General features: G+C 68.7%; 300 protein-coding genes, 3 tRNA genes, 1 other RNA gene and 8 pseudogenes (1 of these 312 only partly in view). 158 read left to right on the forward strand and 154 right to left on the reverse strand.

Features of this window, described 5'->3' with window-relative positions; all coding sequences use genetic code 11:
- Positions 1 to 1765, forward strand: partial view of an alkyl/aryl-sulfatase gene (locus IEY60_RS11240; protein ID WP_189026772.1) — the 3' portion only. 131 nt of this gene lie to the left of the window's left edge; only the last 1765 of its 1896 coding nucleotides appear in the window; its start codon lies beyond the left edge, outside the window; it ends in the stop codon at positions 1763 to 1765.
- The gene (locus IEY60_RS11245; RefSeq protein ID WP_189026774.1) at positions 1765 to 2724 is read left to right on the forward strand and encodes a DUF389 domain-containing protein; all 960 of its coding nucleotides are present in this window, start codon (positions 1765 to 1767) and stop codon (positions 2722 to 2724) included. The genes IEY60_RS11240 and IEY60_RS11245 overlap by 1 nt, the downstream gene beginning before the upstream one ends.
- Before the next feature lie 11 nt (positions 2725 to 2735).
- On the opposite strand, the gene IEY60_RS11250 is transcribed toward IEY60_RS11245, so the two are convergent.
- On the reverse strand, positions 2736 to 3074 hold the full coding sequence (locus IEY60_RS11250) for an SHOCT domain-containing protein (RefSeq protein ID WP_189026776.1): 339 nt from the start codon (positions 3072 to 3074) through the stop codon (positions 2736 to 2738).
- A 12-nt stretch (positions 3075 to 3086) separates the two neighbouring features.
- Entirely contained in the window at positions 3087 to 3518 is a 432-nt protein-coding gene (locus tag IEY60_RS11255; RefSeq protein WP_189026778.1) for a DUF6325 family protein, read from the reverse strand.
- A gap of 122 nt (positions 3519 to 3640) precedes the next feature.
- Here IEY60_RS11255 and IEY60_RS11260 point away from each other — a divergent pair, with 122 nt between their 5' ends.
- Positions 3641 to 4267, forward strand: a complete 627-nt coding sequence (locus IEY60_RS11260; RefSeq protein ID WP_189026780.1) for an ABC-2 transporter permease — start codon at positions 3641 to 3643, stop codon at positions 4265 to 4267.
- Positions 4268 to 4270: 3 nt separating this feature from the next.
- On the opposite strand, the gene IEY60_RS11265 is transcribed toward IEY60_RS11260, so the two are convergent.
- Complete coding sequence (locus IEY60_RS11265) at positions 4271 to 4894, reverse strand: TetR/AcrR family transcriptional regulator (protein WP_189026782.1); 624 nt, start codon at positions 4892 to 4894, stop codon at positions 4271 to 4273.
- A gap of 116 nt (positions 4895 to 5010) precedes the next feature.
- Between IEY60_RS11265 and IEY60_RS11270 the strand changes: the two genes are divergently transcribed.
- The 6 genes from IEY60_RS11270 to IEY60_RS11295 all read left to right on the forward strand — a co-directional run bounded on the left by IEY60_RS11270 (position 5011) and on the right by IEY60_RS11295 (position 12443).
- Positions 5011 to 6381: a flavin-containing monooxygenase gene (locus tag IEY60_RS11270; RefSeq protein WP_189026784.1), complete on the forward strand. Its 1371-nt coding sequence runs from the start codon at positions 5011 to 5013 to the stop codon at positions 6379 to 6381.
- Positions 6381 to 7526: a serine hydrolase domain-containing protein gene (locus IEY60_RS11275; RefSeq protein WP_189026786.1), complete on the forward strand. Its 1146-nt coding sequence runs from the start codon at positions 6381 to 6383 to the stop codon at positions 7524 to 7526. The genes IEY60_RS11270 and IEY60_RS11275 overlap by 1 nt, the downstream gene beginning before the upstream one ends.
- 2 nt (positions 7527 to 7528) lie before the next feature.
- Positions 7529 to 8569: an NAD(P)-dependent alcohol dehydrogenase gene (locus IEY60_RS11280; protein ID WP_189027522.1), complete on the forward strand. Its 1041-nt coding sequence runs from the start codon at positions 7529 to 7531 to the stop codon at positions 8567 to 8569.
- An 11-nt stretch (positions 8570 to 8580) separates the two neighbouring features.
- On the forward strand, positions 8581 to 10227 hold the full coding sequence (casG, locus tag IEY60_RS11285; RefSeq protein ID WP_189026789.1) for a steroid-24-oyl-CoA synthetase: 1647 nt from the start codon (positions 8581 to 8583) through the stop codon (positions 10225 to 10227).
- 12 nt (positions 10228 to 10239) lie between these two features.
- Positions 10240 to 11979, forward strand: a complete 1740-nt coding sequence (locus tag IEY60_RS11290; RefSeq protein WP_189026791.1) for an N-acyl-D-amino-acid deacylase family protein — start codon at positions 10240 to 10242, stop codon at positions 11977 to 11979.
- A 125-nt stretch (positions 11980 to 12104) separates the two neighbouring features.
- The gene (locus IEY60_RS11295; protein ID WP_189026793.1) at positions 12105 to 12443 is read left to right on the forward strand and encodes a hypothetical protein; all 339 of its coding nucleotides are present in this window, start codon (positions 12105 to 12107) and stop codon (positions 12441 to 12443) included.
- 96 nt (positions 12444 to 12539) lie between these two features.
- On the opposite strand, the gene narI is transcribed toward IEY60_RS11295, so the two are convergent.
- From narI to IEY60_RS11315, 4 genes are read right to left on the reverse strand one after another with little or no spacing between them, the layout of a single operon-like run.
- Positions 12540 to 13295, reverse strand: a complete 756-nt coding sequence (gene narI, locus IEY60_RS11300; RefSeq protein ID WP_189026795.1) for a respiratory nitrate reductase subunit gamma — start codon at positions 13293 to 13295, stop codon at positions 12540 to 12542.
- Positions 13292 to 13972: a nitrate reductase molybdenum cofactor assembly chaperone gene (narJ, locus tag IEY60_RS11305; protein WP_189026797.1), complete on the reverse strand. Its 681-nt coding sequence runs from the start codon at positions 13970 to 13972 to the stop codon at positions 13292 to 13294. Before narJ ends, narI begins: the two co-directional genes overlap by 4 nt.
- Positions 13969 to 15663, reverse strand: a complete 1695-nt coding sequence (narH, locus tag IEY60_RS11310; protein WP_189027523.1) for a nitrate reductase subunit beta — start codon at positions 15661 to 15663, stop codon at positions 13969 to 13971. Before narH ends, narJ begins: the two co-directional genes overlap by 4 nt.
- Positions 15664 to 15673: 10 nt before the next feature.
- Complete coding sequence (locus IEY60_RS11315) at positions 15674 to 19399, reverse strand: nitrate reductase subunit alpha (RefSeq protein ID WP_189026799.1); 3726 nt, start codon at positions 19397 to 19399, stop codon at positions 15674 to 15676.
- Positions 19400 to 19937: 538 nt separating this feature from the next.
- On the opposite strand from IEY60_RS11315, the gene IEY60_RS11320 reads away from it, so the two are divergent.
- Positions 19938 to 20744, forward strand: a complete 807-nt coding sequence (locus IEY60_RS11320; protein ID WP_229739708.1) for a helix-turn-helix transcriptional regulator — start codon at positions 19938 to 19940, stop codon at positions 20742 to 20744.
- Here the strand turns inward: IEY60_RS11320 and IEY60_RS11325 are convergent.
- A complete protein-coding gene (locus tag IEY60_RS11325; protein ID WP_189026801.1) occupies positions 20741 to 21574 on the reverse strand; it encodes an alpha/beta fold hydrolase in 834 nt (277 codons plus the stop codon). The two genes, IEY60_RS11320 and IEY60_RS11325, sit on opposite strands and share 4 nt — an antisense overlap.
- A gap of 219 nt (positions 21575 to 21793) precedes the next feature.
- On the opposite strand from IEY60_RS11325, the gene IEY60_RS11330 reads away from it, so the two are divergent.
- Positions 21794 to 22693, forward strand: a complete 900-nt coding sequence (locus IEY60_RS11330; protein WP_189026803.1) for a hypothetical protein — start codon at positions 21794 to 21796, stop codon at positions 22691 to 22693.
- 9 nt (positions 22694 to 22702) lie between these two features.
- Here IEY60_RS11330 and IEY60_RS11335 read toward each other — a convergent pair whose 3' ends face one another.
- The 5 genes from IEY60_RS11335 to IEY60_RS11355 form a co-directional block, all read right to left on the reverse strand.
- Positions 22703 to 23824, reverse strand: coding sequence for a hypothetical protein (locus tag IEY60_RS11335; protein ID WP_189026805.1), 1122 nt, complete (start codon positions 23822 to 23824; stop codon positions 22703 to 22705).
- 46 nt (positions 23825 to 23870) lie between these two features.
- A complete protein-coding gene (mtnC, locus tag IEY60_RS11340) occupies positions 23871 to 24563 on the reverse strand; it encodes an acireductone synthase (protein ID WP_189026807.1) in 693 nt (230 codons plus the stop codon).
- Positions 24560 to 25135 (reverse strand): 1,2-dihydroxy-3-keto-5-methylthiopentene dioxygenase, encoded by a 576-nt coding sequence (locus IEY60_RS11345; RefSeq protein ID WP_189026809.1) that lies wholly within the window; start codon positions 25133 to 25135, stop codon positions 24560 to 24562. Before IEY60_RS11345 ends, mtnC begins: the two co-directional genes overlap by 4 nt.
- A gap of 2 nt (positions 25136 to 25137) precedes the next feature.
- Positions 25138 to 26868: an S-methyl-5-thioribose-1-phosphate isomerase gene (gene mtnA / locus IEY60_RS11350; protein WP_189026812.1), complete on the reverse strand. Its 1731-nt coding sequence runs from the start codon at positions 26866 to 26868 to the stop codon at positions 25138 to 25140.
- Positions 26869 to 27019: 151 nt separating this feature from the next.
- Complete coding sequence (locus IEY60_RS11355) at positions 27020 to 29449, reverse strand: arylsulfatase (RefSeq protein WP_189026814.1); 2430 nt, start codon at positions 29447 to 29449, stop codon at positions 27020 to 27022.
- A 274-nt stretch (positions 29450 to 29723) separates the two neighbouring features.
- Between IEY60_RS11355 and IEY60_RS11360 the strand changes: the two genes are divergently transcribed.
- From IEY60_RS11360 to IEY60_RS35640, 4 genes are read left to right on the forward strand one after another with little or no spacing between them, the layout of a single operon-like run.
- Positions 29724 to 31301 (forward strand): ABC transporter substrate-binding protein, encoded by a 1578-nt coding sequence (locus IEY60_RS11360; RefSeq protein ID WP_189026815.1) that lies wholly within the window; start codon positions 29724 to 29726, stop codon positions 31299 to 31301.
- On the forward strand, positions 31298 to 32257 hold the full coding sequence (locus tag IEY60_RS11365) for an ABC transporter permease (RefSeq protein WP_189026817.1): 960 nt from the start codon (positions 31298 to 31300) through the stop codon (positions 32255 to 32257). Before IEY60_RS11360 ends, IEY60_RS11365 begins: the two co-directional genes overlap by 4 nt.
- Positions 32254 to 33117: an ABC transporter permease gene (locus tag IEY60_RS11370; RefSeq protein WP_189026819.1), complete on the forward strand. Its 864-nt coding sequence runs from the start codon at positions 32254 to 32256 to the stop codon at positions 33115 to 33117. Before IEY60_RS11365 ends, IEY60_RS11370 begins: the two co-directional genes overlap by 4 nt.
- Positions 33114 to 35147: a dipeptide ABC transporter ATP-binding protein gene (locus tag IEY60_RS35640; protein ID WP_229739709.1), complete on the forward strand. Its 2034-nt coding sequence runs from the start codon at positions 33114 to 33116 to the stop codon at positions 35145 to 35147. Before IEY60_RS11370 ends, IEY60_RS35640 begins: the two co-directional genes overlap by 4 nt.
- 50 nt (positions 35148 to 35197) lie before the next feature.
- On the opposite strand, the gene IEY60_RS11385 is transcribed toward IEY60_RS35640, so the two are convergent.
- From IEY60_RS11385 to IEY60_RS11400, 4 genes are all read right to left on the reverse strand, one after another.
- The gene (locus tag IEY60_RS11385) at positions 35198 to 35356 is read right to left on the reverse strand and encodes a hypothetical protein (protein ID WP_189026821.1); all 159 of its coding nucleotides are present in this window, start codon (positions 35354 to 35356) and stop codon (positions 35198 to 35200) included.
- A 210-nt stretch (positions 35357 to 35566) separates the two neighbouring features.
- On the reverse strand, positions 35567 to 37309 hold the full coding sequence (locus IEY60_RS11390) for an NTP transferase domain-containing protein (RefSeq protein ID WP_189026823.1): 1743 nt from the start codon (positions 37307 to 37309) through the stop codon (positions 35567 to 35569).
- 71 nt (positions 37310 to 37380) lie between these two features.
- A complete protein-coding gene (locus IEY60_RS11395; RefSeq protein ID WP_189026825.1) occupies positions 37381 to 37671 on the reverse strand; it encodes an MGMT family protein in 291 nt (96 codons plus the stop codon).
- Positions 37672 to 37674: 3 nt separating this feature from the next.
- Positions 37675 to 38466, reverse strand: coding sequence for an alpha/beta fold hydrolase (locus tag IEY60_RS11400; protein ID WP_189026827.1), 792 nt, complete (start codon positions 38464 to 38466; stop codon positions 37675 to 37677).
- An 88-nt stretch (positions 38467 to 38554) separates the two neighbouring features.
- On the opposite strand from IEY60_RS11400, the gene IEY60_RS11405 reads away from it, so the two are divergent.
- The 4 genes from IEY60_RS11405 (at position 38555) to nudC (ending at position 48054) form a co-directional block, all read left to right on the forward strand.
- The gene (locus tag IEY60_RS11405; protein ID WP_373291707.1) at positions 38555 to 42289 is read left to right on the forward strand and encodes an ATP-dependent helicase; all 3735 of its coding nucleotides are present in this window, start codon (positions 38555 to 38557) and stop codon (positions 42287 to 42289) included.
- Positions 42286 to 45990 carry an ATP-dependent helicase gene (locus tag IEY60_RS11410; RefSeq protein ID WP_189026829.1) on the forward strand — a complete coding sequence of 1235 codons (3705 nt, stop codon included), beginning with the start codon at positions 42286 to 42288 and terminating at the stop codon, positions 45988 to 45990. The genes IEY60_RS11405 and IEY60_RS11410 overlap by 4 nt, the downstream gene beginning before the upstream one ends.
- Before the next feature lie 85 nt (positions 45991 to 46075).
- Positions 46076 to 47131: a potassium channel family protein gene (locus tag IEY60_RS11415; RefSeq protein WP_189026831.1), complete on the forward strand. Its 1056-nt coding sequence runs from the start codon at positions 46076 to 46078 to the stop codon at positions 47129 to 47131.
- Positions 47132 to 47163: 32 nt separating this feature from the next.
- A complete protein-coding gene (nudC, locus tag IEY60_RS11420; RefSeq protein ID WP_189026833.1) occupies positions 47164 to 48054 on the forward strand; it encodes an NAD(+) diphosphatase in 891 nt (296 codons plus the stop codon).
- 105 nt (positions 48055 to 48159) lie between these two features.
- Here nudC and IEY60_RS11425 read toward each other — a convergent pair whose 3' ends face one another.
- A complete protein-coding gene (locus tag IEY60_RS11425) occupies positions 48160 to 48390 on the reverse strand; it encodes a mycoredoxin (protein WP_189027531.1) in 231 nt (76 codons plus the stop codon).
- A 131-nt stretch (positions 48391 to 48521) separates the two neighbouring features.
- On the opposite strand from IEY60_RS11425, the gene IEY60_RS11430 reads away from it, so the two are divergent.
- The 3 genes from IEY60_RS11430 to IEY60_RS11440 all read left to right on the forward strand — a co-directional run bounded on the left by IEY60_RS11430 (position 48522) and on the right by IEY60_RS11440 (position 51547).
- On the forward strand, positions 48522 to 50678 hold the full coding sequence (locus IEY60_RS11430; RefSeq protein ID WP_189026835.1) for an ATP-dependent DNA helicase UvrD2: 2157 nt from the start codon (positions 48522 to 48524) through the stop codon (positions 50676 to 50678).
- A gap of 110 nt (positions 50679 to 50788) precedes the next feature.
- Positions 50789 to 51115 carry a hypothetical protein gene (locus IEY60_RS11435; RefSeq protein ID WP_189026837.1) on the forward strand — a complete coding sequence of 109 codons (327 nt, stop codon included), beginning with the start codon at positions 50789 to 50791 and terminating at the stop codon, positions 51113 to 51115.
- Between the two features lie 177 nt (positions 51116 to 51292).
- Positions 51293 to 51547, forward strand: a complete 255-nt coding sequence (locus tag IEY60_RS11440) for a WhiB family transcriptional regulator (protein ID WP_189027533.1) — start codon at positions 51293 to 51295, stop codon at positions 51545 to 51547.
- Between the two features lie 79 nt (positions 51548 to 51626).
- Here IEY60_RS11440 and IEY60_RS11445 read toward each other — a convergent pair whose 3' ends face one another.
- The 3 genes from IEY60_RS11445 to IEY60_RS11455 all read right to left on the reverse strand — a co-directional run bounded on the left by IEY60_RS11445 (position 51627) and on the right by IEY60_RS11455 (position 55533).
- A complete protein-coding gene (locus IEY60_RS11445; protein ID WP_373291689.1) occupies positions 51627 to 52976 on the reverse strand; it encodes an ABC1 kinase family protein in 1350 nt (449 codons plus the stop codon).
- A 59-nt stretch (positions 52977 to 53035) separates the two neighbouring features.
- Positions 53036 to 53908: a TOMM precursor leader peptide-binding protein gene (locus IEY60_RS11450; protein ID WP_189026841.1), complete on the reverse strand. Its 873-nt coding sequence runs from the start codon at positions 53906 to 53908 to the stop codon at positions 53036 to 53038.
- Positions 53909 to 54117: 209 nt separating this feature from the next.
- Positions 54118 to 55533, reverse strand: a complete 1416-nt coding sequence (locus tag IEY60_RS11455; protein WP_189026843.1) for a zinc-dependent metalloprotease — start codon at positions 55531 to 55533, stop codon at positions 54118 to 54120.
- A gap of 127 nt (positions 55534 to 55660) precedes the next feature.
- On the opposite strand from IEY60_RS11455, the gene IEY60_RS11460 reads away from it, so the two are divergent.
- A complete protein-coding gene (locus IEY60_RS11460) occupies positions 55661 to 56686 on the forward strand; it encodes a YlbL family protein (RefSeq protein WP_189026845.1) in 1026 nt (341 codons plus the stop codon).
- Here the strand turns inward: IEY60_RS11460 and IEY60_RS11465 are convergent, their stop codons facing one another.
- On the reverse strand, positions 56687 to 57265 hold the full coding sequence (locus IEY60_RS11465) for a PPA1309 family protein (protein WP_189026848.1): 579 nt from the start codon (positions 57263 to 57265) through the stop codon (positions 56687 to 56689).
- Positions 57266 to 57422: 157 nt separating this feature from the next.
- On the opposite strand from IEY60_RS11465, the gene IEY60_RS11470 reads away from it, so the two are divergent.
- Complete coding sequence (locus tag IEY60_RS11470) at positions 57423 to 60404, forward strand: UPF0182 family protein (RefSeq protein WP_189026850.1); 2982 nt, start codon at positions 57423 to 57425, stop codon at positions 60402 to 60404.
- Positions 60405 to 60471: 67 nt separating this feature from the next.
- Here the strand turns inward: IEY60_RS11470 and IEY60_RS11475 are convergent, their stop codons facing one another.
- Positions 60472 to 61020, reverse strand: coding sequence for a transglycosylase family protein (locus tag IEY60_RS11475; RefSeq protein WP_189026852.1), 549 nt, complete (start codon positions 61018 to 61020; stop codon positions 60472 to 60474).
- Between the two features lie 364 nt (positions 61021 to 61384).
- Between IEY60_RS11475 and IEY60_RS11480 the strand changes: the two genes are divergently transcribed.
- Positions 61385 to 61458: transfer RNA gene (locus tag IEY60_RS11480), tRNA-Met, on the forward strand.
- Between the two features lie 60 nt (positions 61459 to 61518).
- On the opposite strand, the gene IEY60_RS11485 is transcribed toward IEY60_RS11480, so the two are convergent.
- From IEY60_RS11485 to IEY60_RS11500, 4 genes are read right to left on the reverse strand one after another with little or no spacing between them, the layout of a single operon-like run.
- Positions 61519 to 61776 (reverse strand): HPr family phosphocarrier protein, encoded by a 258-nt coding sequence (locus IEY60_RS11485; RefSeq protein ID WP_189026855.1) that lies wholly within the window; start codon positions 61774 to 61776, stop codon positions 61519 to 61521.
- Between the two features lie 26 nt (positions 61777 to 61802).
- A complete protein-coding gene (locus IEY60_RS11490) occupies positions 61803 to 63971 on the reverse strand; it encodes a PTS fructose transporter subunit IIABC (RefSeq protein ID WP_189026857.1) in 2169 nt (722 codons plus the stop codon).
- 44 nt (positions 63972 to 64015) lie between these two features.
- Complete coding sequence (locus tag IEY60_RS11495; RefSeq protein WP_189026859.1) at positions 64016 to 65005, reverse strand: 1-phosphofructokinase family hexose kinase; 990 nt, start codon at positions 65003 to 65005, stop codon at positions 64016 to 64018.
- Positions 65002 to 65769, reverse strand: coding sequence for a DeoR/GlpR family DNA-binding transcription regulator (locus IEY60_RS11500; RefSeq protein WP_189027534.1), 768 nt, complete (start codon positions 65767 to 65769; stop codon positions 65002 to 65004). The genes IEY60_RS11495 and IEY60_RS11500 overlap by 4 nt, the downstream gene beginning before the upstream one ends.
- A gap of 263 nt (positions 65770 to 66032) precedes the next feature.
- Here IEY60_RS11500 and IEY60_RS11505 point away from each other — a divergent pair, with 263 nt between their 5' ends.
- Positions 66033 to 66845 carry an ACT domain-containing protein gene (locus tag IEY60_RS11505; protein WP_189027535.1) on the forward strand — a complete coding sequence of 271 codons (813 nt, stop codon included), beginning with the start codon at positions 66033 to 66035 and terminating at the stop codon, positions 66843 to 66845.
- Positions 66846 to 66848: 3 nt separating this feature from the next.
- Here the strand turns inward: IEY60_RS11505 and IEY60_RS11510 are convergent, their stop codons facing one another.
- Complete coding sequence (locus IEY60_RS11510; protein ID WP_189026861.1) at positions 66849 to 67064, reverse strand: hypothetical protein; 216 nt, start codon at positions 67062 to 67064, stop codon at positions 66849 to 66851.
- 121 nt (positions 67065 to 67185) lie between these two features.
- On the opposite strand from IEY60_RS11510, the gene IEY60_RS11515 reads away from it, so the two are divergent.
- Together IEY60_RS11515 and IEY60_RS11520 are read left to right on the forward strand one after the other, a co-directional pair.
- A complete protein-coding gene (locus IEY60_RS11515; RefSeq protein ID WP_189026863.1) occupies positions 67186 to 68361 on the forward strand; it encodes an alpha-hydroxy-acid oxidizing protein in 1176 nt (391 codons plus the stop codon).
- Between the two features lie 137 nt (positions 68362 to 68498).
- The gene (locus IEY60_RS11520; protein WP_189026866.1) at positions 68499 to 69260 is read left to right on the forward strand and encodes a DUF6319 family protein; all 762 of its coding nucleotides are present in this window, start codon (positions 68499 to 68501) and stop codon (positions 69258 to 69260) included.
- 181 nt (positions 69261 to 69441) lie between these two features.
- Here the strand turns inward: IEY60_RS11520 and IEY60_RS11525 are convergent, their stop codons facing one another.
- Positions 69442 to 70944 carry a GGDEF domain-containing protein gene (locus IEY60_RS11525; RefSeq protein ID WP_189026868.1) on the reverse strand — a complete coding sequence of 501 codons (1503 nt, stop codon included), beginning with the start codon at positions 70942 to 70944 and terminating at the stop codon, positions 69442 to 69444.
- A gap of 222 nt (positions 70945 to 71166) precedes the next feature.
- Here IEY60_RS11525 and galK point away from each other — a divergent pair, with 222 nt between their 5' ends.
- Positions 71167 to 72345, forward strand: a complete 1179-nt coding sequence (galK, locus tag IEY60_RS11530; protein WP_229739710.1) for a galactokinase — start codon at positions 71167 to 71169, stop codon at positions 72343 to 72345.
- Position 72346: 1 nt separating this feature from the next.
- On the opposite strand, the gene IEY60_RS11535 is transcribed toward galK, so the two are convergent.
- The gene (locus tag IEY60_RS11535; RefSeq protein WP_229739711.1) at positions 72347 to 73225 is read right to left on the reverse strand and encodes an alpha/beta fold hydrolase; all 879 of its coding nucleotides are present in this window, start codon (positions 73223 to 73225) and stop codon (positions 72347 to 72349) included.
- Between the two features lie 82 nt (positions 73226 to 73307).
- Here IEY60_RS11535 and IEY60_RS11540 point away from each other — a divergent pair, with 82 nt between their 5' ends.
- Complete coding sequence (locus IEY60_RS11540) at positions 73308 to 73865, forward strand: CGNR zinc finger domain-containing protein (protein ID WP_189026874.1); 558 nt, start codon at positions 73308 to 73310, stop codon at positions 73863 to 73865.
- 12 nt (positions 73866 to 73877) lie between these two features.
- Here IEY60_RS11540 and IEY60_RS11545 read toward each other — a convergent pair whose 3' ends face one another.
- The 11 genes from IEY60_RS11545 to IEY60_RS11595 all read right to left on the reverse strand — a co-directional run bounded on the left by IEY60_RS11545 (position 73878) and on the right by IEY60_RS11595 (position 85362).
- Positions 73878 to 75461: an alkaline phosphatase D family protein gene (locus tag IEY60_RS11545; RefSeq protein WP_189026877.1), complete on the reverse strand. Its 1584-nt coding sequence runs from the start codon at positions 75459 to 75461 to the stop codon at positions 73878 to 73880.
- A 93-nt stretch (positions 75462 to 75554) separates the two neighbouring features.
- A complete protein-coding gene (locus IEY60_RS11550; protein WP_189026879.1) occupies positions 75555 to 76262 on the reverse strand; it encodes a DUF8020 domain-containing protein in 708 nt (235 codons plus the stop codon).
- 113 nt (positions 76263 to 76375) lie between these two features.
- The gene (locus IEY60_RS11555; protein WP_189026881.1) at positions 76376 to 77845 is read right to left on the reverse strand and encodes a PepSY-associated TM helix domain-containing protein; all 1470 of its coding nucleotides are present in this window, start codon (positions 77843 to 77845) and stop codon (positions 76376 to 76378) included.
- A gap of 293 nt (positions 77846 to 78138) precedes the next feature.
- Complete coding sequence (locus tag IEY60_RS11560; protein WP_189026883.1) at positions 78139 to 78699, reverse strand: hypothetical protein; 561 nt, start codon at positions 78697 to 78699, stop codon at positions 78139 to 78141.
- 55 nt (positions 78700 to 78754) lie between these two features.
- Complete coding sequence (locus tag IEY60_RS11565; RefSeq protein ID WP_189026886.1) at positions 78755 to 80413, reverse strand: acyl-CoA synthetase; 1659 nt, start codon at positions 80411 to 80413, stop codon at positions 78755 to 78757.
- A 133-nt stretch (positions 80414 to 80546) separates the two neighbouring features.
- Positions 80547 to 82232, reverse strand: a complete 1686-nt coding sequence (locus IEY60_RS11570; RefSeq protein ID WP_373291690.1) for an acyl-CoA synthetase — start codon at positions 82230 to 82232, stop codon at positions 80547 to 80549.
- Between the two features lie 37 nt (positions 82233 to 82269).
- On the reverse strand, positions 82270 to 82761 hold the full coding sequence (locus tag IEY60_RS11575) for an ArsR/SmtB family transcription factor (protein ID WP_189026890.1): 492 nt from the start codon (positions 82759 to 82761) through the stop codon (positions 82270 to 82272).
- Positions 82762 to 82867: 106 nt separating this feature from the next.
- The gene (locus tag IEY60_RS11580; protein WP_189026892.1) at positions 82868 to 83503 is read right to left on the reverse strand and encodes a hypothetical protein; all 636 of its coding nucleotides are present in this window, start codon (positions 83501 to 83503) and stop codon (positions 82868 to 82870) included.
- Between the two features lie 120 nt (positions 83504 to 83623).
- Positions 83624 to 84001, reverse strand: a complete 378-nt coding sequence (locus IEY60_RS11585; protein ID WP_189026894.1) for a PIN domain-containing protein — start codon at positions 83999 to 84001, stop codon at positions 83624 to 83626.
- Complete coding sequence (locus IEY60_RS11590; RefSeq protein WP_189026896.1) at positions 83998 to 84312, reverse strand: type II toxin-antitoxin system Phd/YefM family antitoxin; 315 nt, start codon at positions 84310 to 84312, stop codon at positions 83998 to 84000. Before IEY60_RS11590 ends, IEY60_RS11585 begins: the two co-directional genes overlap by 4 nt.
- Positions 84313 to 84375: 63 nt before the next feature.
- A complete protein-coding gene (locus IEY60_RS11595) occupies positions 84376 to 85362 on the reverse strand; it encodes an AurF N-oxygenase family protein (RefSeq protein WP_189026898.1) in 987 nt (328 codons plus the stop codon).
- A 226-nt stretch (positions 85363 to 85588) separates the two neighbouring features.
- Here IEY60_RS11595 and IEY60_RS11600 point away from each other — a divergent pair, with 226 nt between their 5' ends.
- The gene (locus tag IEY60_RS11600; RefSeq protein WP_189026900.1) at positions 85589 to 86551 is read left to right on the forward strand and encodes a DUF5996 family protein; all 963 of its coding nucleotides are present in this window, start codon (positions 85589 to 85591) and stop codon (positions 86549 to 86551) included.
- A 19-nt stretch (positions 86552 to 86570) separates the two neighbouring features.
- Here the strand turns inward: IEY60_RS11600 and IEY60_RS11605 are convergent, their stop codons facing one another.
- The 3 genes from IEY60_RS11605 to IEY60_RS11615 all read right to left on the reverse strand — a co-directional run bounded on the left by IEY60_RS11605 (position 86571) and on the right by IEY60_RS11615 (position 89818).
- A complete protein-coding gene (locus IEY60_RS11605; protein WP_189026902.1) occupies positions 86571 to 87044 on the reverse strand; it encodes a hypothetical protein in 474 nt (157 codons plus the stop codon).
- Positions 87045 to 87174: 130 nt separating this feature from the next.
- Positions 87175 to 88392 (reverse strand): acyl-CoA dehydrogenase family protein, encoded by a 1218-nt coding sequence (locus IEY60_RS11610; RefSeq protein WP_189026904.1) that lies wholly within the window; start codon positions 88390 to 88392, stop codon positions 87175 to 87177.
- Between the two features lie 31 nt (positions 88393 to 88423).
- Complete coding sequence (locus tag IEY60_RS11615) at positions 88424 to 89818, reverse strand: acyl-CoA dehydrogenase family protein (RefSeq protein ID WP_189026906.1); 1395 nt, start codon at positions 89816 to 89818, stop codon at positions 88424 to 88426.
- 130 nt (positions 89819 to 89948) lie between these two features.
- On the opposite strand from IEY60_RS11615, the gene IEY60_RS11620 reads away from it, so the two are divergent.
- Positions 89949 to 91367: a glycosyltransferase family 39 protein gene (locus tag IEY60_RS11620; protein WP_189026909.1), complete on the forward strand. Its 1419-nt coding sequence runs from the start codon at positions 89949 to 89951 to the stop codon at positions 91365 to 91367.
- A 6-nt stretch (positions 91368 to 91373) separates the two neighbouring features.
- On the opposite strand, the gene IEY60_RS11625 is transcribed toward IEY60_RS11620, so the two are convergent.
- Positions 91374 to 92135 carry an alpha/beta fold hydrolase gene (locus IEY60_RS11625; RefSeq protein ID WP_189026911.1) on the reverse strand — a complete coding sequence of 254 codons (762 nt, stop codon included), beginning with the start codon at positions 92133 to 92135 and terminating at the stop codon, positions 91374 to 91376.
- A gap of 60 nt (positions 92136 to 92195) precedes the next feature.
- On the opposite strand from IEY60_RS11625, the gene IEY60_RS11630 reads away from it, so the two are divergent.
- The gene (locus IEY60_RS11630; protein ID WP_189026913.1) at positions 92196 to 92570 is read left to right on the forward strand and encodes a MerR family transcriptional regulator; all 375 of its coding nucleotides are present in this window, start codon (positions 92196 to 92198) and stop codon (positions 92568 to 92570) included.
- A 27-nt stretch (positions 92571 to 92597) separates the two neighbouring features.
- On the opposite strand, the gene ftsX is transcribed toward IEY60_RS11630, so the two are convergent.
- The 6 genes from ftsX to IEY60_RS11660 all read right to left on the reverse strand — a co-directional run bounded on the left by ftsX (position 92598) and on the right by IEY60_RS11660 (position 97437).
- Positions 92598 to 93500 (reverse strand): permease-like cell division protein FtsX, encoded by a 903-nt coding sequence (ftsX, locus tag IEY60_RS11635; protein ID WP_189026915.1) that lies wholly within the window; start codon positions 93498 to 93500, stop codon positions 92598 to 92600.
- Positions 93500 to 94189, reverse strand: a complete 690-nt coding sequence (ftsE, locus tag IEY60_RS11640; protein WP_189026917.1) for a cell division ATP-binding protein FtsE — start codon at positions 94187 to 94189, stop codon at positions 93500 to 93502. Before ftsE ends, ftsX begins: the two co-directional genes overlap by 1 nt.
- Positions 94190 to 94260: 71 nt before the next feature.
- Positions 94261 to 94410: an Rv3103c transmembrane domain-containing protein gene (locus IEY60_RS11645; protein ID WP_189026920.1), complete on the reverse strand. Its 150-nt coding sequence runs from the start codon at positions 94408 to 94410 to the stop codon at positions 94261 to 94263.
- Positions 94397 to 95254, reverse strand: coding sequence for a mechanosensitive ion channel family protein (locus IEY60_RS11650; RefSeq protein WP_189026922.1), 858 nt, complete (start codon positions 95252 to 95254; stop codon positions 94397 to 94399). The genes IEY60_RS11645 and IEY60_RS11650 overlap by 14 nt, the downstream gene beginning before the upstream one ends.
- 140 nt (positions 95255 to 95394) lie before the next feature.
- On the reverse strand, positions 95395 to 96513 hold the full coding sequence (gene prfB, locus IEY60_RS11655; RefSeq protein WP_189026924.1) for a peptide chain release factor 2: 1119 nt from the start codon (positions 96511 to 96513) through the stop codon (positions 95395 to 95397).
- Between the two features lie 66 nt (positions 96514 to 96579).
- Positions 96580 to 97437 carry a helix-turn-helix transcriptional regulator gene (locus IEY60_RS11660; RefSeq protein WP_189026926.1) on the reverse strand — a complete coding sequence of 286 codons (858 nt, stop codon included), beginning with the start codon at positions 97435 to 97437 and terminating at the stop codon, positions 96580 to 96582.
- A gap of 141 nt (positions 97438 to 97578) precedes the next feature.
- Here IEY60_RS11660 and IEY60_RS11665 point away from each other — a divergent pair, with 141 nt between their 5' ends.
- The 8 genes from IEY60_RS11665 to IEY60_RS11700 all read left to right on the forward strand — a co-directional run bounded on the left by IEY60_RS11665 (position 97579) and on the right by IEY60_RS11700 (position 104769).
- The gene (locus IEY60_RS11665; RefSeq protein ID WP_189026928.1) at positions 97579 to 98169 is read left to right on the forward strand and encodes an NADPH-dependent FMN reductase; all 591 of its coding nucleotides are present in this window, start codon (positions 97579 to 97581) and stop codon (positions 98167 to 98169) included.
- A gap of 168 nt (positions 98170 to 98337) precedes the next feature.
- The gene (gene hisN / locus IEY60_RS11670) at positions 98338 to 99123 is read left to right on the forward strand and encodes a histidinol-phosphatase (protein ID WP_189026930.1); all 786 of its coding nucleotides are present in this window, start codon (positions 98338 to 98340) and stop codon (positions 99121 to 99123) included.
- Positions 99124 to 99218: 95 nt separating this feature from the next.
- Positions 99219 to 101210, forward strand: a complete 1992-nt coding sequence (recQ, locus tag IEY60_RS11675; RefSeq protein WP_373291691.1) for a DNA helicase RecQ — start codon at positions 99219 to 99221, stop codon at positions 101208 to 101210.
- 62 nt (positions 101211 to 101272) lie between these two features.
- Positions 101273 to 101503 carry a WLR motif membrane protein gene (locus IEY60_RS11680; protein WP_189026932.1) on the forward strand — a complete coding sequence of 77 codons (231 nt, stop codon included), beginning with the start codon at positions 101273 to 101275 and terminating at the stop codon, positions 101501 to 101503.
- Between the two features lie 193 nt (positions 101504 to 101696).
- Positions 101697 to 102314, forward strand: coding sequence for a YdcF family protein (locus IEY60_RS11685; protein ID WP_189026934.1), 618 nt, complete (start codon positions 101697 to 101699; stop codon positions 102312 to 102314).
- A gap of 124 nt (positions 102315 to 102438) precedes the next feature.
- Complete coding sequence (locus tag IEY60_RS11690) at positions 102439 to 103380, forward strand: acyl-ACP desaturase (RefSeq protein WP_189026936.1); 942 nt, start codon at positions 102439 to 102441, stop codon at positions 103378 to 103380.
- 55 nt (positions 103381 to 103435) lie between these two features.
- The gene (gene smpB / locus IEY60_RS11695) at positions 103436 to 103909 is read left to right on the forward strand and encodes an SsrA-binding protein SmpB (RefSeq protein WP_110036321.1); all 474 of its coding nucleotides are present in this window, start codon (positions 103436 to 103438) and stop codon (positions 103907 to 103909) included.
- The gene (locus IEY60_RS11700; RefSeq protein ID WP_189026939.1) at positions 103906 to 104769 is read left to right on the forward strand and encodes a DMT family transporter; all 864 of its coding nucleotides are present in this window, start codon (positions 103906 to 103908) and stop codon (positions 104767 to 104769) included. Before smpB ends, IEY60_RS11700 begins: the two co-directional genes overlap by 4 nt.
- Positions 104770 to 104773: 4 nt before the next feature.
- On the opposite strand, the gene IEY60_RS11705 is transcribed toward IEY60_RS11700, so the two are convergent.
- A complete protein-coding gene (locus IEY60_RS11705; protein ID WP_229739712.1) occupies positions 104774 to 106072 on the reverse strand; it encodes an ABC transporter substrate-binding protein in 1299 nt (432 codons plus the stop codon).
- 225 nt (positions 106073 to 106297) lie between these two features.
- Between IEY60_RS11705 and ssrA the strand changes: the two genes are divergently transcribed.
- Positions 106298 to 106669, forward strand: a transfer-messenger RNA (tmRNA) gene (gene ssrA, locus IEY60_RS11710).
- A gap of 49 nt (positions 106670 to 106718) precedes the next feature.
- On the opposite strand, the gene IEY60_RS11715 is transcribed toward ssrA, so the two are convergent.
- Positions 106719 to 106931: a DUF5302 domain-containing protein gene (locus IEY60_RS11715; RefSeq protein WP_189026941.1), complete on the reverse strand. Its 213-nt coding sequence runs from the start codon at positions 106929 to 106931 to the stop codon at positions 106719 to 106721.
- 107 nt (positions 106932 to 107038) lie between these two features.
- Positions 107039 to 108193 carry a serine hydrolase domain-containing protein gene (locus IEY60_RS11720; protein WP_189026943.1) on the reverse strand — a complete coding sequence of 385 codons (1155 nt, stop codon included), beginning with the start codon at positions 108191 to 108193 and terminating at the stop codon, positions 107039 to 107041.
- Between the two features lie 139 nt (positions 108194 to 108332).
- Between IEY60_RS11720 and IEY60_RS11725 the strand changes: the two genes are divergently transcribed.
- Complete coding sequence (locus IEY60_RS11725) at positions 108333 to 108539, forward strand: hypothetical protein (RefSeq protein ID WP_229739713.1); 207 nt, start codon at positions 108333 to 108335, stop codon at positions 108537 to 108539.
- A gap of 5 nt (positions 108540 to 108544) precedes the next feature.
- Here IEY60_RS11725 and IEY60_RS11730 read toward each other — a convergent pair whose 3' ends face one another.
- Positions 108545 to 111301 carry a DEAD/DEAH box helicase gene (locus tag IEY60_RS11730; RefSeq protein WP_189026945.1) on the reverse strand — a complete coding sequence of 919 codons (2757 nt, stop codon included), beginning with the start codon at positions 111299 to 111301 and terminating at the stop codon, positions 108545 to 108547.
- 235 nt (positions 111302 to 111536) lie between these two features.
- On the opposite strand from IEY60_RS11730, the gene IEY60_RS11735 reads away from it, so the two are divergent.
- Positions 111537 to 112418, forward strand: coding sequence for a hypothetical protein (locus IEY60_RS11735; protein ID WP_189026947.1), 882 nt, complete (start codon positions 111537 to 111539; stop codon positions 112416 to 112418).
- On the opposite strand, the gene IEY60_RS11740 is transcribed toward IEY60_RS11735, so the two are convergent.
- The 3 genes from IEY60_RS11740 to IEY60_RS11750 form a co-directional block, all read right to left on the reverse strand.
- Entirely contained in the window at positions 112396 to 113235 is an 840-nt protein-coding gene (locus IEY60_RS11740; RefSeq protein ID WP_189026950.1) for a DUF1266 domain-containing protein, read from the reverse strand. The genes IEY60_RS11735 and IEY60_RS11740 overlap by 23 nt on opposite strands.
- A 95-nt stretch (positions 113236 to 113330) precedes the next feature.
- Complete coding sequence (locus tag IEY60_RS11745; RefSeq protein WP_189026952.1) at positions 113331 to 113663, reverse strand: YnfA family protein; 333 nt, start codon at positions 113661 to 113663, stop codon at positions 113331 to 113333.
- A gap of 16 nt (positions 113664 to 113679) precedes the next feature.
- Positions 113680 to 114135 carry a YiiD C-terminal domain-containing protein gene (locus IEY60_RS11750; protein ID WP_189026954.1) on the reverse strand — a complete coding sequence of 152 codons (456 nt, stop codon included), beginning with the start codon at positions 114133 to 114135 and terminating at the stop codon, positions 113680 to 113682.
- A gap of 112 nt (positions 114136 to 114247) precedes the next feature.
- Between IEY60_RS11750 and IEY60_RS11755 the strand changes: the two genes are divergently transcribed.
- Both IEY60_RS11755 and IEY60_RS11760 read left to right on the forward strand, forming a co-directional pair.
- The gene (locus IEY60_RS11755; RefSeq protein WP_189026956.1) at positions 114248 to 114943 is read left to right on the forward strand and encodes a DUF6597 domain-containing transcriptional factor; all 696 of its coding nucleotides are present in this window, start codon (positions 114248 to 114250) and stop codon (positions 114941 to 114943) included.
- A gap of 122 nt (positions 114944 to 115065) precedes the next feature.
- Complete coding sequence (locus tag IEY60_RS11760; protein ID WP_189026958.1) at positions 115066 to 115554, forward strand: NUDIX hydrolase; 489 nt, start codon at positions 115066 to 115068, stop codon at positions 115552 to 115554.
- Here the strand turns inward: IEY60_RS11760 and IEY60_RS11765 are convergent.
- The 4 genes from IEY60_RS11765 to IEY60_RS11780 form a co-directional block, all read right to left on the reverse strand.
- Positions 115530 to 115928 (reverse strand): VOC family protein, encoded by a 399-nt coding sequence (locus IEY60_RS11765; protein WP_189026960.1) that lies wholly within the window; start codon positions 115926 to 115928, stop codon positions 115530 to 115532. The genes IEY60_RS11760 and IEY60_RS11765 overlap by 25 nt on opposite strands.
- 64 nt (positions 115929 to 115992) lie before the next feature.
- Positions 115993 to 116406 (reverse strand): arsenate reductase ArsC, encoded by a 414-nt coding sequence (locus IEY60_RS11770; RefSeq protein WP_189026962.1) that lies wholly within the window; start codon positions 116404 to 116406, stop codon positions 115993 to 115995.
- Between the two features lie 132 nt (positions 116407 to 116538).
- Positions 116539 to 117840, reverse strand: a complete 1302-nt coding sequence (locus IEY60_RS11775; protein ID WP_189026964.1) for a D-arabinono-1,4-lactone oxidase — start codon at positions 117838 to 117840, stop codon at positions 116539 to 116541.
- 60 nt (positions 117841 to 117900) lie between these two features.
- Entirely contained in the window at positions 117901 to 118578 is a 678-nt protein-coding gene (locus tag IEY60_RS11780; RefSeq protein WP_189026967.1) for a TetR/AcrR family transcriptional regulator, read from the reverse strand.
- Between the two features lie 130 nt (positions 118579 to 118708).
- Here IEY60_RS11780 and IEY60_RS11785 point away from each other — a divergent pair, with 130 nt between their 5' ends.
- The 7 genes from IEY60_RS11785 (at position 118709) to IEY60_RS11815 (ending at position 125252) form a co-directional block, all read left to right on the forward strand.
- Positions 118709 to 120208: an MFS transporter gene (locus tag IEY60_RS11785; protein ID WP_189026969.1), complete on the forward strand. Its 1500-nt coding sequence runs from the start codon at positions 118709 to 118711 to the stop codon at positions 120206 to 120208.
- A gap of 110 nt (positions 120209 to 120318) precedes the next feature.
- Positions 120319 to 120741, forward strand: a complete 423-nt coding sequence (gene crcB / locus IEY60_RS11790; protein ID WP_189026972.1) for a fluoride efflux transporter CrcB — start codon at positions 120319 to 120321, stop codon at positions 120739 to 120741.
- 37 nt (positions 120742 to 120778) lie between these two features.
- Positions 120779 to 121168, forward strand: a complete 390-nt coding sequence (gene crcB, locus IEY60_RS11795; RefSeq protein ID WP_308426096.1) for a fluoride efflux transporter CrcB — start codon at positions 120779 to 120781, stop codon at positions 121166 to 121168.
- 47 nt (positions 121169 to 121215) lie between these two features.
- Positions 121216 to 122853, forward strand: a complete 1638-nt coding sequence (pgm, locus tag IEY60_RS11800) for a phosphoglucomutase (alpha-D-glucose-1,6-bisphosphate-dependent) (protein ID WP_189026974.1) — start codon at positions 121216 to 121218, stop codon at positions 122851 to 122853.
- Positions 122850 to 124184 (forward strand): MFS transporter, encoded by a 1335-nt coding sequence (locus IEY60_RS11805; protein WP_189026976.1) that lies wholly within the window; start codon positions 122850 to 122852, stop codon positions 124182 to 124184. The genes pgm and IEY60_RS11805 overlap by 4 nt, the downstream gene beginning before the upstream one ends.
- A 70-nt stretch (positions 124185 to 124254) precedes the next feature.
- On the forward strand, positions 124255 to 124995 hold the full coding sequence (locus IEY60_RS11810) for a DsbA family protein (protein WP_189026978.1): 741 nt from the start codon (positions 124255 to 124257) through the stop codon (positions 124993 to 124995).
- A 184-nt stretch (positions 124996 to 125179) separates the two neighbouring features.
- Positions 125180 to 125252, forward strand: a tRNA-Ala gene (locus IEY60_RS11815).
- 294 nt (positions 125253 to 125546) lie between these two features.
- Here the strand turns inward: IEY60_RS11815 and IEY60_RS11820 are convergent.
- The 6 genes from IEY60_RS11820 to IEY60_RS11845 form a co-directional block, all read right to left on the reverse strand.
- Positions 125547 to 126644 carry an MCE family protein gene (locus IEY60_RS11820; protein ID WP_373291708.1) on the reverse strand — a complete coding sequence of 366 codons (1098 nt, stop codon included), beginning with the start codon at positions 126642 to 126644 and terminating at the stop codon, positions 125547 to 125549.
- 380 nt (positions 126645 to 127024) lie between these two features.
- Positions 127025 to 127846: an SDR family NAD(P)-dependent oxidoreductase gene (locus tag IEY60_RS11825; RefSeq protein ID WP_189026980.1), complete on the reverse strand. Its 822-nt coding sequence runs from the start codon at positions 127844 to 127846 to the stop codon at positions 127025 to 127027.
- The gene (locus IEY60_RS11830; RefSeq protein ID WP_189026983.1) at positions 127843 to 129045 is read right to left on the reverse strand and encodes a cytochrome P450; all 1203 of its coding nucleotides are present in this window, start codon (positions 129043 to 129045) and stop codon (positions 127843 to 127845) included. Before IEY60_RS11830 ends, IEY60_RS11825 begins: the two co-directional genes overlap by 4 nt.
- On the reverse strand, positions 129035 to 130603 hold the full coding sequence (gene mhpA, locus IEY60_RS11835) for a bifunctional 3-(3-hydroxy-phenyl)propionate/3-hydroxycinnamic acid hydroxylase MhpA (RefSeq protein WP_189026985.1): 1569 nt from the start codon (positions 130601 to 130603) through the stop codon (positions 129035 to 129037). The genes IEY60_RS11830 and mhpA overlap by 11 nt, the downstream gene beginning before the upstream one ends.
- Positions 130593 to 131531, reverse strand: a complete 939-nt coding sequence (locus tag IEY60_RS11840; protein WP_189026987.1) for a fumarylacetoacetate hydrolase family protein — start codon at positions 131529 to 131531, stop codon at positions 130593 to 130595. The genes mhpA and IEY60_RS11840 overlap by 11 nt, the downstream gene beginning before the upstream one ends.
- Complete coding sequence (locus tag IEY60_RS11845; protein ID WP_189026989.1) at positions 131528 to 132664, reverse strand: VOC family protein; 1137 nt, start codon at positions 132662 to 132664, stop codon at positions 131528 to 131530. The genes IEY60_RS11840 and IEY60_RS11845 overlap by 4 nt, the downstream gene beginning before the upstream one ends.
- Before the next feature lie 149 nt (positions 132665 to 132813).
- On the opposite strand from IEY60_RS11845, the gene IEY60_RS11850 reads away from it, so the two are divergent.
- The 5 genes from IEY60_RS11850 to IEY60_RS11870 all read left to right on the forward strand — a co-directional run bounded on the left by IEY60_RS11850 (position 132814) and on the right by IEY60_RS11870 (position 137758).
- A complete protein-coding gene (locus tag IEY60_RS11850) occupies positions 132814 to 133461 on the forward strand; it encodes a TetR/AcrR family transcriptional regulator (protein ID WP_189026992.1) in 648 nt (215 codons plus the stop codon).
- A 548-nt stretch (positions 133462 to 134009) separates the two neighbouring features.
- Positions 134010 to 134441 (forward strand): DUF7144 family membrane protein, encoded by a 432-nt coding sequence (locus IEY60_RS11855; RefSeq protein WP_189026994.1) that lies wholly within the window; start codon positions 134010 to 134012, stop codon positions 134439 to 134441.
- A gap of 65 nt (positions 134442 to 134506) precedes the next feature.
- On the forward strand, positions 134507 to 135631 hold the full coding sequence (locus IEY60_RS11860; protein ID WP_189026996.1) for a glutamate--cysteine ligase: 1125 nt from the start codon (positions 134507 to 134509) through the stop codon (positions 135629 to 135631).
- A 37-nt stretch (positions 135632 to 135668) separates the two neighbouring features.
- The gene (locus IEY60_RS11865; protein ID WP_229739714.1) at positions 135669 to 135917 is read left to right on the forward strand and encodes a three-helix bundle dimerization domain-containing protein; all 249 of its coding nucleotides are present in this window, start codon (positions 135669 to 135671) and stop codon (positions 135915 to 135917) included.
- Positions 135918 to 136051: 134 nt separating this feature from the next.
- Positions 136052 to 137758, forward strand: coding sequence for a SulP family inorganic anion transporter (locus IEY60_RS11870; RefSeq protein WP_189026998.1), 1707 nt, complete (start codon positions 136052 to 136054; stop codon positions 137756 to 137758).
- Positions 137759 to 138166: 408 nt separating this feature from the next.
- Here IEY60_RS11870 and IEY60_RS11875 read toward each other — a convergent pair whose 3' ends face one another.
- The gene (locus IEY60_RS11875) at positions 138167 to 138550 is read right to left on the reverse strand and encodes a Zn-ribbon domain-containing OB-fold protein (protein ID WP_229739715.1); all 384 of its coding nucleotides are present in this window, start codon (positions 138548 to 138550) and stop codon (positions 138167 to 138169) included.
- A gap of 218 nt (positions 138551 to 138768) precedes the next feature.
- Between IEY60_RS11875 and IEY60_RS11880 the strand changes: the two genes are divergently transcribed.
- From IEY60_RS11880 to IEY60_RS11890, 3 genes are all read left to right on the forward strand, one after another.
- A complete protein-coding gene (locus tag IEY60_RS11880; RefSeq protein ID WP_189027003.1) occupies positions 138769 to 141075 on the forward strand; it encodes an ATP-binding protein in 2307 nt (768 codons plus the stop codon).
- 16 nt (positions 141076 to 141091) lie between these two features.
- The gene (locus IEY60_RS11885) at positions 141092 to 141409 is read left to right on the forward strand and encodes a Uma2 family endonuclease (protein WP_229739716.1); all 318 of its coding nucleotides are present in this window, start codon (positions 141092 to 141094) and stop codon (positions 141407 to 141409) included.
- Between the two features lie 83 nt (positions 141410 to 141492).
- The gene (locus tag IEY60_RS11890; RefSeq protein ID WP_189027005.1) at positions 141493 to 142185 is read left to right on the forward strand and encodes a YwaF family protein; all 693 of its coding nucleotides are present in this window, start codon (positions 141493 to 141495) and stop codon (positions 142183 to 142185) included.
- 26 nt (positions 142186 to 142211) lie between these two features.
- On the opposite strand, the gene IEY60_RS11895 is transcribed toward IEY60_RS11890, so the two are convergent.
- Positions 142212 to 142511, reverse strand: coding sequence for a DUF4352 domain-containing protein (locus IEY60_RS11895; RefSeq protein WP_229739717.1), 300 nt, complete (start codon positions 142509 to 142511; stop codon positions 142212 to 142214).
- On the opposite strand from IEY60_RS11895, the gene IEY60_RS11900 reads away from it, so the two are divergent.
- The 4 genes from IEY60_RS11900 (at position 142510) to IEY60_RS11915 (ending at position 145990) form a co-directional block, all read left to right on the forward strand.
- Complete coding sequence (locus IEY60_RS11900) at positions 142510 to 142773, forward strand: hypothetical protein (RefSeq protein ID WP_189027010.1); 264 nt, start codon at positions 142510 to 142512, stop codon at positions 142771 to 142773. The genes IEY60_RS11895 and IEY60_RS11900 overlap by 2 nt on opposite strands.
- A 76-nt stretch (positions 142774 to 142849) precedes the next feature.
- Positions 142850 to 144394 (forward strand): MFS transporter, encoded by a 1545-nt coding sequence (locus IEY60_RS11905; RefSeq protein ID WP_189027541.1) that lies wholly within the window; start codon positions 142850 to 142852, stop codon positions 144392 to 144394.
- A gap of 65 nt (positions 144395 to 144459) precedes the next feature.
- Positions 144460 to 145494, forward strand: coding sequence for a fatty acid desaturase family protein (locus IEY60_RS11910; RefSeq protein WP_229739718.1), 1035 nt, complete (start codon positions 144460 to 144462; stop codon positions 145492 to 145494).
- 112 nt (positions 145495 to 145606) lie between these two features.
- Positions 145607 to 145990 (forward strand): DUF1304 domain-containing protein, encoded by a 384-nt coding sequence (locus tag IEY60_RS11915; RefSeq protein WP_189027014.1) that lies wholly within the window; start codon positions 145607 to 145609, stop codon positions 145988 to 145990.
- 18 nt (positions 145991 to 146008) lie between these two features.
- Here the strand turns inward: IEY60_RS11915 and IEY60_RS11920 are convergent, their stop codons facing one another.
- Together IEY60_RS11920 and IEY60_RS11925 are read right to left on the reverse strand one after the other, a co-directional pair.
- Complete coding sequence (locus tag IEY60_RS11920) at positions 146009 to 147355, reverse strand: permease prefix domain 1-containing protein (RefSeq protein WP_189027543.1); 1347 nt, start codon at positions 147353 to 147355, stop codon at positions 146009 to 146011.
- Positions 147355 to 147717: a PadR family transcriptional regulator gene (locus tag IEY60_RS11925; RefSeq protein WP_189027016.1), complete on the reverse strand. Its 363-nt coding sequence runs from the start codon at positions 147715 to 147717 to the stop codon at positions 147355 to 147357. The genes IEY60_RS11920 and IEY60_RS11925 overlap by 1 nt, the downstream gene beginning before the upstream one ends.
- A gap of 69 nt (positions 147718 to 147786) precedes the next feature.
- On the opposite strand from IEY60_RS11925, the gene IEY60_RS11930 reads away from it, so the two are divergent.
- Complete coding sequence (locus IEY60_RS11930) at positions 147787 to 148530, forward strand: DUF429 domain-containing protein (RefSeq protein ID WP_189027018.1); 744 nt, start codon at positions 147787 to 147789, stop codon at positions 148528 to 148530.
- 165 nt (positions 148531 to 148695) lie between these two features.
- The gene (locus tag IEY60_RS11935; protein WP_189027020.1) at positions 148696 to 149394 is read left to right on the forward strand and encodes an LppP/LprE family lipoprotein; all 699 of its coding nucleotides are present in this window, start codon (positions 148696 to 148698) and stop codon (positions 149392 to 149394) included.
- A 42-nt stretch (positions 149395 to 149436) separates the two neighbouring features.
- Here the strand turns inward: IEY60_RS11935 and IEY60_RS11940 are convergent, their stop codons facing one another.
- A complete protein-coding gene (locus IEY60_RS11940) occupies positions 149437 to 150570 on the reverse strand; it encodes a metallophosphoesterase (RefSeq protein ID WP_229739719.1) in 1134 nt (377 codons plus the stop codon).
- A gap of 121 nt (positions 150571 to 150691) precedes the next feature.
- Here IEY60_RS11940 and IEY60_RS11945 point away from each other — a divergent pair, with 121 nt between their 5' ends.
- From IEY60_RS11945 to IEY60_RS11955, 3 genes are all read left to right on the forward strand, one after another.
- A complete protein-coding gene (locus tag IEY60_RS11945; RefSeq protein ID WP_189027022.1) occupies positions 150692 to 151591 on the forward strand; it encodes a CE1 family esterase in 900 nt (299 codons plus the stop codon).
- A gap of 94 nt (positions 151592 to 151685) precedes the next feature.
- Positions 151686 to 152726 carry a protein kinase domain-containing protein gene (locus IEY60_RS11950; RefSeq protein WP_189027025.1) on the forward strand — a complete coding sequence of 347 codons (1041 nt, stop codon included), beginning with the start codon at positions 151686 to 151688 and terminating at the stop codon, positions 152724 to 152726.
- A gap of 75 nt (positions 152727 to 152801) precedes the next feature.
- Complete coding sequence (locus tag IEY60_RS11955; protein WP_189027027.1) at positions 152802 to 153905, forward strand: alpha/beta hydrolase; 1104 nt, start codon at positions 152802 to 152804, stop codon at positions 153903 to 153905.
- A 159-nt stretch (positions 153906 to 154064) separates the two neighbouring features.
- On the opposite strand, the gene IEY60_RS36210 is transcribed toward IEY60_RS11955, so the two are convergent.
- The 3 genes from IEY60_RS36210 to IEY60_RS11970 are packed head-to-tail and all read right to left on the reverse strand — an operon-like array spanning position 154065 to position 159733.
- Positions 154065 to 157940: an arabinosyltransferase domain-containing protein gene (locus IEY60_RS36210; RefSeq protein WP_189027030.1), complete on the reverse strand. Its 3876-nt coding sequence runs from the start codon at positions 157938 to 157940 to the stop codon at positions 154065 to 154067.
- Between the two features lie 39 nt (positions 157941 to 157979).
- Complete coding sequence (locus IEY60_RS11965) at positions 157980 to 158870, reverse strand: serine hydrolase (RefSeq protein WP_189027032.1); 891 nt, start codon at positions 158868 to 158870, stop codon at positions 157980 to 157982.
- Complete coding sequence (locus tag IEY60_RS11970; RefSeq protein ID WP_189027034.1) at positions 158867 to 159733, reverse strand: LysR family transcriptional regulator; 867 nt, start codon at positions 159731 to 159733, stop codon at positions 158867 to 158869. The genes IEY60_RS11965 and IEY60_RS11970 overlap by 4 nt, the downstream gene beginning before the upstream one ends.
- On the opposite strand from IEY60_RS11970, the gene IEY60_RS11975 reads away from it, so the two are divergent.
- Together IEY60_RS11975 and bla are read left to right on the forward strand one after the other, a co-directional pair.
- A complete protein-coding gene (locus IEY60_RS11975; RefSeq protein ID WP_189027036.1) occupies positions 159716 to 159901 on the forward strand; it encodes a hypothetical protein in 186 nt (61 codons plus the stop codon). The genes IEY60_RS11970 and IEY60_RS11975 overlap by 18 nt on opposite strands.
- Before the next feature lie 11 nt (positions 159902 to 159912).
- Positions 159913 to 160815, forward strand: coding sequence for a class A beta-lactamase (gene bla / locus IEY60_RS11980; RefSeq protein ID WP_189027038.1), 903 nt, complete (start codon positions 159913 to 159915; stop codon positions 160813 to 160815).
- Here the strand turns inward: bla and IEY60_RS11985 are convergent.
- The gene (locus IEY60_RS11985; protein ID WP_189027039.1) at positions 160808 to 161416 is read right to left on the reverse strand and encodes a TetR/AcrR family transcriptional regulator; all 609 of its coding nucleotides are present in this window, start codon (positions 161414 to 161416) and stop codon (positions 160808 to 160810) included. The genes bla and IEY60_RS11985 overlap by 8 nt on opposite strands.
- Before the next feature lie 63 nt (positions 161417 to 161479).
- Between IEY60_RS11985 and IEY60_RS11990 the strand changes: the two genes are divergently transcribed.
- Positions 161480 to 161887 carry a RidA family protein gene (locus IEY60_RS11990; protein ID WP_189027042.1) on the forward strand — a complete coding sequence of 136 codons (408 nt, stop codon included), beginning with the start codon at positions 161480 to 161482 and terminating at the stop codon, positions 161885 to 161887.
- A 4-nt stretch (positions 161888 to 161891) separates the two neighbouring features.
- On the opposite strand, the gene IEY60_RS11995 is transcribed toward IEY60_RS11990, so the two are convergent.
- The gene (locus IEY60_RS11995; protein WP_189027044.1) at positions 161892 to 162806 is read right to left on the reverse strand and encodes an AraC family transcriptional regulator; all 915 of its coding nucleotides are present in this window, start codon (positions 162804 to 162806) and stop codon (positions 161892 to 161894) included.
- 116 nt (positions 162807 to 162922) lie between these two features.
- Here IEY60_RS11995 and IEY60_RS12000 point away from each other — a divergent pair, with 116 nt between their 5' ends.
- The 7 genes from IEY60_RS12000 to IEY60_RS12030 all read left to right on the forward strand — a co-directional run bounded on the left by IEY60_RS12000 (position 162923) and on the right by IEY60_RS12030 (position 169702).
- Positions 162923 to 164221 carry an SGNH/GDSL hydrolase family protein gene (locus IEY60_RS12000; protein WP_189027046.1) on the forward strand — a complete coding sequence of 433 codons (1299 nt, stop codon included), beginning with the start codon at positions 162923 to 162925 and terminating at the stop codon, positions 164219 to 164221.
- A 210-nt stretch (positions 164222 to 164431) separates the two neighbouring features.
- The gene (locus tag IEY60_RS12005; protein ID WP_229739720.1) at positions 164432 to 165886 is read left to right on the forward strand and encodes a sensor histidine kinase; all 1455 of its coding nucleotides are present in this window, start codon (positions 164432 to 164434) and stop codon (positions 165884 to 165886) included.
- Positions 165883 to 166293 (forward strand): roadblock/LC7 domain-containing protein, encoded by a 411-nt coding sequence (locus IEY60_RS12010; protein WP_189027048.1) that lies wholly within the window; start codon positions 165883 to 165885, stop codon positions 166291 to 166293. The genes IEY60_RS12005 and IEY60_RS12010 overlap by 4 nt, the downstream gene beginning before the upstream one ends.
- Complete coding sequence (locus IEY60_RS12015) at positions 166290 to 166634, forward strand: DUF742 domain-containing protein (protein WP_189027050.1); 345 nt, start codon at positions 166290 to 166292, stop codon at positions 166632 to 166634. The genes IEY60_RS12010 and IEY60_RS12015 overlap by 4 nt, the downstream gene beginning before the upstream one ends.
- Positions 166615 to 167226: a GTP-binding protein gene (locus IEY60_RS12020; RefSeq protein WP_189027053.1), complete on the forward strand. Its 612-nt coding sequence runs from the start codon at positions 166615 to 166617 to the stop codon at positions 167224 to 167226. Before IEY60_RS12015 ends, IEY60_RS12020 begins: the two co-directional genes overlap by 20 nt.
- Positions 167226 to 168485, forward strand: coding sequence for a cytochrome P450 (locus tag IEY60_RS12025; RefSeq protein ID WP_189027055.1), 1260 nt, complete (start codon positions 167226 to 167228; stop codon positions 168483 to 168485). Before IEY60_RS12020 ends, IEY60_RS12025 begins: the two co-directional genes overlap by 1 nt.
- A complete protein-coding gene (locus tag IEY60_RS12030; protein WP_189027057.1) occupies positions 168482 to 169702 on the forward strand; it encodes a cytochrome P450 family protein in 1221 nt (406 codons plus the stop codon). The genes IEY60_RS12025 and IEY60_RS12030 overlap by 4 nt, the downstream gene beginning before the upstream one ends.
- A 54-nt stretch (positions 169703 to 169756) precedes the next feature.
- On the opposite strand, the gene IEY60_RS12035 is transcribed toward IEY60_RS12030, so the two are convergent.
- The 3 genes from IEY60_RS12035 to IEY60_RS12045 all read right to left on the reverse strand — a co-directional run bounded on the left by IEY60_RS12035 (position 169757) and on the right by IEY60_RS12045 (position 171713).
- A complete protein-coding gene (locus IEY60_RS12035; RefSeq protein ID WP_189027059.1) occupies positions 169757 to 170902 on the reverse strand; it encodes an acyl-CoA dehydrogenase family protein in 1146 nt (381 codons plus the stop codon).
- Between the two features lie 17 nt (positions 170903 to 170919).
- A complete protein-coding gene (locus IEY60_RS12040; protein WP_229739721.1) occupies positions 170920 to 171546 on the reverse strand; it encodes a QsdR family transcriptional regulator in 627 nt (208 codons plus the stop codon).
- 94 nt (positions 171547 to 171640) lie between these two features.
- Positions 171641 to 171713, reverse strand: a tRNA-Glu gene (locus tag IEY60_RS12045).
- Between the two features lie 163 nt (positions 171714 to 171876).
- On the opposite strand from IEY60_RS12045, the gene IEY60_RS12050 reads away from it, so the two are divergent.
- The gene (locus IEY60_RS12050; RefSeq protein ID WP_189027061.1) at positions 171877 to 172527 is read left to right on the forward strand and encodes a TetR/AcrR family transcriptional regulator; all 651 of its coding nucleotides are present in this window, start codon (positions 171877 to 171879) and stop codon (positions 172525 to 172527) included.
- A 338-nt stretch (positions 172528 to 172865) separates the two neighbouring features.
- Positions 172866 to 173057: a hypothetical protein gene (locus IEY60_RS12055; protein WP_189027063.1), complete on the forward strand. Its 192-nt coding sequence runs from the start codon at positions 172866 to 172868 to the stop codon at positions 173055 to 173057.
- Here IEY60_RS12055 and IEY60_RS12060 read toward each other — a convergent pair.
- Positions 173047 to 174054 (reverse strand): AraC family transcriptional regulator, encoded by a 1008-nt coding sequence (locus tag IEY60_RS12060; RefSeq protein ID WP_189027065.1) that lies wholly within the window; start codon positions 174052 to 174054, stop codon positions 173047 to 173049. The genes IEY60_RS12055 and IEY60_RS12060 overlap by 11 nt on opposite strands.
- 345 nt (positions 174055 to 174399) lie before the next feature.
- On the opposite strand from IEY60_RS12060, the pseudogene IEY60_RS12065 reads away from it, so the two are divergent.
- The 4 genes and pseudogenes from IEY60_RS12065 (at position 174400) to IEY60_RS12080 (ending at position 178661) form a co-directional block, all read left to right on the forward strand.
- Positions 174400 to 175490, forward strand: a pseudogene (locus IEY60_RS12065) (phosphoribosyltransferase family protein).
- Positions 175491 to 175562: 72 nt separating this feature from the next.
- Positions 175563 to 175751 carry a hypothetical protein gene (locus tag IEY60_RS12070; RefSeq protein ID WP_189027067.1) on the forward strand — a complete coding sequence of 63 codons (189 nt, stop codon included), beginning with the start codon at positions 175563 to 175565 and terminating at the stop codon, positions 175749 to 175751.
- Positions 175748 to 178027 (forward strand): heavy metal translocating P-type ATPase, encoded by a 2280-nt coding sequence (locus IEY60_RS12075; RefSeq protein ID WP_189027069.1) that lies wholly within the window; start codon positions 175748 to 175750, stop codon positions 178025 to 178027. Before IEY60_RS12070 ends, IEY60_RS12075 begins: the two co-directional genes overlap by 4 nt.
- 178 nt (positions 178028 to 178205) lie before the next feature.
- A complete protein-coding gene (locus IEY60_RS12080) occupies positions 178206 to 178661 on the forward strand; it encodes an Hsp20/alpha crystallin family protein (protein ID WP_308426097.1) in 456 nt (151 codons plus the stop codon).
- A 268-nt stretch (positions 178662 to 178929) separates the two neighbouring features.
- On the opposite strand, the gene IEY60_RS12085 is transcribed toward IEY60_RS12080, so the two are convergent.
- From IEY60_RS12085 to IEY60_RS12100, 4 genes are all read right to left on the reverse strand, one after another.
- Entirely contained in the window at positions 178930 to 180318 is a 1389-nt protein-coding gene (locus IEY60_RS12085) for a wax ester/triacylglycerol synthase domain-containing protein (RefSeq protein WP_189027071.1), read from the reverse strand.
- Between the two features lie 26 nt (positions 180319 to 180344).
- Positions 180345 to 180878 carry a DUF2267 domain-containing protein gene (locus tag IEY60_RS12090; protein WP_189027074.1) on the reverse strand — a complete coding sequence of 178 codons (534 nt, stop codon included), beginning with the start codon at positions 180876 to 180878 and terminating at the stop codon, positions 180345 to 180347.
- A gap of 210 nt (positions 180879 to 181088) precedes the next feature.
- Positions 181089 to 182105, reverse strand: a complete 1017-nt coding sequence (locus IEY60_RS12095; protein ID WP_308426098.1) for a 1-phosphofructokinase family hexose kinase — start codon at positions 182103 to 182105, stop codon at positions 181089 to 181091.
- 96 nt (positions 182106 to 182201) lie between these two features.
- Positions 182202 to 183611 carry a wax ester/triacylglycerol synthase family O-acyltransferase gene (locus IEY60_RS12100; protein ID WP_189027076.1) on the reverse strand — a complete coding sequence of 470 codons (1410 nt, stop codon included), beginning with the start codon at positions 183609 to 183611 and terminating at the stop codon, positions 182202 to 182204.
- Between the two features lie 196 nt (positions 183612 to 183807).
- Here IEY60_RS12100 and IEY60_RS35655 point away from each other — a divergent pair, with 196 nt between their 5' ends.
- A complete protein-coding gene (locus IEY60_RS35655; protein WP_229739723.1) occupies positions 183808 to 184008 on the forward strand; it encodes a hypothetical protein in 201 nt (66 codons plus the stop codon).
- 127 nt (positions 184009 to 184135) lie between these two features.
- Positions 184136 to 184348, forward strand: a pseudogene (locus IEY60_RS35660) (erythromycin esterase family protein); the annotation flags it as partial.
- Between the two features lie 105 nt (positions 184349 to 184453).
- Here IEY60_RS35660 and IEY60_RS35665 read toward each other — a convergent pair.
- A complete protein-coding gene (locus IEY60_RS35665) occupies positions 184454 to 184801 on the reverse strand; it encodes a hypothetical protein (RefSeq protein ID WP_229739780.1) in 348 nt (115 codons plus the stop codon).
- Between IEY60_RS35665 and IEY60_RS12115 the strand changes: the two genes are divergently transcribed.
- Both IEY60_RS12115 and IEY60_RS35670 read left to right on the forward strand, forming a co-directional pair.
- Positions 184755 to 185882 carry an Acg family FMN-binding oxidoreductase gene (locus IEY60_RS12115; protein ID WP_229739777.1) on the forward strand — a complete coding sequence of 376 codons (1128 nt, stop codon included), beginning with the start codon at positions 184755 to 184757 and terminating at the stop codon, positions 185880 to 185882. The two genes, IEY60_RS35665 and IEY60_RS12115, sit on opposite strands and share 47 nt — an antisense overlap.
- A gap of 222 nt (positions 185883 to 186104) precedes the next feature.
- On the forward strand, positions 186105 to 186353 hold the full coding sequence (locus tag IEY60_RS35670) for a universal stress protein (RefSeq protein ID WP_268241470.1): 249 nt from the start codon (positions 186105 to 186107) through the stop codon (positions 186351 to 186353).
- On the opposite strand, the gene IEY60_RS12125 is transcribed toward IEY60_RS35670, so the two are convergent.
- On the reverse strand, positions 186297 to 186635 hold the full coding sequence (locus IEY60_RS12125; protein WP_189027078.1) for a transposase: 339 nt from the start codon (positions 186633 to 186635) through the stop codon (positions 186297 to 186299). The two genes, IEY60_RS35670 and IEY60_RS12125, sit on opposite strands and share 57 nt — an antisense overlap.
- A gap of 165 nt (positions 186636 to 186800) precedes the next feature.
- Here IEY60_RS12125 and otsB point away from each other — a divergent pair, with 165 nt between their 5' ends.
- Positions 186801 to 190778, forward strand: a complete 3978-nt coding sequence (gene otsB / locus IEY60_RS12130; protein WP_268241468.1) for a trehalose-phosphatase — start codon at positions 186801 to 186803, stop codon at positions 190776 to 190778.
- 50 nt (positions 190779 to 190828) lie between these two features.
- Here the strand turns inward: otsB and IEY60_RS12135 are convergent, their stop codons facing one another.
- The 7 genes from IEY60_RS12135 to IEY60_RS12165 form a co-directional block, all read right to left on the reverse strand.
- On the reverse strand, positions 190829 to 191356 hold the full coding sequence (locus tag IEY60_RS12135) for a flavodoxin domain-containing protein (protein WP_189027080.1): 528 nt from the start codon (positions 191354 to 191356) through the stop codon (positions 190829 to 190831).
- A 559-nt stretch (positions 191357 to 191915) separates the two neighbouring features.
- Positions 191916 to 192395, reverse strand: a complete 480-nt coding sequence (locus IEY60_RS12140; protein ID WP_189027082.1) for a hydrogenase maturation protease — start codon at positions 192393 to 192395, stop codon at positions 191916 to 191918.
- The gene (locus tag IEY60_RS12145; protein WP_189027083.1) at positions 192392 to 193681 is read right to left on the reverse strand and encodes a Ni/Fe hydrogenase subunit alpha; all 1290 of its coding nucleotides are present in this window, start codon (positions 193679 to 193681) and stop codon (positions 192392 to 192394) included. The genes IEY60_RS12140 and IEY60_RS12145 overlap by 4 nt, the downstream gene beginning before the upstream one ends.
- Positions 193674 to 194441: an NADH-quinone oxidoreductase subunit B family protein gene (locus IEY60_RS12150; protein WP_189027085.1), complete on the reverse strand. Its 768-nt coding sequence runs from the start codon at positions 194439 to 194441 to the stop codon at positions 193674 to 193676. The genes IEY60_RS12145 and IEY60_RS12150 overlap by 8 nt, the downstream gene beginning before the upstream one ends.
- Positions 194438 to 195292 (reverse strand): FAD/NAD(P)-binding protein, encoded by an 855-nt coding sequence (locus IEY60_RS12155; protein WP_189027087.1) that lies wholly within the window; start codon positions 195290 to 195292, stop codon positions 194438 to 194440. The genes IEY60_RS12150 and IEY60_RS12155 overlap by 4 nt, the downstream gene beginning before the upstream one ends.
- Positions 195289 to 195798 (reverse strand): Crp/Fnr family transcriptional regulator, encoded by a 510-nt coding sequence (locus IEY60_RS12160; protein WP_189027089.1) that lies wholly within the window; start codon positions 195796 to 195798, stop codon positions 195289 to 195291. The genes IEY60_RS12155 and IEY60_RS12160 overlap by 4 nt, the downstream gene beginning before the upstream one ends.
- Positions 195785 to 196912 (reverse strand): 4Fe-4S dicluster domain-containing protein, encoded by a 1128-nt coding sequence (locus IEY60_RS12165; protein WP_189027091.1) that lies wholly within the window; start codon positions 196910 to 196912, stop codon positions 195785 to 195787. Before IEY60_RS12165 ends, IEY60_RS12160 begins: the two co-directional genes overlap by 14 nt.
- 125 nt (positions 196913 to 197037) lie before the next feature.
- Between IEY60_RS12165 and IEY60_RS36465 the strand changes: the two genes are divergently transcribed.
- The 4 genes and pseudogenes from IEY60_RS36465 to IEY60_RS12185 all read left to right on the forward strand — a co-directional run bounded on the left by IEY60_RS36465 (position 197038) and on the right by IEY60_RS12185 (position 198619).
- Complete coding sequence (locus IEY60_RS36465; RefSeq protein WP_373291694.1) at positions 197038 to 197541, forward strand: CHAT domain-containing protein; 504 nt, start codon at positions 197038 to 197040, stop codon at positions 197539 to 197541.
- A pseudogene (locus IEY60_RS12180) lies at positions 197501 to 197794 on the forward strand (DDE-type integrase/transposase/recombinase); the annotation flags it as partial. The gene IEY60_RS36465 and the pseudogene IEY60_RS12180, both read left to right, overlap by 41 nt.
- Positions 197760 to 198242: a non-homologous end-joining DNA ligase LigD gene (gene ligD / locus IEY60_RS35675; RefSeq protein ID WP_373291695.1), complete on the forward strand. Its 483-nt coding sequence runs from the start codon at positions 197760 to 197762 to the stop codon at positions 198240 to 198242. The pseudogene IEY60_RS12180 and the gene ligD, both read left to right, overlap by 35 nt.
- On the forward strand, positions 198239 to 198619 hold the full coding sequence (locus tag IEY60_RS12185) for a hypothetical protein (protein ID WP_189027093.1): 381 nt from the start codon (positions 198239 to 198241) through the stop codon (positions 198617 to 198619). Before ligD ends, IEY60_RS12185 begins: the two co-directional genes overlap by 4 nt.
- A gap of 56 nt (positions 198620 to 198675) precedes the next feature.
- On the opposite strand, the gene IEY60_RS12190 is transcribed toward IEY60_RS12185, so the two are convergent.
- A complete protein-coding gene (locus IEY60_RS12190; protein ID WP_189027095.1) occupies positions 198676 to 199236 on the reverse strand; it encodes a GlcG/HbpS family heme-binding protein in 561 nt (186 codons plus the stop codon).
- A gap of 217 nt (positions 199237 to 199453) precedes the next feature.
- On the opposite strand from IEY60_RS12190, the gene IEY60_RS12195 reads away from it, so the two are divergent.
- On the forward strand, positions 199454 to 200623 hold the full coding sequence (locus tag IEY60_RS12195; RefSeq protein ID WP_189027097.1) for a sensor histidine kinase: 1170 nt from the start codon (positions 199454 to 199456) through the stop codon (positions 200621 to 200623).
- Positions 200624 to 200630: 7 nt separating this feature from the next.
- Here IEY60_RS12195 and IEY60_RS12200 read toward each other — a convergent pair whose 3' ends face one another.
- Entirely contained in the window at positions 200631 to 201278 is a 648-nt protein-coding gene (locus IEY60_RS12200; protein ID WP_189027100.1) for a GtrA domain-containing protein, read from the reverse strand.
- Between the two features lie 82 nt (positions 201279 to 201360).
- On the opposite strand from IEY60_RS12200, the gene IEY60_RS12205 reads away from it, so the two are divergent.
- Positions 201361 to 201993: a response regulator gene (locus IEY60_RS12205; protein WP_189027102.1), complete on the forward strand. Its 633-nt coding sequence runs from the start codon at positions 201361 to 201363 to the stop codon at positions 201991 to 201993.
- Positions 201994 to 202056: 63 nt separating this feature from the next.
- On the opposite strand, the gene IEY60_RS12210 is transcribed toward IEY60_RS12205, so the two are convergent.
- Entirely contained in the window at positions 202057 to 202560 is a 504-nt protein-coding gene (locus tag IEY60_RS12210; RefSeq protein WP_189027104.1) for a DM13 domain-containing protein, read from the reverse strand.
- 168 nt (positions 202561 to 202728) lie between these two features.
- Between IEY60_RS12210 and IEY60_RS12215 the strand changes: the two are divergent.
- Positions 202729 to 203431: pseudogene (locus IEY60_RS12215) on the forward strand (flavodoxin family protein).
- A 366-nt stretch (positions 203432 to 203797) separates the two neighbouring features.
- Positions 203798 to 204124, forward strand: a pseudogene (locus tag IEY60_RS12220) (transglycosylase family protein); the annotation flags it as partial.
- A gap of 91 nt (positions 204125 to 204215) precedes the next feature.
- Here IEY60_RS12220 and IEY60_RS12225 read toward each other — a convergent pair.
- Together IEY60_RS12225 and IEY60_RS12230 are read right to left on the reverse strand one after the other, a co-directional pair.
- Complete coding sequence (locus IEY60_RS12225) at positions 204216 to 204716, reverse strand: DoxX family protein (RefSeq protein ID WP_189027109.1); 501 nt, start codon at positions 204714 to 204716, stop codon at positions 204216 to 204218.
- Positions 204717 to 204822: 106 nt separating this feature from the next.
- Entirely contained in the window at positions 204823 to 206070 is a 1248-nt protein-coding gene (locus IEY60_RS12230) for a PucR family transcriptional regulator (RefSeq protein ID WP_189027111.1), read from the reverse strand.
- A 193-nt stretch (positions 206071 to 206263) separates the two neighbouring features.
- Between IEY60_RS12230 and IEY60_RS12235 the strand changes: the two genes are divergently transcribed.
- Together IEY60_RS12235 and IEY60_RS12240 are read left to right on the forward strand one after the other, a co-directional pair.
- Positions 206264 to 207424, forward strand: coding sequence for an esterase/lipase family protein (locus IEY60_RS12235; RefSeq protein ID WP_189027113.1), 1161 nt, complete (start codon positions 206264 to 206266; stop codon positions 207422 to 207424).
- Positions 207421 to 208713, forward strand: coding sequence for a lipase family protein (locus IEY60_RS12240; protein ID WP_189027116.1), 1293 nt, complete (start codon positions 207421 to 207423; stop codon positions 208711 to 208713). Before IEY60_RS12235 ends, IEY60_RS12240 begins: the two co-directional genes overlap by 4 nt.
- 505 nt (positions 208714 to 209218) lie before the next feature.
- Here IEY60_RS12240 and IEY60_RS12245 read toward each other — a convergent pair.
- Together IEY60_RS12245 and IEY60_RS12250 are read right to left on the reverse strand one after the other, a co-directional pair.
- Positions 209219 to 210193, reverse strand: a complete 975-nt coding sequence (locus tag IEY60_RS12245; protein ID WP_189027118.1) for a cation diffusion facilitator family transporter — start codon at positions 210191 to 210193, stop codon at positions 209219 to 209221.
- A gap of 83 nt (positions 210194 to 210276) precedes the next feature.
- Positions 210277 to 210600 carry an SUKH-4 family immunity protein gene (locus tag IEY60_RS12250; RefSeq protein ID WP_189027120.1) on the reverse strand — a complete coding sequence of 108 codons (324 nt, stop codon included), beginning with the start codon at positions 210598 to 210600 and terminating at the stop codon, positions 210277 to 210279.
- 218 nt (positions 210601 to 210818) lie between these two features.
- Between IEY60_RS12250 and IEY60_RS12255 the strand changes: the two genes are divergently transcribed.
- From IEY60_RS12255 to IEY60_RS12265, 3 genes are all read left to right on the forward strand, one after another.
- Entirely contained in the window at positions 210819 to 211355 is a 537-nt protein-coding gene (locus IEY60_RS12255; RefSeq protein WP_189027122.1) for a sigma-70 family RNA polymerase sigma factor, read from the forward strand.
- A 175-nt stretch (positions 211356 to 211530) separates the two neighbouring features.
- Complete coding sequence (locus IEY60_RS36470) at positions 211531 to 213726, forward strand: N-acetylmuramoyl-L-alanine amidase (protein ID WP_189027125.1); 2196 nt, start codon at positions 211531 to 211533, stop codon at positions 213724 to 213726.
- Positions 213727 to 213800: 74 nt separating this feature from the next.
- Entirely contained in the window at positions 213801 to 214826 is a 1026-nt protein-coding gene (locus IEY60_RS12265) for a CobW family GTP-binding protein (RefSeq protein WP_505827306.1), read from the forward strand.
- A 3-nt stretch (positions 214827 to 214829) separates the two neighbouring features.
- Here the strand turns inward: IEY60_RS12265 and IEY60_RS12270 are convergent, their stop codons facing one another.
- Genes IEY60_RS12270 through IEY60_RS12280 form a run of 3 tightly spaced genes read right to left on the reverse strand, consistent with a single transcriptional unit; the run spans position 214830 to position 217490 of the window.
- The gene (locus tag IEY60_RS12270; RefSeq protein WP_189027129.1) at positions 214830 to 215261 is read right to left on the reverse strand and encodes a molybdenum cofactor biosynthesis protein MoaE; all 432 of its coding nucleotides are present in this window, start codon (positions 215259 to 215261) and stop codon (positions 214830 to 214832) included.
- Complete coding sequence (gene moaCB, locus IEY60_RS12275) at positions 215254 to 216288, reverse strand: bifunctional molybdenum cofactor biosynthesis protein MoaC/MoaB (protein ID WP_189027132.1); 1035 nt, start codon at positions 216286 to 216288, stop codon at positions 215254 to 215256. Before moaCB ends, IEY60_RS12270 begins: the two co-directional genes overlap by 8 nt.
- Positions 216285 to 217490 carry a molybdopterin molybdotransferase MoeA gene (locus IEY60_RS12280; protein ID WP_189027134.1) on the reverse strand — a complete coding sequence of 402 codons (1206 nt, stop codon included), beginning with the start codon at positions 217488 to 217490 and terminating at the stop codon, positions 216285 to 216287. The genes moaCB and IEY60_RS12280 overlap by 4 nt, the downstream gene beginning before the upstream one ends.
- A 142-nt stretch (positions 217491 to 217632) precedes the next feature.
- Here IEY60_RS12280 and moaA point away from each other — a divergent pair, with 142 nt between their 5' ends.
- Genes moaA through IEY60_RS12295 form a run of 3 tightly spaced genes read left to right on the forward strand, consistent with a single transcriptional unit; the run spans position 217633 to position 219299 of the window.
- Positions 217633 to 218691 (forward strand): GTP 3',8-cyclase MoaA, encoded by a 1059-nt coding sequence (gene moaA / locus IEY60_RS12285; RefSeq protein WP_189027136.1) that lies wholly within the window; start codon positions 217633 to 217635, stop codon positions 218689 to 218691.
- The gene (locus tag IEY60_RS12290) at positions 218684 to 218926 is read left to right on the forward strand and encodes a MoaD/ThiS family protein (protein WP_189027138.1); all 243 of its coding nucleotides are present in this window, start codon (positions 218684 to 218686) and stop codon (positions 218924 to 218926) included. The genes moaA and IEY60_RS12290 overlap by 8 nt, the downstream gene beginning before the upstream one ends.
- Before the next feature lie 4 nt (positions 218927 to 218930).
- Positions 218931 to 219299 (forward strand): iron chaperone, encoded by a 369-nt coding sequence (locus IEY60_RS12295; RefSeq protein ID WP_189027140.1) that lies wholly within the window; start codon positions 218931 to 218933, stop codon positions 219297 to 219299.
- A gap of 7 nt (positions 219300 to 219306) precedes the next feature.
- Here IEY60_RS12295 and nadE read toward each other — a convergent pair whose 3' ends face one another.
- Together nadE and IEY60_RS12305 are read right to left on the reverse strand one after the other, a co-directional pair.
- On the reverse strand, positions 219307 to 220131 hold the full coding sequence (gene nadE, locus IEY60_RS12300) for an NAD(+) synthase (RefSeq protein ID WP_189027142.1): 825 nt from the start codon (positions 220129 to 220131) through the stop codon (positions 219307 to 219309).
- Positions 220132 to 220137: 6 nt separating this feature from the next.
- The gene (locus IEY60_RS12305) at positions 220138 to 220785 is read right to left on the reverse strand and encodes a TetR/AcrR family transcriptional regulator (RefSeq protein WP_229739725.1); all 648 of its coding nucleotides are present in this window, start codon (positions 220783 to 220785) and stop codon (positions 220138 to 220140) included.
- 96 nt (positions 220786 to 220881) lie between these two features.
- On the opposite strand from IEY60_RS12305, the gene IEY60_RS12310 reads away from it, so the two are divergent.
- The 5 genes from IEY60_RS12310 to IEY60_RS12330 all read left to right on the forward strand — a co-directional run bounded on the left by IEY60_RS12310 (position 220882) and on the right by IEY60_RS12330 (position 225523).
- Entirely contained in the window at positions 220882 to 221451 is a 570-nt protein-coding gene (locus tag IEY60_RS12310) for an NAD(P)H-dependent oxidoreductase (RefSeq protein WP_189027146.1), read from the forward strand.
- A 389-nt stretch (positions 221452 to 221840) separates the two neighbouring features.
- Complete coding sequence (gene nrdH, locus IEY60_RS12315; RefSeq protein WP_189027149.1) at positions 221841 to 222074, forward strand: glutaredoxin-like protein NrdH; 234 nt, start codon at positions 221841 to 221843, stop codon at positions 222072 to 222074.
- 23 nt (positions 222075 to 222097) lie between these two features.
- Positions 222098 to 222568, forward strand: coding sequence for a class Ib ribonucleoside-diphosphate reductase assembly flavoprotein NrdI (gene nrdI, locus IEY60_RS12320; RefSeq protein WP_189027151.1), 471 nt, complete (start codon positions 222098 to 222100; stop codon positions 222566 to 222568).
- A gap of 11 nt (positions 222569 to 222579) precedes the next feature.
- Complete coding sequence (gene nrdE, locus IEY60_RS12325; RefSeq protein WP_189027562.1) at positions 222580 to 224709, forward strand: class 1b ribonucleoside-diphosphate reductase subunit alpha; 2130 nt, start codon at positions 222580 to 222582, stop codon at positions 224707 to 224709.
- 31 nt (positions 224710 to 224740) lie between these two features.
- Positions 224741 to 225523 (forward strand): NUMOD3 domain-containing DNA-binding protein, encoded by a 783-nt coding sequence (locus IEY60_RS12330; RefSeq protein ID WP_229739726.1) that lies wholly within the window; start codon positions 224741 to 224743, stop codon positions 225521 to 225523.
- A 9-nt stretch (positions 225524 to 225532) separates the two neighbouring features.
- On the opposite strand, the gene IEY60_RS12335 is transcribed toward IEY60_RS12330, so the two are convergent.
- From IEY60_RS12335 to IEY60_RS12345, 3 genes are all read right to left on the reverse strand, one after another.
- Positions 225533 to 225985: an RDD family protein gene (locus tag IEY60_RS12335; RefSeq protein ID WP_189027153.1), complete on the reverse strand. Its 453-nt coding sequence runs from the start codon at positions 225983 to 225985 to the stop codon at positions 225533 to 225535.
- Positions 225986 to 226045: 60 nt separating this feature from the next.
- Positions 226046 to 227488 carry an endoglycoceramidase I gene (locus tag IEY60_RS12340; protein ID WP_189027566.1) on the reverse strand — a complete coding sequence of 481 codons (1443 nt, stop codon included), beginning with the start codon at positions 227486 to 227488 and terminating at the stop codon, positions 226046 to 226048.
- Between the two features lie 237 nt (positions 227489 to 227725).
- Positions 227726 to 228718 (reverse strand): LLM class F420-dependent oxidoreductase, encoded by a 993-nt coding sequence (locus tag IEY60_RS12345; protein ID WP_189027155.1) that lies wholly within the window; start codon positions 228716 to 228718, stop codon positions 227726 to 227728.
- Positions 228719 to 228865: 147 nt separating this feature from the next.
- Here IEY60_RS12345 and IEY60_RS12350 point away from each other — a divergent pair, with 147 nt between their 5' ends.
- Positions 228866 to 229399 (forward strand): hypothetical protein, encoded by a 534-nt coding sequence (locus IEY60_RS12350; RefSeq protein ID WP_229739727.1) that lies wholly within the window; start codon positions 228866 to 228868, stop codon positions 229397 to 229399.
- Here IEY60_RS12350 and IEY60_RS12355 read toward each other — a convergent pair.
- Entirely contained in the window at positions 229378 to 230064 is a 687-nt protein-coding gene (locus IEY60_RS12355; protein ID WP_189027157.1) for a DUF899 domain-containing protein, read from the reverse strand. The genes IEY60_RS12350 and IEY60_RS12355 overlap by 22 nt on opposite strands.
- 80 nt (positions 230065 to 230144) lie before the next feature.
- Between IEY60_RS12355 and IEY60_RS12360 the strand changes: the two genes are divergently transcribed.
- Both IEY60_RS12360 and mgtE read left to right on the forward strand, forming a co-directional pair.
- Positions 230145 to 230726, forward strand: a complete 582-nt coding sequence (locus IEY60_RS12360) for a TetR/AcrR family transcriptional regulator (protein WP_189027159.1) — start codon at positions 230145 to 230147, stop codon at positions 230724 to 230726.
- 355 nt (positions 230727 to 231081) lie between these two features.
- The gene (gene mgtE, locus IEY60_RS12365) at positions 231082 to 232542 is read left to right on the forward strand and encodes a magnesium transporter (protein ID WP_229739728.1); all 1461 of its coding nucleotides are present in this window, start codon (positions 231082 to 231084) and stop codon (positions 232540 to 232542) included.
- Positions 232543 to 232544: 2 nt separating this feature from the next.
- Here mgtE and IEY60_RS12370 read toward each other — a convergent pair whose 3' ends face one another.
- Positions 232545 to 233522, reverse strand: a complete 978-nt coding sequence (locus tag IEY60_RS12370) for a peptidase (RefSeq protein ID WP_189027161.1) — start codon at positions 233520 to 233522, stop codon at positions 232545 to 232547.
- Positions 233523 to 233649: 127 nt separating this feature from the next.
- Entirely contained in the window at positions 233650 to 234600 is a 951-nt protein-coding gene (locus IEY60_RS12375; protein WP_189027163.1) for a hypothetical protein, read from the reverse strand.
- 302 nt (positions 234601 to 234902) lie between these two features.
- Here IEY60_RS12375 and nrdF point away from each other — a divergent pair, with 302 nt between their 5' ends.
- Complete coding sequence (gene nrdF / locus IEY60_RS12380; protein ID WP_189027165.1) at positions 234903 to 235865, forward strand: class 1b ribonucleoside-diphosphate reductase subunit beta; 963 nt, start codon at positions 234903 to 234905, stop codon at positions 235863 to 235865.
- 53 nt (positions 235866 to 235918) lie between these two features.
- Here nrdF and IEY60_RS12385 read toward each other — a convergent pair whose 3' ends face one another.
- Positions 235919 to 236875: an AraC family transcriptional regulator gene (locus IEY60_RS12385; RefSeq protein ID WP_189027167.1), complete on the reverse strand. Its 957-nt coding sequence runs from the start codon at positions 236873 to 236875 to the stop codon at positions 235919 to 235921.
- Between the two features lie 82 nt (positions 236876 to 236957).
- Between IEY60_RS12385 and IEY60_RS12390 the strand changes: the two genes are divergently transcribed.
- Positions 236958 to 237647: an alpha/beta hydrolase gene (locus tag IEY60_RS12390; protein WP_189027169.1), complete on the forward strand. Its 690-nt coding sequence runs from the start codon at positions 236958 to 236960 to the stop codon at positions 237645 to 237647.
- 96 nt (positions 237648 to 237743) lie between these two features.
- Positions 237744 to 238901, forward strand: a complete 1158-nt coding sequence (locus IEY60_RS12395) for an epoxide hydrolase family protein (RefSeq protein ID WP_189027171.1) — start codon at positions 237744 to 237746, stop codon at positions 238899 to 238901.
- A gap of 1 nt (position 238902) precedes the next feature.
- On the opposite strand, the gene IEY60_RS12400 is transcribed toward IEY60_RS12395, so the two are convergent.
- Positions 238903 to 239310: a hypothetical protein gene (locus IEY60_RS12400; protein ID WP_189027173.1), complete on the reverse strand. Its 408-nt coding sequence runs from the start codon at positions 239308 to 239310 to the stop codon at positions 238903 to 238905.
- 155 nt (positions 239311 to 239465) lie between these two features.
- On the opposite strand from IEY60_RS12400, the gene IEY60_RS12405 reads away from it, so the two are divergent.
- Positions 239466 to 245570, forward strand: coding sequence for a non-ribosomal peptide synthetase (locus IEY60_RS12405; RefSeq protein WP_189027175.1), 6105 nt, complete (start codon positions 239466 to 239468; stop codon positions 245568 to 245570).
- A gap of 33 nt (positions 245571 to 245603) precedes the next feature.
- On the opposite strand, the gene IEY60_RS12410 is transcribed toward IEY60_RS12405, so the two are convergent.
- Both IEY60_RS12410 and IEY60_RS12415 read right to left on the reverse strand, forming a co-directional pair.
- On the reverse strand, positions 245604 to 247169 hold the full coding sequence (locus tag IEY60_RS12410) for an AMP-binding protein (RefSeq protein ID WP_189027177.1): 1566 nt from the start codon (positions 247167 to 247169) through the stop codon (positions 245604 to 245606).
- A 28-nt stretch (positions 247170 to 247197) separates the two neighbouring features.
- Positions 247198 to 248478: a lipase family protein gene (locus tag IEY60_RS12415; protein ID WP_189027179.1), complete on the reverse strand. Its 1281-nt coding sequence runs from the start codon at positions 248476 to 248478 to the stop codon at positions 247198 to 247200.
- 95 nt (positions 248479 to 248573) lie between these two features.
- Here IEY60_RS12415 and IEY60_RS12420 point away from each other — a divergent pair, with 95 nt between their 5' ends.
- Entirely contained in the window at positions 248574 to 249248 is a 675-nt protein-coding gene (locus tag IEY60_RS12420; RefSeq protein ID WP_229739729.1) for a TetR/AcrR family transcriptional regulator, read from the forward strand.
- A gap of 103 nt (positions 249249 to 249351) precedes the next feature.
- Here IEY60_RS12420 and IEY60_RS12425 read toward each other — a convergent pair whose 3' ends face one another.
- From IEY60_RS12425 to IEY60_RS12470, 10 genes and pseudogenes are all read right to left on the reverse strand, one after another.
- Positions 249352 to 250239: a dioxygenase family protein gene (locus tag IEY60_RS12425; RefSeq protein WP_189027181.1), complete on the reverse strand. Its 888-nt coding sequence runs from the start codon at positions 250237 to 250239 to the stop codon at positions 249352 to 249354.
- Positions 250240 to 250473: 234 nt separating this feature from the next.
- Positions 250474 to 250620, reverse strand: a pseudogene (locus IEY60_RS35685) (PIN domain-containing protein); the annotation flags it as partial.
- Between the two features lie 157 nt (positions 250621 to 250777).
- On the reverse strand, positions 250778 to 250996 hold the full coding sequence (locus IEY60_RS12435; RefSeq protein ID WP_189027183.1) for a type II toxin-antitoxin system VapB family antitoxin: 219 nt from the start codon (positions 250994 to 250996) through the stop codon (positions 250778 to 250780).
- A gap of 42 nt (positions 250997 to 251038) precedes the next feature.
- Complete coding sequence (locus tag IEY60_RS12440; protein ID WP_189027185.1) at positions 251039 to 252130, reverse strand: ABC transporter substrate-binding protein; 1092 nt, start codon at positions 252128 to 252130, stop codon at positions 251039 to 251041.
- A 49-nt stretch (positions 252131 to 252179) separates the two neighbouring features.
- Positions 252180 to 252968: an ABC transporter permease gene (locus IEY60_RS12445; RefSeq protein ID WP_189027188.1), complete on the reverse strand. Its 789-nt coding sequence runs from the start codon at positions 252966 to 252968 to the stop codon at positions 252180 to 252182.
- Entirely contained in the window at positions 252968 to 253786 is an 819-nt protein-coding gene (locus IEY60_RS12450; RefSeq protein WP_189027190.1) for an ABC transporter permease, read from the reverse strand. Before IEY60_RS12450 ends, IEY60_RS12445 begins: the two co-directional genes overlap by 1 nt.
- Entirely contained in the window at positions 253783 to 254796 is a 1014-nt protein-coding gene (locus tag IEY60_RS12455; protein ID WP_189027192.1) for an ATP-binding cassette domain-containing protein, read from the reverse strand. Before IEY60_RS12455 ends, IEY60_RS12450 begins: the two co-directional genes overlap by 4 nt.
- Positions 254793 to 267989 (reverse strand): non-ribosomal peptide synthetase, encoded by a 13197-nt coding sequence (locus tag IEY60_RS12460; protein ID WP_189027194.1) that lies wholly within the window; start codon positions 267987 to 267989, stop codon positions 254793 to 254795. Before IEY60_RS12460 ends, IEY60_RS12455 begins: the two co-directional genes overlap by 4 nt.
- A 114-nt stretch (positions 267990 to 268103) precedes the next feature.
- Positions 268104 to 268526 (reverse strand): hypothetical protein, encoded by a 423-nt coding sequence (locus IEY60_RS12465; protein WP_189027196.1) that lies wholly within the window; start codon positions 268524 to 268526, stop codon positions 268104 to 268106.
- 182 nt (positions 268527 to 268708) lie between these two features.
- On the reverse strand, positions 268709 to 269512 hold the full coding sequence (locus IEY60_RS12470; protein WP_189027198.1) for a VOC family protein: 804 nt from the start codon (positions 269510 to 269512) through the stop codon (positions 268709 to 268711).
- Between the two features lie 295 nt (positions 269513 to 269807).
- Between IEY60_RS12470 and ctaD the strand changes: the two genes are divergently transcribed.
- From ctaD to IEY60_RS12525, 11 genes are all read left to right on the forward strand, one after another.
- Positions 269808 to 271550, forward strand: a complete 1743-nt coding sequence (gene ctaD, locus IEY60_RS12475) for an aa3-type cytochrome oxidase subunit I (RefSeq protein WP_189027200.1) — start codon at positions 269808 to 269810, stop codon at positions 271548 to 271550.
- A 90-nt stretch (positions 271551 to 271640) separates the two neighbouring features.
- Positions 271641 to 272870 (forward strand): phosphoserine phosphatase SerB, encoded by a 1230-nt coding sequence (serB, locus tag IEY60_RS12480; protein ID WP_189027577.1) that lies wholly within the window; start codon positions 271641 to 271643, stop codon positions 272868 to 272870.
- Positions 272871 to 272951: 81 nt separating this feature from the next.
- A complete protein-coding gene (locus IEY60_RS12485; RefSeq protein WP_189027202.1) occupies positions 272952 to 273401 on the forward strand; it encodes a hypothetical protein in 450 nt (149 codons plus the stop codon).
- Between the two features lie 75 nt (positions 273402 to 273476).
- Entirely contained in the window at positions 273477 to 274259 is a 783-nt protein-coding gene (locus tag IEY60_RS12490; protein ID WP_189027204.1) for a peptidyl-tRNA hydrolase, read from the forward strand.
- A 137-nt stretch (positions 274260 to 274396) separates the two neighbouring features.
- Positions 274397 to 274555, forward strand: coding sequence for a hypothetical protein (locus tag IEY60_RS12495; RefSeq protein ID WP_189027206.1), 159 nt, complete (start codon positions 274397 to 274399; stop codon positions 274553 to 274555).
- An 18-nt stretch (positions 274556 to 274573) separates the two neighbouring features.
- A complete protein-coding gene (locus IEY60_RS12500; RefSeq protein WP_189027208.1) occupies positions 274574 to 275407 on the forward strand; it encodes an ABC transporter ATP-binding protein in 834 nt (277 codons plus the stop codon).
- Positions 275408 to 275588: 181 nt separating this feature from the next.
- Complete coding sequence (locus IEY60_RS12505; protein WP_189027210.1) at positions 275589 to 276395, forward strand: NUDIX hydrolase; 807 nt, start codon at positions 275589 to 275591, stop codon at positions 276393 to 276395.
- A 10-nt stretch (positions 276396 to 276405) separates the two neighbouring features.
- A complete protein-coding gene (locus IEY60_RS12510; protein WP_189027213.1) occupies positions 276406 to 277182 on the forward strand; it encodes an enoyl-CoA hydratase-related protein in 777 nt (258 codons plus the stop codon).
- An 87-nt stretch (positions 277183 to 277269) separates the two neighbouring features.
- The gene (locus IEY60_RS12515) at positions 277270 to 278247 is read left to right on the forward strand and encodes a class I SAM-dependent methyltransferase (protein ID WP_189027215.1); all 978 of its coding nucleotides are present in this window, start codon (positions 277270 to 277272) and stop codon (positions 278245 to 278247) included.
- Entirely contained in the window at positions 278248 to 279474 is a 1227-nt protein-coding gene (locus IEY60_RS12520; RefSeq protein ID WP_189027217.1) for a THUMP-like domain-containing protein, read from the forward strand.
- A 64-nt stretch (positions 279475 to 279538) separates the two neighbouring features.
- Positions 279539 to 279940 (forward strand): nuclear transport factor 2 family protein, encoded by a 402-nt coding sequence (locus IEY60_RS12525; protein WP_189027219.1) that lies wholly within the window; start codon positions 279539 to 279541, stop codon positions 279938 to 279940.
- A gap of 2 nt (positions 279941 to 279942) precedes the next feature.
- On the opposite strand, the gene IEY60_RS12530 is transcribed toward IEY60_RS12525, so the two are convergent.
- The gene (locus tag IEY60_RS12530; protein ID WP_189027221.1) at positions 279943 to 280482 is read right to left on the reverse strand and encodes a DUF1697 domain-containing protein; all 540 of its coding nucleotides are present in this window, start codon (positions 280480 to 280482) and stop codon (positions 279943 to 279945) included.
- 126 nt (positions 280483 to 280608) lie between these two features.
- Entirely contained in the window at positions 280609 to 280833 is a 225-nt protein-coding gene (locus IEY60_RS12535) for a hypothetical protein (protein WP_189027223.1), read from the reverse strand.
- A 453-nt stretch (positions 280834 to 281286) separates the two neighbouring features.
- On the opposite strand from IEY60_RS12535, the gene IEY60_RS12540 reads away from it, so the two are divergent.
- Positions 281287 to 281574 (forward strand): hypothetical protein, encoded by a 288-nt coding sequence (locus tag IEY60_RS12540; protein ID WP_189027226.1) that lies wholly within the window; start codon positions 281287 to 281289, stop codon positions 281572 to 281574.
- Here IEY60_RS12540 and IEY60_RS12545 read toward each other — a convergent pair.
- Together IEY60_RS12545 and IEY60_RS12550 are read right to left on the reverse strand one after the other, a co-directional pair.
- A pseudogene (locus tag IEY60_RS12545) lies at positions 281517 to 281666 on the reverse strand (acyltransferase); the annotation flags it as partial. The gene IEY60_RS12540 and the pseudogene IEY60_RS12545 sit on opposite strands and share 58 nt — an antisense overlap.
- A gap of 545 nt (positions 281667 to 282211) precedes the next feature.
- The gene (locus tag IEY60_RS12550; RefSeq protein ID WP_373291698.1) at positions 282212 to 282958 is read right to left on the reverse strand and encodes an acyltransferase; all 747 of its coding nucleotides are present in this window, start codon (positions 282956 to 282958) and stop codon (positions 282212 to 282214) included.
- 134 nt (positions 282959 to 283092) lie between these two features.
- Between IEY60_RS12550 and IEY60_RS12555 the strand changes: the two genes are divergently transcribed.
- The gene (locus IEY60_RS12555; RefSeq protein WP_229739730.1) at positions 283093 to 284385 is read left to right on the forward strand and encodes an outer membrane protein assembly factor BamB family protein; all 1293 of its coding nucleotides are present in this window, start codon (positions 283093 to 283095) and stop codon (positions 284383 to 284385) included.
- Between the two features lie 7 nt (positions 284386 to 284392).
- On the opposite strand, the gene IEY60_RS12560 is transcribed toward IEY60_RS12555, so the two are convergent.
- Entirely contained in the window at positions 284393 to 285337 is a 945-nt protein-coding gene (locus IEY60_RS12560; protein ID WP_229739731.1) for a polysaccharide deacetylase family protein, read from the reverse strand.
- Between the two features lie 259 nt (positions 285338 to 285596).
- Here IEY60_RS12560 and IEY60_RS12565 point away from each other — a divergent pair, with 259 nt between their 5' ends.
- On the forward strand, positions 285597 to 286847 hold the full coding sequence (locus tag IEY60_RS12565; RefSeq protein ID WP_229739732.1) for a putative glycoside hydrolase: 1251 nt from the start codon (positions 285597 to 285599) through the stop codon (positions 286845 to 286847).
- Between the two features lie 12 nt (positions 286848 to 286859).
- Here IEY60_RS12565 and IEY60_RS12570 read toward each other — a convergent pair whose 3' ends face one another.
- The 4 genes from IEY60_RS12570 to IEY60_RS12585 form a co-directional block, all read right to left on the reverse strand.
- A complete protein-coding gene (locus tag IEY60_RS12570) occupies positions 286860 to 287222 on the reverse strand; it encodes a SpoIIAA family protein (RefSeq protein ID WP_189027232.1) in 363 nt (120 codons plus the stop codon).
- A gap of 126 nt (positions 287223 to 287348) precedes the next feature.
- Positions 287349 to 288602: a glycosyltransferase family 4 protein gene (locus IEY60_RS12575; protein WP_189027234.1), complete on the reverse strand. Its 1254-nt coding sequence runs from the start codon at positions 288600 to 288602 to the stop codon at positions 287349 to 287351.
- The gene (locus tag IEY60_RS12580; protein ID WP_189027236.1) at positions 288599 to 290155 is read right to left on the reverse strand and encodes a 1,4-alpha-glucan branching protein domain-containing protein; all 1557 of its coding nucleotides are present in this window, start codon (positions 290153 to 290155) and stop codon (positions 288599 to 288601) included. The genes IEY60_RS12575 and IEY60_RS12580 overlap by 4 nt, the downstream gene beginning before the upstream one ends.
- Positions 290152 to 290955 carry a methyltransferase domain-containing protein gene (locus tag IEY60_RS12585; protein ID WP_189027238.1) on the reverse strand — a complete coding sequence of 268 codons (804 nt, stop codon included), beginning with the start codon at positions 290953 to 290955 and terminating at the stop codon, positions 290152 to 290154. Before IEY60_RS12585 ends, IEY60_RS12580 begins: the two co-directional genes overlap by 4 nt.
- Before the next feature lie 189 nt (positions 290956 to 291144).
- On the opposite strand from IEY60_RS12585, the gene IEY60_RS12590 reads away from it, so the two are divergent.
- From IEY60_RS12590 to IEY60_RS12600, 3 genes are all read left to right on the forward strand, one after another.
- Positions 291145 to 291930 (forward strand): electron transfer flavoprotein subunit beta/FixA family protein, encoded by a 786-nt coding sequence (locus IEY60_RS12590; protein ID WP_189027240.1) that lies wholly within the window; start codon positions 291145 to 291147, stop codon positions 291928 to 291930.
- A gap of 36 nt (positions 291931 to 291966) precedes the next feature.
- Positions 291967 to 292923 carry an electron transfer flavoprotein subunit alpha/FixB family protein gene (locus IEY60_RS12595; protein ID WP_189027243.1) on the forward strand — a complete coding sequence of 319 codons (957 nt, stop codon included), beginning with the start codon at positions 291967 to 291969 and terminating at the stop codon, positions 292921 to 292923.
- Between the two features lie 96 nt (positions 292924 to 293019).
- Positions 293020 to 293670: a Uma2 family endonuclease gene (locus IEY60_RS12600; protein WP_229739733.1), complete on the forward strand. Its 651-nt coding sequence runs from the start codon at positions 293020 to 293022 to the stop codon at positions 293668 to 293670.
- Positions 293671 to 293727: 57 nt separating this feature from the next.
- Here IEY60_RS12600 and IEY60_RS12605 read toward each other — a convergent pair whose 3' ends face one another.
- Complete coding sequence (locus IEY60_RS12605) at positions 293728 to 294192, reverse strand: GNAT family N-acetyltransferase (RefSeq protein ID WP_189027244.1); 465 nt, start codon at positions 294190 to 294192, stop codon at positions 293728 to 293730.
- A 64-nt stretch (positions 294193 to 294256) separates the two neighbouring features.
- On the opposite strand from IEY60_RS12605, the gene IEY60_RS12610 reads away from it, so the two are divergent.
- On the forward strand, positions 294257 to 295222 hold the full coding sequence (locus IEY60_RS12610) for an aminoglycoside phosphotransferase family protein (RefSeq protein ID WP_189027246.1): 966 nt from the start codon (positions 294257 to 294259) through the stop codon (positions 295220 to 295222).
- 122 nt (positions 295223 to 295344) lie between these two features.
- On the opposite strand, the gene IEY60_RS12615 is transcribed toward IEY60_RS12610, so the two are convergent.
- Entirely contained in the window at positions 295345 to 296199 is an 855-nt protein-coding gene (locus IEY60_RS12615; protein ID WP_189027249.1) for a LysR family transcriptional regulator, read from the reverse strand.
- Positions 296200 to 296332: 133 nt separating this feature from the next.
- Between IEY60_RS12615 and IEY60_RS12620 the strand changes: the two genes are divergently transcribed.
- The 5 genes from IEY60_RS12620 (at position 296333) to IEY60_RS12640 (ending at position 307002) form a co-directional block, all read left to right on the forward strand.
- Positions 296333 to 297601, forward strand: a complete 1269-nt coding sequence (locus IEY60_RS12620; protein WP_189027251.1) for an NAD(P)/FAD-dependent oxidoreductase — start codon at positions 296333 to 296335, stop codon at positions 297599 to 297601.
- Positions 297602 to 297860: 259 nt separating this feature from the next.
- Positions 297861 to 298679, forward strand: coding sequence for a GNAT family N-acetyltransferase (locus IEY60_RS12625; RefSeq protein ID WP_189027253.1), 819 nt, complete (start codon positions 297861 to 297863; stop codon positions 298677 to 298679).
- Between the two features lie 5 nt (positions 298680 to 298684).
- Positions 298685 to 299635 carry a lysophospholipid acyltransferase family protein gene (locus tag IEY60_RS12630; RefSeq protein WP_189027255.1) on the forward strand — a complete coding sequence of 317 codons (951 nt, stop codon included), beginning with the start codon at positions 298685 to 298687 and terminating at the stop codon, positions 299633 to 299635.
- Positions 299636 to 300075: 440 nt separating this feature from the next.
- Positions 300076 to 306186 carry a non-ribosomal peptide synthetase gene (locus IEY60_RS12635; RefSeq protein WP_189027257.1) on the forward strand — a complete coding sequence of 2037 codons (6111 nt, stop codon included), beginning with the start codon at positions 300076 to 300078 and terminating at the stop codon, positions 306184 to 306186.
- 126 nt (positions 306187 to 306312) lie between these two features.
- Positions 306313 to 307002: a hypothetical protein gene (locus IEY60_RS12640; RefSeq protein WP_189027259.1), complete on the forward strand. Its 690-nt coding sequence runs from the start codon at positions 306313 to 306315 to the stop codon at positions 307000 to 307002.
- A gap of 64 nt (positions 307003 to 307066) precedes the next feature.
- Here IEY60_RS12640 and IEY60_RS12645 read toward each other — a convergent pair whose 3' ends face one another.
- From IEY60_RS12645 to IEY60_RS12665, 5 genes are all read right to left on the reverse strand, one after another.
- Complete coding sequence (locus tag IEY60_RS12645) at positions 307067 to 307918, reverse strand: 3-hydroxybutyryl-CoA dehydrogenase (protein ID WP_189027261.1); 852 nt, start codon at positions 307916 to 307918, stop codon at positions 307067 to 307069.
- 165 nt (positions 307919 to 308083) lie between these two features.
- Entirely contained in the window at positions 308084 to 309577 is a 1494-nt protein-coding gene (locus IEY60_RS12650) for an APC family permease (RefSeq protein ID WP_189027263.1), read from the reverse strand.
- Between the two features lie 30 nt (positions 309578 to 309607).
- Positions 309608 to 310687, reverse strand: a complete 1080-nt coding sequence (locus IEY60_RS12655; protein ID WP_189027265.1) for a Glu/Leu/Phe/Val dehydrogenase dimerization domain-containing protein — start codon at positions 310685 to 310687, stop codon at positions 309608 to 309610.
- Between the two features lie 146 nt (positions 310688 to 310833).
- The gene (locus tag IEY60_RS12660; protein ID WP_189027267.1) at positions 310834 to 314307 is read right to left on the reverse strand and encodes an indolepyruvate ferredoxin oxidoreductase family protein; all 3474 of its coding nucleotides are present in this window, start codon (positions 314305 to 314307) and stop codon (positions 310834 to 310836) included.
- Between the two features lie 197 nt (positions 314308 to 314504).
- On the reverse strand, positions 314505 to 314990 hold the full coding sequence (locus IEY60_RS12665) for an Lrp/AsnC family transcriptional regulator (protein ID WP_189027269.1): 486 nt from the start codon (positions 314988 to 314990) through the stop codon (positions 314505 to 314507).
- A 121-nt stretch (positions 314991 to 315111) separates the two neighbouring features.
- Between IEY60_RS12665 and IEY60_RS12670 the strand changes: the two genes are divergently transcribed.
- Positions 315112 to 316212 carry a polyhydroxyalkanoate synthase family protein gene (locus tag IEY60_RS12670; RefSeq protein WP_229739734.1) on the forward strand — a complete coding sequence of 367 codons (1101 nt, stop codon included), beginning with the start codon at positions 315112 to 315114 and terminating at the stop codon, positions 316210 to 316212.
- Positions 316213 to 316269: 57 nt separating this feature from the next.
- On the opposite strand, the gene IEY60_RS12675 is transcribed toward IEY60_RS12670, so the two are convergent.
- The 5 genes and pseudogenes from IEY60_RS12675 to IEY60_RS36475 form a co-directional block, all read right to left on the reverse strand.
- Entirely contained in the window at positions 316270 to 316605 is a 336-nt protein-coding gene (locus tag IEY60_RS12675; RefSeq protein WP_189027271.1) for a BP74-related protein, read from the reverse strand.
- 167 nt (positions 316606 to 316772) lie between these two features.
- Positions 316773 to 317804, reverse strand: coding sequence for a TlpA family protein disulfide reductase (locus IEY60_RS12680; protein ID WP_189027273.1), 1032 nt, complete (start codon positions 317802 to 317804; stop codon positions 316773 to 316775).
- Positions 317805 to 317907: 103 nt separating this feature from the next.
- Complete coding sequence (locus IEY60_RS36710) at positions 317908 to 318357, reverse strand: imine reductase family protein (RefSeq protein WP_505827311.1); 450 nt, start codon at positions 318355 to 318357, stop codon at positions 317908 to 317910.
- Positions 318349 to 318810: pseudogene (locus tag IEY60_RS36715) on the reverse strand (NAD(P)-dependent oxidoreductase); the annotation flags it as partial. The gene IEY60_RS36710 and the pseudogene IEY60_RS36715, both read right to left, overlap by 9 nt.
- Before the next feature lie 10 nt (positions 318811 to 318820).
- Positions 318821 to 318997: an imine reductase family protein gene (locus IEY60_RS36475; protein WP_373291710.1), complete on the reverse strand. Its 177-nt coding sequence runs from the start codon at positions 318995 to 318997 to the stop codon at positions 318821 to 318823.
- A gap of 235 nt (positions 318998 to 319232) precedes the next feature.
- Between IEY60_RS36475 and IEY60_RS12690 the strand changes: the two genes are divergently transcribed.
- Entirely contained in the window at positions 319233 to 320138 is a 906-nt protein-coding gene (locus IEY60_RS12690) for a universal stress protein (protein WP_189027277.1), read from the forward strand.
- A 108-nt stretch (positions 320139 to 320246) separates the two neighbouring features.
- Here the strand turns inward: IEY60_RS12690 and IEY60_RS12695 are convergent, their stop codons facing one another.
- Together IEY60_RS12695 and IEY60_RS12700 are read right to left on the reverse strand one after the other, a co-directional pair.
- Positions 320247 to 321623: an NAD(P)/FAD-dependent oxidoreductase gene (locus tag IEY60_RS12695; RefSeq protein WP_189027279.1), complete on the reverse strand. Its 1377-nt coding sequence runs from the start codon at positions 321621 to 321623 to the stop codon at positions 320247 to 320249.
- Positions 321620 to 322324, reverse strand: a complete 705-nt coding sequence (locus IEY60_RS12700; protein WP_189027281.1) for a transporter — start codon at positions 322322 to 322324, stop codon at positions 321620 to 321622. Before IEY60_RS12700 ends, IEY60_RS12695 begins: the two co-directional genes overlap by 4 nt.
- A gap of 271 nt (positions 322325 to 322595) precedes the next feature.
- On the opposite strand from IEY60_RS12700, the gene IEY60_RS12705 reads away from it, so the two are divergent.
- The 11 genes from IEY60_RS12705 (at position 322596) to IEY60_RS12755 (ending at position 336683) form a co-directional block, all read left to right on the forward strand.
- Positions 322596 to 324107 carry a flavin-containing monooxygenase gene (locus tag IEY60_RS12705; protein WP_189027283.1) on the forward strand — a complete coding sequence of 504 codons (1512 nt, stop codon included), beginning with the start codon at positions 322596 to 322598 and terminating at the stop codon, positions 324105 to 324107.
- Positions 324100 to 325008 carry an alpha/beta fold hydrolase gene (locus IEY60_RS12710; protein WP_189027285.1) on the forward strand — a complete coding sequence of 303 codons (909 nt, stop codon included), beginning with the start codon at positions 324100 to 324102 and terminating at the stop codon, positions 325006 to 325008. Before IEY60_RS12705 ends, IEY60_RS12710 begins: the two co-directional genes overlap by 8 nt.
- The gene (locus IEY60_RS12715; protein WP_189027287.1) at positions 324996 to 326363 is read left to right on the forward strand and encodes a flavin monoamine oxidase family protein; all 1368 of its coding nucleotides are present in this window, start codon (positions 324996 to 324998) and stop codon (positions 326361 to 326363) included. Before IEY60_RS12710 ends, IEY60_RS12715 begins: the two co-directional genes overlap by 13 nt.
- Before the next feature lie 137 nt (positions 326364 to 326500).
- Positions 326501 to 327928 carry an APC family permease gene (locus IEY60_RS12720; protein WP_189027289.1) on the forward strand — a complete coding sequence of 476 codons (1428 nt, stop codon included), beginning with the start codon at positions 326501 to 326503 and terminating at the stop codon, positions 327926 to 327928.
- A gap of 53 nt (positions 327929 to 327981) precedes the next feature.
- A complete protein-coding gene (locus IEY60_RS12725) occupies positions 327982 to 328641 on the forward strand; it encodes a hypothetical protein (RefSeq protein WP_189027291.1) in 660 nt (219 codons plus the stop codon).
- Positions 328634 to 330007, forward strand: coding sequence for a glutamine synthetase family protein (locus IEY60_RS12730; protein ID WP_189027293.1), 1374 nt, complete (start codon positions 328634 to 328636; stop codon positions 330005 to 330007). Before IEY60_RS12725 ends, IEY60_RS12730 begins: the two co-directional genes overlap by 8 nt.
- A complete protein-coding gene (locus tag IEY60_RS12735) occupies positions 330004 to 330771 on the forward strand; it encodes a gamma-glutamyl-gamma-aminobutyrate hydrolase family protein (RefSeq protein ID WP_189027295.1) in 768 nt (255 codons plus the stop codon). The genes IEY60_RS12730 and IEY60_RS12735 overlap by 4 nt, the downstream gene beginning before the upstream one ends.
- A gap of 64 nt (positions 330772 to 330835) precedes the next feature.
- Positions 330836 to 333193: an AMP-binding protein gene (locus tag IEY60_RS12740; protein ID WP_189027585.1), complete on the forward strand. Its 2358-nt coding sequence runs from the start codon at positions 330836 to 330838 to the stop codon at positions 333191 to 333193.
- Positions 333190 to 334320 (forward strand): Zn-dependent alcohol dehydrogenase, encoded by a 1131-nt coding sequence (locus IEY60_RS12745; protein WP_189027297.1) that lies wholly within the window; start codon positions 333190 to 333192, stop codon positions 334318 to 334320. Before IEY60_RS12740 ends, IEY60_RS12745 begins: the two co-directional genes overlap by 4 nt.
- Positions 334317 to 335786 carry an aldehyde dehydrogenase family protein gene (locus IEY60_RS12750; protein ID WP_189027299.1) on the forward strand — a complete coding sequence of 490 codons (1470 nt, stop codon included), beginning with the start codon at positions 334317 to 334319 and terminating at the stop codon, positions 335784 to 335786. Before IEY60_RS12745 ends, IEY60_RS12750 begins: the two co-directional genes overlap by 4 nt.
- Positions 335787 to 335804: 18 nt before the next feature.
- A complete protein-coding gene (locus IEY60_RS12755) occupies positions 335805 to 336683 on the forward strand; it encodes an NAD(P)-binding domain-containing protein (RefSeq protein WP_189027301.1) in 879 nt (292 codons plus the stop codon).
- Between the two features lie 105 nt (positions 336684 to 336788).
- Here the strand turns inward: IEY60_RS12755 and IEY60_RS12760 are convergent, their stop codons facing one another.
- The 3 genes from IEY60_RS12760 to IEY60_RS36215 all read right to left on the reverse strand — a co-directional run bounded on the left by IEY60_RS12760 (position 336789) and on the right by IEY60_RS36215 (position 338938).
- Positions 336789 to 338009, reverse strand: a complete 1221-nt coding sequence (locus tag IEY60_RS12760) for a PucR family transcriptional regulator (RefSeq protein WP_229739735.1) — start codon at positions 338007 to 338009, stop codon at positions 336789 to 336791.
- A gap of 166 nt (positions 338010 to 338175) precedes the next feature.
- Positions 338176 to 338799, reverse strand: coding sequence for a TetR/AcrR family transcriptional regulator (locus IEY60_RS12765; RefSeq protein WP_229739736.1), 624 nt, complete (start codon positions 338797 to 338799; stop codon positions 338176 to 338178).
- A gap of 13 nt (positions 338800 to 338812) precedes the next feature.
- On the reverse strand, positions 338813 to 338938 hold the full coding sequence (locus IEY60_RS36215; RefSeq protein ID WP_268241469.1) for a hypothetical protein: 126 nt from the start codon (positions 338936 to 338938) through the stop codon (positions 338813 to 338815).
- 66 nt (positions 338939 to 339004) lie between these two features.
- Between IEY60_RS36215 and IEY60_RS12770 the strand changes: the two genes are divergently transcribed.
- Both IEY60_RS12770 and IEY60_RS12775 read left to right on the forward strand, forming a co-directional pair.
- The gene (locus IEY60_RS12770; RefSeq protein WP_189027305.1) at positions 339005 to 340831 is read left to right on the forward strand and encodes an acyl-CoA dehydrogenase; all 1827 of its coding nucleotides are present in this window, start codon (positions 339005 to 339007) and stop codon (positions 340829 to 340831) included.
- Between the two features lie 54 nt (positions 340832 to 340885).
- Positions 340886 to 342262, forward strand: coding sequence for a flavin monoamine oxidase family protein (locus IEY60_RS12775; protein ID WP_189027307.1), 1377 nt, complete (start codon positions 340886 to 340888; stop codon positions 342260 to 342262).
- A gap of 287 nt (positions 342263 to 342549) precedes the next feature.
- Here the strand turns inward: IEY60_RS12775 and IEY60_RS12780 are convergent.
- A partial coding sequence (locus tag IEY60_RS12780; protein ID WP_229739737.1) for a TetR/AcrR family transcriptional regulator occupies positions 342550 to 343196 on the reverse strand: 647 nt, incomplete at its 5' end.

Below are 343196 nucleotides of genomic sequence, written 5' to 3' on the forward strand. Positions count from 1 at the left end.
GGTGGTGCGCAATGCCGCGGGGGACGTGGTGTGGAGCAGCGACGCGTTCGCCTTCCTCGACGGCGAGTGCCCGCCCACGGTGCATCCGAGCCTGTGGCGGCAGTCGAAATTGTGCGCGATGCAAGGGTTGTACGAGGTCACCGACGGCATCTACCAGATCCGCGGACTCGACCTGTCGAACATGAGCCTGGTCGAGGGCGACACCGGCGTGCTCGTGATCGACCCGCTGATCTCGGTCGAGACGGCCGCGGCGGGGCTGGCGCTGTACCGCGAGCATCGCGGGGACCGCCCGGTGACCGCGGTGATCTACTCGCACTCCCACATCGACCACTTCGGTGGCGTCAAAGGCGTGACCACCCAAGACGATGTCGATGCCGGCCGATGCCCGATCATCGCGCCGGTGGGATTCGCCGAGCACGCGGTGGCGGAAAACGTGTACGCGGGCACCGCGATGGCCCGCCGGGCGGCCTACATGTACGGCGCGGCTCTGCCGACCGGACCGCTGGGTGCGGTCGGCGCGGGCCTCGGGCCGACGACCTCGACCGGTCAGCCGACGCTGATCATCCCGACGATCTCCGTCGAGCACACCGGCCAGACCGTGACCGTCGACGGGGTTGCCATCGAATTCCAGATGACGCCGGGCACGGAGGCGCCCTCGGAGATGAACTTCTACTTTCCGGGCCGGCGAGCACTGTGCATGGCCGAGAACGCCACCCACACCATGCACAATCTGCTCACCCTGCGCGGCGCGCTGGTGCGTGACCCGCACGTGTGGTCGAAATATCTCACCGAGGCGATCAATCGCTACGCGGGCCGCTCCGACGTCGTGTTCGCCTCGCACCACTGGCCGACGTGGGACACCGAGCGGCTCACCGAGTACCTCTCGATCCAGCGCGACCTGTACGGCTATCTGCACGACCAGACCCTGCGGGCACTCAACAAGGGCACCACCGGCATCGAGATCGCCGAGAACATCGAACTGCCGCCCGCCCTGGCGAACTCGTGGTCGACCCACGGCTACTACGGCTCGGTCAGCCACAATGTCAAAGCGATCTACCAGCGGTACATGGGCTGGTTCGACGGCAATCCGGCGAACCTGTGGCAGCACCCCCCGGTCGAATCCGCCCTCCGCCACCTGGATTTCATGGGTGGCGCCGACGAGGTCATCGCCAAGGCCCGTAAGTCCTACGCCGACGGCGACTTCCGCTGGGTCGCCCAGGTACTGAACTACGTGATCTTCGCCGAGCCGGACAACGCCGAGGCCAAGGCGTTGCAGGCCGACACGCTCGAACAGCTCGGCTACGGTTCCGAGAACGGCACCTGGCGCAACTTCTTCCTGATGGGTGCCTACGAGTTGCGCAACGGAAGTGTCGGTACCCCGACGGTGTCCTCCTCGTCGGATATCGGCGCGGCGCTGACGGTCGAGCAGCTCTTCGACGCGATCGCGTTGCGCGTCGACGGTCCCCGCGCCTGGTCGGCCACCATCGTCCTGGACTGGAAGCTCGAGGACACCGGCACCGTCCACCGCACCCAGCTCCGCAACGGCGTGCTCGTGCATTACGACATCGAGGGCGATGCCGGACCCGCCGACGCGACCTTCACCCTCACCGAAGCGGATCTGGACGCCGCCCTGATCGGCGGCGCGGATCTGGGCCGGCTGATCGCCGACGGCCGCGTCACGGTCGACGGCGACGCCACCAAACTGGCCGAACTGGTCGGCTACCTGGATGCCCCCGACCCCGACTTCGCCATAGTGACGCCCTGATGCTGGAATTCCTGGTCCCCGCTGATCAGCGCCGATCGTCGGACGAGCTCACCGACAAGCTGGATCTGTCCGTCGGTGCGGTCACCGCGAAACGGTCGGCGTTCTGGATCATGCTGGTGCTGTCGGCGGTCATCGCGATCTCCGGCGTCATCGGCGATTCCACCGCCACCGTGATCGGCGCGATGATCGTCGCGCCGCTGTCTATCCCGATCCTCGGGGTGGCACTCGGCGTGGTCACCGGGCGTGCGGCACTGGTCGGCCGCAGCCTGATCCTGGTGCTGGCGGGGATCGTCGTGGTCGTCGCGCTGGGGTTCGTGTTCGCGCAGCTGCTGCCGAATCCGGTCAACGTGCTGTCGAACGCCCAGGTCGTCGGGCGCACGTCGCCGAAGCTGACGGATCTGACCGCGGCCTTGGCCACCGGTCTGGTCGCGGCGGTCGCGATCACCCGCCGGGATGTCGGTGACGTGCTGCCCGGCGTCGCGATCGCGATCTCGCTGGTGCCGCCGCTGGGGGTGGTCGGGGTGTGCCTGGGGTCGCACGCGCCCTCGCTGGCGCTCGGCGCGTTCGTGCTGTTTGCCTCGAACGTCCTCGCCATGATCATCACCGCGACGACGGTGCTGCTCATCGCTGGTTACGCCGAGACGCCGAGCACCCGCCGCGGCCGGGCCTACCTGGTGCTCGGTGCGGCGTTGGTGCTGGTCGCGGTGCCGATGGTGCTCAATTCGCTGTCGACATTATGGGCCGGGCAGATCGCCGACGCGGCCCGCGAGTGGTTACGTGACGAGCCGGGCGCCCAGGTCACCGATGTGACGCTGCAGCACGATGTCGCGACGGTGTCGGTGCTGGGTCCCGAACAGCTGCCGCCGGTGTCGGAGTTGCAGCGGGTGGTGGATGAACTCGTGCCATGGGACCCGCGCGTCGTTGTCGTCCACACGGTCGGCGGCAGAGTCCAGCAGTGACCGACGACAGCTCAGCCGAGCAGTTGCTTCTTGGCTGCGGCGAATTCGGTATCGGATAGTGCGCCCGCCGAATGCAATTCGCTCAGTTGCCGCAACTTCCCGACCAGGTCGACCGGCGGGGCTGCCGCGGGTGCGGGCTGCGGCGGAGCATAGGCCGCCTGCTGTTGCGCGTAGGCCTGCTGCTGGGCGGCGGCCTGCTGATCGGCGTAGGCCTGCTGTTCGGCCGAGCGCCGGCGCGCACGATTGTTCATCGCGTTGGACGTGGCGGTGGCGGTGCCGGTGATGACCGCGGTCCGTGCCATCGTGCCGAGAAGTCCGGGCCGCCCGATGCGGCCCTGTCGTAGTGGCATGTCGCTTCCTTCCTAGGTCGTCGCCGCGGCGGACACCGCGGACTCGACGACATCGCGCGGTATCGGCACGTGCAACGCGACCTCGCCCTCGGCGGCGCGCACCGCCGAGGCCAGCCGCGTCGCCCAGGTCTGTTCGAAGACGAGGATCACCGCCGTGCTGCCCGGCACCATCGACGTGCGCACGACCTCCACATCGGCGTCGCTGACCAGGTCGATGTCGGCCGCGGTCAGGCCGGTGAGACCCACCTCGGCCAGATCGTCGTCGACCTCGGATTCGGTGACCGTCCCGGCGGCGTCCATCGTCAGCACGATCAGATCCAGCAGGGTCACCAGGCCCTTCCCGACGACCTCGGCGAGCGCGGCGGCGACCGTCTCGTCGACGGCGGTACCGGGAAAGGTGAGGACGAGGAAATCGACCGGTCCCAGAGCAGGTGTTGATCCCATGGCGCGATCGTGCGCCGATCCGGCCACGCACGCCTCACCCGATTCGGGTGAACCGGCGGCGCCCCCTGCGCCCTAGCGTGGAGTTCAGTGCTGCGCAGCTCGACTGTCGAAAGGAATGCCTCATGAACGGCATCGTGGTGGCGGTGGTCGGCGCACTGCTGTGCTTCTACGGGGTCAGGTCGGTGAACCTGGGCGTCCTGGCGATCGGGTTCGGCCTCGGCTGGCTGATCGCCGACCTGGTCAACGCCTCGTTCTGGTGGCTGGTGCTGATCGGGTTGATCGGCGCCATCTCGGCGTGGGTGGTGACCTCGCTGGTCTTCCGCTTCGCCTCGTACTTCATCGGCGGCCTGGCCGGCGCGATGATCGGCACGAAGCTGGCGACCGTCTTGCAGCCCGGCGACAAGAACATCGCGCTGAGCATGATCGTCGCGCTGGCGATGGGTGTGGCCGGTGCGTTCCTCGCCGAGAAGTTCCGCGCCCGCGCCCTGCTGTGGCTGACCTCCATCGGCGGCGCCAGCATGGTGCTCAGCGGCCTCGGCCGGATGAGCGATTCGCTGGCGTTCCTGCGCGAGCCGGACACGGGCTGGCAGCAGGTCACCTCGACCCTGGCTTGGATCGGCCTGTCGGCGCTCGGCTGGATCACCCAGCGTCACCTGTTCGCCGAGAAGCTCGGCATCGAGCACCTGGCCGGCGACGACGATCCGAAGATCGACCAGCGCAAACGCAACGGCGGCTGGCCCACGCGCTAGCGGCTACTCCGCGGGCGGGGTCTGCAACGCGGGGAACCAGACGTCGGTCAGGACCGCGGCGGCCTGCGCGGCTGTGACCTCGATGGTGCCCTGCATGGCCCACCGGGTGAAGAACCGTTCGAGTTGGGCGACGAGCAGTTCGATCCGCAGCCGCGCCTCGTCGCGGCGGTGCTCGGGCCAGCGGGCCAGGTAGGCGGGCATGCTGTCGGCCAGGGTCATGATGCCCTCGCGCGCCACCGCGCGGAATTCCGGTTCGACCGCGGTCGCCTCGTCCCACGCGGGCAGCATGTCCTTGTTGGTGAAGAACCAGTCGATGGCGCGGGTCATCCACTCCGCGAACGCCTCCCGGGAGCCGGTGGTCAGCACCCGGTCCAGGTCGGCGTAGAACTCGTGGACGCTGGTGAGCGTGCCCTCGTTGGCGATCGCCCGCAGCACCTCGCCCTTGCTGGTGAAGTGCAGGTAGAACGTCGCCCGGCTGCAGCCGACGGCGGCGGCGATGTCGTCGACGCGGACATCGGAATAGCCCTGGGTCTCGAACAGGGTGCGCGCGGTCTCGACGATCCTGGCCTTGGTGAGTCGCTTCTGCTCCTCGCGCAAGGATCCACGGCGGGCGGGTTCGGACGTCATTCGCTCATCCTAGACGATCAGCTCATTCACTAGACATGATGTCCAGCGAAGCGCTATCGTGTGTTCCACGTCACGCGGCATGGTCATCGGTGACCGAGGCTGCTCAGGAGTTGTGCATGGATACACGCGAATTGCCCAGGGTGTGCGTCATCGGCGCCGGACCTTCGGGTATCACCGCCGCCAAAAGGCTTGCCGAGTACGGCATTCCGTTCGATTGCTATGAGGCCTCCGACGAGGTGGGCGGCAACTGGTATTACAAGAACCCCAACGGGATGTCGGCCTGCTATCAGAGCCTGCACATCGACACCTCGAAGTACCGCCTGCAATTCGAGGACTTCCCCGCCCCCGAGGAGTGGCCGCACTTTCCGCACCATTCCCAGCTGCTGCAGTACTTCAAGGACTACGTCGACCACTTCGACCTGCGCGACCGGATCAAGTTCAACAGCCTGGTCACCGCGGCCGAGCGCGACGACGCCGGTCTGTGGCGGGTGACGACGGCGGCGGGCGACACCGAGGTCTACGACGCGCTGATCGTCTGCAACGGCCATCACTGGAATCCCCGATTCCCCGACTACCCGGGCGAATTCGACGGTGTGCTGATGCACAGCCACGCCTACAACGATCCGTTCGACCCGATCGATATGCGCGGCAAGCGGATCGTGGTGGTCGGCATGGGCAACTCGGGCCTCGATATCGCCTCCGAACTGTCCCAGCGCTTCCTGGCCTCGAAGCTGTTCGTCTCGGCCCGCCGCGGTGTGTGGGTGCTGCCCAAATATGTGAACGGCAAAGTGGGCGACCGCGCTTCGATGCCCGCGTGGATTCCCCCCAAGATCGCGCTGAAGCTCAAGCAGCGATTCGTCCGCAAGAACCGCGGCGAGATGCAGACCTACGGCCTGCCGGCCCCCGATCACGAGCCCTTCGAGGCGCATCCCTCGGCGAGCGAGGAGTTTCTGCACCGCGCCGGCTGCGGTGACGTGGAGTGCAAGCCCGCGATCACGCGATTGGATGGCAGCACAGTGCATTTCGCCGACGGCAGCAGCGAGCAGGTCGACGTGATCGTGTGCGCCACCGGCTACCACATCAGCTTCCCGTTCTTCACCGAGCCGGAGCTGGTGCCCGACGCGGCCAACCGGTTCCCGCTGTTCCAGATGATGGTCAAGCCCGGCGTGGACAACCTGTTCTATCTCGGGCTGGCCCAGCCGATGCCGACGCTGGTCAATTTCGCCGAGCAGCAGAGCAAGCTGGTCGCCGCCTACCTGACCGGCCGCTATCACCTGCCCCCGCGCGAGCAGATGGATCAGGTGCTCGACGAGCAGGAGGCCAAACGCGCCGGGCGCTATTACGATTCGCCGCGCCACACCATCCAGACCGAGTTCGAGCCGTACGTGCGCTCGATGACCAAGGAACTGGAACGGGGCGCGAAACGGGCCGCCGCCACGGGCAACAGCCTGCCGGTGCCCGCGCGCGCGACGGCGGGGGCGGTGTGATGAGCGGTACCTCCTCGGGCTTCTGTCTGGACGAATTCGCCGGTGTGCGTGCGGCATTCGACGACCAACTCGCCTCCGGCGCCGAAATCGGTGCGGCGCTGTGCGTCACCGTGGACGGCGATCCGGTGCTGGATCTGTGGGGTGGGTACGCCGATCCGGCGAAAACCACGCCGTGGGCCGCCGACACCCTGGTCAACGTCTTCTCGGTGACCAAGACGATGACGGCGCTGTGCGCCTTGCTGCTGGTCGACCGCGGCGACCTCGACGTCGACCAGCGCGTTGCCCACTACTGGCCCGAGTTCGCGGCCAACGGCAAGGCCGACATCCTGGTCAGGCAACTGCTCTCGCACACCTCGGGCGTCTCCGGCTGGGACAAGCCGATCGCGCTGTCCGACATCTACGACCACGAGGAAGCCGCGGCCCGGCTGGCGACCCAGGCGCCCTGGTGGGAGCCGGGTACCGCCTCGGGCTATCACGCCATCAACTACGGACACCTGATCGGTGAACTGGTGCGCCGCATCACCGGTCGCTCCCTCGGCCGGTTCTTCGCCGAGGAACTCGCGGGCCCGCTCGGCGCCGATTTCCACATCGGCACCGGACCCGAGCACGCCGACCGGATCGCGACCCTGGTCCCACCGGAACTGCCCGAGTTCGACCTGTCGACCCTCGACCAGGACAGCGTGCTCATCAAGACGCTCACCAGTCCCTGGCTCGAGGTCGCCGAGACCGCGACACCGGCCTGGCGCGAAGCCGAGATCGGCGGGACCAACGGCCACGGCAACGCGCGCTCGGTGGCCCGGATCCAGTCCCTGATCGCCAACGGCGGCGAACTCAGCGGCAGACGGTTCCTGTCACCCGCCACCATCGACCTGATCTTCCGCGAGCAGGCCGACGGCGTCGACCTGGCGCTGCTGACCCCGCTGCGGTTCGGCATCGGCTACGGCCTGCCCCGGCCACAGACCTTCCCGCACATCCCCGACGGCCGGGTCTGCTGGTGGGCGGGCTACGGCGGCTCGATGGTCGTCAACGACCTGGATCGCCGGATCACCTTCGCCTACACCATGAATCGGATGGCCACGGGCCTGATCGGCTCCGACCGCTGCGACCGGTACCTGAAGGCCACCTTCGACGGAGCGGCCCGATGAGCATGCGTGCGATGCAGCTGACCGCGCCGGGCACCCTGGAATTGCGGACGGTGCCCGTGCCCGACATCGGCCCGGACGATCTGCTGTTGCGGGTCGGCGCCGCCGGGATCTGCCACTCGGATTCGTTCGTGCTGAGCCTGCCGTTCCCGATGAGCGACAAGCCGCTCACCCTGGGCCACGAGATCGCGGGCACCATCGAGTCGGTCGGCCCGCGGGTGGCCGGGCGCAGCGTCGGCGAGCGCGGGATCGTGTACCTGTGCTGGTCGTGCGGCGAATGCCGGGAGTGCTTGCGCGGCAACGAGAATGTCTGTCTGGCCGCGGGGCGCACGGCGATGCCGCCGTGTCCCGGGCTCGGTCCCGACGGCGGCATGGCCGAATACGTCCGGATCCCCGCGCGCTCCTTCGTGCCCATCGGCGACATGGACTTCGCGCAGGCCGCGCCCCTGGCCGACGCGGCGCTCACCCCGATGCACGCCATCCGCGGCGCGTCGGATCAGCTGTGGCCGGGCGCCACCGCGGTCGCCATCGGCATCGGCGGCCTGGGACACGTCGCGGTACAGCTGCTGAAGGCGATGACGGAGACCAGGGTCATCGCCGTCGACGTGGACGCCGACAAGCTCGCCCTCGCCACCGCCTGCGGCGCCGATATCGCGCTGCAAGCCGGTGACGCCACCGCGGCCGCCATCCTCGAACTCACCGGCGGACGGGGCGCCGAGGCGGTGTTCGACTTCGTCGGCGCCGACGCCACCGCGAAACTCGCCGTCGAAGCCGTCGCCCCCAACGGCGCCTATCGGATGGTCGGACTGGCGGGCGGCGTGCCTGGCATCGACTCCGGTCCGGCGGGCGGACCCGGCCTGCCGTGGGGCGCCACGGTGCGGAAGTCATACGGCGGCACCAGAACCGACCTGCTCGACGCGGTGGCACTGGCCGCCGCGGGCAAGGTCCGCGCCGAGATCGAACGCTTCGACCTCGCCGACGCCCGCACCGCCTTCGACCGACTCGACTCCGGCGCGATCCGTGGCCGCGCCGTCCTGATCCCCTGATGGAGAACACCATGTCCGAAGCCGTAGACCCGCAGGAATTCGTGGCCAAGGTCGCCGCGGGGCTCACCGCGCCCGGCGCGCCGTTCGAACTGACCGTCGAACATGTTCTCGGCGTGCCGATCCCGGTGCTGGCCCAGCGTCGCCGCAACCTACGCGAACTCCTCGAACACTCGCTGAGCTGGGGCGAGCGCGACTATCTCGTCACCGAGGATCGCCGGATCTCCTTCGCCGAACACGCCGCGGCCGCCGGCGCACTGGCCACCGCGCTGGCCCGCCGGCACGGCGTCGGCAAGGGCGACCGCGTCGGCATCCTGGCCGCGAACGGCCCGGACTGGGTGATCGCGTTCTGGGCCGCGCAATGTCTCGGCGCCATCCCGGTCGGCTACAACGCCTGGTGGGCGCCGCCGGAGATCGCCTACGGGCTCGAGCACACCACGCCCACCGTGCTGATCGCGGACGCGAAAAGGGCCGCGCTGGTGCCCGCCACCGACATCCCGGTGCTCACCATGGAGACGGATCTGCCCGCCCTGATCACCGAGTTCGGCGGCGGCGACATCCCCGCGACGCCGGTCGAAGAAGACGACCCGGCCGTGATCCTCTACACCAGTGGCACCAGCGGCAGGCCCAAGGGCGTGGTGCATTCGCAGCGGAACATGGTGGCGGTCAGCGACTATCACCGTTTCACCGATGCCATGCTCGCCGCGTTCGCTGGCCAGCCGCCCAGCGATGGACCGAGCGATCGCCGGTACCTGGTCACCGCACCGCTGTTCCACATCGCCAGCCTGCACAACCTCGTCGTCCCGCGGCTGCTGACCGGCGCCGCCGCGGTGTTCCCGCACGGCGCGTTCGAGGTCGGCCGGGTGCTGAGCCTGGTCGAGCGCGAGCGGGTCACCAACTGGGCCGCGGTGCCGACCATGGCCGCCCGGCTGCTGGAACACGATGTCGCCCAGCATGATCTGTCCTCGCTGGCCGCGCTGTCCCTCAACTCCGCGCCGTCCTCGCCCGCGCTGCTGGCCAGTCTGCGCGAGAAGATCCCGTCCCTGCAGTTCGCCCTGACCACCAGCTACGGACTCACCGAGAGCGGCACCGCGGCGACGGTCGCCACTCCGCTGGACCTGCTCGCCGACGACGCCTCGGTCGGCAGGCCGATCTTCGGCGTGGCGGTGGAGATCCGCGATGCCGACGGCACCGCGGTGCCCGACGGCGAGGAAGGCGAGATCTGCATCCGCAGCCCCTACGTCATGCTCGGCTACTGGAACGACGAGGCGGCGACCAAGTCCGCCATCGACGACGAACGCTGGTTGCGCTCCGGCGATTTCGGCACGCTGCGTGACGGCAGGCTCACCGTGTCGGGTCGGCGCACCGACCTGATCCTGCGCGGCGGGGAGAACGTGTACCCCACCGAGATCGAGAACGTGCTGTGCGAGCACCCCGCGGTAGCCGAATGCGCGGTGTTCGGGGTCGCGCATCCCGAGCTCGGCCAGGAAGTGGCGGCCGTGGTGGTCGCCGAGCCGGGCGCGGTGGACCCCGAGGAACTGCGGGCCTTCGTCGCGGCGCGGCTCGCGTACTTCAAGGTGCCCGCCCAGTGGCGGATCACATCAGATGCCCTGCCGCGCAACGCGACAGGGAAGGTCACACGGCGCGATCTCGCGCTGTAGGGGGTTGAAGGAATGTTCGACAGCATCATCAAAGGCGGCCGCTGGTTCGACGGCACCGGCGGGCCCTCCGCGATTCGTCATCTCGGCATCAGGGACGGCAAGATCGCCGAGATCTCGGCGACACCGCTCGACGAGACCGGCTGCCCCCGGGTCGTCGATGCCACGGGCAAGTGGGTCGTGCCGGGCATGGTCGACATCCACACCCACTACGACGTCGAGGTACTGCTCGATCCGTCGCTGTCGGAATCGGTGCGCCACGGCGTGACGACCGTGCTGCTCGGTTCCTGTTCGCTGTCGACCGTGCATGTCGACGGGGAGATCGCCGGCGACCTGTTCGGTCGGGTCGAGGCGATTCCGCGCGCCCACGTCGTCCGCGCGGTCGAGGAGACCAAGAGCTGGCACTCCGCGGCCGAGTACGCCGCCGCGCTGGACGCGCTGCCGCTGGGTCCCAACGTGGCAGGCTTCATCGGGCACTCCGACATCAGGTCCGCGGTGATGGGCCTGGACCGGGCCACCCGCTCCGACGTCGAGCCGACGGCGGCCGAACTCGCCGCGATGGCGGCCAAACTCACCGAGGCGCTCGACGCCGGGTTCGTCGGCATGTCCTCGCAGCGGCTGCTGTTCGACAAGCTCGACGGTGAGCTGTGCCGGTCCCGCACCCTGCCGTCGACGTATTCGACCAGGGCCGAGCGCCGCACGCTCAACACGATCCTGCGCACGCGCGGTCGCGCGCTCCAGGGCGGACCCGACGTCAACCGGGCCGACACGATGATCGCGATGGCGGCGAGCAGCATCGGCCTGTGGCGCGAGCCGCTCAAGGTGAGTCTGCTCTCCGCGGCCGACATCAAGGCGATTCCCGGTGTGGCCAAGGTGTTTCCGCTGCTGGCCCGTGCCGTCAACGCTTTGCGGGGGAACTTCCGCTGGCAGCACCTGCCGGTGCCGTTCGAGGTCTACTCCGACGGCATCGATCTGCCGATCTTCGAGGAATTCGGTTCCGGCGCGGCGGCTCTGCACCTGGCGAATCACATCGACGAGCAGCGCCACCTGATGCAGGACGAGCAGTACCGGCGCGCGTTCCGCAAGGACTACGACCGCAAGTACGGCCCACGCGTGTGGCACCGCGACTTCTTCGACGCCGACATCGTCGCGTGCCCCGACCCCACCGTGATCGGCAAGACCTTCGGCCAGGTCGGCCTCGATCGGGGCGGTCTGCACCCGGTCGACGCCTTCCTCGACCTGGTCGTCGAACACGGCGCGAAACTGCGCTGGCGCACCACCATCTCCAATCATCGGCCGGAGGTACTCAACGTCCTCGCCGCCGATCCCGGCGTCCAGCTCGGCTTCTCCGATGCCGGTGCGCACCTGCGCAATATGGCCTTCTACAACTTCGGCCTGCGCCTGCTGCGGCGGGTCGCCGACGCCGAACGCGCCGGTGTCCCGTTCATGACGATCGAGCACGCGGTGCACCGGATCACCGGCGAACTCGCCGACTGGTACGGCATCGACGCCGGTCACCTGCGGGTCGGTGATCGTGCCGACGCCGTCGTCATCGACCCGGCCCACCTCGACGACACCCTCGACGCCTACGCGGAGAACCCCATTCCGGAGTTCGACAACCTGCCGCGCATGGTCAACCGCAACGACGAGACCGTCACGGCGGTGTTCGTGGGTGGTCGGTACGTGTTCGGTGCGGGAGTCAAGGATCCGGTGCTCGGGGCCGAGCGCACCGGCCGGTTCCTGCGCGCCGGGTAGCCGCCGCTGTCGCGTGTCAGGCGGGGGCGGTGGGCGGTTCGGGTACCTCGATCTGGGACAGTCGAGGCAAGTCCGGACGGCGTCGACCTGCTCCCGGAACGCGCACGTCAGCGAGAGGATTCGACATGTCGGACGCGAAACGGATCACCTGGGGCAAGCCGCGCCGGCCGAGTGACGCCGATCGTGACGCCCTGCGCGACGACCTGCTCGCCCAGGCCAGGGCGGTGCGCGGTGACGGCTGGGCCGACTACCGCACGCAGTGGCCCGCGGGCCAGGTCGCCGTGGTCGCCTACGTCCTCGGCGACGCCGAGGTACTCGCCGACCTCGAGGAAACCGAGGGGACCGTCCTGAGCCGCTACGCCGCTGACCTCTTCGGCTTCGTCGGAGGCCGCAAGGACAACGAATCCGGCCTGGTCAAGACCCAGGCCTGGTTCGACTCTGTCCGAAAGGCATTGGACCATTGATCACCAGGCCGTGACGGCGTTCGCCTTCTCGGCCGATGGCGACGGCGCCCACCGAGCCGGATCGGAGGGCGCCGTCGAGCCGGGATCGCGCGCGAACTACCAGCGGTCGGGGGTGACCGGTGCGTCCCACGCCTTGGCGAAGCGGGTCTTGTCCTTGGTGTCGACTTCCTTGCGCCGGTAGACGATGTACGGACGGGTCAGGTAGCCGATCGGCGCGCTGAACATGTGGACCAGGCGGGTGTACGGCCAGGCGAAGACCAGGGCAAGCACGACAAGGCCGTGCAGCTGGAAGGTCCACGGGACGCCGACCATGAGGCCGGGCTCGGGGTCGATCGAGAACAGGCTGCGGAACCAGGGGGAGACGGTGGTGCGGTAGTTGTAGGTGCCCCACAGCAGGTTGGAGCCCCAGGTGTTGAGCAGACCGGTGACCAGGGCCAGCGTGAGCAGCGTGTACATCATGACGTCGTTGCGGCTGGTGTTCTTGCGCACGGCGGGAATGACGAGGCGGCGGTAGCAGAGGATGGCCACACCGGCCACGACCATCAGGCCCGCGACGGAACCCGCGCCGACCGCGAGGATGTGATACGCGTGCTCGGAGATGCCGATCGCGGCGGTCCACGACTCGGGGATCAGCAGACCCATCACGTGGCCGCCGAACACGCCGAGCATGCCGAAGTGGAACAGTGGGCTGCCCAGTTGCAGCAGCTTGGACTCGTAGATCTGCGAGGAGCGGGTGGTCCAGCCGAACTGGTCGAAGCGGTAGCGCCAGACATGGCCGAGCACGAAGGAGGTGGCGGCGATGTAGGGCAGGATCAGCCACAGGCCTTCGGGGAGCGGGATGGTGGCGTTCATCGGCGGCCTTCCGTGGCGTCGAACAGCGAGGGGTCCATGGCGAAGGGTTCCAGCCCGACTTCCTCCTCGGGCGGGCCCTGCGCGGCGAGTTCGGCGATGCGGCGCCGATCGGCGGTGGTCACCGGCGGCAGCGTGGTCAGCACCGCGGCGAGCACGCCACTGTAGGGAGAGTTGTTGTCGCCCAGCGACAGTCGCAGCAGCTCCATGACCGGCACGTGCTCGCCGAGCAGGCGCTCGCCGCCGATCGGGTCGACGGTGGCGGCGAATTCCAGCAGCACCGGCAGGTGGTCGGGCAGCTCCTCGTCGCCGAGTTCCACACCGGCCTGGCGGTAGGCGTGCTTGAACCGCAGCAGCGCCATGCCGCGCTTGCGGGTGTCGCCGAAGGCGTAGAAGGTCAGGTGCAGGCTGGCGCGGCGGCGCATGTCGAAGGTCTCGACGTAGCTCTGGGCCACCTCGATCGACGGGGTGTCGCGCAGGTAGGCGAGCACCGCGTCGAAGTGCGCGCGCACCTCGGCGGGCAATTCCGCTGCGGCGGCCGAGATCTGGTCCAGCAGGGCGAGGGTCTTCTCGCCGGGATAGTCGAGCAGCAGCGCGGCCAGCCGCCAGACCACGCGACGGTCGCGCTCGGCCATGGCGGTGACCGGCTGCGGTCGCTTGCGGATCGAGAGCAGACTCATGGCGCCACACCGCTGACCGTGGTGTCGGCGACGGCAGCGCCGTTGCTGCCGTTGCCGTTACTCCCGGCGCCGGCGCCGTTGCCGTTCGCTGCGGGGGCAATCTTGTCGGTGCTCGGCACCAGCCCGGAGGTGCTGCGGCCGTCCCAGTTGAGCAGGTTGATCCGGCCCGACTTCTCCTCGGGCGCTGCCTGATTGGTGTCGGCCAGCGAGAACTTCTCCACGACCTGGTCGAACGCGGTCATGCCCGGTCCGCCGTCGGTGTCGAGGCTGCACCCGGTGGCCAGCGAATCCAGCTCGTGCGCACGGGAAGTCGCGCCGGAGGGGATCACGTAACGGTGCTCGTACTTGGCGATGGCGAGCAGCCGGTACATCGCCTCGATCTCCTCGGGCTCGAGCCCGATCGAGGGCGCGATACCGGGTTCGGGCTCCTCGCCGAGGTTGACCGACCGCATGAACGCGCGCATCCCGGCCAGCCGCTGCAACGAGGCACGCACGGGCCCGATCTCGCCCGCGGTGAACAGCTCGGCCAGGTATTCGATCGGGATGCGCAGCGCGTCGATGGCGCCGAACAGGTTGCCCGCGTCCTCGCCGTCGTGGCCGGTCTCGCTGAGCACGTCCACCACCGGCGACAGCGGCGGCACGTACCAGACCATCGGCATGGTGCGGTATTCCGGATGCAGCGGCAGCGCCAGCTGGTAGTCCACGATCAGCTTGTAGACCGGCGAATCCTGTGCCGCCTGAATCCATTCCGGCGAGATGCCCGCCTTCTCGGCCTCCGCGATCACCCGCGGGTCGTGCGGGTTGAGGAACACACCCAGCTGCGACGGGTAGAGGTCCTTGTCATCGGTGACCGACGCCGCCTCGAGCACCGCGTCGGCGTCGTAGAGCATCACGCCGATGTAGCGCAGCCGCCCGACACAGGTCTCCGAGCACACGGTCGGGATGCCGACCTCCACGCGCGGGTAGCAGAAGGTGCACTTCTCCGCCTTGCCCGTCTTGTGGTTGAAGTAGATCTTCTTGTACGGGCAGCCGGTGATGCACTGGCGCCAGCCACGGCACTTGTCCTGGTCGACCAGGACGATGCCGTCCTCCTCGCGCTTGTAGATCGCGCCCGACGGGCACGACGCGGCACACGACGGGTTGAGGCAGTGCTCGCAGATGCGCGGCAGGTAGAACATGAAGGTCTCTTCGAACTCCAGTTTCACCTTGTCCTCTAGCTTGCCGAGCAAGGGGTCCTTGCCGACCGCTTCGGGACCGGAACCGAGGTCGTCGTCCCAGTTGGCGCCCCAGGTGACCTTGGTGTCCTCGCCGGTGATCAGCGACTTGGGCCGCGCGACCGGGGTGGTGTCGGTGGGCGGGGAGGCCAGCAGGTTGTCGTAGTCGTAGCTCCACGGCTCGTAGTAGTCCTCGACCGTGGGCAGATCCGGGTTGGCGAAGATGTTCATCAGGCGCTTGAACCGCGAGCCCGACTTCAGCGACAGCTTGCCACGCTTGTTCAGCGTCCAGCCGCCCTTCCACTTCTCCTGATCCTGGTACTGGCGCGGATAACCCTGTCCGGGACGGGTTTCCACATTGTTGAACCAGACGTACTCGGTGCCACCGCGGTTGGTCCACGCCTGCTTGCAGGTGACGCTGCAGGTGTGGCAGCCGATGCACTTGTCCAGGTTCATGACCATGGCGAGCTGAGCCATTACGCGCATGTCAGTACTCCACGTTCTGGTTGCGTCGGCGAATTGTCGTGACCTCGTCACGCTGGTTTCCGGTGGGGCCGTGGTAGTTCAGGGCGAAGGACTGCTGGGCGTAGCCGCCGATCAGGTGCGACGGCTTGATCAGCACCCGGGTCAGCGCGTTGTGGATACCGCCGCGCTTGCCCTTGGATTCCTTGGTGGTCTGCTCGGTGCCCTCGATGCGCGGCACGTCCACGGCGCGGTCTTGCGCGTGGTACATGAAGACCGTGCCCTCCGGCATGCGGTGCGAGACGATCGCGCGGGCGACGACGATGCCGTTGCGGTTGACCGCCTCGATCCAATCGTTGTCGGCGACACCGATCTTGGCCGCGTCGCGGTCCGACATCCAGATCGTCTGCCCGCCGCGCGAGAGCGTCAGCATGTGCAGGTTGTCCTGGTAGGCGGAGTGGATCGACCACTTCGAGTGCGGGGTCAGGTAGCGCACGGTGACGCCGCTGCCGCTCACATTGCCGATGCTCGGCTCGGCGAACAGCGCGGTCATGTCCAGCGGTGGCCGGAAGATCGGCAGCTGCTCGCCGAGTTCGATCATCCAGTCGTGGTCGAGATAGAAGTGCTGGCGCCCGGTGAGGGTGTGCCACGGCTTGAGTCGCTCGACATTGATGGTGAACGGCGAGTACCGGCGGCCGCCGCTCTCGCTGCCCGACCATTCCGGCGAGGTGATCACCGGGACCGGACGCGCCTGGGTGTCGGCGAAGGTGATCTGCTTGCCCTCGGCCTCGGCTGCGAGGTCGGCCAGCTTGGTGCCGGTGCGGCGCTCGAGCTGGTGGAAGCCCTCGACCGCGAGGCGGCCGTTGGTGGTACCCGACAGCGCCAGGATGGTCTCGGCGGCGAAGGTGTCCTTGGCCAGCGACGGGCGTCCGGCCGCGACGCCGGAGACGACGGTGCCGTTCTTGCCCGCGAGGTACTCCACCTCTTTGTCCGGGTAGGTCGTGATGCCCTTGGTGGTCACGCCGAGGGTGTTCACCAGCGGGCCCAGCGCGGCGAGTTTCTCCGCGATCTTGGTGTAGTCGCGCTCGATCTCGACGATCTTGGGCATGGTCTTGCCCGGAATCGGCTCGCACTCACCGGCTTTCCAGTCCAGCACCTTGCCGCCCGCCTGCGCCAGCGCGTCGGGCGAGTCGTGCTGCAACGGCACCGCGACGATGTCCTTGCGGGTGCCCAGGTGCTTCTCGGCCAGCCAGGAGAAACCGCGCGCGATCCGGTGGAACGCGTCGAAGTCGGTCTTGGCCTCCCACGGCGGGGAGATGGCGGGGGAGAAGGCGTGCACGAACGGGTGCATGTCGGTGGAGGACAGGTCGTGCTTCTCGTACCAGGTGGCGGCGGGCAGCACGATGTCGGCGAACAGGGTGGTGCTGGTCATACGGAAGTCCAGCGCGAGCAGCAGATCCAGCTTGCCCTCGGCGCCTTCCTCCCGCCATTCCAGTTCCTGCGGGCGTACGCCGTTGGCGTCGGTGGTCTGCAGGTTGGAGCCGCAGCCGAGCAGGTGCTTCTGGAAGTACTCGTTGCCCTTACCGGAGGAACCGAGCAGGTTGGCCCGCCACACGGTGAGCACGCGGGGGAAGTTCTCCGGTGCGTCGGGGTCCTCGCAGGCGAACCGCAGGTCGCCGGACTTGAGCTGGGAGACAACGTGTTCGGCCGGAGTAGCGCCCGCCGCCGCGGCCTCGTCGGCCAGGTCGAGCGGGTTGCGGTTGAACGTCGGGTAGCTCGGCATCCAGCCGAGCCTGCTGGCCAGGGCGATATTGTCCGCGGCGGTGCGGCCCGCGAACTTGCCCTTGCCCAGCGGCGAGGCGAAGGAGTCGGAGGTGAACGGGTCGTAGCGCCACTGGTCGTTGGTCAGGTACCAGAACACGGTGCCCTGCATCTGACGCGGCGGGCGCTGCCAGTCCGAGGCCGACGCCAGCGTGGCCCAGCCGGTGACGGGACGGCACTTCTCCTGGCCGACGTAGTGGGCCCAGCCGCCGCCGTTCTTGCCCTGGCAGCCGGTGAGCAGCGTCAGGGTGAAGAAGGCGCGGTAGATCTGATCGGAGTGGAACCAGTGGTTGGTGCCCGCGCCCATCAGGATCATCGAGCGACCGCCGGAACGCTCGGCGTTGTCGGCGAATTCGCGGCCGATGCGCGCGGCCTGCACGGCGGGCACACCGGTGATGCGTTCCTGCCAGGCCGGGGTGTACGGCGAGTCGGCGTCGTCGTAGCCCGTGGCCCACTCGCCGGGCAGGCCGTCGCGACCCAGACCGTACTGCGCGAGCAGCAGGTCGAAGACGGTCGTGACCCGCTTGCCCGCAACGAGTTTCGTCGGGACGCCACGCAGGATCGTCTCGGCGGTGTCGGTGTCGAAGCGCGGCAGGGCGATCGTGGCGGGTTCGTCGGTGGAGTGGCCGAGCAGGGTGAGCAGCGGGTCGACGCCCTCGAGGTCGAGGTTCCACTTGCCCGCGTCGCCCTCGCCGAAGCGGTGGCCCAGCGAACCGTTGGGCACCACCGGGTTTCCGGCCTGATCCAGCAGCACCGGCTTGTGCTCGACGCCCTCACCGGTCTGCCCCAGATCGGCGGCGGTGAGGAACTTGCCCGGCAGGGCCGCTTCTTTTCCGCCGGAGCCCTGATCCGCCGCCTCGTCGAGACAGATCAGGTACGGCAGGTCGGTGAAGGACTTGATGTAGTCGAGGAACATCGGAGTCTGCTTCTCGAGGAAGAACTCCTTGAGCACGACGTGACCCATGGCCATCGCCAGCGCGGCATCGGTGCCGGGCCGCGCGGCCACCCACTCGTCGGCGAACTTGGTGTTGTCGGCGTAGTCGGGGGAGACGACGACGACCTTCTGGCCGCGGTAGCGCGCCTCGGTCATGTAGTGCGCGTCGGGCGTCCGCGTCACCGGGACGTTGGAGCCCCACATGATCAGATAGCCCGCGTCGAACCAGTCGGCCGACTCCGGCACGTCGGTCTGGTCGCCGAAGACCTGCGGCGATGCCACCGGCAGGTCGGCGTACCAGTCGTAGAAGGAGAGCATGTAGCCGCCGAGCAGCGACACGAAGCGCGCGCCGGTGGCATGGCTGACCATCGACATCGCCGGGATCGGCGAGAAGCCGGCCACGCGGTCGGGGCCGTACTGCTTGATCGTGTAGACGTGCGCGGCCGCGGCGATCTCGGCGGCCTCCCACCACTCGGCACGGACGAAACCGCCCTTGCCGCGCGCGGTCTTGTAGGCCTTGGCCTTGACCGGGTCCTCGACGATCGACTCCCAGGCCAGCACCGGGTCCTTGAGCTCGGCCTTGGCCTTGCGATACAGGTCGAGCAGGGTGCCACGCACGTACGGGTAACGCACCCGGGCGGGGGAGTAGGTGTACCAGGAGAACGACGCGCCACGCGGGCAGCCGCGGGGTTCGTACTCCGGCTTGTCCGAACCCACCGACGGGTAGTCGGTCTGCTGGGACTCCCAGGTGATCACGCCGTCCTTGACGTAGATCTTCCAGGAGCACGAACCGGTGCAGTTCACGCCGTGGGTGGAGCGCACCACCTTGTCGTGCGACCAGCGGTCCCGGTAGAACGCGTCGGCATCGCGCCCGCCGACTTTGTAGACCGACCGGCTGTCCGGCGATACCTCACCGCGCTGAAAGTATTTACCCAGGTTCAGCAACGTGTCGCCGATATCGGTGGGCGACGGACCATGAGTGCGCGAATTAACCACGACGCCCCCTTCGAGCTGTGCATTCGGGCTGTTAGATGGCAACTGTAAAGAGGCGCACTGCTGGGGCAAAACGAACTTTTCACATCCCCTCTCGGTGCCCGGTGAGCTGTGAGGTCGGCGCAATCTCGTGGTCATGGAACCCGCGCGCGGCCCGGCCCGCGAATCGGGGCCGACCAGGGTGAACAGGCTCCGAGCAGCCGCGACGGTGTCGGCGGGGAGCATGGCGCGGAGTATGCGGTGATGCTTCCGAAACCGCCGCTTCTCGGGCGGTTTACATTTGTTTACACACTTGCGAGGCCCGCTGAACAGGGCAGATGTGACCGCCCGCACAGTGTGGCCGAGGCGAACATGCCGGAATTCGACTCGGCCGGCGAGCCTGAACGCCGGGGTGGCGCCTCGCCGGCGCGCGGAGTTGCCGGTCGGTAACTACCCAATGGGCAACGCGCCAAGATAAAGAAACGGCAACTTTTCCGTTCGGCGATTGGTTCGAGGTTGAAACCTCATCCAGGATGAGGCGGTGCAGACAGGGAGGGTTGCGGTGCCACCGAAGACATCGTCCGACGGTCCGGCTGGTCCACCGAGGCCGCCGACGCTCGGCGGGTTGCTGCGGCGCCTGCGCGACGATCGGCGGATTTCCCGGGAAAAGCTGGCCTTCGCGGCCGGTGTCAGCTCGAGCTACATCACCCATCTGGAGAGCGGCGACCGGGACCGGCCGACGCAGGCCGTCGTCGAGGCGCTGGTGCGCTATCTCGACCGCATCGAGCCGGTGACCGATATCGAGCGCAGGCATCTGCTCGACCTTGCGGGTTTGTCCGCCGTGGGCAATCCGTCGGTCGAGGACCTGCGCGGCGAGATCAATGCCGAGATGCGCCGCACCCTGGCGCTGCAGGAGCCGAACCTGGCGGCCTATGTCGATACGCGCTGGAATGTGCTGGCGGGCAATGAGTCCTATCATCGCGCCTTCCCCGGCCTGGTCGAGGATGTGAACATCCTGCGCTGGTTCTTCGGCAATCCGCTCTCGCGCAAGGTCATGGTGGAGTGGGAGAAGGAATCGTCGCTGACCGTGCACTGGCTGCGCGGTCTGATCGGACAGCAGGGCGGCGGTGAATGGGCCGCGGAACTGCTCGACGAACTGGCGCAGTACCACGACTTCCGGCGGATCTGGGACGACGGCGACACCGTCTACGGCCGCGAGCACACCGCGATGCGGCTGTGCGATCTGGACACCGGCGAGTACTACACCATCGACGTCCAGCTGTTCCGGCTCGACTCCGTCGCCTACCCGGGCCGCATCCAGTACTACCTCGGCGTGCGCGGCCCCGACGGGTCCCCCGTCGCGGGCTAGATCCCGGCGACGGCGACCGGCGCCGCGAGGTCCGGCGTGCATGCGGTGACCAGCTCGATCAGTGCGGCGGCGACCTGCTCGGGATGGGTGAGAGCGCACCCGTGACCCGCACCGGCCACCGTGCGCACGCCGCGGGCTCCCGGCAATCCGGTCGCCAGCTGCGCGCATTTCTCGGCGGTACTGCTGTGGTCGTGCTCGCCGCGCAGCACGAGCGCGGGCGCGGTGATCTCGCCGAGGCGGTCGAGTACCGAATCGCGGTCGATCAGGCAGCGCGCCGCTGGATGGATCGTCGCGCGGTCGTGGGTGAGCCAGCGGGTGATCCACCATCGCCAGATATCCGGGCGGTCGCCGCCGATCAATTGGGGAGCGAGCTTTTCGGCCAGCGGGACCAATTCGCCGGCGCCGCACCATTCGCCGAAGAATTCCTCGTAGTAGGTTTCGTCGGCCCTGGTGCACGCGCCCGCCTCGGTATCGAGCAGAGCCAGTCCGGCGACCCGCTCCGGCGCGAGCAGCGCCATGCGCAGCGCGGCGTATCCGCCCTGGCTCATTCCGCCGACGACGGCCCGCTCGACGCCGACCGCGTCGAGCACGCGCAAACCGTCCTCGGCCAGATCCCAATAGTCGAAGCGCGGCTCACGGCCGTAGCCGGTCCGGCCGTGACCACGGGCATCCCAGGCGATGACGTTGATATCGTTGTGCGCCAATATCGTTCGAATCGGATCGAACATCGATTCGTCCATCAGAAAACCGTGGGCGAGTAGTACGGTGGGACCGCGGACGGTGCCGGTGCGGAAATGGATGTTCACCGAATCGGAGTGCACGTAGGGCATGCTCGAAAGATACAAGCGTGGACGCCGTTTCCGCGTGGTTGCCGGGCATTGTCGTTACCGCCCGTCCCGTGCACTGCCGGACCTGTGAATTCACTGGCGAGTGTATGTACCTCACGGGGGCGTGCTTATTCCGTCGAAACTATGGACACCCGTGTTCATCGGCTATTGGATCGTAGAGAACGACGTTCGGCTCGATCAGCATATTTCGGGGAGAATCTGATGAGGGTGACGGAGTACGGAAACGACGCACACATATGGCTCGCCGCTGCCGGCGACGGCCTCTCGGACACCTTCGCGGTGTGCGGCGCGGAAGGCAGGGCGATCTGGTACGGCCCCTTTCTCGACGCCGATGTCGATCATCCACACGGTGACCGCGCCGCCGCGGCCATGAGCGCGGCGGGACGTGCGATCTGGCTGGCAGGCCGCGCCCGCGAAGACGCGGGCGCAGGCAAGGCGACACTGCATCTGTCGGTCAGCGATGACGAGCTCGACGCCGTCACGCTGGCCTGCACCGCATCGATGGCCGGTCTGGCCCTCGATCTCGTTGTCACCGACGACAACCCGGCACTGGACTGGTGCCACGCCTTCGGCAGGCTCGACTGGACCCCGGGCCAGCTCGGCGATCTCGTCGACCCCACCGAATCGCACGGAACGCCGGCTCTCCGGTCGATCACCGGTGGCCTCGATCCGCAGACCGAACCACAGGAAAGGCCCGTCATGCATGACAACGCTCTGGACCCTTGGACGGAACTGCGCTCGGCACTGGAGGGCCTGCTGCTGCACGACGCGATCGGCATGGACGCCAAGATGCGCCACGCCGTCGCCGCCGTCGTCCACCTGACGGTCGATACCCCGCACGGACCGCCCGAGGACGCCGAGGAGTTCCTCGGCCGCTTCGACGCCTCCTGGCTGGTCGCGTCCTGGCTGGGCCACGACACCGAACTGTCCCTGATCGCGACCCTCGCCGCGGGCGAGATCCCGGCCCTGTCCTGGTGCGAACTGATGTTCACCACCACCCTCGCCCCCTGGTCCACCAGTCCGGTCGCCGCCCACGCCCGCCGGGTGTTCACCACCGTGCAGCGGGGCAAGCTGGGTGCGGTGCGCGCTCACGTCAGCTGAGTTCGCCGGTCACCGTTCGACGACGGTCAGCCCGCGCTCGCGCAATCCCGCGGTGATCGGCGGCGGAAAAAGTGCGCTCGGCAGCGCGATCGGCACCAGACCGTACATGAGGGCCGCGATGTCGCCGCGGATCGTGATCTTGCCGATCATGGTGTACGGCATCCGCATGACCCAGGCCGGTGTCGCGAGCAGAACGGTGTCGGTGCCGAAGTGCGCCGACAGGGTGGCGCCCGGAGAGGCCGCGCGCTCGTGGTTGCGTACGACCTTGGCGGGCGGCCTGTTCGCGAGGTGCCGGCACCACGCCAGAGCCAGGGCTCCGAAGGCCGGCGGGAAGGTCAGCCCGAGTGGGCCGTAGAGCAGCCCGCCGAGAACCGCGAACTCGACGGCGAGCACCGCGATAGCGGCGACCGCGATCAGCGCATTGCGACTGCGCCAGGGCTCGCGGCGCTGGGCCACGGCGAGCCGGACAGCGGTGTCGGGGCCGGCGACGACGGTGGTGTGCGGGTCTGCCGGTGTCGGCAACGGGGGTTGCGGCGGCGGATCGCTCGGCGCGGGCGTACGCCGCGGATCGATGAGGTCACGCAGTCGTGCGACCACGGAGTCGGGCCACAGCTCCCGGGGCATCGCCAGCCCGATTCCGTCGAAGCGCAAGGTCACGACCTCGCGGTTGACGGTGATCGAGGTGATCCGGTCGTGGTCGATCCGCGAGTGGCTGGTGCGGTCGGCGAGATCGAGGGCGTCGGAGCCCAATCGAAGCGACTGGGTCGGTGCGGGCATCGCGTTGTCGATCGCGCTGCGCAGCACCTTGCGTAGTTTGAGATAGGTGCTGACGTAGAGCCATGCGGTGAGCGCGACCGCGACCATCACGATGACCACGGCCGGGAGACGTAGCAGGACCAATGGGGCCACATAGACCGGCAGCAGGATGGCCAGCCAAAACAACGCGGGCTGGACGGCCGTCCGGAGGGCGCCGTGGTGAACCAGCTGATCGTTGGTGCCCGGCATCGTGGTGTAGGTGCTGTCCGGGTTCGTGATCACCGGTAGCGCGGGCGCCGGGTGCGTGAACGGCTCGGTGGTCGATCCGTCAGCGGGTACTCCCCGCTGGTCGAGGCTGTCCCCCTCGGTTGTCATTCCCGGAAGACTAATCAGTCGGCGGGCGTCCCGCAGAGCGTGGCTGTCAGGCTGCCGTGCCGACCTCGACCTCGGCGAACGAGCCGACCCAGCTGTGTGGTGCCCGTTGCGGATTGGGCTCGCCCTCGCGGTGCACGCCGACGACCTGCCACCCGGCTGCCACGGCGGCGTCGAGTTCATCGGGGTGGTCGGACAGGAACAGGATCTCCTGCGCAGGGAGGCCGATGCGGTCGGCGATGACGTCGTAGGACTCGGGTTCCCGCTTCGGGCCCGCGCTGACGAGGTCGAAGTGGTCGGTGATGAGGCCGGACAGGTCGCCCGCCTCGGCGAAAGCGAACCAATCGCGTTGGTTGCGTTCGGAACCCGAGGAGTAGACGTAGAGCGGGAGTCCGGCTTCGTGCCAGGCTCGTAGCGCGGGCACGACGTCGTCGAAGAACCGTCCGTGCAGGGCGCCCGCGCGGAAACCCTGGGCGCAGATCGCGCCCTGGGCGGCCTTGAGCGGCTCGGCTTTGACGTCGGAATGCAGCCAGCCGGTGAGGATTTCGGCGATCCGATCGGTGTCGGCGGTGGGTTCACCGGCCAGCTCACGGGTCTGCGCGATCACGGATTCGGCAGTGCCGGAGGCGTGCTCGGCCAGCCACGTGGGCAGGCGCTGCTCGGTGTAGCCGTAGAGATCGTTGCGGACCGAGTCGGTGGGGCTGGTGGTGCCCTCGATGTCGAGGACGACGGCGCGGGTCACGGGGCGGTGAGCAGTTCGTCCAGCGTGGGGAAGCCCGCGCTGATCTTGTCGCCGGTGAAGTCGCCGATCCAGCCGTCAGCCTCCTCGAAGAAGCGCAGGGCGATGAAGTCGGGGCGGGTGCCCATGTCGAACCAGTGCAGGGTGCCGGCGGGCACCGAGAGCAGGTCGCCCGCTTCGCAGACCGTCGCCAGCACGGCGTCGCCGATGTGCAGGTAGAAGCAGCCGCGACCGGCGGCGAAGAAGCGGACCTCGTCCTCGGCGTGGCGGTGCTCGTCGAGGAACTTGGCGCGCGCGCCCGCCGCGGTGGCCGGCCACTCCGGGTTGTCGTCGTCGGGGTGGATGCGGGCGACGTCGATGTGCTCGTAGCGGCCCGACGCGTTGAGTTCGGCGATCTGCGGGCCGTAGTGGGCGAGCAGGGTGTCGGAGTCGGTGCTCGCGGCGTCGGCGAGAACGTCCCAGCGGGAGAACGCGATGCCGTGCTTCGCCAGCTCGGCGCCGATCTCGGCGGTGTCGGTGGTGCGCACGCGGACGTCGGCGGCGTTGTCGGCGGCCATCACTTGCAGCAGGGTCATGATTATCCGATCTCGAGTGGCGTGGCGTCGGTGCGTCCGGTGCGGGCGATCAACTCGCACAGGGCTTCCAGGCATTCGGCGCGATCACGCGCCTGGGCAAGAGTGTCACCCCAGGTGGTGATGCCGTGCCCGGTGATGAACAGAATCGGTGGGGCGGTGGGGTTGTCGCGCAGGTAGGTCTCGATGTCGGCGCCGATGCGCGGGACATCCGGCCAGTTCGGGAACACCGGAACGTCCACCGTGGACGCGTCGCGCAGGCCGAAGCCCTTGAGCAGTTCGTATCCGGTGATCCGCAGGGTGGTCACCGCGTCACCGGGACGCGCCGCCGTAGTCGCCAGGGCTGTCGCGAACGGCGAGTGCACGTGGACGACCGCTCCCGCCGCGCGGGTGCGGTACACCGCGGTGTGAATGCTGGTCTCCGCGGACGGTTTACGGTTCTGCCCCGGCCGGGCGACCGTATCGGCCACTCCGACGAGCACCGTATCCCGTTCGGTCAGTTCACCTTTGGACAATCCGCTCGCGGTGACGAGTGCGTCATCGCCTGCCCGCACCGAGATATTGCCTGCGGTTCCCGGCATCCAGCCCCGGTCGTAGAGCTGCCGCGCCGTCGCCGCGATCGCCCGGCCCTGTTCAGCCAACGGCTGTCGATGATCGTCGATGTCGCCATGGCTGTCGAGCGGGGTCGCGACGGTGGCGCCGGTGGGCGCGATCGCTCGGCCCTGTGCGTCGAAGGTGTCCGAATTGCGGTAGACCACGCCGTTTTCCGTGACCACCGCGGTGACGAGGTCGGTCGGCGTCACGTCGAAGGCGGGGTTGAACACGGCGGTTCCGGCCGGCGCGCTCGCCACTCCGCCGAACCCGGTGACCTCGTCGGCGGCGCGCTGTTCGACCACGATCTGCGCGCCGGTCGCCATCGCGGTGTCGCGGGTGGACTCCGGAGCGACCACGATGAACGGGATGCCGTGGTGCCGGGCAGCCAGCGCGAGGGTGAAGGTGCCGATCTTGTTGGCGACGTCGCCGTTGGCGGTGATCCGGTCGGCGCCGACCAGCACCGCATCGACCTGGCCGGTGGCCATCGCCCACGCGGCGGCGGAGTCGATGGTCAGCCGGTGCGGGATGCCCGCCTCGGCCAGCTCCCACGCGGTGAGCCGGGCGCCCTGCAACAGCGGGCGGGTCTCGTCGACGATCACGTCCGCCACCGCACCGCGTTCGTGCAGCACCCGCAGCGCGCCGATCGCGGTGCCGACCGCGCTGGTGGCCAGGCGGCCGGTGTTGCAATGGGTGAGCAGTTGTAGTGGCCCTTCACCGCAGAGGCGTTGCACCAGGTCGGCGGCGTGGGTGGCGGCGGCGAGATTGACACGACCGTCCTCGGCCAGCATGTCGAGGGTCTCGGCCAGCACGGCGTCGGCCCCGTCGGCGATCCGGGCACGCACCCGATCGACCGCCCAGGCCAGATTGACGGCGGTCGGCCTGGCCGCGGCGATCCGGTCGGCCTCGGCCTCCACAGCGGCCACATCGACCACGCGGTCGCTCGTCTGTGCCCTGGTCGCGATGACCACACCGAACGCACCGGCGATCCCGATGGCCGGCGCGCCGCGGATGGCGAGGGTGGTGATCGCGTCGATGATCTCGTCGACGGTGCCAAGCCGCAGCTCGCGCACCTCGTGCGGCAGTCCACGCTGGTCGATGGTGACGAGCGCACCGTCGTCCCAGATCAGGGAACTGTCGTCCATTCGGGTGTCCTCACTGCGTGGCATTTTCCGGCTCGTAAACGGTATCCGACCTGGTCGGGGCTCGGCCTCCTGGGCCCGCGCTGAGCGCACAGTCTTCGCGCGATCGGTCGCGCAGGCGGCGAGGTATCCGCGGAGTGAACGCTCAGAGCCGTCATTCCGCGGCGTACTCGGCCTCGCGCTCCACCGCATCGATCGTGCGCTGCGGGACCTGGATCGGGCCGGGCGTGTAGGTGATCGCCCGTAGCGCCCCGGTGTAGCGGAACGGTCCGCGGCGTTCGCGCAGGTCCCACGAGACGGGACCGCGCGCGTCGATGCCGACGGAGATACCGGTCCACGGTGCCATGCCGACCAACTGCACCTGATCGGTGAGTTCGGCGACCTGGACTCCGTCGGACTCGACGACGAAATCCCACCGCAGATGCGGCCGGACCGTGGTGCGCACGGTGATCTCCCGTGCCCCGATCGGAAGCGGAGCCTGCGTCGAGGCGTAGCGGCCGTAGCTGTTGATGCCGAGCACCACGTCACCGTTCTCGATGTAGAGCAGGTACCCGCCGAGCGGGTCACCGTGGGCAACGAGCACGCCCTCGTCACCCGGCTGGTAGCCCGCGGCGGCTGCTGCGGCGGGCGTCGATGCATCGTCGCCAGTCGGCTGTGCGTCGGTTTGCGGAGATGTGGACCCGCCGACCGGCGTTGCCCGGAGTAGCCCGGCTGGTCGGCGGAGCCCTGTCAGATCAGCGGTGATGGTGAAGTCGCGATAGGCGATGAGCCGCTGGGAGCGGTAGCGCTCCAGCGTCGGGGTGCCGGGCAGCAACCGGACCGGTGCGCCGAACCGCGCCTCCTCGGGACGACGGCGGAACAAGTCGGCGCGCGTCAGCAGTGGGAAAACGGTATTGGCCCAGGCGGATTCGTCCCAAGCCGCAGCCAGCTCAGCGGCCTTCTCCGGGTACTGATCCGAGAGATCATGGAGCTCCGTCGGATCCGCACGCACATCGAACAGCTGCCAGTTCGGTGCATCGAGATCGGCTCCGGCCTCATACAGCGACAGCAGCTTCCACCCGTCGCGATAGAAGCCGCGATGACCGGTCATCTCCGAGTACTGCTCGGTGTGCCGGGTCGGCGCGGCCGGATCGCGCAGCAGCTCGGCCGCCGACACGCCGTCGAAGTCCTTGGCGGGCAGACCGTTCCGCACGGTCGGCCGCTCCAGTCCCGCCAGCTCGAGCAGGGTCGGAGCGAGATCGGTGATGTAGGCGTACTCGTGGCGGATCCCCGAATCGGCCTCGGTGCGCGGCAGACCTTTCGGCCACGAGACCACCAGCGGCACCCGGACACCGCCGGCGAAGGTCTGGCCCTTGTAGAACCGGAACGGCGTATTGGATGCCTGACCCCAGCCGCGCGGGTAGTGCACACCCAGCTTCGCGGTGCCGATCAGGTCCTCGTCGTGCGGGATGTCACCCACCCAGTCGGGGTCGTCGATATGGGCGAACTCGGCGAAGTAGGAGCGGGTGCCCTCCGGTCCGCCCTCGGCGGTGCCACCGTTGTCGGAGGTGAACACGATGATGGTGTTGTCGAGTTCGCCGAGTTCCTCGAGCAGGTCGACGATGCGGCCCAGGCTCTGGTCGATGCTGTCGACCATGCCCGCGTACACCTCCATGTACTTGGCAAAGCGGCGCTGCTCGTCGGCCGTCAGTGAATCCCATTCGGCCGCTTCGTAACCGGGCTCGGTATTGCGCGGCTTCTGCTCGGTGCCCGGCGGGAACAGCCCCTGCGCCAATTGCTCAGCGAACCGCTTCCTGCGCAGCTCATCCCAGCCCTCGGCATACCGGCCGCGATATTTGGCCTGGTCCTCGGCCTTGGCCTGCAGCGGCCCGTGCATCGCCACGTGCGCGAAATACAGGAAGAACGGTTTCGTCGCATCGTGCGCGCGCAGATCCTTGATGTAGGACAGCGCCTTGTCGGTGAGATCGTCGGTGAGGTAGTAGCCCGCCGGATACTCCTCGACATCGACCACCGAACTGTCCGAGACCAGCTGGTTCGGATAGTAGAAGGAGTTCAGACCCTCCAAAGATCCGTAGTAGCGGTCGAATCCGCGCTGCGTCGGCCAGGAATCCCGATGCGCCGACGGATTCATCGTGGCGTCGCGCACGAGGTGCCACTTGCCCACCGCGTAGGTGGCATAGCCGTTGCCGCGCAGAATCTCCGGCAGCGTCAGCACATCGTCGGCCAGCTCCAGCCGCAATCCGGGATAGCCGGGATCGGCATTGGCCACGAAGCCGAAACCCGCACGGTGGGAATTGATCCCGGTCAGCAGGGCCGCGCGCGACGGCGAGCACAACGGCGTCGTGTGATAGTTCGACAACCGCACACCCCCGGCCGCGAGCCGATCCAGCGTCGGTGTCTCGATCTCGGAACCGAACGGGCCGATATCGCTGTAACCCATGTCGTCGACGAGGACGACGACGATATTCGGCGCACCGGCGGGCGCGGTCGGCGCAGACGTCCAATCCGGTGTGGAATCGGCCGAGGTGCGACCGACCGAGCCGCCGAAGGATTCATAACCGCGAGCGTGGGGTGGAACAGGCATCCTGGCAGTAAAGGTGACATATCCGCTGGTCACCAGGGTTATGTGCAGGGTGCGTGGAATCGGTGACCCCCGCGGCGCAACTTGTTAGCGTCACTGCCGTGCCCACGAATCAGCCCTCCTGCTGCTGTTCGTGTCGCGTCCTGCGTGGCTGACGTACGTCTGCTGACGTGCGCGGCCGAACCCGAGCCGATGTGTCCCCTTCCCCACGGTGCGCCCTGTCCTGCGCGCCGATCGGCCCGCACCGCGGGTCGACGTGTCTTCGAGGAATCCCACGATGAGCTTTACCCCCGGCGGCCTCGACCGCCGTAACTTCCTGCGCGCCGGCGGTATCGCCGCGGCGGCCATCTTCGGCGGCGCGGCGCTGGCGGCCTGCACCTCGGCCGTGTCGGAGCAGAAGGCGGGCGGCGACGGTGCCACTCCGGTGCGTGGCGGCACCTTGAAGGTGGGCATTCGCGAGGACCTGGTTCCCGCCAATCTGCTCACCAACACCGCCGCGACGCCGGTGCTCATCGGCCTGGTCTACGAGTCGCTGATCCGCTATCCGAACGACAAGCTGGAACCGCAACCGCTGCTGGCGAAGTCGTGGCAGCTGGCCGCCGACGGCCGCTCGCTGAGCCTGGACCTGCGCGACGACGTCACCTTCCACAGCGGCCGCGCGTTCACCGCCAAGGATGTGGAATTCTCGATCCGCACCTACGCCGATGCCAAGTGGTCCGCGCAGCTGCGCAGCACCGCCGCGGCCGTCACCGGATTCGACATCATCTCGCCGACCCGGATCGTGCTGCGGCTCGCGAATCCGCTCAGCAATATCTTCGACCTGCTCGACACCGTCCCGATCCTGGACAGCGAAACCGCCGATCAGCTCGGCAGCGGCGAAAAGTACATCGGCACAGGGCCGTTCAAGTTCGTGCGGCGGGTGCCGAATTCACAGATCGTCTTCGAGAAGAATCCCACCTACTGGGTGCCCGAGCGGCCCTATCTCGACCGGGTCGAGGTGTCGATCATCCCGGATTCGCAGGCGCTGTTGAACGCGCTGAAGTCCGGGCAGATCAACGTCGCGAGGGAACTCGCCTACCGGGATACCGAAAACCTCGGCAAGACAGGCGGATTCCAGGTCCAGAATCTCGACGGCGCCGAATTGCAGGCGTATGTCGGCGTCAATGTCACCGAACCGTCGCTGGCCGATGTGCGAGTGCGGCAGGCGATCGCGTACGCGCTCGATCGCGAGCGGGTCGTCGCCGAGGTGTTCCGTGGCGCGGGCTACCCGCTCAATGTGCCGTGGCCGAAGAACTCGCCCGCCTTCGACGAGGCACGCAACACCCGCTACAGCCGTGACATCGGGAAGGCCAAGGCGCTGCTGGCCCAGACGACCAAGCCGTCGAAGCTGCCGCTGACCTTCTACACCGCGCACGAGGAGATCGCCCAGATCGTGCAGGCCAACCTCGCCGAGGTCGGCATCGAGGTGACGCTCGACCCGGTGGACTCCGCGACCTTCGTCAAGCTGCTCACCGGCCAGCAGTTCCGCGGCCTGTGGGTCACCGATCATTCGTGGGCACAGTTCGTGCCGTCGACGCTGACGGTGAGCGCGTACCCGTTCAACGCCCGCCGCAATGCCTCGCGCTACGAATCGCCCGCCTACACCGCGGCCGCCGACGCGGCATGGCAGCTGCCCCAGGGCACCGGCCCCGACTCGGTGCGCGCCTTCCATGCCGTCAGCGACCAGCTGCTCGAGGGCCTGTTCCTGATCGAGATCGGCGTGCGGTTCCAGCAGTACGCGAGCTCGAACAAGGTGCACGGCTTCGGCTGGACCAAGCGCCGCGAAACACTGCTCACCGACACCTTCCTGTCATGACCCGCTACCTGCTGCATCGACTGCCCTCGGCGCTGCTGGTGCTGTTCGGCGCCTCGGTGCTGATCTTCCTGCTGCTGCGTCTGGTGCCCGGCGACCCGGCGACCATCCTGGCGGGCAACGACGCGACGCCCCAGTCGGTCGAGGCGATCCGGCACCAGCTGGGGCTGGACCGGTCGATTCCGGTGCAGTACCTCAGCTGGCTCGGTGACCTGGTCACCCTCGACCTGGGCCGCTCGTACCTCATCGGCGGCCAGATCAGCGACCTGGTCGGGCGGGGCGCCACCAACACCCTGGTGCTCACGGTGACCGCGCTGCTGCTGGCGGTGGTGGTGAGTCTGGCCGTCTCGACCGCGTCGGTGCTGTGGCCGAGCGGGTGGCTGAACACCGTTGTCGCCGCGGCGAATACGGTCGCCGTCGCGCTGCCGACCTTCGTCGTCGGCCCGCTGCTCGTGCTGGTCTTCGCCGTGGCCATCCCGGTGCTGCCCGCCGGTGGCGTGCCGCCGGACGGATTCATCGCCAGGCCCGACATCGCCGTGCAGTATCTGTTGCTGCCCGCCATCTGCCTCGCCCTCCCGGTGGCGGCGGCACTCACCCGGTTCCTCACCGAGTCGTTGCGGACCGAACTCGCCAAACCTTATGTGCTGACAGCGCGTTCGCTCGGGGTCGCGCATCGCGAGATCGTCACCCGTGGTGCGCTGCGCAATGCCCTGCCGACCATGCTGACCGTGCTTGGCATCCAAACCGGGCAGCTGCTCGGTGGCGCGGTGCTGGTGGAGGCGGCGTTCGTCTGGCCAGGTATCGGCCAGCTCATCGAACAGGGCATCAGCCGCCGCGACTACCCGCTAGTACAGGTGCTGCTGCTGTTGTCGGTGGCGGTGTTCGTGGTGATCCAGTTGATCACCGATATCGCGCACGCCTGGCTGGATCCACGGATCCGGATCGGAGGACGATCATGACTTCGGTCGTCGAGAAACCCGTTGTTGCCGAAGATAACTCGGGCGCCGTGAGTCCGCTGCGGGCACTGCGCGGTGGGCAGGGTCTGGCTGGAGTCCTGCTTGTCGGCGTCGTCGCACTGGCCGGTGTACTGGCCGGAGTGCTGAGCGCCTACGACGCACTCGCCCAGATCCCCGGCGCCAACCTCCTCGGGCCGAATGCCGAGCACTGGCTCGGCACCGACCACCTCAATCGGGACGTGGCCGCGCGCGTGCTCGCAGGCATCCGCATCAACCTGCTGATCGTGCTGCTCGCGGTGCCCGTCGGCGCGGTGATCGGCTCGCTGGTCGGGCTGGCGGCGACCGTGCATCCGATCGCCGACGTGGCCGCTCAGCGCGTCTTCGACCTGATTCTGGCGTTCCCCTCGCTGATCTTCGCGATCGCGCTCGCCGCCGTCACCGGACCCGGCTGGCACGCGGTGGTGATCGTCATCATCGCCGCCGAGATCCCGATCTTCGGCCGCCAGATCCGCACCGCCGTCCTCGCGGTGCGCGAGCAGCCGTTCGTCGAAGCGTCCGAGGTGATCGGCGCGGGCACCTGGTGGATCTTGCGAAAGCATGTGCTGCCCAATGTGCTCGAGCCGCTGGGCGTGCAGTTCGCGCTGTCGCTGTCGGTGGCGGTGTTCATCGAAGGGGCGATGAGCTTCATCGGGATCGGGGTGCGGCCGCCGGAGCCGTCGCTCGGCTCGCTCATCGGTGAGTCGATCGCCAACCTCGACGCCAATCCGTGGATGGCGATCGGGCCGCTGACCGTCGTCGCCGCGCTGACCCTCGGATTCCTGTTGATCGCCCAGGCACTGGGCCGGGCAAGGAGAGTGGCATGAGCGCACAGGCTGATCGGCCGGGCACCGAGGACGTGGTGCTCGATATCGACGAGTTGATCGTCAGGTTCGGCGAGCGGACCGTCGTCGACCGGGTGAGTCTGCGGGTTCGCCGCGGTGAGGTGGTCGCTCTGGTCGGGGAATCCGGTTCGGGGAAGTCGCTCACCGCGCGCTCGGTGCTCGGCCTCCTGCCCGGCACCGCGCAGGCCACGGGATCTATCCGGCTCGCGGGCACGGAAGTCATCGATGCGACCGAACCGGTGCTGCGCGGACTGCGCGGCACCAAGGCTGCCATGGTGTTCCAGGAGCCGCAGACCGCGCTGAACCCGGTGCAGAAGATCGGCACCCAAATCGTGCAGGCGCTGCGCGCGCACGGCACGACCGACAAGGGCGCCGCCAGGGCCCGAGCGATCGAACTGCTCACCGCCGTCGACATCCCGGAGCCCGAGAAGCGGCTGGACTGGTATCCGCACCAGCTCTCCGGCGGGCAGAAGCAGCGCGTGGTCATCGCCTTGGCTCTGTCGGGCGACCCCGCGCTGCTCATCGCCGACGAACCCACCACCGCGCTCGATGTCACCGTCCAGGCCGAGATCCTCGACCTGCTGCGGTCACTGCAGCGTGAGCGGGGCACGGCCATCCTGTTCATCACCCACAACCTCGGTGTCGTCGCGGAGATCGCCGACCGGGTCGTGGTGATGCGGGCTGGACAGGTCGTGGAGCAGCAGACGGTATTCGGGTTGTTCGGTGCGCCGGGGGAGGAGTACACGCGGACTCTGCTGGCTGCGGTGCCGCGGCTGCCCGCGGTCTCCGCGCGCGGGGTCGGTCCGCACGTGAGTGCACATGGGGCTGGTGAGGCGGAGTCGACGCGGGATGCAGTGCAGCGTGCTGATGACGGTCCCGCAGCCATAGCCGGGGCGGACGATGACGGGCGCCATTCGGCTGATGGCGTGGCCAGTGCCAGTGCCAGTGCCAGTGCCGGTGCCGGTGCCGGTGCCACGGGCGGATCGGCAATCGCTGAGTCCGCTGGAACTGCGAACCTCGCCGACGCGGGCGGTGTTTCGGAGGACGCGATCGTGGAGGTGTCCGCGGACGAATCCGAGGTGACGGAACCGGCTGTCCGGCGGATCCTGCGTCGGGTGATCCTGCGCGGACCCGCAGTGGTCGCCGAGAAGGGCGGCGGCGCAGCCGAACCCGAGTATCGCGATGTGTTGCGTATCGACGACCTGTCGGTGGTGTATCCGGGAAGCCATGGCGCAGCGGCTTTCCCCGCGCTACAGGACGTCTCGCTCACCCTCGGCCCGCGCGAGGTGCTCGGCCTGGTGGGTGAATCCGGGTCCGGTAAGAGCACTCTGGGCCGCACCGCGCTCGGACTTGTGCCCGCGACATCGGGAACTGTCGAGCTGCAGGGTGTTTCACTAGCCCGATTGTCGTCGCGTGAGATACGTGGACTGCGCAAGAATGTCGCGCTGGTCCATCAGGACGTGAGCGCCTCGCTCGATCCGCGGCGCAGTGTCGCCGACTCGATCGGGGAACCGCTGCAGGTGCACCGGGCCGCCTCGGGGGCGCTTCTACGGGCCAAGGTCGGCGATCTGCTCGAATCTGTCCGGCTGCCACGGGATTACGCACAGCGGCGGCCGGGAGAGCTGTCCGGTGGGCAGCGTCAGCGGGTTGCCTTGGCGCGCGCACTGGCGCTGGCGCCGCGACTCCTGGTGGCCGACGAGCCCACCAGTGCGCTGGATGTGTCGGTGCAGGCGCAGGTGCTCGATCTCTTCGCCGACCTGCGCGCGGAATATGGTTTCGCCAGCCTGTTCATCAGCCACGATCTGGCCGTTGTGCACCAGGTCGCCGACCGGGTTGTGGTGCTGCGGCAGGGCCGGATCGTCGAAACCGGCGAGGTAGGTGCCGTGTTCGCCGCACCGGCCCAGGAGTACACCCGCCGCCTGCTCGATGCGGTGCCCGCTCCCGATCCTTCGACGGCTCGCCGTCAGCGGGACGAATCCGCGGCGAACGCGCTACAGCCAGTCGGGGCCTGACGTGGACGAGCCGCCGGAAGGGGAACCGGCGGCTCGTCGACACACGTAGATCAGTGATGGCCGGGGCGGCGCTGTTCACGCCGATCGTCCTGGCCTGCTCGCGTCATGCCTTGCGAGTCTTCGCCCATCTGCTCCTGCCGCTGTTGCTGCTGCTGCCGCGGCATCTGCTTGGGCATTTTCTTAGGCGCTTTCTTCGACTTGTCAGCCATCTCCACACGGTCCTTTCCGAGGGATAGTGTTTCGCCTAACGCGCCTACGATAACCAGCAGATATGCACTCCGGTAGGGGTGCGCGAAAAATCGTATTCCGACCAGGGAATTAACGGCGTGTCGATATCGGTCGTTAAATTCACGAACATTATTTGCCAACGCATGAATTGGGGTAAATTGCCCCGTCGTCGACAGATTCGGCAGAATTGCTCAATGCTGTAGAGGGAGGAACTCGACGATGGTGCCGTCGGTGGCATCGGGAGGGACGATGACCAGGCCGTCGCGGTCGATCAGGCCGGCGAGGTGGGCGGTGCGGACGGAGGTGTCGCCGGTGTAGCCGCCTTCGGGAGCGTGGCGGGCGGGGGTGATTCGCTGGATGGGGCCTGCGATGTCGGCGGCGTTGTGCAGGGGGCCGCGGAGGGAGCGGGGTGGGGGTGCTGCGGTGCGGCCCGCGACTATCGAAGGGGTGAGGGCCAGGAGGACAGCTATGGCGGCGAAGGGGTTGCCGGGGAGGCCGAGAATGGTTGGGCCGGTGGGGAGTTCGGCCACGACGGTGGAACCGCCTGGGCGCATGGACAATCGGGGGACCACGATGCGGGCCTCGGCGCGGGCGATCGCGGTGCGGAGCTGGTCGGCTGCGCCGCCGCCGGTGGCGCCGACGACGACCAGGAGGTCGAAACCCGCGGTGGCGGTGAGCATGTCGTCGAAGCCGTGGGCGGTGTCGCGCAGGTGCACGCGGTCGACGACGTGGACGCCGAGGCCGGCGAGGATGTCGGGGAGTACCGGGCCGATGGAGTCGCGGGTCTGGCCGGTTTGCAGGGGGCCGGTGCTGCGGATCTCGTCGCCGGTCATCACGACGCGGGCGCGGACAGGGCCGCGGACCAGGCCGGAGGTGACCTCTACCGAGGCGGCCGCGGAGCGGAGCGCGGTGGTGACTCGGGTGCCCGCGGGGGCGAGGAGGTCGCCGACCATCTGATCCTCGCCGCGTCGGCGGATGTCGCCGCGGAGCGGGGTGTCCGGCAGGCGGGTGAGTTCGTCGCCGGTGATCGCGGCGAACTCGTCGCGCAGGACCGAGGTGGTGCCGTCGGGGACGTGGGCGCCGGTGGCGATCCGGACGGCCTCGCCGGGCAGCAGGCCGACCGGTCGGGCGCCGCCGGCGAAACCGATGTCGCGGCGCAGCTGCCAGGGCCCGTCGTCGCCGCACACGGCGTAGCCGTCCATCGCGGACACGTCGAAGCGGGGTAGTGCGCCCGCGGTGACGATCGGTGCGGCGAGCGCGGCGCCGCCGACCTCGTCCAGATGGGCCTCGTAGGCGACCAGCGGGGTCAGGTCGGTGACGAGGCGCGCTCGGGCTTCGGTGAGGTCGAGCCGGGTCGTCGTGGCGGCCAGCGTCTCGCGGGCGCGGCGGACCTCTTCCTCGGTGTCGCAGTCGCCGGTGCCGGGCAGTTCGACCGAGGTCGTCTCGGTGGGCACGATCGCCTTCATCGGCTGGTTCACCAGCGAGTCGAGCCCGGCCAGCGCGGCCGCGAGGGCGGAGCGGCGCCAGACGCCGACGAGATACTGGGGACGTCCGGAACCGTCGATCGCGAAGACCGCGTCGGTGGTGGATTCGGCTGCCCGGCGCAGCAATTCGCGCACGGTGTCGGCGGTGAGGAACGGCATGTCCGCGGCGAGCACCACGATCCAGGGGGACGGATCGGGTCCGAGCGCGCTCAGGCCGGTGCCGATCGCCGCGACCGGACCCGAACCCGGCGGCACCTCACGGACCTGCTGAATCCGGGCAGCCAGCTCAGGCCGATGCGGCCCGACCACCACGATCTCGCCGCACTCGCGCACCGAGTCCAGCGCCGCGTCGAGCATCGACCGGCCGCCGATCACGATCGCGGGCTTGTCGACCCCGCCCATCCGGCTGGCTCGCCCGCCCGCGAGCACGATGGCGTCGGCGGCGGTCATCGGTTGATTCGGCGTTGGGGGATCGGCACGAATGTCATGCTAGCGGGGCATGACGTCGATGCTCGAGCGCGTCACAGCCTCGCCGTGCGGAGGTCCACCCTGCCGTCGGTGATCGGGACGCCTTCTTCGGCGAGAAGGCGAAGTTGGCGGGCGGCCAGATGGGGCGACGGGCGGCCGGAGGCGCCGATGACCCGATGCCAGGGGAGGTCGGCGGAATCGGTGCGCATGATCCAGCCGACGGTGCGGGGTGAGGACAGACCTGCCGCGTGGGCGATGTCGCCGTAGGTGGCGACGCGGCCGGGCGGGATCGCGGCGACCAGCGCGCGAACCCGTTCGACCTGTTCCTCCGTGGTGACCGCCATCGCCTACAGGGCTGCGGCGATCAGAGCGGCGGCTTCGGCGGGTCGGGCCTGGGCGACCATGTGATCGCAATCCCAGACCTCGACGGTGAGCCGGTCGCCGAGGTGAGCGGACAGCGCGGCAAGGAATTCGCCGGTGACGTACGGCGGCTGCACCTTGGCCGCCCGCACGAGCACGGTCGGCAGATCGGCGGGCGGCAGTACGAACGGGCGCGCCAGCTGACCCCAGTAGGAGGTGATCGCCGGCTGGAAGATCCGCCAGCCGACCCGGCCGCCTTCGGTGGGCACCAGGTGCTCGGCGAGCTCGCGCTCCAGGACCGCCGGGTCGACCTCGTCGGGACTCCAGGCGCTGTGCTGCTTGTCCGACCTGGCCTCGGCGATGTCGGTGTAGTCGGGGGAGGCCAGGTTGGCGAGCGCGACCTGTTCGATCAGCTTGGGATCGATACCGATCGCGGGATCGAGCAGGACCAGCGCGCGCACCAGGTCGGGATGGCGCCGGGCGAGGTGGATGCCTGCCGCGCCACCGAAGGAGTGTCCGGCGACGACGACCGGGCCGTCGGTCTCGGTGCGCAGCAGCGAGGCGAGGTCGTCGACGATCGTCTCGAAATCCCACGGTGGCAGCGAGCTGGATCGGCCGTGTCCGCGCAGGTCGGGGGCGATGATTCGGGCCTGGGGGAGGTGTTCGGTGGCGAGGGTTTCCCACCGGTTGCCGTGGCCGGTGAGACCGTGCAGGGCGAGGACGACGGGGGCGTCGGCGGGGCCGAAACGATGCACATGAAGCGAGGACACGACAGCCATTCTGGCCGGTCGCGCACCGTCGCGCAGCGTGTCTGCCCGGCAGGGGGGTGCTGGCGTGTCGTACTGGTCTGTTGCAATAGCCGACGTGGTGCGATCGGATAGCTCGGTGCGACTCGTGCGCCGGACGACGCCGGCGCCCCGGCCGCGGGCCTGGGGCGCCGCTGTTCGCGCGCTGTTCGCCGAGCAGGCCCAGCCCGCGCCGCCACGTCCCGGCTGGCTGCCATGGCAGGTCCTCGGCGGGCCCGGCACCGGGAAGACCGCCCTGCTCGTCGACCTGGTGACCGCGCGGATCACCGACGGCGCCGACCCCGCATCGATCCTGGTCCTGACCCACACCAAGCAGGCCGCCGCCGCGCTGCGTGACGCGATCACCGCCCAGCTCGGTCCGGGCGCCGGTGGCATTCCCGGCGCCAGCAGGGAACCGATGGTGCGGACGCTGCACTCCTACGCGTTCTCGGTGCTGCGCCGCCACGCCGACCTGCACGGCAACCCGCCGCCGCGGCTGCTCACCGGCGCCGAACAGGACGCCGTGCTGCGCGAGATGCTGCGCGGCGACCTCGCCGACATCGAGGCGGGCGCGCGCGGTCTGTGGCCACCGCGGCTGCAACCCGCGCTGGCGCTGGGCGGATTCGCCGAACAACTCCGCGACCTGATGCTGCGGGCCACCGAACGCGGGCTCGGCCCCGAAGATCTGATGGCGCTGGGGCGCGAGCACGACAACGACGCCTGGGTGGCGGCCGGCCGGTTCTTCCAGCGCTATGAAGAGGCGTCGATGCTGCGCTGGTCGGTCGGTGTCGCGGCGCCGGAGGCGACAGCGCCAGCCCTCGACGCCGCCGAGCTGGTCGGCGCCGCCCTCGACGCGCTGGCCGGTGACCGGAACCTGCTCGCCGCCGAACGTGACCGGACCCGCTATCTGCTAGTCGACGACGCCCAGCATCTCGACCCGCAGGCCGCGACCCTGGTGCGCGCCATCGGCAGTGGTAGCGCGAGCACGGTGATCACGGGTGACCCAGATCAGAGTGTGTTCACCTTCCGTGGCGCCGATTCGCGGTTCCTTGTCGACATCGACACGGTGCCGCAGCGGCGAATCATCTTGCGGCACAACCATCGCAGTGGTGCGCCGATCCGCCTCGCCACCGCTCGGATCGCGGCGCGGTTGCCGGGTAGTGCGCGTCATCGGGTGCTGCCAGGGCAGGAGACACAACCTGCCACGCCCGCCGACTTCGAAGGCGCGGAACCGGATTCGGCAAACAGTGGTGAAATGCCGGAGCTGTTCGCGCACGGCGGTCCGGATCTCGAGGACCAGAGCGGTGCGACCGAGGTCGGCGAGTCGAGCGTGCGGGTGCGCGTGCTGTCGACAGCGGCGAAGGAGGCCGCGCTCATTGCCGACCATCTGCGGCGGGCGCACCTGACCGACGGGATTCCGTGGTCGTCGATGGCGGTGATCGTGCGGTCGGTGCCGCTGTCGCTCGCGCCGTTGCGGCGGGCGTTGCTGGCGGCGGGGGTGCCGGTGCGCAGGCCCGCGGTGGCCGAGCCGCTCGCGCGCAGGCGCGGTGCGGCGTGGATGGTGCTGGCGCTGCGGGTATTGCTGGCGGGTGATCCGTCGCGGCCGGGGTCGCGGCGGGCGATCGATGCCATGTTCTCGCCGGAGGACGCGATGGATCTGCTGGCCGGGCCGCTCGGTGGCGCCGATCAGATCGCGCTGCGCCGGTTGCGCCGTGGTGTCAGACGCACGGTCCTCGACCTGGAACGCACCGGGGCGCTGGCCGCCGCCGACCCGTACGCCGACGCGGCCGACCAATTCCTGCTGTGGGGCGAGGCGCCGCCACCGCCGCCGGAAATGCCTGAGCCGGAACCGAATCCGATCGATGACGAATGGTCGCCGCCGGAGCCCGACCCCGAGGACCCGCTGCGCCCGGAACCCGAACCGGACTGGGACATCGCCGAACGCCTGCCCGACGACATCGACATCCTCGACGCCGAAACCCTGCCCGCCGCACCGCCGGTCGACAGGGGTCCGCCACGGCCGGAACCGGAACCGCCCGCCGTACCGCTGATCGACCAGTCCTCGGCGGAAGTGCTGCGCGACCTGATCGTCGGCATCGGCGAGGAACGTCTGCTCGACGGACTCACCGAGGTGGAAGCCGCGCCGCTGCAGCGAGTGCTGCGCGCCGTGCGCAAGGCCAGGGAGACCCAGGCCAGGGGACAGGGCCTCGAAGACGTGCTGTGGACACTGTGGACCAGCTCGCGGCTGGAACGACGCTGGTTCCGCCAGTCCCGCCGGGGTGGGGCCGCGGGCATGCAGGCCGACCGCGACCTCGACGCTGCCGTCGAATTGTTCGACGCCGCAGCCGCTTACGTCGACCGGCTGCCCAAGGCCAGCATCGAGGGCTTCGTCGAATACCTGCTGCACCAGCAGATTCCGCAGCAGGGCAGGCCGCTGACCGCCGAGGGTGAAGCGGTGTCGCTGCTCAGCGCGCACGCGGCGGCCGGGCGGGAATGGGATGTGGTCGCGGTCGCCGCTGTCCAGGAGGGCATCTGGCCCAACCCGCGCGCCAGGGGCACCCTGTTGCACACCGAGGACCTCGTCGACCTGGTCGCCGGTGTGGATCCCGGCGCGACGACGAGCCGGGCCGCGCCGATCCTCGCCGAGGAACGCAGGTTGCTGCTGGTCGCGTGCAGCAGGGCGCGGCGCTCGCTGCTGGTCACGGCCGTCGAATCCGCTGCCGGGGACCAGGATCTCGTGCCATCGCGGTTCCTCACCGAACTGCTCGGCGACGACGACACCGGCGAACCCGGCGCACTGCCCGTCGCCGATCCCGGTCGCGCGCTGGTGATGCACGCCCTCGTCGCCGAATTACGCGGCGTCGTCTGCGATCCCACCACCGCACCCGACCGGCGCGACCGGGCCGCCCATCAGCTCGCCCGGCTCGCCGACGCCGGTGTCCCCGGCACCGACCCCGGCGACTGGTACGGCACCGCCGAACTCAGTTCCGACCGGGAACTGTGGGACGACGACGATTCCCCGATCGGGCTGTCCCCGTCGACGGTCGAACTGCTGCGCACCTGCCCACTGCGCTGGGCACTGGAACGCCACGGCGGTACCGACGGCGACAACCCGCACGCCGTCAAAGGCAACCTCGTCCACACGCTGGTGCAGGCGCTGGCCGGAGAGGTTCCGGAGGCGCAGGTCCGGGCCGCGCTCGACCAGGCGTGGAAGACGGTCGACCCGGCCACCGGCTGGCATTCCCGGCAGGAACTGCGCCGCACCGAGGCGATGCTGGAGACCTTCCTCGCCTGGGTGCGCACCACCCGCGGCGAACTCACCCAGGCCGGGGTCGAGGTGCCGGTGGACTGCGTGCTGCCCGCGCGGGCGGACGACGAACGCGCCGTGCGGATCCGCGGCCGCATCGACCGGCTGGAACGGGATGCGCAGGGCCGGTTCGTGATCGTCGACGTGAAAACCGGCAAGACACCGGTCAGCGCCAAAGCTGTCGCCGACCATGCCCAGCTGGCCACCTACCAGGTCGCGGCCGCCCACGGCGCGCTCGACGAGGAAGAGGCCGATTCGCCCGTCGCCGATCCCGGTGGCGCGCGGCTGGTCTATGTCGCCAAGCCGCACAACAAGACCGGCGCCACCGAACGCGCCCAGACCGCCCTGGACGCCGAAGGTCTCGAGACCTGGCGCGACACGATCCACGACGCCGCCGCCGCCACGCGCGGGCCCGGATACCTGGCCGTGCGCAACGACGGGTGCAGGCACTGTCCCGTCGCGGGCAGCTGCCCGGTGCAGGACACCGGACGGCAGGTGACCGACGAGTGAGCGGCGTGCGCGTCACCCCGCAACGGCTGGCCGACGCGCTCGGCCTGCCGCCACCGACCGCCGAACAGGCGGCCGTCATCGCCGCGCCGCCGGGACCGACGCTGGTCGTGGCGGGCGCAGGCGCGGGCAAGACCGAGACGATGGCCGCGCGCGTGGTGTGGATGGTGGCCAATCAGCTGGTGGCACCCGACGAGGTACTCGGCCTCACCTTCACCCGAAAAGCCGCCCAGCAGTTGACCTCCCGCATCCGCACCCGGCTCGCGCGGCTGGCCGGTGCGCCGCTGGTGCGCGAGATCGACCCGACCGGTGCGCTGCGCACGCTGATCTCCGGCGCCGAACCCGAGATCAGCACCTATCACTCGTACGCGGGCAGACTGCTCACCGCGCACGGTCTGCTGCTGCCGGTCGAGCCGTCGGCCGCGCTGCTCACCCAGACCCAGCTGTGGCAGCTCGCGCACGAGGTCGTGCGGTCCTGGGACGGCGACCTCGACACCGACCGCACGCCGGTCTCGGTGACCGAGGCGGTCCTCGCGCTGTCCGGGCAACTCGCCGAGCATCTCGTGGAGCCGGAGCAGCTGGCCGAGGCGCATGCCGAGCTGGAGAAGCTGGTCTACACCCTGCCCGCCGGTCCGCGTCAGCGCGGCGGGCCGAGCAAGGCGCTGACCGCTGTCGTGGACGCGCAACGGGAGCGCGTGGAGCTGCTACCGCTGGTCCGCCAACTCGCCGAGGCCCTGAATCGCCGTGGCGCACTCGATTTCGGCTCGCAGATGTCCCTGGCAGCGCAACTGGCCGTCGACCATCCGGAGGTCGCCGCCGCCGAACGCGCCCGGTTCAAACTGGTCCTGCTCGACGAATACCAGGACACCGGCCACGCCCAGCGGGTGCTGCTGTCGGCCCTGTTCGGCAATGCCGAGGCCGTGCGACAAGACCGCCCCCGCCCGGTGCGCGTGCGTGGTCGTGCGCCTACCGCCCAGACGCCGGACGCCGACACGTTGTGGGGCCCAGCGGATCACCTGGACTCGGCGGAATCCGGCCAGCTCACCGGAGTTCGCGGCGACGACCGGGATGGCGGGCGCGCCCACGGTGCTGTCGACGGCGACTTCGGCCGCGCACACGAAGGCGGCATGGTGGGGCGCGGGGTCGGCGCGGTCTCGGACGAGCAGCCACATGGCAGCAAGGTCGGACCAGGCGCTGGGCAATTGGATGCAGGCACGAGCGAACCGGCGGAAGCTGCGTCGGGTGGTGACACCCTCGCCGTGACAGCGGTGGGTGACCCGATGCAGTCGATCTACGGCTGGCGTGGTGCCTCGGCAGCCAACCTCCCTCGCTTTGCGACCGATTTCCCCACGGCACCGGGTGTTCCCGCGCCGATCCTGCCGCTGCTGACCAGTTGGCGAAACCCGCCGGAGGCACTCGCGCTGGCGAACCTGGTCGCCGATCCGCTGCGACTGCGGGCCAAGGCCGCGGGTGGGGCGACGGTGGACGCGTTGCGGGCCAAACCGGAGGCGCATCCGGGGACTGTGGAGCTGGCGCTCACCGAAACCGTTGCCCAGGAACGAGACTGGATCGCCGAGCGGATCGCGCGGGAATGGGCGGCGGCACGGGAAGCCGAGCAGCCGCCGCCGACGTCGGCGGTGCTGATCCGGCGTAATGCGGATGCGGCACCGATCGCGGAGGCCTTGCGTGAACAAGGGCTCCCGGTCGAAATCGTCGGCCTCGGTGGACTACTGGCGACACCGGAGGTCGCCGATATCGTCGCGACCCTCCGGTTGATCGCCGAACCCGGCACCGGCAGCGCCGCGATCCGCATCCTCACCGGTGCGCGCTGGCGGCTCGGTGTCGCCGATCTGGCCGCACTGGCCCGGCGCGCGCGGATGCTGTCGATCGGCAGCCTGTCCGGCGACGCGTCCAACGCCATCACCGACGCGGCCGGACTGGCGACGGCACTGCGTGAGGTCGCACCGGAGCCCACCGAGCAGGCGGGACTGGCGGACGCCATCGCCGATCCCGGTGCGCCGGACCAGTATTCGGAAGCGGGGTTCGCCCGCATCATCGCCCTGGGCGAGGAGCTGGCCGCACTGCGCGAACGCAGCGGTCAGCCGCTGGTCGAACTCGTCGCCGACGTCGAACGCACCATCGGCGTCGGCGTGGAAACCCAGGCCAGACGCGCCATCGCCGGCGGTGGCGCCGGCCGCGAGCACCTCGACGCCTTCGCCGAGGTGGTCGCGGGTTACGCGGCCGACTCGCGGGCCTCGCTGAGTGGCCTGCTGGCCTTCTTCACCGCCGCCGAATCGGTCGAAAACGGTTTGGAGCCTGGTGAAGTGGAGGTCGCGCGCGATCGCGTGCAGGTGCTCACCGTGCATGCGGCCAAGGGCTTGGAGTGGGAGGTCGTCGCGGTACCGCATGTGAGCGCGTCGGTGTTCCCGTCGACGACCGCGCTGAGCACCTGGCTCGGCGCGCTCACCGAACTGCCCACCTCCCTGCGCGGCGACCGCGCCCAGCCCGACGCGTCCGAGGGCGTGCCGGTCCTCGACCTGAGCCGGGTGGGGGATCGGTCCGAACTCGAGCACGCCATCGCCGCGCACAAGGAGGCGCTCAAGAGCCGCCGGCTCGACGAGGAACGCAGGCTGTTCTACGTGGCTCTCACCAGAACCGAACGGGTGCTACTGGTCTCGGCCTACTACTGGCCCGAGACCGGCACCGCGCAGAAGGGCCCCTCGGAGTTCCTGCTCGAACTCAAGCAGGCCAACGAGGACCCGGACAGCGCGGCCTTCGGCGTCGCCACCATCGCCCGCTGGGACGACCAGCCGCCGCCCGACGCCGTCAACCCGTTCGCCGACAATCCGCCCACCGCCCAGTGGCCGCGCGACCCGCTCGGCGGTCGCCGCGACCCGATCGAACAGGGCGCCGCGCTCGTCCGCGAGGCCCTGGAACAGTTGCGTTCCCGCCCAGCCGATCCCGAGGCGGACGAGGAAGAAGACCCGGAGGGCTGGGCCACCGATGTCGACGCCCTGCTCGCCGAATTCACCGCCGCCGAACTCGCCGAACAACAGGTGGAGCTGCCCGGCCAGCTACCCGCCACCGCACTCGTCGAACTGCGCGCCGACCCCACCCGGCTGGCAGCTCGCCTGCGCCGCCCACTGCCGTATCCACCGAACCCGATGGCCCGGCGCGGCACCGCCTTTCACGCCTGGGTGCAGTCCTGGTTCGGCACCGAACAGCTGCTCGGCCTCGACGAACTGCCCGGCGCCGCCGACAGCACGACCGAAATGGGCCGCGCCGACCAGGAACTCGCCGCCATGCAGGCCGCGTTTCGCCGGTCGCCGTGGGCGCACCGCAACCCCATCGACGTCGAGGTGCCGTTCGAGACGAGCATCGCGGGCACCGTCATCCGTGGCCGGATGGACGCCGTGTTCGCCGAACCCGGCGGCCGCTGGGTGGTGGTCGACTGGAAGACCGGCGCCGAACCCGGCCCCGCCGACGAAGCCGCCGTCGCCGTGCAGCTGGCTGTCTACCGCCTCGCCTGGGCACGGCTCATGGCCGCCCGCACCGGTGCCACCGAGGACCAGATGCTCCAACGAGTCGGCGCGGCATTCCATTACGTCCGGTCCGGCCGCACCATCGCCCCCGCCGACCTCGCGGGTCCGCAGGAGCTCGAGCAGCTCATCCGCGACGCCGCTCCGGCCCCGGATGTCGAGTGAGCCCGGCGCGCGGGAACGCAGTAGGCTCCCGGTTTGTGCCGGAGCCTGACGAAATCGGTGACGGGCCGAGCGAAAGGAGGGGGCGATGCTAGGGAACAAGGTCGGCCCGATCGGGCTCAGCAGTAGCCCGGACTACGCGCTGGTCGGTTTGCTGCGGATCCCCGCGGCGCAGACCAGTCCGTGGTGGTCCCTCACCCGCCGCGTCCTGTTCGCGATCGCGCTGCTGTTCACCGCGGCGATCGTGGTGTACGTCGGCCGCGACGGCTACAACGACAACGCCGGCGGCGAGCTTTCGTTCCTCGACGCGCTGTATTACGCCACCGTCTCGCTGTCGACCACCGGTTACGGCGACATCTCCCCGTTCTCTCCGTCGGCGCGACTGATCAATACGGTCGTCATCACCCCCCTGCGCATCCTGTTCCTGATCGTGCTGGTCGGCACCACCCTCAGCGTGCTCACCGAACGGTCGCGGCAGGCGTTCAAGATTCAGCGATGGAGGCACACCGTGCGCAATCACACCGTCGTCGTCGGCTACGGCACCAAGGGACGCACCGCGATCGACGCCATGCTCGGCGACGGCGTGCAGCAGTCCGACATCGTGGTCGTCGACACCGATGCCGTGGCACTCGAGCAAGCCGCGAGCGCGGGCCTGGTCACCGTGCACGGCTCGGCCACAAAATCCGATGTGCTGCGCCTGACCGGCGTGCAGCGGGCCGCCTCCGTCATCGTCGCCACCAATCGCGACGACACGGCCACGCTGGTGACCCTCACCGCCCGCGAACTGAACAAGACGGCCAAGATCGTCGTCGCCATCCGCGAGGCCGAGAACACCCACCTGGTGCGCCAGTCCGGCGCCGACTCGGTGGTCGTGTCCTCGGAGACCGCGGGCAGGCTGCTCGGCATCGCCACCACGACGCCTACCGTGGTGGAGATGATGGAGGATCTGCTGACGCCCGAACAGGGGTTCGCGGTGGCCGAACGCGAGGTCGAACCGGGCGAGATCGGCGGGTCGCCGCGGCATCTCAGCGACATCGTGCTGGGCGTGGTGCGCGGCGGCAATCTGATCCGGGTGGGTGAACCCGAGGTCGACGCGCTCGACGCGGGCGACAAGCTGCTCTACATCCGCCGCAGCGGAAAGTAGGCCCGGGCCGGGGAACGACTAGGCTCGGCAGTGTGTCGTTCCGACTGAAAGATGTTCCGCTGCTGTCGCGTTCCACCATCGATCGAGCCGAGCACGTCCGGCTCGATCCCGACGCCCTGCGTGAAGGTTGGGGTAAGGCGAAGGTCCTGCGTGTCGATGTCCGCGGGCGGGTACGGGTCGAGAGCGCCGGTGTCGTCCTCGACGCGGCCGTCACGATCGCCGAGCAGCCGGGTCCCGGCGCGGTTTTCCTCGGCGTCGTCGACGGCAGCCACCTGTGGGCAGTGCGCGAGCCCGAACTCGACGGAACGTTGAAGGACCTGCGGGCGCTCGGTGCCGTCGACGACTTCACCGCCGACCTGCTCGCCACGGCCTACGCGCTGCTGAACTGGCACGATCGCGCCGGTTACCACGGCGGCGACGGCACGACGACCACGCTGGCGCGCGCGGGCTGGTCTCGGCTCACCGCGGACGGCGTGGAGGAATTCCCGCGGATCGACCCCGCCATCATCTGCCTGGTGCACGACGGTGGCGACCGTGTGCTGCTGGCCCGCCAGCACACCTGGCCCGCGACGATGTTCTCGCTGCTGGCGGGGTTCGTGGAGGCAGGCGAGTCGCTCGAGCACTGCGTCGAGCGCGAGGTCCGCGAGGAAGTGGGCGTCGACGTGCGCGAGATCCACTACCTCGGCAGTCAGCCCTGGCCGTTCCCGCGCTCGCTCATGGTCGGCTTCGCCGCGGTCGGCGATCCGGCGCAGGAACTGGTGTTCTCCGACGGTGAGATCGCCGAGGCGCACTGGTTCACCCGCGACGAGGTCAGGGCCGCACTCCAGATCGGCGACTGGTCGGCGAAGGAAACCGGCGCGCGGCTGCTGGTGCCCGGTTCGATCTCGATCGCCCGCACGATCATCGAGTCCTGGGCGGAATAGTTGGAGCGCTGGCGCGCTCGAGTTCGCGGCCCCTGGTGTCCCGACGGCCGCGAACCGCCGCTGCGCGGCGGACCCTCCTCGAGGTCGGGTCGTGGTGGCGGGGTCTCAGGCCAGTGCTGCGAGTGCCTGCTTGACCTGCGACAGCGACGGGTTGGTCGCGGTCGAGCCGTCGCGGAACTTGATCGTCGGGACGACGTGGTTGCCGTTGTTGACGCTGCCGACGAATTCGGCCGAAGCGGGGTCGTCCTCGATGTCGATCACCGTGTAGGTGATGCCCGCCTCGTCGAGCTGGGTCTTGAGGCGACGGCAGTAGCCGCACCAGGTGGTCGAGTACATCGTCAGATCAGTGGTTGCTTCAGTCACGGGATGTGCAACGTCGCGGGAGCGCGTGGTGTTCCGGGCCTGCGTCGGCGCGCCGTAATCCGAGGTACGGCGGCCATCGGGCCCGGTTGTCGGCGGGCGCTGTCATGATGGTGCCCGTGCCAGCACTCGATCTCACCGCCCTCGACCCGGAACAGGCCGCCGCGGTGCGGGCGCCACGAGGACCGGTGTGCGTGCTCGCCGGTGCGGGTACCGGCAAGACCAGGACGATCACCCACCGGATCGCGCACCTCATCGCGGGCGGACACGTGAAGGCCGACCAGGTGCTGGCCGTGACGTTCACCGCAAGGGCGGCGGGGGAGATGCGCAACCGGCTGCGCACGATGGGACTCGGTGGCGAGGCAGGGCAGGTCCAGGCCCGCACCTTCCACGCCGCGGCGCTGCGGCAGCTGCGGTACTTCTGGCCGCAGGTCGTCGGTGACGTGCCGTGGCGGTTGCTCGACAGCAAGTTCCCCGTGGTCTCCCAGGCCGCGCACCGGGCAGGGCTTGGCACGTCCACCGAACTGATCCGCGACCTGCTCAGCGAGATCGAATGGGCCAAGGCCTCGCTGATCGCGCCGGAGGACTACCCCGCCGCCGCGGCGCGGCACCACCGCGACGCGCCGGTCGAGGTCACCAGGGTCGCCCAGGTCTACGCGGGATACGAGTCGATGAAGACCTCCGCCGACGGCCTGTTGCTCGACTTCGACGACCTGCTGCTGCACACCGCGGCCGCGCTCGAGGACTATCCGGCCGTCGCCGACGAATTCCGCGGCCGCTATCGCAGCTTCGTCGTCGACGAGTACCAGGACGTCACCCCGCTGCAGCAGCGGGTACTCGACGCGTGGCTGGGCGAACGCGACGATCTCACCGTCGTCGGCGACGCCAACCAGACCATCTACTCCTTCACCGGCGCCACCCCGAACTACCTGCTCGATTTCTCCCGCCGCTTCCCCGACGCCACCGTCATCCGGCTCGAACGCGACTACCGGTCGACCCCGCAGGTGGTGTCGCTGGCCAACCGGGTGATCGGCGCCGCCCGCGGTCGCATCGCCGGGACCAGGCTCGCGCTGATCGGCCAGCGCCCCGACGGGCCAGAACCCGAGTTCGCCGAATATCCCGACGTGCCCGCGGAGGCCGCGGCCGTGGCGGGCCGGATCAAGAAGCTGATCGCCGCGGGCACCCCCGCCGCCGAGATCGCCGTGCTCTACCGGATCAACGCCCAGTCCGAGCCGTTCGAGCAGGCGCTGGGCGCCCGCGACATCCCGTTCCAGGTGCGCGGTGGCGAAGGGTTCTTCCAGCGGCAGGAGGTCCGCCAGGCGATTCAGGCGCTGCGCCAGACCGACGCCCGCGACGACCTGCCCGACGAGGCGCGCAGCGGCGCCGAACTGATCACCCTGGTCCGGGCCGCGCTCGCCCCGGTCGGCCTCACCGCCGAGGAACCCGCGGGCGCGCAGGCCAAGGAACGCTGGTCCTCGCTGCTGGCGCTGGTGCAGCTCACCGAGGAGCTGGTCGGCCACGACGAGGAGATCGACCTGACCGGGCTGCTGCGCGAACTCGCGACCCGCGCCGAGGCCAAGCATCCGCCGACCGTCGACGGCGTCACCCTGGCCTCGCTGCACGCGGCCAAAGGCCTGGAATGGGACGCCGTCTTCCTGGTCGGCGTCGCCGACGGCACCCTGCCCATCCAGCACGTCCTCGGTGACGACGGCAGTCCGTCCGATCAGGCGGCGCTGGAAGAGGAACGCAGGCTGCTCTATGTCGGCGTCACCCGGGCGCGCGAACATCTCGCCGTGTCCTGGGCGCTGGCCCGCACCGAAGGCGGCAGGCGGGTGCGCAGGCGGTCGCGGTTCCTCAACGGGCTGGTGCCCGACGAATCGCCCGCGTCGCGAATCGCCGCGACCGCGAACGGGCCGAAGGACGCCGACGGCAAGCGCCCGCTGTGCCGGGTCTGCGCGAAGCCGCTGATCGGCACCTACGCCACCATGCTCGGCCGGTGCCGTCGCTGCCCGGCCGAGCTCGACCCGCAGCTACTCGAGGCGCTGCAGGAATGGCGGGCGGAGAAGGCCGAGGTCTTGCGGGTGCGCGACTTCGTCGTCTTCACCGACACCACGCTCACCGCTATCGCCGAGCAGCTGCCCGCCGACGACGCGGCACTGGCGTCGATCGCGGGTATCGGCGCGAAGAAGATCGAACAGTACGGTGCCGACGTGCTCGCCATCGTCGCGTCGCGGATGCGGGCTACGACACAAAACCGCAGGTAGAAAATAGGTTGTTCGGTTCTCGATCATTGCCTATGGTGGAGAACACGCACCGAGGGTGACTTCGGCGCGAGTTTCTAATCAGCACACGAGTTCAGGAGGGAGGCAGTCAGATGAACAGCAACACCACGTTCGACGCGATGGGCAATCGTGTCCTGGTGAACGCATCCATGGTGTCGGCCTCCCGGGGGGTCCTCGCTCTGCAGGGGACCGGTCTGTCCGGCGTCGATACCACCGCTGTGCCGATGACTGTCGTTCATCAGCACACCCCGATTCGTCTCCAGGACAAGCCCAGCGTGGGTTGGCAGCCGACCGCCGTCGAGGCGCCGGCAGCACCGACCGCCGAATTCGGGTACGCACCCGCGTTCGGCGGCGCAATCCGCCTCCGTGTCCACCCAGCGACCGTGCTCAGGTCTCGACAGAGATGTCGAACTAGGTAGGGAACTCCTCCCACCACCTCCTGGCCACGGATCGCGAGAAGCGAAATCCGTGGCCTTTTTCATTCGGCTCCTCAGCCGTTGGCACCGGGTTCGCACACCGAACGAACAACCGCTGCAAACGAGCTGAAGGAGAACGACGTGTTCACCGCCCAGGACTGGCCGTCGGCCACTACTGACGTGACATGCCGAACCGTGGCGTCCCTGCCCTGCCGGGCCGGAAACCCTGACCTGTGGTTCGCGGAGAGCCCGAACGACCTCGAGCAGGCCAAGCAACTGTGCGCGTCCTGCCCGATCCGCAAGGGCTGCCTGACCGCGGCCATCGACCGCGCCGAGCCGTGGGGTGTCTGGGGCGGTGAGATCTTCGACCAGGGTGTCGTGATCGCCCGCAAGCGCCCGCGTGGCCGCCCGCGCAAGGTCGCGATCCCGGCATGAACCCCGGAATGGGGTTGTACCGCAAGCGAACCGCTCACCGAGTCCTGGTGAGCGGTTCGTTTTGCGTTGGCGGCGTGGACTAGGACGCGCGTTCGGCCCGGAAGCCGGGGACCCAGGTGCGGACCAGGTTCATGAAGCCGAGTTCGGCGTCGAGCTGGGCCAAGATGCCGACCGAGCCGCCGAGGACCCGGAAGATCATCAGGTACTCGGCCGGGAGTTGCAGTGCGCGTGCGGTTTTCATCTCGGGGCTGGTGAACTCCGAGGCCTTGCCCGCCACGCGCTGCATCCAGGCGCGGGTGAAGTGGAAGGTGTCGGTGCGGATCGGATCGCTGAACGGGCGCAGATACGCCTCGATCTCCTCGTGGGTGACGGTGCGGCCCGGGATCACCCAGCCGTACTCGTAGAGCAGCTCGGTGAGCGCGGCGTGGTCCTCGGCGACGGCCAGGGCGAGCATCCGGCCGAGGATCTCGGGGAAGCCGTCGGGCATCGGCGCGCAGGCGCCGAAGTCGAGGACCGCCAGCCTGCCGTCGGCCAGCACGAGGAAATTGCCCGGGTGCGGGTCGCTGTGCAGCAGGCCGGCCAGCTCGGGCGAGGAGAAGTGAAAGGTGCCCATCAGCTCGGCGATCCGATTGCGCTGTGCCCGTGTGCCTTCCGGATCGGCAGCGCCCGCCGCGATGAGCGCCGAGACCGGCGTGCCGTCGAGCCATTCGGTGACGATGACCTTCGGCGCGCCCGCCACCACACGCGGCACCACGATCTGCGGATGCCCCTCGAACGCGGCGGCGAAGCGGCGCTGGTTGGCGGCCTCGGTGCGGTAGTCGAGCTCTTCCTCGGTGCGCTCGGTGATCTCGGCCAGCAGCGGCTTCACATCGGCGCCGGGGATCACCGACGAGAGCAGCCCGGTCATCCGCGACAGGGTCTTCAGATCGGCGCGCAGGGCCTCGTCGGCGCCGGGGTACTGCACCTTCACCGCGACCGGTCGCCCGTCCGACCACACGGCCCGGTGGACCTGGCCGATGCTGGCCGAGGCGGCGGGGGTGTCGTCGAAGGACTGGAAGCGGTCGCGCCACTTGGTGCCCAGCTGCTGATCGAGCACCCGGTGCACGGTCTCGGCGGGCATCGGCGGGGCGGCGGCCTGCAGTTTGGTGAGCGCTTCGCGGTAGTGCTCGCCGAACTCCTCCGGGACGGCGGCCTCCATCACACTCAGCGCCTGCCCGAACTTCATCGCGCCGCCCTTGAGCTCACCGAGCACGGTGAACAACTGCTCGGCGGCCTTCTGGTTCAGTGTCGCGTTGATCTGCTGCTTGTCACCACCGACGAGCTTCTTGCCGAACCCGACGGCGGCTCGTCCGGCAATGCCGAGCGGTATCTTGGCCAACTTGGCATTGCGGCTGGAACTGCGGCGCACGATCTCGGACACGCTACCCATCATGGCCGAACTAGCCCGCGGTGTGCCATGGGAATGCTCACACCGGTCGGTGCCGGTGCTCATCGGCCCGTGCCCGATCCGGTGGCGGCGACGGTCCCGCACGCGCAGTCCGGGTGCGGTAGCCAGGGCCGTCGCTGCACCTCGTGGGTGTCCAGATCCAACTCGACGGTGGCGTCGAGGGTGCCGGGCCGTCGGCGTGGCGAGCACGCGACGATCGCCTCCAGTTCGCCCATGGCCAGCGCGGTCGTCGCCGCGATACCGGCGGGCGAGGCGTGCCCGGTGCGGCCGAGCAACTGCGCCGCCAGATGCGGCCAATCGGCATCGAATCCGGTGCGGGTCAGGTCGGCGCAGCGCAGGCAGCTGGTCTCGCCGGGCAGCACGAGCGGGCCGACCACGCCGACGCCGTCGCGGACCCGCACCTGCAGGTGCGGTATCCGGCGCAGCACCAGGTCCACCGACAGGCGGGGATCGACCATCAGCGCATCGGTGAGCACCACCAGATCACTGCCCGCCCCGATCACGGTGTCGGGTCGGTACTCCCGCGACCGGACGGGACGAAAACCCATGCGCCGCAATCCGATCGCCACCGCGTCGGAGAGCGGGCCGAGCCCGTGCACGGTGACGGCGCGGATCCGGCCCTGTTTGCGCTCGGGTTGCAGCAGCAGTCCGGCCCGCTCGATCGCGGCGAGCAGGGCGATGGTGCGGTCGGGCGCGATCCCGAATTCCCCTGCGCGCCAGATGATCTGTGGCTTCGATTGCAACCCGTCGAGCAGTCGCAGGAACGCGAGCACCGTGCCGGTGTCGAGTTCGGTGGTCTCGAGCAGCAGGGCGCGTTCGGGATCCCAGCCCAGTTGCACCGTGCCCGACGGGCGGACCAGCGTGGTCACCCTGGGGTGGAGCATCGGTCCGCGCAGTGGCGTCGTGGTCGTCATGTCCCGAGTATCGGCATCCGGCCACGGCACACGGTGTGCCGAAAGCCTGGTTATCCACAGGCTTTCGGCGTGTCGCGGTCGTGATTTCCGGCCTGTGGACAACTCGTGTCCGCAGGTCGGCGCGGGGTTTCCGGACGCGTCCTGGTCGCGGAGCCGTGTCGCGCCATCACGATCCGCTGATTTTTCGCAGACCGTGGTTGCGGTGCGGGTCAGGGACGGCCGGTGCCGGTGTCCGGGTCGGTATCGGGTTCGGACTTGCCGCGCTCGGCCTCGTCGCGCTCCCGCGCCTCGGTCTCGGCGAGCTGGGCCAGCGGGTCGTCGAAAGCGCCGGTGCCGCCGCCGATCACCGAGTCGATGAAGCCGGCGGGCGAGTCCAGATCGCTGGAATCGGGTAGCAGATCGGGGTGCGCCCACACACCGTCGCGGCGCTCCATGCCCGCGTCGGTGGTCAGCCGGCGCCACAGCGCCGAGGCCTCGCGGACCTTGCGCGGGCGCAGTTCCAGACCGACCAGGGTGGCGAAGGTCTGCTCGGCGGGTCCACCGCTCGCGCGACGGCGGCGCAGCGTCTCCGACAGCGCGCCCGCGCCCGGCAACCGCTCACCCACAGCGTCGGTGACCACCACGTCGACCCAGCCCTCGATCAGCGCGAGCAGGGTCTCGAGGCGCTCGAGCGCCTGCTTCTGCTCGGGGGTGGTCTGCGGTTCGAACGTGCCCTGGGACAGCAGTTCCTCGAGCTTGGACGGGTCGCTCAGCGACATCGGGTCGATGTTCTGGGCGGCTTCCTCCAACGAGGAGAAGTCCATCTTGATGCCGCGCGCGTAGCCCTCGACCGCGCCGAGCACCTGCTGACGCAGCCACGGCACATGCCCGAACAGCCGCTGGTGGGCAGCCTCCCTGGCCGCGAGGAACACCATGATCTCGCTCTCGGGCTGCTCGAGCCCTTCGCTGAACGCCGAGATCGCGGTCGGCAGCAGCGCCGCGGTACCGGCCGGGCCGAGCGGCAGACCGATATCGGTGGAGGTCAGCACCTCCTTGGCCAGCTGGCCCAGTGCCTGACCGAGCTGGGAACCGAACGCCAGCCCGCCCATCTGGCCGAGCATGCCGACCATCGGCCCGGCGAACTGCTTGGCCTCCTCCGGCAGCTGCGCGGTCCACATGCCCGAGATCTGCTCGGCCACCGGATCGCACAGGCGCTTCCAGGTGGGCAGGGTCTCTTCGATCCAGTCGTTGGCCGTCCACGCGACCGTCTTCGACGCGCCGGCGGGCAGCATGGTGGCGCCGTCGAGCCACAGCTCGGCCAGGTGCGCCGCGTCGGCCACCGCGGAGGTCGTCTTCGCCGCGATCGGCGCGACGCTCGCGCCGAGCTGCTGGCGGGCCAGTCGCTTGGCCACGTCGTAGTTGACCGGTCCCGACTGCGCGCCGCCCGGTCCCGTGGCCTGGCCCATGCCGCTGAGCATCTGTCCGAGCTGGGTCAGCATCTGACCCAGCTGCGACGGATCGAAGCCGCCGGCGCCCGCCGCCCCGAACCCGAACGGATCGCTTCCGCCGGGACCGTTCGCCTCGTCGCGACGCTTGCCCGAATCGTCGTCGTCACGGTTCGAGAAGCCGAAGGGGAGATCGCTCATACCTCTTACGTTACGCGGGACCCCTGGACCCACGGTGTTCGCGCATCGCGAAATCGGGCGAGCAGCGCGCACGGCAAAAGCGTGCCACTACCGTCGGTCACGGCGGGTGATCACTACTGTGGTCGGAGTGAATCGTCGGATCCTCACCCTGATCGTGGCCCTGGTACCCGTGCTCGTGCTCGGAGTCGTCGGCAGCGTGGTCACCGTGCCGTTCGTCGCGCTCGGCCCCGGCCCGACCTTCGACACCCTCGGTAAGGTCGACGGAAAGCAGGTGGTCGACGTCACCGGCGCGCCGCTGGATCCGACGAGCGGGCAGCTCAATATGACGACGGTGTCGGTGCGTGACGGGCTCAACCTGTTCGAGGCGTTCGGTTTCTGGGCCAGCGGTGAGCACGGCCTCGTCCCGCGCGCCGAGGTGTACCCGCCCGGGGTCCCGCGCGAAGAGGTCGACAAGTCCAATCAGCAGGAATTCAAGGATTCGGAGAGCAATGCCGAGGTCGCGGCGCTGCACTTCCTGAATATGCCGACGGTGGTGCTGGTGCGCGGGTTCGGCGACGAGGGCCCGGCCAAGGACGTGCTGCAGGTCGGCGACGAGCTGCTCAGCATCGACGGCATCCCGATCACCGCGCCCAAGGACGTGATCGACATCGTCGGCACCAAGGGCCCCGGCACCACGATCACGGTCGCCTACCGGCGTGGCGACGCCGAGCAGACCACGCCGATCACCCTCGCCGCGCGCCCCGACGACGCGTCGAAGGGCTATCTCGGCATCACCCCGGGGGAGGGTGGCCGCCCGCCGCTGCAGGTCGAGTTCAACCTCGCCGACATCGGCGGTCCGTCGGCGGGACTGATGTTCAGCCTGGCGCTGATCGACAAGCTCTCGCCCGGTGAGCTCAACGGCGGCCGGTTCGTCGCCGGCACCGGCACCATCGATCAGGAAGGCAAGGTCGGCCCGATCGGCGGCATCCAGTACAAGATGATCGCCGCGCGCGAGGCAGGCGCCGAGACGTTCCTCGTTCCCGCCGACAACTGCAACGAGGCCCGTCAGCGCGCGCCGGAGGGCCTGCGGCTGGTGAAGGTCGACACCCTCGACAGCGCGGTGACCTCGCTGGCCGCCATCGACGCGGGCCGCGAGGCCGTCAGCTGCGGCTGATCACTCCAGCGTGTGGTGCAGCGCCTCGACCAGGCCGGGCGCCAGGTTCGGGTAGGTGCGCAGGTCGAGATCGCCGAAGCCGTCGTCGTCCTCGGGGCGGATCTGCAGCAGGCACAGTGACGTGCCCTGACGCAGTACACCGGCGATGAGCCGCGCGTCACGCCTGCCCGGATGGGCGTGCGCGGCGGCGCGACCGGCCGCATCGGCGGCATCGTCGTCGGCGAGCAGTGGGACGAGCGCCTCGTCGAGGTCGCTCTCGGCGTCCGGCGGCAGCACCACGATCTCCTGGACCAGCACGCAGCCCTCGACGGCGGGCGGCCAGGTGGTGGTGGCGAGGAATTCGTCGAGCGCCATCGACCCGCCGGTGATGTCGTCGGGGAAGGCTTCCTGCGCGATCGGGGTGAGCTCGCTGCCGTCGTCGAGCTGATCCTCGAGGTCGGGTTCGGCGGCGACCAGGTCGGCGGTCGGCACCAACGCGAACATCTGCGGCGGGTTTCCCCAGCCCTCGGCGTCGGCGAACTCGACGACCTCGCGCACACAACGGGCGAGGACGGCTTCGGCGTGCTGGTCATCGGTCACCCGCCCATCCAATCATTTTCGGCCCAGACGCTTGCATGGTGTCCGATTTCCGTAGAGTGGGCGGCAACGGTCCGGTCACGGACCAACCGCAACATCGGACTGCGGTGTCTGCGCCGATCACCGGCGCACTCGCCGCCGGACCCTGGAGAGTGGCACCGTGGGCATGCGGCCCCCCACCGGCTTACCTTCGTTGTCCCGACGCAGCCGAGTGCTGCTGGTGACAGCAGTCGTCCTCGCGGCGCTGTTGCTGCTCGGGCCCCGCCTCACCGACGCCTACACCAACTGGTTGTGGTTCGGGGAGGTCGGCTATCGCAGTGTCTATCTGGGCGTGCTGGTGACGCGGCTGATCCTGTTCGCCGTTGTCGCGCTGTTCGTCGGCCTCGTCGTGTGGGGCGCGCTGCTGCTGGCCTACCGGTCGCGGCCGGTGTTCGTGCCGGTCGCCGGACCCAACGACCCGATCGCGCGCTATCGCACCACCGTGATGAGCAAGCTGAAGCTGTTCGGCATCGGTATCCCGGTGCTGCTCGGCCTGCTGTCCGGGCTCGTGGCGCAGTCGAATTGGGCGACAGTGCAGCTGTTCCTGCACGGCGGTGATTTCGGTCAGCAGGACCCGCAGTTCCACCTCGACGTCGGGTTCTACGCCTTCGATCTGCCGTTCTACCGGATGGTGCTGAACTGGCTGTTCGTCGCCGTGGTGATCGCGTTCTTCGCGAACCTGGTGACCCACTACGTGTTCGGCGGTCTGCGCCTGGCCGGACGGGAGGGCACGCTGACCAGGGCCGCGCGCGTGCAGCTGGCCGTGCTCGCCGGAATCTTCGTGCTGCTCAAGGCGATCGCGTACTGGTTCGACCGCTACGACCTGCTGTCGAGCACCCGCAAGGAACCGACGTTCGGCGGTCCGTCGTTCACCGACATCAACGCGGTGCTGCCCGCCAAGCTGATCCTGCTCTCGATCGCGGTGATCTGCGCGATCGCGTTCTTCGCCGGCATCGTGCTGCGCGATCTGCGGGTGCCCGCGATGGCCGCCGCGCTGCTGGTGCTCTCCTCGATCCTGGTCGGCGCGGTGTGGCCGATGGTGGTCGAGCAGTTCTCGGTGCGTCCGAACGCGGCCGACAAGGAGAGTCCGTACATCGAACGCAACATCATGGCTACGCGCCAGGCGTACGGCATCACCGACGACAAGATCGACTATCAGGAATACAAGGGCGAGAGCACCAAGAACCCGCTGGAGGTGCCCGCCGACGCGGTGACCATCGGCAACGCGCGCCTGCTCGACCCGAACATCCTTTCGCCCACGTTCACCCAGCTCAAGCAGCTGAAGAACTTCTACGGCTTCCCCGAGTCGCTCGACATCGACCGCTACACCCTCAACGGCGACATGCAGGACTACATCGTCGCCGCGCGTGAGCTGCATCCGGAAGCGCTGTCGGGCAACCAGAAGGACTGGATCAACCAGCACACCGTCTACACCCACGGCAACGGCTTCGTCGCCGCGCCCGCCAACCGGGTGAACAAGCCGCAGTCCGACGCGCAGAGCGCGGCAGGTGGCAGCGACTCCGGTTATCCGCTGTTCATGGTGAGCGACCTGTTCACCAAGATCGACGACCAGCAGATCAAGGTCGACCAGCCGCGCATCTACTACGGCGAGCTGATCGCCCAGTCCGATCCCGACTACGCCATCGTCGGCGCCACCGACGGCCAGGCGCCGCGCGAATACGACTCCGACCAGGCCTCCTACACCTACGACGGCAGCGGCGGCGTGCCGATCGGCAACTGGTTCAACCGGCTGGCCTTCGCGGCCAAGTACGCCGAGCGCAACATCCTGTTCTCCTCGGCGATCAGCGACGAGTCCAAGATCCTGTACAACCGCGGTCCGCGTGAGCGTGTGCAGAAGGTCGCGCCGTGGCTGACGACCGACGGCAACGCCTACCCGGCGGTCGTCGACGAGCGCATCGTCTGGATCGTCGACGCTTACACCACCCTGGACAAGTACCCCTACGCGCAGTCGACCTCGCTCGACGGCGCGGTCGAGGACAGCATCGACAAGAAGACCGGCCGGGTGATCCCGCGCAAGGAGGTCAGCTACATCCGTAACTCGGTGAAGGCGACCGTCGACGCCTACGACGGCACCGTCACCCTGTACGAGACCGACACCACCGACCCGGTGCTCAAGGCCTGGCGCGGAGTGTTCCCGAACGCGGTGAAGCCCGAGAGCGAGATCTCCCCGGAACTGCGCTCGCACTTCCGCTACCCCGAGGACCTGTTCAAGGTGCAGCGCGACATGCTGACCAAGTACCACGTGGACAACCCGCGTGAGTTCTTCACCAACAACGCGTTCTGGTCGGTGCCCAGCGATCCGACGATCGAGGGCGGGACGTTCAACCAGCCGCCGTACTACGTGCTGCTGGGCGATCCGAAGACCAACAAGCCGGTCTTCAGCCTGACCTCGGCGATGGTCGGCTACAACCGCCAGTTCCTGTCGGCCTACATCTCCGTGCGTTCGGACCCGGACAACTACGGCAAGTTCACCGTGTTGCAGTTGCCGACCGACTCCCAGACCCAGGGCCCACAGCAGACCCAGAACTCGATGACCACCGCAGACGCGGTGTCACGGGAGAAGACGCTGCTGTCGAACTCGAACAAGATCCGCTACGGCAATCTGCTGACGCTGCCGGTGGCCGAAGGCGGCATCCTGTATGTCGAGCCGTTCTACAACGAACGCAACACTGGTTCGTCGACGTTCCCACAGCTGCTGCGCGTGCTGGTGAGCTATCGCGACGCGGCGGGCAGCGTGAAGGTCGGCTACGCGGCGACGCTGGCCGAGGCGCTGAACCAGGTCCTGCCGGGTTCGGGCTCGCTGGCGACGCCGTTCGGCGGTGACCCGGCGCTGAAGCCGAAACCGGGTGCGACGCCACCGGTCGAGCAGGGCACCACGCCGCCGCAGGGTGGCACGACCCCGCCGCCCGGGACGACGACCCCGCCGGGGTCCACCGGCCAGGACGCCGCGGCCGCCGAGCTCAGCCGCAAGATCGAGGCGGTGCGCACGGCGATGCGGACGGGCAACTTCACCGACTTCGGTAAGGCGCTCGAGGAACTGGACGCCGCGGTGAAGGCGTATCAGGACGCCGGCGGCCGGTAGCCGTCCGGAACAGCAAGAAAGGCCCCGCCGGATGGCGGGGCCTTTCTCGTGCAGGGGGAACGGTGGATCAGCCGCCGATCGAGGCGATCAGCGGGGCGTTGGCGTTGAGCAGGTCCTGGTACTGACCCGCGACACCGTACTGGTCGGCCAGGGCCTTGCCCGCGGCCTTGGCCTGGTCGACGGCAACCTGGATGTCGGTCTTGGCCTCGGCGGGCAGCTCGACCGGCAGTTCGACGGCGGGCTCCTCGACCACGGCGGGCTCGGGCTCCGAGGCGCCGGCCTGCAGGTACCGGCCGCAGTGCGGCCACGCGCCGACACCCTGGCTGGCGAGCACGTTCTCCGCGACGCGGATCTGCTCTTCCTTGCTGGCGGTGTGCGCCGAACCCTGGCCGCCGTTGGCAGCCCAGGTGCTCTGCGAGAACTGCAGGCCACCGTAGTAGCCGTTGCCGGTGTTGATACCCCAGTTACCACCGCTCTCGCACTGGGCGACGCCGTCCCAGTTGTGGGACGCGGCGGAGGCGGTGCCGGTGGCGAGGCTGAACGGAACGGCAACCAGGGCGCCGGTGATGGCGGCGACGCCAAGGGCACGGGTGCGGAATTTCCGGGTCTCAGTCATGGGGGAGACGCTAACCAAGAAATCCATGACAATCACATCTTGATAACGGGACAATTGTGTGAATGAAACAGCTGTCTTTTCAGTGTTTACGCTGGATAGCGCTGGGGAATACCCGGATTCCGGCCAGTCTGTTATTGCACCGTTATGTGCCTGAGATCACGCCGAAATAGTGATCCCGGTCACCGGATTGCGGCGACTCGCGGCTGGGCTGGGTCGACGGCGGTCATTCGATGACGCTCGTCACATCTCGGGCTTCCGCGCCGCCGGGCGGGCTGCCGAAGATCGTGTCCCGCACCTCGAAAACCGCCGCTGACCTCACGATTTGGCATCCACGCTAACCCGTGTGTAATGTTGTATTCACCGACGCGGGGTGGAGCAGCTCGGTAGCTCGCTGGGCTCATAACCCAGAGGTCGCAGGTTCAAATCCTGTCCCCGCTACAAACGAAAGGCCCGGAACCACCAGGTTCCGGGCCTTTTGCGTTGTCCGAGTCGGAGGACTCAGGCGTCGAGGTCGCTGGCGACCATTTCGGCGATCTTGTCCAGGGTGGGCTGGTCGTCGCTGCTGATCACCACCTCGGCGCCCTGTGCTGCGCCGAGGGTCATGATCATCAGGGCCGAGCCCGCGTCCACCGGGTCGCCGCCGGTGAGAGCGATCGTGACGGGGACACCGGCCGCGCCGACCGCTTCGGCGATCAGGGCGGCGGGGCGGGCGTGCAGGCCGATCGAGGAGCCGACGGTGACGGTGGTGCTGGCCATGGGATTTCTCCTTGTGTGCGGATGGATTACGCGGTGGTGAGGACGGGGGATACGGGCTGCTTGCGGGTGAACTCCTTGGCGAGGGTGACGCAGACGGCGGCGACCACGGTGCCTGCCAGCAGCGACAGCACGAACCAGACGAGCTGCCCGATCGCGAAGAAGACGAAGATGCCGCCGTGCGGCGCGCTCAGGGTCACGTCGGTGGCCATCACCAGGCCGCCGGTGACCGCGCCGCCGACCATCATCGACGGCAGCACCCGCAGCGGGTCGGCCGCGGCGAACGGGATCGCGCCCTCGGAGATGAACGAGGCGCCCAGCAGCCAGGCGGCCTTGCCGTTCTCCCGCTCGGCCTCGGTGTAGAGGCGCGGGCGCAGGGTGGTCGACAGCGCCATCGCCAGCGGCGGCACCATGCCGGCGGCCATCACCGCGGCCATGATCCGCAGCGTCGCGTTGTCGGTCACCGACAGGCCGGCGGCGGCGAAGGCGTAGGCGGCCTTGTTGACGGGCCCACCGAGGTCGAAGCACATCATCACGCCCAGGATGACACCGAGCGCGATCGCCGAGGTGCCGGACAGGCCGTTGAGCCAGTCGGTGAGCCCGCTCGTGACGGCGGCGAGCGGCTTGCCGAGCAGCACGAACATCGCGACGCCGACGATCAGCGACGCCAGCAGCGGAATGACCACCACCGGCATCAGCCCGCGCGCCCACGTCGGCACCGGCAGTTTGCCGACCCACAGCGCCGCGAAACCGGCAACCAGACCGCCCACGAGACCGCCGAGGAATCCCGCGCCGACGAATACCGCGATGGCGCCGGCGGTGAACCCCGGTGCGAGACCGGGCCGGTCGGCGATCGCGAAGGCGATATAGCCCGCCAGCGCCGGAACCAGGAAACCGAACGCGAGCGAGCCGATCTGGAACAGCACCGCGCCGAAGTAGGTGGCCAGCCCGCCGTCGGGCAGGTCGGTGATCGAGTTGTTCAGCACGATGTCTTTCGCGCTGTCGGAGATCTCGTAGCCACCGAGCAGGAAGCTCAGCGCGATCAGCAGACCACCCGCGGCGACGAACGGGATCATGTAACTGACGCCGGTGAGCAGGATCTGCCGCAGGCGCGTGCCCCAGCCGATGCCCTTGGTCGCCGCCTGCGAGGGTGCGGGCGTTGCGCCTCCGACGGTGGCGGCGCCCGGGGTGGTGCTCGCCGTGACGGCCTCCGCGATCATCGTGTCGGGTTCGTTGATGGCACGTTTGACGCCGGATTCGACGACCGGCTTGCCCGCGAACCTGCCGCGATCCTTCACGCCCACATCGGTGGCGAAGATGACCGCGTCGGCGGCGGCGATGATGGCCGGGTCGAGTTTGTCGCCGCCGCTCGAGCCCTGGGTCTCCACGGCCACGTCGACACCGGCCCGTTCGCCCGCGGCGACCAGGGAGTCGGCGGCCATGTAGGTGTGGGCGATGCCGGTGGGACAAGCAGTGACTGCGACGACCTTCGGTCGCGCGCCGGAAGCCACCTCGTCCGCGGATCCGTGCTCAGCGGCAGCGGTCGCCGCCGCCTCGCCCGCTTCGGCAGCTGGCGCAACGGAAGCTGTTGCATCGCCTCCTGTTTCGGCTACCCCGACTGGTGTAGCTCCGGCTCCGGCCATCGCGTCGGTGGTAGCGGGACCAGCAGGAGTCCCGGCTGCCGCGCCCTCGGCGGTCGCCGACGAACCCGATGTTCCGGCCGCAGTTCCGGTAGTGGCAGGCGGCGGATTGATCACGCCATCGACCAGGCCCACCACCTCCGCCGGCGTCGATGCCGACCGCAGATCGGCGACGAAGGCCGGTCGCACGAGCGCGCGAGCCAGCGAGGACAACAGCTTCATGTGCTCGGCGCCCGCCCCTTCGGGCGCGGCGATCAGGAACACCAGGTCGGCGGGGCCGTCCGGGGCACCGAAGTCGACTTTGGGCGAAAGCCGGGCGAAGGCCAGGGACGCGCCGGCGACGGCCGACGCTCGGCAGTGCGGGATGGCGATGCCGCCGGGGAGGCCGGTGGCCGACTGTGCTTCCCGGTCCAGCGCTGCCCGGCTCACCACGGCGGCGTCGCTCGCGCGGCCCGCCGCGGCGAGGGTGCCCGCGAGCGTGGTGATCACCGCGTCCTTGTCGGCGCCGAGGTCGGCGTCGAGGGTGATCAGGTCGGTGGTGATGATCGAATCGGCCATCGTGGTGTCTTTCGGGAGTGGGGGTGGAGCAGGATCGGCGGTGCTCATGCCGGGGCCGGTCGGTCGGATGTCGTCCGGAGTGGCCGGGCGGTGACCGCGGCCAGCCCGATGTCCGCTGGTCCCGGCAATCCGGTGCCGGGCAGGGCGGTGGCCGCGCTGCCGTAGGCGACGGCGGTGCGGAGCCGGTCGGCAGGGTCGGCGCCGGCGAGGTCGGCGAGCAGGTAGCCGGCCAGGGCGGAGTCGCCCGCGCCGACGGTGCTGCGCGGCACGATCGGCGGTGCGGCGGCGAACCAGGCGTCCTCAGCGGTCACCAGCACGGCGCCCGCCGCGCCGAGGGTGGCCAGCACGGCGCCGACACCGCGGTCGATCAGAAGCGACGCGGCCGACGCGGCGGCGGCGGGGTCTTCGAGGTCGACCGGATCGAGGCCGGTCAGCTGGGCGAGCTCGTCGGAGTTGGGCTTGACGAGGTCGGGTGCGGCGCCGAGGGATTCGGTGAACAGCGCCAGCAGGGGAGCGTCGGAGGTGTCGACCGCGATGCGGGTGCGGCGGGCTCTGTTCGACGCGTGGAGCGGGGCCAAGGTGGCGACGAGCTGTGCGTACCAGTCGACCGGCACACCGGGCGGCAGCGAGCCGGACAGCACGATCCACTCGGCCTCGGCGGCCAGCTCGACGAGCAGGGCGGTCAGCTCGGCCAGCTCCCGCCCGGTCAGCGGCCGCCCCGGTTCGTTGATCTTGGTTGTCGTGCCGTCGGATTCGGCGATCGTCAGGTTGATCCGCGGCCCACCCGCCACCGGCACCGCGCGATATCCGATGCCGGAGGCGCGCAGCCCGTGCACGACGGGATCGTCGTCGGCGCCGGGCAGCACTGCCACGACCGGCGCACCGCCCGCCGCGACGACCCTGGCCACATTGACGCCCTTCCCGCCGGGATGCGAGGTGACGCCCGCGGCGCGATGCACCTGCCCGCGCCGCAACGGCTCGGTGAGGGTGACCGTCCGGTCCACACTCGGGTTCGCGGTCAGCGTGACGATCATGCGAGCACCACCTCGATCCCCGCGCCGACCAGCTCCGCGTGCGCGGTGGCCGGAATATCGGAATCGGTGACCAGGACATCGATGTCGTCGATACCGCCGAAGCGGACGAAATCCTCGCGGCCGACCTTGCCCGAGTCGGCGACCACGACGACCCGGTCGGCGGCGGCGATCATCGCCCGCTTCACCGCGGCCTCCTCCGGGTCCGGCGTGGACAGGCCGTGCCGCACGGTCAGCGCGTTCGTGCCGACGAAGGCGACGTCGACGCGCAGTTCACCGAGCAGCCGCAACGTCTCGGCGCCGACGGCGGCCTGGGTGACCCCGCGCACGCGTCCGCCGAGCAGATGCACCCGCACCCCGGCGAATCCGGTGAGCCGGGTGGCGATGGGCAGCGAGTTGGTGACGGCGACGAGATCGAGATCGGTCGGCAGCGCCGCGGCCACCCGTGAGGTGGTCGTGCCCGCGTCGAACAGCACGCTGCCGCCGGAGCCGGGCAGGAACTGCTGGGCGAGTTCGGCGATGCGGTCCTTTTCGGCGGCGCGCGTGCTGTCACGTTCGACGGTGCCCAGTTCGATCGTGGTCAGCGCGCCGGAGACGACCGCGCCGCCGTGCACGCGCCGGATCAGGCCGAGCCGGTCGAGCACCGCGAGATCGCGGCGCACGGTCTCGGTGGTGACGCCGTACTGGTCGGCCAGTTCGGCGACGGACACCCGCCCGCGATTCCCGATCACGGTCGCGATCGCCTGCTGCCGTTCCTCGGCGTACATGGTTTCCTCCGGCTCATGAGAATGTGTACTCATGTTGTTTTATGCCTGTTTGTGTGGCTTTGTCAATCATTTTTGGTGAGACGAGTCACAATCGTTGCCGCCGGCTATCGCGCCGCAATCGTGCCCGCGGTCACAGCGGAGCGCGGCGAGTGGCGGGTATCACGAGGGAAAGCGCTGCAGGTCAACGCATTTCGCGCAGGCTGTCACGCCGCTGTTACGCGCCACTGCGGTGATCGACACGTGCCCGGGTGACGCTGACCCGCATGTGGCGAATCGCGGTGCGACCCGGTGTCCTGGCCTGCGAGGTGTGCGGCCGCCTGCCGCATCCCCGCCGCACCCGGCTGGCGCTGGCCAAGCTCGCGGCGGTGTTCCCGGTGGAACTGGCGCTGCACGCGCTGGTGATCCACCTGCACCCGCCCTATCTGCTGACCGTCGCGTTACTGACGGTCACCACCACGATCCTGGTGATCTGGGTGGTCGAACCATCGGCGATGCGGATGCTCGGCGGCTGGCTGCACGGCCCGGAACTGCGGCATCGCGATCGGATCGACCAGGCGCAGGCGCTGTGGCGGATCAGGGTCAGGCTGGCGGACCGGCCGGGCGCGCTGGAGACGCTGGCCAAACACCTGGCGCACCGCGACGCCAACATCCTGACGGTGCATGTGCATCAACTGGAGGACGCGGTCCTGGACGAAGTGGTCGTCGCCGCGCCCGCCGAGGTCACCGCGCACACTCTCACCGCGGCGGTGGTGCAGGCGGGTGGATCGGGGGTGCGGGTATGGCCCGCCACGGTGCTGTCCCTGATCGACGGCCAGACCAAAGCGCTGGCGATCGCCGCGCGCATCGTGGGCGATCCGGACGAATTGCCGTTGGCCGTAGCCGAACTGCTCGGTGCCCGCTATCTGGCTCCGGGCACGCCCGAGGCGGGGGACGTCAGCGAGGGCACGCTGCTGGAAATCGAGGGCGACGAATGCCGCTGGGGTTTCGTGCGTCCCGACGAACCGTTCACGCCCGCCGAGATCGCCCGCGCCCACCGGCTGGCCGACCTGGCCGCGCTGACGGCGCGACGTCGCTGAGGGTCAGTCGAAGCCGAGGTCGCTGGTGAGCGGATCGCGTAGCGCGCCCTCGGCCGCGCGTAGTCGGTCGGTGACCGAGGTGAGCAGATCCATCGAATCCTGCGACAGGCCGCAGGCGAGGAGGGTGAGGTAGCGGATGGCCGCGCTGGTGAAGCGCTGAGCGAGGAGAACGTCCGGGTCGGCTGGTGCGGCCGCGGCCGAGTGTTCGACGAGGGTCACGACAGGGGCACTCACAATCTCGGAACGCGCTGCTGGTTCGCTGCTGTCTACTTACGAGTATGACGCACCTTACATCCCCCCTGCGGTTTGTGAACCACGGCTCGCATGCGAAAGTTCAGCGATGAGTCAGTTCGCCGACTATCAGAACGAGATCTACCTGGCCGCGCTCGGCGGGATCCAGCCCGAGTTCCCCATGGATTACGCGACGCTCGAGCGCAAGGCGACCGCCGCGCTACCCGATTCCCTGCTGAACTACATCGCCGGTGGCGCGGGCGACGAGCTCACCCAGCGTCGCAATGCCGAGGCGTTCGCCGACTGGGGTCTGGTGCCGCGGATGCTGGTCGGCGCGACCGAGCGCGACCTCACCGTCACCGCCTTCGGGCAGACCTTCGCCAGCCCGCTGTTCCTGGCACCGGTCGGGGTCATCGGCCTGGTCGGCGAGAACGGCCACGGTGACATCGCGGTGGCGCAGGCGTCGGCGAAAACCGGTGTGCCCGCGATGTTCTCGACGCTGATGGAGGACCCGCTCGAGGACGTGCGCCCGCACGCCGGTGACACGCCGTCGTTCTTCCAGCTGTACACGCCGAAGAACCGGGAGCTGGCCGAGAGCCTGGTCCATCGGGCCGAGGCGGCGGGTTACGCGGGCATCACCGTCACCCTCGACACCTGGGTCCCCGGCTGGCGCCCCCGCGACCTGGCGTCGGGCAACTTCCCGCAGCTGCGCGGTCACGTGCTGAAGAACTACACCAGCGACCCGGTGTTCCAGGCGATGGTCGGCTCCGACGATCCGAAGATGATTGTCCTGCACTGGATCTCGACCTTCGGCAACTCGCTGACCTGGGACGACCTGACCTGGCTCCGCTCGATCACCGACCTGCCGCTCATCCTCAAGGGCATCTCGCACCCCGAGGACGCGCGCAAGGCGATCGACTTCGGCGCCGACGGCATCTACTGCTCCAATCACGGTGGCCGCCAGGCCAACGGCGGCCTCAGCGCGCTGGAGACACTGCCCGCTGTCGCCGCCGCCTGTGACGACCGGGTGCCGGTGCTGTTCGACTCCGGTGTCCGCTCCGGCGCCGACGTGGTGAAGGCGCTGGGTCTGGGCGCGACCATGGTCGGCCTCGGCAGGCCGTACGTGTACGGGCTGGCGCTGGGCGGGGTGCGCGGACTGGTGCACCTGTTGCGCAGTTACGCCGCCGAGGCCGATCTGCTGATGGCGGTCAACGGGTACCCCGATGTCGCCGCGGTGCGCGCGAACATCCGGCCGACCACCCGCGGAAACGCGACGAGAGGCTGATGCCGGACGGTCCGGATACCCGTCACCGGACGGGTTTTCGGGCCGTGAAGGTGGCACGGCTGCGAACATGTCGGTGCCGTGCGGCATCATCTCCAGCACACCACGCTGTAGAACGCACCAACCTTCCGGAGTCCACGATGTCCTCGCCGAGCACCAAGTCCGCATCCCGCCGATCAGCCAAGCAGGTACTGTCCGAGGCCGAGCTCGCGCGCATCGCCGGCGAGCTGGCCGAAGGCAAACCGCCGATGGTGTGGTTCACCGCCGCCGCCGTCGGTGTCGCCGAGGGCAAGTCGGGCAAGGTCGTCGCACTCGGCGATCCGTCCGACGGCGACTTCCTGCAGGTAAAGCCCACCGGTTCCAAAGATGTGCTGTCGTTCGGACCGAGCGAGGTGACGCTGACCAAGCCGGCCCGCGCGACTACCGTAGCGCCGGGCGGATCCTCGCGGACCCGTCCGGAGAGCGTGCCCGAGCCGAGCAACCGAAAGGACACCACTGTGACCCAGCCGTCGACCCTGCCGAGCACGGCCCCGACGCCCCCCGCGCCGCGCCCGCTCGCGCCAGTGCCCGACGAGTCCGCCGCCGCCCCCAAGCCGGCGACGCCGCGCCCGGCGAAGGCACCCGCGGCGCGTAAGCCCAAGGCGCCCGAGGTGACCGTCACGCTGACCGGTTCCGCCGACGGCGAATGGATCGTCGATGTGGTCAACGGCAAGAAGCGCAGTGTGAAGGGGCTCGCGGTGAGCAGCGGTGCCGTCGCCCAGGCCGCCAAGATCCTGCACCCCGAGGTCGAGGAAGTCGTGGCCGGGATCCTGGAAGCGGCGCGCGGCGCGCAGCAGGCCAAGGTCGCCCAGCTGCAGGCCGAACTGGAGGCGGCCAAAAGGCTCCTCGCTGAGTTGAATTGAGCGCTGGCGCGCTCGAGGTCGCGGCCCCTCCTGTCCCGCCGGTCAGGCACCGTTGCTTGCTCCTTCGTCGCCTACGCAACGGCGCCTGACCGGCGGGACGGCCGCGACGGCCGACTGCGTCGGCCTGCCCCTCCTCGAGGTCGGGGCGTGCGGGGCCGGGTGGTCAGGTCCGTTCCCGTATCTAAACGGCTGTGCTGCTTCGGTTTCCCGCGTGGAGGATCGGGCGGTGCGCGGTGGCCTTGCGGAGGCCGTCGTGGAAGGCGAGTCCTAGCCGGTATTCCTTGGCGTGATACATCGCGGCATCGGCTTCGCGGATCAGGTCGTAGACCGTGGAATCGGTCGGGCGGGTGGTCAGGCAGGCGACGCCGATGCTGGCGGTGATGGGGATCTCGCCGCAGCTCAGGTCGAAGGGGCGGATGAACGCGCCGAGCAGCTGCTGGGCGAGGACGGCGGCTTCGGCGCGGGATCTGGCGGCGAGGACGACGAACTCGTCGCCGCCGTAGCGGGCGGTGACATCGGTGCGCCGGGTGGTGCGGCGGATGCGGGCGGCGGCCTCGGCGATCAGTTCGTCGCCGACGGCGTGCCCGTAGCTGTCGTTGACCATCTTGAAACCGTCGAGGTCGATGAACAACAGGCACAACGGTTTTCCGGCCCACTCCCGGCGGTGCCGGTGCGGTGCGCGTAACAGCGCGGCCCGGTTGAACAGACCGGTGAGCAGATCGTGGTCGGCCTGGTACTGGGCCCGCCGTTCGCTGCGCAGGCTGCGGGCGATGGCGCGTTCGCTGCGTACCAGCACCCCGACCAGCAGCAGGGTGAGCAGCAGACAGATCACCACGCGGTCGCCCGCCCCGAGATCGGCGCCGACGACGCTGACCAGCGAGGCGGCGACCAGGGCCACCGCGATCACCCCGGCGCGCCTGCGGGAGCGATGCGGGTGCACGTCGTCGGCCGCGTGGGTCGCGCCCATGGTCGGGTGCAGCGCGGCCAACCCGGCCAGCAGATACGCCCACTGCTGCGGCACCAGCGCGAACTCGCTGCCGACGATGACAGTGCCTGCCGCCGTGAGACTTTCGATCAGACCACCGACGAGCACCGCGATCATCGCCGCCTGCAGCAGCCGCAGCGAGGTCTCGGTGCGGACCACGGTGGCCAGTGAATGCGCGAGCACGGTCAGCAGCAGCGCGTCGATCACCGGATAGCTCGCGGCCAGCACGGTGTCGAAACCGGTGTGGTTGCGCAGGATCGGCGAGATCAGGAACGTCCACGACGCCAGCAGGGCACTGAGCCCGATCAGGGTCGAGTCGAGCCACAGGTCGCGGGCGCCGACCAGCCGACGCGGTTGCAGCCAGCCCACCGCGGCCAGTCCGAGGCACAGGTAGGCGGCCACGGTGCACACATCGTCGACCGGGTGCCAGGACGCGTGCACGCCGAGTTCCCGTATCGCGGTGCCTGCGGCGAACAGCGGAACCGAGGCGGCCAGCAGATACCACGGCAGCCGATGGGCGGGCCGGTGGCTGTAGAGGCCGATGCCGATCATCGCCAGACTGCCCGCGACGATGACGACGAGCAGCAGAAACGACAGCGACCGCGCCCCGAACAGGGGCGCGATCAGCGCGGCCCCCGCCGCGCCGACCAGGACCGCGCACCAGCGCAGGCTCCCGTGGTGTGTCTCGCTGATGGTCATCAACGCCCCCTCGATCGTTTTGCTGCGCACGTGACGAGCGCCGATCGAACGTGAGAGACGCTCAAAACCTTTACAACTCAGTCGATCATGACACGTTCGGTGGCCCGATGTCGCGCCCTTGACGGCATTGCCGGATACCGATTCGGCACCCGAGGTTCCGCACCGGCGAGCGGCGGTGTGTGCTGGGATCGCGGAGCGGACGAGCAGCGGGAAGGGACACGAGTGGACAGGTGGATCGCACCGGGCCGGGTCAACATCATCGGCGAGCACACCGACTACAACGACGGGTTCGTACTGCCCATCGCCTTGTCGCTCGGGGTCGTCTGCGCGGCCGAACGCGTCGACGACGGGCAGGTGCGGCTCACCTCGGCCCAGCGTCCGGACGAGGTTGTCGCCGTCCGCGTCGACGAGCTTGTGGCGCAGCGTGATCGGGTGCCGGGCTGGGCGCGCTATCCGCTCGGTGTCGTGCACGAGTTCGTCCGTGCCGGGCATCCGATCGCGGGGGTGCGCCTCGACGTCGACGGCGCGGTGCCGATCGGTGCGGGGCTGTCGTCCTCGGCGGCGCTGTGCTGCGCGGTGACGGTGGCGCTGCGCGATCTGTTCGCACCGGGCCTCACCGATCGCGTGCTCGTCGAGATCGCCCATGCCGCGGAGAACAACTTCGCCGGCGTGCCGACCGGTGTCCTCGACCAGTCGGCCTCGATCCTGTGCACCGCGGGCCACGCGCTGTTCCTCGACGTGCGCGCGTTCACCGCACCTGACGGCCCCGAACCCGGTGCCGCGGAGCAGATTCCGTTCGATCTGGCAGCGGCGGACCTCGCGCTGGTCGTCGCCGACACCGGCCATCCGCACGACCTGGCCGACGGTGGATACGCCGAGCGCAGGGCACAGTGCGAGGCGGCCGCCACCGCGCTGGGGGCACGCGCCTTGCGCGACGTCACCGAGGCCGACCTGGCCCGCCTCACCGACCCGCTGCTGCGGCGACGGGCAACCCACGTGGTCACCGAGAACGCCCGGGTACTCGCGGTCGTCGACCAGTTGCGGTCAGGTGCCGATCCGCGCGTGGTCGGCGCGCTGCTCACCGACTCGCACCGGTCGCTGCGGACCGCCTTCGAGGTCTCGGCGCCCGCCCTCGACCTCGCGGTCGACGCGGCCATCGACGCGGGCGCCCACGGCGCGCGGATGGTCGGCGGCGGTTTCGGCGGCAGCGTACTGGCGCTGGTCGACCGCGTGGGCGCCGACCGTGTCGCCGCGCGGATCGAGCAGCGGTTCGCGGCAACAGGTTTCGCGGCACCCCGGATCTTCACCGTCGAACCGGCCGCGGGGGCACGCAGACTGGAGGCAGTGCGGGTCTGCGCGAGGCCGGAGCCGACCCTGGGGGAATTCACCCCCGATCAGTGAATCACCGTGCGTGGACCGGCAGCCGGTCGAGGAAGGCGGCGATCAGCGGGGCGATCTCGCTCAGGTGGGTTTCCAGCGCGAAATGCCCGGTGTCGAACAGATGCAGTTCGGCGCCGGGCAGGTCGGCCAGGTATGCCTCGGCTCCCGGCGCGGGGAAGAACGGGTCGTTCGCGCCCCAGGTGATCAGGGTCGGGGGCGTGAATTCGCGCAGCCAGGACTGCCATTCGGGGTAGCGGGCCACGTTCGAGTGGTAGTCGAACGCGAGGGCGAGCTGGGCTTGCTTGCGGCCGGGCAGCTCGAGGTAGTGCTGGTCGAGGGTCCAGGAGTCGGGTGCGAGGAGGCCGGGATCGGCGACACCGGTTTCGTACTGGCCGCGGGTGCCCTCCAGGGTGAGGAGTTGCCGGATGGCCTGCTCGGCGCCGTCCTGGTCCGGTCGAAGGGCGATGAACTCGCGGGCGCCGTCGGACAGGCCTGCCTCGTAGGCGTTGCCGTTCTGGACGACGAGTGCGGTGATCCGTTCCGGATGCCGGACCGCCATCCGGAAACCGATCGGCGCGCCGAAATCGAAGACATAGAGGGCGAACTCGGTCAACCCCAGCCGGTCGGCGAACCCTTCGGTGATCTCGGCCAGCCGGTCGAAGGTGTACTCGAAATCGGCAGGGGCGACGGTATTTCCGAAGCCGGGGTAGTCGGGCGCGATGAGCCGGAACCGATCGCCGAGGGTGTCCATGAGGCGACGGAATTGGTGCGAGCTGGACGGGAAGCCGTGCAGCAGTAGCAGAGTCGGTGCGCCGGCCCGGAATGGCACCGATTCCCGGTAGAAGACATCGACGCCGTCGACCTCGATGCGCCGGTGCTGGATGGTGGGGAGCCGCGTCATCAGTTCACATGCCTTCTCTTGGAGATAATGCATTAGTTTTACTGCAATCTAATGCTTCATGCCAGTGAGTTACCATTAGTCTGTGAGTGCGCCCGAACCGCTGGTCGGTGAACAGCTGGCCATCGACCTCGTCAACACCCGCCCGGCCGACGCCGACCTGCTGCAGACTCCGGAACAGCTGGCGCGATGGTTGCGCCTGCAGGCGCACCGGCTCCCCGAGGATTTCGCCGAACCCACTTCGGCCGATCTGTGCGCGGTGCGCGAGGTTCGCGACCACATCGCCGCGGCACTGACCGCGTTGTTGCACAACCGGCGCCCACCGGCCGCCGCCTTGCGTCAGCTCAACGCGGCACAGTCCGCCGCACCCGCCATCCGGCACCTCGGCTGGGACGGTGCCCGCTGTGTGATGACGCCACGGCGCACCGGAACCACTGGCGCACGTCTGGCAGCCCTGCTCGCCGAGGCGGCGGTGGAGTTGCTCACCGATCCTGCGGTCGCCGGGCTGCGGCAATGCGCGGCCGAGGACTGCGTCCTGCTGTTCGTCCCCGCGCATCCGCGCAGGCGGTGGTGTTCGCCCGAGCGTTGCGGCAATCGCGCGCGCGTCGCACGCTACTACCAGCGGCACAAGCCGGTCGGTTAGCTCGGGGCCTGATCAATCCTGGAAAGCACCCGGAACACCGTTCTGCACCACGAAACTCGCCAGGGTGGTCACCGGGGCGCCGGGCCGGGTGACATACGGGACGACCCGGAAATCGTTGCGCCACAGCTGATGATCCAGCTCGACCCGCGCATAGCCGCGCTGGCGGTTGTAGAACTTCATGTCGGGGTTGGCCGCGAGCAGTGCCCGGCCTGCGTCGCTGATTTCGGCGCCGTCGCCGCCGGTGGTGATCGACGTGCCGGTGAATTCGGTGGCGACGACCGGTGATTCGGGGATGCTGTAGTCGCGGCGCAGGTCGGCGACGTAGTTCTCGTGCCGGTCGCCGGTGATCACGACCAGGTTGCCCGCCTCGCGATCGGCGGCCGCGCCGAGGACCGTATTGCGGTCGGCGACATAGCCGTCCCAGGCGTCGGTGCCGAGCAGGAGGGCGGGGCCGGGGTCGTAGTCGGACTGGGCCATGGCGACCTGGTTTCCGAGCACCTGCCAGCGTGCGGGGGAGGAGGCCAATCCATCTACCAGCCAATCACGTTGCGCCGCACCGAGGATCGTGCGGCCGGTGGCGAAGCGGTCCGCGCAGTCGGTGACCGCTTTGCCGTCACCACAGGCCAGCGCGGATCGGTACTGCCTGGTGTCGATCATGGTGAACTCGGCCAGGTCGCCGAAACGGTAGCGGCGGTGCAGGTGCATGGAAGGCCCGGCCGGCAGCTGGGCCAGGCGCATCGGCTGGTGCTCGTACATCGCCTGGAAGGCGGCCGCTTTGCGGCGCCGGTACAGGGGCGGAAGCCGGTACACGTCGAGGCCGAGGCCCGGATGCGGGCCCGCCCAGTTGTTGTCGAGTTCGTGGTCGTCGAGGGTGACCAGCCACGGGAACGCCGCGTGAGCCGCCTGCAATGGCGCCTCGGCCTTGGCCTGGGCGTAGCGCAGCCGGTAGCCGGCCAGGTTCACCGCTTCGCCCTCGAGCTGCGGTGGCATGGCCGCCGCGCCGCGCCGTGCGACCAGCCAGGAGGTCTCGTAGATGTAGTCGCCCAGATGCACGACCAGGTCGAGGTCTTCGGCACTCAGGTGCTCGTAGGCGGTGTAGTACCCCTGGCTCCACGATTGGCAGGACGCGAACGCGAACCGCATCCGGCTGGTCGGGCTGCCCGGCGCGGGCGCGGTGCGGGTCCGTCCGGTGGGGGAGATCTCCGAACCGGCCCGGAACCGGTAGTAGTACCACCGGCCCGGTGCCAGCCCGGTGACCTCGGGGTGCACGCTGTGGCCGAGCGCGCGGGTCGCCACCGCCGAGCCCGTGGCCACGACCTTGGCGAACCGTTCGTCCTCGGCGACCTCGTAGTCGACGGTCACCGCGGCGAGCGGCATCCCGCCGTAGCCGTCCGGGGCGAGCGGATCCGGTGCGAGTCGGGTCCAGAGCACCACACCGTCCGGCGTCGGTTCCCCGGAGGCGACGCCGAGGGAGAACAGCTCGCCGAGCCGCCGTGGTGCCGGGAACCTGGCACTGCTCACCGCCGACACCCCGACCAGGGCCGCGACCGAACCGGTCACGCCGTAGCGCAGGAGTTGCCGACGGGAGACCACCATGTGCCGAACATCCTCTCGCCACCCATCGAATACGGGTTCACTTCGATTCTGTCCGGTTCGGCACCCTGCGCGCGAGGAATACCGCGGGATCGGCTACTTGGCGGGCGGCGTGAACGGCGCGTTGATCGTGGTGAAGTACTGGATCGCCGCACCCACCGCGACCGGCGCGGCGATGAAGATCTGCCCGGCCAGCGCGCCGACCGGCCCCGCGACCAGCGCGCCCGCGATGCACCCGACCGCCGCGGCGGGCAGGAACGGACCGAACAGACCGACGATCGTCGCCATGATGACGGTGCCGGACAGGATGCCACCGAGCACGCAGCCGACGGCCGCACCGCCGAGGCCGCCGACCAGCGCGCCGACGGAGGCGCCGAGGCTGATCGTCGCGGTCATCCGGCTCCAGGCGTCCTTCTCGCGGTCGTACTCGGTCTTCCATGGCGCGGAGTTCTCGAACGGCAGCGCCACCGGCTTGTACACGGCCTTGGCCGGGTCGAGCTGCGGAGTGAGCGTGGCGGTGCGGCCGGTGATCTCGGCGGCGATCGGGAACTCGAAGTCGTCGAGCCGGAAGTGCAGCGGGGTCGCGGCGATGGTGGTGCCGTCGGCGGCCTTGACCTTGAACGCACCGTCCTCGGCGACCAGCGAACCCGCGTCGGTGCTGATCAGCGAGGCGCCGTCGACCGCTTCGGCGGTGAAGTTGATCGGCGCCTGGTCGGCGGCAGGCGCCGCGTGCACGGTGGTGGCGGCGACGGTGCCCGCGGTCAGCAGGGCGGCGGTGGCGAGAGCGATCTTGGTGGTCTTCATGGGTGATTCCTTCATCGAATGCAGCGGCTGCGGGCGCGCGTCGTCGCGACGGCTCCCGGAGCGGGAAAGTGGTTGTCGGCGAAGCGCTTTCGCTGCGCCGTGTGGGGAGTGGGTCAGGCCGACGGCTGGGCGCGCGCGGCGAGGCCGAGCGCGACGTCGACGATCAGGAAGCCGAGCAGGCTCAGCCCGACCAGCGGGACGAACCAGCCGACCACGACGGCCGTCGCGAGCAGCGGCACGGTGATCCACAGGGAGGTCTTGCGCAGCACGCCACGACGCGGGGCGGCGCCGACCGCGAAACGACTCGACTTGCGGGTCGGGCGCCGCTGCCACCACATCAGGTAGCCGAGCACGATCATCGCGGCGAGGCCCAGCGCCACCGCGAGCAGCAGCAACTGGTTCGGCAGACCGAACAGCAGACCCATGTGGAAGGCGATGCCCCAGTTGGTCAGCTTGGCCATCAGCGGCCAGTCGGCGAAGGCGAGCTGGTCGGTGACCGCGCCGGTGACGCCGTCGATCGCGACCGCGTCGATGGTGTAGGTGCCGGGATTGCGCAGTTCCTTGACGCCGAACGCCTTCTCCGGCTTCGCCGGGATCGCGATCTCGGCGGCCTGGGTGATGCCGTTCGCGCGGGCGATCTCCCACACGGCGTCGAGCTGGGCGATCCGGCCCGCCGGGTCGACCGGCGCGGGCGCGGTGTGGCCCGCGCTGTGGTGGTCGCCGCCCGCGGACTGCGCGGGACCGGCGGTGCCCGGCAGCTTCACGTCGATCGCGGGGGTGGTCCAGCTCAGTTCTTCGCGCAGCTTGGTGACGTTCTCCCCGGCATAGGTCGACCAGGTGATACCGGTCGCCGACAGCAACAGCACCACCGGCAGGATCCAGAAGCCGATGGCGCCGTGCCAGTTCAGCTTGCGCCGCTTGGGCTCGGACAGATCGGGCGCGAGCAGCCATTGCGCCGAGCGCTTCGCGCGGCGCTTGCGCACCCGGTGCACCCACAGCACGAGGCCGAACAGGGCGATCACCCACAACCAGGACGCGGCCAGCTCGCTGTAGAGCCTGCCGGTCTCGCCCAGGTGCAGGCTGCGATGGAATTCGCTGATCCAGGTCCGCAGCGGCAGCGCGCCACCGCTGCCGTAGACGACGGCCTCGCCGACCGGCTGCGCGGTGTGCGGGTCGACGAACACCGAGAGCCGCTCGGAATCACCGAGGGCCGGGTCGTTGAACAGCACGCGAGTGGTCTCGCCGTCGCTCGGGGCCGGAGCCACGGCGACGAGGGGCAGGTCGGGCTTGGCGGCGACCGCCGCGCCGACCTGCGCCGACAGTGCTTGCTCAGGGCCGGTGGTATCGACCTGCAACAGGTCGCGGGAGACGAATCCCTCGATCGTGGGCGCGATCGCGTACAGCGCGCCGGTGAGCGTCGCGATCAGGATGAAGGGGGCGACGAAGACGCCCGCGTAGAAGTGCAGGCGCATGGCCAGCGGATAGAGACGCAAGCCCCGGCGGTCGCCGGAGCGTGACCGTCCACCGGATTCCGGTGGCGCCGAGGCGGGTTCCTCGGTCGGACGGGTGTCCGTGATGCTCATGATGATTCGTTTCTGGAGTACTGGAAACCCGGTGTGCGCAGGCGGTGTCGACCGTGCCTCCTCTCGGCCGGGCGCAGTGACTGCGTCCGTGGGAGTGCACAGGTGAGCCGACGTCGAAACTCGGAGTGCGACCAGGCGTGCCGACCGGCGATGCGCGGGTGCGGACCTCGATGGCCGGTCGGGCCGATCACGAGGCGTGCACCGTGACGGCCGGACGAGCCGACGACGAGGTCGCGTGTTCCGACGTGCGAACAGCGCACGGCGAAAGGCCGTGCACCGGGTGGGGGAGAGGTTCAGAAAGGAATCGCGAGCGGCGGACCGCGAGTGCGCAGCGACTGCGCGGCGAAGATCCGCAGGATGACGCGGTCGCGGTGGACCAAGCGCAGCGGCGCCGGGTCGGGAATGCGGGGGGAGCGGTAGCGCAGGGGCAGGATCCGCGCCAGCACGGCGCCGCCGATCCGATAGGCGGCCTGGACACCGATGATGACGACAGCGGCCAGGATCGCCGCGACGAGGTGGGCGGTGAGCATCCCGAGCCCGAGCGAGTCATCACCGTGGTGCGCGTGCCCGGACCAGCTCATCGTCGTGTGGCCGAGCAGCTGACCACCCAGCAGAACCGCGGCCAGCCCGCTCGCGCCGCGGCGCAACGGTCCGACCCCCGCGACCAACGCGCCGACCACGGCCGATACCGCGGCCAGCAGCACGACGGTGGTGCTGCCGGGCAGCGCGCCGCCGGAGGCCAGCCCGTGGGCGGCCAGCGACAGCGCCCCCGACATCGAGCCCGCGCAGGCACCGCGCAGCCGCGCGCCGGTGGCACGCGACGGCGCAGGCGCCTGCCCGAACTCGATGATCACCGGCTGATTTTAGACGACCGGCATCGGCCGCTCGGCCGGACCGGGACAGCCAGGCTCACGCCTCGTCGAAGTCCATCTCGATCAGCGGCTTGCGCAGCAGCTTGCCGGTGGCGTTGCGAGGCAGCTCGTCGACGAAGATCACCTCGCGCGGCACCTTGTAACGGGCCAGGTTCTCGCGGACGTACTCCTTGATCTCCTTGGCGTCGCGCGCCGAGTCCGGACCGGGGACCACGATCGCGCGCAGCCGCTTGCCGTAGTCGCGGTCGTCGACGCCGACCACCGCGGCCTCGAACACGTCCGGCCTGCCCGCGATGAGGTTCTCCACCTCGAGCGGGAAGACGTTCTCGCCGCCGGAGACGATCATGTCGTCGTCGCGGCCGTCGATGTAGAGCAGCCCGTCGGCGTCGAAATGGCCGACGTCACCGCTGGACATCATGCCGTCGACCATCTCCTTGGTCCGGCCGTCGGTGTAGCCGCTGAACGCGAAACCGTTGTCCACGAAGATGGTTCCGGTGACATTCGGCTCGGTGATCGGCTTGCGGTTCTCGTCGAGCAGCACGATCCGGATGCCGACCGGCGCCTTGCCCGCGGTGGTCGGCGCCTTGCGCAGGTCCGCCGGGGTCGCCACCGTCATCACGGCGCACTCGGTGGAGCCGTAGAGGTTGTAGAGGCTGTCACCGAAGTAGTCCAGGGTGCGGGTCACCACGTCGGGCGCGATGGCCGAACCAGCCGCGAAGATGACCTTGATGGTCTTCGGGTCGTACTTCGCCAGGATCTGCTCGTCCAGATCGAGGATGCGCTGCAGCATCGTCGGGACGACGACCAGCGAATCCGCCCGGTACTGCGCGATATTGGCGAGCGTCTTCTCCGGATCGAACCGGCGCTGCTGGAAGATCACCCGGTTGCCCAGCGCCAGACCCAGCGTGAACTGCGACAGACCGGTGCCGTGGAAGATCGGCGCGGCCATGATCATGGTGCCGTTGTTGGGCAGCGGTACCCGGTCGACGAACTGCGCGGAGGCGAACGGGCTCACCTTGTCGCGCGGGGCGCCCTTGGGTGTTCCGGTGGTGCCGCTGGTCAGGATGACCATGCCGCCCGGCTTGCTCGGCGGGGTCAGCGGCGTGACCGAACGACCGGCCGAGAGCGACTCGACGGTCGGGATCGACGCGTCGACGCCGTCGGCCTCGTCGACCCAGGTGAGGATGCGCGGGATGTCGGCGGGGATGGCGCTCATCAGGTCGACGAACTCGCTGTCGTGCAGCACCGCCTTGACCTTCTCGCGCGCGGCCACGTCAGCGAACTGCGGCTTGGCGAAACCGGTGTTCATCAGGACCGCGCGCACGCCGAGCTTGCCCGCGGCGAGCAGGCTCAGCACCATGCCGCGGTGATCGCGGGCAAGCACGGCGACCACATCGCCCTCGTTGATCCCGCTGGCCCGCAGCCCACGGGCCAGGGCGTTGGACTGCTCGTCGAGCGTGCCGAAGGTGAGCTCACCGCGCTCGTCGACGATGGCGCCCGCGTCCGGCCGCGTCTGCGCGGCGTGCATGACCACGCCGGCGAACGGGCCGAACCTGGAGACATTGCGGAACGAGCGGGCGGCGTGATCCAGGCGCAGCGGATTGAACAGCTTGCGATCCATCATCACTTTGACGCCGAGCGCGAAATCACCGGCGCGCCGGGCGGTTCCACCGAGCGCGGGCAGAGACAGAGACATCGAACAGCCTTCCGGCAGACCGATCCCACGTCGAACACACGTGGGGCCGGACCGCGTCATCGAGATCCAGTGCTGGTGCTAACAGTAGCAAGCATCCCGGGCTGGTTGTGCTCTGTCTCTCAGGCCCCCGACCTCACTGTGACACCTCATAATCGATGAGGACTCGCCGCAAGATCTTGCCGGTCGCGTTGCGGGGGAGTTCGTCGACGAAGACCACCTCGCGCGGCACCTTGTAGCGGGCCAGATTCTCCTTGACGTGCGCCTGGATCTCGGCGGCCTGGGTGGTGTGTCCCTCTTCGAGGACGACGAAGGCCCGCAGCCGCTTCCCGAACTCCACGTCGTCGACGCCGACCACCGCGACGTCGAACACGTCGGGCCGCTCCACCAGCAGGTTCTCCACCTCCTGCGGGAAGACGTTCTCACCGCCGGAGACGATCATGTCGTCGTCGCGGCCGTCGACCATGAGCAGCCCGCTCTTGGTGAAGTGCCCGAGGTCGCCGCTGGACATGAAACCGTCGAGGATCTGCTTGTTCCTGCCGTCGGTGTAGCCCTCGAAGGGCGCGCCGCTGCGTACGAAGATCCGGCCCGCGGTCTCCGGCGCCGTGATCCGCTGATCGTTCTCGTCGTAGAGCCGGACCTCGCAGGTGATCGGCGAGCGCCCGCAGGTGCCCGGCGCCTCGGCCAGTTCGGCCGGGTTCGCGATGGTCGCGATGGCCACCTCGGTCGACCCGTAGAGGTTGTAGAGAACCGGCCCGAACACCTCGGTGGCCCGGATGCACAGCTCCGGCGACAGCGCCGATCCGGCGAACAGGATCACCTTCAGCGAGGAGGTGTCGTACTTGGCGCGGACCTCGGCGGGCAGTTCGGTCAGCCGGTGCAGCATCGTCGGCACGCACACGAGCATCTCGACCTTGTGCTCGGCGATCGCGGCGAGGGTGGCCTCGGCATCGAAGCGGCGGCGCATGACGATCTTGTTCGACAGGATGGTGCCGACCAGCCAGGTGCCCAGACCCGTGCTGTGGAAGATCGGCGAGACGATCATCATGACGCCGCGCTTGGGGAAGGGCACCCGGTCGACGAACTGCGCGGTCGCCATCGGTGTCACCTTGGTGCGCGGGGCGCCCTTGGGCAGGCCGGTCGTGCCGCTGGTGAGGATGATGAAGCCACCCGGCTTGCTCGGCGCGGGCAGCGGCTCGGTGGAGTTGCCCGCGATGAGGTCGTCGAAGGTGGCGGCGCCCTCGGGCAGCTGGGCGCCCTCGTCGACCCAGGTCAAAAAGCGCGGCAGGTCGGCGGGCAGCGCGTCGAGCAGGCCGATGAACTCGCTGTCGTGCAGCACGGCCCGGACCTGCTCGCGCTCGCACACCTCGGCGAACTGCGGCTTGGCGAAGCCGGTGTTCATCAGCGCGATCCGCGCGCCCAGCTTGCCCGCGGCGATCATCGACATGATGAGCCCGCGGTGGTCGCGCGCCAGCACGGCGATCACCATGCCCTCGCCGATGCCCGCGTCGTGCAGGCCGCGCGCGATCGCCGTCGACTGGTCGTCGAGTTCCCGGTAGGTCAGCTCGCCGCGCTCGTCGGCCAGCGCGACCTGATCGGGCGCGACCCGGGCGGAGTGGCGGACGAGGGTGGCCTGCGGGCCGTAGATCTTGGATTCCTTCATCGTCCGCAGGGTCTCGACCGGCTTCGTCGGGTCGGTGACGCCGCGTGACCGCAGCACCCCGAGCGCCTTCACAGTTTCGAGCAGATGGCTCACGTTCACTCGGCTACCTCCACAGCATCGGTCCTGGATGCCCACGGTAGCAGTCGATGTGCCCTGCATCACAGCAATCTAAACGGGCAATTGGGACATTTACCGATCAGCGCTGCGCGCTCGCCAACGCGGCGAGCAACGGGACGAGCCTGCCCTCGGGCACCTCGAACCGGCCGAGCCCCGCGGTCTGCAGCCAGCCGACCGCGGCCAGCTGCCGCAGATGCTGGTAGATCTCGGCCGAGGTGCCCAGTTCCTCGATGGCGGCGAGGTCGGCGGCGGTGCGGCGACCGTAGACGATCTCGCGCAGCAACCGCAGCCGCACCGGATTTGCCAGGACGGCAAGGCAATTGGCGGCCTCGATGGTCCAGACGTCGCCGACGATGGCGTCGGTGGCGAATTGTGCCTGCCAGTCCAGCCGTTCACCGGTCGGCAGTTGCAGCGCCCCGGCCAGCAGCACGCCGCCGTTGCGCACCCCGGCGTCGTCGAATTCTTTGCGCAGCCGCGCGACGGCCCACGGCAGCTGTGCGTCGCCACCTCCGGACTGCTCCAGGGCGGCAACCCGCCGTTCCAGTTCTTCGAGTCGGTCGACCAGATCCACGCGGCAAACCTACGCCACACCGAACCCGTTGCGCTGCAAGCTTGCAGGCCGAAAACGCCGACGCACCCCGGAACCGTGATTCCGGGGTGCGTGCGCGAGCGAAAGACTATCGGGTGACAGCGCCGAAAGACGGCTGCTGAATGGTGCCGAGCTTGTAGGCGTACCCGTCCGGGTGCGCCTCGTCGACCGGCACGGACCAGCGGTGCCACAGGTTGCCGTACACCGCGGCGACGACCAGGCCGTTACCGGTGTTCAGCGAAGCGGTGCGGATCGTGGTGTCGACCGGCACGTCCTGGTGCTCGGCCAGGATCGCGGTGCCGCTCTGCCCGGTGGACAGGTTCAGCCAGATGACCTCGAGCTTGGCTCCGGTCTGGTTGGGCGAGATCGTGCCCGGTCCGCCGAAGAAGCCGAGCCGAAAGCCGTTGATGTCGAGCGCGATGCCCGAGCCGTAAACGCCGGCGCCGCCGCCGTTCTGGCCGATGTCGGAGGTCGCGGGAATCTGGAACGGCTGCGCGGGCAACGCCACGTCGACGGTGCCCTTGTCGACGAGCTTGTCGAGCGCGGCGAGCGCGCCCGGGTTGTCCGCCACGGTGGTGCGCAGCTGTGCGACGGCCGCGGCCACGTCGACCGTGGTCTGGGGCGCCGGTTCCGCGCCCGCCGGGGCGGCGAGGACGACGGCGACGGCGGCCGACGTGGCGGCCACCGCGGTGGTGAAGCGACGCATGAAACTCAGATGATGCATAACCAGCTCTCCTCGAGTGTTCCTGGTACAGCTTTCCCTGGTGAATCGTCCGCTCTGCGGCCGTCGGCCGCCCGTGCACCGTAACCGAACCCGGATGTGTGCTCGATCACTGCCCTGGCCTTACGGCATCGGGGCGATCTGCACCTTGTAGCCGCGGTAGAGCTCGGGTTTGGCGGTGAGTACCGGCATATCGAGGTGCTGGGCGGTGAAGACCACGGGCGCGACGAGCGGCCATTCGGTGTGGTCGTCGGCCATCGGCACGGTGGTGCCGATGCGGATCGCGGTCGCGGCGTCCAGCTCGGCCCAGCGCACGGCGACGCGATTGTCGAGCAGGCGCCCGAGCTCGTCGATGTTGTCGACGGCGCGCATGGCCGCCATCAAGCTCACCGTCGGCACCACCATGATCCGGCGCTGCTGGGTGAACTGCCGCATGATCACCTGCCCGAACAGGGGAGAGAGGGCGAGGGAGGTCAGTGCGGTGTGGTCGGCGACGCTCACCGGCCGCTCGCGCCCGTGCCGTCCAGCGCGCTCATCAATTTGTCCAGCTTCGCTTCCGCATCGGCGATCTCGTCCGCGGAATGCCGCTTGATCCGGTCGTCGAGGCCGCCCAGGATCTGTTCGCGCAGGTCGTCGTTGAAATACGCGGGGGGCAGTGCCCCGTGGCGCAACACCTCGGCAGGTACCACCGCGACCAATTCCTTCCCCTCCCGCGTCACGATCACCGGCCGTCCGCTGGCGGACACCCCGTCGAAAACATTACCGAGCTGACCTCGCAACTCGGTCAACGGCACAGTTTCATAATCGGCCATATCTCACTGTACATCGCTGTGTACAGTCCGGCTGGGCGACGTTGCGGGCCATCGCCGCTGACCTCAGGCGGCCTTGCGGGCCGGCTCGCTGCGGTAGCGGGTGACCGGGCCGTCGATGCCGAGCAGGCGCCAGGTGAGCTTCGAGACCGGGTTCATCAGGCCGCTGTTGGTGGCCAGGGCGCGCACGTCGCCGAAGATGTTGCGCATCGTGGTCTGCGATTCCGGGCCGCTCCAGTAGGCCTCGCGCATGACCTCGGCGGGAATGTCGAACTTCTCCACGAACTCCTTGGGCGGGGTCATGATCATGTCGAGCATCACCCGCATGGCGATCGGGAAGGCCACGGACAGAACCGATTTCATGATCGGGTTCATGCCGGGCACATTGCGCCGCAGGTATTCGTGGGCGAAGGAGATGTGGCGGGCTTCCTCGGCCACGTGGATCTGCATCACGCGCTGCACCATCGGATGCAGGTCGACACCGGCGCGCAGCAGCGACTTCTGCAGGTGGTCGATCGGCTCCTCGCCGCCGAGGATCATCGTGAAGAACAGCTCGGGGAAGTACTTCACCGCAGGCCAGATGGCCATCGTCAGCTTGCGGTCGATCGAGCCCATGCCGATCACATCGCGGTAGCCGATCCGGTTGATCATCTCCTGGAACATCATCGTGTGGTTGCACTCTTCGGCAGCCTCATGGGTGACGTACCGGAACTCCGGATCGCCGTTGGGCACCGAGACCAGATACTGCATCAGCCCACGGATCAGCAGCTGCTCGAAATCCAGGCCGACCTTGGCGATCCCGGCCTGACGCCACATGCCCATGGCGATCTGCTTGTCGACCGGCTGCGCCTTGTACCAGGGGTGACGGCCCAGCGGGTCCTCCTCGGGCATGATCCAGCGCGGATCGTCGGAATGCACGGCGAATTCCGGCGAATCCCAGTCGATGTCGACATACGGATCGAAGTGCCGGTTCACCGAGCCTTCGGACAGGTTGCGCAGGATCTCGTGGTACTCGGGATCGGTGGCGGTGTTCTTGAGCGTGGTTGACAGCATCGGCGGTGTCTCCTTCGGGTGGCCCGGATCTCACTTTATATGGGACTCGGAGTCTCAGGCAACTGTAGTGCAGGTGTTGCGCTTGTCCAGCGCGCCCCACCTGTGCCGACGTACGATGGGGCAATCGCAGAACGTGTCGGACGGTTGACCAGTCAGCCAGGTCCCTGGCTGTGGAGTGAAACGGGCGGACCAGCGCCGCTCGCACACCGAGAGAGCGAGGATTCCGATGGCACAGCTGACTCCCGCCAAGGCCGTGTGGCCGTCCCTGCGGGTCGATTCCTGGACCGACACCCGCGACACCTTGCACATGTGGACCCAGATCATCGGCAAGCTGAAGATGGCGGGCACACCGCTGGTCAACCACTGGTGGAATGTCACCTTCGCGGTCAGCGCGCGCGGGTTGTCGACCGGCGCGATCCCCGTCGACGGCCGCCTGCTCGACATCGAATTCGATTTCCTCGACCACGAACTCGTGTTGCGCACCAGCGACGGCCGCCACGCCATCATCGCCTTGCGTCCGCGCACGGTCGCCGATTTCTACGCCGAGCTGGGTCATGTGCTCGGCCGGCTCGACGCCGTGGTCGACATCGAGGCCTCGCCGAACGAAGTCGACCCCGCGATCCCGTTCGCCGAGGACACCACCCACCACTCCTACGACGGCGACGCCGTCACCCTGTTCTGGCAGCAGCTCGTCCAGATCCAGCGCGTCTTCCAGCTCTGGCGTGCCGGTTTCGCCGGGAAATCCAGTCCGGTGCAGGTCTTCTGGGGTTCCCTCGACCTGGCCTGCACCCGCTTCTCCGGCCGCACCGCCCCCTTGCACCCCGGCGGCGCCCCCAACTGCGCCGACTGGGTCATGGAAGAGGCCTACTCCCGCGAATGCGCCAGCGCCGGCTTCTGGGCAGGCGGCACCGAAGGCACCTTCTACGCCTACGCCTACCCCGCCCCCCACGGCTACTCCACCCGTCCCGCGGGCCCCGACGGCGCCGAATGGGACGCCACCCTAGGCGAATTCGTCCTCCCCTACGACGTTGTCCGCCAATCCCCCGACCCCGACGCCACCCTCCTGAACTTCCTCGACACCACCTACGCGGCAGCCGCCGACCTGGCCCACTGGGACCGCAAACTCCTCGACATCAACCCCCACCGTCTCGACCGAGTCCTGCACGCCGACGACACGGCGGCACTCTGAGGTAGCGCCGCATTCGGCTTCATGCCGTCCACACCCGATAGGTGGCGTCGGCGATCTTGCCCCAGCCGAGTCCGGTCAGGTTGGCGATGATGTCGAAGATGAAGTCCTCGTCGATGTCGGCTTCGAGTCGGGCTTCGTCGGGGAGTACGCCGCCGGTTTCGTCGGCGAGCTCGCCCGCCGAGTAGATGATTCGCCGAATCGGTTGTCCGCCGGAGTACCACCCGAATCCGTAGGTGTCCGACACGCTGTGGGCGGCATAGGCGAGTGCGCGGCGGGTTCCCGAGAGCGCGAGGACCGCGTCGTCGTCGAAGGTCACCAGGATGTGCGGATCCAGGATCGACGTCCACCCGTCGACCTCGGCGACCGCGTAGTCGACCGGACGCGAGAACGCCTGCGCCAGATCGACGGTCTCGCCGCTGTCTCCGGGATGCCCCGGCAACCGCGCCGCATCGATCGTCCCTTCGACGAGCAGTCCGTTCGCTGTCCAGCCCATGCCACCCTCGCTTCCGCCTGCCCCGCGGCACGCGACGGTGTCACCCTAGCCAGCCACCCCGACAACTCCCCGCAACGCGAAACCGGTGCGAGCCATCGAGGCTCGCACCGGTTTCGCGTTGTCTACCAGCTCACTTGAGCTCGGCGCTGGTCTTGCCGAGGACGCGGCGAGCCACGATCAGCTGCTGGATCTGCTGGGTGCCCTCGAAGATGTCGAGGATCTTCGAGTCGCGGCCCCACTTCTCCAGGAGCAGGCGCTGGGAGTAGCCCAGGGTGCCTGCGAGTTCGACGGCCTTGAGGGTGACATCGGTGCCGGTGCGGCCTGCCTTGGCCTTGGACATCGAAGCCTCGAGGGAGTTGGGCTTCTTGTTGTCGGCCATCCAGGCGGCGCGCAGGGCCAGCAGGTAGGCCGACTCGTAATCGGCTTCCATGCGCAGGAATTCGGCCGCGGCGGCGTGCTGGTTCATCGCGGGGGTGTCGTAGGAGATCTCGACACCGGCCTCGGTGAGGATGGTGCGCAGTTCCTCGAGCGCGGCGCGGGCGACACCGATGGCCATGGCGGCGACCAGCGGGCGGGTGTTGTCGAAGGTCTGCATGACCCCGGCAAAGCCCTTCTCCACGTTGACTTCCGGCGAGCCGAGGATGTTGTCGGCCGGGATGCGGCAGTCCTGCAACAGCAGCACCGCGGTGTCGGAGGCCTTGATGCCGAGCTTGTGCTCGAGCCGCGCCACCGACAGGCCGGGAGCGTCACGCGGGACGACGAACGACTTGATCGCCGCACGACCGAGGCTCTTGTCGACCGAGGCCCACACCACGATGTGGGTGGAACGCTCACCGGCGGTGACGAAGATCTTCTCGCCGTTGAGGACCCACTCGTCACCGTCGAGGACGGCGGTGGTGGTGACCGCGGCGGAGTCGGAACCGAAGGACGGCTCGGTGATGGCCATCGAGGCCCACACCTTGCCGAAGCGGGCCAGCTGCTCGTCGGTGGCGACCGCGGCGATGGCGGCGTTGCCCAGACCCTGGTAGGGGATGGTCAGCATCAGGCCGACGTCGCCCCACGAGGTCTCCAGGGCGTTGAGCAGCGCGGACATGTTGCCGCCGTTGGCATTGGCGAGGATGTCGGTCTCGCCCGCCTCGTCGTTGCGGCCGCCCGCGGCGCCGCCGATCTTCTGGGTGCCGGAGTCGGCCAGCCCCTCGACCATGGCGGCCATGGTGTCGAGCTCGACCGGGTACGCGTGCTCGGCGAGGTCGTACTTGCGGGAGATGGGACGGAAGATCTGCGAGGCGACCTGGTGGGCCTGGTTGGCGCTCGCCTTCAGCTTCTTGGGGAGTTCGAGGTTGATCATGGAATTCTCCTGGGTATCGAAGACGGACCGACTAGACCAGCACCACGCCCTCGGCAACGCCGACGGCTCGCAGGTCGCGGTACCACCGCTCGACCGGGTGTTCCTTGGTGAAGCCGTGGCCGCCGAGCAGCTGCACGCCGTCCAGGCCGATCTGCATGCCCTTGTCGGTGGCGAGCTTGCGCGCCAGCGCCGCCTCGCGGGCGAAGGACAGACCCTGCTCCGCGCGTGATGCACCCCGCAGGGTCACCAGGCGGAGACCGTCGAGCTCGATCGCCATGTTGGCGACCATGAAGGCGACCGCCTGGCGGTGCGAGATGGGCTCGCCGAACGCTTCGCGCTCGTTCACGTAGGGGATCACGTAGTCGAGCACGGCCTGGCCGGTGCCGATCGCCAGCGACGACCACCCGAGCCGGGCCAGCTGCACCGCGTCGGTGTACTCCGCGGCGCGCGCCTTGGCGTCACCGTCACCGAGGACGGCGTCGGCGCCGACGGCCACGTTGTCCAGGATCAGACGGCCCAGACCGGCGGCGCGCAGACCCATGCTCGGGTCGGCCTCGACGGACAGGCCGGCGGTGTCGGACTCGACGATGAACAGCGCCGGGCGCCCGTCGAGTTCGGCGGCCACGATGAACAGCTCGGCGTCGGCGGCGGCCGGGACCAGGCTCTTCACACCGTTGAGGCGGAAGCCGCTGGGGGAGCGGGTGGCCTTGGTCTGCAGGGCGAACGGGTCGAACAGCGCGCGCGGCTCGTTGATCACCACGGACGCCTGCGGCACGTTCTCGCCGGTGAAGGCGGGCAGGTAGGTCTGCTGCTGCGCGTCGGTACCCCACTGCGACAGGGCGACGGCCACGCCGCTGGGCGCCAGGATCGGCAGCGCCAGACCCATGTCGCCATGGGCGAGAGCCTCGGCCACCAGGGAATTGGTGACGGCGCCACGCTCGCTGGCCGCGCCTTCCAGCTCCTCGGGCACGTTGATCAGGGTGATGCCGAGTTCGGCGGCGCGCTCGAGCAGGTCACGCGGCGCCTTGGCCGCGTTGTCGGCCTCGTAGGCGGCCGGGCGCAGGATCTCGCCGGCGAAGTCCTTCACGGTCTCGACGATCATCTGCTGCTCGTCGGACGGAGTGAGGTCGAAGTAGTCCTTGGTCTTGGCCTCGTTGTCGGGTAGTCGCTTGGGCTGGCCGCCGCCGGTGACCTTGGCGAAGGTGCGAGTGGCCGCGCCCAGAGTCCGGAAACCGGTCTTGGTGCCCTCGTAGGTGACGCGTTCGATGGGCTTGCGCAGGTTGTACTTCTCGGCGAGCTCCGACCCGGTAATGGTCGTCAAAGCGCGCATCGCGGCGCCCATCCAGTCCCGCTTGGGCTGGCTGAGGCCGACCGCGGACGTGTCGTTCGGACGTCGCTTCGTCGCGCTGTCTCGAGTGCTCATCATCACCTGATTTCCTCGGCTGTCGGGGCGCTTGTGACCCCAGCTATCTTACTCCTCGGTAAGACTATCTTACTCTGGAGTAAGAAGCTCGTCGACAGCCCTGGAATCGGTGATTTCGTGTCAGTCTGGACGAGTGACCGTGATCGCGTCGGTTTTCGCCCTTGTTCTGTTGATCACCACGACGCGCTACGGCTACCACCGTGACGAGATGTACTTCCTGGCCGCTGGCCGTCGGCTGGACTGGGGATATCCCGACCAGCCGCCGCTGACCCCCGCCCTCGCCCGGCTGATTGCCACGATCGACCCCGATGCGCTGTGGGTATTGCGACTGCCCGCGATCACCGCCGCGACCTTCGTCGTGGTGTGCGCGGGGCTGATGGCGAAAGAGCTGGGCGGGGGCCGTGGCGCGCGGGCGCTGGCCGCCGGTGCCGTGGCGAGCGCGGCCATGGTGCAGGCGGCCGGTCACCTGTTCGGGACGACGGTGTTCGATCTGGCGGCGTGGTCGCTGATCTGTCTGCTGATGCTGAAGCTGCTGCGCGGGGCGGATCCGCGGTGGTGGCTCGCGGTCGGCGCGGTGGTCGGGCTCGGCGTGCAGAACAAGGTGCTGGTGGTCGTGCCCGTCGGTGTGCTCGCGGTCGCGGTGCTGCTGACTTCGCTGCGAAAAGTGCTTGCCACCAAGTACTTCGCGGCGGCTTGTGCGATCGCGGCGTTGATCGCGGCACCGTATCTGTGGTGGCAGGCGGCCAACGGCTGGCCGCAGTGGGCATTGAGCAGGGCGATCGCGGGCGGTTCGTCGGGGACCTCGGACTCGCCGATCATGTTCGTGCTCTTGCAGTTCGGATTGTTCGGCCCGCTGCTCGTGCCGCTGTGGGGCTACGGTCTGTGGCGGTTGTGGCACTCGCGGTACCGGGCGTTTCCGATCGCCTACGGTCTGCTGTTCGTGCTGTTTCTGGTGGCGGGCGGTAAGGCGTACTACCTCGGCGGGATGTATCCGGTGCTGCTCGCGGCCGGGTCGGTCGGACTCGCGACGGCGCTCGGTGATCGGGGAAAGCGCTGGGCGGCAGCCGGTTCGGTGATCGCACTGAATGCCGCGATGTCGGCGGTGCTGTTCCTGCCCGTGCTTCCGGTCGCGCAGCTGCCCGACTCGCCTGTCCTCGCGGTGAACTACGACGCGGGGGAGACGATCGGCTGGCCCCGGGTCGTCGCGCAGGTGGCGGCAGCCCGGCCACCGGGCGCCGCCATCCTCACCGCGAACTACGGGGAAGCCGGTGCCATCGAGCGCTACGGCGCCGAATACGACCTGCCGACACCGTATTCGGGCCACAACGCCTACTGGTGGTGGGGTCCGCCGCCGGACACCGCGACCACGGTGCTCACCGTCGGAATCGACCGTGCGCGGCTCACCGGCCTGTGTTCTGTCGTCGAACCGGCAGGCGTGCTCGACAACGGACTCGGGATCGACAACGACGAGCAGGGCGAACCGCTGTTCGTCTGCCGCGAGCCGGTCCGGCCGTGGTCGCAGGTGTGGCCCGAGCTGCGCACCCTCGGCTGAACCCGCCTAGAGACCCTGTCGCTCCAGGAATTCGAGCAGCGCCTTGCGCCACGCGTCGGGCTGCTCGGCCATGACCACATGACCCGCGTCGATCTCGGTGTACTCGGCGCCGGGAATCGCGGCGGCCAGCGCGCGGGAGTTGGCCGGGTCGACGAGCAGATCGGCGGTGGTGTTCACGATCAGCGTCGGCACCGTGATGCCCGCGAGGTCGGCGGTCGTGTCGACGGTCTCGATCAGCGCCGCCTGCTGCCGGGTGCCACCGGGGATCGTGGCGGCGGTCTGGGCGACCAGTTCGTCGATCGCGGCAGCGGGCAGGGCGTTGACGAACTCGGGCGCGAAGCCGGTCAGCAGGACCAGCCGGGCGAAGCTCTCGTGCGCGCCCCGGTCGAGCAGGTCCTGCCAGGCCTGCACGGCCAGCCTGGCCCGGTTGTCGGGGGCGGCCAGCCCGGCGGTCAGCGCCAGGCCGGTGACCCGCTCCGGATGCCGGGCGGCGGCGCGCACGGCCACGGCGGTGCCGAGGGAGAAACCGACGATCGTGAAGGTCGGCACGCCCGCCTCGACCGCGGCCGCCACCAGCGCGTCGGCGAGGGCATCGAGGTCGAGCGGGGTGTCGTCGCCGGGGTAGTCGGAGGCGACCACCGTGTGCCCGGCGGCCAGGTCGGCCAGGACGACGCCGAAGTTGCTCTCGATCGCACCGCCGCCGCCGTGCGCGAGCACGATGCCGGGGCCGGATCCGAGGACGGTGGTCTGCAGGGGAATCGTTGTCATGCGACGGAGGTTAGGGATTCACATGGGTGTGAAGGTCAAGGCGACAGTGCGGGTGATCACATGCTGATCGGCGAACTCGCGCACCGCACCGGCGTCAGCACACGGCTGCTGCGCTACTACGAGGAACAGGGTCTGCTGCATCCGCACCGCGACCCGAACGGGTATCGCAGCTATCCGGAATCGGCGGTGGCGGCCGTGGCGAAGATCCGTGAGCTGCTCGCCGCGGGCCTCACCACCGAGGACATCGGTCAGTTGATGCCGTGCGCCGAACCCGGCGGACCGGTGCAGGCGTGCGAGATGTCGGTGCGGATCATGTCCGAGCGCACCGCCGAGCTGGGCCGGCGCATCGCCGACCTGGATCGCCAGCGCACCGAACTCACCGCGCAACTCGGCGCCTCGCTCGGCGCACAGACGCCGATGGCGGGGACCCGATAACAGGTCCCCGCCATCGCGGTGCCGGGACTACTCCCTGACGTAGAAGCGCAGGGTGAGATAGGCGGTCACCGCGGCGAACACGATGCCGATGGGCGCGATCGTCAGCGCCACCACGGCGATGTCGTCACCGGTGATCCGCGGGAAGACATTGCTGTCGAACAGCGGGCCCAGCGCGCGGTCGATGACCAGCGGCCGGGCGATGACCAGGCCGAGGATCGCCAGCACCGAGCCGACGAACGCGGCCGCCACCGCCTCCAAGAGGAACGGCAGCTGGGTATACCAGCGCGTCGCGCCCACCAGGCGCATGATGCCGACTTCCGTGCGCCGCGTGTACGCGGCGATCTGCACCATGTTCAACACCAGCAGCATCGCCGCCAGCGCCATCACCAGCGCCAGGCCGAACGCGGCATTGCGCAACCCGTCGAACAGGCTGACCAGCCGGTCGACGAATTCCTTGTCGTTGGCGACGATCCGCACGCCCTGCCTGGTCGCGAAGCTGTCGTAGATGTGCTGATACTGATCGGCATCGGTCATCTTCACCCGCAGCGAGGCGGGCAGCGGTGAATCGGCGATGTACTGCACCATCTCCGGCTGATCGGCGAACAGCTGCTTGGCCTCCTCGAGCGCGTCGGCCCGGTTGAGGAACTGCACGCTCTCCACACCCGAGGTGCCCTTCAGGTCCGCGAGCAGGGATTTGCAGGGCTCGGCGGCGCAGTCGGGGTCGGTGTCGGAGACGGCGTCGTCGAGGTAGAACCGCACCTCGAGCCTGCCGATGAAGAAGTTCTCGGTCTTGTCGGCCATCCGCACCGACAGCATGCCGCCGCCGAGCATCATCAGCGACACCGCGGTGGTCAGGATCATCGCGACGGTCATCGTCAGGTTGCGGCGCAGACCGTCGGCGACCTCGGTGAACAGGAAACTCAGTCGCATTATCGTCCCACCCCGTAGACACCGGTCGCCTCGTCGCGCACGAGTCTGCCGTGGTCGAGCTCCACCACCCGCCTGCGCATCGCGTCGACGATGTGGTTGTCGTGGGTGGCCATCAGCACGGTCGTGCCGGTGCGGTTGATCCGTTCCAGCAGCGACATGATGTCGGCGCTGGTGTCGGGGTCGAGGTTGCCGGTCGGCTCGTCGGCGAGCAGGACCAGCGGCCGGTTGACGAACGCGCGCGCGATCGCCACGCGCTGCTGCTCACCACCGGACAGCTCCGAGGGCAACCGATTGCCCTTGCCGCCGAGGCCGACCATGTCGAGCACCTCGGGCACGGTGCGTTCGATGAACTGCTGCCGTTTGCCGATCACCTCGAGCGCGAAGGCCACATTCTGCTCCACGGTCTTCTGCTGGAGCAGCCGGAAATCCTGGAAGACGCACCCGATCCGCTGCCGCAACTTCGGCACCTTGCGCCCCGGCAATCGGTCGACCCGGAAATCGGCCACCCGGATCTCGCCCGAGGTCGGCGCTTCCTCCTTCAGCAGCAGCCGCATGAAGGTCGACTTTCCCGAACCGGACGGGCCGATGATGAAGACGAATTCGCCTTTGTCCACCTCGACGGAGACGTTGTCCAGCGCCGGCCGCGTCGATGTCTTGTACGACTTGGTGACGTTGCGCATGGTGATCACGGGGAGCCAGTGTAGCCAGCGACCCCTTCGGTGACCGGGCCCCGACGTCGTCGGCGAGGCGGCGAGCAATCCTATGGCGTCGGATCGACCCAGGCGGGGACGGCGTTGAGCAGCGACACCGGACCGGTGTTCGCGGTCTCGGCGGGCTTGACGAACAGGTAGACGACGAACGTGGACACCCAGGTGGCCATCAGGATCGCTGTCGACTTACGTGGTTTCACTGATTCCTTCCTTACGCAGGGCCGCGGCGACGCGCACGCGCAGTTCGCGCCCCACTTCGAATTGTTTGCCCGGCAATGTGCGGGCAACCATCCGGATGTTCATCTCGTCGAGCGAGAGATCTTCCACACCCATCACGGACGGCTCGTCGAGCAGCAGGGGCTGGAGGCGGCGATCCTGGTAGGCCTTGGTGCACACCTCGTGCAGGATCTCGTTGATCCTGGTGATGTCGGCCTGCGCCGATACCGGCACGTCGATCGCGGCACGCGCCCAGTCCTTGGACAGGTTGGTCACCTTCACGATCTGCCCGTTGGGGACGGTGATGACCTCGCCGTCGGAGTTGCGCAGGGTGGTGATGCGCAGCGTCACATCCTCGACGGTGCCCTCGGCCGGATCGGCGGAGCCGGTGACCGAGATCTGCACCACGTCACCGAAGCCGTACTGGCGTTCGGTGATGAGGAAGAATCCGGCCAGGATGTCCTGGACGATCCGCTGGGCGCCGAAACCGAGCGCGGCGCCGAGGACCGCCGCGGGGGCGACCAGACCCGTCACCGCGAAGCCGAGCCTGCGCAGCACCTCCATGCCGACGAGCACGTAGACGATGGTCAGCACCACCCACGTGATGACCTGGGCCAAGGCATGCCGATGCTTGGCCGCTTCGGTGCGGACCAGCGCGTCGCTCGAATGGAAACCGGCGTCGATCTTGGTGGTCACCCGGTCGCGGATGAACGCGGCGAACCGGCCGAACAGCATCGCGCCGACCACCAGCAGGACGATCTCGAGCCCGCTCGACCGCAGCCACCCGGTGATCTCCGGGGCCGTGTTGATCGCGAGGACGCCGCTCATCGCCTCGCCCCGGCCGAGAGTCGACGGGGGTTGCGCTGACACAGTTCCGGTTGGCTCGAACACACACCCGAAAGGTTACAGCGGGGTCTCGGTGCCCGGTCAAACGCGAACACGCCCGGGACGGGCGAGCGAACAGGTGGCTACGCGTCGGCCTGTTCCCGCATGCGCCAACGGATTCCGGACTCGATGAAGCCGTCGATATCGCCGTCGAGCACCGCCGAGGGGTTGTTCACCTCATAGTTGGTGCGCAGATCCTTGACCATCTGGTACGGGTGCAGGACGTAGGAACGCATCTGGTTGCCCCAGGACGCGCCCTCGTTGGTCTTGAGCGCGTCCATCTGCGCGCGCTCTTCCTGGCGCTTGCGCTCGAGCAGCTTGGCCTGCAGCACGCGCATGGCCGAGATCTTGTTCTGCAGCTGCGACTTCTCGTTCTGACAGGTCACCACGATGCCGGTGGGGATGTGGGTCAGGCGGACCGCGGAGTCGGTGGTGTTGACGCTCTGACCACCAGGACCCGAGGAGCGGTACACGTCGACGCGGACCTCGCCCTCGGGGATCTCGATGTGGTCGGTGGTCTCGACGACCGGCAGCACCTCGACCTCGGCGAAGGAGGTCTGGCGGCGGCCCTGGTTGTCGAACGGGCTGATCCGGACGAGCCGGTGCGTGCCCATCTCCACCGACAGCGTGCCGTAGGCATACGGCGACTTCACCGCGAAGGTGGCGCTCTTGATGCCGGCTTCTTCGGCGTAGGAGGTGTCGTAGACCTCGACGACGTACTTGTGCCGCTCGGCCCAGCGGATGTACATGCGCATCAGCATCTGCGCCCAGTCCGCGGCGTCGACGCCACCGGCGCCGGAGCGGATGTTGACCAGCGCGTCACGCTTGTCGTACTCGCCCGAGAGCAGGGTGCGCACTTCCATCGCCTCGATGTCGACGCGCAGCGCGGCGCGCTCGTTGTCGGCGTCGGCGGTGGCTTCCTCGGCGGCCTTGCCCTCTTCGGACTCGGCCAGTTCGTAGAGCACCGGCAGGTCTTCCAGGCGCTGGCGCAGTTCCTCGACGCGGCGCAGTTCGCTCTGGGCGTGCGAGAGCTCGCTGGTCACCTGCTGGGCGTGGTCCTGGTTGTTCCACAGCTCGGGATCGGCCGCCTGGTGCTCGAGCTCGTCGATGCGACGGCGTAGCTCCTCGACATCGAGGACCGACTCGACCGTCTTGAGCGTGGTGTCGAGTTCGGCGAGGTCGGCGATAACGTCAGGATGCACGATTCCCAAGGTTACCGGTCGCCTCCGACACGGTGAAACACACGCACCCGCCAGGGCGCGCGCGGGTCAGCTCGCGACGGCGCGCAAGCCGCCGGGGTGCCGCCCGACCAGTCGGTCCAGGGCCGTCGCGCTCGCCTCGTCGGCGGGCAGCAGGACATACAGCGATTGATCGTCGTCGATGGACAGATCCAGCGATTCGTAGGCCAGGCGCAGGGTGCCCGCCTCGGGATGGCTGATCCGGTTGATCCCGCCCGACGGCGGCAACCCGGGCAGCGACGCCAGCCGATCGGTGAAGGCGCTACCCGCGGTGACGGTGAGCTCGTCGACCAGCGCGGCGACCATCGGGTCGGCGCGGAACGGGCCCTGCTTGAGCGAGGCGACCAGCTTGTCGGCCGCGGAATCCCAGTCCGGGTACAGCTCGCGCGCACCGGGATGGGTGAAGACGAACCGGGCCACATTGGCCGGCTCGCCCTGCTCGAACAGGCCGCTGGGCGCCATCAGCTTGCGGTAGCCCTCGGTGCAGGCCAGGACCTCGGTGAAGCGGTTGGTGATCGCGGCGGGCGCGGGTTCGAGCTGGTCGAGGATCGCGCGGATCGTCGGCCGGACGGTACGGTTCGGGCCGTTCTCGGCGGCGCCGCAGCTGAAACCGGACATGCCTTTGGTGAGCTGGTGCAGGTGCACGCGCTCGCGGGGGCTCAGCCGCAGCGTGTCGGCCAGCGCCGACAGCACCGGCGGCGAGGGGTGCCGGTCGCGGCCCTGTTCGAGCCGGATCAGGTACTCCACGCTCACCCCGGCCAGCATCGCCACCTCGGCGCGGCGCAGTCCCGGCGTGCGCCTGCGTTGACCCTCGGGCAGCCCGACCTCGGCGGGGGAGACCGCCTCGCGGCGCGTCCGCAGGAACAGCCCGAGTTCGTTGTCGCTCACCTGATCGACGGTACCCAGCCGCGCGGTGCCGAGAGTGGCCGTGCCACTACCACTCTCAGCGTGGTCTCCCTGACAGGTTCGGGGCGGGCGACTGTTGACGCATCGGCCGGACGGGCCGGAGCAACGACAGAGGAGGACACCATGTCCGCACAGCGACTGAAGCTCGCGATCATCATCGGCAGCGTCCGCGAGGGGCGGTTCGGCCCGGTGGTCGCGAACTGGTTCGCGCAGCAGGTCGACGATCGCTTCGAGGTCGACGTCATCGACCTCGCCGAGGCCGAGCTGCCCGCCGCGCTGCCGCCGGTGCCGCCCGCGGTCGACCCCGACATGCCGCGTCCGGCAGGCATGAGCGATCTCACCGAGCGCCTGGCCGCCGCCGACGCCTATGTCGTCGTCACGCCCGACTACAACCGCAGCTACCCGGCCGCGCTGAAGTCGGCCATCGACTGGCATTACACCCAGTGGGACGCCAAGTCCATCGGCTTCGTCGGCTACAGCGGCGGCTCCGGCGGCCTGCTGGCCATCGAGCACCTGCGTCAGGTGTTCAACGAGCTCAACGCCCACACCGTGCGCAACTATGTCTCGTTCCCGCGCTACTACATGCTCTTCGACGAGAACGGACAGCTGCGTGAGCCTGCGGGGTTCGAGGCGGAGGCACGGGCGCTGCTCGACCAGTTGCACTGGTGGACAAGCGCTCTGGTGGCCGCACGCGCCGCCCAGGTCGCGGCCTGATCGAGGCCGCGGTGTCGGTGCCCAGCCGCTCGCCGACCTCGATGAGGCGACGTGGCCGTCCCGTCGATCAGGCGACGTCGGGTAGGCGGCCATCGAGGGGGTGCCTGATCGACGGGACACAAGGGGCCGCGACCTCGAGCGCGCCGGTGCGCCAAATACACTTTCCGGGTGGCTGCCTACTCCGCTGACCTGGACCTTGCCCTCCGACTGGCCGACGAGGCCGACGCGATCTCGCGGGTGCGTTTCGGTGCCGTCGACCTGAAGGTCGACTCGAAGCCGGACCTGACCCCGGTCTCGGATGCCGACCTGGCGGTCGAGCAGGTGATCCGGCGCGTGCTCGCCGAGGAACGCCCCGGCGACGCCGTGCTCGGCGAGGAATTCGGCGGTGACGCGGAGTTCACCGGCAGGCAGTGGGTGGTCGACCCGATCGACGGCACCAAGAACTTCGTCCGCGGCGTACCGGTCTGGGCCAGCCTGATCTCCCTGCTCGAGGACGGCGTTCCGGTGGTCGGCGTGGTGAGCGCCCCCGCGCTGGGCAGGCGCTGGTGGGCGGCGGCGGGTTCGGGCTCGTGGGTCCAGGTGCACCCCGGGGCGCCGAAGCCGATCACGGTGTCGGCGGTGCGTGACCTCGACTCGGCGAGCCTGGCCTTCTCCAGCCTGTCCGGCTGGCACGAGCGGGGGTTGCGGGAGAAGTTCGTCGACCTCACCGACGAGGTCTGGCGGGTCCGCGGCTACGGCGATTTCTTCAACTATTGCCTGGTCGCCGAGGGTGCGGTCGACATCGCCGCCGAGCCGGAGGTGTCACTGTGGGACCTGGCCGCGCTCGACATCCTGGTCCGCGAGGCCGGAGGCACGTTCACCTCCCTGGACGGGCGATCCGGCCCGCACGGCGGTGACGCGGTGGCTAGCAACGGCCTGCTCCAGGACGAGGTCCTCGCCCGTTTGCGCGGCTGATCCGAGTTATCCACATGTGCGCAACTACCGGTGAACGCCGTCGTCGGGTCCGGTGGACGGGCTGCGGGCCCGGCGCTCGCTCGTAGGATGGCCCGGTGAGCAATTCCGGCGCCACAGCCCCCGATGTCGACGACTTCCCGCCCGAAGACTTCCCGCCCGACGACGCGTACCCGTCCGACGGTGGCTATGTCTCCGAGCACGATTTCCATGACACCGGCGGCCTCCACTTCGACGACCTCGCCCCGGCCAGGCCGGGGCGGGCCGCTGCCCCCGCGCGGGGGGAGACGGCCGAGGAAGTGCTGCGCCGGGTCTTCGGCTACGACAGCTTCCGCGGTGACCAGGCGGCCATCGTCGAGCAGGTCGTCGGCGGCGGTGACGCGCTGGTCCTGATGCCGACCGGTGGCGGCAAATCGCTGTGTTACCAGGTGCCTTCGCTGGTGCGATCCGGTGTCGGTGTCGTGGTCTCGCCGCTGATCGCGCTCATGCAGGACCAGGTCGACGCGCTCAGCGCGCTCGGTGTGCGCGCCGGATTCCTCAATTCCACGCAGTCGCCGGATCAGCGGCGCACGGTCGAGGCGCAGTTCGTCGCCGGTGAGCTCGACCTGCTCTACCTCGCGCCGGAACGCTTGCGCCTGGAATCGACGCTGCGGCTGCTCGAGCGCGGCACCGTGGCGCTGTTCGCGATCGACGAGGCGCACTGTGTGTCCCAGTGGGGCCACGACTTCCGGCCCGACTATCTCGCGCTGTCGCTGCTGCACGAGCGCTGGCCCGATGTCCCGCGCATCGCGCTCACCGCGACCGCCACCGAGAAGACCCGTGCCGAGATCGTCGAACGACTCGACCTCGGCACGGCCAAGCAGTTCGTCTCCAGCTTCGACCGGCCCAATATCCAGTACCGGATCGAGTCGAAGAACCGCGCCGACCGCCAGCTGCTCGACTTCATCCGCGCCGAGCACCCCGGCGACGCGGGCATCGTCTACTGCTTGTCGCGCAATTCGGTGGAGAAGACCGCGGCGCTGCTCAACGAGAACGGCGTGCGCGCGGTGCCCTATCACGCGGGTCTGGACAACCGGACCCGCGCCGAGAACCAGGCCAGGTTCCTGCGCGAGGACGGCCTGATCGTGGTGGCCACCATCGCCTTCGGCATGGGCATCGACAAGCCCGACGTGCGCTTCGTCGCCCACCTCGACCTGCCGAAATCGGTGGAGGGCTACTACCAGGAGACCGGCCGCGCCGGCCGTGACGGACTCCCGTCCACGGCCTGGATGGTCTACGGCCTGGCCGATGTCGTCCAGCAGCGCAAGATGATCGACTCCAGCGAAGGCGACGCCGCGCACCGTCGGCAGCTGCAATTGCATCTGGACGCCATGCTCGCCCTGTGCGAGACGGTAGGCTGCCGACGCGTCCAGCTGCTGAACTACTTCGGTCAGCCCGGCAAGCCCTGCGGCAACTGCGATGTGTGCCTGAACCCGCCGGAGACCTGGGACGGCACGGTGCCGGCGCAGAAGCTGCTCTCGACCGTGCTGCGGCTCAAACGGGAACGGGGACAGGCCTTCGGCGCGGGCCATCTCGTCGACATCCTGCTCGGCAAGACCAACCCGAAGATCACCCAGCACCGGCACAACGAACTGTCGGTCTTCGGCATCGGCACCGATCTGCGCGACACCGAATGGCGTGGCGTTGTGCGTCAGCTGCTCGCGGGCGGACTGCTCGCCGTGCACGGCGAATACGGCGTGCTCGCGCTGACAGACGCCAGCAACGAGGTGCTGTTCGAGGGCAGGAAGGTGCCGATGCGCCGCGAACCCGAACGCGCGGCTCGCCCGGCGCGCGCGGCCAAATCGGCCAAGGCCACCGTCGACCTGCCCGCCACCGATCTGCCCCTGTTCGAGCGTCTGCGGGCCTGGCGCGCGGCCACCGCGAAGGAACAGGGCGTGCCCGCCTACGTGGTGTTCCACGATGCGACGCTGCGCGAAATCGCTGCGCGCAAACCGGGTTCGCTCGCCGAGCTCGGCACCGTCGGCGGCGTCGGCGAGAACAAGCTGGCCCGCTACGGCGAGGGGGTGCTGGCCGCGCTGACCGAGGAATAGGCGCCCGCGCAGGCGGGAAGGAACCCGCGACGAATCGGGGAACGGCGCGATACTGTCGAGCCATGGCTGACGGTGAAGGGTCCGAGACCGAGACGTCGGGCGGCGTGAGCTCGGGCGGATCCGACACCCCGCCGCCGATGCCGCACCGCCGCATCGACCCGGTCGCGCCGACTCTGCTCGGTGGCCGTCACCCCGTGGAGCGCCGGGGCAGGCCCCGCTGGTCCACGGTGGCGTTGATCCTCGCCTTCACCGCGGCCCTGGTTCTCTACCTGGCCTTGCGGCCCGGCGGCTGAACCGCTTTCCCCACACGGCATGACCCGCGCGGTTCCGGAATCTTTGCGATGCTGCAGACCAGCGGATGACGCCGAGTGCTGTGACCTGTGGTAGCCGCAGGTCATAGCGCTTCCGGCGGCCCGATTCCCGGCGCACCCTTGGCCTCCTCGGACCGATCGAGCTGATCGGTCCCGGCTCGAGGAGGCGACGGGAATGGTGTGGGTCACCTGGATCACGCGAGGGGTGTGCGCTGCGGTGGCGGCGACCGGATTCGTCTGTGCCGCAGCACAAGCGGGCACCGCCGAACCGCCGGCGCCGGTCACGGTGCAGGATCTGCACCGGGTGCTGACGCCGGCGCTGCCCGGCACCTACGGCGACGACATTGCCGTGGTGATCCTCGGCTACGGACTGACGCCCGAGGGCACCCTGCGCGCGGAACTGATCCGGCGGTTGCGGGCAGGCTTCGTGCAAGCGGTGTTCGCGCCGTGGTCGCCGATCATCGTCACCGGCGGCAATCCCCAGGCCGGATTGACCGAGGCGGACGCGATGGCCGACTGGCTGGTGGCCGCCGGCATCGACCCGGCGCGGATTCTGCGTGACCCGCACGCCGACTCGACCGTGGCCAACGCCCGCAACACCGCCGCGCTGATGGCCGAACACCACCTGCGCGCCGCCGTGCTGGTGACCTCCGACGACCACGTCGACCGGGCCAGGGCCGCCTTCGATGATGCGGGGGTCCTGGTCGTCGGCGAGCTCACCCCGGATCTGACCCCGTGGCCCGCACTGCCGCTGCGGATCGACCAGTTCGGCCCCGCACTACCACCCGCCTAGCTCGCACCGCGGCTTGCTGTGACCGGGCACAACGTTTCCTCATGTGACCCCCGGCGCCGAGTTCAGCATCCAAGGTTGGCGGCAGGGGAACCGCCGTTCCCGCCCGCAAACCGAGGTGACATCTATGAAGCTGCTGTCCGACAGCGACATCCTGGCCGAGCTCGAACCGACCGCCGAAGCCAACCTGAACGACCACCTGGCCAAGGCCAAGGACTGGCACCCGCACGACTACGTGCCGTGGGACGACGGGCGCAACTTCGCGGCGATGGGCGGGAACGACTGGGACCCGGCGCAGTCGCGGCTGAGCGAGGTGGCCAAGGCGGCGATGATCACCAACCTGCTCACCGAGGACAACCTGCCCTCCTACCACCGTGAACTGGCCGACACCTTCGGCTTCGACAACGCCTGGGGAACCTGGGTCGGGCGCTGGACCGCCGAGGAGAACCGCCACGGCATCGTCATGCGCGATTACCTGGTGGTGACCCGCGCGGTCGACCCGGTCGCGCTGGAAGAGGCCAGGATGGCGCATATGACCGCGGGCATCGCCAAGCCGGAGCCGGGCTCACAGTTCCTCAAGGGCGTCGCCTACGTCACCTTCCAGGAGCTGGCGACCAGGATCAGCCACCGCAACACCGGCAGGCTGTGCAACGATCCGATCGCCGACCGGATGCTCGCGCGCATCGCGACCGACGAGAACCTGCACATGATCTTCTACCGCAAGCTGTGCGCGGCCGCCCTCGACCTCACGCCCGACGCGGCGATGCGGGCCATCACCGATGTCGTCCTGCGTTTCCAGATGCCCGGTCTCAACCAGCCCAACTTCCGGCGCAACGCGGTCCTGCTGGCCAAGCACGGCGTCTACGACCTGCGCCAGCACCTCGACGTCGTGCTCGAGCCCGTCCTGCGCACCTGGAAGGTCTTCGACCGCACCGATTTCGGCGCCGACGGTGAACTCGCCCGCGATGAACTGCACGCCTACCTGCTCGACCTGGAGGTCAAGGCGGCCCGGTTCGAAGAGCAACGCGACCGGGCGCTGGCCCGCGCCGCCGAACGCGCCGCGAGCTGAGGGCGGGAGAGACCACGGAATAAACGGGTGGCGCGGTCACTTAGAGTTGACCGTTATGAAGGAAAAGGGCCGGAAGGTCATCGCGACCAACCGCCGCGCGCGGCACAACTACACGATCCTCGACACCTATGAGGCGGGGATCGCGCTGGTCGGCACCGAAGTGAAGAGCCTGCGCGAGGGCAAGGCCTCGCTCGTCGACGCCTTCGCGACCGTCGACAACGGCGAGGTGTGGCTGCGCGGCCTGCACATTCCGGAGTTCAGCCACGGCACCTGGACCAACCATTCGCCGCGGCGCACCCGCAAGCTGCTGCTGCACAAGCGCGAGATCGAGCACCTGGTCGGCAAGTCCAGGGAGGGCAACCAGACGCTGGTGCCGCTGTCGATGTACTTCTCCGACGGCAAGGTGAAGGTGGAGCTCGCCCTCGCCAAGGGCAAGCAGGACTACGACAAGCGCCAGGACCTGGCCCGCAGGCAGGCCGAGCGTGAGGTCACGCGCGAGATCGGTCGGCGGGTCAAAGGCATGCGTTGATCTCCGTCCTGCTCGCCCTCGTGGCGGCGACGGGGTACGGAGTCAGTGACTTCTTCGGCGGGATCGCGGCACGACGGGTCACCGCGTTGCGGGTGGTCGTCGTGTCGTACCCGTGGTCGGTGCTGCTGGTCCTGCTGATCGCGCCGCTGGTCGGCGGGCATCCGGACGCCGCATCGATGCTGTGGGGTCTGGCCGCCGGTGTCGCCAGCGGGCTCGCGGTGTGGTGGTTCTACGCCGCGCTGGCCGACGGGCCGATGGCGGTGGTGTCACCGGTGACCGCGGTGCTGGTCGCCGGCATCCCGGTGATCGCGGGGTTCTTCCTCGGCGAGCGGCCTGGTCCGATGGCGATCGCGGGGATCGCGCTCGCGCTGGTCGCGGTCGTGCTGGTCAGCCGGGAGGCGCCCGACGAGACGACCGAGGAGATCATCGGCGGCCGGGAACTGCGGTTCAGTCGCCGGGTCGCGCTGCTGACCGTCGGGTCGGGCGCCGCGTTCGGTTTCGCGTTCTTCTTCCTGCACGAGACGAGCGCGAGCGCGGGCCTGTGGCCACTGCTCGGTCAGCGCGCCGCGGCGACGGCCGTGGTGTGGACCTCGGCGCTGGCCGCGGGCCAATTCCGCGGACTGCACGGTGAACCGTTGCGGCTGGCGCTGGCGATCGGCGTGCTCGACGTGATCGCCAACGCGGCGCTGCTGTACGCCTTCCACGGCTCGATGCTGTCGGTGGTCAGCGTGATCGGCTCGCTGTATCCGGCGGCGACCGTCCTGCTGGCGATGGTCCTGCTCGGTGAGCGGATCGGCGGGCTGCAGAAGGTCGGGATGGTGCTCGCGCTCGCGGCGGTCGGGATGATCGCCGCGAACTGAGCGGCTAGAGCCGGGTGCAGGGTTCCTGGATGTCCAGCCGTCCCAGCGTGGTCCCCTGGTAGCCGGTGCTGATCGCCCTGGCCCCCATCGGCGCCGTCGCGTCCGGCTTGAACACCACCGACCACTCCTCGGACAGATCGGGTGCGGTGGCGCCGGCCGGATGCACCACGACCATGCCCTCCCCGTCCGTCTTCAGATCGGTGATGGTGCGGCGCAGGCCGGAGCGGGTGAGCTCGCCGTCGGCGGCGGCCGCGATGAGCAGGGATTTGAGCGGATAGGAGATCGCCCAGCCCAGCGAGTAACCGAAGTTGGCCGGTTCGTGGTCGACGGCCGCGCGGGCGCGCTGGGCGCCGACGCTGTCACCACTCCAGCTGTCGACCGGAGTCGTGTAGTTGTACAGCGCGGTGAGCGCCGGCGCGGCGGCCGTCTGCAGCAGGGCCGCGTTCCAGGTGGGCAGGGAGCCGAGGAACCGGCCGGTGAAGCCCGCCTTCACGAGCTTGCCCACGATCTCGGCGGTCTCGGCGGGTCCGGTGGCCAGCATGACCAGATCCGGTGACGCGGCCAGCACCTCCTCGACCGGGCTGTCCTGGTTGCCGACCTCGCCGTTGGGGCCGGTGTCGATGCGGTCGGCGATCGTGGCGCCGTTGGCCAGCGCCCACTTCAGCGCGCCGCTGGCGTAGTCGCCGCCCCAGTTGCCGCGATAGGCGACGATGGCGATATTGCGTGGCGCGTAGTGGTTCTCGGCGAACCAGTCCAGCCCCATCACGGCTTCGGTGCAATAGGAGTAGCCCGCGCTGAGCACCAGATTGCGGTCGGCGCTGCGATAGTTCCAGCCCGACCACTGGGTGGCCGCGACACTGACCATGTCGTCGGTGTCCATCTGGTTGAGCAGCGCGATCGACTGCCCGGTGCCGAGGCTCTGCGCCAGCGCGAGCACGTGCGGTTCGATCTCGTGGTACGCGGTGCGGTGCACCCGCGGATCGAAGGAGGTGTTGCGGCTGTAGGTGGTGATGTCGATGTCGTAGCCGCCGATGCCGCCCGACTGGTTCACCTGGTTCCAGAACGCCAGCTGTCCCTCGTTCATCGAGATGCCAAGCGGTGCGAACGGCCCGCCCCCGAGGTCGGAGAGCACGCCGAGATAGATGCAGCCCCGGTCCTTGTGCGCCGAGCCGGGGCAGGGCGCACTCGTCACGCCGGGCCCCTCGGCCTGCTCGCTCGACGAGCAGGCCCCGGCCAAGACGAGACCGGCGACGAACGGGATCACCGCGGCACGGCGCAGTGCCCGCGGTTTGGTGAATGCCATCAGGTAACTCCTTGCTCCAGCCGCCCAAAGGATTTGGCTGTCCCGGTGCGACCGATCGAGAACAGTACCCGCCCCGACCGGCACCGCTGACCGGATTGACCGAGCCGGGCCGGTGACGTTCGCTACCAGGTCACCGGGGCGACATCGCCCACTGGCAGAAATAACGGGAAGATCCGCGGCAGCGGGAGTGTTAATATGACTAGCCCGCAGGGTGCGGGCACGTACGGGGCTGAACGGTTTCGACTGCGTACGTTGATTCAGGGGAAGCGTGTCGGTGCAGGCAAGAGACCACCGTAAGCGTCGTTGCAACCAATTAAGCGCCGATTCCAATCAGCGCGAGTACGCCCTCGCTGCCTAAGTAGCAGGTCGTCTCTGTCAGTCCGGGTTCGTCCCTCGACCCGGGTACTGGCATCAGCTAGAGGGAATTACCGTTCGGCTCGGTCGCGGAGTCGGACGGGACATCAAACAGCGACTGGGATCGTCATCCGGGCTTGTTCGCGAGACCCGGAGGTCCAAGTAGAGACCTAGCGAACTGCACACGGAGAAGCCCTGAAGACGCGGCGGAGGACCCGGGTTCGATTCCCGGCAGCTCCACTCGAGGCCCCTCACCTGGAACCCAGGTGAGGGGCTTTTTCGTGCTGGTGGATCAGCCGCCTGCCCGGCGGCGGAAGGTGCGCTTGCCGCCCGCTGCCGCTTGCGTGCCGCGGACCTTGGCGGCGTTCTGGGCGGCGCCGCCGACAGCGGCGTTTCCGTTCTTTCGCTCGAGTGCTTCGCGGAACTTCCGCTTGGTCGCTTCTTCCTGCGACTCGATTACTTCGCCACCGGAGTGATCGGTGGTGGGTTCTAGTTCGTCGGCCATCAGCACAGCCTGCCACCTTCGGGCACCCTTCGAAGCCACGGCCGTCGTTCCACCACCAAGGAACCGTTGCACCCGAGTCCGGTTCGGAAGGACGGCAATCCCGATGTTCATCCTTCGGGAACCGCGGGTGGGCGGTCGGGGACGAGGTGGGTGGCGAGGGTGGTGCCGATGGGGATGGCGTTGTTGGTGGCGGGGGAGGTGGGGCCGTGGGTGGTGTAGACGATGATGGTGGTGGCGGATTTGGTGTCGTGGAGGGCGACGCCGTTGTAGCCGCCGTAGGCGGGGTTCATGTAGAGCCAGTCGGCGAGGTGGACCACGCCGAAGGCGAAGTATTTGTCGGTGGTGAGGGGGCCTAGGCCTGCGGTGGAGGGGGACATCATCTGCTGGAACTGGTCGGGGGTGAGGCGTTCGCCGGTCGCGAGGGCGCGGACCCAGCGGGCGATGTCGGCGACGGGGGCGTTCATGTTGCCGCTGTGCAGGAAGGCGGTGGGGTTCCAGAAGGTGGAGTCCTCGAAGACGTTGCGTTCGTTGGTGTAGCCGTGCAGGTAGGGGACGTCGATCGCGGGGTTGAGGACGACCTTGCTGTCGTGCATGCCCAACGGGATCAGGATGTGGTCGGCGATCAACTCGCCCAACGGCTTTCCGGTCGCGGTCTGCAGGACCTCGCCGAGGACGACGAGATCGCTGTGCGCGTAGCCGAAGTCGGTGCCCGGCTCGAACAGGGGTGGGCGCGCGTTGGCACGCTCGAGCAGTTGCGTCGCGGTCCACTCACGGATCGGGTTCTCGCCGAAGATCTTCAGGAATTCCGGCTCGGTCACGTAGTCGGCGATGCCGGAGGTGCTGTCGGCGAGCATGCGCGGGGTGATCTTGTCGGCGCGCGGGAAGTCGGGCAGCCAGCGGGCGATGGGTTCGTCCATCTTCAGCACACCGTCACCGTCGAGCCGCCACAGCACAGTGGAGAGCATCGGCTCCATCGGCTGGCCGACGCGCACTTTCATCTCGGGTGTCGCGGGAACGCCCAACGGTGAGCCGCCGAACGCGCCGAGTGCGATCTGGTCCTCGCCCCGCCAGACGCCGTACACGGCGGAACTGACACCGAGTTCGGTCACCTTGGTGCGCACGATGTCGGTGATCCGCGCGGCTTCCTGGCTCGCGGGCGCCGAGGTCGCCGTGCGCGTGTCGCTGTCGGAGCCGCACGCCGCGGTGGTCAGGGCCAGCAGAACCGCGAGCACCGCACATGTTCTCCGGGGTGACACGCTCATGACGGCGATCCCTTCGTGGAAGAAAACTCACCCGAGCAGCGCAGTCGAATCTACGCCGCCTCCCCGCACCGGCAACAGTCCCGGACGATGTGCCGCGTTCCGTCGGCTGGTCATCAACCGGATATGCGACAGTGGTTCGGTGCGACGGGTGCGAGTCGAGCACTACGACGCGGTCCGCGCTCTGCTCCACAACTGCCTGTGTACAGGCCAGACCGCCCAGAACCACGCCGGACACCCGGATTTCCGCGCCCACGTCTACGGCCTGATCGCCTGGATCGGCGAAACCAGCCCCACCGGCCGCGGCAAACCGCTCGCCACCGCGTTCAGGGTGGACTTGACCAGCTGATCACGTCACTGCGTCGCGTTGGCGAGGAGGGTGGTGAGTTCGATGCGGAGGCGCTCGATCTCGTTGCTGCCGGTGGTCGGTAGACGCAGCAGCGCGATGCCGTAGGTGGCGCAGATCGCGTCCTTGAGCGCGTCGCGCGCCAACTGCTCGGGACGGTTCTCGTGAAATTCGAATCCGTCCACTTCGATGACGCACACGCGCTGCTTGGTCACCCGGTTGTAGATCTCGAAGTCGACCGAGGAACGGCGATTCCGGGCGAACCGCAACTGATCCGCGGAAAGCCGGTCGGTATCGGGCAGAAGGTGTTTCAACGGCACCTGTTCGGCGAAGGTGAGACCGGGAAATTCGGTTGGCAACAGCTCACCGAGTACGGCGCGCATCACTCGCTCCGACTTGTGCCCTGGACTTCGCGTAACTCGGGAAGCAAGACGGTCCAACTGCGCGGAGTACTGCTTGTACAGCAGGTCGAAGACCGACACGATTTCGCTGTCGAAGACCTCTTTGCCCGGATTCTGGTAGCGGATGTACCCGATCAGATCGCGGAGGTTCCGGCTGCCCGGCAGCATCTCGTTGTTGGTGACCAGGACGAACCGCTTCTTGGCGCGGGACACGGCGACATTGACGAGCCGCGGATCATCGACGAATTCCAGACCTCCGATACCCCGCTGACTGCTCGGCTTCTCGTCGAGCACCGTGGTCATCACGATGGCGTCCTTCTCCCGGCCTTGGAAGCTGTGGACGGAATCGGCCTCGATGCTCTCGATCAACGCGTCGACGCGATCCGCCTGCTTGCGGTAGGGCGTGGTGATCCCGATCTCGGTGGCATCGAACTCGGCGCAATAGTGCGGCAGCACTTGCCGTTCGATGACGTCGATCTCGCGCTGATTGATCCGGCCACCACCGCGGAACCGACGCATATGGTTTCCCGCACTGGTCCGCGCGACCACCATCGACTGGTAGCCGGGAGGGCTCGCGGAGAACGGGATGAGGTCGTCATCGTAGAACTTCTGATTGCAGAATCCGATGATCGCCGGTGCGCAGCGGTAATGCTCGCGCAGCATCACTCGCGGCAAGCCGTCGCCGAACAGCGCGGTCAGCGAGGACAGGATGCTGTGCCGGTGGTAGTCGTAGGCAGAACCGGGTACCGGCGCGCATGCCTGCGCCGGGATCCCGCTCTCGACCGGTTCCAGCTGGCGCAGGTCACCGACCACGATCAGATTCCGGCAGCACGACATTGCCACGGCAGCGGCCAGCAGATCCACCTGCGACGCTTCGTCGATCACGAGATAGTCGACCAGGCGACCCTTGCCGATGCTGCGCTGCAAGGAATGACAGGTGCTCAGGACAACGGGATAGTCGTGGCTGAATTCCGCCCACTCGCGCATGTAGTTCTTGTCGTAGCGGCGCGGACTCCGGTCGAGGTAGCGCAGCCGGAGGTGCTCGGCCAGCCATTCCTCCGAAAGCTTGCGCTGGTCCTCGGCCAGTTCTTCGAAGTGCTTTCCCGCGAGCGATTTCGCCGCAGCGTCGATCCGGCGCTCGAGCTCCGCAAGTTTGGTCCGGTAGAACAGCTGGTGTAGACGCAGGACGACGTCCACATCCTGATCGTCGGCGAACCGCAACGACCGGTACTTGAAGTATTTTCCGATCCGATCGATGACCTGACCCAATCCGCTCGTGCGGGCCAGGTCGGGGTCGGTATCGGCGATGAAGGACAGGATCTTGTCGGACCGCCACCGCAGCACCGGCAGGTTGTCGGCGTCAGGGAGCTCATGGCGCGCGAGATATCCGTCGAAATGTTGTTGTTCCAATAGGTAGGCCGAGTGCTCGGCGCGCAACTGCGCCAGCTCACGCTCGGTTTCGCGCAATCCGAGCAGCCGACGGTCGCGCTCGACCATCGCCACCGCCGACGGCAAGGCGACCGGTGCGCGGCGGCGCAACCCCTCGATCAGCTGATTGCGCGGTGCCTGGCCGGCCAGGAACTCCTCGCGTTTCGCCGCGCGGCCCAGGTTGGCCGTGATGAAGCCGAATCCGGCGTCGCGCAGTTTGGTGTGCACATTGTCGACCGCGGTGTTGTTGGACGAGACCACCGCGACGGTTTTCGACTCGTCGACGACGATGGTGGCGATGAGGTTCAGGATGGTCTGGGTCTTGCCGGTCCCCGGTGGTCCGTCGATCACCGATATCGGATAGCGCAGGGCATTCGCGACGGCTGCCCGCTGGCTGAGATTGGTCCGGAACGGATACAACGGCGGACTGTCCGGGCCCGCGACCTCCTCGATCGGGCGCGCGTGAAGGTAGCGATAGAGCGCGCTTTCGGGATGGACGAACATCCCGTCGCGGTGGATCTCGCGCAGCGTCGCGCTCGGCTCGCCGAGGTGCCGCGCGACCGATTTCCAATAGCTCAGTACGCGAGCTGTGCCGGGGTCGTGCGCATGATCTCGAACGATCTCGACTTCCGAGCTCGGATAGGCGGCGAAGGCACCCGCGGTCCCGTAGAAGATGTGCCACCACGTCTGGCTGCTGTCCGAGAACTCGAGTGCGGAGTGCGCTGTGTCCCACACCTGCCCACGGACCATGATCCGTGTCTGCGGATCGAGGGCCACCGGGCGTGGGTGGGTCAACACCGTCACGTTCTGCTGCCCGTAGTCGTAGGGCCTGCTGCCCGTGTAGGTGATGCGAATGCGATGGCCGTTGGGCCGGATGTCCTCGACGTCTTTGGTGCGGTCCTTGACCACGCCGTCCGCTCGAATGAGAACAGCCATCTGCCGTGGATCGATCACCGGAGTCCCCCCACCCGTCGGTACGTGATGAGACTACCTGCCAGAGCCTCTCACGGCTCGTCTGTTTGCCGGGAAAACAACTGCAACACAACATCTTTGGTGCACCCGGCCGGCTAGTCCGCGGTCGCAGGCAGGAGCGGTCCGATGCCGCCCCGCGCCGCCGCGCCGGTCGTCAGTAGGATCCCTGCACAGTGGGGCTGGCCAGGAGGGATTGGCTGTGATCGAGGTATGGGGTGCGCGCGTCGCCGTGCGTTATGCGGACGGGCGGTTGGTGACGACGCCGCTGCGGGCCGACAACGAGGCCGCGCTCGATATCGCCGTGGCCGAGCTGGCCAGGATCGCGCTGGCGACCACCGACGACGACCAGCTGGCGATGCTGCTGTTCTTCCGGTCCGCGCAGGTCAGCGTGCAGGGCGCGCCGACCGATCGGCATCCGGTGCCGGTGTTCCTGGAGACCGGGGTGCGCGAGCAGGCGCAGGTCCTGGTCAGGGCGGTCGAACGGGATCTGATCAGTCTGCGTCGGGTGTTCCCGCCGCGCCCGAATCTCGTTCCGCCGTCCCCGGTTCCCGGCCCGAACGGCCCGCAGCGCCCCGATGTGACGGCCGCGGCGGCGCGGATGCGGTACGCGGGCAATTCCGGGCGCGAGATCGAGATCCTGCACGGCTGTGCGCGACCGGACGAGTACGTGCTCGAGCTGGCCCAGGCCGGGCACGAGGGCGCACCGGGACTGGTCGCGATCACGACGCTGCGGCTGCTGTTCGTCTCGGCCTGGGCGGTCTACGAGTTCCCGGTCGCGGTGCTGTCCGGCGCCGCGGTGCTGACCGCGCCGGGGCAGGTGGTGACGTTGCGGGTGTCCGGCGCCGGCGCCGAGCTGGACTTCCTCGACTGGGAGCCGGTCGATTTGGGCCGGGTCGCCGAGGCGCTGCGGCTGGCCTGCGAGATCGAGCACGTCGACGGTTCGATCGCGCAGTCGCTGCCGTCCTCGGCGGACCTGTTCGGCGAATGGCAGCTGCTGGTGGAGCGGCGCAAGCTGGGGATGGTCGCCGACGATCCGTTCCGGCGTCAGGCCGTCGGCATCATGCTGGCCATGCCGGGCTGAACACCGGCGCTCCCTGATGCAGGGCCACCCGTCGCCACGGGCTCGACGGGCGCAGGTGCAGCCCGGCGATCATCCGCCTGCGTTCGGCGATCTGGGTCCTGGCGGCCGACAGGTCCTGCGCGGCCGCCCAGAAGATCGCGCCGGTGAGGAAGCCGTCGCCGAACTGCCGCCAGTTGCGGTAGTGCTGACGCGCCCGGTCCAGGCCGGTCAGCATGTGGTCCCAGGCCTCGTCCTCGGTGAGATACCCGGCGGTGCAGGCGGCGCGGGCGATGAAGACCAGCCGCGCCAGATCCCATGCGGTGGCGTCGGTCTGCAGCGGTGTCGGGAGGCTGTCGGTGATACCGAGTTTGATGGCCTGCAGCCACGCGTCGTAGTCGCGGTCGATGCCCGCCGGGCCACGGTAGCCGCGGAAACCCGAGAGCGTGTGCAGGAATTCGCGATGCTCGTCGGCCAGCCCGGACCGGTCGACCCGGCCCTGCTCGGTCGCCGCGGCGACGGCGAGCGGGTGGACGAGTTCGAACAGCGGCGCGTGCATGCCCGCGAGCAGCCTGCGGATGGTGTCGCGCGCGTCGTCGGCATTGTCGACGCCCCACGATTCGTGCAGTCCCTCGATCGCGGCCTCGCGCCGGGTCGAGGTGCTGTCGTCCTCCTCGGGCAGGAAGGCGACACCGTCGCAGTGCGCGCCCCAGCTGCGCCCGTAATAGGCCCCGACGGCGAGCGCTCTGATCCGGTCGTCGTCGATGGCCGCACCGGACCAGACATCGGGTTCGTCGTCGATGTCGGGCCCGGGAAACCCCGCAACCCGCGGTCGCTGCACAGATCCTGCCGGTTGCATCGAGCCCACCCCTCTGCCGAGCCGAAACGTTGTGCCGCCAGATCTTACGACCGGTCCCGCGTCGTGTGACAGCGAGGTCACGCCCGCGGCACATACATGATGACCCCGACCCCGACCAGGCAGACCAGCGCGCCGACCACATCCCACCGGTCGGGCCGGAACCCGTCCAACGCCATCGCCCACAGCAGCGAACCCGCGACGAAGACACCGCCGTACGCGGCCAGAATCCGCCCGAAATGCGCATCAGGCTGCAGCGTCGCGACGAATCCGTACAGGCCCAACGCCACGGCACCCGCGCCGATCCACGCCACGCCCCGGTGCTCGCGCACGCCCTGCCAGATCAGCCAGGCCCCGCCGATCTCGGCGACGGCGGCCAGCACGAAGAGCACGACGGAACGCAGCACGGTCATGCCGCGACCCTACGATTCAGCGCCCGAACGCACGCAGCTGGTAGACCCCGCGTGAGGTGGCCACGGTGGTGCCCTCGGCGTCGGTGACCACCGCCTCCAACACGAAATCGGCCTTCCCGCGGGCCGCGGCCTCGGCGCTGATCCGCTCGATCTCGTCCTCGCTCAGCGTGGTCTCCGCGCGCAGGTCGCTGCGGGCCATCGCCCGGAAGGAGATGTCGAACGACTTCACCAGGGGATAGAACGCGCTGGTGTCGAAGCTGGCCGCGGTGATCGCGCCGCCGAGTACCTCGGCGACGGTGAACTGGACGCCCGCGTAGATGGCGCCGAAATGATTGCCGTTGCCCTCGCTCGGCACGGTGGTGGCCGCGAATCCGCGGCGCACCTCGAGCGCGCGCACCCCCATCTTCGCCGCCGCCGGAACGGTTAGTTCGATGGCGCTGTTGACGGTGTCGACCAAGTCGTCTGCGGGCATGGGCCGCGTCCTTTCCCGAACGGGACTCCGCTGTCCCTGCTCAGCCAAGCGTATCGGCGGCAGCCCACCTCGGCGCGGCATTCTGTCGGCGCCCGGGGCTACCGTCGGAGGGGTGGCGGAATACCGGGAACGCGCGGCGCGGCTCGACCGAGCCGTCGTCTGGGCGCGCACCGGGCCCCCGCCCGCCGACCCGGTCACGGTGTTCCCCGACGGCTGCATGGATCTGATCTGGACCGAGGGCACCTTGATGGTGGCCGGTCCCGACAGCCGCGCCTTCCACGTGCCCCCTGACCGGGCGACGGAATTCGTCGGAATCCGGTTCGCGCCGGGGATCGCGCCGGCATTACTGGGTATTCCGGCGGTGGAACTGCTGAATCAGCGCGTCGACCTGGCCGCGATCGTTCCCGATCGCCGGGCCAGGGAGCTGATCGATCACGTGGACAACGCGCCCGACCGCGTGGCAGCGATGGAATCGATCGCATTGCGATTCGCGGCCGAATCCGGCCCTCCCGATCCAGCACTCACCGCGATCGCCGACACCATCGCCGAGGGCGCGACGGTCTCGGAAACGGCGGCGCTGGCCGGGATATCGCCCCGGCTGCTGCACCGGCGCTCGCTGTCCGCGTTCGGGTACGGACCCAAGATGTTGGCCCGGATTCTGCGTTTTCAGCGCGCGTTGGCGGCGGTGCGAGCCGGTGTCCCGGCGGCGGAAACGGCAGCGGTAACCGGGTTCGCTGACCAAGCGCACCTGTCCCGGGAGTTCCGTGACCTGGCCGGATGCTCGGTGCGCGCCTTGCAGGCCTGCTGATCGACCCCTCGACGCCCGGAAAGTCTCATTCGGCAACATCGTGACGGAGGGTTACGCTCACAAGGCACGCCCCGTCGTATGTGCCAGGCAAGTCCGAACCACCGACGAGAGGATGTGACCTGATGATCGACGAAACCGTGTACTCCACGCTTCGTATCGAGGCCGAGCGAGATGAGGTCCGTCGACTTGTCGTCGGCGCCGTCGTCGTCCGCCACCACCGGGTTCTCATCCTGCGCCGCCGACGATCGGACTATCTGAGCGGTCGCTGGGAACTGCCGAGCGGCGTGGTCGAGCCGGGCGAGGCGCTCGACGACGCGGTGGCCCGCGAGGTCGCGGAGGAAACCGGCCTGCAGGTCACCGGAATCAGTGACTATCTGGGCGAATTCGACTACCTGTCCGGCGGCGGCGCCCGCACCAGGCAGTTCACCTTCGTCGCCGAGGTCGCCGCGCACGGACCGGTGACGCTGACCGAACACGACACGCACCTGTGGACGAGGCTGACCGGTGAACCGCCGGTCAGCGACGAGGTGCGCGAGATCCTTGGCCGCTATCAGCAGCGTCAGCGCGATCCGCGCGGTTGGTCGGCCTATTCGCTGGGCAGCGGCGCGTAGAGATCGATGCCCTGGCCGTCGGGGTCGGCGAGCGTGGCATAGCGCTGGCCCCAGACGGCGTCCCACGGCGCGAGTTCACCGTGGTAGCCGGCGTCGACGAGCTCGCCCCAGAGCTTGTCGACCTCGGCCGGATCGGCGCAGCGGAACGCGATGCCGCTGCGGCCGGGGCCGGTCGGCGGCTGCCAGCCGGGGGCGAACGAGGCGATCACCTCTTCGGTGTCCAGCGCCAGCCGCAGGCCACCGCCGAGCGGCGCCTCGGTGTGGCCCTCGTTTTCCGCACCCTCGGGGAACGCCAGCCCCAGCTTGCGGTAGAAGGCCACCGAGGCGGCCATATCGGAGACGACGATCGAGAAGACATCGAGCTGAGGAGTCATATCCGCAGCGTAGACACGGGCGTGTGATGTCGTCTTGAACGAATCGGACCCGCGCGAACGATCTTCAGCGCGCGGGAACGGGCACCAGTTCGGCGATGAGGTTGCCGATCAGGATCTGCAGATGATCGCGAATGCCGCGGACCACCTCGATCGGCTGCCCGGCGGGATCAGCGAGAACCCAGTCGCGGTAACTGATTCCGGGAAAGTAGGGGCACACCTCGTCGCAGCCCATGGTGACCACCACGTCGGACAGGCCGACGGCGTCGTCGGTGAGCGGCTTGGGCCGTTCACCGGCGATGTCGATGCCGATCTCGGCCATCGCTTCGACGGCGGCGGGATTCAGCTCGGCGGCAGGCTCGCTGCCTGCCGTGCGCACCTCGATCCGGTCACCGGCCATCGCCCGTAGGAAACCCGCCGCCATCTGTGACCTGCCCGCATTGTGGACGCAGACGAACAACACGCTGGGAGTGTGGGCCATGGTCGCCCTTTCGGCGCAGGGGCGAAGTGCTTGTGGCGCTTCGGATATCGACGACCATCATTCCATCCGGACGGGTGCGCGTGGTGCCGACCTGCGACACAGTTGTCCGCCGGATGTCCGCACCGCCCGCCGTCAGTCCAGCGGCCCGAGCACCCGGTTCACATAATCGTTGGCGAACACGCCGGTGGGATCGAAGCGGCGGCGCACCGCGGCGAAGCGGTCCCAGTCGGGATAGCGGGTGCGCAGCGTCTCGGCGGTCTGGAAGTGCCGCTTACCCCAGTGCGGCCTGCCCTGATACCGATTGAACACCGCTTCGCAGGCACGGAAGTACGGCTCCCACACCATGCCCTCGTACTGATGCACCGCGATGTAGCAGGTATCGCGGCCACCGGCGGGGGACAGGAACGCGTCGTCGGGGGCGACCCAGCGCACCTCGATCGGCATCGGGGTGTCGAATCGTTTTGTCACGTCGAGGATCTCGGTGATCGCGGCGCGGGCGTGCTCGCGCGGGATCGCGTATTCCATCTCGGTGAACTTGACCAGGCGCGGGCTGGCGAAGACACGGTAGGACCGGTCGATCTTGCGGTTGTTGCTGCCCGCCAGGGTCGCGACCCGGTGGATCGCGGGGACTACGGCGGGAATCCGCCTGCCCACCTTGCACAGTCCGTCGAAGAGGTGATTGGAGAGCACGACGTCGTTGAGCCAGGCGGTGGTCCGGCCGCGCGGCTGCTCCGGCTCGGTGGAGCGGTTGCTCGACTTGGTCATCGCCACATCGGCGTGGGCGAAGGCGAAGAACTCGAAATGGTCGCTGCCGTCGGCGAGTTCGTCGAGGTTGTCGAGCACCTCGGCGATCGGGACCGGCCGCTCGACGAGGTCGAGCACGAACGACGGCTCGAGCTGCAGGGTCACCGCGGTGACGATGCCGAGCGCGCCGATGCTGACCCGCGCCGCCCGCCAGCCGTCGGGGTCGGTCTCCTCGTTGAGCTCGACCCGCGTGCCGTCGGCGCGCAGCACCTCCACCGAATGCAGCGCCGCGGAGATGTTGCGCAGCTTGGCACCGGTGCCGTGGGTGCCGGTGGCGGTCGCGCCCGCGATGGTCTGGGTGTCGATGTCGCCCAGGTTGGGGAAGGCCAGGCCGTGCGAGTGCAGTAGCGGGCTCGCCGCGTGCAGGGTGAGCCCGGCTTCGGCCCGGACGCGGCCGGTCGCGGTGTCGACCTCGAGCACGCGGTCCAGGCCGCCCAGGTCGATCAGGGTGCCGTCGGTGAGCACGGCGTCGGTGAACGAATGGCCCGATCCCGCGACGCGCACGGTCCGGCCCGCGGCGGCGGACTCGGCGACGATCTCGGCCAGTTCTTCGACGCCGCGCGGTGCGGCGACGACGGCGGGTGAGCAGAGCTGCTCGCCCGCCCAGTTCACCCAGGTGCTCTTGGTCATGCGTCCAACAGTAGAGGATGGACTGTGACGCGCGCTACTGCACGGGGGTGGAAGTGCTGCTCAGCGACGTCGGCCGAGGCAGCCCGCGGCCTTGGCCTGCTCGACTTCCTCGTCGGTCAGTGGGTCGACGAGCAGGGGGCGGCGCGGGACAGCGTCGGTGCGGACGCCGTTGAGCGTGATGGCCATATAGCGTTGCCAGACTTCGGAATTCACCGGGCCGGCGAACTCGGCGAACGCGTTGACCATGTGGATCAGCGCGAAGAAATCGGTGGTGGTGACATCGGGATGCACCGCGCCCGCGTCGCGTGCGCGGTCGACGATCGCCGCGACCGAGGGGCGGATTCGATCGCGCAGCTCGGCGAAGCGGGCCGGGTCCTCCTCGAGCTCGAGCATCACTTCGCTGAAGCCTCGGTTGGTGGCCAAGTGCTGGCAAGCGTCTTCGAAGAACTGGACCAGGCCGAGCCACGGGTCGGGATTGCGCATCGCCTCGTCGGCCGCGTCGGCGAAGTCGACCATGTGCTGGTCGAAGACCTCGGCGATGAGCTCCTTTTTGTTCGCGAAGCGCCGGTAGACGGTGCCGACGCCGACGCCCGCGCGCTCGGCGACGTCGTCGAGGGTTATCTCCAGGCCGTGATCGGCGAACAGTTCACGAGCGGCCGCGACGATACGTGCCTGGTTGCGCGCGGCATCGGCGCGCAGTCGGCGGGGTGGTGCGGCAGTCGTCGTGGCGTGATTCACAGGTACATCCTACCCATCGCTGGATTAAGTGGAGGTGGTTTCTCCGTTACTCTGGTAGCTTCGGATGAAGCGGAGGCGATATCTCCGATTATGCCACTCGCATCGAGCCCGCCGACTTACAAGGGGAGTTATGACCACCACACTCGAGACCGGGACGAAGAGTCCCGCGGCCGCGGATGCCGGCCGCCGCGGGTCCCACGCCCTGCGCTGGTGGGTGCTTGCCGTACTCGGCATCGCCCAGCTGATGGTCGTGCTGGACGCGACGATCGTGAACATCGCCCTGCCCGCGGCCCAGGCCGACCTCGGCTTCGGCGACGGTGACCGGCAGTGGGTCATCACCGGCTATGCCCTCGCCTTCGGCAGCCTGCTGCTGCTCGGCGGCAGGCTCAGCGACCTGTTCGGTCGCCGCAACACCTTCATCATCGGCCTGATCGGCTTCGCGGTGGCCTCCGCGATCGGCGGCGCGGCCACCACCTTCGAGATGCTCGTCGCCGCCCGCGTCGGCCAGGGTGTCTTCGGCGCGCTGCTCGCGCCCGCCGCGCTCTCGCTGCTGACGGTGACCTTCACCGAACCCGGTGAACGCGCCAAGGCCTTCGGCATCTTCGGCGCCGTCGCCGGTGCCGGTGGCGCGATCGGCCTGCTGCTCGGCGGCGCGCTCACCGAATGGGCGTCGTGGCGCTGGGCGATGTACGTCAACCTGATCTTCGCCGCCGTCGCACTGGTCGGTGCCGTGCTGCTGCTGGCCAAGCACACCTCCACCGCGCGGCCGAAGCTGGACTGGCCGGGCACGATCACCGTCACCGCGGCACTGTTCGGCATCGTCTACGGCTTCTCGCAGGCCGAGTCCGAAGGCTGGACCGCGCCTTCCACGCTGGCCTTCCTGATCGGTGGCACGGTGCTGCTCGCGGTGTTCGGGTGGCTCGAGACCCGGGTCGCGCACCCGCTGCTGCCGCTGCGCATCGTCGCCGACCGCACCCGCGGCGCGTCCTACCTGACCGTGTTCATCATGGGCATCGGGATGTTCGCGATCTTCCTGTTCCTCACCTACTACATGCAGCTGACCCTGCAGTACTCGCCGATCATGACCGGCGTCGCGTTCCTGCCGATGGTCGCGGGCATGGTGGCCTCCTCGACCACCGCGCCCTCGCTGCTGCTGCCAAAGGTCGGGCCCAAGGTCGTCATCAGCGGCGGCTTCCTCGTTGCCGCGGCGGGCATGCTCTGGCTGACCCAGATCGGCCTGGACACCGGCTACGCCACCCACATCCTGCCCGCGCTGGTGCTGCTCGGCCTCGGCCTCGGTGGCGCGATGTCGGTCGCCTTCCAGGGATCGACGGCCGGTGTGGACCACGAGGACGCCGGTGTCGCCTCGGCGATGGTCAACACCAGCCAGCAGGTCGGCGGTTCCATCGGCACCGCGCTGCTGAGCACGATCGCCGCCTCGGCGATGACCGACTACGTCGCCGCGCGTCAGCCGGGTCCGCTGACCATGGCGCAGGGCGCGATCGAGAGCTACACCACCAGCTTCTGGTGGGCGACAGCGACGTTCGTGCTCGGTGCGATCGTGATCGGTGTGCTCATGCCGAACACGGTGCCCGCTCCGGCCGAAGGTGAGCCGGTGCTGGCGCACTGACCCACCCGACGATGGCCCGGACCGACAATCGGTCCGGGCCATCGGTGTTTGTCTGCGTCTCGATACCATGAGCGACGACCACCGTCGGATCAGCAGGGGAGGGCAGCGCCATGACATCGCGGCCCCCGGCGCTCGATCCCGCCGTCCTCGCGGCGATCTCGGTGGGCGGCGGCCTCGGCGCGAGCGCCCGATTCGCCGCCGGGCACTGGTGGCCGGTGCACCCGGGAGAATTCCCGTGGTCGACGCTGGCGGTCAATGTGTCCGGCTGCTTCGCGATCGGGGTGCTGATGGTGGCCGTCACCGAACTGTGGGCGGCGCCGAAACTGGTTCGCCCGTTCCTGGGAGTCGGTGTGCTGGGCGGGTTCACGACTTTCTCCACCTTCGCCCTCGAGCTTCGTAGACTGATCGACACCGGTGCGGTGGGCACGGCGATGGCCTATCTCGGCCTTTCGCTGCTCGCCGGACTGGGTGCCGTGGCCGTGGCCGTGATCGCGACCCGGTGGGTGGCAGGCGCCGGACGGCGGACCACGTGAATCCGAGGACGGAAGGGTGCCATCCGATGGTCGAGATGTGGGCAACCGCGCGGCGAGGCCGCCGATGACGGCGGTACTCGTGCTGGCAGGCGGAATGCTCGGCGCCCCCGCTCGTTACCTGGTCGATCGGGCGGTGTCCGCGCGCTTTCCGGCGGGGCTGCCATGGGGGACACTAACCGTTAACATTGTCGGTTCGGCGTTGCTCGGTGGTCTGATCGGCGCGAGTGCTGGCAGTGCGCTGCTGGCGTTCGCGGCAACCGGCTTCTGTGGTGCGCTGACCACGTTCAGCACGTTCGGTTACGAGACGGTCCGTCTGGTGACCGAGGGCGCCTACGTGTATGCCGTGGGCAATGTCGTGATCAGCGTCGCGGCGAGCCTGGCCGCGGTGTACGCCGCCGCGTCCCTTACCCAGTGGTTGTGCGCATGATCCTCATGACCAGCCGCGCGCAGCCGACACGGAAGGGAACACCCACCATGGCCCACGATCGCGCCGGACGGCCAGCCCGCCCGACCGACCTGGTGGACATCGCCCACCTGGTCACCGCGTACTACAGCCGCGTGCCAGATCCGGCCGAACCGAGCCAGCAGGTGGTGTTCGGCACCTCCGGCCACCGCGGCTCCAGCGAGGATTGCGCGTTCAACGAGGCGCACATCATGGCGATCACCCAGGCGATCGTCGAATACCGCGCGACCCGTGACATCACCGGTCCGGTCTATCTCGCGCGCGACACCCATGCCCTGTCCGAGCCGGCGTGGACCACCGCGCTCGAGGTGCTCGCGGGCAACGACGTCACCGCCGTGATCGACGCCCGCGACCGCTACACCCCGACCCCCGCGCTGAGCCACGCTGTGCTGCGCCACAATCGGGGCGGCACCAAGCATCAGGCCGACGGCATCGTGGTCACCCCGTCGCACAATCCGCCGCGCGACGGCGGCTTCAAATACAACCCGCCGCACGGCGGCCCGGCCGACACCAAGGCCACCGACGCCATCGCCGCGCGCGCCAACGAGCTGCTGCGCGGCGGCCTGTCCGCGGTGAAACGGGTCTCGCTGACGCAGGCGCTGAGCACCCATGTCGAGCGCTACGACTACCTCGACCACTACGTCGCCGACCTGCCGAACGCGTTGAACCTGGACGCGATTCGCGGCGCGGGCATCCGGATGGGCGCCGACCCGATGGGCGGGGCGAGCGTGGACTACTGGGAGGAGATCGGCCAGCGTTTCGATCTCGAACTGGAAGTGGTCAACCCGTTCGTCGACCCGACCTGGCGCTTCATGACCCTCGACAGCGACGGCAAGATCCGGATGGACCCGTCCTCCCGGCACGCCATGGCCGCCCTGGTCGGCATCAAGGACGACTACGACATCTCCACCGGCAACGACGCCGACGCCGACCGGCATGGCATCGTCACCCCCGACGGTGGCTTGATGAACCCCAACCACTTCCTGGCCGTCGCGATCGAATACCTGGTCGCGAACCGGATGTGGTGGGACGCGCTGACCAAGATCGGCAAGACGGTGGTCAGCTCGTCGATGATCGACCGGGTCGTCAATGTGCTGGGCCGCGACGTCTACGAGGTGCCGGTCGGGTTCAAGTGGTTCGTGCCCGGATTGTTCAGCGGCAGCCTGGCATTCGGCGGTGAGGAGAGCGCGGGCGCGTCGTTCCTGCGGATGGACGGCACCGTATGGACCACCGACAAGGACGGCATCCTGCTGGCACTGCTCGCCGCCGAGATCGCCGCCGTCACCGGTCAGACCCCGTCGGCCCGCTACGGCGAGCTGGAACGCCAGTACGGCAGCCCCGCCTACGCGCGCATCGACGCGGCGGCGACCAGCGCGCAGAAGGCCAAGCTCGCGGCGCTGACTCCCGACGCCGTCACCGGCACCGAGATCGCGGGCGAGGAGATCACCGGCATCCTCACCACCGCGCGCGGCAACGGCGCACCGCTCGGCGGATTGAAGGTGACCACCGAGAACGCCTGGTTCGCCGCCCGCCCGTCGGGCACCGAGGACAAATACAAGATCTACGCCGAATCGTTCCTCGGCTCCGAGCATCTGACCCAGGTGCAGGCCGCCGCCGAGGAGATGGTGAATCAGGCGCTGGCCGAGTGAGCGCTCCGGCGAAGGTACGACTACCGGCCGAGATCTGGGTACTGATCGCGGCGGCCTTCGTCATCGCGCTCGGCTTCGGTCTCGTCGCGCCGGTCCTGCCGCAGTACGCGCGCGAATTCGGCGTCGGGATCGCGGCGGCCTCGGCGATCGTCAGCGCGTTCGCCCTGATGCGGTTGCTGTTCGCGCCTGCCAGTGGGCGGCTCGTGCAGAAGCTGGGCGAGCGGCGGGTGTATCTGGCGGGCATCCTGATCGTCGCGTTGTCGACCGGTGCGTGTGCGCTGGCCCAGACGTATTGGCAACTGCTGGTGCTGCGTTCGCTCGGTGGTGTCGGGTCGACGATGTTCACGGTGTCGTCGATGGCGCTGATCATCCGGGTGTCCCCGCCCGCCGCGCGCGGGCGGGTCTCGGGGATCTACTCGACCAGCTTCCTGATCGGCTCGCTGCTCGGTCCGCTGGTCGGTGGCGGCCTGGCCGGGCTCGGGCTGCGCGCGCCGTTCCTCATCTACGCGGCCGCGCTGCTGATCGTGTGCGGGATCGTTTTCGTCGGCCTGCGCGAATCGCCGGTGCTGGCGGTCGAGGAGGGCATGACCGCACCGGCATTCACCTTCCGCCACGCCTGGTCCGAACCCGCCTATCGCGCGGTCCTGCTGTCGAGTTTCGCCGGTGGCGCCGCGGTGTTCGGTGTGCGAATGGCCTTCGTTCCGCTGCTGGTCGTGGAGATCCTGGAGCAGGAATCGGGCATGGCCGGTGTGGCGCTGACCGTGTTCGCCGCGGGCAATGCCGCCGTGCTGTTCGTGTCCGGCCGGCTGTCGGACCGGTTCGGCCGTAAACCGTTCCTGATCGCGGGCTCGGCGATCTGCGCGGTGGGCACCGGTGTGCTCGGGTTCGCGCCCTCGCTGCCCTGGTTCCTGGCCGCCTCCTTCGTCGCCGGGGTGGGGTCGGGGATGTTCAGCCCGGCGCAGCAGGCGGCGCTGGCCGATGTGATCGGCGCCCGCGCGCGTGGCGGACCGGTGCTGGCGGCGTTCCAGATGGCGGCGGATCTGGGCACCGTGCTCGGTCCGATCGGGATCGGCTGGGTGGCCGAGCACACCTCGTTCGGGGTGGGCATGGCGGTCACCGGTGGTGTGCTCGCGGTGTCGGCGGCGGTGTGGCTGGTGACGCCGGAACCGTCCCGGATCAAACATCCGGAGGACCCGGAGCACCCCGATCACGCCGGTGACGGCATCGATCCGCAATGCACCTGCGACGGCTGCCCCGACGGTGTCCCCGTGGTGCGCACCGGCATGGTGTCGTCGCTACGCCCGGTCGACTCCGACCAGCAGAAACGGTAGACCCACAGGTCAGCGGTACATTTGTCGGCCCCGGCGGCGAGCCTGCGGTGACTCGAGGCAAAGTGGACGGGTGAGCAGCGCCGGTTCCCAGCACAATCCCCGTCCCGTTTCCAGCAACACCACCTACGCCTTGGCCGCGGTGGCCCTCGTCGTGATCGGGCTCTTCGTGTTCGCCGCGTTCAAGTGGAACAAGACGGCGCCCACCGAGGTACGCAACGACGGCTACGGCGCCGTGCGCGAGTCCGCCGTGCAGGTCGCGATCCAGCCCGAGGGCGTCATCCGCCTCGGCCGCCCCGACGCACCGAAGACCGTCGACATCTTCGAGGACCCGATCTGCCCCGCCTGCGGCGTGATGGAAACGACCTTCGGCCAGGAACTCGCCCAGAAGATCGACGAGGGCAAACTGGCGGTGAACTACCACCTCGTGGCGTTCCTGGACCCCCAGTCCAAGAGCAAGGACTACTCCACCCGCGCCATCGCCGCGAATCTCTGTGTCGCCCAGGCTGGTTCGGGCCCCACTTACAGCAAGTTCCACGAGGCCCTGTTCACCGCCAAGCAGCCCGAGGAGGGCGGCGCCGACCTGAGCAACCCCGCCCTGGCCACCCTCGCCATCGAATCCGGCGCCCCCGAATCCGTCGGCCCGTGCATCACCAACGGCACCCAGCTCGATGCCGCCCGCGCCGCCGCCAAGCAGAACCTCGACGACCTCGACGCCCGCACCGGCAACAAGGCCGCCACCCCCGCCATCTACGACGGCACCACCAAGATCGACTGGACCGACGAGAACTGGGTCCTGAACCTCGCCCCCTGACCCACCCCGGCGTGAGGTTCGGCACATTCTACTCCGCCCCCACGGACCCCGCCTTCCACGCAGGCCCCAATGGCCCCGCCCAAAACCCCACTTTTCTGCCTCCTACCAGCCGATTTGTTGTCCCCGAGAGGCATGGTGTAACTTCATTCAGGCAGCAGCGAGAGCCGCTGAAACAACAGAACACGGGGCTATGGCGCAGCTGGTAGCGCACCACACTGGCAGTGTGGGGGTCAGGGGTTCGAGTCCCCTTAGCTCCACAAAATTAGCAGGTCAGGCCCGGTCTAAGACCGGGCCTGACCTGTTTTTTCATGACTGGCCCCGCGTTTGCCCCCCGTTTTGGTCCTTGGTCCTGTTCGCCGGTTCCGCCTATCGCGGGGGTGTTCGGCCACCATGGTGGCAAGCGGCTCTCGCTGCCGACAGGAGTGCGCGGCGATCAACCCGTCTGCCGAGGGTGTGCAGTTCACCGCGCAGTTGGGCGGTGGAGCGATGCTGCTGCGCTTGGCGGCCCAATTCGAAACGGCTGCACCGTGGGCCGGCTGGAGCCCGGCGAGTTAACCGATCTTCGTCAGTCCCAGTAGTGCGGCGGTGAGCCCGTAGTCCGGACCGAAGTCCTGCATGTTGCCGGAACGGCAACCATCAGACTTCATCTGGATGCGTTCACAGAACACGCTGACGATCTCGCCCGAGAGAGCGGTGCCGATCAGCGCTCGGTTGCGCATGAAGCCCTTTTCCTTGTCCATCGCGCCGTCGATGTTCTGCATGAGCAGCGGTACCACGTCGACGATCTCGACGATCGCGCCCGAGTTGTCGCGCAACTGGTTGGTCACGGTGGTCAGGCCGGTGAGCGAGGCGGCTAGTTCTTCCTGATGCCCGGCGAAGGTCGTCGAGGTGTTGGCCAGGAACTGGTTGAGCTGGTCGAGGGTGGCTTGCAGGCCGGGCGCCTGTTCGGCGAGCAGCTCGGACATGGCGGTCATTTGGTCGCTGAGACCGCGCACCGACTGATCGTTGTCGGCCAGCATCGTCGTGAGCTCGTTGAGCTTGATGATGATGTCGGAGATGGCGTCCTTGTTGTCGACACCGACCTTCAACGCCGACGACAGCGAGTCGAGGGTTTCGCGGATCTCCTGGCCGTTGCCGTTGAGCACCGGGTAGAGCACCCGGCCCGACAGTGGGCCGAGACCCTCCTGGCCGGGTTCGGGCTTCAGCGCGGCGGCGAACTGGTCGATGGTCTTGATCATCGTGTCCAGTTCGACTGGTGTCCTGGTGCGGGCCTTGGGCAGGTGGTCGCCGGACTCCATGGCCTCACCGCCGGTGTAAGGCGGGGTGATCTCGATGTGGCGGTCGGTGACGATCGAGGGCGAGATGATCGCGGCGATCGCGTCTTTCGGGATCTTCACGCCGGCGTCGATGGTCATGTGGACCTCGACGTAGGTGCCCTTGGGGATGATCTTGTCGACCTTGCCCACCGCGAGGCCGAGGACCATGATCTCGTTGCCCTCGTACATGCCCGCGATGTTCTCGAAGTCCGCGGTGATCTCGGTCGAGCGGCCGAGCCCGTCATCGGCGGAAAGCAGGGAACAGCTCAGCGTCATTGTCGCGGCGGCGGCCACCGCGACAATGCGAAACCGTCTGTTCACGGTGCTGTGCAGAAGCCCCACGGTGTGTTCCTTCCGGCCGTTGAAGACACGTACATCTCGACAGCCGCGTCCACGAACTAGAACTGATGAAATAGTCACATGTGACTATTTCATCAGTCAAGGAACCGGGGGATCCTCACAACCGTGAGGGCTCTGTGCTTGTGATGTCGGCGGATCCCCGCAGGATTGGGACGATTTCGCTGTGGTGAATGCGGGCCGGCCGCCAATGCGACCGTGCTGTGCAGATCCAGGTTGGAGTCATCGAAATACTCGTCGGCGAGGCGTTCGAGGAACTTCGATCGCCTCGTCGATGAGCGCCTGCCGACGATCGCGCCGCGGCGGACGCCGCACCCCATCTCGCTTCGCTGATCGACGCGCGGTGGCGAGAACACCTACGGCACACGTCGTGTTCGCGCGGCCCCGACGCCGTATTTCTTGGCCATGACGGCCTCGATCACTCTGCGCGGCAACAATCTACGGGCCAGGAACACAGCCGGTGCATTGCTGCCGACGGCATAGAGCGGCAACGTCTGCTCGGCTTCGACAGCTTCGAGCACAGTGCGGGCGACCTCGTCTGCCGATATTCCCTGGGCTTCCTTCGCGTCGAGGACAGCGATCGCCGAGGTGAACTGTTCGAAGTAGGGGGAGTCGCTGCTGATGTATTTGGTGCGGCGTCCGGACAGTCCGGTCGCGATGGAACCTGGTTCGACGGTGGTGATCTCGATTCCGTACGGCCTCAGTTCATACCGTGCGGCGGTCGCGAAGCCCGCGAGGGCGGCCTTGGTTGCGACATAGGATGATCGGTAGGCGAGGGGAAAGCTCGCGAGCATCGACCCGATGTTGACGATCCTGCCGCGACGCTGCTGTCGCATCCCCGGCAGTAGTAGCTGAGTCAGTTCGACGGCACCGAAAACGTTGAGCTGGAACAACCTCTGCACCGCGCCCATCGGTAGCTCTTCGAGCGGTCCGCATTGGCTCTCACCGGCGTTGTTCACCAGTACATCGACGGCTAGGTCGTCGAGCGCGTGGATGAACCGGGCGATCGAGCCCCGATCGGTGAGATCCAGGTCGCGGTAGTCGACGCCGGGCACGGGATCGGCCACGGTCGAACTGTCGCGGCTTGTCCCGAGCACGCGGTAGCCGCGAGCCACCAAGGCGGTGGCGACGGCCCGTCCTATCCCGGAGGACGCCCCGGTGACGATCGCTGTCTTCATACCGACCTCCGGTCTGCTGGGACGAGCTCGAGCGGAAGACGTTCCAGCCTGCGAATGATGTTGTTGACGGCCCACTTCGGTGTGCCGACCAGCTCGATACGTTCGACACGATCGGCCAGTGCCCGCAGCATCGAAGTGGTTTCGAGCCGCGCCAACGTCCGGCCCGCGCAGCCGTGCACACCCCAGCCGAAGCCGAGCTGGCGGGCCGCGTCGCGGGTGATGTCGAAGGACTCGGGCTGGTCCCATTCGGCCGGGTCCCGGTTGGCGGAGGCGAAGAGCACCAGTACGCGGCTCCCGCCCGGGATCTTCACCCCGCCGATGTCGGTATCGCGTGCGGCCGTGCGAGAGAACGCGCGCAACGGCGATTCGATCCGCACGACCTCGTTGACGGCATGGGGTATCAGTCCCGGATTCGACCGCAGTGCCTGCCACTGCCCGGGGTTCTGTGAAAACAGGTAGAGCGCACTCGAGATCGCGCCGATGGTGGTGTCCAGCGACGGGGCCAGGTAGTCGATCAAGAGTGCCGGGCACGACTTCTTGTCGATCCTGCCCTCGTCGGCGGCGCGGAAGACGTCACTGCCCATGCTGTCGTCGAGAACCGATCGATCGCGCGCGACACGGCGGGCGAAGGCCAGCATTTCGGAGGCCGCCCTCGCCGCGCCGACGGAGTGTCGGTTGATCGGCCCCATCGAGTCGAACGTCGCACCGGCCCAGCGCAGCAATTCCTCGCGCCCGTCGTGCGGCCAGCCGATGAGGTCCGGGACCACCGAGAGTGGCAGTGCGGTCGCGAGATCGTCGACCCCGTCGATGCGGTTGTTCACCAACGCCTTGTCCACGACGCTTTCGGCGAAGCGCTCGATGGTGTCGGTCACTTCCCGAAGTGCCCTCGGTGTCAGTCGGTGTGCGAGAACAGCCCGTTTGGTGGCGTGCTCTTCTGCGTCGCTGTTGAGCGTCGTGCCCCGGCCGAGGCGGTTGGCAACGGGGTTCAGCGACACCCCGTTACCCGAGACGAAGGTCGCGTCGTCCCGGAGAACGGCCTTGCACTCGGCGTATCGGGAGATCGCGAAGACGCGCCGGCGCGGTAGCCACACCACCGGGCCGGCCGCGCGCAATGCCGCGTAGTGCGGGTACGGATCGAGGATCGCCTCGGTACTGAAGAGATTCTCGCGATACCGCGGGACGGAAATGTCAACCGCCATGGGAACTCCTGTGCGTGGACGAAATAGACAGAGCCGGGCAGCTCGGTACGCGGGTGTGTAGGGAGGAGACCGATCGGGAGGCCGCCAGCACGGTTTTGTCCGGGCGCACGATCGCAGCCGTCGCGCGTCCGCGGCGCAGCCACTCGCCGAGCTCGGAGGAAGCCGGTACCGCCAGGATCGCGGCGCCGCGCCGGTCGAGTTCGGTCCATTGTTCGCGGGTGAGCGGGGTGGTCGCGACGAAGAGAAAACGCCCGGCCGCGATCTCGTCGACCCGCGTGCCGCCCTCGACCACGCAGTTCGGACACAGCGAGCCGGCCAGATCGAGCGGCCGGATCGCTTGTCGCGCAACGAACAGCGACCGGGAAAGGCGCGGTGTGGCGCTGTCGGTGACCTTGGATCTGATGACGGGAACGTGGCCGAGGAGCGGCCACACCCGCTGACGGATCGCCGCACCTGCCGCCGCGCCGCTCGTCATCGCCCAGCCGACGGCGACGGCCAGTCCGATCATCGCCGTGACGTGCGGCTTACGCTCGGATTGATAGGTGTCGAGTGCGTGGTCGGGCTGTGTCGCGCTCAGGACGCTGACCAGTTTCCAGATCAGGTTCTGGGCGTCACGCAGCCCGGCGCCCATGCCCTGTCCGATGAACGGCGGGGTGAGATGCGCGGCGTCACCGAGCAGAAAGATCCTGCGGTCGCGCCATCGGTCGACCACCTGGGCGCGAAAGGTGTATTCGGTGGACCGGATCAGCGTCAGCTCGGGATCTCTCACCTCGCGCAGCCAGGGGGACAGGAGCGGCTCGATGGTGTCGAGCGTGGCGAACCGGTCCGCGGATTCGTCGTCGCGGAGGCGGAACTCCCAGCGGTAGCGTGATACGCCGATGCGCATGTACGTCGCGGCGCGTTCGGGATCGCACACCTGGTGGACGCCCTCCCACTGCCCGAGGTCGGCATCGGTGGCGATGTCGACCACCAGCCACCGCTGTTCGAAACCCAGGTCGCGCATTCGTGAACCGATCGACGCGCGCACCACGCTGTTCGCGCCGTCGCAGCCGAGGACGAAATCCGCTGTGACAGCGCATCGTTCACCTGTCTCGACAGCGCGGTACGTCACGCGGGCGCGATCACCCATGTTCGCCACATCGAGCACTTCGCACCCGCCCCGGACCCGCACGCTCTCCGTCGATGCGAGCCTGGACCGCAGCACGCGCTCGAGATCCGGCTGGTCGAACATGTTGGCCGGCGGGAACCCGTGCGGGATCCGGTCGGGGTCGCGGTCGAACTCTGCGAGCGTGGCGACAGCGGCGTCCACCAGTCGAAGGCCGCGGCCGGGCCGGGAGATCCCCGCGAACTCGTCGCCGAGTCCGAGATCGGCCAGTATGCGGTACACCTCGTCGTCGAGATGCACCGCACGCGGCTGCGGGTACACCTCGTCCCAGCGATCGACGATCAGGCACTCGACGCCATACCGCGCCAACAACAATGCGGCGGTCATGCCGGTCGGGCCCGATCCGACGATCACGACCGGGTAGTGCTCGACCCGGCCTCGATCAGTGCCCATATCGCACCGTCGTGCGCTGAATGCCGAGATCGAGCGCGCCGTCCGGTGTCGAGACGGTCAGCTCCACCACATCGCCGTCCTGCAGATAGCGCGGATTGGACGCCTGCTTGTCGAAGAAGATCCTCCACTTGAGCGCGGGCGGTAGGAGCGATCCGAGGATCTCGACGAGTTTGGCGGGAGCCTTCAATGCCGTTCCGCCGGGGGTTCCCGTCAGCAGCAGGTCGCCCGCGTCCATGCGCTGGAAACCGGTGAGGGCGCGCAGGGTTTCGAGCGGGCCGTAGATCATGTCCGCCGCCGTGCTGTGTTGGCGCACTTCGCCATTGACACGCAGCGTCAGGCAGAGATCGCGGAATCTGTCGAAATCGCCTGCCTCCAGCAGTAGCAACACCGGCCCGACCGGTGTGAATGTCGGATACGACTTGCTCTCGTAGAACTGGGTTTTGGGCAGTTGGACGTCGCGGGCGGACACATCGTCGGTGATGACCAAGCCCGCGATGTAGTCGCCGATATTCGACTCGTCGAGTACGGTGCCAACGGGCAGCGTCGCGCCGAAGACGAGCCCGATCTCGATCTCGTAGTCCAGCAACCGCACATGCGCCGGTTTGACGATGGCGTCCTCGGGACCGCTGATGGACCCGGACGATTTGCGGAAGAACGTCAGCGGAACCGTCTTCGGGTTCATCCCCGAATCCTTCACGTGGGACACGTAATTGGTCATCTGTGCCACGACCCGGCACGGCGCGGTCACCGGCGAGATGAGCTCCAGGGTCTCCACCGGAGTGGTGGCGTTCCCACTGCGTGCCGCCTCGACCGCGGTCCGGTCGGTCAGCAGTTCGCCTGTTGTCGTCGCTTCGGTGTCGACTCGGACAGCGCCGCCGGGGGTCCGCACCCACCATGCGTCGGCGGTGCGCAGCACGGAAATACTCATGAATCGGCTACTTTCAGCAGGCCCCGCAAGCGCTGGGCGTCGAATTCGTTGTCTCGGTTCAGCGAAGAGAAGATGGCCCGGAGTTCCCGCAACGATTGGCGCCCCGGTGCGATGCCGAGGAAATCCTTGGTCGCCGGTGGGCCCCACTGCGCCAGGCCCGAGGCCGTCATCGGCGCCCAGCCCGGTTCCAGGGAGCTGTCGAACAGGTCGCCGTCGCTGAAGTGCTCGACGAGGAAACCGTCGGGATCGCGCCAGTAGTCGAAGATCTGGCTGCCCTGGATATGTCGTCCGATGCCCCAGGACCGGCGATAGCCGCGTTCGGCCAGGAACTCGCCGCCGGCTGCGAGCGCGTCCAGATCGCACACCTGATAGGCCGAGTGCACATATCGGTCCGAGGGGCCGAGCGTCATGGCGAGGGTGTGATGGTCGGTGGGCGTGTTCGCGCGATCGCAGCGGATGAAGGCCATCACCGGCCCGCGTTCGCGCTGCCCGTCGAAATACAGGAAGTCGCTGACGATGAGTCCGAGATGCTCCAGATACCAGTTCAGGTTCTCCAGGTAGCGGGTGCGCGAGAGCACCACATGGCCGAGCCGCTCGACACCGGCAGGCACACGCGGTGGCCGCTGCGTCGCGTTGACCCGCGCAGCGGAGTCACCGACATTGAGCGGGCGGGCACGCTGCCCCGGTAGCTGCGGCAGCCGGCGCGCGCCCGCCACGACGCGCACGGTCTTGCCGCCCGGGTCGTGCAGGGTGACGCCGATTCCGCCGATGCTCTCGGGTAGCCGTTCGACGCGATGACCCGTCACTTCGGCGAGCCTGAGCACGTCGGACTCCTCCGCGGCCAGGAACGCGGCGCCGACGAAGCGGGTGCGATCTCCCTTGCGGATGATCACGCACGCCGTGCCTGCCTGCGTGCCGCGCAGGTGGATCTCCTCCGACGTGCGGTAGGCCACCGAGAACCCGAAAGCCAGCGCGAAGGCTTCGGCCTTCAGCAGGTCGGGCTTGCGGAACTCGAGCCAGGCGAGGTCGGCGACCTTGATGACCGGATTCTTGGTACGGCCGGGGTGCTCGCCAGGCAGGGCGCCCTGATCGACATGCAGGTCGCGATGTGTGTCGCTGCGGACTTGCGACATCTCGACTCCTCTTCTGCGCTCGGCGATTGTCTGACGATATCGTCAACTATGACTAGGTGTTCAGTCAAGAGTTCTGAGGGAGTCGTCAGATCTGAAGGTGGACTAAGATCGCGGCAGCTGAAACCACTGTCAGAAGGTGACCAACCACGATGTCCACCGCAGCGAACAGGCTCGAACGCCGCAAAGCTCGCACCCGCTCGGCTCTGATCGCCGCCGGGCAACGCTTTATCGCGGAGGGCAGGCTCAACGCGCCTATCCTGGAGATAACGCAGGCCGCGGACGTGGGAATGGGCTCGTTCTACAACCATTTCGACAGCAAGGAAGAACTGTTCGTTGCGGCGGTCGACAGTGCGTTGGAGTCGCTGGGCGACTACCTCGACTCACTCACGACCGATCTCGCCGATCCGGCGGAGGTCTTCGCCCATTCCTTCCGGATCGTCGGCCGGCTGTTTCGGCTGCAGCCTGATCTCAGCCGGGTCTTGATCAACTCCGGCGCCTCGTTGATCGAATCCGAGCACGGCCTCGCGCCTCGAGCCGCCCGAGATATCACCGCCGCGACACGCGCGGGACGCTTCGTGGTCGAAGACATCGATCTGGCGATGGCGCTGGTGACCGGATCGCTGCTCGGGCTCGGGCGCCTGCTGCTACAGCAACCCGACCGCGATTGTGCCGTGACCGTGGACGAGATGGCCGTCGGAATACTTGTCGCACTTGGCCTCTCGCGTGACGATGCCCAGGAATTATGCAGTAGACCAGTGTCGTTGGATGCCGAGACTGCGGCCGACGCTCCGAGCTGAGACCGCGACCACGGCCATGACATCGAATGCCGGGCCCAAGGCCCGGCGATGAGCACGTGGCCCTCGCCCATGACTTCTTCGCGGGTAGGAAATCGTCATCGCGAACTGACACCACACCGCCAAGAACCGGGTGGGAGCATCCGGCACGACGATTGTTCGAGAGTGTTTGTGCGATTCGTCGACCTGGAAGCTTCTTTGCCGGTATTCGACGCCATCAACGCCGTCCACGGTCGGCCGCCCGATCACACCCATCTCTCGCGAGCGCACCGCAGCATGTCATGCCGCATCTTGTTGAAAGGAATCCTTTCCGGTAAACTCTGAGCAACCCACGAATGTGGATGCGGCAGCCCCGCAGACCATTTCGTGGGCATGCGATTCTCGATGATGCACCACGACACCGAGCGAATAGTCGTGACTACAGCCGCCACAGGTGGTCCACTGGCAAATGGATTCGAACAAGTAGAAGTTTCCGACAGGACCTGCATCCATTCAACGGCGGATTGCTCGGTGCCGAGTGGGCGGTCCTCAGCGTCACCGAGGAGTCGACCATGACCGACAACACGTCTGCGGTGCACAACGTCACACCCGAGGCAGAGCCCTTTCAGCGGCAGGCCGTCGCCGAGGGGATATCCATCGCGGCTGCGTTCATGCTGGTCACCCTGGCGGCGGTCTCCATTCTGCAGGGAATCTCCGCGATCGTGGACGACGAGTTGTATGTCGCCGGAATCGAATACGTCTACAAGTTCGACACCACGACGTGGGGCTGGATTCATGTCGTGCTCGGCGCCCTCGCGCTGATCGGCGGCGTCGGCCTTGCGATCGGATCGACGTGGGGTCGGTACAGCGCGCTGGGAATCGCCGCGTTGGTCATCGTCGCGAACTTCATGTCGCTGCCCTACTACCCGGCATGGTCCATCGTGATCATCGCGCTGAGTGTCGTGATCATCTGGGCCGTCTGCACCTGGCGACCCGAACGCTGAGTCCTGGTCGGATGTCTCCCCGATAGTTCGTCCACCGGTGAGCGAGGCGCCGACCAGGAGGAACGATGGCGACCCTGTCGATCGACCAACGCGATCGGTTGCACAACGATGTCCGCGCGTACACCGTCGGCGTCGAGGAAGAGTTCGTGCTGATCGACCCGGCCACCGGACGCCCTTCCCTGACCAACACCACCGTGGCGGCAGCCGAGACCGACATCGAATTGCAGCTGGAACTCTCGCGATGCCAGATCGAAACCTGCACCCCCGTCTGCGCGAGTATCGAGGCGGTACATCGCGAGGTTCGGCGGGCCAGGGTCGCGCTCATCGACGCCGCGGCTCGGTCCGGTTCGCTTCCGCTTGCTGTGGGAGTGCCGATCTGGGGCCCGCCTACCGGTTCCATCACCGACACGCCGAGATATCAGCGCATGGCCGAACACTTCGGGGCGCTGGCCGAGCAGGTGATCTGCGGTTGCCATGTCCATGTCTGCGTCCCCGAGCGCGACCTCGCGGTGCAGGTCAGCAATCACCTGAGTCATTGGCTGCCCCCGCTGTTGGCATTGACAGCGAATTCACCGATCGCCGAGGGCATCGATACCGGGCACGCCAGTTGGCGCCACGTGGTGTGGGCGCGGTGGCCGAGCGCGGGCCCACCACCGTACTTCCGGTCAGCAGCCCACTATGACGACATCGTCGCGGGCCTCGCCGAAGACGGACACATTCTCGACCCCGCGATGGTCTATTGGGATGTGCGATTGTCCGCTCACCTGCCGACAATCGAGATCCGGATCAGCGACGTGCCCGCCACCGTCTTGGAAACCGCCCTGTTGGCGAGTCTGGTGCGGGCCCTCGTCATCACCTCGGTCGCCGCCATCGGCCGTGGGCACCTCGCCGTTCCGATCGCAAGCACGCGCCTGCGCTCAGCGTGCAGTTGCGCCGCCCGCGACGGGCTCGCCAGCACTCGCTTTCCCCCGGCTCTCACCCAACTGCTCTGCCACGTTCGTTCCGCCTTGGAGGAATCCGGTGACTACGAATTCACCCGCGATGCGTTGGCGACAGTACTCACCAGCGGCAACGGCGCCGTCCGGCAGCGCGGTGCCCTGCTGGCCGGCGGCCCGGCGAACGTCGTGGATGTGCTCTCGCGCCTGACCGTCGAAGGGTGCGAAGCCGACGACTCCCAGCGAGCGATATGACCGAAGCGGTGAGTCCTGAGCGAGCAGGCGGTGGATGATGCGCGACGACAATGAATCTGTACAGATCGCTCAGGTGATCGAACGCCTGATCGCCCGTTTCCCCGCGGAATCACCGGCGGAGATCGAACTCCTGGTTCGCCGTATTCATGAGCGGTTCGCCGATGCCCGTATCCGCGATTTCGTTCCGCTGCTCGTCGAGAAGGCCGCTCGGCAAGTTGTCGGCGTCTACCCGATCGAGGTCACCGGCGAGGACCCGCGCAGCGCCCCGACGATGGCTACGATCTAGTAGCGGATTCCCCACCCCGCTGAAGTTTCCCGATCGAGAAAGGACGGCGCGCTATGGGCGCCACGCACACGGTGCACGCCGGGCCGGTGGCAACAGCCTCCGCGCGCGCACGAGTGCGCTGAGGCACCCCGGCCATGTCGTGGAAGGACCGCGTAACCGCTTTACCCGGGATCGCGACAGCCCGCGGATATCGCCGTGCGTGGCTGCGAGCCGATGTCACCGCGGGCCTCGTCCTGACCGCTTTGTTGATCCCCGCCGGTATGGGCTACGCCGAAGCAGCGGGACTTCCCGCCTACGCCGGGCTCTACGCGACCATCGTGCCGCTGCTGGCCTACGCGATGGTCGGGCCGTCCAGAATTCTTGTGCTCGGCCCCGATTCCTCACTCGCCCCGCTGATCGCGGCCGCGGTGCTACCACTGGCCGCCGTCGACGATCCCGACCGTGCGCTGGCCCTGGCGGGAGTCCTTGCCGTTCTCGTGGGGCTCATTCTGCTCGTCGGTGGATTTCTTCGCCTCGGGTTCGTCACCGAACTGCTGTCCAAGCCCATCCGACTCGGCTACCTGAACGCGATCGCGCTCATCGTCGTCGTCGGGCAACTTCCCAAACTGCTCGGCTTCTCCGTCGATGCCACCGGCGTGCTCGCCGAAATCGCCGAGATCGGGCGTGCCGTAGTCCACAGCGATATCGATCCCATCGCGGCCGCTATCGGCCTCGGCGCGCTCGCTGTCATCGTGGCCTTCCGCTGGTGGCTGCCCGCGGTACCGGGGGTGCTGGTCGCGGTCGCGGGCGCCATCGCGATCTCGGCCGCCGCCGGACTCACCGACGACATCGGGATGGTCGGTGCCCTGCCCGAAGGTCTGCCGCTGCCTTCCATCGGCGGCATCAGCTGGGGCGACATCGGGCATCTGATCGGACCCGCGGCGGGCATCGCGCTGATCGCGTTCGCCGACAGCGGCGTGCTGTCGCGGACCTTCGCTTCCCGGCACGGGGAAGATGTCGACGGCAGCACCGAGATGAAGGCGATCGGGGTCGCCAATGTGGCGGGTGGATTGTTCGGTGGATTCCCCGTCTCCGCGAGCGGGTCACGAACTCCGGTCGCCGAACAGAGCGGCGCCCGTACGCAATTGGCGGGCGTCGTCGGCGCGATCTCCGTTCTTCTCTTCGTACTGCTCGCCCCCGGACTCACCGCTTACCTGCCCGACGCCGCGCTCGGGGCGGTCGTGATCGTCGCGGCCACCGCGCTGATCGATATCCGCGGCATGGTCCGGATGTGGCACATGAGTTCGGTGGAATTCGCCCTCGCGACAGCGGCGTTCGTCGGGGTGGCGTTGGTCGGCGTGCTGCAGGGCATTATCGTCGCGATCGGTCTCTCCTTCGTCGCGGTGGTCGCGCGGGCCTGGCAGCCCTACCGCACCGAGCTCGTCCGGACTTCGGACCGTCCCGGCTACCACGACATCGAGCGCCATCCTGACGGGCAGCGCATCGCGGGCCTGGTGCTGGTGCGGTTCGACGCACCCCTGTTCTTCGCCAACGGACAGATCTTCGACGAATACGTACGCTCGGTCGTCGCGAACACTCCGACCCCGGTCGAATGGGTCATCGTCGCCGCAGAACCCATCACCGATCTCGATACGACGGCCGTCGACGAACTCGTCGATCTCGACAACTACTTGGCAGGCAAGGGAATTCGATTGGTCTTCGCCGAGATGAAGGGGCCTATCAAGGATAAGATCATTCGCTTCGGTGTCGGTGACCGGTTCGACGGGACGCACTTCTATCCCACCGTCGAAGCCGCCGTAGACGCCTTTCGCCATCGAAGCGACTGTGCGACGGACACGTGAATCCACGATCTCGAACCGGTGAAACAGAGCAGCTGCGCCCGCTTCTACGACGCGGCCTTGGCGCAGCACGCAGTGTTCTCCGACGTGACGTTCTCGGGCACAGCCTTCGTTCACCGAGGTCAGGTTTGTCGGTGACACCGGCTTCGAGGAAGCTGCTTTCTCCGGTGCTGTCCGAATTGACAAGGTGACCACCTGCCAGGATGTGATGCTCGGGACGACACGACCCACCACCGGGCGACCTACCGGATCATTCTCGTCGGCCAATCCCTGGCTCCGACTCGCAACGTGGCGCGGGGAACGGTGACGGCCACGTTGGCCAGGGCCTGCGCGACACCAATATCGTCACCCGGCAACGCGTCGCTGGTCGATTCCGTGCCGTTCGTCGAGAGGGCCTTCGCGTGACCGATGTCATCGTGCGGCGAGGGTCGAACTGATCCGGTCGGTGGGCGCGCACTGCTCGCCGGGCTGCCGGAGATCGGCACTCACGGCGAAGACGGGGAACCTGTCCTCCGGCGGACACGGCTGGAATTGCACCCGCACCGGGCGGCCCCGCAGCACCGGGACCTCCCCTTCGATGGACGTGTAGACCCACGGCCCCTCGTCGAGCTCGACGATGGCGATCGTCAACGGCGCCTCACCGTGCATTCCGGTCGCGCGATCAACTACCCGCCACGACACGATCGAACCGGCGCCGGAGGACGGCAGCCACTCGAGGCTGTCGGACGCGCACGACGAGCAGCCGGCAGCCAGCGGCGCGTACAGCTTGTCGCAGCCTGTACACCGGCGAATCATCAATGTGTCTTGCCCGTGCCGCGCGGTCACTTCGCCGGGCCTGCCGCAGTTCGCTGGATCGGGTGGGTACATCGAGGCCTCCGTGAGGGTGTACTGACGAGCTTCAGCGTCCTCTGTCCGCGGCGTCGCGGGGACGGTCGATATACCTGTTTTTGCGAGGGAAACACGGCGTAACCTGGCGCTGGGGACCCACCGCGACCGAATGTGAGGCATGCCCGATGCAGCCTGCCACCCAAGGCACGCTGGGGAATCTCCCCGCGGAATTGACTCACTTCGTCGGTCGAGGACCCGAGATCGCCGAGGTCAGGCACTTGTTGTCCGAGTCCCGGCTGGTGACGTTGACCGGGATCGGTGGCGTGGGCAAAACCCGATTGGCGATCCGGGTGGCCGAGGAAGTCCGCCGGGCATTCGACGACGGAGTCTGGCTGGTCGAGTTCGGCAAGGTTCGCGAGCCGGAACTGGTGGCCGGTGCCGTCGCGCACGCCTTGAAACTCACCGGGCAGACCGCCCAACCCCCGCTGGAACTGATCGTCGAGCACATCGCCTCCCGTCATCTGCTCCTGGTGCTCGACAATTGCGAACACCTGGTGGACGCGATCGCCGCGCTGACCGAATCGCTGCTGCGCGCCGCGCCCCGTCTGCACATCCTCGCGACCAGCCGGGAACCGATCGGTATCGGCGGGGAGTCGGTGGTCCCGGTGCCGCCGCTGACGGTTCCCGGGGCCGAGCGGTCGCCGAGCCTGCGCACGCTGTTGCGGTCTGACGCGGTCGCCCTGTTCGTCGACCGCGCGCGTGCCGCCATCCCAGGCTTCGAGCTGACCGAGGACAGCAAGATCGCCGTCGCGCGCATCTGCCGGCGGCTCGAGGGCCTGCCGCTGCCCATCGAGTTGACGGCGGCCAGGCTGCGGGCGATGTCGCCGGAGCAGATCCTGCAACGGCTCGACGACCGGTATCGGCTGCTGACCGGCGGCGGTCGCGCGGCGCCGACCCGGCAGCAAACGCTGCGTCAGTGCATCGACTGGAGCTACGACCTGCTCACCGACCGCGAGCGCGAGCTGTGGGCGCGCGTGACGGTGTTCGCTGGCGGCTTCGAGTTGAACGCCGCGGAGGCGATCTGCGGTGACGGCCTCGATCCCGGCGACGTCCTCGACCTGGTGGGCTCACTGGTGGACAAGTCGGTCTTGATCCGGGAGGCCTGCGGCGGCGGTGTCCGGTACCGGATGCTCGAAACCCTGCGCGAGTACGGCCGGGAACGGTTGCGCGCCGCCGGTGCCGAGCGGGCGTTGCAGCGTCGCCACCGCGACTGGTTCGAACGGCTGGCGCTGAAGGCGTACGTCGAGTGGATGGGGCCCCGGCAGCTGGCCTGGATCGATCGGCTGAACCGCGAACAGCCCAATCTGCGTGAGGCTTTGGAGTTCAGCCTGACCGAGCCCGCAGAGGCGGGATCGGCCGAACGGATCGCGGTCGCCCTGTACGAGTTCTGGGTCGCGCGGCAGCGGGTCAGCGAGGCCCGCTATTGGCTCGGGCGCGTGCTGGAGCGAACGGGCGGTGCGACATTGGAACACATCGCGGCACTGAGCGCGGACACGATCTTGGCGTCGATGCAGACCGATATCCAAGGCGCGACAGCGCGAATCGAGCAGGCGCGGTCGCTGACTGGCGGCGACGAGATACTGGGCGCCTATGTCGACGGTGCGGGCGCACTGCTCGCACTGTTCTCCGGCGATTTCGCGGGTGCGGTGACGCACTGCGAACAGGCGCTGCCGGTGTTCGAAGCCGACGGTGACGTCTTGCATCAGGTGTCGGTCCTGCTGGCACTCGGCGCCGCCTGCGGTCTGCTGCAGGACACGGACCGCGCCGCGGCGTGCCAGGAGCAGGTGCTGGCGATCACCACCGCGCTCGGCGAGTCGGTCTACCGGTCCTACGCGCTGTCACAGCTCGCCTATACGACGGTCGAGCGCGGCGATCTCGAGCGCGGCGCCGCGCTGGTGAAGGAGAGTCTGCGACATTCCCGGTCGATCGACGACTGGTCGGTCGTCGCGAGCTGCCTGGCGACCCTGGCCTTCGTCGCGGCCGAGCAGCGTCAGGCGCAGCGGGCCGCGGTGCTGAGCGGCGCCGCCAGGTCGGTCGCCGAATCCGTTGGCAGACAATCGGTGATGATCATCGAGATGTTCGGCCATCGCCGTCAGGCGCAGGAGTCCGCCTCGCGTGCGCTCGGACAGCGCGCCTTCGACGCGGCCCTGCGCCGCGGCCACGAGCTCGGTACCGAGGAGGCGCTCGCCTACGCACTCGAGGAGGATCCGGCCGCGACGGCGGAGCTGCCCGCCGCGATGGCCGCACTGACCCGCCGCGAAAAGCAGATAGCCGAACTCGTCGCCCAGGGCCTGACCAACCGCGCCATCGCGGAAAAACTCGTCATCTCACAGCGCACCGCAGCGGGCCACGTCGAGCACATCCTGAGCAAGCTTCACTTCACCACCCGCGCTCAAGTCGCCGCCTGGGTGGTCACCCAGAACCAGGAGTAGGAAGCGCTACCGAGTCGTGCCGCCACGACTCCCGGGACATCAAGCGCTACACCTGTTCCGTTTCAACCACCTGTTGCTGGTCGTCGAGGTGACCTCGGAATCGACGATCGACGCCGATATCACCGACAAACGGATCCAGTATGCGGCCGCGGGGATTCCGCGTTACCTCATCGTCAGGCTGGATCAGAAGGAAGAACGGATCGAGGAGATCGAGGAGTACCGCCTCGATTGGTCCGGCCGCCGGTACCGGACGCACGCCGTCCACCGCAGGGTTCTGCTCCTCGACGATCCGGTCGAGGTCACCATCCCGTTCGATGTCCTCGAGCAAGCCTGACGGGGTACCGCGGCCGGGCCGGCAGGTGGCTCGCCTGTGGTGCAGGGCGAGTTCGACGCTCGTGATCACTACACTGGGACAGTGTGGGCTCGCTATCGGCGCAGCGGGAATTCACCGGCTACGGACTGTCGCACTGGATTGTCCTGGCGATATTCGTGGTGGGGGCGATGCTCCTGGTCTGGGTCGGGCGCACGCACCGAAGTGCCGCTGCCGCACGACGATTCAGCCGAGCATTCGGTGTCGCGACGCTGGCGGTCTATGCGGCGATCTATCTCTACACCATGGTCCCTCCGACCATCGAGCGCTCCGTCCCCTTGCGGCTGACCGATCTTGCCACCGTGGTCGCCGGATACGCATTGTGGTCGCACCGACGCTGGGCGTACGCGCTGACCTACTACTGGTGCCTCACGCTGAGCACGCAGGCGCTGGTATCACCGGCACTCGAGAGTCGGGACTTCCCGAGTAAGGAGTTCGTCGCCTTCTGGGCGATCCACCTGGCTGTGGTGTGGGCCGCGATCTATCTCACCTGGGGTATCGGCATGCGTCCGGATTGGCGGAGCTATCGAATCGCCGTGGGAGTCACCGCGGTGTGGGCAGCGCTGACATTCACGTTCAATACGGTGGCCGGTACCAACTACGGATTCGTCAACGCGAAACCCGCGACGGCGTCGCTGCTCGATGTACTCGGCCCTTGGCCCTGGTACCTGGGCACGGTGGCCTTTCTGTTGATCACCGTATGGGCATTGATGACCTGGCCGTGGGTCCGCGACCAGTGACTTCGTACGCGCCGAGCGGTCTGGGCTCAGTCATTTGTTCGGTCTGCGGCCGGCGGTGCGGTTCCGTCGTTCACGTTGATTCCGGCCATCGTGTCGTTGTCGAACTCCCGGCCCTTGTCATCGATCAGCTTCTGGTTGTCCGACCAATACGATTTGGCCTTGTTGCTGATGTTGGTGACGGTGAGATGCACCTGGATGTACTCGCCCTGTGCCGTCTTCTGCAGATAGGGGTTGTCGCCGACCACCTTGACCGGCGGGTCGACCGCGGTCACGACGAACTCGAACTTGCCGTCACGCACCGTCGACCCGGCGGCGGTCTCGGCCATGGCGGGCTGGGTCGCGCAGGGCGGTCTGTTCGCCGCCGACTTCGACATCGAGGAGATCCGCCGCGCCGACGGCTCGTCGGCAGGCGGTGCCGTCCGCGATGCGCTGCGCGCGGGCGGGATGACCTATGACCGGCGCAAGCGGCACCTGCGCGGACAGGGCCCACGCTCGCCGCGATTCCCCGCGACCTATCCGGGTGCCGACGATGCCGCGGGCCCTGGTTACACCGGACAGCCGTCGGTGAGATCGCATTACGCCTGGTGACGGCATGTGTCGGGGCGTGATGATCTTTTGGTCAGCGGGCGGTCTAACTCGCCGGTAGCCTGAGCCCGTGAGACCGATGGGGACGGCGCCGGGTACCCCGGCGCGGCCGGGAGTCGCTCTGGCAGCAGTCGTCGCCGTGGTGTTCGTGACCTTCTTGGACACCACCGTGGTCAGTGTTGCGCTCGGCGATATCCGGCGTGAGTTGAGTACCGATGTGACGTTGCTGCAGTGGGTGGTCAACTCCTACACCGTGGTCTTCGCGGGGCTGATGCTGGCGGGCGGATCGCTCGGTGACCGGTGGGGGCGCAAGCGGGTGATGATCATCGGTCTGGTGATCTTCTGCGTCGGGTCGGTGGTCTCCGCGCTAGCGAGCAGTGTCGCGATGCTCATCGCCGGTCGCGCGATCATGGGGCTGGGCGCCGCGGCCTCGGAACCGGGAACCCTGTCGGTGCTGCGCCACATCTTCCCCGGCGAACAGGCGCGGGCCAAGGCAGTCGGCGTGTGGGCGGCGGTGTCCGGGCTGGCGCTGGCGGCGGGTCCGGTCCTGGGCGGCGTGCTGGTCCACACCTACGGGTGGCGCTCGATCTTCTGGTTCAACCTGGTGATCGGGGCGGCGGCGCTCGTCGCCGCGCTGTGGTCGATCCCGGAGAGCTCGGATCCCCGGCAGGAACCGGTCGACTGGGCCGGAGCTCTGCTCGGCGCAACAGCTTTCGCTTCGGTGATCTACGCCGCGACTGTCGGCCAGGATCGGGGGTACACGGCGCCGTCGGTGCTGGCGCTGTTCGCGCTCGGTGGTGTCGCGTTCGCCGCGTTCGTCGTCGTGGAGATGCGGGCGCGCGCACCGATGCTCGATTTCCGCTACTTTCGGCTGCGAGCCGTGCGGGGGGCGCTGGTGGTCGCCTTCGCCGTCTATTTCGGCATCTTCTCGATCTTCTTCTTCACCGCGCTGTATCTGCAAGTGATGCAGTCGTATTCGGCCGCGCGCACCGCCGGTGTCTTCGCCCCGATGGCCGTCGCCATCGTGGTCGGGTCTCTCGTCGCGGGCTATTGGGTGGCCCGCCGTGGCGCGCGTATTCCGATGATCCTCGGTTGTGTACTCGGTGCGGGCGGAATCCTGCTGACCCGTCATGCGCTGTCGGGCACCCTGCACGATCCGTGGCTGGCGGCCGCGATGGCGGTGGCCGGGTTCGGCTTCGGGATCGCGGTGGTGCCGTTGACCTCGGCGGTGATGTCGGGTGTCCCGGCGGAGCACTCGGGAATGGCCGCCGCGGTGACCAATACGATGCGCCAGGTCGGTTCGGCGTTCGGTGTCGCGGTGCTCGGTGTCCTGGTGAGCTCGTTCCTCTCCGCGGACCTGCGCGCCCGGATGACCGAATTGGGTCTGCCGACCTCGCTGCAGCCCGACGCCATCCAAGCCGTGGAACGCGGCCGCATCCCCGAAGGCGTCGACATCGGCCCGTATCTGCAATACCTGTCGAAGGTGAACGAGGTCCTCAACACCGGAAAGGTCGCTTTCCATCACGGGCTGGATGTGGCCCTGCTGGTCTCGGCGGTGATGATCCTCGCCGCGGCGGTGTTCACGGCAGTCGACACCGAACGCGACAAGGCCGAGGTGAAGTAGCCGCGATCGTCGCGTAGATGGACCGAGTTCACCTGGTGGTGGTCTCCATCCGTCATGCTGGTGCCGTGGTAGTTGTCTCGGATGTCGTCCCGGTGCGCGGCAGTGAATATTCGATCTTGTTGCGCCGGATCAGGGCGGCAGGCCTGTTGGACCGGAATCTGCGGTACTACGGGTGGAAGAGCGCGCTCACCGCGACGGCGTTCGTCGCCGGGTGGGCGGCGTTCTTCGTCCTCGGTGACTCGTGGTGGCAGCTGGGCGTCGGGGTGTTCCTGGCCGCGGTGTTCTCACAGATCGCGTTCCTCGGCCACGACGCCGGGCACAAGCAGATCTTCGCGTCCCGCCGCGCCAACTACCTGTACGGCCTGATCGCGGGCAACCTCGCCATCGGCCTGAGCATCGGCTGGTGGACCAGCAATCACAACCGGCACCACGCCCACCCCAATACCGAGGGCGCCGATCCGGATGTGATGGGAATCCTGGCCTTTTCCGGTGATCGAGCCCGGGCGGGCAAGGGGATCCGCCGGGTGATCTTCCGCTACCAGGCGTGGCTGTTCTTCCCGATGCTGTTGCTCGAAGGCGGCAGCCTGCACTACTCGAGCGTCCGGGCGGTGTTCCGCTGGCCCATCCCGAACCGGCTGTGGGAGGGCGCGCTGCTCGCCGCGCACGGCGTCGGCTACCTGTCCGCGGTCTTCCTCGTGCTCCCACCCGGAAAAGCGTTGGCGTTCATCGCTGTTCAGCAGGGTCTGTTCGGCCTGTACATGGGCTGCACCTTCGCCCCCAACCACAAGGGGATGGAGGTGCTGCCCGAAGGCGACAACACCGACTTCCTGCGCAGACAGGTGCTCACCTCCCGCAACGTCCGCGGCGGCTTCCTCGTCGACACCGCCCTGGGCGGCCTGAACTACCAGATCGAACACCACCTGTTCCCGTCGATGCCCCGCGCCAATCTAGGCCGGGCCCAGCCGATCGTCGCCGGATACTGTGCCGAAATCGGTGTGCCGTACTGCGAAACCGGCCTCATCGAGTCCTACGTCCAAGCGCTGAGTCACCTCGACGAGGTCGGCCGCCAGACCTGGACGCCACCGCAACTGGTCGACTAGTCACCACCTCGAGGCGCGGACCGTCGTGCGCGTCGCGGTCTCGACTGCGGGGCGGGGGGGAGATAATCGCGGGAACGCCCGGTGGTCGCCGGGTCTTTCGGGAGGTGGAGCGATGGTGGCGGTCGCGTTGGTGTTCGTCGGGATCGCCGTGCTGTTGCACGGGTACATCTTCGTCATGGAGTCGTTGCAGTGGACGCGTCCGCGGACGCGGGCGACGTTCGGGATCACGGCGGAGCAGGCCGAGGCCACCCGGGAGATGGCGTTCAACCAGGGGTTCTACAACCTGTTTCTGGCGATTGTCGCGGCGGTGGGGATGTGGTTCACCGCCTTCGGCGATGCCGGGATCGGGGTGGCGCTGGTTCTGGCCGGGGCCGGGTCGATGGTCGCCGCCGGTGTGGTGCTGCTGGTTTCCTCGCCGGACAAGGCGCGCGCCGCGCTGATCCAGTTGGTTCCGCCGCTGATCGGTTGTGTCGCGCTGGTGATCGCCCGGCTCTGATCACCGGTCGCACTCCTCTCAGACGAAATCGAAGGCGAGGGGAATCGCGATGACCACCGCTGCGGCCCAGCTGCCGTAGACGGGGAGGTAGTGGGTCTGCCAGCGTTCCAGGTCGGCGAATCCCTTTCTGCCGCGCAGGAATCCGACTTGCAGCCGCACCGACCACACCAGGTTCACCAGCAGCACCACGTTCATGCCGAGCGCGACGACCTTGTTCGGGGTGGAGCCGAATTCGGCGATGCGGGTGAGCATGGCGGCCAGCATGACCACGTCGACGGCGAGAGCGCTGATCACCAGGACCAGCTGGACGCGGTCGAAGAGGCCGGGCGGGGCCAGCGGGTCGCGGGCCGAGATCGAGTACAGCAGTAGACCCAGCACCAGGACCAGGATCAGGTCCATCAGGATCAGCAGGGTGCGGTCGACATCGATCACGCTGCGGGTCGTCGCGAACGCCGCGAGCAGGGCCAGCAGCATGACGATGGTGAGCGGCGTGAATACCCGGGTGAGCACCGGTGCGATGTTCTCCACGACATTCTGTTTCGCCTCGACCAGCCAGGCGGCGACGATCACCGCGCCCGCGGCGCCGAACGGCAGCACCCAGTCCTCGATGACCGGTTCGATACGCAGATCCAGCGTCTCGAACGCACCGACCGTGAGCCCGATGAGCACCCCGCCGCCCAGTGCGAGCAGGGTGAGGTAGACGAACCATTCGCCGGTGAACCGGATGAAGTCCATCCGGCGACGCTCCGAACGCCAGTCGCCGCCGACATAGGCGAGGCCGACGACGAACCACAGCGCGATCGGTGCGTGGATCGCGGCGATGACCTCGGTGGTCCCGCCGCTCTCGAAGGGATACAGGTTCAGTACCAGGGCGGCGAGCACGAACGACACGACCAGCGCCGCGGCGACCTTCGCGGTGACCTGCCGTTTCCACGCGAAATAGCCTGCGAGGAAAGGCAGCACGAGCAGGCTGACATTCACGGCGACGGCCGAGTCCTTCAGCCAGGCGAACCCGGCTTTCAGCGACAGCGCCGCGCTGACGGCGAGTGCCAGGACGACCAGCAGCTCCCGATTACCCTGCCGCTCAGCATCTTCGGATTCGGTGGGCAGCAGAACGAGCTGCTTCCACAGCCTTTCGGAATGCTCGCGCGCGAACTCACGGGAGATCGCATCCAGACTGCCCATTCGCTTCACCGCGACCAGAAAAGCCTCGTCGCCCGCGAGACCCGCGTCCTGCAAGGTCGAGACCTGTTCGCGCAGATGGTCTTCCATCTCGTCCACATCGGCGACCGAGATCGCGCGGTGGCGCTGCACGTAGCCGCGCCACTGCGCGATATGGGCCTGCAACTGTGCCTCGGTGTCCATCACGCCCATCCCCTCGCCACGGTCGGCGGCAGCGTGGCGCTGCGCCACACCTGGTCCAACGCCTCGGCGACCACGGACCACTGCGCACGCCGCTCCGCGAGGGCCGCTCGCCCCGAATCGGTGATCAGGTAGTGCTTGCGCCGCCGTCCACTGTCGGACATGCGCCAGGCCGAGGTCACATGTCCCTGTCGCTCGAGGCGGTGCAGCAGGGGATAGAGCATCCCGTCGGTCCACTGCATCCGCCCGTGCGACAGCTCGTTCACCTGCTCGAGAATCGCGTACCCATACGACTCACCCTCGGCGAGAATCCCGAGTACCAGCGGCGTCGCCGACGCCGCCACCAGGTCTTTGTCGATCCGCATCGGACTCCTATACCTAGAACCACTAGGGCACAACCTAGCAGATCTAGGTATGCCTCGTAGGCTTCCCGCATGCGAACCCTCGGCGTCGACCTGGCGGCAGAACCTGCCAAGACCGCGCTCGCCCTCGTCGAGTGGACCGACGGCGTCGCCGTGGTGCGCGCGTTGCGACTCGGTGCGACCGACGAGGAGATCATCGCCGCTGCCAAGGGGGTGGGCCGGATCGGCATCGATGCGCCGTTCGGCTGGCCGGTCGGCTTCGTCGACTTCGTCGCGGCCCATCACGCCGGTCATCCGCCGGCGATGTCGCTGGCCTCGCGGGCCGATCGCAGGCCGTTGACCAAGCGACGCACCGACCTGGTCGTCCAGCGATCGACCGGCATCGTCCCGCTCAGTGTGTCCGCGGACCGGATCGCGCACGTCGCCCTGCGGTGCGCGGGTCTGCTCGCTCGGCTCGGCGAGGCGGGTGTCGATGTCGATCGGGTCGACGGCACCGCTGTCGAGGTGTATCCGGCGGCCGCCTTGCGGAGGTGGGGGCTGCCGTATCGCGGGTACAAGGGCGGTGCCGCCGGGTTGGCCGCCTCCGTGCGAGCTGTCGAGGCAGCGGCTCCCTGGCTGGATCTCGGTCGGTTCGGTCAGGTCTTCGCGGCGACCGACGACGCGTTCGACAGTGTGATCTCGGCGTTGATCGCGCGGGCTGCGGCGATCGGCCGGACCGTGGCGCCGACCGTTGCGGACCGGGTGGTCGCGGTCAACGAAGGCTGGATCCACCTGCCTGACGGGCCGCTCGCCGAGTTGCCGGATCAGACAGTGTGACGATGCGGCCGAGGGTGAACGCACACGGCCGAATTCGTTGCGGGGGGTGATGATTTCGCACCCTAGGGTGAGGATCGGCGGATTTCGCCTAACAGGGCTGTTCAGGGTCCCGATGGAGTCATCAGTACGCGCGACCGGCGCGGCGGGGACACGAATCGAGGAATCATGAAGAACGCAGTTCGGATGGGTGCGCTGATCGCCATTGCCGCGGCGTCGGTGGCAGGCTGCGGTGGGGAAATCGGTTCGGGGACAACTACGTCGACCACCACCGGCAAGGCTTCGGCGACCGCGGCACAGCCGTCGGCCGGTCAGCAGCCGCCAGCCACCCAGGCTCCCGGTGCTACCCAGGCGCCTGATGCCCCGGGCACCGTAGCGCCTGCCCCGGTCACCGAGGCGCCCGCGGAAACGTCGGCGCCGGACACCTCGGCCCCGAATCCCGCCCCCGCCAACGACATCAGAGGGCCGGGACGCTGCATCGATCCCGCCTCCACCGGCGTGCAGAACGCCCTGTCCCGCCTCGGCGGCAGCTGGGTCGCCTCGCAGGCCTCAGCTGATCAGCCGGGTAACTGCGGACAGTTGCTATGGGTGCGCGCGGTAGGCGGAAACTCGGCAGGCGCGCCGATCCACATCCTGTTCTTCAGCGACGGAAAGTGGCTGGGCACAGCAACTTCCGAGGCTTATGCCTTCACCTACGTCACCGGTGCCAGTGACAACGCGGTCACCGTCGACTACAAGTGGCTGGTCGCCGACGAGCCGTTCGCCGCACCGCAGGGCGGCCCGGCGACGATCACCTACACCTGGACCGGCTCCAAGGTCACGATGAGTGCGCCGCTGCCGACGGAAGTGACCCAGCCGCACCGCTAGGCGCAGGGGCGGCGCGGCGGATGCCGGCCTGGTCGCAGCCCGTCACCGCTGCGGATGCAGAACCAGGACGGTGATCTCGCTGGGCGCGAAGACCCGCAGCGGCGGACCCCAGTAGCCGGTGCCGCGGCTGGTGTAGAGCTGGGTGTTGTTCGCGTGCCTGCTCAGGCCGGCGACGACCGGCTGGTCGAGCCGGACCAGGTAGTGGAACGGCCAGATCTGACCGCCGTGGGTGTGCCCGGAGATCTGCAGGGCGACACCGGCCGCGGAGCTGTCGGCGATCTGCTTGGGCTGATGGGCCAGCAGGACGACCGGCAGGTCCGGGTCTGCGCCCGCGAGCGCGGCGGGCAGGTCGGGACCGTGGCCGGGCAGGCCGGTGCCGGTGGGGTCGTCGATACCGGCGACGACCAGCCGGTCGCCGTCGCGGTCGACGATCCGGTGCTCGTTGTGCAGCGGCTGCCAGCCGATCGAGGCCATATGGTCGATCCAGCCCTGCGCGTCGCCGAAGTACTCGTGGTTGCCGGTGATGTAGAACCGGCCGAGCGGGGCTTCGACGCGAGCGAGCGGGTCGACCTGGGCGCTGCGCTTCGCCACCGAACCGTCGGCGAGATCACCGGCGTGACAGGCGATATCGGGCCGCTGTGCGTTGACCACGTCGACGACCCGCTCCGACCACCGCAGCCGGTCGATCGCGGCGAAGTGGGTGTCGGTGACGACAACGACGCGCAGTCCGTCCAGTCCCTCGGCCAGGCCGCGGATCGCGACGTCGACGGTGCGGACCCGCGGCACCCGGCGCGCCTCGTACGCGCCGTAGGCGACCAGCGCGACCGAGACCACCAGCACGCCGAGCGCCACGATCCGCGCGGCCTGCGCGCCGTCGACCCCGGCGATCGCCAGCGCGCCGCGGGCGAACACACCGATCACCGACCATGCGAACACGACCCACAGCACGCCGAGCATGATGTCGCCGACGATGACCGCCGGGTCGGATTGGGCTGGTCCGTGACCGAGGAACATCGCGGCGGGCAGGCACAGATACCCGAGCACGCAGACCGCGGTGCCGATCCAGAACAGCGGTCCGGTGCCGCCGGAGGGCGCCGCAACCAGCGTCCACCAGGGCAGGGCGAACAGCACCGCCGGAATCAGCAATATCAACATCAGGCGTACAGCGAATCTCACGGGGTCCCGTCCTGCGCAGGGCCGCCGGGGAGGGTCGCGGCCACGACTAGATCATCCAGCCTAGCGTCGCCGGATCGACCGGCTCGTTGCCTGGCAGCGTGCGGGCCGGTTGACTGATCGCATGCGGATCGCGTTGCTCGCCGCCGCGGCCGTCACGGTCGTGTTCGTCGTCGTCGTCGGCGTCGTCGCCGTCCGGGACGACTCCGGGCCCGCCGTCTCGGGGACGACCGAGCAGGTGCTCGAGCACGACGACCGGACTCGGCATTACCGTGTCTACCGGCCTGCCGCGCTTCCGGCGCGACCCCCGCTGGTGGTGGTGCTGCACGGCGGACTCGGCACCGGGGAGCAGGCGCAGCGCGCGTACGGCTGGGATGCGCTGGCTGATGCGGGCGGTTTCGTCGTCGCCTATCCCGACGGCCTCGACCGCGCCTGGAACGCGGGCGGCTGCTGCGGCAATCCGGCCCGCACCGGCGTCGACGACGTGGGGTTCCTGACCAGGATGATCGACGAGCTCGTCCGCACCGTGCCGATCGACCGCGATCGGATCTACCTCACCGGCATGAGCAACGGCGCGATGATGGCGTACTCGATGGCCTGCCGGACCTCGATCGCCGCCGCCGTCGGTGCCGTCGCGGGCACCCTGCTCGACGACTGCCCGCACCCCTCGCCGACCTCGGTGATCCACGTGCACGGCACCGACGACGAGAACGTCCGCTACGACGGTGCGCCCGGCAGCGGCGTCGCCCGGATCGACGGACCGTCGGTGCCGGAGCTGAACGAGTTCTGGCGGGCTGCCGACGACTGCGCACCGCCGCTGTCGACGATCGACGATCGCGTCACGACCCTGCGGGCGAGCTGCCGCGACGGGCGTGCGGTCGACCTCGTCACCGTGGCGGGTGCGGGGCACCGGTGGCCGGGCGCCGAGCTGTCCCCGCTCGAACGGCTCGATCCGAACAGCCGGCCCGATGCATTCGACGCGACCCGGCTGATCTGGGATTTCTTCGCCGGGCACCACCGCTGAAGTGGCACAACCGAATCCGACCTGCGGCAGCGGTGCGTCGCGGCGGATAGCCTGAGCGCAGTCACGTGGGTGGTCGTGATGCGAAGGAGCAGTGATGGAGTTCGGGCCAGGGGCGAGCCTTGCGGGATACCACATCGAACGCAGGCTCGGCGGTGGGGGCATGGGCGCGGTTGACGGCACCGAGGAGGTGCTGGTCACCGACTTCGGGATCGCCCGCAGCATGGGCGAGACGGCCAGCCTCACCTCGGCGGGCTCGGTGCTCGGCACCCTCGCGTACGCGGCGCCCGAACAGCTCGAAGGCGCTCCGCTCGACGTGCGCACCGATGTGTACGCCCTCGGCGGCACGCTCTACGAGCTGCTCACCGGTTTCGTCCCGTTCCAGCGGGAAAGTCCGGCCGCGTGGATCAGCGCGCACCTGATCGAACCGCCGCCGCGCCCGTCGGCAGGCAATCCGGCGCTGCCGCCGGCCATGGACGCGGTGATCGCGCGCGCCATGGCGAAGAACCCGGGCGACCGGTTCGCCAGCTGCGGTGCGCTCGCCGACGCGGCGGCGGTGGTGGCGGGGGTGACCGCGTTCGCCGTGCTCACCGCCGAAGACCGTGCGGTGACCGGCAACTCCGGCGGGCCGACGACCTCGGCGGCGGCGCAGATCGGTGCGGTGCCGGACAGCCCGACCGCTGCGACGGTCCTGCGTCCCTGGCTCGACGACCTCCTCGTCGGCGATATGAGCGCGCTGATTCGCAAGTGCTGGACCCAGTCGCCCGCCGAGATCCCTCGGATGTACGGCGACGTCGCGCAGATCACCGACGCGGTGCGCCGCCCCGGAACCCTCGGCCAATTCGGTCCGTACTGGCAGAACAATTCGACCGTGACCGTCAGCGCGCCGGTGACCAGCGCCGACGGTGCGACGCAGGCGGTCGACCTCACCCTCGACCATGCCGCGAACGGATTCTGCGTCTCCGCATCGACCCCGTCGGCTGAGCGCACGACTCGAAGCGAGCTGCGTCACATCGGTTTTCGATATGCCCGCCGGATCGGGGGCGCGCTATGCTGCCCGGCAGGATCCGCCCGCAGGCTGTCGTGTCGCGGTCGGGTGGAGTGGGGAGCGGCGGTGCCGCACAACGGAAAGGTCTGAACTCCGATCATGCTTGGCGTAACTGTGGGAGGGGCGCAGGAGCGCCGACCCAGATCCAGCAGGCTCCGGCGCACGATGGCCGGTGCCGTCGTGACCGCGCTGCTGCCGCTCGGGGCGTCGGTGGCCGCGGTGGGTCCCGCGGCGGCGGATGCCGACCCGTCGGCGATCGACTTCCGGGTCGATTCCTCGATGGGCACCATCAACACCCGCATCATCCGGGCCGCCGACGGCAACACCGACCGGGTGGTCTACCTGCTCGACGGTGAGCGCGCCGAGGACGACCTGAACGGCTGGGAGAAGCACACTTCCATCCCGGCGCAGATGGCGAAGTTCAACATCAATGTCGTGATGCCGGTCGGCGGGCAGTCCAGCTTCTACGCCGACTGGGAGCAGCCGAGCAACTTCTTCGGCGTCAACCCCGACGGCTCGGCTCTGCCGAGCGCGGACTCCGGGTCGGCCATCGGCGGCTGGGAAGACACCAACGGCAAGGTCACCACCTATCAGTGGGAGACCTTCATCACCAAGACCCTGCCCGACGCGCTGAAGAGCAGGCTGGGCTTCAGCTCGACCCGCAACGGTGTGGTCGGGCTGTCCAGCGGTGGCAGCGCGGCGCTGTTGATGGCGGCCTACCATCCGGAGCAGTTCACCTACGCGGGTTCGCTGTCGGGCTACCTGCACATGTCGATGCCGGGCATGCGGGAGGCGCTCGGCGCGGCGATGATCGCCAGCGGTGGCTACAACATCGAGGCGATGGCGCCCGCGGGCAGCGAGAAGTGGCGGCGGATGGACCCGTACGGGTTCGCCGAGAAGCTGATCGCCAACAACACCCGCCTCTACATCTCCGCGGGCAGCGCCAAGCCGGCCGACCAGGACCTGTCTTCGATCGACGCGATCACCCAGGGCATGCCGCTCGAGGCGATCGCGCTGGCCAACACGCGCTCGTTCGAAAAGCGCATCACCGCACTGGGTTACACGAACGTCAGCTACGACTTCCCCGATATCGGTATCCACAACTGGGGTACCTGGGAGCAGGTCGCCATTCGCCTGATGCCCGATATGGCGCGCAATATCGGCAAGCCGCTGCCCGCCGGTGCGCCGCCTGCCGGTGGTGAGCCGCCTGCCGGTGCGCCAGGTGGTCAGCCGCCCGCCGGTGGTGCTCCTGGTGAGCCGCCGAAGTAGTCTCTGCCGCAAGCTGAACCGCCGCAGTCCGCGCTGGACTGCGGCGGTTTCTTGTTCGCCGGGTCGGGTGACGAGTGCCGCCTCTGCCCGAGGAGCGACGGCGGCACTCGGCTGACGGGTCGGGGTAGGTGGCCGGCCGGTGGCGGTCGGTCCCCGCGGTCAGCCTGTCCTGATGGGGCTTTCGTCGGCCCAGCCCCACGTGTTCGCGCGGCGGACGGTGATCTCGGCCGGTGGTGCGGCGACCAGGCGGGTGAGGCGCTGGAGTTCGCCCCAGTCCCTGGTCCAGTCGTCGGCGAGGTAGGCGGGGATGGTGCGCGACTGCATGAGCATGCCGGTCCAGCCGAGCGGGCCGCCGCCGGTGTCACCCTGCCAGGTCTCGGAGACCTGCGCGTTGAGCTTGTCCGGCTGGATCCGCCACAGTGGCATCTCCGCGACACCGGTGCGGTGATCGAACGGGCGCTGGCACGGGAATGCCAGTCCCACATGCCAATCCGCGAGTACCGGGTCGGTGCTGCCGACCACCGTGTTCAGCGAAGACAGTTTCGGCAGACGCGGTGGCGTGACGGCGAGCCACTGCATCGGGTCGGGCTCACCGGCCTCGGCGACGAGCCGGACCGCAGTCGTTCCCGCGGGAACCTGGTCCAGGTCGATCGGCAGGTTGCGCCAGCCGGGTGCGCCACCGACCGTCGGCGGTGTGGCATCGCCCAGGGACGTGACGGTTCCGTCGTCCGCGCGTTTGGCGAACTCGACCCGCAGCCGCTGACCGGGCAGGCGTGAACCGTCCGGCGCCACGGATTCGATGCGTCCGGCCACGGTCAGGATCAGCACCCGATGCGCGGGATCCTGCTGTGTGGCAGCAAGATCCAGTCGGTACCACTGGGTGGTCAGCTGCGTGCGCTGCGGTGCGCCGGTGGAGTAGCTGCCGAGTACCGGCGTGCGTTCCGGGACGAGGCCGAAGGGGAGCGCCACCGTGCTGCCGTTGACGCCCGGAGCCGCGCCCGGCGCACCCGGTGCCGTGCCGTTGGGGGCACCGTTTCCTGTGGCAGAACCGCCGGGACCGCCGGGGGTTGATCCGCCGGGGCCACCCGGAGCCGATCCGCCGGGGCCGCCCGGTCCACCGCCGCCCGGGCCGCCGCCTGGGCCTGCGCCCCCTGGTCCGCCGGGCGCGGGGCCCGAACCTGATGGGGGAGAGGAGGATTGGCCGGGCCCGGGATCGGGGGCGAGGCTGCCGATCCCGTTCGGGGTGAAGCCGGTATTTTCGGCAGCGAGCCCGTCGGCAACCGTGCCGGTGTACGGCGTGAGGAGCGAGTCGGCGGTGTTGGTCTCGACCAGCACGTCATCCGCCATGGCGCATTGATCGCCGGTCAGCGTGCGCAGGTTCGACAACCCGACCGAATGCGCGGGGTACTGCGAGACAGCAGCTGCCGCCAGTGATCCCACGTCGAACAGCACCATCACCGCAGCGGCCAACGTCAGCGGCACAACAACAGGGAACCTGAAATGCCTTGTAGCTGCGCGGTTATCGGTGCCGCTAGGCCCGCTGGCGACGATCGACTGAGCCGAACTCCCTGCCCCGCGAGCATCCGCAGTGCTCGTGGCGCCTGCATTTCGATCGGTCGTGTCGATCTCTGCCGGGGTGTCCTTCGATGTTTCGAGGGATCGGGTGTTCTCGTCAGGGGATCGGTAGTACTGCCAGAGGGCGATGAGCAGGGTCAGGGCGGTGGCGGCGAGGAAGAAGGTGGAGACCTCGATTTCGCCGAGGGTGGGGGCGCGGTCGGGCCAGGGGACGCCGTAGCCGGAGACGTACCAGTAGCCGTTGGAGCCGGTGAAGCAGATGGCCAGCAGGAACAGGACCGCCGCGGCGAACAGGGTGCGCAGGTACGGGCGCAGGAAGGCGCGGCTCAGGGCCACCGCCGTGACGGCGGCGAGGGCGCCCGCCAGGCCCGCGTAGACGCCGAAGTGGTGGGTCCACTTGGTGGGGGTGAACATCATCAGCAGCAGTGCCATGAAGGTGACGGCGAGGATGCGGGTGACCGGGCCGCGGGCGGTCGCGGGGATACGGCCGCCGCGGCGCAGGGTCACCAGGATGCCGACGGCCAGGCACAGGAGCATGGCGAGGACGCCGAATCTCCGGGCGAGGGAGCCGTCGGGGTTCACCGACAGCAGGGAATCCCAGCGGGTGCGTTCCTCGAACCAGGACATGTCGGGGCCGACGAGCTGGCGGACCCTGGTGGCTTCCAGCACGGTCGAGAACGTCTGATCGGCGAAGACGACGACCAGGACCAGAGTGCCCGCTGCCGCGATCGGCGCGAGCAGCGCCGCGTAGCGCGGCAACGCGGGTCCCGAACCTGCTGTGGCCCGGCTGATGAGCGTCCGGAGGACCGGTCGTGAACCGGCCAGCAGAGCCGCCAGGCAGATCAGTCCCGTCGGACCGGCGGCGAGGGAGAACGCGGCGACCAGGACCGCCACGGCGGCGGGCAGCAGGCGACGGGTCGCGATCGCCCGCTCCATCGAGCACCAGGTGAGCAGTGCGCCGACCGCGATCAGCGGTTCGAGGCGCAGACCGTTGTTGTAAGGCAACCAGATCGACAGGAACACCAGGGCCGCGGTCCAGCGCGCCGGTGTGCTCGCGGCGACCCGGGAACCCAGGCGCGGCAACACTTCCCGGCTGAGCACCAGCCAGCACACCAACCCGGCCAGCAGCGCGGGCAACCGCATCCACAACCCGGCATCGCTGATCCGGGTCATCTGCGCGAGCACCTCGTACGGCCAGCCGAACGGCGCCTCGGCGACCTGGAACCACCGGTAGTAGTTGGCCGTATACCCGGCCTCCCGCGACGCCCGCGCCATCGTCAGGATGTAGCCGTCGTCGGAACTGTTCGCGCCGATCACATGCCAGACGACCAGCGTGCCCGCCACCGTCGCATCGAGGCCGGTGAACCGCCACCAGCGGACAGGCAGGATCCGCCGTGACCTGCGCCCATCACGAATATCACTGCGATGCAGGCAGATCAGCGCGATCAGCGCGCACAGCACCGCACCGACGATCGTCGCCAGTTTCCACCCGCTCGGACTCGACGAGAACCGCGCATCGATCTCGGCATGCAGACGCGCATCACCCATCCGCCCCCGATCGAGCTCGGTGTAGACACCCACGATCTGTGGACGCACATCGCTGTCGACGGTCGTCCGCATCGGGGACCCGTCGGCCTTGGTCAAGCCGGTGAGTTCAGCGGTCGTCCCCGCTGCGGTCGACGTGATGGTCAATGCCGTGCATCGCGCTGCCTGCGTGTTCTCCGGTGCGGCACCGGGTGTTCCACCGCCCGGCGGTGTATCGGCACCCGGGGAGCGGTTGCCCATTGGCGCGCCCGTCGGCGGATTGGTCGCTGAAGGAAATGTTCCGGGCCCCTGCGCTGCGGCCCCCAGCGGGGGTGTCGCGCCGGAGGGCGGCGCCGCGCTATCGGCGCCGGGCCGAGACCCACCGGTGGGCGGGGTGGCACCACCGGGTGGGGTTGCGCCGGAAGGTGGGGCACTGCGTGAAGGTTCGGCGCCGGAAGGCTGAGCGCTGCTGGTGGGCGGGGTACCGGGCGGTTGATCCCCACCCTGCGACGAACCCGGCCCACCACCAGCCGACGAATCCCCCGGGGCACCGGCGATCTCGGCCAGCGACGCGCTGAGCAGCAGCCGATCGCGCAGAACGACGGCGAGGGTCCGTCCCGTCTCCGGGCGATCCTCGATCCGTGCCACCAGCCCCTTCGATCCCGCGCGCGGTGCCTGCGGCGGAACCGTCGACAACACGGTCCCGCCGGTCATGTCCCGCAGGGCGGTGCACGGAATGCTCACGTCCAGCGACAGCGGCACGTAGTCCACCAGCGGCGCGCTGAGTTGCATCGACTGCGGCTGCGGCCAATCCAGGCTCGCGCGCTGTTGCTGAACCGGCAGGAACGGAGCCGCCACCGCCAGCGCCACCCCGACGACCCCCGCCACGATCCCGGCCATCTGCACCCGGCCGAAGCCGGAAGAATCTCCACCCACGAACGCTGATGCTAGCCATCACCGCCCGAACGGGGTGGGTCAGCGGGGGCGGCGTAGTTCGGTGACGGCGATGCGGGCGGCTTCGCCGATGGCCGCGTCGACGACGGGCAGGGTCGGGTCGGCGCGGGCGGCGCGGGTGAAAACCGCGACGGCGACCGGGGTTTCGTCCGGGAACTCGATCACCGCGACCTCGTTGCGGATCACGCCGATGGTGCCGGTCTTTCCCGCCACGAGGACGCCGCGATGCGGGAAGGCCGCCGCGATCCGGTGCGGCCAGATCTGACTGCCCATCACGGTGCGCACGAATTCGGTACCGGCCGTGGACAACACGGCACCGCTCCACAGCAGCCGCAGGAAGCGAGTCATCTCCTCCGGTGTGGTCGCGCTGGCGTAGGCGGGGTCGTAGGCCGAGACCGTCCAGGCTTCGTCGTTGTCGGCGAGGGCGGCGAAGGCTTCCGCGGTGGTGTGGGTGTCGGTGTCGCGGACCAGGCTGCGGTGCTGGTCGGCGGTGCCGCCGACGATGCGGGTCTCGGTGAGCCCGAGTTCGTCGAGGAGGTCCGTCACCGCGGCGAGGCCGATCTCGCCGAGCAGCACATCGGCGGCGGCGTTGTCGGACACCGTCATCATCGAGGTCGCCAGGTCGCGTCGGCTCAGGGTGATCGGATCGCGCAGGGTGGCCAGGCCGGTCGGGCCGGGGGTGCAGTCGGCGGGGTCGACGGTGAGCTGGGCGACCGGGTCGATCCTGCCCTCGTCGACCTGACGGCAGAAGGCGACGAACAGCAGCAGCTTGTACACCGACGCGGTGACCACCCGCTCGCGCCCGCCGACCGACACCTCGGCGGGGGAGTCGTCACAGCGGCGGGCATGCAGCCACCCCGTGCAGCCCGCGTCGGCGAAGACGGCACGGATCCGCTCGGCCGCCGAGCTCATCGCAGCCGCTCCCGGTAGAGCACCCGATCCAGGACGTCGGCATGCGCGGCGGCATCGGCACGGCGAATGATCCTGACCCGCAAGGCAACCGACTGCGGCGCGAGCGTCAGCCAGGCGACACCGGGTGTCGGCGTCGGTGGGGTGGCGGTGAGACCGAAACTCGTGCCTGCCGCGACCGCGGCCAGTACCGCGCGGTCGTCGGGCGCGGTCAGGGTGGTCGCGTCCAGCCCGCGCTCGCGCAGCAGGTCGAGCACGGTGTCGAAGGCGGGCGGATTGGCGGCGCGGGCCGGGTGCGCGAAATGCAGACCGGCGAGCATCGGGAAGGTGGGGCGTTCGGCGGTGGTGGTGCGGTGCTCGGCGGGCACGACCAGCCAGCGCGGCAGTTTCACCACCGGCCCGGCGTCGATGCCGTCGACCAGTGCCGGGTGCTCGATCACCGCGACATCACACACCCCGGCCCGCACCTCCGTCACGAGGTCGACGGTCGGGCCCAGCGCGGTGGAGACCGTGCCACCGGAAGCACGCAGTGCGGTGACGCACGCGGCGACCAGCCGGTCGGGCAGCGCCGCCGTGGCCGCGAATCGCACGGTCCCGCTGCGCTGGGCGATCCGCTCCGATTCGGCGAGCAGCCGATCGGCGTCGTCGACGAGCAGCCGGGCCCGCGGCAGCAGTTGCCTGCCCGCGGCGGTGAGCATCGCGCCCTGGCTGGTGCGGTGGATCAGCTCGAGGTCGAGGTGCTGTTCCAGCCGCCGCAACCCCTGGGACAGCGGCGGTTGCGTCATCTCGAGCGCGGCTGCCGCGCGCCCGAAGTGGCCCTCGTCCGCGACCGCGACGAAGAACCGGAGATGACGCAGCAGATCCATTCGGCCATTGAACCAGCGCGCACCCGGCGCCAACCCCCGATCGGCCACGGGCGGACCACCGTTCCCGCCCTTGTCCTGTCGCCGACCTGCGTCGATATCGAAGGCGACTCGGACTCGCGGGTCTCCGGTATTGGCCTCACCGCCGCCCACGGTGATCTGGTGCAGTAGTGACTCCTTCCGTGACCAACACCCGCCGCAGGCGCCTGGCGGCCGCCGCGCTGGCGCTGTCCGCCGTCGTCCTCACCGCCTGTTCGAACAGCGCGGGCACCACCGCACCTGAGACATCGACGACCGCGGCGGCCACCCCCGCGTTCGACGCACTGGAAGCGACCTACGGCGCCCGCCTCGGCCTGTCGGTGGTCGACACCGGCTCCGAGCGCGCCGTCACCTACCGCGCCGACGAACGCTTCCCGATGGCCTCGACCTTCAAAGGCCTGGCCTGCGGCGGTCTCCTGCAAGCCCACCCGCTGTCGACGGGCTACTTCGACCAGGTGATCCGCTACACCGCCGCCGACATCGTCGTGAACTCACCGGAGACGGCCAAGCACGTCGACACCGGCATGACCGTCACCGCGCTCTGCGATGCCGCGATCACCCGGTCCGACAACACCGCAGGCAACATGCTGCTCCGATTGCTCGGTGGCCCCGAAGGATTCACCGCCTTCCTGCGCACCCTCGGCGACACCGTGTCCCGCCTGGACCGCTGGGAACCCGAACTCAACACCGCGATCCCCGGCGACGAACGCGACACCACCACCGCGACGGCGCTGGTCGCCAACTACCGCGCCCTCGTCGTCGGCACCGCGCTGCAGGAACCCGAACGCGCCCAGCTCGCCGCATGGCTGAAAGCCAGTCGCACCGGCGCCAAGCGGATCAAGGCGGGCCTGCCCGCGGACTGGGTCGTCGGCGACAAGACCGGCACCCCGGCCTACGGTTCGGCGCTCGATGTCGCCGTGGCCTGGCCGCCGGGCCGCGCGCCGCTCGTGCTCGCGGTGCTGTCCACCAAGCCGGAGCAGAACGCCGAACCGTCCGACGAACTCGTCGCGGAAGCGACGAAAGCGGCTGTGGGCGAGCTCAACTGACAGTCCAGCCCGACGCCACCGACCGCGCACACCGCTCGGGATCGTCACCGGCCGCCACGAACAACGCGGTGAGCAAGGGGATGCCGTAGCCGAGGGCGGCCGGTGGCAGCGGGCCGGTCGCGACCAAGCCCGCCAGCCCGTGCCCGATGGTCCAGCTCTGCGTGGCCAGATCCAGCGGCTCGACATCGGCGCGGAAACGCCTTGTCGCCCTGGCTGATTCGACGGCGACGACGAGACGTTCCAAGGTGGCGTCGGCGGCCGGGGCGTCCTCGAGCGCGAACCCGGCATCGAACATCACCCGGTAGAGATCGGGATTGGCGAGCGCATTGGCCAGATAGGCGCTGCCGAGCGCGGCCAGATCGTGCACCGGGTCGTCGGTGTCGGGCACCTCTTCGAGTCGCGCAGCCAGGCGGGTGAACCCCTCCTGCCGCACCGCGCGCCATAGCCCGTCCATCCCGTCGAAGTACGTATAGACGGCCATCGTCGACACCGCCGTGCCCGCGACGAGCCCACGCAGCGTGACCGGCTGACGTTCACGCAGCAACTGCGCCGCCCGCTCGATCAGCATCGCCCGCACCGCGGGATTTTTCAGCCTGGCCATCGCGTCAGATTACATATCAATGCTATGGTATGAGTCGTCAACCCTCGGCGAGCGGGAGAAATCATGGCTGTGGAACTGGTGAATCCGGAGGGGCTGCCCAAGCCCGAGGTGTATCGGCAGATGTCGATCGCGACCGGCTCGCGGCTGGTGTTCCTGGCAGGTCAGGTCGCCCGTGATGCCGACGGAAACCCGGTCGGCGCCGGTGATTTCGCCGCTCAGGTCGAGCAGGCCTACCTCAATATCGGCACCGCGCTCGCCGAGATCGGCGGCAGCTTCGACGACGTCGCGAAGCTGACCATCTACGTCGTGGACTGGGGTCCCGACAAGTTTCCGCTCCTCGGCGAAGGCGTCGCCCGCGCCGCCGCCAAGCTCGGCGTCGACCCGGTCAAGCCGATCACCCTCCTCGGCGTCGCCGCACTCGGCGAACCCGACCTCATGGTCGAGGTCGAGGCCACCGCGGTCCTCGCCTGACAGCTCAGCTCGCGCCCGCGATCAGAACCTCCGCGCCGGTCGCGCGATAACGCCCTGGGGCCGTGCCGAATTCACGCTTGAACGCTTTCCCGAAGGCGTACTCGGAGCCGTACCCGCTGTGCCGGGCCACCGTCGCCAGTGGCTGGTCGGTGTCGCGGAGCAGGCGAGCGGCGACGAGCATGCGCCAGCGGGTGAGATAGGCCAGCGGCGGTTCGCCGACGAGACTGGTGAACCGCCGGGCGAACGCCGCGCGGCTGAGACCCGCTCGGGCACCGAGGGATTCGACGGTCCAGCCGTGCGCGGGGTCGTCGTGGATGGCGCGCAGCGCACGGGAGATCTCGGCGTCGGCGACAGCGGCGGCCCACCCTGACGACTCCTTGGTCTCCGCGAGCCAGGCACGCAGCAGATAGAGCAGCAGCAGATCCAGCAGCGGCGGAATCGCGGCATCGGCGCCGGGACGGGTATCGGTGAGTTCGTCGGCGAGCAGGTCGACCGCGGCGCGCAGCGACGGATGGGTGCCGAGCCGGGCCGGAATGTGCACCACCTCGGGCAGTTCCGTCAGTAGCGGGTGGGTGCGGTCGGCGGCGAGTTGATAGGAACCGCACAGCAGCGTCGCGGTAGCGCCGGGACCGTCGACGAACCGGATGTCGCTGGGACCGGCCGTCTCGGTGATCCGGCTGTCGAGCTGGTCGACCAGCTCGTGAGCGACACCGCGCGGCATGAACACCGCATCACCCGCGCCCAGCGCGATCGGCTCCGCGTCGGGCCGCGTCAGCCAGCACGAGCCCTGGAGAACCACATGGAACCCGGCGCCATCTATGCGCGGATACGCCCGCCCCCACGGCGCGTGCCGCACGAACATGCCGGAGGCGGGACGCCCGGTGCGCGCGGTGGCCAACACATCGCTGAGCAGATCCATGTCAGAAACCATACTCTGAGAGACGAATGGATATCAGAGCAAGATTCTGGATAATTTTATGTCTCACTCCGTACTCATACGCTGGGTTCAAGCATTCGATGAGCAAGGAGTACGACATGAAGATCGAGGTCGACGGAGCCGTCACCGAGCCCGCCGCGACGGACAAGCGGACGACGGTGCTAGCTCGTCGTGCTGCCCTGCTCGTCGCGGGCGCGACCACGTCAGCCCTGGTGGCGTGCGGTGCCGAAACCCCGGCGCCCGAATGGTCGGGTGCGTGGGCGGCCGCGGTCCAGCATCCCGCGACCGCGGTGACGCCGAACTGGTCAGCTGAGGGATTCGCCGATCAGTCTGTGCGCCAAGTTGTTCGGCTCTCGGACGGCGGACCGCAGGTCAGGGTTCGCTTGTCGAACAGATATGGCACGACGCCGCTCGCGGTCGCCGGCGCGACCGTTGCCCGGAGCGCGGGCGGCGCCGCCGTGATCCCGGAGACGGTCAGCCGACTGACCGTCACCGGCGCCGAGGCATTCGAAATCGCCCCGGGCGCAGAGATTTCCAGCGATCTCGTGACCGCGCCGATCGCGGCGGGGGAGGCGATCACCGTGACGCTGTACTTCGCCAGGCCCACCGGCCCCGCCACCCAGCACGCCCAGGCCGCCGCGACGAGCTACCGCGCCACCGGCGACCACACCGCCGCACCGGACGCCGCCGCCTTCACCGAGTCCTCCCAATCCTGGTACTACCTGGCGGGCATCGATACCGTCCGCGCAGGCCGGGCCCGCGATGTCACTGTCGCATTCGGTGATTCGATCACCGACGGCTACCGCTCCGGGATCGACGCCGACCAGCGCTACCCCGACCACCTCACCCGTGAGCTCACCGCCGCGGGGCGTCCCGGCGCGGTCGTGAACGCGGGGATCAGCGGTAACCGGCTGCTCACCGATTCGACCGTCCTCGGCGACAGCGCGCTCACCCGCTTCCGCCGCGACGTCCTCGAACAGCCGGGAGTGGGCACGGCCGTCATCCTGATCGGTATCAACGACATCGGCATGGCCGGGATGACCGGCCCGGACGGGCAGCTCTCCCCGCAGGTTTCGGCCGACCAGCTCGTCGCCGGATATCGCGAGCTCATCGCCCAGGCGCGGGCGGCGGGGGTGCGCGTCATCGGCGCGACGCTGCTGCCGTTCGCGGGGTCGCCCTACTACTCGGCCGAGAAGGATCGCCTCCGGAGGGAGGTGAACAGCTGGATCACCTCGGCAGGAGCCTTCGACGCGGTGGTCGATCTCGACCGCGCGATGGCCGATCCCACCGACCCCGCCCGGCTCGCCGGCTCCTACGACAGTGGTGATCAGTTGCACCCCAACGACTCCGGCTACGCGGCGATGGCAGCGGCGATCGGCAAGGTCATTCTGACATAACCGCAGGTCGTGGCTCTGCGAACTTTGCGATTCGGTAACGAATCGAAATCGAACAGGTGATGAACCCTCGCCGCACGAGTGGCAGTCGGCGCGAGGGCTCGATATGCTCGCCTCCGATATCGAAACGGGCTGCTGTGCTGCGTGTTTGGTTTGACGATTGGTGGTTGGGGGCCTGTGAGTACTGCGGAAGTCAGGCCGATGGTGCAGCCGGTGGCTGCATCGCCGGGGGAGAATACCGGGCGCGCGGCGACCGCGGGACCTGCCGGTTACGTGGTACTCGGCGCCGGAGTGGCGGTGGCGGCGATCGCCGTCGTGACCGCGCTTTTCACGCCGCCCGTTGTCGGCATCCCGGTGCTCGCCGGCGCGCTAGCCGTGGCGCTGATCGCCTGTCCCGCAGTGTTCGTCGCGTTGCGGGAGCGGGCCAAGGCCAACGCCGCGAAGGACGCAGTCCAGCGGGCTGAACAGCAGCTCGCCGCGACCGCCGCCGAGGCGAGTCAGCGGATCGCGCAGGCCGAGGAACACGCCACGCACTACGCCTGGGAAGCGCAGGAGAACGGGCGCCGTGGCGCGGCCGCGCTGGCCGCCTTCGCCGGCGCCGCGGGCCGCATCCAGGCCATGACCACCAGCATGCTGGCCGAACTGCGCGAGATGGAACACCGGCACGCGGACCCGCGGGTGCTCACCGACCTGCTCCACATCGACCACCGCACCGCGCAGACGGGCAGGCTCGCCGACAGCATCGCGGTGCTCAGCGGCGCCCGCACCGGTCGCCGGTGGGCGAAACCGATTGCGATGGAATCGATCCTGCGCGGCGCGATGGGCCGGGTCGCCGGCTACCAGCGCGTGCGGCTGCGGGCGGTCGCCGAGGTCGGCATCGCCGGGCACGCCGCCGAAGGCGTCATGCACACCCTCGCCGAACTGCTCGACAACGCCTGCAACTTCTCCCCACCCACCACCGAGGTGCACGTCTACGCCGCGGAAGTGCCTGCGGGCGTGGTGATCACGATCGAGGACAGCGGACTCGTGATGAGCGACTCCGCCCTGCGCCGTGCCGAAGCCGCCGTCAGCGGCCGCGACCACAAGGGCAAGGGCGCCGACCTGGCCTCGCTGTCGGGCACCCGGCTCGGCCTCGCGGTGGTCGGCAACCTGGCGCGCAAACACGACCTCACCGTGTCGTACCGGCCGTCGGCGATCGGCGGCACCGCCGTCGTCGTCGTGGTCCCGCGCGAACTCACCGCCCGCGCCGAACGCCGCACCCGCGGCGGCACCCAGCTGTCCGCACCGACGCCGCGTCGCGCCGACACCCAGCTCGGCACCCTGAGCCAGTTCGACACCCCGACGCCACGCCCGCAGCACGCACGGACCACCGAGACCACCGAGCTCGGCTGGACCGAGACCATCGGTCAGCACGCCCGCCAGGCCGGCGCCGACGCTGTCCCACCCGCGGTGTCCACCTCACCCGCACTGCCCAAACGGCGCAGGGGCGACACCCTGGCCAAAGTCCACCCCGAGGGCCTGTCCACCACCCCGTCCGCCGACGCCGCACCGACGAAACCGGCTGCTCTCGGCGCGTTCCAGCGGTCCGCGCCTGGCCGCGGGCCGCACGAGTCAGGCCACCAACCAGGCAGCGCCGCCACTGCTCCCGACCCCATGGAGGACCGATGACCACCACCGCCGCAGCGAACCTCGGCTGGCTGCTCGAGAAGCTGCTCGCCCGCACCCCACGTACCCGGCACGCACTGCTGCTGTCGGGCGACGGCCTGAAGATCTGCCACACACCGGAACTCGATGTTGACCGCGCCGATCAGCTGGCCGCGATCGCCGCCGGCTTCCAGAGCCTGTCGCACGGGGCTTCCGTCGAGTTCGGTGACGGGCGTGGCGGAGTCCGCCAGTCGATGACCGAGTTCTACGGCGGCATCCTGTTCGTGGTCGAGGCGGGGCGCGGTGCGCACTTAGCGGTGGTCGCGGCCGAGGACGCCGACGCGGGGCTGGTCGGGCACACCATGCACGAGCTGGTCGAACAGCTCGGTGAGCATATGGCTGCCCAGCCGAGACGCGGAGCGCCGAATTGACCAGGGCCGGCCGCGACGACGATCCCGACCGGTTCTACACGCTGACCGGTGGGCGCGCCCCGGCCACCGAGGATTTCGACCTGGTGACTCTGGTGGTCAGCGAATCGGCGCCGTCGGCGGGCATGACCTCGGAGCAGGTGGCGATCCTGGACATGTGCCGGGCGCCGACCGCGGTCGTGGAGATCGCGGCGGAACTGCGCCTGCCGGTCGGGGTCGCCACGGTCCTGCTCGCCGATCTGCTGCACGCGGGCAAGATCACCGTTCGGCCGCCGCTCTCGGCGGCGATGTCGCTGGATGCCTCCACCCTCGAGAAGGTGCTCGTTGGACTTCGCAAGCTCTGATATCGCGCCCGAGCGGTCCCGGGCGCCGCTGCACAGCACGGCAAAGCACGGATTGAAGATCGTGGTCATCGGTGGATTCGGTGTCGGCAAAACGACATTGGTGCAATCGGTCAGCGAGATCCGGCCGCTGGACACCGAGGCGACGATGACCGACGTCGGCGTCGGGATCGACGACGCCACCGGCGTGCCGGGCAAGTCCACCACCACCGTCGCCTTCGACTTCGGCCGCATCACCCTCGACGACGAACACGTGCTGTATCTGTTCGGCGCGCCGGGGCAGCAGCGGTTCTGGTTTCTGTGGGACCGGCTGTTCACCGGTGCGCTCGGCGCGATCGTGCTGATCGACCAGCGCCGGATCAGCGACTCCTGGTACGCGATCGACCGGCTCGAACACCAGGGCACCCCGTTCGTGGTGGCCTGCAACGACTTCGGTGACTCGCACGCACCGCAGGACGTGCGCGACGCGCTCGACCTCGACCCCGCGGTGCCGCTGCTGATGTGTGACGCGCGCTCGCGCGAATCGAGCAAACAGGTGCTGATCGCGCTGGTCGAACACCTGTATTCCGCTGTTCCGCAAGGGGAGACGGTCTGATGAGCACACCCACCGGCACCGGTGCCTGCCCGATCACCGGCGCGGTGCCGCTGAGCGGTCCCGAGTTCCACATCGAACCGCACGAGGTCTACCGCCGGATGCGGCGCGACCACGGTCCGGTGGTCGCGGTCGAACTGCCCGGCGGCTTCCCCGCCTGGCTGATCATCGGCTATCGCGAGCTGCATCAGGTGACCAGCGATCCGCTGCTGTTCCCGCGCGATGTCTCGCTGTGGAACCAGTGGGGCCGGGTGCCACCGGATTGGCCGTTGCTGCCGATGGTCGGACAGCCCATGCCCTCGATCTACTTCACCGCGGGCGCCGAGCACCGCAGGCATCTCGCGATGGTGGAACCCGCCCTCGACGCGGTGGATCACTACGAATTGCGCCGTGCCTGTGAGGAACTCGCGGACCGACTGGTCGACAACTTCTGCGGTCGCGGCAGCGCCGACCTGATCGCCGAGTTCGCCGAACCGCTGCCGGTGCTGGCGCTGGGCCGCATCCTCGGCCTGCCCGACTCCGACGCCGCCGATCTCGCGTTGACGATGAAGACCCTCGCCGACGGCGGCGCGGACGCCCAAGCCGGGCATATGCGCTTCGGCGAGCACATGGCCCGGCTGCTGGCGGCCAAGAAGGCAAGGCCCGCAGGTGATCTGGTGTCGCTGATGCTGGCCGATCCCGAGCCGTTCACCGACGAGGAATACACCAACGACCTGATGGCGATCACCGCAGCGGGTCATCTCACCACCGCCGACTGGCTCGGCAGCTCCATGCGGCTGATGCTCACCGACGATCGCTTCTCCGCGGCCCTCGGCGGCGGCAGGCGCAGCGTCGGCCAGGCCATGAACGAGGTGCTCTGGGAAGAGGGCCCGACCTCGATCCTGGCGGGGCGGTGGGCCGCGCGTGACACCCGCCTGGCCGACCAGACCATCCGGGCCGGCGACATGCTGTTGCTCGGCTTGGCCGCAGCCAATCTCGACCCGCACATCCGCCAGTCGTTCACCGACGGTGACACGGTGCCGACCGGCAACAACGCCCATTTCGCGTTCAGTTACGGCGAATACCGCTGCCCCTTCCCGGCGCAGCAGATCGCCGAGATCATCGCCAGGACCGGGATCGAGGTGCTGCTCGACCGGCTCCCCGATGTCGACCTGGCTGTCCCCGCCGACCAACTCACCCGGCGACCTTCGGCTTTCCTTCGGGGCATGACCGCACTGCCCGTTCGTTTCACACCAGTTAGACCCGTCGGAGGTTCGTCGTGAGTTCCCAGTGCCCCTTTGCCATCGACCCCATGGTCGGTGACCTCAACGGAGAGACCGCCCGACTACGCGCCGAAGGTCCGCTCGCCCGGATCGACCTGCTCGGTGTGCCCGCCTGGACCGTCACCGATCACGCGATCGCCCGTCAGCTGACCACCGACAGCCGACTGGTCAAGGACATCCACGCGTGGAAGCTGTGGACCGACGGCGTGGTGACCAACCAGTGGCCGCTGATCGGCATGGTCGATGTCGACCGCTCCATGTTCAACGTCGACGGCGCCGAGCACCGCAGGCTGCGGCTCAAGACCGCCCAGGCCCTGGCGCCGCGGCGGCTCGAGGAGATGCGCCCGGTGATCGAGCGGCTCACCGTGGAACTGCTCGACGATCTCGCGGCCGCGGGCGCCGACGGCGCGCCGGTGGACCTGAAGTCGGTCTTCGCCTACCCGCTGCCGATGCGCGTCGTCGGCGAACTGATGGGCGTCGAGCGCGAGGATCACCCGCAGCTGCTCGAGTGGTACAAGAAGTTCTTCTCGGTGATGACCCCGCAGGACGAGCGACTGCGCGTGATCGGCGAGCTCGACGTGTACTTCACCGATCAGGTCAAGCAGAAGATCGCGAACCCGGGTGACGATCTCACCTCGGCGTTCATCGTGGCCGACGAGGGCGGCGAGCCGCTCACCGAGGAAGAGGCGATCGGCAATATCAAGGCCCTGGTCGCCGCCGGGCACGAGACCACCGTCAGCCTGATCGTCAACACCGTGCGCGCGCTGCTCGGCGAACCGGAGCAGCTGGCGAAAGTCCTTGCGGGCGACGTGGACTGGAAGCAGGTCATCGAGGAGTCGCTGCGCTGGGACGGCCCGGTATCGCACCTGCTGATGCGCTTCGCCACCGAGGACATCACCGTCGGCGACACCGTGATCGCCAAGGGCGAGGGCGTGGTGATGTCCTACCGCGCCATCGGCCGCGACACCGCCGTGCACGGCGACACCGCCGACGAGTTCGATGTGACGCGTCCGACCGCCAACCGGCACTTGGCCTTCGGCTACGGCCCGCACATCTGCCCCGGCGCCGCCCTGTCCCGGTTGGAAGCCGCGATCGCGCTGCCCGCGCTGTTCGCCCGGTTCCCCGATCTGCGGCTGGCCGTGCCCGACAGTGAGCTCGGCAATCTGCCGGTTCTCACGCAGAACGATCTGGCCGCGTTGCCGATCATCCTGAACTGACCGGCGTCGCGTCGCGCCCGGTGGTCGTTCGCCGGGCGCGACGCTCCTACGTCGCTACAGGCCGAGGTCGCGGCCGATGAGCTCCTTCATGATCTCGTTGGAGCCCGCCCAGATCTTGGTGACCCTGGCGTCCATCCAGGCCCGCGCGACCCGGTACTCGCGCATGTAGCCGTAGCCGCCATGCAGCTGCACACACGCGTCGAGCACGTCGTTCTGGATCTGCGCCGACCACCACTTGGCCTTCGCGGCATCGACCGCGGAGAGCTTGCCCTCGGCGTGCGCGGCGATACCCTGATCGACGAACGCCTGCGTCACTTCGATTTTGGTGACCAGCTCGGCGAAGAGGAACTTGTTGTACTGGAAGCTGCCGATCTGCTGCCCGAACGCCTTGCGCTCCTTGGCGTAGGCGAGGGTCTCGTCCAGGATCGCCGCGGCGTGGGCGATATTGGAGATCGCGGCGCCGATGCGCTCCTGCGGCAGCCGCTCCATCATCGCGATGAAGCCGCGGTCGACCTCGCCGATCCGGTTGGCGTCGGGGACGCGGACATTGTCGAAGAACAGCTCGGCGGTGTCGGATTCGGGCTGGCCGACCTTGTCGAGCTTGCGGCCGCGGGTGAAGCCCTCCATGCCGTTCTCCACCGCGAACAGCGTGATGCCCTTGGCCTTCTTCTCCGGGCTGGTGCGGGCGGCGACGATCACCAGGTCGGCGTTGAAACCGTTGGTGATGAACGTCTTCGAGCCGTTGATGATCCAGTCGTCGCCGTCGCGGACCGCGGTGGTCTTGAGCGCGGCCAGGTCGGAGCCGCCCGACGGCTCGGTCATGCCGATGGCGGTGATGATCTCGCCGGTGCAGAACTTGGGTAGCCAGCGCTGCTTCTGCTCGTCGGTGGTCAGTTCCACCAGGTACGGCGCGCACACGTCGTAGTGGATGCCGAACGAGGAGGCCAGGGCCGCACCGGCTTTGGCGAGTTCCTCGCCGAGCACCGCGTTGAACCGGTAGTCGCCGGCGTCGCTGCCGCCGAACTCCTCCGGCACACCGAGGCCGAGGTAGCCGAGTTCGCCTGCGGCGAGCCAGGTTTCGCGGTCGATCGCGCGCTCTTCGGTGAAGCGTTCGGCATTGGGCTCGATCGAGCGCTTGACGAACTCGGCGACCGAGGCGCGGAAGGCCTCGTGGTCCTCGGTGTAGATGGTGCGCTGCATGGGTTTCCTTTCGTGTTCTACTGTTCGGGCCGTTCGCCCAGCAGAACCAGCGACGCCTGGACGACCTTGGCCGCGTCGGGTTCCTCACCGCTGATGACATCGGCGTAGATGAAGGTCTCGGTGATCCGCGACAGCAGCAGCGCCAGTTCCGGCACCGGCAGCGGCGGATCGAGTGTGCCCGCCGAGATCTCCTCGGTGAGCAGGTCGGCGATGAACGCGACGAAGCGCCGCTGCATCGAGCCGGCCCTGGTGGTGAGCAGGCGCAGCGCGCGTTCGGGTTCGCGGCGCAGGAATTGGCGGAAGGCGTCGGAGGTGTTGACGGCCTGGGCGAAATCGCCCAGGACCGTGGCGATCCGGCGCGCACCGTGTCCTGGCGCGGCCGCGACGGCGCGGCGCAGGGTCGGTTCGGCCACCGACCAGATCACCTCGGACAGCAGCTCGTCGCGGCCGCCGACCCAGCGGAACAGGGTGGCCCGGTTGACGCCGAGCTCGTCGGCGAGTTCCTTCATCTCCAGCCTGCGGCCCGCCAGGAACCCGGATCGCGCTGCCTTGAACGCGGTGATCACGTCGGGGCGGGCGGCAATGTCGGCCAGGCGCTGCCCCAGTGTTGTCTGCTCGGTCACGTCACCTCCCCGGTGCAACATCTCCCTCAGTGTATGGGGGATGCAACATCTGTCAATATGTCGCACCGGGGGCACAAAAAAAACTCCCCGGTCGCAATGACCGGGGAGTTCGTTGTAGCCCCGACGGGATTTGAACCCGCGCTACCGCCTTGAGAGGGCGGCGTCCTAGGCCGCTAGACGACGGGGCCAGAACAACAGCTCACCTGCGTGAACCGCGCGGAACATACGATAGCCGACGACCGGGCAATCGACCAAAACGGCTGGTGACCGCCTTTTTCCCGGGTGGGCCGAGCATGTTTAGCGATGGCAAACATGCTTGTATTCAATACAGGTGCGTTCCATGATGGAGGGGTGAGTGCTTCGGTTTCCCGTCGATACGACTCCTCGCTACGCCAGGACATGGCGGCGCGAACCCGCCAGGCGGTGTTCGAGGTGGCGGGCCGGTTCTTCGTCGAACGCGGCTGGGACGGCACGTCGATGCGTGACATCGCGCAGGCGGCGGGGTGCTCGGTGGAGACGATCTACTCGAGGATCGGCAACAAGGCGGCCTTGCTGAAAGCGGTCCTCGACCGGGCGGTCGTCGGCGACGACGCGGTGCTGTCGCCGGCCGACCGGCCCTGGTTCGACATCGAGAGCGGCAGGCCGCTCTCCGAACGCGCCGCCGAACTCGCCGCGGTGGCGGCATCGATCTACCGGCGCACCGCGCATCTGCGCCGCGCACTCGACATCGCGGCCGAAGGCCATGCCGAGCTGCGCGAGCTCGACACGAAATGCCGTGCGGACGAACGGATCTCACGGACTGCGCTGGTCTCGGCGGCCGCGGGAAGGCCGCTGACCGAGATCGAAGCGGATGGGATCCAGGGCATCTTCAGCAACGAGATGTACCTGTTGCTGACCGACCGATCCGGATGGACACACGAGCAGTATCAGGACTGGGCGGCCGCCATGGTGATACGGCTGCTCGACCTCGACGAGGAGCGCGCTCATGACCACCGACCCTGATCGTGTCCGAGACGGCCGAATGGCGCTACACCCTCGAACCCACCGGCTCCGGCACCCGCATCGTGCAGACCTACCGCCTCCTCGCCATGCCGATCTGGTTCGACCGCCTGGTCTGGCTGTCCACCCCCCGCCCACCACGACCGCCGAAACGCCCTGCACGGCGATCTCAGCCCGCTTGCCCGTCTCGCGGAAGCGGCATAGAGCAGGCGCGGGCAGGGGAGGGTGATGAGGTTGGCGCGTTCGGCATGAGATTGGCGTGTTCTGTCCTTGTCGCGGCCACCGATGGAATTCGAGACTTACGTTTCGTGTAGTCAGTGTGCGAACGAGGGGAGCATGCGATGTCGGTAACGAGAGAGAGTGCCACCGCCTATGTGATTTCCGCGCTGGAGGCGAAGGGAACCGCAACGCGGGACGACTTCGACGTCGCCGGGATCGTCGCTGCGTTCCGGGACATCGCCGAGGGGTGGGACTTCCACCTGATGGAGCGAGAAACCTTCTGGCGGATCGCCTCGACCTATCTCAGAACGTGAGTCTGCGTGCCGGATGGGAACCCGCCGACCAGCGCCGGGCCGCCCGGCGCGCCGAGCCCGCATCGGAGTAGCCGAGGAGTTCGGCCTGCCTGGTGCCGGTGAGCGGGAGCGACCCCGCGGACACCGCTCGCGTCAACCGGGCGCTGCGAGCCCGATCCAGTTCGGCCCGCCAGGTCGTGCCCGCCTCGGTGAGCCGCCGCTGCAGGGTCCGCGGGCTGATGCGGAGGATCCGGGCGACACTGTTCAGGGAGACCTCTCCGGCTTCGATGGCCTTGTCCACCGCGGCGGCCACTCGTTCGGGCCAGGCCGAGGCGAGGGTCGGCGGGGGTGGCAGCGCGGCGGCCAGCGGCAGAAGGACTGCGGCCAGTACCGGATCGGCGGTGGTCAGGGGCAGATCCAGGTCCGCGGCGCGGAAGGTGATCGAATCGGTGGGAGCATCGAATTCCACCGTGGCGGAACCGAATACGGCACGGAAGCCGTCGAGGTGCGTGGGGGCGGCCTGGCGCAGCGAGACGCGCACGGGGTTCAACGGACCGTCGACGACCCTGCGGGCGCGGCTCAGGACGGCCGCCAGTCCCCACAGTTGGGTGTGATCCCGTCCCCGGCCATCGCCATCGAGCATCTCGAGGTAGAGGGTGGACTCGTTCTCGTTCTCGGCGACCAGGTCGAACCGGTGATTGGTGGTGACCGCGGTGATGTGGGGCCCGCAGGTGGCCAGCCCGTCACCCAGCGTCGGCGCCGAGGCGAACAGATAGTCGTACAGGCCCAGGCTGGACAGCTCGTAGCGACGGGCGACCTGCAGGGCGACGTCCGGGCCGAGGCGATATTCGCCGATCTCCCACAGCCGGGAGAACGTCGCGCTGGGCAGGTGCACGTCGTCACCGGTCATCGACCAATCCGGGACTCCTGCGTCCCGAATCAGCTGTGCGCGATCCAGCCCGGCAGCATCGAGCTGGGAGATGACGAAACGGTGCAGCAAACTCTGGTCGGTAGCCATGACGTCTCCTCGTGGCGGCATGCCGATCCGCGGACCGGTAGCGGCGACGCTACGCATTGTTCGAATGCGGGTCCATCATTGCGCAGACCGAATCGCGGCGAAAGCGCGAGGCTGATTCTCGCGCCGACGTCAGCCGGAGGTTGACCTGCCCGGGTGGTCCCCGAGTGATGATTTCGACGGTAGTCACCTCCGGATCGCGCCATCCGGGGCCGAACCGACGCTGTGCGCGGGACCTTCGGCATCTCGTCTCGGGTTTTCGGGGACCAACGGCCTCTCCACTCGGCGACGATCGGACCTCCCCGCACGGCCCGCCGAAGTAGACGCTGGTTCGTGAGGAGGTTCGCGATGTTGTTCGACGATCGTCGTGACGCCGGACGTCAGCTGGCGGAACGGCTGGTACATCTGCGAGACGAGGATCTCATCGTGGTGGGCCTGCCGCGCGGCGGTGTTCCCGTGGCCTATGAGATCGCCCAGGCGCTGGACGCGCCGCTGGATGTGATCGTCGTGCGCAAACTCGGCGTCCCCTATCAGCCGGAGCTGGCGTTCGGCGCGATCGGCGAGGACGACGCCCGGGTGATCAACGATGTCGTCGTCGCGTACACCGGACTCGCCGGCGCGGACATGGCGAGCGTGGAACGCCGCGAACGAGAGGAACTCGCGCGGCGAGCCGAGCGGCTGCGGCGCACATACCCGCGTGTCACGCTGTCCGGCCGCACCGCGGTCGTCGTCGACGATGGAATCGCGACCGGCGCGACCGCTCGTGCCGCCTGCCAGGTCGCGCGTGCGCGCGGCGCTCAGCGCGTCGTGCTCGCGGTTCCGGTAGCGCCGCGGGACACGCTGGCGATGCTGCGAGACGTAGCCGACGAGGTGGTCTGCCTGGAGCTTCCCACCTGGTTCAGCGCGGTCGGCTGCTGGTATCGCCGTTTCGGCCAGGTCTCCGACGCCGAGGTCGCCGAATTGCTGCGCCGGGCCGCCGAAGTCGCCAGCGAGCCACAGCCGAACGCCGGGGACGATCCGCCGACGTCACCGGCTGGCTGACTCGCCAAGACGACGTGACCGGCCTGCGGATCGGATACTTCGGTGCCAGCACGGGTGCTGCCGCTGCGCTTCGTGCGGCGGCCGATCCCGGGCTCGAGATCGCCGCGGTCGTGTCGCGTGGCAGGCGGCCGGGTCGCACCGGGCCGGCTCTCGCGGCGGTGCGCGCACCAACCCTGCTGATCGTCGGTGGTGACGACGTCGCCGTCCTGGAACTGAACCGTCTCGCCGCGGAGGCGATGTCGTGCGAGACCGTGCTGACGGTGGTGCCCGGCGCCACCCACCTGTTCTCCGAGCCAGGAACGTTGGAGAAAGTCGCCGAACTGGCCCGCGACTGGCTGGTCGATCAGCTGGCGCCCGGGCCCGCCGACGACATCCCGGGCGGCCATGGATTGCCGTGATGGGCCGTTCGTCACGGGAGTGGGTGATTTCGGCCCCTGTCGAGACCGGTGAAGCCGAGCAATAGTGATGTCATGGCCAAGACTTCGAATCTCTCCGCGCCCGAACGGCGGCGCATCGCGGAACAGGCCCTCGATTCGACAGACCAGCGTGCCGAGGACGTGCTGGTCCGGGTCCGGTGCGCGCGTGATTCAGGTGCGCTGATCGTGTTCGGCCAGGTCGCGGAATCGTATGTCACCACAAGTTCGGTCGGCATTCCATGAAGACAGAGACCACACCGCGCGTATTTCGTGAAGCGGTCCTCGCTGCCGTGATCGGCGGATTGGGCGCGATAGGGCTGGTGGTGCGTCCGTTCAACGAGTCTGTCGCCGGCACGCTGTGGCTGGCCGCGACCGTGGCCGCGCTCATTCCGGCGGTGGTGTGGGTTCTCCGGGATCTTCGACGCGGACGCTACGGCGCCGATCTGCTGGCGCTCATCGCGCTGGTGGGCGCCGCCGCGGTCGGCGAGTATTTCGCGGGTGCGCTGATCGCGTTGATGGTCGCTACCGGCCGGGTATTGGAGGCGTACGCCGGGCAGCGGGCCGGGCGGGATCTCTCCGCGTTACTGGAGCGGGCGCCGCTGTGGACCCATCGGCGGCGTGCGGGTGAAATCGAATCCGTCGCGGCCGCCGCGATTTCACCGGACGACGTTGTGGTCGTGCTGCCTGGTGAGACGGTACCCGTCGATGGTGTGCTCGCCACGGCGGGAGTCTTCGACGAATCGGCACTGACGGGGGAATCGATACCGGTGGTACGCCGGGCCAGCACCGAGGTGCGCAGCGGTGTGGTGAACGCTGGGACGGCCGTGGACATCCGGGCTTCAGCGGCGGCCGATGCCAGTACCTATGCCGGAATCGTCACCCTGGCACGACAGGCGGCCGCCATGGCGTCGCCGACAGCGCGGCTGGCCGACCGAGTCGCGGTATGGTTCCTGCCTCTCGCGCTTCTGATCGCCGGTGCGGCCTGGATACTGACGGGAGATCCTGTGCGCGCGGTCGCGGTGGTGGTCACGGCGACGCCCTGTCCGCTGCTGCTGGCGGTTCCGGTCGCGATCACTGCCGGAATGTCGCGGGCGGCACGAGCAGGCGTGGTCGTGAAGGACGGTGCCGCTCTGGAAACGCTGGGACGCGCCAGGTGTCTGGCGATGGACAAGACCGGCACCGTCACCGTTGGCCGACCGGCGGTGATCGACGTCGTCGCGGCACCCGGCACCGACACCGACCGCGTGCTGCAGCAGGCCGCCGCGGTGGAGCGGTTCTCACCGCATGTGCTCGCCCACGCCGTCACCGCCGCGGCCGCGGCCCGTGGACTGGAGCCCGATGCCGCAGAAGAGGTTGGGGAGCAACCCGGCCAGGGTGCGACGGGGATCGTGAACGGCCACACGGTGCGTGTCGGGCGGCTGCCTTCCCATGCCGAACTCGCGCCGTGGGCACAAGCCGCCCAGCGGCGGGCCCGGCTGGATCTGGCGGCCCTCGTCTGGGTTTGCGTCGAAGATGTTCCTGTGGCGGCTCTGCTGGTGCGTGACCGCGTCCGCGCTGACGCCGCCCGCACCATGCGCCGGCTGCGATCCGCGGGTCTGCGTCGGCTGCTCCTGCTCACCGGCGATCGGGTCGACAACGCCGCGGAGGTGGCGCAGCTGCTGGGACTCACCGAAGTCGTCGCGGACGCCGACCCGGCCGACAAGATCTCGGCCATTCGCGCGGAACGACATGACGGTGTGACCGTCATGGTCGGCGATGGTGTGAACGACGCCCCGGCGCTCGCTGCGGCGGATGTGGGTGTCGCTCTCGGCTCGCGCGGATCGACGGCCGCAGTGCAGGCCGCCGACGCGGTGATCGTGGACGACCGCATCGAACGGCTCGCCGACGCGATCGAGGTCGCACAGCGGTCGCATCGGCTCGCCGTGCAGAGCGCGATCGCGGGCATGGCGCTGTCGCTGGCGGCGATGGTCGCTGCCGCCTTCGGACTGCTCGTCCCCGCCGCAGGTGCCCTGGTACAGGAGGGCATCGACGTCGCGGTGATCCTGAACGCGTTGCGGGCGTTGCGAACTCATCGCGAGCGCCGCACCGAGGCCATCGATCCTCTGGTCGCTCGGTTCGCACGGGAGCACGAACAGTTGCAGAGCGCGCGTGACTCGGTCCGGCAGGCGGCAGACGCGCTGTCCCGCGGTCCAGGCCCGAGCGCGGATGCCGCGGTCCGCCGTGCGTTCGATCTGCTCGTCGAGCACATACTGCCGCACGAACACGCCGAGGAGTCGCAGCTGTATCCGGCCCTGGCCGACTATCTGCGCGATCCGGAGGCAATGGTGACGATGAGCCGCGAGCACATCGAGATCGACCGGCTCGCCGACCGCATCCGCCGCCATCTCGACGACGCCGGGCAAGGCATCCGCACCGACCAGATCGATGACCTGCGCGCCACCCTCTATGGACTCGACGCGATCCTCAGCCTGCACTTCGCCCAAGAGGACGAAGCGTTGTTCACCCTGGCGCGTACCTGACGCGGCACGAAGAGCCTGTCGGGGCAGCGGCCGAACGGCGCTGGTTCGCAGGTGGTGTATTCGAAGGCGGACCAGGGACCGGAGTCCTCGAAGGAAGGACCGTCGGCCCTACTGGTCGACGCGGCCGCCGCGTGGAATCGAAGTGTCATCAATTCGCACTCTGCGTTGGAGTCACATTATGAGCATCCGTTCTCCCCGCCAGGCGTTACTGCCGACCTGGCCTGCCATGCCCGATTGGTCGGACCTGATGGCACGGCTGGAATCGAGGCCGCCGTGGTCGTCGCTCGAGGGTCACATGATTCGAGTCGAGGAACATCTCGAGAAGGACCGGTACACGTTGCGGGCCGAGTTGCCGGGGGTGGACCCGGCCAAGGACGTCGATATCAGTGTCCGGGAAGGACAATTGACGATCAAAGCCGAGCGCACCGAGCGGAGGAAGGAGGGCACGCGCTCGGAATTCCACTACGGAAGTCTCTACCGGTCGCTTCCCCTTCCGGTCGGCGCGAAGGAAGACGACATCGACGCCACCTACACCGACGGCATCTTGACGGTGACCGTGCCGATGTCCGAGTCGGAGACACCGGAGAAGCACATCGCGATCAAGAAGACCACGACCGGCAACGGACACAACTGACCGCTCTGGAAACGAGACCGGCACAGACCCGCTGTTGCGACCGTACCCGTTCTCCCGGAGCCCGAACCTCGGTTCGGCTGGCCGGTAGCCACCGGGCAGCCGAACCGCAGTGGTGGGCAGACCTTTACCGGTCGACCGATCACGCAACCGGATCCGCCGGAACCCGAATGCCCCCGAAGCGATGACTACTGGACGGTCGATCGGGACTCCGCCCTGCGCATGCTTCGCACCGGTCCCGTGGACCGCGCCGGCAGCGGCTCGGTGTGGGTTATCGCGTGTCGTGGACCCCGCCGGATTCTCGGTAGGGATTCTTCGGTGTTTCGACGCCGAGCCGAAGCACGGTGTCGAAGCCCGCGGCGAGGCAGTCGGTCAGGCTCGCGAGATCGGTGACGGCGGCGGTGTCCGCGTTGATGCCGACACAGCAGCGTCCGGCGTGGGTGGTCAGCGTGATGTTGAACGAGGTGCCGAGGGTAGGGCTGAAGGCGTATACCCGATCGATCCGCGCACCGGCGAGGTACAGCGGCACCGGGGACCCCGGCACGTTCGAGGCGACGAAGTCGACGTGCTCCAGCATATCGGCGATCAATCGGATCGGTACACGGTTGAGGACGGCCGCGACGGCGCCCGACAGCGGAACGGCGCGTTCGTGGCGTTGGGCGTCGACCGCGGTGTCGACGGCGCGCATCAGCTCGGCCGGATCGGTGATGTCGACCGGCACCACGAAGCGAGACAGACTGATTCGATTGCCGCCGAGCCGATCGGCCGGGGCGCGAAGACTGATCGGCATGGTCACCCGCAGCCGTTGCAGCGGTGCGTCGTGGCGGTCGTGGTAGCTGCGCAGCCCGAGGAGCACGGCGGTCAGGAACGCGTCGTTCATCGTGCAGTGCGCGGCGCTCGCCACGCGGTGCAGTGGTTCGGCGGGAATGTCGAAGACCGACAGCCTGCGACCGGTGCTGCGCTCGGTCATCACCGGTGACAGCGTCGTAGTGACCGGCCGGATCAGGCGAGCCAGCGAGGCTGCCAGCGCGGCGCCATCGCGTGCCGACCGAACGGGGTGGAACAGACCACGGAACACGGCGCGCAGCGATCTACTGATCCGCAACCATGGTGTCGCGCCGCTGGACCGGTCGGCGGTCTTCGACGAGGAGTCGGAAGGGCGGCCGAAATCGGTTCCTGTGCGATCGCGGGCGCACATCTCGGTGAGAATCCGGACACCGCTGACGCCGTCGGTGAGGCTGTGATGCACCGTCAGCACCAGCGCGGACCCGTTACCGTCCACACCCTTCAGCAGTGTCGCTCGCCAGAGCGGCCGACCGAGATCGAACGCTGTCATCGCTTCCACAGCCGCGAATTCCAAGACCGCGTGCAGGTCCGATGGATGTGCTGTGGCGCCGCGCCGCAGGTGCCAGGACAGCTCGAACTCCGGGTCGCGAACCCAGCGCGGGGGCGCGAGACCGAACGGCGCCCCGACCAGCAGACTGCGGAATTCGGCCACCGCGTGAGTGCCGCGATCGATGGTGTCGACCAGGCGTTCCCATTCCGGTTCGCTGTCGAGCTTCAGCACGGCAACGATGGTGGGCCGCAGGATCGGGTTCTCCTGCAGCCGCCAAGTGAGCAGGTCGGTTTGGGAGAGGTGAGACTCGCTGGCTCCCGTCATCGTCGTCTCCGGAACAGTCGTGTCTCTCAGTGCTGCCGCACACCGGGGACCAAGCCCTCGGCCAGCAGCATCCGATGCGCCTCTTGTGCGGCCGAACCCATGCGATTCGCGTCGCCGGTGTCGATCGGCAGGCTCGCGTCCATGCCCCCGCCGCAGAGGATGCCGGACAGGTGCGCCGGCAGCACCGCGAACACGCGGTTCAGCTGGCCGGGGGAGAATCGGTCGGACGGCATCGCCGTGATCGCCCCCGCGACTCGGCCGACCTCGTCCTTGCGGATTCCCGCTGCCCTGGCGAACTGCTCGACGAACTCGCCGAGACCACGGTGCACGGGTACGTGGCTGGGTACCCATCCCTCGTAGTAGACACCGCGAGGCAATTCGGGGAGCCGCGCGGCGAGATGAGCGGAGTTGGCCATGCCGATTCGGTCACGGACGACGTGCGACCACGCCCGCAGCGCGCGGTGGGCGATGGCCAGGCCGTCGGTCTCGAGACCGACGGCAACGGCGCGCAGCCACTCGTGCGCGCCATGTACGGCAGCGGCGAACAGATCGTGTGGCATGGAGGCCTCCTCCCGACGTTTCACCCGGTGTGTCGCCGGTACCGTTAAGCCTGCCCCGATGCCCCCTCGATCCCAAGGGCCCAAGGTTTCCGGACGATGGGTCGATGGTCCCGTCCGAAGCGACACACCGGCGCGCCGGAGACGACCCGGCGAGCGAGTCTCTTCTTCAGACCACAATGCCGACCGGATGTCCTTCGCCGTCGCACGGCGTCATTTCGTCGGTCGAGACCGCAGGCTCCGCCGGGTATGAACCGCAGTCCTGAGCTCGTCGACGATGTCCTGCTCGAATACCCGGGTTCCGGGCAGCATGACGGTGGCTGCCGCTGCGGCGACACCGTACTCGCAGGCGCGCAGACATGAGTCGCCGGCTGCCAATCGGGAGGTCAGCGCCGCGACCAGACTGTCGCCGGCGCACGCGTCGCTTCGTGCGGGGTTCGACAACGGCGGTGCGGATATCTCGTGGTCGAACTCCCGATCGGAATACACCGCTCCGAGCGCACCGACGGTGGTGACCACGTTGTCGGTCGCTCCCGTCTCGAGGACACATTGGTTGGCGGCGCGGGCGTCGGAGAAGCTCTCGATCGCTCGACCAATCAGCGCGCCCGCCTCTTTTCGATCGAGGCGAATCAGGAAAGCCTTTTCCTGCAACGCTTTTCGCAACTGTGCTCCGGCGATATCGAGTACGGTCGTGATCCCGTCGGCGTTGGCCGAGCGAAGGATGTCAGCGGAGAAGTCATCGCGTAGCCCCGGGGTGGCGCCGCCGGTCAGTACAAGATAGGGAAAGTCGCGGGCCGCGGACACGATCGCCTCCATACATCGCGCTTCTTCGGCCTCGGAGAGGCGGGGTCCCGGCGGCACCACGTGGTAACTGTGCCCAGACCATTCCTCGCCGATCACAACGGCTTCCCGGGTTTCGGCCCCGATGTCGATGCCGCGGTGGAGCAAGCCCTCCTCGTCGAGCAACCGGCTCAGTCTGCGGCCGACCTCGCGCCCCGAGGTGTGCAGCGCCACCGTCGGAACTCCGAGCCGGGCGAGGCATCGTGCCACGTTGATCCCGCCGCCACCGCCCTGCACCGAGCTCAGTTGTGCGCGGTTCTTGCCCCCGCTGATCAACCGCCGGACGTCGAATGTGAGATCGACGGTCGGATTGAGAGTGACAGTGAGAATTCGAGGCTGTTCAGCGGCAGACACGGCTGGTCCCTTCGATTCGAATGCGGATGGGAACACGGCCGGTCGACCGCGGAGCCTCGGCCGCGGCGGCTTCGCCGAGCCCGGTGTGCGTCTCGTGGACCTGTACTCGCGCGGTGGACATGGCAGATGCCTTCAAGCCGTCGTGTGTCGCGACCGGGCGGAACCGATGGCACGGACGACAGCAAACTGCGATCGTTGTGATGCCTGCCGGTCGCGGGCGTGGGCCAGCAGCACCGCGATCTCGGTCGTGATGCCCGACGAGATCGTCTCGATGTCAGGGGTCGTGTCGTAGTCGCCGGTGACGCCGAAGGTCAACTGGTCGAGATAGCTGAGAATCGCGATCGTCGTGCGTACCCGCATAGCGATCGGAATGCACGGCCACAACTCGATGACCTTTCGCCCGCCGAGCGTCAGGCGGTGCCGTGGGCCAGGGATATTGGTCGCCAGAGCTACCACGCCGCGCTGGGGGAACGACACCGCCAGGCGGAACACCTCCGCCACCAGCCCGAACGGCAGCCGCCGGGACAGCGATAGCAGCGACTTCTCGGCGTCGGTCTCACCTCGCGATCGGTGCCTACGGATCTGCTCGTGGACGGCGATCAGGCGCTCCACGGGATGATCGACCTCGATCGGCAGATGAGCGATGACCGCGGAGACACGGTTGTCGAGTACCTGTTTCGCCTCCGTCGTTCGGGTGGAAACCGGCACCATGACGCGCAGTTCGGTGGGGATCGGCTGTTCGCCGCGGCTGAGCAGCAATCGACGGTAGGCGGCGGCGATCGCCGCGACGGCCACACCGTTGACCGTGACATCGAACGTCGCGGCAATTTCTCGTACTTCCGGCAGGATGGTCCGCGCCACCGCGTAGCGACGCTGGCGCCCGATGGGGCCGTTGAGCGAGGACTCGCTCGTCGGCGCGATCGCCGCGAACAACACCGGCGCCAGCGTGCGCACTGTTCCCAGAGCGAAACGCGGGATGCTCACGGGTGCCTGAATCGCTTTCCTCGCCAGTTGCAGAAATCCGGTGCGTGAACGTCTCCTGTCCGGCCTACGGCGTCCGCCTGCTTCGATCGCGGCGGGGTCGCAGAAGCTCTCGAACAGCGTGATCTCGGAGATGCCGTCGACCATGGTGTGATGAGCCTTCAACACCAGCACCCAGCGGTCCTCGGTGAACTGGTCGACGACCACCACCTCCCATAGTGGGTGATCACGATCCAGCCGCTCGGTCAACTCGGTCGCGATGAGCTCCTTCAGTTCCCTCTCACCGCCCGGGGCCGGTAACGCGGTCCACCGAACGTGATGGGCCAGATCGAAATTCGGGTCGTCTTCCCACACCGGAGCTTTCAGGTCCAGCCGCGTGCGCCGGACCCGCTGCCGCAGCCGGGAGTGCCGCTCCAGCCCACGATCCAGCCAGCCTCGCAGCTCATCTCTGGCCGGAGGCGGTCCCTCGACGATCGCCACGGTTCCGATACCGAGGCTGACCCGGCGGTCGGTGTCTTCCATTTCCATGAAGCCCGTGTCCAGCGGGCCCAATTCCGTCATCGCGAACCTGTCCCGGCAACGGCTGCAAGCCGCTGCCTATAGCTGGTAATGCCACTGCTACAGAAAGAATCGTCGCGCGAACCGCCCTGTGCGAGTGAGATGCCAAGGTCACCGGCACGAGTGACGTTCGGCCCACACAGCCGATCCGCGCTTCGCTTCTGCAACGCCGTTCTTCGCGGGTGAACCTATTCTCGAGGTGACAGCTCCGATCGCCCAGGAACTGGTCGAGACCTACCTGCTCAATCAGGTGAGCGTGCAGACAACCCTCGCTACCAAGGCTGCGCCCTACCTCGACAGCGCCGCCCGCTGCTCGAACCGGTCATGCGCGCGGGCCGCCGCGCGCCGTTCGGCGGGAAAGGTCGAAGACCGCTCGGGGGCCGCGGCCGCCACGACGTAGGGCGCTCGAACCGCATCCGCAATCGCGGGGCCGGGTCACCGTCCCGAGGTCGAAGTCCTGTGGGATACGTCTCCGGAGTGACGCCGGATACCTCAACGGCTACCAGGGTCCGAAGGGTCGACGGCTTGTGTTCGGCGGGGCCGTCCCATTCGCTCGCCGCCGTGACCGTGCCGCGGCAGGTGGTGAATCCGATGATGCGGCAGCTGTTCGGTTTCCAGGGTGGATGTGGCGCAACACGGTGGTGCGGGAATTCGCCTACCGACTGCGTAGGCACAACGACGGACAGTGCTGCGCGGGTAGACCGCTCACCGGGTTCTACGGCCTCGACCTATACAGCATGCACCCGCTCCATGAGGCGTGTGATCTCCTACTGGAGACGCTCGGCGCGGACCGTCCCCGCGGTCGATCGTGGCCAGAGGACCCGATATTCGGTGACCTTCGGCCGTCACATATGGCGTCCGCTCGCACGATGCTGGATCAGAAGGAATCGGGCGCAGCCAGCCGAAAGGTTTCGATCGTCATGGCCGAACTCACGGGCAGAAGCGCCGTCGTCACCGGCGGCGCGCGCGGTATCGGCGCCGCTGTCGTAGCCGCCCTGGCGAAGGAGCGCCTCTCGGTCGTCGCCGGCGATCTGGTCGAGTCGCAGGGCAACGCGCTGGCCGAATCGCTGGGCCCGAAGGTGATCTTCCGCCGCCCGCGAGCTGGGACGCGCGAACATTCGCGGGTGTTCGATACATCCCGGCCCGATCCGCACGCCGATGACCGCGGCGATGGACGAATCCGTCGTCGCCAACCAGCCGCTGGATCGCTTCGGCCAGCCGGAGGAGGTCGCCGCGATGGTGCGCTTCCTGGTCTCCGAGGCCACCTACTCTGAGAGGCAAGCGATGACGAGAACACACCCTGATCAGGAGACTCTTCGGTCCGCGTTGGCTTTGGCATCGCGGGCGCCATCGGTGCACAACACCCAGCCGTGGCTGTGGCGAGTCGGGCACGAGACCCTGCACCTGTACGCCGACGAAAGCCGCAGGCTGCCACACACGGACCCGGATGGACGCGACCTGCTGCTGAGTTGCGGTGCGGCATTGGACCATCTGCGAGTCGCGGCCCGTGCCGAGGGGTGGGAGGCGACGATCCATCGGCTGCCGAATCCGGCAACGCCCGAGCATCTCGCCTCGGTGGAATTCCGGCCAACCACTTGCAGCTCCGAGGATATCGAGTTGGCGCGCGCCATCAGCAGGCGAAGCACCGACCGCCGCCGTTTCAGCTCCTGGGAGGTGCCCGCCGCGCATCTCGAGGCAGTCATCGCCGCCGGCGCATCGACCGGAGTGCTCGTGCGCGACGTCGATGCCGAACCGGCGCGGACCGAATTGCTGCGCGCATTCGAACGGGCCGCATCGCAACACGCCCACGACGACTCCTACGGTGCCGAACTCGCCCAGTGGAGCGGCACGCACGCGGCACCGCAAGGTGTGCCGGCGCGCAATGCGGTGGTGACCGGGTCGGATCCGACGGCGCGTCGGTTCCCGCATCCGGGATTGCCACAGGCTGTGGTGCGCGATATCGACGCCGATGACCGGATGCTGCTGCTGAGCACGAGCAGCGACGACCGGTTGTCGCGGTTGCGGGCCGGCGAGGCCACGAGCGCGGTGCTGCTGACCGCCACGAGACTGGGGCTGGCGACGTGCCCGCTGACCGAGCCCATGGAACTGACCGACACCAGGAGGCGCATTCGTACCAACATCCTCGACGACACCGGGTTCCCGCAGATCATCATCCGGGTCGGATGGGCGGTGCCGAGTGCTGAGCCGGTGCCGGTCACTCCGCGCCGCCCGCTCGACGAGGTGGTGGGTCCACTGGATTCCTCGGGTTCGTGACGGGAATGCCTCGGGGGAGTAGCCCGCACCGTCGTGCTCGGATGCGGCGACTGACCCGGCCGATCGGTACGGACATCGAATGGCGGAACCCTGGGACCGAGGAGAACACGATGGCCGACAGCTCGACCGCACGCACCGGACCTACCGATCAGCCGATCCTCGTCGCCGTCGACGGTTCGGCTATTTCCAGGCCTGATCGACAGGTCCCGAAGGCTCGGGACTCTGGTCGTCGGCAGCCGCGGGCTCGGCGCGATCCGGCGCGAGTTGCTCGGCTCGGTGAGCACGGCGGTGACCAGGCACGCTTACTGCCCGGTCGCGATCGTTCACTCGACTTCGGCCACCGACGCTGTTTCCTCGGAAAAGCCGGTCCTGGTCGGGGTGGATGGCACATCCCGTGATCAGCCGGCTCATAACTCACCATCCGGGCCGGAAGCCGCGCCGCCACGACGCCGAGTGTTGGCGCCATGTTGATGCACCCGCACGATCGTCGACTCGACCGAGACCACCCAATCCAAGTTCCGGTCGCGTCCGCTGACGTGGCCGCTTCCATACCGTCTGCCACTGACCGAACTCTTCTGGCAGGTCCCGCCACGGCATACCGGTCCGCAACCGGAACAACATCCCCTCCACCGCCAGGCGTTTGTTGCAGAAGTTACGGCCCACCCGGCCATCGGATTTCGGTAACAGCAGTTCGAGCAGTTCCCACTGGCTGTCCGTCAGAACCTGATGCCGATCACCGACGGTCGCCGCCACGGCGAACATGATGCCCGACCCGACGACCTATCGGAGGAGAACCGGACACTCGATTGGGAGACATGGCCTAGGTCCCGGATCGCATAGCAGGTGGTCCCTGGTCGGGCAGCCGTGACGGGACAACCGCCTCTGGACGTGACTTGTCGGTTGGTTCAGGCTGTAGGTGTGGACAAGGGTGCCCCGCTGCCGCAGATCGATGCGCGCCGCCACGACGCGGTGATCTTCGACATGGACGGCGTGGTGACCGACAGCGCGCCGATCCACGCAGCGGCCTGGACGGAATTGTTCGACGCCTTCTTGAACCACCGTCCCGCCGGGGCCGGGCAAGACCGCTCACCGTTCACCGAAGCCGACTACCTGCGTTACGTCGACGGCAAACCCCGATATCAGGGTGTCGCGGACTTTCTCGCCGCCCGGGGGATCGCACTGCCTTGGGGGAATTCCTCCGATCCGGAAACGGCCGAGACCATTTGCGGACTCGGCAACCGGAAGGATCGCCTTTTCCGCGAGCGGCTCACGCGGGACGGCGTGCGGGTGTTCGAATCGACCGTCGCGCTGGTCAGGCGGCTCGATGCCGCGGGAATACACACCGGCGTCTTCACCGCCAGCCGCCACTGCGCGGAACTTCTCGCGGCGGCTGGTATCGGCGACCTGTTCACCGTGCGCGTAGACGGTATCGAGGCCGAAAAGCTCGGTCTGCCAGGCAAACCCGATCCAGCCATGCTGCTCGAAGCAGCCCGCAGGCTGGACGCCGACCCGGACCGCACGGTGGTCGTCGAGGACGCCGAGGCGGGCGTCGCCGCGGGCCGCGCCGGAGGTTTCGCGCTGGTGATCGGTGTCGACCGGCATGAGAGCGCCGACCGGCTGTCGTCGCGAGGGGCGGACATCGTGGTCGGCGACCTCGCCGAGGTGCGGCTGCGGGAAGGCTTCCGCCGAATGTCGGAGCTGCCCGATGCGATCGAGGGCTGGTCGTGCGTCACGGGCCGGCTGCGCGGCGCAAAGCCCGCCGTATTGCTGGATTTCGATGGCACCTTGGCCGAGATCGTCGCCGATCCGGCTGCCGCGAAGCCCGTCGAGGGTGTGGCGGCGATGCTTGCGGAGCTGTCCGCCCTGTGTCCCGTCGCGGTGATCAGTGGACGCGACCTCACCGATCTACGCAACCGCGTCGGTGTCGACGGAATCTGGTACGCGGGCAGCCACGGCTTCGACCTGATGGCCCCGGATGGGACTCGTCATGCGCACGACGCGGTGCCGGGTGCGGAGCAGGCGCTCGCTCGGGCGGCGGGCGAACTGCGACAGCGGCTGCGGGATGTCGCAGGTGTTCTCGTCGAGCACAAGCGATTCGCGGTCGCCGTACACCATCGCAATGTCGCGGCCGGGAAGGTCCGTGGGGTGGTCGCCGCCGTGCACGACGTCGGCCATGTGGCCGGCTTACGTGTGACACACGGCAGGCGCGTCACCGAATTGCGACCGGATGTGGACTGGGACAAGGGCACCGCACTGCGCTGGATACTGCGGCATCTCACGCACCCGGTGTTGCCGATCTACTTGGGCGACGACCTGACCGACGAAGACGCCTTCGACGCCGTCGAGTCCGATGGCATCGCGATCGTGGTACACCATGCCGAGTCCGGCGACCGGCACACCGCGGCTGGATTCGCGGTCACCGGGCCGCGCGAGGTCCGCGGCTTTCTCGAGCGGCTGGCAGAGTTGTTGCGTGGCAAGGTCGCAGCGGCGCCGGAATCGTGGACGCTCACTTTCGACGGCTATGACCCGCCGCGCGAGAAGCTCCGCGAGTCGCTGTGCACGGTGGGCAACGGTTACTTCGCCACGCGCGGCGCGGCACCGGAGTCGGTGGCCGGTGCGGTCCACTATCCAGGTACCTATATCGCCGGGGTGTACAACCGGCTCACCGACGAGATCGACGGGCACGCGGTCGACAACGAAAGCCTGGTGAACCTGCCGAACTGGTTGCCGGTGACCTTCCGAATCGACGACGGCGACTGGGTGGATCCCGACGCCACCGAACTGTTGTCGTATCAGCAGCAATTCGATTTGCGTCGCGCCGAACTCGTACGGCGGTTCCGGGTCCGCGACGCCGAGGGCCGGGTCACCGAGGTGCGGCAGCGCCGCTTCGCCGCCATGCACCGGCCCCATCTGGGTGCGCTGGAAACGATGGTCACGGCCGAGAACTGGTCGGGCGCTGTGACCATCCGCTCGGCGATCGACGGCAACGTGCGAAACAACCTGGTCGAGCGCTATCGCGAATTGTCCGACACGCACCTGAGAACCGAGCGGGCGGTAGCGTCCGACGATTCGGTTCTCCTCGCGGTGCGCACCAGCGCATCCGATCTGTCGGTGGCGATCGCGACGCGCAGCATTCTGCGGCATGACGGGCAACCGGTGCGGTCTCCCCGGAAACTGGTCGACCGAGACGGACTGATCGGGCACGATTACACCGTCGGCATCGCCGTCGGCGGGTCGGTGACCTTGGAGAAGGTCGTCGCCGTCTGCTCCGGACGCGATCACGCGAGCGCGGGCGCCGTGGCGGACGCCACCCGCTGGCTCGCGACAACGAGCGGCTACAAGGAGCTGTTCGAGGGGCACGTCGTGGCATGGGAACACCTCTGGGCACGGCTGCGGATCGACCTCGAAGGCAGCGTGAACGCGGCGCGCATCGTGCGCCTGCATCTGTTGCACCTGGTGCAGACGCTGTCGCCCCACTCCACGGATCTCGATGTCGGCGTCCCTGCGCGCGGACTGCACGGCGAGGCATATCGCGGACACGTGTTCTGGGACGAACTGTTCGTCCTCCCCGTGCTGAGCCCCCGCTTCTCGAACGTGACCCGCTCGCTGCTGCGCTACCGCTACCGCCGGCTGCCCGAAGCCCGCCGGGCCGCCGCCGAGGCCGGATTGGCGGGGGCGATGTTCCCGTGGCAGTCCGGCAGCGATGGCCGGGAGGAGAGTCAGCGGCTGCACCTCAATCCGCTGTCGGGTCGGTGGAATCCCGATTCCAGCCAGCGCGCGCACCACATCGGCATCGCGATCGCCTACAGCGTCTGGCAGTACTACCAGGCAACCGGCGACCTCGAGTTCCTTGTCGAATACGGCGCCGAGCTACTGGTGGACATCGCCCGCTTCTGGTCCAGTCTGGCCACCTTCGACGCGGCGCGCGGCCGCTACATCATTCGCGGTGTCATCGGTCCGGACGAGTTTCATTCCGGATATCCGAATGCGCCACACGCGGGAATCGACAACAACGCCTACACCAATGTCATGGCGGCCTGGGTGATCCTTCGGGCACGCGACGCGCTCGCCATCCTGGCTCCACGCGAAGAATCGGAACTGCTCGAGAAGCTCGCTGTGCGACCATGGGAGCCGCGGCACTGGCAGGACGTCGCCGCCCGCATGTACGTTCCGTTCCACGACGGGGTCATCAGCCAGTTCGAGGGCTACGAGCGGCTGGCCGAGTTGGATTGGGAGAACTACCGCCGCCGCTACGGCGACATCCACCGGCTGGACCGGATTCTCGAGGCGGAGGGTGACGACGTCAATCGCTACCGGGCGGCGAAACAAGCCGACGTGCTGATGCTGTTCTATCTGCTCTCCGCCGACGAACTACGGGAGCTACTCGGTCGTCTCGGATACGAGTTGCCGGGGGAGATGATTCCACGCACCATCGACTACTACCTGTCGCGGACCGCGCACGGCTCGACGCTGAGTGCGGTGGTGCACACCTGGGTGCTGGCAAGGGCCAACCGAGATCGTGCGGCCGAGTTCTTCGAGCTCGTGCTCGAATCCGACGTCGCCGACATCCAGGGCGGCACCACCGCGGAGGGCATTCACCTCGGCGCGATGGCGGGCAGCGTCGACCTGCTGCAGCGCTGCTTCACCGGACTGGAGATCCGCCACGATCGCCTGATCTTCTGCCCGAGCTGGCCCGAATCACTGGGCGCGCTCGCTTTCCCGATGATCTATCGCGGCCACCGGCTCGCCGTGCGAGTCAGCGGCGATGGCGTCGAGGTCAGCTCCGATCCGGGCACATCGCCGCCGATCGACATCGTTTGCCGGGACCAAGTCGCGCGATTGACACCCGGCGGGACGGTGCGGCTGATGTTCTCGACACTCGGATCGGCAAATTGATTCAGCGCGGGGACGCTCGCCGATCAATATGCCACGGAACCTGCTCCCGGCTACGCATGGTGCTGGATGCGGTCCAGCTCGGTGAACGCCATGCGGCAGCCCCAAGCATGGGCTCGGCCGAGCTCGCCGGGAACCAACGGCCCGGTTGTGCCCTCGACGAGGAAATCCACCGGCTGATCGGCGAGGGAGTAGCCCAAGTGTCGCAACCGTTTTGCGATACCGCTGGCGGCCGACCCCGGAAACCAGGGCGGTTTGGCGATCTTGGTACCGAACGCCAAGGCACGGTGGCCCGCCGCCACCGGTAGTGCGGCTTCGAGCCATTCCCGCACGCCGATGTCGATAGCGATCGGCTCGTCGGTGAGCCTCGCGGCGTCGCGGCGCGTCAGCTGACGGCTGAGACCCAGCGCGTGGGTGGGTCCGCCGACTACGAGCAGGTCTACCGTTGGCGGGGGCACTTCACCCGCCGCCATCACGTTCACCACTTCCACTTCGGCATGGTCACGCAACCCCTGTGCGATGGCGTCGGCGACCATCGCGGTGTTGCCGAACATCGACTCGTAGACAACTCGTGCACGCATGGCGGCTCCTCTGCGCTGCGCACCGTGAACCCGGAGTAGCGACGATGTTAGTGCGTGAACGAGGAGGCGCACAGAGTCGAACCGACTCTCCAGGCGGGACCTTCGCCCTGTCATCGAGGCGCTCCGTGCAGCAAACCCGGCATGCGGGGTCCTATGGCCATCCTGTCGATGACCTTCGTCTGTGCCGATCGACCCGCCGGACGCGCGATCTTCGAAGCCGAGGGCACGACGAGGTGAACGGCAATGATGTACTTTCATGGAGACGGGGCACAGTGGTGGTTGCCCGCTTCCACAGTCTTGCTCAGCGTCCCGCTGTGGGTGGCTGTGGCGATCGCGCTCGTGGCCGTGCGCAGACCCGAGCGTTCGGAGGATGTCAGGACCGACCGCCCGCCACGCCTGTCACCGGAAGTGCTACTCGCCGAACGGTTCGCCAAGCGGTGCTGCATCCTGCCCTCGCGCCGCGGGCAAAGCCCATCGACCCGCGCGCTGAGCTGTGAACGTGGCGTGGCGGGGAAGACGCGAGCAGTGCTGAAGGAAGCAGAGCCGAGGTTGGGCTGGTTCACTTCCGATACCGACTTGTCGGCGCCGCCCGTCGCAATTCCCGTAGAACGGCTTCGGCCGCGAGTGGGACGGCGGCCGCGACCGGCTCGGACAGGCCGACTCCTGAGTCGAGGCACGCGACGTCGACGGCTATGACGACGAGCTCGCCGGGCAGCCGGCCGAGAGCACGGCCGAGCAGCAGCGCGTCCTGGATACCGAGACTGTGGGAAGAGGCGGCACCGGGCCGCGGCAGCACGTCGACGCCGATGCTACGAACCCGTCCGGCGACCGCCGGTTCTGAGCGTATGGCGTCGACCACGACGGCTAGCTCCACACCGGTCCAGATTTCGAGCAGACTCGTGGGTTCGCCATCCGACACCGTGACGGAAACACCTGGGATGCCGAGGGTTTCGAGCCGTTGCGCGACGGCCGGGCCGACCCCGTCGTCACCGCGGTATTCGTTGCCGACGCCGATGATCACGGCCCATGGCTCGCTCATCGGCGCACCACGTCTATGTCGAGGAAGTGCGCCGAGCAGGAGATGCACGGATCGTAGTTGCGGATTGCGCGTTCGCACACCGCGGCCAGCGCGTCGTCGTCGAGGTCGAGATTGCCCGAGACGACCCGCCGCAGATCATCTTCCATCACCGCCTGGTTCTGGGATGTCGGCGGGATGATCGTGGCCGAGCGCACGACTCCGTGATCGTCGATCTCGTACCGGTGGTAGAGCAGTCCGCGAGGCGCTTCGCTCACGCCGTGGCCGATGCCGGGGCTGGGCTCGACGGGAACCACAGGGCGGGAGGGGCGTTCGTAGCGGTCGATGAGGGTGAGCGCCTCCTCGATGGCGTAGACGACTTCGACCGCTCGCACCAGGATGCTGCGGTAGGGGTTGCGGCATTCGGCGCCGAGGCCGATCTCGGCCGCGACCTGTCGCGCGATCGGTGACAGTCGGCGGTGATTCAGCGTGTATCGAGCCAGTGGCCCGGTGAGATATCGCGCACCGTTGAGCATCGCGTGCAAGGCGGTGGAGTGCGGAACCTGGTGTTCTCGCACGTGATCGGTGAAATCGTTTGCGGCGAAGCGAAGCCCGGTGCTGGTGTGCACCTCGCCGTTGTCGATGGCGTACCGGTCCGGATCGGTCGCGGCCAGCAGTTCGCATTCGAGTTCCAGCTCGGGGAAGTCGAGTTTCGCGGCCCAGCGTGCGGTGTTCACCGCGTAATCTCGTGCACGACTCAGTAGTTCGATCACGGCGGCGAATTCGGTGCGCGCGGGAACCGCGTAGAAGCCGCCGAGCCGGACGTTGACGGGGTGGATGGCCCGGCCGCCGAGAAGTTCGAGTAGCGCGTTGCCCGCTTTCTTCATCGCCAGCCCCTGCTCGACGAGTTCGCGGTGCTCGGCGGCGAGCGTGATCGCGTCCGGATATCCGAGGAAATCTGGGATGTGCAGCAGAAAGATATGCAGAGAGTGACTGGAAATCCATTCACCGCAGTACAACAGCCTGCGCAGGTCGGCGAGGGGCCGGTCCAACTCCGCGCCGCAGATCTGCTCGAGTGCGTTGCAGGCGCTGGTCTGGTAGGCCACCGGACAGATTCCGCAAATTCGGGAGGTGATATCGGGTGGCTCGGTGTAGGCGCGGCCGCGCAGAAAGGCCTCGAAGAACCGTGGTGGTTCGTAGATGTTCAACTCCGCGCTGTCGACGTGCCCGTCCGTGACGACAACGCGCAGCGCACCCTCGCCTTCGACGCGGGCCAGCGTGTCGACTCGCAGCTGCCTACGCTCACTCATCGCCGTTCCTGTTCGCGAAGTCCGGCGCGGCTGCGGCGTAGGTGGCGAAAACGCGATCTATCTCGTCGGTGTCCATGCCGTTGACGCGCAGGATAGGAAGCAGTGCATGGATATTCGGGTTCGCCATCGGGCCGAAGCAGCCGAAGCAGCCGCGATGGTACGCCGGGCACAGGGCGCCACATCCCGCTTGCGTGACCGGGCCCAGGCAGGGAATTCCCTCGGCGACCATCACACAGGTGGTGCCGCGGCGTTTGCACTCGGTGCAGACGCTGGTATTCGGGATGTCGGGCGCGCGGCCGGCCAGGAACGCGCACAGGGTGTCGAGTAGTTGGCGCCGGTCGATCGGGCAGCCGCGCAGCTCGAAGTCCACCGGGACGTGCGCCGAGATCGGGGTGGAGGTGCCCAGGGTGGCGATGTACTCCGGGCTGGCGTAGACCACCGACGTGAACTCGGTAACGTCGGCGAAATTGCGCAGCGCCTGGATACCGCCGTGCGTGGCGCACGCACCGATGGCGACCAGAATCCGGGATTGCTCGCGGATCTCGACGATCCGGCGCCGCTCGTCCTCTGTGGTGATCGAGCCCTCGACCAGTGAAACGTCGTATGGGCCCGGCTCCATGGTGCTGGAAGCTTCCGCGAAGTGGGTGATGCGTACCCGGCCCGCGAGCGCGAGCAGTTCGTCCTCACAGTCGAGCAAGGTGAGCTGGCAACCGTCGCAGGAGGTGAACTTCCATACCGCGAGTGTCGGTGTCGTCGTCATAGTTCTCGCACCGCCAATAGAGGTTCGGCCGTCGCGTAGTCGACGATGGGTCCGTCCCGGCACAGCAGTAACGTGCCGAGTTGGCAGTGACCACATCGCCCGACGCCGCACTGCATGTTGCGTTCCAGCGACAGTTGGATGTCGGCAGCGGGAATGCCTTTGCGTTGCAAGGCTTGTGCGCAGAAGCGCATCATCGGCTCCGGGCCGCAGAGCAGCGCTGTGGTGTGGCCGGGCTCCACGGTAAGGTGGGCCAGTGGCTCGGTGACGAAGCCGATTCGGCCCTTCCAGTCCGGTTCTGGATGGTCGACGGTCTGGTGGAGTTCGATCGCACCGGTCGACGGCCACAGCTCCTGGTCGTGGCGGAACAGTATGTCCGCCGGGGTTCGGGCCCCGCTGATCAGCACGACTCGCTGGTAGTCGGCGCGGGCCGCGAGCGCGCCGAGCACGGCCGACCGCAGCGGCGCCAATCCGACGCCCCCGCCGACGATGACGAGGTCACCTCCGACCGCGGACGCCAGATCCCAGCCGGTGCCGAACGGCCCGCGGACACCGATCAAGCCGCCGACACCGGTGTCGTGCAGGGCGCCGCTGACCGCACCGACCGCCCGGATCGTGTGTTCGAGAATGCCGTCACCGGCGGCGGGGTCCCCGCTGATCGAGATCGCGACCTCGCCCACCCCGAAGCTGTAGAGCATCATGAATTGCCCGGCCCGAAACCGTTGCGCCGCATCCCGCACCGGCTCCATGCGTAGGGTCACCGTGTCGGAGGTCTGCACGGTGCGGCCGACGACTCGGTAGGGCAGCATCGTGTCGCCGTGTGGCCCCACGCGGGTCTGGGTGTCTACGCTCATCGGTCACCTCGCCCGGCCGGGATGCGGGGTAGACGGGTGGTGCACGTCTCGGCGGGGTTGCGGTAGAGGTCGAGCAACCGCGCCCGGGTGGCTTGCAGGCGTTCCAGTAGCGCCTCGAACAGCATCAAGGTCAGCGCGTGGCCGAATCGCGGGTCCTGGTCGGAGAGCTCGGTGAGAACCCGGGCATCGAACTCGATGGCCTCCACTGGTTCGGCGGTCACCGCGCCGAAATGCCATCGGTAGGGCGGTACCAGCCATGACCAGCCGAGCACGTCGCCGTCGTGGAGTGTTTGGAGGATGACGATATCGCGTCCAGGCACCTGCGCGTCCAGCAGAACCCGGCCGCGGCGGATCAGCCAGCATCGGTCGGCGGGCAGGCCCTCTCGGATGATCCGATGTCCGGAGGGAAAGACCACGTCACGGCCGGCGCGGGCCAGTGTGCGCAGCTGGTCTTCGCTCAGTGCCGCCAGCCGCCCGAATGTGGACAGTTCGTCACCGGTGGGCATTGTCGGTTTCCTCGGCCAGTTCGGCCAGCCGGGCGACCTCCGCGGTCAAGTCGATCTCGGCCGGGCACCAAGCGATGCACCGTCCACAGCCGACGCAGCCCGAGCTGCCGAATTGTTCGTGCCAGGTGCTGAGTTTGTGGCTGATCCACTGCCGGTAACGGCTTTCGCCGGATTGCCGCACGCTGCCGCCGTGCTGGTAGGAGAAGTCCAGTTCGAAGCACGACGACCAGTGCTCCCAACGCTCGGCATGGTCGCCGGTGAGATCGGTGACGTCCTCGGTAGTGGTGCAGAAACACGTGGGGCACACCATCGTGCAATTTCCGCAGGTGAAGCAGCGGCTCGCTACGTCCTCCCAATGCGGAGACTCCCGGGAGTCGCGGAGCAGAGCACGGATGTCCACCTCGGGCATCGAGCGGCCCATCCGGCCCGCTGCGGCCGACACGTCCGCGCGGGCGTCCGTGACCTCCGCCGCGTCCGCCGGACGTGCGGCGAGGTCGGCGAGGACCTCGGCGCCGTCCGCGCTGGCTACCTCGACCAAGAATCGGTGCCCCTGCGCGTCGATGCGCTCGGTGAGCGCGAGATCGTATCCGGCCGAGACGCCTGGCCCGGTTCCCATCGACGCGCAGAAGCACACACCACCTGGCTCTGTACAGTTCACGGCGACGACGAAGAGGTCTTTCCGGCGGGCGGTGAACGACGCGTCCGGGTGCGCCCCGTCGCCGAGTACTCGCCCGAGGATCGCGATCGAGGTGAGATCGCAGCCGCGGACGCCGAGAAGCGCGGAGCGGACCGGAGTGTCCGCGACGGGCTCCATCTCGAGATCGGGCCCGAATTCCGCGATCTTGCGACGTGGCGGATGCAGGAACTGCTTCCAGGATCCGGGACCGGCGGAATGCGCGAATACCGCCTCGTCGTCACGGCGGTGCAGCCGATATCGGCCCGGTGCGGTCTCCACGCCCCATCCAGCGGGCAGCTGCGCACCGGAGTCCAGTTCATCGAGGACGATCGCGTTGTCGCGCACCTGCGGACCGATGACGCGATACCCCCGCTCGCGTAGCACGTCCACCAGACGATCCAGACCAGCGCGATCGATCACCATGGTGTCATCAGACATCGTCGAACCCTTTGTTCGGTCGGGGTCAGCCCTCCGCTACGAAGTCTTGTTCAGTACGAGTTCGGCCGGGAGGGACCAAGGTCCCGAATAACGATGGCTCATGGCATCGGGTCTGGCCGGGACGCTTGCGTCTACGCGAAGCCTCCGGCAACGGGCTGCGCCTGCACGACGCGACCCTGACACTGCCCGAGATCAGCTGGCTCCAGCTCACCCACGCCGAACTGGCCTACCTCTCAGCTTGCTCCACCGCCCACCGCGGCGTCCAGCACGTCGACGAAGCCCTGCGCCCCGCCTCCGCCTTCCAACTGGCCGGATTCCGGCACGTCATCGCCAGCCTCCAGCCCCTTGCCCGATCACGCCGCCGCGACCGCCACCACCACCTCAATCAGCTGCCGAGCGTTTCGCGCAGATCGCCGCCGATTTCGGGATCAGCGAATCGTGCGTGGCGAACTGGATCAAGCAAGCCGACGTCGAGGATGGCATCAAGCCCGGAACCACCGCGAGCGAGAACGCCGAGCTGCGCGAAGCCCGGAAGCGGATCCGGGTCCTCTCGATCGCCGCCAGCAGATGGCGTCGCGGACCGCGTGGCGGATCTGTTCGACCAACAGATGGTGGAGCAGTTTCGGTGAGAAGCGCGGCTCCGAGTACAGCCGTTCAGGTCCATCGGTCCATGACGACCTCGTCGAGCGGACGCTCACCGCTTGTTCACCAAATAGGTTGTGGCTCAAAGACATTACCGAACATCACACGAGTGAAGAGAAGATCTACCTGTGCGCGGTGAAGGACGTGTTCTCGAACCGGATCGTGGGCTACTCGATCGACTCGAGGATGAAAGCGCGCCTCGCCGTTGAGGCGCTGGGCTCGGCTGCGGCCCGACGCCGCACGGCCGGCGCTCGCGGCGCGGGCCGAACGGATCGATCCGTCCGTCGGCACCACCGCGTTCATCGAGGAAGACCGCCACGGCAAGGTCTTCCTCGATTCCACCCGGGGCAGGCGGAGCCACCGTCATCGCGGCGTACAGCCCGCGCATCCGCCCCGGCGCCCAGTGTCGTTTCCGTTGCGCTGGAACGATATCGACGATGTCACCCCGGCTGATTTCACGCTGCGTAGTGTGCCGAACCTGCTCGGTGGCACTGATCCGTGGACTACGGAGATGCCCGCACCGCAAGCGCTTCCGGCCGACCTGGTCGCCGAGGGGCACACCATTCCGATCGCTCGCGAGGCGATGCATGAGGGAATCGGCGGGCTCGGGCGCGGCGCGCCACCGACTAGGGTCTGCCGACCGCACGCGGTGCGGTGGCGGGGTCGGCACGCTATATCTGTGTCATGAATTTGTCTCAGCTGAGTACGGCGATCGAAGCTGCTGTCGCCGTTCATCTCAACGAACTCGGCCGAGCGCAGGGGTTGCTGCCGTTGAATTGGTTCGTCGCGCCGTCGGTGACGAGCGACGAGGACATGGAAGCGGTGCTGTCTGTCGAAGGGCAGGCCGGTAGTCACCTTCCGCAGCACCCGGGTCGGGTGGTCGATCAATGGGCCGGTGCTCTCGGGCTGCGCCCGGTGTACCCACCGTCGCCCGGAGTGCACGCGGTGGAAGGGACCCTCGAACCGCAGCCCGGTGAGTACCGGTTCGAGATCCGGATCTGGGGCGTCATCGACCCTGCCGCGCTGCACGCGCAACGGGATTGGGGACGCTGGCAGGGGCAGTGAACGCACGCCGACGGCCCGATGACCGCCGGGAGGTCATCGGGCCGTTCGCGTGGTGACTACTTGGCGAGGGAGGCGACGCCTGCCTGGGCGAACTTCTCGTCCAGATCGCCGCTGGGGGCGCCCGCCACGCCGATGCCCGCGATCGGGGCGCCGTTGGCCTTGACGGGGGCGCCGCCGCCGAGGAACAGGGTGCCGTCGATGTCGGCCAGGTGCGGGGCGGACTCGAGGCGCTTGGTCAGCTCGGTGGTCGGGGCGTTCCAGGAGACGGCGGTGAAGGCCTTTTGCTGGGCGGCGTCGTAGGACTGCGGGCCCGCGCCGTCGCCGCGCAGGGTGACGATGACATTGCCGTTGCGGTCGACGACCGCGACACTGACCCGCTGGTTCTCCTTGGCCGCCGCGTCGAGGGCGGTCTGCGCGGCCTTGGTTGCGGCGGCGATCGACAGGTGCGTGCTCTGGGTCAGGTTGGCATCGGCGGCATCGGCCACGATCGGGGTGCGGGTGGCCGGGTCGGGGTTCTGCGCCTGCACCGTCACCACACCGACGACGCCCGCGGCGATCACACCGGCGGTGGCGCCGGCGACGATGAGGCGGTTGCGGGTGCTGGACTTGGTGGTCATGGCTGCTCCTGATCGGATCCTCGGCCTGCCGGCGGTGTGCCGTGGCCTGTTGATATCCATCCTGTTCGTCCGGCGGCCGCGGCGAATCGACGAAGTGGCTGTAGTCCGCGGCCGGATCGGGCGACACCGGGGTCAACCGATCGGTTGACCCGGGACAGCCGGTCAGCGGGGGAGAATTGGGGAGTTTGCCCACCAGGACGTGGACGGGAGGTACGCGGTGCGCAACACACTCGGCGACCAGAGCGACGATACGCGGCTGCTCGCCGTCATCGTCTACAGCACGTTCTACGTGCTGCTCGCCGCGTCGCTCCTGCGCTGGCTGATCCGGCACAGCGAGACTCGCTCGACGCCGCTGGTCGTCACCCTCGCTCTGCTGCTCGCGGTGCTGTACGCGATGAGCGAGTTGCGGCATTCGCATCGGGTGGTGTGGTTCGCGCTGCTGGTGGCGACCTGGTCGGTGCTGGTGGTGCTGGCGCCGAGCTTCGCCTGGTGCGCGGTGCCGCTGGTGTACACCGGACTGCGGATTCTGTCGGTGCGGGTCGCGGTGACGTTGGTCGTCGTGCTCACCGCGCTCGTGGTGTTCAGTCAGGTGCGCATAGCCGGGTGGCTGGATCCGAATCTGGTGCTCGCCCCGCCCGCGGTCGCCGCGGTGACGACGGTGTTGTTCGTCGGCATGCGCCGTCAGACCGAGCAGCAGGCCGCGCTCATCGACGACCTCGTGCGCACCAGGCAGGAACTGGCCGAGACCGAACGGCGCGAAGGCACGCTCGCCGAACGCGAACGCCTCGCCATGGAAATCCACGACACTCTCGCCCAGGGGTTGTCGAGCCAGCGCATGCTGCTGCAGGCCGCCGACCTGGTGTGGGACACCGACCCCGCGCTGGCCCGTACCCATCTGCGCTCGGCGGCCGAGATCGCCGAACGTGACCTGACCGAGGCGCGTCGCTTCGTTCACGATCTCGCGCCCGCCGACCTCGCGGCGGGTGGTTCGCTCGCCGCCGCGCTGAGCGCCCTGGCGGAACGGGAGACCTCCGACACGTTGACGGTGCGTTGTCATCTGGAAGGCACCCCGGGACCGCTGCCGCAGCGAGTCGAGGCGACCTTGCTGCGCGTTGCTCAAGGTGCGCTCGCCAACGTTCGCGAACATGCGGGTGCGACGACCGCGATCATGACGCTGACCAGCCTCGACGACCAGATCGTCCTCGATGTGGCCGACGACGGGCGCGGGTTCGATCCCGATGATCTGGATGAGCCGGCCGAGCATCGGGGGCACGGGTTGCCCGCGATCCGGGCGAGAGTGCGCCAGCTCGGGGGTACCTGCGCGATCGAATCGGCGCCGGGGGACGGCACGGTGTTGTCGGTAGCGATCCCGCTGGCCATGGGCTGAGCCCCGGCTACGCCGCGGCAGCCGTCCGATGCCGGGGCGACCAGGTAGCCGTGAGGGGTGCCGTAGCCGGAAGCAATTCCGTAGCCCGGCGGAACGTCACCTGCGCTGATCCTTGCGCGTTGGTGACGCCGACCGGAGCGGTCGCGCGATTGTCGTCCCGCGCGATGACGCGAGTGCGGGCTTCGGCGACGCCGAACGGCACGGTCACGGGCGTGCGCGCGTCGGCGAAGACGACCATGCGCAATACGAGGAACCGCCCGATTCCGGCCAGGCCCGACGCCGACAGATACACGATCTGCTCGGCAAGGGCGCCGGGTGCTGTCTGCACGGTGAACAGCATGAACATCGCCGCACTGGTCACCGCGTAGGCGGCCGCCGCCGATCCGGCCGACTGCAGGTGCTCACGCCACCCCGGCAGCGCGCGTCCGCCGAAGGTGATCAGCGCGTGTAGCACCGTGCCGAGGAGCGTCGAGGCGATCGTGACGACCGCGTTCGCGACCGCCCACGGCATGACCCCGGCCAGCTGCGCCACCGCCACGCTCGACGCGAGCCCGAGACCCCCGCCGCAGACCACGAACCGCGCGAACGCCGCGAGCGGGCCGGGTGCGCTGTCCGCTCGCTGCTCGCCCCGCTCGTTTCGCACGTTGTTCGCCATGTCGAACACTGTACGGCTACCGCACACTGTGCGCAATGAGGAACGCTGTGCCGCGGAAGGGCGCGCGCTAGCATCGGCACTTGTGAATCCCGCCGTGCGTCTGCTGGTCTGCGACGATCACGCGGTGGTCCGCGCCGGACTGCACGCACTGCTGTCGAGCGCGCCCGATATCGAGGTGATCGGGGAGGCGGCCGACGGCCCGGCCGCGGTCTCGCTCGCGGCGACCCTGCGCCCGGATGTGGTGCTGATGGATCTGCAGCTGGGTAGTGAGATGGACGGTGTCGAGGCGACCCGGCGGATCACCGCCCAGCCCGCGCCGGCCCCGCACGTCCTGGTCCTCACCACCTACGACACCGACGCCGACATCACCCGCGCCATCGAAGCGGGCGCCACCGGCTATCTGCTCAAGGCCGAGCGGCCCGAGGAACTGTTCGCCGCCATCCACGCCGCCGCGAGCGGGCAGACCGCGCTGTCCGCGCCGGTCGCGGCCAAGGTGATGGCCAAGATGCGCAATCCCGGTCCCACCCTCACCGCCCGCGAACGCGACATCCTCGGCCAGCTCGCCCAGGGTCTCGGCAATCGCGAGATCGCCCGCGCGCTGCACATCAGCGAGGCCACGGTGAAGACGCATCTGGGCCGGATCTACGACAAGCTCGGCGTCGACACCCGCGCGGCGGCCGTCGCGGTGGCCACGGAGAAGCGGCTGCTCGCCTGAGCTGTCTGTCACGCTGCGGGCCGAACGTGTTCGTTCCGCGACTTGCACCCGCCCCGCTTGAACTCAGGCCGGAATCAGAGTGGCCGCCCCGAACGACACGTGAAAGCGGGCGCACCAGATACTCACCGACTTGATTGTCGACAGATCCGTCCCTGCGGGCAGTTCGTAGTTCTGATTCCCCTCGTTGCCCTTGAGGGCGCCCAGGTCGACGTGCGTGCCGTCGTCGAAGTTGTGCCAGTCGTCCCTGATCACCGGCTGATCGGTGAGCCAGACGCGTAGCGCGGGTCCGTCGGAGGTGCGCAGATCGGTGATCCGCAGAACGAGGGTGCCCTCCGGCGTGCGCTGCAACTGCACCGAACCGCTCGTGTCGTGCTCGTGCGAGAGGAACTCGCCGGTCGCGATCATCGTCAGTGGCGCACCGCCGACCGCGGAGATCGGCGCTTCGTCGACGGTCGTCGTCGTGAACAATCGCCACGGCTGGAACAGATACAGCCCGACCGCGAGCGCGGCCACGAGGCCCACCGCCAGCACACTCAGAACGGTCCGGCGGGTACGACGCTGTGCCATGGTTTCTCACCTATCTCGCGCGCTACACGCACGGTACTGACTCTGCGCGATTTTCGAGCGGACCACGCACCGCTGAGTCCAACTGTGTTCGCGCTGCGCCCTCGGGCGTGACATCGCGGACGTAACGTCACGCTCGGCGTGTCATCCATTCGAGGAGGCCGAACGACCATGGCGACCTATGACGACCTGTCGGCACTGTTCATCAACTGCACGCTCGAGCGCTCGCCCGAGCAGAGCAATACGCAGGGCCTCATCGACGTCAGCGCGCACATCATGGCCGAGAACGGGGTGGCCGTCTCGCACATCCGCGCGGTCGACCACGACATCGCCACCGGCGTCTGGCCGGACATGACCGAGCGGCTGGGCCACCGACGCGTGGCCCGCGCTGCAGGAACAGGTGATGGCCGCCGACATCCTGGTGATCGCGGGACCGATCTGGCTCGGTGACAACAGTTCGGTCACCAAGCGGGTGATCGAACGCCTCTACGGCAACTCGCACCTGCTCAACGCGGCCGGTCAGTACGCCTACTACGGCAAGGTCGGCGGCTGCGTGATCACCGGCAACGAGGACGGGCTCAAGCACTGCGCGATGAACATCCTGTACAGCCTCCAGCACCTCGGTTACACCATTCCGCCGCAGGCCGACGCGGGCTGGATCGGCGAGGCGGGGCCTGGTCCGTCCTACCTCGATCCCGGTTCGGGCGGCCCGGACAACGACTTCACCAACCGCAACACCACCTTCATGACCTGGAATCTCCTGCGTCTGGCCAGGATGTTGCGCGATGCGAACGGCATCCCCGCGCACGGCAACCAGCGCTCGGCATGGGACGCGGGCTGCCGTTTCGGCTTCGAGAACCCTGACTATCGCTGACCCCGCCGGGCCGGTCGATGCCCGAATTGCCGGGACCGAAACGTGACCCGCGCCTCTATAACCGAGTGATCCCGGCCACATTACGGTGGTATAACGACAGCAATGTGATTACGGATTTGTCACGGACGACCTGCGGGGAACACTGTTCCTTTGGTCAATGGCTGCTACAGACGCCCTCGTGATCGGGGCGTGATCTCAGCTCGCATTCCGGCTACATTCGGTCACGGCTTGAACAACAACCCGAGCCGAATCGAATCGCAGAACACCGGAAAGCCTGCCCCGCGATTCGAGGATCCCCGACATTCCTGAGGGGCAGGGACGCGGTAGTTTCCATCACCGAGCCGGTGGGCGCAGGCAGGAAATCATATGTCTTTCAATCGCAAGTTCACCACTCGTGCCCTTGGTTTCGCCGCTGTCGCCGGTGCGATGATCGCCGTTCCGGCCGGTCTGACCACCGCTACCGCTTCGGCGAACAACTGGGACGCCGTGGCGCAGTGCGAGAGCACGGGCAACTGGAACATCAACACCGGTAACGGCTACTACGGCGGCCTGCAGTTCTCGCAGAGCACCTGGGAGGCCTACGGTGGCACCGGCACCGCCGATCAGGCGAGCCGCGAGGAGCAGATCCGCGTCGCCGAGAACGTGCTGGCCGCGCAGGGTCCCGGCGCCTGGCCGGTGTGCAGCGCCTACCTGTAAAGCGCGCTGTAGTTAGACTTTCCTTGTCGGGAAACGGAATACCCGCTATTCGATGCACACGTCGAATAGCGGGTTTTTTCGTTGTTTTTCAATTTCGGATGAGCAGCACGATTCCCGCCGTGATCAGCGCGAGCGCAATAGCCGCCAAGCCGTAGCTGAGTTTGTAGTTGCGCAGCCCGGGGACGAACCGGTCGAGGGCGAAACCGCCTGCGCCGGTGAGCGCCAGGCTGGTCGCGGCCACCGCCAGGATCACCTCGTACTCGACGCCCTTGGGTGCGAAGAAGCTGCCCCATTTCACCGACATCGCGTTGAGCATCGTGCCCAGGATCGCCGCCGCTGCCAGCGGGGTGAACAGTCCGAGAATCAGGCCGACGCCCCCGAGGGTTTCGCTCAGTGCGAGCACTACCGCGAAGGACTCGGCCATCGGATAGCCGCTCGCGGCCACGAACTTCTCGGTGCCGGACAAGCCGGCGCCGTCGAACCAGCCGAACAGTTTCTGGGTGCCGTGCGCGGCCATGGTCGCGCCGACGCCGAGACGCAGGACCAGCAGTCCCGCATCCGTGGGTGTGGTCGTTGTTGTCGTCGTCATGGCGAATCCTTTCCGTTGCCGGTGCGCAGGTAGGCGGGCCGCCGATCCAGTGTAGAGAGCGAAAGTCACAGGTCAGGGCGCGGCGAGGTCGCCGACGGCCGACCGGTCAGGCCTGCTGCTCCTCGCCGGGCCGCTGCGCCGAGTCGAGCCGGTGCACGGTGAGCGCGGCGGCCAGCATCCGGGAATCCGTGGGGTCGGCCGGGTCGAGCCCGGTGAGATCGGCGATCCGGCGCAGCCGGTAGGTGAAGGTGTTCGGGTGCACGTGAATGCGGCGTGAGGCCGTCTTGCGGTCGGCACCGTGGCGCAGGTGCGCTTCCAAGGCCTCGACCAGGTGCGGACTACCGAGCAGCGGAATCACCCGTTGCGCCAGGCGTTCGCGCGCCGGGCCTGGCCGGGTGAGCTGGTACTCGAGCAGCAGGTCGTCGAGGCGGTAGCAGCCGCCCGGCCTGCCGCGCAGCCGCGCCAGCTCGGTCAGCTCGGCCGCGTCCTTCGCCGCGGCCGGGATGCCGTCGCGGCTGACACCGGAGAATTCGGCCAGATACACCGTCACCCCGAACTGCTCGGCCAGCCGTGCGGCGAGATTGTCGAAGCGCTGCGCGTCGAGGACATCGGTCTCGGAACTGTTGCTCAGCAACGCGATACCGTTCGCGCCGTCGAAGGTGGCCGGGGTGGTGGTGCCGGTGAGTTCGTCCAATGCGCGCTGCAGCACCCTGATCCGTCGCCGGGTCACCAGGTTGGCGGCACTGCCGGTGCGGGCGGCCTCGCTGAGGTGGATCGCGAGGACCGTGTACTGGTCGGCCAGGACGGTGTCGGCGCGCGCGGCTAGTTCCTCGGCGGGCAGGCCGCGCACCAGGGCCGAACACAATTCCCGCCTCGCCTCGCGCTCGGCGTGGTAGATCGACTGCTCGACCTCGGTGTAGGTCTCGACGACGGTCATATTGATGTGACGCAACAGGTCGAGCAGCCTGCTGCCGACCAGGACCAGTTCGTTCATCTGCGACGGCTCGGTCAGCGCGAACGCCTCGGCCAGCACCGATTGCGCCGATCCGTGGATCGCGCCGATCAGCATCGGCAGCGGCAGCCGGTCCTCGGCGTGCCGCTCGGCGACGGGCGCGACGAAGGCGGCCACCTCGGCCTGGGTGAAGTCGCGGTTGGCGGCGATCGCCTCGAGGACGGCCCGTCCGCACGCGTAGATGGTCGGCAGGACCTCGGCGGTGAAGTGGCCGGGGGGCAGTTCGGCGGGCGCGGTGGCGCCGAGGCCTTCGGCGAGCATGCGCTCGGCGATCTGGGGCCAGCGCGTCAGGAGGCGAGCGGTCAAAGCGGGTGGTGCGGAAACGGGGTGTTCGGCGAGCATGACCCGATTGTGTCCGAGGACAGGCCGCATGGGGGCACTCCCATCGAAAACGCACAGAACTTGGTTTCCGCGCCAAGCTCCCGCGCGTTTTATCGGTACACGGTGCAGTGACATCGATGTGGCGCCGGTCATAGATTCGCAGAGCGCGTCCGAGCCACCGTTGGCCGGCGCGGTTCTACGGAAGTGACCCACCATGATTGCAACGACGCATCCACTGCGCCGCACCCTGTGCGGACTCGGCATCGCCGCGGGCCTGACCGCGGCCTCGGTTCTGGGGGGCGGCCCGGCCGCCGCGGAACCCGCGCTGGAACCGACCATCGCCTCGCTGGCCGGCTACCTGGACGCCACTATGACGACGGCGGCCGACGGCCGTCGCCCCACCGCCATCGCCGACACCGGCAGCGCCTCGGGCAGCAGCTCGGGTTCGGCGGGCAGTCGTTCCTCCGACGCGGTCGGCGAGGGCCCCGAGATGTCGGCCTACCTGCCCGCTTTCGCCTACGGACTGCTCCACCCCGATGCCGCGCCGCCCGGCGCCAACCGCTGGGACTGCAAGCCGACCGCGCAGCATCCGCGCCCGGTCGTGCTGCTGCACGGCACCTGGCTCAACGCCTACGACACCTTCTCCTACCTGTCGCCGCGCCTGGCGAAGGCCGGGTACTGCGTGTTCACCCTGAACTTCGGCAAATCCGCGCTGCTCGAGGGCGGCGGACTCGGCGCCGTACTGCCGGGCCGCTACGGCGTGGGCCCGATGGCCGACTCCTCGCGCCAGGTCGCCGCGTTCATCGAGCGCGTGCGCGCGGCCACCGGATCCGACCAGGTCGACATCGTCGGCCACTCCCAGGGCGGCACCATCGCCAATCACTACCTGAAGCTCGAAGGCGGCCAGGGCAAGGTCGGCAAGCTGGTCAGCTTCGGCGCCACCCACCACGGCACCTCGCTGCTCGGCCTCGCCACCCTCGGCCGCATGATCAACAACGCCGGCATCGACATCCTCGGCTTCTACCGGCCGATCATCGGCGCGGCCAATGTCGAGCAGGCCATCGGCTCGTCGTTCTACACCACCCTCAACGCCACCGGTGACACCGTGCCCGGCGTCGACTACACGGTCGTCGGATCCCGCTACGACGAGGTGATGAATCCCCTCGACCTCGCCTTCCTGCGGCCCGGGCCGGACGCGACGGTGGCGAACATCGCCCTGCAGGACGGCTGTGAGCAGGACGTTTCCGACCACCTGACCATGATGTATTCGCCGCGCGCCACCTCGATCGCGCTGCGTGCCCTCGATCCGGAAGGCAGTCCCACCTTGGCTTGCACGTTCAACCCCTGGTTCTTCGGTGGCGGCGGCAGCCTATGACCATCGACGCCCCGGCGCTGACGATCTGGAGCACCGCGCCGCTGCTACCGCCCGACGACCCGTTCTACGCCGCGCCGCCGGACGTCGAGTCGCTCGCGCCGGGGGCGGTGGTGCGGACGCGCCCGGTGGAACTGGCGCTGTTCGGGCTGGTGCGGCAGCAAATCGCGGCCTGGCAGCTGCTGTACCGCACCTGCGATCTCGACGGCGAGCCCGAGCTGGCGGTCACCACGGTGCTGCTGCCGTGGGGCGCCGACCCGGCGCGTCCGCGTCCGCTGGTCTCCTTCCAGTGCGCCATCGACGCCGTCGCGCCCCAATGCTTTCCGTCCTACGCTCTGCGGCACGGCGCGAAGACCACCGGTTCCATCGCGCCGCTCGAGCTGCCGATCATCGCCATGGCGTTGCGGCAGGGCTGGGCGGTGTCGGTGCCCGATCACGAAGGTCTCGGCGGCCGGTTCGGCGCGGCGCGTGAGCCCGGGTACCGGGCGCTGGACGGGATCAGGGCCGCGCTCGGCTTCGCCCCGCTCGGCCTCACCCCGACGACTCCGGTTGCGCTGTGGGGGTATTCGGGCGGCGGTCTGGCGACGGCGTGGGCCGCGGAACTGGCGGCCGAGTACGCGCCGGAGCTGACCATCGTCGGCGCGGCGGCCGGGTCGCCGGTCGGTGACCCGGCGGCCGCGTTCGTCCGCCTCAACGGTGGCTGGTTCGCCGGGTTCCCCGCGGCCTTCGTCGCCGGTCTGCGCCGCGCCTACCCGGAACTCGACGCGGTCCTGCACGACCACCTCGATGCCCGCTACCGCGGCCTGCTCGGCGAGGCAGAACAGCGCACCACCTTCGCCCTGCTGTGGCGCTTCGCCCGCCGCGACGTCGCCCGGCATCTGCGCGGTGACATGGCCGGGCTGCTGGCCGAGCCCGCGCTGCGCCGCATCCTCACCGACATCGAACCCGGCACCCGCGCCCCGGCCGCGCCGATGCTGGTGGTGCAGGGCGTGCGCGACGAGGTGATCGCGGTCGCCGACATCGACGCCCATGTCCAGCGCTACCGGGCCGCGGGCGCCGTCGTCGAGTACCTGCGGGTGCTCCGCGGCTCCCATCTGCCGCTGGAGTTCCTCATGGTTCCGGTCGTGCTCGCCTGGCTCGCCGATCGTTTCGCCGGTCGTCCGGCGTCGTCGGGGACCACGACGGTCGCCTCCGTCGCCCGCACCACCGCGGCCCTCCGCGCGCACCTCGACTTCCTCGGCCTGGTCGCTCTGATGGTGGGCGGCCGACCCGTCCGCGGCGTGGAGAAATAGGTGAAACCATATGTCCCGTTATTTTCCGTGATCGGTGCCCCTATTTCTCGGGGCATCGGAAATTCGGACTTATCGGATGGCGCAACATGACTCTCACAGGGTTCTCATATTCCCCTCAGAAACATGCGGTATTTGGGACATAACCGCAGGTGGTAATAGGTTTGCTGGATCTATTGTTACGGCGGTCACGAATTCCGTAATTCCGTAACTCGCGGCGTTCGGGTGTCGATACGCCCTCTGTAAGCCAGCTCCGGCTGGGCCTATGCGAGAAACAGAGGAATTATTATGATCCCCGTTATCATCGACACCGGTAGCGCCGCCCTGAACGGCCTCTTCGACACCCTCGGCGCCGCTGTGCACGGCCTGGTCAACACCCTGTGGACCGGCTCCTTCGGCGGCTGATCAAGCCTCATGGGTCGATGAAACGACCGGGTCCGCCCTGACGCGTGACCGACGAGAAGGCCCCGCACCTGTCCAGGTGTGGGGCCTTCCCTCGTCTGCGGGTTCAGTGCGTGTGCGGAGCGTGCCCGGCCGACACGTGCTTGGGGCCGTGCGCCTCCGCGCAGTGGTTGTCGTCGTGCGCCGTCCCGATTCCGATGACCTGCGGCCGGGCATGGTCGACTTGCAGGGTGACGTGCTCGATGTGGTGCTCGTGGTCGAGCATGTGCGCGATGTCCTCGCGGACCGCGTGGCAGTCGTGCCCCGGCCGCACCAACACGTGGGCCGAGAGGGCGGGGGAGCCGGAGGTGATCTCCCAGATGTGCAGGTCGTGCACCTCGGTCACGCCGTCGCGGGCGGCCATGTCGCGACCGACCTGCTCGGGGTCGAGGTAGTCGGGGGCGGCTTCGAGGAAGATGCGGCTCGACGCGCGGATCAGCCCGATGCCCGCCTTGATCATCAGCGCGACCACGATCAACGTGGCGACCACGTCGGCCTGCACCCACCCGGTGAGGATGATGACAAGGCCCGCCGCCGCGGTCGCGATGAAGGCGAACAGGTCGTTGAGGATGTGCTGGTAGGCGCCCTCGACGTTGAGGCTGGTCCGGTCGGCCCGGCTGATCATCCAGGTCGCCAGCACATTGACCACGATGCCGATCAGTGCGGTGACCAGCACCAGCGTGCCGTGCACCTCCGGCGGCTCGAACAGCCTGCGGATCGCCTCGTAGCCGAGCCACAGTGCCAGCAGCAGCAGGGTCAGTCCGTTGGCCTGGGCCGAGAGGATCTCCACCCGCTTCCAGCCGAACGTCATCCGGCCGGTCGCCGGGCGCGCCGCGAGCCGGATGGCCATCAGCGCCAGCACGATGGAGGCGGCGTCGGTGGTCATGTGCGCCGCGTCGGAGAGCAGGGCCAGCGAATCGGCCACGATGCCGACGATCACCTCGCCGATCAGGAAGGTGACGATCACCGCCAGCGCGCCGGCCAGCCAGCGCTTGTCGCTGTCGGCCGACACCCCGTGATCGTGTCCATGTCCTGCGCCCATCGCGTTCACCTCTCCGTGCGGTCCGATCGGTCGCAATCATATGCACACATCGCTATGTGTGCAATTCGTTCTTGATCTTCAGCCTAAGTCTCCTCGCCCGGCCACTCGTCGTCGACGACCACCCTGGCTGTCGCGTACTGGGCGGCGATCACCCCGCAGGGATATGTCGGCCAATACGACACCGCGCCCGTCGCCTTGTCGATGACGTGCACCGAACCGCCGACCGGCAGCGGCCGGTCCGACGGTGCGTGCAACGGCCGCACGGCGAGAACCACGAAACCGTCGGTGAATTCGACGATGTGACGGTCGGTGTCCGGGATCGGGGGCAGGTGGTCGGCCGCGATGCGGGTGGCCTCGGCCCGGTCGACCGGCGTCTGCGCGTCGGTCGGATATGCATGGATGTCCACGTTTTTCGCTCCTCGCCGCGATTGTCGTCGCCCGGGACCGGTTGTGTCGAGGGTTGGCACAGATGCCGGAAAAAGGGCGAGCCCGGTGGCCCTGCTCCCCCCTCCTGGAGCAGGCCCTGGCCGGGCTCGCGGCAAAAGTGTCGCGTGGGGGACCATCAGGATCCTGAAGAGTTGCTTAAGGCCGTTGTCATCGGCGACGCGCGGCGCGATAACCCCATATGAGGGACAATTTCTGCGGTGCGCACTGTGCGCGACTGTGTACCACCGACGGGCTGGCCGAGGTGCTGGCCGCCGACCGCGGCCTGCTGCACTGGCGGGCGATGCGCAGTCTCGGTGACCCGGGTCTGGCCGAACACGCCGTGCAGGAGACCCTGCTGCGCGGCTGGCGCTCCTGTCGCGACTTCGACGCCCGTAAAGGCAGTGTGCGGACGTGGCTGCTGGCGATCGAGCGCAATGTCGTCGTCGACATCGTGCGGGCACGCGCCGCCCGGCCCGGTGACGTCGGCTGGGACGACATCAACGAGGTCGCGGGCTGTGGCAAGCCGGATTTCGCGGACGGACTCGTCGACGGCCTGCTCGTCGACCAACTGCTGGCGCGCCTGTCCGAGCCGCAGCGGGCCGCGGTGGTCGAGGTGATTCTGCGCGATCGCGGATACCGGGAAGTGGCCGCGGAATTAGGCGTTCCGGTCGGCACGGTCAAGACCCGCGTGCACTACGCGCTGCGCTCGCTGCGGCAATTGCCCGAGGTTGCCTGATCGGCCTGTTCCGATCATGATCTGGGCGCGTGACCAGCGCTGATTCCCCCTTTCTTCCTGTCACATTTCGGTAACTGTGCTTGCTCTGTGGTGCCTACGTTGCAAGAGTGAACCACTGGGTTTGGTGTTACCAATGGGAAGGGAGGGGTGCTCCGTTCCGGAGCACCGACCGAACATGCAACCAAACATCATCAAGGCCGGTCTCTGCTCCACCGTCTCCGCCGCGGTCGTGATCTCGCTGACCGGGCTCGTGCCCGGCCCGGCCACCGCGGCGCCCGAGCCGGCCACCGGCGACCAGCTCCTGGGGAAGACGATCTTCCTCGACCCTGGTCATCAGGGGTCAGCGCATGCGGAGAACCTGGGCCGCCAGGTCGACAACGGCCGCGGCGGTACCAAGGACTGCCAGACCACCGGTATGACGTCGCTGAACGGCGTCCCCGAGCACACCATCAACTGGAATGTCGCCGAGCTGGTGAAGGCGTCGCTGCAGGCGCTGGGCGCCGATGTGGTGCTCAGCCGCGCCGACGACGAAGGCTGGGGCGGGTGCGTCGACGATCGTGCCCGCGCCGCCAATCAGTCCGGCGCCGCGGTCGCGGTGAGTATCCACGCCGACAGCGCGCCCGCCGACCAGCGCGGCTTCCACCTCATCGTGCCGCAACTGCCCATCCCGGACTCGGCCGCCGATCTGGCGCAGTCCGGCCCCGGCCGCGCCGCGTCGACCGTGGTCCGCGACGCCTACCTCGCCGCCGGCTTCCCGGCCGCCACCTATGCCGGTGTCAGCAACGGCCTGCAGACCCGCGCGGATGTGGCCGGTCCGGCATTGACGCAGGTCCCGCTGGTGTTCGTGGAGATGGGCAACGGCGCCAATCCCGAGGACGCCGCGCTGCTCGAATCGCGCGAGGGGCACCTGAAGCATGCGGTCGCCATCACGACCGGGGTGGTCGGCTTCCTGCTGAACAGGCCAATCGGGGCCGCCGTGCCCGCGTTCGCGCCGGATTCGAAACCCACCCCCGGCCGGGTGCCCGCGTCGACCACCGCGCCGACGCCCGCCCAGGAGCCGCAGGTGGCGTCACCGTCGACCACTCGACCTGGCGCGGCTTCCACTTCGGCCCCGGAGTCCGGCGCGGCCCCCACCCCGTCCGGTGAATCCGCCGACGCGCCCGCTCCGACGCCGCGCCCTGCCACCACGTCGACATCGCCTGCCCCGGCCGGCACCGACGCGCCCGCCCCGGCTGACGGGAACACGCCTGCTCCGGCCGGCGCGCCCGCCCGAGCCACCGTGCCTGATCCAGCTGACGGAACTGCTCCGGCCGACATGTCTCCTCTGGCGGGCTCGCCTGCCCGAGCGAACGTGCCTGCTCCGACCCATGGACCTGCCTCCGCCGACACACCTTCTCCAGCCGCTCCGGCTGACTCGCCGGCTCCGGCAAAGCTGCCGGCACCAGCTGACTTGCAGGCTCCGGCCGGCGTGCCCGCCCCGGCCGACGCTCCGGCTCCGGCCAACGCGCCCGCTCCGGCTGACGTGCCCGCTCCGGCCAATGCTCCGGCTCCGGCTGACGGTCCGGCTCCGGCTGACTCGCCCGCTCCGGCTGACTCGCCCGCTCCGGCTGACTCGCCGGCTCCCGCAAAGCCGCCGGCACCAGCTGACTTGCAAGCTCCGGCCGGCGTGCCCGGCCCGGCCAACGCTCCGGCTCCGGCTGACGCTCCGGCTCCGGCCAACACACCCGCCCCGGCTGACGCCAACGCCCCTGCCCCCGCCGACGCCCCCGCTCCGGCCCCAACCCCCGCCGCCCCGCAGGCTCCCGCCGCATCCCCGGACCAGACCCCACCCACCGGCGACCAGCCGCCCGCGGCCGAGCCCACCCCGACCCCCACACCTGCACCCGCGCAGGCAGCCATCATCCCGGCCCGCGGCCCGATCGCGGCCGCCCCCGCACAGCACCCGATTGCCTCCGATCGCCTGCCGAGCGGTTCCAGCGGCCGTCTGACAGCCCCCGGCACCGATCCGGCTCCGGCCGATCAAGCCCCTGCCCAGCAGCAGGCCCCGAAGTCGCCGACCGGGTCGGCCGGTCAGCTGAAGGTCCCCGGCGGCACCGAAGTGCGCACCGCCGCGCCGGGCGCTCCCGAGGCGCCGTCGACAACCACTCCGCGCAAACGTGCCCCCGCCCCGAAGCCCAAGGCGACCCCGGATGCCCCGGCCGAGTCCGATTCCGAACTCGACCTGAGCGACCTCGGCGGCCCGATCCTCACCGTCATGAATCTGCTGATGCCGCTGGCCCAGGCTCTCGGCATGGACAACGCCGCCATCACCAACCAGCTGATCAACCTGGCCTACACCCTGGTCGGCATGGTCTTCGGCCCGACGAAGTAACCGAGCGCACCCGAAGCCGCCGACTCCGCCCAGGAGCCGGCGGCTTCGAGCGTTCGGGCACAATCGGCACAGTGATTCCTGTGGTGATCGTTGCGGGTTTTCTCGGGTCGGGGAAGACGACCCTGCTCAACTATCTGTTGCGCAACAACCGGGGCACCCGGATCGGCGTGGTGGTCAACGACTTCGGTGCGGTGAACGTCGACGCGATGCTGGTGGCCGGGCAGGTCGACGCGATGGTGTCGCTGGGCAACGGCTGCGTGTGCTGCGCGGTCGACGTGTCCGAGCTCGACGACCTGTTCGCGCGCCTGGCACAGCCGCGCAGCGCCGTCGACGTGATCGTGGTGGAGGCCAGCGGGCTGGCCGAACCACGGAATCTGATCCGGATGGTGGTGGCCAACCCGAATCCGCGGATCGGGTACGGCGGACTGGTCGAGGTCGTCGACGCCGAGCTGTTCGGCGAGACCAGCGCCCAGCACCCCGAGCTGGTGACGCATCTGCGCCTGGCGGATCTGGTGCTGGTGAACAAGGCCGACAGGGTGCCGGCCGACGCGCTGGCCGCACTGCGCGAGCAGATCGCGGGCTGGGTGGGTCAGGTCCCGGTGTACGCGACGACCCACGGCCGCGTCGACCCCGGACTGCTGTTCGACGACCGCGAGCTCGAGCCGCCGAAGGTGGCCCAGCAGTTGAGTTTCGACTCCCTGCTCGACGAGCACGACCACGATCACGACGACCCCGACCACCGGCACCTGCACGACGAATACGTCTCGGTGTCGTTCACCAGCAAGCGCCCGCTGAACCCCCGTGCCCTGATCGCCTTCCTGGAGGACCCGCCACCGGGCCTGTTCCGCGCCAAGGGCTGCGTGGCCTTCGCGGTAGCGGGGGAGCGGCGCAAATTCGAGATGCACCTGGTCGGCAGACACGTCGTGTTCACGCCCGGTCCGTGGGCGCGCGGGGAGGAACGCGTGTCGAATCTGGTGCTGATCGGCTCCGGCCTCGACGCCGACGCGGCACTGGATCGCTTGCACGCCACCGTCTTCGATGGCGACGAACCGATGGACGAGCAGGCGATGCTCGGCGTGTGGCGCTACACCCCGCAGTGACGCTCAGCCGCAGGCATTGACCCATTCGGACAGGCCGTCGGCGAAGAGCTGCCGCTTCCAGATCGGCACCTCGTGCTTGATCCGATCGACGAGTTCGGCGCAGACGGTGAACGCTTCGGCCCGATGCGGCGCGGCCACCGCGACGACGATCGCCAGATCACCGATGGTGAGCGAACCGATGCGATGGGTCGCGGCGACCGGAAGCCCGTGCGCGGCGGCGACTTCGGCACAGATGGCATTCAGGAACCGCTCGGCCTGCGGGTGCGCGGAGTACTCCAGCGAGGTGACGGCCTGGCCGCTGTCGTGATTGCGCACCTTGCCGGTGAAGACGACGACAGCGCCGAATTCCGGTCCGTCGACGGCACTTTCGACGGCGATGGGATCGAGCGCCTGATCGCTGATCGCGGTCAGGCGCACCGCGCCGTGGTCATTCATGGTCGCCGCCTCCGGCTACTTGCGCGAGCAGATGGTCCAACAGTGGTTCCAGGACCGCGATTCCGTCCTTCACCCCGCCCGGCGATCCGGGCAGGTTGACCACGACGGTGTGGCCCGCCAGCCCCGCGACACCCCGGCTGAGCGCGGCGAGCGGGAACTTCGCGGTGCCACGCTGCCGGATGGCATCGGCGACACCGGGCAGTTCGCGGTCGAGTACGGCGCGGGTCGCCTCGGGGGTGGCATCGGTGGGGGAGGCGCCGGTGCCGCCGGTGGTGATCACCAGCGCGGGTCCGCCGAGCAGCGCGTCGGCCAGGCCGGCCGCGATGTCGGCATCGGCGTACACGAGCGGGCCGCGCACCGAGAAGCCTTGTGCTGTCAGCCATTCGGCGAGCACGGGTCCGGTGGTGTCGACGCGGGTACCCGCCGCCGCACCGGTGGACGCGACCACGACCACCGCGGAGCGCGAATCACGCACGGACGCAGCCTGTCCCGCATCCGGCACGGATCCGCTGTCGACCTGGGCCAACCGGCTCAGCGCCTCGCCGGAAGGTTCCGTCTCCGGCCGCACCCAATGTCCGTGCTTACCACCTTCTTTGGTGAGCAGCCGCACTCCGTTCATCACCGCGGCGGGATCAACGGCCTTGACCATGTCGTGCAGCGTGAGCCCCGCGACGGCGACGGCGGTCAGCGCCTCCATCTCGACCCCGGTCGGCCCGGTGGTCTTCGCGGTCGCCTCCACCGTGATGGTCGTCTCGGTGAACCCGAATTCCACCTTCACCGACGACAGCGCCAGCTGATGACACAGCGGGATCAGCTCGGAAGTCTTCTTGGCACCGGCGATTCCGGCCAGCCGCGCGGTCGAGAGCACGTCCGCCTTGGGCATCCCCTCGGCGCGGACGAGCGCGACCACCTCGGCGGTGGTCTGTAATTCTCCTGCGGCAACGGCGATCCGGGCGGTGTCGGCTTTGGCGCTGACATCGACCATGCGTGCCCGACCCTCGCGGTCGACGTGGGACAACTCGCTCATAGTCTCAAGATTCGCACAGTGGCACCCGCGGGCAGCGAGGTGACCTCGGCGGGCACATCCACCAGCACATCGGCCCAGGCCATGCCGGCGATGAGATGGGAGCCGGGGCCCGAGACGACCTCGACGCCGTCGTCGGTCACCAGGCCGCGCAGATACTGACGCCGTCCGGCGGGGGAGCGCACCGGCGTCAGCAAGGTCACCTCGGCGGTGCCGGGCGCGGGCAGCCCGCCCAGCGCGCGCACCACATCGCGGGCGAACACCGTGTAGGAGACCGTCGTGCTCACCGGATTCCCGGGGAAACTCAGCACGGGCACACCGTCGACGACCGTGTATCCCTGTGGTCCGCCGGGTTGCACCGCGACCGAACCGAAGGTGCCGCCGAGCGGTTCCAGCACATCCTTGACGACCTCGAAATCGCCCTTGGACACCCCGCCGGAGGTGAAGACGAGATCGGCGGCGGCGACCGCGGCGCGCAGCACGGCGGTGAACTCCGCCGGATCGTCGGTGCTGTGGGCGACGTCGACGACCTCGACCCCGTCGGCCCGCAAAGCAGCGGCCAGCGCGATCCCGTTCGAGTTGTAGATCTGGCCCGGCGCGAGTTCCGCCCCGGCGGGCTGGAGTTCGTCGCCGGTGGTGATACAGACCGCGCGTAGTCGGCTCAGCACCGGCACGCTCGGCAGGCCGACGGCGGCCAGCGCGGCGATGTGCCGGGGCGCCACCACGGTGCCCGCCTTGGCTACCAGCTCACCGGCGCGCACATCGGTGCCCGCCTCCCGCACGAACTCGCCGCGACCGCGACCACGCTCGACCACGATCCGGCCCGCACCCGCCTGCACGTCCTCGACCGGGACGACACAGTCGGCGCCGGGCGGAATCGGCGCACCGGTCATCACCTTGAGCGCCGAACCCGCCGGCAGCGCCGTTGTTCCCGGTTTGCCCGCCGCGACGACACCGGCGACCGGCAAGGTCACCGGGGTGACGGCGACATCGGCGGCACGCACCGCGTACCCGTCCATCGCCGAGTTCCGGAACACCGGGAGGTCGATGGGCGAGAGCACATCGGCCGAGAGCACCCGGCCGAGCGCAGCGGGCACCGGCACCTGTTCGTCGGCGCGGTCGGCGAGGTGGGCCAGCAGCGCGGCGACGGTGTCGCGGTACTCGTCGACGCTGCGCGCCGACGTGGTGGCGGGCCGGGGAGTCATGCTGCCAGCCTAATCGCCGTCCGACCGGCGAGTTCTTCCCGCATCGCTCACAGAGTCCGAGCGGGCGTGGTGAGCTGTCGACTTCGTGACAGATCGGTGCTCCGCACGGTTCGCGCCCGGCTCGACGAGTCATACTGTAGGAATGACGCTGGTCGAAATGGGGATACCCGCTGTGCGATCGGAGCGGCCTTCCCTGGACGGCCGGCCCGATACGCCGCTCCTCGTCGATCGCTTCGGCCGGGTCGCGCGCGATCTACGGGTCTCCATCACCGAGAAGTGCTCCCTGCGCTGTACCTATTGCATGCCCGAGGAAGGGCTGCCGCCGATCCCGCGCGAGGAGCTGCTCAGTGCCGACGAGATCGTGCGGTTGGTCTCGCTCGCCGTCCGCGAACTCGGCGTGCGTGAGGTGCGCTTCACCGGCGGCGAGCCACTGATGCGCCGCGAGCTCGAGGAGATCATCGCGGGCTGTCACGCGGCCGTGCCGGGCACGCCACTGGCGATGACGACCAACGGCGTCGGCCTCGAACACCGCGCGCACGCACTCGCGAAGGCGGGCCTGAGCAGGGTCAACGTCTCCCTCGACACCGTCGACCGGGAAGATTTCACCCGGCTGACCCGCCGTGACCGGCTCGAGTCGGTGCTCAACGGCATCCGCGTCGCCCGCGATGCCGGCCTGGCTCCGGTGAAGGTGAACGCGGTCCTGATGCGCCAGAACCTGGCCGGTGCGCCGGACCTGCTCGCGTGGTGCCTGGCCGAACAGTGCGAGCTGCGGTTCATCGAGGAGATGCCGCTCGACGCCGACCACGAGTGGGCGCGCACCAACATGGTGACCGCGGCCGACCTCCTGGAGGTGCTCGGCGAGCGGTTCGCCCTCACCGAGGTCGGTCGCTCCGATCCCTCGGCGCCGGCCGAGAAGTGGCTGGTCGACGGCGGACCGGCGACGGTCGGCATCATCGCCACCGTCACCCGTAAGTTCTGCGACAGCTGCGACCGCACCCGGCTCACCGCCGACGGCATGCTGCGCTCGTGCCTGTTCAGCGACCAGGAGTTCGACGTGCGGACCGCGCTGCGCGCCGGCGCCGACGACGACGAGGTCGCCGAGCTGTGGCGCGGCGCGATGTGGCAGAAATGGGCTGGTCACGGCATCGACGCCGCCGGCTTCGTCCCCCCGGAACGCACGATGGGAGCCATCGGTGGTTGAGGTCCGCTACTTCGCCGCGATCGCCGACGCCGTCGGCAAGAACACCGAATCACTCGAACTCCCGCCCGGCGCGACCGTCGCCGACCTGCGCGCCACCCTCGCCGCCACCTACGGCTCCGAGGTCGACTCCCTCGTCGGCGTCTGCGCTTTCCTGATCGGCGACGAACTCACCCGCGACCCGTCGGCCATGCTCCGCGACCGTGTCGACGTCCTGCCCCCGTTCGCGGGCGGCTAGCCAGATGGTGCAGAGCAAAGCCCCCGACGTCCCCGCCTACCTGGCCGAACTCCCGGACGAGCGACGTGCGGCGCTGACCCGGCTGCGCGAGCTGTGTCTGGCCGAGCTACCCGGATTCACCGAGGTCATGGCCCACGGCATGCCCGGCTACGAACGCGACGGCGTCGGCGAGATCGCCTTCGCCAGCCAGAAGCAGTACATCTCCTTCTACCTGCTGCGTTCCGACATCCGCGCCGCCTTCGACGACCGCCTGTCAGCCCACGACATGGGCAAAGGCTGCCTCCGGTTCCGCAACCCGGCCGAGATCGACTTCGACCTGGTGCGAGACCTCTTGCGCGCCACCGCCTCCGGCGACGGCGCCGTCATCTGCTGAACCGGGCTCAGCGCCACCAGGTGTCGAGGGGGGTGACCGGGACGGTGCGCTTGTGCCGGGTGTTGGTGAAGATCGACTCGACGCGGGCGGCGACCTCCGGGGTGACGTCCTTGCCCTCGAGGTAGTCGTCGATTTCGGCGTAGCGCAGGCCGAGAGCTTCCTCGTCGGGCAGGGCGGGCCGGTCGTCCTCGAGGTCGGCGGTGGGGACCTTGGACCAGATGCTCGACGGTGCGCCCAGTTCCTGCAGCAGGGCCGCGCCCTGCCGCTTGGTGAGACCGGTGAGCGGGGTCATGTCGACGCCGCCGTCACCGAACTTGGTGAAGAACCCGGTGACCGCCTCGGCGGCGTGATCGGTGCCGACCACCAGCAGATTCTCCTGCCCGGCCAGCGCGTACTGGGCGACCATCCGCTCACGGGCCTTGATATTGCCGCGCACGAAATCGCGCAGCCGCTCGTGGTCGAGGGCGCCGGCGACCTCGGCCGCCACCGAGTCGGCGCCGGGCCGGATGTTCACCACGACCGACCGATCCGGGTCGACGAAGTTCAGGGCGACCTGCGCGTCGTGCTCGTCGGCCTGCACACCATAGGGCAGGCGCACCGCGAGGAACTTCGCCTCGACGCCGTCGGCGCGTAGCTCCTCGACGGCGAGCTGGCACAGCCTGCCCGCGAGCGCACTGTCCTGGCCGCCGCTGATGCCGAGGACGAAGCCTTCGGCGGGGGTGGAGTTCAGATAGTCCTTGAGGAAGTCGACGCGACGGCGGACCTCCTGCTTCGGCTCGATCTCCGGCAGCACGCCCAACTCGGCGATGATCTGTTCACGCAGTGTCCCCATGCCGCCTCACTCTACTTGTGCCCCAGCCGAAACGACCCGGCGAACGAGCCATTCCCAGTTGTCGCCGATCTGAGCACGGGTATAGCCGAGGATGGCGATCTGGTGAATGACCAGTGCCGCCGACAGCGTCGCCAGCAGCGAGTCGGCGATCAGCGGCAGCTCCCCGGTCACCCCGGCCGCGCGCAACAACAGCACGACATGCGCCTTGTGCAGGCCGTACGGACCACCGCCGAAACGCCCCTTCTCCTCGGCGGCCCGGTGCAGATCGCTCTCGACCTCGATGTCGAGCAGCCGGGTCCGCCCGAACGCGATCAGCCGATCGACCGGCCTCGCGTCCGGGCCGAGCGGGGCTGGTCCGAACATGAACGCGGCCTGGAACTTCTGTTCGGAGTGGTCGAGCAGGGCCAGCATCAGCCCGGTGCGATTGCCGAACCGGCGGAAGACGGTGCCCTTGCCGACGCCGGCACGCTTGGCGACGGCATCCATCGTCAGCCCGGCGACCCCGTGCTCGCGCACCAACTGCTGGGCCGCGTCGAGCAGCAGCGCCCGGTTGCGGGCGGCGTCGGCGCGCTCGATCGGCTCGGCATTGCCGGGCAGCGGTTGCCCGATCGGCAGCAACGGCGGCCCGTCCGACCTGGGTGTGCTGGAGCTCACGCCGTTCACACGTCCTCCGCGGGAAGTAATCGGACTGGGGTCCGGTTAATGTCGGGTGAAACTTCGATCATCCCACTGAGTACACCAGGAGTCGTCATGGCCGGGACCCGCATCCTCACTCTCGTCGGAAGCCTGCGCGCGGGCTCGATCAACCGCAGGCTCGCCGAGGCTGCCGTGCAGACCGCGCCGGACGGCGTCGAGATCGCGATCTACGAGGGTCTCGCCGAGATCCCCTTCTACAACGAGGACCTGGATGTCCCCGGCTCGGTTCCCGCGCAGGCCCAGGCGCTGCGCGAGGCCGTCGCCGCGGCCGATGGCATCCTGCTGGTCACCCCCGAATACAACGGCACCCTGCCCGCCGTGCTGAAGAACGCCATCGACTGGGCCTCGCGCCCGTACGGCGTCGGCGCGATCAAGGGCAAGCCGGTCGCCGTCGTGAGCGCCTCGATCAGCCCGCGGGCGGCCGAGTGGGCCCACGGTGACGCGGTCAAGGCGGTCGGTGTCGCGGGCGGTGTCGTCGTCGAGACAGCCACCGCGCGGTTCGGCACCATCGGCGAGCGTTTCGGTCAGACCCACCCGGCCCAGGACGCCGAGGCGCTGACCCAGCTCGGCGCCACCGTCCACGAGCTGGTCTCCGCTGCACACGGCGAGCTCGTCACGGCGTAAGCTGTCGGTCGGCTCGAACGGGGCGTCGCATCCATCGCGGAGGCGACGCCCCTTCGCTGTCTGCGAAGTTTGCTGAAGACTCGCCGGGATGCAAAATCGTGATCTGGGCCACTGTTTTCCCAGCGTGTCGATCGCGCGTCCTGGGACTTACCGCGTCGGAATTACATCTGTGCGACTCGCAACACCTTGTGTTGTTCCAATCTGTCGGCCACTAGGTGTAGTGTCTCCAGTACTGGAAGACGGTGTGAAGCCACCACTGATCGGGCCCAAGGGAAGGGGTTACGAGCAGGGCTTTCTTCGCCAGATCCAGGAGTTTGCGCAGCATCACCGTTCGTGCACTGCATACGGATCACAGGCTGTGGATCAGGCATAGGAGAGAGGGACTCTAGATGACCATCACCGTGTACACCAAGCCCGCTTGCGTCCAGTGCAATGCCACCTACAAGGCGCTCGACAAGGCCGGGGTGGACTACGACGTCATCGACATCTCCGAGAACGCCGAGGCGCGCGACTACGTCATGGCGCTCGGCTACCTGCAGGCGCCCGTCGTCGTCGCGGGTGAGGATCACTGGTCGGGCTTCCGTCCCGACCGCATCAAGTCGCTCGCGGTCGCCGCCGCCTAGGACTTCGCCGGAAGGAGGCGCCCATGCCCGAGCGGATCACTCCGGGCGGGCTGGTCTACTTCTCCAGCGCTTCGGAGAACACTCATCGTTTCGTCGAGAAGCTGGGCCTCCCGGCTACTCGGCTACCACTGCACACCGCTGATTCGCTGCGCGTCGACGAACCCTACGTGCTGATCACTCCTACTTACGGGGGTGGTCGGCACGTCATGGGTGGGCAACGGTCCGACAAGGACCTCGTACCGCGGCAGGTCGCCAAGTTCCTCAACGACCCGCACAACCGCGCCCTGCTGCGCGGGGTGATCGCGGCCGGCAACACGAACTTCGGCGATACCTATTGCGCCGCAGGCGACATCATCTCGCGCAAGTGCGGGGTGCCCTACCTGTATCGCTTCGAACTCATGGGAACCGCTGAGGACGTCGTGCGCGTCCGAGAGGGATTGGGATTGTTTTGGCAACAGCAACCACAGCACCGACCGGCAAGACTGCCCGCCTAGAGCAGGCCGCGGTGCGCGCCGATGCGGGCGAGGTACTCGACTACCACGCTCTCAACGCGATGCTGAACCTGTACGGCCCCGACGGCAAGATCCAGTTCGACAAGGACCGCGAGGCCGCACACCAGTACTTCTTGCAGCACGTCAACCAGAACACCGTCTTCTTCCACAACCTGGACGAGAAGCTGGACTACCTGGTCAAGGAGAACTACTACGAGCCCGAGGTTCTCGACCAGTACAGCCGCGAGTACATCAAGGCCCTGTTCCAGCAGGCCTACGCCAAGAAGTTCCGGTTCCCCACCTTCCTCGGCGCGTTCAAGTACTACACCTCGTACACGCTCAAGACCTTCGACGGCAAGCGCTACCTGGAGCGGTTCGAGGACCGTGTCGTCATGGTCGCGCTGACGCTGGCCGCCGGCGACGAGGTGCTGGCGAGCAAGCTGGTCGACGAGATCATCGACGGCCGTTTCCAGCCCGCCACCCCGACCTTCCTCAACTCCGGCAAGAAGCAGCGCGGCGAGCCCGTGTCCTGCTTCCTGCTGCGCATCGAGGACAACATGGAGTCCATCGGGCGCTCCATCAACTCCGCGTTGCAGCTGTCCAAGCGCGGCGGCGGTGTCGCGCTGCTGCTGAGCAACATTCGTGAGCACGGCGCGCCGATCAAGAAGATCGAGAACCAGAGCTCGGGTGTCATCCCGATCATGAAGCTGCTGGAGGACTCGTTCTCCTACGCCAACCAGCTGGGCGCGCGTCAGGGCGCGGGCGCGGTGTACCTGCACGCCCACCACCCCGACATCTACCGCTTCCTCGACACCAAGCGCGAGAACGCGGATGAGAAGATCCGCATCAAGACGCTGTCGCTGGGCGTGGTGATCCCGGACATCACCTTCGAGCTGGCGAAGAAGAACGAGGACATGTACCTGTTCTCGCCGTACGACGTCGAGCGCATCTACGGTAAGCCGTTCGCCGATGTCGACGTCACCGAGAAGTACTACGAGATGGTCGACGACAAGCGCATCCGCAAGTCGAAGATCAAGGCGCGCGAGTTCTTCCAGACCATCGCCGAGCTGCAGTTCGAGTCGGGCTACCCCTACATCATGTTCGAGGACACGGTGAACCGGGCCAACCCGATCAAGGGCAAGATCACCCACTCGAACCTGTGCTCGGAGATCCTGCAGGTCTCGACCCCCTCGGAGTTCAACGACGACCTGTCCTACTCGAAGGTCGGCAAGGACATCTCCTGCAACCTCGGGTCGCTCAATATCGCCAAGGCGATGGACTCGCCGGACTTCGGCCAGACCATCGAGACCTCGATTCGCGCGCTGACCGCGGTGTCGGATCAGACCCACATCTACTCGGTGCCCTCGATCGAGCAGGGCAACAACGAGTCCCACGCCATCGGCCTGGGCCAGATGAACCTGCACGGCTACCTGGCGCGGGAGCGGGTCCACTACGGCTCCGAAGAGGGTGTCGACTTCACCAACATCTACTTCTATACCGTGGTCTACCACGCGATCCGGGCCTCGAACCTGATCGCCAAGGAGCGCGGCACCGCCTTCGGTGGGTTCGCCGACTCCAAGTACGCCAGCGGCGAGTACTTCGACAAGTACACAGATCAGGCGTGGGAGCCCAAGACCGACAAGGTCGCCCAGCTCTTCGCCGACGCGGGCGTGCACATCCCCACCCAGCAAGACTGGCGTGAGCTGAAGGCCTCGGTGCAGGAGTTCGGCATTTACAACCAGAACCTGCAGGCCGTCCCGCCGACCGGTTCGATCTCCTACATCAACCACTCCACCAGCTCGATCCACCCGGTGGCGTCGAAGATCGAGATCCGCAAGGAAGGCAAGATCGGCCGCGTCTACTACCCGGCCCCGTACCTCGACAACGACAACCTCGAGTACTACGACGACGCCTACGAAATCGGCTACGAGAAGATCATCGACACCTACGCCGCCGCCACCCAGCACGTAGACCAGGGCCTGTCCCTGACCCTGTTCTTCAAGGACACCGCCACCACCCGCGATATCAACAAAGCCCAGATCTACGCCTGGCGCAAGGGGATCAAGACGCTGTACTACATCCGCCTGCGCCAAATGGCATTGCAGGGGACTGAAATTGAGAATTGCGTCAGCTGCATGTTGTAATTGCTCGTAGCAAACTCGGTGCGGAGGTCTGGTGGGGAAGCCGACTGATGGTGTGATCTACGGAGTTCGTCTCCGCACCGAGTATGACTATCGCTATATCGGGCTGACAACAAAGTCGGCGCATGTTCGGCTTCGCCAGCATTTCAAGGAAGCCGGTGCAGGTCGAAAGACCCCGTTCTACGATTGGCTGCGCAAACAGAATCGCGACGATGTAATTGCCGACGTCCTCGATTGGGTCTGCGGACTAGATCGTTTGGGCCGCGCGGAGATTGATTGGATTGCGTACCTGCGCAGGGAAGGCCAGCCGCTGCTCAATCTGGCTGATGGCGGACTCGGGCCGATTGGTGTGGTCTGGACTGCGGAAATGCGGGAGGCCGCGCGAATCCGGTCGACCGGCCGCCCGGGTGTGAGTCGTTTCGGAGAAGAGAATCCGTTTTACGGGGGCACGCACTCGGCTCCACAGCGGGCGAAGTGGTCGGCCGAGCGCAAAGGTACATATCAAGGCGAAGCCAATCCCAACTATGGGAAGTTCGGCCCCGAACACCCCGGATTCGGCCGCGTGATGTCGGAGGAATCGCGTCGGCGCCTTTCGGAGATGAGAACCGGCGCGGGAAACCCGAACTACGGGCGGACAGCAAGCGCCGAGACTCGGGCGAAGATGTCTGCTGTTCGGAAGGGCCGACCGATGCCGTCGAGTCGACGTAGCGCGCACACACGTCATCACACGAACAAGGGCGTGTTCAAACAGTCGTGTACGTACTGCGTCGAGGACCAGGCGAAACCGAGCGATCCCAAACCTGAGGCCGATAGCTGAACTCGATCGTCAGCCGGCACTGCCGAAGAGGTCGAAGCAGCACCAGCCGCCGCGGAACCACTGGACGGTCAGCTGCCAGAACGAGGGGTAGGTGCCGTCGGCGTGGCGGAGTTGGAGGCCGAAGGAGCACTTGCCGAATGTCGTTCGGGCGAGTCGTTGGACGACCGTGCGGTGCAGGAAGGACGCGCCGAGCCAGGCGAGGATGCCGTACAGGACGGCGGTCGGGCCTGGGGCGAGGTACCAGGTGGTGGCGCCGATCGCGGCGTGCAGCGTCATGTCGATGAGGAAGGCGGGGATGACCCCGGTCTCGTCGCCGCTGGAAGTGGTTCCGGTGAGCGGGAATTCGTCCTTCGGACGTGTGGGTTCCCGCGTTTCGGGTGCGACGAACTTCAGTCGCCCGTCGGCGTCGCGCTCGTATCCGCCGTTCCTCGTCGCGCGCCGGGGCGGTGCTGCGTTGCTCATGTGGCTCAGCGTGGTGGACACCGCTTAACAAAGACCCGGTGCCGACCTTGCCGACCTGGATCAGCCCGCGGAACCACTGGACAACCAGGGGAATCCCGAGGACGATCCGCTGCCACCGTCGGTGGGCAGGTCCGCGCCCGCCGAGCCGGGACGGGGGATGCGGACGGTGACCGGGGCGGTGCCGTCGGCTTCCACGGTGACGATGCGGGCGCCTGCTGCCGAGGTGACCCGGCCGCCGGTGACCTGTACTTCGTAGTCGTCGGGATGGAACAGGTCGGAGACGTAGATCTCGGTCGGCGCCGAGGCGGCGCGCGGTCGGTATCGGTAGGCGAAATCGCCGGTGCCGGAATCGAAAATCATCGCGTCGGGGGTCCCTGCGGTGGCTTGTGGATAGGTGCGGACAAGTTCGCGGCCGAGGTCGCCGCGGAAGGGGTCACCGTCGTTGCCGCGGTAGTGCCAGTAGTGCCAGCCGATGAAGCGTTCGTCGGCGCGAGTGGTGGTGTTGCGCAACACCGTCGGATCACCGTCGCCGAATTCGGTAACCATGGTGGGGATGTCGGTGCGGTCGGTGAACGAGTCGATGTTGGACCAGGTCTTGTCCTGCTGCACCGGGCACACCGCGCGCAGTTCCTCGGGGAGATCGAGGTAGATGGCGAGCTGGCTGGGGATGCAGTAGTCGTGCGGGGAGAACACGATGTCGGTGCTGGTGATGGGCGGATTCTTGCCGAGATGGCTCGGCATCGTCTCGTTCCAGGTGACGTTGGGCTCCCAGAACACGGGCACTGCGGCATTGCGGGCCCGCACCGCGTCGGTCAATCGTTGCAGTGCGCGTTGGTATTTCGCGTCGAAGTCCGGGCAGCCGTTCGGGAAGCAGCTGAGAAACGGTGAGCCGGGCCATGGTTCGTTGAGCAATTCGATGCCGAGCACACTCGCCCGCCCGTTCATCCGCTCGGCGAGCGCACCCAGCGCGACCCCGAGATGGTCGAGGACGCCGTGGGTGTTGTTCCAGACCTCGTCCCATCCGGCATTCATGCTCGGCATCAGGTAATAGAGCGGAAACCCGGGATTCGGCTCACCGTCGGCAGGCCGCGCCCGGATCGCCCACTCGGGAAACCCGTTGCCGCCCCATATCTTCGACAATCCGTCCTGATGGTTGTCGAGCAGCGTGTAGATGCCGTGCGCGGCCAGCGTGTCCACCACGTTCTCGACGCGATCGAGGTAGGCGGTGTCGACCACGCCCTCGCTCGGCATCAACCCGTCGAACGACACCCCGAGCCGCACGGTGTTGAACCCGTGCCGCGCCAACAGCGCCGCCGACGCATCGGTCAGGGCGAACCCGTCACCCGGCTCCAGATACGGCGCATCCTTGTCGACGGTGTTCACCCCGTGCAACAACACCGTCCGCCCGAACCCGTCGACCAGCGCCGCCCCCTGCGCCCGCACCGGCGTCAACGCGGCCCCCGGCTCCGCCCTCACCGGCGAGACCCCGGCACTCGCCATCATTCCCACCACCAGCGCCGAGACCGCCGACCACCGCACCACGTGCCCCCATGGCGATCGACCCGGTCCACGCAGCCGCCGAGTGCCCAGTATCGCCATAGAAATCCCTCGATCCACAGGTGGACATGCGTTCATTTGAACGCATGTCCAAGTCCGTTGGCGTGAGACCATAGCCGGATGGGATCGATGTGGTCAAGGACACATCGATTGTGAAAGTGATTCTGTGAGAACTGGTGGTGCTCAGCGCAGGGCCGGGATGACCTCGCGTTCGAAGAGTTCGATGCCGGAGGTGTCGTAGGCGGCTTCGGGGAAGTTGAAGATGGCGTAGTCGAGGCCGAGATTCTTGACGGTGGTGAGGCGTTCGATGATCTGGTCGGGGGTGCCGACGGCGGCGCTGGTGTCGAACTGTTCGTGGACACGGGCTTTGGCTTCGTCGGCGCCGAGGAAGGGGCTGAGGCGGTCGATGATGGCCGAGAGGCGTTCCTGGACTTCGGCTTCGGTGCTGCCGACGACGGTGTTGAAGTTGGAGCTGCGGGTGATGGCGGCGAAATCGGTGCCGACCTCGGCGCAGTGCTGACGCAGGATCTCCGATTTGCGGGTGAACTCCGCGGGCTCGCCGCTGAAGTTGGTGTAGTTCGCGTACTTCGCGGCGATCCGCAGCGTCTTCTTCTCGCCACCGCCGGCGACCCAGATCGGGATCCCGTTCTCCTGCAATGGCTTCGGGTGCACGATGGCGTCGTCGACCTGGTAGTACTTGCCGTCGAGGGTGGCCCGGCCGGTCTGCCACGCCTGGCGGAAGATCTGCACGCCCTCGTCGAGACGGCCGAGTCGCTCACCGGCGGGCGGAAAGCCGTAACCGTAAGCGCGCCACTCATGTTCGTACCAACCGCCGCCGATGCCCATCTCCGCCCGGCCGCCGGAGATGATGTCGACGGTGGCGGCCACCTTGGCCAGGTAGGCGGGGTTGCGGTAGCTCATGGCGGTACACATCTGCCCGAGCCGCACACGAGAGGTGCTGGCTGCGAACGCCGACATCAGCGTCCACGCCTCGTGGGTGGCTTCGTCGGTGGGGATGGGCACGGTGTGGAAGTGGTCGTAGACCCAGATCGATTCCCAGTCGGAGCCCGCGTCGAACCGCTGGGCCAGCTCGCGCATCACCGCCCATTGGTCTGCCGGTTCGATGCCGACCAGATCGAGCCGCCAGCCCTGGGGGACGAAGATGCCGAAGCGCACGGGTTTCTCCTCGGTGTGTTGACGTGTCCTGCCCACTTTTCCCACTGCCGCGCACCGAGGCAACCATTGAACGCGCGCCGCGCTGAATCCTGGACCGTTGGTTATTCGCTTGGCGCCGCGCCCGCGACCGGGCATGCTGGCACGGGTATGAACGATATGCGACGACCACGCCTCGGCGTGGACTTCGGCCGGGTCATCCAGGGGGCCGCACTCGAGCCGGGCGCCGCGGACACGGTATTCCTGTCCGGCGGCTTCGCCGAGGCGATGGACACACCGCCCACTCCCGACGCCTTCGACGTCCTGGCCCGGCTGGTGACTCGTTTCGACGGCCATGCCTGGGTGATCTCCAAGTGCGGCCCGCGGATCGAGGAGCGCACCAGGCAGTGGCTCGACCATCACGACTTCGCCACCCGCACCGGCATTCCCCGTGACCACCTGCGCTTCTGCCGCTCCCGCGCGGACAAGGCTCCGCACTGTGCGGAGCTGGGCATCACCCACATGATCGACGACCGCCTCGACGTGCACCGGGCACTACGCGGCCTGGTGCCCCGGCTCTACCTGTTCGGCGCGCAGACGGCACCGGCCCCGGACTGGCTGTGCCACACGCCCGACTGGCGGTCGGTCGAGCAGGTGGTCGGCGCCGATCTCGACGCGGTGGGTCAGGCGCTCGGGTCGCCGTAGGACGCGGCGATGTCCTTGGAGCTGGGCCAGCGGCTGTAGGTCGGCGACTGCGGCCAGCCCTCGGGGCTGTCCTGCCATTCCTCCTGGCGGCCGTAGGGGAGCGCGTCGATCAGGCCGAAGGTGTAGGCGAGCTGTTCGGTGCCGCGGCCGTCGGTGTGCCAGCTGCGGTAGACGGTGTCCCCGTCGCGCAGGAAGGTGTTCACCGCGAAGCCCTCGCCGGGGCCTGCGCCCATGTCGGCGCCGAACGGGCTGTCGTGGGTGGAGTACCAGGTCATCGTGTTGCCGACGCGACGCTTGTAGGCGAGGGCCTCATCGATCGGGCCCTGCGTGACGATCACGAAACGCGCGTCGTAGGCGGCGAGGAAATCCAGTCGCGCGTACTGCGCGGTGAGACCGGTGCAGCCGGGACACTGCCAGGTGTTCCCGTCGGTCCACATGTGGTGGTAGGTGATCAGCTGGGAATGCCCGTCGAAGACCTCGGCGAGCGAAACATCGCTCCCGTCTTCGGCTTTCAGTGTGTAGTCGGGCAGCTGCACGACGGGCAGGCGTCGCCGTTGCGCGGCGACGGCGTCGAGTTCGCGCGTCGCCGCCTTCTCCCTGATCCGGAGCTTGTCGAGCTCGGCCTGCCAGGTGTCGCGATCGACGATGGTCGGTAGTGCGGTCATGCGGACCACTCCTTCAATGTGTACGGCGTGCACATTTGATATGTTCACACCGTACACTTCGCCGGAAGGGAGTTCAACGGTTGGCCTACCACCACGGTGACCTCGCCGCGGCGCTGGTCGAGGCCGGGTTGGATCTCACCAGGTCGGGCGGTCCCGAAGCGCTGACGATCCGCGAGGTCACGCGCCGTGTCGGTGTCACGCCCAATGCCGCCTACCGGCACTTTCCCGACCGGCAGGCGCTGCTGCGCGCGGTGTCGGCCGCGATCGAGGCGGCGATGGCGACGGGGATGGCGGCCGAGCGCGGCTTGGTCGCGCCACGCGAAAGCCTGCGCGCGGTGGGCCTCGGCTATATCGGGTTCGCGCTGGCCGAGCCGGGCTGGTTCGCGGTCGCGTTCTTCGGTGCCGGTGACACCTCGCCGGAGTCGGTCCTCGACTCGCCCGCCTATCTCGCCCTCGCCGACGCGCTCGACATGATGGTCCACATCGGCGATCTCGCGCCCGCGGCGCGCCGGTCCGCGACCTGGAGTTGCTGGTCCACGGTCCACGGATTCGCCGAACTCGCCCTGCGCGGACCGCTGCGTCACCTCGACCGCGCCGAGCTGTGGAAGCTCGCCGAGCAGGCGGTCGACACGATCATCGCGGGGCTGCCTCGCGTGGTGTGATAGGGGTCACTGTGACCGGTGGTACGTCTGCGTAAAGATGAAACGTTCGGGCTCCGCATGTATTCTGCTGGTGGAAGGGTGTGCCCAGGTGGGTACTCCAGGCGATCTGCATCGGCGAAGGCCTGCAGCGACTGCGAGGAGGTGGTGTTGCCATGCGCAGCGAACCCCCCAGTCGAAGGCCGCGCGGCGTCGCCCCTTCGTCCTCTCACTGATTTCCGGCCGATTCGATTCGGCTGTGCGTGACGGTCGTGGCGGTGGACGCCCGCGGTGTGCAACACCGTCTCCCGATCCACTCTCGTAGCATCCACGCGGCCTGGCCGCGGGCATGCGCGCTGTCGCGCCAGAGGACTGTTCCATGTCGCAGATCGATCTCATCGAAGCACGTCACGTAGCCACCGATACCGTTGTGCCGGAAGCGGATTCGCCGCGCGCCGACCAGCAGTCCAGCGTCGCCGAGGACCACTCGGTGACCGAGGCGCTGGAGATCCTGTCGGAATCGGTGCGCCACCTCGTCGAGACCCACCGGGTCGACGGGGCGATGGACTGGCTCGACAGCCGCCCGCCGCACGTCATCGCCGACGCCCTGGCCCGGATGGACGCCGTGCAGGCGGGCGTGGTGTTCCGGCTGCTCGACAAGGACCGCGCGATCACCGTGTTCGAGGAACTCGAGCCGGTCGACCAGCAGCAGATCCTGCAGGGCCTGCGGGAGAAGAGCTTCCGCGATCTGGTCGAGGCGATGGACCCCGACGACCGCGCCCGGATGCTGCACGAGGCCCCCGCCAAGGTGGCCAAGAAGGTGCTGGCCGGGCTGAGCCCGCGCGAGCGCCGGATGACCGCCGCGCTGCTGGGCTACCCGGAGGGCTCGGTCGGTCTGTACATGACGCCGGAAGTTGTTGCGCTGCCGGACAATCTGACCGTCGCCCAGGCGCTGGCCTGGGTGCGAGCCAAGGGCGGCAATGCCGAGACGGTGTACACGCTGCCCGTCGTCGACCGCGGTCGCAGACTCACCGGCATCGTCGAACTGCGTGAGCTGGTGCTGCACGCGCCGGAGGCGATGGTGTCCGAACTCGTCGTCACCGAACCGGCTTTCGTGCGCGCCACCGACTCCGCGGAGAAGGCCGCGCGCCTGATGAGCTCCACCAACGACATCAACCTGGTCGTCGTCGACAGCGAGGACCGGGTCGTCGGGCTGCTCACCATCGACGACGCGATGGAGGTCCTGGAGGCCGCCGACAGTGAGGACGTCGCCAAGCAGGCCGGTTCGGCGCCGTGGGAGGGCCACTACATGGCCGCCAAGGTGTTCCAGCTGGCGCGCTACCGGGCGCTGTGGCTGATGCTGCTGCTGTTCGCCGCCACGTTGACCGTCAGTGTCACCGACGTGTTCTCGACGACCCTCGAGCAGGCGGCGAGCCTGGCGCTGTTCATCCCGCTGCTGATCGGCGCGGGCGGCAACGCGGGCGCGCAGGCCGCGACCGCGTGTGTGCGTGCGCTGGCCGTCGGCGAGGTGCGCGTCTCGGACCTGTTCAAGGTGATCTGGCGCGAATGCCGGGTCGGCCTGGTGCTGGGCAGCATGTTGGCCGCGGCCGGTCTGCTGATCGGCACACTGTTCGTCGGCCCGAAGATCGCGATCGTCGTGGCCATCACCCTGGTGATCATCTGCGGGTGGGCGGCGACCATCGGCGGCACGATGCCGTTGCTGGCCAAGAAGTTCCGGATCGACCCCGCGGTCGTGTCGGCGCCGATGGTGACCACCCTCGTCGACGCGACCGGCCTGATCATCTACTTCACCACCGCCAAGCTGGTGCTGGGGATCTGAGCTCAGCGTTGCGGGAACAGGGTGAGCACCTTGGCCATCACGTCCTTGGCGACGTCGTCGGTGGCCGCGACCACCTCGACGATCGGGATGCGTCTGCCGAACGCGGTGGACTCGGCCGGTAGTTCCGGGCCGACGGCGGCGGTGTAGATCGGGATGGAGCGGTCGTAGACCGAGACCGAGCGGTGCACCGTCCGGCCGTCGATGTGGTCTTCGGTGCTGTTGGCGGCCAGGTATTCGGGGACGCGGTACTCGTAGCCGACGGTGATCTTCTCACCGCGGTAGCTGAACAGGCACTGGGTGAGTCGCTTCTCGTCGGAGGGGACGGCGCCGGCGAGCTTGCCGCGGACCGTGCACGGGTCGGCGCCGAGCAGCACGGTCGGCACGGTGTCGGGGGAGGTGCCCTGGGGTGGCGACTGCCGCCAGCGTTCGATCATGCCGGGGATCAGTTCGTCGGCGACGGTGCACGGGTTCCTGCCGGGCGTGGACAGGCCGAGGTAGAACGTGGCGCCCGCCGGGAAGTGGGCGGTCGCGCCGCAGGCGCGTGGCTCGCCCGCATCGCGGTCGGGGACTAGACGGACGGTCACGTCGCCGAGCTGTTTCGTCACGCCCCTGCCGCCCGGGGTGAGCCCGGTCAGCAGGGTGGCGTGCCAGGTCAGCGTCGTACTCTGGCCCGGTGTGGCGCTGCCCAGAATCGCCCGGCACGAATCCAGTCCGACGGTGACACTCTTGATGTCGCCGAGGTGTCCCATCGCCTCGCGCGGCAGTACCGCGCACACATCGACCTGGCGCGTCGCCTGGGCCACCTCGTCGCGTTGCTGCGGGTTCTGCGGAACCTTCGACCAGAACTCCGGTGGCTGGGCCGGGATCAACGGTGCGGGCGGTGGTGGCAGCGTTCCGTAATCGGGAGCCTTGTCCGCATCGTCACCGCACCCCGCGCAGACAAGCAACGTGACAGCGGCCAGCACCATTCTGCGATACATCGGCTCCCCTGTCCTCGGCGGACCCGGGCCGGACCCGCACCCGATTCACCGAGTCTGCCCGCGCGGGCAATCCGGCCGCAAACATCCCGGACGGGTCGTTCCCAGAACGTTGTCACCGCTGCGGGCCTCAGTTCAGCAGGGGCAGCGTTTCGCGCATGATCTTCTCGGCGACGGCGGAATCGGCCGTGACCGAGACGGTCGGCACCCGAGGGCCGAGCAGGGCATCGGTCGCGCCCGCGGCCAGCGGCGGGCCGACGACGGCGGACAGCGACGCGAGGCCTGGCTGCGCGCCCGCCGTATCGAATCGGTACACCTGTCTGGCGCCGACCGTGAACGCGGGCAGATCGTCGAGGATCGTGCGTTCCTCGTTGTAGTCGTAGGTGATGATCGCGTCGCGGCCGTCCACGGTCAGTTTGCAGGTGGCGACCCGCTGATCGGCCACCGGCACCCGCACGCCGAGGAAGGGGGCGACAGCGCACGGGTCGGCCCCGGTGACCACCGTCCGATCCGAGTCGGGCGAGCTGCCCTGAGCCGGTTCCTTCCGCCACTCCACCAACGCGATCCGCAGCAGCGCCTCGGTCGTGGCACACGCGTCCTGCGGCGCTCGCACGCTCATCGACAGATCGGCGCCGGACACGAACCGCGCCCACGCCTGGCAGCTCCCACGCACCTGCGGATCGTCGGACTGCGCCGGTTCGTCGTCGAACAGCACCCGCACATCACCCATGGCCTGTTCGGTCACCGGCGCGTCCATCGTCGGCTCGCCGGAGAACATCACCCCGGCACTCCAGGTCGCGTCGATCCCGGTCAGATGCCCGTCCACGGCGATATTGACCCGGCACTGATCCGGCCCGACATTGTCCACAGTCCGCACCTCCCCCAATCCACCGAGCGCCGCCCGCGGCAGCAACGCACACACATCGATCGCCCGCACCTTCCGCAGCACGGTCAGCTTCTCCTGGTCGGAAACCGCTGCGGTGGACCAGAACCCGCCGGTCGGCATAGAGTCGGCGGCTTCCTCGCGCTGGCATGCGACCACGATCATCGCCGCCGTGATGAGCAGAATGAGTCGACGCACGAGCCGCAGTTTGCCGGGTACCCGGTGTGAATGCAAAGCGCGGGAGTGGCCGGATTCACCCGGTGACGGGTCCCCGCACGGATGTGGCGAATCACTGGTGAGGCGATGGTGGTGCGGCGGCGGTCGTGCCGCACAATAGGGGCCGCGTGTGTGGTGCGCGTGTTCGGTCGAGGAGGCCGGAATCGACGCGCCGCAACACAAGCTGTTGTGCTTACGGGCGTTGTCACCCACTACGAGTAGTGTTCAGGGTGAACGGGCTCGCGGCGCGGGTCAAGGGTCTGGCGGAAAGGTGTGGAGGCGGAATGAAGCTCATCGATCGGGTAAGCGCCATCAATTGGAATCGGGTGCCCGATGAGAAGGACGCCGAGGTCTGGGATCGCCTGACCGGCAACTTCTGGCTGCCGGAGAAGGTGCCGGTGTCCAACGACATCCCCTCCTGGAACACCCTGACCACCGACGAAAAGCAGCTCACCATGCGGGTCTTCACCGGCCTGACGCTGCTGGACACCATCCAGGGCACCGTCGGCGCGGTCTCGCTCATCCCCGACGCGCTCACCCCGCACGAGGAGGCGGTGTACACCAACATCGCGTTCATGGAGTCGGTGCACGCCAAGAGCTACAGCTCGATCTTCTCGACGCTGTGCTCCACCAAGGAGATCGACGAGGCGTTCCGCTGGTCGGAGGAGAACCGCAACCTGCAGCGCAAGGCCGAGATCGTCCTGTCGTACTACAACGGCGAGGACCCGCTCAAGCGCAAGGTCGCCTCCACGCTGCTGGAGAGCTTCCTGTTCTACTCCGGCTTCTACCTGCCGATGCACTGGTCCTCGCGGGCCAAGCTCACCAACACCGCCGACATGATCCGCCTGATCATCCGCGACGAGGCCGTGCACGGCTACTACATCGGCTACAAGTACCAGAAGGGCCTCGAGCTGGTCTCCCAGGCCGAGCGCGACGAGCTCAAGAACTACACCTTCGAGCTGCTCTTCGAGCTCTACGACAACGAGGTCGACTACACCCAGGACCTCTACGACGAGGTCGGCCTCACCGAGGACGTCAAGAAGTTCCTGCGCTACAACGCCAACAAGGCACTGATGAACCTCGGCTACGAGGGCCTGTTCCCCAAGGACGAATGCGAGGTGAACCCGGCGATCCTGTCGGCGCTGTCGCCCAACGCCGACGAGAACCACGACTTCTTCTCCGGCTCCGGCTCGAGCTACGTCATCGGCAAGGCGGTCAACACCGAGGACGAGGACTGGGAGTTCTGACCGAACCAGGTCCATGACGACGGCGGCGCACCTGCTCGGGTGCGCCGCCGTCGTCATTGTGCGCGCTTGCGCCAGCGCAGGGGTGGCATGCCGTAGCGGCGGTGGAAGGCGCGGTTGAAGGCGGCCTCGGAGTGATAGCCGACGGCGCCGGCGATGCGGCCCACCGGTTCGTCGGTCGAGCCGAGCAGATGGGCGGCGTGCTCGAGGCGTCGGTCGGTGACGTAGGCGCCGGGGGACTGGCCGAGCAGCCGGGTGAATCGTTCGGTGAAGGTGGAGCGGGACAGCCTGGCCAGTGCCGCGAGTTCGGCAACCTGCCACTGGCGGTCGGGGTTGTTGTGGATCGTGGTGAGGACCGGGCCGAAGGCGGGGTCAAGGGCCGCGGTGAGCCAGCCGGGGGCGGCGTCGTCGGCGGACCAGGCGCGCAGTGCGTGGATGAACAGCAGGTCCAGGATGCGCGAGATCATCACGCCCGCACCGGGTCTGGCGTCGGTGATCTCGACGACGAGCAGGTGCAGGCTCAAGGTCAGCCAGTCGCGCTCGGCGCTCGCCCGGATCAGCACCGCGGCGGGGAGTACCGACAGCAACGGATCGGCGATCGTTTCCTCGACTCCGAAGGTGCCGGTGACCCAGCGCGGCGTCGCCGGATCGGTCAGTTCGTCCACGCGGCGGTAACTGTCCGCCGCGGTGAGCTCGCGCTCGGCGGGAGCGGGCGATCCGGCGCTGATCACGTGGCGGTCGCCGCGGGCGAGCAGGGCCATATCGCCCTCGTGCAGGGTGAACGACTGCCCGTCGACGTGCAGTTCGAGGTCGCCTCGCTCGGCGATGTGCAGCAGCCGGATGCCACCCGGAATCGCGATCGCGAACGGGGCCGAGGGCGCGCAACGGACGAGCCGATCGCCGCGCAGCCGGACGGTATGCAGGATGTCCGACAGGGCGTCCAGCTCGGTTTCGGGGGCGAGGGGACTGCCGATGGCCGGTTGATCGGCAAAATTTCCCGGCCCAACAGTCATAGTAATTGCCTCATCATCCAAATATCGTGGATCTTGCTCGTCGCGTCAATCGGCGCGAACCCGACCGAGAGAGAGGAATGACATGGCTGCCAAGCCGACAATCGTTCTGGTTCATGGTTTCTGGGGTGGTGCCGCGCATTGGGCCAAGGTGATCGTGGAGTTGAACCGGCGGGGCTATTCGGCACAGCACGCGGTGGAGAACCCACTCACGTCGCTGGCCGAGGATGCCGAGCGGACCAGAAAGATGGTGGCCCAGGTCGACGGCCCGGTCCTGCTGGTCGGGCACTCCTACGGTGGTGCGGTGATCACCGAGGCCGGTGACCAGCCCAATGTGGCGGGCCTGGTCTACATCGCTGCCTTCGCGCCTGATGCGGGGGAGAGCCCCGGTGCGATCAGCCAGGAACAGCCGCCCGCCGCGTTCGCCAATATCGCGCCGGATTCGGACGGCTACCTGTGGATCGCGCAGGACAAGTTCCGCGAAAGCTTCTGTCAGGACCTGACTTCCGACGAGGCGCTGGTGATGGCGGTGACCCAGAAGGCACCGCTCGCCTCGACTTTCGGTGACACGGTGACCGCGCCCGCGTGGAAGGTGAAGCCGAGCTGGTACCAGGTGTCCACGGAAGACCGGATGATCCACCCGGACAACGAGCGCCGGATGGCCGCGCGGATGAACCCGCGCAAGACCATCGAACTCGCCGCGAGCCACGCGTCGCTGGCCTCGCAGCCGGGTCCGGTGGCTGATCTGATCGAGACGGCGGCGCGGGACATCTGACGCAGACCGGTGACGGCGGCGGAGCTGTCCGCCGCCGTCGCGCTGCCCGCGCCGATTGGGCCCAAGTCGTCCGCCGCGGTCCGTAGCGTCGTCGGCATGAGTAGCGAGATCGTCCCGTTCCACATCGACATCGCCCAGTCCGACCTGGATGACCTGCACCGCAGGCTGGCCGACGCGCGCTGGCCCGACCAGCAGCCGGGCGCGGAGTGGAGTCGCGGCGTACCGGTGGAGTATCTGCGGGAACTGGCCGAGTATTGGCGCACCTCCTACGACTGGCGGGCGGCCGAGGCGGAGCTGAACAAGTATCCGCAGTTCGTCACCGAAATCGACGGGCAGCGCATCCATTTCCTGCATGTGCGGTCCGCGCAGCCGGACGCGACGCCGTTGCTCCTCACCCACGGCTGGCCGGGGTCGATCGTCGAATTCCTCGACGTGATCGGCCCGCTCACCGATCCCGGCGCCCACGGCGGCGACCCTGCCGACGCCTTCCACCTGGTGATTCCCTCGCTGCCCGGATACGGATTCTCCGGTCCGGTGACCGAACCCGGCTGGAACGCGACCAGGATCGCCGCGGCGTGGGTCGAGTTGATGAGCAGGCTCGGCTACGAACGGTACGGGGCGCAGGGTGGTGACTGGGGTGCGTTCATCACCCCGGAGGTCGGTCGGGCCGGTGGCGACCGGGTGATCGGCATCCACGTCAATGCCGCGACCTTCGGGTTCATCCCGTTCGGACCGGTCTCCGATGCGGAGAAGGCGACGATGACCGAGGCCGAGCTGGCCCGGCTCGACCGGCTCGCGTTGTTCAAGAGCGAGGGCAGCGGCTACTTCCGGATCCAGTCGACCCGTCCGCAGACGCTGGCCTACGGCCTGCACGACTCACCGATCGGCCAGCTCGCCTGGATCGTCGAGAAGTTCAAGGAGTGGACGTTCCCCGCCGACGGCCTCCCCGACGCGGCGGTGGACCGTGATCGCCTGCTCACCGATGTGATGCTCTACTGGCTGACCGGCACCGCGGGTTCCTCGGCCGCCCTCTACTACGAGGCCACACACACCCGTTCCTGGCCGACCGCGCCGCTGACGACGCCGACCGGTGTCGCGGTCTTCGCCGAGGATGTCGCGATCCGCCGCTACGCCGAGGGCAATGCCGACATCGTGCACTGGTCGGAGTTCGACCGTGGCGGGCATTTCGCGGCGATGGAGGCGCCCGACCTGCTGGTCGGGGATATCCGCGCGTTCTTCCGGGGTCTGCGCTGACTCAGCGGTCCCACGGTGCCCGCAGGTCCGGGTCGTCGAAGGCTTTCGCCGCGTCCAGGTAGAGCTCGGAGATCCGGTGCTTCACCCGGTCGCGGTCTTTGTCGGGGATGTCGGCCTGATCCAGACGCGCCGCGGCATTGGCGACCGCGCGGAAGACGCGGGTCGGTTGTCCGTCGATGATGTCGGCGACCGGGAACTTGTAGTCGGCCTCGGTCGCCGGGTTCCCGCCGGGTTGCCGGTACAGATAGATGCCGGCCAGCTTGAGCGGATCGCCCTTGGCCCATTCGAGCGCGTCGTGCTCGGCGCGGTGACCGGTCCATTCGTGGTCGCGCGGGGCCCACGGGAGATCCAGATCGGCGGCGTTGTCGGAGGCGGGCGGGACTCGCTCGCCCTCGGAATGCTGAGCCATGTTTCCTCCTCGTACAGCGGCGACGGAGCAACGGCACCGGGACGGCGCGACGTCATGGATCACTGCCCGCCATGATAGCAATCGCGCCGCTACCTGCGGTTTGCCCATGGAAGTCGGGGTTTTCCGATCTGCGTGGTTGCGGATCTAATCGGAGGATGACCGCGATCGGACAGCAGGCCACCCTCGGGGCGATTCTCGGTCGCGGCGGCACCGGCGACGGGATCGCTGTGATCGACGGCGGCACAACCATGACCTACGGCGCTTTGGCCGACTCGGCGAATCGGCTCGCCCGGGAGTTGATCGCGCACTCTGTCGGCCCGGAAACCGTGGTGGTGCTCGCCGTGCCGCGCTCGGCGGAGCTGGTGCGCGCGGTGTCGGCGGTCGCGGCGACGGGCGCCGCGCTGCTGCCGATCGATGTGCGACAGCCGCAGGCCCGGCGCCGCTATCTGCTGGCAGACTCGGCGGCCACCATCGGGATCACCACCCGCGCCTTGCTCGCCGACCTCCCGGCATGGATCACCTGGCTGGTGCTCGACGACCCCGACCTCGTGCGGCGGTGCGCGACCCGTGATCCAGCGCCGCTCACCGATACCGACCGCGTGCGCCCGACGCATGTGGACCAGCTCGCCTACGTGCTCTACACCTCCGGGTCGACCGGCACACCGAAATCCGTCGCCGTGCCCCATCGCGGGCTGGCCGCGCTCGTCGCCGAGGTGTCGGCCCATCTCGGGCCGTGGGAGCAGGCTCGCGTATTGCAGGTCAGCTCACCGGGTTTCGATCTCTTCGTCCATGAACTCATGCTGACGTTCACGCATGGCGCGACCTTGGTCATCGTGCCGCCGGAGATCACGGTCGGTGCTGAGCTCGACGAGCTGATCGCGGGGCAGGCGGTCACCCACGCGGTGCTCACGCCGGCGGTGCTCGCGACTCTCGACCCGGCTCGGCACGCGACGCTGCGTGGTCTGGTCGTCGGCGGTGACGCCTCGGATCCGGCGCTGGTCGCGCGGTGGGCGCCCGGACGGACGTACCTGAACAGCTATGGACCGACGGAAACCACCATCTTCGTCTCCGCCACACCGGTGGTCGCGGGCGGGCCGATCGTCCTCGGGGCGGTGTTCGACGGCTGGTCGGCGCTGATCCTCGACGAGTGTCTGCGTCCGGTCGAGCCCGGCGAGCCCGGCGAGCTCTACCTGTCCGGGCCCGGTGTCGCACGCGGATATCGGCGCAGGCCGGGCGCGACGGCCACGCGATTCGTGGCCGACCCCTTCGGACCCGCCGGTGCGCGGATCTACCGCACCGGCGACCTCGTCCGGCGGCGTCGTGCCGACGACGACGCGGCACCGGGCGCCTTGGAGTTCCTGGGCCGCACGGACTTTCAGCTCAAGGTGAGCGGCATCCGGCTCGAGCCGGGGGAGATTGATGCCGTCCTCGCCGGGCACGCGGACGTGCGCTCGGCGATCACCATCGGGTGGCGGACTCCGGCTGGTGCGCTGGTACCGGTGAGCTATGTGGTGCCGGAGCCGGGACGCGCTGTCGACACTGCCGAGCTGATGATGTTCGCGCGCGAAAGACTGGCCGCGCACGCCGTGCCCGCGACGGTGATCGTCCTCGACGCGCTGCCGCTGACCCCCGTCGGCAAAGTCGACCGCGCCGCGTTGCCCGCCCCGATGTTCGCCTCCAGCGGTGGTCCGGCGCCGACGGATTCGGTCGAACGCCTGGTGGGCACCGTCATCGCCGGTCTGCTCGGCGTGGAATCGGTCGGCGTCGACGACGACTTCTTCGCCCTGGGCGGCAACTCCCTGCTCGCCGCCCAGCTCGGCGCGCGATTGGCGGCGGCGACCCGCAAGCACGTCCCGGTGCGCACCGTGTTCGATGCGCCGACGGTCGCTCGGCTCGCCGTCGTGATACGGCACATGTCCAAGGCCGCGCCGCGGCCCCCGGTGACGCGCCGCAGTAGGCCCGACTCGCTGCCCCTTGCTCCTGCCCAGCAACGACTGTGGGTGCTGAACCGGCTCGACCATCGGTCACCCGCGGACAACATCGCGCTGGCGGTGCGGCTGCGCGGGCCGCTCTCGGTCGCCGCGCTGCGAGCCGCGTTCGATGATGTAATCGAACGGCATGAACCGCTGCGCACGCTCTACCTGGACCAGGAGGGCGTCGGCATCCAGCACATCCTGCCGATCGATCACGTACGTACCGCTCTCGTTCCGGTCCGGCTGCGATCGGATGAGCTCACCGCCGCGCTGGCTGAATTCGGCACGGCGGGCTTCGATCTCACCACCGAGATGCCGATGCGGACGCGTCTGTTCGCGGTCGGCGAGGACGAGCATGTGTTGGCCGTGATCGTCCACCACATCAGCGCCGACGGGTGGTCGCTCGGTCCGCTCCTGCGGGATCTGCTCGCCGCGTACGCAGCTCGGCTCCATCAAACCGGTTGGGGCCGAAGCAGTTTTCCGATTGCCGGGGCGCCCGCCGGTCCGGCGTTCGAGGCAGGTTCGGGGTTCGAGGCGGACTCGGCCGGAGAGGACGGTGGGTCGCTCGGACCAGCGCTCGAGCCGCTGCCCGTTTCCTACGTCGATTACGCACTGGCACAGGGGGACTGGCTAGCGCAGGACTCCGGTGCGGCGACCCTCGATGGGCAGTTGCGGTACTGGCGGGTCAGGCTCGCCGGACTGGCTCCGCGACTGGAATTGCCGGTCGACCGCCCGCATCCGCCTGTCGCGTCGGGGCGCGGCGCGGTGGCCGCTTTCGAATTCGACGCCGAGCTCACCGCTCGGATCCGCCGGATCGCGATGGCGCACGGCGCGACTCAATTCATGGTGCTGCACGCGATACTCGCCGTGGCCCTGGCCCGCTCGGGTGGCGGCGCCGACATTTCCATCGGCACCCCGGTGGCCGGGCGCGGCGGGCCCGAACTCGATGATCTCGTCGGCATGTTCGTCAACATGGTGGTGCTGCGCATAACGGTCGACCCGGCCGACCCCTTCACCGCATTGCTCGCCCGCGCCCGCGACATCGGCCTCGGCGCACTGGCCAACGCCGACATCCCGTTCGAGCGTGTCGTCGAGGCTCTGGACCCGCCCCGCACCCGCGCACACCACCCGCTGTTCCAGGTGGTGCTCACCGCAGCGACCGACGCGGGCCCGGTCGGGACCGACCTGGGCGGACTGACAGTCGAACCTGTCGACCCGGTCGAATCCCCGGCGAAATTCGACCTCCAGCTGACGATGTCGGACCCGGCCGCGGCCACCCTCCGCGTGGCAATCACCTACGCGACCGACCTGTTCGACCGCGACACGATCGACCAGCTCATCCACACCGTGGACCGGATCACCAGCGCGGTCACCGCGGACCCGTCGGCAACGGTCGGCGACATCGACCTGATCGATGCGACCCGCTCGGCGGCAGTGCGGGCCCCCGCTTTGATCCGCCCCGACCAGCGGATACTGGGCGACCTGTTCGACCTCGCGGCGCATCGCCATCGACATGCCGTGGCGATCCGGTCCGGCGAAACCACCGTGACCTACGGAGAACTCGACGACCGCAGCGCCGCCCTCGCACGGGAACTGGTGGCGGCCGGGGCGGGCCCAGAGCGCCGGGTCGCCGTCTTCATACCCCGCTCGGCCGACCTGGTCGTGGCGATCGTCGCGGTGGTCCGCAGCGGCGCGGCGTATGTTCCCGTCGATCCCGACTATCCCCGCGACCGGATCGACTACCTGCTGGCCGATGCACGGCCGGTATGTGTGATCACTGCGGGCTTGATCGTCCACAGGACCGACGAGCCGGCAGCGGGGGCAGTGGCCCGATCGAACGACGAGGGTGGCGAGGAGCGCGGGGTCGATCCAGGAACCCGACCACGACCTGCTTCGGTAGGCGTAGGACACGACTCGGCCGATCCACCGACTGATGCTGTGCCGCACGATGTCTCGGACCAGGGGGAACGGCATATCGTTTCGCGGCGCCCTGCCGAGGCCGATCGGGTGGCTTTCGAGACCAGTCCGATTCGCCATGCCCGTGCGGTGAACGTCGCGTACGTGATCTACACCTCCGGCTCGACGGGGGCACCGAAAGGTGTGGCGGTCGAGCATCGCCAGATCGTGGCCCTGCTCGAGCGGACCCGGCGTGTGCTGTCGACCCGGTCCACCGATGTGTGGGCGCTGTTCCATTCGGTCGCGTTCGACTTCTCTGTGTGGGAACTGTGGGGTGCGCTCACTACCGGCGCGGCGCTCGTCGTCATCGACAAGGACACCGCGCGATCGCCTGAGCAGCTGCGGGAACTCCTGGTCCGCGAACAGGTTTCGGTACTCGGTCAGACCCCCTCGGCCTTCGCCGGGCTGGACGATACCGACGCGCGTGCCACTGGTGCTCCACTTGCCTTGCGGCGCATCGTCTTCGGTGGCGAGGCCCTCGATCCGCGACGGCTCGCCGCCTGGATCGATCGGCACGGAGCCTCAGGTCCCGCACTGGTCAACATGTTCGGCATCACCGAGACCACGGTGCACGTCACGCACACCACGATCACCACGGGTACCTACGCGCGGGCGGGTAGCCCGGTCGGACAGCCGCTCGACGGACTCAGCGTGCAGATTCTCGACGACCGGTTGCGGCCGGTGCCGACGGGCGTCATCGGCGAGATCTACGTGGCCGGTGCGCAGGTGACGCGCGGCTACCTGCATCGGCCCGGCCTCACCGCCACTCGATTCGTCGCGAATCCCGGTGCGGTGGGCGGTGTTCTGTACCGTTCCGGCGACCTCGGCCGGTGGACGCGCGAGGGCACGCTCGAACACTTCGGGCGCGCGGATCGCCAGGTGAAGATTCGCGGCTACCGGATCGAACCCGCCGAAATCGAAGTGGCACTACTGGATTGCCCCGGCGTCGGCGCCGCCGCCGTGGTCGTGCACGAGGATCCGACAACCGGTCGCCAGCTGGTCGGCTATGTCGTACCGGGTGGCAGCAACAGTGCGGTCACCGGTCCCGGGAACGCCGCGGTCACCGGTGGCGGGAACGCCGCGGTCACCGGTGGCGGGAACGGTGCGATCGCCGGTGGCGGGTACACCGCGCTCTCGGGTAGCGGGGTCCGCGCACAGCTGCGTGAACGGCTGCCCGAGCATCAGGTTCCCGCGGCCGTCGTCGTCATCGACGCGCTGCCCCTCACCGCGAACGGCAAGCTCGACCTCGCTAGGTTGCCGAGCCCCGCGTTCACCTCCGATCGTGCCTACCGCGCACCTCAGGGGCCGGTCGAGCAGCGGATCGCGGCGGTGTACGCCGAGCTGCTCGGCTGCGATCGGGTCGGCGCCGACGACTCGTTCTTCGACCTCGGCGGCAACTCGATGGTCGCGACCAGGCTGGTGGCGCGGCTGCGCACCGAGTTGGCGGCCGAGGTCGCGCTCGCCTGGCTGTTCAGCGACCCGTCCCCGGCCGGTCTGGCACGCCGGATCGCCGAGGACACGGGCGAGGAGTCGGCGCTGGCGCCGGTGCTCGCCCTGCGCGCGCGTGGCAGCGGCGCACCGCTGTTCTGCGTCCATCCCGTGGTTGGTCTGTCCTGGAGTTTCGCCGGCCTGTCCGCCGAACTGGACTGCCCGCTGTATGGCGTGCAATCCCCGGCGATCGTCGAGGACGCGCCGCCGCCCGAGTCGATCGACGCGCTGGCCGCCGACTACGTGACCAGAATCCGCGCCGTCCAGCCGCACGGACCGTACCGGCTGCTCGGTTGGTGCGTCGGCGGCGTGATCGCGCACGCCATGGCCGTGCGGCTGCAGGATCTGGGTGAGCAGGTCGAGGTGCTGGCGATGCTGGACTCCTTCGTCGGCGACGTCGGCTACCGCAGCGCGGCGCCGGTGACCGTCGGCGACCTGCTCGGCCAGTTCGGCACCGAACACGAACTCGCCACGCCGGTCACCGATTTCACGCCCGAGGACGCGGTCGCCTTGGTGTCGAACCTGCCAGGCCCGTTCGAGGAGCTGACCGAGGAACGGGTGCACCGGCTCTTCGCGGGCATCCTGCACGCCCAGGTGATCGGTGCGGCGCATCGCCCCCGCGTCTTCCATGGTGACCTGCTGTTCTTCACCGCGGACCGCGACGACCGCGGTGAGGGCAGAGCCGCCGGGGCGTGGCGGAACCACATCGCCGGCGACATCCGCAATGTGCCCGTCGACGCCACCCACTGGGACATCACCGGCGCGGCCGCGCTGCGGACGATCGGGCCCGCGCTGGCCGCCGCGCTCGAGGGGTGGGCGACGGTACAGCGCGCCGCGAGCTGACGGTGGCGGCGACCCCTCGTCGCCGCCACCGGGTCAATGCAGCGCGGCCAGGCCGCGACGGTCGATCTTCCCGGTCGGCGTGCGCGGCAGTTCGTCGACGAACACCACGTCACGGGGAGCTTTGAACCTGGCCAGATGGGACTTCACATACGCGCGGACGGCATCGGCGTCGAGGTCACCCGCACGGACGACGATGGCGGCGAGGCGCTGCCCGAACTCCTCGTCGGGGACACCGATCACCGCGGCCTCGGTGACGGCCGAATGCCGGTAGAGCAGGTCCTCGACCTCCCCGGGAAAGACGTTCTCGCCGCCGGAGACGATCATGTCGTCGTCCCTGCCGTCGATGAAAAGCCTTCCGGCGGCATCGAAATGACCGAGATCGCCGGTGCTCATCAATCCGCCCCGCAGCTGTTTGGAGCCGCCACCGGAGTAGCCGTGGAAGGCGATCGAGTTGCCGACATGGACGGTGCCGACAGTGCCTGGCTCGATGACCCGGGTGTCACCGTCGAAGAGCGCCACGGTGATGCCGACCGGCGGTCTACCCACCGTGCCGGGAGCGGCGATCCAGTCCTCGGGGGTGGCGATGGTGGCGGTGCCGGTCTCGGTGCAGCCGTAGAAGTTATAGATGACCGGCCCGAACGCCTCGATCGCCTTGGTGCCCAACGACGAGGGCAGCGCGGCGCCCGCCGTGAACACGATCCGCAGCGAGCTGGTGTCGGTGGCGGACAACACTTCTGGGCCCAGATCGAGAATGCGGCGCAGCATCGTCGGGACGAGCACCACCATGTCGGCGCGATGCTCGCCGATCTGGGTGAGCGCCCGCTGGGCATCGAACTTGCCGTGCAACACGATGGTCGAGCCCAGATTCAGCGCCAGGATGAACTGCGAGAGCGCCGTGCCGTGGAACAGCGGCGCGCACAACACCATGGTCTGCCCACGGCGCAAGGGCACCCGATCGACGAATTGTGCTCCGGCCAACGGTGATTCGACCCGACGCGGCGCACCCTTCGGCGTACCGGTCGTGCCGCCGGTGAGCAGGACGAAACCGCCCTGCTCGGCTGGTACGGGCGCCCGGGTTCCCGGATCGGCGCCCGCGGTGTCGAGCATTGTGATGCCGTCGGCCAGGTCACCGCCGAGAGCGGACAGGCTCGGGTCGAGCACCAGCGCACCGACCTGTTCACGAGCCAGCACATCACGGAGTTGGGCCGCACCGAAGCCGGTGTTGAGCAGCACCAGCCGCGCACCGAGTTTTCCTGCGGCGGCCATGGTTTCGACCAGAAGCAGCCCGTCGGGGCACAGCACCCCGATGGTGTCCTGCGCGCTCAGCCCGGCGGCGTGCCAGCGGGCCGCGATCGCATCGCTGCGCTGATCGAGTTCGCGATAACTGACCCGCCGACCACCGTCGACGAGCGCGACCCGATGCGGTGCCTGCCGCGCCGAGGTGCGGATGCCGCCGGCGATCGGGCCGAAAGTGCGCATCGCACGGGCGGTGCGAACGAGCTGATCGGGGCGCCGCAAGTCGACGAGCCCCGCCCGCTGCATGACACGGAGCTGTCGCGCCGATGTACTCGCGGCACGTACCCAGCTAGCCGCGCTCATCGCGAATCCCCCCGCCCGCGACGGTGGCTCAACATACCCGCGGCCCCGGGTCCGCACCCGCGGTCACCGCGAGCAGCCAGGCGACAGTCCCGATCTCGGGCACGATCTCGGCGCTGATGTGCTCCGACATCGGCACCCAGAACATTCGCATATTCACCCCGCGCGCACAGTAGGCGGCGGCGATGTCGTCGATGGCCAGTTCGGCGGGCAACAGCTGATCGGTGGTCGAATGCCACATGAGCAGCGGGATGTCGGGCGTGTTCTCGGGGCGGCCGAAGCTCGCCGCCGACAGCGCTTCGTTAGCCGCGGCCAGCGCCGCCTGCGGATCGGTCAGATAGTCGACGACCGGGCGCAGCAGGGTGGAGGCGACGGCGGTGTAGAGGCAGCGGTTCTCCAGATCACGGGCGACCTGATGTCCCTCCGGGGTCAGGTACCGCTGCAACGCCTGATCGAACTCGGGGTATTCGCGGGCAAGGCCGAGGATGGCGAGCCAGCCGGTGAAGTTGGCCTGCGGCTGCTGACCCGAGATGGCGAACGGCGCGATCGCGACCTTGTCACCCGGGATGCCGCCCTGCGCGCTGCCCCGAATGTTGAGCTCGGGGGCGTAGTGCCGGCGCTGCTCGGCCGCCGACGCCGAGGAATTGCCGCCACCGGAATAGCCCCACAGGCCCACCGGCGACGCCTCCAACCCGAGGCCGCCACGCTGGGCCGCGCGGATACCGTCGAGTACCATCCGGCCCTCGGCCGGGGACATGATCGTGTTCTGCTTGCCGTCGAAATCGGTGACAACCACCGCGGCGCCCGCGGCCAGGAACTGCGCCATCAGTGCGACTTCCTTCTGAATCCCCGCCCGCAGCGTGTACGAGGGATTGCACTGCTGACCGAGGCTGTCGATCGCCTCCTGATACGAAATCAGCGGGCGCGCACCGGGACCCAGCCACGGAATGCCGGGCACGAGCACCGTGGTCGCCGTGGCGAGCGGGTTGTCCTGGGCATCGGTGCTGCGGAACAGCAGCTGGGTGGTGTGCACCGGGACGGGGATGCCGAGCGTGTAGATCTGCACGACGCGGCTGCGGATGACATCGCCGTTGGCGTAGCCGCCGAAGTCGGCCGGATCGGCGTACCAGGGGTCGTTCTGCGGGGTCGGCAGCGGTACCACCGCCGGATAGACCTGTGCCTCGTTCGGCAACGGCGGGAGTTCGAAGTCCTCGGCGACGGCGGGGCCCGCGGCCAAGGCCAGCACCGCGACGCTGAGCAGGGCGGTAGCGCCGAAGCGCCGGGATCGGTAGGTGGCCGTGCTGCGCTGCATGGCATCTCCTTCACTAGGTGATCCCGATTACAGCAGGTTCTCTTGTTCAGAACAAGAGTTCTTGTTCTTATTGGGCGATCGGTAGGCTGAGCGCCGTGACGTCGACCGAGAAGACTCAGCCTCGCTCCCGGCGCATCCAGGGTCTGGACGCCGAGCAACGCCGCGCGCGCAGGCGCGAGCAGATCCTGGCGGCCGCGTTCGAACTGATCGCCGCCGATGGTTACGTCAACACCGCGATCGAGCAGATCTGCCAGACCGCCTTCGTCGGCAACAAGGCCTTCTACGAGCTGTTCGACAGCAAGGAGTCCTGCTACCTGGCCCTGCTCCAGCAGCTCAGCGAACGCGCGCAAACCGAAGTCGCCACCGCACTGGCCGAATGCACCGGCGACCGCCACGAGGTGATCTCCACCGTCGTCGCCGCCTTCGCCCACGCACTCGTCGACGACCCCCGCGTCGCCCAGGTGACCTTCGGCGAAGCCAGTGGCATCTCCGCCAAGGTCGAACAGCAACGCCGCACCAACCGCCGCTGGGCTGCCCAATTCCTCGAAACCCTCTGGCGCGAATACGGTTTCGTCCCGGAAGGCGGAATCGGCATCGACCTCCACGCCCTCGCCGTCTCCACCATCGGCGGCCTCTTCGACACCGTCGCCGACTGGTTGCACCAGACCGACGCGGGCTCCACCGGCGAAATCGACACCCTGATCAGGGATCTCACCGCCTTCACCGACATCGTCCACCTGGGATTGGCCGCCGCGGCCGCTCGGGAATAGGCGGTTGCCTTATCGAGCGCTGCCCAGCCGACGACGACGAGGAGGAGGTCGCGGCGCCACATCGCGCCGGCCGGAGGGACCGGGAGGCGGACTTCGCCGGGTGTCAGCGGGGTGCGGGCCCGCCGGGTGGCGGCGAACCGGCTGGTCCGCCGGGCGGCGGGGATCCGGGAGAATCGTTGCCGGACTGGGTGTTCTGGGATTTCTCGGCGACGCCGACTGTCAGGGAGAGGACCATGGTGGTGGTCGGGGTTCCGGTGACGGTGGCCAATTCGGCGTCCCAGCCGTCGCCGAAGACGTGGTCCGAGGACAGGCTCACGTCGGAGATGTTCTTGATGCTGGCGGAGTAGCCGGAGTCGGCGGCGAAGACGGATTCGCAGGCGTCCTGGGGAAGGGCGATCTGGGAGGTGAGGCGGGCCTTGTCGCCTGCTACCGCGGTGGTGAGGGAGTCGTAGACCTCGAAGTGGAGGTGGGGCCAGCGGCCCGCGTAGCAGGCGGGGAAGATCGAGGTGAAGCGGACGGTGCCGGTGTCGTCTGCTACCTGGACGCCGCGCAGGTAGTTCTGGTCGGTGACGCCTTCGCTGTAGAGCGAGTAGCGGCCCTCGCGGTCGCAATGCCAGACGTAGACCGCCATACCGGCGCCCGCGGCACTCTTGGTGAGGTCACGCAGGTTCAAGGTGATAGTCATCGGAACACCCTGGGCGACACCGGAATACGGGCCGAAACTGGTGGTAATGTCGGAGCGGACCACGCCCGACTCGATCAGAACATTGGGGCCGTTGGACCCGTCGCCCGGGTAGGGGCCCGCCGTTTCCTGAGGCGCCGCGGCCGGGGTCGCCGAGTCGGCCGAGGTGTCCGTGGCGACGCCCGAGTCCGTCGCCGCCGCGCAACCCGCCGCCGCGGCCGCCACACCCGCGGCGCCGATCATGCCGAGCACCCGTCGGCGCGACATCACCCGCAGGTCGTGCCCGAGTCCGAGATCGTGGTCGGCCATGGTGCTCCTTCGCTCATTCCGTGTCGTCGACGACGGTAGGCGCGGGCACTGCGCCGGAACTGGGAACACGCTGGGGGTTCGCTGGGAGCTCAGCCGGGCGGGACCCCGCGATGCTTCGGCGAACTCAGTGGGCACCACCAGGCGTGACGAAGGTGACCGGTTGTCCGGTGACGCGGCCACGGCCGCGAAATCCTTGTCGTCGCACAGGATTGTCAGTCGGTGATGCTCGGCAGTGGCGGCGATGAGCAGGTCGACAGGGCCTGCCGAACGATGCAGCCCGTGTTCGGTCATCAGTTGCTGTACTTCGGCGGCGCGTTCGACGACCCGGTCGGGCATGGTCACCCAGCCGAAAAGGTCGCGTAGGTGCCGTTGCCTTTCCATCCGGTCCGCCAGTGATCGGGCCGGGTAGAGAAACTCCAGTCGACGATGGGGCAGATCGCGATCACACCCGCGGTCAGCTGATCTGCCCAGGACTTCTGGTATGGCTCCGTTGCGATGTGGAACAGTCCCGACGTGTCGAGGAGGTGGATGGCCGGGGTCACCGACGGTAGGCGGACTTGTTGCCGAGGGACTCGTCGAAGTCACCGCGGTCAGCCATGTCGCCGAGGGCGGCGAGCGCGCGCATCCGGACAAGACGTTGCCCGACCTCGCGCAGAGCCGCGTTGACGGTGTCCTTCTTGGTCTTGGTGCCGAGAACCTCGGCAGCGGTCGCCAGCGCTTCCAGGTCGATCTCGATCGGAGTCTTCGATGTAGCCACTGCCTTCACCCCGCCAGATATCCGATGTTCCAGTCCTGCCGGTCAGTCGGTGACGTAGCCGTTGAGGCTGTTGCGCAGGTCGGTGAGGACAGCGCGGGCGGCGGTGAGGCCGGTGGTGTGCCAGATGCTGTCGTCGACGGCGAAGACGCGGCGGTCGGTGGAGGCGCTGAGGGCCTCGAACTCGTCCGAGCGCAGGACCTGCTTGCCGTGGTCTTCGCCTGCTTTGCCGGCGAACATCACGTAGATGAGGTCGCCTTCGGCTTTGGTGGCCAGGTCGGCGGTGCCGATGTCGAAGGAGGTGCCGCGCTGGGCGGTCGGACGCTGCACGCCGACGTCGGACAGGACCTGGGCGGCGAAGGTCTCGGTGCCCTGGACCTGGGTGGTGTCGGCGGTGAAGCGCAGCACCGAGGCCTGCGACTGGCTGGCGTTCAGTGCTTTGCCGAGGTCGCGGGCCTCGGTCAGGTAGGTCTGCAGGGCGGTGTCGGCGGCGCCGCGGCGGCCCATGCCCGCGGCGTAGCCCGCGAAATCGGACTGCCAGCTGCCGCCGGTGCCGACCAGCACGGTCGGGGCGATCGCGCTCAGCGCCTCGTAACCGCCGGCGGGGGCGACATCGCCGAGGATCAGGTCGGGCTTCAGTTCCGCGATGCGGGCGGGATCGGGCTGCCCGATCGGGCCGACGCTGGGTACTTTCAGCACGCCGTAGCCCAGGTACATCGGCTGCGGACGCTCGCCGTCGAGGGTGACCGCGCCCGCGACCCGCTCCCACAGGCCGACCGCGCAGGCCGCGTCGAGCGCCGAGCTGGTGAGCACGACGATGCGCTGCGGGTCGGCGGGAACCTCCGAGACCCCACCGGCATGGGTGACCGTGCGGGTCGCGCCCGCGGCGGCGTCGGGTGCGCTCGGCAGCGGGCAGGCGGTCGCGGTGTCCCGCGCCGCGCCGACCACACCAGCACCGGCGATATTGGTCGTGGTGCGGATGATCGTGCTCGCGTCGTCGTGCTTGTCCGCGCAGCCCGCGGTGACCACGGCCGCGCACAGCAGCGCGGCGACGGCGACGATGCCGCGCGAGCGGGCGCGGTGGCCCTGCTTCGCGGTGCGACGGAATCGGGTGCGTTCTGGGGCGCTCACCGGCATGCGCACGAGGGTACTGCGTGGCCGCTGACGTGGGCGCCGCGGCCCGATCTCACTGCCTGCTCGCGCGCCGGAAGCCGATGGTGGCGGGCACGGCGAACAGCGCGAGGGCGCCGAACGACCAGAGCAGGGTGAGGATCAGGGGGCGCGCGATCGGGCCTTCGTCGGAGAGCCCGCGCATGGCGTCGACGGCGACCGACATCGGCTGGTTGCGCACGATCGGCTGAATCCACTCCGGAAAGGCGATCAGCGGGACGAAGCCGGTGCTGAAGAACATCATCAGCGAGGTGACGATGGTAATGGTCTCGACCAGTGAGGTTTTCGCGGTGAAGACGGCGACGGCGGTCACGATCGTGGCGAACGAGAGCCCGAAGATCACCGGCACCAGCAGGAACGCGAATGTCGCCAACGGGCCCTGGTGGAAGCGGAAGCCGAGCAGGAAACCGACGATCACCACGGCCACGGTGCCGAGCACGATGCGGCAGCCCTCGGCGAGGATGCGTGAGACGAGACCGGAGGCCCGGTGCACCGGCAGCACCCAGAACCGGGCCAGCAGACCGGCTTCTCGTTCGCGGCCGAGCAGGACGCCGCTCGCGACGGCGCCGGAGAGCGCGCCGACGACGGCGACCATCGGGACCGAACCGTAGAGGGCGTCGTCACCGGTGAACTTCTCGATCTGACCGCCGACGACGATGTCCAGCATGATCAGCAGCAGACACGGGATGAGCAGCGTCTCCAGCACGGTGATCGGACTGCGTGCCCAGCGCACCAGCAGGCGCTGCGTCTGGATCAGCGTGTGCCGGATCAGCGAAACCGGCGAGGTCTCCGAACGCTCCAGCATCACGCCCTCCTCGAACTGAGCCGGATGGCCAGTGGCACGCAGAGCAGCAGGGTGCCCGCGGCCCACAGCAACGGTGGCCCCATCAGCGACCAGCTCACCGTCCCCGCGTTGCCCGCGGTGTCACCGGCCAGCGCGCGCAGCGCGATCGCATATTGCGAGACGGGCTGATTGCGGACGAACCACTGGATCCAGCTGGGAAACTGGCTCGCCGGTGCGAGACCGGTCGAGAGCATGCCCAAGATCAACGGCGGCAGCACGAGTAGCTGCGATGTCGCCTCCGGACTCTTGGACGCGGTGCCGATGACATCAGCGCCGAGGGTGAACACGATGCCGATGACCAGCGAGAACGCCAGGAACCCGAGGGTATGCCACGCGTCGAGCCGGAAGCGGAAGCCGATGACATAGCCCGCCACGACCGCCCCGGCCAGCGCGATCAGCGCCCGGAGTATGTTGGCCGACATCCGCGCCGCGACGGGAACGAGCGGGCGCAGCGGCATCGAGCCGAAGCGGCGATTGAGTCCGGCCACGGCATCGCTGGCCGACCGGAAGGCCGCCGAGATGGCGGTGAACGCCGCGGATTGCAGGACCACCAGCGGCATCATGTACTGGGCGTAGCTGCTGAAACCGTTGCCGGAGAACATCATCACGGTATTGAGCGGGATGTAGAAGCTGGCGGCGAACGCCACCGGCGCCACCACCGACATCAAGACCTCCCCTGACTTGACCGAGGGCACGATCAGCCGTGTGGTCAGTACCCACCACTGCTGCACCGTGTCCGGCGCGGCGCGAACGTGGGTGTGCCACAGGGTGGCCGTCATGAGACGGCCTCCGATTCGCTCTCGGCCGAGGCCAGATGGCCGGTGAGTTGCAGGAACACGTCATCGAGCGACGGGCGCCGCAGGGCGATGTCGACGAGTTCGATCGCCGCGTTGTCCAGCCGCCGCAGCGCCTCGGCGAGCGTCTTGGCGCCATCCGGCGCGGGAATGGTGATGCGATCCGATTCCGGTGTCATCGCCGCCAGGATCTCCGCGGGCAGCAACGAGCCGAGCGCGGTGGCGATGGCGGGCAGCTCCTCGAGATCGAGCGGGACGATCTCGCAGTAGCTGCCGCCGATCCGCTGTTTCAGTTCGTCCGCTGTGCCTGCGGCGATCACCACGCCGTGGTCGATCACGATGATCTGATCGCTGAGGGCATCGGCTTCCTCCAGGTATTGGCTGGTGAGCAGGGTCGTGATGCCCGCGGCCTTGAAGCTGCGCACCAGATCCCAGACCCCCTGCCTGCTGCGGGGATCCAGGCCGGTGGTCGGCTCGTCGAGGAAGACCACGTCCGGGCGCACCACCAGCCCGCAGGCGATATCGATACGTCGCCGCATGCCGCCCGAGTAGGTGCCGACCCGTCGGTTCGCGGCTTTGTCGAGATCGAATTCGCTGATCAGTTCCCTGGCGCGGGCCTGGGCGGCGGGTTTGCGCAGACCCATGAGCCTGCCGAACATGACCAGGTTCTCGTAACCGCTGAGCATGTCGTCGAGGGCGGCGTATTGCCCGGTCAACATGATGCATCGACGGACTGCCGCCGGGTCGGCGACGACATCGTGCCCGGCGACCACCGCGCGGCCGCGATCGGGCGTGATGAGCGTCGAGAGGACGTTCACCATGGTCGTCTTGCCCGCGCCGTTGGGGCCGAGGATGCCGAGCACCTCACCTGGCGCCGCCACGAAGTCGACGCCGCGCAGCGCGTGCACATCGCCGAAGGATTTCTCGATCCCTTCGACGACCACGCCACCGGAGGTGGCTGTCGGGCTCTGGATGACAGTGCGTTCGACGCTCATATCCGGTCTCCTGCTTCCATGTGCTCGTCGAGTACCGGCGAGATGACCGACAGTGCATGGGGATTGGTCATCTCGTCGTGGGTCACGTCGACATCGCAGTTGACGATGTCGCCGGTCACGTAGGGTCGCCAGCCGTCCGGGCCCATCCACGGGGAGGGGTCGACGGTGGCGCTGAAATAGAGGATGTCGCCGTGGTAGACCGGGCGTTGATAGCCGGTCCGTGTTCCCGCGGAGGCGTTGTAGGAGCCCGCCATGCGCTCGATGGTGGCGGCGTCGATGAGTTCGACGCCGCCGAGCTCGGCCGTGATGAGGTCGGCCGCTTCCGCGGCGGTGGCGTCGGCGGGGACATTGTCGATGCCGAAGATCGAGCCGAATGTGTTGATGAAGGCGCCCGGTGACAGGCGTTCGATGGTGTCGCCGTCGATATCGGCGGTGTCGGTGTCCAGCAGCGCCACCACGCCGACGCGCTCGCCCGCCGCGGCCAGTTCGACCGCCATGGCCTGGGCGATCAGACCGCCGAACGACCAGCCCAGCAGGTGATAGGGACCGCTCGGCTGCACCGCGCGGATCTCGCGCACATACCGTCGCGCGAACTCCTCGATGGAGCGGGCCGATGGCTCGCGGCCGCTGAGGTCGGGGGCTTGGAGTCCGTAGATCGGTCGGCCCGGTGCGAGCTGTTCGGCGAATCCCAGGTAGCTCCAGGACATTCCGGACGACGAGTGCACACAGAACAGGGCGGGGCGATCGCCGCCGAGCCGGATCGGTAGCAGCACATCGAGACCCAGCCCGGCAGGTCCGGCGGCGGCGGGCTCGGCGGCAGCTGCCGTCTGCGCGGCGAGGGCGGCGGTTTCCTCGGCCGAGGCCGTCTGGGCGGCGGGGGTGGCGGCGAAATGCGCTGCCGCGCCGAGGGCTTCGGCCCACAGCTGGGCGAGTTCGGCGACATCGTCGCGGGCGAGCAGGTGTTCGGGGTAGCCGAAGTCGGCGCGCAATCGGTTGCCGACAACCAGGGCGTTCACGTCGATCGCCTGCATGATCGGGACCTCGGGATGCTCGTCCGCGCGCAGATCGCCGAGGTCGTCGGTGGGCAGCCAGCCGAGGCCTTCCAGCCCGGCGGGGACCTCGGCCGTCGTGTGCCTGCCGAGGTAGTTCACGAGGATCTGCCCGGGGAGTCGCTGCGGGAGCTGGGCGGCCGTCTCGGGATCGAGGTAGCGCAGCATGCCGAAGCCGATGCCCTTGTCCGGCACCGCCAGGAGCTGGTGTTTGACCGCGCGGATCGCCGCGCCCATGGCGGGGCCGCCGGCGAGCGCGTCCTCGACGTCGATACCGGCGAGGTCCAGGCGCACCGGGTACAGCGAGGTGAACCAGCCCATGGTTCGCGACAGGTCGGCGCCGGGCACGACTTCCTCCTGCCTGCCATGGCCTTCCAGCCGCAGCAGCGCCGAGTGCTCGTGCACGCCGCGGCGCGCACGCCAGCGCACGAGCGCCAGTGCCATGGTGGCGAGCAACGCGTCGGTGACGCTGCCGTGGAACAGCCTGGGCAGGGTGGTGAGCAGCGCGGTGGTGACGTTGTCGTCGACTTCGATGTCGAGGCGGCGCACGGTGTTGGCCTGGTCGATCGCCGGATCGAGGGGCCGGTCCCCGAGCAGCGGGTCGGGACCGCCGACGACCTGCTGCCAGTAGCCGAGTTCGGCCCGGCGCCGCTCGCTGCGCGCTTGTTCGGTCAGCGCGTGCGACCAGCGGCGCACGGAGGTGCCGACGTCGGCGAGGACCGGGGTGTTGCCGACCGACACCTGTGCCCACGCACCGATCAGGTCCTGCACCAGGATTCGCCACGAGACGCTGTCGATGACGAGGTGGTGCGCGACGACGATCAGGCGGCCCGGCCTGGTGCGCGACCCCGCGTCACCGACCGGGTCGAGCCAGACGAATTGCAGCACCACGCCGTCGGCCGGGTCGAGGCGGTTCATGGCGGAGTCGAGCTCGATCTGGGCGTATTCGCGCAGCTCGACCGGGTCGGCGGCGTCGTACTCGGTGCGGTGCACGAGGGAATCCACGTCGACCGAACCCGGGTCGGCCACCCGCAGCTGCCAGTCGTCCTCGGCCTGCCACAGGCGCGCACGCAGCATGTCGTGCCGATCGATCACGGCGGTGAGGGTCTCGACGAGCTGCGCACGCTCGATGCCGACGGGCAGCTCCAGGACGGCGGTCTGGGCGAAGCGGTCGAAATCGCCGCCGCGCTCGATCATGTAGCGCACGATCGGGGTCAGCGGCAGTGCGCCGATGCCGCCACCGGGCAGTTCCTCGAGCGCCTGCACCGCGCCGGCGGCGTCGACGGCGGCGGCGAGCGCGGCCACCGTGCGATGTTCGAACACCTGCAGCGGGGTGCAGTGCACGCCTGCCAGTTTCGCCTGGGTCACCAGCTGGATCGCCAGGATGCTGTCGCCGCCGAGGGCGAAGAACGAATCGTCGATGCCCACCTTCTCGCGGCCGAGCAGTTCGGCGTAGAGCTGTGCCAGGACGTGTTCGGTCGGTGTCTCAGGCGCTCGGTACGGAGTCTCCTCGACCACGAAAACGGGTTCCGGCAAGGCTTTCCGATCGAGTTTGCCGACGGCGTTGATGGGGATCGAGTCCAGGACGACGAAAGCGGCCGGGACCATGTAGGCAGGCAGGATGTCGGCGGCTTCGGCGCGGACCCGCGCGATGTCGAGGTCGGCGCCGGGGGCGCGCACCAGGTAGGCCGCGAGGGCGGTCGCGCCGGTGGGTCCGGGAACACCGAGTGTCACCGCGACATCGACGCCGTCGAGGCGACCGAGTACCGCATCGATCTCGCCGAGTTCGATGCGCTGGCCACGCACCTTCACCTGGAAGTCGGTGCGGCCGAGGTATTCCACGGTGAGTCGGCCGGTGCTGCGGGTCCAGCGCACGAGATCGCCGGTGCGATACAGGAGTTCGCCGGGGGCGCCGTAGGGATTGGCGACGAATCGCGCGGCGGTCAGGCTCGGCCGGGCGTGGTAGCACCGCGCCAAGGCTGTCCCGGTGAGATAGAGCTCGCCCGCGACGCCGACGGGTACCGGGCGCAACCGGTCGTCGAGGACGAGGACGGCCGCACCGCGGATCGGTGTGCCGATGGTGACCGGTTCGTCCGCCGACAGCGGCGCGGACCCGGTCGCCCAGATGGTGTACTCGGTCGGCCCGTACAGGTTGACCATCGTCCGGCCGGACGGACCGCCACACCAGCGGGCCACCAGATCGGGGCCGACCGCCTCGCCGGCCACCGCGAGCACCCGCACGCTCGACACCTCGGCCGGATCGATGGTGGCCAGCGCCGACGGGGTGATCACCATGTGGGTGACCGACTCGGCCGCGATGAGTTCCGCGAGCGGGGCGCCGCCGAAGACATCCGGCGGTGAGATCACCGAGGCGGCGCCGCAACCGAATGCCATCAGGGCCTCGAAGACCGAGGCGTCGAAACTCGGTGAGGCGACCTGCAAGACGCGGGAGTGCTCGTCCAGGGTGAGGTCGGCGCGTTGGGCTGCCACGAGGTCGGCCAGGCCGCGGTGGGTGACGGTGACGCCCTTCGGTGTTCCGGTGGAACCGGAGGTGTAGATCATCCAGGCGGGGTTGTCGACCCGGATCGGGAGGGGAAGTTCGTCGGCGGTGAGTGCGGCATCGTCGGCTGCGCGCAGGCTCGCGGCGAAGTCCGGGTCGTCGAGGACCAGCCAGCGGGTGGTGTCCGGGAGCTGCGGCCGGTAGGCGGCCAGGGTCAGGCCGACCTGTGCGCCCGAATCGGTGAGCATGTGCTCGATCCGGTCGGCTGGGTGCTTCGGGTCGACCGGCAGGAAGGCCGCGCCCACCTTGGCGGCGGCCCAGATGCCGGTGTGCAGTTCGGCGCAGCGGGGGAGACCAAGTGCCACTACGGTTTCCGTGCCTGCACCGGCTTCGATCAGTAGCCGAGCCAGCTGGTTCGAGTGGGCGTCGAGTTGGCGGTAGGTGGTGGTCGCTGCCGACACCAGCGCTGGTCGCTCGGGGAATGCCGTGGCCGTGTCGGCGAGTAGCTGAGGCAGTGTCTTCGTGCCGACGGCGGCGGGGCCGCGGACCGGGATCAGTTCCGCGCGTTCGGAGTCGTCGAGCAGGTCGATGTCGGCGAGGCGGAGGTCGATATCGGCGAGCACGGCAGCGAGCACCCGCCGCCACCGTGTCGCGAACGCGCGGACCGTCGCGGTGTCGAAGAGGTCGGTCGCATAGGTCAGGACGCCGTCGAAGCCCGCGGGGCCGGACTCGTCGAAGCGCTCGCGCAGGTCGAGCGTGAGATCGAAGGCCGAGGAGCTGCGGTCGAAATCCTCTACCTCGAAACGCAATCCGGGCAGTTCGAGCACCGGTTCGACGTAATTTTGCAGCGACAGCGAGACCTGGAAGATCGGGTGGTGGGCGGTCGAGCGGGTGGGGTCGAGCACCTGGACCAGCTGCTCGAACGGCACATCGGCGTGGGCGAACGCGTCGAGGTCGGCGGTGCGGACCGTGGCGAGCAACTGGCGGAACCCGGTGCCGGAGTCGACGGGTGTGCGCAGGGCCAGGGTGTTGACGAACATGCCGACGAGCTCGTCGAGCGCCGCCTCACCGCGACCGGCGACGGGGGTGCCGATGACGACATCGTCGGTGCTGCCGAGCCGGGCCAGCAGGACCGCGAGCGCGGCGTGCACCACCATGAAAACGCTGACATTGTTGGCGGCGGCGAAATCGACCAGGGCGCGGTGCATCTGGTCGTCGATGGTGAAATCGACATCGTCGCTGCGCATGGTCTGCACCGCGGGCCGGGGGCGGTCGGCCGGCAGCTCCAGTGCGTCGGGAGTGCCCGCGAGGGTTTCGCTCCAGTACCGAATCTGCCGTGCTGCCACAGATTCCGGGTCTGTCTGACTGCCGAGCAGTTCGCGGTGCCACAGGGCGAAGTCGGCGTATTGCACGGCGAGCGGTGACCAGGTGGGCGCGTTGCCTGCTGCGCGCGCCGAATAAGCGGTGACCAGATCGGCCGCCAAGGGAGCCATCGATGCGCCATCCGCACTGATGTGGTGCACCACGAGCACGATGACGTGGACGGAGGAGGCGAGCCGGAACAACCCGACGCGCAGTGGGGCTTCCTTGGCGAGATCGAATCCGGTGCCCGCCAGCTCGTTGATCCGAGCACGCAGCGGCGCACCGTCTTCGGTATCGATCACAGGGAGGGCGGGGGTGGCGGTGTCCATGCCGACTACCACCTGACGTGGTCCTTCGGCGTCGGCGGGGTATCGGGTGCGCAGGCTTTCCTGGCGTTGCACCACATCGGCGAGCGCGCGGCGCATGGCGGCCACATCCAGGTCGCCGGTGAGGCGCAGGGCGATCGCGATGTTGTAGGCGGCCGAGTCCGGGTCCAGCTGGTTGAGCACCCACATGCGCTGTTGCGCGGGGGACAGGGGGATGCGGTCGGGGCGCAGGCGCGGGGCGAGGGCTGGGCGGCCGGGGCCGCCGTCACCGGCGGGGACGACCCGGGATGACAGTTGCGCGGCGGTCGGCGCGTCGAACAGGTCGCGCAGCGCGATGGTGGAGCCGAGTGCCGAATTCACCCGGGCGACAACCTTTGTCGCGCTCAGCGAGTTGCCGCCGAGTTCGAAGAAGGACTGGTCGACGCTCACCCGATCGGTGCCGAGTACCTCGGCGAACACCTCGGCGACGGCCTGCTCGGTCGGTGTGCGCGGTGCGAGGTAGGGCCGCTGCGCGGCCGAGAAGTCCGGCACCGGAAGGGCTTTGCGGTCCAGCTTGCCGACCGGGGTGAGCGGGATGTCGTCCAGCACGACCACGTAGGCGGGCACCATGTAGCCGGGCAGCTCCGAGGCCACCCACGCTCGCAGCCGCTCGGTATCGAGGTCGATACCTGGCACGGGCAGCACATAGGACACCAGGACGGTCGCGCCCGCCGGGCCGGCGCGTCCGATGGTGACGGCGTAGTCGACCTCGTCGTCGCGGGAGAGCACCGCGTCGATCTCACCGAGCTCGATCCGCAGGCCGCGGATCTTGACCTGGAAATCGCTGCGGCCCAGGTATTCCAGTGCGAGCTCGTCGTCGTGCTCGACCCAGCGCACCATGTCACCGGTCCGGTACATGCGCTCACCGGCGGCGCCGTAGGGATTGGCGACGAACCGGCTCGCGGTCATCTCGAACCGGTTGAAATAGCCGCGTGCCAGCGCGGGCCCGGCCAGATACAGCTCGCCCTGGATGCCGACCGGAACCGGCCGCAACCAGCCGTCCAGCACCACCACCTCCGCGCCGCGGATCGGCCCGCCGATGGTGATCGGCTCGCCGGCCACGAGTTCCGCGGGACCGGTGGCCCAGATGCTGAACTCGGTGGGGCCGTACAGGTTCACCATCCGCCTGCCCGCCGCCCACTTCTCGATCAGCTCCGGCGTGGCCGCCTCGCCGGCGACCGAGAGCACTCGCAGCTCGGTCAGCTCGGTGGGTTCCATCGTCGCCAGCGCGGACGGCGTGATCACCGCGTGGGTGACCCGCTCGGTGCGCAGCAGCGCCTCGAGTTCGCTGCCGCCGTAGACCTCCGGCGGCGACACGACCAGCCGTCCGCCCGCCGCGTGCGCGGTGAGCATCTCGAAGACCGAGGCGTCGAAACTGGGGGAGGCGACCTGCAGTGCGCTCGCGGACGGATCGAGCGCGAGGGTGTCGCGTTGGGCGGCAGTGAGATTCGCGACGCCGCGGTGGCTGAGCAGCACCGCCTTCGGTTTGCCGGTGGAACCGGAGGTGTAGATGAGGTAGGCGGTGTGGTCGAGGTCGATGGGGCCGCCGCGTTCGTCGTCGGTGATCGGCGCGTCGGAGACCAGCAGGGCGCGTCGCATGGTGTTCAGGTCGTCCAGGAGCAGCCAGTCGATGGTGCCGGGCAGTGTCTCACCGGTCGCCGTCACGGTGACGCCGATCGGCGCCTTGGAATCGGTGAGCATGTGCTCGATCCGTTCCACCGGATAGCTCGGATCCAGCGGCACGAAAGCCGCGCCCGACTTGACCAGCGCCCAGACCGCGACCACCGACTCCAGCGACCGGGTCAGCGCGAGAACCACGAACACCTCGGGCCCGACGCCGCGAGTGAGCAGGACGCGGGCGAACCGGTTCGACCAGGCATCGAGTTCGCCGTAGCTCATGGACAGTTCGCCCGCGCTGACCGCGATCGCGTCGGGATCGATGCGCGCACCCGCCGCCAGGATTTCCGGCAGCGTCCGCATCGGCAGCGGGCTCGGGCCGCGGACCGGCGCCAGCGTGGCCAATTCGGTGTCGTCGCAGTACTGGAGTTGCGAGACGAGAGTGTGCGGGTTCTCGGCGAGCTGCCCGAGCAGCCGGACGAAGCGATCCAGGAATGATTGCGCGGCAGCGTGTTCGAGCTGATCGGCCATGAACTTCACGGTGATCCGCAGGGAGTCGCCCGCTCCGGCGGTGCCGCGCAGCGGAATCACCATGAGGTTGAGCGGATACGGCGTCGCGTCGGTGCCCTCCACGTCGAGCACGCGCATGCCCGCGATGTCCAGGGCCTGCGACAGCGCCTCGCGGTCGATGGGATAGGACTCGAAGACGGTCAGCGTGTCGAACAGTTCGGCGAGACCGACGGCGCGGTGGATCGCGGCCAGGCCGACGTGCTGGTGGTCCATCAGTCGTGCCTGCTCGGCTTGCACGCGGGCCAGCAGGTCGCTGACCTTTTCCGCGGGGTCCAGCGTCACCCGGACCGGGACGGTGTTGATGAACAACCCGACCATGTCCTCGACACCGGGCAGCTCCGGCGGCCTGCCGGAGACCGTGCTGCCGAACATCACATCGGTGCGGCCGGTGAGCATGGCGAGCAGCATCGACCACGCCGCCTGGACCAGGGTGTTCACCGTCGCGCCCGCTTCGCGCGCCGCGGATTCGAGGACGGCGACGGTCTCGGCGGACAGGTCGTGCGAGATCATCGCGGTTTCGGTCGACTCGATGCCGGCCAGGGTGGGGACGGCGCGGGTCGGCGTATCGATACCGGCCAGCGCCTGCTTCCATGCGGCGATCGATGCCTCGGCATCCTGTTCGCCCAGCCAGGACAGGAATTCCCGGTACGAGCGCGCGGGCGGCAGGACCGACGGGTCACCGGCGGTGACGTACAGCGTGAGCAGTTCCCGAACCAGCAGCGGTGTCGACCAACCATCCAGTACCAGATGGTGATTGGTCATGATGAGCCGGAATTCCCCTGGCGCGGTGCGGACCAGGGTGAAGCGGACCAGCGGGGGTCGGGTGAGTTCGAAGCGGGTCAGCGCGTCGAGGGCGATGATGCGGTCGAGTTCGCGCGCCCGCTCCGCCTCGTCGGCGATGCCGATGAGATCGATGTCGTCCCAGCGGATCTCGGCATCGGTGAGCACCAGCTGACGTGGGCCGTCGTCGGTCTCCACGAAAGCGACCCGCAGGTTCTCGTGCCGATCGATCAGCGCCTGCGCGGCGCCGCGCAGGCGGGCGGCGTCGACGGTGCCCGCCAGGGTGAGCAGTGACTGGACCGTGTAGCCGTCGGCGGTGTCGGAGTCGTAGAGCGCGTGGAAGAGCAGGCCGTACTGCAACGGCGACAGCGGCCACACGTCGGCGAGGTTCGGGTAGGTCCGTTCCCAGGTGTCGATCTGGGGCTGGTCGAGCGTGACGAGCGCGAAGTCCGAGGGGGTGCGGCCACCCGAGACGCCGCTGCGCGCGTGGGCGACGAGGGCGTCCAGCGCCGCGGACCACAGGTCGGCCAGGTCGCGCACGGCGGTCTCGTCGAGCAGCCTGCCCGCGTACGCCCAGGTGACGTCCAGGCCCGCGTCGGTGAGGACGGCATTGATGTCGACGACGGCGGCCAGGGGCGCGCGGTCGTCGTTGGTCGCCGCGAAGCGTTGCGGTACCCAGGCGTCGTGGCCGCCGGTGACCGCCCGGCCCAGGTAGTTGAAGCTCAGCTGGGGCGTCGGCGCGTCGGCCAGCGTCGCCGCCGTCTCGCTGTTCAGGTAGCGCAGCAGGCCGAAGCCGACCCCGCGATCGGGCAGTGCGCGCAGTTGTTCCTTGGTCGCCTTGATCGCCGATCCCGCCGCGCGGCCACCGGCGAACGCGTCGTCGAGGTCGAGTCCGGCCAGGTCGCCAGCCACCGGATACACGCTGGTGAACCACCCGACCGTGCGCGCGACATCGGCGCCGGGCAGCAAGGATTCGCTGCGGCCGTGGCCTTCCAGGATCATCAGCGCGCCGGTGCGGTCGCGCCACCGGCAGACCGCCATCGTCAGCGCGGCGAGCAAGACATCGTCTGCGCCGCAATGGAATTGCTCGGGCAGGGTGGTGAGGACGGTATGGGCGACATCCGACGGGATCGTCGTCTGCCACTGCGCCATGGTGTCGACGACATCGACAGCCGGATCGAAGGTGTCCGTACCGAGGGCCGGGTCGGGTGTCGCCAGAATGCGCTGCCACAACGGCAGTTCGTCGATCCGTGTGGCTGCCTGCTCCACCTGGCCGTGTGCCCAGCGCCGGAACGAGGTGCCGACCGGCTCGAGGGTGCCGCCGAAGGCCGCGGTCGCCAAGTCCGGCAGCAGGATTCGCCAGGAGACGCCGTCGGTGACCAGGTGGTGCAGGACCAGCCAGCACAGTGGCGGGTCGTCCGGACGCTCGATCAGCACGAAGCGGGCTACGACACCGGCGGTGGGATCGAGCAGATCGGCGGCGTGCTGCAATTCGCTCTCGATCGTGACGTCGAGTTCGGAACCGGCCTGCACCACTTCGATCAGGGCATCCGCGTCGACCGAATTCGGTTCGGCGACAACCCATTCCCAGCCGCCATCGGTGGCGCGCAGGGTGGATCGCAGCAGATCGTGGTGGTCGATCAGCACCTGGAGGGCGGCGGCGAGCGACGCCCGCGTGGTGCTCGCGGGCAGGCCGATCAAGACCGCCTGGCCGTACCGGCCCCACGTGTCACCGTGTTCCACCATGGCGTGCACGATCGGGGTGAGTTCCACGGGTCCGATGCCGCCGCCGGGCAGCTCGTGCACCACATGGACCTCGGTCTCGCCCGCCACGGCGGCCAGTGCGGCGACCGTCTTGCGCTCGAAGACATCCCTGGCGCTGAACGCGATCCCGGCCGCCTTCGCGCGGGAGACCAGCTGAATGGAGACGATACTGTCGCCGCCGAGGGCGAAGAAGCTGTCGTCGACCCCGACCGTGTCGAGTCCGAGGACCTCGGCGAAGAGCGCGGCGAGTGCTTCCTCGCGCGGCGTGGACGGTGCCCGGCTGGTGACCGTGCGGGCGCCGAAATCCGGTGCGGGCAATGCCTTGCGGTCGACCTTGCCGAGCGGCGTGAGCGGAACACGATCGAGCACCATGACGACCGACGGCACCATGTAGGCCGGGAGCTGTTCGCCGACAGCGGCCTTCACCGCTTCGGGATGCACCTCGGCGCCGGGTGTCGTCGTCACATAGGAGACCAGCGCGGTCGCGCCCGCGGCGGTGTCGACACCGAGGGTGAGCGCGAAATCGATCTCGGGTAGGCCTTCCAAGGCGGCGTCGATCTCGCCGAGTTCGATCCGGTAGCCGCGCACCTTCACCTGGAAGTCGCTGCGGCCCTGGTAAACCAGCGTGAACCGGCCGTCGTCGTCGGTCCAGCGCGCCAGATCGCCGGTGCGGTACATCCGCCGGCCGGGTGCGTGGGGATCGGCGACGAATCGGCTCGCGGTCAACCCGCTGCGCCGGTGATAGCCGCGCGCCACACCGGGGCCCGCGAGGTACAACTCACCCACGGTGCCCGCGGGGACGGGACGCAACCACGGGTCGAGGACCAGGCCGGTGACACCGCGGACGAGGCTGCCGATCGTCACCGGCGCACCCGGGGTCAGCGGCTCGGTCAGCGTTGTCGTGATGGTGGTCTCGGTGGGGCCGTAGCCGTTGATCAGTGCCCGACCGGACCACTTCGACACCAGTTCCGGCGGGCACGCGTCACCGCCGACCACAATGGTGCGCAAATCGGGGAGCGTGTCCGGATCGAGCGAGCCGACGACGGCGGGCGTGACATTGAGATGGGTGACACGATGCGCGCGCAGCACCTGCGCCATCTCCTCACCCGCGTACGCCGACGGCGGCACCACCGCGAGGGTGGCGCCCGTGGCCAGCGTCACCAGGATCTCCTCGACGGAGATATCGAAGCTCGGTGACACTGCATGGGCGACAACGGATTCCGCATCGACGCCGAATCCCGCCCCAGAACTGGCGACCAGATTCGCCAGACCACGGTGCGACACGAGTACGCCCTTGGGCAAGCCGGTCGAGCCGGAGGTATAGATGACATAGGCGACCTGATCCGGGTGGATCGGGGCCCGCCGTTCGGCATCGGTGATCGGACCGGCGTCCTGCGCGGCGATGAGCAGGGCGGTCGCCTCGTCGTCGATCGAGCGCCAATCGACACTGTCCGGCAGCGACTTTCGCGCCTCGATGACCGTCAGGCCGGTGACCACGCCGCTGTCGCCCACCATGTGCTCGATCCGGTCCGCGGGGTAGGTCGGATCGATCGGCACGAACGGCGCACCGGTCTTGGCCACCGCGATGGTCGCGAGGACCGATTCGGCCGATCGCGGAATCGACAGCGCGACACCGTGTTCAGGGCCAGCGCCAGCTGCGATCAGCACGCGAGCGAGGCGGTTCGAGTACTCGTCGACCTCGCGATAGGTGAGTTTCTCGCCCGCGCCCCAGCGCAGGGCCACGGCATTCGGGTCGATGGCGACGCCCGCAGCGAGAATCTCGGGCAGCGTGCGGGATTCGACACTTGCCGGTCCACGTGCCGGCACCGACATCGCCTGCTCGGCGGCGGAAAGAACGGGCACCGTCGACAGCGGCGCATCGGGGCCCGCGACGAGGAAACGGTGCAGGAACAGCAGGAATCGCTCGTGGTGCGCCGCCAATTCGGCTTCGCTGTACAGGTTTCCGTTGCCCTGGAGATCGATGTGGGTACTCTCGCCGCCCACACCGGGATACACATTGACGAACAGATCGTCGATCAGTCCGGAGGTGAGCACGTGCAGCCGCCCGACGACCGGGCCGAGCGCGATCCTGGTGTCCACCATCATCAGATTCACGGCGGGACCGAACGACGCCGCCTCGTCCATCGCCCAGCCCAGATCGCGGACGATGTCCTCCTGCCGGTAGCGCTGGCGTCGCAGCGCGCCGGTCAGCTCACCCTGCACGGCGAGGATCGCGGCGCCCACCGTGGTCTGGGGTGTCAAGGTGACGCGCAACGGGACGACATTGGCGAGCATGCCGCCCGACCGGCGCAGCGTCGCGGAGGTCCGCGCCGACACCGGCAGGCTCAGCACGACCTCCGGTGCGCCGGTCATCGCGGCGAGGTAGGCGCCGAACGCGGCCACTACCGTGGGCGCGACACCGGAGTTCACCGCCGTCGCGACGGAATCGAGCAGCGCGGTCGTCTCGGCGGGCAGTGCGCCGGAGACGCGGTTGGGGTGGGCGTCGACCTCGGCGTCGCGGCCGGCGAGATTCACCGGGTCCGCCATGCCGGCCAGGTGCTCGCGCCAGTACTGGCGATCGGCCTCGAAACGGGCCGAGGTCCGGTAGGCCAGATCGGCCTCCACGATCTTCTGCAGCGGTTCGGCCTTGCTCGGCGGCGGCTCCCTGCCCTCGAAGGCGGCGTTGTAGAGCTCACCCGCCCGCTGGACCAGCGCCAGCGCGCCCATGCCGTCCAGCACGATGTGATGCATCCGCACGTACCAGAACCAGCGGTCCGCGCCGACCCGCAGCATCGCCAGGTAGATCAGCCGGTCACGCATCACATCCAGCGGCGCGGTGTACTCGGCGCGCATCCAGGCGCGCGCGGCTCGCTCCGGGTCGGGCTCTGACCGGAAATCGAGCTCGGCGATGTCGGCGTCGAGGCTCAGGTCGACGAGCTGATACGGCTGACCGTCGATATCGATCAGCCGCAGATAGCCGGTGCCGAACTCACGGCCGGTGCGCCGGACGGCCTCGGTCAGCAGCTCGTGGTCGATCGGTCCGGACAGTTCGACGTACTGGGCGATGGAGATGGGGGTCTCGCCCGCGACCAGCTGGGCGAACCAGATCCCGCGCTGGGCGGCGGACAAGGGGAAGGCGCCGTCGCGTACGGCGGTGCCCGGTCCCTGCAGGGAAGACTGGGTCATGAGCAGACCTGCGTTCTCATGTCTGGAGCTCGGTATTCACCATGGGTCCCGGACCCGCTGCGTTCCGCGATCTAGGTCCATTCTGAACCTGTGCGGACCGGACCGGAATGGGTTCTACGAGACCGCGCGCAGATCCCTGGTGGACAGCGGCGCGTCCGAGCTGACCAGATAACGCTGCAGGGTCGAGCGATCGTCGAGAACCAGCCAGTCGACGTCGTCGGTCAGTTCGGGCCTGCGGGCCCGGGTGGTGATGCCGGTGTAGGCGCCGAAGACGAATTCGTCGTCGGTCACGGAGACAGGGATCGCACCGATCTTGCGCACCGCCGCCTCGGCGATGATCGCCTCGATCGTGGCGTCGACCGCCAGCGCGATCCGGCTGCCCGCGGTGGCGCCGCGGCCGAGCAGCAGCCGCGCCAGCCGGTTGGCCCAGCGATCCTGATCGGAGTCGGCGAGGTGACCATCGGTGGCGATCGGGCCGGCCTGCTTGCGCGGCAGCTGGATGACGTTGTCGGCGATCGCGGTGGTCATCGTGCTCATCGTGGTGTCCCCTTGGCGCTGGTAGGAGGTGCTTTTCGGTACACCTCTACTGTCGTCGCCGGGTGGGGACTCCGACAGCAACCCCAGCGTTGGGGGGCGACCTCCCAGGGGGCGCGTTTACCACCCCAAGGTGGTGCGCGCGACGGCGGCGGCGCGACCGGCCGCCGCCGTCGCGGGCCTGGTCAGCGCGCGTTGCCGCCGATGCTGAAGTGGGCGCCGGTCGGGTCGGTGAGGCCCGCCAGGCGGCCGTAGGGGGTGTCCATCGGCTCGAACACCACGGTGCCGCCGAGAGCCAGAGCCTGGGCGGCGGTCTTGTCGACGTCGTCGGCGCCGAAGTAGGCCGTCCACGATCCGGGGATGCCCTCGGGGAGGTGGCCGGTGGCGTCCATGACGCCGCCGCGCATCGGCGAGGTCGCGTGGATGGTGGTGTAGCGGAATTCAGGGGAGTCGACGACGGTGAAGGTGTCGTGCCAGCCGAAGACCTCGCGGTAGAAGGTCAGCGACGGCTCGTAGGCGCGGGTCATCAGCTCGAACCAGGACGGCACGCCGTCGTGGTTGCTCCAGACACCGTCGGCGACGTCACCGATCGCCTCGAAGCCGGGGAAGGTGCCCGCCTGCCAGACGCCGACACCGACGCCGCCGACATCGGCGAGCACCGCCATCGTGCCGAGATCGCCGACCGCCATCGGCTCGACGAACACGTTCGCGCCGGCGCTGCTCGCCTTCGCCGTGGTCGCCGCCGCGTCGGCGGAGGCCAGGTAGACGGTCCAGCGATCGGGGAACGGATCGCCGTCGTCGGGGACGCGACCCATCGCGCCAGCGACGGCCTTGCCGTCCTTGCGCAAAGTGGTGTAGCCGCCGAATTCCTCGCCGCCGCGTTCGGCGGTCCAGCCGAACAGCTCGCCGTAGAAGGCGATGGCACGGTCGAGATCGGCGGTGTAGAGATCGACCCAGGTGGGATCACCGGGCTGGGTGGTACTGGACATGAGGACTCCTCGGCTGCGGGGGAATAGCTCGACACAGTGATGACGCCCCTGCGGTCGAAAAGTCATCGCAGCCAACCGTTGCACCCGCGCGACCTGCGGAGGAAGATCGAGACCGGCGTCCGCCCGGCACACTGTCGTCCGTCTACGGCGCGCTGAATACGACACAGAGTAGGACCCGCGCGTGATGCTGCGGCAGCACGGTTTACGATTCACTCAACGCATGCTGACCGTCGTCTGCCTCTGACCGGAGGACGGAGGGCCTGCGAGTGACGTACAGGCATCTTCAGGAGGATCAGTGACTGCGGTAGAGCCCAGGCCAGTCCCTCAGTTGGAAGCGACTCGACCGTATCCTGCTCGGACCGGGCCCAAGGGCTCGTTCCTGTACAAGGCGGTCACCACCACCGACCCCAAGGTGCTCGGCACCATGTACCTGGTGACGGCGATCAGCTTCTTCCTGGTCGGCGGTCTCATGGCGCTGCTCATGCGCGCCGAGCTGGCCCGCCCGGGTCTGCAGTTCCTCTCGCCCGAGCAGTTCAACCAGCTGTTCACCATGCACGGCACGATCATGCTGCTGTTCTACGCGACGGCGATCGTGTTCGGCTTCGCCAACATCATCCTGCCGCTGCAGATCGGCGCCCCCGACGTCGCCTTCCCGCGACTGAACGCGTTCAGCTACTGGCTGTACCTGTTCGGCGGCTCCATGGCGACCGCGGGCTTCGTGACCCCCGGTGGCGCCGCGGACTTCGGCTGGACGGCGTACGTCCCGCTGACCGACATCCTGCACTCGCCCGGTGTCGGCACCGACCTGTGGATCCTGGGTCTGGCCGTCTCCGGTCTCGGCACCATCCTCGGTGGCGTCAACATGCTCACCACCGTGGTCTGCCTGCGCGCGCCCGGTATGACCATGTTCCGCATGCCGATCTTCACCTGGAACATCGCGGTGACCTCGGTCCTGGTGCTGCTCGCGTTCCCGCTGCTGACCGCGGCGCTGTTCGGCCTGGCCTACGACCGTCACCTCGGCGGCCACATCTACGACCCGGCCACCGGCGGCATCCTGCTCTACCAGCACCTGTTCTGGTTCTTCGGCCACCCCGAGGTCTACATCATCGCGCTGCCCTTCTTCGGCATCGTGTCCGAGATCTTCCCGGTCTTCAGCCGTAAGCCGATCTTCGGTTACACCACGCTGGTCTACGCGACCCTCGGTATCGCCGCGCTGTCCATCGCCGTGTGGGCGCACCACATGTACGCCACCGGCGCCGTGCTGCTGCCGTACTTCTCCTTCATGACCTTCCTCATCGCGGTCCCGACCGGTGTGAAGTTCTTCAACTGGATCGGCACCATGTGGCGCGGTCAGCTGACGTTCGAATCACCGATGCTGTGGTCTATCGGCTTCCTGGTGACCTTCCTCTTCGGTGGTCTGTCGGGCGTCATCCTGGCCTCGCCGCCGCTGGACTTCCACGTCACCGACTCGTACTTCGTCGTCGCGCACTTCCACTACGTGCTCTTCGGCACCATCGTGTTCGCCACCTTCGCCGGTATCTACTTCTGGTTCCCGAAGATCACCGGCCGCATGATGGACGAGCGCCTGGCGAAGTGGCACTTCTGGACCACCTTCGTCGGCTTCCACACCACCTTCCTGGTGCAGCACTGGCTGGGCGCCGAGGGCATGCCGCGTCGCTACGCCGACTACCTGCCCAGCGACGGCTTCACCACGCTGAACACGATCTCCACCATCGGTGCCTTCATCCTGGGCTCGTCGATGCTGCCGTTCGTGTGGAACACCTTCAAGAGCTACCGCTACGGCGAGGTCGTCACGGTGGACGACCCGTGGGGCTACGGCAACTCCCTCGAGTGGGCCACCACCTGCCCGCCGCCGCGGCACAACTTCTACGAGCTGCCGCGCATCCGCTCGGAGCGTCCGGCGTTCGAGCTGCACTACCCGCACATGGTCGAGCGCATGAAGGCCGAGGCGCACGTGGGCTGGGGCTCGGCCAAGCACGCCACGCACGTCGCCGAAGGCACGCTGGCGAAGAAGTAAGTAAGTAGGAACCGCCAAACGACTAGGGGTGTGCACCTGCTGGGTGACCAGCAGGTGCACACTCTTTTTGTGGGTAATCGAACGGAGCAGATCGACTTGGCCGACACCACAGTTCTCGTGACCGTCACCGGTCCCGACCGACCTGGCGTCACTTCTGTGCTGCTGACAGCGCTGTCGCGGCATCAGGTGAGCCTGCTGGACGTGGAGCAGGTCGTCATCAGGGGCAGGCTCACCCTCGGTGTGCTGGTGTCGTGCCCCAACGACCCCGAGGCGCTGCAGGACGAACTCGAAGAGGCGATGAACACCGTCGGCATGCAGGTCGACGTGTCCGTCGACGCGCAGATCGGCAAGCCGCCGATGTCGACGCACGCCGTGGTGGTGCTCGGCGCCCCCGTCACCGCGCACGCGTTCAGCGCGATCTCGCGGATGCTCGCCGCCCTCGGCGCCAATATCGACACCATCCGCGGCATCGCCGACTACCCGGTGACCGGCATGGAGCTGATGGTTACCGCGACCGACACCGGCGCCGACACCGATTCCCGGCTGCGCACCGCGCTGGCCGACGTGGCCGTCGCCGAGCAGGTCGACATCGCCGTGGAACGGGCCGGGCTGGCCCGTCGCGCCAAGCGGCTCATCGTCTTCGACGTGGACTCCACCCTGATCCAGGGCGAGGTCATCGAGATGCTGGCCGCGCACGCCGGTGTCGAGGAGCAGGTCCGCGAGGTCACCGAGGCCGCGATGCGCGGTGAACTCGACTTCGCCGAATCGCTGCGGCAGCGGGTCGCGACCCTGGAAGGTCTCGACGAGTCGGTGATCGAGGAGGTCGCCGACCGGATCGAACTCACCCCCGGCGCGCGCACCACCATCCGCACCCTGCGGCGGCTCGGGTTCCGCTGCGGTGTGGTCTCCGGCGGGTTCCGGCAGGTCATCGAGCCGCTCGCGCACGAGCTGGAACTCGACTTCGTGCAGGCCAACACCCTCGAGATCGTCGACGGCAAGCTCACCGGCCGGGTGGTCGGGGAGATCGTCGACCGGGCCTTCAAGGCGACCGCGCTGCGCAAGTTCGCCGCCGAGGCGGGCGTGCCGATGGAGCAGACCGTGGCGGTCGGCGACGGCGCCAACGACATCGACATGCTCAACGCCGCCGGGCTCGGCGTCGCGTTCAACGCCAAGCCCGCGCTGCGCGAGGTGGCCGACACGGCGCTGTCGCATCCCTACCTGGACGCGGTGCTGTTCATTCTCGGCGTCACCCGCGACGAGGTCGAGGCGGCAGACGCCCGCGACGGCGGGGTGCGCCGGGTTCCGCTGCTCGGGCGGTAGTCACTGGCGCGTCGCGGCCGGATGGGGCCGGCCCGGCGTTAGCCTCCAGCGCAGGGTGTCCTTCGGCGTTGGGAGAATTCCGTGCTGCAGTTCGTCTCGGTCGCGCCGCTGCGCAAGTCCGCGCTCGTCCTGATCGCCGTCGCCGGGCTGCTCGCCGGCTGCGGTGACGACGAGCCGTCCGACGATGTCTCCCCGACGACGATCGCCCTGCCGACCGCGACGCCGGAGGCGGCGACAACCCCGGTGACGGTCGACCAGTCGGCCAACGGCGGTTCGGTGCGACTCACGGTCGGTCAACGTCTGCTCGTGCGGCTCCCACAGGATCCCGACGCGCCCGACCAATGGGGCCCGGTGAACGTCGAGACGGGCATCTTGCTCGCGGAAGACCCCGAGTCCGACGGCGACACCACGGTCTGGCCGTTCCGCGCCATCGCACCGGGCGCGACGACGGTCGAGTTCGTCCACGGTCCCGCCGCGCAACCGTCCATCGAACCCGAGACCACCTTCCTCGTGCAGGTGCAGGTCTCCTAGCGCCGACAGGGCCGGTCGGTCCGGCTCGCTAGGCTGGGCCGGACTGGTGGCGTCGATCGAATCGGGTGTTGTGGCATGGGCAGCGCGGAAGTGAGCAGCGCGGAGACCGAGGCGGAAGTCAGGGACGAAGCGGCCGAATTCGCTGTGCGGCACGCCGAATTGGCGCGCGGCTACGGCGGCAACGGCGACCCTGACGACCCGGCGATGGTCCAGGCGATGCAGATGGTGCTGCACATCCCGAAGACCCATCCGCCCGCCCGCAGCGCGCTCCTGGAAGCCGCGGCGGCCGCTGCCGTGGCCGTGTGCCTCGATCCGCGCTCCGGACCGGGCGGGGAGTGGGAGCCGCGGTATCTGGCGTGGAAGCGGTCCAGGATCAGGAAGGTGGCCCGGCGGGCTCGCGGCTCGCAGTGGGTCGCCGCGGGCGGGGTCGACGGTGTCACGATCGATGTCGACGGCGCGCAGGCCCGTGCGTTCGTTCCCGGCCCGGTCGGCGCGATCGACCAGCGGATCCGCAAGCTGCAGATCGGCGGCACCGACCTCGAGCACGACGAGCCGGGCCCGCCGGACCCGCGGCTGCCGGTGCTGTGGGTCAACGCGGCGCTCGAGATGTCGGTCGGCAAGGCGGCCGCCCAGGTCGGGCACGCGAGCATGCTGCTGGCGGGCGCCCTGCCGGTGACGGCCGCTGCGGCCTGGGCCGAGCACGAGTTCCGGTGCGCGGTCCGCGATGCCGACGACCAGCGGTGGGCGGGATTGGTGGCCGAGGTGGCCGCTGGTCGCGCGGTCGCCGTGCGCGACGCGGGCTTCACCGAGGTGGCACCCGGCTCGATGACGGTGATCGCGGTGCCCGCCCGGGCCTGACCCGCCGACACGCGCGGCCGAATCCGGCTGTTCGGTGCTGGTTTTCGCGACTCGCCGCCACGACGGAGTGTATCCGGGGGATCGTGAGGGTATATGAAACCGACGGTCCAGGCATCGAGGCGTAGGGAGGTTCCGCGATGGTGACCACGATTGTGGTGATCCTGATCGTGTGGGTGGTGCTGTCGGTGCCGATCTCCCTTCTCGCCGCCAGGATGTTGCGCGACGAGCCGAGCGGGCACCGCGATTCCGCGCCGACCAGCAAGGACGAATCCCACCCGGGCCGGTCGTTCCGCTGAGGGCCCGCGTGGTCCAAGATGGAGCGCGTGTCGCAACCCGATCCCGATCTGCTCATCGACTTCTCCGACGTGACCATCCGCCGCTCGGGCCGAACGCTCGTCGGCCCGGTCAGCTGGCAGGTCGAGCTCGACGAACGCTGGGTGGTGCTCGGCCCCAACGGGGCAGGCAAGACCTCGCTGCTGAGAATGGCCGCCGCCGAGGTCCATCCGACCTCCGGTGACGCGAACCTGTTGGGGGAGACGCTCGGTCGCGTCGACGTCACCGAGCTGCGCCCGCGCATCGGGTTGTCCTCGGCGGCGGTGGCCAGCCGCATCCCCGTCGACGAGAAGGTCAGCGACCTGGTGGTCTCGGCCGGCTACGCGGTGCTGGGCCGGTGGCGCGAACGCTACGACGACATCGACACCGAACGCGCCGTCGACATGCTGGAAACCCTGGGCGCCGAACACCTTTCCGATCGCACCTACGGCACCCTGTCCGAGGGCGAACGCAAGCGGGTGCTGATCGCCCGCGCCCTGATGACCGACCCGGAACTGCTGCTGCTCGACGAACCCGCCGCGGGCCTGGACCTGGGTGGGCGCGAGGAGCTCGTGGAGCGGCTCGGCTATCTGGCCGCCGACCCCGACGCGCCCGCGATGGTCCTGGTGACCCACCACGTGGAGGAGATCCCGCCGGGCTTCACCCACGCCATGCTGCTCAGGGAGGGCGAGGTCGTCGGGCAGGGTCTGCTCGAGGACGTGCTCACCGCCGAGAACCTCAGCGCCGCGTTCAGCCAGTCCATCGCGCTGGACCGGGTCGACGGGCGCTGGTTCGCCCGCCGGGCCCGTCGGGCGGGGCAGCACCGCCGCGCCTGACTCCCACTCAGCGGGAACCCGGACCGGACCGGCCGCACTGTTCCCCTTGCTAACCAAGCGGGCGTTAGGGTGCAAGGGAGGCCGGAGTCGCGGCCGCGCCGACACGGGCGCGGCCTGCCGGTACTCCGACCGGCGATGGGGCCGGTCGCCGGGCAGTGTCCGGTGGTGGAGAGGAACGGGTATGAGTGAGTCCGCGGTAGCCGCACGCGACGCGTCGACGGTGATGCTGGTGCGCGACGGTGTCGCAGGCATCGAGGTGTTCCTGCAGCGCCGGGTGACCGGTATGGCGTTCGCGGCGGGGGTCACCGTGTTCCCCGGCGGCGGCGTCGACGCCACCGACGGGATCGCCGACATCGCCTGGTCCGGACCCGAACCCGCGTGGTGGGCCGAGCGTTTCGCGACCGACGAGCAGACGGCGCAGGCGCTGGTCGCCGCGGCGGTACGGGAGACCTTCGAGGAATGCGGCGTGCTGCTCGCCGGGCCGACCGCCGATTCCGTCGTCGACGACTCCACGATCTACCGCGAGTCCAGGGGCAAGCTCGAGCGCCGTGAGCTGTCGCTGGCCGACTTCCTGGCCGCCGAGGGGCTGGTGTTGCGGGCCGACCTGCTGCGGCCTTGGTCGAACTGGATCACCCCCGAAGCCGAACCCCGCCGCTACGACACCCGGTTCTTCGTCGCCGTGCTGCCGCAGGGGCAGATCGCCGACGGCGCCACCACCGAGGCGGCGCACGTGGCGTGGCAGACGCCGCAGGACGCCCTGGCGAGCTGGCGGGTCGGCGAGCACGTGCTGATGCCGCCGACGTGGTCGCAGCTCGACGCGCTGTGCGGATTCGCCGACACCGCCGCGGTGCTGGCCGGCGAGCGCGACATCACGCCGATCATGCCGGTGTACTCGCCGGGCGCCGAGGGCAGGCCGCTGTCGAACTTCCCCGACAACGAACGGTATTTCGCGGAGCTGCCGCAGCAGAGCGCATTGCGCGGCCGGTAGGTTTGGCCGCATGGCCGAATTCGTCACCCTCGAGCTGCCCGCCGAGCCGACCGCTCGCGGCGTCGCGCTGCTGCGCATCGATCGTCCGCCGCTGAACCTCGTCGACGCCCAGCTGGCCCGTGAGGTCGCCGCGGCGGCCGAGACGGTGAGCAGGCACCCCGGGGTGGCCGCGCTCATCGTCTACGGCGACGAGCGGGTGTTCAGCGCGGGCGACGAGATGACCGAGCTCGCCGAGCTCGACGCCGAGCAGGCCGCCGCCATGGCCGCCGACCTGCAAGCCGCCCTCGGCTGCCTCACCCGGGTGCCGCAGCCGACGGTCGCCGCGATCACCGGCTACTGCCTCGGCGCCGGTCTGGAGCTGGCCCTCGGCGCCGACCACCGGATCATCGGCGACAACGTAAAACTCGGGCTGCCGCAGATCAAGGCGGGCCTGATCCCGCTGTCGGGGATCCGCAGGCTGTCGCTGCTGATCGGCGCGAGCCGCGCCAAGGACCTCGTCTACACCGGTCGATTCGTCGACGCCGAGGAAGCCGCGAAGCTCGGTCTGGTCGACGAGGTCGTCGCCCCCGACGACGTCCTCACCGCCGCCCGCCGCTGGGCCGAGCAGTTCGTGACGGCCGCCCCGCGCGCCCTCGCGGCCGCCAAGGCGGTCTTCGAGGCGGGCCCGCACGCGCACTCCACCGCCGTCACCGAATGGTCGGCGCTGTTCGACACCGACGACGCCCGCACCGGCACCCGCACCTTCGCCGCCGAGGGTCCGAACAGCGCGGTCTTCACCGGCCGGTGAGCTGAGACCGGTCGCTCGACCAGTTGGAACCGCCGGAAACAAGACCGCCCATTGCGTGCTGAGGGTCTCCTATTACTCTTGGCGGTTATGACGGTCCACCCCGATGACCCGGCGCCGAACCCGCACGCCACCGAGGCCGAGGTCGAAGCAGCGCTGAAGGACACCAAGCTCGCCCAGGTCCTGTATCACGACTGGGAAGCGGAGACATACGACGACAAGTGGTCGATCTCCTATGACGAACGCTGTATCGCGTATGCCCGCGGCCGGTTCGACCTCGCGGTCGGCCCCGCCCCGCTGCCCTACGAACGGGCGCTCGAGCTCGGCTGCGGCACGGGGTTCTTCCTGCTGAACCTGATGCAGGGCGGCATCGCGAAGAAGGGTTCGGTCACCGACCTCTCGCCCGGCATGGTGAAGGTCGCGCTGCGCAACGCCGAGCATCTGGGCCTGGATGTCGACGGCCGCGTCGCCGACGCCGAGACCATCCCGTACGACGACGACACCTTCGACCTGGTCTGCGGCCACGCTGTGCTGCACCACATCCCGGACGTGGAGCTGGCCCTCAAGGAGTGCCTGCGGGTGCTCAAGCCGGGCGGGCGTTTCGTCTTCGCCGGTGAGCCGACCACCATCGGCAACCTCTACGCCCGCAAGCTCGGCCAGGCCACCTGGAAGGTGACCACCGAGATCACCAAGCTGCCGTTCCTGTCCGGCTGGCGTCGTCCGCAGACCGAGCTGGACGAGTCCTCCCGCGCCGCCGCGCTCGAGGCCGTCGTCGACCTGCACACCTTCGATCCGAGCGATCTCGAGAAGATGGCCAAGTCGGCCGGTGCCGTCGACGTGAAGGCCACCACCGAGGAGTTCGCCGCCGCCCTGTGGGGCTGGCCGGTGCGCACCTTCGAGGCCGCCGTCCCCGACGAGAAGCTGACCATCGGCTACCGCATGGCGCAGTACCGTGCCTGGCTGGGCCTGAGCTGGCTCGACGAGAACGTCCTGCGCAAGGTCGTTCCGCGCGAGTTCTTCTACAACGCGATGATCACCGGCGTGAAGCCGGGCGCAGCGCAGAAGTAAGTGGGGTACCGCTTCGGCCGCGACGACGTCGCCTATCTGGGCAGCGCGGCGGGATCCGCCGCGCTCGCCGAGGTCGACCGGCTGGAGCTCACCCCGGCGACGCACCTGCGCGATATCGAGCAGGTGCGTCGCTCGCACGACGCGCACGCCGCCGCGCTGATCGAGACGGTGCGGTTGCGGCGTAAGGCCGCGGGGAAGCTGCCCGCGTCGGCCGAGTGGCTGTTCACCGATGACGCGCTGCAGCAGGCCACACCCGGGCTTGTCGCCCGGCATCGGGCCGTGCGGTTGGCTGGTCGGGCGGTGCACGATGTCACCTGTTCGATCGGGGCGGAGCTGGCCGAGCTGGCCGAGGTGTGTCCGGCTGTCATCGGCAGTGACCTCGATGATGTGCGGCTGGCGATGGCCGCCCACAACCTCGGTGTCGCGCCGCTGTCGGCGACAGGTTCCGGCACAGCCGACGAGGTTTCGCGGGTTCGCGGTCGAAACATAGTGCTGGCCAAGGCAGATGCCCTCACCCCGACCTCCCGGGACACCGTGATCATCGCCGATCCGGCCCGCCGAGCCGACGGTCGCCGCACCTACGACCCCGCGAAACTCCAACCCCCACTGCCCGACCTCCTGGCCGCCTACGCGGGCCGCGACATCGCCGTAAAATCCGCTCCCGGCCTGGATTTCGACCGACTCGGCTGGAACGGCGAGATCGAGGTCGTCTCCCTCGACGGCGCGGTCCGCGAAGCCTGCCTGTGGTCCCCCGGCCTGACCGAACCCGGCGTCACCCGCCGCGCCACCGTCCTCGATTCCCGCGGCGCCGCAACCACTCTCACCGACACCGCCCCCGACGACATCCCCGAGCGCGCTCCCGGCGAGTGGATCGTCGACCCTGACGGCGCGATCGTCCGCGCAGGCCTGGTCCGCCACTACGCCGCCGCACACGGCCTCTGGCAACTCGATCCCCACATCGCCTACCTCACCGGCGACACCGTCCCCCCTGGCATGCGCGGCTTCCGCATCGAGGACCGCTTCGAACTCCGCGAGAAGACGCTGCGCCAGGAGCTGTCCCGCCGCGACTGCGGTTCGCTGGAGATTCTCATCCGAGGCGTCGACATCGACCCGGACGCCCTCCGCAAGAAGCTCAAGCAGCGCGGCACCCAGCCCTACACCTTGGTGATCACCCGAATCGGGCGCAACGCAACGGTTTTCCTGTGCACCGCCCACGCGGCCCGGTAGGGCGGGTCCACTACGACGAAGCCGCTATCGAACATATGTTCCCCTCGGCGGCTAAGCTTTGTCGGTGACCACCGAAAACCCCGCCCAGGCCGCCATCCATCGCTACTTCGCCGCACTCCAGTCCGGCACCCCGGCGCTGTTGAAGGAGTGCTTCACCGACGACGCGCGATGGATCGCACCGGGCCGTCTGCCCAACGCCGGAACCTGGCACGGACCGGACGCCATCGTCGACGAGTTCTTCCCGATCGCGATGGCTCGGATGCAGCCGGGCTCGTTCACGACGGAACTGCTCAGCCTGACCATCGGCGACTCGAACGCTGTCGTCGAGTGGCGATCGAGGGCGATCACGACAGCAGGCCACGAGTACGACAACACCTACATCGCGAACTTCGTCGTCACCGACGGCAAGATCTCCGAGGTGCGCGAGTACTTCGACACCCACCGCGGTGAGACGCTGTACCGGTAGGCCTAACTTTCCATCTTCTTCACCACCCGCTGGATCGTGAGCCAGGTGCGGGTGGTGATGTCCTTGCCGTAGGTCTTGTCCAGGCGGGCCATGAAGTCGGGGGTTTTGCCGGTGCTGTTGTCGATGACGGTGAGGAAGGCGCGAGCCTCGCGGTCGTAGCCGATGACGCGGGTGAGGGGGTCGTCCTCGAAGGCCTTGGTGTCGGCTTCAAGCATGGTGTTCTTGAAGAAGGTGACGGTGAGGTAGGAACCGCGTTCGTGCGGGAGGCCTTCGAAAGGGTCGCGGTCCAGGAATGCACGCAGTTCGGAGTAACTACGGATGATGGTGCCGCCGGGGATGCCGAGTTCGGTGGCCAGGGCCTGCTGGATGCGCTCTTCCAGGTCGGCCCGGTCGTCGGCAGTCCGGAAGACGATATTGCCGCTGGATACGACCGAGGCGACCTTGTCGAAGCCCAGACCCTCGAACACGCCGCGCAACTTCTCGTTGCGCATGTTCGGGTTGCTCGGCCCGATCCCTCGCAGCAGCGCCGCATAACTGTTCACAGTGCGACCGTACCGACCACGTCCGACAGCCCGCTATTGTGGTTGAGGTCGGTGAGCTAGCCCCGGTATCACCACGGTCAAGTTCCACACCCAGCTGAAATCAGGCCTTCGCGGTCGGCGACCGGATCACACGAGGCAGAGCGTCAGGCCGATGCTGATCGGGAACACGTTGGGGATGGCATTGCACGCAGGATTTCCGCCCGAGAACACCGGCTCGACCTGAACGGGCACTGGGTCCGCAACCGAAACGACGGAATCGGCGGGAGCCGCGGTGGCGAAACCGGAACCCAGCGCGATCATCGGTATGAGCGCCGCAGCTGCTGCGGCTACACGAATTCTATTCTTGGTCATGATGGTTCCTTCGGTGGGAAATATCGGGAACCCGCGCGAAGCGAAGGATCCGCAAGATCGACACCAATAACTCTGCTCGTAGTACGAGCGGAAAACCATCATCCCCGGGGTTGAAACCCCTCAGCCCTCGACCGTGCAGCCGCGAGGCGATTACGCCTGCGCGGCGTTCTTCTTCAGATAATCCTTCCTCCCGAACCGCAAGCAGTTGGTCCTGATCGACCAGGCCCTCCGGAGCGCTGTGCTCAGCGAGCTCGATGTCCGGAGGACGGTTTCCGCTAGGCGCGGTGTCAAGCGACGCAGGTCATCCAAGCGAACGGGCCGACAATCGGGACGAAGAACGCGGGAGTACATGTTCCGGCCAAGAAGCCCAAACCGAACAGGGTTAGGGCGGCAGGCTCGACTTGAACGGGTACCGGTGCAATCACCGGCACAACGGAGTCGGCGGGAGCCGCGGTGGCGAAACCGGAACCCAGCGCGATCATCGGTATGAGCGCCGCAGCTGCTGCGGCTACACGAATTCTGTTTCTGGTCATGATGGTTCCTTCGGTGGGGAATGCGGGAACCCACGCCAAGCGAGGGATCCCGCAAGATCGACACCGACAATTGTTCTCGTGGCTCGAGTGGAAAACCATCATCCCCGGGGTTGAAATCCCTCAGTCCTCGACCGCACAGCCGCGCGGCGATTACGCCTGGGCCGCGGCGTTCTTCTTCCGCTCGATATCGGCCAGCGCGGCCATGTAGGCGGCCCGCTCCTCGGCGGTGGCGTCCCAGGCGAGCTTGCGGTACTTGACGACCTTGACCAGCGCGCCGACGGCGATGCTGTAGTCGGGGATGTCGGAAGCACGAGCCGGAACCGGCGGTGTGATACTGGCCGGCTACTTTGCCGGTCCGGCATGGCGACCATGCCGGGGCACGGCATGACGCCGCTGGCCTTCGCCGGGCCGGCGCATTGCGTCGCGGTACTTTGTTCAGGTCATACAGCGAAGACGCAGGGGGCTGTCAGCAAGGGCAGGATCGGCGGCACAAAGCAGATCGGGAACGCGAGTAAGCTGAGCCCGAGTGTAAATGGCGCCAGTAGCACGGCAGGCTCGACCGGACCAGGGGCCAGCTCGGAGACCGCGACAGGGGTAGGGGCTTCGGAGGGGGCCGCAGTGGCAACAGCTGACCCGATGACGATCATCGGTGTGAGCGCCACAGCTGCTGCGGCTGCGCGAATTCTATTCTTGGTCATGATGGTTCCTTCGGTGAGGATACGGGAACCACGCGAACGGAGGATCCCGCAAGATCGACACCGATAATTGTTCTAGTGGTACAAGTGGAAAACCATCATCCCCGGGGTTGAAATCCCTCAGCCCTCGGTCGCGGAGCCGCGCGGCGATTACGCCTGGGCCGCGGCGTTCTTCTTCCGCTCGATATCGGCCAGCGCGGCCATGTAGGCGGCCCGTTCCTCGGCGGTGGCGTCCCAGGCGACCTTGCGGTTCTTGACGACCTTGGCCGGCGCGCCGACGGCGATGCTGTAGTCGGGGATGTCGCCGCGGACCACCGCGTGCGCGCCCAGCACGCACCCACGGCCGACGCGGGTGTCGCGCAGCACGGTCACCTTGGCGGCGATCCAGGTGTCGGGGCCGATCCGGACGGGGCTCTTCACGATGCCCTGGTCCTTGATGGGCAGGGTGATGTCGTCCATCTTGTGGTCGAAGTCGCAGATGTAGCACCAGTCGGCAACCAGCGTGGACTCGCCGATCTCGATGTCGAGGTAGGTGTTGACGACGTTGTCCTTGCCGAAGACCACCTTGTCGCCGATGCGCAGCGAGCCCTCGTGGCAGCGGATGGCGTTGCCGTCACCGATGTGCACCCAGCGGCCGATCTCCATGCGGGCGAATTCCGGGGTCGCGTGGATCTCCACATTGCGGCCGAGGAACACCATGCCGCGCAGCACGATGTGCGGGTTGGCCAGCCGGAACTTGGCCAGCCGGTAGTACCGCACCAGGTACCAGGGCGTGTAGGCGCGGTTGGCGAGCACCCAGCGCAGCGAGTCCCTGGTCAGAAAACGCGCCTGCTGCGGATCGCGGCGGCGTGAACCACGCCAGCGCGCGCTCAACGGCGCGCCCCACATGCTCGTCACGAACTACTCTCCCGTCGTGATCGCACCGGGCCAGCCCCGGGGATTCGGTCATCGATAACACAGAGTACTTTCGGAGCGCACGCTTACCGTGCCATACCCCGATCATCGGCTCGATAAAACAGGGAGATCAGCAGGTGCGAACTCGGACTCGCGTCGTGGCCTCGCTCGCTGCCGCCGGTGTGGTGGCGTTGGCAGGCTGCGGCACCGATGTGGACGACATCACGGTCGGCAGCGGAAAGGGTTGGCCCGCAGTCCATCACGACGGCCGTAACGGTGGCGCGAGCCCGGTGACCGGCGCGGAGGCGATGTCGCTGAGCTGGTCGCGTCCGGTGGGCGGCCCGATCGCCCAGCCGTTGACGATCGGCTCCGAGGGTCAGATGTTCGTGACGACGAGCACCGGCAACTGCGCGATCTTCTCCTTCCAGATGCGCACCGGACGCAAGCGCTTCTGCAACCCGCTCGGCCCGTCGACGATCGAGGCGCCGACCGTGGTCGACAGCGTCAGCAACGTCTACGTCGGCGACGACGGCGCGGTGAACTCCTTCAACTATCTCGGTCAGCCGCGCTGGCGCACGCCGGTGGCCGGCGTGCCGGTGGCGATCCAGTTCACCGGTGACGGCAAAGTGCTGACGGTGACCCAGTCCGGTCAGGTCGACGTCCTGAGCCGCCAGACCGGCGGTCGCGAGGTGCCGACGCTGCAACTGCTCGGCGAGCCCGACTTCCTGAAACTGCCCGGCCTGACCCGCCCGGCCTCCGGCGACGGGCTCGACGACTGCCGGATCGGCGGCCCGCGCTGCGCGGTCGCCAACACCACCGCCGTCGACCCCGAATCGGGCCGGTTCTTCGTCACCGTGTGGGAGCCCGGCAAGTCCGTCGCCTCGCTGCGCGCGATGCGCTACGCCGACGGCAAGGTCGCCCAGGAGTGGAGCGCCGACATGCTGACCGGCGGCAGCGCCACCAGCCCGACGCTGTCCGGCGACGGCGCGACCGTCTACGTCGGCGACAACAGCGGCCGCCTGATCGCCGTGAACGCCGAGGACGGCAGCACCCGCTGGACCCACGCTCTGGGCTGGACCCCCAGCGGCGGCATCGCCCTGGTCGACGACCTGATCATCCCCGCGGGCGACGACGGCTACCTGATGGCCCTGCACGACCGCGGCGACGGCGCCGAGCTCGCCTGGGAACGCAAAGACCTCGCCCTGCGCGGCACCCCCGCCCAAACCGCGGGCGGCATCGGCTACACCGTCGCCGCCATCGGCGCGGGCCTGAGCCTGATCACCTTCGACACGGCTACCGGCAACACCGTCGACTCCGACGTCCTGCCCGCCGCCACCGGCACCACCACCGGCACCTCCGTCGGACCGGAGGGTGAGGTCGTCGTCGCCACCCGCGTCGGCGAGATCTTCGCCTTCACCCCCGACGCCTGACCGGGTGTCAGTACGGGTTGGCCCGGTCCACCCAGCGCGCGTCGACCTCCGCGGCGAGATGCCGGGGGAAGGAGATGCGCGCCGGGTCGCCGTCGGCGGTGTAGCGCTGCTCCGGGTGGGCGGCCAGCCAGTCCAGCCAGTAGCCGGAGTCGAACGGGACCGCGCCCCGGCCGGACCTGATGCGTGGCACGCCGCCGGGGTCGATCGCGCCGTACGGTGCGGGCGCGGGATTCGAGCCGACCAGCATGACGGCGTCGAAGCGGTACGGGGTGCCGTCCCAGCTGCCCGCGGCGGCCAGCGTGCGATCGCGGGGGTAGACGCCCAGCGGTAAGGCCATGGTGCGCACGGTGACTCCCGGCGCGGCCGTGGTCACCGCACGCACGTTCTGCACCAGTTCCCGTTGCACGCCGTCGGCATCCAGGCTCGCGAGATTCGCGTGATCGGCTGTGTGCGCACCGATCTCGTGGCCGTTGGCTGCCAGCCAGGGCAGCGCGCGCGGGTCGTTTCCGAAGGGCTCGTTGTTGACGTAGAAGGTGGCCACCGGCCGGAAATCCGGGTAGCGGGCGGCGAACTCGGTGAGGATGCCCGCGGCGCTGTCCGGGGCCACGGCGCCGGTGCCGGTGAAGGCGAGCTGGCTCCCGGTGGAGTCGTCGAAGGTGAGTATCACCGGATGGGTGCCCGCGGGTAGGTCGAGATCGCCGGAGATGTAGCGCGCGGCGGTCACCGGGCGGTAGCCCTCGCGGTACAGCCGTTCCAGTTCGTCCCGGAACTCCGCCGGGGTCTGGTCGTATTCACCGGCCGGGTTCGGGGTGATCTGGTGATACATCAGCACCGGGACGAAACCCAGTTCGTTGGCGGCGATCTCGGCCGGATTCGGTGGTGCGGGTTTCGCTGTCGCCGCGGGCGGATCGGCCGGAATCGGTGCGGCTTCTGTCGCGCAGGCGGGGAGCACCGCGGTCAGCAAAAGCGCAGGGACCAGTCGGAACAACGATGTCGACCCGCCTACCACCGCGGCAATGTTACGCGGGGCAGAGGTTTTCCCTCGATCTTGCGATAACCGGCTGCCCGCAGGCGGAACTGCGCGATAGTGGCGTGGCAAACGGGAGTGGAAGTGGGTGCGGGCGTTGGGATTGCGGATCCAGTCGGTCGATCGGCGGCGGTGGGCGACGGTCGCCGCTGGTGTTGTTCTCGGGTTGGTCATCGTGGCTCTGGTGGCCGGATTCGCCCTGAGCAGGTCCGCCGCGGTGCCGTCGGCCGATACCGTGCCGCCGGTGCTACGGGTGACGCCACCGGATCCGGTGCGCTCGTATCGCGCGCCGATCGTGGTGCGCGGCAACGCTGTCGACGCGGTGCGTGTGTCCATCGGCACGGACACTGTGACACCCGGTCCGGACGGTTCCTTCGAGATCTCGGTGCCGTGGGCTCCCGCCGTCGAGGTCGTCGCGGCGGACGCCGCCGGGAACCAGAGCAGCAGTGTCGTCGTGACGGCGCTCGCGCTGCCGCGTATGCGGGCGGTCCACGTCACCGCGCATGCCTGGTCGCACGAGGGGCTGCGCGAAGCCGTGCTCGATCTCGCTCGCGAAGGCCGGATCGACACCGTGCAGCTCGATGTCAAGGACGAGGACGGCGTCGTCGGCTACGACTCCCAGGTGCCGCTGGCTCGCGAATCCGGCGCTGTCGCTTCGATTTACGATGCGCAGGCCGCGCTGCGGCAATTGCACGAGCTGGGCTTGCAGGTGGTCGGGCGCATCGTCGCGTTCCGTGATCCGACAGTCGCGGCGTGGGCCTGGCACAACGGCAGGCCCGACTGGGTGGTCCAGAACCCGTCCGGGCAGCCCTATTCCAGCCACTACGGCCCGATCGCCTTCACCAATGTCGCCCATCCCGACATTCGCCGCTACAACATCGATCTGGCGGTGGAGGCGGCCCAGCTCGGTTTCGACGGCGTCATGTACGACTACGTCCGCCGCCCCGACGGCAGCCTGACCAGCATGCATTTCGCCGGACTCACCGGCACCCCCACCGACGCGGTCGCCGGCTTCCTCGCCGAGAGCCGCTACCCGGTCCACGTCGCCGGCGCCCACCTGAGCGCCGCGGTCTACGGCATCGCCTCCACCCGCCCCGACGAGATCGCCCAGGACATCCCCCGCATGGCCCGCAACGTCGACTTCGTCGCCCCCATGCTCTACCCCTCCCACTGGAACTCCGGCGAGTACGGCGTCCCCAACCCCAGCGCCCAGCCCTACGACATCATCCTCCGCTCCCTGCACGACTTCCAGACCAGCACCGCGGGCACGGGCGCGAAAGTCGTCCCGTGGCTCCAGGACTTCAGCCTCGGCATCCCCTACGGCGACGCCGAACTCCGCGCCCAGATCGACGCCACCCGAGACGCAGGCATCGACGGCTTCTTCCTCTGGAACGCCGCCACCCGCTACCACACCGGCGGCATCCCGCCTGCCTGAGACCGCCGGGGGTCACGCCACCCAGGCGATGGCGTCGCTCTCGTTCGAGACAGGGAAGACGCGGACTTCCGCGGGGATGAGGAAGCCGAACAGATGGACGGCTTCGCCCAGTGCTTTGTGGTCGGTGACCAGGGCGATGCGGCCCCAGGCGCTGCCCGGGATACGGATGAGTTTAAGGTCCTGCCACATCGCGTCGAGGGAGTAGCGGTCGAAGTCGGGGCCCAGGACGTAGACCAGGTTGATCGGCTGTTCGTGCTCGAGGGCCGCGTCGATCGCGGGGTCGAGGACGGTGGTGTAGTCCTCGGCGGTGACGGTTCCGGAGGCGCGCAGGCCGATGGTCGCCGCGGGCAGGTGGGGGATCTGCTGCAGGGGCATGGCGGGGCTCCTTCGTCGTGGTGGTCGGCACCAGTGACGGTAGAGCCGGGTGGTCGCCTCGGCGTCATGCGTTGCGGGTGAAGTCGAGCTCGGCGCGCGACCTGTCGGTGGTCGCGCGTCGAGAAGCTACTTCGGATCGCGCTCCGGCAGCGGCCGTTCCACGATGTCGGGGCGGCCGAGCGAGGTCCGCACGCGGCGTTTGGCGGCCGAGTAGACCTGCGCGGTCTCCGCGGCGACCACGTCCCAGGCGAAGTCGGCGGTGAGGCGTTCGCGGGCGTTGTAGGCGCGGTCCTGGGCGGTCGCGGGGTCGTCGAGGACGGCGCGGGCCGCGTCGACGATGCCGTCCACGTCGGCCGGTTCGAAGGAGGCGCCGGTGACGCCGTCGATGACGGCCTCGCCGAGCCCACCCGCGGTGGAGGCGATCAGCGGGACACCGGCGGCGGCGGCTTCCAGCGCCACGATGCCGAACGGCTCGTACCGGCTCGGCAGCACGATGGCGTCCGCGCCGTGCAGCCAGCCGAGCAGTTCCTCGTGTCCGAGACTGCCGACGAAGTGCACGGCCCGCGCGACGCGATGCACACGGGCGCGTTCACGCAGCCAGTCGAACTGGGTGCCCACACCGGCCACCGTCAAGGTGGTCCCGGGGTGCGCGCGGCGGATGCGGGGGAGCGCCGCGATCGCGTCCTGCACGCCCTTCTCGTACTCGAGCCTGCCCACATACAGCAGCTTGGGCGGCCCGGAGCGCGGTGCGCGCGGACGGAAGGTCCACGCGCCCACGTCGATTCCGTTGCGGATCACCGTGATCGGCGAGAGCTCGGGCCCGTAGAGCCGCTCCACCTCGTCCTGCATGGACGTCGAGCAGGTGATGAGCTGATCGGCCTCGTTGGTCAGCCACCACTCGACCGAGTGCACCTGCTTGTTGACCCGCCCCGACACCCAGCCGCTGTGGCGACCGGCCTCGGTGGCGTGGATGGTCGCCACCAGCGGCACGTCGTAGTACTCGGCCAGCGCGATCGACGGGTGCGCCACGAGCCAGTCGTGCGCGTGCACCACATCCGGCGTCCAGCCCTCGCCGACCCCGGGCTTGCCCAGCGCCACACCGGCGCGGACCATCGCGTGCCCCATCGCCAGCGTCCAGGCGAGCATGTCCTCGCCGAAGTCGAAGCACGGCGGGTCCTCGGCCACCGCGACGACGAGCACACCGTCGGCGATGTAGGAGTGCGTGGGGTGGGTGATCGAGTCGGTACCCGTCGGCCTGCGCGCCAGCACAACGACCTCGTGACCGGCCGCGGCCAGCTCAACGGCCAGGTGATGGACGTGCCGACCGAGCCCGCCGACCACGACCGGCGGGTACTCCCACGACACCATCAAAATCTTCATGCGAATCCTTCAGCGGCGGCCGACGGGACAGCGGTCGGCAACCGCCGTGCGTCCAGACCTGGGAAGAATCCGTCGGCCGCGTTCCATCCTGCCGCGAGACGGGCCGCTTTGGCGAACTGGCCGGCCCCGATGGCCTCGGCGAGTTCGCGCACCGCGTGCGCGTGCTCGTGGGCCCGATCGCGGGCGTAACCCGCCGCGGAGTCCTTGCTGACCATGAACGCCCAGTCGCTGGAGACGGTCAGAATGGCCTCGCGCAGCAACTGGTCGGCGACCGGATCACGCAGCGAAGCGTCGCGGCGGACCTTGTCGAGGGTGTCCAGCGCCAGCCGGACGACGTCGGCATTGAGCTCGACGAGGTCGGCGACCTGGTCGCCCGCCCACACCCGCCAGTCCTTGCCCGAACCCCACGACGAGTCGTTGAGCTGCACAGGTTCGCCGACATACCCGTTGTCGCGGGCGTCGGCGAGGGTTCCGACGTTGACGCCCGCTTCGGGCAGGGCGCGCAGCACCTGCTCGAGCCACTCGGGGCCCTCGTGCCACCAGTGGCCGAACAGTTCGGTGTCGAAGGCGGCCACCACGAGGGCTGGTCGGCCGATCCGCTCGGACTCCTCGATCAGCCTGCTGCGCACGGTCTCGACGAAGTCGGCGACATCGCGCGTGATGGCGCCCGCGGCGAGTTCGGGATCGTAAGGGGCCTTGTCAGGACCGGCGACGGTTTTGCCGGTCACCCGCGACGGCTTGAGACCCGTCGCGTGGTCGTAGTGGTGGAAATCGCGGTAGGCGCTCTGCCCCGGGTAGCCCTGTTTCGGCGACCAGACCCGGTAGCTCACCTGGAGATCGCGGCCGAACGCGAGCACATCGGAGTCGCGGACGGGCCTGCCGAGGGTGGTATCGCCCCGCAGCGAGGGCCCGTCGACCATGAAATGCGTCACACCGGCGGCGTCGTAGTTCCGCTCCATGCCGGGGGTGTAGCCGCACTCGGGCGCCCAGATACCGGTGGGCGTCGTGCCCCAGCGCAGTCGTGCGTCGGCCAGGCCCTCGGTGAGCTGGAACTGGCGCAGTCGCTCGTCGAGCAGCGGCTGGAACGGATGGGCCAGCGGACCGCCGAGCAGCTCGATCGCGTCGGCGTCGATGAGCGAGCGCCACACGGGCGCGCTGCCGTGCCGCCAGTCGCGCTCGAATTCGGCCAAAGCCGTTGCGGCGAGCCGATGTTCGTGACGGCCCAGCGCCACATTGCCCGACATCGACGCCTCGTCGGCGCGCAACTGCCAGTTGCCCAGCCAGTGGTGCATGCCCGCCAGGCAGTGCGGATCGTCGAGCTGAGCGGCCAGCACCGGGGTGATGCCCAGGCTCAGCAGACGCGTACGGCCTTCGGCCGCAAGGTTTTTCAGTACCCGCACCACGGGCAGGTAGGAGGCGGCCCAGGACTGGTAGAGCCATTCCTCGCCGACCGGCCAGCGTCCGTGATGGGCCAGCCAGGGCAGGTGGGAGTGCAGAACGAGCGTGAACTGGCCCGGCACGGAGCCGGACCGGGCGGAGCGAGAATCGGTCAAGGCCGTGCCTTTGCGGCGCTTGCCTTTTCGGCGATCGCGACCAGGTCCAGGCTCGCGTCGATATCGCCCGCGCGCAGCTCGAAGTCATCGATGGTGACGGCGGCGACGTCGGCGGTCAGGTCGGCGGGCCACGGCTCACCGGCCAGCGCGCGCTCGATCTGGGCGTCGATGAACGACCCACCGTGCTTGGCGTCCAACGCTTTCAGGCTCGCGCCGTGGTGCACGCCGAGCATTTCGGTGACCGTGAAACCGGCCTCGACCAGCAGTTCGGTCAGCTCGGCTGCGTTGAGCTCGCGGGTGTGGAACGGGTTGAGCGGGGTATCGCGACCGGGGGAGAAGGTGATCCGGTTCGGCGTGCTGATCAGCAGCTGCCCGCCGGGACGCAGCACGCGCAGGCACTCGCGCAGGAACTGCGCCTGGTCCCACAGATGCTCGATGACCTGGAAATTCACGACGACATCGACGGATTCGTCCTCGAGCGGCAGCTCGGCGAGATTGCCCTGGATCATCTCGACGCGCGGGTAGCGCGCGCGCACGTGCGCGACGGCGCCCTCGTCGTAGTCGACACCCACGACACGCGCGGCCACGCCGGCGATCATGTCGGCGCCGTAGCCCTCGCCCGAACCCGCCTCGAGCACGGTCTTGCCGGTGCAACGGTCGAGCAGCCGGGCGTAGGCGATCTCGTGCCGACGGAACCAGTAGTTCTCCTCGGCGATGCCGGGCACGGTCCGCTCACCGGTCAACGGCAGTGGTTCATGTGTGGCGGCCACGGGTGCGGCAGGGATCACAGCCTCGCTCATTTCTCCGACGTTACTGGTACCGCCGGTTCCCACAGGACTCAGGGATCGGTTCCGAACCCCTTGTGCATGTAGGTTACCCACGGGTAACTTAGCGTAGGGTAGTGTTCCGCTCTGAGCTACTCACGGACGTACGGCCCAGCTCGTGCGGCCACCACACACGTGTACCCAGAAGGAGGTCGACGAAGACCGATGCCGAACATCGTCGTACTCATCAAGCAGGTCCCCGACACCTGGTCCGAGCGCAAGCTGACCGATGGTGACTACACCCTCGACCGCGAGGCCGCCGACGCCGTCCTCGACGAGATCAACGAGCGCGCCGTCGAGGAAGCGCTGCTGATCAAGGAGGCCCAGGGCGGCGAGGTCACCGTGCTGGCCGCCGGTCCGGATCGCGCCACCGAGGCCATCCGCAAGGCGCTGTCCATGGGTGCCGACAAGGCCATCCACATCAACGACCCGGCGATCCACGGCTCCGACGCCGTGCAGACCGCGTGGGTGCTGGCCGGTGCGCTGGGCCAGGTCGAGGGCGTCGAGCTGGTCATCGCCGGCAACGAGGCCACCGACGGTCGCGCGGGCGCCGTGCCGGCGATCATCGCCGAGTACCTGGGCATCCCGCAGCTGACGCACCTGCGCAAGCTGACCGTCGACGGCGACAAGATCACCGGCGAGCGCGAGACCGACGAGGGTGTCTTCAAGCTCGAGGCGTCCCTGCCCGCCATCGTCTCGGTCACCGAGAAGATCAACGAGCCGCGCTTCCCGTCCTTCAAGGGCATCATGGCCGCGAAGAAGAAGGAAGTTCAGGTCTTCACCCTGGCCGATCTGGGCATCGACCCGTCGACCGTCGGTGTCGCCAACGCCGGCACCCAGGTCACCGGCTCCACCCCGAAGCCCGCCCGCACCGCGGGCGAGAAGATCGCGGACGAGGGTGAGGGCGGCAACCAGATCGCCACCTACCTCATCGGTCAGAAGATCATCTGATCCGGCCCCGTCCGAGACTTCGAAGGAGAAAGAACAATGGCTGAAGTACTTGTGCTCATCGAGCACGCCGACGGTGCCGTGAAGAAGGTCAGCACCGAACTGCTCACCGCCGCCCGCACCCTGGGCGAGCCCGCCGCCGTCGTCACCGGCCCGGCCGGTACCGCCGAGAAGCTGGCCTCCGCGCTGGCCGCCGCCGGCGCCGAGAAGATCTACGTCGCCGAGTCCGACGACGTCGACGGCTTCCTGGTCACCCCGAAGGTCGACGTGCTCGCCGGTCTGGTCGAGTCCGCCTCGCCCGCCGCCGTGCTGGTCGCCGCCACCGCCGAGGGCAAGGAGGTGTCGGGCCGCCTCGCCGCGCGCATCGGCTCCGGTCTGCTCGTCGACGTCATCGGCGTGAACGCCGACGGCTCGGCCGTGCACTCCATCTTCGGTGGCGCGTACACCGTGGACGCCAAGGCCACCGGCGACGTGCCGGTGATCTCGATCCGCCCCGGCGCCATCGAGACGGTCGCGCAGGCCGGTGCAGGCGAGCAGGTCGTCGTCGAGGTTCCGGCCCAGGAAGACGGCGTCGTCAAGGTCGTCTCGCGTGAGCCGATCGTCGGTGGCGACCGTCCGGAGCTGACCGAGGCGAGCATCGTCGTCTCCGGTGGCCGTGGTGTCGGTTCCGCCGACAACTTCGCGGTCGTCGAGGCGCTGGCCGACTCGCTCGGTGCCGCCGTCGGCGCCTCGCGTGCCGCCGTCGACTCGGGCTACTACCCGGGCCAGTTCCAGGTCGGTCAGACCGGTAAGACGGTCTCCCCGCAGCTCTACATCGCCCTCGGCATCTCCGGCGCCATCCAGCACCGCGCCGGCATGCAGACCTCGAAGACCATCGTCGCGGTCAACAAGGACGAAGAGGCTCCCATCTTCGAGATCGCCGACTACGGCATCGTGGGCGACCTGTTCAACGTCGCCCCGCAGCTGACCGAGGCCGTGAAGTCCCACAAGGGATAAGGCACCGTCGGTGAACGCAAGCGGCCCCGCCCGGGTTCTCCGGGCGGGGCCGCTCGCCTTTCGTGAGGCGCAATAGCCACTGCGTAGCATGGGTGAATGGCCATGCTGAGCATCGACCGTCCCGACCTGCCCGAGTCAATGACTTGGGAAGAGCTGGAGAAGCTGCCCGAGGCGATCGCAGCCCAGATCGAGTTGTGGGATGGGCGAGTCGTGTGGGTGCGCCGTGGGCCGGGCGAGCATCAGACGGCGATGCGCCGTCTTACCAACGAAATCGAGCGTTGTGCTCGACAGGGGATGTCCACCGATCCGCAGCGCTGCTGGCGGGTGAACCTGGAGACGAATGTCTTCTTCGGACAGACCGGCAAGTCCGACTTCGTGACGCCCGACTTCCTCGTACACCGCTGCTTGCCGCCGGGCGCGGACGTCCGGGCCACCGATACCGTGCTGGTGGGCGAAGTTCTGTCGCCATCGAATACCCCTTCCGAGATCGAAGCGAAGAAGGCCCGCTACGCGGGTGCGGGTATTCCGTCGTACTGGGAAGTCGAGCTGACACAGGATCTCACCGGCATCGCAGCGCTACGGGTCTACATCCTCGAAATCGGTCATGCCGAGCTTCCGCCGGGAGTGCGCCCGCTTTGGCGCGCGAACTACCTCCTCGCCGGTGAGTGGAGTCCTCTGTCTGCTGCCGGTGTCTCCTTCCCGTACCCTTTCCCGATCGAGATCCCCTGGTCGTCGCTGGCCTTCTGAGGAAGGGGACGGCAGCGGTTCGGCTGACGGCGTTCGAACTCCTCGAAGCGGGGTCGGCTAGCTGGGGTCGGGGGCGTTCACCGGTTGGCCGAGGACCATCCATTTGTCGGGGTCGGTGAGGGCTTCGAAGCCGAACTTCTCGTAGAGGTCGTGGGCGTCGTGGGTGGCGAGCATGATGCGGCGCAGGCCGTAGGGGGCGAGGTGGTCGCGCACGGCGGCGATCAACGCGACACCGACGCCCTTGCCGCGCACCGCGCGATCCACGTATACGTCGCACAGCCACGCGAAGGTCGTCCGGTCGGTGACCACCCGCGCGTAGGCGACCTGCTCACCCGAGACACTGTCGTAGACACCGAAATTGAGTGACTGCGCGATCGCGCGGTCCTGCAACTCGCGGGTTCGGCCCATGGCCCAGTACGAGTCGGTGGACAACCAGGTGTGCATGCGGGCGGCGTCGATGCGGGCGGTCTCGGCGGAGACTTCGTAACCGGCGGGGAGTTCGGGCGGGGGCGTGTCGGTCATCTGGGCAGAATTCCAGGCCGACCACCGCCTGTCGAGCGAGTTGCGGGCGTGGCAGGGTAGTCGGGTGACGACTGTTCCGATCGAGGTGCCGCCGGAGGTCGAGGAGACGGTGCGGGAGGTTTTCGGGGCCGCGGGGGAGCGGTGGCTCGGCGAGCTGCCCGGGTTGGTGGAAAAGCTGTGCGGGACTTGGGGGCTGACGGTGATCGGGCCTGCGTTCGGGGGTGGCACGCACGCGTTCGTCGCGCCGGTGCGGCGGGGTGACGGGTCGGTGGCGGTGCTCAAGGTGCCGGTGGTCGACGAGGAGAATGTCGCGGAGGCGACCGGGCTGTTCTGCTACGGCGGGGACGGGGCCGTGACGCTGTACGGGTTCGATGCGGGCAGTGGCGCGATGCTGATGGAGTGGGCGCGGCCGGGGGAGCCGTTGCTCGCGCAGCCGGGGTTTCCGAGCCTGGAGGGCAGGCCGGAGAACGCGAGCCGGGTTCGCCTGGCGTGCACGCTACTTCGCCGGTTGCGGCGCGAGCCGGTCGGCGTTCCCGAGGACTATCCGACGCTGCCGACAGCGACCGACATGGTCGAGCGGTGGACGTCACGGCTCCAGCATCCGGAACCCGAACTCGCCGAGGTCCTTCCGGAGGATCTGCGCGAGCGGGCACTGGCTTGGTGCGCGCGCCTCGCCGTCCCGGCGGGCCCACTGCTCGTCGTGAATCGCGACACCCACCTCGGCAATATCGTTGCCGCCGAACGCGAACCGTGGCTCCTGATAGATCCGAAGCCCTACCTCGGCGAAGCCGCTTTCGACGCGGGCTTCCTGATCATGATCCAGGTGCAGTCCGCGCCGACCCCCGAGCACGCGCGCGCCGTCGTCGCCGCGACGGCCCGGGACCTCGACATCCCGGCCGACCGCGCCAACGGCTGGGCCTTCCTGCGCGCGATCGAGGAGATCATCTGGTCGGTCGAGGACGAAGACACCGAGGCATTGCCGCTCCACCTGGCCGTCGCGCACGCCTTGGCAACCTCGCCCGCCAGCTAACCGCCCGGGGTGACTGCCCACTATCGAGCGTCGCCATGCGAGGGCGTGAGCGTCCAGCCGTCGGCACCGGCGCACCTCACCGCCGTCTCACGCCCTGGTCCAGAACGGCACCGAGCACTGCGCTACCGCCGGTGCAACGCGTCCAGCAGCGTGTTCACGATCGGATTCTGACGCGCGTCCTCACGCAGCACCGCCGACACCGGGATGCGCAGGCGGTGGTCGGTGAGGTCGAGGGTGAGCAGGCCCTTGGTCGGGCCCTCGTAGAGGACGGTCCAGGATTCGGGCCGGTTGAGCAGTTCCATCGTCGCGGTGTGGTCGGGCGGGATCGGCGGCCCGAAGGTGGGGCCGACCGGAAGATCGGCGAAGGCCGAGCGGATCAGGGTGTGCAGCAGGACCTGCTCCTGCTCGGGCGGTAGGAGCAGGGGATACGGGCTGAGGTCGGCGAGGGTGACGACCCCCTTGCCCGCGAGCGGATGACTGCTCGAGATCGCGATCACCAGATCCTCGACCCACAACTGCTCCACCGCCAGCCCCGGCTGATCCACACTGCCGCGGATCAGCGCCAGATCGCAGTCACCGTCGGCCACGGCCGTGATCCGCTGCCGGAACGGCTTGATGACGTATTCGATCTCGGCGTCGGGGTGGGCGGCGCGGGCGGCGGCGATCGCGGACAGCGAACGGGCCGCGAACGACATGTTGGCCGCCAACCGGATCCGCGGACCGGTGGTGCGCACGGCGGCGCGGATCGCCGACTCCAGGCTCAGCATCTGCTTGGCCAACGGGAGCAGGCGCAGGGTCGCGTCGGTGGGGACGACGGCGCGGGTGGTGCGCTCGAACAGTTGCGCGCCCAGGTCACGTTCCAGTCTCGCGATCTGGTGGCTGATCGCGGATTGGGAGATGAAGCAGCGGCTCGCGGCGCGGCTGAAACTGAGCTCCTCGCACACCGCCACGAAGTACGCCAACTGGCGAAGTTCCACCAGGTACCTCCTATTTATTAGTTATGCAGATAAGAGTCATCTCCAGTATGCGCCCAAACACCGGAAACATCTGCGTTCCGCATCGCGTTTACTCATATGAAAGGACTCATTACCGATCTTGGAGCGCGCGATCATGGAACACACGGATGTCGTCATCGTCGGTTCGGGCTTCGGCGGACTCGCCGCTGCCAAGCAACTGAGCAAGTCACGAATCAATTACGTCCTGATCTCGAGCACGCCCGAGCACCTGTTCCAGCCGCTTCTTTACCAGGTGGCGACCGGGGTGCTCGCACCGGAGGAGATCGCCCCGCCGATCAAGAACGTACTGCGCCGTCACCCCGAAGCCGACGTCCGGCTCGGCAAGGTGACCGGTATCGATGCCGACGCAGCCGTCCTCACCTACGAGACCGCCGAGGGTACCCGTCAGATCAGCTACGGCTCGTTGATCGCCGCGACCGGCGCCAGCCAGAGCTACTTCGGCCGCGACGACTTCGCCGACAAGACCTTCTCGCTCAAGACCATCGACGACGCGCAGCGCCTGCGTGACCAGATCGCCTCGGTGTTCGCCGCGGCCGAGAAGGCCGACGAGGCGACCCGCCGCAGGCTGCTCAGCTTCGTCGTCGTCGGCGCTGGCGCGACCGGCGTCGAGGTGGCGGGCCAGATCAAGGAGCTCGCCAAGCGGCACTTCCACCAGGAGGTCTCGGTGACCCTGGTCGAGGGCGCGGGCGCGGTGCTGCCGCCCTTCGGCGGCGGGCTCTCGGAGTACGCGAAGCGCTCGCTGACCGACAGCGGCGTCGAGGTGCTGCTGGGCACCTTCGTCACCGATATCGACGAGGGCAAGGTGACGGTCAAGGATGCCGAGGGCATCGAACGCGGTATCGCCGCCGAGACCGTGGTGTGGTCGGCCGGTGTGCAGGCGGGCGGATTCGCGGCGCTGCTGGCCGAGGCCACCGGGGCCGAGACCGATCGCGCGGGCCGGCTGCTGATCAACCCCGACCTGACTGTCGGCGGCCACGCCGACATCTACGCCATCGGCGACATGACCTCGCTCAACGGCTACCCCGGCCAGTCGCCGGTCGCCATGCAGGAGGGCCGCCACGCCGCCGACATCATCCGGCGCAAGAAGGACGCGGGCACCCCGTTCGTCTACTGGGACAAGGGCAGCATGGCGGTGATCAGCCGCTTCAGCGCCGTCGTGAAGCTCAACGACCGGATCACCTTCCGCGGCACCATCGCCTGGGCGATGTGGCTGGCCGTGCACCTGATGTATCTGGTCGGCTTCCGCAACCGCTTCGCCGCGGTCGCGTCGTGGCTGGTGGCCTTCATCGGCACCGCCCGTCCCGGCTTCGACGACGCCGCGCGGACCGGCAAGCGCATCGAACCCGCGCGATCAGCCGCCTGACGACACCGCGATCGGCCCGCCGTGCGACGGCGGGCCGATCACCGTTTCCGGGTCATCGCGATGCGGACCGCCAGGGCGGATCTCGCAGCCCGATTCAGCGCCGAAACCGGACTTTTCGGCTAGAAACCCGCAGGTGGGCGAACGATGAGCAGCGCATCGGTGAACGCGCGGTGTGATGCGAGCCTCGTTCACCGAACGGGCATCGACACGACACCGATGTGTCGCTCCGATGCCAGCTCGGACTGGCTTCATCAGCGGTATGACAATTTCGTCCGTGTTGACCGCGCCGGCGCCGGACTCCGGGGTGGGGAAGTCTCGGTACTCTCTGGTCGTCGCGTCCGATGCCGAGCACAGGAAAGCCGCCCAGCGGCTCCGATTCCAGGTCTTCGCCTCCGAACCCGGGTTCCAGATGCCCGACGACGGGACCGGCCTCGACGCCGACCGGTTCGACGAGCACTGCGACCACCTGCTGGTCCGTGACGAGTTCACCGAGCAGTTCGTCGGCTGCTACCGCATGTTGCCGCCGGACAAGGTGAGCGCCGCGGGCGGGTATTACACGGCGACCGAATTCGATCTCACCCAGCTCGACCCGACCGGCTATCGGATCGTCGAGATGGGCCGGGCCTGCGTGGTGCCCGATCACCGCAACGGCTCGGTGCTGACCCTGATGTGGGCCGGCATCCTGCACTACATCCAGCTCACCGGTTACGACTGGGTGATGGGCTGCGTCTCGGTGCCGATGCAGGACAGCCCCGCGGACCCGGCCGGTGTGAACGTGCGCGGCGTGCGCGACATGCTGCTCGGCCGCCACGCTTGCGACCCCGAGCGTCGCGTGCACCCGTACCGCCCGGTCGTCGTCGACGGACTGTCCCTCGACGAGCTGACCCCGCCGAGCAGGCCCAAGCTGCCGCCGCTGTTACGCGGTTACCTGCGCCTGGGTGCCGAGATCTGCGGCGAACCGGCGCACGACCCCGACTTCGCGGTCGCCGACTTCGTCGCCCTGCTCGGCATGGAAACCATCAACACCCGGTATCTGGAGCGGCTGCAGAGCGCGGCCGCCAATTTCGACGGGAAGTAACCGCCATGGTGTTCGACGCGCCGCCCGCCACTGCATCGCACTCGTGGATGCCGTCGAGCCCCTGTGGGTCTCGCTGCATCGAACCGATCGACGAGGTCGGTACCGCCAGAGTCCTCGCCCGGCTGGCCGGCGTGATCGGACTCGTGCTGACCTTCCCGGTGCTGACCGCCGCGACCCCGAAGTCGCGACGCGAGAACCTGCAGCGGCGCTACGCCCGTGCCGCGCTCGGTTGCCTGGGGATGCGGCTGCGCATCGTCGACAACCGCGCGGCCGGGCAGGGCGCGTCGAACGCCGGTTTCGCCGATCCCGGCACCGCGGTCATGGTCGTGACCGGCCACATCGGCTGGGCCGACGTGGTCTCGCTGGCCGCGGTGCAGCCGGTCAGCTTCGTCGCCAGGGCTGACATGGTCGACTGGCCGGTGCTGGGCAAGCTCGCGCAGCTCACCCGGGTGATCCCGATCGAGCGGGCGCGGCTGCGTGAACTGCCGGGTGTGGTCGGCCAGGTCGCGCAACGGCTCGCCGAGGGCAATCGGATCGCCGTCTTCCCGGAGGGCACCACCTGGTGCGGCCGGGCCTACGGTTCGATGCGGCCCGCCATGTTCCAGGCCGCGATCGATACGACGACCCCGGTCCAGCCGGTCCGGCTGCGCTACCTCGACCGGCACGGCGTGCCGTGCACGGTGCCCGGATTCGTCGGCGAGGACACCTTCGCCGATTCGGCCAAGCGGGTGCTGCGCAGCAAGGGCATGGTCGCCGAGATCGTGCTCGAGCCGCTCGAGTATCCCGGGCTCGACCGCCGCGATCTGGCTCGCCGGTGCGAGATCGCGGTGCGCGGCACCGATCGCTCGCGCCACGGCGTGCTCGACACCGAATGGATCGAATCGGGGAACACGCGCGTACAAGATCCGTCGGTCGATCAGCAGGTGCCGGAATCGGTGTCGGCTACCGCCTGGTAACTATTCCCGACTCGACTCGCCCTTGACCGGAGACCGTGTGTGCGGTCTCCGGTCAAGGTGTTCGCGGACTCCGATAGCGGAGGATTCGCAGGTCCGCGCCCGGTGGGGGATTCGGCGTGAAATGTGAAACGGTCATATCCGCTACGAAGTTGTTCGCCCTGCGTATGACCTGCATATGACCTGCGTTACATACTGGACAGTCGGCTATACCCAGTTGTTGCGAACCGAAACCTCCAAATTGCCGCTGCACCAAAATTGATGTCATATTTGCGGTACCGTCACGCAGGAATTTCCCGATACCCCGGTGTAGCCGAGAGTCCAGGCGACGTTCGAGCAGTGCGATCGCTGGGGTGATCGATGGTGAAGGGAAACACATACCGGTGACCGAGCAAGCTTCTGGCGTCCGCTCTTCCGCCGCACGGCGGGGCCGTCGAGCGCCCGTGTCCACGTTGCCGCGCCTGCTGATGGCCGCCGTGGAGCGCGCACCCGAGGCGCCCGCGGTCAGCTTCGCCGGGCAGACCATCACCTACGCCGAACTCGACCAGCAGTCCTCCCAGCTGGCCAGGGTGCTGATCGGTCGTGGCGTCGGCCCCGGTGACCGGGTTGTCCTGGCGCTGATCCGGTCGCTCGAGGCGATTGTCGCGCTGTGGGCCGTGGCCAAGACCGGGGCCGCGTTCGTGCCCGTCGACCCGCGCTACCCGGCCGAACGCGTCGCGCACATGCTCGCCGACTCCGGCGCCGGACTCGGCCTGGCCCTGGCCGCCGACGCGGCGCGGCTCGACGCGGGACTGCGGTGGCTGGCACTGGATTCCGCCGGGTGCCGCGAGGAACTGGCCTCGGCCCCGGACGCGCCGGTGTCCGCCGCCGAGCGCACCCGCAGGCTGTTCGGCGACGACATCGCCTACATCATCTACACCTCCGGATCGACCGGCGTCCCCAAGGGCGTCGCCGTCACCCACACCGGCCTGGCCGGGCTGTGCGCCGAGCAGATCCGCCGCTTCGGGATCACCGGTGCGTCCCGCACCCTGCACTTCGCCTCGCCCAGCTTCGACGCCAGCATCCTCGAACTGCTCCTGGCCATCGGGGCCAGCTCGACCATGGTGATCGCCCCGCCCGACATCTACGGCGGCGACGAGCTGACCGACCTGCTGCGCGCCGAGCGGGTGACCCACGCCTTCATCACCCCCGCCGCGCTCGCCGGGGTCGACGGGTCGGGCCTGCCGGAGCTGGCCGCCATCGTCGTCGGCGGCGAGGCCTGCCCGCCGGAACTGATCGCGCGCTGGTCGCCCGGCCGCAACTTCTACAACCTCTACGGCCCGACCGAGACCACCGTCGCCGCCTCGATCAGCGATCCGCTGACCCCCGGCGACCTGATCACCATCGGCGGCCCGATTCCCGGCATGTCCGCGCTGGTCCTCGACGCCCGCCTGCGGCCGGTGCCGGATCGCGCCCCCGGCGAGCTGTACCTGGCCGGGCCCGGCCTTGCCCGCGGCTACCACGAGCGCGCCGGGCTGACCGCGGCTCGTTTCGTCGCCGACCCGATCACCGGCGGCAGGCTCTACCGCACCGGTGACCTCGTGAAATGGGAACTCGCCGCCGGCGGCGAACCCCAGCTGGCCTTCCTCGGCCGCACCGACGCCCAGGTCAAGCTGCGCGGTTTCCGTATCGAACTCGGCGAGATCGACGCCGTACTCACCTCCGACGACTCCGTCCGCTTCGCGACCACCCTCGTGCGCACCCTGCCCAGCGGCGTCGACGCGCTCGTGGCGTACGTGGTGCCCGCGGCGGGCGCCACGGTGGACCCGGCCGCGCTGACCCGCCTGGCCGGGCAGCGGCTGCCGCAGCACGCGGTCCCCGCCGCCATCGTTCCCCTCGAACGACTGCCGCTGACCCCGGTCGGCAAGCTCGACTACAAGGCACTGCCCGAACCGGAACTCACCGCCCGCGCCTTCGAAGCGCCGCGCACCGGCACCGAGGAAGCCGTGGCGACGGTCTTCGCCGAGCTGCTCGGCGCCGACCCGATCGGCCGCGACGACGACTTCTTCGCCCTCGGCGGCAACTCCCTGCTCGCCACCCAGCTGGCAGGCCGCCTCGGCGCGATCACCGGGGTGCGCGTGCCCGCCCGGACGGTCTTCGAGCACGGTACGGTGGCCGACCTCGCCGCCGCGCTCGACGCCCTGGTCGGTGCCGCGGCCGTGCGGGTGCCGCTGACCCGCCGCGAGCGCGGTGAGCGGGTGCCGCTCTCGCTCGCCCAGCAGCGCATGTGGTTCATGGCGCGCTTGGACCCCGGATCCAGTGCGTACAACATCCCGGTCGCGCTGCGCCTGTCCGGCCCGCTCGACGCCACGGCGCTCACCGCCGCGCTCGACGACGTGCTCGAACGGCACGAGGTCCTGCGCACGGTGTACCCCGAGCACGACGGCCAGGGCTACCAGCGCGTGCTGCCGGTGGCCGAGGCCGGACTCGACGTCGCCGTCGCCGCGATCGCCGAGAGCGACCTGCGGATGGAGCTGGCCCGGCTGACTTTCGGCGGCTTCGACGTCTGCGAGCGAGTTCCCGTGCGGGCCGCGCTGTTCCAGCTCTCGGAGTCCGAGCACGTGCTGGCCGTGGTGGTACACCACATCGCCACCGACGGCTTCTCCCTCGGCCCGCTCACCCGCGACCTGATGACCGCCTACGTCGCCAGGACCAAGGGCGCGGCGCCGGACTGGGCGCCGCTGCCGGTGCAGTACGCCGACTACACCCTGTGGCAGCAGGAAATGCTCGGCGCCGCCGAGGATTCCGGCTCGCTGCTGGCCAAGCAGCTCGGCTATTGGCGCGGCGAGCTCGCGGGCACGCCGACCCTGCTGGAGCTGCCGACGGACCGGCCGCGTCCGCCGATCGCGGGCAGTCGCGGCGCCGCGCACCACTTCGCGCTCGAGCCCGCCGTGCATCAGGCGCTGGAAGATCTTGCGCGCGAACACAATGCCTCGCTGTTCATGGTGGTGCGGGCCGCGCTGTCGGTGCTGCTGGCGCGCGTCGCCGGTACCGACGACGTCACCGTGGGCGCCCCCGTCGCCGGACGCGGTGAGCCCGAACTCGACGACCTGGTCGGCATGTTCGTCAACACCGTGGTGCTGCGCACCCGCGTCGACGCCGGCGAATCCTTTGCCGCCCTGCTGGATCGGGTCCGCGAGACCGACCTGGCCGCCTTCGCCAACGCCGATGTGCCGTTCGAACGCCTTGTCGCCGAACTGGATCCGCCGCGCACCCAGGCGCATCACCCGCTCTACCAGGTGGCGCTGTCGTTCCAGAACTTCGGCGGCGCCCGGCTGGAACTGCCCGATCTGGTGGTGTCGGCGGTCGATCTCGGTGACGAGGTCGCACCCGTCGACCTGCAACTGACCGTCGTCCCGCACGAGGACGACAACGGTCCAGCCGGCCTGCGCTGCTCCTGGCGCTACGCCACCGACCTGTTCGACGAATCGACGATGGCCACGCTGGGACAGCGCCTGGCCGGGCTGCTGAGCGCGGCCGTGGCCGCACCGCACCGGCCCGTCGGCGATCTGCCGCTGCTGACCGAGGCCGAGCGCAGCGAGCCGTCCGGCGACGTGCGACTGGTGCCCGACCCGACCCTGCTCGACGAATTCCGCGCGCAGGCGCTGCGGCGTCCCGACGCGCCCGCGGTCACCTTCGCCGAGTCGACCCTCACCTACGCAGAGCTCGCGAGCCGGGTCAACCGGCTGGCCAGGCTGCTCGTCGCCACGGGCGTCGGCCCCGGCGCCACCGTCGGCGTCGCGATCCGGCCGTCGCTCGACCTGGTCGTCGCCATGTACGCGGTCTTCGCCGCGGGCGGCGCCTACGTGCCGATCGACCCGGACTCACCCGTCGACCGGCGTGCCGACATCCTGTCCGCCGCGCACCCGGTCTGCGTGCTGACCACCGCGGCCGACGCGGTCGAGGTCGACGGGCTGCCGGTGGTCTCGGTCGATCTCGTCGCGAATTCCGGCGCGCTGTCCGCCTTCTCGGATGCCTGGCTGACCGATGCCGACCGGCTGCGGCCGTTGCGCACGCTGGATCTGGCGTATGTCATCTTCACCTCCGGCTCGACCGGCAAGCCCAAGGGCGTCGGTGTGCCGCACGCGGCCATCGTCAACCAGGCGGCGTTCATGGTCGGTGAATACGGGGTGGGGGACAACGACACTGTCCTGCAGTCGATTCCGTGGACATTCGACGCCTCGATGATCGGTTTCGCCACCCCGCTGCGCGCGGGCGCGCACATGATCGTGGCCGCCGCGCACGGTCTCACCGATCCGGCCTACCTGGCCGATCTCATCGCCCGGCACCGGGTTACCGGCACCACCATCGTGCCGTCGGTGCTGCAGATGCTGCTCGAGGCCGCACCCGCGGGTTCCCTGCGCTCGGTCCGCGCCGTGTGGGTCGGCGGTGAGGCGCTGCCCAACGCGACGATCGCCCGCTACACCACCGCCACCGCGGGCAGGCTGCACAACCTGTACGGACCCACCGAGGCCACGGTGTCCATCACCGCCGCCGACGTGACCGAGATCGGCGACGGGATCGTCCCGATCGGCAAGCCGCACTGGAACTCTCGCGCCTATGTCCTCGATGCCCGGCTGCAGCCGGTGCCCGTCGGCACCCCCGGTGAGCTGTATCTGGCCGGTGCGCAGCTGGCTCGCGGCTATCTGGGCAGCCCGGACAAGACGACCGAACGCTTCGTCGCCGACCCGTACGGTCCCGTCGGCGAGCGCATGTACCGCACCGGCGACCTGGTCCGCAGACTGCCCTCGGGTGACCTGACCTACCTGGGCCGCACCGACGTTCAGCTCAAACTGCACGGCCTGCGCATCGAACCCGGCGAGATCGAGGCCGCCTTGCGCACGCATCCGGCCGTCGCGGGCGCCGCGGTGGCGGTGCACCACGAACAGCTCGTCGGCTATGTCATCCCGGCGGCCGATCAGACGGTCGATGTCGCCGACGTGCAGGCGGCGATCCGAACCCTGTTGCCGCCGTACATGATTCCGCACCGGTTGCTGGTACTCGACGAGTTCCCGCTCGGCGCGACCGGCAAGCTCGACCGCAAGGCGCTGCCCGCGCCCGCCGTGGAGATCCGCGAATACCAGGCCCCCGGCACCGCGGACGAGCAGATCGTGGCCGAAGTGTTCGCGCAGGTCCTCGACCTCGACCGGGTCGGCCGTGACGACGACTTCTTCGTCCTCGGCGGTACCTCGCTGTCGGCGATCCGGGTCCGCGCCGCGCTGGCCGAACGCCTCGACATCGAAGTGCCGCTGCGCCTGCTGTTCAGCTATCCGCTGGTCAGCGACCTGGCACTGGCCGTACGCGACGAGTCATCGGCCTCGGCCGCCGGCCCCGATCCGGCCGTCGACGCGATCCTCGATCCCGCGATCGACCTCACCGGCTGCGCACCCCAGCGCGTCGGCGATCCCGCCACCATCCTGCTCACCGGCGCCACCGGCTTCCTCGGCAGCTTCCTGCTGCGCGAACTGCTCGAGCAGACCGGTGCCACCATCCACTGCCTGGTCCGTGCCACCGATGACGCGAGCGCCGTGGACCGGGTCGTCGCGACCGCCGCGAAGTACAGCATCGACGTGACCCCGTACCTCGACCGGATCGTCGGCGTGCCAGGCGATCTCGCGCGCCCGAACCTCGGCATCGACCCGCTGCGCTTCGCCGAGCTGGCCGCCCGGATCGACGCGATCTATCACAACGGCGCGCTGGTCAACCACCTCGAGCCGTACGGCCGGATGCGGGACGCCAATGTCGGCGGCACCACCGAGGTGCTGCGCCTGGCCACCACCACCCGGGTCAAGCCGATCCACTACGTCTCGACGCTGTCCGTGCTGGCCGGTATCCCGCAGGACAATGGTGTCCCGGGCGGTCTGCCCGGTTACGCGATGACCAAGTGGGTGGCCGAACAGCTGGTGCACACCGCGATCGAGCGGGGAATCCCGGTCGCCGTCTACCGTCCCGGCCTGATCACCGGCGACTCCCGCACCGGCGTCGCACCGGCCGAGGACGCCTGGTGGACCATGCTGCGCGCCATGCTGGTGCTCGGCGTCGCCGTCGACGTGCGGGCGATCGGTGTCGAGATGGCGCCGGTGGACCACGTCGCGGCGGGCATTGTCCGCCAGTCCCGCGATGCCGCCGCGATCGGCAACATCTACCGGGCGGCGGGCGCTCAGGTGCCGCTACAGGTGGTCTACGAGGAGATCCTGCGGCGCGAGTACCGATTCGACTTCATCGACCCGATGGAATTCGGCCTGGCCCTGACCACGGCCGCCGAGCGCGTCGACGCCGATCCGATCCTGGCCCGTGCGTCGGCCCTCAGCGGCAACTACGCCGCCGCCATCGCACAGGCGAGCCCGGCGACGGTCCTGAGCGCTGTCGAATCGGCGGCCCCCGCGGAGCCCTACCGCGGCCTGCCGATCGAATTTCCGGCGGTCGACGCGGCCGTCATCGGCCGCTACTTCGATCACTACATCGAGGTCGGCTTCTTCCCGGCCCCTGGCGCCGGGCACCTCACCCCGGCGTGAGGTGTCCCGCGGGAGCCGTGCTCCCGCGAACATGCGGCGAACCATTTCACATCCATCCACTCGGTGGTTCCGAATCAGATGCGAAGGAGTCTCTCTTCCACAGCATTTGATAGGAAGGTTCGACATATGAGCACACAACGGTCACTGCGCACGACGCTCGTCGCGGGCATTCTCGGCGCCGCGGTGTTCGCCGCGAGCGCCCCGGCACTGGCTGAGACTCCGCCAGGCGCTGAGCCAGCGGGTTCGAATGCCGTCGCCACGGCGCAGGGCCTGGTCCTGGATCTGACTCATGTCGGGCTCGCTCCCATTCCGGTGGCGAGCCTGCCGGTCCCGGTGGGCGAACCCGGCGGCACTGCGGATCCGATCGCGGTGCCCGTACCCGCGCCGACCGATGTGCTGCGGATCGGCAATGTGCAGGTCGGCAGGCCGGACGTCATCCCGCCCGAGCAGGCGGCCCAGTTCAACGCCACACTCGGCGGCGCGGAGACCTCGCTGGCGCGGATGCTGGACGGGCAGGGGTTCGAACCCGCCCGGTCCGATCAGATAGCCGCCAGCGTGTTCGGCAAGGCCGCGCAGGGTGCGGCGGTCGGTGCGATCGTGGCCAGCCCGATCGCCGTGGCCGCCGGGATCATCGGCGCGGCCGTCGGCCTCGTGGTCGCCCTCCCCTTCGCGCCCGCCGGACTCATCTTCATGCCCATCATCGCCTCCACCCTCGCCGCAGGCATGGTGATAGCGCCGTTCGCCGCGATCGGCGCGGGCGTCGGGGCTGTCGTCGGCGGCATCGAAGGGGCGCAGGCTCCGCTGCCCGCACCCTGAGGCCGCACCGGAAGCCTGAGGCTGGGCCGACCCGCAGGAGCGGTGCTCCTGCGGGTCATGGCGATCAGCTCGCGTAGTCGTAGAACCCGCGGCCGGACTTGCGGCCGAGGCGACCCGCGTCCACCATGCGGCGCAGCAGCGCGGGCGGGGCGAGGTGCGGCTCGGCGAACTCGGCGTACAGCGACTCCGAGGCGGCCAGCGCGATGTCGAGGCCGACGGTGTCGAGGAGGGTCAGCGGGCCCATCGGGTAGCCGCAGCCGCCCTTCATGGCCGCGTCGATGTCCTCGGCGGTGGCGTAGCCCGACTCGAGCATCCGGATCGCCGAGCACAGGTACGGGATGAGCAGCGCGTTGACGATGAAGCCGGAGCGGTCACCGGCCTGCACGGTCATCTTGCCCAGGGTGTTCTTGGCGTAGTCGGTGACGGCCGCGGCCGCTTCCGGCGCGGTCACCAGGGTCGAGATGATCTCGACCAGCGGCATCACCGGCACCGGGTTGAAGAAGTGCACGCCGACGACCCGCTCGGGACGCTCGGTGGCGCCTGCCACCTTGATCACCGGGATCGAGGAGGTGTTGGTGGCGAGGATGCCCTCCGGCTTCACGATCTTGTCGAGCTTGCCGAAGATCTCGTACTTCAGCGACTCGATCTCCGGCGCGGCCTCGATGACCAGGTCGCGGTCGGCGAACTCGTCCATGTCCAGGGTGACCCGCACGCGCGCGATGGCGGCGGCGGCCTCTTCCTGGGTGATCTTGCCGCGGGCGACGCCCCGGCTGATCGAGGTCGCGATGCGCTGCTGCGCGGCGTCGGCGAACTCCTGCTTGGTCTCGAGCACGAGCACCGAGCTACCCGCCTTGGCACAAACCTCCGCGATGCCGGCACCCATGGTGCCGCCACCGATCACTCCGATCAACTCCACTGCAGAACTCCCAACATCGCATTGCCCTGGCTGTCCCGGGGATTATTTCACCCGAGCTGGCACTCAGTGCCACAGGCCGTCGAAAGCGCAGGCCGGCGAGGATCCGAACACGACTGGGCCGCCACCGGCTCGACAGGGGAGTGGTGGCGGCCCAGTGGGTTTCGGTTATCGCACCGGTGTCAACTCCGGCTCGGCGGGTTGCTGTCGGTCGCGACGGAGGAGCGAGTGCCTGCGGCCGTAGGCGAAGTAGACGATGACACCGAGGGCCATCCAGATCACGAAGCGCAGCCAGGTCTCGATCGAGAGGTTGACCATCAGCCACAGGCACGCCAGCGCGCCGAGGATGGGAACCACCGGGACGAACGGGACGCGGAAGCCGCGCGGCAGATCGGGGCGGGTCCGGCGCAGTACCAGCACGCCGACCGACACCAGCACGAAGGCGACCAGGGTGCCGATATTGACCATTTCCTCGAGCGTGCCGAAGTCGACGAAACCGGCCAGCAGGGCGCAGACCACGCCGACGATGACGGTCAACCGGACCGGTGTGCCCTTCTTGCCGGTCTGGGCGAGGCCGCGGGGCAGCAGACCGTCACGGGCCATGGCGAACAGCACCCGGGTCTGGCCGAGGAACATCACCATGACCACCGTCGACAGACCGGCGAGGGCGCCGATGGCGATGATGTTCTTCACCCAGGTCGCGCCGTGGATGGCGAAGGCCGTGGCGAGGGTGGCGTTGCCGTCGGCGAGTTCGGTGTAGGACACCATGCCGGTGAGGATCAGCGAGACCGCGATGTAGAGCACGGTCACGATGGCGAGCGAACCCAGGATGCCGCGCGGGATGTCGCGCTGCGGATTGCGCGTCTCCTCGGCGGTGGTGGCGACCACGTCGAAGCCGATGAAGGCGAAGAACACCAGGCTGGCCGCGGCGAGCAGGCCGTACCAGCCGTAGCTGGTGCCACCGGACCCGGTGACGAAGGCGAACAGCGACTGCCGCAGCCCTTCGGCCTTCTCCGACGCTTCCGCGGGCGGAATGTAGGGCGTCAGGTTCGACGGCTTGAAATAGGTCGCCCCGACCACCAGCACCAGCGCGATCACCCCCAGCTTGATCGCGACGGCGATGGCCGAGACTCGCGACGACAGCTTGGTGCCGGTCGCCAGCAGCACGCCGACCACCGCGATGATCACGACCGCGCCCCAGTCGAAGGTCACCGAGCCGACGTGGACCACCGGCGCCGACGACCCGAGCACATTGCCCAGATACTGCGACCAGCCCTTGGCGACCACGGAGACCGCCAGCGCGAATTCCAGGATCAGATCCCAGCCGATGATCCAGGCGATGACCTCACCGAAGGTGGCATAGGCGAAGGTGTACGCGCTGCCCGCCACCGGAACGGTGGAGGCGAATTCCGCGTAGCACAGGGCCGTCAGCCCGCACGCGATCGCCGCGAAGACGAAGGCGAGCGAGACCGCGGGCCCCGCCACCGTGCCCGCGGTGCGTGCGGTGAGGGTGAAGATGCCCGCGCCGATCACCACCGCGACACCGAAGATCGTGAGGTCTTTGGCCGTCAGATCCTTGCGTAGCTTGGAATCGGGATCATCGGTATCCCGGATCGACTGCTCGACAGACTTGGTGCGGAACAGGCCGCTCGTGATCGCCACTGTGGTCTCCTCTTCGAAACTCGGGCGCGCTCAGAGCGACCGGGGGATGGCGTCGAGGCGGCGCTCGGCGAATCGGTTTGCGGCAGCACCGGTCCCGATGCCCTCGGCCTTGGCTGCGGCGATGATCTCGCGGCAGCGCGGGTAGATGTCGGCGACCTCGGCTTCCACCTCGGCCGGGGCCGCGGCGCGCAGCTCGCCGGCCACCTGGATGAGTCCGCCGCCGTTGGCGACGAAATCGGGCACCCAGGTGATGCCGCGATCGGTCAGCGCCTGTTCGATATCGGGTGTCGCGAGCTGGTTGTTGGCGGCGCCACAGATGAGCTTGGCCTCGATCGTCGCGGCGCTCGACGCGGTGAGCGTGGCGCCCATCGCGCACGGGGCGTACACGTCGACGGGTGCGGTGGACACCGTGGACAACAGCCGCACCGCGGGCTGTTCCGCGGCGATACGCCGCAGTGCCGCCTCGTTCACATCCGTGACGCAGACGTCGGCGCCGTCGGCGAGCAGCAGGGCGGTGAGCTCGCGGCCGACCTTGCCGACACCCTCGACCCCGACGGTGCGGCCCGCCAGTGTTGGTGCGCCCCAGACGGATTCGGCTCCGGCGCGCATCGCGTGGAACACGCCGAGCGCGGTCAGCCTGGCGCTGTCACCGCTGCCGCCTGCGGCGACGCTGCGGCCGGTGACGTGGCGGGTGTGCTTGCCGATGACATCCAGATCGTCGGTGTCGGTGCCCACATCACCCGCGGTGATGTAGCGCCCGCCGAGCGTGTTCACGAAGCGCGCGTAGGCGGCGAGCAGTTCCTCGCTCTTCATGGTCGCCGGATCACCGATGATCACCGCTTTGCCGCCACCGAGGTCGACGCCGGCGGCCGCCGCCTTGTAGGTCATGCCCCACGACAGCCGCAGCACGTCCTGCAAGGCCGCGGACTCGTCGGCGTACGGGTAGAAGCGAGTCCCGCCCAGGGCCGGGCCGAGCGCCGTCGAGTGGATCGCGATGATCGCCTTCAGCCCCGACTTGTCGTCCTCACAGAACACCACCTGCTCGTGGGCGCGGGCGCTGAGCTCGTGCGATCGGCCGAAGACTCCTGCCTCGGTGTGCACAACGGTCACTGTCGATTCCTTTCCTGTTGCCGCCCAGCACGGGTCGTGCCCTGGGTCGGGCGGTGTGTGGTGCCGCGGGTCCGCGGCGGTTTTGCGGTGCCGCAGGTGCGCGGCGGTGTTGTCGTGCCGCGGGGAGCGGCGCAGTTGCGTCCCGGTCAGTACTCGATGCCGAGCTCTCGGAGTCCGGCGCGGTACAGCTCGACATTGCCGAGCTTGATGTCCTCGTAGCCGCGCACGACATCGGGAAGAGCGGCGGCCGCGGTGGCCGTGTCGTAGTTCGCCGGGTCCAGGTCGCTCGCCAGGCGAGCCACCATGGAGGTGTAGTGGGCCAGCAGTTCCCGCTCGACCTTGCGCACGTGGGCGTAGCCGAAGGGATCGAGCCGGGTGCCACGCAGGAACTTGCCCTTGGCGAGAACCTTCAGCGCCACATGCGATTTCGGTGCGAGCCCGATCTTCTTGCGACGGCCCATCGCGCGCAGGGCCGGGGGATGCAGCTTGTAGGTGAGCTTCTCGCCGCCCGGCACCTGGGCCTGCACCTCGGCGAGGAAGGCGGGATCGACCAGCAGCCGCGCCACCTCGTACTCGTCCTTGTAGGCGGTGAACTTGTACAGCCCGCGCGCCACCGCCTCGCTGAACTCGGTCCGCTCGGTGACGGCCCGCTCGGCCGACCAGGCGAGTTCGACGGTCTCGACATACCGCCGAGCTACCTTGGCATTCTGGTAGCCCACCAGCTCGGCCGCCCGCAGTTCCACGAGCCGCCGCACCTCGCCCTCGAAGCTGGTGTGCGCCAATACTTCCGCGGGTGCCACCGGCGGGGTCCGCCGCGGCTGCCCCTCATCGACAGCCGCGGCGAACGCCGCCGGATCGGCGACGGCGACGCGCCCCCAGCGGAAGGCCGCGATCGTCGCGTCCACCGCGACGCCGTTGATGCCGATGGCCTCCTCGATCGCCGCGACGGGCAGTCGCAGCCCACCGGACTGGACCGCCGCACCGACGATCAGGAAGTTGGCCGCCGCGGTGTTGCCGAACAAGGTCTGCGCCGCCGCGAGCGCGTCGAAGTGGCTGATCGAATTCGTCACCGTCGCAAGCCGATCCAGCAGCGAATCGGCGGCGGGGTAGGTCACCGACTTGTCGTAGACCATGTCGCCGGTCGGGGTCTGGCTCGTCGAGGCCACCGCCACGGTGCTCGCCGCGTCGCCGTACTGGAGATAGCGGGGATCGGTCGCGGTGAGCAGATCGACGGCGAGCAGGCAGTCCGCGCTGCCCGGGGTGAGCCGGTTCGACGGCTCCAATTCCCCGGTGGAGAAGCGCAGGTGGGACACTACCGGCCCGGCCTTCTGGCTCAGGCCGATCTGATCCAGGCTCTCGACCTCGTAGCCGGCCCGCAGGGCAGCCGTGGCCAGGACCTGGTTCACCGTCACGATGCCGGTGCCGCCGATGCCCGCGATCAGCACGTTCTGTGTCCGCTGCGGCGCGTCGGCACCGGGGTCGGCGACCACGGGCGGCTCGACGGCCTTGCGCGGCTTGGTTGTGCCCTTATCCGGAACCACTTCCACCGTGACGAACGACGGGCAGTCGCCGTCCAGGCAGCTGTAGTCGGTGTTGCACGAGGTCTGATCGATGCGGGTCTTGCGGCCGAATTCGGTGTCGACCGGCTGCACGGACAGGCAGTTCGACTTGGTGCCGCAGTCGCCGCAGCCTTCGCAGACGGCCTCGTTGATCACCACCCGGGTGTTGCGGACCGGCAGCGCGCCGCGCTTGCGCTGCCTGCGCGCATCGGCGGCGCAGTGCTGATCGTAGATCAGCACGGTGACGCCCTCGACCTCGCGCAGCAGTTTCTGCGCCTCGTCGAGCCGGTCGCGGTGCCACAGCAGCGTGCCCTTGGCCAGTGCCCGCTTGGTGTGGCGCTGGGGTTCGTCGGCGCAGATGATGATCTTGCGGACGCCCTCGACGGTGAGCTTGTGGGTCAGCTGCGCGACGGTCAGCCCGCCCTCCACGTCCTGGGCGCCGGTCATCGCGACGACCTCGTTCCACAGCAGCTTGTAGGTGATGTTCACCCCGGCCGCGACGCAGGCCTGCACGGCCAGCTGGCCGGAATGGAAGAACGTGCCGTCGCCGATGTTCTGGAACAGGTGCGGCACGTCGGTGAAGGGCGCCTGCCCGATCCACTGGCTGCCCTCGCCGCCCATCTGGGTCAGCCCGGTGACCGCGCTGTCGGTGCGGCCCGACATCGTCACCAGCGTGTGGCAGCCGATGCCACCGCCGCCGATCGAGCCGTCGGGCAGCGCGGTGGAGCGGTTGTGCGGGCAGCCGCTGCAGAAGTACGGGGTTCGCTTGGTGGACAGCACCTCGAGCGGAAGTGGCGGCGGCGCAGCCCGTTTCAGCTCGACCCGCTCGCGCAGCACCCGACGCAGCGGCGCCAGCAGCCGTCCGGCGGTGAGCTCGCCGTCGACCGGCATCAGCCGGCTGCCGCGTGCGTCGTGCTTGCCGAGGATGCGCGGGGCGGCGGTGGTGCCGTAGAGGATCTCGCGGATCTGGGTCTCGATGAACGCGGTCTTGTCCTCGACCACGATCAGTTCGTCGAGCCCGCGGGCGAACTCGGTGACGGCGGCCGCGCCGACGGGATAGGGCATGCCGATGCGCAGCAGCCGGATGCCGGCCCGGTGCATGGCCGCCTCGTCGACGCCCAGATCGAGCAGTGCCTGGCGGACCGCGTCGAAGGTGGTCCCGGTGGCCGCGATGCCCACCTTCGCCTCGGCCGGATCCACCTCGATGGTGTCGAGGGCGTTGGCCGCCGAGAAGGCCTGCACCGTCGCCCAGCGCGGCCCGTAGAGGTCGGCCTCGGCGAGCACGCTGTCGGTCGGCGCCGCCATCGGCCGCTGCCGGTAGGTGAAAGGCTTTCCCTCCCACTGCACTTCGGGCACCGTGACGGCGAGATCGGCCACGTCCGCATCGACCGTCCACGCGCCGTCGGCGACATCGGCGACGATCTTCAACGCCACCACGCAGCCCGAGGCCCGCGACATCGCGATGCCCTGCATCCCGAGGGTGATGATCTCCTCGGCGTTGCGCGGGAACAGCACCGGAACGCCCATGGCGGCCAGCGAACGCTCGCTGACGGCGGGCACCGTCGACGACTTCGACGCCGGATCGTCGCCGACCAGCAGCAGGACGCCGCCGCGCGGGTTCACGCCGTACATGTTGGCGTGGCGAATGGCATCGGTCGCGCGATCCACGCCGGGACCCTTGCCGTACCACACGCCGACCACACCGTCGTGGGTCGCCTGTCCGGCGGGCAGGTCGGCCTGGCTGCCCCAGACCGAGGTGGCGGCCAGTTCCTCGTTGAATCCGGGGACGAAGGTGATGTCGTGTTCAGCGAGCACGTCCGGCATGCCGAGCAGCATCTTGTCCACCCCGCCCAGCGGACTGCCCTGATACCCGGACACGAACGTCGCGACCCGGCGCCCGGCGCGGATATCGCGCACATGCTGTTCCACCATCAGCCTGGCGATGGCCTGCACGCCGGTGAGCAGGACCGGACCGGCCCCGGAGCGATAGCGATCGGCGAGGTCGTAGGGCGCGGCAGGCTCGGCCTGCGGCCGGGCGGTCGGACAGACGACGGTGGTCATAGACGCCTCACCACACTTTCCACAACCCAGATCGTGAGCTGCGCAACGAAGGAACTTGCTATCGGTGCAGCGAAATGTGCCGTGGAGGGGCAATCGGTGTCAACAGTCAGTCGAAAAGTTGATCAGTCTGCTCAAAAGTGATCTAGACCACTGGGTCGGATGTGCCAATCTGCTCGAGCGGAGAGACCTGCGTCACATCACGGCTGGTTCGTCCGCTTGGTCAAATGGTCGACCAGCGGCAGGCTCCGGTACCCGATCGGCGTGGCCAGCGCGAGCATCGTCTCGGTGTGGTTCACGCCGTCGATGGCATGCACCCGCTGGATGATTTCCAGCAGATCCTGCTGTGATTGCGCCGCGATGCGGACCAGCAGATCGGCGCGACCGGTGGTGGCGTGCGCCTCGAGCACGTGCGGGAAGCCGCGCAGCGTCTCGATGATCGGATCCATCTTGTTCTGATCGAGTTCGATGCCGAGGAACGCGTGCACGGCGAACCCGATCGCCTGCACATCGATATCGGGCGGATAACCACGCACCGCGCCCGAGGATTCCAGCCGCTTCATCCGCGCCTGCACCGTGTTGCGGGCGATGCCGAGCCGCTGCGCCAGCTCGAGAATCGGCGCCCGCGGGTCGCGCGCCAGTTCGGCCAGCAACGCGGCGTCGAGAGCATCGAACTTGATGGTCATGGGCGCATTGTGGCACGGCGGAAACCGGACCTGCGCGGAGGAAGCTCTTCGAGAACCGATAAGGTGATACAGGGGGTTACACCTAGTTTCTCCCGTCGTCGCGATCTATCCGGAGATGTACATGGGCCCCTTGTCGGTTGCGCTGCGCAATGCGGTCGCACTCTTCAGCGACGGCGTCGAGCCGTACACGCCGACGCCGTCGGACATCGTCTACGACGAACCGCACCGTCGGCTCCTGCGCTACCGTCGCGCCACCCCGGCCACGGGCAATCCCGTGCTCCTGGTTCCACCGCTGGCGGTGACCATTTCCTGCTACGACATGCGGCCGAGTCAGAGCCTGGTGCGCTTCCTGCTCGATCTGGGTCGCGAGGTCTATGTCATCGACTATGGCGAGATCACCTACGCGGACCGCGATCTCGGCTTCGAGGAATGGGTCGACGACATCGTGCCGACGGCGATCGCCACGGTCGGCGCCGACACCGAAGGCGCCGCTGTCGAGCTGATCGGATGGTCGTTCGGCGGCACCATGAGTGTGCTCACCGCCGCGGCGCACCCTGACCTGCCGATCGGCTCGGTCACCGCGGTCGGTACCCCGTTCGACCAGCGGCGCAACGGCCAGATCTCGCTGGCCCGCCGGTTCGGCCAGCTCACCGGCGGCCGCGAGGTCACCCTGCCGGTCCGGGTCGCCGGTGGCGTTCCGAAGTACGGGGTGCGGGCCGGATTCCGCATCCAGTCGATCGACCGTGAGCTCACCAAGCCCTGGTACATCGCCCGCAATATCGCCGACACCGAGGCACTGGCCCGCATGCAATCGGTGGATAGATTCATGGACACCATGCCCGGCTACCCGGGCCGGTTCTACCGCCAGGCCTATCGCCAACTGATCATCCGCAACGAAATGCTGAAGGGCACAGTGCATTTGCGCCCCGACCGCGCGATCGACCTCACCGAACTCATCGCGCCGACCCAGCTGATCGGTGGCACCAAGGACGCCCTGGCTTCCTCGGCGTCCGTCGCGGCAGGCGTCCAGGTCCTCACCGGCGCGCCGGAGGTCCGCTTCACCGAGGTCCCGGGAAGCCACCTCGGCATCATCGCGGGCCCCGCCGCCCGCGACACCACCTGGGCGACCATCGCGGACTTCCTCGGCAGCGTCCGCTCATCCCCCGGACGCCGTCGCCGACCCGCTGACCGGGCATCGTCTGCGGGGTTGCGGGCGCTCTGAACTCGGCAGACCCCGGCCGAAGCGCTCGGCCGGGGTCCGCCGCCGACGGCGTCGCTACTAGCGGATCTCTCGGGTGAGCCGGGACGACCACGGACACCAGAAGCAACCCGGCAGGAATGCGCCGCAAGCCTCGTCCAGGTGGTCTTCGAGGTAGTTGATGGCCGAGTCGCAGACCTCGATCGCCATGGTGAAGAAGGTGATCGTGTCGGGGTCGAGATGGAAGCTCCAACCCGGGTTGTAGTCGACCGCCTGTTTCCTGATGCGTCCCATGACATGGATCGACATCTGCTCCTCGCCGGACAGAATCCGACGCGCTTCCTCGATGCGCTGCTCATTGGTGAGCCGGATAACGAATTCCTTGCCGGAGTAATCGGTGAATGCGAAGTCCGCCATGACACATCTCCCTGCCAAAAGTTGGTGGATGGAGTTTGCGTGCGGTTCTGCATCAGAGCACTCAGTATCGTATCGGCGTGCGAGCGCCGTTGTAAACGAAATTCTCTGTGCGCCAATCGAAATTCGACCGGCCGCCGGTTTCCGACCGCGGTAACCTGGCCGAGGGGTCAGTTCCGGCTCTGGTTAGCGGCGTAGTCGCCGTCGCTTCGCAGGGAAAACTGGGCCCGGATCGACTTTCCGGCGAAAGTCAATTCACGGATCGCGATCGCGCCCCGGGCAACGGGGGCGGCGACTCGGCCCTCGGCGTCGATCAGCACGGCCGACGGTGTGCCGCGGACGCGGTATCGCAGCGCCGCCTCGTTGCCCTGCTGCACCAGCGACGGGATCTCGCCCAGACCCTGTTCGATACCCCACACGGCCTGCTCCTCGGCGTCGCCGTTCCCGACGACGACCATGGTCATGGCTGTGCGCGCCCGCCACCGCGGCAGCTCGCGGGCCAGCGCGGCGCACATCTCACAGCCCGGGTGCACGAACACCAGCAGCACCGCCCGGCCCATCGAGAGCAGATCCGCGAGGTTCGTGCGGGCGCCAGCGACGTCGAGCAACTCGAACTCCGGCGCGACCGAGCCGACCGGCAAGCCCTCGGCGCCCAGCGTCGAGAGCGCCTGCTCGTCCAGCCGCCGCCGCAGCGCGCCGACCTGGCCGACCAGCCACGCCAGGACCCCGCACAGCACCGCACCCAGCGCGAGTCCGGTCGCGGCGTCGGCAGCCAGGCCCGCCGGCACCGAGGGATGGGCCAGCGCGCCCCACAGGACCACCGCCGCGAGCACCATCAGCACACCGTTGCGCACGATGCTGCGCGCGCCGATCGGCCTCGTACTCGCCGCGCCGAAGCATGAGCACGAGGGGCGCTTGCCGCGCCGCAACAAGCCCACCATGACCACGGTGAAGACCGTCAGCAGGAGCAGCGCGCCGACCGCCGCCGCGGCGGCGGTCCACGGCAGGACGACGCCGACCGCCACCACCACCTCGACGACCGGCAGCCCCCACGCCACGGCGGGCACCCACCGCACCGGCACCTCGAACTCGCCCACCGCCTGCCGCGTACCGGCGCGATCGGCCAGTTTCCCCCAGGCCGACAACCCGAACACCACGGCGAGCGCCAACCGCGTGACCCACACCCCATATTCGATCAGCATGGGCCGCACCCTCCCACATCAGCGGTTATTCCAATTCGGAATCGCCGGAAGAGTGCTCGAGATGTGGCTGGTCCTCGTCGGTGATGTCACCGTTTTCGTGGCGCTACGGGCGGCGCTTCATGATCTCGTACATGGCGGTCCAGCTGTCCTTGCCGTGACCGGCGGCGATCGTCCGGTCGTACAGCGACTTGACCGCCTCGGGCAGCGCCAGGTCCACTCCGGACGCCTTGGTTGCGCTGACGATATGGTCGGCGGTAGCGCCCATCATCGCAGCCGTGGCCTGCTCGCCGGGGTGGTGTCCCGCGTCGAGGTTCTCGCCCAGGTGCATGCTGGTCTCGGCTTTGGCGGCGAGCATCTGTCCGGTCTCGAGTACCATCCGGATCGCCTCCGGCGCGAACTCCGCTGCGTCGACTCCTGACGCGGTCACCAGAGCGGTGGCGTGCACAACCGAGGCCAGGGTGGTCAGGAACACGTCCATATGCGCCAGGTAGTAAAGCTGCGCCAAGCCCACGTCCGCACCGAGGAACCGCGGTTCCCCGATGTGCCGCAGCACCGGTGCGTTGGCCTCGAACACCGACTCCGGTCCGCTGTAGAAGACGTAGGCGGATTCGGTGCCGACCGTTCGAGCCGGTGTCATGACGCCACCGGCGATGAAGTGCGCGCCGTGTCCGTCGGCCCAGGCGGCGGCCTCCCGGGTGGCGCCAGGGGAGTCGGAGCTGAGGTTGACGATGGTGCGTCCGCCCAAAGCGGACTCGGCGGTAGAGAGGATGTCGTACATCGCCTGGTAGTCGGTGAGACTGAGGATGACCAGGTCGCTGGAGGCCACCGCCTCGGTGGGGCTGGAGGCCAGCCGCGCGCCTGCGGCGACCAGCGGCTCGGCCCGCGACGCGGTGCGGTTCCATACCGTGACCGGGTATCCGGCCGCCAGCAGGGTGTGGACCATCGCCTGCCCCATGGGGCCGAGGCCGATCAGGGTGACGGAGCTCTTCGCGGTGTTCATGGTTGGTGGTTCCTGTCTACTGCGCGGGGTTGGCGAAGGATTCGACGATGCGGTCGAAGGACTCGTCCCCGTGTCCGTTGGCGACTTGGCGGTCGATGGGGTTCTCGATGTGCTCGAACATCGCAGGGTTGACGCCCTGTTCGACGGCGGTCTGCGGTATTGGTCGAGGTTGGCCGACGCGTCGAGATGATATTCACCGCCCATGGCCGATATTGACAAGTACCTACAAGAAGGTTTGGTACTCACCGAAAGGTAAGCAATGAGGCAGGGCATGACGCCGATACGGGAATACCGACCCAGACGGGATGTCGTAGAAGAAGAGGTTCGGCATCATGCTGGACCCTTCTCGTCTTCCGACCGGGGGCTCCTAGGATTGGGTCGAGCACCATCAGGAGCACCACGCCTCTCCGACGTGAAAGGTCGCGACCATGGGCAGCCCGGTAGCTGGTACCCCGGATCGTGAGTCGGCGCCGGTCGTGGTCGGTATCGACGGGCACAGTGATTCGGCGGTGCGCTGGGCCGCCCGCGCCGCTGTGGCTCGGCGGCGTCCGCTCCGTCTGCTGTGCGCCCTCGAAATCAGCTCCGTACAGTCGGTTTTCGGGCGTTTCGACCTGTTCACGCCCTCGGTGCCGGATACCGTCCGCGCGCAGGGCGCCGAGCGTCTCCAGCATGCGCGTCGATTGGCCGGCATGATCGATCCCGACCTGGCGGTAGCGGTCGAACTCACCGAGGAAGAGGCCGCCGACGCGCTCGTCGCGCGATCGGGCGACGCCCATCTCACGGTGATCGGTGCCGGGCGTGGGGGAAGTCGGCTGGGCTCCACGCTGCTCGCGGTGACCGCGCACGCGACAGGCACCGTCGTCGTGGTGCGCGGCGATGCCGACGCGCGCGCCGGCCTGCCGGTCGTGGTCGGGGTGGACGGTAGCGATCTCAGCCGGGCCGCCGCGGCTGCGGCCTTCGCCGAGGCCGCGCTGCGCGGCGTGCCCTTGGTCGCCGTCCACACCTGGGACGACCTGCGCTTCGAGAAGGCGGCCGCCCTGCCGGATCCGGTCGACGATGCCGAATCGATCGCGGAATCGCACCGGCTGCTGACCGAGGTGCTCGCGCCGGGCCGAGCGGAATACCCCGCGGTCGAGGTCGAGCCGCAGGTCTATCGGTACAGCCCGGCCCATCATCTCCTCGAATGGTCCGCCGAGGCGCAGCTGGTGGTCACCGGGAGCCGGGGGCGCGGTGGTTTCCGGGGCCTGCTGCTGGGGTCGACGAGTAATGCGCTGGTCCAGCACGCGCAGTGCCCGGTCATGGTCGTCCATCGCGGGACAGAGCACGGTCGCTGACCGTTTCCTGCTCGGGATACGAGGGTCGAAAGAGTACGGCAGTACCGAGACCTCATTGCTGACAGATCGGGGTATCTCCCTCAACCGGCTTGGTACGCACGCGATGCACTACGCGGGGAGCCGTAGGGAACGCGGCACAGTGGCGAATCCCTTGCGCGCGTTGCGCTTGCTGCCGTTGATCATGTCGTTGAACCTGTCTGCGGCCCATGCCGCGCGCAGGCCGAGGCGGCCCATGATCATCGGGACCGCGCGGCCGAAGTTCGGTTCGTCGACCCAGATGGTGCGCAGATCGTCCGGGGTGATGCCGGTGGCGATCCGATCCGCGATGAGGGAACCGATGTAGGTGGCCTGGGCGAGCCCGTGGCCGTTGCAGGCCAGGGAGTAGGAGACGTCGTCACCGACCGTGCCGGCCACCGGTAGCCAGGTCGAGGTGATCCCGATCCAGCCGCCCCATGCGCGGTCGATAGCGACGTCCGCCAGCGGCGGGAAGCGTCGCGCGAATGCACGCGCGAGGTCGGTGACCACCGCCGGGTCGGGATGGCGTTCGGGAAGCGGATAGCCTGCGGCACGCTCGATTCGGCGGACGCCGAACACGATCGTGTTGCGCGAGGTGAGCCGGTAGTTCTCCATGATGTTGTGCTGGGTGATGAGCCCGGATCGGCTGGTCCAACCGAGCGCGCCGAGACGCTCCGGGGCGATCGGCTCGGTTTCGACCTCGGTTACCCACATCGGCGACGACAGGCGTTTCGGCGTGATGTCCCACTCGCCCGCGTAGGCGTTCGTGGCCAGCACCACCTTCTCGGCCCGGACCACGCCGCGGGGTGTCTCGATGGTGACGCCGCGGTTGTCGCGGACGATGTCGACGACCTTCGACTGCTCGAAGACCCGCACGGTCGAGGCGAGTGCCGCGCTGCGCAGGCCACGCAGGAGCTTGCCGGGGTTCATGATTCCGCCGTTGATCTCGCGCATTCCGCCGAGGAAGCCGTGCGGGATGCCCAGCTCGCGGGCCGTGCCCTCCTCGACGTGGGCACCGGCGCGGCGGAGGATCTTCGCGATGCGGCGCGTCCGCCCCAGCTGGCCGCGCGAGACGGCCGCGAAGACGTTGCCGGTGGCCTCGTAGTCGCAGTCGATGCCGAGCGTCTCGATCATGCTCTCGACGTGGCAGGCGGCGTTCTCGGTGAGGCGGATGATCGCGGGCATCTGCTTGCGGTAGAGCAGGTTCAGCAGCTGAATGTCGCCGCCGGGCGCGCTCGCCAGCTGGCCGGCGTTGCGCGAGCCCGCGCCGTGCCCGCAGAACTCCGACTCCAGCAGGACGGCGTCGACGCCGTGCTGCGCGAGGCGGAGGGCGGTCGCCATGCCCGCGAGTCCGCCGCCGATGACAGCGACGGAGCAGGTGAGGTTCTCCGTCAGGGGCGGTCGGATGTCGGTGGGCGGATCGACCCAGCCGGTGAAGGTGGTGTAGGTCGTGTTCGCGGTGGTGCTCAAAGGATTTCAGCTCCTTGGACGGGGGAGGCCGCGGCCGGATCTAGGCCTGCGTCGACCCGCTTGTCGTGGGCGGCGAAGGCCGCGTACGCCCGGTAGATGACGAGCATCGCGAGGCCCCAGGTGAACAGCGCGAGGGTGTAGAAGAGGGTGTGGTTGGCGTCGTCGCCGGGGATTCGCCAGAAGTCGTAGATCGACGCCACGACCACGTTCAGCGCGGTGGCGGCGGCCACCCACCCGGCATGGGCGCGCTCGCCGATCTCCCAGAGGCGCCACGCGAAGTAGCACAGGAAACCGGAGGTCGCTAGCGCAGTGATCAGGAAGAACACCTTGCCGGGGGTGCCGATCTCCTCGGCGAACTCCGACAGGAGGAGCCCGAGGATCGCGGCAACGGCGAAGGCGCCCACCTCGACTCGGGTCGTGGGCTTGTATCCGTGGGTGACGACCAGCAACCCGAGGACCAGGATCAGCGTGAACCCGATCGAGCGCGAGAACGCGTCCAGAAAGAAGGCGATGTGGTACATCGGGGAATCGGTGCCGGATTTGGTCACCCCATAGATCAGGAAATTGGTCCCCGATACGGCCATGATGATCCATTCGAGGCCGATCAAATAGTTGTGATGGCCTCGAATGAATTTCACGCCGCAGATGGATCCGATGGCGATCATCCAGATGTCCGCCGCGGCGAAGAGTACGTCGCGCATGGCCGCTCCTCCTTGAGTGTGGCCGTGATCTCGTTGGCCTCCACAGTGGCGTGCTCGGGAGGACGCCCGCTACGTCGACGTGCAACCACGTGTCGCGACGGCTGCAACACACTGCACCACGGCACCGTGTGAGCGGCGTCGCAGTGGTTCGGGCGGTGCACTGTGCACCACGTCACTCCGAAGGACTGGGCACCGCGGCGTAGAGTGCGGGCCGCCGGGGCGGGCACCGTGGAATCACACACCGACGTGATCACCACCGAAAGGCTTCACGATGAACGCACCGAAGCAGCGACCCGAGGAATTCGACATCGTCATCATCGGTGCCGGCATCTCCGGCATCGGCGCCGCGCGCTACATCGTCGAGGCGTTTCCCGGCAAACGGGTCGTCGTGCTCGAAGGGCGCGACAATATCGGCGGCACCTGGGATCTGTTCAAGTACCCCGGCATCCGATCCGATTCCGACCTGCACACCTTCGGCTACGAGTTCAAGCCGTGGAAGGACCGCGCCGCCATCGCGGAAGCTCCCAAGATCCTGAACTACCTGCGTGAGGCGGTCGAGGAGAACGACCTGGGCGGGCTCATCCGCCTCGGGCACAGCGTGCGGCGCGCGGAATGGTCGAGCGCCGACGCGCGCTGGACGATCGACATGCACACCGCCGACGGCGACAAGCGCATCACCGCCAACTGGATCTTCGCGGGCACCGGGTATTACCGCTACGACGAGGGCTACACCCCGCATTTCGAGGGTCGTGAGGACTTCGCCGGCGACATCATCCACCCGCAGCACTGGCCCGAGGGCTACGACTACTCGGGCAAGAAAGTCGTCGTGATCGGCAGTGGCGCGACCGCGGTGACGCTGATCCCGTCGATGCTGACCGGTGAGCGCGCCGCCGCCCACGTGACCATGCTCCAGCGCACCCCCACCTACGTGCTGCCCTGGCCGAAGGTCGATTCCCTCGCCCTCCTGTACACCCGGCTCTTCGGCGAACGACGTGGTTACGCGTTGACCCGGTTCAACAACATCTGGATGGATCGGGGCGTGGTCAAGTCGCTGCGCACGTTCCCCCGCCTGGGTCGCGCGATCATCCGGCGCGTCAACAAGAAGTCCCTGCCCAAGGGCTATGACGTGGACACCCACTTCAACCCGCCCTACGACCCGTGGGATCAGCGCCTGTGTCTGTCGCCCGACGGCGACTTCTTCGCCGCACTGCGCGACGGCGGTGCCTCGATCGTCACCGATCGGATCACGCGTTTCACCGAGTCGGGGATCCAGCTCGAATCGGGCGCGCACCTCGACGCCGACGTGATCGTCACCGCCACCGGCCTCAACGTGCGCCTGCTCGGCGGCATCGACCTGGCCGTCGACGGTGCGCCGGTGAACCTCGCCGACTCCGTCGTCTACCGTGGCACCCTGCTCTCGGGGATCCCCAACCTCGCCATCGCCATCGGCTACACGACCTCGTCGTGGACGCTGAAAGTCGGCATCCTGTGCCGCTACTTCTGCAACCTGGTGAAGCACATGGACGCCTTCGGCTACGACAGCGTCGCCGTCGAGGCCGATCCCGCGATGGAGACGCGGCCGGTCATGGATCTCAGCGCGGGCTACGCGCAACGAGCCCGCGAGAGCACCCCGAAGCAGGGCACCGGCATGTGGCAGATGTCGATGTCGTACCCGCAGGACGCCAAGCTGCTCCGCGGCCCCCTGCTGGACGACGCGCTGCGGTTCAGCTCCACCACCGACGAAAGCGCATCCTCGACAGCACGGGAGGCGATCCGTGCGTGACGACACCGCGGACCGCTTCGTCACCCTTCCGGGCGGCACGCGTGTCTGCTACCGAATCGACGGCGAGTCCGGAGACCCGCCGGTCCTGCTTCTCGCCGGCCTCGGCGAGGACTTGACGACGTGGTCCGAGCGGTTCGTCTCCGCTCTCGTCGCGACCGGCTTCCAGGTGATCCGGATGGACAACCGGGACTGCGGCCGCTCGACCTACGCGACCACTCCGCCACCGAGCACGCTACGGCAACTGCTCGCCCGGCCCCGTCCGGACGCGTACACGCTGGCCGACATGGCGGCCGATGCCGCGCAGCTCGTCGAGCACCTCGGTCTGGGACCGGTACACCTCATCGGGCGCTCGATGGGCGGGATGATCGCGCAGACCGTCGCGGCGCGCTACCCCGCACTCACCAGGTCGCTGACCTCGTTGTACTCCACCACGGGCGATCCGAAGGTCGGGCAGGCGGCCGCGTCGACGATGGCGCTGCTCGCTTCCCCGCCGCCACGCAACCGGGTGCAGGCCGTGCGTGCGCACCTGCGCATGACGGCGCACCTCGCGGGCACCGGGTTCCCGATCGACGAGGTCGAAGAGACGAACCACGCCGTGCAGACGTGGGACCGTACGGCCGGCGACGGTGCGGCAGGGATCGCCCGGCAGGTCCAGGCCATCCAGGCCTCGGGCGACCGAACGGCGGAGCTCGCCCGCATCACCGCGCCCACCGTGGTGATCAACGGCGATCGCGACCTCATCGTCGCGCCGTCCGGGGGCGCCGCCACCGCGGCCGCGATTGCGCATGCGCGGCACGTGGTGATTCCCGGAATGGGGCACCACCTGCCCGACGCGCTCGCCCTCCTCGTCGCCGACCACGTCGTGGGGCACCTCGAAAGGGCATCAGTTTGTCCGAGCTGAGCACTACAGACGTCATCGTCATCGGCGCCGGGGTCTCCGGATTGACCGCGGCGCGGCGGCTGGCGCAGGCCGGACGGTCGGTCGTGGTGATCGAGGCCGGTGACCGGGTCGGTGGCCGCACGATGAACCTCGACATCGCCGACGGCGTGATCACCGAAGGCGGCGGCCAGTGGGTCGGACCAGGCCAGGACCGGGTCCTCTCGCTGCTGGACGAGCTGGGACTGGAAACCTTCAAGACCCACGTCGACGGCAAGTCGATCTACCACCGGCGCGGCCGCTCGACGCGGTACGACGGCCTCATCCCGCCGCTGAAACCGCTCGCGCTCGCCGACTTCGCCCAGTTGCAGCTGCGGCTGGAGCGGATGGCGAGAACCGTACCGGTCGACGCCCCGTGGACCGCGCGCCGCGCCCGCTCCTGGGACGCCACGACCTTCGGACACTGGCTCGACGCGAACGCGACGACCGCGGAGGCCAAGGAGATGTTCACGATCGGCTTCTCGGTGACCAATGCCGAGGACCCGCATTCCACCTCACTGCTGGTGCAGCTGGCGCGGCTCCGGGGCTCCGGGGGGATCGATCACGCCCTCAACATCACCGACGGGGCGCAGGAGTCGCGGGTAGTCGGTGGCACGGTCCGGATCGCGGAGCGCCTGGCCGAGGATCTGGGGGACGCCGTGGTGCTCGACTCGCCCGTCGTCGAGATCGCGCACGACGCCGACGGAGTCCTGGTCCGCTCGGCGCGGGTCGACCTCCGCGCGGACCGGGTGATCGTCGCGATGTCGCCGGCGGATGCCGCCCGGATCCGCGTCACGCCCGACCTGCCCCCTCGCCGTGTGATGCTGCAGCGTAGCTGGAGCAGCGGCGCGGAGAGCAAGCTCTTCGCCGTCTACGACCGCCCGTTCTGGCGGGAGGAGGGCCTGAGCGGCCAGGCGGTCTCGGACCTGCCGGTGGCCAAATACGTCGTCGACAACTCACCGCCGGACGCCGGCGTCGGGATCCTGCTGACCTTCCTCGGCCCCGCCGGGCCGGATGCGAGCCTCGACGACCCCGCGGCGCGTCGCTCCGCCTTCCTCGACGATCTGACAGTGCTGTTCGGTGCCCAAGCGGCGAACCCTACCGCGTACCTGGAGAAGGACTGGACGCATGAGCCGTGGATCAGCGGCTGCGTCGGCTCGCGCCCTCCGGGCTCACTGACCCGGTACACCGATGCGGATCGCCGGCCGGTCGGGCGGATCCACTGGGCAGGTACGGAGACCGCGACGATCAACCAGGGCTACCTCGACGGTGCGGTCCGCGCTGGGGAGCGCGCCGCCCAGGAGGCGCTGCCGTCGCGCAGGCCGACGGTCTCGGTGTGACCGGGGCCTGATCATTCGTTTCCGTTTCACAGAGTTTTGCAGGTGGCTACCAGCCGGTCCCTGAATTGCATACCGGTTGGTCGGTAGATATCGGGTGATTCAGGTCGCTGAGAGCGCCACAGATTGGAGTGGTTGTCATGAGTCAGCAGAGCGAAGACCGGGCACAGGAGGTCCCGGTCGGCCTGGACCGGACACTCGGCGTCCCGCAGATCGTCTTCATGGTCGTGGCGATGGCCGCGCCCCTGACGGTGTTCGCCGGACTCATCCCGTTGATGCTCGGTTCGGGGAACGGCATCGGAACGCCGATCGACTTCGTGCTCGTCGGGGTCGTGCTCGTGTTGTTCACCGTCGGGTACTCGGCGATGACTCCCGAAGTACGCAACGCGGGTGCCTTCTACTCCTACGTTCAACGCGGCCTTGGCACCGGCACCGGGCTGGGCGCCGCAGCGCTCGCCCTGGTCACGTACGCGCTGCTCATCGTCGCCGTCTCCGCCTACCTCGGGGCTGCGGCGCGCAATGTGATCGTCACCTTCTCCGGCGTCTCGGTGCCATGGTGGTGCCTGGCGGCCGTCGGGCTCGGGGCCATCGGGTACCTGGGATACCGCAACGTCGAGGTCAGCGCGCGGGTGCTCGGCGCGCTGCTCATCGCGGAGGTCGGGATCGTCGCCCTCGTCGACCTCGCCATCGTGCTGCGCGGCGGCGATCACGGCCTCTCGACGCAGCCGCTGACCTGGGACGCGTTCACCAGTGGCGCCACCGGCACCGGGATCATGTTCGCCGTCTTCGGCTTCGTCGGTTTCGAGACCACCGCCGTCTTCCGGTCCGAGGCCAAGGACCCCGACCGCACGATCCCGAAGGCCACCTACATCGCGGTCGTCCTGATCGCGGTGATCTACGCCTTCTCGTCCTGGGCGATGATCAGCGGTCTCGGCGTCACGCGCGCCGTCGATCTCGCGGCGAACGACCCCGAAGGGCTCGCACCCGGGCTCGCCACTCGCTACGTGTCTCAGGCCGCGCACGATGTCATGCAGGTTCTGCTCGTCACGAGTTTCTTCGCCTGCGTGCTCACCGCGCACAACGTGGTGGCCCGCTACCTGTTCGCCCTCGGCCGCCAGGGCGCGCTGCCGGTCTCGCTCGGCTCGGCGCACCCCGCGCACCGGTCGCCGCACGTGGCCTCGCTGCTGACCTCCGGGGTGATCGGCGCGCTGGTCGCTGCCACGGCGATCGCCGGGCTCGACCCCGTCGTCGAGATCTACGCCTGGTTCGGCGGCGCCGGAACCCTCGGGCTGATCGTGCTGCTGGCCTTGACCTCCGCGGCGATCGTCGTGCACTTCCGCAGGGTCGGCAAGGCGACCGCGTGGACGGGCACTGTCGCTCCCGCCCTTTCGCTCGGCGCACTCGGGACGGTCCTCGTGCTCGTCGTCGGCAATTTCGAACTCCTGATCGGGTCGCGCGTCGGCGCGAACGTCTTCCTCGCGGTCGTCGTCGCGGCGTTTGCCGGCGGCCTCGCGTGGGCGGCTCTCCTGCGCCGGCGCCGACCGGAGACCTACGCCGCGCTCACGTGAGCGCGATCCCACAGCCCCAAACCTGCCGTCGAAGGTCGAAGAAAGGTATGACAATGACCGAAACCCCGACGATCTCGCCGGGCCCGGCCGCGCAGTGCGCGCCGGTCCGGGTCGAGATCGACGACGACGCCACTCCCATCGTCCGGCTGCTCGGCCGGACCCTGCGCGACGCGGTCCGGCTCGGCCATCTGCCCGAGGTATTCGATCGCGGCATCGGGACGGTCGCCGTCCGCTCGCACAACACCCCGCAGGCCGCCACCGTCACGCTGTGCGACGGTGCCGTCACCGTGAGCGGCGGCGTCTTCGCACAGACCGACGCGACGCTGGTCGTCGACCTCGAAGCCCGTTTCGCGCTCACCCAGGACCCCGACGGTGACGCGGAACTGGCCGACGGGGTACTGCGCGCCCTGAAGCACCCACTGCCCTCGTGGCGCGAGGCCGCCGAGCGCTTCTGGGAGGTGACCCGCGGCATCCGCGGCATCCCCGACGTCCTCGTCGTCGTCGCGCAGGGACCGGACGGCCCCCAGGAGGCCCGGTTCGGCTCGGGCCCGACGACCTACCGCATGGTCGGCACGCCCGACGCGCTCGCCGGCGTGTTCACCGGCGCCGACTATCTCCTCACCTCCCTGGACGCCGACCTGCGGGTCCAAGGGACGCTCTCGCAGGTGTCGGTCATGACGGCCGCCTCGTGGAAGGTTCGATTCGATGTCTGAGCTCACCCGGTCGGAATCCATCAGCTCGGCGTGGACAGTACCCACGAAGGCGATCCGCCTGGAGGCCACCGGCCACGACGGGAGCTTTCTGGGGAAGACCATCACGCCGGCGAAGTTCGCGTCCGGCAAGGAGTCGGGCTTCGCCTTCGCCGACATCCTGTTCGCGATCGACCTGGGCGGCGCGTTCGTGTTCGGCGACGCCTTCCCGGACTGGCGCGGCAACCTCTACGACATCTCGATGATCCCCGACATGGACACGTTGGTGCAGTGGAAGCCCGGCCTCGACGCCGTCATCGGTGACTACCGGCTCCGGGACGGTCGGCCGGTGCCGATCTGCCCGCGGAACATGGTGCGCAGGCTGGTCGAGCGCCTGCAGACGCTCGGCTACACCGCCAAGGTCGCGGTAGAGATCGAAACGACGCTGTTCGAGGAGTCCGTGCAGCAGGCGCGGGCCCGCGGCTACCGCGATCTCACCCCGCTCGGCGGGGACACCGGCGCCACGTACCACCTGGCGAGGTCGAAGGACTGGGTCGAATACCTGGACGCCGTCACCGACCGGCTCGACGAGCTCGGCATCACCTGGGAGGCGTGGACCGACGAGGCCGCCGCAGGCCAGACCGAGCTGAACCTCGCACCCACCGATCCGGTGTCGCTCGGCGACTCCTGGGTGCGCACCAAGCAGGTGATGCGTGAAGTCGCGTTCGAGCAGGACCGGACGGTGACTTTCATGGCCAAGCCGACCGCCGGGTTCGGGCAGGGCGCCCACATCAACCTCTCGCTGCACCGGGACGGCGAAAACCAGTTCTTCGCACCCGACGGACCGTCCGAGGTGATGCTGCAGGCCGTCGGTGGGCTGCTGGCCACGATGGCGGGAAACACCCTGCTGGCGCTGCCCCAGATCACCTCGTACCGGCGCCTCGTCGACATCAGCGGCCCGCCGACCACCATCTCCTGGGGCGTCAACAACAAGACCGCGGCGGTGCGGGCCATCGTCGGGCACCCCAAGTACTCGCGGCTCGAGTACCGGCTGCCGGGCTCGGACGTCAACCCGTACTACGCCCTCGCCGGTGTGCTGGCCGGGGTGGTGGCAGGCATCGAACGGAAGATGCAGGCCCCGCCGCAGGTCGACGACATGGCGTGGTGTCTGCCCGACGACACCGGGGTCGAGCGGATCCCGGACTCGATCACCAAGGCCATCGCGGCGCTGGACGGCGACGAGGTGCTCCGCGAGTACCTGGGCGACGAGTTCGTCGACTTCTGGGTGGCCTCGCGCCGGTGGGAATGGATGGAGTTCCACACCAAGGGTGGCGACCCGGACGCCGAACTCTCCGCGTGGGAGTCCCGTCGCTACTTCGAGTTCCCATGAGGGGCAAGCCACTGGTCGGGATCACCGGCCGCCGGGTCCAGCTGGGTCTGATCGCCGGAACGGACGACCGCTACGCCACGGCGTGCGTCGACGCGTTCGTGGCCGCCTTCGCCACCCGCGTCGCGAAGGCGGGCGGCGTGCCCGTGCACCTGCCCTACGATGCCGATCCGCTGGACGCCTGCGAGTGGTTGTCCGGGGTGGTGATCACCGGCGGGCAGGACGTGCACCCGGCCCGATGGGGCGGCGACACCTCCGTTGTCCGCGACGTCGACCCACGGCTCGATCCCCACGCGCATGACCCCGAACGCGACGAATACGAGTTCACCCTGGCACGCGCCGCCATCGACCGCGGCCTGCCCGTGCTCGGGGTGTGCCGCGGGATGCAGCTGCTCAACGTCGCACTGGGCGGAACGCTCATCGCGGACCTGCCGCCCGGCCCGGTGCCGCACTTGTCGCCGCTGGCCGCGCCCACCGACGGCGACGTCGAGCACCGCGTGAGCTTCGAACCCGGCTCCACGGCCGCGCGGGTCTTCGGCGACAGCGTCGTCACCAACTCGTGGCACCACCAGGCCGTCGACCGGTGCGGCACGGGGCTTGTCGTCACTGGCCGCACGCCCGACGGGGTAGCGGAGGCCGTCGAGGTGCCCGGCGCGCCGATCCTCGGTGTGCAGTGGCACCCCGAGTGGATGGAACGCGACGACCCGGCCATGGCCTGGATCGTCGATGAATCGAGAAAACGGCAGGAGATCGAGTATGCCCACTGACACGACAACCGTGGCAACGACCAGGGACGAAACACCGCGGCCCCCCGCAGTCACCCACGAGCAGATGGGCGCGACGCCCCGAGTGCGCACGGTCACCGGCCTGCTGGCAGACGGTGCCGCCCGCACCCCCGGCGCCGAACTGCTGCGCTTCGGCGACGCTTCGTGGACCTACGCGCAGGCCGACGCATCGTCGTCGCGGCTGGCACACCGCCTGATCGAGGCCCACGGCGTGACCCCGGGCGACCGCGTGGCGATCATGCTGCCCAACGTCGCGCAGTGGCCGCTCACCTGGTTCGCGGTGCTCAAGGCCGGCGCCGTCACCGTGCCCGTCAACTCGGCATACCGCGCGGCCGATCTGGCGTTCGTGCTGCGCGACTCCGGCACGAGGGTCATCGTCACCGACGCCGAGCGCCTCCCGCTGGTGCGTGACGTGGTCTCCCGCGACGCCGCTCTCACGGGTATCCGCATCCTCGACGTGGCCGACGCTGCCGACGCGAATTTCCCGGCCACCGCCCCCGACGTCGCGATCACCCCGGACACGCTGGCCAACCTGCAGTACACCTCGGGCACCACCGGATTCCCGAAGGCGTGCATGCTGACCCACGACTACTGGACCCGCATCGCATGGGGCTGTGCCGGGGCGGCCGGCCTCGGCGGTGACGACGTGCTGCTCACGGCGCAGCCCTTCTCGTACATGGATCCGCAGTGGAACACGGTGCTCGCCCTGACCGCGGGCGCGCCGCTGGTGGTGCTGCCGCGGTTCTCCGCGTCGGGGTTCATGGCCGACGTGCGGCGCCACCGGGTGACCTTCTGCTATGTCCTCGGATCGATGCCGACGCTGCTGTTCAAGCAGCCGCCCGCCGCCGACGACCGGGACAACCACCTGCGCGCGGTGTTCTGCTCCGCGATCCCCGCGGCGCTGCACGCCCAGCTCGAGGACCGCTGGGGCGTGCCTTGGCGAGAGCTCTACGGCATGACCGAGAGCGGGATCGACCTGATCAGCCCGCTCGACGACGCCGCGGCCGTCGGGAGCGGCAGCATCGGACGGCCCATGCCGACCAAGCGCGTCAGGATCGTCGACGCCGACGGCGCCGAGGTCCCCGCGGGTACCCCGGGCGAGCTGACCGTGTCCGGCGCGCCGATGATGCTCGGCTACTGGAACCGGCCCGAGGAGACTGCGCGGACGCTCCGGGACGGATGGTTGCACACCGGCGACCTCGCCGTCGCCGACGAGCGGGGCGAGATCCGTCTGGTCGGCCGCATCAAGGACATGGTGCGGCGCGGCGGCGAGAACGTGGCAAGCGCCGAGGTGGAGGCAGCGCTCGAAACCGATGACCGCGTCGTCGCGTCCGCCGTCGTCCCCGAGCCCGACGACGTGCTCGGCGAGGAGGTCAAGGCCTTCGTCCAGCTCGCGGCGGGCGGCACCGGTGACCGGGCGACGGCCGAGGCGATCATCACCAGGGTCGCGGAGCGGCTCGCGCGGTTCAAGGTGCCGCGCTACGTCGAATTCGTCGCGGACTTCCCCCGGACCCCGTCGGAGCGGGTGTCGAAGCCCGCGCTCGAGGCCAGGGCGGCCGAAGCTCCCGGCACCACTTTCGACCTGCGCGACCGGACCACCTCGGGCGCCTCGGCATCGTCGGACCCGGCGGCCGAACACGTGCTCGTCGAAGTGATCCGCGATACCGCCGTGATCACGCTGCGGCGCCCGGCGAAGCTCAACGCGCTGACCGTCGAGATGCGCCTGCGCCTCGCCGCGCTCATCCGCGAATACGGCACCGGCGAGCGGGTACGGGGAATCGTGATCACGGGCACGGGCCGTGCGTTCAGCGCGGGCGAGGACCTCGGCGCGCCGCCGACCACGTTCGCCGAGATGCGCGAGACCTTCGAGACCTTCCACGACGTCACCCGCGCGGTGATCGAGACCAAGGTCCCCGTGGTCGCGGCGATCAACGGGATCGCGGTGGGCGGCGCCTCGGAGATCACGCTGTGCTGCGACGCGCGCCTTGGCACCCCGCAGACCGAGTACTTCCAGCCGGAGAACGCCCGCGGCCTCACGATCTCCAACGCGTCGAGCGTGCTCCTCACCCGGATCGTGCGCAATCACGCGATGCGGATGGTACTGGGCTCCGAGCGCATCGGCGCCGAGGAAGCGCTGCGGATCGGTCTGCTCGACCAGATCGTCGAGCCGGACGACCTGCTGGATCGCGCGATCGACCTCGTCCGCGCCTGGACGCCGGAGGGCGGCAACAACACCGCCCTGCACCTCGCGCTGCTGCGGCCCTCGTCCGACGAGATCGAACGCGCCTTCGTGCTGGAAGACGCCGCGGCTGACGCGTCGTGGAACAGCGGCGCGTTCACCGCGGGGATCGAGGGCTTCTGGAGCGCCAAGAAGCCCGCCGGCCCGACCGGAGAGAACCGATGATCACCACCCGCGCGGCCGTGCTCACGAAGGTGGGCGAGCCCCTGCACCTCACCGACATCCACGTCGACGACCCCGAGCCGCACGAGGTGCGGATCGCCGTCACCCATGTCGGGCTGTGCCACAGCGACCTGCACTACATCACCGGTACCGTCGCCACCGAGCTGCCGGTGGTAGTCGGTCACGAGGTGGCGGGCATCGTCGAATCCGTCGGCTCGGCCGTCACGGACCTGCGTCCGGGCGATCGTGTCACCGGCGCGCTCACCCCGTCGTGCGGCGAGTGCGCGAACTGCAACGCGGCCCGTTCGACCCAGTGCCAGCGGCTCGACGAGATCCGGCGCCGCCCGCGGCCCGCGTACACCCTGCCCGACGGGACACCGGTCGCCCGGCTCGGCGACCTGGGCGCGTTCTCCGAGCACATGCTGCTGCGCGCCAACGCGGCCGTGAAGCTGCCCGACGGGGTCTCCACCCGGGTCGGCTGCCTGCTGTCGTGCTGCGTCGTCACCGGTGTCGGCGCGGTGTTCCGCGGGGCGCAGGTGCGACCCGGCTCCACAGTGGCCGTGATCGGTTGCGGTGGCGTCGGCTCGGCCATCATCCAGGGCGCGCGGCTCGCGGGCGCGTCCGCGATCGTCGCGATCGACCTCGACGAGCAGCGGCTGCGTGCCGCCCGCGGCTATGGCGCGACCCACACCCTGAACGGCGGCACCGACGACCTCGCCGCTGCGGTGCGCGCTCTGCTGGGCGACGGCGTCGACTACTCCTTCGAGGCCGTCGGATCCGCCCGCACCGCGGCAGCGGCCCTCGCCGTGGTGCGCCCCACCGGCACGGCCTGCCTGGTCGGCATCGCCCCCGGGGGTACCGAGCTGACCCTGCCCGCGTCCGACTTCTTCTTCAGCGAGAAGCGCCTGATCGGCTCGTACATGGGGTCGGGGCAGGCGCGCGAGGACATCGCCCAGTTCGCCCGGCTGTACCAGCACGGCCGGCTGCTGCTCGACGAGATGGTCACCGAGGTCATCGACTTCGACCGGATCAACGAGGGCTTCGAGGCGATGAAGTCCGGCGAGGTGACCCGCATCGTCGTCGCCATGCCGATCTGTTCCGACAACCCCACCGCGGAGGAGGCCCGATGAACACCACGACGCCGACAACGTCACTCGCGCAGCCGGTGAGCTACATCGCCGGTGAGTGGGTGTCCTGCCAGCGGCTCGACGCATGGAACGTCGACCCGAACACGGGCGAGCCGATCCACCGCATGATGACCACATCGCCCGCCGACCTCGAGCGCGCGCTGCAGCACGCCCAGCGTGCCTACGAAGCGCTCGACTGGGCCGACGACGAGTTCCGGCTCGAGCGGGCCGAGGCGCTCGAGCGGGTCGCGGCAAACGTCGAGGAGCGGCTCGAGGAGATCGCCCGCACCGACGCGATCACCAGCGGCACGGCGGTCACCGCCACCCGCAAACTCGCCGCGTTCCTCCCTGCCCGCATCCGGGGGGCTGCCGCCGAGGCCCGCGGGATCGCTCGTGTCACCGCGCTCGCCGCCGGCGGGCGCGACGTCCGGTTGCACAGGGTGCCCTGGGGGCCCGCCGCGATCCTCACGCCGTGGAACGGCCCGAGCTTCATCCCGGCGGCGAAGGTGGCCAGCGCGGTGGCGTCGGGGTGCCCGGTGCTGCTCAAGCCGTCCGAGCACGCTCCCGCCAGCGCGCAGGTGATCGTCGAGTGCTTCGTCGACGCCGGCTTGCCCGAGGGCGCGTTGCAGCTCGTCCACGGCACGGGCGGCATCGGCGCCGCGCTCACCGGCGACCGCCGGGTCAAGGTGGTGTCCTTCACCGGCGGCCCGGGCGCCGGGCGGGCCATTGCCCGCGCCGCGGCCGAGGACTTCAAGGTTCTGCAGCTCGAGCTCGGCGGCAACAACCCCGTGCTCGTGCTCGATGACGCCGACCTCGACGTGACCGCCGACGGGATCCTCGCCGGCATGACGACCCTGAACGGCCAGTGGTGCGAGGGGCCGGGCAAGGTGCTGGCACCTCACCGGCTGGTGCAGCCGCTGCGAGAAGCCCTCGGTGAGCGCATCGCGCGGCTACGGATCGGGCACTCGCTCGACGAGGAATCCGACATCGGCCCGATCTCCAACGAACCGCACTACCGGAATCTGATCGAGCGGATCGAGGACCTGCGCGGGCTCGGCGCCGAGATCGACCAGCCAGGGGAGCTGCCCGGCTTGGCGGGTTTCTTCCTGTCTCCCACGATCGCCACCGGATCCGACCCGGACCGCACGACGGCCGAGCTGTTCGGGCCGGTTGTCTCCCTGCACGGCGTGGACTCCGACGAGGACGCGCTACGCGCCGCCAACGCGCACCCGTCGGGGCTGGACGCCTATGTGTTCGGCGCCGACACCGACCGCGCGATCGCGATCGGTGCCCGGGTCATGTCCGGCGAGGTGCGGGTCAACGGCGCGAAGCTCGCCGATCTCGGTGACGACTCCGCCCAGAGTTTCTGGGGCCCGTCCGGCATCGGCGGGCACGGTCCGGCGGAATCGGTGCGGGTGTTCTGCGGAGAGCGGGTCGTCGGTGTCGACTCGCCGGATCTGCCGCTCTAGGAAGGGAGACGGAGGAAAATGAAGCAGACCACCTCGCATGACGTCACAGTTCTCGGCTGTGGCCTGATGGGATCGGCGCTCGCGCGGGCGCTCGCCGGCGGTGGCAAGACCGTCGCTGTCTGGAACCGCACGCACCACCGGGCAGCCGCACTGGCCGACAACGCGATTACGCCCATGCGGGAGATCGGCGACGCGGTCGCTGCCGCGCCGCTTGTCCTGGCGTGCTTCGCCACCTACGACGGCGCCCTCGCGGCTCTCGAGCCCGTGTCGGACTTGACCGGCACCACGCTCGTCAATGTGGGTACCGGCGCCCCCTCGGAAGTCGAATCCTTCGGGCTCTGGGCCGGCGAGCGCGGCGCTGAGTACTTGGACGGGTCGATCCTCGGGTATCCCGAAGAGATCGGCACCGAGGGGGCGGCGATCCTCTATTCCGGATCCGAAACGGCCTGGGCCGAGCACGGCGAGAGCCTGACCTTGCTGACCCCCGTGTCCGTCTGGGTGTCCCACGACGTCAAGATCGCCAGTGTTCTGAACGTCGGACTTGTCGGCATGTTCCTGGTCCCGGCGGTCAGTGCCTATGTGGAGGCATCGACCTACATGCTCGGACAAGGAGTCGATCAGGCCCTCCTCGACGCCTTGACGCCTGCCGCCTTCGCGTCCGTCCAGAGTGAGACCGCGAGGGTCGCAACCGCCATTGCCAGCGGCGATTTCACCACCGATCAAGCAACCATCGCCACCTACGCCCAAGGCTTGGACGGGGCCGTCGACGTCATGAAGGAAACCGGACTGAACGCCCGGGTGTTCGCCGCCGCGATCGAGAATCTGACCGCGGCCGTCGACGCCGGACTAGGTGACCTCGGCTTCGCAGCCCAGACGAAAGTCATTGCCACAGGGTGAGCGGTATCGCCCGATCCAGCGAACTCGGGCAGCGGCGCCTGCCGCTGACCCGGGTCGGCGAGTGTCCGGCAGCGGCGCTCACCAAGCCGCGGCAGGCACCGCGCGTCAGTCCCGCAACTGCACGAGCATGAGCGCGGCGACCACGCTCGCGGCGTTGTCGGCGAGCGGCACGGGCAGCAGCTGATCGGCGCGGGCCAGCCGTCGCTCGATGGTGTTGCGGTGCGTGAACATCCGCTCTGCGGCGGCGGAGCCGTTGAACCGTTCTCGAACGTAGGTCAGCACCGTCTGCCGCAGCACCGGGTCGGCGGTCGCGAGGTCGCCCAGGGTGTCGGTGACGAACTGATCGGCTTGCGCCATGTCGGCCGTGAGCACCGACACCAACGCGACGTCCTCGTACCGGACAACGGGGCGCGCCGAGCCCATCCGCGTCAGTAATCGCTGCGCGGCGGAGGCGTCCATGTGGCTACGGCGAAAACCGTCGAGATCCCGCCCGCAACGTCCGAACGCGACATGGATCCCCGGGTGGGCCGCGAGTGCGTCCTCCGCCGTCTCGGCCGACGGGACCATGTCCGTCGGCACCCACACCCACAGCGCGGTCGCGCTCGCGTTCAGGGTGAACCGGCGCGGGGCTGCGCATATCCTCATCACCGCCTCGGCGGCCGCGTCGAGACCCGTGGCCTCGTCGGCGGAGTCGCTCCAGATGATCGCGGCGACGTGGCTGCCCGTCAGCGCGTACCCGAGACGCGATTCTGCCAGCGCCCGGCCGATCGGGGCACCTTCGAGCAAGAGTTGGACGGTGGAGTGCCGCTCGGCGTTGGCGCCCCGCGCGAGATCCGCGCGTTCCTGTTCGACGTACGCGTCGAGCGCCGCGATCGAATCGTCGATGAAAGTCACCATCGACCGCTCGGACACCTTCATCAGGTCGCGGAGCTCGTCGACGTCGGTGGTTGCCGCAAAACAGGCGTCGACCCACAGGTCCCACGCGCCGTGCTGCGCACCCCGCCACGAACCGAGGTCGTGCATATCCAAGCCACGTCGTACCAGGTCGCGTGCGAACTGCAGGACTTCCGGGTCGACGCATGGCTCGACTCGCGCCCCGGGGTTCTGCAGGGTCGCCGACATCCAGTGCCTGAAGTAAGCCTTGCTCATCTGCCGGTCGGCCGCCGCGAGCTGCGGGTCCTCCACCAGCGCGCGGTACTCGGCGTCCTGGTGGGCAGCGGCCAATACCTCGTCGACCGCCACGCTCGTCGAGGCCAGCAGGCGCTCGGCGATGTCGCGCATCAGTTCGGCGATGCGTCGGCTCGGTCGCGGCCATCGTGAGTCCACTGTCGCACTGTAGCGCCACACGACGCCCCACTTATCCAGCTCGGTCAGGACGGGCCGAGGAGGCAGTCGACAGGCCGCATACGTTTCTCCATCTACACCAGCGTGTGCATCAGCGATACCGAATCCCGTTGTCACAGAGATGATTCCGGTGCGTCCGCAACTCTGATCACCGCTGGGGGCCGGGGTCGGATCCGCCGCGCACCTCCAGGCTGTCGAGGATGACTTCGGCCGCGCGTTCGACGTGCTGCTGTCTGCGTTCGTCGACGACACCCTGGATGTCCAACGCCCAGTGCGCTTCGAACAGGCACGCCAGCGCGTATGCCGTGGCCGAGACATCCTCGGCGGGCACGGCGCGATAGCGGTCGGCCAGGACAGCCTCCAGATCGGGCAGCCATCGCCCGGTCCACAGATCGCGCAGTCGCTCGCGCACCGCCGGGTCACGAGCGCTCAGCGCCACCAGTTCGGCCCACACCACCATGTCGTCGCGGGTGCCGTATGCGCCGGGAGCGTAGGCCGCCGCCACGCGCTGCGGCAGCGGCAGATCGTCATGGCGATGCACGATCGCGCTGCCCATCGCACCGACGACGTGGTCGATGAAGGCGCCGATCAACTCCTCGCGAGACCCGAAGTAGTGCAACACCAGCGTGCGCTGCAGCCCTGCCACTTCGGCGACTTTCGAGAAGGTGACACCGGCCAGACCCTCGCGGACGACGACAGCGAACGTGGCTTCGAGTATTTCCGGAATCCGCTCCTTGGCCTTGCTAGGACGCCCGACTTGATTTACTGTCATGATAGTTAATTTATCACGCATCGCCGTTCGTGTGGAGAGACTTCCCAGAAGGCGTCACCCGTTCCGACACCTCACCGACGATCACGCGGATCGAAGCAACCTCCTGCGGCGCATGCCGATCGCCGATATCGCCGAGCACGGGACCACATCGGAACCATTTCTGCCCGCCCCACCGCGGCGGGCCCGATCGAGAGGTGAGGGTCCGATGGGCCATTACAAAAGCAACGTCCGCGATCTCGAGTTCAACCTGTTCGAGGTCTACGGCCTGGACGCCGTGCTCGACTCCGGGGCTTTCGGCGAACTGGACGGCGACACCGCGCGGACGATGCTGGCCGAAGCCGCGCGGCTGGCCGAGGGGCCGGTAGCGGAGCCGTATGCCGAAACCGATCGCACCCCGCCGATCTTCGACACAGAATCGCACTCGGTACGAATCCCGGAGCCGTTCAAGCGGGCGGTGAGGGCGTGGCAGGACGCGCAGTGGTGGCGGATCGCCAAAAGCGAGGTCGTCGGTGGCGTGCCCGCACCGTCGATGCTGAATTGGGCGATCAGCGAACAGGTTCTCGGCGCGCAACCGGCCGCCTACATGTACCTGAGCGGCTCGTTGATGGCGGATGTCCTCGTCGACATCGGCACCGAACAACAGCGACGGTGGGCAGCGAAGGCTGTCGAGCGCAACTGGGGCGCGACCATGGTGTTGACCGAGCCGGACGCCGGTTCCGACGTCGGGGCAGGCCGCACCACCGCGACCGAACAGCCCGACGGCTCCTGGCATCTCGAAGGCGTCAAGCGCTTCATCACCTCCGCCGACTCCGACGACCTTTTCGAGAACATCATGCATCTGGTGCTGGCCCGCCCTCGCGGTGCCGTATCCGGCACCAAAGGGCTGAGCCTGTTCATCGTCCCCAAGTTCCACTTCGACCACGACACCTGCGAACCCGGCGAACGCAACGGCGTCTTCGTCACCAACGTCGAGCACAAAATGGGACTGAAGGCCTCGGCCACCTGCGAACTGACCTTCGGCGGGCACGGCACCCCCGCCGTCGGGTACCTGGTCGGCGAGGTCCACAGCGGCATCGCCCAGATGTTCAAGATCATCGAAGAGGCCCGGATGATGGTGGGCACCAAGGCCATCGCGACACTGTCCACCGGCTACCTCAACGCGCTCGACTACGCGAAAACCAGAGTCCAAGGCACCGATGCGGCCCGAGCCGCGGACAAGACGGCGCCGAAGGTGACCATCATCCACCACGCCGATGTGCGCCGTTCGCTGATGATGCAAAAGGCATACGCCGAAGGGTTGCGATCGATCTACCTCTATACCGCCGGTCACCAGGATCCCGCCGTCGCCCGGCACATCTCCGGCGCCGACGCCGATCTCGCCGCCCGCGTCAACGACCTACTGTTGCCCATCGTCAAAGGCGTCGGTTCCGAACGCGCCTACCAGTACCTCACCGAATCCCTGCAAACCTTCGGCGGTTCCGGCTTCCTTCAGGACTATCCCCTCGAGCAGTACATCCGTGACGCCAAGATCGACTCTCTCTACGAGGGCACCACCGCGATCCAGGCCCAGGACTTCTTCTTCCGCAAGATTGCCCGCGACAACGGCGTAGCCCTGACGCACCTCCTCTGGCAAGTCCGCGTCACCGCCGAATCCGATGCCGACGGCGGGCGGTTGAAGAACGAGAAGGTATTGCTCTCCCACGCCATCGAGGACGTGCATGAGACTGTCGGCAGGCTCACCACCCACCTTCTGAATGCTGTCGAAGAGCCGCGGAAGCTGTACTACATCGGCCTGAACGCCGTCCGGCTCCTGCTTCTCGTCGGCGACCTGCTGGTGGCATGGCGCCTCATCGTCGCCGCCGAAACCGCGCTCACCGCAATCGATGCCGGGCGCGACACCGCGTTCTACGCCGGCAAGGTCGCAGTGGCTTCGTTCTTCGCCAACTCCGTACTGCCTCATGTCACCGCCGAACTGGCCGTGGTCTCGGCCACGGATCTGACCGTGATGGACCTCGACGAGGCCGGATTCTGACGCCGCGATCCGCCCGCCCTTCCCATGATTCCTGAACGAAAGTGAGGAACAGCAATGACAAAGCCCGAGGCGCTGGAAACCTACGTACCAGCTGAGGAGACCACCGAGGTGGTCGTCATCGGCGCCGGAATGTCGGGGTTGATGGCAGCGACAACGCTGCTACCCGAAGCCGACGTCGTCGTGCTCGAATCCACCGATCGCACAGGTGGACGCGTCGACAGCGTTCGCCAGGGCGACTACTGGATCAACGTCGGCACGCAATTCACCGAGGGCACCGGCCCGCTCTTCGACGCACTCCAGCGGCACAACATCGAGATGGGTTCGCTCGCGGGCAAGGGTGTCGGGCTGTATCTGAACGGCGGACTGGTCGACACCTCCAACCCTGTGCAACTGATGTTCGGTTCGCGGATGACCATGACGGACCGACTCGGTATGGCGATCGTCGGTGCGCGAATCCTCGCGACGGTCCCGTTCCTGAAGTCGGACAGCCGCATGGCGCGCCGGGTGCGTGCCAAGCTCGATACCAAGCTCGCGTCCTACCTGCTGAAGGGCGTGCATTCCGAACTGGCGACCGCGGTCGTGCGCGCGTGGTCGGCGCAGTGGATGGGATGCGAGGTCGAGGAGACCGCCGCTACCCAGTTCGTCACCTCGGTGGGCCTGGCACTGGCCGACCCGGCCAAGATCCCGAACTTCTCCCTGCCGGTGGGCGGCAATCAAACCTTGACCGATGTGTTGACCGAGGACCTCGGTGGCCGGGTTCGGTTGAACTCGCCGGTGCAGTCGGTGCGACGCGAGGGTGACGGCGTGGTCGTGGACTACCTCGACGGTGACCGTCCGGCCCGCCTGCGCGCCGAGCGCGCGGTCGTGACCGCCCCCGCCGACATCGCCAAGCAGATCCTTCCGGATCTGCCGCAGCAGCACTGGAACGCGTTGAACGACATCACCTACGGCCGGTACGTGATAGTCGGATTCTTCACCGAGGAAACCGGAGCTCAGCGCTGGGACGACTTCATCGCGGTCTCGACCCCGCAGCTGTCGTTCCAGGCGATGTTCAACCACGCCGCGGCACTGCGCCGCGGTGACGACCGCAAACCGGGCGGTGCCGTAGCCTGTTTCGCCGGCGGCGCACAAGCCGACAAACTGCTCGACCTGCCCGACGAAGAGATCGTCGCGCGCTTTTCCCAGGACTTGCTCACGGTGTTCCCCGAGCTCGCAGGAAAACTGGGCACCAGCATCGTCCGCCGCCACCACCGTGTCGTGCCCTTCTGGGCGCCCGGGCGCCGGAACTCGCTTCCGACGCTGCATGATCCGCTCGACGCGGTCTACTTCGCCGGTGACTACCAAGGTGACCTGCCGACCCTCGCCGACGCCGCCACCTCAGGCGAGTACGCGGCCAAGGCTGTCCTGGCAAGCCTGGGCCGACAGCACTGAAAAGAAGGTGGGACTGTCCACAACCGTGTCGGCTGCGCCATGCGGTGCAGCCGACACGGTCGTCGGCAGGGTTACCACCCATCTTCTGACGCAGCGATTCACTCGGCCTTCGAACCGGCCGGGCTCGCTTCCGGCTCCAACGCCGACAGGCGTTGCTGCAAAATTCCCGCGGTCGTCCTGAAACCCGGCGGGGCGGTTCCTCATCGCTCAACGCCCGCCGGATATCTGGACTATGAGCTGGTCGCGGGGCACGTTGGGTCCGGCCCGGCGAAAGGTGGGCTGTCGGGCTAGGCGACCGCTGCCCGGGCGGGGACGGCGGCCGCGCTTTGCAGCCCGGCCCAGCAGAGCTGGGTGGTGGTCTCGACCGCCTGGTGCTTGGGAATCGGACGGCCGGTGCGGTGCCATTGCCCGGCCGCGGCGATCCCGGCACCCACCAGCCACGCGGCGAGCAGGTGGGTACGCCACGGGATCTCGCCGCAGCGGTGCAGGGTGGCGGCGACCAGGGAGGTGCAGTCGGCCTTGGCTGTCTGCACCCGCCACCGCACCGACGGCTCGCTCGGCACCGCGGAATCGAAGATCAGCAGGTGCGTGCCCGACGTGTCGCGGTCGACGACGTCGAAGAACGCCGTGACCGTGCCGTGCACCGTGTCGTAGTCGGACAGCGGTGCCGCCAGGGTCTCCCGCACCGCGGTCGAGAGCTGATCGAGATACCGCTGCACCACGGCCAGATACAGCTCCAGCTTCCCTGAGAAGTACTGATACAGAACGGGTTTCGTGATGCCGGCGGATTCGCTGACCATCTGCATCGTGACCCCGTGATAGCCGCGGCCGGCGAACACGCGCTGGGCGATGTCGATGAACTGGTCGCGCCGGGCGAGGCGTCGGTCCGATCGAGAGATGTCCACGGTGTGCCGCGGCCGTCGGGTGGGTGTCA

This window comes from Nocardia rhizosphaerihabitans, assembly GCF_014646295.1.
In the GTDB taxonomy this organism is placed as follows: domain Bacteria; phylum Actinomycetota; class Actinomycetes; order Mycobacteriales; family Mycobacteriaceae; genus Nocardia; species Nocardia rhizosphaerihabitans.

Bases quoted from the DNA above. Each gene is read 5' to 3' on its own strand.
- IEY60_RS11475 (WP_189026852.1), bottom strand. From the start codon at position 61,020: ATGACTGAGACCCGGAAATTCCGCACCCGTGCCCTTGGCGTCGCCGCC.
- IEY60_RS11395 (WP_189026825.1), bottom strand. From the start codon at position 37,671: ATGGCGGTCACCACGGAGGAACAGGTCGAACGGGTTCGCGCGCTGGTC.
- IEY60_RS11400 (WP_189026827.1), bottom strand. From the start codon at position 38,466: ATGGCTGTCGTGTCCTCGCTTCATGTGCATCGTTTCGGCCCCGCCGAC.
- IEY60_RS11975 (WP_189027036.1), top strand. From the start codon at position 159,716: ATGACGCAGCAGATCCATTCGGCCATTGAACCAGCGCGCACCCGGCGC.
- IEY60_RS12295 (WP_189027140.1), top strand. From the start codon at position 218,931: ATGGTGCAGAGCAAAGCCCCCGACGTCCCCGCCTACCTGGCCGAACTC.
- IEY60_RS11705 (WP_229739712.1), bottom strand. From the start codon at position 106,072: ATGGCATTCACCAAACCGCGGGCACTGCGCCGTGCCGCGGTGATCCCG.
- IEY60_RS11505 (WP_189027535.1), top strand. From the start codon at position 66,033: ATGTGGCGAATCGCGGTGCGACCCGGTGTCCTGGCCTGCGAGGTGTGC.
- IEY60_RS11450 (WP_189026841.1), bottom strand. From the start codon at position 53,908: ATGACGACCACGACGCCACTGCGCGGACCGATGCTCCACCCCAGGGTG.
- IEY60_RS12370 (WP_189027161.1), bottom strand. From the start codon at position 233,522: ATGTATCGCAGAATGGTGCTGGCCGCTGTCACGTTGCTTGTCTGCGCG.
- IEY60_RS12025 (WP_189027055.1), top strand. From the start codon at position 167,226: ATGAGCACACCCACCGGCACCGGTGCCTGCCCGATCACCGGCGCGGTG.
- IEY60_RS11860 (WP_189026996.1), top strand. From the start codon at position 134,507: ATGGCGACCCTGTCGATCGACCAACGCGATCGGTTGCACAACGATGTC.
- IEY60_RS12465 (WP_189027196.1), bottom strand. From the start codon at position 268,526: ATGAGCACGATGACCACCGCGATCGCCGACAACGTCATCCAGCTGCCG.
- IEY60_RS12350 (WP_229739727.1), top strand. From the start codon at position 228,866: ATGAACGATATGCGACGACCACGCCTCGGCGTGGACTTCGGCCGGGTC.
- IEY60_RS12240 (WP_189027116.1), top strand. From the start codon at position 207,421: ATGACCATCGACGCCCCGGCGCTGACGATCTGGAGCACCGCGCCGCTG.
- IEY60_RS11770 (WP_189026962.1), bottom strand. From the start codon at position 116,406: ATGGCCCACACTCCCAGCGTGTTGTTCGTCTGCGTCCACAATGCGGGC.
- IEY60_RS11515 (WP_189026863.1), top strand. From the start codon at position 67,186: ATGAGTCAGTTCGCCGACTATCAGAACGAGATCTACCTGGCCGCGCTC.
- IEY60_RS12155 (WP_189027087.1), bottom strand. From the start codon at position 195,292: ATGAGCGTAGACACCCAGACCCGCGTGGGGCCACACGGCGACACGATG.
- IEY60_RS12770 (WP_189027305.1), top strand. From the start codon at position 339,005: ATGGGCCATTACAAAAGCAACGTCCGCGATCTCGAGTTCAACCTGTTC.
- IEY60_RS12765 (WP_229739736.1), bottom strand. From the start codon at position 338,799: ATGACAGTAAATCAAGTCGGGCGTCCTAGCAAGGCCAAGGAGCGGATT.
- IEY60_RS11535 (WP_229739711.1), bottom strand. From the start codon at position 73,225: ATGACGCGGCTCCCCACCATCCAGCACCGGCGCATCGAGGTCGACGGC.
- IEY60_RS12745 (WP_189027297.1), top strand. From the start codon at position 333,190: ATGATCACCACCCGCGCGGCCGTGCTCACGAAGGTGGGCGAGCCCCTG.
- IEY60_RS12335 (WP_189027153.1), bottom strand. From the start codon at position 225,985: ATGAGCAACGCAGCACCGCCCCGGCGCGCGACGAGGAACGGCGGATAC.
- IEY60_RS12625 (WP_189027253.1), top strand. From the start codon at position 297,861: ATGACAATTTCGTCCGTGTTGACCGCGCCGGCGCCGGACTCCGGGGTG.
- nrdF (WP_189027165.1), top strand. From the start codon at position 234,903: ATGAAGCTCATCGATCGGGTAAGCGCCATCAATTGGAATCGGGTGCCC.
- IEY60_RS12245 (WP_189027118.1), bottom strand. From the start codon at position 210,193: ATGGGCGCAGGACATGGACACGATCACGGGGTGTCGGCCGACAGCGAC.
- IEY60_RS11430 (WP_189026835.1), top strand. From the start codon at position 48,522: ATGATGGTGCCCGTGCCAGCACTCGATCTCACCGCCCTCGACCCGGAA.
- IEY60_RS11260 (WP_189026780.1), top strand. From the start codon at position 3,641: ATGAACGGCATCGTGGTGGCGGTGGTCGGCGCACTGCTGTGCTTCTAC.
- IEY60_RS12445 (WP_189027188.1), bottom strand. From the start codon at position 252,968: ATGCTGGAGCGTTCGGAGACCTCGCCGGTTTCGCTGATCCGGCACACG.
- IEY60_RS12035 (WP_189027059.1), bottom strand. From the start codon at position 170,902: ATGCAGCGCACCATCTACACCGAGGACCACGAGGCCTTCCGCGCCTCG.
- IEY60_RS11775 (WP_189026964.1), bottom strand. From the start codon at position 117,840: ATGACCAAGAGCACCTGGGTGAACTGGGCGGGCGAGCAGCTCTGCTCA.
- IEY60_RS12055 (WP_189027063.1), top strand. From the start codon at position 172,866: ATGTCGGTAACGAGAGAGAGTGCCACCGCCTATGTGATTTCCGCGCTG.
- IEY60_RS11665 (WP_189026928.1), top strand. From the start codon at position 97,579: ATGTCCGCACAGCGACTGAAGCTCGCGATCATCATCGGCAGCGTCCGC.
- ftsX (WP_189026915.1), bottom strand. From the start codon at position 93,500: ATGCGACTGAGTTTCCTGTTCACCGAGGTCGCCGACGGTCTGCGCCGC.
- IEY60_RS11650 (WP_189026922.1), bottom strand. From the start codon at position 95,254: ATGAGCGGCGTCCTCGCGATCAACACGGCCCCGGAGATCACCGGGTGG.
- IEY60_RS11385 (WP_189026821.1), bottom strand. From the start codon at position 35,356: ATGGCTGACAAGTCGAAGAAAGCGCCTAAGAAAATGCCCAAGCAGATG.
- IEY60_RS11720 (WP_189026943.1), bottom strand. From the start codon at position 108,193: ATGAGCGTGTCACCCCGGAGAACATGTGCGGTGCTCGCGGTTCTGCTG.
- IEY60_RS12075 (WP_189027069.1), top strand. From the start codon at position 175,748: ATGAAGACAGAGACCACACCGCGCGTATTTCGTGAAGCGGTCCTCGCT.
- IEY60_RS12455 (WP_189027192.1), bottom strand. From the start codon at position 254,796: ATGAGCGTCGAACGCACTGTCATCCAGAGCCCGACAGCCACCTCCGGT.
- IEY60_RS11270 (WP_189026784.1), top strand. From the start codon at position 5,011: ATGGATACACGCGAATTGCCCAGGGTGTGCGTCATCGGCGCCGGACCT.
- IEY60_RS11605 (WP_189026902.1), bottom strand. From the start codon at position 87,044: ATGGGCTGGACAGCGAACGGACTGCTCGTCGAAGGGACGATCGATGCG.
- narJ (WP_189026797.1), bottom strand. From the start codon at position 13,972: ATGAGTCTGCTCTCGATCCGCAAGCGACCGCAGCCGGTCACCGCCATG.
- IEY60_RS11680 (WP_189026932.1), top strand. From the start codon at position 101,273: ATGGCTGACGGTGAAGGGTCCGAGACCGAGACGTCGGGCGGCGTGAGC.
- IEY60_RS12210 (WP_189027104.1), bottom strand. From the start codon at position 202,560: ATGGCACAGCGTCGTACCCGCCGGACCGTTCTGAGTGTGCTGGCGGTG.
- IEY60_RS12255 (WP_189027122.1), top strand. From the start codon at position 210,819: ATGAGGGACAATTTCTGCGGTGCGCACTGTGCGCGACTGTGTACCACC.
- IEY60_RS12720 (WP_189027289.1), top strand. From the start codon at position 326,501: ATGAGTCAGCAGAGCGAAGACCGGGCACAGGAGGTCCCGGTCGGCCTG.
- IEY60_RS11625 (WP_189026911.1), bottom strand. From the start codon at position 92,135: ATGACAACGATTCCCCTGCAGACCACCGTCCTCGGATCCGGCCCCGGC.
- IEY60_RS11250 (WP_189026776.1), bottom strand. From the start codon at position 3,074: ATGCCACTACGACAGGGCCGCATCGGGCGGCCCGGACTTCTCGGCACG.
- IEY60_RS12495 (WP_189027206.1), top strand. From the start codon at position 274,397: ATGGTGACCACGATTGTGGTGATCCTGATCGTGTGGGTGGTGCTGTCG.
- IEY60_RS11690 (WP_189026936.1), top strand. From the start codon at position 102,439: ATGAAGCTGCTGTCCGACAGCGACATCCTGGCCGAGCTCGAACCGACC.
- IEY60_RS12640 (WP_189027259.1), top strand. From the start codon at position 306,313: ATGAGCACACAACGGTCACTGCGCACGACGCTCGTCGCGGGCATTCTC.
- IEY60_RS11435 (WP_189026837.1), top strand. From the start codon at position 50,789: ATGAACAGCAACACCACGTTCGACGCGATGGGCAATCGTGTCCTGGTG.
- IEY60_RS11290 (WP_189026791.1), top strand. From the start codon at position 10,240: ATGTTCGACAGCATCATCAAAGGCGGCCGCTGGTTCGACGGCACCGGC.
- IEY60_RS12410 (WP_189027177.1), bottom strand. From the start codon at position 247,169: ATGAGCGCGGCTAGCTGGGTACGTGCCGCGAGTACATCGGCGCGACAG.
- IEY60_RS12660 (WP_189027267.1), bottom strand. From the start codon at position 314,307: ATGACCACCGTCGTCTGTCCGACCGCCCGGCCGCAGGCCGAGCCTGCC.
- IEY60_RS11985 (WP_189027039.1), bottom strand. From the start codon at position 161,416: ATGGCCAGGCTGAAAAATCCCGCGGTGCGGGCGATGCTGATCGAGCGG.
- IEY60_RS11920 (WP_189027543.1), bottom strand. From the start codon at position 147,355: ATGGACACCGAGGCACAGTTGCAGGCCCATATCGCGCAGTGGCGCGGC.
- smpB (WP_110036321.1), top strand. From the start codon at position 103,436: ATGAAGGAAAAGGGCCGGAAGGTCATCGCGACCAACCGCCGCGCGCGG.
- IEY60_RS11900 (WP_189027010.1), top strand. From the start codon at position 142,510: ATGGCGGGCTGGGTCGCGCAGGGCGGTCTGTTCGCCGCCGACTTCGAC.
- IEY60_RS11930 (WP_189027018.1), top strand. From the start codon at position 147,787: ATGCGAACCCTCGGCGTCGACCTGGCGGCAGAACCTGCCAAGACCGCG.
- IEY60_RS11500 (WP_189027534.1), bottom strand. From the start codon at position 65,769: ATGTACGCCGAGGAACGGCAGCAGGCGATCGCGACCGTGATCGGGAAT.
- nadE (WP_189027142.1), bottom strand. From the start codon at position 220,131: ATGGGGACACTGCGTGAACAGATCATCGCCGAGTTGGGCGTGCTGCCG.
- IEY60_RS11610 (WP_189026904.1), bottom strand. From the start codon at position 88,392: ATGATCAACCTCGAACTCCCCAAGAAGCTGAAGGCGAGCGCCAACCAG.
- IEY60_RS12165 (WP_189027091.1), bottom strand. From the start codon at position 196,912: ATGTCTGATGACACCATGGTGATCGATCGCGCTGGTCTGGATCGTCTG.
- IEY60_RS12725 (WP_189027291.1), top strand. From the start codon at position 327,982: ATGACCGAAACCCCGACGATCTCGCCGGGCCCGGCCGCGCAGTGCGCG.
- IEY60_RS11995 (WP_189027044.1), bottom strand. From the start codon at position 162,806: ATGGATCTGCTCAGCGATGTGTTGGCCACCGCGCGCACCGGGCGTCCC.
- IEY60_RS11580 (WP_189026892.1), bottom strand. From the start codon at position 83,503: ATGCATCATCTGAGTTTCATGCGTCGCTTCACCACCGCGGTGGCCGCC.
- IEY60_RS12060 (WP_189027065.1), bottom strand. From the start codon at position 174,054: ATGGCTACCGACCAGAGTTTGCTGCACCGTTTCGTCATCTCCCAGCTC.
- IEY60_RS12505 (WP_189027210.1), top strand. From the start codon at position 275,589: ATGAGTGAGTCCGCGGTAGCCGCACGCGACGCGTCGACGGTGATGCTG.
- moaA (WP_189027136.1), top strand. From the start codon at position 217,633: ATGACGCTGGTCGAAATGGGGATACCCGCTGTGCGATCGGAGCGGCCT.
- IEY60_RS12600 (WP_229739733.1), top strand. From the start codon at position 293,020: ATGGCCATGCTGAGCATCGACCGTCCCGACCTGCCCGAGTCAATGACT.
- IEY60_RS12735 (WP_189027295.1), top strand. From the start codon at position 330,004: ATGAGGGGCAAGCCACTGGTCGGGATCACCGGCCGCCGGGTCCAGCTG.
- IEY60_RS11595 (WP_189026898.1), bottom strand. From the start codon at position 85,362: ATGCTGTCAACCACGCTCAAGAACACCGCCACCGATCCCGAGTACCAC.
- IEY60_RS12160 (WP_189027089.1), bottom strand. From the start codon at position 195,798: ATGCCCACCGGTGACGAACTGTCCACATTCGGGCGGCTGGCGGCACTG.
- IEY60_RS11615 (WP_189026906.1), bottom strand. From the start codon at position 89,818: ATGATGAGCACTCGAGACAGCGCGACGAAGCGACGTCCGAACGACACG.
- IEY60_RS11855 (WP_189026994.1), top strand. From the start codon at position 134,010: ATGACCGACAACACGTCTGCGGTGCACAACGTCACACCCGAGGCAGAG.
- IEY60_RS12200 (WP_189027100.1), bottom strand. From the start codon at position 201,278: ATGGCGAACAACGTGCGAAACGAGCGGGGCGAGCAGCGAGCGGACAGC.
- IEY60_RS11785 (WP_189026969.1), top strand. From the start codon at position 118,709: ATGACCACCACACTCGAGACCGGGACGAAGAGTCCCGCGGCCGCGGAT.
- IEY60_RS12450 (WP_189027190.1), bottom strand. From the start codon at position 253,786: ATGACGGCCACCCTGTGGCACACCCACGTTCGCGCCGCGCCGGACACG.
- IEY60_RS11295 (WP_189026793.1), top strand. From the start codon at position 12,105: ATGTCGGACGCGAAACGGATCACCTGGGGCAAGCCGCGCCGGCCGAGT.
- IEY60_RS12570 (WP_189027232.1), bottom strand. From the start codon at position 287,222: ATGCCCCTGCAGCAGATCCCCCACCTGCCCGCGGCGACCATCGGCCTG.
- IEY60_RS11555 (WP_189026881.1), bottom strand. From the start codon at position 77,845: ATGAGCATCACGGACACCCGTCCGACCGAGGAACCCGCCTCGGCGCCA.
- IEY60_RS12355 (WP_189027157.1), bottom strand. From the start codon at position 230,064: ATGACCGCACTACCGACCATCGTCGATCGCGACACCTGGCAGGCCGAG.
- IEY60_RS11345 (WP_189026809.1), bottom strand. From the start codon at position 25,135: ATGACCCTGCTGCAAGTGATGGCCGCCGACAACGCCGCCGACGTCCGC.
- IEY60_RS12390 (WP_189027169.1), top strand. From the start codon at position 236,958: ATGGCTGCCAAGCCGACAATCGTTCTGGTTCATGGTTTCTGGGGTGGT.
- IEY60_RS11245 (WP_189026774.1), top strand. From the start codon at position 1,765: ATGCTGGAATTCCTGGTCCCCGCTGATCAGCGCCGATCGTCGGACGAG.
- IEY60_RS11685 (WP_189026934.1), top strand. From the start codon at position 101,697: ATGGTGTGGGTCACCTGGATCACGCGAGGGGTGTGCGCTGCGGTGGCG.
- IEY60_RS12740 (WP_189027585.1), top strand. From the start codon at position 330,836: ATGGGCGCGACGCCCCGAGTGCGCACGGTCACCGGCCTGCTGGCAGAC.
- IEY60_RS12340 (WP_189027566.1), bottom strand. From the start codon at position 227,488: ATGATGGCGAGTGCCGGGGTCTCGCCGGTGAGGGCGGAGCCGGGGGCC.
- IEY60_RS11750 (WP_189026954.1), bottom strand. From the start codon at position 114,135: ATGCCCGCAGACGACTTGGTCGACACCGTCAACAGCGCCATCGAACTA.
- IEY60_RS11950 (WP_189027025.1), top strand. From the start codon at position 151,686: ATGGAGTTCGGGCCAGGGGCGAGCCTTGCGGGATACCACATCGAACGC.
- IEY60_RS12605 (WP_189027244.1), bottom strand. From the start codon at position 294,192: ATGACCGACACGCCCCCGCCCGAACTCCCCGCCGGTTACGAAGTCTCC.
- IEY60_RS12515 (WP_189027215.1), top strand. From the start codon at position 277,270: ATGACGGTCCACCCCGATGACCCGGCGCCGAACCCGCACGCCACCGAG.
- IEY60_RS12585 (WP_189027238.1), bottom strand. From the start codon at position 290,955: ATGAGCGAGGCTGTGATCCCTGCCGCACCCGTGGCCGCCACACATGAA.
- IEY60_RS11275 (WP_189026786.1), top strand. From the start codon at position 6,381: ATGAGCGGTACCTCCTCGGGCTTCTGTCTGGACGAATTCGCCGGTGTG.
- mgtE (WP_229739728.1), top strand. From the start codon at position 231,082: ATGTCGCAGATCGATCTCATCGAAGCACGTCACGTAGCCACCGATACC.
- IEY60_RS11965 (WP_189027032.1), bottom strand. From the start codon at position 158,870: ATGAGCTCGGCGGCCGAGCGGATCCGTGCCGTCTTCGCCGACGCGGGC.
- IEY60_RS11485 (WP_189026855.1), bottom strand. From the start codon at position 61,776: ATGGCCAGCACCACCGTCACCGTCGGCTCCTCGATCGGCCTGCACGCC.
- IEY60_RS11255 (WP_189026778.1), bottom strand. From the start codon at position 3,518: ATGGGATCAACACCTGCTCTGGGACCGGTCGATTTCCTCGTCCTCACC.
- moaCB (WP_189027132.1), bottom strand. From the start codon at position 216,288: ATGAGCGAGTTGTCCCACGTCGACCGCGAGGGTCGGGCACGCATGGTC.
- IEY60_RS11265 (WP_189026782.1), bottom strand. From the start codon at position 4,894: ATGACGTCCGAACCCGCCCGCCGTGGATCCTTGCGCGAGGAGCAGAAG.
- IEY60_RS11355 (WP_189026814.1), bottom strand. From the start codon at position 29,449: ATGCCTGTTCCACCCCACGCTCGCGGTTATGAATCCTTCGGCGGCTCG.
- IEY60_RS12145 (WP_189027083.1), bottom strand. From the start codon at position 193,681: ATGAGTGAGCGTAGGCAGCTGCGAGTCGACACGCTGGCCCGCGTCGAA.
- IEY60_RS12510 (WP_189027213.1), top strand. From the start codon at position 276,406: ATGGCCGAATTCGTCACCCTCGAGCTGCCCGCCGAGCCGACCGCTCGC.
- IEY60_RS12280 (WP_189027134.1), bottom strand. From the start codon at position 217,490: ATGACTCCCCGGCCCGCCACCACGTCGGCGCGCAGCGTCGACGAGTAC.
- IEY60_RS12090 (WP_189027074.1), bottom strand. From the start codon at position 180,878: ATGCCACACGATCTGTTCGCCGCTGCCGTACATGGCGCGCACGAGTGG.
- IEY60_RS11865 (WP_229739714.1), top strand. From the start codon at position 135,669: ATGCGCGACGACAATGAATCTGTACAGATCGCTCAGGTGATCGAACGC.
- IEY60_RS11600 (WP_189026900.1), top strand. From the start codon at position 85,589: ATGGCACAGCTGACTCCCGCCAAGGCCGTGTGGCCGTCCCTGCGGGTC.
- IEY60_RS12620 (WP_189027251.1), top strand. From the start codon at position 296,333: ATGGAACACACGGATGTCGTCATCGTCGGTTCGGGCTTCGGCGGACTC.
- mhpA (WP_189026985.1), bottom strand. From the start codon at position 130,603: ATGGGCACTGATCGAGGCCGGGTCGAGCACTACCCGGTCGTGATCGTC.
- IEY60_RS11845 (WP_189026989.1), bottom strand. From the start codon at position 132,664: ATGTCGCAAGTCCGCAGCGACACACATCGCGACCTGCATGTCGATCAG.
- IEY60_RS12425 (WP_189027181.1), bottom strand. From the start codon at position 250,239: ATGGCCGACCACGATCTCGGACTCGGGCACGACCTGCGGGTGATGTCG.
- IEY60_RS11445 (WP_373291689.1), bottom strand. From the start codon at position 52,976: ATGGGTAGCGTGTCCGAGATCGTGCGCCGCAGTTCCAGCCGCAATGCC.
- IEY60_RS11550 (WP_189026879.1), bottom strand. From the start codon at position 76,262: ATGAAGACCACCAAGATCGCTCTCGCCACCGCCGCCCTGCTGACCGCG.
- IEY60_RS11365 (WP_189026817.1), top strand. From the start codon at position 31,298: ATGACCCGCTACCTGCTGCATCGACTGCCCTCGGCGCTGCTGGTGCTG.
- IEY60_RS35640 (WP_229739709.1), top strand. From the start codon at position 33,114: ATGAGCGCACAGGCTGATCGGCCGGGCACCGAGGACGTGGTGCTCGAT.
- IEY60_RS11945 (WP_189027022.1), top strand. From the start codon at position 150,692: ATGCGGATCGCGTTGCTCGCCGCCGCGGCCGTCACGGTCGTGTTCGTC.
- IEY60_RS11415 (WP_189026831.1), top strand. From the start codon at position 46,076: ATGCTAGGGAACAAGGTCGGCCCGATCGGGCTCAGCAGTAGCCCGGAC.
- IEY60_RS12395 (WP_189027171.1), top strand. From the start codon at position 237,744: ATGAGTAGCGAGATCGTCCCGTTCCACATCGACATCGCCCAGTCCGAC.
- IEY60_RS11330 (WP_189026803.1), top strand. From the start codon at position 21,794: ATGAGGGTGACGGAGTACGGAAACGACGCACACATATGGCTCGCCGCT.
- IEY60_RS11745 (WP_189026952.1), bottom strand. From the start codon at position 113,663: ATGACCGTGCTGCGTTCCGTCGTGCTCTTCGTGCTGGCCGCCGTCGCC.
- IEY60_RS12385 (WP_189027167.1), bottom strand. From the start codon at position 236,875: ATGACTGTTGGGCCGGGAAATTTTGCCGATCAACCGGCCATCGGCAGT.
- IEY60_RS12270 (WP_189027129.1), bottom strand. From the start codon at position 215,261: ATGAATGACCACGGCGCGGTGCGCCTGACCGCGATCAGCGATCAGGCG.
- IEY60_RS11520 (WP_189026866.1), top strand. From the start codon at position 68,499: ATGTCCTCGCCGAGCACCAAGTCCGCATCCCGCCGATCAGCCAAGCAG.
- IEY60_RS12140 (WP_189027082.1), bottom strand. From the start codon at position 192,395: ATGAGCGAGCCATGGGCCGTGATCATCGGCGTCGGCAACGAATACCGC.
- pgm (WP_189026974.1), top strand. From the start codon at position 121,216: ATGGCCCACGATCGCGCCGGACGGCCAGCCCGCCCGACCGACCTGGTG.
- IEY60_RS12135 (WP_189027080.1), bottom strand. From the start codon at position 191,356: ATGCGTGCACGAGTTGTCTACGAGTCGATGTTCGGCAACACCGCGATG.
- IEY60_RS12665 (WP_189027269.1), bottom strand. From the start codon at position 314,990: ATGACCATCAAGTTCGATGCTCTCGACGCCGCGTTGCTGGCCGAACTG.
- IEY60_RS11875 (WP_229739715.1), bottom strand. From the start codon at position 138,550: ATGATTCGCCGGTGTACAGGCTGCGACAAGCTGTACGCGCCGCTGGCT.
- IEY60_RS12230 (WP_189027111.1), bottom strand. From the start codon at position 206,070: ATGCTCGCCGAACACCCCGTTTCCGCACCACCCGCTTTGACCGCTCGC.
- IEY60_RS11970 (WP_189027034.1), bottom strand. From the start codon at position 159,733: ATGGATCTGCTGCGTCATCTCCGGTTCTTCGTCGCGGTCGCGGACGAG.
- IEY60_RS12190 (WP_189027095.1), bottom strand. From the start codon at position 199,236: ATGACCACCAAGTCCAGCACCCGCAACCGCCTCATCGTCGCCGGCGCC.
- IEY60_RS11715 (WP_189026941.1), bottom strand. From the start codon at position 106,931: ATGGCCGACGAACTAGAACCCACCACCGATCACTCCGGTGGCGAAGTA.
- IEY60_RS12400 (WP_189027173.1), bottom strand. From the start codon at position 239,310: ATGGCTCAGCATTCCGAGGGCGAGCGAGTCCCGCCCGCCTCCGACAAC.
- IEY60_RS12680 (WP_189027273.1), bottom strand. From the start codon at position 317,804: ATGCTGATCGAATATGGGGTGTGGGTCACGCGGTTGGCGCTCGCCGTG.
- IEY60_RS12705 (WP_189027283.1), top strand. From the start codon at position 322,596: ATGAACGCACCGAAGCAGCGACCCGAGGAATTCGACATCGTCATCATC.
- IEY60_RS11590 (WP_189026896.1), bottom strand. From the start codon at position 84,312: ATGGCCGATTATGAAACTGTGCCGTTGACCGAGTTGCGAGGTCAGCTC.
- IEY60_RS11425 (WP_189027531.1), bottom strand. From the start codon at position 48,390: ATGTACTCGACCACCTGGTGCGGCTACTGCCGTCGCCTCAAGACCCAG.
- IEY60_RS11895 (WP_229739717.1), bottom strand. From the start codon at position 142,511: ATGGCCGAGACCGCCGCCGGGTCGACGGTGCGTGACGGCAAGTTCGAG.
- IEY60_RS12750 (WP_189027299.1), top strand. From the start codon at position 334,317: ATGAACACCACGACGCCGACAACGTCACTCGCGCAGCCGGTGAGCTAC.
- IEY60_RS11905 (WP_189027541.1), top strand. From the start codon at position 142,850: ATGGGGACGGCGCCGGGTACCCCGGCGCGGCCGGGAGTCGCTCTGGCA.
- IEY60_RS11495 (WP_189026859.1), bottom strand. From the start codon at position 65,005: ATGATCGTCACGCTGACCGCGAACCCGAGTGTGGACCGGACGGTCACC.
- IEY60_RS11545 (WP_189026877.1), bottom strand. From the start codon at position 75,461: ATGGTGGTCTCCCGTCGGCAACTCCTGCGCTACGGCGTGACCGGTTCG.
- IEY60_RS11870 (WP_189026998.1), top strand. From the start codon at position 136,052: ATGTCGTGGAAGGACCGCGTAACCGCTTTACCCGGGATCGCGACAGCC.
- IEY60_RS12595 (WP_189027243.1), top strand. From the start codon at position 291,967: ATGGCTGAAGTACTTGTGCTCATCGAGCACGCCGACGGTGCCGTGAAG.
- IEY60_RS12630 (WP_189027255.1), top strand. From the start codon at position 298,685: ATGGTGTTCGACGCGCCGCCCGCCACTGCATCGCACTCGTGGATGCCG.
- IEY60_RS12100 (WP_189027076.1), bottom strand. From the start codon at position 183,611: ATGACGGAATTGGGCCCGCTGGACACGGGCTTCATGGAAATGGAAGAC.
- IEY60_RS11370 (WP_189026819.1), top strand. From the start codon at position 32,254: ATGACTTCGGTCGTCGAGAAACCCGTTGTTGCCGAAGATAACTCGGGC.
- IEY60_RS12700 (WP_189027281.1), bottom strand. From the start codon at position 322,324: ATGCGCGACGTACTCTTCGCCGCGGCGGACATCTGGATGATCGCCATC.
- IEY60_RS11990 (WP_189027042.1), top strand. From the start codon at position 161,480: ATGGCTGTGGAACTGGTGAATCCGGAGGGGCTGCCCAAGCCCGAGGTG.
- IEY60_RS11335 (WP_189026805.1), bottom strand. From the start codon at position 23,824: ATGACAACCGAGGGGGACAGCCTCGACCAGCGGGGAGTACCCGCTGAC.
- IEY60_RS12490 (WP_189027204.1), top strand. From the start codon at position 273,477: ATGGGCAGCGCGGAAGTGAGCAGCGCGGAGACCGAGGCGGAAGTCAGG.
- IEY60_RS12085 (WP_189027071.1), bottom strand. From the start codon at position 180,318: ATGACGGGAGCCAGCGAGTCTCACCTCTCCCAAACCGACCTGCTCACT.
- IEY60_RS12775 (WP_189027307.1), top strand. From the start codon at position 340,886: ATGACAAAGCCCGAGGCGCTGGAAACCTACGTACCAGCTGAGGAGACC.
- nrdI (WP_189027151.1), top strand. From the start codon at position 222,098: ATGCCCGAGCGGATCACTCCGGGCGGGCTGGTCTACTTCTCCAGCGCT.
- IEY60_RS12185 (WP_189027093.1), top strand. From the start codon at position 198,239: ATGAATTTGTCTCAGCTGAGTACGGCGATCGAAGCTGCTGTCGCCGTT.
- IEY60_RS11280 (WP_189027522.1), top strand. From the start codon at position 7,529: ATGCGTGCGATGCAGCTGACCGCGCCGGGCACCCTGGAATTGCGGACG.
- IEY60_RS11525 (WP_189026868.1), bottom strand. From the start codon at position 70,944: ATGACCATCAGCGAGACACACCACGGGAGCCTGCGCTGGTGCGCGGTC.
- IEY60_RS12000 (WP_189027046.1), top strand. From the start codon at position 162,923: ATGAAGATCGAGGTCGACGGAGCCGTCACCGAGCCCGCCGCGACGGAC.
- IEY60_RS11825 (WP_189026980.1), bottom strand. From the start codon at position 127,846: ATGAAGACAGCGATCGTCACCGGGGCGTCCTCCGGGATAGGACGGGCC.
- IEY60_RS11955 (WP_189027027.1), top strand. From the start codon at position 152,802: ATGGCCGGTGCCGTCGTGACCGCGCTGCTGCCGCTCGGGGCGTCGGTG.
- narI (WP_189026795.1), bottom strand. From the start codon at position 13,295: ATGAACGCCACCATCCCGCTCCCCGAAGGCCTGTGGCTGATCCTGCCC.
- IEY60_RS12470 (WP_189027198.1), bottom strand. From the start codon at position 269,512: ATGTCCAGTACCACCCAGCCCGGTGATCCCACCTGGGTCGATCTCTAC.
- IEY60_RS12310 (WP_189027146.1), top strand. From the start codon at position 220,882: ATGGCCGGGACCCGCATCCTCACTCTCGTCGGAAGCCTGCGCGCGGGC.
- IEY60_RS12670 (WP_229739734.1), top strand. From the start codon at position 315,112: ATGGGCCCCTTGTCGGTTGCGCTGCGCAATGCGGTCGCACTCTTCAGC.
- IEY60_RS11880 (WP_189027003.1), top strand. From the start codon at position 138,769: ATGCAGCCTGCCACCCAAGGCACGCTGGGGAATCTCCCCGCGGAATTG.
- IEY60_RS11840 (WP_189026987.1), bottom strand. From the start codon at position 131,531: ATGAGTATTTCCGTGCTGCGCACCGCCGACGCATGGTGGGTGCGGACC.
- crcB (WP_189026972.1), top strand. From the start codon at position 120,319: ATGACATCGCGGCCCCCGGCGCTCGATCCCGCCGTCCTCGCGGCGATC.
- IEY60_RS12235 (WP_189027113.1), top strand. From the start codon at position 206,264: ATGATTGCAACGACGCATCCACTGCGCCGCACCCTGTGCGGACTCGGC.
- mtnA (WP_189026812.1), bottom strand. From the start codon at position 26,868: ATGGACGACAGTTCCCTGATCTGGGACGACGGTGCGCTCGTCACCATC.
- IEY60_RS11765 (WP_189026960.1), bottom strand. From the start codon at position 115,928: ATGACTCCTCAGCTCGATGTCTTCTCGATCGTCGTCTCCGATATGGCC.
- IEY60_RS12575 (WP_189027234.1), bottom strand. From the start codon at position 288,602: ATGAAGATTTTGATGGTGTCGTGGGAGTACCCGCCGGTCGTGGTCGGC.
- IEY60_RS11490 (WP_189026857.1), bottom strand. From the start codon at position 63,971: ATGGCCGATTCGATCATCACCACCGACCTGATCACCCTCGACGCCGAC.
- IEY60_RS11830 (WP_189026983.1), bottom strand. From the start codon at position 129,045: ATGGCGGTTGACATTTCCGTCCCGCGGTATCGCGAGAATCTCTTCAGT.
- IEY60_RS12440 (WP_189027185.1), bottom strand. From the start codon at position 252,130: ATGCCGGTGAGCGCCCCAGAACGCACCCGATTCCGTCGCACCGCGAAG.
- IEY60_RS11850 (WP_189026992.1), top strand. From the start codon at position 132,814: ATGTCCACCGCAGCGAACAGGCTCGAACGCCGCAAAGCTCGCACCCGC.
- IEY60_RS36470 (WP_189027125.1), top strand. From the start codon at position 211,531: ATGCAACCAAACATCATCAAGGCCGGTCTCTGCTCCACCGTCTCCGCC.
- IEY60_RS12405 (WP_189027175.1), top strand. From the start codon at position 239,466: ATGACCGCGATCGGACAGCAGGCCACCCTCGGGGCGATTCTCGGTCGC.
- IEY60_RS11630 (WP_189026913.1), top strand. From the start codon at position 92,196: ATGCTGATCGGCGAACTCGCGCACCGCACCGGCGTCAGCACACGGCTG.
- IEY60_RS12460 (WP_189027194.1), bottom strand. From the start codon at position 267,989: ATGACCCAGTCTTCCCTGCAGGGACCGGGCACCGCCGTACGCGACGGC.
- narH (WP_189027523.1), bottom strand. From the start codon at position 15,663: ATGGCTCAGCTCGCCATGGTCATGAACCTGGACAAGTGCATCGGCTGC.
- IEY60_RS11360 (WP_189026815.1), top strand. From the start codon at position 29,724: ATGAGCTTTACCCCCGGCGGCCTCGACCGCCGTAACTTCCTGCGCGCC.
- IEY60_RS12755 (WP_189027301.1), top strand. From the start codon at position 335,805: ATGAAGCAGACCACCTCGCATGACGTCACAGTTCTCGGCTGTGGCCTG.
- IEY60_RS11760 (WP_189026958.1), top strand. From the start codon at position 115,066: ATGATCGACGAAACCGTGTACTCCACGCTTCGTATCGAGGCCGAGCGA.
- nrdH (WP_189027149.1), top strand. From the start codon at position 221,841: ATGACCATCACCGTGTACACCAAGCCCGCTTGCGTCCAGTGCAATGCC.
- IEY60_RS12225 (WP_189027109.1), bottom strand. From the start codon at position 204,716: ATGACGACGACAACAACGACCACACCCACGGATGCGGGACTGCTGGTC.
- IEY60_RS11570 (WP_373291690.1), bottom strand. From the start codon at position 82,232: ATGCAGGGCACATCGACTGCTACCGTGGGCATCCAGGACCGATGCTGT.
- IEY60_RS12040 (WP_229739721.1), bottom strand. From the start codon at position 171,546: ATGTTGCACCGGGGAGGTGACGTGACCGAGCAGACAACACTGGGGCAG.
- IEY60_RS11565 (WP_189026886.1), bottom strand. From the start codon at position 80,413: ATGTCTCTGTCTCTGCCCGCGCTCGGTGGAACCGCCCGGCGCGCCGGT.
- IEY60_RS11325 (WP_189026801.1), bottom strand. From the start codon at position 21,574: ATGCCCTACGTGCACTCCGATTCGGTGAACATCCATTTCCGCACCGGC.
- IEY60_RS12080 (WP_308426097.1), top strand. From the start codon at position 178,206: ATGAGCATCCGTTCTCCCCGCCAGGCGTTACTGCCGACCTGGCCTGCC.
- IEY60_RS12500 (WP_189027208.1), top strand. From the start codon at position 274,574: ATGGAGCGCGTGTCGCAACCCGATCCCGATCTGCTCATCGACTTCTCC.
- IEY60_RS11935 (WP_189027020.1), top strand. From the start codon at position 148,696: ATGAAGAACGCAGTTCGGATGGGTGCGCTGATCGCCATTGCCGCGGCG.
- IEY60_RS12590 (WP_189027240.1), top strand. From the start codon at position 291,145: ATGCCGAACATCGTCGTACTCATCAAGCAGGTCCCCGACACCTGGTCC.
- IEY60_RS11390 (WP_189026823.1), bottom strand. From the start codon at position 37,309: ATGACCGCCGCCGACGCCATCGTGCTCGCGGGCGGGCGAGCCAGCCGG.
- IEY60_RS11915 (WP_189027014.1), top strand. From the start codon at position 145,607: ATGGTGGCGGTCGCGTTGGTGTTCGTCGGGATCGCCGTGCTGTTGCAC.
- IEY60_RS11730 (WP_189026945.1), bottom strand. From the start codon at position 111,301: ATGGCTGTTCTCATTCGAGCGGACGGCGTGGTCAAGGACCGCACCAAA.
- IEY60_RS11455 (WP_189026843.1), bottom strand. From the start codon at position 55,533: ATGAGCGATCTCCCCTTCGGCTTCTCGAACCGTGACGACGACGATTCG.
- casG (WP_189026789.1), top strand. From the start codon at position 8,581: ATGTCCGAAGCCGTAGACCCGCAGGAATTCGTGGCCAAGGTCGCCGCG.
- IEY60_RS12675 (WP_189027271.1), bottom strand. From the start codon at position 316,605: ATGGCGGACTTCGCATTCACCGATTACTCCGGCAAGGAATTCGTTATC.
- IEY60_RS12535 (WP_189027223.1), bottom strand. From the start codon at position 280,833: ATGACCAAGAATAGAATTCGTGTAGCCGCAGCAGCTGCGGCGCTCATA.
- IEY60_RS12070 (WP_189027067.1), top strand. From the start codon at position 175,563: ATGGCCAAGACTTCGAATCTCTCCGCGCCCGAACGGCGGCGCATCGCG.
- IEY60_RS12730 (WP_189027293.1), top strand. From the start codon at position 328,634: ATGTCTGAGCTCACCCGGTCGGAATCCATCAGCTCGGCGTGGACAGTA.
- IEY60_RS12150 (WP_189027085.1), bottom strand. From the start codon at position 194,441: ATGACGACGACACCGACACTCGCGGTATGGAAGTTCACCTCCTGCGAC.
- IEY60_RS12415 (WP_189027179.1), bottom strand. From the start codon at position 248,478: ATGCAGCGCAGCACGGCCACCTACCGATCCCGGCGCTTCGGCGCTACC.
- IEY60_RS11925 (WP_189027016.1), bottom strand. From the start codon at position 147,717: ATGCGGATCGACAAAGACCTGGTGGCGGCGTCGGCGACGCCGCTGGTA.
- IEY60_RS12690 (WP_189027277.1), top strand. From the start codon at position 319,233: ATGGGCAGCCCGGTAGCTGGTACCCCGGATCGTGAGTCGGCGCCGGTC.
- IEY60_RS12010 (WP_189027048.1), top strand. From the start codon at position 165,883: ATGACCACCACCGCCGCAGCGAACCTCGGCTGGCTGCTCGAGAAGCTG.